Origin of the sequence: Planctobacterium marinum (assembly GCF_020687805.1) — a bacterium.
Taxonomy (GTDB): Bacteria; Pseudomonadota; Gammaproteobacteria; order Enterobacterales; family Alteromonadaceae; genus Planctobacterium; species Planctobacterium marinum.
Genome location: NZ_JAJEWQ010000002.1, coordinates 127300 through 588672 on the forward strand (window position 1 = coordinate 127300; position 461373 = coordinate 588672).

Annotated in this window: 399 protein-coding genes, 1 tRNA gene and 5 pseudogenes; 230 read left to right on the forward strand and 175 right to left on the reverse strand. The window is 47.0% G+C overall.

The window, feature by feature from the left end; translation table 11 throughout:
• Positions 1–219: hypothetical protein (locus tag LJ740_RS05915; protein ID WP_229528153.1), on the forward strand; the 219-nt coding region annotated here is incomplete at its 5' end.
• 299 nt (positions 220–518) lie between these two features.
• On the opposite strand, the gene LJ740_RS05920 is transcribed toward LJ740_RS05915, so the two are convergent.
• A complete protein-coding gene (locus LJ740_RS05920) occupies positions 519–1136 on the reverse strand; it encodes a hypothetical protein (RefSeq protein ID WP_229528154.1) in 618 nt (205 codons plus the stop codon).
• Between the two features lie 259 nt (positions 1137–1395).
• Here LJ740_RS05920 and LJ740_RS05925 point away from each other — a divergent pair, with 259 nt between their 5' ends.
• Positions 1396–1887: an SLATT domain-containing protein gene (locus tag LJ740_RS05925; RefSeq protein WP_229528155.1), complete on the forward strand. Its 492-nt coding sequence runs from the start codon at positions 1396–1398 to the stop codon at positions 1885–1887.
• 73 nt (positions 1888–1960) lie between these two features.
• Positions 1961–2128, forward strand: coding sequence for a hypothetical protein (locus tag LJ740_RS05930; RefSeq protein WP_229528156.1), 168 nt, complete (start codon positions 1961–1963; stop codon positions 2126–2128).
• A gap of 36 nt (positions 2129–2164) precedes the next feature.
• On the opposite strand, the gene LJ740_RS05935 is transcribed toward LJ740_RS05930, so the two are convergent.
• The 11 genes from LJ740_RS05935 to LJ740_RS05985 all read right to left on the reverse strand — a co-directional run bounded on the left by LJ740_RS05935 (position 2165) and on the right by LJ740_RS05985 (position 15685).
• On the reverse strand, positions 2165–3340 hold the full coding sequence (locus LJ740_RS05935; RefSeq protein WP_229528157.1) for a flagellar assembly protein T N-terminal domain-containing protein: 1176 nt from the start codon (positions 3338–3340) through the stop codon (positions 2165–2167).
• A gap of 7 nt (positions 3341–3347) precedes the next feature.
• Positions 3348–4148, reverse strand: a complete 801-nt coding sequence (locus LJ740_RS05940; protein WP_229528158.1) for a flagellar basal body L-ring protein FlgH — start codon at positions 4146–4148, stop codon at positions 3348–3350.
• 30 nt (positions 4149–4178) lie between these two features.
• Entirely contained in the window at positions 4179–4904 is a 726-nt protein-coding gene (locus tag LJ740_RS05945; RefSeq protein WP_229528159.1) for a hypothetical protein, read from the reverse strand.
• Between the two features lie 558 nt (positions 4905–5462).
• Positions 5463–7553 (reverse strand): hybrid sensor histidine kinase/response regulator, encoded by a 2091-nt coding sequence (locus tag LJ740_RS05950; protein WP_229528160.1) that lies wholly within the window; start codon positions 7551–7553, stop codon positions 5463–5465.
• 68 nt (positions 7554–7621) lie between these two features.
• The gene (locus tag LJ740_RS05955) at positions 7622–8191 is read right to left on the reverse strand and encodes a paraquat-inducible protein A (protein ID WP_229528161.1); all 570 of its coding nucleotides are present in this window, start codon (positions 8189–8191) and stop codon (positions 7622–7624) included.
• A 55-nt stretch (positions 8192–8246) separates the two neighbouring features.
• Entirely contained in the window at positions 8247–9422 is a 1176-nt protein-coding gene (locus tag LJ740_RS05960; protein WP_229528162.1) for an ABC transporter permease, read from the reverse strand.
• Positions 9415–10362 (reverse strand): ABC transporter ATP-binding protein, encoded by a 948-nt coding sequence (locus LJ740_RS05965; RefSeq protein WP_229528163.1) that lies wholly within the window; start codon positions 10360–10362, stop codon positions 9415–9417. Before LJ740_RS05965 ends, LJ740_RS05960 begins: the two co-directional genes overlap by 8 nt.
• A gap of 40 nt (positions 10363–10402) precedes the next feature.
• On the reverse strand, positions 10403–11419 hold the full coding sequence (locus tag LJ740_RS05970) for a GGDEF domain-containing protein (RefSeq protein WP_229528164.1): 1017 nt from the start codon (positions 11417–11419) through the stop codon (positions 10403–10405).
• Positions 11420–11485: 66 nt separating this feature from the next.
• Entirely contained in the window at positions 11486–12898 is a 1413-nt protein-coding gene (gene cysG / locus LJ740_RS05975) for a siroheme synthase CysG (RefSeq protein WP_229528165.1), read from the reverse strand.
• A 99-nt stretch (positions 12899–12997) separates the two neighbouring features.
• Entirely contained in the window at positions 12998–14734 is a 1737-nt protein-coding gene (locus tag LJ740_RS05980) for a DEAD/DEAH box helicase (RefSeq protein ID WP_229528166.1), read from the reverse strand.
• 123 nt (positions 14735–14857) lie between these two features.
• Positions 14858–15685, reverse strand: a complete 828-nt coding sequence (locus LJ740_RS05985; RefSeq protein WP_229528167.1) for an ion transporter — start codon at positions 15683–15685, stop codon at positions 14858–14860.
• 161 nt (positions 15686–15846) lie between these two features.
• Between LJ740_RS05985 and LJ740_RS05990 the strand changes: the two genes are divergently transcribed.
• The 4 genes from LJ740_RS05990 (at position 15847) to LJ740_RS06005 (ending at position 17397) form a co-directional block, all read left to right on the forward strand.
• Positions 15847–16473 (forward strand): MarC family protein, encoded by a 627-nt coding sequence (locus LJ740_RS05990; protein ID WP_229528168.1) that lies wholly within the window; start codon positions 15847–15849, stop codon positions 16471–16473.
• Between the two features lie 112 nt (positions 16474–16585).
• Positions 16586–16759, forward strand: coding sequence for a hypothetical protein (locus LJ740_RS05995; protein ID WP_229528169.1), 174 nt, complete (start codon positions 16586–16588; stop codon positions 16757–16759).
• Between the two features lie 94 nt (positions 16760–16853).
• Complete coding sequence (locus tag LJ740_RS06000; RefSeq protein WP_229528170.1) at positions 16854–17012, forward strand: hypothetical protein; 159 nt, start codon at positions 16854–16856, stop codon at positions 17010–17012.
• Positions 17013–17226: 214 nt separating this feature from the next.
• On the forward strand, positions 17227–17397 hold the full coding sequence (locus tag LJ740_RS06005; RefSeq protein ID WP_229528171.1) for a hypothetical protein: 171 nt from the start codon (positions 17227–17229) through the stop codon (positions 17395–17397).
• 85 nt (positions 17398–17482) lie between these two features.
• Here LJ740_RS06005 and tolC read toward each other — a convergent pair whose 3' ends face one another.
• Positions 17483–18787 carry an outer membrane channel protein TolC gene (tolC, locus tag LJ740_RS06010; RefSeq protein WP_229528172.1) on the reverse strand — a complete coding sequence of 435 codons (1305 nt, stop codon included), beginning with the start codon at positions 18785–18787 and terminating at the stop codon, positions 17483–17485.
• A 265-nt stretch (positions 18788–19052) separates the two neighbouring features.
• Between tolC and LJ740_RS06015 the strand changes: the two genes are divergently transcribed.
• The 4 genes from LJ740_RS06015 (at position 19053) to parE (ending at position 22787) form a co-directional block, all read left to right on the forward strand.
• A complete protein-coding gene (locus LJ740_RS06015) occupies positions 19053–19682 on the forward strand; it encodes an NUDIX domain-containing protein (RefSeq protein ID WP_229528173.1) in 630 nt (209 codons plus the stop codon).
• 47 nt (positions 19683–19729) lie between these two features.
• A complete protein-coding gene (locus LJ740_RS06020; protein ID WP_229528174.1) occupies positions 19730–20170 on the forward strand; it encodes a DUF1249 domain-containing protein in 441 nt (146 codons plus the stop codon).
• Between the two features lie 40 nt (positions 20171–20210).
• Positions 20211–20789: a YqiA/YcfP family alpha/beta fold hydrolase gene (locus tag LJ740_RS06025; protein WP_229528885.1), complete on the forward strand. Its 579-nt coding sequence runs from the start codon at positions 20211–20213 to the stop codon at positions 20787–20789.
• A 108-nt stretch (positions 20790–20897) separates the two neighbouring features.
• A complete protein-coding gene (gene parE / locus LJ740_RS06030) occupies positions 20898–22787 on the forward strand; it encodes a DNA topoisomerase IV subunit B (protein WP_229528175.1) in 1890 nt (629 codons plus the stop codon).
• A gap of 227 nt (positions 22788–23014) precedes the next feature.
• Here the strand turns inward: parE and LJ740_RS06035 are convergent, their stop codons facing one another.
• The 6 genes from LJ740_RS06035 to nhaA form a co-directional block, all read right to left on the reverse strand.
• On the reverse strand, positions 23015–23191 hold the full coding sequence (locus LJ740_RS06035) for a hypothetical protein (RefSeq protein ID WP_229528176.1): 177 nt from the start codon (positions 23189–23191) through the stop codon (positions 23015–23017).
• Positions 23192–23264: 73 nt separating this feature from the next.
• The gene (gene hflC / locus LJ740_RS06040) at positions 23265–24254 is read right to left on the reverse strand and encodes a protease modulator HflC (protein ID WP_229528177.1); all 990 of its coding nucleotides are present in this window, start codon (positions 24252–24254) and stop codon (positions 23265–23267) included.
• Positions 24244–25335 carry an FtsH protease activity modulator HflK gene (gene hflK / locus LJ740_RS06045; RefSeq protein ID WP_229528178.1) on the reverse strand — a complete coding sequence of 364 codons (1092 nt, stop codon included), beginning with the start codon at positions 25333–25335 and terminating at the stop codon, positions 24244–24246. Before hflK ends, hflC begins: the two co-directional genes overlap by 11 nt.
• 115 nt (positions 25336–25450) lie before the next feature.
• Entirely contained in the window at positions 25451–26149 is a 699-nt protein-coding gene (locus tag LJ740_RS06050) for a Crp/Fnr family transcriptional regulator (RefSeq protein ID WP_229528179.1), read from the reverse strand.
• 263 nt (positions 26150–26412) lie between these two features.
• The gene (locus LJ740_RS23420; RefSeq protein ID WP_407676415.1) at positions 26413–26694 is read right to left on the reverse strand and encodes a helix-turn-helix domain-containing protein; all 282 of its coding nucleotides are present in this window, start codon (positions 26692–26694) and stop codon (positions 26413–26415) included.
• Positions 26695–27394: 700 nt separating this feature from the next.
• A complete protein-coding gene (gene nhaA / locus LJ740_RS06055) occupies positions 27395–28783 on the reverse strand; it encodes a Na+/H+ antiporter NhaA (protein WP_229528180.1) in 1389 nt (462 codons plus the stop codon).
• Between the two features lie 919 nt (positions 28784–29702).
• Between nhaA and LJ740_RS06060 the strand changes: the two genes are divergently transcribed.
• Complete coding sequence (locus LJ740_RS06060; protein WP_229528181.1) at positions 29703–30107, forward strand: PRC-barrel domain-containing protein; 405 nt, start codon at positions 29703–29705, stop codon at positions 30105–30107.
• Positions 30108–30305: 198 nt separating this feature from the next.
• Here the strand turns inward: LJ740_RS06060 and acnA are convergent, their stop codons facing one another.
• Both acnA and LJ740_RS06070 read right to left on the reverse strand, forming a co-directional pair.
• Positions 30306–33026 (reverse strand): aconitate hydratase AcnA, encoded by a 2721-nt coding sequence (gene acnA / locus LJ740_RS06065; protein WP_229528182.1) that lies wholly within the window; start codon positions 33024–33026, stop codon positions 30306–30308.
• 665 nt (positions 33027–33691) lie between these two features.
• Complete coding sequence (locus LJ740_RS06070; RefSeq protein WP_229528183.1) at positions 33692–34411, reverse strand: Crp/Fnr family transcriptional regulator; 720 nt, start codon at positions 34409–34411, stop codon at positions 33692–33694.
• A 680-nt stretch (positions 34412–35091) separates the two neighbouring features.
• Between LJ740_RS06070 and LJ740_RS06075 the strand changes: the two genes are divergently transcribed.
• The 23 genes from LJ740_RS06075 to LJ740_RS06185 all read left to right on the forward strand — a co-directional run bounded on the left by LJ740_RS06075 (position 35092) and on the right by LJ740_RS06185 (position 59401).
• Positions 35092–35508 carry a PRC-barrel domain-containing protein gene (locus LJ740_RS06075; RefSeq protein WP_229528184.1) on the forward strand — a complete coding sequence of 139 codons (417 nt, stop codon included), beginning with the start codon at positions 35092–35094 and terminating at the stop codon, positions 35506–35508.
• A 34-nt stretch (positions 35509–35542) separates the two neighbouring features.
• Complete coding sequence (locus LJ740_RS06080) at positions 35543–36430, forward strand: GGDEF domain-containing protein (RefSeq protein WP_229528185.1); 888 nt, start codon at positions 35543–35545, stop codon at positions 36428–36430.
• A gap of 705 nt (positions 36431–37135) precedes the next feature.
• Positions 37136–37630 carry a hypothetical protein gene (locus LJ740_RS06085; protein WP_229528186.1) on the forward strand — a complete coding sequence of 165 codons (495 nt, stop codon included), beginning with the start codon at positions 37136–37138 and terminating at the stop codon, positions 37628–37630.
• A 105-nt stretch (positions 37631–37735) separates the two neighbouring features.
• Positions 37736–39160, forward strand: a complete 1425-nt coding sequence (locus LJ740_RS06090; protein ID WP_229528187.1) for a TolC family protein — start codon at positions 37736–37738, stop codon at positions 39158–39160.
• A 2-nt stretch (positions 39161–39162) separates the two neighbouring features.
• Positions 39163–40878, forward strand: a complete 1716-nt coding sequence (locus LJ740_RS06095) for an efflux RND transporter periplasmic adaptor subunit (protein ID WP_229528188.1) — start codon at positions 39163–39165, stop codon at positions 40876–40878.
• 14 nt (positions 40879–40892) lie between these two features.
• On the forward strand, positions 40893–44063 hold the full coding sequence (locus LJ740_RS06100; protein ID WP_229528189.1) for an efflux RND transporter permease subunit: 3171 nt from the start codon (positions 40893–40895) through the stop codon (positions 44061–44063).
• A gap of 303 nt (positions 44064–44366) precedes the next feature.
• The gene (locus LJ740_RS06105; protein WP_229528190.1) at positions 44367–45224 is read left to right on the forward strand and encodes a universal stress protein; all 858 of its coding nucleotides are present in this window, start codon (positions 44367–44369) and stop codon (positions 45222–45224) included.
• Between the two features lie 77 nt (positions 45225–45301).
• On the forward strand, positions 45302–45772 hold the full coding sequence (locus LJ740_RS06110; RefSeq protein ID WP_229528191.1) for a Na+/H+ antiporter subunit E: 471 nt from the start codon (positions 45302–45304) through the stop codon (positions 45770–45772).
• Positions 45772–46044, forward strand: coding sequence for a monovalent cation/H+ antiporter complex subunit F (locus tag LJ740_RS06115; RefSeq protein ID WP_229528192.1), 273 nt, complete (start codon positions 45772–45774; stop codon positions 46042–46044). The genes LJ740_RS06110 and LJ740_RS06115 overlap by 1 nt, the downstream gene beginning before the upstream one ends.
• A complete protein-coding gene (gene mnhG / locus LJ740_RS06120; protein ID WP_229528193.1) occupies positions 46034–46414 on the forward strand; it encodes a monovalent cation/H(+) antiporter subunit G in 381 nt (126 codons plus the stop codon). The genes LJ740_RS06115 and mnhG overlap by 11 nt, the downstream gene beginning before the upstream one ends.
• Before the next feature lie 29 nt (positions 46415–46443).
• A complete protein-coding gene (locus LJ740_RS06125) occupies positions 46444–47433 on the forward strand; it encodes a DUF4040 domain-containing protein (RefSeq protein WP_324255605.1) in 990 nt (329 codons plus the stop codon).
• Entirely contained in the window at positions 47430–47846 is a 417-nt protein-coding gene (locus LJ740_RS06130; RefSeq protein ID WP_267498175.1) for a cation:proton antiporter subunit C, read from the forward strand. The genes LJ740_RS06125 and LJ740_RS06130 overlap by 4 nt, the downstream gene beginning before the upstream one ends.
• Positions 47839–49332: a monovalent cation/H+ antiporter subunit D family protein gene (locus tag LJ740_RS06135; protein ID WP_229528194.1), complete on the forward strand. Its 1494-nt coding sequence runs from the start codon at positions 47839–47841 to the stop codon at positions 49330–49332. The genes LJ740_RS06130 and LJ740_RS06135 overlap by 8 nt, the downstream gene beginning before the upstream one ends.
• Positions 49329–50795 carry a proton-conducting transporter transmembrane domain-containing protein gene (locus tag LJ740_RS06140; protein WP_229528195.1) on the forward strand — a complete coding sequence of 489 codons (1467 nt, stop codon included), beginning with the start codon at positions 49329–49331 and terminating at the stop codon, positions 50793–50795. Before LJ740_RS06135 ends, LJ740_RS06140 begins: the two co-directional genes overlap by 4 nt.
• On the forward strand, positions 50796–51086 hold the full coding sequence (locus LJ740_RS06145) for a hypothetical protein (protein WP_229528196.1): 291 nt from the start codon (positions 50796–50798) through the stop codon (positions 51084–51086).
• Entirely contained in the window at positions 51073–52767 is a 1695-nt protein-coding gene (locus LJ740_RS06150) for a Na(+)/H(+) antiporter subunit D (RefSeq protein ID WP_229528197.1), read from the forward strand. Before LJ740_RS06145 ends, LJ740_RS06150 begins: the two co-directional genes overlap by 14 nt.
• A 117-nt stretch (positions 52768–52884) precedes the next feature.
• Positions 52885–53343 carry a hypothetical protein gene (locus tag LJ740_RS06155; RefSeq protein ID WP_229528198.1) on the forward strand — a complete coding sequence of 153 codons (459 nt, stop codon included), beginning with the start codon at positions 52885–52887 and terminating at the stop codon, positions 53341–53343.
• Positions 53344–54096 carry a substrate-binding periplasmic protein gene (locus tag LJ740_RS06160; RefSeq protein WP_229528199.1) on the forward strand — a complete coding sequence of 251 codons (753 nt, stop codon included), beginning with the start codon at positions 53344–53346 and terminating at the stop codon, positions 54094–54096. It abuts the gene before it with no gap.
• Between the two features lie 67 nt (positions 54097–54163).
• Positions 54164–54361, forward strand: coding sequence for an MbcA/ParS/Xre antitoxin family protein (locus LJ740_RS06165; RefSeq protein WP_229528200.1), 198 nt, complete (start codon positions 54164–54166; stop codon positions 54359–54361).
• 205 nt (positions 54362–54566) lie between these two features.
• On the forward strand, positions 54567–56393 hold the full coding sequence (locus tag LJ740_RS06170) for a flavin monoamine oxidase family protein (protein WP_229528201.1): 1827 nt from the start codon (positions 54567–54569) through the stop codon (positions 56391–56393).
• On the forward strand, positions 56380–58122 hold the full coding sequence (locus LJ740_RS06175) for an alpha-keto acid decarboxylase family protein (protein ID WP_229528202.1): 1743 nt from the start codon (positions 56380–56382) through the stop codon (positions 58120–58122). The genes LJ740_RS06170 and LJ740_RS06175 overlap by 14 nt, the downstream gene beginning before the upstream one ends.
• 145 nt (positions 58123–58267) lie before the next feature.
• Positions 58268–58813, forward strand: a complete 546-nt coding sequence (locus LJ740_RS06180; protein WP_229528203.1) for a cytochrome b — start codon at positions 58268–58270, stop codon at positions 58811–58813.
• A 24-nt stretch (positions 58814–58837) separates the two neighbouring features.
• Positions 58838–59401, forward strand: a complete 564-nt coding sequence (locus tag LJ740_RS06185; protein WP_229528204.1) for a YceI family protein — start codon at positions 58838–58840, stop codon at positions 59399–59401.
• Positions 59402–59457: 56 nt separating this feature from the next.
• On the opposite strand, the pseudogene LJ740_RS06190 reads toward LJ740_RS06185, so the two are convergent.
• Positions 59458–61208, reverse strand: a pseudogene (locus LJ740_RS06190) (acyl-CoA dehydrogenase family protein).
• 261 nt (positions 61209–61469) lie between these two features.
• Between LJ740_RS06190 and LJ740_RS06195 the strand changes: the two are divergent.
• Positions 61470–63386: a methyl-accepting chemotaxis protein gene (locus LJ740_RS06195; RefSeq protein WP_229528205.1), complete on the forward strand. Its 1917-nt coding sequence runs from the start codon at positions 61470–61472 to the stop codon at positions 63384–63386.
• A gap of 118 nt (positions 63387–63504) precedes the next feature.
• The gene (locus LJ740_RS06200) at positions 63505–64725 is read left to right on the forward strand and encodes an EAL and HDOD domain-containing protein (RefSeq protein ID WP_229528206.1); all 1221 of its coding nucleotides are present in this window, start codon (positions 63505–63507) and stop codon (positions 64723–64725) included.
• Positions 64726–64753: 28 nt separating this feature from the next.
• Here LJ740_RS06200 and LJ740_RS06205 read toward each other — a convergent pair whose 3' ends face one another.
• The 5 genes from LJ740_RS06205 to rpsU all read right to left on the reverse strand — a co-directional run bounded on the left by LJ740_RS06205 (position 64754) and on the right by rpsU (position 70006).
• Positions 64754–65287 (reverse strand): NUDIX domain-containing protein, encoded by a 534-nt coding sequence (locus tag LJ740_RS06205; protein ID WP_229528207.1) that lies wholly within the window; start codon positions 65285–65287, stop codon positions 64754–64756.
• Positions 65288–65320: 33 nt separating this feature from the next.
• A complete protein-coding gene (gene rpoD / locus LJ740_RS06210; protein ID WP_229528208.1) occupies positions 65321–67162 on the reverse strand; it encodes an RNA polymerase sigma factor RpoD in 1842 nt (613 codons plus the stop codon).
• Positions 67163–67423: 261 nt separating this feature from the next.
• Positions 67424–69211 (reverse strand): DNA primase, encoded by a 1788-nt coding sequence (dnaG, locus tag LJ740_RS06215; RefSeq protein WP_229528209.1) that lies wholly within the window; start codon positions 69209–69211, stop codon positions 67424–67426.
• Positions 69212–69315: 104 nt separating this feature from the next.
• Complete coding sequence (locus LJ740_RS06220) at positions 69316–69762, reverse strand: GatB/YqeY domain-containing protein (protein WP_229528210.1); 447 nt, start codon at positions 69760–69762, stop codon at positions 69316–69318.
• Between the two features lie 28 nt (positions 69763–69790).
• Entirely contained in the window at positions 69791–70006 is a 216-nt protein-coding gene (gene rpsU, locus LJ740_RS06225) for a 30S ribosomal protein S21 (protein WP_229528211.1), read from the reverse strand.
• A 226-nt stretch (positions 70007–70232) separates the two neighbouring features.
• Between rpsU and tsaD the strand changes: the two genes are divergently transcribed.
• On the forward strand, positions 70233–71270 hold the full coding sequence (gene tsaD, locus LJ740_RS06230; RefSeq protein WP_229528212.1) for a tRNA (adenosine(37)-N6)-threonylcarbamoyltransferase complex transferase subunit TsaD: 1038 nt from the start codon (positions 70233–70235) through the stop codon (positions 71268–71270).
• Between the two features lie 7 nt (positions 71271–71277).
• On the opposite strand, the gene plsY is transcribed toward tsaD, so the two are convergent.
• Positions 71278–71850 (reverse strand): glycerol-3-phosphate 1-O-acyltransferase PlsY, encoded by a 573-nt coding sequence (gene plsY / locus LJ740_RS06235; protein WP_229528213.1) that lies wholly within the window; start codon positions 71848–71850, stop codon positions 71278–71280.
• Positions 71851–71939: 89 nt separating this feature from the next.
• On the opposite strand from plsY, the gene folB reads away from it, so the two are divergent.
• The 3 genes from folB to LJ740_RS06250 are packed head-to-tail and all read left to right on the forward strand — an operon-like array spanning position 71940 to position 73489.
• Complete coding sequence (gene folB / locus LJ740_RS06240) at positions 71940–72320, forward strand: dihydroneopterin aldolase (protein ID WP_229528214.1); 381 nt, start codon at positions 71940–71942, stop codon at positions 72318–72320.
• Positions 72317–73114 carry an undecaprenyl-diphosphate phosphatase gene (locus tag LJ740_RS06245; protein ID WP_229528215.1) on the forward strand — a complete coding sequence of 266 codons (798 nt, stop codon included), beginning with the start codon at positions 72317–72319 and terminating at the stop codon, positions 73112–73114. Before folB ends, LJ740_RS06245 begins: the two co-directional genes overlap by 4 nt.
• Before the next feature lie 12 nt (positions 73115–73126).
• Positions 73127–73489 (forward strand): histidine triad nucleotide-binding protein, encoded by a 363-nt coding sequence (locus LJ740_RS06250; RefSeq protein ID WP_229528216.1) that lies wholly within the window; start codon positions 73127–73129, stop codon positions 73487–73489.
• Here LJ740_RS06250 and LJ740_RS06255 read toward each other — a convergent pair.
• Both LJ740_RS06255 and LJ740_RS06260 read right to left on the reverse strand, forming a co-directional pair.
• On the reverse strand, positions 73486–74244 hold the full coding sequence (locus LJ740_RS06255; protein ID WP_229528217.1) for an MBL fold metallo-hydrolase: 759 nt from the start codon (positions 74242–74244) through the stop codon (positions 73486–73488). The two genes, LJ740_RS06250 and LJ740_RS06255, sit on opposite strands and share 4 nt — an antisense overlap.
• 111 nt (positions 74245–74355) lie before the next feature.
• A complete protein-coding gene (locus LJ740_RS06260; protein WP_229528218.1) occupies positions 74356–76032 on the reverse strand; it encodes a dipeptidyl-peptidase 3 family protein in 1677 nt (558 codons plus the stop codon).
• Between the two features lie 379 nt (positions 76033–76411).
• Between LJ740_RS06260 and LJ740_RS06265 the strand changes: the two genes are divergently transcribed.
• Entirely contained in the window at positions 76412–77248 is an 837-nt protein-coding gene (locus LJ740_RS06265; RefSeq protein ID WP_229528219.1) for an HDOD domain-containing protein, read from the forward strand.
• 120 nt (positions 77249–77368) lie between these two features.
• Here LJ740_RS06265 and LJ740_RS06270 read toward each other — a convergent pair whose 3' ends face one another.
• On the reverse strand, positions 77369–78694 hold the full coding sequence (locus LJ740_RS06270) for an alginate export family protein (protein ID WP_229528220.1): 1326 nt from the start codon (positions 78692–78694) through the stop codon (positions 77369–77371).
• 289 nt (positions 78695–78983) lie between these two features.
• On the opposite strand from LJ740_RS06270, the gene LJ740_RS06275 reads away from it, so the two are divergent.
• Complete coding sequence (locus LJ740_RS06275) at positions 78984–80606, forward strand: methyl-accepting chemotaxis protein (protein ID WP_229528221.1); 1623 nt, start codon at positions 78984–78986, stop codon at positions 80604–80606.
• 72 nt (positions 80607–80678) lie between these two features.
• Here LJ740_RS06275 and rdgC read toward each other — a convergent pair whose 3' ends face one another.
• Positions 80679–81581, reverse strand: a complete 903-nt coding sequence (gene rdgC, locus LJ740_RS06280) for a recombination-associated protein RdgC (RefSeq protein WP_229528222.1) — start codon at positions 81579–81581, stop codon at positions 80679–80681.
• Between the two features lie 105 nt (positions 81582–81686).
• Positions 81687–83423: a sensor histidine kinase gene (locus LJ740_RS06285; RefSeq protein WP_229528223.1), complete on the reverse strand. Its 1737-nt coding sequence runs from the start codon at positions 83421–83423 to the stop codon at positions 81687–81689.
• Positions 83424–83696: 273 nt separating this feature from the next.
• Here LJ740_RS06285 and phoB point away from each other — a divergent pair, with 273 nt between their 5' ends.
• The 5 genes from phoB to LJ740_RS06310 all read left to right on the forward strand — a co-directional run bounded on the left by phoB (position 83697) and on the right by LJ740_RS06310 (position 91219).
• Positions 83697–84386 carry a phosphate regulon transcriptional regulator PhoB gene (gene phoB / locus LJ740_RS06290; RefSeq protein WP_229528224.1) on the forward strand — a complete coding sequence of 230 codons (690 nt, stop codon included), beginning with the start codon at positions 83697–83699 and terminating at the stop codon, positions 84384–84386.
• A 51-nt stretch (positions 84387–84437) separates the two neighbouring features.
• Positions 84438–85739, forward strand: coding sequence for a phosphate regulon sensor histidine kinase PhoR (phoR, locus tag LJ740_RS06295; protein WP_229528225.1), 1302 nt, complete (start codon positions 84438–84440; stop codon positions 85737–85739).
• A complete protein-coding gene (locus LJ740_RS06300) occupies positions 85732–86694 on the forward strand; it encodes a PstS family phosphate ABC transporter substrate-binding protein (protein ID WP_229528226.1) in 963 nt (320 codons plus the stop codon). Before phoR ends, LJ740_RS06300 begins: the two co-directional genes overlap by 8 nt.
• 172 nt (positions 86695–86866) lie before the next feature.
• Positions 86867–88465: a hypothetical protein gene (locus tag LJ740_RS06305; RefSeq protein ID WP_229528227.1), complete on the forward strand. Its 1599-nt coding sequence runs from the start codon at positions 86867–86869 to the stop codon at positions 88463–88465.
• A 72-nt stretch (positions 88466–88537) separates the two neighbouring features.
• Positions 88538–91219: a TonB-dependent receptor plug domain-containing protein gene (locus LJ740_RS06310; protein WP_229528228.1), complete on the forward strand. Its 2682-nt coding sequence runs from the start codon at positions 88538–88540 to the stop codon at positions 91217–91219.
• A 79-nt stretch (positions 91220–91298) separates the two neighbouring features.
• On the opposite strand, the gene LJ740_RS06315 is transcribed toward LJ740_RS06310, so the two are convergent.
• Complete coding sequence (locus LJ740_RS06315) at positions 91299–91532, reverse strand: hypothetical protein (protein WP_229528229.1); 234 nt, start codon at positions 91530–91532, stop codon at positions 91299–91301.
• Between the two features lie 117 nt (positions 91533–91649).
• Here LJ740_RS06315 and LJ740_RS06320 point away from each other — a divergent pair, with 117 nt between their 5' ends.
• The 6 genes from LJ740_RS06320 to LJ740_RS06345 are packed head-to-tail and all read left to right on the forward strand — an operon-like array spanning position 91650 to position 96723.
• A complete protein-coding gene (locus LJ740_RS06320) occupies positions 91650–92423 on the forward strand; it encodes a DUF3450 domain-containing protein (protein WP_229528230.1) in 774 nt (257 codons plus the stop codon).
• 12 nt (positions 92424–92435) lie between these two features.
• Positions 92436–93797, forward strand: coding sequence for a MotA/TolQ/ExbB proton channel family protein (locus tag LJ740_RS06325; protein ID WP_229528231.1), 1362 nt, complete (start codon positions 92436–92438; stop codon positions 93795–93797).
• Positions 93798–93802: 5 nt separating this feature from the next.
• Positions 93803–94330: a MotA/TolQ/ExbB proton channel family protein gene (locus LJ740_RS06330; protein WP_229528232.1), complete on the forward strand. Its 528-nt coding sequence runs from the start codon at positions 93803–93805 to the stop codon at positions 94328–94330.
• 39 nt (positions 94331–94369) lie between these two features.
• Complete coding sequence (locus tag LJ740_RS06335) at positions 94370–94777, forward strand: ExbD/TolR family protein (RefSeq protein ID WP_229528233.1); 408 nt, start codon at positions 94370–94372, stop codon at positions 94775–94777.
• 2 nt (positions 94778–94779) lie between these two features.
• Complete coding sequence (locus LJ740_RS06340; protein ID WP_229528234.1) at positions 94780–95388, forward strand: energy transducer TonB; 609 nt, start codon at positions 94780–94782, stop codon at positions 95386–95388.
• 9 nt (positions 95389–95397) lie between these two features.
• Positions 95398–96723, forward strand: coding sequence for a tetratricopeptide repeat protein (locus LJ740_RS06345; RefSeq protein WP_229528235.1), 1326 nt, complete (start codon positions 95398–95400; stop codon positions 96721–96723).
• Between the two features lie 239 nt (positions 96724–96962).
• Here the strand turns inward: LJ740_RS06345 and LJ740_RS06350 are convergent, their stop codons facing one another.
• Complete coding sequence (locus LJ740_RS06350) at positions 96963–97394, reverse strand: hypothetical protein (RefSeq protein WP_229528236.1); 432 nt, start codon at positions 97392–97394, stop codon at positions 96963–96965.
• A 104-nt stretch (positions 97395–97498) separates the two neighbouring features.
• On the opposite strand from LJ740_RS06350, the gene LJ740_RS06355 reads away from it, so the two are divergent.
• Together LJ740_RS06355 and LJ740_RS06360 are read left to right on the forward strand one after the other, a co-directional pair.
• Positions 97499–98575 carry a PQQ-dependent sugar dehydrogenase gene (locus LJ740_RS06355; protein WP_229528237.1) on the forward strand — a complete coding sequence of 359 codons (1077 nt, stop codon included), beginning with the start codon at positions 97499–97501 and terminating at the stop codon, positions 98573–98575.
• Between the two features lie 318 nt (positions 98576–98893).
• Positions 98894–99709, forward strand: coding sequence for a hypothetical protein (locus LJ740_RS06360; protein WP_229528238.1), 816 nt, complete (start codon positions 98894–98896; stop codon positions 99707–99709).
• A 78-nt stretch (positions 99710–99787) separates the two neighbouring features.
• Here the strand turns inward: LJ740_RS06360 and LJ740_RS06365 are convergent, their stop codons facing one another.
• From LJ740_RS06365 to LJ740_RS06395, 7 genes are all read right to left on the reverse strand, one after another.
• Entirely contained in the window at positions 99788–101989 is a 2202-nt protein-coding gene (locus tag LJ740_RS06365) for a multicopper oxidase family protein (protein ID WP_229528239.1), read from the reverse strand.
• A gap of 41 nt (positions 101990–102030) precedes the next feature.
• A complete protein-coding gene (locus LJ740_RS06370) occupies positions 102031–104484 on the reverse strand; it encodes a TonB-dependent receptor (protein ID WP_229528240.1) in 2454 nt (817 codons plus the stop codon).
• A gap of 83 nt (positions 104485–104567) precedes the next feature.
• The gene (locus LJ740_RS06375) at positions 104568–108212 is read right to left on the reverse strand and encodes a two-component regulator propeller domain-containing protein (RefSeq protein ID WP_229528241.1); all 3645 of its coding nucleotides are present in this window, start codon (positions 108210–108212) and stop codon (positions 104568–104570) included.
• Between the two features lie 110 nt (positions 108213–108322).
• On the reverse strand, positions 108323–109030 hold the full coding sequence (locus tag LJ740_RS06380; RefSeq protein ID WP_229528242.1) for a response regulator transcription factor: 708 nt from the start codon (positions 109028–109030) through the stop codon (positions 108323–108325).
• A gap of 191 nt (positions 109031–109221) precedes the next feature.
• Complete coding sequence (gene ppx, locus LJ740_RS06385) at positions 109222–110751, reverse strand: exopolyphosphatase (protein WP_229528243.1); 1530 nt, start codon at positions 110749–110751, stop codon at positions 109222–109224.
• Positions 110752–110806: 55 nt separating this feature from the next.
• Positions 110807–112927 carry a polyphosphate kinase 1 gene (gene ppk1 / locus LJ740_RS06390; RefSeq protein ID WP_229528244.1) on the reverse strand — a complete coding sequence of 707 codons (2121 nt, stop codon included), beginning with the start codon at positions 112925–112927 and terminating at the stop codon, positions 110807–110809.
• A gap of 123 nt (positions 112928–113050) precedes the next feature.
• The gene (locus LJ740_RS06395) at positions 113051–113551 is read right to left on the reverse strand and encodes a glycine cleavage system protein R (protein ID WP_229528245.1); all 501 of its coding nucleotides are present in this window, start codon (positions 113549–113551) and stop codon (positions 113051–113053) included.
• A gap of 163 nt (positions 113552–113714) precedes the next feature.
• Between LJ740_RS06395 and LJ740_RS06400 the strand changes: the two genes are divergently transcribed.
• From LJ740_RS06400 to LJ740_RS06430, 7 genes are all read left to right on the forward strand, one after another.
• Positions 113715–115937: an ABC transporter permease subunit gene (locus LJ740_RS06400; RefSeq protein ID WP_229528246.1), complete on the forward strand. Its 2223-nt coding sequence runs from the start codon at positions 113715–113717 to the stop codon at positions 115935–115937.
• Positions 115938–115978: 41 nt separating this feature from the next.
• Entirely contained in the window at positions 115979–117496 is a 1518-nt protein-coding gene (gene pstA, locus LJ740_RS06405; RefSeq protein WP_229528247.1) for a phosphate ABC transporter permease PstA, read from the forward strand.
• 20 nt (positions 117497–117516) lie between these two features.
• Positions 117517–118308, forward strand: a complete 792-nt coding sequence (pstB, locus tag LJ740_RS06410; RefSeq protein ID WP_229528248.1) for a phosphate ABC transporter ATP-binding protein PstB — start codon at positions 117517–117519, stop codon at positions 118306–118308.
• A 2-nt stretch (positions 118309–118310) separates the two neighbouring features.
• Positions 118311–118997 carry a phosphate signaling complex protein PhoU gene (gene phoU, locus LJ740_RS06415; RefSeq protein WP_229528249.1) on the forward strand — a complete coding sequence of 229 codons (687 nt, stop codon included), beginning with the start codon at positions 118311–118313 and terminating at the stop codon, positions 118995–118997.
• A 133-nt stretch (positions 118998–119130) separates the two neighbouring features.
• Positions 119131–119808: a TIGR00153 family protein gene (locus tag LJ740_RS06420; RefSeq protein ID WP_229528250.1), complete on the forward strand. Its 678-nt coding sequence runs from the start codon at positions 119131–119133 to the stop codon at positions 119806–119808.
• An 11-nt stretch (positions 119809–119819) separates the two neighbouring features.
• Positions 119820–121088, forward strand: coding sequence for an inorganic phosphate transporter (locus tag LJ740_RS06425; protein WP_229528251.1), 1269 nt, complete (start codon positions 119820–119822; stop codon positions 121086–121088).
• A 204-nt stretch (positions 121089–121292) separates the two neighbouring features.
• On the forward strand, positions 121293–122216 hold the full coding sequence (locus LJ740_RS06430) for a porin (RefSeq protein WP_229528252.1): 924 nt from the start codon (positions 121293–121295) through the stop codon (positions 122214–122216).
• Between the two features lie 111 nt (positions 122217–122327).
• On the opposite strand, the gene purU is transcribed toward LJ740_RS06430, so the two are convergent.
• Positions 122328–123185 carry a formyltetrahydrofolate deformylase gene (purU, locus tag LJ740_RS06435; protein WP_229528253.1) on the reverse strand — a complete coding sequence of 286 codons (858 nt, stop codon included), beginning with the start codon at positions 123183–123185 and terminating at the stop codon, positions 122328–122330.
• A gap of 85 nt (positions 123186–123270) precedes the next feature.
• Positions 123271–123774 carry an RNA 2',3'-cyclic phosphodiesterase gene (gene thpR, locus LJ740_RS06440; protein ID WP_229528254.1) on the reverse strand — a complete coding sequence of 168 codons (504 nt, stop codon included), beginning with the start codon at positions 123772–123774 and terminating at the stop codon, positions 123271–123273.
• 90 nt (positions 123775–123864) lie between these two features.
• Here thpR and mrcB point away from each other — a divergent pair, with 90 nt between their 5' ends.
• The 4 genes from mrcB (at position 123865) to LJ740_RS06460 (ending at position 128817) form a co-directional block, all read left to right on the forward strand.
• Positions 123865–126156, forward strand: a complete 2292-nt coding sequence (gene mrcB, locus LJ740_RS06445; RefSeq protein WP_229528255.1) for a penicillin-binding protein 1B — start codon at positions 123865–123867, stop codon at positions 126154–126156.
• Complete coding sequence (locus tag LJ740_RS06450; RefSeq protein WP_229528256.1) at positions 126132–127274, forward strand: threonine aldolase family protein; 1143 nt, start codon at positions 126132–126134, stop codon at positions 127272–127274. The genes mrcB and LJ740_RS06450 overlap by 25 nt, the downstream gene beginning before the upstream one ends.
• Before the next feature lie 174 nt (positions 127275–127448).
• Positions 127449–127895, forward strand: coding sequence for a hypothetical protein (locus LJ740_RS06455; protein WP_229528257.1), 447 nt, complete (start codon positions 127449–127451; stop codon positions 127893–127895).
• On the forward strand, positions 127849–128817 hold the full coding sequence (locus tag LJ740_RS06460) for a hypothetical protein (protein ID WP_229528258.1): 969 nt from the start codon (positions 127849–127851) through the stop codon (positions 128815–128817). Before LJ740_RS06455 ends, LJ740_RS06460 begins: the two co-directional genes overlap by 47 nt.
• A gap of 532 nt (positions 128818–129349) precedes the next feature.
• Here the strand turns inward: LJ740_RS06460 and LJ740_RS06465 are convergent.
• The 5 genes from LJ740_RS06465 to LJ740_RS06485 all read right to left on the reverse strand — a co-directional run bounded on the left by LJ740_RS06465 (position 129350) and on the right by LJ740_RS06485 (position 135674).
• Entirely contained in the window at positions 129350–130243 is an 894-nt protein-coding gene (locus LJ740_RS06465) for a cell envelope integrity protein TolA (RefSeq protein WP_229528259.1), read from the reverse strand.
• A gap of 127 nt (positions 130244–130370) precedes the next feature.
• Complete coding sequence (gene hemL, locus LJ740_RS06470) at positions 130371–131651, reverse strand: glutamate-1-semialdehyde 2,1-aminomutase (protein ID WP_229528260.1); 1281 nt, start codon at positions 131649–131651, stop codon at positions 130371–130373.
• A gap of 53 nt (positions 131652–131704) precedes the next feature.
• On the reverse strand, positions 131705–132715 hold the full coding sequence (locus LJ740_RS06475) for an aspartate carbamoyltransferase (RefSeq protein WP_229528261.1): 1011 nt from the start codon (positions 132713–132715) through the stop codon (positions 131705–131707).
• A 211-nt stretch (positions 132716–132926) separates the two neighbouring features.
• Positions 132927–134420 carry a methyl-accepting chemotaxis protein gene (locus tag LJ740_RS06480; protein ID WP_229528262.1) on the reverse strand — a complete coding sequence of 498 codons (1494 nt, stop codon included), beginning with the start codon at positions 134418–134420 and terminating at the stop codon, positions 132927–132929.
• Between the two features lie 411 nt (positions 134421–134831).
• On the reverse strand, positions 134832–135674 hold the full coding sequence (locus LJ740_RS06485; protein WP_229528263.1) for a hypothetical protein: 843 nt from the start codon (positions 135672–135674) through the stop codon (positions 134832–134834).
• A 115-nt stretch (positions 135675–135789) separates the two neighbouring features.
• Here LJ740_RS06485 and LJ740_RS06490 point away from each other — a divergent pair, with 115 nt between their 5' ends.
• Complete coding sequence (locus LJ740_RS06490) at positions 135790–136716, forward strand: MBL fold metallo-hydrolase (protein WP_229528264.1); 927 nt, start codon at positions 135790–135792, stop codon at positions 136714–136716.
• On the opposite strand, the gene LJ740_RS06495 is transcribed toward LJ740_RS06490, so the two are convergent.
• On the reverse strand, positions 136691–137326 hold the full coding sequence (locus LJ740_RS06495; protein WP_229528265.1) for a TetR/AcrR family transcriptional regulator: 636 nt from the start codon (positions 137324–137326) through the stop codon (positions 136691–136693). The two genes, LJ740_RS06490 and LJ740_RS06495, sit on opposite strands and share 26 nt — an antisense overlap.
• A 124-nt stretch (positions 137327–137450) precedes the next feature.
• On the opposite strand from LJ740_RS06495, the gene LJ740_RS06500 reads away from it, so the two are divergent.
• Positions 137451–138638 carry an efflux RND transporter periplasmic adaptor subunit gene (locus LJ740_RS06500; RefSeq protein ID WP_229528266.1) on the forward strand — a complete coding sequence of 396 codons (1188 nt, stop codon included), beginning with the start codon at positions 137451–137453 and terminating at the stop codon, positions 138636–138638.
• 15 nt (positions 138639–138653) lie between these two features.
• Positions 138654–141851, forward strand: coding sequence for an efflux RND transporter permease subunit (locus LJ740_RS06505; RefSeq protein WP_229528267.1), 3198 nt, complete (start codon positions 138654–138656; stop codon positions 141849–141851).
• 143 nt (positions 141852–141994) lie between these two features.
• Here the strand turns inward: LJ740_RS06505 and LJ740_RS06510 are convergent, their stop codons facing one another.
• Together LJ740_RS06510 and LJ740_RS06515 are read right to left on the reverse strand one after the other, a co-directional pair.
• Positions 141995–142423 carry a CopD family protein gene (locus tag LJ740_RS06510; RefSeq protein ID WP_229528268.1) on the reverse strand — a complete coding sequence of 143 codons (429 nt, stop codon included), beginning with the start codon at positions 142421–142423 and terminating at the stop codon, positions 141995–141997.
• Positions 142424–142440: 17 nt separating this feature from the next.
• Positions 142441–144132 (reverse strand): chloride channel protein, encoded by a 1692-nt coding sequence (locus LJ740_RS06515; RefSeq protein ID WP_229528888.1) that lies wholly within the window; start codon positions 144130–144132, stop codon positions 142441–142443.
• Between the two features lie 234 nt (positions 144133–144366).
• On the opposite strand from LJ740_RS06515, the gene LJ740_RS06520 reads away from it, so the two are divergent.
• The 10 genes from LJ740_RS06520 to LJ740_RS06565 all read left to right on the forward strand — a co-directional run bounded on the left by LJ740_RS06520 (position 144367) and on the right by LJ740_RS06565 (position 156291).
• The gene (locus tag LJ740_RS06520) at positions 144367–145080 is read left to right on the forward strand and encodes a DUF6776 family protein (RefSeq protein WP_229528269.1); all 714 of its coding nucleotides are present in this window, start codon (positions 144367–144369) and stop codon (positions 145078–145080) included.
• On the forward strand, positions 145058–145981 hold the full coding sequence (locus LJ740_RS06525; protein WP_229528270.1) for a hypothetical protein: 924 nt from the start codon (positions 145058–145060) through the stop codon (positions 145979–145981). Before LJ740_RS06520 ends, LJ740_RS06525 begins: the two co-directional genes overlap by 23 nt.
• 28 nt (positions 145982–146009) lie before the next feature.
• Positions 146010–146423, forward strand: a complete 414-nt coding sequence (locus LJ740_RS06530; RefSeq protein ID WP_229528271.1) for a DUF4112 domain-containing protein — start codon at positions 146010–146012, stop codon at positions 146421–146423.
• Between the two features lie 88 nt (positions 146424–146511).
• Positions 146512–146856 carry an iron-sulfur cluster insertion protein ErpA gene (gene erpA, locus LJ740_RS06535; RefSeq protein ID WP_229528272.1) on the forward strand — a complete coding sequence of 115 codons (345 nt, stop codon included), beginning with the start codon at positions 146512–146514 and terminating at the stop codon, positions 146854–146856.
• A gap of 206 nt (positions 146857–147062) precedes the next feature.
• Positions 147063–148157 carry an efflux RND transporter periplasmic adaptor subunit gene (locus LJ740_RS06540; RefSeq protein WP_229528273.1) on the forward strand — a complete coding sequence of 365 codons (1095 nt, stop codon included), beginning with the start codon at positions 147063–147065 and terminating at the stop codon, positions 148155–148157.
• A gap of 1 nt (position 148158) precedes the next feature.
• Positions 148159–151299: an efflux RND transporter permease subunit gene (locus LJ740_RS06545; RefSeq protein ID WP_229528274.1), complete on the forward strand. Its 3141-nt coding sequence runs from the start codon at positions 148159–148161 to the stop codon at positions 151297–151299.
• 23 nt (positions 151300–151322) lie between these two features.
• The gene (locus LJ740_RS06550) at positions 151323–151898 is read left to right on the forward strand and encodes a glutathione S-transferase family protein (RefSeq protein ID WP_229528275.1); all 576 of its coding nucleotides are present in this window, start codon (positions 151323–151325) and stop codon (positions 151896–151898) included.
• 4 nt (positions 151899–151902) lie between these two features.
• Entirely contained in the window at positions 151903–152295 is a 393-nt protein-coding gene (gloA2, locus tag LJ740_RS06555) for an SMU1112c/YaeR family gloxylase I-like metalloprotein (protein ID WP_229528276.1), read from the forward strand.
• Positions 152296–152406: 111 nt separating this feature from the next.
• Positions 152407–152784, forward strand: coding sequence for a hypothetical protein (locus tag LJ740_RS06560; protein WP_229528277.1), 378 nt, complete (start codon positions 152407–152409; stop codon positions 152782–152784).
• A gap of 291 nt (positions 152785–153075) precedes the next feature.
• Positions 153076–156291 (forward strand): two-component regulator propeller domain-containing protein, encoded by a 3216-nt coding sequence (locus LJ740_RS06565; RefSeq protein WP_229528278.1) that lies wholly within the window; start codon positions 153076–153078, stop codon positions 156289–156291.
• A 14-nt stretch (positions 156292–156305) separates the two neighbouring features.
• Here LJ740_RS06565 and LJ740_RS06570 read toward each other — a convergent pair whose 3' ends face one another.
• Genes LJ740_RS06570 through LJ740_RS06580 form a run of 3 tightly spaced genes read right to left on the reverse strand, consistent with a single transcriptional unit; the run spans position 156306 to position 161190 of the window.
• Positions 156306–157871, reverse strand: coding sequence for an adenylate/guanylate cyclase domain-containing protein (locus LJ740_RS06570; RefSeq protein ID WP_229528279.1), 1566 nt, complete (start codon positions 157869–157871; stop codon positions 156306–156308).
• Between the two features lie 21 nt (positions 157872–157892).
• The gene (locus LJ740_RS06575; RefSeq protein WP_229528280.1) at positions 157893–158486 is read right to left on the reverse strand and encodes an HD domain-containing protein; all 594 of its coding nucleotides are present in this window, start codon (positions 158484–158486) and stop codon (positions 157893–157895) included.
• 10 nt (positions 158487–158496) lie between these two features.
• Positions 158497–161190 carry a DUF2339 domain-containing protein gene (locus tag LJ740_RS06580; protein ID WP_229528281.1) on the reverse strand — a complete coding sequence of 898 codons (2694 nt, stop codon included), beginning with the start codon at positions 161188–161190 and terminating at the stop codon, positions 158497–158499.
• Between the two features lie 133 nt (positions 161191–161323).
• Here LJ740_RS06580 and LJ740_RS06585 point away from each other — a divergent pair, with 133 nt between their 5' ends.
• The 5 genes from LJ740_RS06585 to LJ740_RS06605 all read left to right on the forward strand — a co-directional run bounded on the left by LJ740_RS06585 (position 161324) and on the right by LJ740_RS06605 (position 167853).
• Positions 161324–161734: a GFA family protein gene (locus tag LJ740_RS06585; RefSeq protein ID WP_229528282.1), complete on the forward strand. Its 411-nt coding sequence runs from the start codon at positions 161324–161326 to the stop codon at positions 161732–161734.
• A gap of 84 nt (positions 161735–161818) precedes the next feature.
• Complete coding sequence (locus LJ740_RS06590) at positions 161819–164470, forward strand: alpha-amylase family glycosyl hydrolase (protein WP_229528283.1); 2652 nt, start codon at positions 161819–161821, stop codon at positions 164468–164470.
• 20 nt (positions 164471–164490) lie between these two features.
• A complete protein-coding gene (locus LJ740_RS06595) occupies positions 164491–165417 on the forward strand; it encodes an alpha/beta hydrolase (RefSeq protein WP_229528284.1) in 927 nt (308 codons plus the stop codon).
• A 182-nt stretch (positions 165418–165599) separates the two neighbouring features.
• Entirely contained in the window at positions 165600–167423 is a 1824-nt protein-coding gene (locus tag LJ740_RS06600) for a trans-sulfuration enzyme family protein (RefSeq protein ID WP_229528285.1), read from the forward strand.
• A 169-nt stretch (positions 167424–167592) separates the two neighbouring features.
• The gene (locus LJ740_RS06605) at positions 167593–167853 is read left to right on the forward strand and encodes a type II toxin-antitoxin system Phd/YefM family antitoxin (protein ID WP_229528286.1); all 261 of its coding nucleotides are present in this window, start codon (positions 167593–167595) and stop codon (positions 167851–167853) included.
• 78 nt (positions 167854–167931) lie between these two features.
• Here LJ740_RS06605 and LJ740_RS06610 read toward each other — a convergent pair whose 3' ends face one another.
• Both LJ740_RS06610 and LJ740_RS06615 read right to left on the reverse strand, forming a co-directional pair.
• Complete coding sequence (locus tag LJ740_RS06610) at positions 167932–169047, reverse strand: anhydro-N-acetylmuramic acid kinase (protein ID WP_229528287.1); 1116 nt, start codon at positions 169045–169047, stop codon at positions 167932–167934.
• Positions 169048–169122: 75 nt separating this feature from the next.
• Positions 169123–170739: a peptidoglycan DD-metalloendopeptidase family protein gene (locus tag LJ740_RS06615; protein ID WP_229528288.1), complete on the reverse strand. Its 1617-nt coding sequence runs from the start codon at positions 170737–170739 to the stop codon at positions 169123–169125.
• Positions 170740–171009: 270 nt separating this feature from the next.
• Between LJ740_RS06615 and tyrS the strand changes: the two genes are divergently transcribed.
• Positions 171010–172209 carry a tyrosine--tRNA ligase gene (gene tyrS / locus LJ740_RS06620; protein ID WP_229528289.1) on the forward strand — a complete coding sequence of 400 codons (1200 nt, stop codon included), beginning with the start codon at positions 171010–171012 and terminating at the stop codon, positions 172207–172209.
• 48 nt (positions 172210–172257) lie between these two features.
• Here the strand turns inward: tyrS and LJ740_RS06625 are convergent, their stop codons facing one another.
• From LJ740_RS06625 to LJ740_RS06690, 14 genes are all read right to left on the reverse strand, one after another.
• A complete protein-coding gene (locus tag LJ740_RS06625) occupies positions 172258–173601 on the reverse strand; it encodes an NAD(P)/FAD-dependent oxidoreductase (protein WP_229528290.1) in 1344 nt (447 codons plus the stop codon).
• A 13-nt stretch (positions 173602–173614) separates the two neighbouring features.
• Entirely contained in the window at positions 173615–174181 is a 567-nt protein-coding gene (locus LJ740_RS06630) for a GNAT family N-acetyltransferase (RefSeq protein ID WP_229528291.1), read from the reverse strand.
• Positions 174178–174561 carry a DUF2721 domain-containing protein gene (locus LJ740_RS06635; RefSeq protein ID WP_229528292.1) on the reverse strand — a complete coding sequence of 128 codons (384 nt, stop codon included), beginning with the start codon at positions 174559–174561 and terminating at the stop codon, positions 174178–174180. Before LJ740_RS06635 ends, LJ740_RS06630 begins: the two co-directional genes overlap by 4 nt.
• 117 nt (positions 174562–174678) lie before the next feature.
• Positions 174679–176070 (reverse strand): adenosylhomocysteinase, encoded by a 1392-nt coding sequence (gene ahcY / locus LJ740_RS06640; protein WP_229528293.1) that lies wholly within the window; start codon positions 176068–176070, stop codon positions 174679–174681.
• 54 nt (positions 176071–176124) lie between these two features.
• Positions 176125–177102 carry a cobalamin biosynthesis protein CobD/CbiB gene (locus LJ740_RS06645; RefSeq protein ID WP_229528294.1) on the reverse strand — a complete coding sequence of 326 codons (978 nt, stop codon included), beginning with the start codon at positions 177100–177102 and terminating at the stop codon, positions 176125–176127.
• Between the two features lie 8 nt (positions 177103–177110).
• The gene (locus LJ740_RS06650) at positions 177111–177818 is read right to left on the reverse strand and encodes a 5'-methylthioadenosine/adenosylhomocysteine nucleosidase (RefSeq protein WP_229528295.1); all 708 of its coding nucleotides are present in this window, start codon (positions 177816–177818) and stop codon (positions 177111–177113) included.
• A gap of 193 nt (positions 177819–178011) precedes the next feature.
• Complete coding sequence (locus LJ740_RS06655) at positions 178012–178587, reverse strand: DUF2726 domain-containing protein (RefSeq protein ID WP_229528296.1); 576 nt, start codon at positions 178585–178587, stop codon at positions 178012–178014.
• A 108-nt stretch (positions 178588–178695) separates the two neighbouring features.
• On the reverse strand, positions 178696–179040 hold the full coding sequence (locus tag LJ740_RS06660) for a hypothetical protein (RefSeq protein WP_229528297.1): 345 nt from the start codon (positions 179038–179040) through the stop codon (positions 178696–178698).
• 132 nt (positions 179041–179172) lie between these two features.
• A complete protein-coding gene (locus LJ740_RS06665) occupies positions 179173–180792 on the reverse strand; it encodes an alkaline phosphatase family protein (RefSeq protein WP_229528298.1) in 1620 nt (539 codons plus the stop codon).
• Between the two features lie 135 nt (positions 180793–180927).
• Complete coding sequence (locus tag LJ740_RS06670) at positions 180928–181767, reverse strand: 2OG-Fe(II) oxygenase family protein (protein ID WP_229528299.1); 840 nt, start codon at positions 181765–181767, stop codon at positions 180928–180930.
• An 18-nt stretch (positions 181768–181785) separates the two neighbouring features.
• Positions 181786–182997, reverse strand: coding sequence for a NupC/NupG family nucleoside CNT transporter (locus LJ740_RS06675; protein WP_229528300.1), 1212 nt, complete (start codon positions 182995–182997; stop codon positions 181786–181788).
• Between the two features lie 9 nt (positions 182998–183006).
• Positions 183007–183633, reverse strand: coding sequence for a uridine kinase (gene udk, locus LJ740_RS06680; protein ID WP_229528301.1), 627 nt, complete (start codon positions 183631–183633; stop codon positions 183007–183009).
• 121 nt (positions 183634–183754) lie between these two features.
• Entirely contained in the window at positions 183755–184702 is a 948-nt protein-coding gene (locus tag LJ740_RS06685) for a hypothetical protein (RefSeq protein WP_229528302.1), read from the reverse strand.
• Position 184703: 1 nt separating this feature from the next.
• Positions 184704–185567, reverse strand: a complete 864-nt coding sequence (locus LJ740_RS06690) for a hypothetical protein (RefSeq protein ID WP_229528303.1) — start codon at positions 185565–185567, stop codon at positions 184704–184706.
• 354 nt (positions 185568–185921) lie between these two features.
• On the opposite strand from LJ740_RS06690, the gene LJ740_RS06695 reads away from it, so the two are divergent.
• From LJ740_RS06695 to LJ740_RS06720, 6 genes are all read left to right on the forward strand, one after another.
• Positions 185922–189062 (forward strand): TonB-dependent receptor, encoded by a 3141-nt coding sequence (locus LJ740_RS06695; protein ID WP_229528304.1) that lies wholly within the window; start codon positions 185922–185924, stop codon positions 189060–189062.
• Between the two features lie 319 nt (positions 189063–189381).
• Positions 189382–192393, forward strand: coding sequence for a TonB-dependent receptor (locus LJ740_RS06700; protein WP_229528305.1), 3012 nt, complete (start codon positions 189382–189384; stop codon positions 192391–192393).
• Positions 192394–192532: 139 nt separating this feature from the next.
• Complete coding sequence (gene amt, locus LJ740_RS06705; protein WP_229528306.1) at positions 192533–195583, forward strand: ammonium transporter; 3051 nt, start codon at positions 192533–192535, stop codon at positions 195581–195583.
• 200 nt (positions 195584–195783) lie between these two features.
• A complete protein-coding gene (locus tag LJ740_RS06710) occupies positions 195784–197037 on the forward strand; it encodes an HlyD family secretion protein (protein ID WP_229528307.1) in 1254 nt (417 codons plus the stop codon).
• Entirely contained in the window at positions 197037–199211 is a 2175-nt protein-coding gene (locus tag LJ740_RS06715) for a peptidase domain-containing ABC transporter (RefSeq protein ID WP_229528308.1), read from the forward strand. Before LJ740_RS06710 ends, LJ740_RS06715 begins: the two co-directional genes overlap by 1 nt.
• Before the next feature lie 39 nt (positions 199212–199250).
• The gene (locus tag LJ740_RS06720) at positions 199251–199484 is read left to right on the forward strand and encodes a response regulator transcription factor (protein ID WP_229528309.1); all 234 of its coding nucleotides are present in this window, start codon (positions 199251–199253) and stop codon (positions 199482–199484) included.
• Positions 199485–199581: 97 nt separating this feature from the next.
• Here LJ740_RS06720 and LJ740_RS06725 read toward each other — a convergent pair whose 3' ends face one another.
• The 3 genes from LJ740_RS06725 to LJ740_RS06735 form a co-directional block, all read right to left on the reverse strand.
• Positions 199582–200385 carry a substrate-binding periplasmic protein gene (locus LJ740_RS06725; protein ID WP_229528310.1) on the reverse strand — a complete coding sequence of 268 codons (804 nt, stop codon included), beginning with the start codon at positions 200383–200385 and terminating at the stop codon, positions 199582–199584.
• A 380-nt stretch (positions 200386–200765) separates the two neighbouring features.
• Positions 200766–201707, reverse strand: coding sequence for a nucleoside hydrolase (locus LJ740_RS06730; protein WP_229528311.1), 942 nt, complete (start codon positions 201705–201707; stop codon positions 200766–200768).
• An 82-nt stretch (positions 201708–201789) separates the two neighbouring features.
• Positions 201790–203754: a methyl-accepting chemotaxis protein gene (locus tag LJ740_RS06735; RefSeq protein ID WP_229528312.1), complete on the reverse strand. Its 1965-nt coding sequence runs from the start codon at positions 203752–203754 to the stop codon at positions 201790–201792.
• Positions 203755–204031: 277 nt separating this feature from the next.
• Between LJ740_RS06735 and LJ740_RS06740 the strand changes: the two genes are divergently transcribed.
• Entirely contained in the window at positions 204032–205153 is a 1122-nt protein-coding gene (locus LJ740_RS06740) for a beta-ketoacyl-ACP synthase III (protein ID WP_229528313.1), read from the forward strand.
• 67 nt (positions 205154–205220) lie between these two features.
• On the opposite strand, the gene argR is transcribed toward LJ740_RS06740, so the two are convergent.
• On the reverse strand, positions 205221–205682 hold the full coding sequence (gene argR / locus LJ740_RS06745; protein ID WP_229528314.1) for a transcriptional regulator ArgR: 462 nt from the start codon (positions 205680–205682) through the stop codon (positions 205221–205223).
• 611 nt (positions 205683–206293) lie between these two features.
• On the opposite strand from argR, the gene mdh reads away from it, so the two are divergent.
• Positions 206294–207229, forward strand: coding sequence for a malate dehydrogenase (gene mdh / locus LJ740_RS06750; protein WP_229528315.1), 936 nt, complete (start codon positions 206294–206296; stop codon positions 207227–207229).
• A gap of 113 nt (positions 207230–207342) precedes the next feature.
• Entirely contained in the window at positions 207343–208254 is a 912-nt protein-coding gene (locus LJ740_RS06755; RefSeq protein WP_229528316.1) for a DUF2059 domain-containing protein, read from the forward strand.
• Here LJ740_RS06755 and LJ740_RS06760 read toward each other — a convergent pair.
• Entirely contained in the window at positions 208251–208868 is a 618-nt protein-coding gene (locus LJ740_RS06760; protein WP_229528317.1) for a YigZ family protein, read from the reverse strand. The genes LJ740_RS06755 and LJ740_RS06760 overlap by 4 nt on opposite strands.
• Before the next feature lie 152 nt (positions 208869–209020).
• On the opposite strand from LJ740_RS06760, the gene LJ740_RS06765 reads away from it, so the two are divergent.
• The 8 genes from LJ740_RS06765 (at position 209021) to LJ740_RS06800 (ending at position 219181) form a co-directional block, all read left to right on the forward strand.
• Positions 209021–209107 (forward strand) — tRNA-Leu (locus LJ740_RS06765).
• A gap of 528 nt (positions 209108–209635) precedes the next feature.
• Positions 209636–210418, forward strand: a complete 783-nt coding sequence (locus LJ740_RS06770; RefSeq protein ID WP_229528318.1) for a hypothetical protein — start codon at positions 209636–209638, stop codon at positions 210416–210418.
• A gap of 209 nt (positions 210419–210627) precedes the next feature.
• Complete coding sequence (locus LJ740_RS06775; RefSeq protein WP_229528319.1) at positions 210628–212337, forward strand: ATP-binding protein; 1710 nt, start codon at positions 210628–210630, stop codon at positions 212335–212337.
• Positions 212338–212364: 27 nt separating this feature from the next.
• Entirely contained in the window at positions 212365–213171 is an 807-nt protein-coding gene (locus tag LJ740_RS06780; protein ID WP_229528320.1) for a response regulator transcription factor, read from the forward strand.
• A 264-nt stretch (positions 213172–213435) separates the two neighbouring features.
• The gene (locus LJ740_RS06785) at positions 213436–214200 is read left to right on the forward strand and encodes an SDR family oxidoreductase (RefSeq protein WP_229528321.1); all 765 of its coding nucleotides are present in this window, start codon (positions 213436–213438) and stop codon (positions 214198–214200) included.
• Between the two features lie 20 nt (positions 214201–214220).
• Positions 214221–215069 carry a bifunctional helix-turn-helix domain-containing protein/methylated-DNA--[protein]-cysteine S-methyltransferase gene (locus LJ740_RS06790; RefSeq protein ID WP_229528322.1) on the forward strand — a complete coding sequence of 283 codons (849 nt, stop codon included), beginning with the start codon at positions 214221–214223 and terminating at the stop codon, positions 215067–215069.
• Positions 215062–215775: a 2OG-Fe(II) oxygenase gene (locus LJ740_RS06795; protein WP_229528323.1), complete on the forward strand. Its 714-nt coding sequence runs from the start codon at positions 215062–215064 to the stop codon at positions 215773–215775. Before LJ740_RS06790 ends, LJ740_RS06795 begins: the two co-directional genes overlap by 8 nt.
• Before the next feature lie 580 nt (positions 215776–216355).
• Positions 216356–219181 (forward strand): bifunctional aconitate hydratase 2/2-methylisocitrate dehydratase, encoded by a 2826-nt coding sequence (locus LJ740_RS06800; RefSeq protein WP_229528324.1) that lies wholly within the window; start codon positions 216356–216358, stop codon positions 219179–219181.
• A 144-nt stretch (positions 219182–219325) separates the two neighbouring features.
• Here the strand turns inward: LJ740_RS06800 and LJ740_RS06805 are convergent, their stop codons facing one another.
• Genes LJ740_RS06805 through LJ740_RS06815 form a run of 3 tightly spaced genes read right to left on the reverse strand, consistent with a single transcriptional unit; the run spans position 219326 to position 221545 of the window.
• Positions 219326–220213 carry an aldo/keto reductase gene (locus tag LJ740_RS06805; protein WP_229528325.1) on the reverse strand — a complete coding sequence of 296 codons (888 nt, stop codon included), beginning with the start codon at positions 220211–220213 and terminating at the stop codon, positions 219326–219328.
• A 10-nt stretch (positions 220214–220223) separates the two neighbouring features.
• Positions 220224–220508 (reverse strand): putative quinol monooxygenase, encoded by a 285-nt coding sequence (locus LJ740_RS06810; RefSeq protein ID WP_229528326.1) that lies wholly within the window; start codon positions 220506–220508, stop codon positions 220224–220226.
• A 17-nt stretch (positions 220509–220525) separates the two neighbouring features.
• Positions 220526–221545 carry a Gfo/Idh/MocA family protein gene (locus LJ740_RS06815; RefSeq protein WP_229528327.1) on the reverse strand — a complete coding sequence of 340 codons (1020 nt, stop codon included), beginning with the start codon at positions 221543–221545 and terminating at the stop codon, positions 220526–220528.
• An 80-nt stretch (positions 221546–221625) separates the two neighbouring features.
• Here LJ740_RS06815 and LJ740_RS06820 point away from each other — a divergent pair, with 80 nt between their 5' ends.
• On the forward strand, positions 221626–222552 hold the full coding sequence (locus tag LJ740_RS06820) for a LysR family transcriptional regulator (RefSeq protein ID WP_229528328.1): 927 nt from the start codon (positions 221626–221628) through the stop codon (positions 222550–222552).
• 8 nt (positions 222553–222560) lie between these two features.
• Here the strand turns inward: LJ740_RS06820 and LJ740_RS06825 are convergent, their stop codons facing one another.
• The 10 genes from LJ740_RS06825 to LJ740_RS06870 all read right to left on the reverse strand — a co-directional run bounded on the left by LJ740_RS06825 (position 222561) and on the right by LJ740_RS06870 (position 236978).
• On the reverse strand, positions 222561–223493 hold the full coding sequence (locus LJ740_RS06825; RefSeq protein WP_229528329.1) for a glycosyltransferase family 2 protein: 933 nt from the start codon (positions 223491–223493) through the stop codon (positions 222561–222563).
• Entirely contained in the window at positions 223469–224287 is an 819-nt protein-coding gene (locus LJ740_RS06830; protein ID WP_229528330.1) for a hypothetical protein, read from the reverse strand. Before LJ740_RS06830 ends, LJ740_RS06825 begins: the two co-directional genes overlap by 25 nt.
• 13 nt (positions 224288–224300) lie before the next feature.
• On the reverse strand, positions 224301–227105 hold the full coding sequence (locus LJ740_RS06835; RefSeq protein WP_229528331.1) for a ligand-binding sensor domain-containing protein: 2805 nt from the start codon (positions 227103–227105) through the stop codon (positions 224301–224303).
• 7 nt (positions 227106–227112) lie between these two features.
• Complete coding sequence (locus LJ740_RS06840) at positions 227113–228786, reverse strand: hypothetical protein (RefSeq protein ID WP_229528332.1); 1674 nt, start codon at positions 228784–228786, stop codon at positions 227113–227115.
• A 31-nt stretch (positions 228787–228817) separates the two neighbouring features.
• On the reverse strand, positions 228818–230470 hold the full coding sequence (locus LJ740_RS06845; protein WP_229528333.1) for a hypothetical protein: 1653 nt from the start codon (positions 230468–230470) through the stop codon (positions 228818–228820).
• A 20-nt stretch (positions 230471–230490) separates the two neighbouring features.
• Positions 230491–231282 (reverse strand): sulfotransferase, encoded by a 792-nt coding sequence (locus tag LJ740_RS06850; protein ID WP_229528334.1) that lies wholly within the window; start codon positions 231280–231282, stop codon positions 230491–230493.
• Positions 231224–233056 carry a WD40 repeat domain-containing protein gene (locus LJ740_RS06855; RefSeq protein WP_229528335.1) on the reverse strand — a complete coding sequence of 611 codons (1833 nt, stop codon included), beginning with the start codon at positions 233054–233056 and terminating at the stop codon, positions 231224–231226. Before LJ740_RS06855 ends, LJ740_RS06850 begins: the two co-directional genes overlap by 59 nt.
• A 14-nt stretch (positions 233057–233070) precedes the next feature.
• Positions 233071–234450 (reverse strand): hypothetical protein, encoded by a 1380-nt coding sequence (locus LJ740_RS06860; RefSeq protein ID WP_229528336.1) that lies wholly within the window; start codon positions 234448–234450, stop codon positions 233071–233073.
• Positions 234447–235718: a GTP cyclohydrolase II RibA gene (gene ribA / locus LJ740_RS06865; protein ID WP_229528337.1), complete on the reverse strand. Its 1272-nt coding sequence runs from the start codon at positions 235716–235718 to the stop codon at positions 234447–234449. The genes LJ740_RS06860 and ribA overlap by 4 nt, the downstream gene beginning before the upstream one ends.
• 306 nt (positions 235719–236024) lie before the next feature.
• Complete coding sequence (locus tag LJ740_RS06870; RefSeq protein WP_229528338.1) at positions 236025–236978, reverse strand: hypothetical protein; 954 nt, start codon at positions 236976–236978, stop codon at positions 236025–236027.
• A 212-nt stretch (positions 236979–237190) separates the two neighbouring features.
• Between LJ740_RS06870 and LJ740_RS06875 the strand changes: the two genes are divergently transcribed.
• The 5 genes from LJ740_RS06875 (at position 237191) to LJ740_RS06895 (ending at position 239973) form a co-directional block, all read left to right on the forward strand.
• Complete coding sequence (locus LJ740_RS06875) at positions 237191–237655, forward strand: hypothetical protein (RefSeq protein ID WP_229528339.1); 465 nt, start codon at positions 237191–237193, stop codon at positions 237653–237655.
• A gap of 393 nt (positions 237656–238048) precedes the next feature.
• Positions 238049–238483, forward strand: coding sequence for a helix-turn-helix domain-containing protein (locus tag LJ740_RS23270; protein WP_229528340.1), 435 nt, complete (start codon positions 238049–238051; stop codon positions 238481–238483).
• Between the two features lie 203 nt (positions 238484–238686).
• On the forward strand, positions 238687–239151 hold the full coding sequence (locus tag LJ740_RS06885; RefSeq protein WP_229528341.1) for a hypothetical protein: 465 nt from the start codon (positions 238687–238689) through the stop codon (positions 239149–239151).
• A 29-nt stretch (positions 239152–239180) separates the two neighbouring features.
• Positions 239181–239732: a hypothetical protein gene (locus LJ740_RS06890; RefSeq protein ID WP_229528342.1), complete on the forward strand. Its 552-nt coding sequence runs from the start codon at positions 239181–239183 to the stop codon at positions 239730–239732.
• Positions 239733–239748: 16 nt separating this feature from the next.
• Positions 239749–239973, forward strand: coding sequence for a hypothetical protein (locus tag LJ740_RS06895; RefSeq protein WP_229528343.1), 225 nt, complete (start codon positions 239749–239751; stop codon positions 239971–239973).
• Between the two features lie 36 nt (positions 239974–240009).
• Here the strand turns inward: LJ740_RS06895 and LJ740_RS06900 are convergent, their stop codons facing one another.
• The 15 genes from LJ740_RS06900 to LJ740_RS06970 form a co-directional block, all read right to left on the reverse strand.
• The gene (locus LJ740_RS06900) at positions 240010–240369 is read right to left on the reverse strand and encodes a hypothetical protein (RefSeq protein ID WP_229528344.1); all 360 of its coding nucleotides are present in this window, start codon (positions 240367–240369) and stop codon (positions 240010–240012) included.
• Positions 240370–240423: 54 nt separating this feature from the next.
• Positions 240424–240690, reverse strand: coding sequence for a hypothetical protein (locus LJ740_RS06905; protein WP_229528345.1), 267 nt, complete (start codon positions 240688–240690; stop codon positions 240424–240426).
• 46 nt (positions 240691–240736) lie between these two features.
• Positions 240737–240952 carry a hypothetical protein gene (locus tag LJ740_RS06910; protein ID WP_229528346.1) on the reverse strand — a complete coding sequence of 72 codons (216 nt, stop codon included), beginning with the start codon at positions 240950–240952 and terminating at the stop codon, positions 240737–240739.
• Positions 240953–241054: 102 nt separating this feature from the next.
• Positions 241055–241291: a RebB family R body protein gene (locus LJ740_RS06915; RefSeq protein ID WP_229528347.1), complete on the reverse strand. Its 237-nt coding sequence runs from the start codon at positions 241289–241291 to the stop codon at positions 241055–241057.
• Between the two features lie 35 nt (positions 241292–241326).
• Entirely contained in the window at positions 241327–241572 is a 246-nt protein-coding gene (locus LJ740_RS06920; protein WP_229528348.1) for a RebB family R body protein, read from the reverse strand.
• A gap of 72 nt (positions 241573–241644) precedes the next feature.
• Positions 241645–241878, reverse strand: a complete 234-nt coding sequence (locus LJ740_RS06925) for a RebB family R body protein (RefSeq protein ID WP_229528349.1) — start codon at positions 241876–241878, stop codon at positions 241645–241647.
• 36 nt (positions 241879–241914) lie between these two features.
• Complete coding sequence (locus tag LJ740_RS06930) at positions 241915–242139, reverse strand: RebB family R body protein (RefSeq protein ID WP_229528350.1); 225 nt, start codon at positions 242137–242139, stop codon at positions 241915–241917.
• A 256-nt stretch (positions 242140–242395) separates the two neighbouring features.
• Positions 242396–242986 (reverse strand): hypothetical protein, encoded by a 591-nt coding sequence (locus LJ740_RS06935; protein WP_229528351.1) that lies wholly within the window; start codon positions 242984–242986, stop codon positions 242396–242398.
• A 42-nt stretch (positions 242987–243028) separates the two neighbouring features.
• On the reverse strand, positions 243029–243436 hold the full coding sequence (locus tag LJ740_RS06940) for a hypothetical protein (RefSeq protein WP_229528352.1): 408 nt from the start codon (positions 243434–243436) through the stop codon (positions 243029–243031).
• Between the two features lie 131 nt (positions 243437–243567).
• Complete coding sequence (locus LJ740_RS06945) at positions 243568–243783, reverse strand: RebB family R body protein (RefSeq protein WP_229528353.1); 216 nt, start codon at positions 243781–243783, stop codon at positions 243568–243570.
• Between the two features lie 216 nt (positions 243784–243999).
• A complete protein-coding gene (locus tag LJ740_RS06950) occupies positions 244000–244296 on the reverse strand; it encodes a hypothetical protein (protein ID WP_229528354.1) in 297 nt (98 codons plus the stop codon).
• Positions 244289–244657: a hypothetical protein gene (locus LJ740_RS06955; RefSeq protein WP_229528355.1), complete on the reverse strand. Its 369-nt coding sequence runs from the start codon at positions 244655–244657 to the stop codon at positions 244289–244291. Before LJ740_RS06955 ends, LJ740_RS06950 begins: the two co-directional genes overlap by 8 nt.
• Before the next feature lie 7 nt (positions 244658–244664).
• Positions 244665–245048 (reverse strand): hypothetical protein, encoded by a 384-nt coding sequence (locus LJ740_RS06960; protein WP_229528356.1) that lies wholly within the window; start codon positions 245046–245048, stop codon positions 244665–244667.
• Positions 245023–245481 carry a hypothetical protein gene (locus LJ740_RS06965; protein ID WP_229528357.1) on the reverse strand — a complete coding sequence of 153 codons (459 nt, stop codon included), beginning with the start codon at positions 245479–245481 and terminating at the stop codon, positions 245023–245025. Before LJ740_RS06965 ends, LJ740_RS06960 begins: the two co-directional genes overlap by 26 nt.
• Positions 245482–245485: 4 nt before the next feature.
• The gene (locus LJ740_RS06970) at positions 245486–246463 is read right to left on the reverse strand and encodes a sigma 54-interacting transcriptional regulator (RefSeq protein WP_229528358.1); all 978 of its coding nucleotides are present in this window, start codon (positions 246461–246463) and stop codon (positions 245486–245488) included.
• 361 nt (positions 246464–246824) lie between these two features.
• Here LJ740_RS06970 and LJ740_RS06975 point away from each other — a divergent pair, with 361 nt between their 5' ends.
• Genes LJ740_RS06975 through LJ740_RS06985 form a run of 3 tightly spaced genes read left to right on the forward strand, consistent with a single transcriptional unit; the run spans position 246825 to position 250044 of the window.
• Positions 246825–247313 (forward strand): hypothetical protein, encoded by a 489-nt coding sequence (locus tag LJ740_RS06975; protein ID WP_229528359.1) that lies wholly within the window; start codon positions 246825–246827, stop codon positions 247311–247313.
• A gap of 29 nt (positions 247314–247342) precedes the next feature.
• Positions 247343–249262, forward strand: a complete 1920-nt coding sequence (locus LJ740_RS06980) for a hypothetical protein (protein WP_229528360.1) — start codon at positions 247343–247345, stop codon at positions 249260–249262.
• A gap of 2 nt (positions 249263–249264) precedes the next feature.
• Positions 249265–250044, forward strand: coding sequence for a glycine-rich domain-containing protein (locus LJ740_RS06985; RefSeq protein ID WP_229528361.1), 780 nt, complete (start codon positions 249265–249267; stop codon positions 250042–250044).
• A gap of 50 nt (positions 250045–250094) precedes the next feature.
• Here LJ740_RS06985 and LJ740_RS06990 read toward each other — a convergent pair whose 3' ends face one another.
• Positions 250095–251105: a GNAT family N-acetyltransferase gene (locus LJ740_RS06990; protein ID WP_229528362.1), complete on the reverse strand. Its 1011-nt coding sequence runs from the start codon at positions 251103–251105 to the stop codon at positions 250095–250097.
• Between the two features lie 224 nt (positions 251106–251329).
• Complete coding sequence (gene ispB, locus LJ740_RS06995) at positions 251330–252301, reverse strand: octaprenyl diphosphate synthase (RefSeq protein WP_229528363.1); 972 nt, start codon at positions 252299–252301, stop codon at positions 251330–251332.
• Between the two features lie 247 nt (positions 252302–252548).
• Between ispB and rplU the strand changes: the two genes are divergently transcribed.
• The 3 genes from rplU to cgtA all read left to right on the forward strand — a co-directional run bounded on the left by rplU (position 252549) and on the right by cgtA (position 254424).
• Positions 252549–252860, forward strand: a complete 312-nt coding sequence (rplU, locus tag LJ740_RS07000) for a 50S ribosomal protein L21 (RefSeq protein ID WP_229528364.1) — start codon at positions 252549–252551, stop codon at positions 252858–252860.
• A gap of 15 nt (positions 252861–252875) precedes the next feature.
• Complete coding sequence (rpmA, locus tag LJ740_RS07005; RefSeq protein ID WP_229528365.1) at positions 252876–253133, forward strand: 50S ribosomal protein L27; 258 nt, start codon at positions 252876–252878, stop codon at positions 253131–253133.
• A gap of 133 nt (positions 253134–253266) precedes the next feature.
• A complete protein-coding gene (gene cgtA, locus LJ740_RS07010) occupies positions 253267–254424 on the forward strand; it encodes an Obg family GTPase CgtA (protein WP_229528366.1) in 1158 nt (385 codons plus the stop codon).
• Between the two features lie 120 nt (positions 254425–254544).
• Here the strand turns inward: cgtA and LJ740_RS07015 are convergent, their stop codons facing one another.
• Positions 254545–255087, reverse strand: coding sequence for a helix-turn-helix domain-containing protein (locus LJ740_RS07015; RefSeq protein WP_229528367.1), 543 nt, complete (start codon positions 255085–255087; stop codon positions 254545–254547).
• Between LJ740_RS07015 and LJ740_RS07020 the strand changes: the two genes are divergently transcribed.
• Together LJ740_RS07020 and folA are read left to right on the forward strand one after the other, a co-directional pair.
• Positions 255058–255291 (forward strand): cupin domain-containing protein, encoded by a 234-nt coding sequence (locus LJ740_RS07020; protein ID WP_267498176.1) that lies wholly within the window; start codon positions 255058–255060, stop codon positions 255289–255291. The genes LJ740_RS07015 and LJ740_RS07020 overlap by 30 nt on opposite strands.
• 195 nt (positions 255292–255486) lie before the next feature.
• On the forward strand, positions 255487–255978 hold the full coding sequence (gene folA / locus LJ740_RS07025; RefSeq protein WP_229528889.1) for a type 3 dihydrofolate reductase: 492 nt from the start codon (positions 255487–255489) through the stop codon (positions 255976–255978).
• Position 255979: 1 nt separating this feature from the next.
• Here the strand turns inward: folA and LJ740_RS07030 are convergent, their stop codons facing one another.
• Genes LJ740_RS07030 through LJ740_RS07055 form a run of 6 tightly spaced genes read right to left on the reverse strand, consistent with a single transcriptional unit; the run spans position 255980 to position 262496 of the window.
• A complete protein-coding gene (locus LJ740_RS07030) occupies positions 255980–256789 on the reverse strand; it encodes a symmetrical bis(5'-nucleosyl)-tetraphosphatase (protein ID WP_229528369.1) in 810 nt (269 codons plus the stop codon).
• Between the two features lie 15 nt (positions 256790–256804).
• Positions 256805–257194: a Co2+/Mg2+ efflux protein ApaG gene (gene apaG, locus LJ740_RS07035; RefSeq protein ID WP_229528370.1), complete on the reverse strand. Its 390-nt coding sequence runs from the start codon at positions 257192–257194 to the stop codon at positions 256805–256807.
• Between the two features lie 2 nt (positions 257195–257196).
• Positions 257197–257994, reverse strand: a complete 798-nt coding sequence (gene rsmA / locus LJ740_RS07040) for a 16S rRNA (adenine(1518)-N(6)/adenine(1519)-N(6))-dimethyltransferase RsmA (protein WP_229528371.1) — start codon at positions 257992–257994, stop codon at positions 257197–257199.
• Positions 257987–258970 carry a 4-hydroxythreonine-4-phosphate dehydrogenase PdxA gene (gene pdxA, locus LJ740_RS07045; protein ID WP_229528372.1) on the reverse strand — a complete coding sequence of 328 codons (984 nt, stop codon included), beginning with the start codon at positions 258968–258970 and terminating at the stop codon, positions 257987–257989. Before pdxA ends, rsmA begins: the two co-directional genes overlap by 8 nt.
• A gap of 17 nt (positions 258971–258987) precedes the next feature.
• The gene (gene surA, locus LJ740_RS07050; protein ID WP_229528373.1) at positions 258988–260274 is read right to left on the reverse strand and encodes a peptidylprolyl isomerase SurA; all 1287 of its coding nucleotides are present in this window, start codon (positions 260272–260274) and stop codon (positions 258988–258990) included.
• An 8-nt stretch (positions 260275–260282) separates the two neighbouring features.
• Complete coding sequence (locus tag LJ740_RS07055) at positions 260283–262496, reverse strand: LPS-assembly protein LptD (protein WP_229528374.1); 2214 nt, start codon at positions 262494–262496, stop codon at positions 260283–260285.
• A 245-nt stretch (positions 262497–262741) separates the two neighbouring features.
• Here LJ740_RS07055 and LJ740_RS07060 point away from each other — a divergent pair, with 245 nt between their 5' ends.
• The 3 genes from LJ740_RS07060 to djlA are packed head-to-tail and all read left to right on the forward strand — an operon-like array spanning position 262742 to position 265458.
• Positions 262742–263755, forward strand: coding sequence for an aminoglycoside phosphotransferase family protein (locus LJ740_RS07060; protein WP_229528375.1), 1014 nt, complete (start codon positions 262742–262744; stop codon positions 263753–263755).
• A gap of 3 nt (positions 263756–263758) precedes the next feature.
• Positions 263759–264436 carry an N-acetylmuramate alpha-1-phosphate uridylyltransferase MurU gene (gene murU / locus LJ740_RS07065; protein WP_377307148.1) on the forward strand — a complete coding sequence of 226 codons (678 nt, stop codon included), beginning with the start codon at positions 263759–263761 and terminating at the stop codon, positions 264434–264436.
• 2 nt (positions 264437–264438) lie between these two features.
• Entirely contained in the window at positions 264439–265458 is a 1020-nt protein-coding gene (djlA, locus tag LJ740_RS07070; RefSeq protein ID WP_229528891.1) for a co-chaperone DjlA, read from the forward strand.
• 65 nt (positions 265459–265523) lie between these two features.
• Here djlA and LJ740_RS07075 read toward each other — a convergent pair whose 3' ends face one another.
• Both LJ740_RS07075 and LJ740_RS07080 read right to left on the reverse strand, forming a co-directional pair.
• Positions 265524–266138, reverse strand: coding sequence for a peptidylprolyl isomerase (locus LJ740_RS07075; protein WP_377307146.1), 615 nt, complete (start codon positions 266136–266138; stop codon positions 265524–265526).
• Between the two features lie 11 nt (positions 266139–266149).
• Positions 266150–267274, reverse strand: a complete 1125-nt coding sequence (locus LJ740_RS07080) for a methyltransferase (RefSeq protein WP_229528376.1) — start codon at positions 267272–267274, stop codon at positions 266150–266152.
• 44 nt (positions 267275–267318) lie between these two features.
• Between LJ740_RS07080 and LJ740_RS07085 the strand changes: the two genes are divergently transcribed.
• The 15 genes from LJ740_RS07085 (at position 267319) to LJ740_RS07155 (ending at position 283143) form a co-directional block, all read left to right on the forward strand.
• The gene (locus LJ740_RS07085) at positions 267319–268059 is read left to right on the forward strand and encodes an alpha-ketoglutarate-dependent dioxygenase AlkB family protein (protein ID WP_229528377.1); all 741 of its coding nucleotides are present in this window, start codon (positions 267319–267321) and stop codon (positions 268057–268059) included.
• Between the two features lie 250 nt (positions 268060–268309).
• A complete protein-coding gene (locus LJ740_RS07090) occupies positions 268310–268633 on the forward strand; it encodes a BolA/IbaG family iron-sulfur metabolism protein (RefSeq protein WP_229528378.1) in 324 nt (107 codons plus the stop codon).
• Positions 268634–268862: 229 nt separating this feature from the next.
• Complete coding sequence (locus tag LJ740_RS07095) at positions 268863–269369, forward strand: TRAP transporter small permease subunit (protein ID WP_229528379.1); 507 nt, start codon at positions 268863–268865, stop codon at positions 269367–269369.
• Complete coding sequence (locus LJ740_RS07100; RefSeq protein WP_229528380.1) at positions 269370–270728, forward strand: TRAP transporter large permease; 1359 nt, start codon at positions 269370–269372, stop codon at positions 270726–270728.
• 7 nt (positions 270729–270735) lie between these two features.
• The gene (locus LJ740_RS07105) at positions 270736–271833 is read left to right on the forward strand and encodes a TRAP transporter substrate-binding protein (RefSeq protein ID WP_377307145.1); all 1098 of its coding nucleotides are present in this window, start codon (positions 270736–270738) and stop codon (positions 271831–271833) included.
• A 194-nt stretch (positions 271834–272027) separates the two neighbouring features.
• Complete coding sequence (fabV, locus tag LJ740_RS07110; RefSeq protein ID WP_229528381.1) at positions 272028–273203, forward strand: enoyl-ACP reductase FabV; 1176 nt, start codon at positions 272028–272030, stop codon at positions 273201–273203.
• Between the two features lie 426 nt (positions 273204–273629).
• Positions 273630–274970 (forward strand): Na(+)-translocating NADH-quinone reductase subunit A, encoded by a 1341-nt coding sequence (locus LJ740_RS07115; protein WP_229528382.1) that lies wholly within the window; start codon positions 273630–273632, stop codon positions 274968–274970.
• Between the two features lie 2 nt (positions 274971–274972).
• Positions 274973–276190, forward strand: coding sequence for an NADH:ubiquinone reductase (Na(+)-transporting) subunit B (locus LJ740_RS07120; RefSeq protein ID WP_229528383.1), 1218 nt, complete (start codon positions 274973–274975; stop codon positions 276188–276190).
• On the forward strand, positions 276177–276935 hold the full coding sequence (locus LJ740_RS07125) for a Na(+)-translocating NADH-quinone reductase subunit C (RefSeq protein ID WP_229528384.1): 759 nt from the start codon (positions 276177–276179) through the stop codon (positions 276933–276935). Before LJ740_RS07120 ends, LJ740_RS07125 begins: the two co-directional genes overlap by 14 nt.
• 11 nt (positions 276936–276946) lie before the next feature.
• On the forward strand, positions 276947–277582 hold the full coding sequence (locus LJ740_RS07130; RefSeq protein WP_229528385.1) for an NADH:ubiquinone reductase (Na(+)-transporting) subunit D: 636 nt from the start codon (positions 276947–276949) through the stop codon (positions 277580–277582).
• A gap of 5 nt (positions 277583–277587) precedes the next feature.
• Entirely contained in the window at positions 277588–278196 is a 609-nt protein-coding gene (gene nqrE, locus LJ740_RS07135; RefSeq protein WP_229528386.1) for an NADH:ubiquinone reductase (Na(+)-transporting) subunit E, read from the forward strand.
• A gap of 27 nt (positions 278197–278223) precedes the next feature.
• Positions 278224–279456 (forward strand): NADH:ubiquinone reductase (Na(+)-transporting) subunit F, encoded by a 1233-nt coding sequence (gene nqrF, locus LJ740_RS07140; RefSeq protein ID WP_229528387.1) that lies wholly within the window; start codon positions 278224–278226, stop codon positions 279454–279456.
• Positions 279457–279534: 78 nt separating this feature from the next.
• Positions 279535–280563: an FAD:protein FMN transferase gene (locus LJ740_RS07145; RefSeq protein ID WP_229528388.1), complete on the forward strand. Its 1029-nt coding sequence runs from the start codon at positions 279535–279537 to the stop codon at positions 280561–280563.
• Between the two features lie 7 nt (positions 280564–280570).
• Positions 280571–280804: a (Na+)-NQR maturation NqrM gene (nqrM, locus tag LJ740_RS07150; protein WP_229528389.1), complete on the forward strand. Its 234-nt coding sequence runs from the start codon at positions 280571–280573 to the stop codon at positions 280802–280804.
• 440 nt (positions 280805–281244) lie between these two features.
• The gene (locus LJ740_RS07155; RefSeq protein WP_229528390.1) at positions 281245–283143 is read left to right on the forward strand and encodes a methyl-accepting chemotaxis protein; all 1899 of its coding nucleotides are present in this window, start codon (positions 281245–281247) and stop codon (positions 283141–283143) included.
• Here the strand turns inward: LJ740_RS07155 and LJ740_RS07160 are convergent.
• Positions 283140–283346, reverse strand: a complete 207-nt coding sequence (locus LJ740_RS07160; protein ID WP_229528391.1) for a hypothetical protein — start codon at positions 283344–283346, stop codon at positions 283140–283142. The genes LJ740_RS07155 and LJ740_RS07160 overlap by 4 nt on opposite strands.
• A 150-nt stretch (positions 283347–283496) precedes the next feature.
• Here LJ740_RS07160 and dinB point away from each other — a divergent pair, with 150 nt between their 5' ends.
• The 3 genes and pseudogenes from dinB (at position 283497) to LJ740_RS07175 (ending at position 287486) form a co-directional block, all read left to right on the forward strand.
• Positions 283497–284579, forward strand: a complete 1083-nt coding sequence (dinB, locus tag LJ740_RS07165; protein ID WP_229528392.1) for a DNA polymerase IV — start codon at positions 283497–283499, stop codon at positions 284577–284579.
• A gap of 158 nt (positions 284580–284737) precedes the next feature.
• Positions 284738–286271, forward strand: a pseudogene (locus LJ740_RS07170) (M17 family metallopeptidase).
• Between the two features lie 36 nt (positions 286272–286307).
• On the forward strand, positions 286308–287486 hold the full coding sequence (locus LJ740_RS07175; protein WP_229528393.1) for an MFS transporter: 1179 nt from the start codon (positions 286308–286310) through the stop codon (positions 287484–287486).
• Positions 287487–287618: 132 nt separating this feature from the next.
• Here LJ740_RS07175 and LJ740_RS07180 read toward each other — a convergent pair whose 3' ends face one another.
• Positions 287619–288998 carry an FG-GAP repeat domain-containing protein gene (locus LJ740_RS07180; RefSeq protein ID WP_229528394.1) on the reverse strand — a complete coding sequence of 460 codons (1380 nt, stop codon included), beginning with the start codon at positions 288996–288998 and terminating at the stop codon, positions 287619–287621.
• Positions 288999–289333: 335 nt separating this feature from the next.
• Complete coding sequence (locus tag LJ740_RS07185) at positions 289334–289882, reverse strand: recombinase family protein (protein ID WP_229528395.1); 549 nt, start codon at positions 289880–289882, stop codon at positions 289334–289336.
• Positions 289883–290110: 228 nt separating this feature from the next.
• Between LJ740_RS07185 and LJ740_RS07190 the strand changes: the two genes are divergently transcribed.
• On the forward strand, positions 290111–290617 hold the full coding sequence (locus tag LJ740_RS07190) for a hypothetical protein (protein ID WP_229528396.1): 507 nt from the start codon (positions 290111–290113) through the stop codon (positions 290615–290617).
• A 283-nt stretch (positions 290618–290900) separates the two neighbouring features.
• Here the strand turns inward: LJ740_RS07190 and LJ740_RS07195 are convergent, their stop codons facing one another.
• Positions 290901–292028, reverse strand: coding sequence for a hypothetical protein (locus tag LJ740_RS07195; protein WP_229528397.1), 1128 nt, complete (start codon positions 292026–292028; stop codon positions 290901–290903).
• Between the two features lie 414 nt (positions 292029–292442).
• Positions 292443–294221 carry a recombinase family protein gene (locus LJ740_RS07200; protein ID WP_229528398.1) on the reverse strand — a complete coding sequence of 593 codons (1779 nt, stop codon included), beginning with the start codon at positions 294219–294221 and terminating at the stop codon, positions 292443–292445.
• Positions 294222–294455: 234 nt separating this feature from the next.
• Between LJ740_RS07200 and LJ740_RS07205 the strand changes: the two genes are divergently transcribed.
• The 5 genes from LJ740_RS07205 (at position 294456) to LJ740_RS23275 (ending at position 300157) form a co-directional block, all read left to right on the forward strand.
• Positions 294456–294704, forward strand: coding sequence for a DUF1653 domain-containing protein (locus tag LJ740_RS07205; protein ID WP_229528399.1), 249 nt, complete (start codon positions 294456–294458; stop codon positions 294702–294704).
• Positions 294704–295168 carry a hypothetical protein gene (locus LJ740_RS07210; RefSeq protein ID WP_229528400.1) on the forward strand — a complete coding sequence of 155 codons (465 nt, stop codon included), beginning with the start codon at positions 294704–294706 and terminating at the stop codon, positions 295166–295168. The genes LJ740_RS07205 and LJ740_RS07210 overlap by 1 nt, the downstream gene beginning before the upstream one ends.
• A 134-nt stretch (positions 295169–295302) precedes the next feature.
• Positions 295303–296724 (forward strand): carboxypeptidase regulatory-like domain-containing protein, encoded by a 1422-nt coding sequence (locus LJ740_RS07215; protein WP_229528401.1) that lies wholly within the window; start codon positions 295303–295305, stop codon positions 296722–296724.
• Complete coding sequence (locus LJ740_RS07220) at positions 296721–297668, forward strand: WD40/YVTN/BNR-like repeat-containing protein (protein ID WP_229528402.1); 948 nt, start codon at positions 296721–296723, stop codon at positions 297666–297668. Before LJ740_RS07215 ends, LJ740_RS07220 begins: the two co-directional genes overlap by 4 nt.
• Entirely contained in the window at positions 297629–300157 is a 2529-nt protein-coding gene (locus tag LJ740_RS23275) for an FG-GAP-like repeat-containing protein (protein WP_229528403.1), read from the forward strand. The genes LJ740_RS07220 and LJ740_RS23275 overlap by 40 nt, the downstream gene beginning before the upstream one ends.
• Before the next feature lies 1 nt (position 300158).
• Here the strand turns inward: LJ740_RS23275 and LJ740_RS07230 are convergent, their stop codons facing one another.
• Positions 300159–300695 carry a DUF6436 domain-containing protein gene (locus LJ740_RS07230; RefSeq protein ID WP_229528404.1) on the reverse strand — a complete coding sequence of 179 codons (537 nt, stop codon included), beginning with the start codon at positions 300693–300695 and terminating at the stop codon, positions 300159–300161.
• 126 nt (positions 300696–300821) lie between these two features.
• On the opposite strand from LJ740_RS07230, the gene LJ740_RS07235 reads away from it, so the two are divergent.
• A complete protein-coding gene (locus tag LJ740_RS07235) occupies positions 300822–302303 on the forward strand; it encodes a methyl-accepting chemotaxis protein (protein ID WP_229528405.1) in 1482 nt (493 codons plus the stop codon).
• A gap of 21 nt (positions 302304–302324) precedes the next feature.
• On the opposite strand, the gene LJ740_RS07240 is transcribed toward LJ740_RS07235, so the two are convergent.
• Entirely contained in the window at positions 302325–302543 is a 219-nt protein-coding gene (locus tag LJ740_RS07240; protein WP_229528406.1) for a hypothetical protein, read from the reverse strand.
• A gap of 630 nt (positions 302544–303173) precedes the next feature.
• On the opposite strand from LJ740_RS07240, the gene LJ740_RS07245 reads away from it, so the two are divergent.
• The 12 genes and pseudogenes from LJ740_RS07245 (at position 303174) to LJ740_RS07300 (ending at position 320468) form a co-directional block, all read left to right on the forward strand.
• A complete protein-coding gene (locus LJ740_RS07245) occupies positions 303174–304052 on the forward strand; it encodes an NAD(P)-dependent oxidoreductase (RefSeq protein WP_229528407.1) in 879 nt (292 codons plus the stop codon).
• Positions 304053–304082: 30 nt separating this feature from the next.
• Complete coding sequence (locus LJ740_RS07250) at positions 304083–306338, forward strand: polysaccharide lyase 6 family protein (RefSeq protein WP_229528408.1); 2256 nt, start codon at positions 304083–304085, stop codon at positions 306336–306338.
• 12 nt (positions 306339–306350) lie between these two features.
• Positions 306351–308585 (forward strand): alginate lyase family protein, encoded by a 2235-nt coding sequence (locus tag LJ740_RS07255; RefSeq protein WP_377307144.1) that lies wholly within the window; start codon positions 306351–306353, stop codon positions 308583–308585.
• A 5-nt stretch (positions 308586–308590) separates the two neighbouring features.
• Entirely contained in the window at positions 308591–308935 is a 345-nt protein-coding gene (locus LJ740_RS07260; protein WP_229528409.1) for a cupin domain-containing protein, read from the forward strand.
• 4 nt (positions 308936–308939) lie between these two features.
• Complete coding sequence (locus LJ740_RS07265) at positions 308940–310241, forward strand: MFS transporter (RefSeq protein WP_229528410.1); 1302 nt, start codon at positions 308940–308942, stop codon at positions 310239–310241.
• Between the two features lie 4 nt (positions 310242–310245).
• Positions 310246–311175: a sugar kinase gene (locus LJ740_RS07270; protein ID WP_229528411.1), complete on the forward strand. Its 930-nt coding sequence runs from the start codon at positions 310246–310248 to the stop codon at positions 311173–311175.
• Between the two features lie 83 nt (positions 311176–311258).
• The gene (gene eda / locus LJ740_RS07275) at positions 311259–311876 is read left to right on the forward strand and encodes a bifunctional 4-hydroxy-2-oxoglutarate aldolase/2-dehydro-3-deoxy-phosphogluconate aldolase (RefSeq protein WP_229528412.1); all 618 of its coding nucleotides are present in this window, start codon (positions 311259–311261) and stop codon (positions 311874–311876) included.
• A gap of 13 nt (positions 311877–311889) precedes the next feature.
• Entirely contained in the window at positions 311890–312981 is a 1092-nt protein-coding gene (gene fbaA / locus LJ740_RS07280; RefSeq protein ID WP_229528413.1) for a class II fructose-bisphosphate aldolase, read from the forward strand.
• Positions 312981–313091: pseudogene (locus LJ740_RS07285) on the forward strand (class 1 fructose-bisphosphatase); the annotation flags it as partial. The gene fbaA and the pseudogene LJ740_RS07285, both read left to right, overlap by 1 nt.
• Before the next feature lie 215 nt (positions 313092–313306).
• Positions 313307–314287, forward strand: coding sequence for a polysaccharide lyase family 7 protein (locus LJ740_RS07290; protein ID WP_229528414.1), 981 nt, complete (start codon positions 313307–313309; stop codon positions 314285–314287).
• Between the two features lie 361 nt (positions 314288–314648).
• Positions 314649–317360: a poly(beta-D-mannuronate) lyase gene (locus LJ740_RS07295; protein ID WP_229528895.1), complete on the forward strand. Its 2712-nt coding sequence runs from the start codon at positions 314649–314651 to the stop codon at positions 317358–317360.
• 87 nt (positions 317361–317447) lie between these two features.
• Positions 317448–320468 carry a TonB-dependent receptor gene (locus LJ740_RS07300; protein WP_229528415.1) on the forward strand — a complete coding sequence of 1007 codons (3021 nt, stop codon included), beginning with the start codon at positions 317448–317450 and terminating at the stop codon, positions 320466–320468.
• 647 nt (positions 320469–321115) lie between these two features.
• Here LJ740_RS07300 and LJ740_RS07305 read toward each other — a convergent pair.
• Positions 321116–322171: a polysaccharide lyase family 7 protein gene (locus tag LJ740_RS07305; RefSeq protein WP_229528416.1), complete on the reverse strand. Its 1056-nt coding sequence runs from the start codon at positions 322169–322171 to the stop codon at positions 321116–321118.
• Positions 322172–322448: 277 nt separating this feature from the next.
• Between LJ740_RS07305 and LJ740_RS07310 the strand changes: the two genes are divergently transcribed.
• Complete coding sequence (locus tag LJ740_RS07310; protein WP_229528417.1) at positions 322449–323300, forward strand: diguanylate cyclase; 852 nt, start codon at positions 322449–322451, stop codon at positions 323298–323300.
• Between the two features lie 441 nt (positions 323301–323741).
• Positions 323742–326687 carry a TonB-dependent receptor gene (locus tag LJ740_RS07315; protein WP_229528418.1) on the forward strand — a complete coding sequence of 982 codons (2946 nt, stop codon included), beginning with the start codon at positions 323742–323744 and terminating at the stop codon, positions 326685–326687.
• 113 nt (positions 326688–326800) lie between these two features.
• Here LJ740_RS07315 and LJ740_RS07320 read toward each other — a convergent pair whose 3' ends face one another.
• Positions 326801–327532 (reverse strand): FadR/GntR family transcriptional regulator, encoded by a 732-nt coding sequence (locus LJ740_RS07320; RefSeq protein ID WP_229528419.1) that lies wholly within the window; start codon positions 327530–327532, stop codon positions 326801–326803.
• Between the two features lie 243 nt (positions 327533–327775).
• Positions 327776–329527, reverse strand: a complete 1752-nt coding sequence (locus tag LJ740_RS07325; protein ID WP_229528420.1) for a Na+/H+ antiporter NhaC family protein — start codon at positions 329525–329527, stop codon at positions 327776–327778.
• Between the two features lie 155 nt (positions 329528–329682).
• Between LJ740_RS07325 and LJ740_RS07330 the strand changes: the two genes are divergently transcribed.
• Complete coding sequence (locus LJ740_RS07330) at positions 329683–330537, forward strand: MBL fold metallo-hydrolase (RefSeq protein WP_229528421.1); 855 nt, start codon at positions 329683–329685, stop codon at positions 330535–330537.
• 244 nt (positions 330538–330781) lie between these two features.
• Here the strand turns inward: LJ740_RS07330 and LJ740_RS07335 are convergent, their stop codons facing one another.
• Together LJ740_RS07335 and LJ740_RS07340 are read right to left on the reverse strand one after the other, a co-directional pair.
• Positions 330782–332725 (reverse strand): aminotransferase class V-fold PLP-dependent enzyme, encoded by a 1944-nt coding sequence (locus LJ740_RS07335; RefSeq protein ID WP_229528896.1) that lies wholly within the window; start codon positions 332723–332725, stop codon positions 330782–330784.
• A gap of 110 nt (positions 332726–332835) precedes the next feature.
• Positions 332836–333186, reverse strand: a complete 351-nt coding sequence (locus tag LJ740_RS07340; RefSeq protein WP_229528422.1) for a VOC family protein — start codon at positions 333184–333186, stop codon at positions 332836–332838.
• 51 nt (positions 333187–333237) lie between these two features.
• Here LJ740_RS07340 and LJ740_RS07345 point away from each other — a divergent pair, with 51 nt between their 5' ends.
• From LJ740_RS07345 to LJ740_RS07375, 7 genes are all read left to right on the forward strand, one after another.
• Entirely contained in the window at positions 333238–333732 is a 495-nt protein-coding gene (locus LJ740_RS07345; RefSeq protein ID WP_229528423.1) for a GNAT family N-acetyltransferase, read from the forward strand.
• Between the two features lie 200 nt (positions 333733–333932).
• On the forward strand, positions 333933–335207 hold the full coding sequence (locus LJ740_RS07350; RefSeq protein ID WP_229528424.1) for an efflux RND transporter periplasmic adaptor subunit: 1275 nt from the start codon (positions 333933–333935) through the stop codon (positions 335205–335207).
• 27 nt (positions 335208–335234) lie between these two features.
• Entirely contained in the window at positions 335235–335936 is a 702-nt protein-coding gene (locus LJ740_RS07355; protein ID WP_229528425.1) for an ABC transporter ATP-binding protein, read from the forward strand.
• A gap of 9 nt (positions 335937–335945) precedes the next feature.
• The gene (locus LJ740_RS07360; RefSeq protein ID WP_229528426.1) at positions 335946–337304 is read left to right on the forward strand and encodes an ABC transporter permease; all 1359 of its coding nucleotides are present in this window, start codon (positions 335946–335948) and stop codon (positions 337302–337304) included.
• 11 nt (positions 337305–337315) lie between these two features.
• Positions 337316–338521 (forward strand): ABC transporter permease, encoded by a 1206-nt coding sequence (locus LJ740_RS07365; protein WP_229528427.1) that lies wholly within the window; start codon positions 337316–337318, stop codon positions 338519–338521.
• 72 nt (positions 338522–338593) lie between these two features.
• On the forward strand, positions 338594–339940 hold the full coding sequence (locus LJ740_RS07370; RefSeq protein ID WP_229528428.1) for a sigma-54-dependent transcriptional regulator: 1347 nt from the start codon (positions 338594–338596) through the stop codon (positions 339938–339940).
• A gap of 6 nt (positions 339941–339946) precedes the next feature.
• On the forward strand, positions 339947–341260 hold the full coding sequence (locus tag LJ740_RS07375; protein WP_229528429.1) for a sensor histidine kinase: 1314 nt from the start codon (positions 339947–339949) through the stop codon (positions 341258–341260).
• Positions 341261–341271: 11 nt separating this feature from the next.
• Here the strand turns inward: LJ740_RS07375 and LJ740_RS07380 are convergent, their stop codons facing one another.
• Positions 341272–342282, reverse strand: a complete 1011-nt coding sequence (locus LJ740_RS07380) for a serine/threonine dehydratase (protein ID WP_229528430.1) — start codon at positions 342280–342282, stop codon at positions 341272–341274.
• A 245-nt stretch (positions 342283–342527) separates the two neighbouring features.
• Between LJ740_RS07380 and LJ740_RS07385 the strand changes: the two genes are divergently transcribed.
• Positions 342528–343325: a hypothetical protein gene (locus LJ740_RS07385; RefSeq protein WP_229528431.1), complete on the forward strand. Its 798-nt coding sequence runs from the start codon at positions 342528–342530 to the stop codon at positions 343323–343325.
• A gap of 57 nt (positions 343326–343382) precedes the next feature.
• Here the strand turns inward: LJ740_RS07385 and LJ740_RS07390 are convergent, their stop codons facing one another.
• Entirely contained in the window at positions 343383–343877 is a 495-nt protein-coding gene (locus LJ740_RS07390) for a PH domain-containing protein (protein ID WP_229528432.1), read from the reverse strand.
• Between the two features lie 145 nt (positions 343878–344022).
• On the opposite strand from LJ740_RS07390, the gene LJ740_RS07395 reads away from it, so the two are divergent.
• A complete protein-coding gene (locus LJ740_RS07395) occupies positions 344023–344256 on the forward strand; it encodes a DUF1289 domain-containing protein (RefSeq protein ID WP_229528433.1) in 234 nt (77 codons plus the stop codon).
• Positions 344257–344727: 471 nt separating this feature from the next.
• On the opposite strand, the gene LJ740_RS07400 is transcribed toward LJ740_RS07395, so the two are convergent.
• Entirely contained in the window at positions 344728–346938 is a 2211-nt protein-coding gene (locus tag LJ740_RS07400) for a S9 family peptidase (RefSeq protein ID WP_229528434.1), read from the reverse strand.
• Positions 346939–347072: 134 nt separating this feature from the next.
• Between LJ740_RS07400 and LJ740_RS07405 the strand changes: the two genes are divergently transcribed.
• The 3 genes from LJ740_RS07405 to LJ740_RS07415 all read left to right on the forward strand — a co-directional run bounded on the left by LJ740_RS07405 (position 347073) and on the right by LJ740_RS07415 (position 349100).
• Positions 347073–347711 carry an NAD(P)H-binding protein gene (locus tag LJ740_RS07405; protein ID WP_229528435.1) on the forward strand — a complete coding sequence of 213 codons (639 nt, stop codon included), beginning with the start codon at positions 347073–347075 and terminating at the stop codon, positions 347709–347711.
• 4 nt (positions 347712–347715) lie between these two features.
• A complete protein-coding gene (locus LJ740_RS07410; protein ID WP_229528436.1) occupies positions 347716–348471 on the forward strand; it encodes a tRNA1(Val) (adenine(37)-N6)-methyltransferase in 756 nt (251 codons plus the stop codon).
• Positions 348472–348722: 251 nt separating this feature from the next.
• Positions 348723–349100: a hypothetical protein gene (locus LJ740_RS07415; RefSeq protein ID WP_229528437.1), complete on the forward strand. Its 378-nt coding sequence runs from the start codon at positions 348723–348725 to the stop codon at positions 349098–349100.
• A gap of 26 nt (positions 349101–349126) precedes the next feature.
• Here LJ740_RS07415 and LJ740_RS07420 read toward each other — a convergent pair whose 3' ends face one another.
• Together LJ740_RS07420 and LJ740_RS07425 are read right to left on the reverse strand one after the other, a co-directional pair.
• Positions 349127–349570, reverse strand: a complete 444-nt coding sequence (locus LJ740_RS07420) for a GNAT family N-acetyltransferase (RefSeq protein WP_229528438.1) — start codon at positions 349568–349570, stop codon at positions 349127–349129.
• A 48-nt stretch (positions 349571–349618) separates the two neighbouring features.
• On the reverse strand, positions 349619–350422 hold the full coding sequence (locus LJ740_RS07425; protein ID WP_229528439.1) for a CLCA_X family protein: 804 nt from the start codon (positions 350420–350422) through the stop codon (positions 349619–349621).
• 192 nt (positions 350423–350614) lie between these two features.
• Here LJ740_RS07425 and LJ740_RS07430 point away from each other — a divergent pair, with 192 nt between their 5' ends.
• A complete protein-coding gene (locus LJ740_RS07430; protein ID WP_229528440.1) occupies positions 350615–353074 on the forward strand; it encodes a S8 family serine peptidase in 2460 nt (819 codons plus the stop codon).
• Positions 353075–353086: 12 nt separating this feature from the next.
• Here LJ740_RS07430 and LJ740_RS07435 read toward each other — a convergent pair whose 3' ends face one another.
• The 9 genes from LJ740_RS07435 to LJ740_RS07475 form a co-directional block, all read right to left on the reverse strand.
• On the reverse strand, positions 353087–353713 hold the full coding sequence (locus tag LJ740_RS07435) for a response regulator (protein WP_229528441.1): 627 nt from the start codon (positions 353711–353713) through the stop codon (positions 353087–353089).
• Complete coding sequence (locus LJ740_RS07440; RefSeq protein WP_229528442.1) at positions 353710–354402, reverse strand: sensor histidine kinase; 693 nt, start codon at positions 354400–354402, stop codon at positions 353710–353712. The genes LJ740_RS07435 and LJ740_RS07440 overlap by 4 nt, the downstream gene beginning before the upstream one ends.
• On the reverse strand, positions 354395–357517 hold the full coding sequence (locus tag LJ740_RS07445; protein WP_229528443.1) for a serine/threonine-protein kinase: 3123 nt from the start codon (positions 357515–357517) through the stop codon (positions 354395–354397). Before LJ740_RS07445 ends, LJ740_RS07440 begins: the two co-directional genes overlap by 8 nt.
• Positions 357518–357543: 26 nt before the next feature.
• Positions 357544–358377, reverse strand: a complete 834-nt coding sequence (locus LJ740_RS07450) for a GAF domain-containing protein (RefSeq protein ID WP_229528444.1) — start codon at positions 358375–358377, stop codon at positions 357544–357546.
• A gap of 7 nt (positions 358378–358384) precedes the next feature.
• A complete protein-coding gene (locus LJ740_RS07455; protein ID WP_229528445.1) occupies positions 358385–359233 on the reverse strand; it encodes a DUF6689 family protein in 849 nt (282 codons plus the stop codon).
• Positions 359234–359318: 85 nt separating this feature from the next.
• Complete coding sequence (locus LJ740_RS07460) at positions 359319–361796, reverse strand: S8 family peptidase (protein ID WP_229528446.1); 2478 nt, start codon at positions 361794–361796, stop codon at positions 359319–359321.
• Positions 361797–362097: 301 nt separating this feature from the next.
• The gene (locus LJ740_RS07465; RefSeq protein WP_229528447.1) at positions 362098–363471 is read right to left on the reverse strand and encodes an NAD(P)(+) transhydrogenase (Re/Si-specific) subunit beta; all 1374 of its coding nucleotides are present in this window, start codon (positions 363469–363471) and stop codon (positions 362098–362100) included.
• On the reverse strand, positions 363468–363767 hold the full coding sequence (locus tag LJ740_RS07470) for an NAD(P) transhydrogenase subunit alpha (protein WP_229528448.1): 300 nt from the start codon (positions 363765–363767) through the stop codon (positions 363468–363470). Before LJ740_RS07470 ends, LJ740_RS07465 begins: the two co-directional genes overlap by 4 nt.
• The gene (locus LJ740_RS07475; RefSeq protein WP_229528449.1) at positions 363767–364945 is read right to left on the reverse strand and encodes an NAD(P) transhydrogenase subunit alpha; all 1179 of its coding nucleotides are present in this window, start codon (positions 364943–364945) and stop codon (positions 363767–363769) included. The genes LJ740_RS07470 and LJ740_RS07475 overlap by 1 nt, the downstream gene beginning before the upstream one ends.
• Before the next feature lie 271 nt (positions 364946–365216).
• On the opposite strand from LJ740_RS07475, the gene LJ740_RS07480 reads away from it, so the two are divergent.
• Positions 365217–365780 (forward strand): HNH endonuclease, encoded by a 564-nt coding sequence (locus LJ740_RS07480; protein WP_229528450.1) that lies wholly within the window; start codon positions 365217–365219, stop codon positions 365778–365780.
• Between the two features lie 70 nt (positions 365781–365850).
• Positions 365851–366099, forward strand: a complete 249-nt coding sequence (locus LJ740_RS07485) for a DUF6482 family protein (RefSeq protein WP_229528451.1) — start codon at positions 365851–365853, stop codon at positions 366097–366099.
• A 7-nt stretch (positions 366100–366106) separates the two neighbouring features.
• Here LJ740_RS07485 and LJ740_RS07490 read toward each other — a convergent pair whose 3' ends face one another.
• Entirely contained in the window at positions 366107–367066 is a 960-nt protein-coding gene (locus LJ740_RS07490) for an MBL fold metallo-hydrolase (protein ID WP_229528452.1), read from the reverse strand.
• Between the two features lie 6 nt (positions 367067–367072).
• Positions 367073–367696, reverse strand: a complete 624-nt coding sequence (locus LJ740_RS07495) for a hypothetical protein (protein ID WP_229528453.1) — start codon at positions 367694–367696, stop codon at positions 367073–367075.
• 187 nt (positions 367697–367883) lie between these two features.
• Here LJ740_RS07495 and LJ740_RS07500 point away from each other — a divergent pair, with 187 nt between their 5' ends.
• From LJ740_RS07500 to LJ740_RS07510, 3 genes are all read left to right on the forward strand, one after another.
• Positions 367884–368768, forward strand: a complete 885-nt coding sequence (locus tag LJ740_RS07500; protein ID WP_229528454.1) for a LysR family transcriptional regulator — start codon at positions 367884–367886, stop codon at positions 368766–368768.
• Between the two features lie 99 nt (positions 368769–368867).
• On the forward strand, positions 368868–369275 hold the full coding sequence (zntR, locus tag LJ740_RS07505; RefSeq protein WP_229528455.1) for a Zn(2+)-responsive transcriptional regulator: 408 nt from the start codon (positions 368868–368870) through the stop codon (positions 369273–369275).
• Positions 369272–370336, forward strand: coding sequence for an SO_0444 family Cu/Zn efflux transporter (locus LJ740_RS07510; RefSeq protein WP_229528456.1), 1065 nt, complete (start codon positions 369272–369274; stop codon positions 370334–370336). The genes zntR and LJ740_RS07510 overlap by 4 nt, the downstream gene beginning before the upstream one ends.
• A 61-nt stretch (positions 370337–370397) precedes the next feature.
• Here the strand turns inward: LJ740_RS07510 and LJ740_RS07515 are convergent, their stop codons facing one another.
• From LJ740_RS07515 to LJ740_RS07525, 3 genes are read right to left on the reverse strand one after another with little or no spacing between them, the layout of a single operon-like run.
• Positions 370398–372872 carry an ABC transporter permease gene (locus LJ740_RS07515; RefSeq protein ID WP_229528457.1) on the reverse strand — a complete coding sequence of 825 codons (2475 nt, stop codon included), beginning with the start codon at positions 372870–372872 and terminating at the stop codon, positions 370398–370400.
• A 13-nt stretch (positions 372873–372885) separates the two neighbouring features.
• Positions 372886–373566 carry an ABC transporter ATP-binding protein gene (locus tag LJ740_RS07520; RefSeq protein ID WP_229528458.1) on the reverse strand — a complete coding sequence of 227 codons (681 nt, stop codon included), beginning with the start codon at positions 373564–373566 and terminating at the stop codon, positions 372886–372888.
• 11 nt (positions 373567–373577) lie between these two features.
• Complete coding sequence (locus tag LJ740_RS07525) at positions 373578–374915, reverse strand: efflux RND transporter periplasmic adaptor subunit (RefSeq protein WP_229528459.1); 1338 nt, start codon at positions 374913–374915, stop codon at positions 373578–373580.
• Positions 374916–375106: 191 nt separating this feature from the next.
• Here LJ740_RS07525 and LJ740_RS07530 point away from each other — a divergent pair, with 191 nt between their 5' ends.
• Together LJ740_RS07530 and LJ740_RS07535 are read left to right on the forward strand one after the other, a co-directional pair.
• Positions 375107–376489 carry a sigma-54-dependent transcriptional regulator gene (locus LJ740_RS07530; protein ID WP_229528460.1) on the forward strand — a complete coding sequence of 461 codons (1383 nt, stop codon included), beginning with the start codon at positions 375107–375109 and terminating at the stop codon, positions 376487–376489.
• Positions 376479–377822 carry a sensor histidine kinase gene (locus LJ740_RS07535; RefSeq protein ID WP_229528461.1) on the forward strand — a complete coding sequence of 448 codons (1344 nt, stop codon included), beginning with the start codon at positions 376479–376481 and terminating at the stop codon, positions 377820–377822. Before LJ740_RS07530 ends, LJ740_RS07535 begins: the two co-directional genes overlap by 11 nt.
• Positions 377823–377868: 46 nt before the next feature.
• On the opposite strand, the gene LJ740_RS07540 is transcribed toward LJ740_RS07535, so the two are convergent.
• Positions 377869–378804, reverse strand: a complete 936-nt coding sequence (locus LJ740_RS07540) for a LysR family transcriptional regulator (RefSeq protein ID WP_229528462.1) — start codon at positions 378802–378804, stop codon at positions 377869–377871.
• A gap of 115 nt (positions 378805–378919) precedes the next feature.
• On the opposite strand from LJ740_RS07540, the gene LJ740_RS07545 reads away from it, so the two are divergent.
• From LJ740_RS07545 to LJ740_RS07610, 14 genes are all read left to right on the forward strand, one after another.
• Entirely contained in the window at positions 378920–379729 is an 810-nt protein-coding gene (locus LJ740_RS07545; RefSeq protein ID WP_229528463.1) for a VOC family protein, read from the forward strand.
• A 204-nt stretch (positions 379730–379933) separates the two neighbouring features.
• The gene (locus LJ740_RS07550) at positions 379934–381784 is read left to right on the forward strand and encodes a S9 family peptidase (RefSeq protein ID WP_229528464.1); all 1851 of its coding nucleotides are present in this window, start codon (positions 379934–379936) and stop codon (positions 381782–381784) included.
• A 313-nt stretch (positions 381785–382097) separates the two neighbouring features.
• A complete protein-coding gene (locus tag LJ740_RS07555) occupies positions 382098–383714 on the forward strand; it encodes an ABC transporter substrate-binding protein (RefSeq protein WP_229528465.1) in 1617 nt (538 codons plus the stop codon).
• The gene (locus LJ740_RS07560; RefSeq protein WP_229528466.1) at positions 383714–384682 is read left to right on the forward strand and encodes an ABC transporter permease; all 969 of its coding nucleotides are present in this window, start codon (positions 383714–383716) and stop codon (positions 384680–384682) included. Before LJ740_RS07555 ends, LJ740_RS07560 begins: the two co-directional genes overlap by 1 nt.
• Complete coding sequence (locus LJ740_RS07565; RefSeq protein ID WP_229528467.1) at positions 384669–385565, forward strand: ABC transporter permease; 897 nt, start codon at positions 384669–384671, stop codon at positions 385563–385565. The genes LJ740_RS07560 and LJ740_RS07565 overlap by 14 nt, the downstream gene beginning before the upstream one ends.
• Complete coding sequence (locus tag LJ740_RS07570) at positions 385562–386422, forward strand: ABC transporter ATP-binding protein (protein WP_229528468.1); 861 nt, start codon at positions 385562–385564, stop codon at positions 386420–386422. The genes LJ740_RS07565 and LJ740_RS07570 overlap by 4 nt, the downstream gene beginning before the upstream one ends.
• The gene (locus tag LJ740_RS07575; protein ID WP_229528469.1) at positions 386419–387222 is read left to right on the forward strand and encodes an ABC transporter ATP-binding protein; all 804 of its coding nucleotides are present in this window, start codon (positions 386419–386421) and stop codon (positions 387220–387222) included. The genes LJ740_RS07570 and LJ740_RS07575 overlap by 4 nt, the downstream gene beginning before the upstream one ends.
• Before the next feature lie 88 nt (positions 387223–387310).
• The gene (locus LJ740_RS07580; RefSeq protein WP_229528470.1) at positions 387311–389314 is read left to right on the forward strand and encodes a TonB-dependent receptor; all 2004 of its coding nucleotides are present in this window, start codon (positions 387311–387313) and stop codon (positions 389312–389314) included.
• A 189-nt stretch (positions 389315–389503) separates the two neighbouring features.
• Positions 389504–389956, forward strand: a complete 453-nt coding sequence (locus LJ740_RS07585) for a BlaI/MecI/CopY family transcriptional regulator (RefSeq protein ID WP_229528471.1) — start codon at positions 389504–389506, stop codon at positions 389954–389956.
• Positions 389937–390902 (forward strand): M56 family metallopeptidase, encoded by a 966-nt coding sequence (locus LJ740_RS07590; protein ID WP_229528472.1) that lies wholly within the window; start codon positions 389937–389939, stop codon positions 390900–390902. Before LJ740_RS07585 ends, LJ740_RS07590 begins: the two co-directional genes overlap by 20 nt.
• A 79-nt stretch (positions 390903–390981) precedes the next feature.
• Entirely contained in the window at positions 390982–393345 is a 2364-nt protein-coding gene (locus LJ740_RS07595; RefSeq protein ID WP_229528473.1) for a hypothetical protein, read from the forward strand.
• A gap of 6 nt (positions 393346–393351) precedes the next feature.
• Positions 393352–394116 (forward strand): glycoside hydrolase family 25 protein, encoded by a 765-nt coding sequence (locus LJ740_RS07600; protein WP_229528474.1) that lies wholly within the window; start codon positions 393352–393354, stop codon positions 394114–394116.
• The gene (locus tag LJ740_RS07605) at positions 394113–395105 is read left to right on the forward strand and encodes a hypothetical protein (protein ID WP_229528475.1); all 993 of its coding nucleotides are present in this window, start codon (positions 394113–394115) and stop codon (positions 395103–395105) included. The genes LJ740_RS07600 and LJ740_RS07605 overlap by 4 nt, the downstream gene beginning before the upstream one ends.
• An 84-nt stretch (positions 395106–395189) precedes the next feature.
• Entirely contained in the window at positions 395190–397262 is a 2073-nt protein-coding gene (locus LJ740_RS07610; protein ID WP_229528476.1) for a S8 family peptidase, read from the forward strand.
• Positions 397263–398212: 950 nt separating this feature from the next.
• On the opposite strand, the gene LJ740_RS07615 is transcribed toward LJ740_RS07610, so the two are convergent.
• From LJ740_RS07615 to folM, 3 genes are read right to left on the reverse strand one after another with little or no spacing between them, the layout of a single operon-like run.
• Entirely contained in the window at positions 398213–399553 is a 1341-nt protein-coding gene (locus tag LJ740_RS07615; protein WP_229528477.1) for a M24 family metallopeptidase, read from the reverse strand.
• 42 nt (positions 399554–399595) lie between these two features.
• The gene (locus tag LJ740_RS07620) at positions 399596–400096 is read right to left on the reverse strand and encodes a cyclic nucleotide-binding domain-containing protein (RefSeq protein WP_229528478.1); all 501 of its coding nucleotides are present in this window, start codon (positions 400094–400096) and stop codon (positions 399596–399598) included.
• Between the two features lie 60 nt (positions 400097–400156).
• Positions 400157–400876 carry a dihydromonapterin reductase gene (folM, locus tag LJ740_RS07625; protein ID WP_229528479.1) on the reverse strand — a complete coding sequence of 240 codons (720 nt, stop codon included), beginning with the start codon at positions 400874–400876 and terminating at the stop codon, positions 400157–400159.
• A gap of 292 nt (positions 400877–401168) precedes the next feature.
• Here folM and LJ740_RS07630 point away from each other — a divergent pair, with 292 nt between their 5' ends.
• Positions 401169–404972, forward strand: coding sequence for an FG-GAP repeat domain-containing protein (locus LJ740_RS07630; protein WP_229528480.1), 3804 nt, complete (start codon positions 401169–401171; stop codon positions 404970–404972).
• An 11-nt stretch (positions 404973–404983) separates the two neighbouring features.
• Positions 404984–406270, forward strand: coding sequence for a DUF1501 domain-containing protein (locus tag LJ740_RS07635; protein WP_229528481.1), 1287 nt, complete (start codon positions 404984–404986; stop codon positions 406268–406270).
• 11 nt (positions 406271–406281) lie between these two features.
• On the opposite strand, the gene fldB is transcribed toward LJ740_RS07635, so the two are convergent.
• Positions 406282–406818 (reverse strand): flavodoxin FldB, encoded by a 537-nt coding sequence (gene fldB, locus LJ740_RS07640; protein WP_267498180.1) that lies wholly within the window; start codon positions 406816–406818, stop codon positions 406282–406284.
• A gap of 82 nt (positions 406819–406900) precedes the next feature.
• Entirely contained in the window at positions 406901–407236 is a 336-nt protein-coding gene (locus LJ740_RS07645; RefSeq protein WP_229528482.1) for a VOC family protein, read from the reverse strand.
• Between the two features lie 161 nt (positions 407237–407397).
• On the opposite strand from LJ740_RS07645, the gene xerD reads away from it, so the two are divergent.
• The 14 genes from xerD to LJ740_RS07715 all read left to right on the forward strand — a co-directional run bounded on the left by xerD (position 407398) and on the right by LJ740_RS07715 (position 420356).
• On the forward strand, positions 407398–408327 hold the full coding sequence (xerD, locus tag LJ740_RS07650; protein WP_229528483.1) for a site-specific tyrosine recombinase XerD: 930 nt from the start codon (positions 407398–407400) through the stop codon (positions 408325–408327).
• Between the two features lie 141 nt (positions 408328–408468).
• Positions 408469–409182 (forward strand): thioredoxin fold domain-containing protein, encoded by a 714-nt coding sequence (locus LJ740_RS07655; RefSeq protein ID WP_229528484.1) that lies wholly within the window; start codon positions 408469–408471, stop codon positions 409180–409182.
• Between the two features lie 73 nt (positions 409183–409255).
• Complete coding sequence (gene recJ / locus LJ740_RS07660) at positions 409256–410977, forward strand: single-stranded-DNA-specific exonuclease RecJ (protein ID WP_229528485.1); 1722 nt, start codon at positions 409256–409258, stop codon at positions 410975–410977.
• Between the two features lie 19 nt (positions 410978–410996).
• Complete coding sequence (locus LJ740_RS07665; RefSeq protein WP_229528486.1) at positions 410997–411449, forward strand: DUF302 domain-containing protein; 453 nt, start codon at positions 410997–410999, stop codon at positions 411447–411449.
• 8 nt (positions 411450–411457) lie between these two features.
• On the forward strand, positions 411458–411733 hold the full coding sequence (locus LJ740_RS07670; protein WP_229528487.1) for a hypothetical protein: 276 nt from the start codon (positions 411458–411460) through the stop codon (positions 411731–411733).
• Between the two features lie 23 nt (positions 411734–411756).
• Positions 411757–412452, forward strand: a complete 696-nt coding sequence (gene recO, locus LJ740_RS07675; protein WP_229528488.1) for a DNA repair protein RecO — start codon at positions 411757–411759, stop codon at positions 412450–412452.
• Between the two features lie 32 nt (positions 412453–412484).
• Positions 412485–413222 carry a pyridoxine 5'-phosphate synthase gene (gene pdxJ / locus LJ740_RS07680; RefSeq protein WP_229528489.1) on the forward strand — a complete coding sequence of 246 codons (738 nt, stop codon included), beginning with the start codon at positions 412485–412487 and terminating at the stop codon, positions 413220–413222.
• Between the two features lie 11 nt (positions 413223–413233).
• Complete coding sequence (gene rlmD, locus LJ740_RS07685; RefSeq protein WP_229528490.1) at positions 413234–414625, forward strand: 23S rRNA (uracil(1939)-C(5))-methyltransferase RlmD; 1392 nt, start codon at positions 413234–413236, stop codon at positions 414623–414625.
• Between the two features lie 22 nt (positions 414626–414647).
• Positions 414648–416801, forward strand: coding sequence for a GTP diphosphokinase (relA, locus tag LJ740_RS07690; protein WP_229528491.1), 2154 nt, complete (start codon positions 414648–414650; stop codon positions 416799–416801).
• Positions 416802–416881: 80 nt separating this feature from the next.
• A complete protein-coding gene (locus LJ740_RS07695) occupies positions 416882–417850 on the forward strand; it encodes a hypothetical protein (protein WP_229528492.1) in 969 nt (322 codons plus the stop codon).
• Positions 417851–417937: 87 nt separating this feature from the next.
• Positions 417938–418753 (forward strand): nucleoside triphosphate pyrophosphohydrolase, encoded by an 816-nt coding sequence (gene mazG, locus LJ740_RS07700; protein ID WP_229528493.1) that lies wholly within the window; start codon positions 417938–417940, stop codon positions 418751–418753.
• Between the two features lies 1 nt (position 418754).
• Positions 418755–419174, forward strand: a complete 420-nt coding sequence (locus LJ740_RS07705; RefSeq protein ID WP_229528494.1) for a GFA family protein — start codon at positions 418755–418757, stop codon at positions 419172–419174.
• A gap of 20 nt (positions 419175–419194) precedes the next feature.
• Positions 419195–419887: an aspartate/glutamate racemase family protein gene (locus LJ740_RS07710; protein ID WP_229528495.1), complete on the forward strand. Its 693-nt coding sequence runs from the start codon at positions 419195–419197 to the stop codon at positions 419885–419887.
• A complete protein-coding gene (locus LJ740_RS07715) occupies positions 419880–420356 on the forward strand; it encodes a GNAT family N-acetyltransferase (protein ID WP_229528496.1) in 477 nt (158 codons plus the stop codon). Before LJ740_RS07710 ends, LJ740_RS07715 begins: the two co-directional genes overlap by 8 nt.
• 133 nt (positions 420357–420489) lie before the next feature.
• Here LJ740_RS07715 and LJ740_RS23280 read toward each other — a convergent pair whose 3' ends face one another.
• Positions 420490–421029, reverse strand: coding sequence for a YdeI/OmpD-associated family protein (locus tag LJ740_RS23280; protein WP_229528497.1), 540 nt, complete (start codon positions 421027–421029; stop codon positions 420490–420492).
• 468 nt (positions 421030–421497) lie between these two features.
• Here LJ740_RS23280 and LJ740_RS07725 point away from each other — a divergent pair, with 468 nt between their 5' ends.
• Positions 421498–422064, forward strand: a complete 567-nt coding sequence (locus LJ740_RS07725; RefSeq protein WP_229528498.1) for a porin family protein — start codon at positions 421498–421500, stop codon at positions 422062–422064.
• A 67-nt stretch (positions 422065–422131) separates the two neighbouring features.
• The gene (locus LJ740_RS07730) at positions 422132–422692 is read left to right on the forward strand and encodes a hypothetical protein (protein WP_229528499.1); all 561 of its coding nucleotides are present in this window, start codon (positions 422132–422134) and stop codon (positions 422690–422692) included.
• Here LJ740_RS07730 and LJ740_RS07735 read toward each other — a convergent pair.
• A complete protein-coding gene (locus LJ740_RS07735; RefSeq protein WP_229528500.1) occupies positions 422676–423083 on the reverse strand; it encodes a hypothetical protein in 408 nt (135 codons plus the stop codon). The genes LJ740_RS07730 and LJ740_RS07735 overlap by 17 nt on opposite strands.
• 139 nt (positions 423084–423222) lie before the next feature.
• Between LJ740_RS07735 and LJ740_RS07740 the strand changes: the two genes are divergently transcribed.
• The gene (locus LJ740_RS07740; RefSeq protein ID WP_229528501.1) at positions 423223–423684 is read left to right on the forward strand and encodes a DUF3291 domain-containing protein; all 462 of its coding nucleotides are present in this window, start codon (positions 423223–423225) and stop codon (positions 423682–423684) included.
• A 4-nt stretch (positions 423685–423688) separates the two neighbouring features.
• Complete coding sequence (gene trhA / locus LJ740_RS07745) at positions 423689–424324, forward strand: PAQR family membrane homeostasis protein TrhA (RefSeq protein ID WP_229528502.1); 636 nt, start codon at positions 423689–423691, stop codon at positions 424322–424324.
• A gap of 139 nt (positions 424325–424463) precedes the next feature.
• Here trhA and rpoS read toward each other — a convergent pair whose 3' ends face one another.
• The 10 genes from rpoS to LJ740_RS07795 all read right to left on the reverse strand — a co-directional run bounded on the left by rpoS (position 424464) and on the right by LJ740_RS07795 (position 431662).
• Complete coding sequence (gene rpoS / locus LJ740_RS07750) at positions 424464–425441, reverse strand: RNA polymerase sigma factor RpoS (protein WP_229528503.1); 978 nt, start codon at positions 425439–425441, stop codon at positions 424464–424466.
• A 73-nt stretch (positions 425442–425514) separates the two neighbouring features.
• On the reverse strand, positions 425515–426321 hold the full coding sequence (locus LJ740_RS07755; RefSeq protein WP_229528504.1) for a peptidoglycan DD-metalloendopeptidase family protein: 807 nt from the start codon (positions 426319–426321) through the stop codon (positions 425515–425517).
• A gap of 12 nt (positions 426322–426333) precedes the next feature.
• On the reverse strand, positions 426334–426912 hold the full coding sequence (locus tag LJ740_RS07760) for a YqaA family protein (RefSeq protein WP_229528505.1): 579 nt from the start codon (positions 426910–426912) through the stop codon (positions 426334–426336).
• A complete protein-coding gene (locus tag LJ740_RS07765; protein WP_229528506.1) occupies positions 426909–427559 on the reverse strand; it encodes a protein-L-isoaspartate(D-aspartate) O-methyltransferase in 651 nt (216 codons plus the stop codon). The genes LJ740_RS07760 and LJ740_RS07765 overlap by 4 nt, the downstream gene beginning before the upstream one ends.
• A 2-nt stretch (positions 427560–427561) precedes the next feature.
• Entirely contained in the window at positions 427562–428308 is a 747-nt protein-coding gene (gene surE / locus LJ740_RS07770) for a 5'/3'-nucleotidase SurE (protein WP_229528507.1), read from the reverse strand.
• Between the two features lie 24 nt (positions 428309–428332).
• Complete coding sequence (gene truD / locus LJ740_RS07775; protein ID WP_229528508.1) at positions 428333–429370, reverse strand: tRNA pseudouridine(13) synthase TruD; 1038 nt, start codon at positions 429368–429370, stop codon at positions 428333–428335.
• A complete protein-coding gene (gene ispF, locus LJ740_RS07780) occupies positions 429367–429864 on the reverse strand; it encodes a 2-C-methyl-D-erythritol 2,4-cyclodiphosphate synthase (protein ID WP_229528509.1) in 498 nt (165 codons plus the stop codon). The genes truD and ispF overlap by 4 nt, the downstream gene beginning before the upstream one ends.
• Positions 429852–430595: a 2-C-methyl-D-erythritol 4-phosphate cytidylyltransferase gene (ispD, locus tag LJ740_RS07785; protein ID WP_229528510.1), complete on the reverse strand. Its 744-nt coding sequence runs from the start codon at positions 430593–430595 to the stop codon at positions 429852–429854. The genes ispF and ispD overlap by 13 nt, the downstream gene beginning before the upstream one ends.
• An 89-nt stretch (positions 430596–430684) precedes the next feature.
• Positions 430685–430963 (reverse strand): cell division protein FtsB, encoded by a 279-nt coding sequence (gene ftsB, locus LJ740_RS07790; protein ID WP_229528511.1) that lies wholly within the window; start codon positions 430961–430963, stop codon positions 430685–430687.
• Between the two features lie 63 nt (positions 430964–431026).
• A complete protein-coding gene (locus LJ740_RS07795) occupies positions 431027–431662 on the reverse strand; it encodes a LysE family translocator (protein ID WP_229528512.1) in 636 nt (211 codons plus the stop codon).
• A gap of 164 nt (positions 431663–431826) precedes the next feature.
• On the opposite strand from LJ740_RS07795, the gene LJ740_RS07800 reads away from it, so the two are divergent.
• The gene (locus LJ740_RS07800) at positions 431827–432918 is read left to right on the forward strand and encodes a M28 family metallopeptidase (protein WP_229528513.1); all 1092 of its coding nucleotides are present in this window, start codon (positions 431827–431829) and stop codon (positions 432916–432918) included.
• A 65-nt stretch (positions 432919–432983) separates the two neighbouring features.
• Here the strand turns inward: LJ740_RS07800 and LJ740_RS07805 are convergent, their stop codons facing one another.
• Positions 432984–433391 carry an ACT domain-containing protein gene (locus LJ740_RS07805; RefSeq protein ID WP_229528514.1) on the reverse strand — a complete coding sequence of 136 codons (408 nt, stop codon included), beginning with the start codon at positions 433389–433391 and terminating at the stop codon, positions 432984–432986.
• Between the two features lie 62 nt (positions 433392–433453).
• The gene (locus tag LJ740_RS07810; RefSeq protein WP_229528515.1) at positions 433454–434080 is read right to left on the reverse strand and encodes a TIGR04211 family SH3 domain-containing protein; all 627 of its coding nucleotides are present in this window, start codon (positions 434078–434080) and stop codon (positions 433454–433456) included.
• A 250-nt stretch (positions 434081–434330) separates the two neighbouring features.
• On the opposite strand from LJ740_RS07810, the gene LJ740_RS07815 reads away from it, so the two are divergent.
• From LJ740_RS07815 to LJ740_RS07825, 3 genes are all read left to right on the forward strand, one after another.
• Positions 434331–436988, forward strand: a complete 2658-nt coding sequence (locus tag LJ740_RS07815) for a M14 family zinc carboxypeptidase (RefSeq protein ID WP_229528516.1) — start codon at positions 434331–434333, stop codon at positions 436986–436988.
• Positions 436989–437136: 148 nt separating this feature from the next.
• Complete coding sequence (locus LJ740_RS07820) at positions 437137–438633, forward strand: CYTH domain-containing protein (protein WP_229528517.1); 1497 nt, start codon at positions 437137–437139, stop codon at positions 438631–438633.
• Positions 438634–438823: 190 nt separating this feature from the next.
• A complete protein-coding gene (locus LJ740_RS07825) occupies positions 438824–439867 on the forward strand; it encodes a helix-turn-helix domain-containing protein (protein WP_229528518.1) in 1044 nt (347 codons plus the stop codon).
• 79 nt (positions 439868–439946) lie between these two features.
• On the opposite strand, the gene mutH is transcribed toward LJ740_RS07825, so the two are convergent.
• The gene (mutH, locus tag LJ740_RS07830) at positions 439947–440636 is read right to left on the reverse strand and encodes a DNA mismatch repair endonuclease MutH (protein WP_229528519.1); all 690 of its coding nucleotides are present in this window, start codon (positions 440634–440636) and stop codon (positions 439947–439949) included.
• Between the two features lie 119 nt (positions 440637–440755).
• Between mutH and rppH the strand changes: the two genes are divergently transcribed.
• The 4 genes from rppH to LJ740_RS07850 all read left to right on the forward strand — a co-directional run bounded on the left by rppH (position 440756) and on the right by LJ740_RS07850 (position 444914).
• Entirely contained in the window at positions 440756–441277 is a 522-nt protein-coding gene (rppH, locus tag LJ740_RS07835) for an RNA pyrophosphohydrolase (RefSeq protein WP_229528520.1), read from the forward strand.
• Positions 441278–441292: 15 nt separating this feature from the next.
• A complete protein-coding gene (gene ptsP / locus LJ740_RS07840; RefSeq protein WP_229528521.1) occupies positions 441293–443572 on the forward strand; it encodes a phosphoenolpyruvate--protein phosphotransferase in 2280 nt (759 codons plus the stop codon).
• Positions 443573–443662: 90 nt separating this feature from the next.
• Positions 443663–444442, forward strand: coding sequence for a prolipoprotein diacylglyceryl transferase (gene lgt, locus LJ740_RS07845; RefSeq protein WP_229528522.1), 780 nt, complete (start codon positions 443663–443665; stop codon positions 444440–444442).
• Between the two features lie 10 nt (positions 444443–444452).
• Positions 444453–444914 carry a GNAT family N-acetyltransferase gene (locus LJ740_RS07850; RefSeq protein ID WP_229528523.1) on the forward strand — a complete coding sequence of 154 codons (462 nt, stop codon included), beginning with the start codon at positions 444453–444455 and terminating at the stop codon, positions 444912–444914.
• A 101-nt stretch (positions 444915–445015) separates the two neighbouring features.
• Here the strand turns inward: LJ740_RS07850 and LJ740_RS07855 are convergent, their stop codons facing one another.
• Complete coding sequence (locus tag LJ740_RS07855; RefSeq protein WP_229528524.1) at positions 445016–445867, reverse strand: thymidylate synthase; 852 nt, start codon at positions 445865–445867, stop codon at positions 445016–445018.
• A gap of 349 nt (positions 445868–446216) precedes the next feature.
• Here LJ740_RS07855 and LJ740_RS07860 point away from each other — a divergent pair, with 349 nt between their 5' ends.
• Both LJ740_RS07860 and LJ740_RS07865 read left to right on the forward strand, forming a co-directional pair.
• Positions 446217–447227, forward strand: coding sequence for a response regulator (locus LJ740_RS07860; RefSeq protein ID WP_229528525.1), 1011 nt, complete (start codon positions 446217–446219; stop codon positions 447225–447227).
• A gap of 3 nt (positions 447228–447230) precedes the next feature.
• Positions 447231–448187, forward strand: coding sequence for a sensor domain-containing diguanylate cyclase (locus LJ740_RS07865; RefSeq protein ID WP_229528526.1), 957 nt, complete (start codon positions 447231–447233; stop codon positions 448185–448187).
• On the opposite strand, the gene LJ740_RS07870 is transcribed toward LJ740_RS07865, so the two are convergent.
• From LJ740_RS07870 to rapA, 6 genes and pseudogenes are all read right to left on the reverse strand, one after another.
• A complete protein-coding gene (locus LJ740_RS07870; RefSeq protein WP_229528527.1) occupies positions 448181–448903 on the reverse strand; it encodes a substrate-binding periplasmic protein in 723 nt (240 codons plus the stop codon). The genes LJ740_RS07865 and LJ740_RS07870 overlap by 7 nt on opposite strands.
• A gap of 105 nt (positions 448904–449008) precedes the next feature.
• Positions 449009–450370, reverse strand: coding sequence for an AmpG family muropeptide MFS transporter (locus tag LJ740_RS07875; RefSeq protein ID WP_229528528.1), 1362 nt, complete (start codon positions 450368–450370; stop codon positions 449009–449011).
• Positions 450371–450486: 116 nt separating this feature from the next.
• Positions 450487–450816, reverse strand: coding sequence for a hypothetical protein (locus LJ740_RS07880; protein ID WP_229528529.1), 330 nt, complete (start codon positions 450814–450816; stop codon positions 450487–450489).
• Positions 450817–450952: 136 nt separating this feature from the next.
• Positions 450953–451858, reverse strand: a complete 906-nt coding sequence (locus tag LJ740_RS07885; RefSeq protein ID WP_229528530.1) for a DUF3530 family protein — start codon at positions 451856–451858, stop codon at positions 450953–450955.
• Positions 451859–451946: 88 nt separating this feature from the next.
• Positions 451947–452627: pseudogene (rluA, locus tag LJ740_RS07890) on the reverse strand (bifunctional tRNA pseudouridine(32) synthase/23S rRNA pseudouridine(746) synthase RluA); the annotation flags it as partial.
• Between the two features lie 11 nt (positions 452628–452638).
• Entirely contained in the window at positions 452639–455467 is a 2829-nt protein-coding gene (gene rapA, locus LJ740_RS07895) for an RNA polymerase-associated protein RapA (RefSeq protein WP_229528532.1), read from the reverse strand.
• Positions 455468–455989: 522 nt separating this feature from the next.
• Here rapA and LJ740_RS07900 point away from each other — a divergent pair.
• The 6 genes and pseudogenes from LJ740_RS07900 to LJ740_RS07925 form a co-directional block, all read left to right on the forward strand.
• Positions 455990–456853, forward strand: a pseudogene (locus LJ740_RS07900) (PIN domain-containing protein); the annotation flags it as partial.
• A gap of 258 nt (positions 456854–457111) precedes the next feature.
• Entirely contained in the window at positions 457112–458494 is a 1383-nt protein-coding gene (locus LJ740_RS07905) for a PhoH family protein (protein WP_229528533.1), read from the forward strand.
• A gap of 194 nt (positions 458495–458688) precedes the next feature.
• Positions 458689–459051 (forward strand): hypothetical protein, encoded by a 363-nt coding sequence (locus tag LJ740_RS07910; RefSeq protein ID WP_229528534.1) that lies wholly within the window; start codon positions 458689–458691, stop codon positions 459049–459051.
• 207 nt (positions 459052–459258) lie between these two features.
• Positions 459259–460296 (forward strand): hypothetical protein, encoded by a 1038-nt coding sequence (locus LJ740_RS07915; protein WP_229528535.1) that lies wholly within the window; start codon positions 459259–459261, stop codon positions 460294–460296.
• A complete protein-coding gene (locus tag LJ740_RS07920) occupies positions 460293–460610 on the forward strand; it encodes a hypothetical protein (protein ID WP_229528536.1) in 318 nt (105 codons plus the stop codon). The genes LJ740_RS07915 and LJ740_RS07920 overlap by 4 nt, the downstream gene beginning before the upstream one ends.
• Positions 460611–460622: 12 nt before the next feature.
• On the forward strand, positions 460623–460970 hold the full coding sequence (locus LJ740_RS07925) for a hypothetical protein (RefSeq protein ID WP_229528537.1): 348 nt from the start codon (positions 460623–460625) through the stop codon (positions 460968–460970).
• Between the two features lie 18 nt (positions 460971–460988).
• Here LJ740_RS07925 and LJ740_RS07930 read toward each other — a convergent pair whose 3' ends face one another.
• On the reverse strand, positions 460989–461312 hold the full coding sequence (locus tag LJ740_RS07930; RefSeq protein WP_229528538.1) for a hypothetical protein: 324 nt from the start codon (positions 461310–461312) through the stop codon (positions 460989–460991).
• Between the last annotated feature and the right edge of the window lie 61 nt (positions 461313–461373).

Consider the following 461373-nt stretch of genomic DNA (forward strand, 5'->3'; position numbering starts at 1 on the left):
GGATTATCCATGACAAGAGCGGCGGCTTATCGGTTAGCTCCCCAATACCATGTAGCCTCGAAGAAATCTTCGAGGCTTTTTATTTTGGACAATCAGATGAATGATTGTCCACGACGGATTATCCATGACAAGAGCGGCGGCTTATCGGTTAGCTCCCCAATACCATGTAGCCTCGAAGAAATCTTCGAGGCTTTTTATTTTGGACAATCAGATGAATGATTGTCCACGACGGATTATTCATAACAAGAGCGGCGGCTTATCGGTTAGCTCCCCAACTTCAGAAAGCCCTGATTTCTTTTCAGGGCTTTTTATTTCGGACAATCAGATGAAAGGTTGTCCACGACGGATTATCCATGACAGGAGCGGCGGCTTATCGGTTAGCTCCCCAATACCATGTAGCCTCGAAGAAATCTTAGAGGCTTTTTATTTTGGACAATCAGGTGAATGATAGTCCGCGACGTATTGTCCATGACAAGAGCGGCGGCTTATCATTTCAGGCAAACTGACGCTGTTTTTCTCTATTCGTCTGAAAAAGAGAACAATGCCCAACTATTCACATCTGTTTCCTGGGCTTGTTCCGGGAAAAACAGTGAGACGTTTTTATCTCCCTGTATAATCGCGCTGACGCCGATCATCATGGTCCAAAGATTACCTGCGAATTTTTTACGCGCTATCTGAATTTGTCTATGTGTACCTTTGGCAAATTTGGGATCTTTTCGGTTTTCAGGGTCCTGTAATCCGAAATAAGGAACCCAAAAACCGGCGTAATCCTGTAAATCCCAGGTGGCCGAAGGACGCCAGTCGTTGCCTACAAATATCGCTTCTCCCATTTGTGCAGACAGGTGAAATTTGTGCAATTGCTTTGTTTGAGGATGCTTTATAAATACATCTAAAACGGTATAGTCTTCTGGCTTACCACGGGCGCACAGGTAAAAATAATCTTTGTCTTGCATCATAAGCAGTGAGGCTCCAGCCGGTAAATCCAGTTTTGTTGCAGCATCCCATTCGTCACTACCACATTTCCCATCCAGTAATGCCGCAGCAGCGGTTGCATTAATACGGATACTATTGTCAGCGCTAACGGTGCTGGCCATAATCAATAACGTGCAGCTAATTATCAGAAATTTGTTTTTCATTGAATCCTCTTTGGATTTTATCTGTGCTTCGGTTTTTATACGCCAATAAACATGGTACTGAGCAACTGAAGGTACAGCCGTTGAACTTGTATTTCCTGACGATTTTCTGATTTATTGCTGATTTGTCACTGACTTTAATTGTTACTGGATACATTCAGCTAACAATGCTGTAATTCAGGCAGTGTTACGAGTATTTAATTTCGCGGTGGGTGCTTCGTTTCGCGGCGTTAACTAACAGTAAAATCTATCAGGGTGATAAATGAATACGGATGAGTCAGAGTTAAGTAAGCTGAAGACGAAGTGGCAGGATCGAGCAATGACCAGCCAATCTGCCCATTATGATGCAGGCAACAGCTATGAAAAATTATTCTTGTATTTAGGGGCTACGGTTGTTGCGATGTCGGCCGCTGTGGGTAGCGCAGAAGTCTTAGTTCCGTCATCGGTCGTAGAAGAATGGGGCGCAGAAACGGTAAAAAGCATATCGGGTGTTATTAGCTTGTTTATTGCAATATTGGCGGGTCTGCAAACCTTTTTGAAATTTAGCCAAAAATCCGAAAAACATAAACTTGCTGGTGCTAAGTATGGGGATGTCAGAAGATCTCTAGAAGAAATATCGTTGCTCATCGGATCGCAAGAAGATAAGGCCAAATCTGCATTGCACGAAGTGAAGAAACAACTAGACTCCCTGGCGTTAGAGTCGCCTGAATTACCAGACAAAATTCTGAAAAAACACGGGGGGTGCGACAGTTAACCGGTCGCTGCTATCGGTAACATGTAAATCATCGGATTATTTAATACCTGACGCATCCGGCTCAGATACCTCAATGGCACTATCTAAATTCTTGAGGGCAATGGGTTTGGTGAGTGTTTCATCAATCATGTCCTGGTTTTTGAGTTATTTGGCTGCGCCTGCAATGTTGCTGTTAACCATAATGGCCCTGATGGGCTTTCCTGAGGTGGCCTATCGCTATTCTCCGTTCAGAGCACAATAAGCCAGGCCTATTGTGGTCCGTTATCCGTATATCAAATTAGTGTTTTTGTTCTGCAGAGCTCATAAAATCGAATACCCTTGCACTGAGTGATGCGCCAATTTTCACCGGGTAGATAACGGACGTTTCTGAATTTAAACTGATTACTTTGAATTCACTGTCTTTCTGGTGAGAAATATAGGGTTTACTTAATATTCGACCAGAGTATTCTGAAACTCTTTTATTTAGATTTAATATATCGCCGACCTGAACTCCGTGCGATGCACCTAAATTTATGATGAATCCACTATCAGTAGGCGCAATAATTTGGGCATAACTTTTGGAGCATTTAATTGCATCGTCAATATCAATGGCAGCATTGCCCAAAGTATTGGCGATCGCCATGCCAAAGTCAGACTGCCAAAACAGGCTACTTTGTAAATCTACTGGATCATTGAGGGAAAATGACCAGTCAGCTTCAGCATGATAGGATTGCTCAAGGATGATATTCTGACTAAAGGTATCCAGGAGGTAAATTCTTATCGTGAAGCTTCGACGAGTTTTGGTTTGTTTTGAAAAAATCTTGTCTTTGGTTTGGGTAAACAAACTTAGATCACGAATTACGCCAAAAAGTGCATACTGATGCCCATATTCTCTTTCCAGGTATTCAGAATTGCGGACTAATTCTGGCCATTGGAACCCGGAGTTAGCGTCATTTAGATCGAAAGATTGATTTATTAAATGAGCATTGAGCTGTTCAATGTGAGAGTTTAATTGAAGCTGCATCCTTTTCGTTACATGTGTCCCAATATCAAAAAGCTGCCCTAATGCAGCTTGTTTAGGATCCATCAACACGAACTGACTTACGAGCAGTCTTTTTCCGTATTTGGTTTTTCTGCAACCCTCATCCACGAGAATGTCAGCTCTGACATTTACCGTCAAAACACCGTTGCTAATATCTTCACTCAAAACCTCTGCGCGTCTCAGGTAGCCTTGCGTTTGTAATATAACTTTACTACCAACCAACACCCCATCTAAGACGATTTCTTCTGAAGAAATCGTTGCTCCGGCTCTGTAGGACGCATCCGATATTGCATTTTTAATGGTCAATTCACGGACGGCATCCAAATCAGCGCCATCAATTGACATTCTTGCCTGGCCGTAAAACCAGTTTTCCGAATAGGCCAGGTTGCACCAACCCATTAAAATAACTATCAAAATGGTTTTTATATCCATGATCTACTCAATTGAAAACGGAAAGAATTTTGTCAATTACAGAACCCCTTTGGTTCTCTTGTAGTTCACCCACACCGCTGAACTCAATTTTTGGGTTTCCCAGTTTTGTCGAGCTTACGGTGTTCTGTGCGGTTATATCCTTTGTGCGTATTTCACCAATGACTCTGACAAATTCCTCTCCTTCATTGAGTTTTAACCACTTTTCTCCTGCAACGATTAAATTCCCATTGTTGAGGATCTCTTTAACGAAAACATTGATAACACCTTCTACTGAATTAAATTGTTCGCTACTGGCTGAACTTTCGAAAGAACTGCCTTGTTGATGATCCACATTAACTTGTCCTCTCTCCAGGTTTATCCCCCCGGCTCTAACCTGCAGCGGACCAACAGACATTTCACTGGCTTTATCCTTCTTCAGTTGTTGGTTTTTGGTCGCTTTAGTTTCTTCTTCAATGACTACCTGAACCATGTCGCCAATCTTGTAATTGGTTTTATGTAGAAACAGTCCATAGTATTCATTCTCATTAAACAGCGAACCTGTTGGCGCAACCAGTTGAGGAGGATTTTTGTTTCGTATTGGGACATAGTCGATGTTGCCCCTTGCTATTTTTTCAGGCTCGGGATGCGGAAGGGGAGTATTACTTACTCGGGGATCTGTTGGTAAATTCTTAACCACTTCTTGTTCTGATGAATTGAGAGTTTGACAACCTGTTAGCAGAATAAAAGCAGCGAAAAGTGCAAGCCTCTTGGTTTTCGCACATAAAAAAGGTTGGCGAGGAAAGGACGAAAGCAGATGAAACTTCATCATGTCGGTTCTCACAATGTAATGGTGTAACTTTTAAGCACTAATGTTGGAAACTAACTCAGCCCCTAAATTGAAGGCATTTTCAGTAATAGAGTCTCCTGTCACTGACTCAGTTGCTGTGTCAATCGCTGCATAGGCTGCACCCATTGGACCTCCGGCAATGAAACCACCAGCAATTGCTGAAGCTGCACTAATGTCTGTGGGAGTTGTTCCTTTGTAAATATCAGAAACAATTGGAATATGGTTTAGTGGGTTAACTGCTTCGAAGACATCTTCAATACCCGCTCCGTCTGCCCCAAAAGAAAAACTGACGAAACTATCAAAGGCTTTTTCTGCATCATTCATCATTCCTTCGATGATTGAGGTGGGTTCAGCTTCAGACGTCTGGTTTTGTGGAACATCCTGGTCAGTGCTCGCAACTTCACTGTTAGATTGTTGGCTTGCTGCACTTGATGTAAGCAATGAGGTTTTTAACGCTCCGGCAAACTGGCGTTGCAGGTCTGAAATGTCATTGTCAGAGAAAAGTCCTTCTCCGGAAGCAGGAGTTGATGTAGACGCAGAGGAGTCCAGAAGTTTATCCAGTGTGTCCGCACTTTTTTTGACGATAGTCGCCGTATCGTTATTGACGTTGCTGACATTGTCAACCACTGCACCCACCGAGCCTAAAGTGGTTTTAAATAAACCACCGTTGATTTGTTCTTTTTCACCCCGGCTGGTGATATCAATAATGGTGTTATCACGCGTAATCTGTTCTAACATTGTTACACTCCAACGTGTTTTAAATATACAAATATTGAAAGAGCTATAAATAAAGAAGGTAAATTTTTATCTGAAGTACTCAGATGATTTTCATTAGGCAGAAAGTGTGCCAAAAGTTTTACTTTTTTGAGTTGTGTGAAAACTCTGGGAGACGGGAATAAATTATATACCGAAGATTATATAACCTGACATAATTTGCCACCTGTCGCGGCAATAAAGTCCATTTTATCAATGTGTTGTGGCACATTATTGCCCAGATGTAATTAAATGTAACGACAACACTTAAATGACATTGGTTTCGTAGTTGAAGTATTTTTTAGCATTGTCACTTAGTTCATTTAATGAGCTAAGAAACGTTCATAAATATTACATATAGTTTCTTTTTTAAGCGTTGCTGTTTCTTTTATCGGTAATAAAATTGAAATGTTTATCTTTTATGCCGGCTTTTTTCAGGTGTGTAATATTTAACTCATTTGTGGGCTGATTTTGTTGATGCCTTGATGACCTGCCGCGATGTGAAATGTCCGTCGGGCTGTAACAAACACTGACCATTCAAAATTATTGTAGATTGGAGTCTGAATTCACCGAACTCGAAGGCGATTCTATAGCACTATCTAAATTATTGAGGGCAATGGGTTTGGTGAGTATTTCATCAATCATGCCCTGGTTCTTGAGTTCTTTGGCTGCGTCTTCAATGTCGCCGGTAACCATAATGGTTCTGATGGGCTTTTTACTGAGGTGGCGTATCGCTAATATCAGTTCAGAGCCTAATAAGCCCGGCATATTGTGGTCTGTTACCAGTACGTCAAATTGATGTTTTGCTTGCTGGAACAATGCCAGTACTTCCTGGCCGTTGGAGGCTTCGGTCACCTTGTAACCCTTCATGGTCAGGTAGGTGCTATAGATATTGCGCAAACTGGCTTCATCTTCCACCAGTAATATCTGCTCAGTGCCACTCAGCTTCTGCGGACTGGGTTCTGGAATATTTTCCTCTGCCTGAAGCGGTGTGGCAGGCAACCGGATCACAAATGTTGTGCCTTTTTGCGGCTCACTGTGGACACTGATGGAGCCATCTAGTTTTTGGATTACACCGTGTACCACCGATAAACCCAGTCCGGTACCTTCGGTTTTCTTCTTGGTGCTAAAAAAGGGTTCGAACAGTTTGTGTTTTGCTTCCTCCGCGATGCCACTGCCATTGTCGGTGATGGCTAAGAGAAAGTCATCTCCTTCCCGGGTCAGTGTTAAATCGACGCTGGTGGCACCTGCCTGGGAGGCGTTTTTCACCAGGTTGATCAGTATCTGGCTGACGGAGGACTCATCAGCCAGGATATTACCTTGTGCGTGGCAGGCGAAATTGACCGTGCATTTCTTTTTTAGCCCGGGGGCCAGCAACTCTAACGTTTGACTAATGTGTTGTGCGATGTCGATCACTTTCAGGTATTCGGTGTCTGCCCGGGAAAACTGTAAAATCTGGCGTACCAAACTCGCGCCTCTTTCGCCAGCTTCAATAATATGATTGACACATTTTTGGGCACTGTCGTTTAAAGCTACGCTGAGTTTTAACAACTCAGAGCTGCCGCGAATTATCGCCAGAATGTTGTTGAAATCGTGTGCGATACCACTGGCCAGGGTGCCCATAGACTCCATTTTTTGCGCGTTTTGCGAGCGTTGTTCAACTTCTATGACAGACCGCAAATCGGTGATATTGAGCCAAATCAGCTCGGCACCATCGTCAATCCGATGTGAGCTGAACTGATCAAAAAATACCGGAATTGCAGTGCCATTCAGGGCCAGGACTTTGCCTGACATTTCGTTTTGATTTGTGGCATTGTGACCAACACAAACCGATTCCACCGGTTCACCCAGCAATTGCGATTTGTGCTGATATTGCAGCATTTCAACAAAGCTCTGGTTGACAAAGTTGATCTTCCCGGTGGCTTTTTCATAGTTGAGCACGCCGTTTTGTGAGTGATCAGTAAAGGTATCAAAGGTATGTCTGATGCGGGCAATCTGAGTGCGTTGGCGTTCTATAGCTGCTTTGTCATTTTTAACCCGCCGCAGTACCGGCAATACTACAAATAACAATGCCACTGTGATAAGCGTAACAGACAAAATAAGTGTTTGTTGTAGCCGGGTGAGTTGTTGTTCCTGGTGGCTTTGTTGTTCCTGGTAAAGGTTATCAGCCAGTTGGCGCAATGCCGTCAACATGTCGCGATTGGCATCGCTACTGATAAAATGTTGGGCAGGTGTCGTATCGTCATTTAACGCGTCCCGGGTAACCGTGATGAGTTGTTCTAACTGCTGGTACAGTGGCTCCGTGAGTCGTTCATTGTCGGACGTGTCATGATTAAATGCCTGATGGCGAAAATAATTGCGGTTTTCCGTGATCCGGGAAAGCTGCTCAACCGCGTGGTGTTTCAAATTGCGGCGATGGGATAACTGGCTGGTGGAAATAAGAGCCTGTAAAGTAAGCTCCAGCGTTTTGGCGCGCTCACTCAATTCTTTTGCCAGACTGGCTTGCAGGACCTTAAGCTTTTGCAGCTCGATGTAATGCTGCTGTATGGCATAGGACATCAGCAATACTGCCAGAGCGGTCAGTAGCGAAATGGTAGAACGGGTTTTAAATCCCGTGAGTGACAGCGCTTCCATGGTTTAGGCTGGCGATGTTTCCGCAGGTTTGTTTTGTTAAAGATAGCACAACTGGCAAAACTGCCAATTTAACGGGACTGGGATCTTACACCGTGTTGGAAAATCAGGGTGCCTGCCAGGGCCACAATACAGTAGCCGGTAAAATACCAAAATCCTGGCCCAACGTTTGACAGGGTTTGCGAGCTCAGTTCAAAACTGACTTTAAACAACCCCATGTTGATTTCCTGCTGGCTGCTGGTGCTGCTGTGATCCGTTGAAAGTACTGCCAGAAAAATTGCCACCACAAAAACATCGGCCATGGACCACTTGCCGATATTACTTACCAGAGCCGACAATTTCTGTTGTGTACCGGGAGTACGACAAAAACGCGCTATCGCTACCAGAAAAGTTTTCAGGACAGGAATGATGACTGAAAAAAACAAAATCAAAAAGCCCACCAGAAAACGCTGATCCTGCCAAAGTTCGTCAACCGTACCCAGAATCGAGAGTTGTTTATCAACCAGCGACGCGGTTAACGCTGAATTTCCCAGGTTTGCTAACAGCTCCATATCCAGTGAGAACATGGGTAGTAAAATACCGGGTACAAATAACCCAAGTGCAATCAGATTGAGGGCAAAGCCGAGATTTTGTCGTAACACAATTAACAGTCTCTGGTTGTTAAATTTTAGAACGGCAAAGATGCACCGTGGCGCGTTATAAGGATTTATCTCGCATGTTTTTCCACATCTGGTACCAGGTAGGCTCTTTGCCAAACAGGGTGATATTGGCGCGAAAAATCCGGCTGGCATACAAACGTACTGCCCAAATACCCGCGATCATCAATCCCAGTGATAGCATCACTTGCCACGCGGGCACCGCCATCGAAGCCAGACGCATAGGCATAAAAGACAGGGCTGTCAGGGGCACCATGGATAAGATGGTGGCTACTTCACCGGCGGGATCATCCAGCACCATAAATACCAACATTACCGGCACCATGGGTAAAAACATCAGACCGGTTTTACCGGAGTGATTGGGATCGTCAATGGTGGCTGAGAATCCTACAAACACGTAATTCCAAAAAATGATACCGGCAATACAGAACAACACCATCAGTGTAACTGGCGAATCTGCCAGACTCAGATCGAGTTCCTGTTGTGGCGAAAATATCATAATGGCGCTGTATACTAAACCCATAATCAGCAAGGTCGACAGCAAACTCTTGATGCTGGACAGACACAAACCCAGTGCTTTGCCGTCTATCCATTGCTGAAAATTAACACAGGTCAGAAGTTGTTCCGTAACCCGGTGCTGTTTCTCCTGCGTAACCGAAGTCATGCTCAGAGCAAAACTGTTAAAAACCGCAAGTGCAGTTAGAATGGCCACCACAGTACTAAGCAAACGGGCGTCTTGTCCTACATCCTGTTCTGCATTGTTGATTATGGCAATATTCAGTGGTTGCTGTAATTGTTGCAGTTCTTCATCCGATATATTCATCGCCTGAAGCAACTGCTGACGCTCGTAATCTTCCAGCTCTGTTTCCAGTTTAGTGCGCCAACTGACCTCATTGGGGATCAGCAACTGATACTGTCCTGATGCTGTATCAAACAATAAAATACCGTCGTATCCCTGTTCCTGCATGATAGCCTGATAAGTCTCGTTATCCGGTTGATTTGCTATTTGGTGAGACTGAAAATGGTCACTGAGCTGCACCTGTACTGCGCTACTAACAGCCAGTATGACTTTTTCCTGCTGTGTCTGTTGTTGCCAGTATTGCACTGCGAACAGAGCGCCATAGATGGCCAGCATGATAAAATAACCAATGAGTTCTTGTTTTAGTTTGAGATTCTTCAGAAATTCCCATTGAGCCACAATCCAAACCTTATGCATGATTTTGACTCCCTGTGGTGTTTTCACTGAGGGCATGTAGATAAATTTCGTGTAGCCCCGGTTGTTGCAGTTGTAAATTAATAATCGGCAACATGGTCATTAGTTGCTGCAGGAGATTGGGGATCTGGCAGCCGGATACCAATTGTAAGTGCAGATTATTTGCTTTGTTTAGGGTTACCGAGCAGACATCATCAAAGCCTTGTCGAATGGCATCCAGTTGCGCTGTTTCGGGCACCGATGCCAGCTCCAGTTGCAGTTCACTGCCCAGTGTCGATTCCGTGCGAATGCTGTCCATATTGCCGTACAACACCGATTTGCCGTTTGCCATCAGCAGCAACCTGTCGGCCAGCTTTTCCACCAGAGACATCTGATGCGCGCTGAGCAATACCGTAGTGCCTTGTTGTTGCAGGGTTTTTAAAAACTGAATCACTTTTTCCTGATTGACCGGGTCCAGTCCGGAAAAGGGCTCGTCCAGTATCACCAGTTCAGGTCGGTGGATGATACTGCTTAATAACTGTATCTTTTGCTGATTGCCCTTGGAGAGAGATTTCAACGGTTCTTTTTGCCGGTCAGCTAATTCAAACTCCGTCAACCAGTGCTGAATTTGTTGCTCCGCATCGGCTTTGCGCATACCTTTTAACGCGGCCACGTAATGCAAAATTTTGTGTATTGAAACGTCCTGATACAGACCGCGTTCTTCCGGCAGATAACCAAACTGGTCGCTGTCTAACTGGGTGAAAGACTGCTCATGGTGTTGAAAAACAATGTCGCCGCTGTCTTTGCTTGTCAGACCGACTAACATGCGAATGGTGGAAGATTTTCCGGCGCCATTGGGGCCCAGAATCGCGAAAATTTCACCACTGTTGACCCTGAAACTGAGCGCATCTACTGCGGTCAGGTTTTTATAGCGCTTACTCAGGCTGTTGACATCAATGTGCATTGACAAGTTCCCTTTGTGACTTTCATTCTAAATCGGAATATTAACTGATGGGCATAACCCGGTTGCGGCCCAGGCGTTTAGCTTCGTAGAGCAATTTATCCGCTTTTTCAATCAGATTACCAGCAGATTCGCTTCCTGCAAACACGGCAACCCCAAAAGAGGCGGTGATATCGCCCACTACTTTACCGGTAGATTTCTGTTTAACCTGGATTTTCTCGATAGTGCGGCGCATTGTTTCGGCCAGGTGGCAAGCGCGTCCCTGATTGCTGACAGGCAGAATAATAGCAAACTCTTCGCCCCCGAAACGATAAGCCTCAGCGCCATCCCGGCAACTGGATTTCAACTTTTTGGCCACTGCTTTGAGCACAAGATCACCCATTTGATGACCGTGGCTGTCATTAAACTTTTTAAAATGGTCCACATCCAGCAAAATGAGTGAGGCTTCGCCATTTGCTACAGCAGTTGCAAACTCAGAATCAAAATAGCGCCGATTGTTGAGCCCGGTCAGGGCATCAACCAGCGCTTCCTTTTTACTGACTTCCAGCTTTTCTTTTAAATCGCTGATCTCTTTTTCGGCATTTGCCATGGCGGCACTGAAGGTCAGCGTACTGTTGCGGATCTTCTGTCCTTCTTTGACCAGGTTGCGCACCATTGACATGGTTTCTTCTACGGAAAAGCCTTCGCTTTCCACCTTTTTTAAGCCATCCAGACTTTTGTCCATGACATCGCGAAATCCATTGGTCTCGTGGCGGGTATCTTTAACGGTCTGACTAAGCTCAGTGATCATCGCATCAATGCTTCGTCGCAGTTGCCAGGCACTGACTTCCTGTTTGTCCGCAACGTGTGTGCGGTACATATCTAAAGCCCGGGCTTCGGAAATAGCGTTGTAACTATCAATGGCAGAATCCACCGCCTGATTGAGATCTGGCGACTGGTTGCTGGCATAGGTGTACCAGATCGCATAGTTGGTTGGCTCAGCGGATATCTTGTGCTTGATCAGCAGCGGCACGGTTTGCTTGAGAATTTTAAACGAATTTTCCAGGTCGTCTGCAGACATACTTGTTATTAAACCGGATCAGTGGAATGACTAGATTATTTCTTTCAATCCGGCTTAACGCAAGGTTCAAAGGCTTTTTTCTGCAATTGTTGCGGGATTAAACCAGTCAAATTGCTGTTGTAGTGATACAACAGTGCCTACGATTATCAGAGTTGGCGGCTTTAATGTGGCTACATCTGGATTGTCTAAAATATTGGCAAGGGTGCCGGTAACCACTTTTTGGCTTTCCAGGGTAGCTTGCTGCACTAAAGCAATAGGCGTATCGCCTGATAAGCCGTGTTCCTGGAGTTTTTCGGTAATGACACTCAGGCCGGTAAGTCCCATATAAAACACGATGGTTTGATTGGGCTGTGCCAGGCCGGACCAATTCAGGTTAATGGTATTGTCTTTTAAATGACCGGTAGCGAACACCACCGATTGCGCGTGATCGCGATGCGTCAGGGGAATTCCCGCGTAACTGGCCGCGCCGTTGGCTGCAGTGATACCTGGTACCACCTGAAAATCCACACCGGCATCCACCAGGGTTTCCAGTTCTTCACCGCCACGGCCGAAAATAAAGGGATCGCCGCCTTTTAAACGCACCACACGGTGACCTTCTTTGGCTTTTTCCACCAACATGGCACTGATCTGCTCTTGAGGAATAGTGTGATTGCTTTTCTCTTTACCCACATAGATTTTTTCGGCGTCGCGGCGCACCAGATCCATGATCTGAGGGGATACCAGGCGATCAAAAATTACTACGTCGGCTTTTTGCATCAGGCGCAATGCTCTGAAAGTCAGTAGTTCCGGGTCACCCGGACCGGCACCAATGAGATAAACCTGTCCCTGGCTAAAACTCTCGTCCTGTCCAGCGGATTCCAGCTTTTCTAAAAAGGGCATTTCTGCTTCACTCAGATTGCCTTGCAACACGCCTTCGGCCACATCACTGTCGAAAAACCATTCCCAAAAATAGCGACGCTGGGTCACTGTGGGCAGTTTGGATTTTACGGTTTCACGAAACTTTTCTGCAAAGTCACCCAGATAGCGGATATTTTGCGGAATGATGGCCTCCAGCTTTTGGCGTAAATAACGCAACAGCACCGGCGCCACACCACCACTGCTCATGGCAATAGTGATATTGCCTCGGTCTACGATCGACGGTGTAATAAAATCGCATAATGGCGGGTTATCCACCACATTCACTATGATATTTCTGGCCTTGGCTTGTTGCTGAATACCGGCGTTAAGCGTTTCGTCATTGGTGGCAATAAATACCAACTGGGCGCCATCTAAATATTGTACCTCAAAGCGGTTTTGATGCAGCGTGATTTTGCCCTGTTGGGCCAGCAGCGCCACGGTAGGTGAGACATCCGGTGCCACTACTGAAATAGTGGCCTCGGTTTTAAGCAACAGCTCTATTTTTCTTGCGGCGACTTCACCGGCACCCACCACCAGTACCTGGATATTTTGGGTATCGAAAAACAAAGGAAAATAACGCATGACGGAGACCCAGATATTAAACTGAAGTCAGTTTGCCAGATTTATCTATAACCAATAAATCATTAATTGGTTATAGATATAATCAAAGGTTATTAATATTTAGTCTCTGTTATTGCGTGGACGAGACTTCTTCTCGGGACGATCTTGCCATTCGGTTAAATCCAGTTTTTGACCGGCCACACGGGTTTTCTTGAGAATGCCGCGAACTTCATTGGGCATCCCTTTGGGCAGATCAACAGTACTGAAATTATCATAAATGTTTATTGCACCGATAAACTCACTGTCCAGGCCTGCTTCGTTAGCAATGGCACCAACAATGCTACCAGGGCGCACGTCGTGTTTACGACCCACCATGATTTTGTAACGTTGCATATTCTCGTCAGGCTTGTTATCGCGCTTATTGCGGCTGCGTTCGCGACCACCACGTTCACCACGCTCGCGACTGCCGCCATCGCGACCGCGTTCACGACGATTGTCTCTGGCGCCGCGATCCGGCAGATTGATTTCCGGCACGTCATCTTCAGATAAGAAGATTTGTTCACCACCTTGAGCCAGGCTGGCGAAAGCGGCAAGCAGGGCTTTCGGACCGGCTTCGGTTTCTTGCTGAATTTGCGCGATGACTTCTGACCAGGTTTCCAGATCTTCAGCGTCTAACGCTTCAAATACCCGGGTTTTAAAACGGCTCAGGCGAGATTCGTTTAACTCACTGACATTGGGAATTGGCAGTGGCGCAATCGCCTGTTTGGTGGCTTTTTCAATGGCCTTTAACATGCGCATTTCACGAGGTGAAATAAACAGAATAGCCTCACCTTCACGACCGGCACGGCCAGTACGACCAATCCGGTGTACATAACTTTCTGTGTCGTAAGGAATGTCAAAGTTAATCACGTGACTGACGCGATCAACATCCAGACCACGGGCAACTACGTCGGTAGCTACCAGGATGTCAATTTGACCTTGTTTTAAACGCTCAACAGTGCGCTCACGTGATTTTTGCTGAATGTCACCATTGAGCGGTTCAACATCATAACCGCGGGCCGCCAGTTTGTCGGCCAGCTCAGTGGTGGCTGTCTTGGTGCGCACGAAAATAATGACACCGTCGAATTCTTCCACTTCCAGTACCCGCGTCAGTGCCTCTAACTTGTTGTTAGGTGATACCTTGCAGAAGCGCTGGCGTATTTTTTCAGCGGTGCTGGTTTTGGCGGCGATTTTTACGGTTTTTGGATCATCCAGAAACTTATCAGCAATCTTGCGAATTTGCGGTGGCATGGTGGCCGAGAACAAGGCGGTCTGACGATCGGCTGGTACCTGTTCCAGTACCCATTCCACGTCATCGATAAAGCCCATGCGCAGCATTTCGTCAGCTTCGTCCAGTACTAACATGCTGACGTTATCTAATCTTAATGTTTTGCGTTTGATATGGTCGATAACACGACCTGGTGTACCCACGACAATTTGTACGCCACGTTTTAACTGGCGGATCTGATGGTCATACGAAGAACCACCGTAAATGGGTAGTATGCGAATGCGGTCGCTAAATGCCGCATAGGCCTGAAATGCTTCGGCTACCTGAATCGCCAGCTCTCGGGTTGGGGCCAGAACAACCAGCTGTGGCTGATTAATTTCAGGGTTTACTTTTGCCAACATGGGCAGAGCAAAGGCAGCGGTTTTACCTGTTCCGGTTTGTGCCTGACCAATCAGGTCATGACCTTCGCTCAATAATGGAATGGCTTCCGCCTGAATAGGTGAGGGGGTTTCGTAGCCGATTTTGTCCAGTGCATCCAGCACTTGCTGGGGTAAATTAAGATCACTGAACTTGATGGTATTGGATGTCATGTAAAGAATTTCCGGTAGAATGCGCGCCGGGAGGCGCAAAAATATGCGTGTTTTTCAGGGTTAAGAGAGCAATTGTAATTCAAATGCTCTCATGGGGCCAATTTATTCTGTTTTATTTTTAAACTATTGCGGATCAGAACGCTTTTGATTGTTCAGCAGAGTTTGCATTTGCGCCTGTAACGCCGTTAACTTTTCATCCAGATCTTTAATGCTGGGTTCGTGATTAGCTTCCTGTTCTTCCTGCCGGGCTTTGGCATGTTCCTGTTCCATGACGTTCACCACGATACCGATCACCATATTTAAGAACGCAAAGGCGGTGAAGAAAATAAAACTGATGTAAAAGATCCAGCTAAGGGGATAGTGCGCCATGGTTTCGTACATGACATCAGTCCAGTCTTCAAAGGTCATCACTCTGAACAAGGTCAATAAGGAAATCGCAATATCGCCCCACAACTCCGGATTGATGTCATAAAACAGGGTACTGCCGACAGCGGCATAAATATAAAAGATGATGAACATCAATAACATAACATAGCCCAGCTGCGGCAAAGCTTTAATGAGCGATGTGAGCAAGATACGTAGTTCGGGGATAAAGGACACCATACGCAATACCCGAAAAACGCGCACCAGGCGGGCAATAACCGCGGCTTCGGAGTTTTCGATGGGGATCAGGCTGATCAACACAATTGTGGTGTCGAACAGATTCCAGAAGTCTTTGAAAAAATACCGCTTTTTGGTTTCTGCCAGAAAACGAATGCTAATCTCAACCAGGAAAAAACCGGTAATAAACCAATCTAAAAACAGCGTGATTTGATTGAAGGGGTCCGGTAATTTATAGGTTTTCGCTCCCACCAACAGGGCCGAGAACACGATCACTGAGATAACAAACAGTTCGAAAATTTTATTGGAACGAATGCGCAAAAAGACGTTTTGAACTTCGGTAATTTGCATAGCTGGGGCATAACAGGTAAAAATTGCGCATAGGATAGGTAAATGTTGGGTACTGTCAAATGAAATTCGTTAATATAGCGGGCAGTAGCGATAGCACCATCTGCGCCTGAATATCATTTAGATGATGAGTTTTTACTGACCCGGATACTGGAACCCTGCCTGTGGAACACATACTTTTTGTTTTTACCTCCTTACTTGCCATGATCAACCCGATAGCCGCTATCCCGGTGTATATCAGTTTGACCCAATCCCTCAGTATCAAAACCCGTCGCAAAGTCATTTTGTTGTCAACCGCCGCCGCGTTTTCCGCCATGGTGATCTTTGCGCTGGCAGGGCAGGCCATTTTTAATTTTTTCAGTATTCACGTCAGCTCATTGCGGGTGGTAGGCGGCGCTTTGTTTTTTATCATGGGGTATGAAATGTTGCGTGGGCGCACTGTGCCAAAAAAGCTGCCTGAAGAATCCGATGATAACTACGGCAAAGATATTGCGGTAACGCCTTTGGGAATACCCATGATCTGTGGCCCGGGTGCTATTACTATGGTGACCCTGTTTATGCAGGAGGCCAATACGGCAATGCAGCAGGTTAATGTGGTACTTGGGATTTTTGCCGCCTGTGTGGCAACGGCGGTGGTTTTTACCATTGGTGAGAGTGTTTTGCGGGTGCTGGGTAAAACCGGCGCTAACGTTATGATGCGACTGATGGGCTTGATCATGATGCTGATTGCGGTGGAGTTCTTTTTCGCCGGGGTGCTGTATTATGTGAAGGTCATTGCTGCGGCGATGTAGCAGTGGCCGGTGTGATGATGGGAAAATTTTTATTAATCTGGTAAAAAATTCTCGCATCCACAAAAAAATGCACTAAACTTTCAAAAATTCAACAATGTGATTTTTAATCGAGATGAGTAGTACGGTTTCAAATATTCAAACATTACGTCAGGATGTGGGTAGATTGGTAGAGTCATTGGCGCAGTCGCCGGTTGGCTTAAAGGATGTCAGACGGATCAGCCGTCAGTTGCGACAGGTGGTAAGCCATTTTGAAGCGCTGAACCAGCAAATTAACCGCAAACGTTAAATTGTTCACAATTTAACGGTTATTTTTCCCGCAAGCTTTTCCCATTGATGCCGATACAGAGAGTAGTTCCGGTAGTTTAATGCAGGGGAATGGCATGATGTCGCATCAGGAATATTTTCAAATTCAGGCTATGCAATTATTTGGTGAGTTAGGCGGTAAACACGGCACTCACAAAGATGGCGCAGCCTTGTTATTGGCGTTTCAACAAATGGTGGAGAATTTTAAATCTGCCAGCCAGCAAGCCAATTCATAAGGTCAGACTCAGGCTTATCAGAATAAGTTTGTGAATGACTTCACAGAGCCGGTGAATAGTGCTCCTGTTTGTCAGAGACACTTTCTATAATCTGATTTGTGGCTGATGTCTTACAAATGATTAAGTTTTTTACCAAATCTTTTTCTGTATTGGCAACGTAGTATAGCCAGTGCCAGGTGAATCTAAAATAATTATGACTGACAGGAAACTCAACATGACTCCGCAAATGCTGATTGAAGAATTGCAACAAAAGCTGGGAACCATTGCCTCGAACCTTTCAGAAATGCCCCGGGGTGAAGATCAGGTAGCGCATATTAGTCACTCTCTGGAAGACGTGATTATCGACTTAGAGTGTGTACGTGATTATCTGAAAGTGCGTAATTGAAAACACTGCAACACGGGTTTAGATTTGCATACAAAAAAGGATGGCAGTGCCATCCTTTTTGCGTTTTAGGGGTTGCTTTCCTGGGCTATTTCAAACCGTTGTTGATGTCTGCCACATCTTGCTCAGTCAGTGTACCGGCAGCCTGTTTCAGGCTCAGTATACTGGTAATGTACCCATAGCGGGCGCCAGCAAGATTACGTTTTGCATCGTACAGGTTACGTGTACTTTGCAGCACGTCAACAATAGTACGGGTACCTACCTCAAAGCCCGCCTCGGTGGCTTTCAAAGCGCTTTCGGCAGAAACCACTGCCTGATTCAACGCTTTAATGCGAGAAATAGCGGCGGTGACGTCGAAATAGTTTGAGCGCACATTGCGCACCACGGAACGATATACCCGTTCGCGATCTTCGCTGGTGGCAATAAATTCATGGCGTGCGGTGTCAACCGCTGCAGAGGTACCGCCACCTGAGTAAATAGGGACGTTGACGGTCAGTTCTACATAGCTGGTATTAAACCGGCCATCAGAAGTACCTGTGTTACTGGCATCTGCAGATTGGCCGTCAGTGTCATTGGAGTTGTACTGGCCCCGTAAACCCACCGTTGGGTAATGACCATTTTTGGCAATATCGATATCTTCTTTGGCAATATCAACACCGATTTTCGACGCCAACAACTGTAGATTGCGATCTTCGGCCTGACTAACCCAGGCGTTAATGTCGGCCGGGGCCGGCATACTGGCGCTGAAAGTATCCGTGTTCAGCGGATCGATGGACGCGTGGTAATTGTTTGTGATTTCTCTAAGCGCTTCTAAGGTAATTTCGACGTTGTTTTGGGCGCTGATCTCACTGGCAACCGCAGTATCAAACTGTGCCTGCGCTTCGTGAACATCGGTAATGGCCGTTAATCCCACTTCAAAACGTTGTTTGGTTTGTTCTAACTGGCGTTCGATGGCGCGTTTTTCTGCTTTGGCGAACTCTAAGTCATCCTGTGCCTGCAACACATTGAAATAGGCCGTTACTGTGCGAACAATGAGATCTTGCTTGGCAAAGCCATAGTTGGCATCGGCCCGTGAGGCTACCAGTTCTGCGCGATCCAGGTTTTTCCAGTTTGAGTAATCCCAAATCGATTGGGTAAAGTTCACTGCAACATCGTTGGTTTCACGATGGTTGTCGCCATTGGTTCTGGAAGCGCTTAATTCCAGACTGATCTGAGGCAGCAAACTGGCTCTGTTTTGATTAATGCCAGAATAAGCGGCGTCCTTATTTGCAAGCGATTGCAGGGTGGCCGGGTCGTTCTGTAAAGCTTGTTGGTAGACTTGTAACAAATCTTCGGCGCTGGCAGTGCCGACAAGTCCTATTCCCATCATGATGGACAAGAGTGTTTTTTTCATGTGCGTTCCTATTTATTGCGCAGCAAGTATTGGCTGCAGACGTAGTCCAATTCCCGTTTACCGGAGCTATCTGTCACCCAAAATTCAACAGAACAGGCAAAGCAACCCCTATTATTTTTCTGGCTGGCAGTTTACTTAACCTTCAGCCAAACCCCAACTGCTTTGCAGTAACAGTGTTTTAGCAAGTGTAACAGAATATTTTCGTCTGTAACCTTTGTCCCGTGTTAGTCTTTGCCACTTCCAGGCTAAAAACGAGGAGGTTTTTTTGACTAACTGGCACCGGTTTTCAGACGCTGATGTCGAAATTGAGCATCAGGAACCTAAATTTGAAGGTTTTTTTACTGTTTTCAACTATAAATTACGACATAAATTATTCGCAGGTGGATGGAGCAACTGGATTCAGCGCGAAGTGTTGGGCAGAGGCCATGCTGTGGCCATGTTGCCGTATGATCCAATAAGACGCGAATTTGTGATGATTGAGCAGTTCCGAGTGGGGGCGTTGCCCACCTCGAAAAAGCCCTGGCTGCTGGAGATTGTTGCGGGCATGATTGATGCCGGAGAAACGCCTGAAGACGTGTGTTTACGCGAAGCGGAAGAAGAAGCCGGGTTGAAAGTAGACGCTTTGCTCCCATTAACAGATTATCTGCCCAGCCCCGGTGGCACCACAGAGCGGCTCTACCTGTACCTTGGCATTGTTAATGCTGAGTCAGCGCAGGGCATTCATGGTCTGGACGATGAAGATGAAGATATTTTGGTGCATCGCATCGCTGAAACGCAGGTAAAACAGTTACTCAATGCCGGAGAATTTGACAACTCCGCTACCATTATTGCCCTGCAGTGGTTCTTTCTAAATAAACAAGAACTATTGGAAAAGCTACCTGCACATAAGGTATAACAAGGGGCCAGTCGTCAAGTTTTCCCAGAGGTACAAAGGTCAGAACTATGGATTTCGCAGCAGCTACAAAAAGAAAATACGTCCCAAACCTGAAAGGGTTGCACGCAATATGCGAGGGTAATTATGCGCGTATTTTAAAACTGCTACCCGACTGTGATACCGAAAGTCTGACCTATGAATTTGGTGATGGTGCAGATTTGCGCTACAAGCTTTCTATTCTGGAAGCCAGCCGCTACACCACCACAATCGAGATTCGGCAATTGGGCGATTCATTACCAAAATGGATGAAGCCAGTGATGAAGGTGCGTATCTATCATGATGCCCGCATGGCCGAAGTGTTGAGTAGTCAGAATGTGGCGGCGATTCAGCCCAGTTATCACTATCCCAACAAAAAAATGCACCAGAAAAATGAAAAAGAAATGGTCAATTTGTTTTTGGCCGAATGGTTGCTGTTTTGCCTTAAGCAGCAAGCTGATTCCACGGTGTAATTGCGCCTGAACCCTATCAGTCAGTCACTCATAAGGAGCCATTTTGAAGCAGGTTCTCATCTATTTACACGGATTTTTAAGCTCACCCGCCTCAGTTAAAGCGCAGGCCACCCAGGCATACTGGCAAGCGCATCATCCTGATATTACCTTTGTGTGCCCACAATTGCCTTATTATCCTGAGGAAGCTAAACGCTTCCTTGATGAGTTACTGCAAACCTATGCCGATGCCCGGTTAGGTTTTGTCGGCAGCTCCCTGGGCGGATTTCTCAGTACTTATTTAATGGAGCAATGCCAGGCAAAAGCGGTACTGATCAATCCGGCTGCAAAACCTCATGAAGTACTGTCTGATTACCTCGGTGAACATCAGCATCCCTATACCAATGAAAAATTTACCTTAACGGCTGAGCATATGCAGCAATTGCTCAGCATGTACAGCAAGGTGCCCACGACCCCGGAAAACTATTGGGTGTTGTTGCAAACTGACGATGAGACGCTGGACTACCGTGAGGCTGAAACCAAGTACCGGGGAGCAAAGTTCACCATTGAGCAGGGCGGTGATCATGCCTTTCAGGGCTATGAGCGTTTTTTACCTGATATTTTCCGTTTTTTGTTTGATTAAACATTGGTAGTATCGGAAGCAAGGCTTGGTAACAAGCAGATGGCCTGTGATTTCAGTGAGTTTACAGGTCAAGTATTAGCCACATAATTATAAGAAAGATCAATTCGCATGTCAGAACAATATAACGCTGAAGCCATTGAAGTCCTCAACGGACTGGAACCAGTACAACGTCGCCCCGGCATGTACACCGACACCACTCGCCCAAACCATTTGGGCCAGGAAGTAATCGATAACAGTGTTGATGAAGCGCTGGCCGGACACGCCGACAGCATCAAGGTGATTTTGCACGAAGATCAGTCGCTGGAAGTTATCGACGATGGTCGGGGAATGCCGGTAGATATCCACCCGGAAGAAGGCATTTCAGGTGTCGAATTGATCATGACTAAACTGCATGCCGGTGGCAAATTCTCCAACAAGAACTACCAGTTCTCCGGTGGTTTGCACGGTGTGGGTATCTCCGTGGTTAACGCCTTGTCCAGCCGGGTCGAAGTAAATGTACGACGCGACGGTAACGTCTACGCCATCGCCTTTGAGCATGGCAACAAGGTGGAAGAACTGGAAATTATTGACACCTGCGGTAAGCGCAATACCGGCACCCGGGTGCGTTTTTGGCCCGATGCCTCTTATTTTGATTCTGCGAAATTTTCGGTCAGTAAGATGTGCCATATCTTGCGCGCCAAAGCTGTGCTTTGCCCTGGTCTGAAGATCCGCTTCGACAACAAAATCACTAAAGAAACAATCGAGTGGCAATTTGCCGATGGACTGCGCGATTACCTGATGCAGTCTGCCAAAGAATATATTTGCCTGCCTGAAGACGAACCTTTTGTGGGCCAGTTTTCCGGCAATAATGAAGCGGCAGACTGGGCCGTAGTCTGGCTACCCGAAGGCGGCGAAGTGGTCAACGAAAGCTATGTTAACCTGATCCCCACCGCGCAGGGGGGTACTCACGTCAATGGTTTACGCCAGGGCTTACTGGAAGCTATGCGGGAGTTTTGCGAGTTTCGCAATATTCTGCCGCGCGGCGTAAAACTGACCCCGGAAGATATCTGGGACAAGTGTAGTTATATCCTGTCGACAAAAATGCAGGATCCGCAGTTTGCCGGACAAACCAAAGAACGCCTGTCATCGCGTCAGGCATCGGCCTTTGTGTCCGGAGTCGTAAAAGATGCGTTTTCACTGTGGCTAAACTCACACACTGACATCGCCGAGTCTCTGGCGGAATTCTTTATCGCCAATGCCCAGCGACGCTTGCGCCAAAGCAAAAAAGTGGCCCGTAAAAAAATCACTTCAGGTCCGGCACTGCCTGGTAAGCTTACCGACTGTACCACCCAGGATACCAGCCGCTCAGAACTGTTTCTGGTGGAAGGGGATTCTGCTGGTGGTTCAGCGAAACAGGCCAGAGATAAAGAATTTCAGGCAGTAATGCCACTGCGCGGTAAAATTCTCAACAGTTGGGAGGTGGATTCCTCTCAGGTGCTCGCTTCCCAGGAAATTCACGATATCTCCGTGGCGCTGGGTATTGACCCCGACAGCGAAGATTTAAGCGGATTGCGCTACGACAAGGTCTGTATTCTGGCTGATGCCGACTCCGATGGATTGCACATTGCCACATTGTTGTGTGCTTTATTCGTGAAACACTTCCGCGCCCTGGTAAATGCCGGACATGTCTATGTGGCTATGCCGCCTCTGTACCGCATAGATGTAGGTAAAGAAGTGTTTTACGCCCTGGATGAAGGCGAAAAAGAAGGGGTGTTAGATCGCATTCAGGCCGAAAAGAAAAAGGGCAAAGTTAACGTCCAGCGCTTCAAAGGTCTTGGTGAGATGAATCCTATTCAGCTTCGGGAAACCACCATGGACCCCAACACCCGTCGCCTGGTGCAACTCACCGTCGATGACGCCCAGCAGATGCTGGAGCTAATGGATATGCTGCTGGCCAAAAAGCGTTCCTCAGAACGCAAAGACTGGCTGGAAGATAAAGGCAACCTGGCGATAGTTTAGATGTCTGTCGATTTCAGCATAAGTATGTAAATATACTGGCGTAGTTCAAATCTGAGCTACGCTTCAGTTAAAAACTCGCCGGATCTACTTTGACTGGACAAATTAGCGAAGTATAACCGCCAAGGTCCCTTTGGAATTAAACTACTAGCTCTATCAGTCGCACTCTTTGATAGAAGAACAGCTTACGTAATTTAAGAGGCTGAAAGGTAACTCAAATAAATCGTATTTTATAGCTGTTCAGAGTCACAATTATTGACTTTGCGAAATTGACTTTCGATAATTTTTGCATAGGCAATAGCATCGTCTAATTTTTGATATTTGTGCCCTTGAAAATGATAAACCGTTTCAATTGACCGTGATATACCATAATGTGACATTATGCTCTGCTCTTCTTCATCATTCATACATTTTCCTTAGAATAGTCTTTGGTTAATTTGAAAAGTTGATAATGGCTTTCTCAAATGAATTAAGGTCTTATTAATTAACATGGCTAAGCTCACCGAGTTCAATGCCCTTTAAATGTTTGTACATTTCACTGTCTGAAGACATGAGTAACAAAGTATCCTGGTCAATTATCTCGCTATAAGCAGTCATGGCACGCGTAAACTTAAAAAATGATTTAGCCTCTGGACTTTTGTTGTACGATGCGGAATAAATTTTTGCAGCTGTGGCATCAGCTTCGCCACGAATTTCTTCAACTTTTTGGTAGGCTTCAGACTGAATTCGGCTAAGCTCTCGTACTCTATCCCCCAGTATTCTGGCAGCTTCACCTTTACCTTCTGCCAAAAATCGTTCAGCTATTTGACGCCTCTCGCTAATCATTCGATCATATATTTTGGGTTTTACGCTTGCATTGTAATTGATTCGCTTAAAACGAATATCTAGCAATTCAATGCCAAATACTTCTACTTTATTCGCTGCAGCCTTCAATATTTCTGATTCAATTACTTTTCTACCTTTTTGAATTGGAACCAGCTTTCCAATTGTAGGTGAATTTTCGACACCAATGGTTATTTGTTCACGTTCAGGAATGCGATCTTTAGTTGTTCTGATAATTTCAATGAGCTTATGTTTCGCAACGGCGTTTCTTGTCTCACTTCCCAAAATATCATCAAGCCTAGATTGGGCGCTCATCTCGTCCCGCAACCGCAGGAAATATTGCAATGGGTCAACAATTCGCCAACGGGCAAAAAGATCGACTGAAATGTATAATTTATCTTTGGTTGGCATATCTGACGGGTTGCCATCCCATTCAAGAACCCTTTTTTCAATAGCGTTGACTTCCTGAATAAAGGGAAGTTTAACTTTTAAACCGGCTTTATCGATAGGCTCGCCAATGGGTTTACCAAACTGCGTAATAATGACTTGCTCTATTTCTGATACGGTATAGAAAGTACTTTTCACTATGATAACGACAGAAACTATAAAAAAACTTATAACGAGGGTGACTTTACGTTTATTTTCCATCAGGCATATTCACTTTTTTGTTAAGGTCCAAAAACGGTAAAACGCCGTTCACTTCGCTGTCCCAAATAATTTTTTGTTTTACATGAGGCAGGGCTTTTTGCATTGTTTCAATGTATATTCTCCTCTTGGTTACCTCTGGGGCATTCAAGTATTCACTCAACATCACATTGAATCTTGCGGTATCACCTAAAGCTTCATTAACGCGTCTAAGTCGATAACCGTCAGCCTCTCTAATCCGCTGATCTTTCTCTCCTTCAGCTAGAGGGATTACTTTGTTGTAGTCCCTTCGAGCCTCATTGATTAACTTTTCTTTCTCTTGTTGGGCTTGATTAACCTCATTAAACGATTCCTGCACCTGATTTGGAGGATTAATGTTTTTCAATTGCACCTGATCAATACTCAAACCCATGGCATATTTCGTCGATGTCTCCTGCATTTTAAGTAATGCAATGAATTCTATTTCCTGGCGACCAATGGTGATTACCTCATCGACAGTCCTATCCCCTACAACTTCACGCATTATCGATTCTGAAACGTAACGCAAAGTTTCACCCGGCTGTCGAACCTCAAAGAGGTATTTCACAGGATCTGATATACGATATTGGACGACCCATTCAACCAAGGCCGCATTTAAGTCCCCAGTGACCATTTGAGTTTCGTTCTGAGAGTTAAACTTGCGAATGGTTTCTTCCATGTCACTATTGCGGGACGATACGACCCTATCAGCAGTGTTACGCGTTAAAAAGCCAAATTCTTGTTTTAACTGACGTTTAACCGGAACCACACGTACAACGTCAATGAAAAATGGAAACTTAAAATGAAGTCCCGGAGTAGTTTGACCAACATATTTACCAAAGCGTAAAACAACAGCAACAGAGTCGCTAGGGACCGTATAAACAGAATGCCAGCCAGTAACGACTATCAGAATTACCAACAAGACAAACTTAATCCCCCCCCATTGTCCACCGGGTAAGACCGATTTCAAACGATTAATCATAGATTTTATTAGTTGATCCAGATCGGGTGGTGAGTTTTGTGGCTTACGCCACGGATCACCTGAGGGATTATTGTCATTTGTCATTGCAATCACTCCTTTTGTGTTACGAATAATCGTTAGGAGAGGTGCGATAGCAAGAAGTTACTAAGTGGACACCATACGGCTAACATGTAGCTAATGAATTTTCGAAATGTTCTATTTAATACGCTTCTAACCTGTCTGTTTCGTGTTTAACCACTTCATAACACTCGCAACAAAGCGTCAGAAGCTTTACTCTATCTAATACTTCAATGTGCCCGCGTTTATAATGAATGATTCCAAGTTTTTGAAGTTTACCTGCCGCTTCAGTTACCCCCTCACGACGCACACCCAGCATATTAGCAATCAGTTCTTGGGTCATTGTTAGTTTATTTCCTGTTAATCTATCCAGTGACAATAACAACCAACGACACAATTGCTGATCGATGCTGTGGTGACGGTTACATATTGCTGTTTGTGCCATTTGAGCAATTAGTGCCTGGGTATAGCGTAACAACATCATTCTTGTATGTTGGCAACCGTTAAATTCCTCTCTCAATATTTGAGCGGGTAATTGCCACGCCCATCCTGCGCTCTGCACAACAGCTCTGTTAGGGGTACTTTCACCTCCCATAAATACAGCAATACCAACTACCCCCTCATTACCCACCACAGAAATCTCTGCGCTCGCACCATCAACGGTGTAATTTAACAATGATACAATGCAATTTGCAGGGAATGTGACACATGATACTGCCTGTCCAGACTCAAACAACACTTTCCCAAGCGGTAAGTTGGCTCGTTTTAAATATTTAAATATCCTCTTTTTGCTGTCTTCTGATAGCCCATTTAAAAGTCTATTGACTGTTGGTTCATTCATTTTCCTCGCATATCCTTAATGTTCTATTTTCTTTGTTGATACCTCATGCGTCAGGGACAAAGCTCTGGATAGTTGCAATTCGATCAAAATTCACAAAAAATCCAATTCGCCTATTCAATGTGCTACCAAAGAGTACAAACTTATACTAAAACGCACTTTGAGTATGTGCGCTGGCGCACATATGGGAAGTTATTTGACGCACATATGGGAAGTTATTTGACGCACATATGGGAAGTTATTTAAAAAGTACCCAAATAATACAATCAATACTTCGGAATTTGGAAACATTTACAGCACCTCAAGTTCCATATCGCCAATTGGCCATGATTTTTGGAAAAGTCCTCATGATGGCTTTTTTCATCCTCATAACACTCACAAGAGGCCCTTATTTGAGCTGACTGGGAAGAAAGAATGATATGGCCCCTGTTATATCTGATAACCCCCTCTGTTTGCAGCGCATTAGCAAAACCTGTCACTGTATTCCGTCGGATTCCGAGTAAATCGCCCAAATCATTGTGAGTCAAATTCAATTCTTTTGAATGCAATCTTTAACTTTAGGTTTAAAGTGCCGCTAAAAAAGCAATCACTTCTTGCTTCTTGCCTGTTTAGTGTGTTTTTTCTTAATTCACTCGCGTTTAAGTAACTGAAAAAGCGCTTGGTAACTGCGTTGTCGTGAATATTGCTTCCGCAATTCATGTTTTCTTCAAGTCCAAATTGACACCAAGAACGTCTGCCTTTCATGGCTGTAGACTGACTTCTTTGACCTGAGTTATCTCGAACTACTCCTTGTGGTGTGGATGATTATAAGCTGGCTGATTTTTGCCCTTCTGAACACTCAATACGGTAAATACGAATGATACCGCAACGCTCTTCAATACCCAGAAAGCCGAATGGATTATACGATAGTCATACACGCCGTAAGACTTCAGCCTGAATGGTTTAATTGATTCTGTAAATCATTGATTGGCTTGGTTGCGCTTTGAGCGAGGCTTATTGTTACGTGCAAAAAAAACTATTCGGATGAACATCTAATATACAGAAAGAACAGACCAGCAGTCCCTGTTGTAGATAATGAAGGCGTACCTCAAGCTAACTACTTTTCTAAGTACGCACGGGCCTTTTTTAATATCTCTTTTTTTAATCCCTGTTTCTTTATTTTCTTTACAAAGCCTATACAACTCAGCTATTTCATCAGCATTATAAATTTTTCCAGGTTGCTTCTGGATTTTCATCGATTTTTTAATGTTAATTTGGCTTTGCCTGCTCATTAAAATCATCGCGTGTAGGATTTTCACAACGAGTCGCAACCCACAATACAGTCAAACCAATTAGTGCGGAAACCACGGATGCAGATAATATGCCTAATTTCGCGGCATTTATGTGTTCAGCACTAAAAGCCAGGTTGGCAATAAACATAGCCATGGTAAAACCAATGCCTGCCAGCATGCCCCCACCTGCAATCATCAACCAGGGCAAATCTGGTGGCAGCACGGCTACCTTTAAGCGCACAGCAAGCCAACTAAACAAGCATACTCCTATCGGTTTGCCTAGCACAAAACCGATAAAAACAGCTGTACTGATAGATGCTGGGAGGTCAGCCATCGTTAAGGGGATACCTGCATTGGAGAACGCAAACAATGGCATAACAACAAAACCAACCCAAGGATGCAGAACAAACTCTAGTCGCTCAACTGGCGAGAGAGCTTCGCGAACCGCAGCTTCCGCGGTTTTCAATACTTTACGATTAACATTGTTGTCAGTCCAAAGGTCACCAGGCGGATAGGCAACTACAGAATCCATAATAATCTGCAATCGGTCATCACTTACCCACTTGATCGTTGGGGTCATTAATCCTAATACCACACCTGTAACCGTGGGGTGTATACCTGAAGCATCAACCATTAGCCATACTAAGCTGCCGCCAATAAAAAACAAAGCAGTACTGCGAATTCCGATCATCGACATAACTTTGATCATTACGAAGCCTATCAGCGCAATAACAATATAAACAAGGTCAAGTTGCTTACCATAACCTAAAGCAACGACAATAATCGCTCCCAGATCATCCACAATGGCTAAAGACAACATAAAAACACGTAAACTTTTTGGAATTCGCCTGCCAAGTAACGCCAGACAACCAATAACAAAAGCCGTATCCGTTGCCATAACCGTTCCCCAGCCTTGCTGTCCTATTTCACCTGATTGGAGAAAAAGGTAGAACCCTGCAGGAACAATCATTCCGCCTAATGCTGCTGAAACAGATAACATGGCTAGGCGGGGTTTTCGCAATTCCCCCAACACTAACTCGCGTTTTAGCTCCAGAGCTATCAAGAAAAAAAATAGGGTCATCACAGCATCATTTATCCAGTCGTGCAAAGACCTCTTAAATTCAACATCACCCAAATTGATACCAATTGAAGTACTCCACAGTTCCATAAAATCTGGACCCAATGGAGAATTAGCCAGATAAAGCGCTAATAAAGTAAAAAACAACAACACCAGTCCGGCGGCTGCTTCTATCTTAAAAAAGCGGCCAAGAGGATGACTCAACCAATCTATGGGGGATTGAGGTAATTGAGCTGAATGCCCTCTGGTATCCGCAACTAACCATTTAGTCAGCTTTTTAATCCTCATAGTGTTCAGGCTCTTTAGTTATCTTTGACATTATTTGGGCTTATATTCTGTTGTTATTGATGGCAATCTATAGATTGCTATATTGATAAGGCATGGCGTGATCAAGAATATCGTTTGCACTGATGACTAGGACAGCTTTCTGTATTTGATTGTTTTCTGCATTAATTTTGTGGCTGCTCTGTTCGCTTTATGTTCATCCGTTACTGTGTGTCATGAGTGGAATCTTGTTGTCCTTGTAGTTCTTTTGCCTAATCTCGAATAATGGGGGCTTATGTATTTCACCTGGGACTAATCGAATAATATTTTAGTCACTCCGCGCATAGTTAAACGAATCTATTTATTCAGATCGAGTCAGACGGACTTCGTAACAAATTCCCTGAACTAGTTTGGAGGAAAGTTGTTTTTGTATGTCTTTAAGGTAAAAAAACTCATACGGCCATTTGTCAGTAATGCAGAACGGTGTTTCCCTATATTGGTAATGTTGTTTGGACCATAAGGGGAGTCAATAGCGCTGTATCCCTGATTTTACGTCTCCATACATCATTCAATATTGCCTGCAGTAGATTGTTTCCATCATGCATTTTCAGCCAACATGAATAACTTTCGTTCTTTATTAGAATGACCAGCGTAATATAGATTTTGGTTTGTGTAGGTTCGATAGCGAACATTGGAGGTAAGAATGTCCCTCCCTCTGTCTAATTCAAGCAATTCGCTGATATTAAGAGTGGCTTAGATTGTAGTCTTTGTCTGGGGATGAATAAAATGTGACGCTATGAGGTATAACGAACAGAAATCCAGCTCATTTCATTTAGAATATGCCAATCCACTTGATTGATTCGCAAGCTACGATAATGAAGCTGTAATCTAATCGGGTTGGAGAATGATATTTAACTCGCAATTATATGCACTGGAGAAATTTATGGCGCTACCTGTCATAGACAAAAAAGCAGAGACAACCGCAAGCGATGCAGTTATTAATATTCAACCTTTAAGCGTTCTTACCAGTAGTGAAGTACGCAATAAAGATGACCAGAAACTGGGAAAGCTAAAGGAATTAATGATAGACACAAAAAGTGGCAAAACCATTTATGCGGTGATGTCCTTCGGAGGTTTTTGGGGAATGGGCGAAAAGCTTTCGGCTATTCCATGGAGCGCAATCGGCTTTAACAATATCGATAAACGATTTGTATTAGATATTGAAGTTGGGCGTCTCAAAGCCGCGCCATCATTTTACAAAGACAAGTGGCCGAATATGAATGACATAAATTGGGTCAAAAAAGTTAATACTTTTTATATCAATGCAAAACATAAAATAGCAAAGTAGCTTGTCGCATTGTCTGCTTGTTATATAACAGCGTTAGTTGAAAAGCTAACGTAAAAATATCTACTCACGGTCAAGCTACAGCCATTGCCTATATATACAAGCAATGGATACTTCTGCAAAATCATATAGGCTGTCAATCATCGGCTGTTGAGTTAGGGGTTTCATTGAGCATTGTGAGGATTTGAGTTACCACACGTTTTAATCCTCACAAAACTTTTTGTCGTGATTCGGCCTGGCAACGTACTGAGACGCGACATAACTCAACACCCCTCCGGATAGAAAATATTTAAGTTCACGTTCACTATCTATTCGCACGATAACTGATATTGTATTCTGTTCATTAGATAAATCACAAATTATCAGCTTCAATGTTTGCCTTGGAGATAAGCTACCATCCCAATCAAGGTGAATAATTTCATTACCTCTCAGTTGAAGAGCACCGACGGTCACATTTTCGCTAAGTTGGATTGGCAGAATACCCATCATTGCCAAGTTATTACGATGAATTCGTTCAAATGATTCAGCAATCACAGCTTTTACATTCAGCAGCAGACATCCCTTGGCGGCCCAGTCCCGACTTGAGCCTGTTCCATATTCCTTACCAGCAAAGACCACGAGAGGGGTTCCCTCATTGAGGTATTGCTGACTTGCGTTATATATGGGAATGCTAGCTATACTTTCTTTGATATTACTTGAGTAATATGTAAATCCACCGTTAGTATGGTTGACCATACTATTTTTAAGATGGGCGTTGGCAAAAGTTCCCCGTACCATTACTTCGTGATTGCCGCGCCTTGATCCGTAACTATTAAAGTACTCAGGTACAACACCATTCGCTTGTAAATATTTGCCAGCAGGGCTGGATTCGCTGATTTTACCTGCGGGAGAAATATGATCGGTCGTCACAGAGTCACCTAGAATAGCAAGAATCCGAGCTGACTTGATTGCCTTAGGGGTAAATGCCTTAGCTAAAAAGGGTGGGTGACGGATATAAGTTGACGATTCCTTCCATGGATAGCATACCGATTTTTCAACAGTTAATTTATTCCAGTTGTCATCGCCTTCAAACAAGCCTTTGTAGGCCTGTTCGAACAGCGCTTGAGTAACATGTCCCGACATCTCGGTGATCAGCTTATCAGAAGGCCAGAGTTCAGATAGAAACACATTTTGGCCAGCTTTATCTGTACCTATGGGGTCTTCAATCAAATTGACACGAGTATGGCCAACAAGGGCAAAAGCAATAACCAGTGGGGGCGACATTAGCCAGTTTAGTGTCACTGAAGGATGAATACGTCCCTCAAAGTTTCGATTACCGGATAATACAGCACTTACCTGTAAATGGTGTTTTTCGATTTCAGCTTCAAGCTCCCCTTTCAAAGGGCCAGAATTACCAATACAGGTTGTGCAGCCAAAACCAATCCGCTGGAACCCCAAACAATCCAGATAAGGCTGAAGCCCCGAGCTATCCAGATACTGAGCAACAACTTGGGAGCCAGGAGCGAGTGAGGTTTTCACTCTTGGGTTCACTGACAGACCACGCTCTACCGCGGCTTTTGCCAGTAACCCAGCCAACAACATTACATGCGGGTTTGAGGTGTTTGTGCACGATGTGATGGCTGCAATAACAATATCTCCATCGCATAATTTTTGATGTTTTAATTGAGACTGAAGGCCCTTAGGGGAACCCTCATCAGGAACCGGGTGTCCGGCAATAAGTATCTCATTCAGGGATTTATCTTTAATTTCGGATAACGCTAGTCGATCCTGCGGGCGTTTAGGGCCTGCTAATGATGTCTCCGTTTTGGACACATCTATGGCTATATTTTCCTGATACACGGGGTCTTCAGTATCGTGTGTGTAGAACAATCCCTGAATAGACATATAAGCTTTGACTTGTTCTATTAGTGATGCGGGACGATTGGTTAAGCCCAGGTACTCAATCACTTTGCAATCAACTGGAAATAACGCACAAGTCGCGCCATATTCCGGTGCCATATTCGCTATTGTCGCACGATCCGCGACACTCATATGCAGCACACCAGGACCATAAAATTCAACATATTTTCCAACCACGCCATGATGTCGTAATTTTTCAGTAATACTAAGCGCCAGATCAGTCGCAGTCGATCCCAATGATAATTTTCCTACAAGTTTAACACCGACCACCTTTGGTAAGTTTAGTGTCAATGGTTGCCCTAGCATTACTGCTTCGGCTTCTATACCGCCAACCCCCCAGCCAAGTATACCCAAACCATTAATCATAGTGGTATGGCTGTCGGTTCCTATCAGCGTATCGGGAAACAATTCACCATCTTCACAACTCACTACCTGAGCGAAATACTCAAGATTAATTTGATGACATATACCCCGGCCAGGAGGCACAACTCTAAGATTATGAAATGATTTTTCGGCCCATTTTAAAAATTGATATCGTTCTTGGTTACGCTCTATTTCACATTTACGGTTATGATCCAGCGCGTCAGAGCTACCTGCTTGATCAACAATAACTGAATGATCAATAACCAAATCTACAGGACACACCGGATTTACCTTTTTCGCATCACCGCCCGACTTTGATACAAATTCGCGCATAGCCGCTAAATCGGCGATAGCAGGAACACCTGTATAATCCTGCATAAGAACACGTTGAGGACGAAAAGGAAACTCTACGTCTGTTCCTTGTCTGACCGTCAATGCAGAGATGTAAACAGAGGTAAGATTACCCTTTGCATCACCATTCTCGTTATAGTGACGCATAATATTTTCCAGAAATATTCGCACAATAAAAGGCTGTTCACTTAGCGTAAAGTTAAAATCCTCTGCTAATTTGGATAATGACCAATACTGATTTAATCCGCTCGTGGTATGAATTAAATCTAAGTACCTTTCTCGCCATGTAATTTTATTTGTGGAAAACATAATTTAGCTTAGTGTTGTCAGGGATCTTTTTAGAGCAGAAAGAACCTGTAAAAAAATATTTTGAAATGGATCAAGCATTGTGTACGTCCTTGGTTAAAATAAATGCCAAACAAGTGCATTATGGAATCTATCAGAAATATGAGTTAATTCGACCAATGCACTCAATGAAACAAGTTCAATAACTTATAGACCTACTTCTGGTTATCTCGTTTTTGTTCTTGCTTAGGAGGTTGTTTTTTTGGATCATTTTCCGGTGCAAGCTTTTTTTCTTGGTCAGGTTTTGCGTCTTTAGTGGGGTTCTGCATAAGTACCTCTGGTTTTCACTACCGACCTAATTGCCGATGGTGGAGATGATAATATACCTCTTGATTCTTCAGTGTTCCGTGCGCTTACACACACTGAACTCCAATTAAGTGCGAAATTTCGCACCTAAAAATAATTCAGCAACAGAATTCGTAGAGACTCTCATTTCCGACTACAAACTATATTGGCTATGTGGAGATAAGACAGAAATAGTGGCAAAACAAAAGGGTGTCATTGCGATGTGGAAATATTATGTAGCTAAGCTTGATACTTGCAAAATTTTGAAAATTTTAGGTTCAGAGTCATGACCACTTTGTGGATAGGATGTGATAATTATTTCAGATACTCGGGGCAGACTATTATTATCGCTCCTCTGTTCCATATCGCCAATGGCCATGATTTTTGAAAAAGGCCTCATGATGGCTTTTTTCATCCTCATAACACTCACAAGAAGTCCTTATTAGCGCTGACCGGGATGAAAGAATGATATGGCCCCTGCTATATCTGATAACCCCCTCTGTTTGCAGCGCATTAGCAAAACCTGTCACTGTATTCCGTCGGATTCCGAGTAAATCGCCCAAATCATTGTGAGTCAAATTCAATTCTTTTGAATGTAATCTTTGGCTTATAGTTAACAAGCAACGCGAAAGACGCTGTTTTGCATCATGTAAGTAACAACAAGCTGCATTCCGAACATTCTGAAGCATTGTCGCGTAAAGAAAATGATTGATTAAACTACTCAACTCGTTGCAGGTTGCTAAGTGGTTCCGGAATAATTGGGTATTTATCGATAGTGCAGCTCCAGACTCAATCACCTTGAACTTTAAACATCTATTGCTTTTATCTAGTCCCGAACTTGCCCCTAGCATCCCTTCATTACCAATTAATCCAACACATAAACACCGGCCTTTCTCCAGTTCTGCAAACGAAGCTATCACTGAGGTCATTGGAAAATAGATACGATCAATCGCAGCGCCAGCACGATAAATTATTCCACCAGAGGTTAAAGTGACAACTTTACCATTGTCCATAGCCCAGTTTTTTGTTTCATCGCTAAGGCAATTTAATATATAGTTTTGCATATGTGTGATAACACTAGTAAGAGTCCTCATTGGTCATGGTATTCGCTTAAAACCAACATTACTTAGCTGATTAAAATCTTGCTCACAGATTTTTTGAGAAGGCTTTTCGGCGTAACCAAGTCGTTATTTGATTAAGGGTATTCGGTCCGAGTGTTGTGTAACTAGACATGAATATGGTCAGGCATAGCGATAGTAATTACTGATTCTGTCTCTGCTTTTGATTTTCCTAACTCGGCATTTCCTGATTTTATTCATTCTCTGTGCCGGTCTACTTGTTCTTTTCTTTTTGCTATTTGTAACCGAATTATCCTTTAAATTATTGATAGACACCTCCAAATTTGTTAATCGATACACTCAGATTAAAACAACTCAGTTTGTCCTTTCAGTTCGCAAACGCACATAACCTGAACAGCTATTTTCCCAGGCCTTTGTTGTCTGCCGCACATTCGTCGTCATCCCACAATGTTATCGTATGCTTCTAAGACAACTCATATGAGCCCATGTTGTCTTCCATCTAAATTGGAGGTTTCCAATGCTACATAGTTCAGAGGTATCAAAGCATCTATCCCGTAGGTCAAATAGAGAATGTGAGGATAAGCTTTCACTTACCGTAAAAGGTAAGACGGGGCGATACAAAAAAACGACGTTAAATTCAAAATCAGAATATAAGGAGACTAACAATGAACACTGAAGAAATTGCCGAAAGTACCCTCAAAGAAAAGCGTCCATCAAAGATAATACGTCAATACAGAGTAAAAAAACTCGGTAGCAACAATGTCGTAGATTGTGAGGGTGCTCGGGTGGGTAAGTTGATAGACATGATCGTCTCATACCCATCGGGAAGAGTTACCTTTGCCGTGATGTCATGCGGTGGGTTTCTTGGATTCGGGGAAGTCATGTTTATGGTTCCTTGGCAAAATATTGAACTGGATATTAAGAAACAAGAATTTGTTTTATCAATAAACATTGAATGTTTAAAAAAAGCACCGTCATTCAGCGGCAGTAGTTGGCCTAATTTGCACAATAATGCCTGGATGCATCATGTACTGAAATTTTACGAAAGTGTTTCTGTTGAAAAGCCACAAAAAGCGCCTTAGCGCAATCACTTATCGAGGCAATGAAATACACATTATGATGAAGAATGAACCCGCTGGATTATTAAACTCTCTTGGGATAGCCATAATAGGATGTAATCAATATGGTTTGATTACGTTCCTAAATCAAAATGCGGAAGTTGTCACTGGCTTGAACCATACAGCTGCGTTTGGTACACCAATCTCAAATTTGGTTGGTTTTAAATTTGAAAATGAAATTAGAAAAGCGTTAATCCAATTGGATTCTTTAAACTCTGCCCAGAAGCAGTGCCCTCCACTTTTAACGCGAGATATATCTTTTCCTTCACAGCACCTTACAATGCAAGGAACCATGATCCCCGTGTACGATAATGCGGGAACATGCAATGGTTTTGTAATAGCGTTACACCAAAAATCAATAGACGATTCTCATTCGGAGGAAACATACTATCGCGCAAACTACGATCTGCTCACTGGCCTACCAAATAGATTTTTATTGATAGACCGCATTCAATTTGCCATGAATTTAGCAAAGCGGCAAAGCACTCAAATAGGATTGTTATTCCTTGATTTAGATAGTTTTAAACTGGTTAATGATTCGCTTGGACATTTAATCGGAGACAAATTACTACAATCAGTGGCCAAAAGAATAATAAACTGTATCAGGTCGAGTGACAGTGTCGGAAGGTATGGTGGGGATGAATTTTTGGTGTTATTGAACGAGGTTGCCAGTCTGAGGGATTGTGAACAAGTTGCCGAAAAAATACTTTCCAGCTTTTGTCAACCTCACAGACTCAACAGCAAATCAGTTATCGTTACGGTGAGTATAGGAATTAGCACCTTTCCTGGTGATGCTGATAGCGAGGAAAGTTTGATCGACCATGCAGACAAAGCCATGTACATAGCTAAAAGAAAAGGACAAAACAGGTTTGAGTTTTACAAATAGGTTTTAATTTTCATTCAATTTTTTAGAAAGTTATTTTCCACAATGAACTATTGTGTGCTGAAAGGCTTAAGCACCTAACATCATCATAGAAAACAGTTAGAAAAAATTTAATCGAGTGTCTATGAAATATCGCTTCGCAAAAGCATTTAGCGCAAAGTTGTTGACCACTCTGGCGTCAATAACCTGCTGTTCTTTCAGAATTTTTCTGGTTTGTTGATGATTTGCTGCTATACAATTTGCCGATATTATATACACAAAGCAAAGCAATAGTAGTTTAGAAAATGGTCGATTAAATAGCATAGATTTACCTCGTAATTTTGATTCAGAGGTAATTTAGCAAGCCTGTATTAAGCCTTCCTGTACTGGATATTAAATAAAATTAATGTTCTATTTTTTTCGGATTTATAAATCTAATCTAAGGTAATGGATGTGATGTGAGTCCACCCCTTTTGAACAATGATTTACCTGATTAATACTTAATATGTACCTATAATCATTTAGCGGATACATGATGAAATGACAGTTGAAGATTTTGATGTTTTCTGTATTCAATATTGACTTAATGAGTATATGTGTGACGCTCAAAAAATAAACAAAATTTGGGGTTTAAAGTAAGTGGTAAAGTCACATTCTTTAACATTTGGTGATGCGTAATACTGGAGTGTTTATTGTCTATCCGCCAAAATTTTGTTAATTTGTTCGGCTATGAAATATCGCTTTGTAAACAAATTCAGCGCAAAGTTGCTGACCATTATTGCTCTGGTGCTGTCACTGGTTGGGCAATCTATGGCCTATGCCACAATGTCTTGCGCGATGTCGATGAGCGGTAATATGAATCATGATTCCTACATACAGACTGATGTGAAAATGCATCACAGCGACATGGAGCATAGTGATATGACCCATAGCGGTGTAGATCACAGCGGTAATGATAAGAGCATGCACCATGCTGGCATGGGCCATGCTCCTATGAAACACGACCTTATGCAACACGCCCAGATGGATCATAACAGCAGCGATGAATCCCACTGTGGTAGCGAATGCCAGTGCCCTGAAAGTAGTTGTCACAGCTTTTCTTGTCTGTCTGACAGTGCAGTGCTCAGCACTTCCAGTTTTCCTACAAATAACTTTTTTGCTCTAGACCAACACAACCTCGATATCTCTCTCAATTCCCTATATCGTCCCCCCATTTTTGCCTGACCAGGATCAGTGCGCCTGAAATTTACGCAATGCGCACAATGAAAAGTTTGAATCAGTGAAATTGCGCTTTGCAGCGCCTTTTGTTCCAGTGTTCTGGAGGTAAAAATGAGTGAAGTATTTACTAGCCGTTGGCGAATATCGAAAGCCCGTCGTTTCTCGATTTCCCGCCTTGTTTTCGTTGTCAGCTTAATGCTTTGTGTGGGGTTAAGCAGCTATGCCTCGGCACAACAGAGCCTGACCTTGCCTGAGGCTATTGAGTTGGCTAACAAGCACGACAATTGGCACAAACAGAGCCAGCTCACCCAGACCGCTATTGAACAGCGCAGTGTCGCGGCAGGTCAATTACCAGACCCGAATGTCTCCGTCAGCATGATGAATCTTCCGGTGGATTCCTGGCGTTTTAATCAGGAAGCCATGACTCAGTTAAAGGTGGGCGTGTCTCAGATATTTCCACGTGGAGATACCCTGGCGCTCACTCAATCCCGTCTAAAGATAGAGGCACAGAAGCACCCGTTGTTAAGAGCGAACCGAGCGGCACAGGTGGCTGCTGAAGTATCGCTTTTATGGCTCGATGCCTATCAGGCCAGCAAAATCATTGAACTCATTGAGGGGGATCGGGTGCTGTTTGAGCAAATGGCAGAAGCTGCAAGAAGCAGTTATACCACAGCACTGCAAAGAACCCGGCAACAGGATGTCATCAGAGCCAGTCTGGAATTGGTGCAGTTGGATGAGCGCTTAAATGAACAGGCGCAGTTTCGCGATGTGGCCTTGGCCGGATTAAATGAATGGCTGATTGACTATTCTGCATTAACCGACTCTGTGCATGCCTCCTTATTGAATGAGTACAGTGTGGACGAATACAGTGTGGAAGAAACGCTACCTGTAATCCCGGCACTGGCACCTGAACTATTGAGCACGCAAGCTCTGGATATAGAAAAACTGGCGCAACACCTAATGCGTCACCCGGCGGTAATGGCGATTGATGTCAGCTATCAGGCGTCACAAAAACAGGTGCAAATCGCGCATCAGGGCTACAAATCCGCCTGGGGATTAAATGCCAGTTATAGTTACCGCGATGATACTCCGCAAGGGAGTAGTCGCGCGGATTTCTTTTCTGTAGGGGTTAGTATGGACTTACCGCTGTTCACTGAAAACAAACAAGATAAACAGGTTGCCGCGTCAATTGCTGAGTCCGAAGCGGTAAAAACCGAAAAACGGGTGCTGTTAAAGCAAATGATCAGCAAGGTGCAGGGCTATGTTAAAGAAATCTCCCGGCTCAGACTGCGCGCCGACTTGTATCAAACGCAATTATTACAGCAAAGCAAAGACCAGGCAGAAGCGGCGTTGAATGCCTACACCACTGATGACGGCGATTTTGCTGAGGTGGTCAGAGCCAAAATCGCAGAACTCAACATGCGCATCGCTAAGTTAAAAATTGATATTGCTATGCTCAAATCAACAGCACGACTTAATTATTTTCTGACTCAGTCGGATGTTGTATTGAACGACGCAAAGTGGAGCGGAAAATAATCATGAAACAAAAGATTCAATTGCTTGTCACCCTGTTAATCGGACTCGTTTTGGGTAGTGTACTGATGATGTTTCAGGGAGAAAATGCCTTAGAGGGAGAAAAAGCCGAACAACAAAAGCAACCCCTGTATTGGGTAGCTCCAATGGATTCCAATTATCGGCGCGACAAACCTAGTAAATCGCCAATGGGCATGGACCTCATCCCGGTTTATGAAGAAGACCTGGGTAACGAAGCCGATGGGCCTGGGGTAGTCAAAATTGCCCCGCATGTGGTCAATAATCTTGGGGTGCGCACGACGGAAGTAAAAACCATGGATTTGCACCAGCAAATTAAGACTGTGGGCTATGTTCAGTATGATGAGGATAACCTGGTGCATATCCATCCGCGTATTGATGGCTGGATTGAACGACTGTACGTCAAAGCCGAGGGGGATCCGGTGCAAATGGGGCAGCCTTTATATTCTCTGTATTCACCGCAACTGGTGAATGCTCAGGAAGAGTATTTACTGGCATTAAAACGCAATAATCGGGATTTAATTAACGCCGCAAGGGCGCGTTTATTGGCACTTCAGGTGTCTGAGCATTTTGTTCAGGAGCTGAAAGCATCCGGTAGCGCTTCACAAACCGTGTTTTTTTATGCCCCTCAGTCCGGGGTGATAGATGCCCTGAAAACTCGTGAAGGCTTTTATGTTCAGCCGGGTAACACGCTGATGAGCATAGGCAAACTGGAGCAGGTTTGGGTGGAAGCGGAAGTGTTTGAGCGAGACGCGGCCCTGATAAAGTCCGGCCAGTCAGTGACCATGACCCTGGATTATTTACCTGGGCGCAGTTGGCCTGGCAAAGTCGATTATGTCTATCCTTCACTTGATGCCAGGACCCGAACCTTACGAGTACGTTTGAAATTTGATAATCGCGAAAGGTTACTCAAACCTAATATGTTCGCCAAGGTCACCATTCATGCCGATGCGCAAGAAAATGCTTTATTGGTGCCCCGTGAAGCTGTGATTCGCACCGGCGATCAGGACCGCGTAGTGCTGGTGATGGGCGAAGGACAATACAAGTCTGTGGCGGTTAAAATCGGCCGTATATCCGATGATGTTATTGAAATTCTGGAAGGCCTGAATGGCGACGACCGGGTGGTCACATCGGCACAATTCCTCATTGATTCTGAGTCCAGCAAAAGTTCGGACTTTCAGCGCATGAGTCCCAACAAAGACCCCGATGCTGTCTGGATGGAAGGCGAGATAAATTCTGTGCAAGCTGAACAGCGCAGCGTCAATATCACTCATGATGCGGTACCGGCCTGGGGATGGCCAGAAATGACCATGGACTTTGATGTAGCAGAATCTGTTGATATGCAGGCATTACAAGCTGGCTATGGGTTGCATTTTGAAGTGACAAAGTTGGCAGATGGCGGCTATTCCGTGACTGGGATTCACGTTATGGGGCCGGTAGAGAAAGACTACCCTGAAGCGACCGTAAGTGGTGTGATTAATGCGATAGACAGAGAAAGACGCACTCTGAATATCAGTCGCGAAGCCATTGCTAAATGGAACCGTGGTCCTGCCACGATGGACTTTGTGCTGGCGCAGAGTTTACCTCTGGATAGTTGGCAAGCGGGTGATGCGATCCGCTTTACCTTTGAAGTCAGGGATGATTTGGTGATCACCGAAATTGCAGCTGATGCCAAACAACATCAGGACCATTCTGGTCATTAATTGAGGAAAGGTTAATGATTGAAGCAATCATCAGATGGTCTGTTGGCAACCGCTTTTTCGTGTTGCTCTGTACCTTTATTTTAGTGTTTGCTGGTTTGTATAGTCTGAAAAATACACCGGTTGATGCTATCCCTGATTTATCCGATGTTCAGGTGATTATCAAAACCAGTTATCCGGGACAGTCACCTCAGGTAGTCCAGGATCAAGTCACCTTTCCACTCACCACGGCCTTGTTGTCGGTGCCAGGTGCACAAACCGTCAGAGGTTTTTCTTTTTTCGGGGATTCTTATGTCTACGTCATTTTTGATGATGACACGGATATCTATTGGGCCCGCAGCCGTGTTTTAGAATACTTAAGTCAGGTTGCCCCAAATTTACCCGAGCAGGCAAGGCCACAACTGGGGCCGGACGCCACAGGGGTGGGCTGGATATACATCTATGCGTTAACTGATAAAACCGGTAAACACGATATCAGTCAGTTGCGCAGTATTCAGGACTGGTTTTTAAAGTACGAACTGCAAACCGTTGACGGTGTATCAGAAGTGGCTTCTGTCGGCGGCATGGTGCGTCAGTATCAGGTGCAGGTGGATCCGGACAAGTTGCGGGCCTACGGGGTACCACTGTCACTGGTGCAGATAGCGTTGACCCGCGGTAATCAGGAGATCGGAGCTTCGGTACTGGAAATGGCTGAAGCCGAATACATGGTCACCGCCACCGGCTATATCCAGTCGGTTAAAGATATCGAACAAATACCGCTGGGTGTGAATACAAAAGGCACGCCGTTGACTATTGGCGATGTGGCCCAGGTTAGTATGGGGCCGCAAATGCGCCGGGGTATTGCTGAGCTGAATGGCGAAGGCGAAGTGGTAGGCGGTGTCATCGTTATGCGTTTTGGCGAAAATGCACAGCAAACCATTAACGGTGTGAAAGCCAGACTGGATGAACTTAAGCATTCGTTACCCGAAGGGGTAGAAGTGGTGCCGGTTTATGACAGGTCACAACTGATAGAGAGCGCTGTTGACAATCTCTGGGGTAAGTTGCTCGAAGAGCTGGCTGTAGTGGCGCTGGTGTGTGTGGCCTTTTTATTTCACCTTCGCTCTTCTATTGTTGCGGTGATCACCCTGCCGTTGGGCATTTTGGTGTCCTTTATTATCATGCATCTGCAAGGGATCAACGCCAACATCATGTCCTTAGGGGGGATTGCTATCGCTATCGGCGCCATGACGGATGGCGCTATAGTGATGATCGAAAACATGCATAAACACATGGAGAAAACGCCGCTGAGCGATGAAAACCGTTGGCAGATAGTGGCTAAGTCCGCCAGCGAAGTGGGGCCTGCCTTGTTTTTTAGTTTGTTGATTATCACGGTTTCATTCTTACCCGTGTTTATCTTAGAGGCACAGGAAGGCCGTATGTTTGCGCCGCTGGCTTACACCAAAACCTACGCAATGGCGGCTGCCGCCGGACTGGCTATTACCCTGGTGCCAGTGTTAATGGGCTACTTTATTCGCGGTAAGGTGATTTCTGAAAAGAAAAACCCGTTAAACCGTTTGCTGATAGCCAGTTATATGCCGGTATTGAGCAAAGTATTACAGTTTCCCAAAATAACGATTGTGGTGGCATTGATGGTGACACTGGTAGGCTTTTATCCGGTTGACAAGATTGGCAGTGAATTTATTCCGCCATTGGATGAAGGGGATTTAATGTATATGCCCACCACCTATCCCGGTATTTCCATTGGTAAAGCCAGAGAGTTGTTACAACAAACCGACAAGCTGATTCGCACGGTTCCCGAGGTGCAGAACGTCTTTGGCAAAGTGGGAAGGGCTGAAACAGCAACAGACCCGGCGCCACTGACTATGATCGAAACCTTTATTCAGTTGAAACCCAAATCCCAATGGCGAGAGGGTCTCACCACTGAAAGTCTGAAAGCGGAACTGGACGCCTTGGTGAAGTTTCCGGGCGTCAGCAATGCCTGGGTTATGCCCATTAAAACCCGCATTGATATGTTGGCCACCGGGATTAAAACGCCGGTGGGCATTAAAGTGGCCGGTCCGGAGCTGAGTGTTATCCAGGACATTGGACAGCAACTGGAGCGGATCCTGGGCGAACTGCCTGGAACCGCTTCGGTCTACTCTGAGCGTGTGGCTGGTGGGCGCTATATCAAAGTGGATATTTTGCGCGATAAAGCCAGCCGCTTCGGCCTGAATATTGCGGATGTACAGCAGGTGGTTGCCACGGCAATTGGCGGTATTAATGTTACCCAAACGGTGGAAGGGCAGGAGCGCTATCCAGTGAATGTGCGCTATCCGCAGGACTATCGGGATTCACCGGAAAAGCTGGCGCGCTTGCCGGTGATTGCACCTTCAGGCCAGCGCATAGCGTTGGGTGATGTGGCGGATATCTATATCGAAAATGGCCCACCTGGCATTAAAAGTGAGAACGCCAGAATCAATGGCTGGACCTTTATAGATATCGAAGATATTGATGTGGGCAGTTATGTTAATGCCGCCAAAGTTGCATTGAGTGACAAGCTGGAATTACCCGCAGGTTATTCTATCAACTGGGCGGGGCAGTATGAGTACATGGAACGGGCCAAAGAAAAGCTCAGCTATGTACTGCCTTTGACATTAGCCATCATTGTTATCTTACTGTATCTCAATTTCCGTCGCTTAAGTGAAGTGGTGTTAATCATCGCTACCTTGCCCATGGCTATGATCGGGGGATTGTGGCTGATGTACTTTGAAGGCTTCAACTTTTCAGTGGCCGTTGGGGTTGGCTTTATTGCCCTGGCCGGTGTGGCGGTGGAAATCGGGGTTATCATGCTGGTATATCTCAATCAGGCAGTTAAGGAGTTAAAAGAACAAGCCAATCTCAACAATCGGATCATTTCTGATAGCGCCTATCGGCAAGCCCTGTTGCAGGGAGCAGGGTTAAGAGTGCGCCCGGTTATGATGACGGTGGCGACGATTATTATCGGACTGCTTCCTATTATGTATGGTAGCGGCACAGGCTCAGAAGTTATGAGCCGTATTGCGGCACCGATGGTGGGCGGTATGACCAGCGCGGTGGTGCTGACATTACTGGTATTGCCCTGTGTGTATAGCCTGGTGAAAGCGGCAGATATTAAGCGCTTTAATCAGACTCTTAATACCAGCGCATCTGCCGCTGACGTGCAAAAATAGTGTGGCCGGGAAATGGACTTAAGGACGCTTTTCTGAGCAATGTTCTGACTGGCGTTTCACAGGGTTTCAGAGGTGCAATTGAACACGGATGTTGATTCTTTAAGCCCGGTGCTGATTCAGGTTGAAGGCGCTGTTGTCAACCTGAATTGAGGCCAGGTAGTAGATACTTTAAGCGTCTGCAGCTCTGTTTATATCGTTGATTTTATAATCTATTTTCAAGATTTGTTCGGTTTTCCTTCAATTTTTAAGATCTCATCTATACTTAGGCTTATTCGTTCAAAAAATGCGCTATAAAGAGGCCGTATGGCTAAAACGATTCTGGTTATTACTGATAAGCACGAGCGTGAAAATTGCTCATTAATTAAAGCTCACGACATTGCGGCTCCGATGGGAGAAGACATCGAAGTGATCCGCTTTATCAAGGAAGAAGATAAACATGATGCGGCCACACTTGCCAATTCAGCGCAAGAACTAACCGCAACACTGAGTGACATCTTTGAAGATTACCCCCATAAAGATGCGATTAAAAGTCAGGTCGTGGTTACTAAAGACGTGGCCAGGTGGGTGACAGAATATTGCGAAACCAGGCGTTTTGATTTGATCATTAAAACGGGTCATCGCTCAGAGTCGCTGTTTCACACCCCTTGTGACTGGGAACTGATCCGCAATGTGTCGGTTCCGGTACTAATAGCACATCATCATCGCTGGAATTGCAAACATGCGCTGATGACGGCGATAGATCCGACTACGGATGATGCGGCCCACACTGAGCTCAATAACACCATTTTGGACTGGACGCGGAAATGGGCGTCCACCTTTGATTGCCAGGTGCACGTTGTTTACTGCATTCCGGTATCCGGTATTCAGATGGATTTGGATATGATCGACGTCAGGCAGCACGAACGCAAGCATCGCGCTGAGGCAGAGGAAAAGTTGGCCGCGGTCGTGTCGCCGTTTGATATTCCCAATGTGCAATTGCATGTGACGGTGGGCGAACCTGAAAAAATGATCCCCCATTGTGCAAATGACCTCAAAGCCGAAATGGTGGTGATGGGCAGCATGGGGCGCAGCGGATTATCCGGCATGATTTTCGGCAATGTCGCTGAAAAAGTCATGCACTATCTGCGCACAGACTCTTTAATTATAGAGGCAAAAAAGTAAGCAAAAATACGGTTTAACAAGATTCACACACCAGAGGCCAACAGGCCCTGATAGACAATAGCTGGCATGGAGGGGATATGCGACATACGTTAAGTTTTAGTATGACCTTAGCTGTATTTTGGTTGCTAATGTCAGGGCACACCTCACTGTTAATTCTGAGTTTGGGATTGGCGTCGGTGCTGGCGGTACTCTATATCGTGTACCGGCTCAACATTTTAGACGGTGAAACTCACCCGGTGGGATTTGAGCTGAAATTACCCCGATTCCTGAGCTGGTTGTTACTGGATTTATTCCTTTCCAATTTGCTGGTGGTCAAACATATCTGGCAATTTAAGCCTGCCATTTCACCTAAGTTAATCACCTATACACTGAGCCAGATGAGTGACATGGAAAAAGCCATTTATGCCAATGCAATTTCGGTCACGCCGGGCACTATTTCAATAGATCTTCAACAAGACAGCATAACGGTTCACGCCCTGACAGACAGTGCATTCAGCAACATTCTCAGCGGTGAAAAAGGTCAGAAAGTTCGGCAGTTGGTGTCCTGATGTTAACCGCAGCTGTAATTGCCATAGTGGTCACTATGTTTTTAGCCTTGCTCAGAGCAATGGCTGGCCCTTCTTTGTATGACCGTATTCTGGCGGTCAACATGTTTGGCACTAAAACCGTATTGTTTATCGCCGTGGTGGGGTTTTTGATGGGCAGGCCGATGTTTCTGGATATCGCACTGGTGTATGCACTGATGAACTTTATCAGTGTGATTGCAATTTTACGCTTTTTTGAATACGACAAGCGGGGGGAAATTAATCATGACAGATAATGTTCTGTGGATTGATATTCTCAGTGGCATCTTAGTGCTCAGCGGCAGCTTTTTCTGTTTTTCCGGTGCGGTTGGTTTACATCGGTTCCCCGACTTTTTTACCCGTATGCATGCTGCCAGCGTAACCGATACCTTAGGGGCTGGATTGGTACTTAGTGGCTTAATGTTGCAGGCAGGGTTTAGCCTGGTAACGTTAAAACTGCTGTTCATATTGTTGTTTTTACTGATAACCGGGCCGGCGTCCAGTCACGCGATGGCAAAAGCGGCACTGCACAGTGGCCGCAAACCTCTGGGGGAACATATCCGTATCGATATCCCGGCAATGAGCAGGGAGGATGATTCGTCAGGAGGTGTAAAATCGAAGCCCTGATTCATGTTTTTCTGCTGCTTTTTTTACTGCTGACGGCACTCACCATTATTGCCCTGAAAGATCTATTTGCCATCGCTATGTTAAGTGGCATTTACGGTTTGTTGTCGGCCAGTCTGTTCGTGGTTTTGGATGCCGTAGACGTCGCCTTTACTGAGGCTGCTGTGGGCGCGGGTATCTCCACTATTTTGATGCTGACTACTCTGGCAATAACCGGGCGTTATGAGCTATCCAGACCCAGTATTCGCACCCGGATAGGCTTGCTTTTGGTGCTGGTGATTGGGGTCCTGTTGATTTATGGCACGCTGGGAATGCCCTATTTTGGCATGCCTGAAAATCCGGCGAATGGTCATGTAGCGGCCTATTATCTGGAAAATACCGAGCAACAAATTGGCATTCCCAATTACGTTACTGCCGTGCTGGCCAGTTATCGGGGATTTGATACCTTCGGTGAATTGGTCGTGGTGTTTACCGCTGGTGTGGCTGTGCTGGCGTTGTTGCCCCATTCCCGTGATGGCTTTGTGGTGGATGACATGCAGCCCATGAAACATCACCTGATATTGCGGATTACTTCCAAGCTATTACTTCCGTTTATTTTACTGTTTGCTCTGTATGTGCAGTTTCACGGTGATTTTGGGCCAGGTGGTGGGTTTCAGGCCGGCGTGATCTTTGCGGCAGCCATCATTCTCTACAGCATGCTCTATGGTTTGGAAAATGCAATGCAGGTTATCAGCTTTCCGGTCATTCGATTTTGTGCTGCGTTGGGGGTTTTGTTGTATGGCTCTGTGGGCATTGTTTCCATGTTAAAGGGCGGCAACTTTTTAGATTATTCGGTGTTGTTGGAGACACCTGTTGCCGGGCAACACCTGGGCATATTACTGATTGAATTTGGCGTAGGGCTGACCGTGGCGGCGGTGATGGTTTGTGTGTTTTTCACCTTTACCGGAAGTGTGGTTTCGCCAGCAAAATCAGCCAGGGTAGTAGCTGCCCGGGATGGTGAAAAAACCCAGGGGGCGCCATGAACTTTGAGACTCAGTGGCTACAGACATTTTTCGGTCTTTATAACTACTGGATTGTGGTCGCCCTGATGATGTGTGGATTATTTATTGTTATCACCGATGGCAATCTGATCAAAAAAGTGGTGGGGCTAACCATCTTTCAGACCTCGGTGTTTATCCTCTATATCAGTATGGCGAAAGTGACGGGAGCCACTGCGCCCATTCAGATAGAGCAAGGCACGGCGGTGTATTCCAATCCATTGCCGCATGTGCTGATCCTGACCGCGATTGTGGTGAGTATTTCCACCACGGCGGTGGCATTGGCGCTGATAGTCAGAATTAAACGGGCTTATCACACTGTTGAAGAAGATGTTATTCAACGATGGGATGTGAAAAAGCGTCGCAGTGAAAAAAGGAGTAAGCCGTTTCATGAGTAGTGCACAGTTACCTATTTTACAGGTTATTGTGCCGCTGCTGGCGGCACCATTATGCCTGTTGATCAACCACAAACTGCTCAACTGGTTGTTCACCTTATTGGTGTCGGGTTTTTCATTCGTTGTTGCTGCGTTGATGTTGTGGCAGGTGTCGGATACCGGTCCGCTGTCCTACCATCTCGGTGGCTGGATGCCGCCCTATGGCATAGAAATTCGCGTTGATCAGCTAAACGCGTTTGTGGCGCTGCTCATCACCGCAATCAGCACGCTGGTGATTACGTCTGCCCATACCAGCCTGGAAAATAAAAAGGATATCGCACCTGGAAAACACACCTATTTTTATGTGGCCTATCTGTTATGTTTTGCCGGATTACTGGGCATTTTGGTGACAGGTGACGCATTTAACCTGTTTGTTTTTCTGGAAATTTCTTCCCTCTCTTCTTATGTATTGATCGCCCTGGGCCGTGACCGTCGGGCATTGTGGGCGTCTTTTCAGTATCTGGTGATGGGCACGATAGGTGCCACCTTTATATTAATTGGTATCGGGCTTCTGTATATGAAAACCGGCACCCTGAATATCGCTGATTTAGCTGAGCGATTACCGGAAATGGCCGATACCCGCACCATTTTCGTGGCATTTTGCTTTTTTATTGTGGGTGTTTGTCTGAAGTTGGCGCTGTTTCCACTACATATGTGGTTACCCAATGCTTATGCTTATGCGCCCACCGTGGTAACGGCATTTTTAGCAGCCTCTTCCACCAAGGTGGCACTGTATGTGGTGGTGCGCTTTGTGTTCGTGGTGTTTGGCGTGGATTTTTCCTTTACTACAATCCCGCTGCAGGCGGTGTTTGTTACCCTGGGCACTCTGGGGGTGTTGGTGGCTTCGCTGGTGGCTATCAATCAGCAGAATATCAAGCGCATGTTAGCCTACTCCAGCATCGCGCAAATTGGTTATATGGTGTTGGGGTTGAGCTTTGGTTCAATCACTGGGCTTATGGCCAGCCTGTTGCATTTGTTCAATCACGCCCTGATGAAAGGGGCGCTGTTTTTAACGCTTGGCGCGGTGTTTTATCGGATTGGTGGGGTTAGTCTGAAACACTTTCAGGGCATAGGTCGCCACATGCCCTTTACCCTGGCGGCTTTTGTGATTGGCGGCGTGAGTATTATTGGTATGCCACTTACCGTCGGCTTTGTCAGTAAATGGTATCTGTTGCAGGCGGCTATTGCGCAGGGCTGGTATCTGGTTTCTGTCATTATTTTGGTGGGTTCCCTGCTTTCTGTCATTTATATCTGGAAGGTGGTGGATGCCGCTTATTTCAAGCCTGCTCTAGTCAATCAGGCGCAACTTAAAGAGGCGCCGTTGTCGCTCTTAATCCCGGTATGGGTGCTGGTGCTGGCCAATCTGTATTTTGGTATGGATACCCGCCTGACAGTGACGCTCACTGACCAGGTCGCGACCCAGTTAATGCACATTGAGGTGCTGCCATGAATGCCAGTACCTTGTTAATTACGACACTTTCATTGCCGCTTTTTTTAGTGCTGTTGATTGTTCTGTTTCGCAAGCAACCCAACATTCGGGAAACCCTGAGTATAACGTTTGGCATACTCGTCTTTATTGTTAACCTGTTGCTGCTGGAAAGTTTATGGGCCGGTACTGCCATTGAGTGCCACCTGTTCGCTTTGTTTCCGGGATTAACTATCGCCTTCAAGATTGAACCTCTGGGTATGGTTTTTGCGCTGGTGGCCAGTGCACTGTGGCCAGTAACTACCTTATATGCGACAGGCTACATGCGGGCCCATCATGAGCCCAGACAAACGCAGTTCTATTGCTTCTTTGCTATCGCCATTTTTTCGGTATTGGGTATTGCTTTTGCGGGCAATCTGCTGACTTTGTTTATCTTTTATGAATTACTGACCCTGTCCACCTTTCCGCTGGTGGCACATGCGGGAACCGCGAAAGCTAAACGCGGTGCCAGAGTGTATCTGGGGATATTGTTGCTCAGCTCCATCCTGTTTTTGTTATTGGCCATTATCAGTACCTGGCATTTTACCGGCTCGCTGGATTTTAAAAATGGCGGTTTGTTTGCACAGGTCAGTGATGAAGTGGTGTCTGTGATCCTGGTGCTGTTTGTGTTTGGCATTGGTAAGGCCGCACTCATGCCACTGCATAGCTGGTTGCCCGCTGCCATGGTAGCACCAACCCCGGTTAGTGCCTTGTTGCATGCGGTTGCCGTGGTTAAAGCCGGTGTTTTTACCATACTCAAGGTTATGGTGTATGTCATTGGCATTGAACGCCTGGCCAATTTGCCTGGCACTACCTTTTTACTTTATCTGGCAGGGTTTTCTATTCTGGTCGCTTCATTGGTGGCTATCAGAAAGCGCAACCTTAAGGCGCGCCTCGCCTGGTCAACAGTGAGTCAACTGGGGTACATCACCATGGGGGCTTTGCTGGCCACACCTTTGGGGATAATAGGCAGCACCATGCACATTGCCATGCATGCCTTCAGTAAAATTACCTTGTTTTTTTGTGCCGGAGCCATTTTAGTGGCCACCCATAAAACTGAAATTCAGGATATGCAGGGCCTGGGTAAACAAATGCCCATCACCATGCTGGCCTTTGGAATCGCCAGTTTGGGTATTATTGGTTTGCCGCCCGCTGGTGGCACATGGAGTAAATGGTTGTTGCTGATGGCAACGGTAGAGACGGAGCATTGGCTGTTAATGCTACTTCTGATGTTAAGTTCACTGTTGAGTATTGGTTATTTGTTACCCGTGTCCTTACGGGCGTTCTTTCCTGCAACGGCGGCAGTGCCATTGTCGCCTGCTGCTACCGGAAGCATAGATCTTGCACCTAAAGCCTCTCTACTGGCTATTGTGCTCACAACGCTGGCATGTGTTGGCTTATTCTTTTTTGCCGATGCCATTTACCAACTTGCAAGTAAGGTGGTGTAAATGAAACCAACAGATAAACACATTTTTGATGATCCCAATAAGGTGAAGCGCCTGCTTAAGGTGTTTTATGTGGGCTGTGCGATGTTGTTGCTTCTGGATTTCGTACTGCATCGCCACACTGAGCACCCCTGGGAATGGCTTCCCGGCTTTTATCCATTATACGGATTTGTGGGATGTGTGGTGTTGGTGCTTGTCGCCAAATGGATGCGCCTTGCTGTAATGCGTGATGAGGATTATTACGAAACATCAGACAAGCAGAACGAAGGAAAAGAGCACCATGTGGGGGATTGAACTGGCACCCTTTATTCCCTTTTACCTGGGAGCGATTGTTGCGTTGCTAAGCAATGACCGCTGGCGGCCGCTGGTTGCTGTGGCGGTACCGTTGTTGGGATTGCCACTATGCCTTAGTCTCTCCGACGGCCTGCATTGGCAGTTGCAACTGTTTGATTTACAACTGGCCCCTTTAAAAGTGGATAAGCTGAGTATGCTGTTTGGCATTATCTTCCATATTGCCGCGTTCATTGCTGCCGTTTACGCCTGGCACGTAAAGGATAAAATGCAGCAAATTGCCGGGTTACTTTATGCCGGTAGCGCGCTGGGGGCGGTGTTTTCCGGTGATCTGATTAGCGTTATCGTCTTCTGGGAAATGTTAGCCTTAACTTCAGTCTTTCTGGTTTGGGCAAGACGCACCGAACGCGCACTGCATTCTGGCCTGAGGTATCTGTACTTTCAAATCATTTCCGGCTTACTGTTGATTGCAGGCAGTATTTTGTACATCCAGCAAACCGGCGAAGCTGCATTGGGCTTTATCGGACTGCAAAGTACCGCTGGCTGGATTATTTTTATTGCCTTTGGCATTAAATGCGCCTTTCCTGTTTTACACAACTGGTTGACGGATGCTTATGCTGAATCCACCGCGACAGGCACGGTGTTTTTAAGCGCCTTTACCACTAAAACCGCCGTATACATGTTAGCCCGCACATTTCCGGGGGCAGAGGTATTGGTGTATGTCGGCGCTGCTATGACCTGTTTTCCGATATTTTATGCGGTGATCGAAAACGATTTACGCCGTGTGCTGGCTTACAGCATGATCAATCAAATTGGTTTTATGGTGGTGGGTATTGGTATCGGCACTGCACTGGCCATCAACGGCGCCGTTGCACACGCCTTCAACGATATTATCTTTAAGGGGCTTCTGTTTATGTCTGTCGGGGCTGTGCTGCATATGACCGGGCGCAGTAACGCATCAGAACTTGGCGGCTTGTATAAAAGTATGCCCAAAACCACTATTTTCTGCCTGATTGGCGCGGCATCGATATCTGCCTTTCCGTTATTCAGCGGTTTTGTCAGCAAATCTATGGTGATGAGTGCAGCGCTAAAAGAAGGCTATGACTGGATCTGGTTGATGCTGTTGTTTGCGTCCGCCGGGGTATTTCATCACGCGGGTATTAAGATCCCGTATTTCGCCTTTTTCGCTCACGACAGCGGCATCAGAACCAAAGAAGCGCCTCTGAATATGCTGTTGGCCATGGCGCTGGCGGCGACACTGTGTATCACCATCGGTGTTTTCCCGGAATTGCTATACAGCCTGTTGCCGTTTGCTATCACTTATAGCCCTTATGACACCAGCCACGTACTGGCGCAGACGCAGTTATTGTTCTTCTCGGCCCTGGCGTTTGTGTGGTTAAACCTCAAAGGCTATTATCCGCCTGAATTACGCTCAGTAAATATTGATGCCGAGTGGGGGTATCGCAAATTGCTTCCCGAGGCACTGCGTCTGGGGCTGGTGATGTTTCGCAGTGTAGAGCGGGCCTGTGGTCAATGGGTGAGCACATGGTTGGACAATCTGAATCATGTCTTCCTGCACCGCAAAGGACCTTTTGGCAAGCTCTCCAAAACAAACCCCACCAGTACCATGGTGATGTGGGTCACAGTGTTGCTGGCATCTTATCTGCTGTTTAGTTTCCTGTAATAGTGATTCCATTCTGGATTTTCGCCAGCTAAACTAGGGCCAGTTGACTGCTGCAATAGTGTACCGCAATGGTCATAGGCTCCGGGAACTTTTAGCCCAAATGAGGCTCGTAGAAGATTGTTATCAACTTATGCTGAAATCGACGATTTGACTGATCTGCTTAAATTCAAAAATAAATTTGGTGGTGTGACCCTGCAGCGACGAGGCCGGATTGTGGTGGCCAGTTTTTTTGGGGCCATTAACGCCAGTGTTTTACAGTTTTTTTGTGACAACCTGGTTAAGGTGGTGGGCGATCTTAAAGGCAGTCCCTGGGGCTATCTGAGCAGTTCATCGGAAGCCATGGTGGGCACCGAAGAAGCAGAAGCTATGCTGATAGCAGGGGGTAAAATTGGCTTGCAGTTAGGATGTGTAAGAGCAGCCTACGTACTGAAATCACCGGTGGCGATTGCGCAAACTCGCCGTATAAGAGAAAGACTGGGTGTTGAACCCGCACTGGATGAGATCCTGTTTGCCAGTGAATCCGAGGCAATTGATTATCTGGAAGCTTACCTTGAGCAATACCAGGGGCAAAGTTAGATGAAGGTGTATCAGTGCTGTCGATGGCTAATTGTCATGTTGGCACTGAGCGCCGGGAATGTGCTGGCGAATCCATTGTTGTTTGTTGCTGAAGAGTTGCCCCCCATTCACTTCAACGATGAAAACAATACCGCAACGGGCTTTCTGGTAGCCATCGCCGCAGAGGTGGCAAGCAGAGCCGAATACCCTGCAAAAACCATTCTTATGCCCCAGGCGCGGGCGTTTGAGCTAACCAGCAATGAAGCGAACGTGTTTATGTTGTCCTTGTTAAAGTCAGGGCCCCGGGAAGCACAATTTCAGTGGGTTGGTGCCGTCTATGAAACGCAGGCGTTTCTGATCGGTTTAAAAAGTAATCAACACATTCAACTGACATCCTTACAAGACGCCAAAAAGTACGTAGTGGGCACAGTAAGGGGCTATTTCTCAGAGAGCTATCTTCGTCAGCAGGGCTTTAGTGACAAACACAATTTAGGCCTGGCATCGCGTTATGATCATCTTTGGGGGATGTTGTTCAAGGCGCATATTGACTTTGTGCTGACCAATACCTTGTCGCAGAATATTGAAATAAACAAGGCGGGTTATTCCCCTGATCAGGTGATGCGTTTTCTGGCCTTACCGGAACTGGCAAGAGAGCTACACATAGCGACAGGGTTAACAACGGATAAGGTGATAGTGGAGCGATTAAAAAAGGCCCTGGAATCGATGAAAAGGGATGGCAGCTATGACAGTATCAAAGCTCAGTGGCAACTTTGAGCGCCGTTTCTTTACATTTTTGTGAATTCCTTCTATGTTTCTGGTGCAGTAATTAAGAGCCAATAAAATGGAAAGCGAACTCTACAAGAAAGCCATGGTCTTCTTTAATGATGCGCGACTCACCGAAAAGTGGCTCAACCATCCGTGTCCTTTGTTTAACAATGCCACACCTTTGGAAATGTACGCTTCTGAAGATGGTCGCAAAAAAATTCTGCATTATCTGGATGTCTGCAACGGCGATTCTTCCGCCAGCACTGCAAAATAACCCGCTTAACTGATTCATCCCTAACAGGCTTCATCTCACCAGATTTTCTGTCAGTGAAAATTAATTCTCAAAATCGCCATATCTATACAGCACATTCTTAAAAATTGGCTATATTTTTACTCTTTATCAAAAGAAATTAAATACACTTTCGTTCTGTACAGGTTGTTGTGTGCAGGATTATCAAACTGTTAAAGGGAAAAGGAAAATGAATGAAATAGAATTAGACGTGGCGATTGTCGGGGGAGGAGTATCTGGCGTGTATAGCGCCTGGCGTTTGCAACAGGCCTATGGCGACAAACAAAAAATTGCCCTGTTTGAATACAGTAACCGCATTGGTGGCAGGCTTTACAGCCGACGTATTCCCGGATTACCCAACGTGGTGGCAGAATTGGGAGGCATGCGTTACATCCCTGAGGACCACATTATGGTGAAAACCCTGGTGAATGAGTTGGGGCTGCAAACCAAGAATTTTCCGATGGGTTCGTCGCTGCCCATTGACCCAAATGATCCTGCCAGTCCGGTTGCGCATGCTGATAACAACTTGTTTTACTTACGCGGTGAGTATTTCCGGTATCGGGATTTTGCCGAATGCCCGGATCGCATTCCCTATAAAATGAATTGGTCTGAAAAAGGCTATGGCCCCGAAAACCTGCAGGTTAAGGTGATGAATCTGATTTGCCCCGGATTTGCTGATATGAGCCTGTGCGAACAGATGCAACTTAAGGTTTTTGGCAAAGAAATCTGGAAATACGGTTTCTGGAATTTACTGGAGCGCGTGCTCAGCAATGAAGCCTACCAATTTATGAAAGACGCCGGCGGGTACGATGCCAATGTGGCTAACGCCAGTGCAGTAACGCAATTACCTGCTACCGAATATTCCGATGACACGGTGTTTTTAACCTTAAAAGACGGGTTTCAGGCCTTGCCTTTAACCCTGGCAGCGAATTTTAATGCGATGGCTGGCGGGATTATTCCTGACGGTAAGCGCATTTATATGAACCATCGCCTTGATGCGTTGCGGCTACGCAAAGACCAAAACTGCACTTACGAACTATTGTTTTATCCCGCAATCACTGATGAGGCCGGTAAAACCCGGCAGTGTAACGGTGTTGAACCCACCGTGGTTCGGGCTAAAAAAGTGATTTTGGCGATGCCAAGACGTTCATTGGAGTTGGTTAAGTCCTCCTTCTTTGATGATCCCTGGTTAAAAGAAAATATCCCGTCCGTATTGATACAAAAGGCCTTCAAAATGTTCATGGCTTACGAGCGTCCCTGGTGGCGCAGTTTAGGCCTGGTGGCTGGCCGCTCGGTCACCGATTTGCCCATTCGCCAAACCTACTACATGGGCACGGAATGTGAACAGGAAGGCGGCGAAAACACCATGAATTCACTGTTGATGGCGTCTTACAACGATATTGAAACCATCCCGTTTTGGAAGGGGTTAGAAAAAGGCGAGCAATATCAGGGTTTTTTACCCAATCAAAGTCGCTGCGCAATAGAGGGTGAAGACGTGATGCTCAGACACGAGTTTCAAATCACCCAGGATATGGTGGAGTCGGCACAGCGCCAGATAGAAGCACTGCACAATCAAAAAGAACTGCCCATGCCCTATTCGGCGGTATATCAGGAGTGGGGCGAAGACCCCTATGGCGGTGGTTGGCATGAGTGGAAAGCCAATTACCGACTGGATGAAGTTATGTGTCGGATGCGTCATCCGGTGGAAGACCAGGATATCTATATTGTTGGCGAAGCCTATTCCTATGAACAAGGTTGGGTAGAAGGTGCCTTAAACACAGCAGAATCTACCCTGGAGTCATTTTTTGCATTGGCTAAACCCGACTGGTTAGTCAATGATCCGGATTACTCATCCTGGCTGGAGGCTAATCATGGCTTTAGCTTTTTACCTGTGCCTTGTCCGGACGGTTGTCAGTGTGACGTTGATAAACCGCCATTTACCTGTTCAGGTTGCGGCAAAACCCTGGATGAGGTGACAGAATTTGCTTATGAGGGTATTAATCATGTCCAAAAATAACGCATTAGTGCAGCCCGCCACAAAAACGAAATTCACGGTGGCTGATTATCTGCTGACCCGGTTGCAACAGTTGGGTTTAGACAAAGTGTTTCAGGTACCAGGCGATTATGTTGCTGAATTTATGGATGCCCTGGAAGCCTTTGACGGTATTGACGCTGTGGGTGATGTCAATGAGTTAGGCGCAGGTTATGCCGCAGATGGCTATGCCAGGTACAAAGGGATAGGGGCGGTATCGGTGCAATTTGGTGTCGGTACCTTTAGTGCTTTAAATGCTATCGCAGGCGCCTGGGTGGAGCGCAATCCGGTGGTGGTGATCACAGCCAGCCCGACAACTGCTAACCGGGTCACGATTGAACAAACCGGGGTCTTGTTTCATCACTCCACAGGCCGCCTGGGCGCAGACCGGAATGTGTATAGCAACGTCACCGTTGCCGCCGAAATTTTGAGTCATGTTGACCAAGCGCCGCAGCAAATTGATCACGCGTTAACTCAGGCCATTACTCACCGTCGTCCCATATACCTGGAAGCCTGGCAGGACGTCTGGGGCATGGAGTGTGAGCCGCCACAGGGGACTTTGACGCCGCTGTCACAGGGCAGCCAAAAGGAATCCCTGGAAGCCATGATTAACATGGCTATTGAGAAAATCAAAAGCGCTAAAAAACCCGTGGTGTTGGTGGGCGTTGAAATTGCTCGTTTCGGCCTGCAAGAAAAAGTGTTAAACCTTCTGGAAGCGTCAGGTTTACCCTATGCTACCACCACACTGGGAAAAACCACCCTGGATGAGAACGCGGGTACTTTCATTGGTACATACGCCGGCGCAGCTTCTAACCCTGGCACCAACGATTATTTCAGTGAGTCTGATGCGATACTGGCATTAGGCGTTATTTTCACTGACGATTATCTGGATATACTGGAAAACCAGTTCGCCGATATCATTGCGATGGATGCTGAACAGGCAAGGGTGGGGTATCAACATTATCACAATGTACAACTACCGGATTTTATCCGGACCTTGACGGAATATTGCGAACAAAGCTGTGCTTTCCCCCGCAATGACATTCCGCTACCTGTTTTGCCTGCCATGCCGGAGTTAACCCCCGAGTTGTTGGCACAGCCATTGGGCTACAAATCCTTCTTTGATGTGCTCTGGGGCTGGTTGGTCAGGGAGCGGTTGTTGCCTGTCACCAATCTGATACTGGGAGAAAGTTCGTCGCTTTACCAGGCGGCCCGATTGGTGGGTTTACCGCAGGATAGTTTTGTAGGCGATGCCGCCTGGGGATCACTGGGGCACGAAACTGGCTGCGTTACCGGCACGTCTATGGCCTCAGACAAGCGCAGTTTGGTGGTGGCTGGCGATGGTGGATTTATGATGATGTGTCAGTCTTTGTCTACCATTACGCGCAACCAACTGGACGCGGTCGTGTTTGTGATGAGTAATGGCGTATATGCCATAGAGCAATCTTTTGTGGATGTATGCGCCTTTACGCCTCACGGCGAGTTTGCGCCGTTTGATATATTGCCGAAGTGGGATTATCTGAGTCTGGCTACGGCGTACAACATGCCGGGTTATCAGGTAAAAAATTGTGAAGAGTTGTACCGCACTTTGCAAATAGTGCAGTCACAACCGGAGCAATCGGCACTGGTGGAAGTGTTGATCCCGGAACACGACCTGGCCCCGGCGCTGGAAGATTTGCTTACAAAGTGTTGGCTGCAATGGCTATTACAATAGCTGGCCGGAGCCTTTACCATGCCATAAAATCCAGCGTCTGAGACGATTGGTTCTATTTATTCGACAGTTAAGCCCGTATTTTTAACATTTTTATGTTCATTTTTGTCTGATATCGTGTGGTGATTCAGGTCATTTAGAGGTTGGTATGCTAAGAAACAGCGAAAATAGTTTTGGTTGGGTGGCCATAGTGATGCACTGGATTTCGGCCATTGCTGTTATCGGGCTGTTTGCGTTGGGCTGGTGGATGGTGGAGCTGAATTACTACAGTGAATGGTATCGAACTGCACCTCATTGGCATAAGAGTGTTGGCTTGTTGTTAGCGGCGTTTATCTTGCTCAGGTTGGGATGGAAGTTCGTTAATATTGCTCCCAAAGCTATTGGCAATCCCTGGGAAAAGCGCCTCGCTGGCCTGGCGCACGCCGCGCTTTATGGTTTGTTACTGTCCATATTTTGCAGTGGCTATTTGATCTCAACCGCCGATGGACGCGGTATAGAAATATTTGACTGGTGGACAGTACCCGGGTTCGGGGAGTTACTGGAAAATCAGGAGGATGTTGCAGGACTGGTGCATGAGTACCTGGCCTATGGACTGATAGTACTGGTGGTGTTGCATGCGCTGGCAGCGCTGAAACATCACTTTATTGATAAAGATAATACGCTGCGCCGTATGCTGCGTGTACTAAAAAACTGATACATTAAATTTGAGGACATTATTATGAAAAAAACACTAGCCGCTGTATTGCTTACTGCGTTGTTATCACCCCTGGCACAGGCTGCGGATTATGTTATCGACAGCAAAGGTGCTCACGCTTCGATAAACTTTAAAACACAGCATCTGGGTTACTCCTGGTTGACCGGGCGCTTTAACGAATTTGAAGGCACGTTTAGCTATGATGCTGAAAAGCCACAAGCGGCAAAAATCGCGGTAAATATCAAAACGGCCAGCATTGATTCCAATCACGCTGAACGCGATAAACACTTGCGCAGCGATGACTTTTTAAATGTAAAAGACTTTCCGGAAGCAAAGTTTGTCAGTACTAAAATCACCGATAAAGGCGATGGGAAACTGGAAGTGGCGGGTAAGTTCACGCTGCACGGTACCACTAAAAATATTGTTATTGATGCTGAGAAAATTGGTGAAGGTGATGATCCATGGGGCGGCTATCGAGCGGGTTTTGCCGGCAATACCGAGATCCGCATGGCGGACTATGGCATGAAAGAAATTTTAGGGCCAACAACGGTGTTATTGGAACTGCATGTTGAAGGTGTTCGCCAGTAATCAGAACGGTTATTGAAAGGGAGTCGTTTGACTCCCTTTTTGCGTTTCCTGAACGGCTAAAAATCGTCCAGAGTAAACGCGGCGAGGTCCTCACCGTTGTCTGTCAGAGCGGCTTTGTGCATCAGGGCTCTCGGATACAGGCGCTTTAAGTAAAACTCACAAACTTTCGCCTTGCTATTGGCAAGTTGTTGATTGTCATTGCCTGATGCAGTGTCTTTCAGGCTTAGCCAGCATATGGCCAGTAATGAATAGGCACAAAACTGCATGTAATCATAGGCTCGGCTGGCAGTATCAAACGCATCTCCCGCCATCAACGATTGCGAGCCGGCTAACCACAAATCGTAGACTTCCTGTGCCTTATCGCGGTCCTGTTGATTGGCGATGTTGGTAATCAAACCGGCAAATAGTTCAGCCGTTGCCTGAAGCATTTTACCGCCGTCTCGCACCAGTTTACGGGATATCAAATCCAGTGCCTGAATTCCATTGGTGCCTTCGTACAATTGCGTGATACGACTATCGCGAATCAATTGCTCCATGCCCCATTCCTGAATGTAGCCGTGACCACCAAAAATCTGAACCCCCAACTGGGAGACTTCCTGTCCCACATCGGTAAAGAAGGATTTGGTGATGGGGGTCAGGTAGGCGACTATGGCTTCTGCGTTTGCTTGCTCTTCTGGAGAACCAAAACGCACCAGGTCTACCTGTTTGGCGTACAACAAACCCAAAGCCCGGCAACCTTCTGTCAGGGCTTTTTGAGTCAGTAACATGCGGCGCACATCTGGCAAATGAATGATGGCATCGGCTTTTTCATCGGGCTGTTGCACACCTTGTGGCGCTCTCGATTGTAAACGTTCTTTGGCGTAAGTAAGTGCTCCCTGATAAGATGCCTCAGCGATGCCGGTACCTTGTAAACCCACCTGAAAGCGCGCGTCGTTCATCATGGTAAACATACACGCCAGGCCACTGTGTGGTGCGCCAATGAGCCAGCCTGTCGCACCGTCAAAATTCATGACACAGGTGGGACAGCCATGCAGGCCCATTTTATGTTCGATACTACCCACCGAGACCGCATTAGGCACATCGAATGCGTCGTTTTCACCGGGGAGCATTTTAGGTACCAGAAACAAACTTATGCCTTTCACACCCGGGGGGCATCAGGCAGTCTGGCCAATACCAGGTGAATAATATTATCGGTCCATTCGTGGTCACCACCGGAAATAAAGATTTTAGTGCCGGAAATCTTATAGGAGCCATCGTCATTAGGTTCAGCTTTGGTGGTGAGTAAGCTTAAATCGGAGCCTGCCTGAGGCTCAGTCAAATTCATGGTGCCGGTCCATTCACCGCTGATTAAATTGGGCAAATAACTTTCTTTTAGCGCATCGCTGCCGTGTTTTTCCAGCGCGAGTACTGCGCTTTCAGTCAGGCCACAAACCAGGCGCCAGCTAACATTGGCGGATACCAGCATTTCGTGTACCGGGATAGCCACCGAATAAGGCAGTTCCTGGCCGCCATATTCTTCACACCCCAGCATGGCGTTCCAGCCGTTTTCAATATAGTTCTGATAGGCTTCTGGGAAACCCTGTGCAGTAGTGACTTTACCATCACTGAGTTTACATCCCTGCTGATCACCCGCCTGATTGATCGGGGCGATTTCTGATTCAGCAAAGCGCGCGCCCTGGGCAATAATTTCATTTACCAGCTCGGCATCAATATCGTCTTTACCGATATGGCGATAATGGTCACTGACGTTTAACCAGTCGTGAAGAAGAAATTGGAAGTCGTCTAAGGGAGCACGATATTCTGGCATGGTAAAATCCTCAAAAATGTTTCAAGTGGTCTGATGAGTTTGCCAGTGGAGCAACAAAAAGTAAACGGAATTACCTGGTTTGTCTTTAAAAGGCAATCTAAGCCAATAAAAATAGAAAATAGTTTCAGGATGTTGACTATTTGGTCGAAAACGAGATGATAAGAGCAGAAATATATCGGACATAATCTACAAAGTTTTTGTATTTTTGCAGTTGTCACTCCTACAATAATAATGAGCCATTGCGCACATAACGAGCAATAAATGAATTTAGCATCTTTATCTATTAAACAATTATTTGTTTTTTCACTGCTGATAGCAGTGCTGGTGTCCACCATAATCGTTGGTGCAATTGGGCAGTTTAGCGCACGAAATCTGGTGTCGGAACGCCTTGAAGAAGTGGAGCTTCCCAATACTTTGCAACGCATTCGCAATGAGCTGGACAAAGAAATCTCAATTATGCGTAGCGCTACCAGACAATTAGCGAACGACGAGTTTGTTAATCAGTGGATGCGCAATGGGTCACCTGGCGCACAGGAAGACACCGTGATACGCAATCTGAACAATATCAAAAACCAGTATGGTTTAACCAATGTGTCTGTGGCTAATCGCGGTACAGCACAATACTGGAACCAGGATGGCTTTTTAAGAGTACTGAATAACGATAATTTGGACGGTTGGTTTTTTGCCTTTCGCGATTCCGGCGAAGCCTCTTCCATGAGTCTCTACACAGAAGAAGGGGCGGGCACCAAGATGTTCGTTAACTATCAACAACTGAACGGACAGGTTTTGGCAGGGATAGGGTTATCTGTTGATCAGATGGTGGACAAGCTGAAAAGTAACAGACTGGCAGAAACCGGCTTTGTATTTTTAACCGATGGTAAGGGACTGGTGCAAATTCATCGCAACCAGTCCTTTCTGAACAAAAAAGATTTGGGTTCACTGTACAGTGGCGTTGTTGAGCGCAAACTGCTGACCCGTTCTGAATTCGCTATGAGCCGCACTGAGGTGGATGGTGAAGAGGTGTTTTTAGCCAGTAGTTATATCGAGTCGGGTGGCTGGTATGTCGTGGCGCAGGTGCCGGTGGATGAGATCTTCGCTGAACTCAATGCTGCCAGAAATCAAATGATTGTCTGGGTCGCATTAGTGGCTGCCGGATTTGCGGTATTAGCGGTATTTGTTGCCAACATCATTGCGGCCCCTATTTGTAAATTATCCGCCGTGTTTGCCGAATTGGGGCAGGCAGAGGCGAACCTTGATGTGCGACTTGAGCGACAGTCTTCCAAAGAGTTGCAATCGCTTGGCGAAGGCTTTAACGCCTTTGTGGAAAAGATTCAAAAAACTGTCGAGATGGTCGCCAATACCAGCGAAGATTTGCGCACAGAAGCTGATTCAGTGGCGGACTTTGCCAGACAATCTTTAGCGCTGGGCAAACGACAGTCTACCCATACCGGAGAAGTGGTAACTGCAATTAGTCAAATGGGCGACACCGTGGATGAAGTGGCGCGCAATGCGAACAAAGCGGCAGAAACCTCAAATGATTTAGAAGATGCCAGTCACAAGGGTAAGGCAGTTTCTATGCAGGCTAAACAATCTATTGAGCAGCTTTCAACACAAGTGGAATCGGTAGCTGTTGTAATTGATGAACTGGCCAGCCACACCGACGCCATTGGCAGCGTACTGGAAGTCATTCGCGGGGTATCAGAACAAACTAATCTGTTGGCATTAAATGCAGCGATTGAAGCTGCCCGGGCTGGTGAGCAGGGACGTGGCTTTGCAGTGGTCGCAGACGAAGTGCGTTCGCTGGCACAGCGCACCGGAGAATCGACAGAGGAAATTCAGAAAACTATCGACCGTTTACAGCAGGAAGCCGCAAGAGCTGTATCCCTGATGAAAGATAGCCGGGAACAGGCCCGTACCGGGGTAAGTTCCGTTATTGAGGCTGAGCAGTCGCTGAGCAGTATCACTGAAGGTATCACGGCGCTGCGGGACATAAACGATCAGGTTGCTACGGCTACTGAAGAGCAGGCCCAGGTGGCCCATGTTATCAGTGAGAACCTGAAGCAAATTCAGGGTGAAACGGAAGACAATCTGCAGGTGTCTGACAAAGTGGCCAGAACCAGTGAAGCCTTACAGCAACTTTCGGGGATGCTGGACAAGTTGGTGGAAGCCTACCGTTAATGTGGCTCAAAGCAGCCTTGTATTAGCCTAAAGTTGTATATAGTTGATGAAGACAATAATGCCATAATCATCGGTCGTACAATAATTAAATCTAAATTTAAGGATGCAATAGAATCACATGTACACCAGCCTTGACGTGCTTTGTGCTCGTCAACCCATCTTTGATGACAGGAACAGGATATTTGGTTACGAGCTGTTGTATCGTTCGCAATCTAATGTAGATAAAGCCGACTTTGTTGATGATGACATTGCTACTATAGAATTAATACTGAATACTTGTGGTAGTATCAATGATGATGAAGCTTTGGTTCAATTCCCTCTATTTTTTAACCTTACTCGAAATTTATTGTTTTCTGACTCGTTTTTTCCGGTGGATGCCAACAAAGCCATTATTGAAATCCTTGAAGACACTGTCGTAGATGAAGCTCTCATAAAGCAAATCTATCGACTAAAACGCCTGGGGTATCATTTTGCTCTGGACGACTTTACGTTTGAGTCGCATTTCGAGGACTTACTCCCCATGGTCAAGTACATAAAAATTGATGTGCTTGCTTGTAATATATACAAACATGAGATGGATATTCAACGTATTAAGGCTATGGGAAAGGTGTTAATTGCTGAAAAAATTGAGTCTTATGATGTATTTGAGCAGTGTGTTAGCTTAGGCTTTGATTTATTTCAGGGGTATTATTTAGAAAGGCCTCAGTTAGTTGAAGGGCGAAAAATCAATGCGAACGTTAATTTGGCCCTGACGATCATTAACGAGCTGCAACAACCGGATGTCAGTTTTGATAAATTATCGTATCTGGTATCCAAAGATCCTAAATTGAGCTATCAACTGTTACGTATCCTTAATAGTCCTGCTCAGGGGTTAAAACGCGAAGTCAGTAGCCTGAAGCAAGCCGTGGTGTTTTTGGGGATAGTGTCATTGAAAAAGTGGGTTATATTGATTTCATTGATGCAAAACAGCGATGTGCCTGATGCGTTTTTTACCATATTACTGACACGTGCCAGAACCTGTGAACTGTTGGCTAAAGCCATAGAGTTAAATGATACTGACAGTTATTTTACCGTAGGTTTATTTTCAGGACTGGACAGAGTATTTAACATGGAGCTGCCAGAGGTCATCAAGCACTTGTTCATTCCTTTGGATGTGCAGAATGCTCTGCTAAACCTTACCGGGTTTAAAGGTGAGACCCTGAGTAAAGTTATGTTACTGGAGCGGGCTGACTGGGACGATCTTACCAAGGCATGCGGTTGGTCCCAAGCCTGTTTGTTAGCACAATTAATGGAGCAGGCACGGGACTGGACAGATTCGCTGTTAGGTGATCTGGAGTAAGCCAGTCCGACTGTACGCTGCACATCGATTAATTATCTTTGACGTTTTCTGCTTCGTCGTTTTCCGGCCTGGTTTTGTTAAACATATCCAGGGTTTCAATATGCCGTTTTGGATAGCGCCACTCACTGGCTAAGGTATCAAACGGGTCGGTCAGTTTGATAAACGCAACTTCGTGCTTTGTCCAGTCGGGTACCGGAAAACGGTCAATATCTTCGCCTACTTCGTCTGCTAACTGGCACTGGTAAATCCGAAAGCCATTCTCTGCAATACCTAATAACTTACCTACTTCAACGTTAAAGCCGGTTTCTTCAAACGTTTCCCGGTGAGCGGTACATTGTGCCAGCTCACCTTCATCTGCTGTACCGCCTGGTACATCCAGGCGGCCGGTTTGAATATTACCTAGTGTCAGTAGTTTTTCGTTTACCCGGATAAAACAACCGGCGTTACCGGTGGCATCGTCCAGATGTTGATCGCTGATACGACATACGGGATTAGCGGGCTTGACCGTGTCACAGGCTGACAGCACACCACAAAAAATGAATAACAGTATTTTTCTTCGCATATAAAAAGGGCGCTTTGCGCGCCCATTCCTTAATTATTGTTCATCCAGGAAGCTTCGCAATTGCTCCGAGCGGCTCGGGTGACGCAATTTACGCAATGCTTTGGCTTCTATCTGACGAATACGCTCACGGGTTACGTCGAACTGCTTACCCACTTCTTCCAACGTGTGGTCGGTGTTCATGTCGATACCAAAACGCATTCTCAACACCTTTGCTTCTCTGGCGGTAAGGCCCGCTAACACGTCCTGAGTTGCCAGTTTAAGGTTGTTGTTGGTGGCTGAATCCAGAGGCTGCACTATGGTGCTGTCCTCAATAAAGTCACCCAGATGCGAATCTTCGTCGTCACCAATGGGGGTTTCCATGGAGATTGGCTCTTTGGCGATCTTCAGCACCTTACGAATCTTATCTTCCGGCATTAACATGCGCTCAGATAGTTCTTCCGGAGTGGGTTCACGACCAATTTCCTGCAACATCTGACGGGAGATACGATTAAGCTTGTTGATCGTCTCAATCATATGTACCGGAATACGGATAGTTCTCGCCTGGTCTGCAATAGAGCGGGTAATTGCCTGACGTATCCACCATGTGGCGTAAGTTGAGAACTTATAACCACGGCGATATTCGAACTTGTCTACCGCCTTCATCAGGCCGATATTTCCTTCCTGAATCAGATCCAGGAATTGCAAACCGCGGTTGGTGTATTTTTTGGCAATTGAGATAACCAGACGCAGGTTGGCTTCTACCATTTCTTTTTTGGCGCGGCGAGCTTTCGCTTCACCGATAGACATGCGGCGGTTGATATCCTTGATATCGTCAATCACTAGGCCAGTTTCTTCTTCTACCTGGTTAATTTTACTGACACAACGCTCAATGTCTTCCTGCAGAAGTTTAAGTTGTTCAACGTAAGGGTGATCACTTTCTAATACTTCGTAAAACCAGTCAAGAGAGGTCTCATTGCCGGCGAACTTACGGATAAAGTCGCGTTTAGGCATTTTGGCCTGAGCAACACAGTGCTTCATCACCAGGCGTTCCTGAACGCGCACTCTGTCCATCATAGAGCGCATATTGCGCACCATGCGGTCGAATTGCTTCGGTACCAGACGGAACTCTTTAAATACGTCACTCAGTTTAGCGATTTCTTCTTTCGCTTTAGCATGAGCGCGGCCATTTTTAGCGATGACTTCACGGGTGGCTTCGTACTGAACACGCAATTCTGCAAACTTTTCGCGCGCCATTTCCGGATCGATGCTGTTATCTTCATCATCAGAAGAATCGTCATCATCGTCGTCGTCATCATCGTCGTCTTCGTCGTCCAGATCTTCCTGAGACAACTCAGAGCCGATGTGCGTTGCTGTGGGAGCGACGTCTTCTTCGTTAGGATCAACAAAGCCCAGAATAATGTCACTTAAACGAATTTCTTCGGCTTCGTACAGATCCCATTGATCTAAAAGGTAAGTAATGGCTTCAGGGTATTCGGCTACAGAGCACTGAACCTGGTTGATACCATCTTCGATACGCTTGGCAATTTCGATTTCGCCTTCACGGGTCAACAGTTCAACTGTGCCCATCTCGCGCATGTACATGCGTACCGGGTCCGTTGTACGGCCTATTTCACTTTCTACCGTGGCTAGCGCTTGTGCGGCTGCTTCTGCCACTTCTTCATCGGTAGTGGTTTCCTGCATTAATAACTCATCGGCGTCTGGGGCATTTTCAAATACCTGGATACCCATGTCGTTAATCATGCGAATAATATCTTCAATTTGATCGGAATCTACGATATCTTGCGGGAGGTGGTCATTTACTTCAGAAAAGGTCAAAAAGCCTTGTTCTTTACCTTTAGCAATGAGGAGTTTGATCTGTGACTGCTTGCTTGCCATATGCTTCCACAATATAAATTTACTAGTTCAAGTGCGCCGCACGAATGATGTTATCGGAGCACTCCTGAAGACGTTGCGCCAACGCGCGCGGAATTAGCGATTATAGCAGATAAAAAAGTGTACAATCTATGCCTTGTACAAAATTTGTTTTTCTGGCCTGTTTACAAATCATTACTAACTGAAGTTACTAATCGTCGCGCTCACCCTAATATTTGGTGTTAAATCCCGATTTTACAAGGCTCGGGCTGTAATTTTATATTACTACTGAGTGGCGACACCGGTGCGCAGGGCTTTAGTTAGCGCTACGATTTCTTGTTTTTCCTCGGCACTCAATGACTGCACGCGGGAAAGCGTTGTGAGTTCATCCAGCCTGGCTTCTAATTGCAACTGGATCAGACGGTTCATGTTGCCTCTGAATTCAGCCACCAAATCTTTACCCGGCGGCATTTCTTTGCTCATCATTTGCAATAGAATGTTGTAATGGGGGTGCTCACGAAAACGCTCCAGCACCTGAATGCCCATAACGCTTGTTTCAGACACGCAAATGCTGTGAATATCACGCAACAGGTTCATGCCAGGCAGATTGATGGCCAACAGACTCTGCGGTGTCACTTCCGGGACCTGTCGTGCTACTTCGGGGGCGTGCAACAACAGATGCAACAATCTTCTTACCGGAGAATCGGATATCTTTTGGTGTTTTTCGTAATCGGCTTTTTGCGCCTTGATAGAGACGTTCGCTTCAGCGATTTTTTTGCTGGCTACTACCTGATTATACTCGCCGGTAATGGTGGCCAGTTTTTCCGTTAACATCTGTTTCTGGTATTCACCCGGTACCTGCTCCAGCATCGGCATCGTCTGTGCTTTCAGGCTGGCTTTGCCTTCCAGTGTGGACGGGTCGTGTTGTTGGCGCAATTGCTCAAACAAAAATTCCGACAAGGGCTGGGCCTGTTTAAGGCGTGCCTCAAAGGCCTCTTTGCCTTCCTGACGCACCATGGTATCCGGGTCTTCACCATCCGGTAAAAACAGGAACTTTAATTTGCAGCCATCTTTTAACATGGGCAGGGCATTTTCCAGCGCCCGCCAGGCGGCATCGCGTCCCGCCCGGTCTCCGTCGTAACAACAGATCACTTCCTGGGTGTTGCGGAACAATAACTGAATATGTTCCGGTGTAGTGGCCGTGCCCAGTGCGGCCACAGCGTAATCAATACCAAATTGCGCTAAGGCCACCACGTCCATATAGCCCTCGACGATGATGACTTTTTCCAGTTTACGGTGTGCTTGCTTGGCCTGGTAGAAGCCGTAAAGCTCTGAACCTTTATGGAAAATTCGGGTTTCCGGTGAGTTCAGGTACTTGGGGCCATCGCCTTGCATGATGCGGCCACCGAAGCCGATTACCCGACCACGACGGTCCCGAATAGGGAAGGTGATGCGGTCGCGGAAAAAGTCATAACGACGTTGCTGGTCGTTCTGATTCACCAGTTTTAAATCCATCAGTTGCTGGACTGACTGATTGTCTGTTCCAAACTGACGTAATACCGAATCCCAGTCTGGCGGTGCAAAACCTATTTCAAAGGTTTTGACAATTTCACCGCTTAAGCCCCGGCCTTTCAGGTAATCGATGGCGTTCTGTCCCTGGTTGTGCTGACGTAATTGTTGTGCGTAAAAACGCGCTACTTTATTCATCAACTCATAGTCGTCCTGCAACTGCTGTTTTTGCTGCGGACTTTGCTGTCTGAAATTACCGCCGTCTTCACGGGGCACTTCCAGGTGATACATACGGGCCAGCTCTTCCACCGCTTCGGGGAATTCCAACCGTTCGTATTCCATCAAAAACGAAATAGCGTTGCCGTGGGCGCCGCAGCCGAAACAATGATAGAACTGTTTATCCGGGGCGACGGTAAAAGAGGGGCTTTTTTCATTGTGGAAAGGACAACAGGCCTGATAGTTTCTGCCGGCCTTTTTTAAAGGCACAAAACTATCGATCAGCTCAACGATATCAGCGCGAGCTAATAGGTCATCAATAAAACTACGGGGAATTCTGCCAGCCATAAATTGTTATTTTTAAGGTCCACAAATAAACAAGCCGCACCTTGTTATAAGGTGCGGCTTGTGTCAAGTCGATAAATTCGTTAGTGCAGATTATCTGCCGTGAATTATGCGGTAAGTTTTGCCTTGATGGCTTTGCTCAGTTCGCCCATATCGGTGCGACCCTGAACTTTGGGTTTTAACCATCCCATCACTTTGCCCATATCCTGCATGCCACTGGCACCGGTGTTGGTCATAGCTTCGGCGATTAAGGCGTCGAGTTCTTCACTGGTTAATGCCTTAGGAAGAAATGAGTGTATCACCTCCGTTTCATTTCTTTCCTGTTCTGCCAGATCTTCGCGTCCGGCAGCTTCAAACTGTTGCATGGCATCTTTGCGTTGCTTGACCATTTTGGTCAAAATCGCCAATACATCAGCGTCTTCTAACTCGACTTTGCCGTCTATTTCTTTTTGCTTAATTTCTGCCAAAGCCATTCGAATGGTACCCAGACGTAATTTGTCTTTGGCACGCATGGCGTCTTTTTGGGCTTCTTTAAGTGATTCTTTTAAAGACATAACTTAGCAATAATTCGCGGTTAACGACTTAGTATAACTTGATACGACGAGCGTTTTCGCGAGCCACTTTTTTCAAGTGACGCTTTTTAGCAGCTGCTTTTTTACGCTTGCGTTCCCAGGTAGGCTTTTCGAAGAATTCTCTGCGACGAACTTCGGACAAGATACCCGCTTTTTCACAAGAACGCTTAAAACGACGCAGTGCTACGTCAAACGGTTCGTTTTCTCTTACTTTAACGATTGGCATTAAATAATCACCTCAAATCAAAATCTTATAAATAATGTGCTTAAAAAATAGACGGCACGGCTAAAAATGGTGCGCAATTCTAATCATATCGCCAGGTAAAGTAAAGGGAATGGAGGCTATTTGTGCAGATTAGTTGTCCGGTTTTCTCACTGCTGCGCTATTAGATTGGTTCTGCTAAACGCTTTTGGGTAAACTAGCGCCAGTTTTGACCGTAAGAATGATAGTTATGTTGGTATTAGGAATAGAAACTTCCTGTGATGAAACCGGTATTGCCCTGTATGACACTGACAAAGGCCTGCAATCTCATGCGCTGTACAGTCAGGTGAAACTTCACGCCGATTATGGCGGTGTAGTGCCGGAGCTGGCCTCCAGAGATCACATTCGCAAAGTGATCCCGCTGATTGAAGAAACGATAAAAGAAGCCGGTGTTACTCAGGCTGATATAGACGGGATTGCGTATACCCGGGGGCCTGGCCTGATCGGTGCTTTGCTGGTGGGCAGCTCGGTGGCCCGAAGTCTGGGATTCGCCTGGAATATTCCTGCCGTGGGTGTGCATCACATGGAAGGGCATCTGTTGGCGCCATTGTTGGATGATATTGATTTGTCTTTTCCCTTTGTGGCACTGCTGGTGTCAGGTGGGCACTCTATGTTGGTTAAGGTCGACGCCATCGGACGTTACGAACTACTGGGAGAATCGGTGGACGACGCCGCCGGTGAAGCGTTTGATAAAACCGCGAAACTTCTGGGACTGGATTACCCGGGCGGGCCACGGTTGGCTAAATTAGCGGATCAGGGCAATACCGGGCGTTTTACTTTTCCCCGTCCCATGACTGACAGGCCGGGCCTGCAATTCAGCTTCAGTGGTCTGAAAACCTTTGCTGCCAATACTATTCGCGATTTGAAAGCTGCCTCGGAATCCGGTGAATTATCTGAGCAGGACAAAGCCGATGTGGCTGCTGCATTTCAGGAAGCGGTCATCGATACCTTGTTGATAAAATGTAAGCGGGCGTTAAAGCAATGCCATGTAAAGCAACTGGTCATTGCAGGTGGAGTGAGTGCCAATGTGCAACTCAGGGACAGAGTAACGCAGTTAATGGATAAGTTGGGCGGAAAAGCCTTTTATCCGGCGCCGGCGTTTTGTACTGATAATGGCGCTATGATTGCCTATGCGGGTGCGCAACGTTTATTAGCGGGACAACAGGATGATATGGCTGACCAGGTATTGCCACGCTGGCCACTGGATGAATTACAACCGTTAAAATAGAAGCACTTCAGGCTTTGAGTTCACTGCCTTCCCACAGTCGGCGAATGTTGGGGAGGTGGCGCAAAACAATGGTGCAACTCATTAAAGTCATGCTCATGAACCAGGGAGACTGAATCAGCCAGGCCAATATCGGGGCCAGGCTGACGGTAATAATGGCGGCGATGGAAGAAATTCGTATTTTTTTCATGATACCCAGCCACACCAGGATCAAAAACGCGCCTATAAGCCACTCCAGTGCCAGGACCACGCCAAAACCGGTAGCGACGGCTTTGCCCCCTTTAAAACTAAAGAACAGCGGAAAAATGTGCCCCAGACAGGCGCACACGCCACACAGCGCTACAACAATTTCCGGCTGCTCCATTGACACTGCTAACAGCACCGGCAACAACCCTTTTAGCATATCAAAACTGAAGGTGGCCAGAGCTGGCCATTTGCCGCCAATGCGATACACGTTGGTGGTACCGGGATTTTCAGAACCTTCTGACCGGGGGTCGGGCAAATGCCACAACCGGCACACCACAATGGCACTGCATATAGAGCCGAGATAATAAGCCAGCACCGGCAATAAAACCGCTAGCATGATGTCCTCATTTTGAGGTTAGACAATCCAGGATAAATCAGTATGATCCCCAGCAATGACAATTCGAAGCATCATTATAAGCTGTCTTTATGGACAAAATCATTATAAACGGGTTAGAAATCGACACCATCATCGGAGTCTATAACTGGGAAAGGCAAAACAGCCAGAAAGTTATCCTCAATTTAACTCTGCTGACAGAACTCAATTCAGCGATGAAATCTGATCAGGTAAAAGACACCATCGATTATGCTGCGGTTGTCGAGCGCATCGAAAAGCTGTCTGATTCGCATCACCCGGAACTGGTGGAAAAATTTGCCGATCTGATTTTCGCAGATCTGTTTAGCGCTTTTCCGCTGGCAGAAATTCAGTTGGAAATTCTCAAACCAGATATTTTAAAACAGGTGCAATCGGTGGGCATAGCTGTCACCCGTAAAAAAGATGATTACATCGTAAAAGGAACATTAAGTTGAGCTTACCAGAAATTATTATCCTGGCGCTTATACAGGGATTGTCAGAGTTTCTGCCTATTTCCAGTTCGGCGCATTTGATTTTACCTTCGCAACTCTTTGGTTGGCACGATCAGGGATTGGCCTTTGACGTTGCGGTGCATGTGGGCAGTTTACTGGCGGTGGTCAGCTATTTCCGCAAGGAAGTACTGCAATTAACCGTCGGCTGGGGGCAATCTCTCACCGGCAACGTGACCGAAGACGGTAAACTGGCCTGGATGATTATCTTAGCAACCTTGCCGGTGATCATTGTGGGCTTTCTGGTGAAGGACTATGTGGAAGGCTGGCTGCGTTCCGGTTATGTAATTGCCACCACCACTATTGTTTTCGGTCTGTTGTTGTACTGGGCCGACAAAGTGGCAACCCGGCAACAGGGAGACGTTGAGCTTACCTGGAAAAAAGCCCTGATTGTCGGTCTGGCGCAGGTAGCGGCCATTATTCCCGGCACTTCTCGCTCCGGTGTGACTATGACCGCGGCATTGTTTTTAGGCATCAGCCGCGAAAAAGCCGCCCGGTTTTCGTTTTTATTGTCTATCCCCACCATTTTGGGCGCCGGCACTATCCTGACTTACAAACTATTGTCCAGTGACGTGGCCGTTAACTGGGAAGAACTGTTTTACGGTGTTGTATTATCCTTTATCAGTGCTTATATCTGCATTACGCTGTTTTTAAAGTGGATCTCCACACTGGGAATGACGCCCTTTGTTATTTACCGGATCGTACTGGGGATTGTTATTTTTGCTGTTTTAGCGATTTAAGGGAATTGCATTATGTCTGAAACGATTTTTACCAAGATCATTAACAAAGAAATTCCGGCCGATATCCTGTACGAAGACGACGAAGCGTTGGCCTTTAAAGATATTAATCCGCAGGCGCCGGTGCATTTTTTGGTGATCCCGAAAAAGCCCATCGCCACCATTAATGATATGACCAAAGAAGACAACGCTTTGGTGGGCCACCTGCATTGGGTAGCCAGCCATATCGCCAAAGAGCAAGGTTTTGCCCAGGATGGTTTCAGAACCGTGATGAACTGCAATGAGCACGGTGGTCAGACGGTTTATCACATTCATCTGCATGTGTTGGCGGGTAAGCCGTTGGGTTGGCCGCCTTACCAGGAAAAATTAAAAGTTTAGTGGCTTGTCTTTAGCCCCAAAACCTGCGCTAACTTGCTTTTTACGGAGCGCCAGTGGGTTGCCGGAATGGCCGGCGCTTTTTGTTGCAGATAATCAAAGTCTGCTTCGGTTAATTGTACTTCTGCGCCATGTGCCAGCAGGATGCTGTCAGGCGCCAGTTGTCTGATTCGGTTTAATGATGCCTTATAGCGATTGGGATAAAACACCGGATAGGGCGGAATAAACCGCGCTTTTACCTTCACCATCAGATCGGCCACATACACTTTGTGACTGGGCTGATGCCAGAGACTGATATCCCTGTCTGTATGACCCTGGGTGAAAAGTACCCGCCAGTCTTCAAATTCCGGGATCTGGTCTTCATCATTGAGATACCTGTCAGCTTTCATCCAGGGAGAGTACCAAATCAGGCGGCGCGATTTTTTCATTCTCCCGGCCACCCAATGGGCCAACAAGATATCGGTTAAATGCATCAACCAGCCATCAAGGCCGCTATACCATTGGCCGGGCACATTGCCAGTGATGATTTGCGCTTTGGTGATTTGCTTTAAGGCTCTGGCACCCCCGGCATGGTCCGGGTGCATATGGGTAACCATTATCACCTTGAGGTGGTGCAATGGGCGCTTAAGCTGTTCGCTGATAAACCGGCAAATGTTCTGCACATCAGCCCGGGATGCGCCGTCCAGTAGCATAAGGCCATGGGGTTCTTCTACCAGCCAGATATCCTGGATATAGCCTTCAAGGCGATGTAACTTCATGAATATTGTTGTTTAAGGCGTTAAATTGCTGATAGTTATCAGTGTAGCAATGAAACATCCGAATTCAAACGGTTGTTTGAATTCGGGTTTCATACAAAAGGGCTGGTAATCTTACAGGCCCAATACCTGCTTACCCTGGGTAAAGGTAATGTCTACCGGGATATTGGCTTGAGATAAGCGGTCCAGGTCTGCCTGTAACGCCTCATCAATCAGTCCTTTTTCTGCTACCAGCTTAGCAACACCGTCGTAATCTCCGTTGCCCTGTAAGGTCAGAATTAATTCCGACAAGCTGCTAACGGCCTGTTGCATCTTATCCATATCAACGGAGTATTGACCCTGTTCATTGCGACTAAAAGCGCCTTGCTCTTTAAAATAATTAAAGCGCACCATGTTAGCTTTACCGTGCGCACTGGAAGCGCCAAAGCGCACAGAACGGAAGATGCCAGCCATAAACGTGGTGTAGTAGTCCTGTAAAACCCCTTCAGCGATTTCCCCTTTTTCCAGTAATTGCTGAATCATATACAGACCCAGAATATCGGCTTTACCTTCTTCCAATGCTGAGGCGTGTTCTTTCAGCGCCTGACGCACGGTACCCTTGTCGTTAATGGTATTTTTAATACCTAAACCATGCGCCACTTCGTGAAACATGGTGTTGGCAAAAAAGGCATCAAAGGTAATGTTTTGGCGCTGTTCGGGGACAATCAACTCCTGAGCAATGGGCACCAGGATATGATCGAATTTGGCGCGCATGGCATTTTTAAGCTGCAGGCGTCGGGTGCCTTTGGAAAGTTGCACTTCTTCGTCATTGGGCAGATTGATAGCAATGGTTTTGCTACCGGCATTGGAATGACCGGCATAATAAATCACGTCGTAGGCATTCAGGTCGGCATTGGCACCTGGGGTTTCCTGTTTATAGGCTTCGGCAACCGGCAGACCTTGTTGCAATTCCGGCAGGAACTGCGCGTATTTAGCGAGCTTTTCGCTCCATTTTAAATCTTTGATTAAAACATAAGATTCAAACGCGGCACGATAACCAAATAGCTGATCTTCATAAGTCTCAATAGGGCCATAAACCAATTCAATGGGATTGGTTTTCATGTCCATCCAGGCGAAATCAGACGCCTGATAATCGTCGCTGAGCAAGGCTTCTGCACGCATGTTCAGGTAATTGGTGAATTCCTGATTTTCAGCAAGCACTGCAGCCTGTTTAAGTAGTCCGGCGGCGCGTTCCAGTGGCACCTTATATTTTTGCGAATAAGGGATGACTTTGAGTTCGCCGGCCTGTCGTTCAATTACTGAATACAGTCCGTCTTTTGCAGGCAACTGCGCTGCTTCAAATTCGGCCTTATCCATATCTTGCGGGTAAAACTGAGCACCGTGAGATTTGGCTTCTACACCTGTTAAAAAGGCTTTGTCACCGTCCAGTCGGTCCCAGGGGCCGTAGTTAATTTCTGCGAATTTTCGTACTTTGGGATCGGTTATTTGCGCCAGCAACTCATCTTTATTTGGGCCGTATGCCTGTTGCCAAAACAGCTCGTCCATGATCACCGACGCATCAATTAACACCGCTAACATCGTTTTTTGATTGTCTGACAGGTGGGAGAGATCGGCATTCAGTTGTACCTGCTTATAGATATCTAGACGATTTTCAAATTCAGGTAACAGGGAATAGGGGGCAACTTCCGGATTGGCCGTGGCTGAGCCCGCTACGGGATCTTTCGGCTGACAGGCGCTTAGCGCCAACAGGGAAGTGGCGAGCAGAATACCGCTCAGTGGGTTTTTTCTCATCGTTAAACACTCATTATTGTCGTTATTGAAATTAAAACTGCGGATAACATTATTCAATTCCTGGTAAAAATCAAATCTGCAACAAAAATTGCATTTTTTACACAGCCTCATTTCAAAAAAAATTTGTGCCAGATCAGATAAATGGCTGGTGAATCGAAGAAAATAAATTAAACTCAAGGGGTAGGGATGTTACTGGCGGTTAGCATATTAATTGAGCAGTATTTGCTATTTTTGATGATCATTATTTTATGAGTTTTGGTATTGGATGGATTTTTATACCCGAACGGCTCTGGTTATCACAAGAGGTTAGTACAGCCCACTTCGTTCAAACTAGTAGTCCTGATCCATCGCAATCAGGTTCATATGAAAAGGTTGGAAAATGTCCACTGAAAATGCATTGCTCACCATTCTGGTAGAAAAAATTAACAACGATACCCTGGTGTTGCCAACACTGCCAGCGATCGCACTTAAGGTTCGAAAGGCGGCTGATGATCCGGAAATTAACCTCAACGCCATGGCTGATGTAATTGGTCAGGATCCCTCATTGTCGGCGCGTATCATTAAGATCGCCAACAGTGCCTATATGGGGCGCAGCGTTAAAGTAGAATCTCTAAATCAGGCGGTAACCCGTATCGGTTTAACACAAATTAAAAACATCGCCACGGCTTTGGCGATGGAACAACTGTTTGTCAGTAAGAATGAGATTATTAAAGGCTATATTAATAAAATTTGGGATCGCACCGTCGATGTGGTTGCGAATGCGCTTGCCCTGTTTCGAATCTATCAGGATGAAACCAAAGATCGTCGGCTGAATGTGGATACGCTGACCTTATGCTCTTTGGTACACAATATCGGTATTTTGCCAATTCTGACAGAAGCCGAGCGCCATGAAGAAGTGTTTGCTAACCCTGCTTTTCTCAATGTCGCCGTGCAGAAATTGTCCGGACGAATTGGTGGTACTATCACCGCAGAATGGGGCTTTGGTAAAGACTTTGTACAGGTAGCCGAACATTGGCGCAATCTGAAAGTACAAACCGAATCTGTATCTTATCTGGATTTTGTCCGCATGGGGGCAGCGGTAGCCGGACATGTTAACAATCAGAAAGATGCCATCCTGAATCTGTGTATGCAGAAGAATATGATCAGCGATTTAGCGAAAGTTGAAAGCGACGAATACAAAGACATGAAAGAGGCCGGTAAGGCGATATTCAATTAAGCTAATCTTCTGGTCACAAGGTGATCACCGGTTACCAAAGAAAACCCCACGACAATGTGGGGTTTTTGTTGAAAGTACCCGGGTTAAAAAAGAGTACCTGATTTACATAGAGTACCTGATTTAAAAAGAGTAGGTGGTCTGAACGTAGAAATAGGTGGTGTTGCCCTCGGGATTGGCATTCTGCACATCATCAAAGAACTTGCCTTTGATAAGGTATGCCGCGCCCGTCTCAAAGCGAATGTTGTCCTGAATCTGGTGTCGGATCCGGGTTTCAAACTGATGGCCGACAAATGATTCACGCGTTGTATTTCTGGCGCCGATGGCAGGCAATGCGTCATCTTTGTCAGCCAGCCAAACCGGCCGATACCCCAAAAATGCCCCTACGTCTTTCGCGGGTGAGAACTTCCAACGCAATCCGGGGGCCAGGATATTACTGCGCGCAAAGGTGCCATACAGGTTAGTGGCACCAAAATCGAATCGTCTCACTCCATACAGGGTGTCGAAGCGATTGTATTCATCGTCAGCGGGATTATCGTCACCGGTAGCGTAATCGAATTCAAACAACAGGGTGGACTTCCAGTTGTCCGTAAATTTATAGCCGAACGAGAGATGAAAAAAGTAAGCTGAGACATCAAGGTCAGTAATATCCGCGGCACTGGAACTGGCTCTGGCATCGCCAAATTGGTAAGCGGCTGCCAGCTGATACCCCCAGTCATTGGGTAAGTAGGCCTGATCCCATTTTATCCCAAAGGTGTGAATATCCCGGTTACGGGTGCCTAAGTCAGCCTGATCTTCCTCTTTCAGGCCAAAATAAAACCATTCGCCGGTCGCCTTGGTGGCGTATTTACGATTAAAGTGAACGCCATAAAACACATTGTCGGCATAGGGTTTATCGAGTTTTACACTGTTGCTGTCCAGTTCATCACGGGAGCGGGGCAGCCGGTTATCGGGCGCTGCATAGATAAACTGCCAGGTATCAAAATTTCGTTGAAAGTTCGCCAGTACACCAGTAAATGAATTGTGCGTATTGCGGTATCGGGTTCGCGCCACAAAACGCCTGCTGCCCATATCAACGGTAAAACGGCCCAGTTTGACATCGGCTTTGCCGTCTAACGCGGGAAACAGAAATCCCAAATGTGCCTGGATTGGCTCTAATGCATTCACGTCATCCGTGCCCAGTGGGGTATCTTCGTCATCCAGCCACATTCTGGCGTCCATTAATTCTGCAACGGCGTAAAAATTATCACTACTGTATTTTGCTTTTAAAGTCAGCCGATGCGACAGGGCCTGATCGCTGCTGCCAGCGGCCTGTCGGACCGGATTGTCCACTAATTCTACTCTGACACGATAACTACCGCTGATATCAATTTCGGCGGCAAGATCAGTACTAACCAGAGTTACCACAGGGGCTAAGGATAAAAAAATATACTTTTTAACGGATTTCATTAAGTGATTCCCGATTCAGTGAGCGTGCAATTTCAGTCTAGTACAAATTTCCGAATTACCTAAAATTAGCGCAGTCCGCTCTTAATTTAGTCATGAACAACTGGTGAATGAAACCTCGATAAATCGATATGTCAGGCGTTTCAGTGTGCACTTTCACACTGTGGGTATATTATCTTTAGGAATAAAAACTTCTGATCTTTTTCACAATTAAATTGGTGTTTTTACTGGGAAATTTAGCAAAGCAAACTATATTGGAGTGGAGATATAAAACATTATATTGGACCCGGTTATGAATTTTAAAAGTATTGGAGTGAAGTACTCCATTCCCATCGTTGCCATGGGGCTGGCAACGATTATCGTCTTTTTATCCTATTCCCAGTTAACTAATCACATCGAGCGGGAAGCCAGTACTTTTCCGTCTGAGTTTATGCCGGCGGTGAGCCTGGTGTTAAATGGTGATCGCGATCTTTATCAGGCACGGGTGGCAGAGCAGCAACTGGTGTTTGGCACAGGCAATCAATCGGCAGTGACGGAATTGCAGGAAAACGCGCAACAGGCGTATGACCGGTTCATGCAATATAAACGTTTAATGAGTTCCTATCCCGATATCATCCGGCAACTGTCTGAATTTGAAACCTTATACAATGCCTGGTTGTCGAGTATTGAACAGGTGAAACAACTCTCCGCCAGTGGTGATTTGGAGCGCGCCAGACAATTGTCAAACGGGGCCTCCGAGGAGCGTTTTCAGGCGCTGAGAACAGTGTTTGACGTAGCGGGCGAGTTGGCTTTTTCCAGAGCAAATCAGCTAAAGGACGAGATAGAAGCACAAAACAGTTTTTTTAAGGCGATTGCGGCCATCTGTATCATATTGGTGATCATCGCCTGTTCTGTCGTGGCGTTTCTGAGTCAACGTTCGTTATTGTTGCGCATCAACGAAATTACCCAACGCATTGAAGAAATTGCTTCGGGCGGTGGTGATCTGACTCAAACCATTGTCAAAAAGCACAATGATGAACTCGGGGCACTCGGCGATGCCTTTAATAGCTTTATCCAGAGTCTGGCGAGTCTGATAAACGATATTCGCCATCAGGTGCACGATTTAAGTGATGCCAGCGACAGTCTGAAAAAATCCGCCGACAGCACTACGGAAATTGTCAAAGCTCAATGTTCAGATTCTGACATGATCGTCAGTGCCGTTCATGAAATGAGTATGGCTACGATTGAGATGTCATCGATTGCGCAAAAAACCGCAGAGAACATGGAGTTGGCAAAACTTTCTGCCGAAAAAGGGGTATCGGTTATTGCCGACTCAGTTAAACAGATAAACTCTGTGCATCAGAGTATCGAGTCGGCTTCTACCAGTGCTCACAAGTTATCTGAAAACTCAGAAAAAATATCGGATGTGTTAAATGTCATCAGAGGCATTGCTGAGCAAACCAATTTGCTGGCGTTGAACGCAGCGATTGAAGCGGCGCGCGCCGGTGAGCAGGGACGAGGCTTTGCCGTGGTTGCTGATGAAGTACGGTCATTAGCCAGTAAAACTCAGGACTCCACTGAAAATATCCAGTCAATGATTCAGGAAGTGCAGTCAGGAGTGGATAACGTGGTTGCTGTGGTTCAGAAGGTGTTTGATGAAGTGGGGGTAACGGTTACTTTGTCTAAAGAAACCGAAGAACACATCAATAATGCGTTAAACACCGTCGACAATGTATTTGAAATGTCTATTCAGACGGCAACGGCAACCGAAGAGCAAACCGCAGTGGCCGAAGACATTAATCGCAATCTCACCTCTTTGAACGAGAAAACTAATCTGACTTCAGAAGAAGCTAACCGAACCCGTAATGCCGCAACACTGATTTCGGATAAATCACAATCGATATCCGTCAGTATCGGTAAGTTCAAAACACACTAATAAAAAATGCCCCGGAACGGGGCATCTAATGCGAACTACGTATTGCGCACTACAACAATGCGTTGTGCTCTGTTAAGCGTCTTCTTGCAGATCAAAAATGTCCTGTAAGTAACCGATAAAACGCACCAGTTCACCCGACATCAGCGCAAAATCTGCATCCAGTTTTGCCGCTTTTTGGTCTTTGGGAATATCATCATTTTGTTCCCGCAGTACGTCGGTAAATTTAATGCGTTTAATCGCCAGATCTTCCTGCAAAATGGCCGTCAATGTATCTTCCCATTTTACCGAAATTTTGTGCACGGATTTACCCGAAGCAATGTGGTTTAACATTTCTTCTGAGGTCAGGTCCTGATTTTTGCAGCGGATCACACTGGCTTCTTCCGCTTCGTCTTTAAATTCGGCTTCGTCTTGTAGTTCCAGCCCTGCCGGTACCTTATTCTCCTGCAACCAACTGGTTAACGATGCCGCAATACTGGTTCGGCCCAGTGGTACTACCGGCAAAGAACCCATCGCTTTACGCAACAGGGCCAGGAAGGTTTCAGCCTTACCATCGGCAGAGGCATCAACAAACACCAGATTTTCTTTGGGGCTGATCATGCCGTGTAAAAAACTGTTTTTGGTAAAAGCTTGCGGCAGCAGACGGTGTACAATCTCTTGTTTGAGATCCTGCTTGGCTTTTTTGCCGACCGGCGCACCGGTTTCTGATTCAATTTGCGCGACCTTTTCTTCTAATTCTGCATTAATTACCGAAGATGGCAGTAAACGCTCCTGTTTTTTCAGGGTCAGTAAAAACCGCCCATTGGCCAGGTGAAATAATTCCTGACCACCTTCCAGCGGTGCTACCCAGCCCATAGTTGCTAATTCTTGCTTGCCACAATGGCGAAATGCCACCTGGGTTAACTGCTGCTGGAAATCTTCAGGGGAAATATCGAGAGACTCGGTAATCGAATAAACTTTTAAATTTTTAAACCACATAATCTTCTTAGCGTCTGTATGAACAATCGGTTTCGGTGCTGTTGAACCCGATTTGGATCTGAGAAAAGGGCAGGAGATTAGCAGGTCTGCACCTGCTAATCCAGTTTAACCGGCGCGTTTGTTTTTCGGAAAATTAATGATGTATCTAAGCCCTTGACCAGGCTCACTTTCTGCTTCAATTTTACCGCCCAGGGTTTGCGTTACCAGGTTGTACATGATGTGAGTGCCTAGGCCGGAACCCCCTTTGCCGCGCCGGGTGGTGAAAAAGGCATCAAAATGTTTTTCTAACATTTCTTTGTTGAGACCTTTGCCGTTGTCCTGATAGTCAATGTGCACCAGGTTGTCGTCACTCCAAATTTTCATCCTGATGTGGCCTTCTCTGACGTTTTCAAAACCGTGTATCAGGGAGTTCATGATCATATTAGTCACGATTTGTGCAACTGCACCGGGCGCGCATCTTACGGTTAAATCATCCGGGCAGTCGACATCAATCGTGTGATTGGTTTTCTTAAATTTAGGAGCCAGCGACTGCGTGACTTCGCGGATATATTCTTTCATATCCACTTCTCTTTCGGCTTCACTGGTTTGGTCTACCGCCACCTGCTTAAAGCTGGCGACCAGATCTGACGCCCGGTTCAGGTTTGATAGCAGCAAAGTGGTGGTTTGTCCTGCTTCATCAATAAAGGCCGTCATGGTTTTGCTGGTCAGTTTTTTGTCGTCAAATGCGGTTTGCAGTGATTTTAGCCGGTCCTGTAAAAAACTGGCCGCGGTGACACTGACACCAATTGGTGTATTCACATCGTGGGCAATACCGGCCACCAGGCCGCCCAGAGAGGCCATTCTTTCTGATTCTACTAATTGATCTTGCGCTACCTTTAATGACTCCATCGAATCCGCCAATTCATTGTTTTTGCGGATCAGGGTATCTTCTGCAAAACGGCGACTGTCGTTCTCCCGTTTAAGCTCTTCCTGTTTGACCATCAACTCATCTTTTTGCTGTTCCAGATCCAGCATGATTTTAGACAAACTGGCGGTTTTCTTGGCTACTTCCTGTTCCAGCATCAGGTTTTGTTCGTCCAGTTTGCGGTTGGCTTCTTTCAGTTCAGCCTGTGCGCCCCCCAGACGATTCTGAAAATCGATTAAATCGTCCACCAGTTTATTGTAGGCATCGCGTAAAACGGCCAGCTCATTATCATCTTCAATTTTGACGTGCAGTTTTGAGGATTCCAGGCGGTCGATATCGAATTCGTTTATCTGGTGAGTTAAATCAGACAACGGCTCGGTTAACATGCGCCGAAAGGCATTGAGAAACAAGAATACCAGAAAGCCGGTTTTTAAAATGGCATTGCCAATCAGGAAGAAAACACCCACCTGGATACGGCCAAATATGATCTCAAAACTGGAATAGAGTGTGACATCGCCAACGTTAGACGTTCGCCCGGAAAACTCGAATATAAGCGGGAATGTATAACCAAAGGTACCGCCTCCGTGGTCCTGCATAACACCTGTGTTTACCGGGTCCATTTGTAGAACCACTGTGCGCCCTAAATCGGCAATATAGTTGCCATTCTCGTCGCGGATCTGCACACCCTCAACAATGGGCAGCTCCATCAATCCTTCAGCGATAGATTGCGCCTGCGGTGTGTTAAGTTCCCAAATGGCACGAGTCAGACTGGTACTGAAAGTATTTTTGAGAGTTTGTAATTCACTTTGTATGTGATTTTTAGCGTTGAGATATTCAGTTAATATCTGACCGACGGTGACGATTAACGTCAAGATAAAATAAACAGACAGCACTCTGGTCAAAAGTTTTCTTGATAATCCAATTTTAACTTTTGACATTTAACGTAGCCCTTCGTAATTTGCTAAATCCTGTTGAAACAGACCCTGAGCCAGACTCATTGTAATGGTACCCGAAGAATAAGAATTATTTTTTTGTGTTCCTCGGCTAAGAATATGCAGAAAATGTTAATTAGACAAGGCGCAGCCAGGCTTAATTTTCTTTGTTTAACCTGAGGTTATGTTATGGTTTTTGCTGTTTGAAGATGGAAATTTCATAATTTTGTCATCAAATCGACAAATAATTGCCGCGGCTATTTTGATTGAGGTGGTAAAGTGACTAAAAAAATTCTCGTAGTTGAAGATGAAGCGCCCATCAGGGACATGATTAAATTTGTATTAGAGCAATCCGACTTTGATGTCACAGAAGCGGGAGATTACGACGTTGCTCTTGATTCTGTCACCGAACCCTATCCAGAGATTATTTTGCTGGATTGGATGTTACCGGGCGGCAGTGGCATACAACTGGCCAAAAAGCTCAAACAGCACGAACACACTAAAGATATTCCCATTATCATGCTGACCGCCAGAGGTGAGGAAGAAGATAAGGTAAGAGGACTGGATGCGGGTGCTGATGATTACATTACCAAGCCTTTTTCTCCCAAGGAATTAATCGCCAGAATTAAAGCGGTGTTGAGAAGAACCTCACCGACCTCTAATGAAGAGCCGATCAGTTTCAGTGGATTGGTGTTAGATCCGGTTTCGCACCGTGTGACATCTCATGGCAACGCCTTAAAACTTGGGCCAACTGAATTTAAACTGCTACACTTTTTCATGACCCATTCAGAGCGTGTTTATAGCCGCGAGCAGCTTTTGGACAATGTTTGGGGAACCAATGTTTATGTTGAAGACCGCACAGTCGATGTTCACATCCGACGCCTGCGCAAGGCCATTTCTGGCCACGGTCATGAGAACATGATACAAACGGTTCGCGGCTCCGGGTATCGCTTTTCTGTAAAGCAGTAAATAGGCTGTTCACCAGACCGGATGGTGTAATCTAACTAAAAAAGGTAGCACTTGTATAATCCCTTCTCCTGGGTGAAAAGTATAACCCGCATTGCCTCCTGGTATGGTTTGGCACTGTTGGCGGGTTGGTATTTTGATGCCTGGTTATGGTCATTTGCACTGGCCTCGACCTCGCTGGTTATCATTAATTACTTTCACCTGATCAAGCTCAACAACTGGTTGTGGCACAGTAAAAAGTTCACGCCACCTGATGCTGCGGGTATCTGGGGCTATATATACGACGGCATATATTACATGCAGCGTCGAAATCGCCTTAAACGCAAAAAACTGGGTAATTTGATTCGTCGTTTTCGCGAAGGTTCGGAATCATTGCCGGATGCCGCGGTAGTACTGGATGCCGACTGGCATATCGAATGGTGTAATCGTCTGGCTCGTATCGAGCTGGGTCTAAACTGGCCGGAAGATGCCGAGCGGCGCATCGACAATTTAATTCGGCATCCGGACTTTGTGAAATTTCTGCGCAACGGCAATTACGATAATCCCATTGAAATTGAATCACCCACGAATATCAATCGGGTGTTAGAGTTTCGGATGATGCCCTATGGTGAAAAGCACTATCTGCTTATCGCCCGCGATATCACTCAAATCAGCCATGTTGAACAGATACGCAAAGATTTTGTGGCTAATGTCTCCCATGAACTGCGAACACCACTGACCGTATTAAGCGGGTATCTGGAAATGCTCAAAGAAAGCCCTGACATGCCAGAGTCCTTTATTGAAAAAGCCTTTGAAGAGATGGGAACACAATCGGTGCGAATGCAAAGCCTGGTGGAACAGTTGCTGGCCTTGTCGCGCATTGAGGCCAGTACCGAACGCGTCTATGAAAAAATCGTCAATGTGCCTCAGGTGCTGCGCACCATCGAAATTGAAGCCCAGTCCCTCAATAAAGATAAGCATCACGATATTCAGTTTGAGATTAAAGACGACCTGGTGATCTACGGTGTCGAAACCGAGTTGCGCAGTGCCTTTTCGAATTTGATCTTCAATGCCATCAATTACACGCCCAACGGCGGCGTTATCCGGATCTGCTGGTGCCGGGATGGTGACAAGGCCAGATTTAAAGTGGTGGACAATGGTGATGGTATTGCCGAAGAACACCTCAGTCGTTTAACTGAGCGCTTTTATCGCGTCGACAAAGCCCGTTCCCGCAAAACCGGCGGAACCGGATTGGGATTATCTATTGTTAAACATGTTTTGTCCCATCATAATTCCCGTCTCGAGATCAAAAGTGAGGTGGGCGAGGGCAGTGAGTTTTCTTTTTCCTTTTCAAAGCAAATTATTGCCAGTGTCTAAGCTTGTCCCGGTTTTATTGCTGTGCAGTTTGGCTATCAGGCCAGTATTGAGTGTCGCTGCGGATAGCACTCAGGCCTACAACGTAACCCATGGCATTGCCGGCACGATTATTTCAGTCGGTTCAGATACTATGTCTAATTTAACGTCGGTCTGGGCTGAAGAATTCAGCGAACACTATCCGCAGGTTAAATTTCAGTTGCAGGCAGCTGGCTCTTCAACCGCACCGCCTGCTATGACCCACGGAACCGCCAACATTGGCCCGATGAGCCGCACCCTGAAAGCATCCGAGCGCGATGCGTTCATCAGTGAATTTGGTTACGAACCCACCCTTGTGCCGGTGGCCTTAGATGCCATCACATTGTTCGTAGACCTGGATAATCCGGTAACGGCCTTATCACAGCAACAGATTGATGCGATTTTTTCAGTTACCCGGTTTTGCGGTGGCCCTGGCGCCATTGAGCATTGGTCGTCAATTACCGGCAGTGATTTGTTCCCGCACCGCATTCGCATGTTTGGACGCAGTGCAGTTTCCGGTACCTATGGCTTATTCAAAGATAAAATACTGTGCAATGGTGACTTTAAGGCGCAGGTGGCTGAGCAACCCAGTTCGACATCCGTTGTGCAGTCTGTGGCCTTTTTCAAGGGCGCGATTGGTTATGCGGGCTGGGGCTTTCAAAATGCAGGCGTTAAACTGTTATCTGTAAAGCTATCGGAAGACCGGGCTGCGATTGCCCCATCGGAAACCAATATCCGCACCGGCGAATATCCCTATTCCCGATTTTTGTATCTGTTAATCAATAAACACCCCGGAGAACCGCTGGCTAACCCCTACCTGGAGTTTGTGCGATTCATTTATTCTGCCCAGGGCGATGCCATCACCCGCAGAGAAGGTTATGTGCCTTTGGGGGCGGCCCGTTCATCGCAGGTATTGTCACTTTTAGAGGCCGGACAATAAGTCCAGGCAAGCTGTTTCTCTCCTTTTTCTGCGTTACAAATATGAAAGTTTTGTGACGCTTACTACCCCTGTAACAAAATTGTCATTCACTTTAAGTACTCTGCGTGCGATTAAAATCTAGTACTCATTAATATTTATATTCTTGAACACATATCAACTTCCGGAGAACCCGATGGAACTTAAGAATTTATTTAAAGTTAGTGCAATTGCAGTAGGTTTAACTCTTGCTGGTTGTGGTGGAGATATCAACGTAACTCCAACAGTGAATGATAGCAGTGTTAACAACTCTAATAATACAACCAATAACAACAATAACCCTGATACGAGTGAGCCACCTGCAGATGAAAATCCTTGTGCTTCTTACGGTGAGCTGCAGGGAAATTATGACGGAACAGATTGTACTTACAATGCTTCTTTTGCAAGTTCGACGGTTGAAATTACAGAAGACTTATCTCTGGATGCGTTAGAAAATGGCGGCGTACATTATTTTCTTGGTTCTTTAATTATGGGTGAAGGTTGTAACACCGTTGCTGAAGCATGTACTGTCGAAGTAAACGGTCCTACACTGACAGTTGAAGCGGGTGCCACTGTTGTATTTGACAACGCTTCTTCACGTGTACAAATCAACCGCGGAGCTAACATTGTTGCTGAAGGTACTTATGCCGCTCCGGTTACCTTTACTTCTGCTAAAGCATATTCTCGCCTTGATACCGTAGGTAACGGCGCTTCTCCTCAGGATTGGGGTGGCATCATGATCGACGGCTTTGGTATTACTGACCAATGTACAGACGCAGAGCGCAGTGCCGGTACCTGTAACGCTGAGTCTGAAGGTGCAGTGACTTACTATGGTGGTTCTGACAATACTGACAACAGTGGTAGTCTGAGATTTGTTAAAATCCATTATGCTGGTGGTTTACCGGCAGGTGCTGAAGAAGGTAATGACTTAAACTCTTTAAGTTTATTTGCTGTTGGTTCAGGTACCACCATTGAATACATCGATATTTATGCTGGCTACGATGACGGTATTGAATTGTTTGGTGGTGCTGTTGACCTGAAGTACATCGTTGTTACTGATACCCAGGATGACAGCATTGATATTGATGCAGGTTGGCAGGGCAACGCACAGTTTATTTTGGCAAAGCATGGAACTGTTGTTAATGCGAACGGTGAAGTGATTGCAATGGGTAACAATGGTTTTGAATCAGACGGTGAAAAAGGCGACAGTTCTGCTGAAGCTCCTGCTTCTGCACCTCATATTGCTAATGTTACGGTAATCACTACTGATAACTTGTCAGTACGTGACACAGACCCATCAACGGCTGTTAAGCTTGATGATAATATCTCCGCGACCTGGTACAACGGCCTGCTGGTTAAAGCGGTTGACACTCAAAGTTTCTGTTTTGATATTTCTGGCGATGCTGTAGATAACGTTGTTGCCAATGTAACATCATTCCAAAACTCAGTTGCTGCTTGTGCAACATTGTCAGACGATACTGACCTGACTGCTGAAAATGGAAACACAACAACAGTTACCGCTTGGTTTGAAGGTGGTAACAGTGAAGTTACTGGTGGTAACGCTGATGTATTGGCTGGCAACGGGTTTGCAACTGCAACTGGAAGTGCAGACATCACTGTTTCACCTTTTGATGTAACGACTTTAGGTGACTTCTTCACCGCAGTAGACTTCATTGGTGCTGTATCAGACACAGACACTTCTTCAGATTGGTACAACTGGGCAAAAGACGCTTTCGATAATTCAAACGACGAATAATCAATTTGTATCAATAGATAAATAGGCGCCGTTGTTGCGCCTTTTTATCAATTCTGAAAGTGGGATTGAATTATGAAGACTCGATATAGAGCAAGTAAGATCTCAGTTGCAGTCGCTCTTTCAATGTTAGCAAGCCCAGTGCTTGTCTACGCTCAGGAAGACGACGCGGCAATTGAAGAAGTTGTTGCCAGAGGTTCTCGTTTACAGGGAACCGCGGCAGCAGTAATCGAAGAGCGTAAGAACCAGGCTTTTGTTGCAGACATTTTAGGTGCTGAGCAAATATCTCGTACTGGTGATGGTGATGCCGCTGCGGCTCTTCGAAGAGTGACTGGTTTGACGTTAGTAGATGGCAAATTTATCTACGTGCGCGGACTAGGTGAGAGATACTCCAGTGCCCGGTTGAATGGCGCAGCAATTCCGAGCCCAGACTTAACTCGTAACGTTATACCACTGGATATATTTCCCACCAGCGTGATAGAGAGCCTGTCTGTACAGAAAGCATATTCCCCTAACATGCCTGCGGCATTTGGTGGCGGTAACGTTGATATCAGAACTAAATCCGTTCCTGGCGAGTTTGTAGGTGGGATTCAGGTTGGCGTTGAAGCTGACTCCAATAGTTCTGATGGCTTTACCTATAACCGCAATGAAAATGGACAACCTGAAGCGTTAAAAAATGCCGTTTTACACTACAAAGGTGATTTTTCATTAGCCAGCATTATTAACCGTGATGTGTTAACTAATAACGAAAGTGCCACGGCAGCTCAGCAGGCGACGACAGTCAACCATGATTTGATGAAGTCACTCCCGCGAGATATGTCGATTACTGACGGTTCACTGGACCCAAATTATTCCATTCAGGCGTTTATTGGCGATAGCTACGACGAAGATTGGTTGGGCGGAACTATCGGGTTTTTGGCATCGGTTGCTTACGATAATAAATGGAAGTATACAGAGCGACGTAATGCCGTTATTAACCCCAATCAGGTTGAAAGCGACTGTTCGACAACACTGGACACTGAAGAAGCCGTTGCCAATTCATGTTTTGATCAGTTTGTTGATTCGGAAGTTACCAATGAAAACGAGCGTCTAAATGGGCTGTTAAACATTGGCTACCGACTGGGTACTCATAGCATTAGCTACAATAAAATATATATTGAAGATAATGAAGATGAAGCTGAAATTTCGATACTGCAAAACCCGACACTAAACAACACCATTGTGAGTGGTAATAGGGCCGGCCGGGAACATAGTTTCACCTTCGAAGAGCGTACTTTAGACGTGGATCAATTTCGCGGTCAACACACGCTACTTGATTACTGGGGAATTGGCGCCGACTGGCAATATACCCAATCAGAAGCTGAAACAGATATTCCACTGCAGGCAACCTACGCGTTTACCGATCAATATGATGATAACCAGCAATATGTTGACAGCATCATAAGTGGTGGCAATGGCCAGGTAAACTATGAGTTTGTAGAAATGGATGACTACATGAAATCCTGGGGCGGCAATGTAAACTTACCAATCTCATTAGGCAAATATGAGTTGGAGTTCAGAGCTGGATGGGATGTTCTTGATCGTTCCAGGTACTACACTACCTCGAGCTTTTTCGTAAACAACACAGGTACCGCTGTTAGTGTCAATGACGATTTGAGTGATATAAACGGTATAACTTCATACCTGGATAATCAGTTTATTGACAGTACTAACCTTCAGTTAGCGTTTAACGAACCTGAGTTGTCTGAGCCAGATGATTATTTGGCGGCACAAAAAGTAGAAGCAGGATATGGCTCATTCGATGTAATTTATGATAACACGTGGCGTATTAGTGGGGGTCTTCGTTTTGAAGACTTTAAACAGGTCGCCATTGGAACATCATCTTCAATATTTACCCGTGAAGATTTTGAAGCGGTATATAGTGAAGAAAACATCATGAATGGCTCAGTGCAGCAAAGTGATTGGTACCCTTCGCTTAGCCTGACTTACATTAATGGTGACGACTACCAATTGAGATTTGGTTACGGTGAAACTGTCGTTAGGCCGGATTTAAGAGAAGTTGTTCCGGTAGGTTATTTTGATCCTTTAACGGATATAAGAACCTCAGGTAATACTCAGCTAACGGCAAGTACACTTAAGAACTATGATGTTCGATATGAGTTGTATTATCCCAATGGTGATAATTTGGCATTGTCATTATTTTACAAGGATATTGCTGCTCCCATCGAAACTATCCTGAGAATTGGTGATTCTTCCTATACTGCTGGTTTTACCAATGGTGACACTGCTGAGCTTTATGGAATCGAGGCTGAGTGGTTATATGACTTATCCTGGTTGGCAAGTGGCTTCTTTACGTCAGGAAACATCACATTAAGTGACTCTGAAGTAACCATAGATGCGGCTGATGCCGGAAGCTTAACCAATACAACCAAGCGGATGAATGGTCATTCAGAGTACGTAGTGAACCTTCAACTAAGCTACGATTCAGCTGATGGTGAACACAGTGCTTCTTTGGTTTACAACGTGTTTGGGGAGCGAATTCTTGCATCAGGTATCAATGGCCGTGAAGATGCTTTTGAACAACCGTTCCATTCTTTAGATGTAGTTTATTCTTACTATCCTTCGTTTAATAGTACAATAAAGTTCAGGCTAAAGAACCTTCTTGGCGAGGACCAGGAAGTAACACAAAACGATATCGCTGTTCGCACCCGAACTGTTGGTACAACGTTTAACGTAAGTTACAAATACGATTTTTAATCGACTTAATGAATTGGGCTTCCGATTGGAAGCCCAATAATTACCTTCCTGTTTTGATTACAACAACACTTCTAAACCGTCAACTTTCTTGAACATCTGGTTTGTAATCTCGGCCAGGGGCAAAAACAGAAATTCTCGTAATGTAAAACGGCAAATCAATTGACACACAGCTTGCCTTTTTCAGCTTTGTCATATTTCTTCCATTAACCATCAATAAGATAACTTCCGGCTGCGAAAGCATTACTACGGGAAAGTTGGCCGACACTATGCCTGCAAACTCGGCCTGCTTAATTGGGGCGGCTGCGAAGCGCATTTGAGCGCAGCAAAATGTGATGTAATAAAACGATCATATTTCCCCCCTACAATCTCGCACCATCTTCGGGCGGTACGCCCAATTGTATAGTTAACACACATCTTAGGGTCTTTTTATATGAAGTTTTCCAAAACTTTTACCCTTTCAGTTGTAGCTGCAGCTTTGTCTGTCACTGCTATGACAGGAAGTGCTCAGGAAGATGGTTATATCAAACCAGCCATTGATACTGCTAAGCAAATTAACGAATCTGCCGCGACGTCTCAGGAAAAAGTTAATGCTTACTCTGAGCAGGTGGGCAACAAATTGCAAACTTTCAAAACCATCAATAAAGAAACCGATGGTTTGCGTGTTTATAACACCCAGTTGGAAAAGCAAATTGCTAACCAGGTTGCGGAAATGGCGGCACTGAATAAGTCCATTGACGAAGTCAGTGTGATTGAACGCCAAATCACCCCATTGATGATACGCATGATTGACGGACTGGAGCAGTTCGTGGAGCTGGATGTGCCGTTCTTACCAAAAGAGCGCTCTGACCGCATTGAATCATTACGCGACATGATGGACCGTGCAGATGTGTCTTCTTCTGAGAAGTTTCGACGTGTTATGGAAGCTTACCAGGTAGAAATGGATTACGGCCGCACTATGGAAGCTTACTCAGGCATTTTAAGTCTGGGTGGTCAGGAACGCGATGTCGACTTTTTGAGAGTTGGCCGTACCGTATTGGCCTATCAAACCCGTGATGGCTCTGAACAAGGTGTCTGGAATCAGGACACCAAGACCTGGGACATGCTGGATTCCAGCTACCGCACACAGTTGACCAGTGGCTTGCGTATGGCGAAAAAGCAAAAAGCCCCTGACCTGTTAATGCTACCGGTTAAGAAGACCAACTAAGGATATTGCGCAATGAAAAAGTTCGTTAAAGTTATCTCTACATTGTTCGTTGCCTCCGTCTTATCTGGTGGTGCAATGGCACAAAACAAAAACCTCGACCTGGATGCTTTGTTAAAGCAACTGGAAGAAGGTAAGTTTGCTCAGAACCAACAAAACCAGCAGCGTGAACAACAGTTCCGTGCTCAGGTTGCAGAGCAAGATCGCATGATCCGTGAAGCACAGCAAACCCGTGCCAATGAAGAAGCCAAAAGTGAGCGTCTGGAAACCTCGTTTGAAGAAAACGAATTTAAAATCGCTGACTTACAGGGTGCATTGGACAAGCGCTTAGGTTCACTTAAAGAGTTGTTTGGTGTGCTGCAGCAAGTGTCGGGCGACACCAAAAACAAATTCCAAAACTCGGTGATTTCTGCGGAAATTCCTGGTCGTGGTGAATTCCTTGATAACCTGGCGCAGTCAATGGGTAAGTCCTCTAAGCTGGCATCCATTGAAGAAATTGAGCGTGTCTGGTTTGAAATTCAGCGTGAAATGACCCAGGCCGGTAAAGTGACAAACTTCAGTACTGAAGTGGTTGAAGCCGACGGTAGCAAAGTCACCAAAGATGTAACCCGCGTAGGTCCTTTTGCACTGGTAGCGGATGGCAAATACCTGGATTTCAATCCGGCCACTGGCACCGTCGCTGAATTAATTCGTCAGCCTGCGGACCGTTACAAAACCTCAATCAACGAACTGGAAGCGTCCAGTGGTGAATTTGTTAAATTTGGTTTAGATCCTACCGGTGGCTCCATTCTGGGTTTGCTGGTTCAGGCGCCAAACCTAAAAGAACGTGTTGAGCAAGGTGGTTTAGTGGGTTACATCATTTTGGGTGTGGGTGCAGTAGGCTTCTTACTGGCTATCATTCAGTTGATTAACTTGTCACTGATTCAAATGAAAGTGAATGCTCAGCAAAAATCGACAACACCGAAAGCGGATAACCCGCTGGGTCGTGTGTTACTGGTTAAAGACAAGTACCCGGAGGCGGATGTAGAAGCATTAGAACTGCATTTAACAGAAGCTATCCTGGGTGAATTACCTAAGTTATCTCGCTTTTTGACTATCGTTAAAATCATTTCAGTTGTGGCACCGTTAATGGGACTGTTGGGTACCGTAACCGGTATGATCAATACCTTCCAGGCGATTACCTTATTTGGTACCGGTGACCCTAAACTGATGGCTGGTGGTATTTCTCAAGCCCTGGTAACTACCGTGCTGGGTCTGGTCGTTGCAATCCCAACTACCTTGTTATACGCATTCTTAAACACGCGCAGTAAAGGCATTGTTGCAGTTCTGCAAGAACAGTCTTCAGGGGTGATTGCAGAGCGCGCTGAAAGAGGTTAATAGCTATGTTCATCGAGTTTTTTGAGGCTATTCGCGATTTTACGGAAACCGGTGGAGCCGTTGTGTTCTACATCGGTATCCTGATCTTCGTGATGTGGCTACTCATATTGGAACGGGCGCTGTACTTCTTCATCTGGCATCAGAAGGCTAAAAATGAAGCCATTGCAAACTGGGGAGCGCGTCAAGATCGCAGCTCCTGGAACGCAGAGCAAATTCGACAAATGATGATTTCGCGTTTGCACCTGGGTATGAACAGTAACGTGTCTATTATCCAGGCGCTGGTGGCATTGTGTCCTTTGTTGGGCCTGATGGGAACCGTAACCGGCATGATTGAAGTGTTCGATGTCATGGCGATTTCCGGTTCAGGCAATGCCCGTTCAATGGCATCCGGTGTCTCTAAAGCCACTATCCCAACTATGGCCGGTATGGTCGGTGCGTTGTCAGGGGTATTTGCTGTAGCCTGGTTAACCAGAACAGTTAAAGCCGAGCGCACACATGTTGAAGAAGCATTAGAACTGGACAGACATATCTAAAGTGCCGGGTGATGAACCCGGCCTTAAAGCGAGAAATTTATGAAACAGCATTTTCAAAATCTGGTAGAAGAGGAAGAAGCCACAATCGATATGACGCCCATGTTGGACGTCGTATTTATCATGCTTATCTTCTTCATTGTAACGGCATCCTTTGTTAAAGAAGCGGGTATTGACGTCAATCGTCCGGAAGCCTCTACGGCGGCTGCAAAGCCCAGAGCGACTATTCTGGTGGCGATTTCCGACAAAGGTGAAATCTGGATTAACAAGCGCAAGGTCGACGTGCGCGCAGTACAAGCCAACATTGAGCGTTTGAAAGCAGAAAACCCACAGGGTTCTGTCGTTATTCAGGCTGACAAAGAAGCGAATGTTGATAAGTTAATCAAAGTAATGGATGCAGCACGTGCCGCCGGTGCATATGACGTATCTATTGCGGCAGCAGAGCAGTAATTATGATTCGGGTATTGATTGCGTTAATTCTCAGTGCAGGTATCACAATGGCCCTGTTTTATGTAATGCAGTCGTTGATCGAAAGTGGTGGTAGCGCGTTAACGGACGCGCCCAAAGGCCGGGTACTGGACTTTGTCCGGGTGCCTAAAGAAGAAGCGGTAGAGCAAAAAGAGCGCAAGCCTCGTAAGCCACCGCCGCCAAAAGAGCCACCACCACAAATGGATCAACCTCAGCTTGACTCATCAACACCTAACGCTGAAGGCAGTGGCATGGACTTCTCTCAAGACGTTTCCACAGATGTGGCATTGGACGGTGGTTTGGCTTTGGAGTCCGGCGACGGTGAGTATCTGCCCATAGTCAAAGTGGCGCCGGTATATCCACGGAGAGCTTTACAACGTGGAATCGAAGGTTACGTTATTGTTGAGTTTACGGTGACTAAACAGGGTTCAGTACGCGATCCTGTGGTAGTGGAAGCACAGCCACAAGGGATATTTGAGCAGGCGGCTATTGATGCTGCGATGAAATTCAAATACAAGCCGCGCGTAGTGAATGGTGAACCTGCAGAAGTATCGGGTATACAAAACCGTATTTCTTTTGAAATTGATGGTTAGAGGTAAGCAATGTTAAAACACTCTTTATCAAGAATTGCTTGCGCTCTATTCGGAGTTGCTGTTTATGTTGCACCTGCAACGCATTCGGTAATTTCGGGTGGCATTGTGCTGGCACAGGAAGAACAAGCTACTGAACGCAAATTGAAACGGGTTCCTGCATTAAGGGGCAAGGTTTATGAGCAGCTAGCCAGAGCCCAAAAGGCCGGAGACGAAGGCAGTATTGAAGAAGCAATAGAAATATTGGATAAGGTGAAGGATAAATCTGGATCCATGAATAGCTATGAAATAGCTATGATGTACAATTTCTATGGGTTTATTTACTACAATGCCGAAGACTTTAGCCAGGCATTCGAAGCGTTCAAGTCAGTGGTTGCTCAAGATCCAATACCAGAAAGCTTTGAACAGGCCACATTGTTTAGTTTGGCGCAGTTAAGTCTGATGCAGGAAAAGTACAATGATGTGATCACTTATCTGGAGCGTTGGGAAGCGCTGAATCAGGGAAAGATCCCGGCTAAAAACTATGTGCTGAAAGCACAGGCCATGTACCAAAGCAAAGATTATCAGCAGGCAGCTGATTATATCGAACTGGCTATTGCGACGCAGGAAGACAATCCCGATGACGGCATTGCCGATGAAAACTGGTACATTCTGCAACGGGCCATTTATTACGAGCTAAAGCAGCCTAAAAAGGTCACTGAAGTACTGGTTAAGTTGGTGCGCTACTATGATAAACCCAAATACTGGATACAGTTGGGTGGTATGTATGGCGATATCGGTCAGGAGAAAAAACAACTGGCGGTGATGGAAGCGGCCTATCAGATGGGATATGTGGAGTCTGGCAACGATATGTTTAACCTGGCTCAGCTGTATTATTACCATCAGGTGCCTTATAAAGGCGCGCGGATCATGGAAGAGGCCATGGACAATGGCAAACTGGAGCGCAACCTGAAGAACCTGCGGTTTTTGTCGCAATGTTATGCAGCTTCCCGGGATAACGACAAGGCTATTCCTGTGATGCAGGCGGCCGCGGAATTGTCTGAAGATGGCGAGTTAAATGCACAATTAGCACAATTGTTCCTGAACTCAGACAACTGGGATCAGGCTATCGATAATGCGCGCATCGCTTTGGATAAAGGCGATATTCGCAGCCCGGGTACAGCCCACCTGGTGATTGGTATGGCCTTGTTTAACAAGCAGCGATTTGCTGAAGCGCTTAACGCCCTGGCAGAAGCTGAGAAATTCAAAGGCACTTCCAGAATGGCGAAGCAGTGGATGCAATACGTCTCTTCTGAGAAGAACAGCTTTGAGCGCATTCAGGCGGAACTGTCTTCTTAACAACTGCCTTGTTATCAACATTGCTGATATAAAAAAAGCGCTTCGGCGCTTTTTTTGTGCCTGGCAAATTTAGCCCAATCCAACTATAAACTGAGATTTAAATTAACGGCTTAACTCATCTTAGCGCGGCCTTTCAGACGTGGATGTGAAAATGACTAGCATCGGGTTTTTTAACGGATGATGTCAAAATGGGGAAATAGGCCTGCTTCTAATGCGATATCAGAGTAGAACAGCAACAACTATACGGTTTTCCGGCACTGCATAAACACCCAGCCACCGACAGCACCGGCTAAAATCTGGCTTAAAAAGCCCAATTCCGTTCTGGCACCCGCGATCAGCGAGACGTTAAAAATCGGGTGCATTGCCAGTAATGCACAGCACATGGCCAGTAATCCCGCAACAGGGTATCGAATGGCGGGCAGGGGACGAACCCAACGTGACAGACCTTCTACAATCAGAAAGCCAACCAGCAGTGACAGCAGAATGATGGCACCATAACCCGGCAATAAACCGATGAGATCAGACAATGTCATGCTTAACCTGTCGGCGAGGGGAATAGTAACGCCAACATCGGTCAGCGCCGCCAGCACAAATTGACTGTGCGCTATGCTGGCAATGCAGAAGGTGGTCAGCACCGCGACTGAGAAATGCAATAATAGTTTTATGGACATGGTATCTAATCACTTATGCCTGTCTACTGCTCACTATTAAAACACTGGTAATCGCTCCTGTCTTCCCTAAAATGAAGCTAAGTCAAAGCAAAATACGGTCTTTTATGCGTTATCTGTTGATGGGGATTTTCGGTTGGGTGTGCAGCGTTCATGTGATGGCGACTGAATACAGTGCCACTGTTTTGGTGGAAGGGTTGAACGCTCCCTGGGCTATGGCCAGTTTGCCGTCAGGGGGCTGGTTAGTGACTGAAAGAAGTGGGCAGCTGCTTTACATCAAGGATAACACTATACAGGGACGGGTCGCAGGTACACCTGAAGTGTATTTTGCCGGGCAGGGCGGGTTGCTGGATGTCAGTCTGCACCCGGCGTTTGAGAATAATGGTCTGATTTATTTATCTTACAGCCAGGGAAATGCTGACAGTAACGCATTGGCTGTATTCAAGGCCCGCCTGAATCTGTCGGGTTTAACACTGGAAGACGGACAAACCATTTTTTCTGTGTCCCCCGGCAAAGATACTCCCGTGCATTACGGCGGACGCATTGCATTTATGGCTGATGGTTCCCTGTTGCTGAGTTCCGGTGATGGTTTTGATTATCGGGAGTCAGCGCAACGCAAAGACGCGCAACTGGGCAAAATACTGCGTATGGACGACAGCGGCAGGGCACTTCCGGATAATCCCTGGTTTGCCGAAGCCAAATACCTTTGGACGCTTGGGCATCGCAACCCGCAGGCATTGTTATTTGATGCTGTCTCAAATTCAGTGTTCAGTCATGAGCATGGCCCGGCAGGAGGTGATGAAATTAATATCATCAAAGCCGGTGTCAATTACGGTTGGCCGGTGGTCACCAACGGAAAGGATTACTCCGGAGCCAGTATCAGTCCGTTTACTACTTATCCCGGCATGCAATCCCCCTGGCTGGACTGGACACCGTCAATCGCTCCCTCAGATATGATTTTGTATCGGGGGCAGCAATTCACCGAGTTTCAGGGGCAGCTGCTAGTGACCACACTTAAATCCAGAGAGCTGCGGCTGGTGGAAATGTCTGATGGTCAGTTCACCGCTCAGAAGCGTTTTTTAAGTCACCTCAATGAACGGTTGCGCGGTATCGAGCAGGATGCAGCAGGCAATATTTTTCTGCTGACGGATTCCGGGAAACTGTTGCAGTTAACAATTGATTAAAAACTATGATGAAAAATGAATGGATTGCAAAAACATTCTAATAATCAGTTGTTTAGTGTTTTTTGAGGCATTTTTTGATTAGATAAAACGCACAAACTGGCTGATTGTGTAAATGCCTGCTTCACAATGTGGCTATTCTCTGTTGAGTCACAAATTATCCTTTCATTTTTGATCACGCCACTCAGAAGATGATTCATCTTGCTTTCTTTAATATGGCTTCATCACAGAAACCTTCGGGCACGAATACCGGGCGTATTCGAAGTCAGACCCGGTACTGAAACAAGGGCAGCCTGGTTCAGTTTTGGAAAGGAAAGCAACATGAGAAAGACCATTACTTCTGCCGCTTTATCATTGGAAGAGAACAAAGCCACCGGAAAAAGAACCCCTTTGAGTACTTTATCAAAGATGTTGGGTCATGATCTGATCAACGAACTGGCGTGGCGTTGCCCTGAAGCTGATCTGGTAAAACTGTTTAAGCGCAATGTCTCAAAGAACCACCTGGAAGTGGGGGTAGAAGGCGGTTATTCCCTGGTTAAGCGATTAAAGGCAAATGCTGAACTGATGGTGTCATTTCTGGATTCTGACAAGGACTCATTAAAAGCCGCACACAAACAGGCAAAGCACCTTTCACCGCATTTGTACTACGCCAATTTATTGCAAAACTGGAATTTTAAAAGCCGCAAATTTGATTCCATCAATCTGAATATGGTGATCCAGAGCCTGCAGGGCAGTTTTGAAGATCGCTTGTCTACGCTTTTTCACAATGCTCGGATGTGCATGGCACCCAAAGGCAAAATTTTTGGTAGTACATTATTGGGTCAGGCTGAAAACGGCAAAATCTCCAGTATGTTGATGGCCATGTACAATAAAAAAGGTGTGCTCAACAACCGCAAGGATAACGTGCGACAGCTGACCAATGTACTGGAATACTATTTTACCGATGTCAAAGTGTTCACCGTTGGCAGTATGGCATTGTTTGAGGCAACAATGACAGCAGGGAAACGCGATGGATATGCGCAATTGGTGCCCTATGTAGCCCGCCGTGAGCGCGCTGACATTCGTGAATTACCCGTCTATAAAATTGATAACTCTCGCCGCAAAGAGGTGAAGATGGATCGCCGGTTTGCGTTTTAGCCGCACTTGCCAAGGCTATTGATAAAACAACAGCGCCAATTGGCGCTGTTGCTGTTTACAGAGTTGCCTAATTAATGCTTACTCTATCCGGCCATGTTCCATAATGGCTTTGTGTAGCTGCGGAATTTCTTTCTTAATATCTTCCAGGGCGGGTTCAATCGATACCACCTGCATCATGCCCTGATCTTCGTGGTTCAGTACGTGACAATGTTGCACAAAAGCGCCAGTAAACACTGTGTAACGGGTTTTTATGGTGGCGATGTGTCCCTGACCTATACCTTTAACACCTGAAGTCGGGGTTTTTGGATCGAAGGTTTTACCGCTGATATATTCATCCAGCTGAGCCTGACTTGCAATATTGGTCAGGGTTTCGGTATTGCGGAATACCGGCGCTTTCAGGGTGTCCTTCCAGACCCAGTCGTTTTCGTTCATGCCTTCCGGAAACGGATAATTAACGCCGTAGGCAAACTTACGCTGTACCTGAAAAGGATTTACGTGAATATGAAAGATGTGATTGGCACTGTTGGACTCACCACTGATTTGCCAGATATTAGCGGAGTTAAGCCCCAGAATGCGGGCAAAATCAACGGAAGGATTAAAGTTAAAACAGGACCAGTTGCCATACGCATCCCGGCCATCACAAATCATGTAAAAGTTCTTCGCCTCAGCACCGCAGGACACCAGATTGTTGGCGTCATCTGTACAGGGTGTGCAGCTTCCGCCATGTTCCGGACATTGGTATTGCGAAGACACCTTGTAATGCACCTGCTGGATCTTGCCGTTGTCCAGCTCTGCTGCCGTCAGAGGTTTAAGTGGGGCTTCGCCAGTGTAGGGGTCACCCTGAGTGTAGTCAGTGTAGGCTTGTGCAATCTGGTCCGGAGTCGGAAGGGCTTGCGGCGTCGCCAGGGCTTCGTGGGTTTCAATTTGTAGCAGAATGCGTCTAAAGTTGATGGCACCCGTTGCAACACCGGGATCTGTATCGGTTTTGTCGCGTAACTGTACATTCACCTTGTCTTTCTGACCCTGGTCAATCAGGAACAACCGGGAGTCTTCATCGCTGTGAGAAGCGCTAACCTGCACCAATACATCGGTGCGATAACCGGGTGCTAATACCGCATATGGGATACTGGGCATAGTGCCTGTGGGCAAGCCATCTAACGCTATCTCATACATATTGATCACCTCAGCGTTGCTGAAGTCGATATCACCGGTTTCGCTGATGTCTGAGGCAGGTACCTTAACGAGTTGCGGATTGATGCCATCGGTAATACCGGCGTGAATAAAGCGCCAGCGTTGGATTTCACCAGGTTTAATCGCAACCTTTGGATAAGCCTGACCATTGACGAACACCGGCCGGTTCAGGTTTTTATAACCGACGGCTTTGCCGGTGCCACTGATATCGCCTTGTTGCAGATTGTCGTAATTTTCTATCTGACCGTCTCTGCCGTAAGCCAGCTGCTGAAATAGCATGATTCTGTCTGGTGCATTGCGGATCACTTCAATGGTTTCCAGGCCTTGGTTGTGATCGTTAACAATAAGTGCTCCGGCCATACCACTGGCTACCTGCAAGGTTGTTGAGCCGTGCAGGTGAGCGTGATACCAGAATGTTCCTGATGGGTGACCTTTTGGCAGATGAACGATTTGATCGTAGGGCGCTTCCCGAGGCTCCATTTCCCGGAAAATATTGTCGCTTTTTCCGGTGGGATCAACATGCCAGCCGTGGGTGTGCAGGTTGGTAACATTAAAGTTGTGAGGCACGTTAAAATTCATTTCTACCGGTTTGGGCGGGACATAGCCAAGCGTCGTAGACTCACCCCCATGTCCGGCACCATCCAGATGATGAAGATGCCCCATGCGCGTCATCTCTTGTCGTGTGGCTTCGTTTTCAGCGGGTAATTTGTTGTAAATGTCGGCCCGGTAGGTGCGATCCGGGCGGATCACCATGGTAGGACCCACCGGACGGTCATCATATTTAGGGCCAGCCCACTGTCTCAGCCGGGTCTGACAGCCCGCCAACACCGGGGTTTTATATTCCACCACCAATTTGGCCTTGGTATCCTTATCTTTATCAGAAAAATCATAAACCGGTGGGTTTTTAAGTTTTGGGGCGTTGTCCAGCAGGGTCTTACGTTGACCGGCAGTGGTCATTACAGCACAGTCATTTGATGTTTCTACCACCTGAGAACGCGCTTCTGCTGGATTATGGTATCCCTGAGCCAGCAACAGACAACAAAGTGCAGACAGAGCCAGCTTGCTGTTGGTTTTGAAGGGGTATTTCATATTATTTTCCTTAGCCTGGTTGGATAAAAAATTATTATAGTTTAAATTTTGTACTCTGCCCGAATGAGCCAGTGTCTGGGACTGTCTAACAATCCGGACACGGCCGCATTTCCGTCCTGGCCCAGTTGTCCGGTGGTTAGCTTGTTGGTCAGGTTATTGATGTGAAAGCCTATTTGCCATGGGGCATTGTCGCGGGTCAATACCAGGCTGAGATTGAGTTTATGAAACGCCTTTTGCTGACGTAGAGGATCGGCGTGGGGAGAGGTGAAGTAGTCATCAGAGTAAAACCAGTTTAATGAGCTATTTATCTGGTAATTTTTATCTATTTTATAACGATTACTCAAGGTGGTGGACAGGCTGAATTCGGGGGCAAATGGCATTTTGGCCCCACTCAGATCCTGAAAACAGCCTTGCTGACGTTGGGCACCAAATAGCGCTGCAACATCGGTGTTAGCAACAACACTTTGCAGGCGGGTGCAGTCAGCCCCCGGATATCGGGAGAATTCGGCATCCAGCCAGGTGGCATTGCTATGCAGTTGCCAGGAAGAGGATATTTTCCATGCGACATCCAGCTCCACACCCTGAGAACGGGCGGCAGTAATATTGCGGATCAGTGCCCCCGAGATAAAGCCATCGTCACCCATATTGGAGTTTTGTTGCAGGTTTCGGTAGTCGGTGTGAAACAGCACAACTGACACCGCGAGCTTTTGTGCCCACAGTTGTTGGCGTATACCAAGCTCATGACTCCAGGCATATTCTTCGTCATAGCGTAATTCTGATTCAGACAGATTATTCAGACGAAAATTAAATCCACCACCTTTGGCGCCTTTTTGCCATTTGTACCAGTAATAGTAATTGGCTTGTGGCGCCCAGCCGAATGTGAAAGATGGCAATAGTGAATGAAAGTCGTATCGTTGCCCCTGAAATTCGCTGACTGTGCGGGCCTCAAACTGGCGGTAGTGGGCGGGATCGGCTGTCACATCCTGGATAAGTGTTTCGGTGAACAAACTGCGGTTCGCCTCGCTTTGAAATTGTTCACGATATAAATGACTGAGGCCACTGAAGTGTTTACGGGTGTTTTGCCAGCGCAGTCCCGGCGACAGAGACAATGTTTCAGTGGCTTGCCACTCCAACGCCCCATAGACGGCCCTGCGCTGTTCGTCTTGCCAGGCCTGTGCGTAGTTCAGCTGTAGATTGTCCTGACGCCGTGCGTCGAGATCGGAGGTGCTGTAATACAACTGGTTGTCGTGCCAGTAGAGCCCGGCTTCCCAGCGCAGTTGCGTGGACAATTCTCCATTCAGGCGTAACTCCTGAGAATGTTGCCTTACCTGGTCTTCAGACCAATACAAACGTTTGAAGTTAGCGCCGTGACTGAGGTCATTACCTGAAAATCCAAATTCCGTGTCGTAGATTGCAGAGATCAGTCGGGCATTGACCTGCTCACCTTGCCAGTGGCTGGTTAACACCGCAACCTGATGTTGTAATTCCGCCTCGTTATGTGGGGCACTGGGGGAGCGGTCGTCGAATTGGTTATCAACAAAGGTTTCCCGGCAAGTAGCAGGTACGCGTAATGGATTGTCCTGTTCTGAACCGGTAGATTCCCAGAAAGACTGCAACTGATTTTGGGTCGACAATCCAAGTCCATAAAGATTGTTGCAACCACCAGGTTGCCAGGCGTAAGGGTTGTCCTGTTGCTGATGCTGGCCTTCCAGTTTCAGGTTAAAAACCAGATTCTGATGCGCCTGCCACACCAGCGATAATCGCCCTGCCTGCTGTTTCGTGCCACTGTCTGCCTGTCCTTCTCCCTGGCTGTCAATCATGTCCCAATAGCCATCACTGTCCTGCAGTTTTAATGCGGTGCGTGCTGCGAATTGCTCATTGACCTGAATGTTTCTGGCCAAATCTATCCCCAGAGTCTGATGTTCACCTGCGATCAGTGCCAGATAACCTTCACTTTGCTCCAACGATGCCGCTCTGCTGGTAAGCGCGATTACGCCACCGGTGGTGTTTAGCCCAAAGTGCAGACTTTGCGGACCTTTAAAGACTTCCAGATTTTCTGTGTCGAACAAACTGGTCTTAATGACTCTGGAGCGACCGTGGTAAACGTCATCCAGATATACCGCCACAGTTTGATCCATGCCGGCATTGCCTTGAGAACCAATGCCGCGAATGAACAGTTTTGATGCGCCGGAGTTAGGGGCCGCGAATACCGCGGGTAAGCGCTCGCTGGCCTGTTCAATACTGGGATGGACCAGTGTCGCTAACTGCTCTGCTTTTAGCAGTGTGACCGAAACCGGTAGTTGCTGGATGGGTTGTTTTTGTCTGTGGGCCGAGACTTCGATAACTTCCAGTGCATCACCGGCGTAGCTTACCTGGCTAAGCAGGTTGGCAAAAACACAACTGGCAAATAATCGGGTCCCTGTACGACGGAACAATAACGTCGGCATGATGTGATATCCATTTCTGGTAGTTAAAGCCAGTTTAGCCAATGGCAAAAAATATTCCAGCGAGTCAGGGAGGTTTTTAACGCGCAATGAAAGGAGACTAAAGAGGCGAGAACCGCGAAACCGATTAAGTGTTATTCAATCGGGATGCGCAGTTCAAATTTAGCACCCTGCAGAAAACCTTTCACCAGCGGGCCAGCGGTGATTTGACCATGGTGAAATTCTGCGATGAGCCGGGCTACATAGAGGCCCATTCCAAAGTTTCCTTTGCGGGCATCCGTTTTGGAAGAGGTAAACAGGTTAAACATATCATCCACGTCTTCCGGCAATGGGTCACCAATATTGGCGACAGAAATAACACAGTTGCTGTCGAGCAACTCAACTCTGACCTCGATATCGGTATCCGCCTGACAATGCTCTATCGCGTTATTAACCAGCTTATCCAGACATTGAGTGATCAATGCGTCATTGCCGCGAATAAATACAAACGGGGTAATATGCCCTACCACAGATGCCTGCGGATAAATGGCTTCGTAGTCTTCCAGTCGCTCTGAGACCACCTGACTAACTTCAAACTCTATGGATGTGGTTTGCATAATAGAGGCTTCCAGCGATGTGGTTTCACTGACGGCTTTCATAATACTACGCATTTCTTTATGGCTTTTCTCGGCGCGATCAACATACTTGTGCAATTCGACATCTTTGATTTTGCGGTTGAGCATGTTCAGTGAGGTTTGTGCTCCCAACATGGAGTTTTTCATTTCGTGATTGAGGTAATGAGTGATGTTTTCCAGCCACGTGATGCGCTTTTCGTGTGTTTGTTTCTGCTCCTGATAAAACCGGGCATTTTTTAATGCCACTGCCGTATATGCGGCAATGGTACGTAAAAACTGACGCTCATATTCGCCATAGGCGTTTTCGTGACGGCTGCGCACAAAAATAACGCCGGTGGCGATACCATTAATTTGCAGTGGTAAACAGGCACAAGATTGATAGTCCAACATCGGGGATAAATTCAGGCCGTTTTCCAGTGCTTTTACCCGGTCTTTTGCGCTGTTGATCACCAGCTCTTTGTTATCTTTAAAGCACTGCACACAGATATTGGGATGCTCAGACAAACTGATGGCATGACGGCTCAGGGATTCAAAATTACTGATCACTAAATCAAATTTCAGGGCATTTTTTTCTTCATTTAACAGCCCCAACATAAAGTCATGCTCGGTCAGGATAGACTTCAGGTGTTTTTGCAGGTTATAAAAAATTTCCTGAAAGTTAAGAGAACGGGTGATTTCCATACCAATATCCCCCAGCAACGCCATGTTGCGGGTACGCGCTTCTACCAACTTATTGAGCTTTTGTTCGTTGCGGCGAATTTGATTGATGCGGGTGCGATAGCCTATGGTTAACAGGGTTAATAAACCTAATACACTGGCCACCTGGACCCACAACCTGGACCAGAACGGCGGGATGATTTCCACGATTATTTTGGCACTGCTGTGCTTTTGGTAGTGGGTTGGCGAGTCTGTTACCTCGAATACATAGCTACCGGGCAACAGGTTGGTGTAATTGGCGATGCGCGAAACATCGCTGGCATACCACTTATCGTCGAAGCCCTCCAGACGGAAATATAATTCGTGCGTGGCAGCAGGGCGATGATCAATTTTCCCAAACTGAAATTTAATATTGCGTTCATCGCTCTGCAGGATCAGATTCAGGTAGTTGTCGCCGGTGGCCGGATAATCTTGCTTTTCCTGATTGATCCAAAGGTTTGAAATGACAATGTTTTCATTGTGGTCACCTTGCCACTGCAGGTTTTCTTCAATGTAATTGATGCCGTTTGAACTGCCGAAACACATCATACTTTCGGTACAGTTAAGTATCGAACGCAGATTCATGGAAGGGCTACTCAGGCCGTCAATTCTGCCAAAACTGCGCATTTCTGTACCGTCGGCGCTGATGCGGGTTATGCCTGTGCCGGTGGATACCCATAGGTTGCCTGGCCAGTCAGAGGTGATGGCGCGTATTTCATCGTTTGCCAGGCCATCACTGATAGTCAGGCGCTGGGTAACCCCTGAGTTGCGATTGATTTTGAGTAAGCCGGAATAGGTGCCGACATAGATAAAATTATCACGGTGGCTGTGCAAACTGGTGGCGATGTAATTCGCGTTTTCGTCACCGGCAGAGAACCTCAGTGGCAAACGCGTGAAAAAGTCATCTTGTGGACGTTTATACAATAACTCACTGTTGCCGGTTATTAACCACAACGCGCCGTCGGTGGCTTCTGCAAGTTGCGCAATATTGTTATCCGGTAATTTGTAGGGCAGTGGCGCCCCCGTGTGAAAATGAGTCGCAGTTCCGTCGGGGGCAACCATCAGCACCCCCTGATGTGCCGAATTCACCCACAGATTATCTTTGCTATCCACAAACAAGCGAATATGGTTCAGTTGATTGATACCCAGTCGCTCATTAAAGGAAATCAATTCACCGGAGATGAGGTCGTAGCGAAAAAGTCGGTTTACCGTGCCTATCCATAGCCATTGCTTATTTTGGCTAATTGCCACTGACAGGGTTAAGCCATTAATGGTGTTTTCCAGCACCGGAGGTAATGACAGTGTACTTTTGCTGTTCAGATCAAAGCGTATTATGCCGTCGTTGGTTCCAGCCCAGACTTTGCCTTCGTCATCCCGGGCCATTTCCCATATTTGTAGTTTGTTCTGATCCAGGTAATGCTGATTTTGGATTTGTTGTACCGGTTTAGGGCGCAGGTTGAGTTTGTATATGCCGGAGTAGCGGGTGGCTAACAGTAATACATCCCTGGGTGTTACCCAGATATCGCGAATATCTTTTTGCGCTAAATAACTGTATTGCCCGTCTTCAAAGCTGAAAAACGCTTCGGCTTGCAGTGAATAGTAAAAAATGCCGGAAAAGGTACCAATCCAAAGCCCTGAGTCATTGTGAGCGACGATGCGGTTAACAGAAATAATATCTCGGCCGGGCGGCATCATTTTTTCAATTTTTTTAGTGTTCAAATCCATTTTGAACAACCCCAGGTTGGTGCCGAACCACAGACTGTTGTCTTTAATTAACAGGGTGCGGATGAGTTTGTCCGCCACCGACATATCACTGGCATTGAAGTAGCTTTCAAAGCTCTGATCCTGAGGGTTTAGCTTAATCAGACCATTGGAGGTGGCAATCCAGATATTGCCTTCATTGTCCTGTGACAGGCTCCAGATGCGATTGTGATTTAATCCCGGCTGTCCGGCCTGGTGTTGCCAGGCCTGTAATGTCTGGGTTTCAGGAATGATCCTGAATAGTCCACTGTCGAACGTTCCTACCCAGATACTGTCATCACTGGCCTGAAATATGGACTGAATACGTTCGCTGGCCAGTGCGTCGCCTATCCAGCTAAAATCCTTCAGCAGCGTACGGTTATGATTGATAACCTTAATACCTTTACCCCAGGTACCCACCCACAATTCATCCTGCTTATCCAGATAGATATTGCCCGGACTCATCATGGATAGCTCAGGAAGCGCAGGGTGACTAAAGGTCTGGGCCGAATAGCCATCTAACAAACCCAGACCTGACGGCGTTCCTACCCAGATAAATCCCAGTTCATCTTGTTGCAGTGAAAATACGGTATTGGAGGGCAGGCCCTGAGCAATCGTGATCTGCTCAGATTCAGAAAACACTATAGGCTCAGACAGCGCATTGCTGTAGCTCAACTGAGGCCAGCTGAGTATTAGCCAAATAGTGACAGAAAGAATGGTTAACTTCATCGTGTTATGCACCCATCCAGGATAAAAGATAAGGTTTTTGCCTGATGGCGTTCACCTGAACCTTTGAATTCCTGAACCTATAAATTCATGGGTGTTTTTTGGTATATCATTCAGTGGCTTTTTTCGAGCCATTGATATCCCACACCTCTTACCGTACGAATGTTGTCAAAATCAGCATCCACTTTTTTAAAACTGCTGCGAATAGATTTGACGTGAGCCACAATCGTATTGGGCTCTACCACAATATTGGCGGCTTTCATCAGCGCATTATGAGAACATAGTTGACCGGCGCCTTTTTGCAACTCATCTAATATCCAGAACTGCGTCAGGCTCAGCTCCAGCAAGGTGCCTTGCCACCATGCCTGATAGGTATTGTGATCCAGTACCAGTTCTTTGGCTGGCTCGCCTGCTGTGGGCGGCGCTTCAACAGCGGAGGCATTTTGTAATGCCTGAATACGGCGCATTAAGGTTTCGATACGAACAATGACGTAATCGACATCGGCATCTTTGGTGATGTAATCATCGGCACCCAGGCGCAATCCGGAAATCTTTTCATAATCCTTATCGTGGGAAGTTAAAAAGATAATCGGTACTCTGTCATTGAATTTGCGTATCTCCAAACAGAGCTGTAATCCGGCATCCCGCTGATGACCCAGTCCAATATCCAGCAGCAGCAGGTCGGGCATGGCTGCTTTAAATGCAGCCAGGGCGCTCTCCGCATCGGCGAAGGCGGTTACCTGAAAGCCGGCTTCGGTAAAGCACTCTGCGTAATTTTCTCGGATGGCATCATTGTCTTCTACGTAACCTATCGTTTTCAAACACATCTCTCCGGTGAAGTTCGGTTAACAGTGGTAAGGGTGTGCACATTCTTCTGGCACAAGGATGTTTGTATGAATGCTGTTAAACCAACGGCCATAGCCTTTTGCAAGTTTCGTGCTTTATCATCATTATTTCAAACGTGGCATGAGTAAGAATTATGATGAATTATGAAGCTGCCAGCTCAATATTTTTAGCTGAAGCTAAGTTTAATACCCAAAGCGTCCTGTCTGTTGGCTTCTACTGCAAGGTCGGCTTCAATAAGGGGTTTATTGGCTAACCAGTCGTCGGAAAATTGCAGGTGCAGGCCTTCTTTACTGACACTGGCCGTAATGTCTGGCAGCAGATTGTCCTGGCGCTTGATATTGAGCAATGCGCCAATGCGCAACAGGCTGATCAGGTGGTATACCTGCTGTTGTTCAAACTGCTCTAACTTCGGAATATTGTCGACACTGAACTTTTTGCGATGACAGGCCACCAGGGTCGACAGCAATATTTGCTGCTCCTGGTTAAAACCGGGTAAATCCGCGTGCGTTAATATATAGGCAGAATGTTGTTGCACCCGTCTGGAATTAATTTGCAGACCCACTTCATGTAACAGCGCAGACCATCCGAGAATATTTTGTAATTCTGAATCCCCCAGGGACCAGTCTTCTTTAACTTGCTGATACAAATGGGACGTGGTTTGCAATACCCGCCGGGCCTGCTGGGTATCAACATCATAGCGGGTGGCGATGCTTTCTGCGGTGCGCTGACGGATATCGTGATGCAGTAAGCGATCTTCCATTTCATAAAGCACGCCTTCCCGCAGTGCGGCACTGGAATATTCCATTTCGTTAATATCCAGGCTCTCAAATACGGCTTTAAGTACGGCCAGACCGGCAGCAAATACCGGTAACCTGTCTTCGGTGATGGCGCTTAAACCCAGTTTGCTCACTTTGCCGGCATTACAGCAATGCTTGATCAGATCTTTTAAGTTGTCATGAGTGATTTTTCCGGCTTCGGATTTTCCTTCCAGCTCGGCACACACATTTGCCAGTGTTTTAATGGTACCTGAGGTGCCAATGCAAACATCCCAACCCATGGCGCGATATTTGTCACTGATCAGTTCCAGTTCCTGGTGGGCGGCGGTAATGGCTTTTTGAAAGGCCTTCTCTTTTAACTCACCGTCGCAAAAGTAACGCTGAGTAAAATTGACACAACCCATGCTCAAGCTGCGCAGTAATAACGGATCAAAGCCTTCGCCCACGATAAACTCTGTCGAACCACCACCAATGTCTACCACCAGCCGATTGCCTGCCGATGAACTGGTATGGGCGACCCCCTGATAAATTAATCGGGCTTCTTCTACCCCGGAAATGACCTCAATCGGGTAGGGTAAAACCTTGCGCGCGGCGCTGATGAATTCACCGCTGTTAATCGCTTTGCGCAGGGTGTAGGTGGCCACAATACGCACCTTTTCAGGTTTAAACCCCAGCATACTCTCTTTGCATTCTTCTAATGCCGCGATGCCTCTGGCAATGGCTTCTTTGCTGAGCATGCAGTCATCGTCCAGACCGTCTGCCATGCGCACTTTTTGTTTCACTCTGTGCAGGATCTGGACACTGCCAGCCATAATACGGGCAACCACCAGATGAAAACTGTTGGAACCTATATCTAATGCAGCCACCGGCGTGACTTCGCGGCTGTCTACGGCATCAAGGGCATCTTCAAGATCTGTCATAGTGTATTCCAAAGGTTATTTCTGTGGAGATCGCTACCCGGAACGCCACATCGCCTTAGCTAATGTCCTGGGGTTTTTCCGGTATTTCGTCATCTGAGGTGTCGACAATATCTTCAAGACTGGTGAGGTATTTATAGGTTTCCACCTGTGAGCGAATTTTCTTTCTGTTTCCGCGGGCAACATAGGTGTTTTTCTGCTCTGCGTCAATCACCCTGGCTTTGGTGGTGTCTTTAAACTGAATATCCATGATATCAATAATGCGCTTTTTAAGACGGACATCATAGATAGGGCAACCCACTTCAATGCGGTTGTCCATATTGCGGGCCATCCAGTCAGCTGAGGAAATATATACTTTGGGCTCGCCGCCGTTTTCAAATATCACCACGCGCGGGTGCTCTAAAAATCGGTCAACGATAGAGATAATGGAAATGTTCTCACTGATGCCTTTAATCCCCGGAATTAACGAGCACATGCCGCGCACAATGCCGCGTATTTTCACCCCTGCCTGACTGGCACGATAGAGATCATCAATCAACTCGGCATCCACCAGGTTATTGACTTTCAGGTCGATACGGGCCTTTTTGCCTTGAGTGGCATTGGCAATTTCAGAGCGGATCAACTTTTGCAAATTAGTGCGGTTGTTAATGGGGGACACCTGCAGGTGATTGAACTTGAATGAGCGATAAGGATACTGAATCAAATCAAATACGCTGACCGCTTCTGTAGCGATTTCCTGATTGCGGGTGAACAAGCTGAAGTCGGTATAAATTTTGGCGGTTTTTTCGTTGAAGTTTCCCGTGCCTATATGGGCATAATGTACCAGTTCGCCTTTTTCTTCCCGGGTGACTACACACAGTTTGGAGTGTATTTTCAAGGTGGGTATTCCCAACAGTACCCGAATACCGGCATCGGTCATGCGCTTGGACCATTCAATGTTGGCCTCTTCATCAAATCGCGCTTTTAGCTCCATGACCACAGTGACATTCTTGCCATTATCTACGGCATCAATCAGGGAGCTGATGATCCGGGATTTGCTGGCCAGCCGGTACAGGTTCATGCGAATGTGTTTTACATTCGGGTCAAAGGCGGCCTGGCGGACAAATTCGGTCAGATGCAAAAACCGATGATAGGGATAGTACAACAGGGTATCGTTCGCGGAAATGGCCTCAAACACCGTATCATATTTGGAAAAATCCTGGGTGTGAATTGCCGGAAGCTCAGGGTTTTCAAGGTATTCGCGACCGACATTAGGAAAGCCGATAAAGTCTCTGAAATTGCGGTAAGAGCCGCTGGCAATCACGCTGTCCAGCGATGACATACCGAGTTTTTTCTTGATAAATTCCAGCATGTCTTCCGGCATGTTTTCGTCATAGGTAAAGCGCACCGGTTCAGCAATCAGGCGTTGTTTCATGCCTTCTGACATTTTTTCCATGTAACTCTCGTCAATTTCATCATTGATCTCGTACTCTGAGTCACGGGTCATTTTAAAAGAGAACGCCTGCAGCGAGTCAAACTCCACAAAGCCTTTAAAAATGCGTTCCAGGTTCAGTCTGATAATGTCATCCAGCAGAATGATGTGTTTTTTCTTTTTGGATTTTTCCGGTGGGATAAGCACAAATCGGGACAGATCTTGGGCGGGAACTTCAATGATGGCGTAGCGGTTGGCCTTGTCGTGACGCTGAATTTGCACCACCAGATAATTGCCGGAGTCATTGAGTCGTTCTACAAGGTTAACTTTGCGATGTACCAGAATCGGGGCGATATGGCGCAAAACCTTGTTCTTGAAATAACCTTCCAGCCAGCCTTTTTGAAATTCAGTCACTTCTGTGGCATCAATCACCAGGATGTTATAGCGCATCAGGGTTTTTTCTACATCTTTAAAGACTTTGTCAAAGTCTTTGGTCAGCCCCAGAATTTTTTTGTGGATTTTTTCCAGTAACTCTTTGGTTTCTTTCTCTTTTTGTTCGTCTTTATTATTGCTGAAAATCGTTAATTGGCGCCTGACTTCGGCCACCCGAACCCGGAAAAATTCGTCCATGTTATTGGAGTAGATACCCAGAAAGCGAATGCGCTCTACCACCGGATTGGTTTTATCGGCGGCTTCTTGCAATACGCGTTCGTTAAAGGATAACCAACTTAGTTCTTTCGGATAATACAGGCTTAGTTCTTGGGACATGTGCTTTTCAGTTACAACCGGAATAAAATGAGTGACTTATGATCTTGCAGTATGGTGACGATTTTATTACAAATCGTCACACTTCGTTGCCTTTGGACGTTAAATCACCGAAGCTGCCGACGGTTACAGTTTAATTTCTACCATCAGATCATCCGATAAGCCTTCCAGCGCGGTTCTCAGATCTTCCGTCTGAACTTCGACGGGCAATGTTACCTCTGCGGTGGCTTTAAACATCAGGCTTCCCCAGTTTGGCGCACTGACACATTCTGATTCAAACTGGACTATGTTCAGGTTAAACCGGTTTAGTACGTTGGTGAGTTCCTGAACAATGCCCTGACGGTCATTGGCCTCGATTTCTATGGTGGCATTTTTAAGATCGGTTTTTTGAGCACTGATACCCTGACTCAGGGTGATTTTCAGATCAGGATGATTTTGCAGCTTTTCCAACAGTGCCGCTTCGTTCTCTTCCGGGATTTGGATTTCGGCAAATCCGGCGAAATGACCGGCCATATGGGCAAAACTACTGGCTTGCCAGTTGCCTTTTGCCGCTGCGATGGCTTTGGCAATGGAATCAATTAATCCAGGTTTGTCGTTACCTACCAGCGTGATAACAATAGACTTCATATTTTTCTCACTGTTTCCTTTCGTCTTACTGTAACTATACGACACAAGTGACGTTCAGCAAGCCCATTTATTGAGGTAATTTGATCTCGAATAAATTGTCATTATTTTTTTTATAAAGTGTGTTACCTTCTCAAGGTTTAACAGGCACATCCTAAATAGGAAAATGCGTCTGACTGGTCCCCGGGGCAGAATGCCCGGACCTGCCATTTTCACCACAAAGCGATTAAGTACCAGAACCTTGGCCAAAGATCACTTAACACGACTGCAAAAACAACAAGTCAAAATAGACCGGCGTGTAACTGCGACCATAACGCTGGGCGGTTGGTTGGTGTTGGTGACGTTGTTGCTCCTTATCTGGCATTTATTCTCTGTGACACGCCCGTTGCTCAGCAGTCCACAACTGACTCTTCAATACCAAATGCCTTTGCAGCAGGAAGCGCGCCTGATAAGCGCGAGAACGGCATTTGATGCCGATTATTTTTATCTCAGCAGCGCCAATAATTGCCATTACAAATTGCTGAAGCGCCATTTTGACAATACGCTGGAAAGTTGGCCACTTCGCGGTGGACGAAGCTGGGCCACAGGACAATCAGAGACATCCTGTTATCGCAGTCAGTGGCATGCGTTTCACGGCAGTAACTTTTTATTCGAGATCAATCACAATAATTTGTTGCGGGCCTGGCAGGTGGACACCGCAGCCATAAGTGAAAAAGAGTTAGTGTTTAGCGTGCGTCTTCCCGCGAGTATTCAACCTGAAACCAAACAGCCATGGCAGGCCCACCTGACTGAAAATGAGGCGTCATTGCTGCTTAAAGATGTACTGGGATATTGGCACTTTCTGCGCTTCGACCGGATAACAAGAGAGCCGCTGGCGCACATCCGCAATATGCTATTACCGGGTACAGCACCGTTCAGAATCGATAATCACAATTTAAACCTGTTGTACGCAGGGCAACATTTAATACTGTTGCAACCGTCTGACAGCGAGTCACAAATTCAGTATTTCAGAAGCGCAGAGTTGGAAGACGTCATTGCTGCGGTAAGTTTGTCAACGGATCGTTCGGTGTTATTGCTGGATGAGCAACTGCGCGCTGAAAAATGGTCGGTTCTAAACGATAACGGCGTCATGCGATTGGAAATGTTGTACAGCATTCAGTTGCCGGGTAAGCAGTTTAAAAAGCTGGCTCATGTCTCCGGCGATCTGGTGTTGGCCATCGTGGATGACCGGCAGTTTTTTATTAATGCCACAACGGGTGAAATAACCGCCGAGACATCCGAATTACCCGAATTTGACTCACTGTTCGTGCAGGGGACAGATTTGTGGGGCCAGTCAGGCGAGGTATTGCAGCATTGGCGGGTGAAGAATCCTGACTCGGTGATTTCCCTGAGTAGCCTTTGGGCTGAAATATGGTACGACGGTTATCCGGAACCTGATTATGTTTGGCAAACAACATCGGCCAGTGACCAGTCGCAAGCCAAATACAGTTTGGTGCCATTGCTAATGGGGAGCATTAAGGCGGCATTTTTGGCCATTATTGTTGCCATTCCGCTGGCCATCGGCAGTGCTATTTATACGGCTTATTATGCCGGACCCAAACTGCGCCGGTTTCTCAAGCCTTACATCGAAGTGCTGGAGGCCGTGCCCTCAGTCGTAATTGGTTTTTTAGCGGCTATCTGGCTGTTGCCATTGTCCGAAAGTTATTTGATCGCGGTTTTGTTGTTTTTAGTTTTAAGCCCCCTGTTTCTGTTGTTGTTTGTATGGCTGAACGAAGCCAACCGGCACCGCAATATTCGCGCCTGGGAACTGGGCTTTTTTAGCGTTTTGATACTGGTGTTTTTGGCCCTGTTTAACGCATTTTTAATGGATGTTCCCCAATGGATGCAGTCGCTTTGGAAAAACGAAACCGGTGGCTTATTGAGCACTGATTTAAAAGGTACCTTTGTTCTGGCAATCGCAATGGGGATTGCGATTGTTCCAACGGTATTTACCATCGCTGAGGATGCTATTTACCAGGTACCCCCCAGTCTCTCTAAGGCGTCCTTTGCTATGGGGGCTTCACGCTCACAAACGCTGGTCAGAATTGTACTTAAGGTGGCACTGCCGGGTATCTTGTCGGCAATCATGTTGGGGTTTGCCCGGGCCATCGGGGAAACCATGATAGTGCTGATGGTGAGTGGTAATACACCGGTTGCTGACTGGAATTTGCTGGAAAGTATGCGCACCATGACTGCCAATCTGGCTATCGAGCTGCCTGAAGCACAACCCGGCACTGTACACTATCAGGTATTGTTTTTAGTTGCCTCGCTGTTGTTTTTGTTCACCTTTGTATTCAATACCTGCGCCGAATTTTTACGCATTAAGCTGAGGCATCGTTACCAATTATGAATACTCCTCAGGCTTTTCTCCTGGCGATAAAAGAACAATGGTTGAAATTCGTTTCAAGCCTGGCGTTGGCCGTTGTGTTTTTTGCACTGTTTGGGGTGCTGGCTATAGTGATTGGTAATGGTCTGAACTTTTTTTGGCCAAAAACGATACAGAGCGTGGAATACAGCAGCGCCGGATCTTCACCTAAAACGCTTTTCGGTTATGTGTCGGGTGAGCGGCATCGCGGCACCAAAGGCGAGCGGGTATGGTTGCATCTGGATTCCTACGAGCGCGCTCGTAATCAAACCCAATTAGTGCTGTCTCCGGAGCAAATTATCGCGCAACACACTTTATCCGGTGTTGCCAGAATCGATTTGAATGACGGGCGCTTTTTACTCAGTCAGCCTCAATATTTACGGGCGGCTGGGGACGTGGTGGAGCTATCCCAACTTGCGGTGTTGCAGGACGCAACAGCGGTGATCGTTAAGCAAAAGTCGCTATTGGTTGAAGGGGAGCTATTGAGTATCAACCAGGACATTGCCCGGTTGCGGATGCAAGGTGGTGCGGAAAATTCTCCGGCCATGCTTGCGCTGTTAGCGCGTTATACGTCGCTGCGAGAGGACATCAGGGAACTGGATAGGGCGCTGGACAATTATGAAATAGTATTGCTTTCTGCGGATGGTCAAAAACAGCAACTGCAACTGCAACACGTCCGGCAGGTGTTCTATCCCAATGATATGACTCTGTGGCAAAAGCTGATGGTATTTAAAAATAACCTGCTGCTGTTCTTATCTGAAGATACCCGAGACGCAAACCAATCGGGCGGGGTTTTTCCTGCCATTTTTGGTACGGTGCTGATGGTATTGCTCATGTCAGTCTTTGTCTCACCACTGGGTATTATGGCCGCTATCTATTTAACTGAATACGCACCTAACAATACGGTGGTGAGCATTATTCGCCTTGCGGTAAGCAATCTGGCAGCTGTGCCTTCAGTGGTTTACGGGGTGTTTGGATTGGGCTTTTTTGTGTATAAGGTCGGCGGCAATATAGACGCCCTGTTTTATGCCGATAGTTTACCTAATCCCACGTTTGGCACACCGGGACTACTGTGGGCTTCTCTAACTATGGCGCTGCTTACCCTGCCGGTGGTTATCGTTGCCACAGAAGAAGGATTACGACGGGTTCCCGAATCACTGCGCCACTCCAGCTATGCGCTGGGAGCGACCCGTTATGAAACCATTCGACGTATTGTTTTACCTGTTGCCAGTTCCAGCCTGATGACCGGGATTATTTTGGCAATTGCACGTGCAGCCGGTGAGGTTGCGCCAATGCTGATGGTGGGGGCTGTGCGCTATGCACCGGAACTGCCCGTTGATGCACAATGGCCGTTTCTGCATTTAGACCGGCAGTTTATGCATCTTGGGGTGTTTATTTATGAAGGCGCATTTCAGGGACAGTCGACACCACAAGGCGCAGGTATGATGTTTGCCGCCTGTTTATTGTTATTAACAGTGGTATTGATTCTGAATTTTATCGCGATTATGGTGCGAAGCCGATTGCAAAAGAAATATGGTCATTAAACGTAGGAGTTGCCGGGCAAGTGTTTACTGATAAAGGTCTCAACGGAGTGGCAACAGATAATATTGCCATCAAAGTCGAAGACTTGTCTTTGCGCTTTGGTGATAAATTCGCATTGCGGGATATTTCGCTTGCGATACCAGCTAACAGTATTACTGCGGTAATTGGCCCCAGTGGTTGTGGCAAGTCAACGCTGATCGGGTGTTTTAATCGCCTAAATGATCTCAACCCGGAAGCTAAGGTATCCGGTAAGGTCTATATCAATGACCGCAATATTTATGGCTTGCGGCAGAACATACCCGCCCTGAGAACACAGGTGGGCATGGTGTTCCAACAGCCGAATCCCTTTCCCATTAGCGTATATGAAAATGTGGTCTACGGGTTGCGTATAAAAGGTATAACTGATCGTCGGATTCTGGATGACATTGTGGAGTCTTCACTGATGCAGGCGGCTTTGTGGGATGAGGTCAAAGATATCCTGTTTCAGTCAGCGTTGAAGCTATCGGGCGGACAGCAGCAACGATTAGTTATTGCCAGGGCACTAGCCCTGCAGCCGGAGATTTTGATGCTTGATGAACCCACGTCGGCTCTGGACCCCATCTCCACCTTAATGATTGAAGAGTTGATTTATAAACTCAAAGAGAAATGTACCATTATTGTTGTAACGCATAACCTGCAACAAGCGGCCAGGGTTTCCGAACAGACTGTATTTTTAAATAAAGGTGATCTGATTGAGTATTCACTCACCGACAGGATGTTTACTATGCCGCTTCACAAGCAAACCGAAGCATTTATAACCGGGAGGTTTGGTTAGGCATGAACGTTAATCTCTCTGCGCACATATCAGGCAAGTTTAATGAGGAACTGGAAAACCTGAGGAATGCCTTGTTATCTATGGGCGGTCAGGTTGAACTGCAATTAAGTAAGACGTTAATTGCCCTCAGAACTGATGACCAACGACTCGCTGAAACTATCGTTCATGATGACAACAAAGTCAATGAACTGGAGATGCGTATTGACGAAGAGTGCATGCGAATTATTGCCAAGCGACACCCGATTGCCAGTGACCTGCGATTGGTACTGACCATCGTCAAGATCAACGCAGACATGGAGCGAATAGGGGATGAAGTTGAACGTATCGCCAAAATGATCACCATGTACAGTTTACCCGCCTCAGAAAAAATCAAATCCGGTATGGTGGAGACAGGACACCTGATATTAGAGATATTACAAAAGTCACTAAATGCTTTTGCCCGTATGGATGTAACGGCTGCACGGCAAATTCACGGTGAAGACAAGAAGGTCGATGCGAACTACAAGGAACTGCTCCTACAGGTGATGCAGGAAATGCAACAACGGGCAGAACTGGACTCCCGATGGTTGGATGTCCTTTGGGCGTTGCGAGCCATGGAGCGTATAGGTGACCGATGTCAGAATATCTGCGAGTACATTATTTATTTTGTGGAGGGCGTAAATGTCCGGCATGCAAGGGATAATAATTAAGGATTTGTGACCGATTTATGTACTACACTGAGATTCTGTCTTCAATTTGTCGTTTGATTGTAACTTAACTTAATATATCATGCCGCCGGTTCAGACCTTGGTAGGTAAATAGGCACTAAAAGAGTTGATTGATATGCCAAATAATTCATTTCTTGCGGTTTTTGCAAAATCACCGCTCAAACCGATAGAACAACATATATTGACTGTGACCAGATGCAGCAATTTGTTGATCCCTTTCTTCGAAGCAACATTTTCCGATGACTGGTCAGTTGCTGAAAAAATTCAAAAAGAAATTTCTTCCGTAGAAGAAGAAGCCGACAAAATAAAACGCGAATTACGCATGAGTCTTCCGGGCGGTATCTTTATGCCCATGGAAAGACAGGACTTACTGGACCTGTTAAAACACCAGGATCAGATCGCAAACAAAGCGAAAGATGTCTCCGGATTGGTATTTGGTCGTCATATGTTGGTGCCACAAGCGATTCAGGAAGAGTTTATGGTGTACCTGAAACGATGCATTGATGCCACAGTGCAGGCCAGCAAAGCCATTAACGAACTGGATGAATTGTTGGAAACCGGATTCAGAGGTCGGGAAGTTAACCTGGTAGAAAATATGGTTAATGAACTGGATATGATCGAAGACGACACTGATAAGTTGCAGGTTAAATTACGCAGTAAATTACACGCGCTGGAAGCACAACTTCCACCGGTAGATGTAATGTTTTTATACAAAATTATTGAAGGCATTGGTGGACTAGCCGATGTCGCGGAGCGTGTAGGTTCCAGATTAGAATTAATGCTGGCTAAATAGGGTTTTCAACGATGGATATTATCAATACATATGGCGACATACTCATTATCGTTGCCGCTGTCGTTGGCTTCTTGATGGCCTGGGGTATCGGGGCAAATGATGTGGCGAATGCCATGGGGACCTCCGTGGGCTCCAAAGCGCTGACTATTAAGCAGGCTATTTTCATTGCAATGGTGTTTGAATTCGCCGGCGCCTATCTGGCGGGAGGGGAGGTAACCTCTACGATCCGAAAAGGTATCATCGACAGCGCCTTTTTTGTGGACTCACCTGAATTACTCGTTTTTGGCATGATAGCCTCTTTGCTGGCGGCAGGCCTGTGGCTGGCATTAGCCTCCTATCTTGGTTGGCCTGTTTCTACTACACATTCCATTATTGGTGCCATAGTTGGTTTTGCCGCAGTTGGCGTCAGTGCTGATGCTGTAGAGTGGAGCAAAGTGGCCGGTATTGTGGGCAGCTGGGTAATTACGCCAGCCATATCAGGCTTTATCGCTTTTCTTATCTTTAACAGTGCGCAAAAGTTAATTTTCAATACTGACAGCCCTTTTGACAATGCCAAAAGGTATGTGCCTTTTTATATGATGTTAGCGGGCTTTGTACTTGCATTGGTAACCATCAAAAAGGGGCTTAAGCACGTTGGTTTAGATCTGTCATCTGAAATGGGGTTTACCCTGGCTATCCTGATTGCCGTGAGCGTAGGACTGCTTGGTAGAGTGGCAATTAATCGCATCAAATTTGATCCTGAAAGCGACAAGGAAATGCACTACAACAACGTAGAAAAAGTCTTTGCCGTGTTAATGGTTGTAACCGCCTGTTGTATGGCCTTTGCGCATGGTTCTAACGACGTCGCCAATGCTATCGGACCTTTGGCGGCGGTTGTCAGTGTGGTTAACTCGGGTGGTGAAATTGCCAAAAAAGCCGCCTTAGCCTGGTGGATATTGCCGCTTGGTGGATTGGGTATTGTAGCCGGTTTGGCCTTGTTTGGTCACCGGGTGATAAAAACCATCGGTAATGGCATCACCCATTTGACGCCTAGTCGTGGCTTTGCCGCGGAGCTTGCTGCCGCGTCTACGGTTGTCATCGCCTCGGGAACGGGCCTGCCCATTTCCACGACACAAACGCTGGTAGGAGCCGTTCTGGGTGTTGGTATGGCGAGAGGCATAGCCGCCTTGAATCTGAGTGTGGTTCGCAATATCGTGGTCTCCTGGGTCATTACACTGCCTGTCGGTGCTGGCTTGTCGATTATGTTCTTCTTTATGCTGAAGGGCATATTCGCCGGATAGTCAAAAAGCACTGGTGCAAAGTGTTAAAAAAGCCAGTTAGTGTTACGCTAGCTGGCTTTTTTGATCGACTGGTGGCACTGGGAATTAGGTAAAAATTCACAAAAGATTAATTTAATTGTCATAATTGTAATAAAACTGAAATAAAAGTGTAATAATGCGTGCTCCGATATTTCACTGCACGAAATTATTCTTCAAGACACTTTTATGCCTGACATCAAACCGCTTCCACAGACCCTTTTTGGGTCGTTTATGTTGTTAACCTGTTCTTGTTTTGCAGAGGAAGCAGAACTGTTAGATTTTTATGGAAAGGTCAATATGACGCTGCAATACGCCGATGAAGGCGAGGGCAGCTTCACCGAGTTGAAAAGCAATTCATCACGCGTTGGTGTTAAAGGGGAAAAGGAACTCGAAGACGGCCTTACTGTGTTCTATTTGCTTGAGTGGCAAGTGGACCTGGCGGATCTGGATGATTCAGACAACATCAAATCTAGAAACCAATATCTGGGATTAAAGGGCAGTTTTGGTGAAGTGGTGGTAGGGCGCAACGACACAGTAACCAAGCAATTGTCCAAGCCCATGGATACTTTCAGTGATTATGAAGCTGATTTAAAAGGTCTGTGGAAAGGCGAAAACCGGGTCAACGATTCACTGACCTATTTTAGTCCATCACTTAATGGCTTTGTGGTTGCGGCCACATATGTTGTAGAGGATGCATCAGACAAAGATGATGGGACTTCTATTGGTGTCTATTACGGCGATCCTAAACTGAAAAAATCGCAAATTTACGCTGCGCTAACGCACGACAGTAAAATTAAAGGATATGACGTTCAGCGGTTGGTTGTCGCTGGAAAATTTGATGACTGGACATTGGGCGCCGGATTACATCAACAGGAGCCATCGGCTGGTGGTGAATCTCAGTCCGGAGCAACGGTCAATGCCGAGTACCGTTTGCACAAATGGAAATTGAAGTCTCAGTATCAAACATTAGAAGATGACAACAGCATCACACTGGGAGCCGATTATAAACTTGGTGACAGTACCAAGGTGTTTGCCTGGTTAACCAACCGCAAGTTAGACAGTGCCGAGGACAAGCGTTGGTTGTCTGTTGGTATTGAACACAAGTTTTAGGGCAACAACAATTTTTAATCTGAATTAAACTGATTGCAATCGGTGCCTGGCTCAGGCAATTGGCTGAGCCAGGGGAACCCGAATCGGGCTGAACCTAAACATCCCCGGCAATTATTTTGCAAATACCACGGTTTTATTGCCGTGAATAATTACTCGTTCTTCCAGGTGATTACGCAGGCCATGCGCCAGCGCTGACTTCTCACACTCTTTACCTTTGCGCACCATATCTTCAGCGGTATCGCTGTGGCTGATGCGGATCACTTCCTGTTCGATGATGGGACCGGCATCCAGATCCTGGGTGACATAATGGCAGGTGGCACCAATGAGTTTTACACCGCGATCATAAGCCTGCTGATATGGTTTCGCACCAATAAAGGAGGGTAAAAAGCTGTGATGAATATTAATTGCTTTACCCTGCCACTTTGCGCAAGTTTCCGGCGGCAGAATTTGCATGAATCTGGCCAGTACCATGAGATCTATCTCGTAGTGGTCTAGCAGGGTTTCAATTTCCTGAAAGGCATGAGCCTTGCTGGTGGCACTAAAATCAATCCAGTGAAAGGGGACATCATACCAGTCAGCAAATTGCTGCATTTGTGGATGGTTGGCAATTATGCAGGGAATATCACAGTGCAATTCACCGGTGTGCCAGCGATGTAACAGGTCATTCAGACAATGAGATTCTTTACTGGCTAACAATGCGACTTTTTGTTTTTCATGAGAGTCGGTGAGTTGCCAATGCATGTTAAATTTTTCAGCGACAGGAACGAACAGCGCACTAAATTCCGGGAGATTCATCGCGAGATTATCGGCACTGATCTCATGGCGCATAAAAAATCGGCCAGTTTGTAAATCGGTGTGGTGGCTCGCTTCTACGATAGTGGCATTGTGCTCTGCTAAAAAGTGACTGACTGCCGCCACCAGACCTACCTGGTCCGGGCAATCAATGATAAGGCGAAACGTTTGTCGCATGGTGTTCCTGAAAATGGTTTTTTGACTAAGTGGTTCAGTATAACGAATTTTTTCACGAAAACAGCGCCAGTTTACACTGAATCCGCTATATCCTATTCCAGCTGTGGATAATGCGGTAGCTGACCCGATTTTTGTGGCGCAGTGACTCGTACAGATGGTAGCCGTTGAGTTGCAATTCAAAGCGCGGTGCTAGTAATGGCGAAGGTAAAGGCGTTAAGGTTTGTCTGGAAAGGCTGATATGAGGGATAAACTTCTGAGAACGCTTAAATCTGCCGATATGTTGTAATTGTTGGCTGAGTTTTTGTTGCAGCAACAGCAGTTTTTCATCCTGTTTAATGGTCAGAAAACCAATGCCGGGTTTAGCAAAATAACCCACTTCCTCGGCGTACAAGTGCAGCGGCTGTGCCAGGCTTTTCAGAGCAAACAGAATTTCCTGTTGTGCTGGTGTTATATCACCTAAAAACGCCAATGTAATATGGAAGTTTTCCATCGGGATAGCGCCCTGCAAGGAGGGAAAAGCGAGTTCCCGCCAGTTGGCGATCGCCAGTTTAGTGTCGGCATCGGGTTCAAGGCCGATAAATGTGCGCATTGTGTCAGTGCTTTTTTAATCAAAGTTTGTCACGTATTATACGGCATAACGTCGTAAACGCCTTTCCTGAAATTGCATTAGGAACCTGATTTGAAATTGATTTCTGCCCCATTTCGCTGGTTTAAAAAATACTTTTGGAAACTGACCGCTGTGTTTTTAGTGGCCTTATTTGCTTACGGATTTTATCTGGATGCGCAAATTAAAACCCGTTTTGACGGCAATAAGTGGGTGGTGCCGGCTCAGCTTTTTGCCCGTCCTTTAACGTTACAACAAGGGCAGGAAATTAATCGCGACGAGATTCTTCAGGAACTGAGTTTACTTGGTTACAGGCAGGTCAGCCAGATCCGGCAGCCCGGAGAATACACGCTGCAAGGTGGTGAACTTCGGGTTTTTCGTCGGGCATTTGCGTTTGCCGATGGCTTTGAGTCCGCACGACAATTGCGCCTGAAACTGCAAAATGACCGGCTGGTGAGTATTTATGACAACGCTGTTACCAGCCAGGTCAATGAGGCAAGGCTGGAGCCCATGATGGTGACCCGGATCATTACTCAGAGCAGAGAAGACAGGATCTTGTTAACGCTGGAAGATATCCCTACCTCGTTAATTGAAACGCTGATCATGACTGAAGATCGCGATTTTTATCATCATCACGGGGTGGCACCACTTGCAATTTTACGGGCACTGGTAGCGAATATTAAGGCCGGACGCACGGTACAGGGTGGCTCAACGTTAACTCAGCAGTTGGCAAAAAACCTGTTTCTTACCCGTGAACGCAGCCTGATACGCAAAATTAACGAAGCCATCATGGCTGTGATCATTGATTTGCGTTACAGCAAAGATGAAATTATCGAAACCTATCTGAACGAAGTATTCCTCGGGCAAAGAGGGGATCTGGCTATTCACGGTTTTGGCCTGGCCAGTTATTACTACTTTAATCGTCCTCTGGAAGAACTGAATCTGGCCGAGCAGGCGACGTTGGTGGGTATGGTCAAAGGCCCGTCTGCCTACAATCCTTTTCGCCATCCGCAAAATACCCGCAAGCGTCGCGATGTGGTTCTACGCACGTTATTTGAGCAGGACATTATCGACAAAGAAATGTATACCGACGCGGTGGAAAGTCCGTTAAATGCGGTGGACAAGGGGATTTTGAGTCAACACAAATACCCGGCTTTTATGCAACAAGTTAATCGCGAGTTGCGTCAGGTGTTACCGGCCAAGGATTTACGGGAGTCTGGCATTAAGATTTTCAGTACCCTTGACCCACATATTCAACGGGCGGCGGAGCAGGCCACTGAAAAAACTTTAACAGCCCTTCAGAGCAGCCGGGATACGGTGGCGCTCAATGCGGCCATCATCGCATCTGACTTTCGCACCGGTGGTATTCGTGCGTTAGTAGGGGGCAAAGAATTTGATTATCAGGGGTTTAACCGGGTGCTGGATGCCAGAAGACCTGTGGGGTCACTGATCAAGCCGGCGGTGTATCTGACTGCCCTGGAGCAGCCCGCTGTCTATACCCTGGCAACGCCGATAGAAGATAAGCCCATCAGGCTTAAAAGTAGTTATGGCAAGTATTGGGAGCCGCAAAATGTGGATAAACAATTTCGCGGCAGTGTCCCCCTGTTAACGGCATTATCGCATTCACTGAATGTGCCTACAGTAAAACTGGGCATGACGCTGGGGTTGGAAAACGTTGCTGACACCATAGAACGCCTGGGTGTTAAAGAAAAGTTTGATACTTATCCCGCCATGACACTGGGAGCACTGAACCTGTCACCCAGGCAGGTTAATCAGATGTACCAAACCATTGCTAACGTGGGAATTCGCCAGGAGCTGCATTCCATATCCGCGATTTCCACTCATGATGATATTCCGATTTGGTATCGCATGAATGTCCCGGAACAGCGGGTAGACAAAGCGGCGGCCTACCTGGTGAATTACGCGCTGCATAAAGTTACCCGGGAAGGCACGGGTAAACGTCTGAAGCAGGTATTTCCCCGGGTAAATTTTGCCGGCAAAACCGGCACTACTGACGATTATCGGGACAGCTGGTTTAGTGGTATGGACAATCAACTGGCCACGACGATATGGGTGGGCAACGACGACAACCTGGAAACCGGATTAACCGGTTCGGCCGGTGCCATGTCAATTTTCATCAACATGCAGCGGGATATTTATCCGAAATCCTTTAACCAGGCGTTTCCGGAAGGCATTGGTATTGCCCATTTTGCGCCTGAAGATGGCAGCCGCAAAGTCCCTGGTTGTGCCAACGGTTTAAGTGTCCCGGCCTATCTACCGGCATTGCCAGGTGCCACTACCTGTGATGGAAAACCACCACAGGAAACAAAAGAAAAGTCGCTGTGGGAACGCCTTTTTGGCAGTTAACCCGCAGCACGCAATGCGATGAAGGGATGTTATTGATGTACAAAGGTATTTTACTCGGGCACCCGCTAATGGCGCAGTGCCACAAGTTTATCACCCGACACAAACCGTTAAATCACAAACAATGGTTACAGCGCATTGCGCAGGTACCGGAAATAGATCAGCAAATCGATTTTTATAACAGCGGGCCGACGATAACCTTGCTGGAAAATAAAATCGCTGAGCTGTTGGGAAAAGAGCGAGCCTTGTTTGTGCACAAAGGCATGGTGGGGCAAAATGCGGCGCTGTTGCAGTGGTCAGCAAACCTAAACCGCCATCGGATAGCAATACATCCCCAATCACACATCGCCGTGGACGAAAGCGACGCCTATGACAAGTTGCTGAATCTTGAGGTGTGGATGTTCGGCGAGCCGCATTGTGCCATTACCGACAATGACATTGCGCGGTTGCCCGAAGATCTGGCGGCTATCGTGCTGGAACTTCCTACCCGGCGCGCCGGGTTTCGCCTGCCGCAGTGGCAAACACTGGAATATTTACAACAATTTGCGAAAACCCGCGGGATACCGATACACATTGACGGAGCCAGATTATTGGAAGCCGCCTGTTACTGGCAAAAACCCTACGCGGATGTGGCGGGTATTGGTAATTCTGTCTATGTCTCCTTGTACAAAACATTAGGGGCAGCAGCAGGCGGAGTCGTTGCTGGTGAAACTGAATTTATTGAACAGCTTATTCCCTGGCGCAGTCGCATGGGGGGCGATCTGTTTACTGCATTTCCTTATGTTTTGAGCGCACTGTGGGGGCTGCGGCACTATCTGCCGAGAATTCCGGAATTCCATCAACGGGCCTATGCATTGGCACAAGCGATTCAGCATCGATTTGGCGATGAGGCCTTGCCTTTTCCAGTGCAATGCAACGGCTTTTTGGTGCAGTTGCCGGTCAGTGCTCAGGTGCTGGAACGACGGGCGCTGAAACTCGCTGAAGAAAAAGGTATCTGGCTATTCGACCGAATATTGCCCCAGGGGGAACAGAGCTGCCGTTTTGAAATTCAGGCAGGCGATGCGCTGGATGATTGGCAAGATGCTGACCTGGTGGATTTACTGGAACAACTCAGCCGCTGATCGCTGTAATTATTGAGGCAGGTGTCTGTGAAGCAGTCAATGAGCTGAGGAGAGCTAGTTAACGAGGGCCTGAAATTGCTGAAAATGCCATTATTTAATTAGCTGGCTGATTTGGGTAATATTTTTTGAAATAGCTGCTATTCTCAATGAGGACTCATTATCGGGATAGAAAAAATGACATCAGGAAAGACACCAGCACCCACGCCAACCCAAAAAGCCACTTACACCTTTGCGCTTTCTCCGGGGTTGGAATTAACCATCACCTTTGTTGAAACTAAAAACGTTACGATGACGGTAATGAATGGGCCGACCATTACTAACGCCGGGTTTAAAGTCCCTGAACCCACCACCGATAGTAACGGTTATCCGCAAATCAGTTTTGGATCATCGACCTCCAAAACCAGTACCTTTCCGGCATTGGAGTTAGAAATTGCCTGTGTTTCCGGTAAACCCTCGCACTGGCTGCAAACGGAACTCAAGGTCAAAAATGGCTTTACCACTGGCTCGGAACCTGAGTACGGGCAGGTGACTATTGGCATTATACCTGGGCAAAAAAGCTGGGCTTATCTGGAAAATGAAAAAAAAACGCAACTGGATCACCACGCAATCCGGTACGCCTGATTTTTTTGCTATCAGCCCACCGCAAAAATCAGCGGGTGTCCTGCATCAGTACCAGGAGCTCAACCCAGATATCGTCAGCCTGCTGGATGTTGTAACACCAAAACCCACCAGTAAGATAACCAGTCCGGCGAAAAACTTTCTGTTCCGCGGTAATGAACCATTGACTGCACCCACGACACCTGATGGACCGCAAACCGTGGATTTTGAAGGGTTACACACTATTATGAGTAAGCGCTATAAGGACGCAACAGGCGACACATTTCCGGTCAGCAGATCAGATTATCTGTTTCATGATGTCTGTCTGAGAGATCCTAGTCGCGATAACCACCAGGAAACCCACGCTTTTGATCCTAACAAAGCCACCCCAACAGAACCCACACTCACAACGCTCACTAATGGCACCTATGAACCCGATATGTGGTTAACCTCCGCCAGCGCACCCAATGGCGCGAAAATGTGTTGGTGGCCAATTGAGCCGTCGGGAAGCCCTTATAACAGCAGCAATTTCCTCTTCTATCTGGACCAGTGGGCCGGAGAAACATTACACACCTTATTGAACACGGCTCACACTACCCCGCATGTGTATTACATTCACTGCGCCAACGGCCATGACCGCACCGGCCTGGTGGCTTATTCGTATTTTATTGCCCGTGGCGAGCCGCAACCCAATGCCTATATATTAGGCTCTACAGTGTGTGTGTCAGATGAAAACCCAGCCAACTGCATCGCGCTAACGTCAGACCTGACACCGGAATCCGGCAGTCCTAAATCAAAAACCAAAACCCGGATCTTACCAGGTGGTGGTGCCGGCTCATACTTTGACACCATCGCCAATCTTGGCTCAGGTGGAAATCTGTCCTGGGGCACTAATGATTACGTGGACAAATCACCCTATGGCGTTTTTAAAGATTCTGATTTTTAAAAATATGCAGAGCCTCTGAGGAGGCGCTTCTTACCGGGTAATTGTGCATCTAAATCAAGATTGCACCGCGTTGCTGTGATTGCTATACGTTGCATTTAGTGTTTGAAGTGGAATGCGGCGGCTTTGGTGTTGCGTTGCTCACACCTGAACAGAGCGTTACTCTCAATGACTATTTCCATGGAAGTCCGGACACCCTGGATACATTTGTCAAACAACTCACCGCTGTATATTCGAAGTTCTTTGGTATCTGGCCCTTTCGCGAGATAAGCCGAAAGGGCAGGTAAAAGCAGAAGATTGGCAACAGGGATTGTTGCCCAAGTCGATGGAAGTGCATGGACGCACTATCATCGACGGTCTTCTGGTTCTGCGCTTGAGACTTATGTTGTCTCGCGTCAGGGCCAACGGGGGGTGAAGGGGATCTCCCCTTCGAAGGCGCTACATCAGTACACTGAACCTAATTTCAGAAACGTTATTAAAATCACCCGAGTTACGACCGCAATAGCAGGACCGTTTCTAAAACCACCACTGCAATCTAGTCTTGTTTTTCTTTATTCAGCCTGGAATCAATATACCTTTGGAAATCCGGTTTTTCGGTGCAGCGCAATGTACCGCCTAACAATCCCGACAATATGCCGACGGTTTTCCCTGTTGTGCCGCTGCAATCTATGTTTTTAGTAGGTCGTTTGTTTGGATCTTCTTCCACCAGGTTATATCCCTGGGTTTGTTGCTGGTAAAAAGTCTGGTCGCGGTTTCGCACGGCATCATTGCTCATCGCCTGCATTTCCTGTTCAGCTATTTGACCCAGGTGTGAACTCAGTGCCTGATTTAGACGCTGCAGACTGTTGGGCTCTGAATGGTTGAGCGCGTTTTTAGGAGGCAGGTTTTCCGGGGTAGCCGGTGAGGGCTGAGTATCGACTTCTGGTTCGTTTTGAGCAATCGCCTGCTCAGGTACATCGGTAATTTCAGTGCGCGCTATGGGTTCTTGTCTCAATTCTTGTGTGGATTCGACTGGTGTTTCGACGGCTGTTTCGGTTTCTTCTATTTCTGGCTCTGCCGGTAGGGCAGCCGGTAGAGGTGGATAATACAAGGTGGCCTGAATGGGAATGACTGGTGGCGCGGGTTGCAAAATTACCGGGGCTTGCATTGCGGAGAAATACAGGATGATAGCGCAAAAAATGCTGTGAAGTACCAACGAGCTAAACAGTGTTCGTTTCTGCTGGCTCAGTGTGAGACGAGGTGGCGGACTGTTTTGTTCGTCAATGGTCTGATGCACATCAATGGGGAGGTTTGCATCGGCAAATTCCACTTGCCCGATATCGAATACCGGATGCTGTTGATTGTCCCCGTACGCAATGTCACCGTCTAACCCTGTGAAGTCCGGTTCATTGGCGTCGGATGGAATATGATGGATGCTGATTGAATGCAAGTGACATCAGTTGCTAATTAAACTATGCAATAGAGGTCATTTTTTGGGGGAAGTTCAATCCATTAATAAAATTGCTGTCAGTGCGACAAAAAAATGGGCGGAGAATCCGCCCGTTTTTGTTTCCTGTTTACAGGCTTTCCAGTGCCGTGCGGGCCACCTGAATGGTCTGGTCGATAATGGCTTCTGAATGCATACTGGACACAAATCCCGCCTCGTAGGAGGCCGGTGCCAAATACACGCCAAGTTCCAGCATTTTGTGGTAAAAGCGATTAAACTGCTCATTGTTGCAACTAATCGCTTGTTGGTAGTTCACCACCTTGTCGACATCAGTGAAAAACAAACCAAACATAGAGCCGGCATAATTAACTGTCATAGGCACGCCTAACTCTTTGGCCTGAGCCTGAATACCCAGTGCCAGCTTTTCGGTATTGGCAGCCAGGGTGTCGTACATGCCGGGTGCCTGAATAGCGTTCAGGGCCGCTAAACCTGCGCTCATGGCAATGGGGTTACCTGATAGTGTCCCTGCCTGATAAACCGGGCCACTGGGCGCCAGATGTTCCATGATATCTCGTTTGCCACCAAAGGCACCCACCGGCATACCTCCGCCGATAACTTTACCTAAACAGGTCAGATCTGGTTTGATCTGATAATGTGCCTGAGCACCGCCAAGGGCAACGCGAAAGCCGGTCATGACTTCATCAAAAATCAACAGGGCGCCATGCTTGTCGCAAATGCTGCGCAGGCCTTCAAGAAATCCTGGCACTGGTGGGATACAATTCATGTTTCCGGCAACCGGCTCAACAATGATACAGGCGATATCGTCACCGCACTGAGTGAAAGCCGCCTCAACACTGGCGAGGTTATTAAACTCTACTGTCAGGGTGTGTTGCGCCACACTGTCCGGTACACCGGGTGAGCTGGGCACTCCAAAGGTCAAAGCGCCTGAGCCAGCTTTAACCAGCAGGCTGTCTGAATGGCCGTGATAACAACCTTCAAATTTCAGAATTTTGTTTTTGCCGGTATAACCGCGTGCCAGACGGATGGCACTCATGGTGGCTTCCGTCCCGGAGTTTACCATGCGGGACATCTCCATACTGGGCACCAGACGGCTGATGAGTTCGGCCATTTGCACTTCCAGTTCGGTGGGAGCACCGAAGCTCAGACCGTTCTCGATCGCTTTTGCCACCGCGTTTCTGATGGCTTCATTGTTGTGGCCCAGAACCATTGGCCCCCAGGACAAGACATAGTCGATGTATTGTTTACCGTCTGCATCGTACAGGTAAGGACCGTCGGCTTTTGCAATGAAGGGCGGAGTACCTCCAACGGCTTTAAAGGCGCGAACCGGGCTGTTTACGCCACCCGGGATATGTTGTTTTGCCTGGGAAAAAAGTTGTTCAGATTTTTGCATTACTGCTTTGCTCTCTTGTCTTTTTTTCGATTAGTTAAACAGGTTCGGGGCGGTTATTTGCTGTGATAGTGCCAGGGAACGGCCCGTTCATAGTCTCTCACTTTGTTTTCAACACCCAATGCCAGGGCGAACAGGGCCATTCTGACCAAAACCCCATTGTCGGTCTGACGGAATATGGCTAAATTCGGATTTTGGTTCAGATCATTATCCAGTTCATTGGCGTCAGCACGAGAATCGCGCGGTAATGGGTGCATTATCACGGTTTTAGACTGGAAGTGTTGGGTGTAAATCGCCTGATTCAGGCGAAACTTACCCCGATATTTGTTGGCCTCTTCTTTGGATGGGAAGCGCTCCTCCTGCACCCGGGTTTGATAGCAGATATCGGCATCAAATTGGCCATCCAGGGTGTTTTGCACCTTAAACCGATGACCGGCGTTGCTGATGGTGTCCAGAATATAATCAGGCATACTCAGCTCTTCAGGTGAAATAAAGGTAAAGCGCACATCGTTAAACAAACACAAGAGTTTGGCCAGAGAGTGCACTGTGCGACCAAATTTAAGATCTCCCACCATGGCAATGTGCAGGCCATCAATACCACGCTGATGAAAGGCCAGCTCTTTTTTAATGGTATACAAATCTAACAGGGCCTGGGTAGGGTGCTCGTTGGGACCATCACCACCGTTGATACAGGGGACCCGACTACCTTTGGAAAACTCTTCCACTGATCCTGCGTCAGGATGACGCATGGCAATGACATCGGAATAGCCACTGAGTACTCTGGCGGTGTCATACAAGGATTCGCCCTTCGCCAGGGCCGAGTTACCCACCCCCACGGTTTCACGCACTTTACCGCCTAACAAATTAAAGGCTGTACCAAAGCTGACCCGTGTTCGGGTACTGGGCTCAAAAAACAGGTTTCCTAAAATGGCACCATCTAATACCGTAGTGCGCTTTTCCCTGCGGGTATAGACTTCCATGGAGTCCGCAACCTGAAAAATTTGACGAATGGCATCGATATCAAATTGATTTACAGACAAGATATGTTGTCCTAAAAAACGACTCATGGTGATTTGACCCTGCTGATGAATTAAACCTGTGTATTGTCCTTCGGTTGCCAGCAAAAAGAAAGTCGAAGTATGGGTTTATCCTGATTTATCGCAGATAACACGGGTTTTATGTTGTGTCACTTTGGTGGTGGGGGAGGGATACAGAGTTGTCTGGTATTGAAAAGAAAGGGCAACTGTTACAGTTGCCCCTGGGTTTTTAGGGTATTGCTTAATCTAACTTAAAGCGCCCTAACATGCTTTGCATATCATGGCATTTGTCTTCCAGTTCGCCGGAAATTTCGTCCACCTCACTCATAGTGGTGGCCAGTGCATCGGCAGAATGACTGATAGATTCGATACGTTTACTCAGGTCATTGCTGACCGCACTTTGCTCTTCTGAGGCGACGGCGATCTGGTGGTTCATATCGCTGACATTCACCACAGTTTCCTGAATACCATCCAGGATCTCGCTGATACTGTCGGCTTCGGTGGCTGCCTGACCCACGGCACTGGTACTGGAGGACATTGACTGATGAGCGTCTTCGGCTGAGCTTTGCAGACCGGTGACAATATTCTCAATCTCTTCCGTAGATGCTTGTGTACGCTGCGCCAGAGTACGTACTTCATCAGCTACAACCGCGAATCCTCGCCCTTGCTCGCCAGCCCGGGCGGCTTCAATGGCCGCATTCAGTGCCAACAGGTTAGTTTGTTCAGCGATAGATTTGATAACGGTTACAACAGAGCCAATTTTTTCACTGTTGTCACGCAGTCGATAAACCTGGTCGGCAGTGCCCATGATTTGGCTTTCTAATCCTTTGATGATGCCCACACTGCTCTCAACGCGATCCCGACCTTGTTCCACTCTTTCTTTGGCAATGTCTGTTTGCTCAACAGTGTGCTTCGAATGCTCGGCGACTTTGGACGCCGTGATAGACATTTCCTGCAAGGCTGTGGCAATCATCTGCACATCGGACAACTGGGTATCCGTGGATTTATTGGCATTCACCATCATGGATTTTATGGTTTCAGAACGGTTTTCAATGACGTTACCGGTTTGCAGTACGTTTTTAATCAGTTCCGTTAGTTTTTCCAGCAGCAGGTGGAAGTTGCGTGCCAGGTTGGCAAACTCTGTACTTCGGGCACCTTTCAGTTTACGGGTTAAATCGCCGTCACCTAAAGCAATTTCCTTGATAGATAAAGTAACATCCAGCAACTGCGACAAAACTAATTTTCTGGTGGTTATCACGGCCGCAACCAACATTACCACCACCAGGATCAGGATGTTAAACATCGCAGAGAAAGCATTACTGGCCAACTTGCTTTGCATTGGCGCTTTGGTGAACACCACGCTGATCTTGCCGATTTCTTTGTTGTCCCGGCTAATGACGCCGGTTTCAAATGCTTCGAAGGAATCATCGGTTACCCGGGTTTTCCCTGACTTGCCGAGTTCTTTGTCGCGATGGTCAGTTATAGTGACCCCGGATACAATATCGATGTCTGTCATGGCTTTGGCAATTTGCTCTACCTGACCATAATCATAAGTGAATACCGGCTCTATCAGAGCCACTCTGGCATAACTGAGCTGGGCCTGCATTTGTTGTTCAAATTCGTTTTCTGCCTGACCGGAAGAAATCATATAGGCGATTGAACCGGATAGGCTGGCAGCTATAAAACCACTGACGAACAACCAAAATACCAGTTGGTTACTTATCGATTTAAACATGGGCGTCTAATGCCTCTTTTTTTGTACGCTTTTCGGTAAAATCCAGACTGAAAATTGTCGCACCAATCCCCGGTGCGGCTGGGTCATTAACAAGCCTGAAACGTTCCTGTAACACTATAGTTACAATTTGTGGGCACAGCAAATCTTTACCTGACGCCTTCCGATGGCGTTTTTGTTAAGAGCGTGTTGATCTTTACGGTACAATTTTGCACACAGGCGCTGCCCGAAGGGTTCGTCATATAAGCGCTTTACTCTTTGTCACAGTCCTTTGACTTAAAACCACCAAGCCTGTAGGACTGTTCCTCGATTAAAACGCTTATATCTAGAACAAATTTTGTACAGTGAAGTTCAACACGCTCTACTTGTTTTTATTATTTTTGTTAACAAAGAATATAAAATCGTCATCCTAAATCAAAGATTAAAATAATATTTTTTTTCTGTATCGTCAGGTTCCTGAAAAAATCCATTCTTTAATGACAATATTTTTCGCTCTGAAAAGCGAACCTGTTGCAACGTTTCCCGATAAGTTGACTGGAACAAAGCTTCGTACTCACCTGAATCTATCAGGGCTTTAAAGCCACTTTCAATATCCTTTGCCAGTGCTTCGTCTTGTTGATTGACAAAGAAAAAATTAGCGTAGGGATAGTGAACGATCACGTTGGGTTCGATGGCAATATCGAATTGTTGATAGTTGTCATATTCTTCCCAGATCTCTAACACTGAGCGCGGAAACAATTGGAAACGACGTTTTTGCAGCATGTGAAACAGGGCGTCATAAGATGTGGTTGTATGGACTACGAAGCCATTGTCGCTGAATAACCCGACATCGGGCCAACCGCCTCCCAGGCCAATACTGAACAGACGCAGTTGTTGCGGAGTGTCTACCGATTTAAGCAGTTCGATATTGTCTTTGTTGATTAAAAATAGGCGCCAACCCAGTAATCCTTTTTGGATGGGGGTTCGGATGGCCCGGTAATTTGTTTCCCGGTGCTTTGAGGTGCCGGTCCAGACCACATCCAGCAAACGTTCATTTAACAACAACAAGGCACGGTCTTGTTGCGCCGGGTAGTCTGATTCAAGCAGCTGGTAACTGTCCTGATAGCGCGACAGGATTTTTTCCAGAATAAGCAGGGCAAAGTCCTGGCGCTTATCAACCCCATCTTCAGGACGGGGGTAGCGGATATCTCGGGTGGCACTGGCGCTAAAAGCTGTGTAAAAAAACAGGATCAGCACAAATACTTTTAGCTGATTCATAGAAGAATAGCGTTTCGGTAAGAATGTAAGTAGTGTTAGGTATAAACCAGAAAATAGCAACTTACTGCGCAATATCAGTGGCAATCATCAGGTCTGAAAAAAAAAGGAGATGAAATTGAGAGTTGTTGTTTTGCTGTTGCTGCTGCATGTCGCACTGCCCGTACATGCGCTTGCCGATCAGTGTCGCGAAGACATTTATTTACAGATCTTAGGTGCCGGCGGACCGGAACTGGACGATGGACGAACGTCATCGGGTTATCAGCTTTGGCTGAATGGGCAGGCTAAATTACTGTTGGACACCGGTAGTGGCACCAGCATCAGTTTTGGTGACAGCGGCGCCGATTTTGCCACTGTAGATGCGGTTTTGTTTTCGCATCTGCATACCGATCACAGCGCGGATTTGCCTGCATTTGTCAAAGGTGCCTATTTTACCGGACGAAATCGGGATTTGTATGTCATTGGTCCTGATGGTAACCACCTGATGCCAGCCACCGGTGAATTTGTGCAACGTCTTTTTGGTAAAAACGGGGCATTTTCCTATTTGTCGGATTATCTGTACAAAGGACGGGAGCGCTTTCAACTGCATGCCGTGGATGCGACTGAACCGGGAGAAAACGCGGTATTTGTCAAAGACTTCTCATGGGGACTGGTCGCCGCTTTAACGGTGCATCACGGTCCCGTGCCGGCACTGGCGTGGCGAGTCGATGTGGGTCATTGCCGTCTGGTTTACAGTGGTGATATGTCCGATAATACCCAGAAACTGGCTGGATTTGCCACAGGCGCTGATTTGTTGATGTTGCATATGGCAATCCCTGACAATGCGCATCCGGTAGCACAAAACCTGCATATGTCTCCGACTCAAATCGCCCAAATTGCAAAGCGGGTGCAGCCTAAAAAACTTTTGCTGTCGCATTTTATGAAGCGCAGTGAGCGACATTTCAACGAGTCATTGCGCCTAATCAGACAACAATTCCACGGAGAAGTTATTATAGCGGAGCGGTTGTTAACGATTCCTCTCAGTCATTCTGATGGCGCAGAATAGTCATAAAGTCTTCGACAACGCGGTTAACAAATGCCAGTTGCTCAGTCTCGTTGAGCTCGCAGGGGAGGCCCATCAGGCTTTTCATGTGATGCTCTCCCTTGAGCATATTAAAAAATATCATCACCAGGTGTTTTAAACGGGACTCGGGGATCTGCAATTCCCGCTGTCGAATCAGGTAATCTTTCAGCATCAGCATGGCTCTTTTGGGGCCTGCTTCGTAAAACAGTTCAGCTACATGTATGTTGGCACTTACTTCACCCATAACCACTCTGTACATGGCAATAACCTCTTCGTCATGGAGTAACCGAACAAACTGTTCGCCGACCAGGTGTAACACTTCCAGCAACGAACGCGGACATTGCATTATATGTTCTTCGTCCATCTGATATTGCTGACATTTGTGGGCGATAACCGCGCTGAACAGGGCGTCTTTGTTTTTAAAATGAGAATATACTGTTTGTTTAGAGACATTCGCTTCTTTGGCTACATTGTCCATAGAAGTAGCACTAAATCCCTGCTGTAAAAACAGGCAACTGGCAGACATCAAAATCTGACGTTGCTTTTCTGTGCTTTTAGGCCGACCGGCTTGTGATCTTTTCGGATTATTCATGTGATATACAACTTTTTTACAATTATCAAACTAAACAGTCTAGTATTTTAATTGAATTATCATACTGAGCAGTCTAGTATTATTTCCGTCTTATCGCAATGCTCGCTATTTACTGGAGTTTATTATGTCAGGTCCATTTTCCTCTCTGGTTGCAAACCGTCGCCCGGGATTGGTGATTTTTTTGTTCGTCATTGTGCCGGTTTTGTTTTTGTATTTTTTATTAAAAGCGGCAGGTGCCGGGCAGGTGCCAGATGCGCCAGACCGGCCCTTTGCACAGCATGTTGACGTTATCAAAGTGGCACGCGAAACAGCCTATACCCGCATGGTGAAAGTTGTGGGGCGCGTGGAAGCTTCAAAACAAGCCGGGTTGGGTTTCGAGCGGGGCGGTACCTTATTGCTGACCAATGTCGACGAAGGTGATCGGGTTGTGCAGGGGCAACTGTTGGCGGAACTGGATACCCAAAGACTGACTGCACAAATGCAGGAAATCGAAGCCGGGATCGCCCGCGCTAAAGCTGATGCCAGACTGGCACAGTTATCGGAAAACCGCATTGCAACCCTGGTGAGCGAAAAGCTGGAATCGTCGCAGCGCCTGGATGAAACCCGCGAAGCCACCGAAGCAGCCCGGGCGCTGGTAAGAGAAATGGAAGCGCGCAAAGACAGTTTGTTGGTGGAATTTACCAAGTCGAAAATCTATTCACCGTTTGATGGCACGATTTTATCCCGTCAGATCGATCCTGGTTCCGTGGTCGGACAGGGCATGACGGTGTTTACCTTGCAACAAGACAACAGCACAGAGGTGCGGATGGCTATGTCGGCAGATAAGGTATTCCGCTTAAAGCAGGGCCAAAACTATGCCCTGTTTAAAGGCACTCAGCAAATCAATGCCCGATTAAAATCCGTAGCTAACGCCCGTACTATCAGTACCCGCACGGTAGACGCAATTTTTGAAATTACCCAGGCCAACACTGCGCAACCCATGTTATTACCGGGCGATTTGCTTACTCTGAAGTTGCCGGTGGAAACCCAGCTGGCGGGATATTGGGTACCTAAAACAGCATTAACCAATGGGATCAGGGGCATGTGGAATTTGTTCACGGTATCTGATGTCCAGGGTGAACAACAACTGATTACTAAGGCTGTCAGTATCATTTATGCCGATGAAGTCAATGCCTATGTCAGCGGCGCACTGAACGCTCAGGATTATGTGATTCTGACCGGTGGACAAAAGTTAGTGCCAGAACAACAGGTGTATGCCAAACAGGTGCCATTTCCGGAAGTGGCGAAATCCCTGACCACCGTCAGTTTATAATCAGGAGGTAGGCTTGTGTCTGAATTTTCTGTCAAAACTGAAAAATCGCCCTGGTACAGTATTTTTTACCGCAATGGTCATCTGCTGTTGCTCGGTATCGTCATTATTCTGGTGGCCGGCGTTTCTGCGTTAGTCAATCTTCCACGCCTGGAAGATCCGCGCATTGATTTGCGCAATGTGATCGCATTGACCCCGTTTCCTGGTGCGTCTGCTGAGCGTGTTGAGGCGCTGGTGAGCGATGTTATTGAAGATGAACTGCGGCAACTGGATGAAATCAAGGAGTTAAAATCCACCTCAAGAGCGGGTATTTCGGTGGTAAACATTGAATTGCAGGCCTGGGTTGATAATACGACTAACGAACAGATATTTTCAGAGATCCGCGACCGCCTCGCAGATGCGGCGCAGAAGTTTCCGCAAGGTGCCGGTGAGCCGGAACTGGATACCAAGCGAGGTGCGACGGCGTTTACCTTAAAAGTGGCACTGGCGCCAAAGCATCCTGAAGTGACGGATGATGGGCTACAAGATATGACTATTGTGGCGCGCCTTTCCGAAGAGTTATCTGACCGTCTGAGAAATGTACCAGGTACTGAAATTGTACGAATTTACGGTGAGCCGGAAGAGGAGATTCTGGTGAGCATCGATGCACTGCAATTAGCCAATGCCGGATTAACCTTATCCCAGGCATCCAGTATCGTAGCTGCCAATGATCCAAAATCACCGGCCGGGGTGGTGCGCAACAGCGAAACGAATCTCAGAGTGCAGGTGGCTAAAGAACTGGATACCCTGGAATCAGTGCGGGATATTCCATTGCAAAATCACACCTTCGGCGGGTATTTACGGGTGGGGGATATTGCTCAGGTGGAGCGAAGTTGGCGGCAGCCACTGCAAGATATCGCCCTGCTCAATGGTGAACAGGTCGTTTTTGTAGCGGCCCGTATGCAGACTACCGTGAGAGTGGATAAATGGATGGCCAATGCCAAATCCGTGGTGGCTGATTTTGAGCGGGAATATGCCGGTACGCTGGATACCAAGATTGTTTTTGATCAAAATATTTATACAGAACAGCGACTCGCCGACCTGACCCAAAACCTGTTGTTAGGGAGTCTGGTGGTGATGGTTGTGGTGCTGCTGTTTATGGGGCAAAGAGCCGCCTGGATAGTCGGCTTGTCATTGCCTTTATCTGCCGCCTTTGCGATTTTTTCGCTGTCATTTTACGGCCAGCAAATTCATCAGATGTCGATATTTGGCATCATAGTCGCCATTGGCTTATTAATTGACAATGCTATCGTTATGACGGACGAGATCAGAGCCAATTTGCAGGACAAAGCGATGTCCCGAATGGATGCGCTGGTGCAAAGCTTGCGTCATCTTTTTGTACCCTTGTTAGCCTCAACCCTGACCACGATTTTAGGCTTTATGCCGATATTCCTGTTGCCGGGTAATATTGGTGATTTTGTGGGGCCTATTGCCATCAGTGTGGTGATGGCCTTGATTGGGTCGTTGTTTATTTCCCTGACCCTGATTGCAGCATTGGCGGCCCGTTATTTACCCCGTAAAAGTCAATCCGAACAGGCGCGCTGGTATAAATCTGGTGTGCAGTTGCCACTGGTAACTCCGTTGTTTAAACGAAAACTACAATGGGCAGTGAATAATCCTGTGCGCATTTTGTGGTTGCCACTGGGGCTACCTGTGTTGGGGTTTGTACTGGCGGGACAATTAGGAAACGTGTTTTTCCCCAGCGCAGACCGGGATCAATTTGAAATGTATCTGTGGATGCCGGCTGGCACCAGTATCGAGCGTACCTTCTTTGTTACCCGAAACATCGATGACAAAGTGCGGGAAAAAGACAATGTCACCCAGGTGGCCTGGTTGGTGGCCGGATCTGTGCCTTCGGTTTACTACAATCAGGTAATGACGCGGGACAACACGCCGTTTTTTGCGCAGGCTGTCGTCTCTGCTGCCAGTGTTGACGCCGCGGCTTCGCTGGTTTCAGAGTTGCAATCAGAACTGAACGTCAGTTTCCCGGAAGCACAAATAGTGGTGCGTCCGTTCGGTCAGGGCCCCCCTATTTCAGCGCCTATTGGTGTTGATATATTTGGCCCGGATTTACAGGTGTTGCAGCAACTGGGCGAACAGGTTCGTCTGGCGATGTCTGAAATTCCGGGCATTACCCAAAGCATTGCCTCTATTGAAACGGGTGAGCCGGAATTGATCTTAAACGCCAATTATGACGAAACGCAGTTGGCCGGATTGAGTTACGCGGATGTGTCCGCACAGTTGCGGGCGGCACTGGATGGCGCAACCGGTGGCTCGATTCTGGAAGGAACCGAAGAGATCCCCATCCGCATCCGGCTGGGTCAACAGGAGCGGGCCAGTGTAGAGCAATTGGCCAGTTTGCCGGTAGTCAACACCCGCTTAGCTGAAGCACAGCAATGGGTGCCGCTGGCGGCATTAGGGGATTTTGATATGGTGCCCACTTTATCTGGCATCACCCGCAATGACGGGGTGAGAGTGAATCACGTTGAGGCGTTTTTATTGCCAAATGCCACGGCCATTGATGTTTCTAATCATCTGTACCGTCTGCTAAATGACGGGCGTATACAACTGCCGCAAGGCTACAGCCTGAAAATGAAAGGCGATGCCGACAAGCAGCAGGAGGCGTTAGGACAACTGGCAACATATGCGCCGGTACTGTTGGTGTTGATGCTGGCGACCCTGATTTTGTCGTTCAATAGTTTTAAACTGGCCGGTGTCATTGGCGCAGTAGCCGGACTTTCTGTTGGGTTGGGAATGCTGAGTTTATGGATATCCGGATTACCCGTGGGCTTTAATCCAATTTTGGGCAGTGCCGGTTTGATCGGTGTGGCAATCAATGGATCTATTGTGGTGATCGCTGCCATCAATGCCGATGAGCGGGCGAGGCTGGGAGATACTGAAGCGATTGTAACTGCCACTATGAGTTGTAGCCGACATATTTTGTCGACTACTGTGACCACGGTGGGGGGATTTATTCCTTTGTTGTTATTTAGTGAAGGCACATTCTGGCCACCGCTTGCTGTGGTGCTGGCCGGAGGCGTGGGGTTTTCCGTGGTTTTATCCCTGATCTTTACACCTGTGGTTGTTGCCGCGATCAACCGGCGCAAAGCAGCAAAATTACAAGGTTATCAGGCGAAACCGTCAACCGGCTCCGCGTCACCTGCGGTAGTGAGTTAGATACTGGTCGACAGGTAAAAAGCCGCCTTGCGGGAAAGTGGGCTACTCAAATTAGGTTGCTCATTTCCGGTTGCCTGTAACCGGGATGAGCCCATTTTCCGGCGGAATTGTTTAGTTTCTCAATTTGTTCCGGTCAGTATTCGTCAAAAGGGCTTTACTACCGCCAAAACAATGATGGCCAGAAAAATCAAAACCGGTGCCTCATTGATAAATCGATAAAACCTGGGACTATGGCGATTTTCATTTCTGGCAAAACGTTGCATCAGTACATAGAGATAACCGTAGTAGCCATAAACAAACAGAACCAGTGTCAGTTTGGCGTGCAGCCAGCCTGACGCCGCCAGCCAGCTACTGCCGTAGTTGTAGATCAGAGCTACACCAAACACCAGGGTCAATATGGCGAATGGCAGCACAAACCACCACAGGCGTCGTGCCATAACGTTGAATTGATTGCTGATTTCTTTGGAATCGGTTTGTGAGTGGTAGACAAACAAGCGCGGTAGGTAAAAGATACCCGCCATCCAGGCTACCATAAAAAATATATGCAAGGCTTTGAGCCAGAGTATGGTCATATTGATGTCCTGTTGCGTTAATACTCTTTGCGGTATAGATAACTGCGCACCGCATCCCAGGTTATTACGCCGACAATAGAAGCCGGTGTTGCCCCCTGAACGTATACTGCACCTTCACGTCGGTTTTGCAATATCTCATAGACTTCTGCCAGGGTCGCTTGCGAAGACACCCCCTGCATGGGAAAGAAGCGCAACGGGTTTTCTTCTCTGTTGAGGCTGTAATCATATTGTACCAGATGATATTGCACATCAATTTCGTAGGTTGATTTTTGCACTACCGGGTGAGTCGGTGCCGTATCGAGGAAATCCAGTATGTGTTTGTCGGTAGCATCAACGAACAGTTTGTATTCTCTGTCTACCAGTGCCAGAACTCCCACTTTTTGCAAGGTGGAGCGAATGGAAGACGTTGAATAAGGCAGGTTTTGATAGTCCAACTGACTGATAAAAATGGAGCGATTTTTGAAAAACTGATTGGCGGTAACATAGGAGGGCACAATCACCAGCATCGCAGGCAATACTACATCCACGGAGTTTGACAGCTCCATTACCGCCGAAAGCGCGGCCAGCGGGGCGTGAACCACCGAGGTTAAAAAAGCGGCAATGCCCAATATGGCAAAACTACTGGTAAGGTGACTCGGATCATCATAGGCCAACCCCAACGGATACATCAGAATCGCACCCAGCAAAGCGCCGAGTCCCAGTACCGGACCTATCAGCCCGCCCGGGATACCCAGACCGATAGCAAAGATAGTCAGAATAAATTTGGCCACAACAATGTACATTAACAGTTGTATATCCTGAGGTGCAGTTACAATCCAGTGTATGGCACTAAATCCGCTGCCCATGGCTTTGGGTACGAACCAGCCTACTAACCCGGTAATGATTCCGGCCAGTAACAAGCGATAGAACATACTCACGGGTCTGAACCAGCGAATAACATTCATAATTTGCATATTAAACAGGGTTGAGATACCGCCCAGCAAAGCGCCAAAGGCGATGAAATAAAGATACATCCAGGTGTCAAAGTCAGCGATGGTTAAAAACGCCAGTTCGTGATCATCGCCAAATACCAGTCGACTCATCACAGAGCCACAGGCAGCAGACAACATGATGGGAATAAAAATGTGGATTTTATATTCTCTTAGCACCACTTCCATAACAAACAACACCGCAGCAAAGGGGGTGTTAAACGACGCTGATATTCCCGCCGCAATACCACAGCCGGTCAGGATCCTGATGCTGTTGTAAGGCAGTTTTAGCCAGTTGCCGATAAAACTGCTGCCGCCTGCGCCAAGGTGTACCGCAGGTCCTTCACGACCCACCGAAAAACCACTGGCCAGCGCCGCCATGCCACCAAAAAACTGATTTAAGGTATTTTTAAATGGCATCAGGCCGTTGTGGTTTTTGACCCGATAAATGACGTACGGAATGCCGGTGCGATAGTGTTTAAAGCGCGTTAACCTGGCGAATAAATAGATAAACAACGCGCCAACTATCGGGATTAGCAAGCGCATTTCTGGCTCAATAGAAGAAAAGTTATCGACTTCGTCCAGCCACAACAATTGCAGGCTTTCATAACTAAGGCGAAACAGAATAATTAAGGTGGCAGAGCTGACCCCCGCCAACACGCCCAATAAACTTAACTGCAGAGACGTGCGCGGATAAGACAGTGCCACACGCCATGACGCCAAAGAAAGGCGCTTTTTCATGGCTCGGAGCAGGACTTTTACCGGCATGGGCTGGACTTTTGCAAAAGGGTTTCCACTGACTTCGTTGAGCAATATTGGTATCACATATCATAGCAATAGGCGATACCAGATAGAACGCAAGTATATGAATAAATTCTATTTTTGTGGTCTGATGTGAATTGAATAAGCCCTTTATCGCTGTTTCTGGTGTGTTTATAATAGCCGCATGTGCATTTTTATCGGGACTTTTTGCCGGTGCAGCTAAACCACCTCAAAGCGCGACTGGGCGCTTTTCGCTTCTATTTGGCGCTGATTGCCGTGATGTTTTTTTCAGGTTGGTTGGGCTATACCTGGTCAGGGCTGAAACACGAGCAGCAACAGGAAGAGATTCAAACCCTAAACCAGTCCATCAATAACCTGGTTACTGAAAACGATCGCTTAACACGAGATATCAATATATTGGGGGTCGATTTAGAAGTAGCCCGCCTGGCGGCAGAAGAAAATCGCAAGCGCTTTCAGCAGCAAATGAGCACCGAAAATGAATTGCGCCGCGAGTTGAGTTTCTATCAAAAAGTGATGGCTCCTGAGCTGGAACAGGATGGCTTTGTTATTGATTCATTTAATGTCGAGCCTACGGCCAGCGATGGCTTTTTTCGATACGCCATGATCCTGATGCAACAAGATCGGCATCGCACAACGGTTAAAGGCAGGGTAAAGATAAGCCTGGTGGGCAGTCACGCCGGCAAGCCCAGTGAGATTCAGTTAACTGACAGCATGACCGAGAATTCCGATGATATGGAATTTAGTTTTCGTTATTTTGAAGTACTCAAAGGCGAGTTTTCTATTCCTGATGACTTTGCACCCGAGCTTATTGTGGTGGAGTCTTATCTGAAGGACAAGAAGTGGGGCAGCGATTATTTGAAGCGCACCTTCGAATGGCAACTCAATGAGTCAGCAATCAGTGAATAACTTCAACAGCAACAGGCAAAACATCCTGCTGCCGATGTTTTTGTTGCTCTTCCTGGGGACGAGTACTTTTGCTGCATGGGCCAAACCAACCATGATTTGGTTGCGCCCCAAGTCCTATGGCGTGGTGGTGGTCGGCACCAGAATCGTTGCCGGGCCGGAGTTGCAATTTATGCGTTGGCTGGCAGACCGGTTGCCCGAATATGAACATCAATTTGAATCCTATCCACTAAAACGCAACTGGCATCTCATAAAACACAATCGGGACCCGCAACAAGCCTATTGTTTCTATGGCGCCACGCACAATGTTGATCGGGAGACATGGGGAGTATTCACCGAACCGACAACGGTATTATTACCTTACCCTATCGTGGCAAAGCAGGGGAGCCTGGACGCCTGGCTGGAAAACGACATGATATCCGTGGCGACACTGATGCAGGCCGGAAAAAGCACCGCCTTGTTTAATGGTGTGACAAATATGTGGACATCCGTTGTAGAGCAGTATTCCGATAGTCAGCAACAGGTATTTACTCTGGATGCCGGGGAGCGGGATGTGGGTATGTTAAGTGCAGAACTGCTCAAGAAGGGACGCATTGATTTTGCCTTTGTGGGGTCCGGTCAGCAGGAGATCAGCAAGATTGAATCTAAACTGGCCATGAAGTTGAGTGTCTATCAAACACGAGAACTGGCGGATAACGTGGTGGCAGGTAATCGCCTGCTATGCGAAAAGTCCGTGTTGGGCCAGAATATTGCCGAAAATCTTAACAAGGTCTTGTTCGGTATTCAGCAAAGTGCCGACGTTAATCGCGAATTTCGCGACCTCAACTTTGAGGTGATTGGCTATCATCCGTCATTGCGTCCGGCGTTTAACTATCACTGGCAACAATATTTTGCGACTAACTAAAGTCATTGAGTTACAGGTGGGTCACCCGATGAAACAAGAGATCAAAGCTCCTCAGGAACTACTCGCAGCACAGCGTCTGGCAAATGTTGCTGACACAGCAATTCGCATTCCGGGAATCGGCATCAATGTGGGGTTGGATTTTCTGATAGGCCTTATCCCGGGGATAGGTGATGCTGTCATGACTTTAGTGGCGCTGAGAATTGTCTATCTGGGGCGCAAACTGGGTATGCCTAAAGCGTTGCAACGCAAGATGGTACGCAACAGTTTGTTGGATTTCGCCTTTGGCTTTATTCCTGTGGTGGGTGATATCGTGGATTTATTTTACAAAGCCAATAAACGCAATGTACGTATTATGGAACGCTGGTGGCTGGCTCAGCATCAGGTTGATTTAAAGCAGCAGACGCAGGCAAAACTGGATGCCTGGCAAGAAACGCAGCAATAGTTGACTGATTTACTCAGGTATTAGATAATTCGCCACGCTTTGCATTTGTCATTAAATGCGTTTTGTTGTTGTTTTTTCCGAGGTATTAATGTCAGCCACTTCTGAGTTTCCGATTAATTTTTCTGATGCAGCCGCTTTAAAAGTCAAAAGCCTGATCGAAGAAGAAGAAAATCCTGAGCTTAAGTTGCGTGTTTACGTGACCGGTGGCGGCTGTTCTGGCTTCCAGTACGGCTTTACTTTTGATGAAAAGGTCAACGACGGCGACATGGTGATTGAGAAAGAAACGGTTTCTTTGGTGGTCGACCCGATGAGCCTGCAATATCTGATGGGGGGAACGGTAGATTACACGGAAGGTTTGCAAGGCGCCCGTTTTCTGGTGGATAACCCCAATGCTGAGACCACCTGTGGTTGTGGTTCTTCCTTTAGTATCTGATCTGCCATTCCATATCATCTGTCCATTTCTGACAAATTGTTACCAGCACGGCCTGTAGTAGCGATTTGACACATTTTAGTCAGCTAATTGACCAATTTTAGATAGTTTTTCTGGTCATTTGTCTTAATATATTACCTGCTCTGGAACATCGCCTGCCATCGCTCGGGGTGATGTGTGTCACCTGTTTTTATTCGCAAGGAATGTACATGTCTCGCTTAATTACACGTTTTCGTCAACAACCTGTCTGGATTGCACTAATCATAAGCCTGTTTCTGGTGCTGTGGATCGCCTCCGGCATGGTTTCAGGTCAAACCGAAGGGCCCGTTAAAGAGAAACAGGATGCGTTGCTACAAAAGGTAGAAGTAACCACCTTTGTAGCAGACAACGTGAATAAAGAAGTGTCCATTTATGGCCGCACCGAGCCAGACCGCATGGCCACGTTAAGGGCCGAGGTTGCGGCTCAGGTAACGGAGATTTTGGCGTCGGAAGGGGCCAGTGTCAGCGCCGGACAACTGTTATTCCGGTTGGATGAAAAAGACCTTAAACAGCAGGTTCGTTCCGCACAGGCGACGGTGAAGCAACGGGAGTTAGAACTGCAGGGTGCAGAGTCTCTGAAACAAAAAGGTCTGCAGTCGGAAGTGACGATTGCCCAGTCGCTTGCCAATCTGGAGTCGGCCAAATCGCAACTGATTGCACTGCAAATCATGTTGCAAAATACTGAAGTTAAGGCCCCTTATGCCGGTGTATTGAATACCCACGCTGTTGAGGTAGGTGATTACGTCAAAGTGGGTGATCCGCTGGCCACTTTGGTGGACTTAGATCCGTTAGTAATACGTGCCGATGTCACCGAAAATGACATTGCGGCGTTACGCAAAGGGCAATCAGCTCAGGCGCGTCTGGTTTCCGGTCGTCAGGTGTCGGGGCAGGTGCGTTACATTGCCAGTGTGTCCAATGAGGGCACCAATACCTTTAAGATTGAAGTTGCTGTGCCAAATCCGGAAGGACAATATCTGGCCGGTATGAGCACACAACTGGTTATCCCGCTGGAAGAAACACTTGCCGTCAGAGTTACACCGGCCGTGATGTCATTAGATGAGCGTGGCGAGCTGGGGGTTAAAACCGTAGATGCTGACGACACAGTGCATTTTGTGCCTATCAATATGGTGAAAAGTGATAACGAAGGCGTCTGGTTGAGCGGTTTAGGTCATCAGGCAGATATCATCACGCTTGGTCAGGGCTTTGTGCGCGATGGCGACAAAGTAGAAGTGGTGCGAGCTTCCGATATCGTACAGGTGAAATAACATGCGCAGTATTATTTCTTCATTACTGACGCGCACCCGTACGGTGCTGATGATCTTTTTGTTGTTGCTGATTTCTGGCACGGTGACTTACATCAATATTCCTAAAGAATCGAATCCCGATGTACCGATCCCCTTTATTTACGTCTCTATTGTACACGACGGTATTTCTCCTGAAGATGCGGAGCGGATGTTGGTCAAACCGATGGAAAAGGAGCTGCGTTCCATTGAAGGGGTGAAGGAAATGACGGCCAACGCCGGAGAAGGACACGCCAGTATTACCCTGGAGTTCTTGGCCGGTACTGACTCTAAAGTGGCACTGGCGGATGTCCGCGACAAGGTGACGGTGGCCAGAGGGAAACTGCCTTCAGATTCTGAAGAACCCACTATTCACGAAGTCACGATGGCCGGCGAACAGCCGGTGGTGACCGTGGTGTTATCGGGTGAGGTCAGTGAACGGGCCCTGATCAGCCTGGCTCGCGAGTTGAAGAATCGCCTGGAAGGCATCAAAGAAGTATTAGAAGTAGAAGTGGGTGGCCAGCGGGAAGACCAGGTGGAGATCATCGTCGATCCGCTACTTCTGGAAAGCTATGGCCTGGATCAAAACGACATACTCAATCTGTTATCCCGCAACAATCGACTGGTACCTGCCGGTACTCTGGACACCGGTGCCGGTAGTTTTGCCGTTAAAGTTCCCTCGGTATTTGAATCGGTAAAAGACATTTTTGAGCAGCCTGTAAAAGTGGAAGGCGACCGGGTTATTACCTTCCAGGATGTCGCCACCATTCGCCGCGCGTATAAAGATGCCAACAGTTTTGCCCGGGTCAATGGTAAATCATCGGTGTCGCTGGAAGTCAAAAAGCGTCCCGGCGAGAACATTATTGATACCGTGGCAAAGGTTAAAACCCTGATCTCGGCTGCCCAACAAACGCCCTTGTGGCCAAACAGTGTGCAGGTGGCCTACACCGGAGATCAGACGAAAGATGTCTTGTTGATGCTCAGCGATCTGCAAAACAATGTCAGCACAGCCGTATTACTGGTGGCGATTGTCATTGTTGCTATTTTAGGTTTGCGCACGGCGGCACTGGTGGGCATCGCCATCCCCGGCTCATTTTTAACCGGCATTTTGTTAATTTCCGTGTTTGGCTACACCCTGAATATGGTGGTGCTGTTCTCATTAATTATGGCGGTAGGCATGCTGGTGGACGGTGCCATCGTGGTGACAGAATACGCTGACCGGTTAATGAGTGAAGGGGTTGATCGCAAACAGGCCTATGCAGGAGCGGCACAGCGAATGGCCTGGCCGATTATTGCCTCAACGGCGACCACCCTGGCGGCGTTTGCGCCACTGATGTTCTGGCCCGGCATGATGGGCGAGTTTATGAAGTATTTGCCCTTTACGCTGATTGCCACACTTTCAGCCTCGTTGCTGATGGCACTGATTTTTGTGCCGACGTTGGGCACTATCATCGGCAAGCCGCGTTATATTACGCCGCAGGCCAAGGCGCAAATGATTCAGGCTGAAGAAGGGGACATTCGCACCCTGACCGGCTTTACCGGAAAATATGTGCGGGTATTGGATAAACTGATCTATCACCCGTGGAAAGTGCTGCTGTCGGCTATCGTTATTGCAGTATTGTCTTATACCGCTTACGGGGTTTCCGGACTTGGGGTTGAGTTTTTCCCTCATGTCGACAGCCCTGGTATTAACATTAATGTGCGCTCTCATGGTGACTTATCTATCTATGAAAAAGATGCGGTGGTGCGCAAAGTGGAAAATCGCTTACTGGATTTAGACGAAGTGGAAACCCTTTACGCCCGTACCGGCGGCGATCAGGTGGGCTACCTGCGTCTGAATCTGGTGGACTGGCAATATCGTCGTCATTCCGATGAGATTCTGAAAGAGGTACAACAGCGTCTTCGGGATTTACCTGGGCTGGATCTGGAAATATCACCAGATCAGAATGGTCCACAAAGCGGTAAAGATTTGCAAATTCAGTTAGCTTCCCGGTATCCGGAGTTGCTGGATGAAGCGGCACTGAAAATTCGCCGGGCCCTGGATGCCAACGAGAGTTTTACCGCGGTCAGTGATACAGCCACAAAACCCGGACTGGAATGGATGCTCAAAGTGGACCGCAGCGATGCCGCCCGGTTTGGAGCGGATGCCACCCTGGTGGGTAACACAGTACAGTTTGTGACGGCCGGATTAAAAATTGGCGAATATCGCCCTGATGATGTCGATGATGAAATAGACATTCGCGTGCGCTTCCCGGAAGAAGACCGCTTTATCGGCAAACTGGATGAGTTACGGGTAAAAACCGCTTCGGGATTGGTGCCGATTTCAAATTTTGTAGAGCGTAAAGCACAACCCAAAACCGATCTTATCCGACATATTGATAGCCGAAGAGTTATTCGGGTTGAAGCCAATATGGTACCGGGCATTTTGCTGGATCACGAATTACCCAGGTTGCAGGAGCAACTGCCGGATTTGGATATTCATCCTGATGTTGAAATTACCATAAAGGGCCAAAATGAGCAGCAACAGGAATCACAGGACTTTTTGGGCAATGCCTTTTTAGTGGCACTGTTTGTAATGGCCATCATTCTGGTTACCCAGTTCAACAGTTTCTATCAGGCCTTTTTGATTTTAAGTGCGGTGCTGTTTTCCACGGTGGGAGTGTTCTTAGGGTTGGCCATTGTGCAAAAACCGTTTGGTATTGTGATGTCAGGCATTGGGGTTATTTCATTGGCGGGGATTGTAGTAAACAATAATATTGTACTCATCGACACCTACAATATTCTGCGGCGTGAAGGAATACCGGCGATGGAGGCCATTTTGCGCACCGGCGCGCAGCGTCTCAGGCCGGTATTGATGACCACGGTGACCACGATTTTAGGCCTGTTACCTATGGTGTTGGAGGTGAATATCGATGTCATTGGCCGCAACATTGAGTTGGGCGGGCCTTCTACGCAATGGTGGTCGCAATTGGCTACGGCAGTAGCAGGAGGTCTGGCATTTGCTACACTATTAACATTAGTATTGACGCCTTGCTTGTTAGCCTTAAAAGTTAAACGAGACTTGCGCAAGCAAAGTGTATCCTATGCTGAAAATACGTCTGAGCCAGTGCCTCAGGTCGCAAAATAACACGTAACACAGAAGGAATTTTCATGTTAAAGCTTTATGGCTCCACCACGTCACCTTATGTGCGTCGGATTCGTATGTTGTTGGCCAATGTTGAGCATGACTTTGTCAACATGCAGATTTTCTCCGGCAAAGACCGCGATTACCTGATGTCAAAAAACCCGACGTTAAAAATTCCTATGCTGGAAGATGGCGACGATGTCATTTACGACTCCCGGGTGATTTTTCGGTATCTGGTGGAAAAATACAGTTTACCGGCATTAACCTGGAATCAGGAAAATTTGCTGACGGTTATCGACTCTATCAATGACTCGCTGGTGCAACTGTTATTGTTACAGCGTTCCGATATCGAGTCCGACGATGACAAATTATATTTCAGGTTGCAGGATGAACGCGTCAGTCACGCCTTTTCACATCTCAATAATGCCGTAGAACAGGGGGCTTTTGAACATTGGGAATACCCTGAAATCTGCCTGTTTTGCCTGTTGGACTGGACGGCTTTCAGACAACTGCACGAACTGGCCAGTTATCCCGCCTTACTGGGGTTTATGAGCCAGCACAAAGCGCGAATCGAAGCTTCGTCTACCGATCCCCGGGAGTGAAGCTGTGCTTTCCGGCATGCATCACGTGGCCATAATCTGTTCAGATTATGGCCGTTCTAAACACTTCTATACTGAAGTTTTGGGATTGCGTGTCATTGCTGAGAATTACCGGGCAGAACGCGATAGCTACAAACTGGATCTGTTATTGCCTGATGGTACCCAAATCGAACTGTTTTCCTTTCCTGAACCACCCGAGCGACCGTCTCAGCCGGAAGCCTGTGGTTTGCGACACATAAGTTTCAGAACAGAAAGCCTGCAGGACAGTATCCGTCACCTTAAGCAGCAGGATATTGAGGTAGAGCCGGTCAGGATTGACCCCTATACCGGCGCCAGTTTTACCTTTTTTCAGGACCCTGATGGTTTGCCGCTTGAACTATATGAACTCAAAAGACCCTAGGATAATTGAAACTTAAGACCCGTGTTTCGGTAAAAAATAGTTGCTAAAAGAATGTGGTTTAAATCACTCTGCAATATACTGAATAGTATGCTCAACGCGGAGATGAATTCAGTGGATGCCAATACTGACAGGGTCGTACCAGATAAATACAAAAAATTGCAGAAAGAATGGAAAGTGTACGAAAGGATATGGAGTTCAGCTCACTACTTTCTTGGGCTGGCTGCTACGATCCTTGCATTCCTGGCTACCACAAAAGGAACGGCTGGCACTACAGAAGATTCCAATCTGATCACCACTTACACCTTATTGTCAGGCGTACTTGCTGTCACTCTCACTTTTTTAAGTCCTGCTTCACGCAGAAAAGCCTACACAGAATCCTGTGATTTGATGCGTATCGCCAGATTGAGGTATGAAACAGAAGAGACCATGACGGTGAAAGATCTCAATGATGTTGTTCAAAAAGCGCAGGAGATAATTGCTAAACGTTGAGCCTGAGGCCCGGATGAGTTTATTTACACTTTGATGTAATACCAAAACAATGTGTATCAACAAATCTGCTTTGGTACGTTATCCGACCTGGAGTTTGCATTATTACACCCCGATATACCTCGTTTGCTATAGGTTCCTACACCACAATTGTTTTTGACGCGTTCTGTCAGGCTATCTATGATTAGATTTAGACAGGTGATTGTGGAATTCTAAATGCACATGCGTAGTGCGCTCAGGTTGGCGTGTGATATATATAGCGGAATAATGCGGTCCGTTGTCTGGTGTTCGGTTGTGCTGTTTTGTTCTGTACAAAGTCAGGCACAAATGTTCTTCGAAAGTATCGGCAATGCTGAGCTCATCCCGGACAACGTGGTAACCGATATTGCGCAGGATAAACAAGGGTTTCTGTGGATCGCTACCGCTGCCGGAGTAGTGCGTTACGATGGCTACCGCTACAAGTTATATTCGCACAATGCCTATGATAACACCTCCATTGGAGGCAATTTCGTGCGCAACATCAATGTCTTTGATGATGGTACGGTATGGTTATCTACCGAGCCCGGCGGCGTGTCCATTTATAATCCCGAATCAGAGGGCTTTACCCGATTATTTAGTGAGCAGTTTCTTTTGGAAAACCCGGACCTTTCCAGTGTCGCTCAAATTTTACGGGATCAACAAGATCAGATTTGGTTAGCCACCAATACCGGGCTTTTCCTGGCGACGCTTCAGGGAGAACTGCTGGCTCATTATACGGTTGAACATGGCATTCCTCACAATGGAATTCGTGCATTATTACGAGACAAAAACGGTGAAATTTGGGTGGGGACCCGCGCTGGACTGGCGCGTTATTCCAGAGCGAATGATGTTTTTGAGCGGGTAACCGCCAACAATGCGGATGTTAAGAATCTCTATATCAGAACACTGTTTGAAGATGATATGGGGCAAATCTGGATTGGCAGTAATGCTTCTGGATTATGGCGCTTCGATCCCGAAAGTGGACTTTTATTACAGGCGCTGGCAGAACAGCCAGAAGAGTATCAAAAGAGCACTATTTACGATATTTTTCAAAAGGATGATAAGGAAATCTGGGCCGCGCGATTTGGTGGAATAGACCGAATCGCTATCAAAGATGGGCGCTGGTTGTCTCGCAGTATTCACGATCCGTCCGACAGTTTCAGTCTGGCTAACAATGATATCCGCACCATGCTCAAAGACCGCTCCGGCTTAGTGTGGATTGGCGGTTATGGGGGTGGTGTACAGCGGGTGTTAGGTGACCAGGACTGGGTTAAAACCCTGAGATTTAGCTTACTGACTGAAAATGCCCTCACTGAACCTAATGTCAGTAGTGTTCTGGCATTGTCCTCTGGCGATATTTGGGTGGGTACTCGCGGTGGTGGAATCAATGTTGTTAAGTCCGGGCAAGGGGTAGTTGGCAGCCATAAACCGGAAATCAATGTTGCCGGTAAATTGCAATCTGGCTGGATAACGGCAATGGCAGAAACGTCCAATGGTGAAATTTGGGTGGGGGTTAATCCAGGACAACTGTATCGATATAACCCGTTCAGTGACGAGTTTTTCTTATATACCCAAAAACAAGGATTGCCCAGAGTCAACATTCGGGCGATACGACCTTCTGTTAACGGCGGAGTATGGGTGGGCACCAATTCAGGATTAATTTATTGGCAGCCAGATACTGATAAGTTTATTCGTTACCCTATGCAGGATGGCAATGTCATGCGGGATGGCATTAACGCCCTTCACGAACAGGAAAACGGACAATTACTGGTAGCCACAGGGGCAACGGGATTGTATGTGGTGAAACCGGGGACAGAATACCTGGTAGCGGTTGATGGGCAAGATGCAAACGGCCGATTACTCAATACCATAAGTATTGTCGGCTTGTTATACGACAGCCAGAAACGCCTGTGGCTGGATACGCCAGCAGGTCTTCATCTTGCTATATTTGATGACGCCGGGATCGCCCGGCTGGAAAACCACAGTGAAAAAGCCGGCTTTGGTGGCCGCCCTATGGGCGCAAATTTGCTGGAAGACAAGTTGGGTAGGATCTGGAGCCCTACTCATGTCTATGAACCAGAATTAGCGAGAATGACGCCATTGCAAAGAGCGGATGGTGTCGATATTGGTACCAACTGGTTTCGGTCGTACACCAGGACGTCGCATGGAGAGTTTTTATTTGGTGGTAGTCGGGGCCTGATGATGGTGAAGCCGGAGCGCTTTTCATTATGGGGTTATCAGCCTGCTGTTGTGGCTTCTGAATTGTGGATTGACGGTGAATTAGTCAATAGCGGGCGACTGGCACAGGATGGGTTGACCTTAGAGCCGGGCCAACGGCGCTTCAGTATCGAGTTTGCGGCACTGGATTTGTCAGCACCGGACAAAAACCGGTATCGGTACCAGCTAGTGGGTTATGATCGCAACTGGACGCAGGTAGATGCCGCGCGCCGCATTGCCAGCTACAGTAATCTCTGGCCCGGAGAATATCTTTTTCAGGTGGAAGGTACCAATCGCACCGGTCAAAAAAGCAATCAGAATCTGACCTTTAGCGTCTACATCAAGGCTCAATACTGGCAAACTGGTTGGTTTATCGGCCTGTGTATATTTCTGGCAATCTCACTGTTTTACGGTGGCTTTCGGATCCGCACACAATGGATCAAAGCCAGGGCGAGAGCGCTGGAAAGTCTGGTGGAGGAGCGCACTCAGGAGCTGAAAAAAGCCCAGGCTGATTTTATTGAACAAGAAAAAATGGCTTCTCTGGGGGGCCTGGTGGCAGGGGTTTCTCACGAAATTAACACCCCAATGGGCATTGCCTTAACGGCTGCTACCGCATTGTATGATGATTGTCGCTGGCTGGAGAATAAAGTCAGTGAAAACAGGCTGAAGCGCAGCGATTTGGAAAAGCACCTTAATAAGCTGCGGGAATCCAACAAGATCATTTTAAGTAGTCTGGAGCGGGCCTGTGCATTAACTGCCAGTTTTAAACAAGTGGCAGTGGATCAAACCAGCGAACAGCGCAGAGAATTTGAACTTAAAACGCTGCTTCAGGATATTCAGCGTTCGCTGAATTCCTTGTATTCAAAAAAAGGCCACAAGCTCATCATTGATTGCCCGGATGGAATTAAGCTGGATAGTTATCCTGGGGCACTGTTTCAGATATTTACTAATCTGGTCAATAATTCGGTGTTACATGGTTTTGCTAATAACAAACGGGGCAGTATTACTATCAGTGCCAAAAAGCAAGCAAATATGCTGTTTATCGAGTATCGAGATGACGGTGTTGGCATGACCGCCGAAGTGAAGAAAAAAGCCTTTGAACCCTTTTTTACTACGCGCCTGGGGGTAGGCGGTTCAGGCCTGGGGATGCACCTGGTTTACAACTATGTTTCGCAGGTACTGGGCGGTAAAATATCCATAAAAAGCGCTCCAGGAGAGGGATTTACCTGCTATATCGAATTACCATTTTTTGCTCCCACGAAAAAAGGCCAATGAGCTTATTGTTACTTTCAGGCTGTGATTACTTGTGCAGGGGCCAGAAAATACATTTGTTGTGGATCGTGGTTTTTCACCGATAAGACCCCGCGTGACTGAACGGCAACCTGATCGCCCAACTGATTTAAGGTGTTCTGAGATATATTTATTCTGCCAGGCTCGCTGGCGCTTTCCATACGGGCTGCCAGGTTAACAGTATTGCCCCAGATGTCGTAACTGAACTTGCGCTTGCCAACTACGCCCGCCATTACCGGACCGCTGTGAATACCGATGCGAATATCGAATACACATAGTCCTTTAGCGGGGTTACTGGCTTTCAGTTGTTCGCCAATCTCCAGCATTTTTAACGCTAACTGCACGCATTTTTGTGCGTGATCGTCGCTGCGAACGGGCAACCCGCCCGCCACCATGTAGGCATCGCCTATGGTTTTAATCTTTTCTAAGCCCAGTTCCCCGACAGCCTGATCATAGCGCTCGAAATAGGCATTGAGAGAGTCCACCAAAACCTGAGGCGAAACCCCTGAGGCAATGCGGGTAAAGCCGACAAAATCAGAAAATAACAAAGTGGCGCACTGGTAATGTCTGGCCTGAGTATGGCCCTTTTCTTTCAGCTCAATTGCGGTGTGTTCCGGCAATATGTTGAGAATGATCTTCTCTGACTTTTCTTTCTCTGCACTGAGCTCCTGAGTGCGTTGCTGAATGAGTTTTTCCAGCCAGGCATTTTTGCCCAGGCCCTGTATGCGCGACAGCACGTGGTCAGGGTCCGGACGCAAGCGAAAATTATCACTGCGCTGTAACATCAGTATTTTATCCGCGTGGTCAATCAGCACCAGGGTAGGCAACAAGGTGTCCTGGCCAAAACGGCTCAGCCCGGCCAGCGAGCCGCCTTCATGCACCAGTTTATATTTTGACGAAAAGCTGAAATCCCGGTCCACCAGATAATCGCAGGCCACATCGTATTTGGCGGCCAGCTTTTGCATTTCCTCGTGGGGCTCTGCACTGACAAAGGCCAGATGAATACCTTCATCCTGGATTTGTTTGTAGTGGGCCATCAGCACGGCTATTTGTGCTGTACAAAACGGGCACCAGCTACCACGAAAAAAATAAAACAGTATTGGCCCCTGGCTCAGTGTTTTTCGGGTGATCGGGTTGCCCTGAGGATCGTCAAACACAAAACCCGGAAAGTGATTACCTTCCTCCAGACCTGTTAGCTGTAAGCGCAATTTAGGTAATCCCCGGGTTAACAACCAAACCAGGCAAAGATGCAAACAAGACACGGCTATGGGCAACAGATAGTGTAACCAATGATTTGATACGGAGAGGGTCAGCAACACAAAACTGCTCAGCATAACCAGCAGTAACGTGTTTTGGCGGGAGCGGGTTTCTACCTGTTGTTGCTGATTATTGATAAGGGTGTAAATGGGAAACACACTGTTTATCAGAACAAACCCTAATCCGGGCCAGGAAAAATTAAAATACAGCCATAACAGTAGTAGAGGGCTGCTGGCAAAAGTCAGCAGCATAACCGGTACAATCAGGGCATTCTTCATTCGCTGTTGTAATTTAAATGCCCGTGTCATGGTTACTATCCCGTCCAGTTGTTATTGGTCTTTGAGCCAGCCCTTGTTAACGGCGATTTCTATTTGTGCGCAAACATACTGCCAGATGGCCGGTGCAATCACTTCCAGGTATTGATTGCGTTTTAACACCTGAGACTTTTTAACACCGTGTTTAGCCCAACTCCCGCCTTCGTTTTGCATGTTTTGCAGCAGCGGTAAAATACGATCCATGGCTTTGGCGAATCTGGCGTCGGCTGTTGTTGCCTCTTCAAACTCTAACCATAAAGAACGGTATTCCTGGAATTGGCTTTCAGGCAGTAATCCAAAAATGCGATTGGCGGCGGCTAATTCCTTGCCATGCTGCGCATCCAGATCACCTTGCTCTGAAAAGGCGAAAGTATCACCGGCATCGATTTCCACGATATCGTGTATTAGCAGCATTTTAATAACCCGCAGTAAGTCCACCTCTTCTGCGACGTGTTCCTGAAGAACAGGGGCCAACATGGCTATGTGCCAGCTGTGTTCCGCGCTGTTTTCCTGGCGATTATTATCGGCTTTCACCAGCGCCTGACGGTAAACGGCTTTGAGTTTATCCAGTTCCAGAATGAAGTTGAGTTGTTGTGCTAGTGCATCCATGAAATTTCCTTTAATTAACCGGGGCAGTGGGGGGCAATGGCGATTTTTGAATCTTTTGAAATAGCCAGCCAATTCCCACCAGAGACAAACCTAAGCCTATAAATGACAAGGCTCTGTACAAGCCTTCGAGGTTAGCCATATCCACCAAAAAGGCTTTCAGAACCACCATTGCCAGCAGTCCAAAACCCACTTTCTTAATAGTGTTATTGCCTTTCAGGTGTGCCATAAAAATACTTGTGGTTGCCAGTAACAACCAGACGAACGAGTAAGTATACAGCTCTGAGTCAGAAGTTTCAGCCAGCAGGTTTATGGTACCGCCCTGAAACTGGTTGCGGATCATGCCATTGACAAATAAAAACAGGTACACACCGGCGATGGTTTGCGCCGGTTGTTGTAGCAGGGTTGGCAACAGGCGAAAGCGAATTAATCCGATGAGTAGTAAGGCCGGTAAAGCCCACAAGGGGAGCAGCCAGTTAATGATACCTGTGCCAACAGCAATATCGGAAAAATACGGGGAGCCATACACTGTAATACCTAACTGCAGTAATAAGCTTAAGGTCAGCAGTCCAAGTCCGGCCAACTGGTAGAGGGGTTTTCCTGTGCTGGACGCCTGCATTCGCCATAGATAGACGCAACCCAATAGCATCCAGTTGAATGCCAACAACACACTTTCATTAAAGGTTAGATCACCGGGGGTCGGGTAATGGCCCACGAGCAACCAGGACGTCTCTGTGGTCACGAACAATGCGATCAGATGCAAGATGGCACCGGTTATCCAACTGCACAATGTTGCAGAGTCACTGTAGCGATAGGCCAGAGCAAGGGCACAGACAGCAAGCGGGTAAACAATGAGTGTCCAATGCAGGGTAAACAAGGTTTCGTCGGCATAGTTATCCAGCCAGGGGCTTAAGGTTAACCGCAGGGTGGCGATACCAATAGCCACTTTAAATAACCAGTCAGGCAGAGCCACCAGATATTTCCGGGTCAGGTAACACATGCTGGTTACCTGCACCAACAAGGCTAATGTCAACAGGCTCTTACTCAGAACAAGGGTCAGACACAGGGTGACACAGGCATTACACAGAATCAGCCAACTCACTTTATGCAAATGATTGGCCGCTCTGGTAGCCACATAACAACTGATAGCTGCCAGGAGCAGTAATTCGGTGATCCAAACCGGGTTGAGTATGCTGTTGGCAGCAATCGGAGACCAAAAATAACTCAGACTGTAGCTGCTAATCGGGGCTAAAACCAGCAGCAACAGATAGGCGATTCTGTCGGGATAAACTTTGCTCATTAGCGCTGCGTAGATGACAAACACAAGCGCCAGTATTTGTGCGAACAAATAGCCACTGCGGAAGGGAAACAGGTTGTCATTTAAGTCGATTGGGACAGCGAATAAATATAATGAAAACAGCGCAAATATTAGCGCCAAAAAGGGCCAGCTATCAAGTGCGCTGTATCGAACTGCACTGACTAATAACACCGAGCCCAACACCAGATTAACCAGTGTCAGATTAATATCGCTACTGAATTGCCAAAGCATAAAGCTCAGCAGTATGACGCAAAACAATATCGGAAGGTGCTCTTTGCGGGGCATTAACAAGGTGTGTACCGGAAGTGCCTGAGTCAGTGTTTTTTGTAATCGCCAACCCATTAAATCGGACAAAATAAACAGATAAATCGACAGTAGTGCGGTGATTAAGATGATCAGAATATCCGTTTCTTGTGCGAAGGCTGTTGCCGCTGAAAACCACACAAAATGGCCAATCAGGGCCTGCCACCAAAGCCAGGATTTTGATACCCGCTGACTCACCCAAATGGCAGCTGCAGAGATAAAACAAACATACAGCAACAACAAGGTAATATTGGCAGAGTCTGATGAGACCAACACTGGCACCAGATAAGCGCCAATGATACCCACCACCGCCATGATTGGCCCGTAGCGCAACGCTAAAGAGATGGCCGATAACGATATGATGGCCAGTAAGCCAAACGCCACCGGATTAGCAATAAACTGATAAACATCCCAGGCCACCATGGTCATGGCAAAGCAGGTAATACTGCCGCCACTGGCAATAGCCGCCACCACATGACTGGAATGAATGGCAAAACGTTCCGCGTGGCGATTCAGATATTCTGCCAGCGCTACCAGTGCAATACCAAACAGGGTGCCGCCTGTGACTCTCAGAGCGGGTGAAATTAAATTAGCCTCTATTGCATAGCGGGCCAGAAATAGTCCGCCCAACGCCAGTACCAGGCCGCCCAACCAGAGAAATAGATTTTTTCTCAACCAGATTTCCAGGTCGAAACCTTGCTTGCTGGTGGAAGGTGACACCTTGGTCTTAGCTACTTTTGAGGACTCGGTGACAGATGCCGGTGCTGGGTTTATCTTTGTTGCAGCATGCTCAGCATCAACAGGTGGCGTTACCTTATTTGAGGGAGTTGAATCTGTGGTTGCACTGGCGCTGATTTCGCTGGTGTCATTTTTCACAGCCATAGCGCTGATATTATCGGGGGGATTTTCCAGTCTGGCCATCTGAGACTGCAGTTTGTTGAGCTGGATATTGAGCAGCTCAAGTCGACTGGTGAGGGTTTTATTAACCTGCAACAACCGCTTGATTTGAGATTTGTTTTGGAACGAAATAATCGCCGCCACAAAAACAAATAATCCCACTAATAAAATTAAAACCATGACGTCCATTTTGTTTAACTCATAACGCTTTCCTGTTATTGATTCTACGCCTGAACAGAGAGAAATGGGAAAATATTTACTGGCGACATAACAAAATAAGGGGCTACACTGTTAACGCCAACCACGTTTTAAGGAGAACTCTATGAGCCACACTCAGTCAGGTCGTTGTCAGTGCGGTAGTGTAAAGCTTGAACTCAATTTGCCGCATCCGCTCAAGTGCTATGCCCCAAGGGCCTGTAATTGTGATTTTTGCACCTGCAGAAATATCAGCTGGTTGTCGGATCCTAAAGGAAAACTGGCGATTCGCGCTGATTCTCACATAGACAGATTAAAACAAGGCTCTGAGCAAGCTGAGTTTATCACCTGTCACCATTGCCATGACGTGGTGGCAGTGTGTTTAGCGATAGACGGGGGATACGTGGGAGCGGTTAACAGTCAGGCGCTGGATGAAAGTACTTCCTGTAAAGCTGCGCAGGTGGTGTCACCACAAAAATTGGCGGCAGAGGAAAAAGTGAAACGCTGGTCCCTCATCTGGATGCCAGTTACCTTCTGAGCAACTGCAAACGTATTCATCGGGTAAATGCAACAGAAAACACTAGTATTAGACTAAGCCTGACTGAACATAGTGCGTTTATTTGTGAATCATAAATACCTTGTTGCTCTCCTGTTTTCTCCCTTTCTGATAAGTGTGGTTACTGCCTGTTCCGCTCAAAAGCCGCAGCAGGCCAGTGAAGACGTGCAAAATAAGGTTATATCAGAAAATCAGACACTTAATAGAGAACTCCGGCATGTACCGTCTCCGCAGTGGCAGGATCAGATCATTTACTTTTTAATGACCGACCGTTTTAACGATGGTGACCCCACTAATAACGACATGGGGCGAGGTGAGTACGATCCGAGTAAGGAAAGCCATTATAACGGTGGTGATATCCCGGGTATTACGCAAAAGCTGGACTACATACAGGACTTAGGCGCAACGGCTGTGTGGCTAACACCGCCGGTCGCTAATCAGTGGTGGAGTAGTGACTCTGAATATTCCGGGTACCATGGTTACTGGGCTCGGGATTTTAAAAAAGTGGATGAGCATTATGGCACCCTGGAGGATTACAAGGCGCTTTCAGCGGCGCTGCATCAAAAGGGCATGTACCTGATTCAGGATATTGTCGTCAATCACAGCGGCATCTTTTTTGGTTATCAGGGGGAATACGATCCTGAAGATACCGCAAAAAACTTTGTGCTGTTGGAGCAGAGCTTTCAGGCCGCACCTGAGATGGCACCATTTAATAGGGTGAATCGTCTAAATCCGGAACATGCCGAAGCCGGTATTTACAACTGGACTCCCGGAACATCGAATTATCAGAGCCTGGAGCAGCAATTTACCTATCAATTGGGCAATCTGTCAGATATTAATACCAAAAATCCGGCAGTGATTGCGGCATTTAAAGATGCTTATCGCTGGTGGATGACTGAAGTTGGCGTAGATGCCTTTCGCATCGATACCGTTAAATATGTGGAGCACAGTTTCTGGCAGCAATTTTTGCACGATCAGGATGGCATTTATGCCCAGGCAGAGGCTCTGGGTAAAAATCATTTTTTAACCTTTGGGGAAGTGTTCGAAGCATCAAAACCATTCGACACGGAAGGCGAGAGCAAGGTTGTTAGTTTTTTAGGTAGTGAGGATAAACCTGAACTCAACTCAGTGATTGGCTTTCCTTTGTACTTTGAAATTGGCAGTGTTTTAGGGGAAGGCAAGCCAACAGCGCAACTGGCTTTTCGGTTGCAGGCATTTATGGAGATGTATCCCGATCCCTATGTAATCCCTAACTTTATTGATAATCACGATACCAAGCGCTTTTTAGCGGGTGCCAGTGAAGCAGCATTAAAACAAGCACTGGCGTTGTTGTTAACTATTCCCGGAATACCTGTGATTTATCAGGGCACCGAGCAGGGCCACCAGGAATCAAGACAAGCCATGTTTGCCGGAGGCTTCCTCAGCGAGCAAGACCAGTTCAATCGAGACTCTGAGCTATTCCGCTATATCAAAGCGTTAGCGGCAATACGCAAGGCCCATCCGATATTCAGCCGTGGTGACTTGACCTTGTTGGCGTCCAATCAATCCGGCCCCGGCGTTCTGGTATACAAGCGTCAATATCAGGGGCAGACGGCTATCATAGTACTTAACAGCGCCGACCATGCTGTGTTGTTATATGGCGTAGAAACCGGGCTGCAAGCCGGTACGCAATTGCATAGCTTGTACCAAAACGTTGCGCTGACAACGCCTGAAATTGCCGCAGAAGGGAACCTGTCGATGGAGTTGCCCGCCAGAGCTGTGGCGGTGTATTTGTCCTCTGATAAACCGCCACAAGCTTCGGAAAACAAGGCGCCTCAGGTTTCTATACATTTAGATAGCTCGATTGATGGCAAAGTGTTTGAACAAGATATCCTGGTGTCAGGCACTTTTAGCGAGGCTGACGCGACCATTAAACCGATATTAAACGGCAACCTCGATACTGCGCAGCGGATTAAAACGGATCGCCAGGGGCGGTGGCAGGCAGTGATCCCGGTGCGAAACCTGGGTAAAACGCAATACGAATTACAGCTGTATGCTCCTGACCACAACTTTGTGTCGGACACCCAGCGATTTGCTGCAAGCGTGTCTGAACCGCAAGTTCAGGTCATTGTGGCTGATGCCAAAGGCGATGACCGGGGTGAATCCGGACACTATTTACGACCTCAACAAAAGGCCAGCGAGCAGCAGATGGACATATTGCAAGTGGATGCGCAAACGGCTGGCGCTAATTTAAAACTCACCCTGAAAATGAACCAGATAAGTGATTACTGGCTCCCGTCCAATGGCTTTGACAATACCAGTTTTACCCTGTTCTTTGATTTTCCTGAGCAAGAGGGCGCCCACACTCTGCCGCTGCTTAACGCCACTATGCCGGAAAATCGCAGCTGGGATTTGGCGCATGTGGCCTATGGTTGGGGTAATTACATGTATCGTTCAACTCATGCATCGGCGAATGAAATGGGCCAGAAGGTAGGCATTGCACCCCAGGTTAGTGTGGATAAAGATAGAGGTGAAATTAGCTTTTTCTATCGCGGCGAACAGTTTGGGGTCAGCGATTGGCAAGATGTGTTCATCTACCTGACCACCTGGGATATCTCAGGTGAAGGTGCCTACAGGGAATTGACCCCTGAGGGAGGCGAGTGGCAATTTGGCGGTGGCGAGCACCATGACGCCAAAATCATGGATTCGGTAAAACTACAGTTATCAGCGCTACAGTGACGCTTATCGGAGGCAAATTAATGAGCAGCAGAATTCTTTTAACACTTTGGTTTTTGATGGTGAGCACCCTGTGTCAGGCTGTTGAAGTGAGCAGCGGTACCTTAAAAAGGCTGGAGCCGTTTGGCTCTGAATTGTTTCCACAAAAAAACGTCTTTATCTGGTTGCCGGAAGGCTACAGTACAACTAAAAAATACGCAGTGTTGTACATGCACGATGCACAAAACCTGTTTGATGCCGATAGTACCTGGAATAAACAGGCCTGGGATGTTGATGATGTCGGTACTGAACTGATGGCACAGGGGCGGGTGAAAGATTTTATTGTGGTGGCGGCCTTTAATGGCAATCACAATGGTAAGTTTGCGCGTCGCAACGAGTATTTTCCGCAAAAGGTCTTCGAGAGCCTGACACCTCAGTGGCAGCAGCGCCTGGTCAGCGCCACAAGCTACAACCAGCCATTGTTTCAGGGGGAAATTCGCTCTGATGATTATCTCAAATTCCTGACTCAGGAATTAAAGCCTTATGTAGATAAGCACTATTCGGTTCACACCGACAAAGATAATACCTTTGTGATGGGTTCCAGTATGGGAGGCCTTATTTCCCTGTATGCCATCAGTGAATATCCCGATATTTTTGGTGGGGCTGCTTGTCTTTCGACACATTGGCCTGGCGGTAATCCTGAGGCTGACAGCCCCATTCCTGAGGCGTTTGCAGCTTACATGCGGGAAAATCTGCCAGATCCCGACAGCCATAAAATCTATTTTGATTTGGGCACGGAAACACTGGATCAATACTATCCACCATATCAGGCACTGGCGGATAAAGTGATGCGGGAAAAGGGCTATGATTATCAAAATTGGATCACCAATACCTTTGTAGGTGATGGTCACGAAGAGCGATTTTGGCAAGCGCGTTTACACATTCCTTTGTTGTTTTTACTGGGACAGTAAATATTTAACATTTTTGTTATACCTTATATCAATTAAATCAAGGGATTAACTGACAGCTGTAAATAAAAAGTAAACATATCTTGCCTGTTCGGGCGGATTTATTTGTGGTGCTTTTCTGGAAAAAAGTGAGCGCGGGCGTTAAAACGTCGTCCAAAATAACAATCACAAAAAATCTGAGAAGTATGAACATGTCCGAACAGGTCGAAACAGCAAAGATCCTCTCCCCTAAACGAAATACCAGCGTCGCTACAACAGTCAACCAGTTAGCTGAAGAGCAGTTAGCGCACTTTGGTATCGACCCTAAAACTGAATATGGCAAGTGTCTGTTTGAAGCGGCCGCGCACTTGTATCAGGCGCAGATTGATATTTCCAATCTGTGGCAGGTAACTTCTAAAACATTGGCCACTTTAGATCGCAAAGACAAAATTGCTTACTTCAATGCTAAGAAGTTTTTGAGCTTCCAAATTGCCAAGGTTCTGGATACCTTACAAAACCCATTCCGGGCCACCTTCCAGAGTTTGCAGCAACAAACCGGCTCGCAAGTGGCAAAAACTCACTATCCCTTGTTTGATAACACTACCGCCTTATTTTCTGCGACACCGGTAGTAGTGCGCACGGCCACTTATGTATACGCCTGTACTGAATGGGTTGACGACGCCTTCCAGGGTAAAGAGGCCACTCACCAGATTTATTCGCGTTTGTTAAACCCCACTAATATTTCTCTGGCGAACGCCATCGTAGAAATGGAAGCTGGCCCCTATGCAGGTGATTATCTGGCGTGGAACTTCAACTCCGGTATGGCGGCGATTGATGCCATGTTGTCTAACGTACTGGGTCACGGTGATGTGCTAATTGTATCGCGCAATGTGTACGGCGGTGTTTACCAGTTGCTGCACGACTATTTTGCCAGAAAGAACCGCATGGACATCCAGATCGAATGGTTTGATGGCTATGACGCAGATACTTTTGAAAGCTTCATGAAGGACGTGAAAGCCAAGCATCAGGCGCGTCTGGAAACTCACGATCTGCACGTTTACATTGAATCTCCCTGTAACCCCCATGGTTATGTATTGGATGTTGCCGGTATCTGTAAAATTGCTCATCAGGACAACCATGTGGTGATGCTGGATTCCACCCTGGCAACGCCGGTTTTACATCAGCCTCTGCAACGTTCCGACAAACGCGAGCGTCCGGATTATGTGGTGCACAGTTACACCAAAGACATCTGCGGTAGCGGTGCTACAACAGCGGGTGTGGTGATTGCTGAAACCTGGCGCATGTTCCAGGCCAAAGGACAGTGTGTTAATGACTACGACTGGTCGCGTACTATGTTCTGGGACGTGTACTACATTAAAGGTGCCTTCCTGGATTCAGAGAAAGCTTTTGATGTCTTAACCGGTATGAAAACCCTGGAGCAGCGAATTCTGGCGAAGAGCATTAATGCTCAGGTGTTGAGCCAGTTCTTCCATTCTCACCCGGAAATCAGAGTGCATTGCCACAGTATTGAAGGCAACCACAATGCCGCCATCAAAAACAAACAAATGCGTCATGGCTGGCCTTGTGCCTTGTTCACTCTGGACATGGAAAAATCCGGTCTTGAGCGTGATACCTTTGTGCGTTTCTTTGATGCATTGGAGCCTGCATTCAGTCACCAGGTCAGCATCGGCCAGAACAATACCATCATTTTGTGCCCAGCCTTAACGTCTCACTCGGAAATGGGCGAAGCAGAACAAAAAGACGCGGGCATCTACCTGACGACTATGCGTATTGCTACAGGAACTGAGAACATCAAGGAGCTGATTGCCCACTTTATAAACGTGGTACGCCTGCACATCGACCCGGTATCGCCTGGATTCAGTGATAAGTTTATGACTCCAGAAGCGGTAGATGAGCTATACATGCAGGTAGCCAGCAAGTTCTGTCAGCAGCACTATTCAAGCACTGCACCACTGACACAACTGCTGAGCGGACGCTTTGAAGACGCTGCGAATAGCGTAGTTGCATAATCCCAATGGATACTTAACCGTATCCTGATTGAAGTGGAATTAATTTCATAAAAAAGCCGCAATTGCGGCTTTTTGTTGTTTGGCAGTGAATTGATACTGACTGTTTTTAGCTGAAATCACAAAGCTAAGCGATGTTATAGTGACACTTTGCTGAATTGGGAATCTGACTATGAAGGTCGAACCGGTAACCTCGCTAAAAAGACAAGCATCCAAGTTATTGGCTGATCTCCATGCTTCGAAAGAGCCAGTTTTGATTACTGAGCATGGCCAACCTTCTGCCTATCTTGTTGATGTTGAAGATTATGAAATGATGCAAAAGCGCATGTCTATTCTTGAGGGAATCGCTCGTGGAGAACAAGCGATTAAAAACCAGCGAGTATTATCTCATTCTCAAGCTAAAGAAAAAATGAATAAGTGGCTGAGATTATAATATTGATAGGCAGTGTATTCAGCAAAGTGGAAAGATTAACAGGGAAGCTGATTGCTTTCCCTGTATTTAGTCGGGCCATTACTGGTGCTTAAACAATGTGCCTAACACTGCACCACGGCTCGCTCCGGTGACTTTGGGGACATTGCCTTGTACATTGTTTTCAAATGCCCAGGCCAGCCAGGCAAAGGCCAGTGCTTCCACCGCGTCCGGGTGAATACCTAGTTCATGAGTGGTGGTCACCTTGATACCATCCAATTGTGCCGCTATACGGGCCATCAGATGAGCATTCTGGGCACCGCCGCCACAGACATAGACACTATCAACCGCTTGAAGGGCTTTGATGTCATTGGCGATACTGAGTGCGGTTAACTCCAATAAAGTGGCTTGAACATCTTCGGCTGGAATTTCCTCTGGCTGAACTGTCAGACTTTGCTCCAACCATTCCAGATTAAATAATTCGCGTCCGGTACTTTTAGGGGCCGGTTGCTTGAAGTAATCCTGATTTTTCAGCGCATGTAATAGTGGCAAATGGCACTGACCTGAAGCCGCCCAGGCGCCATTTTCATCATATTCCTTGCCGGTGTGCTCATGACACCAGGCATCCATCAATCGATTGCCCGGACCGGTGTCAAACCCCAGTACCTGTTCCGGGTCACAACCTTTGGGCAGATAACTGATGTTAGCAATGCCACCGATGTTGAGTACCACGCGATGTTCCTCCGGGCTGCTAAATACCGCCTGGTGAAAAGCCGGTACCAAAGGCGCTCCCTGACCACCCAATGCAATATCTTTGCGTCTGAAATCAGCCACAACATCGATACCGGTTTTCACCGCAATGGAGTTGCCATCACCAATTTGCACACTGTAACCAAATTCGCCATCGGGGTGATGTCGTATTGTCTGGCCATGACTGCCAATCAGCTTGATATCACTGGCGGTGAGGTTGTTGCGCGTCAGCAAATCCTGGCAGGCACTGGCAAAACAGGCGGCCACCTGGCGATCTGCCATTGCCAGGCGATTTACCTCGTTATCACCGGGCTGACACAGGGTCTTTAATTCATCTAATAAATCTTCCGGGTAGGGATAGGTGGCAAAGTCCAGTGTTTTACACTGGTTATTGGCGTAGTCCACGATGACGGCATCAATACCATCCATACTGGTGCCAGAAATCAGCCCAATATATTTATGAGTCATGAGATTCTCCAATAGGAAAAGGGATACGCTCTTAAAAGCGTACCACAATCTGAAAAAAATGAAGCCGTGAACGGATTAATTCATGGCAAGCATGATGCGGCGGTTGTTATCCAGTTTCGCTTTGTAGTCTTTGGCTAGTTCCAGAAATGCCGCCTGTTCGCTCTTTTTGATTGGTAAGGCCTTGGGTAGCTTCACGGTACGGGGGTTTTTGTGCACCCCGTTTACCAGGAATTCATAGTGCAAATGTGGTCCGGCCGCTAAACCCGTAGCACCAACATAGCCGATTACCTGGCCTTGTTTAACCCACTGGCCTTTTTTCACAGCGCGTTTGCTGAAGTGAATATACTTGGTGGTGTAGGTATCGCCGTGCTGAATAAAGACATAATGACCATTAAAACGGTTATAGGAGGACTCGATCACTTTTCCATCGCCTGCCGCTACGACCGGAGTGCCGGTTTTCGCCGCGTAATCGATGCCGTTATGCGCTTTATAACGTTTTTGCACCGGGTGAAAGCGACGCGGATTAAAGTTAGAGCTGATATATTTGAAATTCACCGGCGCCCTCAAAAAGCTCTTACGCATACTGCGCCCTTCCGGGGTGTAGTAATTGCCATCTTTGTAGCGAATTGCGGCAAATTCTTCGCCCTGATTAGAGAACTCGGCGGCGACGATATCACCATAACCAACAAATTCACCTTCGATATAATTTTCTTCAAAGATTACATTGAAGCTGTCGCCTTCGCGGATGTCCAAAGCAAAGTCGATATCCCAACCAAAAACTGTGGCCAGACTCATGATTAAATTGTCTGACAGCCCTGCTTCAACCCCGGCATTCCAGAAGTTTGAATTAATCTCACCACTGGCGTAATTCAGGCGGGTATAAAGCTCTTTTTCCTGCACTTCAGATCCGTAATTGTTGTGCTCTTTAAACACCCGCACGGCTTTGGTGGGAGAGTAGCTGTATTGCAACTCTTTAAAGTGGCCGTCCTGAGTTTTCAGTATTTCCAGATTTTCTCCGGGCATGATTTTTAACAATCGTTTGGCTGCACTGCCGGCCCGACTGACATGGTGTACCTCTTTGGCACTTAATCCGGCACGGGAGAATATTTTTGCCAGATTATCACCGCTTCTTACGGTGAAGGTCTGCCATTCCTGTTCCTCTTCAGCGAACGCACTATTTATGGCCAGAAAATCATCATCGATCGGCAAGGCATAGCGCAGGCCCGGCATCAGCTCCGTGGCTTTATCGCGGGTAAATCCGGCTAATCCTTCTGGCAGCTCGGCGTTGAGTGTCGCTAATTGAGATTCCGGCTCCATGTCCGGTTCCACGGGCATGGATTCAGTGTTTTCCTGCAGGGGCAGTGATAAGGCTTTTTGACCCGATGTCGGCTCTTTTACCACCTCTGTTGTTTGTATCGGTTTGCCTGGGTTTGCCGCAGAGGGCTTTTGAAGCATGTCTTCGGTGACGATAAAAGAGGTGGTATCGTTGCTGTTGTCTAAGCTCGCAGGTAACGCCACACTGACCCTTTCACCGGGAGAAAATTGCAGCTCGTTGCTGTCATTTTTGCTGTCAGCTTCACCGGGCAGCATCATCATGCATAACGTAAACAGCACAAGTGCTGACAGCAACAGTTTGTGTTTTTTAGGCAGCCTGTCGAAATGCTGCCGGGCAACATGGATTTGTTTCATCATTCTTATTGTTTTTTTACCCTTGCGGGTTTTGCGCACAAATATCACGACTTTGAGTCGTGAAGGACCTGTTTTATTTTTTATTATTATTTTGTCGTCTTTGGATTGATTTAGTTCCGCTAATTCAGCGGTTTATGCTTGCCAAAAACGTTAATATCCGCAGAATACCCCGATTGTGCCTATTTTTCTAGCGGTATTGCCCTTTTAATCCGGTGTTGCGCCCGGTAAAATCCGGCAAATTTGTAAATAATCTATTCGAATTGGAGTCTGTAGATGTCGGACTGGCAAAGCGCTTTTGCTGAAATAAAACGCGGTTCAGAAGAAATCCTCGTTGAAGAAGAGTTAATTGAGAAATTAAAAACCGGAAAACCCCTTAAGATAAAAGCGGGGTTCGATCCGACTGCTCCTGATCTGCACTTAGGTCACACTGTGTTGATCAATAAACTGCGGGCGTTTCAGCAGTTAGGACATGAAGTGATTTTCCTGATTGGTGATTTTACCGGCATGATTGGTGATCCCACAGGTAAAAACGCAACCCGAAAGCCGCTGACCAAAGAAGATGTGCTGGCCAATGCGGAAACCTACAAAGCGCAGGTGTTTAAAATCCTGGATCCGGAAAAAACTACGATCCGTTTCAATTCCGAGTGGATGGAAGCATTGGGTGCGGCAGGTATGATCAAACTGGCTGCCCGTCAGACGGTTGCCAGAATGCTGGAGCGCGATGACTTTAAAAAACGTTTTGCCAATAATCAGTCAATTGCTATTCACGAGTTTTTGTACCCATTGGCACAGGGCTGGGATTCAGTCGCCCTGGAATCTGATGTGGAGCTGGGCGGCACTGATCAGCGTTTTAATCTGTTGATGGGCCGTGAGTTACAAAAAGAAGAAGGTCAGTCGCCGCAGTGTGTCCTGATGATGCCGTTACTGGAAGGTCTGGACGGCGTGCAGAAAATGTCTAAATCGCTGAACAATTACATTGGCATCACGGATACACCGAATGAAATGTTTGGCAAAGTCATGTCGGTATCTGATGATTTGATGTGGCGCTATTACGATTTATTGAGTTTCCGCCCGCTGGAAGAAATTGCTGAACTCAAAGCCAGTGTTGAAACCGGGAAAAACCCGCGAGATCTTAAAATTTTGCTGGCCAAAGAACTGATCGCGCGCTTCCATGACGATGCCGCCGCTGAAGCAGCGCATCAGGATTTTATTACCCGATTCCAGAAAAATGCGATTCCTGACGATATCGCTGAAGTTGAACTGACTTTGCCGGCTGAAGGCTATGCGATTGCCAATTTGTTAAAGGACGCAGGTTTAGTGGCTTCTACTTCAGAGGCGATGCGCATGATCAAACAAGGTGCGGTTAAAATCGACGGTGATAAGGTGGAAGACAATAAATTAACTATTACAGCTGCCGGTAGCGCGGTTTATCAGGTAGGCAAACGCAAATTTGCTCGCGTTACAATAGCTTAAGATTTTAGTTAGTAAAAAATTAACAAGGCGCTGTAAATAGCGCCTTTTTTATTTCATGGTGATTTGTTCGACCAGGCGATGCCAGGCGTAAAACAACTGCAATCCTGTGCGACGAAAGGCGCTAAAAGGAAAAGCCGGTAGTGGCTTTTGATACACCGGACTTTGCGGCACTTTTTCCGGGGTCAGGATATAGTCAGCCAGCCGTTTACCCGCCTGACAGGAATAGGCCAGACCTGAACCACAATAGCCGGTTGCATAATAAATCCCGGGATATTGCTCGCTCTGTAAAACGTGCGGAATATCATCTGCTGAAACACTCACCCAACCACTCCAGAACCAGTCGGTGGACAATTGCTTCAGGGCCGGAAAATAACGGTCAAACGCTGCTTTTAGTTTTAGCTGACTTTGTTTTGTGTTGGCTTCTGCCCCGGTGATTGCGCCTCGTCCGCCAAATAACAGCCGGTTATCAGGAAGCAGTCGGAAATAGTATTTCAGGGAGCGGGTATCCATGGCCATTAAATTGGCTTGCCACTTGTCTGCAATTGATTGCGGCAGCACAGAAGTCACCAGGACACTGGACAGCACCGGGAATTGCTTTTCTGACAGACCGGGCAACAGGTTTTTCAGGCTGTAGGCGTTACTGGCCAGTACTACTTTTTCGCAGGTCAGTGTGCCCTGAGGCGTGTTTACCTGGTAGCCTTGAGCGGTTTTTACAATATTCAAAACTGGTGAATTACCATAGATTGGCACTGAATCCGATGCCAGTTTATTCGCCAGTGCCAGAGATAATTTCAACGGATTCAGTGACTGACCCGCTTTGCGATAGACCCCGCCGAAACTGGCGTAACCAGGAATAAAATCGGTTTTTACCTGTTCGGCGCTGATAATCTCATATTGCTCAGCAAACTGCTCAGGTAAGCGTTCTGTGCCACGGCACAGATTTTCGAAGGCCTGTTGCGAATGGCCTATCTTTAAATAACCACCGGTACTGATGTCGCATTTAGCGTCAGCGTATTGCACCAGATCTTCCAGCGTTTCCAGTGCCTGGTAATACTCGTTGATGGTGGTTCGGGCCGGCTGTTCGCCATATTGCTTACATAAGCTGCCAAAATCCAGACGTCCGCTACCAGGTAATACGAATCCGGCATTGCGGCCGCTGCAACCCCAGCCAGGCTGATTGGCTTCTAATACCACAGCATTCACGCCTTGTTGCTGTTGCAGATAGTGAGCGCAGGACATGCCGGTAAAACCTGAACCAATAATGGCAATGTCACAGTTGCGCTGTTCAGTTAATTGCGAAAACTGGGTGGTTTCTGTAATAGTCGAAGCCCAGTAGGATTCAGGCAATGGCTGCGATGATGCCGTAGCATCATCAATGAATGGGTCATACATAAAGGAACGGGTCTTAAAAACGAATCATCATTTCAGCGGCGGTACAATCACAATCCGGGCCACAAACCGGACAAATGTAGCCATGGCTTTCATACCATCCGGCCCAGCGGTTTGGATGCTCTTTAATTAACTCACCACCGCATTTTTTAAAATACTTAAAGGCGCTGTTGCCCGGGCTGGCTAACCAGATATGCGCCAGGCCTGCTTTCGCACCTTGTAATTTGGCCTGTTCGATAGACAGCATGAGCAAAGAGGAGCCAATGCCATGTCCGCGATAGTTGGCGTTCACTGTGTTGCTTTTAAAGTAGCAAACCTGATCCTCGGAAAGTTGCCAAAGTTGCGGGGAGCACCATTCATTGATGTCCCACTTGTTCGCTGCCTGGGTTAATCGAAAACCCACTAATTCGTCGCCATCATAGGCTACAAAGGAGGCATTGATGCCATTTTTGAAGCTGGTGTTGTAATACTTCTGGCATTTTTCATCATCCAGGTAATTGTCACCGTGCACAATGTTGCCAAGTTTAATAACGCCAGCAAAGTCTTCAGGTTCATATTGTTTGTAGTGTATTTGGGTGTTCATCTGCTTTTAAAATTCTTTAAGAAGACATCTAACGCTTCCACCGAGATGTGAATTTCCTTCACTGACATCCACAATGAATACAACAAGAACACCAGACTCAGGGCGAAAATCCAGCCTCCGGCGGTGTTGTATTGCAGATAAATAGCCAGCATTGAAAGAACACAAAGGAAAAAACTAAATACCCCGGTTTCCTGCATTTTTTTTATGTATTGGATGCGTTTACGTAGGTTGTCTATTTGTTGAAAGGTACTTTCATCGTCACTGTTTTCATCGAAATTACGGATTAAAGTGGCAAGCGTTACAAACCTGTTAGTGTAGGCCAACAGAAGTAAAGATATAGCCGGGAACAGCATAGCTGGTGTAGTGAGGGTAATTTCCAAAACGATTTCAGAGTTGCGATGTTAAGCCATGAAGTCTACGTAGCATCCGGGAAACTGTAAAGCAGAACAAGGGGTCAGAATGGTTGAAAGTTTCTAACCATTCCGACCCTTGATGTGTTAGTAGCGGTAGGTTTCGGGTTTGAAGGGACCCTCAACCGTCACGCCGATGTATTTGGCCTGAGTTTCGGTAAGCTGAGTGATGACGCCGCCAAAGCCTTCTACCATATAGCGGGCTACTTCTTCATCCAGTTGTTTAGGCAATACTTCTACCGACATGGCCGCTTGTTTCGCGTCTGCATCCATATTGGCAAAGCCCAGTTGGAACAGGTGGATTTGCGCCAGTACCTGATTGGCAAACGAGCCATCCATGATACGTGAAGGGTGACCTGTGGCATTGCCCAGGTTTACCAGCCGACCTTCGGATAACAGCAACAAATGATCGTTGTCATCATCGCTGCGATAAACCTTGTGTACCTGGGGTTTAATCTCTTCCCAGCGCCAGTTGTCGCGCATGTACGCAGTATCAATTTCGTTGTCAAAATGACCGATGTTACAGACTACCGCACCGGATTTGATGGCGCTTAAGGTGTTGGCGTCACAGACATTAACGTTACCTGTGGTGGTTACCAGTAAGTCTGTGTTTTGTAATAACTGGCTGTTGATATCTTCAGCTTTTCCGGTGTTTTTACCGGCATTATAGGTAGATACCACCTCAAAACCGTCCATGCAGGCCTGCATGGCACAGATGGGGTCGATCTCTGCTACTTTTACAATCATGCCTTCCTGACGTAAAGACAGCGCGGAACCTTTACCTACGTCGCCATAACCAATGACCAGTGCTTTTTTACCTGATAACAGATGGTCAGTGGCGCGCTTAATGGCGTCATTCAGGCTGTGACGGCAGCCGTATTTGTTGTCGTTTTTAGACTTGGTTACTGAGTCGTTAACATTGATGGCCGGGACTTTCAGAGTGCCTGCTTCTAACATTTCTAACAAACGGTGAACACCGGTGGTGGTTTCTTCAGTGATACCGTGAACCTTGTCCAGCACCTGAGGATATTTTTCGTGCAACATGGCAGTCAAATCACCGCCGTCGTCCAGCACCATATTGGTATCCCAGGGGGTACCATCTTGCAAAATGGTTTGCTCAAGACACCATTCGTATTCGGCTTCGGTTTCCCCTTTCCAGGCGTATACCGGTACACCGGCGGCAACAATTGCGGCAGCCGCATGGTCCTGGGTGGAGAATATATTGCAAGATGACCAACGCACCTCGGCGCCTAATGCCACTAAAGTTTCAATCAGCACACCGGTCTGAATTGTCATGTGGATACAGCCAAGGATTTTGGCGCCAGCCAGGGGCTGCTCAGCACGATATTTTTCACGGATGCGCATCAGCGCTGGCATTTCGCTTTCGGCGATAGTGAGTTCTTTTCGGCCCCAGTCAGCCAAAGACATGTCAGCGACTTTAAAATCGCCCGTTTCAAGAACGGTATTGTTTTGATTCATAGTTATGCTCAATTGAATATTAGTTGTAATAAGTAGTTATGTTTTTATGTCGGCTTAACCCGTGAAGCTTTTAGCCGCATTGTTGAAAATAAACCAGGCACTGGTGTAGGCCAGAAATACTAACATACACAACAATATGCCATGTTGGATCATTAATATGCCTAAGCGGCGGGCATCTTCGATGCCGGGTAAGGTATCAGTCCCACATTTTGGCAGACGAATTTTTTTGATGCCATAAAAGGCCGGTCCGCCCAGTTCACACTTTAACGCACCGGCAAATACCGCCAAAATCAAGCTATGGCTGGATACCTGTGAGCCCAGGCGTTTGACTGCGGCAAAGGAGCCGGACAATCCTAACGTAATACTAAAGAATAGGGTAGAAATTCGAACCGGAAGCCATTGCATAACAAACATTAACCAGGCGGCAGGTTTGCCAAAGTAGCTGAACTGTTTGATTTTCAGGTTCCATTCCTGACTCATTTCATACAAGCAGCGATAGAGCAAGGCTGTAACGCCTCCACCTATCAGGTACCAGAAGATCACAGTCAAATACTGGTAATGAAAACGCAGCAGGCGGGTTTCCATGCTGGCTTTAATGATGCCTACTTTGGAGAGGCTGCTGGTTTCTCTTAACACTATCCCGGATAAGGTGTTGCGGGCCAGCGCTCTTTTGTCCTGCCGCAATTGCTGAATAATTTGTCGGGTTTTTAAATTAACGGCACTAAACCGCAATGCAATAAACAGATAGAAAGCTTCAAAGAACCAGTCGTATTCGGCAAACCACTTGATAGTGAATATCAAAATTGCCAGTGGTGCGAGCAAAACTACCATGGCCATGATACCGGCAATCCGCTGTTGTCCCACTGAACGCTGGCTGTTTGCGGCCTTTTTGCCTAAAGCGCGGGCAAAGAATTTCAAAAAGGTTAAGGGGTGACTCTTGTCACTCCATCGAATATTGGCTTCGGCTAATAAAGCCACAACCAGTATGCCCGCACTGAGCAGCGCGGGGTTTAACTCAGAGAATAGTGCCATTTAGCCCATTAATCCTGATATTTCGCCAGCTCCTGAATCATGGCCATCACCAGTTCGGCGGAGTTTTTACCTGCTTGTTCGAGATATTCCGAAAAGGATACAGAAGACTCCTTACCGGCGATATCTGATAGTGAACGGATCACCAAAAATGGGGTATCCAGCATGAAGCAGGTTTGCCCGATTGCAGCACCTTCCATTTCGACGGCAGACATATCCGGGAACAGACCTCTAAGTCGGGTTACCGCTTCGTCGCAGCCAATGAAAGAATCCCCGGTACATACCAGTCCTCTCTTAATGGTGGTGTGGGTAATGTTATTTGCAGCATTTACAGCCGCGTCCACCATTCTGACATCACAGGGGTAAATGTCTGGCATGCCATAGACCTGACCGCGTTTGTAGCCGAAATGGGTAACATCGACATCGTGGTGTTGTACACCGGTGGCGATCACTACATCGCCAATATTCAGCTGTGTATCAAAACCACCGGCAGATCCCGTATTGACCACAAAATCCGGTGCAAATCTGTCTATCATTACTGTGGTAGAGACAGATGCTGCGACTTTTCCTATACCGCATTTTACTAATACCACTTCGACATCATTTATCGTACCGACGTAATATTCAAGGTGTGCAAAATGGAAGGTTTCTTTTAATTGCATTCGTTGTTTTAACAGTGCAATTTCCTGATCCATTGCGCCTAAAATACCGATCTTCATAGCTGTTTATAAATCCTGTTGGTAAGCCGGAATGTGTTCCGTGGCCGCCGTTATACTCTGGCAGCGTTTTGTGACTGAATTCGAACCTACAGTTTAACGACAGGCTCACGTAAAAAACAGTCGTAAATAAAAAAATGCCAGACGCAGTCTGGCAATTAAGGGGTGACCGGAGGTCGATGAAGTCGTTGCGCTATCAGGCGGCGATGGGGCGGGTGAAAGTCGCCTTGCGATCCGGGTTATTAGTGCCAGCAACCAGTGGCTTTTTAGGCTCTTTGTACTTAATGGGAGCCAGTTTGGCATTGATGCAGGCGCGAATGTCTGCCGGTTTGTAGCCACCTTTTACCTTGATACGCAGGTGCGGAATCCGGGCAGCATCCAGAGCGCCGCTTAAAAACCAATCCCGTTGGGTTTTGTAACCATCCTTTTTGCTTTTTTGATGCACCAGATCAACTGCGATAACCGGCGATAAATCCGTCTTATCGCACAGGACGAAATCCAGATGATGACCTGCGGCCCTTTGCATGGCCGTACGTAGTGTTTTCTTTTCGGTTTTGGGGCGCACAGCCAGAATATCCATCAGGCGCACACGACAAATTATGCGGTATTTGTCACCTACTGAGGCTTCCAGCAGATCCAGAAACTGGCGTTCCACCGGGGTAAACAAATTTGTTTTTCGGGCAAATGGAAAGGCGAGGCCACCGTCATTTAATTTGATAGCTCCCACCGTAACAACGATAAGTAACATAAATAAAACGATTGCGAGTTCCATATTTTCTCCTGCTAACTGAAATACGCTTTTCTGTTAACACTCAAAGCAAAGTCAGTGCCAGAGTTAGTAGTTGATTAAAGAAGCTCGCTAAAAACCCGGGAAATCGCCTTAATTAACTATCAGGTTAACCTGAGTTCCCGGCCCGTCTGCATAGATGTAAGCCCGATACTGCTTGTCCCGGCTGTGCAGTGTCAGGTATTTTCCCTGTTTCGCAACAGTCGCAGTATTTAATTGTGCTGCCAGGCTTTCCGACACGATTTCAGGCGTGGATTTGATAAAAAAACTCAAGGTTGATGGTTTTTTGACGCCAAAAACCCGACAGGTTTTACTGCCTTCCGGTAAGCGAATATCGAACCACTTTTCAGGGCAGAGATTCAGGCCATCAGCACTATTCTGCTGTGCCATGACAGTGATGGAAATAAAAGCAAATGCAAATCCAACTAGTTTTAACAAAATAACGGCCCGGTCAGATAGTGGTGCCTGAAAGTATAGTGTTGAGTGTTTGTCTGGCGCAAGTTGCAGGAATATACGTGGGAATGAAAAAGCCAGGCGAAGCGCCTGGCCTTTGGTATCCGTAAACCCGGATTATTTTAAATCCGCAATTTCGGGTAACACATTGCCTGTAGATTTATCCGGATAGCCGATATCCAGAGTTGCGGATAAGGTTACCGCCAGGTCCTCAGGAGAGGTCAGGCGTGTAATGCGCTGCGCCGGCACTTTCCAGCCAGTAAAATACACAGGTACGTGAGTATCGTACTTGTATGGCGAGCCATGGGTCGCGGCAGAGTAGCTGGCGGTCATGGTGGACGTTTGCTGCACCACCACCAAATCACCGGAGCGCTGAGCAACAAAATTATTGCTGACTTTTTGCGATATTGGATCAGACTTACTGGTACCCGCAGCTAACTCTTTACTGCTATAAACTGAGGCAATTTCGGGGTAACTGGCCAATTCTGTGGTGAAATCCGACAGGAGCTGGTCCAGCTCCAGATTATTGCGCGCCACGGTATCGTGGTTGATATAAATGTTGGGCAGGCGAATGGAGAACAGCAAATCTCCCTCTACTTTGTTTTTCGTTGCGTAGTCACTGACAAAGCGTTTAAATTTATTGGAAACATCCCCTCTCAGACCTGCAAAGCCTAAAGATTTTTTGTATTCAGGGATGGCATCCACACCGTGATCGGCAGAAAAGGCCAGTAGGACCTGGTCCAGGCCAATTTCTTTATCTAGGAAAGTGAACAAATCAGCCAACACACTATCGAGACGGTACAGGCCGTCTTCGGCTTCACGGCTGTAGGGGCCATAATTGTGACCAATGTAGTCATTCAATGAAAAACTGATGGCCAGAAAGTCGGTAACCTCGTCTTTGCCTAGCCCCTGCTGAGTGGTGATGTGTTTGGAAAATTCCGCGGTGAGGGAGTCAGCATAGGGAGTCAGGTTCAACGCTTTGTAATATTCCTTGCCCGCTTCCTGAGGTAACTGGTGGGGAAAGCCGCGTGAGAATCCACGTGGCGGAATCTGAAATATCTGATTTCCGGTACTGTTCACATAGGCAGCCTCGGGTCTGGACAAGTCCCACTGTGTGGCTACAAAACTGTCTTTTACGCCGGACTCATTAAAACCCGTGGCCCACTGAGGAAAGTCAGAGTAGTAATAAGAACTGGTGACAAAATTCCCGGTATTTTTGTCCATCCAAAACGCCTTGCCAAAATGCCCACCGGTAAGCACGGCACCGCGATCTTTTACTGACACGGAATAGATTTTAGCTTTGCCATTGCTGGCAAAGTGCAATTCATCAGAAAAGGTAGAGGCCATCAGGTTTTTAGGTGACGCGCTGTAACCATCACCCAACAGGATATTAGTGGTTTTGTCGGCAACACAATACATATCCGATTGCGTGGCGACGTCATACCAATTGTTGCCAATCAAACCGTGTTGCGACGGAATGGCTCCGGTGGCCAGCGTCGCGTGACCCACTGCGGTAAGCGTAGCGGCATGGCGATAATGGGCATTGGTATAAATGGTGCCATCTTCGAGGAAGCGATTGAATCCCTTTTGGTTTTCAGTGTTGAGAAAATTGTGCTGGTAGCGGAATAATAAATCTCCCCGCAACTGATCTACGGTAATTTGTACCACCAGTTTAGGTTTTTCGGCCATAACATTGGCCGATGCGATTAACGCAAGTAAGGCAAAAAATTTTTTCATATCAAGTTCCTGTTGGGTATCCCTAAAACATATCAAACAGAAACAAAATTGGCGAATAAACAAAGGTCTATTCGCCAATTCAAACTTTCTTATTAATGCGTAACGTTACTTTTGTAGCATTACTGCAACACGGGTCTAAATCACGCCAAGCTCTCTCAGACGCTCTTTCAGATAGCTGTCAGCGGTATAGCGGTCAGACAGCACGACTTCTGGTTTGGGGTGCAGAAACAGTGGTAATGAAATTCTGGAGCGCGAAGTGTCCTGTCCTTCCGGATTGACGACCCGGTGACTGGTGGACGGATAATAGTGACCCGAAGCCTCCTGGAGCATGTCACCTATATTGACTATCAGGGTGCCAAAATCACAAGGGACATCCATCCAGCTGCCGTCTTTGGCCTGCACCTGCAGGCCAGGTTCGTTAGCCGAGGGTAAAATGGTTAACAGATTAATATCTTCATGGGCGGCGGCGCGAATAGCGTCTGGTTCTTCATCTCCCTGCAATGGCGGATAATGCAATACCCGCAGCAAGGTTTGCTCACTGCCATCAATCATGCTGGACAGCGATTGTCGGTAACCGGCCGCAACATCTTCCGGTGAGTATTGCTCAACCCAGCTCAATAATTCTTTGGCCAGTTCATTGGCCATTTTGTAGTAATTGGCCAGCTCCGCTCTTAGGTGGTCAGGGCATTGTCCCCAGGGGTAAAAATGAAAATACTCCTTGATGTCTTTTGCCTTAAAGCCTTTGGCTACTTCCGAGACACTGGCGGGGAAAAAGCCATCCTGGGTATCTTTGTTGTAAACAAAATCGTTTTTTTGTTCACTATCAAAGAAGGTTTGCCAGTTTTTGTAGATGGATTCAACCGCAGACTGTTGAATGGGGTGGTTTTTTAATACACCAAAACCTGTTTCACGCAGTGAACGGGTAAACAACTCGGCAGCGTTTTCTGCCTGGTAGTCGATTGCTACTAATTGCATAGTTGCCTCCGCAAAATGTTAAGAGATGGAGATGAAGAAGCCAGCCAGTGCGGCACTCATCAGGTTGGCAAAACTGGCGGCGATAACAGCCCGCAAGCCCAGTGACGCTAAATCTTTGCGTCTGTTGGGAGCCATGGCGCCAATTCCACCCATTAAAATGGCGATTGAAGAAAAGTTAGCAAATCCACACAAGGCAAAGGTCACGATAGCCTGTGTTGAGGCACTGAGGTTTTCACGATGAGTGATAAAGTCCAGGTAAGCCACAAACTCGTTCACCACTAATTTTTGACCGATGAAGCTGCCTGCTAAATTGGCTTCGTTCCAGGGAACACCCAGCAACCAGGCCAGGGGCTGAAACACATACCCCAGAATCATCTGGAAACTCAGATCGGGCATACCAAACCAGCCGCCGATACCGCCAATTAAACCATTTAGCAGGGCTATCAGGGCGATAAAGGCCAGCAGCATCGCGCCGACATTGGCCGCAATTTTAAGGCCCGAGGCCGCACCCTGTGCAGCGGCATCAAAGATGTTGGTATTCTCTTCCATTTTTGGATTGAGTTGTTCCAGCTCGTCTTTGGGGGCGCCAGATTCAGGTAAGACCATTTTCGCCATTAGCAGGCCACCGGGCGCTGCCATAAAAGATGCCGCAACCAGATATTTAATTTCAACGCCCATACCGGCATAGCCCGCCATAACCGAGCCTGCAATAGATGCCATACCGCCTACCATGAGCGCAAACAGCTCAGAGCGGGTCATATTGGGAATAAAGGGTTTTACAACCAGTGGTGCTTCGGTTTGACCAACAAAAATGTTGGCGGCGGCGTTCATGGATTCGGGTTTACTGGTGTGCAAAACTTTTTGTAAAAAGCCGCCAATGGCCCGAATGATAATAGTCATAACCCCCAGGTGATAAAGCACACTGATAAGGGCAGAGAAAAATACGATAACCGGCAACACGTTAAAGGCAAATACAAAACCGAGGGATTTGTCGCCTATGGGACCGAACAAAAAATCGATACCTGCCTGGCTGTATTCCAGTACCCGGGAAACACCACCGGCAATCCAGAGTAAGAACTGTTTGCCCGGCGGAAAATACAATACCAATAAACCGACGCTGGCCTGAATCGCAAACGCACCACCCACCGTACGCCAGTTGATGGCTTTTCTGTCGTAGGAGAGCAGCCAGGCGGCTCCCAGCAAAGCAATGATTCCCAAGATACTAATCATGATGTTCCTTTATTGTAATATTTGTTTTATGTGGGACTTTATCACATCCAGCGCTATCTGATTTTTTCCGCCTTGTGTCACAACTACGTCAGCAATAAATCGGCTGGGCGCAATAAACTGGTGATACATAGGTTTTACGGTTTTCTGATATTGTTTGCTGATGGACTCCAGACTTCTGTCTCGTTCTAATAAATCCCGTTTGATACGACGCAACAGGCAAATATCCAGCGGTGTATCGATAAACACTTTTACGTCAAACAGAGGGATAAGCTCCGGACTGGCTAACAACATGATGCCTTCAACAACGATAACCTGCGCAGGATGAACCGTGCGGGTTTCTTTCAGGCGTGTATGGGTTTTGTAACAGTATTCCGGACATTCAATCGCGTTACCCGCTTTTAATTGTCCCAGATGGGTCACCAACAGTTCATGTTCGAACGCTTTCGGATGGTCGTAATTGGTTTTGATGCGCTCTTCCATCTCCAGATGATCCTGACAACGATAATAGTTGTCTTCTCTGATCACCTGAATATCAGCGCCATTTTCTTTGAAGTAGTGTTTAATTTTGTCGGTGAACAGGGATTTTCCTGAGCCGGAGCCGCCGGATATCGCGATCACCTTAGTTTCAAGACTCATAATTGGTAAACAGGACAGTTTTAGTCAAGACTACCAGCGAAGTGAAAAAATGCCAGCAGTCATGATTGATTTAACGCAAATAAATGCAAAATATCAACTAAAACTTGACCATTTGGTCGAATTAATCGCCAATCAATTGAAATTGCTCCGCTGACAAGGTAACCAGTGCAAAGTTGTGTAACTTTGAACGGGAGCCTTCTCCTTGTGCTTTTTGCGGGTAAAAGTGGCACTTCACATCGGGATAGTTGGTGAGTATTTCATCCAGTGCGGTGCGAATCTCACTGAGCATTTTATCGATATTACTGTCAAAGTCCGGGCGTTTTCTTCGGGAGTGGCCCAGTTCTAACAGCCGATAAAAATATTTGTTGGCCAGTTCAATAAAGGATTCCGGCAGATTTTTATTGTGGTACAACTGTGGTGCTTCCTGTTCGCTGCAATATTTCAACATGGCGACATAAAAACACAGTGGTTTATTGGCCAGTGTAGTTTTAATGTCGGGAGACTGGTCCATATACAAGCTGCGATCCCTGAGATCGATGACCATGATTGCAGGGTGGGTTTGTTCTTCGCTGACCGGGAGCGTTGTAACACTGCGTTTTTTACTGTTGGCCTGACTCAAAAGGTAAAACAACAGAGTAAAAAAGGGCGGAAACAACATAGTCCATGCCTGAAAATGCCTGACTACGATGCTGGCCTCAACATCGATGCTGGTGCGGGAGGTTTTCAGTTCGAAGTGCCTTACTTCAGTAACAGTCAAATCAAACGGCCCTTCGTAGTTAAAGTTGGCAATGCGTTTGAGTTTCAGCGGGAACTTAACCGAATCCAGATATTCATTAAGACTGTGCATATAGCGGCGCACGGTAATATTGTCTTTTACTTTGGCACTTAATTCATTGGCAATGTTCAGATCCAGTACATCGAGGGAGACCCGATTTTTTAATAACAGCAAGGCATCGTCAATCTGCTGTTGTCGGCTAAGCGAATTACCCTGAATGGTCACCAGGGTAAGCAGCACAAACAGTAGTGCGCTTTGCACCAGCGGATTACTTTTTATCAGTTGCAGGTTCATCTTAGTTTGTACCTTGTTGCGCGCAGGGGCGGGTAACCGTAAGTTGCCGATAATATCCCTGGTCCTGTAGCGCTAAATTACTCAGCTCTTGCTGAATAGCGCACTTCAATGCGGTGTTTTTATCCGCTTCTTTCAAATACCATTTACTGCCTTCTATTTCTGAAACCAACGCTGTGCGGTATTCACTATTAAACCGTTCTGCATCAGCGTCTGACCAATAGGTGGAAATAATATCCACTGAGCCATTTTCCAGAAACCAGCGTAACTGCTGATGGGATTTGCCATACACCAGTTGTACCTGGTTTTCATCCAGGTCCAGCTCCTTAAACAAGGTCATTGGCGCGATATGGCCGGAGCGGCTGCTGGCATAATCCAAAATTCCAATGCGTTTTCCCAGCAGGTACTCTTTATTCAAAATGGGTTTTTCACGTAAGCCGATAAAAAACGCCGCATATTTATTGTAACTGGCGACTTCTTCGTAGCCATACACTTCGTCAGAGTTAAAGGCATGTATAAAATTGTCTTTAATCAACACCAGGTCCACCAGTCCTTTGCCTACAAAATCCAGCATTTCACGCTCATTTGGCATCCAGTGGGCGCGAACTTCGCCGAATTGTTTAGAGACGGTGGGATTTTTACATAACGACGTCATCAGTTCTTTGGCCATGTTTTCAATTTGAACTGCCAGGACCAGCGCGTCATTGTTTTTACCTGATATGGTTTTGCAATTGTCCCGAAAAGATAGCACGGTCGGTATAACGTCTATTTTTAGTGGGAAGGCGTTACGACTTATTTCAAACGTCAATCCGGCGAGTACCAACGCAATGAGTATTAAACTCGTCAGGGATAGGGGATAGTTTCTCATTTCTTAATGTGAATGCACAAAAATCAGCCGCTATTTCACCAGCTAAACTTACTTATTTCAACCAGTAAATTTACTTAATATATGTAACTTGTTGATATTTAACATATATTAACGAAAGATTATGAATGGCATTAAAGTCTTCCTGTTTTTTGTCTGATTGAGAAAATAAGTGCATCACAGGGTGCTGTGTTGGCTGCTTTTTTTGCGTTCGAATTTGTTAATTGAATGTAACATCACTGAAAGGATTCAGATTGGTGTCATAAACGCAGCACCGCACTATTTACGACATACCAGTAACAAAATGTAAATAGTCACAACTTATAATCACAATTTTTATAAAACCAGGAAAACACAATGTTGCAACGTTCTAAACTAAGCCGTATCGCGTTAGCGGTAGCCGTGTCTGTAGGTTTGTCTACAGCTGCTGTTGCTAATACCGGTCAGTCTTCATCCATTCGTGGTGTTATTGAAGGGCCAACAGGCTCGCCAGCAGTAGGTACCACGATTACAATGATTCACCAGCCTTCTGGCACAGTGAAAGAAGTTGAAGTCAATGCTGAGGGTGCATTTACTGCGCGTGGTCTGCGTGTAGGTGGTCCTTACACTGTGATGATCGTGTCCAAAGAGTTCGAAAGTCAGGTAATCGAAAACGTTTACCTTGAGCTGAACCAGCCGCTTAACCTGGATACACAACTGAACGCCATGCAGGATCTGGAAACCATTACGGTTACCGGTACCCGCAACTTCTTCTCTAACAACGGTGGCAGTAGCGTATTTGGCGAAGACCAAATTATGAAGGGCAATACCTTCAACCGTGATATCAAAGACATCGTTCGTTTAAACCCTCTGGCGGTTGTATCACCTGATGGTACTGAGTTAAGCATCGCTGGTACTAACCCGAAGTTTAACTCACTGACAGTAGATGGTGTGGGTGTCAGCGATACTTTTGGTCTTAATTCCAATGGTTATCCAGCACAGCGTCCGCCTATTTCACTGGATGCGGTAGAGCAGATCTCTGTTGATTTCGCGCCGTTCAATGCCCGTGCTGCGAACTTCTCCGGTGGTAACGTGAATGTAGTTACCAAATCGGGTACCAATGAATTCCACGGTAGTTTCTTCTATGAAGATACTGTTGAGTCTGGTGATGCGGAAGACACTGAGCGTAATCCTGGTGTCGATATTCCGGTAGACACGGATGAAACTACTTTTGGTGTTACCGTTGGTGGTCCGATTATTCAGGACAAACTGTTTTTCTTTGCTTCTTATGAAGAATGGGAAGAAGGCGTATTATTCGAATATGACCTGAACGATCTGGCTGGCAGTGGACACAGTGTAACCAATGCAGAAGTTGACCGTTTTATTGGCATCATGTCTAACGTATACGGCCTGACAGATTCATTGGGTGGCACTCCACCTAACGATAGCGACAAGAAAACTCTGGTTAAATTAGATTGGAACATTACGCAAGATCACCGTGCTGACCTGACCTATAGCTACCAGGACAACACTGCGGCGCGTAACTATACAGACTCAGATTTTACACTAGACATGGGCTCAGGTCTTTGGTTCCAGGCTTCTGAAACCACATTATTAACAGGTCACGTTTACTCTGACTGGAATGATGCATTCTCGACTGAAGCCAGCTTCTCCTATAAAGAGTATGAGCAGGCTTCTAACACTTCAGTGGGCTGGGGTGAGATCAATGTTCAGACTGAAAATGGTTCAATCGCTGCAGGTCAGGATGAGAGCCGTCATGCCAACCGCCTGGCAAACGAAGAGTTGAAGTTCGGTTTACACGCTGTTTATCTGGCGGGTGACGTAGAATATCGCTTTGGTGTTGAGTACGAAGATTTATCTAACTTCAATATCTTCGGTCGTGACTCTGCAGGTACCTGGTCTTTTGATTCTTTAGACGATTTCGAAAATAAAGCGCCTTCAAGATTAGAGTATGCCAGCGCCTATACCGGCAATATTAACGATATCGCTTATGACGTCGACAGCAACAAATATGCTGCTTACGGTGAAGCGAACTTAGAATTGTTCGACGGTTTCATGCTGACGGCTGGTTTGCGTTATGAGCGTATTGGTGTTGATGGTGCACCGCGCCTTAACGAAAACTTCCAGGCCCAGTATGGCTATGCAAACACAGAAAACCAGGACGGTTTAGATATTCTGTTACCTCGTATCGGTTTTACTTACGATGTCAACGACGAAATGACTATCCGTGGTGGTGTAGGCCGTTATACAGGTGGAACACCTCTGGTATGGATTGCCAACGCCTATACGCGTGACGGTGTGACAAACGTAAATGCACCTTCAAGTGCCACCAATGAGGCGATTGCCAACCCTGACAATGTGGATTTCACCACCATCCCTGGTTCGGTACAGGATTCACTGGTTGCAGGCGCAGGTAGCACCAACACTATTGATCCTGACTTTGAACTGCCTAACGACTGGCGTTACCAGTTAGCGGTAGACCTGACCTTTGATATTCCTGGTGTTGGCGATGATTTTGCCTGGAGTACAGAGTTTAGTTATGTTGACAAGAAAGACTCTGCGTTTTGGGTAGACTTGTCTCGCGAGCAGGTAGGTACGGCAACAGATGGCCGCATTATCTGGGGTTCTGTTTATGACGATCCGGATCTGCAAGGTAACTGGGACTTACAGTTAACTAATGCCAGCGATGGTGGCCGCAGCATTATCTGGAGTACTTCATTATACAAAGAGTGGGACAATGGTCTGACTTTGAGTACCTCATATACTAACCAGAATATTACTGAAGTTAACCCGGGCACCAGCTCTACTGCTGAATCTAACTTCCAGTTTGAAGTTACTCAGAATCGTAATATCCCTACTGAAGGTACAGCGTACTACGAAATTGAGCACAGATGGGTTGTGAACCTTTCCTATGAGAAAGAGTTCTTTGAAGGTTATGCAACCACCTTCAACCTGTTCTTTGAGCGTCGTTCTGGCGAACCTTTTGCCTGGACCTTAGGTTCATTCCGCGATGCGCACTTTGGTGATCAAGGTGAGTTCGACGACAGTGATATTTATATCCCCTATCTGCCAGGCAGTGCATCTGATGCCAACTTTGATTTTGATGCTGGCCTGAGCTATGACGAGATTATGGCGATTGCAAGCCAGGCGGGAGTCGCTGGTAACGCAGGGGGTTATGTACCTAAATATTCCGGTAGACAACCCTGGGTTACCACTATGGACCTGTCTATTAATCAGGAAGTCCCTGGCTTTATGGAAGGTCACAAAGCGACGGTTTATCTGAATATTGATAACTTCGCCAACCTGTTAAACGACGACTGGGGTAAGCACTACGACATGCAGTACCCACAACAAATCTTGTTTGACTGGGATCTGAATGACCAGGGCCAATACGTTTATCAGGAACGCTTTGGCGGTACTAACACCAGTAACTTCAGCCGTTTTAATGTTGAAGATTCTACATGGCGTATTAAAGTCGGTGTTCGTTACACTTTCTAAGTGGCAGTAACACTGATAAAGAGTCGAAACCGGGTTTTGTAACCCGGTTTTTTTTTGGTTTTTTTTCTCTGTTTTGTAGTACTTAGCAATATTAATGTCATCAATTTCAACTATCCTTTCGTCGATTTCTTGACCACCCAGACAGTTTTAAGCCAATATAGAAATGTCTGATGGGAGAGGTAGCGGGGTGCTGCCGTCTTTCTGTTGGTGAAAAAATATTCAATTGTTACAAAGTTCGTACTATTATTAATCGTGCAATATGAATAAGAATTGGCTTAAGCCATCAATTTCTCTACACACTTAAAACCAGGAAAACACAATGTTTAAAAATACTAAGTTGAGTAAAGTCGCTTTGGCGGTTGCACTTGCTGGTGGGCTTTCGTCTGTGGCTGTTGCCCAGGAAACCTCATCCAGTATTCGTGGTAACGTAGTTGGTCCCGCTGGAAATGCAGCAGAAGGAGCAACGGTAACCATTACCCACATTCCATCGGGAACAGTGCGTACTGCGACCGTAAATGGTGCGGGTCAGTTCAGTGCGCGTGGTTTACGTGTAGGCGGGCCTTATACAATTGAGGTAGATAGTTCGACCTTAGAAGATACCACCATCAATGATGTCTATCTGAATCTGGGTGAACCTTCGGTATTTGATATTGCATTGGAAGCGGAACAAGCCGTGGAAAGTATCGTGGTTACCGGATCTCAAATTTCTACACTGGCGGGTGGTGAGTTTGGACCTTCTGCAAACTTTGGTTTAGAAGAGCTGCAAAACGCACCGTCAATTAACCGAAATATTTCTGATATCGTACGTATTGACCCAAGAATCTTCGTGGACGAATCAAGGGGCAGCATCAACTCTATTCAGTGTGGTGGTAAGAATCCTCGCTTCAATAGTTTGACGGTTGATGGGGTACAAATGAATGACTCCTTTGGTCTTAACTCCAATGGTTATCCCACAGAACGTATGCCTTTCCCTTACGATGCGATTGAACAGGTTGCAGTAGAGTTGGCGCCGTTTGATGTGCAATACGGTGGCTTTACAGCCTGTAATATCAACGCCGTAACTAAGTCCGGCTCCAATGAAATTCACGGCGGTATTTTCTTTGAATATACCAATGATTCACTGCGTGGTGATTCACTGGAATCAGATGATGTCACTTTAAGTGACTACAGCCGGAAAGAATTTGGTTTTGATGTGGGTTTCCCAATCATCAAAGATAAATTGTTTGCTTACGTTGCCTATGAAGAAGCAAATGGTGCAAACCTGTTTGACCGCGGCGCTATTGGTTCAGGTGCTGTGAACGAAATAAACATTACCCAGGCCGAGCTGGATGAGATTGCAGATATTGCACGAAACGTCTACAACTACGATCCAGGTGCAATTCCTTCCAGTTTAGACAACTATGACGAAAAATTACTGGTTAAACTGGACTGGAACATTAATTCTGATCATCGCGCATCCTTCACTTATCTGTATAACGATGGTAACAATTACACAGAATCAGATGGTGATTTAAACGAGTTTGAATTTGAAAATCACCTGTACGAGCGTGGCGCTGAGCTGAATTCCTACGTTATGTCTATCTATTCAGACTGGTCAGATAAATTCACTACCGAATTGCGATTGGGTTATCTGGAACTGGACAATCGTCAGATCAGTGTTGGTGGTACAGACTTTGGTGAAATTCGGATTGAAACTGACGATGTTGATGTGTACATCGGTGGTGATGATAGCCGCCAGGCCAACAAGTTGTATTACGATCAGTCAGACATTATCTTCAAAGGTAACTACTACTTTGACAATGGTCACACCTTATCCTTCGGTGTCGAGTCTAAGTCTCTGGATGTATTTAACATGTTTGTGCAACACTCTGAGACTGAAATTCGCTTTGATGGCATCGAAAACTTCCGCAATGGTTTTGCTGATGCCATTTACTACAACAACGCACCTTCCAATATTCCTGAAGACGCCGCAGCTGAATGGGGTTACACGCAAAATGCTGTTTATATTCAGGACGAATTCGAGCCTATTTACGACCTGATCCTGAAAGTGGGCTTGCGTTACGACTGGTATACGACCAGCGACGCCCCGCTTGAAAACCCTGACTTTGTCGCTGACTACGGCTTCTCAAACTCAACGAACCTGGATGGTGAAGGCTTATTACAACCTCGTGTTGGCTTTACTTACACCTTAAGTGATGACACCACACTTCGCGGTGGTGTGGGTCTCTACACCGGTGGTAATCCGGTTGTTTGGATGTCTAACAACTTCTCTGCAAACAATGTATTACAGTTTGGTCAGCGTGGTCGCTCATTTGGTTACACCGATGGTTCACGTTCCTTGTTTGACGATGATGTCGTTTACGCAGGATTAGAGCAAGGGGTACCAAATGGCCCGGGTTACGGCATTCCGCAGGAGTTGTATGATGCAGTAGCGGGTGGCGTAGGTGATAATTTTGAAATCAACTACCTTGATCCGGATTACGAACTATCTTCAGAGTGGAAATTCGCATTAGGCGCAACGCATATTTTGCCGGGTGACTACGTGACCACGGTTGATTTATTGGTGTCGCGTACTCAAGACGCCACGATAGTTTTACGCGGTGATATCGAACAAGTTGGTACGAACGACGATGGTTATCCAATCTACGACAGTGTCAGAGAGCCGTCTTTTGTACTGACAAACTCTGACGAAGACAGCACATCTGTTTCGTTATCTGGCTCGATTGCTAAACAGCATGACAACGGTGTGGATTGGAGATTGGGTTACGCCTATAGCAATGCGAAAGACGTACAGCCAATGACCAGCTCAGTGGCGTTCTCCAACTACACGAGCCGTGCCTTCTTTGATCCTCAGGAGCAAGTGTCCTCTCTGTCTAATTACAATATCAGACACCGTTTTACAGCGACGTTAAATTATGCAACTGAGCTGTTTGATGGTCTAGAGACACGATTCTCTCTGTATGGTTCGTCTAATTCTGGTCAACCTTACAGCAATACCTTTGACGGTACGATTGACCCGTATAACTTTACGCCATATCTGGATTTCTTACCGATTGTGTTGAGACCTGGTGATACGCGTAACAGTGAACAGGGATCATGGTGGACTAAAGTTGATTTACGGATCACACAAGAAGTTCCGGGGTTTAGCGATGGTCACACTGGGCAGTTTTACCTGGTTATTGATAACCTGACCAACTTCCTGAATGACGACTGGGGTATTCTGGAGCAAGTCAACTTCCCGAATACCGTTGAAGAAGGAACTCCGGCTGAAGTTCGTATCGGTGATGCTTCACTGTACGAAATTAAAGCAGGCTTTTCTTATAAGTTTTAATCGGGGCAAAATCCTGAGGTAATGAGTGGAGCCGGGCAATTGCCCGGCTTTTTTATTAAAGCTTAAAAATCAACCATGTTCGTTTCGGCGCACTTCTTGCTGTTGTTTACATTCTCAAAAAGCAACACAGGAATCACCCATGGATTTTTTTTGGCTGATTGCCAGTGCAATGCTGGTGTTTTTGATGCAGGCAGGGTTTTTATGCCTGGAAACCGGAAAAATACGTAGCAAAAACAGCATCAACGTCGCTGCCAAGAACCTCTCTGACCTCATTGTTGCCTCAGTGGTATTTTGGTTATTTGGTTTTGGTTTGATGTTCGGTGACTCATTATGGGGCATTGTGGGTACCACAGAGCTTCTTTTTGGTGCGCATAGCTCTGCCTGGCAAATGAGCTTCTTCTTATTTCAGCTAATGTTTTGTGGCACGGCGGCAACACTTTTATCGGGTGCCGTGGCTGAACGCATGTCTTATCGTGGCTATATTTTGGTCACGCTCATTTTGTGTTGTTTTATTTATCCTGTCGTGGGGCATTGGGCATGGGCATCGGCGTTTAACGCCGAAAATCTGGGCTGGTTGCAGAAACTGGGGTTTGTTGATTTTGCCGGTTCCACAATTGTGCATTCAGTGGGGGGCTGGATAGCGCTGGCAGCGGTGATTGTGATTGGCCCCAGAATTGGTCGATTTGATACCGGGAAAAAAATCCCGGTGGGTAGCAACCTGCCTTTATCGGTGTTGGGCACCATTCTTATCTGGTTGGGTTGGTTTGGATTTAATGGTGGTTCCACACTGATCTTTAATGAAAGCGTACCCGGGGTGCTACTTAACACCTGCCTTGCGGCCGCCTGGGGCGGGGTGGCATCTGCCTCTATTTTCATGTGGCGTCACAAATTTGTAGATGTGACTTACATTCTCAACGGGGTCATTGCGGGATTAGTTTCTATTACCGCTTCAGCCCATGCTGTATCAGTGGCACAGGCTGCGCTGATTGGCGCTTTGGGCGGTGTTTTATTGTATTTTGGTACGCTGCTGATGGACCGATTAAAGCTGGATGATGCCTTAAGTGTGGTTCCGGCGCACCTTATTGCCGGTATCTGGGGTACCCTGTCTGTGGCTTTTTTTGGGGAACCCACGCTGCTGGCTACCGGGTTGAGCTTTTGGCAACAATTGTGGGTCCAGAGTTTGGGTATTGTCGTCATTGGACTGTTTTGTTTTTTTACCAGTCTGTTGTTTCTACATTTGATCAATCGCATTGTGCCGCTTCGGGTATCTGCCGAACAAGAATACCTGGGCATGAATATCAGTGAGCACAAAGCGTCTACGGAACTGATTGACTTGTTAAGCGAAATGCAAACTCAGGAAAAACAAGGCCAGTTTGAACAGTCAGTGGAAGAGGAGCCGTTTACCGAAGTGGGCCAAATCGCCCGACAATACAATCGGGTTATCAATCGCGTTCAAACGGAAATGGCCAAGCGTGATAATGCCATTGAGAACTTTCGCTCCAGCGAGAAACGCAAAAGTGCCATTTTAGATGCTTCGATGGACTGTATCATCACTATTGACCTGAAAGGCCATGTTATTGAATTTAACCCCGCGGCTGAAAGAACCTTCGGACAAATTAAAAGTCAGGTTGTGGGCAAAAGTTTTGTGCAATTATTCGTCTTAGACGATACGCAGGCCCGGGTTGAAGACAGCCTGGCCCACAAATTTTCGGAACCTGAAGGGTTATTGCTAAATCGCCGTAATCGCATTGCTTTGCGCCGTGTTACCGGTGAGATGTTTCCTGCGGAAATTACCATCACCAGCGCTTCACTTGGACTATTAAACGAAAGTGAATACACACTTCATGTGCGTGATATCACCCGCCAAACTCGTATGCAGGACAGGTTACAGCAATTGGTGTTTACCGACCCTCTTACTGGCCTGTACAACCGAACCTATTTGATGGACGCCCTGCAACAACACCTGGAAGATGACAATGCTGCTGGCCCGGATTTGGCGTTATTCTTTTTAGACTTAGACCGTTTCAAGCAGATCAATGATACCCTGGGCCACAAAGCCGGTGATCACCTGCTAAAAGAAGTCGCGAAACGCCTTAAAGAGGTCACTCGTGACACCGACATCGTGGCAAGGTGGGGCGGCGATGAGTTCGTGGTGATGATGACGGGGATCGCCAGTCAGTCAACGGTTGAGAATATCGCCGCTAAAATACTCACCATTATGCGCAAACCGGTTAAGTTGCAGGATAAAGAACTTAAAATCCTTACCAGCATTGGCGTTGCCATGCAAAAGACGGCACCGGTATCAGCCGAAGCGTTAATCCAACAGGCTGATATTGCCATGTATTACGCCAAAGAGGCGGGCAGAGATAATTGCAAAGTGTTTATGCCAGAAATGGCGGAAAGTGCGTCTGAGCAGTTTTTCTTCGGGCAGGCATTGCGCAGTGCCTTAAATCATCCTGAGCAATTCCATATTTTGTATCAGCCTAAAGTCAATATGCAACAGCGGGTAATTGGTACCGAAGCGCTATTGCGTTGGCAGGTACCCGACAAAGGCCCGGTCAGCCCGGCTACATTTATTCCTATCGCCGAACAACAAGACATCATCATTCAACTGGAAGAAATGGTTTTCCAAATGGTGTTTCAGCAACTCAGCGAATGGCGAAAACAGGGCAAAAATCTGCTACCGGTAGCTATAAACTTATCCGGTAAACACCTGGTTTCCGGTAAGCTGGTACCGCTGATTACGCGATTGATAAAGGAATATGAGATCAGTGGTGAATTGCTGGAAATAGAAGTCACCGAAGGCGTGTTCTTAACAGATACGCAAGGTTGCTCTGAGGTGCTCCGGTCGTTGAAACAGTTAGATATCAAAGTGGCGATTGACGATTTTGGCACCGGCTATTCCTCATTGAGTTATCTGAAAAACCTGCCTTTAGATATTCTTAAGATTGATCGTTCCTTTGTTGAAGAAAGCGCCAACTCCTCCGAGGGACAGAAAATATGTTCCACCATTATTAATTTAGCAGAAAGCCTGGAGCTGGAAACAATCGCAGAAGGGGTTGAAACCGAGCAGCAGTTTCGCTTTTTACAGAGCAAAGGCTGTCGATGTTTTCAGGGCTATTACTTTTACAAACCCTTACCCGCCAGCGAGTTGGTGGGCTTGTTAGACGATACCCGACAGCGAGCCTGACGCGCAAGTCAATACCTGGATCGGCGGTACACTTCAAGTTTAGTGAACGCTGTTCACTTATTGTTCGCAGATAATTTTCTCATTTTTACTATAGTCCTGCCCGTATTTGATAGTTTGATTTTCGATTCTCTTCCATGATTTAGCTCAACGTTTGCACAACGATGTTGTGCTTAACCGCAACCGCAATTTGGATTGAGAACATGAAAGGAAGTTTGTTCCGCAAGGAAGCACTGGAAGGGCAGAAGCACCGATTACATGGAAACGTATTGGTTTTGCCTTCCATTAAATTATCCGTGATTGCCCTTGCGATAACTCTGTGGGTCGTAGCGATTATGGTTTGGTTATTTCACAGTGAATATGCCCGTAAGGAAACCGTACAGGGTTGGCTGGAACCCGAAAAAGGGGTGATCAGGGTCTTCGCAGAATCTGCCAGCGGTAAAATCAAACGCATTCTGGTGAAAGACGGCGATTATGTCGAGCAGGGACAGGCGCTGATACTGGTGAATGGCGACCGGGTGTTGCAGGATGGCAGCAGTCTGGAAGAACAGTTATTGGCCGAATACCAAAAGCAAAAAACTGCGCTGACACAACAGATGACACGCAATTCGCAAATCTATTTTCATCGCATTCAGGATGCAAAAGCCAAAATCGAGTCTGTTAATCAGGAGATGTTGCAGTTGGAGCATCAGTTAGCGTTGATGCAGCAACGTCATAGCCTGGTCAAAGAGCGTCTTGAAAGTAGCCATGAAGTGCGGCGCAAGGGACACATTTCAAAATTTGATTACAGCAGTGTGCAAGCAGAAGAATTGGCTTTGCAAAGTGACATCGCCGGAATTAAACGGCAGTTGTTAAATCAAAAGAACAGCCGTCGTTCCCTTGAATCTGAGCTGCGTATTTTCCCCGAAGAAGAGCAAAATAGTCTGGCGCAGATCCAGAGCCAACTCAGTGAGGTGGCAAAAAATATCGCTCAGTTGCACGGGCAGCGGGCACACATTATCAAAGCGACTCAAAGTGGCTTTGTATCCAATATCCAGGTAAATCAGGGCCAATACACCAAAACCAATATGCCGTTGCTGACGATTGTGCCGGCAGATTCCACTATTCAGGCAAGATTACTGGTGCCGGTAAGAGCGGCGGGGTTTTTACAACCAGGACAAGTGATTGAAATGCGCTATGACGCGTTTCCCTATCAAAAGTTTGGTTTGCATAGTGGCACGGTACTGGATATTTCCAAGGCGGCCATTTTACCCAACGAGATTAACGATATGGCCGTGGATGTTCAGGAGCCGGTGTTTATTGTACTGGCCGCACTGGACAAAAACTGGGTGCAGGCGTTTGGTCAAAAATTGGCTTTAAAACCCGGCATGACGTTGTCGGCAGATATCCAGTTAGCTGAGCGTACTCTGATTGAATGGTTGTTAGAGCCACTGTATAGCATCAAAGGGAGATTATGATGAGTACACAAGCCTTGAATTTTAACGTCAGACCCGAGTCCTTACTGAATTTTGGTGGTGCCCGACGTTTGCCAATGATCCTGCAAACGGAAGCCGCAGAGTGTGGACTGGCATGTCTGGCGATGGTGGCTAGATTTCATGGTCTGGAAACGGATCTGACTACCTTGCGTCGCAAGTTTTCAATTTCGGCGCAGGGCGCCACATTAAAACAAATTATGGCGATTGCCGGGTATATGAATCTGACCACGCGCGCCCTGAAACTGGAAATTGAGCACCTGACACAATTGCAAACACCCTGCATTTTGCATTGGGAAATGAAGCACTTTGTCGTGTTAAAACAGGTACAGGGAAACAAGGTGGTTATCCATGATCCGGGTGTCGGAGAGCGATGTTTATTCTTAGATGAAGTGAGCCAGTGCTTTACCGGTGTGGCACTTGAACTGCTGCCTTCTTCACAGTTTGAACCCGGGGTAGAAAAGAACAAACTTCGCTTCGGTCAATTCTGGTCCAATATCAGCGGTTTAAAGCGAAGTCTGGGATTGATGGTTTTGCTCAGTCTGTTGCTCCAGGTTTTTGCGATAGTGAGCCCTTACTACATGCAGACCGTTGTGGATGATGTGTTGATGCGCTCGGATACTAATTTGCTGAGTGTGTTAGCGGTGGGGTTTGGTCTGCTGTTATTGATTGAAGCCGGAACCTCCCTGTTGCGCCAGGTCGTGGTACTCAATTTGTCCAACCGCCTGAACATGCAAATGAGCGCCAATGTTTTTCATCACCTGATCCGATTGCCCATGGATTATTTTATTAAACGTCACATGGGGGACGTTATTTCGCGCTTTGGCTCATTGAATAACATTCGGGAGTTGATGACCAACGGTATTGTCTCGGTATTTATTGACGGTGTGATGGCCCTGATCACCCTGGTGGTGATGTTTATTTACGACCTGCAACTGACCTTTATCGTTTTAGCTATAGTCAGCCTTTATGCGTTGCTCAGAGTATTGCTGTATCGTCCGGTGCGGCGCTTATCAGAAGAGCACATTGTGGCTACGGCTAAGGAAAACTCGCATTTTATGGAGTCTGTACGCGCAATTCAGACCATAAAGCTGTTTGACAAAGAGTCCGATCGCCAAAATCAATGGCAGAATTATTTAGCAGAATCGATTAACAAAGGCATTCATATCAGCAAATGGCAGATTGGATTCGATACTGCCAACAAGATCCTGTTCGGCCTGGAAAACATTGTCATTATCTATTTTGCTGCCACGGCGGTGATGGGCAATCTGATGTCCGTGGGCATGCTATACGCTTTTATGAGTTATAAGAATCGCTTTATCGGTGCTCTGGATACCCTGATCACCAAGGCCATTGAATTTAAGATGTTGGATCTGCATTTGGAACGACTTGCCGACGTGGTATACAGCGATAAAGATCCGGCCTGCACTCAGCCTGACGTTGACCTGGCATCCGGGCCGGGGGCCGGGCCGGGGGCCGGGGCGTCTCAGTTACAGGGGCGAATCCAGGTAACAGATCTGCGCTATAGCTACAGTGAGCTGGAACCACCTATATTGCATGCTATCAATATGCAGGTGGAAGCCGGTGAAACGGTGGCAATTGTTGGTGCCAGTGGCAGCGGCAAAAGCACTTTATTGCGCTGCCTGATGGGACTGAGCCAACCTACCGCTGGCAGTATTGAAGTGGACGGCAAAGCCATTTCGCAATGGCCGGATTACCGGCAGCAAATATCCGGGGTGCTGCAGGACGATCAACTATTGAGCGGTTCTATCGCTGATAACATTGCCTGCTTTGAAACCCAAATCGACTATGAAAAAGTAGTGTTGTGTGCGCAGTTGGCCTGCATACACGACGAAATTATGCAAACGGCGATGCAATACAACACTCTGGTGGGCGACATGGGGGCCAGTCTGAGTGGAGGGCAGAAACAGCGAATATTGCTGGCCAGAGCCTTTTATCGCCATCCTAAGATCCTGTTCATGGATGAAGCCACCAGTCACCTGGATGTGGAAAACGAATCCAGAATCAATGCGCATATCAAGCAACTGAATATGACCAGAATCATTATCGCGCATCGACCAGAAACCATTAAATCCGCCGATCGGGTCTATGCCTTGAGTGAAGGGCGGGTTCATGAACTACCAGCAGAACGACACTAACCGAACCTCTGGCAAAAACCGAAGTGAAGGAGAAAAACCATGCAAAGCGAACCGATAATTACTGATTTATCCAAACGCGAACACCAGGTAATGGAATATGTGGTGATGGGCCTGTCGAATAAACTGATTGCCCGTAAACTATTTTTAACCGAGCGCACCATCAAGTTTCATTGCAGCAATATCTATCGAAAACTACGCATTAAAAACCGGGCATCGCTAGTGGTTTTCGTGCAGCAATGTGGTTATGCCGACGTCGGGAGGCAGGCAGCCTGACAACGCGAGGGTTTATCTGGTACGCAGGATTATAAAATGTGGTAACGCCGGAGCAGGTAAAAGACGGGATTAATACCGCTTAATCGGGCGGAACATTTTAATAATGCAGTACGCCGTCCACAACCCAGGCATCAGCGATACCCAACATGTTCAGTTTTGCTTGCCATGTAGCTGTATGTTTTTTATGCCAGTCAGAGGTTTTTATTTCAGCAAAGTGCTTTTTAAGTTTGTTGGCTAATTTTTCCGAACCAGCGAACTTTGACATGACAATGTAAACATCCGACTCATTGGCAATGAATTGAAGCTTCACTCTGTTGCTGTTGTAGCCCAATTTCTGCAAGGTGGAGAAAATCCCAAAAGACTCGTAAAACAAGAGATCGATGCGTTCACCCAGGAGCATTTCAATCGCCCTGTCGTATTCTGAGAGTTCCACCAGGTAACGTGCATTTTTTTCTTTGAGCCAGGATTGCCGGATGTCGCCCCGGATAACCCCAACGGTGTTGCTGTCCAGCAAATCTTCCAAAGAGGTAATGGTTAATTTTGAATCATGGCGAGAATAGAATGCCCAGCGTTTACTGATCACATGTGCCAGCCAGTGATATTTGTGTTCCCGTTCTGCGGTTCTGGAAATGCTAAACATCACCACGCCGTAGTCTTGCTCCAACGTGTGCATAGCCCGGGATTCTGGCATTACTTCAATATCAGTAACAAACCCTAATTGCGCTTGCAGGTGGTTGACGATGTCAACTGTGTAGCCACTAACCACACCGTTTTGCGACAGGTAATTGACCGGTGGTTCGTCGACAGTGATAAAACGCAAATCCGTGAAATCACTGGCAAGTGTTGCAAACACGCTGCCGATGAAAGTTAAAACAAAACTGGCATATTGTTTAATCTTCATCTTTTTGTCCTCTGCGACTTATCGAACTCGCTGCGCAGTTATTTTGGCTTTTGTCCTCTTTTTCCCTGCCATGTTTATGGGCTCCTTGAAGGTGGTACATAATATTGCGTTGGTCTTATTTTCAGAGGTGAAAAGTCGCCTTAGGTTGAGTTAACGCTAAGTATAGACGCTTTCTTCAGGGTTGCTTACCGTGAATGGGTAAAAAATTGCCAGAATTATATTGTGGTGAGCGTGTATATTGTGGTTGAGGGTAGCGAGTTAGATTGAGCGAATCGAACAGTCGGGAATGGGGACGACTTTTGGATTTGATATTCGCAATCGTGTGCCCGACATCAGCAGGACATTGCGCAGTCACAGGCTGTGTCGGGCAATACTGTTAATTAAATATTGTGCTGCAACTGTCGCACCAGATAATCCACGACTGCCTGACGGTTGGCCTGCATGGCGACTTTAACCAGGCTGCCGTTTTCGTCGCGGTAGGTGTTTCCTTCCGAGGGTTCTGAGGTGCGGACAGACAAACGAATATCCTGCCAGTCTATGACATCATCCCCTAAACCCAGACAACAGGTAGCCATCACATCCCAGAGGTAATAGGTAAACTCATAGGTGGGTATAGAGGCAACCGTACAAGCCCAAAATTGCCCGGCCAGTTCCACCAGGGGATAAGAGCGATAGGCGGATAAATCCTTTAAGAATGCCATACTGATGGGCAGACAATTGGTGGCATCCAGTGGCATTAACCACAATGGGGCTCCTGATTTTAGCAGGCTGTCCGCGGCGGGCGCATCCCAGTATACATTCCATTCAGCACTGCCATCGTGATTATAGTTAGCTACGTTACCTTTAGCATCAATAGCGCCGCCCATCCAAATGACTTTTTGCAGTTTATTGATGCAATCCGGTGCATTTTCCAGGGCCCTTGCCAGGTTGCTGCAGGGGCCGGTCATCAATACCGTGACGGGTTCATTGCTTTCCTGTAATGCTTTTTGCATGTATTCATGTGCGGGCATGTCTGTAACGAGGGACCAGTCGTCTTCACAGCTCAACATGGTGGGCAGGGCATTCACCATTTTTGGTTGTGCCCGCCAGTCACAATGGAATGGATTGATACCGTGCAAATTCCCCTGTGCTACTACAACATCTTTGCGCCCAAAGAGATCCAGTATTTTTAAGGTGCTTTTGGTGGCGTCTGTCAAAAAGCAATCAGCGGGTGTTACACACACTGCTTTGAGATCTACATGCTCCATAGTCAATAACAACATCAGCGACAGCAGATCATCAACACCGCCATCATGGTCAAAAATAACTGGGATTTTGTTCATTGGTTTTCCATTTTTTACAGCTTTGTTTTTAATTATGGACTAAAAAAGGGGCCTAAGCCCCTTGAGTTTGAAAGGCTCTGGTTTATTTGACCTTAAATTTGCCAACCAAACCGTTGAGTTCGCTGGATAAGTGCATCAATTCTTTAGCGTTGCTGGCCAGGGTGTCACTGGAATTTGCAATGCCGGTGACCGAATTGCCAATTTCTGCGAAATTATTATCGATTTGCTGAGAACTTTGGTTCTGGATCTCGGCGGAATTGGCAATTTCGTCCAGGCGGGTACGAATTTGTGCCACCGCTTTACTGATGTCTTCAAATGATTGATTTGCATGCGTAGACTGCGATGTTGCCTGTTCAGATTGCTCCAGGCTGGAACTCATTTTGCCCGAAACGAAACGCGTTTTGTCCACCAGATTATTTAACATGGTATCGATTTCTTCCGTGGCATCATGAGAGCGCTTTGCCAGCGTTCTGACTTCATCGGCAACCACGGCAAATCCTCGGCCCTGTTCACCGGCACGTGCAGCTTCGATGGCGGCGTTTAATGCCAGCAAATTGGTTTGCTCGGCAATGCCCCGGATAACGCTGAGTATTTGCGTGATGTTACTGCTTTCATTTTCCAGCTCTTTCATGGCTGAAGCAGACTCACTGATGGTACTGCTCAGGCGGGTAACATCTTTTACCATGGCACCGATAATTTGTGTGCCTTCTTTGGCTGAGGTTTCGGCATTAGAAACCATTTCCAGCGTAGTAGCACAATTGGTGGCAACTTCCTGTGACGTTTGTGCCATTGCTGAGGTGCCATGGGAGGAATCCTCAATGGCCTTTTCCTGCTCGTGGCTGGCGTCTTTAATACTTTCTACAATGTGGCCTATCTGTTGAGATTTATCAGCCAGTAATTGCGAGTCATCTTTGATGTCTTGTACCAGGCTGCGAATTGAGTCCAGAAATTGATTAAACCAGCGCGCCAGGTCACCGGTTTCGTCTTTAGAGGCAACAGAAAGTCGCTGGGTTAAATCGCCCTGACCACTGGCAATGTCTTTTAAACCTTTGGATACCACCAGGATAGGTGAGACCAGTCGTTTCGCCTGATAGATGCCCAGAAAGATAAAGCCTGCCACCATGGCACCGGCCAATACGATGATTAAAAAGCTCATGGCATAGGTAGGAGCAAGAATCTCGCTGCTATCTATGATCCCAATGAAATGCCATTTCAGGGTAGGAGAGTAGTAAGTGGTTACCTGCACATCCGAATCCAGATGTTCAGTGGTGAAGTTTGACGCTGCGCTGCTTCTCAGTCGTTTTGCCAGCTCTTCGTAAAACGGAGAGGCGATGTCACCGACTTTTTTGAAATTATTGCGGGGTGTTTTGGAGTCGGCTAACACCACACCGTTATCATCCACCAAAACCAGGTAACCGGATTCACCCAATTTGATGGATTTCACGATGTCGGTCAACGTGGTCAGGGATACATCCATTGACTGTACCCCGATGGCCCGTCCGGCATCGTCGCTGATGGAATACATCACCGATACCATTGGCCCACCAGTGACCCCCTGATAGGCATCAGTGATGCCAGCCTGATTGGGGTTGCTCATACCCTGTTGATACCAGGGGCGTTTTCTGGGGTCGTAATTACCTATTTTTTCTGCCGGATACTGAATAAAACCACCGTGAGGCGTACCCAAATACACGTATAACAATTCTTCGTGAGTGGTGCCAAACTGGCGATACAAATCAAAAATCTCGGCTTCTCTGGGATGGGCGTTTAGCGGGTCCATCATGCGCTCTTCATTGAAATAGGTGCTGGTCTCTACAGGCACTGATTTTACCAGTGGGTGCGCGGCCAGAAATTTAGCATTGGATTTAACCTGCTCAAAAAACAACTTAAAGCTGTTATCTATTTGCCTGATTTCGTTCTGAGTTGCGGTAATAAAGTTTTGTTTGGACTGACTGGTGGTTTTGGAAATACTAACAATAGCGATAATCAACGTCGGCAAAATCACCGATACGGCTATAGCCACTATTAGCTTTTGTTGCATCTTCATAGGCGTTCATTCTGTCTTTTTGTTATAAATATTATGAAACATTCATGGAACACGCTGAGCTTGTAGGGTGGTGCTCAATGTCACGAACCTTTCATATAAATGTACCTTATCATCGGCAGAATAGGTAGATTGATGATAAATAAAACACAAAATTATTGTAAATCCCCACATACTTATTCAACAGTGTAGTTTAGGGGGCAACAGAAAGCAGGGTAGTGAATGACTTTTTGAGCGTGAGTGGTTAAGCTAATGGCTGTTTTACTACAGGCAAAAGACAATGACCCAGGTTGTAATCAGTGGTTCAGGATTATGGACCCCGGAATTTAGTATCAGCAATGAAGAGCTGGTAGACAGCTACAATCAGTATGCTGATAAATTTAACGAAGAGAACAGTGCTCAAATCGCCACGGGAGAGTTGGCTGCAAAACCGCATTCCAGTGCCGAATTCATCTACAAAGCTTCCGGTATTAAGAGCCGATATGTGTATACCAAAGACGGAATTCTGGATGTCGAACGGATGCGGCCCGACATTCCTGAGCGCGGGGAAAACGAGCTGTCTAATCAGGCAGAAATTGGCGTTTTAGCCGCTAAACAAGCGCTGGAAGCGGCTGGTCGTAAGGCTGAAGAGGTGGATGCTGTAATTGTGTCCTGTGCTTACACACAACGGGCATACCCGGCTATTGCCATCGAAATCCAGGACGCTCTGGGCATAGAGGGCTTCGGCTTCGATATGTTAGTGGCCTGTTCAGCAGGTACATTTGCATTACACCGAGCGTGGGAAATGGTCAAAGCGGGCACGGCGCGTTCTGTTTTGGTGATCAACCCCGAACTTGTCTCACCACAGCTAAACTATTGTGATAGAGACAGTCACTTTATCTTTGGTGATGTGGCTACTACCATGCTGGTGGAAGCACAAGATTATAGTGTGTCTGATAACCAGTATGAGATCTTAAGTACCTCTGCTAAAACCAAATACTCGTCTAATATACGCTCAAATTTTGGCTATATGAGCCGTGCCAATGATGTGGATGCATTTGGCACTGACAAACTATTTCATCAGGAAGGCCGCAAGGTATTCAAAGAAGTTTGCCCGATGGCAGCTGAGCACATTTTAAATCACATGGGTCAGCACAATTTAACGGCGACTGATGTGAAACGTTGGTGGTTGCACCAGGCCAATATCAATATGAATATGCTGATTGCTAAAAAGATTCTGGGGCGGGATGCCAATGCAACGGAAGCGCCCGTGGTACTGGATCGCTATGCCAATACCGCCTCGGCCGGTTCTTTGATCGCGTTTAACCTATATCAGGACGATATGCAGTCAGGGGATTATGGTGTGCTGTGTTCCTTTGGCGCAGGGTATTCCATTGGCAGCCTGGTGGTGCAAAAGCGTTAGTGCTGAAAATACCTGGTTAGCATCAGATGAAAGCCCGCGAATTAGTTAGCGGGCTTTTTGTTAGTTGCTAAACCGTTTCAAACAAATCTTCTACTTTTTGGCGAATCTCTTCAATTTGATCCACCGAGGAGGGGGCAATAAAGATTGTATCGTCACCGGCGATGGTGCCCAGTACGCCGTCAGAGCGACCCAGTGAATCCAGCAAACGGGCTATAAGTTGTGCGGCTCCAGGGGTAGTGCGAATAATGATCATCACACCGTTGTGTTCTACATCCAGCACCAATTGTTTTAGTGGGCTTTTCGCGGTAGGCATCCCCAGCTCCGGGGGCAAACAATACACCATGTCACCTTTGGCATTACGTGCCCGAACCGCCCCAAACTTGCTCAACATACGAGACACTTTCGATTGGCTGATATTGGCAAATCCCATACCTTTCAGGACTTCTACTATTTCGCCTTGCGAACCGTAGGATTCTGCCTTTAATACTTCTTTAAATGCCTTAATTTCTTCTTCTTGCTTGCTGGCCATTCATCACTCTGGTTACGCTGACATAATAATTCACTATTTTGCCGACTTGTTCTAAGAAAGTAAACGTTACATGACATACCAGCTCCATTATATATTTACCCAGCTCAGTGGGTGATGAAAAGCATTTAGACAAGGCGGATGTTTGCAGGTTTAGTGGGCCTAAATCAAAAACATCCAACACAGTATAAATGCTTTTCAGCCCCACCGTAGACGCGCCTCAGGAACATTATTTATGATATTCATCCCTGAATATCACCTGCTTCGCAGGCCAGCTAAAGCTGTTCAAAAGTTTTCCCGAAACTTTTGTCTTTGTTGTGCGAAGTTCACAAGACCACCAGTATTCTTTCTTTCGCACGCCTTGAACTAATGTCCCTGAGGCTGCGCTGAGAGGGCAAATATATAGTGGAACTGGTATTAATGCTAAACGCTTGGCGTCTGTGTATTGATTTTGCGAAAAATACCCATACACTGTGACACAATTACACATCCGTCTCTTTGTTATCCAGTTAGCGATTTCAGGAAGACAGCTCCCAGCCTGGTGACGTTGAATAGTCCAGCTATTCTTGACTCAGGTTAATCGCGCGACAATTTGCACTTCATAGGAGAATAAAATGAAAGTAGCAGTTTTAGGTGCTGCCGGTGGTATTGGACAGGCATTATCCCTGCTTTTGAAAACTCAGTTACCCGCAGGTTCAGAATTATCTTTATACGATGTAGCGCCAGTAGTTCCCGGTGTAGCCGTAGATTTAAGCCATATCCCAACTGATGTTAAGGTTAAGGGTTTTGGCAAAGACGATTTATCTGCAGCGTTAAAAGGCTGTGACATCGTGTTGATTCCAGCGGGCGTACCAAGAAAGCCAGGTATGGACCGCTCCGATCTGTTTAACATCAATGCCGGTATCGTGCGCAACCTGGTTGATGCGATTGCGGATACTTGCCCGGAAGCCTGCATCGGTATTATCACTAATCCGGTAAACACTACAGTTGCTATCGCAGCTGAAGCGCTGAAGAAAAAAGGCGTTTACAACAAAAATAAACTGTTCGGTGTGACTACGCTTGACGTGATCCGCGCTGAAACTTTTGTTGCTGAGCTAAAAGGCCAAAGCCCGGAAGCGATTCACGTTCCTGTCATTGGTGGTCACTCTGGTACTACTATTTTGCCTCTGTTGTCGCAGGTAGACGGTGTAGACTTTACTGACGAAGAAGTGGCCTCGCTGACTACGCGTATTCAGAATGCCGGTACCGAAGTGGTTGAAGCAAAAGCGGGTGGCGGTTCTGCAACCTTGTCTATGGGTCAGGCTGCAGCGCGTTTCTGTTTGTCTCTGGTTGACGCAATGCAAGGTCAAAACGTGGTTGAGTACACTTATGTTGAAACCAACAGCGATGACGCTGAGTTCTTTGCGCATCCGGTCAGATTAGGTCCAGCAGGTGTTGAAGAAATTCTGCCTTATGGCGAATTAAGCGCGTTTGAGCAAAAAGCCAAAGACGATATGCTGGAAGGCCTGCGTGGCGACATTAAACTGGGTCAGGATTTCGTAAACGGTTAATCCTGAACTTCGGTTAAACAAGAGCCAGTGCCATGCACTGGCTTTTTTGTTTGAGTTGCCAGGTTGCTATTAAACCCGGTAAACTGGGAAAAATTATATACAAGGATGCATTTATGAGAATTCGCTTTAGTGCGGCTTTATTTTTCGCGTTTACCTGCGCACACACATCAATGCTGCAGGCTGAACTCAACGATAGTAAATCTCTGTTGCTGGACGAGTTTATGAGTATCAGGAGTGCTCCGCCTGAAGAATCAGCTCAAAACAGAATCATCGCGCAAATGCAGGAAGCGTATCTTAAACGCTTAAAGCTGGACCTGATTCCTGACAGCTATCAACATTTGGTAACGGACTACAAGTCTCAGTTAAAGGAATTGCTGAGCTATCCCCAGTCCAACAGGTTAACAAGTGAAGCCGTTAAACAATATTATCTGGATTATTACTCCGAAGCAGAACTTGTGGCGCTGATCCGCTTTTATCAGAGTGACGTGGGTCAAAAACACCTAAATTCGCAGCCACCTATTGTCGTCAGCGATGAACAACAGCGGGAAATGCAGGAACGGTCAGATGCTATCGAAAGATTAACTGAGCACTTTTTATTTCAGTTACGAGAAAACGGATTTGAATCCGACTTCGTTAATGCCAAGGGAATGAGGCCGATGAAAGCCATTGAGCTTTCAGAGATGTTTGGTCCATTTGGTTTTGATGGCGTGTTTCAATTTGAGATCAAGGCGGCTAATATCCACAATAATATCCTGTATATTAATTCCGAAAAAGATTATCGAGATCGTCGTTGTCTGACGGTCAGACTAAAATCTGAGCTGGTCAGCGAGTTTATTAACCAGTACGGTGAAAATGTCAGTGAAGCACTGGTGGGCAAATCCTTGCTGGTTAAGGGTACCGCCAAACGCCAGGTCATAAAGGCTATTGGGCCTGATAACGAGCCAATGTTTCCCTATTATCAAACGCATATTGCAGTGGATGACTTATCGAAGTTATTTATTGGTAACAAGGCAAGCACTGACTAGTTATCGGAAAGTAAGTTTATCTTGCCTTTACTCTGGTTTTTTAGCTGAGTTACCAGGGCATTTTTATTCATGACCGGGCACTGAATGCGGCACACGATATCTGTGTTGTACTGGCGTTCGGTAATGCTGGCATTAGCGTCTTTAACGGCATATTCCAATAGGCTAACCAGATCAAAAGGCAATTGCAGAGAAAACTGCGTTTCCGGCACTTTTAGTTGTGTCTGTAATTGCACAAGCGCCTGCTGAACTCCGCCGCCATAGGCTTTTACCAGGCCACCAGTGCCCAGTTTGGTACCGCCAAAATAGCGGGTTACCACCGCGCTTATCTCCCCGACATCGCTACCTGTCAATTGGTTTAGCATTGGCTTGCCCGCAGTACCACTGGGTTCGCCATCATCGCTAAATCCATATTGCATTGAGTCCTGAGGTGCACCTGCCACAAATGCCCAACAGTTGTGGCGGGCATCTTTGAATTCTTCCTTAATCTGCGCCACAAAGGCTTTGGCACTGTCGATGCTCGGAGTGTGAGCTAGCCGGGTAATAAAGCGACTTTTCTTAATTTCTTCCTCAAAAATAACCGACCTGACAGGGATCAGGTATTCCACATTGCTCATCAAATAATCTGTTTTTAATAAATTTGCACAATTCCGCGAATAATAGCATTTTTACGATTGACAAACTAACCCGGAACCTTTATCTTTCGCGTCCGTTTTCGGGGATAACAATTCCGAAAACGCGACTTTCAGATTCCATTTCTGAAAAGTTAGCCCAGGTGGTGAAATTGGTAGACACGCTAGCTTCAGGTGCTAGTGGCCGCAAGGCCGTGGCGGTTCAAGTCCGCCCCTGGGCACCATCCCTTTTTAATGCACTCTAACTCATTTGGATCTACCCACTTAACGGGATCTACCCACTTAACGGGGGATCAGCATTTATCTCGTTCTGTTAATTCGTAAATTACCTTGATGTAATCAATAGCAGTTGATTTCCACCAACGAGGTTTAAATCTTCCATGGTGGCGGCTTCCAGCTCGACGTCCACTTGTCTCGCGTTCGGACCTGAAACAGGTCCAGGTATTCCCTGTTTCCGGGCGGTCCTCACCCATCCACAATGGGTCATCACTCTTATTCTATAATTTTAAATTGCTTTAAGTGTTAAATAATTATCATTTTTAAAAGGAAGCTGATTCATCTGTTTGTGTATGAGTGCTTAATAAGAATACTTTATTGAGCACGTGAGTTTAGGTGAGGCTTGGTGATGGTTTATGGGTTGAACCTTAAGCAATCCTCTTTGAACATTAAGCTAGCTTTCTGGTGTAGCTAATTGCTGTTTTTAACCAAGGCAATATCCGAAAGCGCTTTGTAAAATCACAGAGGAACCAGTTATGAAAAAAGATAAATTGTTACATCATAGTAATAGTGCGTATTGCGCCACAAATGAATCGAGAATAGGAGGAAGATTTTCAATATATAATATAGTGAACGGCAGTTTAACCGCTTGGTATCGCAACCGCGTTTTTTGGTGTATAGAAATAACGTTTATGTTATTCGTCTTAGCAACATCCTCGGCGCAAGCTGGGCATGGTACGTACCTTAATTTTCAGGTAGTGAATCAAACTGAAAATGCGTTGAAGTTCAAAATGCGCAATCACCGAAGTTCGGGTGGTAGTTTTATTCATTCGCATGGTTCAGGAGATTATAGCTTTTGTATAGAAGGGAATAGCTCAAAATATCATCAACTCCATGTCTATGCTGACACCTTTGATAGCCCGGGAGATGTGCATTTTTATCCGGAAAATTCCGGTAATAGTGGCGGTGTTGAATTTGTTGTTACTTGCAGCAACTCTGGTACATACAATCCAGATATTACGGATAAAACTGGGAATACTGTAGAACCATGTGCTGGATGCACCAATCCAGTCTACCATGAAGCTTGCAATAGTGGCATAAGCGCAGCTCCTGGTGCTCAGTTTTGGTTTTTAGTTTATAACGGCGAGGATTTTAAGTCTGACAACAACAAGTTCTGGGCGAGTATCGACGGTAAAGTAATCAATGATGGTTCCCCGGCATTAAGGCTTCATAACAAAAAATCTGAAGCGGATAATGACCACTATCTGGTGTTAACATACAGTGGAAATTCAAACAACGAGTCGGCGAGTTGTGATTAATATTTAGCCTGAAAAAGCCTTAGAAGCTCAACGGGGCCTGAACCTGCTTACTTCTCTAGCCAGGGGGAAAATAACTACCTGGCTTTATAAACATGATTAATACTTTACATCTTAGATATAACTTCGATTAAATACGGTAAATTTATTACGATTAACCTTATTGTTTCGTTTCACCAATTGATGTTGTGAGTAAGTCATTCATGTGCCGCTTGAATCTTAATATTCCTTTTACATTAGGGCTGTTGGTTTTTAGTTTTACTCTATTCCCCTTCAAGAGTGCAGCCGAAGATTATACAACAAGTTTCAATGCATTGAGTGCGATTTGGGGGGCGTCAATTGGCAATCAAGCATCATCCAATTACTTGTTAGAAGCACATTCGGAAGATCTAGACTTGGGCCGCAATATCTACACCTTGTGTATTGATCCTCAATGGCCCCCATTTGACATTCTCAGCACAGACAATCAGCATAAAGGCATCTTTTCTGAGTATCTTTCATTGATTGCTCATGAGCTGGATATTGAATGGCAGTTAATTCCCACAAATAGTTGGTCTCAAACTTTACGCTTTTTTCGTCAGGGAAAATGCCAATTTATTTCGGGGTTAAATGCAACACCCGAACGAGAGCAGATTATGCTATTTAGCGATGTATTTTTATCAGCTCCGATGGTGATTATCTCACGGCAAGATCAACCTTATGTTGCAAATTTGCATAGTCTGGCAGGAAAAAGTCTGGCGTCAGTCAGCGGTTATCGTATTGCAAAAGCAATTCAACATAAGTATCCCATGATTGATATTGTATATGTGAACTCAACGCAGGACGCGTTAAGAGCTGTGAGCCGGAATACTGCCTATGCGACAGTAGGCTCGATCTTCGGTATGAGTTACAACGTAGATGCTTTACAACTGAATAACCTGAAAATTATAGGGCATACGGAGTTTACTGGCCAGTATCGTATTGCAATGCAAAAGCAATTATCTCCTCTTTTGCCAACTCTGAATATGGCTATTGCTACGATTTCTGAGCAACAAAAAAACATCATTATTAATCGCTGGATACGATTTATGGATTATGAAAATATCGATTATACGTGGGTTTGGTGGACAATTGCTATTACTGGAATATTGAGCCTGGTATTGGTAGTTCGCTATTACAGTATACTTAGCTATAGTCGCAGGTTGGTTATCGCTAACGAACAATTGCGGATTGCCAATGATGAACAGGAAACACTGATGAAAATGGTGTCACATCAATATCGAACACCGCTGGCCATTATAGAAAGTGGGTTACGACTGCTGAGGGCGGAGTTAACCAAAACTTCGCATACGGCCAATGACCGAATTGCTGCGATGGGCCGTGCTACAAAAAGAATGAAAGAGACTCTGAGTATTTCACTGGGGGAATTACATCTGCCAAATACATCTGTTTATGCGGATAACTCAGAGCGCACAATATTAGCAGAGGTTTTGGCTCAAGTTGTTCAACAATTTCGTGATCAGGATACTGGTGTAAATGTCACAATAAAAGGATATACGGATGTCCATATCGCTATGCCTTCGGCTGAACTAAGGTGTTGTCTGGATAATATATTGAGTAACGCATTCAAATACAGTGCCACTAGTCGGAATTCAGATGCAGGCCAATCTGTTAGCATATGTTGCAAGTCAATCGATCCAGAGTGGTTGCTGATAAAAGTTAAAGACAATGGTGTCGGTATCCCGAGGACTGAACACGATAAGATTTTTTCAAAATTTTACAGAGCCCAAAACTCTGCTGAATTCCCAGGAGTGGGTATAGGGCTCGCAATAGTTCGCCAGATTGTATCTAAATATGGTGGCATGGTTTATCTAAACTCACAAATAACTAATGGATGTGAGTTTTTATTACAGCTCCCGATAAACACAACTTCTTCAGATTAGTGAATAAAAGAAAAGTGACAATTTCGAATGTATAAATGTGAAACAGATACAGATAAATTCATGATATCTGTTCTCTTAGTGGAGGATGATAAGGATTTAAGCGAACTTTTGCAGGCAGAGTTGGAATTGAAGGGTTTTTCCGTTTCTGTGGCGGAAAATGCGATGCAAACTTATAAGTTATTGTCCGGTAAAAAGCCCGATGTGATTGTTCTGGACATTGGTCTTCCAGACGAATCCGGCCTAAAAGTGGCAAAATTCGTAAGAAAAAATACGACTGTTGGATTGATAATGTTGACTGCGCTTGGATCAGATAAATCTAGAATTGAAGGTTACGCTTCTGGTGCAGATGTTTATCTAGTAAAACCGACTTGTGCAGATGAACTACAGTGGGCAATTCGCAATCTTGCTAATCGTTTATCAGTTGCGCAGCAGATTAGCTCAAAGCTTAGTTCTTGCCCGTTGGGTTTCACACAGCATTACCAAAGTATACAGATATCATCTAAAAATACTGCTTTGATGTCCCCATGGCGCTTTGATACGGTTAACTGGACGTTGATTTCACCTGAAGGGCTCTATTGCACGCTAAGTGGTAAAGAAAAGTTGTTTCTTGAATTATTGTCAGGTACTTCCAAAAAACCTGTTTCACGAACTAGCCTTTTACAAAAGCTGAGCTACGCAGATGATGAGCATGGGATGCACGCATTGGAAACGTTGGTTATGAGGCTCAGGAAGAAAATTGCGTCACTATCTGGTGGGTCTGTACCTATTAAAACAGTTAGAGGCAAAGGTTACCAATTTACAGCTTCATTGATTTTTGAACCTAATAATTGGTAGTAATGTACCTTAAGCTGTATTGCTCAAAGATGGTGCCTGAACTGTCCCTTTAATTTCTTTTCATTGTTATGGAAGCAGATTGTACCTGATTGTTTAAATTTCTGGAAAGCTAGCCAAGTTTTTTGTGAGTTTCTTTTTTTCATTTTTGAATAGCATATGTCTTTATGTAGAACACATTTTTCTGATTCATAGCAAGTTTCGGGTCGGCTGCTAATCAGCTGTCTCTGTACACTTATGATGAATAACATACAGTGTGGAGCGCACATGATTAAGTTGACTGATAAAGTGGTTATTATTACGGGGGCAAGTTCTGGTATTGGCCTCGCGTCTGCCAAACTATTTGCCAATGCGGGTGCTAAAATTGTCATTGCCGCACGCAGAGAATCTATTCTGCAAGACGTTGCAAAAGACATAGCGCAACAGGGTGGGGAGGTCAGAGTGATGGCCGGTGATGTCTGTTCCGAGCAGTATCATCGCAATCTGGTGGAATTCACGTTAGCGGAATTTGGCCGACTGGATGTTGCATTTAACAATGCCGGCGCGCTGGGGAGGCCTGGTCCGGTAACTGAAATGTCGTTAGATGATTGGCATACATTGATGCAAACAAATTTAACAAGTGGTTTTCTCGCGGCAAAGTATCAAATCCCGGCGATGCTTCGCAATCAATCCGGATCGTTAATTTTTACTTCATCATTTGTCGGGTTTACCACAGGCTTTCCACTGCAATCTGCTTACGCGGCGAGTAAAGCGGGATTAATAGGGCTGACAAAGGCGTTAGCGACTGAATTTGGTAGCCAGGGAATTCGGGTAAACGCCCTTTTACCTGGTGGTACTAATACTGATATGGCCAGAGAGTTTGGTGATAGTGAAGAAGTGCAAACATTTGTCAAAAACATACATGCCCTGAAAAGAATCGCTGCACCGGAAGAAATCGCACAGTCTGCGCTGTATTTGGCCTCTGATATGTCTGGTTTTACAACCGGTTCCGCTATGCTGGTCGATGGCGGTGTATCGGTTTGTAAAACATAGCAAAGTGGAGTGGTGTCCTGATGCTGGAACAAAAACAAATTGACTATGAAAGGATAGAAAACGCTATTCATTTTATTCGTGAGAATTTCAAGGAGCAGCCCTCGTTGGCGTTAATTGCAAACGCTGTAAACCTCAGTCCGTTCCACTTTCAACGGATGTTCAGTGAATGGGTTGGCGTTAGTCCCAAGAAATTTATGCAATATATTAGTTTGGATTACGCCAAAACGTTGCTCAATAATCGTATTACACTGCTTGATGCCGCATATGAAACCGGGTTGTCTGGTTCAAGTCGCTTGCACGATCTTTTTGTCAATATAGAGGCAATGACGCCGGGTGAATTTAAAAATGGCGGTGCAAATTTAATCTTAAATTATTGTTTTGCTATTAGTCCTTTCGGCAAAGTGCTGGTTGCATCAACGCCTAAAGGTGTATGTCACATGTCCTTTGAGGAAAACGAAGAGATAGCATTAAGTGAACTGAATGTCCGTTTCCCTAATGCCGAGCTGCATCAAATTAATGACAAATTTCAACAGGACGCACTGCTTATTTTCCAAAAAGACTGGCGCCAAATGGCACAAATAAAGTTACATCTGGCTGGTACCCCTTTTCAGTTAAAAGTGTGGGAGAGTTTGCTGAAAATCCCGATGGGAAAGCTCTGCTCTTATAGCGATATAGCCAGAAACCTGAGTAAACCAAAAGCTTCTCGTGCTGTCGGCTCTGCCATAGGAAATAATCCAGTGGCGTTTTTAATTCCATGTCACCGGGTCATCCAAAGTGGCGGTCAAATTGGTGGGTATAAATGGGGGAGCAACAAGAAAACGGCGATCATCGGCTGGGAGGCTGCACGAACAGCCCAATCAAATGACTGACTTAGCCAATCGCATCGCTAAAATCAACTGGCAGAACGTCAGGGATGAAATGCATCGGGTTGGTTACGCAATTGTGCCGGGATTTTTCAGCCAGCAACAATGTGTAAGCCTGATCAATTTGTTTGAGAATGACGACCTCTATCGCAAAACTGTCCATATGGAACGCCATCGTTTTGGTATGGGAACCTACCGGTACTGGGATTATCCATTACCCGATATAGTCAGCATCATGCGGGAGAAACTGTATCCTGAACTGGTTCCAGTTGCCAATTTGTGGATGGCGCAGTTGCAGCTTGAGACACGATTTCCCGATACCTATCAGGAGTTACAGGCGCAATGTCAATTCGCCGGCCAACAGAAACCGACGCCATTGATTTTAAAATATGGTCAGGGGGGATTTAATACGTTGCACCAGGATTTATACGGTGAGGTCTATTTCCCAATTCAGGTTGCATGTTTTCTGAACGAGCCAGAAAAGGACTACACAGGTGGTGAATTTGTTTTGACAGAACAAATTCCCAGAGCTCAATCCAGGGCAATTGTACTCAAGCCAAAATGCGGTGATGCGCTATTTTTTACTACAAAATTTCGGCCCGTCCAGGGTACAAAAGGGTATTGCCGGGCCCATATGCGCCATGGTGTCAGTCAGGTGCTGAGTGGCCACCGCTACACCATGGGCGTCATCTTTCACGATGCAGTAAATTGACTTGTGGCTTACCTCGAACATAGGCAAGTAACCTTTAGACTTAGAACACTACTCGTGGGGGTAAATGTCATTGATTCGACTCAATGACAGAATGTATACCACCCGTTAAAGAAAGCACTTCAAACTACCCCGGGTAGGCTGATTTGGACACATGCGGCAAGGCGATTTGTGGTTCAATAAATCTTTGATTAATAATACACAAATGGTAAAGCATGCTACCAATTTATGTATTGGAATCTGTTTTTTATCGAGACGGTGTCAGCAAAGATGAAATCGATGTGAACGGGAAAAGTCAGAATGGCGATAACAGAGTAGTGGACAGCAGTGCTTAACCGCCCCCCGACGTGGTGTTAATTTAAGCAGTTTTGAACTGTACTTATGATAATGAAAACTATTATCAATTGAGAGGTGTTTTTTTTGCCTTTGTTAAAATGAAAAATCCTTTAAAAACAATGTAATAGCTTGATTCTCTGGATCATAAATTCGCTGAATGATGCGCATTAGTCTAATGCTTACTCACGGGCTAAAAATCAGGTATCCTATGCGCCATCTTTTTAACTTATCTCCATGAGTTTTTTTAATGAGCTTGTATTCCGAATATTCCAAAGAAATCGAAACCCGTAAACAGGAACTTGGCCTGCATCCTAAGCCGATTGACAGTGCTGAATTACTGGCGGAAATTATTGACCAAATCAAAGATGCTGCGCATCCGGATCGCGACGATTCACTACATTTTTTGATTTACAATACACTGCCAGGTACAACAAGTGCTGCGGGTGTAAAAGCGAAATTTCTGAAAGAAATCATTCTTGGAGAGGTTGATGTTCAGGAAATAACTCCCGAATTCGCCTTTGAATTATTGTCACACATGAAAGGCGGCCCTTCTATCGAAGTGCTTTTGGACCTTGCGTTAAGTGACGATCTGAGCGTTGCCAAACCTGCGGCAGAAGTATTAAAAACCCAGGTGTTTTTGTACGAAGCCGATACTGAACGATTAGAAAACGCTTATAAAGCGGGCAATGAAATCGTCAAGGATATACTGGAAAGTTACGTTAAAGCAGAATTTTTTACTAAGTTGCCAGACATTGATGAGAAGATTGATGTCGTGACTTACATTGCCGCGGAAGGTGATATCTCAACAGATCTTCTGTCACCCGGTAATCAAGCCCACTCTCGTTCAGACCGTGAATTACACGGCAAATGTATGATTTCTCCGGAAGCACAAGCCGAAATTCAGGAACTGCAAAAACAACACCCTGATAAAAAAGTGATGTTGATCGCTGAAAAAGGCACCATGGGCGTTGGTTCTTCCAGAATGTCAGGGGTAAATAACGTGGCTCTTTGGGCCGGTAAACAGGCCAGCCCCTATGTGCCCTTTGTGAATATTGCCCCTGTCGTGGCAGGCACAAATGGTATTTCCCCTATCTTTTTAACCACTGTTGGTGTAACCGGCGGTATCGGTATTGATCTGAAAAACTGGGTCAAAAAACTGGATGACAATGGCAAGCCGGTATTGGACGCCAATGGCGATCCGATCCTGGAAGAAGTCTATTCGGTAGCCACCGGTACAACGCTGACAATCAACACTAAAGAGAAAAAACTCTACAGCGGCGACAAAGAGTTGGTGGATATTTCTTCTTCGTTTACGCCTCAAAAAGTCGAGTTTATGAAGGCAGGTGGCTCTTATGCCATTGTCTTTGGTAAAAAGCTACAAACCTTTGCGGCAGAAACTCTGGGCGTAGAGCCGCCGATGGTGTTTGCACCCTCTAAAGAAATTTCCAATCCGGGACAAGGGCTTACCGCCGTTGAGAAAATTTTCAACAAAAATGCGGTGGGTGTGCTGTCTGAGGAAGCCCTGCACGCTGGTTCAGATGTACGGGTCAGAGTCAACATTGTTGGCTCCCAGGATACCACCGGACTGATGACTTCTCAGGAACTGGAGGCCATGGCGGCTACTGTTATATCTCCGAGCGTTGACGGAGCCTATCAGTCAGGCTGTCACACTGCGTCTGTTTGGGATAAAAAGGCGCAGGCAAATATTCCTAAATTAATGAAGTTCATGAACAAGTTCGGTCTGATCACTGCGCGTGATCCTAAGGGTGTTTACCACGCCATGACCGATGTAATCCACAAGGTACTGAATGATATCACTGTGGATGACTGGGCTATTATCATCGGTGGTGACTCCCATACCCGAATGTCAAAAGGTGTAGCGTTTGGTGCCGACTCGGGTACGGTAGCGCTGGCGTTGGCCACTGGTGAAGCTACCATGCCAATCCCGGAATCTGTCAAGGTAACCTTTAAAGGTGAAATGAAAGATCACATGGATTTCCGTGATGTTGTACATGCTACTCAGGCACAGATGTTAAAGCAGTATGGTGAGAACGTGTTCCAGGGACGCGTTATTGAAGTACATATCGGAACCTTACTTGCTGACCAGGCGTTTACCTTTACCGACTGGACTGCAGAAATGAAGGCCAAAGCGTCAATCTGTATTTCAGAAGATGACACCCTTATTGCCTCTCTGGAGCTGGCCAAGAGCCGTATCCAAATCATGATCAACAAGGGCATGGAAAACGAAGCCGGAACGCTTAATCACCTAATTTCACTGGCTGACAAACGCATCGCAGAAATTAAGTCAGGTGAAAACCCGGCGCTGGCACCTGATGAAAGCGCCAAATACTTCGCTGAAGTAGTGGTAGATTTGGATCAGATTGATGAGCCAATGATTGCTGATCCGGATGTTAACAACGAGGATGTATCCAAGCGTTATACCCACGATACCATCAGACCAATCTCCTACTATGGCGGTGTTAAGCAGGTAGATTTGGGCTTTGTTGGTTCTTGTATGGTTCACAAAGGGGATATGAAGATCATTTCCCAAATGCTGAAAAACCTGGAAGACCAAAATGGTAGCGTAGAATTCAAAGCACCATTGGTGATTGCGCCACCTACCTATAATATCGTGGACGAGTTAAAAGCCGAGGGCGACTGGGAACTGCTTAAGAAATACTCTGGCTTTGAGTTTGATGATGCAAAACCAAAAGAAGCGGCGCGAACTCAATATGAGAATATCATGTACCTTGAGCGTCCCGGATGTAACCTTTGTATGGGTAACCAGGAAAAAGCGGAAAAAGGCGACACTGTGCTGGCGACATCAACCCGTTTGTTCCAGGGCAGGGTAGTGGAAGACACCGAAGAGAAGAAAGGCGAGTCGCTGCTTGCTTCAACACCTGTGGTGGTCTTGTCGACTATTCTGGGGCGTACTCCCAGTATTGAGGAATACAAAAATGCAGTCAGAGGGATTAAATTGACTGATTTTGCGCCGCCGGTTGAAGAACTCAGTGCTAAGCCTAAGTTTCAGCCTGATGTACCGGTAAAGGTTATTGACCAAAACGCGGTGTAATTACACCGCAGTTATCGGTTTATCATAATGATTAATTCGGTAGCCACTGCGGATTTGCTGCATGGGTTACCGGATTATGTTCTGCCCCCGAGTTAGCGGTCATGATGACCACTAACTACTGTGCTCCTCATTCAATGCCTGACGTCAATCCGGAACCTTAATATTCAGGTTGTCTTTGAAGGCGGTATCGGGATCTGCACCATATCGACGACCTTTATCTAAGGCGTTTATAGCCGCTAATTCGTTGTCGTTCAGCTCAAAGCCCCCAGGCCTTAAATTACTTTCAATGTTTTTCAACGTTTCCGATTTTGGAATAATGATCCGCCCTTGTTGCAGGTCCCATTTCAGGATGACTTGCGCGCTGGACACGCCATGGTTTTTAGCAATTTTCTGAATAACGCTATCTGACACCGGTTTTTCTTCAACCGCGACACCACTCCAACTGCCTGATCCCAAAGGTGACCAGCAAGACACCACTATTCCTTGTGATTCACAGAAGCGGGTCAGATCGCGTTGTTGCAGGTAGGGGTGAACTTCAAGTTGGTTATACACCGGTTTTACCTCAGCAAAGGTCAGAATCTGTTCGATATCCGATTGTCTGAAATTTGATAACCCTAAGGAACGAAGGTAGCCATCAGCCTGTAACTGCTCCATTGCTTGCCAGGTAGGTTGTGTCATAGTCGGGTTGGGCCAATGCACCAGATAGAGGTCAACGTAGTCCAGTTGCAATCGCTCCAGTGAACGATGCAAAGCCGCGCTGGTTTGTTGGCGACCTTGCTCGCTATCCCAAACTTTAGTGGTGACAAAGAATGCTTCGCGCGGTATGCCGGATTCTTGTATCGCTTGTCCGACACTGCGTTCATTGCCATATACCGAAGCGGTATCGATATGGCGATAGCCAGCTTCAATGGCACTTAATACAACATCTTTAACATAAGCATCATCCTGTTGCCACTGACCGATCGCGGCAGTGCCAAAACCAATTTGAGGAATGGTCAATCCATTATTAAATTGTATCGATGGGGTTGTCATAAATTCTCCGTTAGGCAATTTTTGTCATTTCCTGCAATTCAAAATTGATGATTGCACCTGAGATTTTCTTGTTAAAAGCAGTTATTGCTTCATTTTGCATATGTGTTTGCCATGCTTCGCGATTGCTCCAAAGTTCAATGAAGGTGAATCGGTTGCTGTGTTCATTGTCCTGGTGCAATTCATATAAAAGGCAACCTGCTTCTTTTCTGGAAGCAGTTACCAGCTCCAACATGGCCTCTTTTACGTCTGCCAGTTTTGCCGGATCAACGGTTGGCCGTGCTATCACTGTTAACATGTTTGTGTTCTCCTGAATTATTTAACCGCTTGCCAATAACCTTCCAATAAGGCCTGAGTTTGAATGGCCAATGCCATACTATGCTGCGCTGCCTTGCCAATGGGATCACGGGCAATACTGGCAAAGTTCTCGATCAGATAAACTGCCTGCGGCTTTTCCGATGAGGTGGATTTGTACTGCCATTCTGCCGGCGTTTGCATTGCCGTGCGCTTAACATACCCAACCTTGTGAGTTGCATCGTTAAACGCAAATCCGGAATGCCAGTCCAATACAAAATCATCCATGTGAATCATGCCAGTCTGTCCCAGTACATCCAGATCCATGACACATACGCCTGCGTTGTATCCAAAGTCGAAAGTACTGGTTTTTCCGTCTTCAAACGCAATATGACCACTACCACGTATAATTGCGCCGGTTTCCGGATCTCGGACCAGGCTGCCACTGACTTTATTGACTGCCGTTTCAGGCTTAAGGTATTCAGTGATCGCTCGCATTGAATACCAGGCCATATCACCGACAGCCCCTGTAGGCTCTTTTGACGGGTCAAAGCGAATGTTGGTTTTATCCATGAACGGAAAAAAGAAACTGCTGCGCAGTGCCTGCGGAGACCCAATCTCCGACTCCAATCCCGTTCCGCTGAGGAACTTGCTGCGCGGATGATGAGTAAAGTGTGTCGCATCCATAAAGGCCACTTTGTTTTGCTTAGCTGCAGCTACAATACGTTCTAATGAGGCCAGGCTGACAAAGGGTTTATCAACCAGTAGGTGCTTTTGTACATTAGCTGCTGCAATTGCAATTTCCTCTTTTACAGATGTAGGTGTCGCCACATATACGGCATCAACTTCACCCGAGGCTAACATTTGCGCGGTACTGGTAAACACCCTGGCAATGTTGTGTTGTGTGGCAAAGGCTTGTGCTGATTCATAGCGGCGACTGGTAACGCCGGCTATGGTGGCATTGCTGGATTGTCGAATGGCGTCAACGATGACACCGGCAATCATGCCGGAACCGATAATTCCAATGTTTAGGTTATTCATACTCTATGTGCTCAAAGTGAAACTGTGGTGCCATTGTGGGATAGTCTTTGATATTCTTGAAATGAATTGTTTTTATATGAGTGATTAAAAAATTGAATGTCTTTGCCCGGGACCTCAATGCGTTGTTGGTGTTCAGCGTGCTTTACGAAGAACGTAATTTAACCCGTGCCGCTGAGCGGTTGGCGTTAAGTCAACCTGCCCTCAGTCACAGGCTGAATAAACTGCGTCAGGAATTCAATGATCCGCTATTTGTGCGGGCTGCTCGTGGCCTGACTGTCACCCCGACTGCCGAAACCTATGCACCATCTGTGCAACGCCTGGTGCGGGAACTGGAAGGTCTGTATCAGGAACTCGGGCAGAGTGACTTCCTGCAAAGAACAGATAAAGTAACCCTGTATTCCACCGATCTGGTGGAACATATCCTGATATCTGAATTGTTGGGGCGAACCCGCCAGGAAGCCCCAAACCTGCAAGTTGCATTGCGTGACACGCACGGAAAGTTGCCAAAAGAAGCGTTGCAAAATGGCCAATGTGATATTGCGATCGCAGGATTTTTCAATGATATTCCCGGTGGGTTTTATCAACAATTTTTGTGTTCTCATGCGTTTGTTGTACTCGCTCACAAAGAAAACCCCAGGATAAAAGCCGGGCTCAATCTGGAAGAGTATATTGCCTGTCAGCACGTTATTGTCACCTTAAGTGGCGCGTTGGAGGGTAAAGTGGATGAGATCCTGAAAGGCCTGGGCAAAACGCGTAAGGTGCTTGCCGGATATTCAAGTTTCCTGGCGCCACTGGATTTACTTGCGCAACAAAAAGACTTGTTGTTTACCTGTGTTAAACCGGTTGCCGATATCGCTGTTAAGCGCAACAACAACTTTGTTTATTATGATTGTCCGATTGCGCTGGCGAAAGTGGATTACGTGCAGATTTGGCATGAGCGTACTCACCAGGACCCACTGCGCAAATGGTTGAGATCCGTGATCAAACACATAATGACACCGCCATAATCCGGTTTTTATACAGCAGACTTTTCCTGGACTATGGTGGAGGATAAAAACAGGTCGATAAATTCTGAAGCCTTAATTGCGACCGCCCGGTTATTGGTTTTCCGGGATTGCTGCACAATCTCTGTGGCCCGGGTCAATATGGCATTTTGCCAATCGCAATTGCTTTTGAGTGAAAACATGGTGGCATCGGTAATATTGCTGAGTGCTTTTAATGCGCCATCCAGACCGGAACCGTTGCCCCACTTGTCACCAATGCGTCCCTGGCTGTGTTGTCTGGCGGCAGACAAACTGTGGTTGAGTTGTGCTACTTTGGGACGCCAGGCCAGTAGCCTGATGTGGTAATCCCAATCCTGAAACATACTGATAGCAGACCACAGCCCGGTTTTGATACAGGCTGAACGTCTGAACAATCCCGAATCTGTTCGCCACTGGCTTTTGTTGATAAAGGCAATCACCAGCTCATCATGGCAGGCATAACTTTTTCGCCCTCCCACGTACACCGGACTTTGCCAGTCCGGCTGCTCAGAAAACTGAATGGTTGGAGACCAGACAAAATCCAGGGCTTCTGCGTTTAACTGTGCCACCTGCTTATTCAGTTTCTCAGGATGAATGACATCATCAGAATCCAGAAACTGGATAAATTCTCCCCGGCAGAGGCGCAATCCTGCGTTGCGGCACAAACTGGCATTGCAGTATTGATGATACTGATAATGGATACGCAATTCTGGGGAACCCCATCGCTTACTGAATTGCTCCACAACTTCCCGGGTATCATCCTGTGAAGCGTCGTCCATGATGAGTATTTCGATGGGGCGATACGACTGTTGCACCACCGAATCTAAAGTGGCCTGTAGCAACTGTGCCCGGTTGTGAGTGGGGATGATCACGGACACTAAACCGTTGACGAAGTGTATATTTATCCCGCTTTTTGAGTGGTGCATTGTTCATATTCCTTTATTCGTTGCATTAAATTCTTTTCGAACACCCGGGCAAGTATCGCAATAACTTTTTTGCGATCTCCTGGACTCCAGCAGGCCCGGTTTTCCAGTCCATAGCCTGCGGCCGTTTTATTGGCATCGATGATGTAAAGCTCACCACTCTGCTTACAGCGCATAACGTCCAGCTCACCGAGATCCATGCCGATAGTTTTGCTAAACAGCAACATATTTTGGATTTCCTGTGGACTTAACACGTCCGTGGCAGGCATGGGGGTTAATTTATGTCGCTTGCATTGGCGGATATCGTCGGTGGGGTAATCCCGCTGCGATACATAAACCAGTGGGATCTCGCCCAGAATAACCGGAATGCGATATTCAATTTGAAAACCATTTTCTCTGGTTTCAATGATGCGCTGGTATACCCAATCTTTCTGTATCTCATCCACCGGGCAGTCCACCACAAACCCATGTCTGACAGCATTGCCATCTGGTTTGAATATACACTTGCCTTCATATTTCATTGGGTTTACAAAGGTGGTATGACCGAAAAGTCGGAAAATTGTGTTTTCCACATATTGTTTGCTGATATCGATGCAATCGATATTGATAACAGGTTTGGATTGCGCTATCTCCTTAAGGATGTCAGGGACCTTTAAAAAGGTTTCATCTTCCCATAATACGGCGGCATCAAACGGATTATCCGGTGTTAAGGTTACCGAGTAGTCCAGATGATGTAGTATCACAGCAAGACCATAGGGCTCTTTGTCGGGATAAGTCGGCGCACAAAATAATTGCATAGAATTCTCATTGTTATTGGGGGTTCAGTCGAAAAACGTTGCAACCAACACAGGCATACAAGGTATCCGAATTATTATCGAAAGCCATGTTGCTTATGGCGATAAGGGATGCCGGTAGCTGTTTTGCCGCCAGCGGAGATGACAGCGCGTTACCGGACCAGAAAACAGCCGGTTTGTTTGATCTATTGTCAAAGGCTAAAACTGCTATTTGGCTGCCAGGGCTTGCGCTAATTCGGGTCACACTGGTATCGGCGGGTACAGAATCGATACGTGTGATCAGATGATTATCCAAAGCAAGGTTAAACAAGCCAACATCGGTTCCCAACCAAAAGTTGCTCTCGTCGACGGAGTAAATAGTCAAAACATGCGCATTCTCAAAATCGGAAAGGTCTTCGCCGCTGAGTTGTAATTCCTCTACATGGCTGGTCGCCAGCCACAGACTGGTCTTTTCTCGTCTTGCAGCGGCAGTATGATCCTGAAATCGGGCTGGGTTTATATTATTAAATGCCACCAGGGTTTGCGCTTGTGGGTTGGTTGCAATGGCGCTGACCGGTCCTGATGGTATTGCCGGGTAAGAATAGGTTTTTTCGGCTTGTTGGGTTTGTTGATTGACCCTGGCCAGTCCACAGCGGGTGCCAACCCAGATACCCAGATTAACCGGGTTGGACAGAGCCGTAATATGTCTTGAGGGCAGGCCGTTTACGCGATTCTCTTTGTCAGGTGCAATCGCGGCATGGTGTGAGTTTAAGGCTTCTATATACAGGCCCTCTTCATCAGAGCCAACCCAAACAAACGGGTTTTCCTCCTGCTGTGCCACAGACAGGAAAGGGCGGTGAGCTACCTCAATGGTAACGGCAACGTTATTGCTGCTTTGTGCTGCGGCAACGGATTCCGGGCGACCGGTAACAATCCAGGGGGAATTTACGGCAAATTCTGTCGCAAAGTGCTGGGCGCCCGCCGTGAAATTCTGCAGGTAGCCGGCCCCTTTTCCATGCAGTGATAACCAGAATACCCCGCCTCCCTGCGATGCAATCCACAGGTCGCCTTGCTCGTCGAAGGCCAGTGAGGTTAAGGGATCGGCACCAAAATCGTTGATTGCAAGCTGTTCTGTGGATAAACCATTCAGGCGATACAGTGTGCCGTTACTGTCTGCAATCCAAACATTATTATCTGCAATTGCGATAGAACTAACTTCTGTGCTCAGTGTGGCGATTGTTGCAAACTGCTGACCATCCCGTCGTCGGTAGCAAAGTCCTTTGTCTGTGCCGACCCAGGCTGTTCCCTCTGAGTCCACCGCAATTGCTGTGACGTTTTGCGATGGCAGCCCATTGTCTTTGCTGTACTGAATCCAATGTTCGCCGGACTCTTGTTGAAACAGCCCATTGTTCGTTGCTATCCAAAGATTGTCAGTTTGATCAGAATAAATCGCGGATATTGATTTTTGGGCAAACTCGGAGCCATGAATTGCCGCTATACTTTGCGCTGACTCCGACCAGCAACAAAGGCCTTTGTCGGTGCCAATGTATAGTTTTTTGTCTGCTTTGTTCGCAAGCAAAGCCGTTACGTTGTTACTGGTTAATCCGTTATCTTTTGTGTAGAAACGCCATGTTTGGGTGTCGATGTTGTAATGTATAAGTCCACCATACGCACCAACCCAGACTTCATTTTCCCGCAATTGCGCGAGACACTGCACATTGTTGTTTGGCAGGTTGTCGGCACTACTGAGAGTCAACCATTCGCCATTTTCAAGATTGTAGCGACTGATTGCTCCCCAGGTACCAATCCAAACGTGTTTAGTGCCACTTTTAATCACTGACATGGTGTAGGTGTCAGCGAATTCAGACGGTGTTGTATAGGTTTGCCAGGTTTGCTGCCCCGGGTTGTAGCGACTGACACCGCCCCCCCAGGTCGCAATCCAGAGGGTGTTCCTGGAATCCTGAAAAAGCCCCCAAACCATGTTGTCAGTTAACCCATCTGCTTGCGTTAACGTCAGGAAAGCACTGGCACCTTTCGCATAGTTGCTGTCACCGAGGAACTTGCTAATGCCGTTTCGGGTTCCGGCCCACAGTCCACCCGTTTCAGACCATGAAAGCGTTTGTACCGTATCAGAACCTAAACCGGACTGGGTATTGAACGTTTGCCAGTGTTCATCATGACTGTAATAACAAATTAATCCCTGATTGGTGGCAAACCAAACCTTGTTATCCCGGTCGCTGGTAATGGCGTTGATGGAGGTGTTTTTCAGGTAGTGGACCCATTGTTGACTGGCAGATTCATAACAGGAAACCCCCTGGGTGGTACCGGCCCATATGTTGCCGAATTGGTCCTGATGCAATGCATTAATATTATTGCCGGTTAAACCATTTTGGGTGTTGTAGATGGTCCAGTCTTCGGATGACAGGCGGGACAAGTCGGCCCCGTTCGCCAGCACTGCGATACCACCGCCGTTGGTGCCAAACCAAATATTTTGGTGGGCATCCTCCAGCAGTGACCAGACGGCATTATCAGGCAACCCGTCCGACACAAACAGACTGGCCCAGGTCCTGGTTGCAGGGCAGTAGCAACTGGTGCCGTCTGCCGTGCCAAACCAAATCCTGTTGCGCCGGGTTTTTAACATGGCGCGAATATCGGGGTTCGCCAGCCCATCAACTTCAGTGAACGTTTGCCAGCGATGTAAGTCAGGTTGAAAATAGCTGACACCACTGCCGGATGTTGCTATGTAAAATCCGTGGTGTTCATCTTCCAGTACAGCGGTTGCTTTCGCATTAGCAATACCGGCAGCAAAAAACTGAATATCAATGGGCGTGGCGTTCATCATAGTAGGCCTACTTCATCGACTGTTGTAGCGATGTCGCTTTGCGATTCATCAGATCGTCGTAATAGGCTTCTCGCTCTTTTTGGGTCAAATCTGACGAAGCTACGGGGTCTACGAAAAAGCCGTTGCCGCCAATACCAAAACCCAAAAAGCTCATGTCTTGTCCTGCCACCTGTGCATTGCCATGACAACCCATGCAGCCGCCCATGGTCCATTTGGCCGCACCGATAGTGTTGTTTTGCGGTGCCGGAGACACATTAGGACCCGCAGCGCCTTTGTCGTTGCCGGGTAAAGCGCGGTTGTTGGTAAAGGTTTCCTGATTACTTTCGTTTGGATTCACCACAGTTCCTGTGAACAATTGCAGGCCCGGTTGGCTACTTTCTACTACGATATTGGCCAGATAGTAATCAAGCGGCACAGTGCCATTGTTGTCTGGATAACTGGTTGGAACGGCTTGTACGCCTTTAAGGCGATAGTTGCGCCAGACCGAATCTGCAGGCATCAGCGCTGCCACCTGATTGTTCACGTCATTCACTTCGGCGCTGATGGTTTTTAAACGCTTCACCGGAAATCTGGAATCGTCGGCTGCGCCTGCTGCAGGTAAAGTATAATCTGTGCGCACGTTAGCCGCACCAGATTGTCCAGAGGCGTTCACTGAGTAGGCACCATAGGCATTGGTTTGTGCAGGTGAGTCGTCACCGTAGGCTAGAGTTGTATACGACAAATCAATTTCCGGATCGATGATTTTACCTTCTGAAGTCACCACTGCATCCACATGTTCAAAGGTGGTAAAGATAAAGGTTTGGTAATTGTTGGTTTTCTGAATGATGTGCAATGCGATTAGCGCAAACTTATCGGTGACAGGTGCATAATCTTCAGCGTTACCCATGTAATAAGTGGCTTCCACCTGGTGGAACTTAGTGGGGTCGACATTTTTCATATCACTGACCCGGCGCCAGGCAGATTTCACCTCTATCGTGGAAACTGTACTGGCCTGATCACCGGTGACAACCGGGTGTGGAAATTCCAGGCTGGATGGCGCAAATCGTGGCGCGTTGATATCCCAGACGTAATTCAGTTCTACATCGTTGACTTTGGCCATAAACAACACCGGGAAATCCGGATCATTGCCGTGGCTGTAGTACAGCATGTTTTGGCTAACCTGATTATTTTCATCCAGGTTGACATAATTTGCGCCTGTGATGACCTTTTGTGTCGCAGTTCTGTTGTTATTGCTTTCACCCAAATAATAGTAATACGTGGGCGTTTGATTTGCGGGAGAATTCGGTTTGGTACCATCTGCCTTGTAATAAGGAAACGCTTCTGCTCTGTGATAAAAGCTCTGCCATACTGTGGGGTTGGCTTGCGGTTGATAGCCGTCAGTATCATTGAAGTTTCGTGTGGCGTCGGGTTTAGTCCTGCCTGCGCCGCTTTGCAGTGTTGCCGTGGTTGGCTGGTTTGCGGCGATAAATAACCGCCAGGCGTGATTAGCTAATTGGGTTTGACTGGCATTGGCCACCAGTTCATTGGGAAACTGATAGCCGTTGAGGGTTAATTCTGAGGCGGTAATGGCACTGCCATCGTCGACACCACCTTTTCCATTGTAACCTGCGTATGCAGAGCCAGCGGCTAACGCGGCACTTAAAATTGATACGCTCAATATCCTGATTGACGTCTGTTTCATTTCATTCACCTGTAGTGGGTTGCTAAAAGTTCTACTGTTTTGTGTTACGTGCTTCGAGTGGCTGTAATGCTTCGAATATGTGGCTTACGTTCGTTGCGATTTGGTCCTTACCTGAGTTATGACAAGAGAAACAATTGGCGTGAAATACCGCACCATCGATATTATTTTGATACTGGAAAAAGGTTTCCATTGTTGTATTTGCCAGAAATAGGGAACCGCGGAAGTAGGTATCTGTTGGATCATTATGGGCACTGGGTGGGAACATATCCGGATACCCGGTTGGGATTTGACCTTTTGCCGACCAGATACCGCCCACCTGCAGGTAATTACCCCGCAGATCGCCTTTGGCCAGTTTCGACAGAATGGATTTATTGATGGACACCAGATCGGTGTTGTTTTCCAGCGTAGCGTCTTTCAACTTGGGTTCGTTTTGTACATTACCCCAGGGGTTTACCCGGTATACATCTACCGGGCCAATGTCCGCCGAGCCACTGGAAACGATTTCTGTGGCACTGGTACTGCCTTCTGCATGATTAACTTTCGCATTGGCGGTAATTTCGTCGGGTTGGGTTCCGTTTTTAGGGAAGAACAGCCAGTCTTCGGAAGCGTCAAAGCTTTGGGTATTCGTGGTTTTCTTTTTTTCATTCGTGTAGTAGGAATAGCTGTTGTCTGGCAGGTTGCTGACGTGTTCAAAGGTACTCCAAATCATCTCAGGGTGACCTTCAAGCGTCCCACCGATATGAAAGCCCACCATGGCGAGGGTCTTATTCTCTGTCTCTCCGGTGTTTTTCCATTTTGTCGGATCCTCTGTTCGGTTAAACACAGGTACAGTAGCCTGAGTGAGAATGTAATCATCGCGCTTTGCGACTGTGTCTGCATCGACCCAGGAGATTTTTAGCTCCAGGATCATGGTTTTAGGGTTAACCAGTTTTCTGCCATAAAGTGATGAAAACGCGTCCAGCCCCAACATTTGCAATCCGCTGTAGGGGAATTTGTCGGGCATGGTTTCTGCCAGGAGTTTTATTTCTGCCTGTTTTGTTTTCGATAGATTCGCTATCAGACTGGTATCGCCATTTTTAACTGCCATCGCGGTGCGATACATGGCAAATGCATCGTTGGTATATATGCTGTAGTAAACCAGCGATTTTTTCTGTGACAGCAGTACATCGTCAGCACCAGCTTGCCCCAGCTCAATCGATTCATCGTCTTTACCGTCTCGAAGGCCAATGGCCAGAGTGCCATCTGAGGCGATAAACTGGCGTTGACTATTGCTTTCTACCGAGACGTCATAAAACTGCGGTGGTGTGTTAAACACGTGGTAGTTTTCGTTCGCGGTTGTCATCCACAAAAACATGCGGGCGCCCCAGCGATAAAAATCACAACGGGTATTGTTAGAAAAGTCGGCGAAAACACTGTCGGTACTATCTGCGGCGGTAACGGCACCATTGGCCGCCACTTTGGTGGCATAAAACCAATTTTTAAATTCATCATCGCTGACCGTACAGGTCATATCGACGTCTTTTGGTAGTCGTGCATTTGTAACAAATTCATTGTTGGTTTCTTTGGGTTTTGTGCCATTTGAGCCGACACAAGCAGCGACAAGCACAAGCGCAGACAAAGCGATAACCAGAGATTTGCCCTTAAAATGAGAGCCGTATTTTTGTGTACCAGATTGGGGTGACATTGTGTGTTCCTCTGCTGTAATTAAGTGTCCAGTTCGCTCACCAGTGAGCGGGTCGTTGGGTTTTGTAATAATTGCTGTTTCAGCGGATTAAAGTTTTTAACCAGCGCTGATAGTGGAAATGGGTTTTGTCGACGACTGCCGGCGCTCAGCGCACAAGTCTTAAGGCCCATTGCCGTCAACAGGCGGGCTTGTTCTTGTGTTGCAAACAGGTCTTCGTAATCTATATAAGTGACCTTTCCCGCTGCTGTGTTTTGCAGTTCCGCGTAATAATTTTGATTGAAACGAATCGCCTCAATTAGCGAGTCTGGGTCAACGTTAACGGACTGCACCTGGTTTACCGGCGCGGTGCTGTAGTCTTCCCAAACACCGGTTTGTTCGGCAATGAGACGCGAAACATACACCGCAATCTGGTTGCGGCGGGTGAGCACTATTTTGTGTATGTCCGGGTCGGCACAGACCTGCTTAAATACACCGGGATGTTGCCTGTGGGTCATCTTAAATCCCACGTGCGAACAGCCAAGGTGTTGCCCCCATAAGGCTGTTAAAAACTCAGCCGGATTATCGTCTCGTTGCTGTATGCTGCCCAGACTGAACTCGCTGTTGCGCAGTGGCACGGCCACATAAACCCCATCAGGGTTAAATACCTCATGGTGGCACAGCACATCGGAATGTGAGTGCAGCATTGTGCACAGCAGATTGCTGCCCGATCGGGGCGCTGCCAAAATCACAAAACGATGCCGGGCTGAGGTGTAATCAGGCATGACATACAGACTCAACACGCTGCACCATGGCGCTGTAGCGATTGAAGACATCCAGGTTTTCCGGATTGACTAAATACACAGAGCCATCGTAGGAGGTCGCGGCAATATTCCGGTTGATAACCGCAATACCGCTGATGCCATTGTTTGCGATCGTTTTACGCGTGACTTTTTCTTCATCTATTGATACGCGCAGTAACTCACCCCAATAATTGGTGACAATAACGGTGGCATCGTCAACGAAACACAATGCTTTGGGTGAGCGGTTGCCAAGCGGGATATTGGCATGCAATAGACCTGTTTCTAAATCGTGAATTTTCAGCACAAAATCACGGCCTGCGCTGGCAATTAGCCGTCCCGATGGCGAAATGTCAACGTCATCAATGATGGCCGTATGGGCCTTGAAATCACCGGTTATCTCGCCATCAAAGCGCCAGGCGCGAAGTGTACCCTCTGCACAGCAACTCACGCCAATGGGTTTGTCCGGATGCAAGGCAAGCGCTTTGACCGCATTCGGGTGAATTGCTAATCGTTGTTTTATGGCACCAGTGGCTGACAGATTTACAATTGTGCCACTGTAGCAGGCGGCAAAGATGTCCCCCTGAAAATGCGGGATGCTTGCTACTCTCAGGCAATTTAATGGGCCTTCATTGAGTCGCACTTCGGTTTCGCTGATGGCGCTGCGCTCAGGGAAAAAATACAGACACTGGTTGTGGGCACCGGCAATGGTATAACGCGTGGTAGGAGACCAGGCTATTGCATTCATAAGAATGCGTCCCTGAGCGGGGCGTTTTTCCTGGTTGCAGCTGGATTCCTGCGCAGTCAGCGTGATATCACGCACTATGCCATCATCACTGACGATAACCAGTTCATCGTTGTTTTTCGCTGCCAGATCGTTAAAGCAGGCATTACCCTCAAGACTTTTGTCGCCTATTTCATCTAACAGCAGCCCAGATTCGGCTGACCAGATAAGCACGGTGCCGTCAAAACTACCGGCAATAATCTGTCTGCCGTCTGCGCTCCAGTTAAACGAGCGTTCCCACAGCGCTTTGTGATGCGCCAGGGTACAAACTAAGGTGAAGTCCTTATTGTCCCAGATTTGTATTTTTTGGTCGTAGGCTGCAGACAGAATATCGCCGGTAACAGGGGAAACGGCGACTTTTTTGATGGCGCTCTGATGGCCCAAAAAGGCATGAATTAAGGTGCCATCTTGCAAATCAAAAATGCGAACATAACCGTCGTCACAACCCAAAATGATGCGATTGCGGGACGGATCTATAGCGCAGGTGTCGGTTTCGGTTTCAAAGGGACCAATCATATTGATCTGTCTGCCGGTCTCCACATCCCAGACCCGCAGTGTCATGTCGTCGCCTGAGGTATACAGTTTTCCGGCGGTGTAATTCACCGACAGGACATCTTTCTCATGACCCAGTATGATTTTTTCAATCGCACCGTTGCTCAAATTCCAGATAATGATGCGATTGTCTCTGGACACCGACGCGCCACGTGATGCGGATAAAAAGACAAAGTCTTCTACATCATCGTTGTGACCGCGCAATACGGTTTTAACCTGCTTACTGGTTAAATCCCAAATATATACGTTGTAGTCGGACGAGGCGGTTGCGGCCAGTTTTCCGCGTCCATCAACTGTAACCCGGTTGACCAAATGCTCATGATAACCCAGGAGCTCAACTTCCATCGAAGTATAATCAAACAGCGCCACGGCATTGTCGTAACCTGAGGTGATGATTTGATTACTGCACGGAATATGTGTGGCACAGGTTATTGGTCCGCGATGGCGTGTAAATTCATGGTTAATGTCTGACATGATAGAAGTCCTTATTAAAATGGCATACTGATTTTGTTGAGTTGTTGTGGCCGCAACTGGTCGCAGTGTTGGGCTTCAAAACGGGCAAGGTATTCACCCACCTTCAGGCCGTTTACCGCTGCATTGTTGTGATCCGCACCACTAATTTCACAGTGAGGCGCGGCGTGCAGCAGAGCGTTGAGCCAGTCAACATATTGCTGTTTGCGGGCACTGGCGTCGAAATGCCAGTGGCTGTAGATGGTAAAAAAGGCATTGCTCCACCAGAGGTAACTGTGTTTGAACTCCGCGAGTTTATTCAACAGCGGTTGGCGGTCGTTAAGCAGGTCGCAGTGTAAAAACTGGTGGGGTAAGCGGCGGCAAACTTGCCAGTGCGCTTTAAAGTTTTCTTTGCCTCCCCATTTTTCCAGTTCCTGCTGCCACATGTGGGCAATATCAGCCCAGTTAATATTTTCCGGGGTGGTACTGTCCCATAATTGATAAAAAACCTCAGGGTGCGGAAATTCGTCAAAAAGCCGTGCAACATAACCGGGGAAATCGTCACCATCCCAATGTTCAATCATGTGCTTTTTGATATCCAGCGCACTTTGACTGTAGTCAAAAAAGATAACCTGGGTATCTTCGGTAAAGCCTTTTTCCATCAAAATGCGATAGGGTTTGAAACCCGCAGCGACAGAGAATAACGCCTCCAAAGGTTGCTTCGCCTGTCGGGCATTGAGCTCACCATAGTTTTCAATGTTGAACAGGAATACACCGCTTTTAGCATTATTGATTTGCCGGTTAATTTTATCGATAAATCGCTGCTGCGGACTTTGTGCGTCAAATTCCACCATGTCTGGTTTCAGTGATCGGCCAAACAGGGTTGTCAATATTTGCGTGGATTGTTCGCACTCGTTGAGGTAGAAGCGGCAATGGTTTATGTCGTTGCCGAATACCGGCATGGCAAGTTGCTGGTAATTGCTTTGTGCTATCCAGTTGTCACCCGTTAAAGGGCTGTCGGGGCGGGAGAAATGCGGTTGATTCAGTGCGTTATAGGTTTCCAGGTTGACGAGCAGACAGTCGGTGTTAAGCGACCCGACCCCGTCCGAATGTGGTTCGGCCGCCACCAGGAAAGGCTGCTGTTGCGCTAACTGTTGCAGGGAATCGTAAAACCCATTTTTACCCCAGTGTGACAGGTACCAGCGTTCATCAATGATATGACCAACAGACTGAATTAAACAAAAGCCGGCGTCTGTCTGGCTGGCTTTTGCCATGATTTCATCAACGCTGTTCCCCTCGATAATTTCACCCTGATATCGGTAACGAGTCCAGGAAATGGTGAGTTCACGAAGCTTTTGATAGGCCATGTCATCGGCGGAATATTCGCGACTTAATAAACCAAATACAGAGTTTTTCATATGGCAACATCCAATTGTTCTGGGATTTGCTGAGATTCAGTTAAATCCACACTGAGTAGTGTTCCTTTGCCAAACTTCTCGGCGGTGATTTCGTCTTCAGGCAGTGTCTGAACCAGTTGCGTTAACGCCTGAATCGCTTCCGGAATGTTATGAGACGCCACGAAGACGGAGAGCTTATCTACCGCATTTTGCTGTAAAAAAGATTTAATGAGAGTTGGACCGCCCTCCACTAAAAGCGACGTAACCCCGGCGCGTTTTAATTCCTTTAGCGGTGATGACAAAGAATGGTTTGCACTGTAGATCCCATGGCAGCCTCGTATGCTTGCCACCTCCGCGCCAATAACAAAGGTTTCGCGAGGCAGAGCATCATCTTGTATGTCAAGATTGTGATGGCCACCAAAGATCACGCGATGGGGCTGACTTTTTGGTTTCCTGCCTAAGTACTCAGCACGGCTGGTAAGTCTTGGCGCGTCGTTTTGCCAGGTATTCGCGCCCACGGCGATAGCATCGTAACTTTCGCGCAGCTCGTGCACCCGCTCCCAGTCTTTATCGCAGGAAATTGCAAGGCACTGCCCCCGAGCATCTGCGAGTTTAGACTGGTTTGTAATAGCGAAGTTGACATGAACAAAGGGGCGTTGGGAAGTTGTTGCTGGTGAGTGATGATGGGTTTCTCGGGATTCGTATAAAGACCGGGTTTTTATCATATGTCCCATTAATTTTTGTTTTGTATCCAGGTAATCAATGGAGCTACAGGTTGGTGTGGCGGGGACGGGTATGCGGCCTGTCACGTTAATGTCCAGCCCGGTAAGTTGCGCTATCTTGTCCGGGTTATTGGTCATGAGCTTGATGGATTCCACCGAGAAATAATCCAGAACACCTTTCACGTCTTCGTAGGTTCGGGCGTCCACCGGTAATCCGAGTTTTGTATTGGCATCTATGGTGTCATAGCCTTGCTCCTGTAAAGCGTACGCTCGTATCTTGTTCACCAGGCCAATACCGCGACCTTCCTGCAATAAATACAAGACAATGCCGCTGTGTTCATAGATATAACTCAGTGCATAGTCGAGTTGTTGCTTACAGTCACATTTTTGAGATCCGAGTACTTCGGAAGTAAAGCAAGAAGAATGCACTCTGACCGGGAGGTTGTGCTGGTGATTTAGCTTTCCGTGATGAACCACCACCACGTCTAATCCTTGAGCGTTGGTAAAAACTGAAACGTCAAACGTTCCCATCTCCAGGGGTAACCGTGTTCTGGCCTCAAATCGCATTTTGACTCCTTTTCCATTCCGTAACAGAACTTGTTGCATTTGTTCAAAACTATGTAGTTACTCTAACCAATAGCCATGTTGGGTAACTTAAATGACCATAATTAAAATAGGTGATGGCGGGCTAATAAGCTATTACAGCCTCTTACAATTCAGTCTTTTGATGACTAACTAATTGAATCTTATGGTTAAATAAATTACCTAGAGGGATGTGTAAAACGACTTTAAACCCTCAGCGCTGGAAATCGCTGTTGGGCTTGCTGCTTGAGTTATTGGTTGTCGCAGCAGGGGATTACTTTTATGTTTAGACTATTTGCGTGGCGATTTTTTTATCGGACTGGAGCTGGGCTTTTGCCCCTCGGATTGACGATTGGTTGTGGCGTTGTTTTTTCCGGGTAATGCTGGGTTTTTTCCCGGTGGTGGTGGGTTTTGCGCCTGGTTGTGTTGTTGCTGTTTTTGCTGAGCTTCCACTCTTCGTTTATATCCGGCTGGATCTTTCAGTGCTCCGCGCAACTCTTTGAAAAACTCCTGGGCTGTGGGTTGTTTCTCTTTGCTGCTGGATTGCAACCTTTGTTGTTGCTCAGGCGGCGCATTGTGCTGTTGATTGGCACGGGCCTGTTCTTTTTGCAGCGCTTCCCGCTTAAATTTCGCAGGATCTTGCAAAGCGGTCTGAAGGCGTTTGAAAAACTCGCCGGCAGTGACATTGTCGTCATTGTTTTTGCTCTGCGGTTGCAGGCTCGTACGGCGGTTGTCGTTGTTTCCGCCCGGATTAAAACCAGTATTTCCAGGCGGTTTAAGGAAACCCGGGCGCTCATTGCTGTCTTTTGCCGTGGACTTATCTGCCGCATCAATGAGTTTGTCCATAAATCCGGCCATCAGGTTAAATCCGGTTTTTTGGCTGAAAGTCAGGTTATTGCGATCCGGGTTTTTGGCAAATGCCGCACGTCCCAGGTTTTTAACCTGCTCGCCTAACCCAAATCCGGTGTTATTTGGGGGCTGACTATTCTGTCGCCCCTGATTCTGGCGTTTTCCAAATCCTTCCGGTGCGCCAAAAACGGCGTTTGCTCTGTTGCGGGTAACCGGTTCTGACTGGGCATTGCTGCGAGTGCGCCCGGGAGGCTCAAACACGGCATTGGCGCGTTGCCTGGATTGCGGTGCTGAATCGTTGGCAAAAGCATTCCGGCCCTGGTTTTTAACAATACCAAAGCTGGAATTGGGTTTGTTTTTCGGGCCCTCGTTTGAGTTTCCGTTATTGCCGTTCATGATAAGACGTTCGTGTTTTAGCTCTGCTCTTTATTCAGCCACTCAATGCAATATCTGTCAGCGGGCCGCAACTGTCAATTTTGTTAACCAAATAAAATCAGTCAAACGTTGTAATTTTGCTGTCGAACGCACATATTAAGGGCATCAATTCTTGAAAATGGCTTATTGTGCGGGCTCAGGGTAAAAACTTTATAAACAGCATACGTTCTGCAGTGAGCAGTCGGCCTTTCTTCCAAAAAAAGCCCGCTCAGGAACACAATAAGCTGTTCGACAGAAAATTCTTCGATCACAAAGCATTGTCTTTCAAAATGCGCAAAGCGCTGGTGGTTTTGCAAAAAGGGCTGGCACAGGAGAGTGCAGAAACCCGACAAATGCTGGCCATCTATCACAAGTATACCCGCGGCGAAGCCACTGAGCAGGAAATGCAGGAAGCCAATCAGCAATTTAAGGACGTTATAAAAGGGCTTGGATTGAGTGTGGTAGTGATATTGCCTTTCTCACCTATTACCCTGCCAGCCATTGTCAAGCTGGGAAAAAAGGTGGGTATTGATGTGTTACCCAGTGCCTTTAGGGAGCATTACAAGGGCTTGAATGAGCCACCTGTGCCGTCAGATGACAGTGCCCTGAGCCAGCAATCTTCGCAAAACTCGGAACAGCATCCAAAGCGCCTGAAATAACCTGATAAAGCTAAAATTTGAGCAATTGTGCAGATATTCCCGTGCAACCGGTAAAGGTGTGGTTAAAATAACACCCTCATTTAGGTACGAGGGAATTGAAATGTTACGCAATACGCAAGTTTTGGTGTTCCTGACCAAAGGGTCACCGCAAATGTCTCAGGTTATCGAAACCTTTAAAATGCAATGCAACTGTGTGGTTTTTACTTCGCTGCGGCAGTTTGAAATAGCCACTTTTAAAAAAAGATTAGTGCTGTAATCGTCGACTTTGAAGAAGGCTTTGAGCTGGCAAAGCGCAAACTGGCGAGACAGCCCGTCGCCGCAATAGTCATTAATATTTGTACCACAACCTTTCAGATAGTGGGCGAACTTACCAGTCATTCTACGGATAATCTGGTGAATATCTGCCAACGGGTTTTAAGCTCCCTGACCATGTTCAACCCTGGGTTTGCGTCGGGGCCTTTCGCTCCACCACAGCACCCATTTAATCAATTTTCGCGACATCAACAGCTGGTGAAGAAAACCTGTGACTATTTGTTGTCAAATTTGGATAAGCATTTAACCCTGGCATCCATCAGTAAAGCCATGTTTACCAATCGCAATACCTTGTCGGGCGCATTTAAGAAAGAAGTCGGGCAGGGGGTGGCCGGTTGGTTACGCCAGCAACGCATGGAGCAGGCAATGCACTTGCTCATTACTACTGAGCTGAGTATTCAGGAAATTGCTATCGCAGTGGGATATCCGGATCAAGCGAATTTTTCCACCACCTTTAAACATACCTTTGATAAAAATCCTCTGCAGGTCAGACGGGCAATGAGGCCTTCGGGTTAACAGGGTGCCTGGTCACATTTGACCGTTAATGGTTTTAAACAGGTCTGAATGCGCCGGTGAATTTTGTGCATTGGCGTTTGGCTTGGCGCTGTCATCAATATTCGCCAGTGTCGGGCCGGGAATTATTCTCAAAAGCACTTTGCAGATCACTGGCACACATCTGGCAGGGTGCTGTGCAAGAATACATTGCGAGGATTTCAATCATGGTGTTAGACAGCATCGCTTTTATGGACAAATTGCGCCTGTTCCGGCAGCAAGAGGCGGATATTGCGGAGCTGCTGCGCTGGTTAAAACAGGCCCGCCTGGTGTTGCTACAAAGTCAGGGGCAGGCAATGTCAGAAACTCAGATTGCTAAGTCAGAAGCGGACTTTGCAAACGTCATGCGCGCTATTTCTAATCTGGTAGACAACAGCCAACCGGAAGATGAGCCGGATGTGAGCTGGATTTTACAACAGGTTACTGAGTTCTATTGTTGGCTGAATTTTCAAACTGGCCTCAATGACAGTGATATTTATGAAAACTGGTTGTTTTGGCAACCAGACAGCGCGAAAGATGACGGCATACAGGCCAATGCAGAACAGGCAACACAGCCATCAGGCATCAGCAATCAATCTGTTTCAGAGCGCCAGGGCGTGCGCAATCCGCATCATCTGGACTACTGGCGCTGAACAACAGCCTGCTATTTAGGAGAATCAACATGGGCGATTGCAATTATATGAGCCAACAATTTATCGAGATAAACCAGTTGCTCAGGGACGTACAGGTATTTTCTGAAACCAGCCAATATCTTCAGCCCAGTCCGCCGGAACAGGCATTGGCACAGTTTTTTAAGGATATGCAGTCATTGTTGGTGTTATGCCAGCAAATCAGGTTATTACCTGACGTCGCTTTAAAAGACACATTGCAGCAGATATCCGCACTTTATGTACCCACCACCAGAGGGCTAATGGCATTGTATATGTCAGCGCCTGATCCGGAGTCAGCCAGGGGATGGTTTGACTATCAACGAGAGTACACCGCCAGGCAATCGTATATCCGCAATTTAAAGGCCTTAATGCTCTGGCAGGAAGCGGTATTTGCCCGGATTGTCGGTCATTACCCGCTACTTCCTGTTCCCTACGACTGGCCACTGACGGAGGGGCCTCAGGAGCCGGATCTGCCAGCAGAAAACAGCACCGAAGAAAGTCTCGATTCTGCCAGAAATGAGTCGGTAAACGATGGCTTTTCTTTGCCTGAGCTGATCCTTTAACTGGCCGGAGATAATTGTGTCCGGAACACCGAGATATGACCGGTTTGGCTGGTACTGGCAACCTGCAAGGTGGCTTCAAAATATGACTGCGCAGGATGCTGTTGATGCCACCCAGCAGGCAACTAAAATCAACGCTAAGGGCAAAGCATTGCAATTACAGGCGAAACATCAGGAGCAGGAAGCCGCCCAACAGCGTGCTGAACAGGCTGCGTTACTGAATTCGTTCTGGGCTGAGGAATAGCAAAATGCCGGACGTGTCGCCGGCACAAAAAATGAATTAATTTGCCGGACGACGATTAAAGATACGACTAAAAATGGAGGTGGCCAGTCTTGGTGGTGGGTCCTGGATTTCCCGGCTACGCGCCGGAGAATACGGTCCCAGAATCGTTTCACTTTTTAATGCTGTGTTTTCGATGATTTTTTCAAATTCCTGCCCCATCGCCGGATTTTCCAGCCACTTTGCATAAGCTGAACCCATGGCAACCATGTTCACCGTATTTTGATTGCGCAAAGCATCAACTTCATTTTGCAGTGAAAATGCCACCGATTGTGCCAGGGATGTGGCGGTGACATCATCTATTGAAGTGATTGACGCCACGTCTGCTTCTTCCTGTTCCAGGGGGGATTCATCGCTCATAACATCTCTCCAGATTGCGTGAAAGTTGGATTAATAGCGGTTAGTGAATTGACGCTATTTGGATTTTTGCTTTTGCATCATCATTTTTACCTGATACAGAAAGGCGATCAGGTCATTAAGGCCCTGCTCATCAATGGTGGAAACTAAATTAGGGGGCGGGGCTAATGGATTTTCCGAACTGTTAATTTTGCTGGACATCGTCAGCGAGTTTTGCACGCCGTTGTAACACAATGACCAACTACCCGGTGAATTACCGTCTACGGGGTCAAAAGGTGCGCTTACACAGTTGGATACATCTTGTGATGAAGAGGTGCTGGCCATTTTAATTCTCCTTGATAATCAATATTAATGAGTTTGTTAACCTCGATCAGACACCGAGGATTTTATTACAGGTTTGGACCATTGCTGAATTTGCCAATGTTTGTGACGAATACTGATTCGCCGTATTGTTGAGCATTGACAAGGTTAAAGCATTGACTAAACCACCTTGTGACAAAACCTGCAAGGTTTCATTGCTTTGGCTTTGTACTTCGTTATTGATGTACTGCGAACATTCGATAAAACTATTTTCTGCGGTAGACATAAATTCACCCCGTGAGTGTTGCGGCTCTGAACAGACAGCGCCATTGTCGGTGCGGAAGAAACTCTGAAAAACGAGTTAGATCGTTTTCCAGAGGATCGTTAGTTACTTGTTCTGAGAGAACAATTTAGTAACACCCAGTGTGGTGGCTGCCTGATAACTGACATTCGCCTGCTGCTGAGCGTAAACGGCGTTAGCTGCCGCCATCGCTACCGAGTTGCCAATCGTCTGATACAGGCTACCCATTGCCATAGCAGGGGCTTCAGCGAGTACTTTGGTATTGGCAATCGTAACGGCATCGACGATAGCACCATTGACTGTTGCGGGTTGTGCACTACTCATAATTTCCTCCGGTTAAATATTGAGTGGTTTAATGTCTACTGGTTCTGTTCGAACAGTTTGGTTACACCAAGCGTGCTGGCAGACTGATAGCCTACGTTAGCTTGTTGTTGCGCATACACAGCATTGGCAGCTGCCATAGCAACAGAGTTGCCGATGGTTTGGTATAAGCTGCCCATTGCCATTGCAGGTGCTTCAGCAATGACCTTGGTGTTTGCGATGGTTACCGCGTCAACAACAGCGCCGTTGACTTCACTTGGTTGTGGGTTGGTTGTATTAGCCATAGGTTAATCTCCTAATTATTACACTTTGTTTGTTGAGAAATATTAATTTGCCAGGTTAAGGCAAATGTTTACTTAGCCTTTATTTTGGCTAAATATTTTTGTGACTCCCAAAGTCCCTGCAGACTGTGAAGTCATCCATCCTTGTTGCTGCGCATAAACCGCGTTTGCTGCGGCCATGGCAACAGAATTACCAATCGTTTGATACAGGTTGCCCATTGCCATTGCCGGAGCAACGGCGCCGACTGACGCATTTACCGTAGTGGTTGAATCCACCACGGCACCGTTAACAAATTCAGGTTGTGACATAGTTTTTTCCTCAGGTTGATTTCAAATCTTCAGTGATTAGCCATTCTGAGCAAACAGCTTTGTCACACCCAGTACCGTCGCGGCCTGAAACGCCATATTGGCTTGTTGTTGTGCATAGACAGCATTAGCTGCGCCCATGGCAACAGAGTTCCCCATGGTTTGATAAAGGCTGCCCATCGCCATCGCGGGTGCCTCGGCAAGCACCTTTGTGTTAGCGATAGTGACACTGTCGATCACCGCAGCGTTTACTGAATCTGACATCACTGATCTCCCTAGTGATTAATTGGTTGACTATTGGGGCCTTGTTTTATCAATGCACCCGACTGGGTATTACAGAGAATGTGCCAACTTTAAGTTGGCAATTTAATGCTTGTTATCTCATTGAATTATATGAATTAAATTTTATTTCATGATGCATGGAGGGAGAGGGGCTGGTGGCCTATAGCAACCATGTTGAGTAAAAAAATGGGCGTTTTATGTCCATATCAAAAAAATTGAAGGAGCTGTATCACATTGTTCAGCATTGGGATTGCAGCAGATCCAGGTAATAAAGTGCCGGCAATGGCAGGCCTACTATTTCTGTTCGGTGTTTGGCCCGTTTAAAACCGTATTGTTTGAACATGGCCGCCAGATTGGGGTTGTACAGTGTCGATACCATACCCCGTACGCCGAGCTGCAGGCATAATCCCTGAAGGTTTTGCAGTGTGCACTGTACCAATCCTGATACCCATCGCATCGTCTTTTCAGGTGCCAGGGGCGCGATTAGCCCAATGGTCCCGGGCAGGATATTCAGGTTCGCCAGATACACCGCGTCCTGCCAAACCATTACTATGACCTCGGAGCACAGGGTTTGATCACTGAGTAACAACGTTTGCCAGTAAAACGGGGCAGAATTTAAGGTAAAGGCCTGATTACCTGTTTGCTGAGACGCTATCGGAATTGGGCCAAAGTGAAAAGGGTTGAGTGTATAGGCCAGAATATCGTCATAGGTTTGTTGCCGCTCAGGAAGAAGTGCACTGAGGTTTGTCTCAAGCACACTTTTCAATGGTGTCTGAAACTCCCGTTCAAGTTCTTGTTGGGGCAAAATTGTCGGGTTCAGGGGGGTCACATCCGGGCACCTGAAAGCGATTCATCGAACTTTGCTGATAATTTAGTTGGAGTCAAACATAGCCCGGATAGCCTGCAGTTCATCGGTTTCGGTAGTCTCCGCCGGACTGTGATCGGTCACCGCGTTGGGGTCAGGGACGGGGTCAGTAACAGGAGCGCCCGGATTATCGGTATTTTCCTGAGGTGGATTGAACAGCTGAGCCTGTTGCGCAAAAAGTTGCTGAATATTCATACTGTAGTTACTACTTTGCGCTTGTTGATGCCCTGAAATGGCATTGGGAAATGCCAACTGGACAGGAGTAAATCCAGGAATATTGCAGCTGTTCAGAGCATTTTGCAGCAATTGCTCACTTTGGGAAAGTAACTGCTCCTGCGACTCATGCTGTTGCTCCTGCGACGCGGGTTGTGCCGCGTAGTGTGATTGACTGTCAGTGGTTTTCGGCTGTGTCACAATGTTTCTCCTACTTAAAGTTAAATGTCTCGTTTTGCCATTTTTTATTACTTCGCGCAGCATACCCGAAGTGATAAAAAGGCCCACCAGTGTTGCCGATTACACCTTCAGGCCTTGCTTAAAGAGAGGCTTCAACTACTACCCAGCAGCAATTTAACGCCCTGAGTTGTTGCTGCCTGCTGTGCCTCGTACGCTTGCTGGGCTGCCAGCACCATGTTCATTGATGCCATCCCCGAGTTAAACGCTAATGAATAGTAAAGCTGTCCCATGGCCATTGCTGGCGCAGAACCAACCGTTAAAACATCAATGAGCGAAACCGCATCAATGATTTTATTTTCTTCCGACATACCTGTTTCCTATTTCTCAATTCAACAAAGTGCACTGTGTGCCAATAACGCATTGCGAATAACTTGCCAATTGTTAAATAACTGGCGAGATCCGTCCTTCAGGCCTCAGCCTGACTGGTCTTAAGCGTCCACATTGAATTGCGGTAACAGGGTTTCATTGGTATCCGGATTGGTCAATTTCCTCCAGGTTGTGAATTTTTACTGGTCATTTCTGGCCTATGGTTGTAAGTCTTTTAATACCTGAGCGCCTGATTCACCGACCTTGGCCAGATTTTCTGCGGCAAAAGTAATGGTTTTGGTGGCATTCTCGATAATATCCTTGTACTCCGACATAGCCGGGTTAGCCAGCCAGCTGGCGGAAGCGACCCCGATCACTGTCGTTTCAATAGTATTGATGTTCTTCAATAAATCCGCAGCACTTTGCACGGCCAGAGCCACAGATTGGTTGATGTGTGGCTGAATAAGCTCTTGTGCTGTATTGCCAGCGTCGGCACTATTTTCAGCGTCACTCATCAGCATGCTCCCGTTGCTTCATGTAGTCATTAATGGCTTTCTGAAACGCCTGAATGTATTCCCTGGAATGTTTGCTGCTATTGAATCCCGGCTGCAGTTCAGTCACCTTGCCCAACGCAGCGATATAATCGCTGTCGGTGACTAACATCTCAATTGGTAACTCACCATTGGGTTGTACCGGACCCAGGAGCTCGCTCAGCATTTTGTGTAGTGTCTGCCAGTCCTGTTTGGCTTGCAGTTGTTCCGATTTAACGGCTGCTTTGAGCGTCTTGCTGGCATCAACAAACTTCCTGAAGTTTGCCAACTGGCTTTTTTTAAACGCCGCACTACGTTTCACAATGTTGCTGATTGAGATGCCCATTAGCTTACTATTCCCGATTGAAGCCGTGACTAAGTTGTGAATTCAGAATGGCGCGCATTTGTTCAAATTGCTGCAACATCTGCTGGTAATAGCCGTTGTATCCACCGTTTAGATTACTTTCAAAAGTGTGCTGAAACAGCGAGTTATTCGGTTTTACCCATGGGGGCGAAACACCGAACAGAAGCTGAGGGTCGATGTAGTAGGCTTGTCTGCCAGTGCTACTTCCATCGCCGTTGGCAGCATCGTCGTTGACAAACTTTTCCTGACGGTAGTCTGTCTCATGGTGTTGTTGGTTACTGGTTTTCGGCTCCTGAACTTCAGGAGCCGAATCGCAGACGAAATTGCCCGAAGCTTGCCGGGTGGCTTCAAAGATCAGATTTGACTGGCTCATCAGGCTCTCCATTGGAATCGGCGGTCGCGGCATCGGATTCACTGTGCCTGGACTGCAAGGTTTGTTGGATACGATTCATGATGATATCCAGGTGCCCCAAATTGTCGGCCTGTAATTTAGAGACTTGTGCGAGTGGTACCACGGGCTCTTCCTGTGTTGACAACGGTGTGTCATTGGAGGGCAAATTTTGTACCAGGTTCTGCTGGTTTTGGGGTTTGTCAGATCGGGTTGTATCCGGGGTGTGCCCTCTTAATTGCTGAACCATATCGTTTAACCGGGACTTTTGTTGCAACATTAACTGCAATAATTGCTGATCAGCTTGTTGCTTTAGTTGCAGAACCTCTTGCGTAACCTGTTGTTGTGCGCTTTTTTGGTCAGCGTTTGATGCAATGGGGGCCGCGAGGGTATTCACAGGATCTGATATGGGTTTCATTTGCTTACCTCAATGACATGATTTGTGCCAGGCGTCGTTCCACTACTTTTCGGTGCACACCAAGTATTCGGGCTGCTTCTGACTTATTGCCCTTTGTCGCCTCAACAGCTTGCTCGATAAGTGCATCGTTAATCGATTTGAGTTTGTTTGAAATGGGCAGATCGATGATTTCCATTGCTACCCGTGCAGCCCAGTCAATGCCGCTCTCACACATGGCGAGTTGTTGCAGTGTAATGGCTGAAATTTCTTCAGACTCTGCCAGCACCGACACTTTTTCAATGGTGTTCTTAAGTTGCCTGATGTTGCCCGGCCAATCTGAAAATTGCATGAGTTCAAGTGCACAAGGTAAAAGTTGTATGTGTTGCGAGTTTTTAGCGAAGTAACGGGCCAAAAGCGGAATGTCTTCCCGGCGTTGGTTTAATGCCGGGATGGTAAGTTCAAAAAGATTGAGCCGGTACCACAAGTCCTCTCTGAAGTGGCGCAGTGCCACCTGTTGCTCTACATCCACATGTGAGGCACTGATGATCCGCCCGGTAAACGGGATGGATTCGGCGCCACCTACACGAGTAAAACGGCGCTCTTCCAGGACACGTAGCAATTTGGATTGGTGATTCAGTGGCAATTCTGCAATTTCGTCTAAGAACAGCGTGCCCTGACTGGCCTGATGAAAAAATCCATTTTGCTTTTTATCCGCACCGGTAAAAGCGCCTTTTTCGTGACCAAAAAACAGTGATTCGAACAGGTTTTCCGGTATGGCACCGCAGTTGACGGAAACCAGATCTCCCTGACGACCACTTACCTGGTGAATGGCCTTTGCAAACATCTCTTTTCCGGTTCCTGTTTCACCATTTAAAAAAACAGACGCATTGCTTGTGGCTATTTTTCGAGCCTGCCGGGCAAGCTTTTGCATTTCACTGTTCTGGCTAATGATGCCAGGAAGTACTTGTGGAAATACCGGGATAAATGCTCTGAGTGCATCCATGTTAAATCCTCCTGCAAGGTTCAGAGAGAAATAGTATCGGATATTAAAATACCCTTTCTTTTGAATTTGACCCGATTTTCTTTTGAAAATGACACTAACTTGCCAGGTTTCCTTGAATTTAAAAAAATTATCTGAAACCCGTTGGACGAATATATCCAGTCTGCATTTTTTAATGGATATAAATGGCCTTAAATAAATTTATTAGATTGGTTGCATTTTACCAAAAATAAAAATGCGACGCCTTTATGTGACCAATTTGTGAAAAATTGAAGTTAATAAAGGTAGTTTTTAGTTTGTTTATTGATTTGGTATTTCAATTGCAATCAGGAGGCAACAGTAAAAGCAAATTGTTAAAGCGACCATGGATTTTGAATTTTTAACTTTTGTCAGAGTCGTCAACAGACTTTATTCAGAACCTGAGCGCGAATCACAAAAAGCGCAACTTATTGAGTGGGCAAAATCAGTCTACATCGCCGAAGTGTTCGGCCCGTGCAAAACATCTTCGGGCGGGGATTTTTCTGATGTGAGTCATCCGGATGTCTGTTATCAGGTGATGACTTTGGTAACTCAGCGACTGGCCAATATTGAAGAGCCGGAAGATGCCCGCCATCAATTCGATGCCGGAGTCGAGCGCAAGAAAAGATTACAGGTGTTGGCAGATCTCGAAACACTACAGCAATTAATCATGGGCTTTTATCGCAGTTTGGATAAACAGGAGCGACTTGAAAAACAGGCATTTTCTGAAAGCAAAAAGGCAGCCTCAGATTCAATGAGTTTGGAGCACTGTTCAGAGAAAAAAGAGTCCTTCTTAAAAACAGAACCTCAGGGTAACTATCTGAATGATTTTTAATATTAATATGAATGTTAGAGGAAAATAAAATGGCTGATTTTATCACTATCCCTTCTGTGTTTGATGAAAATGACAGATTGAATTTTGAAAATGAAAATTACCAGGAACTTTATTTGGCGCAGCAGCAGGCGATTGGCAGCATTTATAACGAAGCTGCTATTGCGAAAACAAGTATTACGCCGTCTATTTCAGACAAAGACACAATATTTGGCTTTGAAGCTGAGTTTGCGCAAAGTGTTTATGGTAGAGAAACCGGACAACATTCCAGCGCAGGATTAACTGAGGATGAAAAAAAGACAAAAGCCTCTTTGGAATACTTATTTCATGCTGAGATTGAGAATTCACCATATTTTGTGGATAAAGATGTAATTATTGATGATGCGGTGGGAAGCTGGGACCTGGGCACCGACTATTTTGATGTGTTGGAATTAGGTACCCCGGGATTATCTTACCCGGCTGTGTGGGACACAAATAAAGCTGAATTTCCGACACTAAAGTCGCAGGGTGAACCATGGAAATTAATGCGAGACATTGGCACTATCTGGACTAAAGCTCTGTATATCAGTACATCTGAACGATTTTACAATGCGATCTTTAATCAGCCTGATGTTGACCAGACCAGGCATCATAAAGAGCCCGGTGACAAAACCAAAGACGTCAATATGGTGTTGGCAATGTTACGTGGGCCAACGTCCACTGTGGGGCACGGGAAAAACGTAGATTATGGGTTAATAAGGTCCTGGGGGATTATTGAAAATGGTCGTCCTGACACTATCAAATTAGCGCGCAAAAACTTTACACTGCATCCGGAGGAAATGCCTAACTGTAACTGTCAGCAAACCCCCAATATTTTTAGAAATGATATTCTGAAGGGAGTAATTCAGCGCAATTTTATGAAAAATGGCGTGAACCTGGTGGCACCGCAATACAATGTGACGGTTCCGGCTACCTGTGCGATGCAATTAATAGAACTGGGCGCCGATTTAGATGCTTCGTTTGATTCCAAATATCTGGATGCATTGAATCGTCTGCATTTAGGGTTTCGTAAGTTTTTAACCTCAACGGTGAACCCACAAACACCGGTAGCGGGGTTTGCTGTCACCTTGCTGGCTTATTATCTGACCAATATTTGTGGCCTGCCTAGTCAGATCCGGGGGGACATCCGCACCCAAACTAAATTCGACGCCAGTACGAGTGATAACAGGAAAAAACGTTATTTAGCTAAAATTGCAGAATTTTTAAAAAGTAATAAAGGCTATGAAATGCAAGCCTGGGTATATACTCACAGTTGGATAAAAGATGTGGCTCATACCTGGGTCAAATCTAATGGCGTAACCGCACTGAATAAATTACTGGAATGTTTTGAGGCTACTCAAAAGAAGGAGTTTCTGGATGTGTTTGGCAAAGCGCTGGTGGCCATATCACCGGAAAGTGATAATGATCTCGCCGGACTGAAACAGACCCTGTCAAACGGTGACATTTCTGATCCTTTGCTAACAGTGGCGAAGTTTATGGACTATGAATTTCCGGATCGTAAATTTATCCACTTTGTGCTCAATTCCGAGTTGCTCAATGTGGATAATGCCGATCGCCATTCGTTTTTTGTTAACTACAAACCCGGCGCTTATGACCCGAAAAAGCCGAAACAACCTGCTGAACACTATCTTGCACCACAATATGCAGATTCCGGCTATCAGCAATGTCTATGGGCGATAAACAATGTGGTCAGATGCTTTAAATTTCACCTTTATAATTTGATAAATGATCTTGATAAAATTTCTGAATATAAGGCATATGAGAACATCACCTGGTGCCGTGCAGATACCTATCAGGTTTTTGAAGAGGGATTATACAAAAAAAGCAAAGGCATGTTGGTGACAGAAATCCGGGATCAGGAGTTTCTGGAGGCACTGAACGATGATCTTAATTTAAATTGTCGCGGAGGATAATGATGAAACAGGAGCAAACCCCCGCCATTATCATCAATCAACAATTGATTTTTGACAGCAACTATTTGTGGCAGCCCCCGCCTGAAATAAAATGGTGTCTGGTTACTATTACCGGAGCCGGAGGGGGCGGTGCCGGCGGCGAAAACGCGCTTACCGGTTATTCTGCATCCAGACCCGCACTTGGCGGAGGCAGCGGTGCTGATGGCACTTTTTGTATATTTCGTTTTTATCCCGGACTGCGCATGTCAGCAGAGCCCCTTGCCCTGAGGGCTGGCCTCGGTGGAAACGGGGGCAAACCGGGTGAATTTGGCGGTCAGGGAGCGCAATCCCGTTTTGATAATTTAGTCTTAGTCGAGGGGGGGTGCGGAGGCACATTTTCCGGAGCGTCTGCAACGGGTCGCATTTTATGGAAAAAGTCACAAGTACTTGAAATGATTTCTTACGGGGCGCTAAGTGACGTTACCAATGTCGGTCGTATCTCCATGTTCAATCGCTTTTCCAATGACAGTGGCGCTATGCCAATGGAATTGGATGAACCATTGCAGCACATGACAGAGGTCGTATCCGGTTTGCTGAAAAAACGTGGCAGGGAGGAATTCGAAGCGCAGGAAAACGCACCTGAACATGCTCCGCCGGAAAAAAAAGCGAGATTTGAACCACCTTCTGCCGCTGAGTATCATGCCGGACACTCACAAACGTCAGACTTCATCGGCAATGGACTTTCCGCTGGGGGCTCCGGCGGATGTGGTGCTAATGGCCAAATTATTATTAGTTGGGGTTAGTTCGGTGGGCTTTGGGGAGTCGATGCAACGGCATCGACTCCCTGAAATAACTACACAAGTGGAGCCAGTTGAATCTCTGATCCCAGGGACACCAGCAGCGCTGTAAGATGTGCGTATAATTCCGGTACAGCACAGTCTTTGCCCTGATAATAAAATACTTCGTTATCTTCCGGCAGCACGGCTTTAAATGGGAGTCGCGCAAAGCCTGCCTTTTGTGTGGCTTGCTGAGAAATCCGATTGTGTTTGAATACCTTGGTAAAGCAATCCTGCATGGCAAAATGATCCTTGCCCAATTGCAGTAGCTGCTGCACCGCGGCAGGTCCGTAACCTTGTCCGCGAAAGTCGCTTCCCAACCAATAATAGAAAAAGCCATGTCCATCATGCACGTGCAGGTTTGCGGAGCCGATAAATCCCCATTCCCGATGAATGATGGCAAACAGCTGTTGGTGGGGGTTTTGTTTGCAATAATATAGCCAGTTGATCCAGTGTTCAGCGGACCGGAACACCGGTAAATTGCAGAGACTGGCGATGTCCGGATCGGCATATTGCCAGCAAAAATCACTGACATGATGAAAGTCCATCGGTGTCAGATACAATTGGCTTTTCGACGCTTCAGCGTAGCTTATCCCAGGTATTTGCAATGCTGCCTCTACATAGCCAGCTTGCTGAGCGTGTGTTGAACTTAACGCGGTATCTGAATGTTGTTGTAGCAGGTGCTGTGCCTCTTTCCACCTGCCCAGCTGAATATAGGGGGTCACAAGTTCATGGTTTGCCGGAAAAAGCGACCCTTTTGATTGTATCTGAATGAGTAAAGACCAGTCTCCAAGAAAACGACAGACCGCAATAATCTTATCCATAACCATTTGACTGCAGGTGTTGTTTGTACGCAATAAATTGCGCATCGCCTGCATCCATTGCACGCGTGAACGGGCGCAGATAGTCTCCGGTTGAACACCAGAAAGATGCCGGATTGCCTCAGAATTGCCGGATGATGCGGCTTGCAGGGTGCCTGCCAGTTTGAAGGTGTCGGTGTCCTGGGGATTGAGTTTTAACTGTGCCATTTTGTGTTCCCATGTTGCGCAACAAGGTGTATCAGTTACACCAATTCAACAGGAACTGAGCAATTGTAGTGCCAGTGAGAAATCCAGCACAATGTCTATAAGCGGGGCCGGAGTAACCCGGTTCGTTGGACAGTTTTAACCAACCGGGTTATTACTCTGGTTATTTTTAACCGGATATTGAGTGGGGCTTGATATCTGTAATGTCGATATCAGTGCTGTCGATATCAGGCGTCTCGATTAACGGCAATATCCGCCAGCGCGATCAGGGCCTGTTTATATTCAGAGTCAGGAATGGGGGCCAGTGCTGCCACCGCCTGGTCTCTGGCCTCGATAGCCAGTTTTAGGGTGTAATCCAGGGACCCGGCTGCGCGCATTGCGGCTAAAATGGTGTCGAAATTTTCAGTGCCATCACTGTTTTCAATCGCTGAGCGAATCAGCTGGCTGTTGGCTTCATCGCTGTGCCACATGGCGTGTAACAACGGCAGCGTAGGTTTGCCTTCAGCCAGATCATCACCGGCATTTTTGCCCATGACTTCGCTGTCAGCGGCATAATCGAGAATATCATCCATCAGCTGAAATGCGGTGCCCAGATATTTGCCATAGTCCTGCATAGCGGATTCAATGTCTGTTGCCTGATCCGTAAGTATGGCTGCCAGTTGCGTTGCGGCCTCAAACAGGCGGGCGGTTTTACTGTAGATCACCTGCAGGTAGCGCTCTTCTGTGGTGTCCGGATCGTTACAGTTCATCAACTGCAATACTTCACCTTCGGCAATGACATTAGTGGCATTAGCCAAAATTTCCATCACCCGGAATCGCTCAAGGCTTACCATCATCTGAAATGAGCGGGTATACAAAAAGTCTCCCACTAATACACTGGCCTGGTTGCCGAATACTTCATTCGCTGTTTCGCGGCCGCGACGCATGGTTGATTCATCGACGACATCGTCATGTAGTAATGTCGCGGTGTGAATAAACTCGATAATGGCCGCCAGAGTGTGATGCTGATTGTTCTGAATACCCAGCGCGCGGGCTGCCAGTACACAAAGCATAGGACGCAGACGTTTACCGCCACTATTAACAATATAGAATCCAAGCTGGTTCACCAGAGAGACTTCTGACTGAACTTGTTCCTGAATCAAACGGTTGACGCTCAGCATGTCATTGTCGCTGAGTTGACGGATTTGCTCTATTTCCATTGCTGAAGGGTACAGATAAGCTTTTGAAATTAAAATCGTAAGTGCGCGAATTCTGACAAAAAACTGCCGAGGTATCCAGTTTTTCTGCCTTGTCGGAAGGAAATCCTAAGCTAATCCCGAATTGTACAAAATAAATTCAAATTTAACCTTGATAGTCCCAAATAATTCACATACAATTCGCGCCCTGTTTTTTGAATGAATGCACTGGTTGGTTTCGGGTAAACACAGTGCAAGTGCGGAGTAAGTTATGTACGCGGTTTTCCAAAGTGGTGGTAAACAACACCGTGTGGCTGAGGGCCAAACTGTTCGCCTGGAAAAAATTGAAATAGCTCCAGGTGAAACTGTTACTTTTGACGAAGTAATGATGGTGAGTAATGGAGACGATATTAAAATCGGTACTCCATATGTAGCGGGCGGCAAAGTGACTGCAGAAGTAGTGACTCATGGTCGTGGCGAAAAGGTAAAGATTGTTAAATTCCGTCGCCGTAAGCATTCACGTTCTCAGATGGGCCACCGTCAGTGGTTCACAGAAGTGAAAATTACTGGCATTAGCGCTTAATAGGAGAGACGACAAATGGCACACAAAAAGGCCGGTGGTAGTACTAAGAACGGTCGTGACTCAGAAAGCAAACGCTTAGGTGTTAAGCGTTTTGGTGGTGAGTCAGTTCTGGCTGGTAACATCATTGTTCGTCAACGTGGTACTAGATTCCACGCAGGTGACAACGTTGGTATTGGTAAAGACCACACATTATTCGCTTTATCAGACGGTAAAGTTCAGTTCGACGTTAAAGGTCCTAAGAACCGTAAATACGTGAACATCGTAGCTGCTTAATCGGCGCTTCGAATCGAATTGAAAAACCCCGCACAAGCGGGGTTTTTTTTTGTTACAGTAGGTTCGAATTTGACCGCAGCGTTAGAATAAATTCTGACCTACAATTAGCTTTTTATTAATAGTTAGATTCCTCATGAAATTCGTAGATGAAGTTGAGATCCGTGTAGAAGCGGGAGATGGTGGTAACGGTATCGTTAGTTTCCGTCGCGAAAAATACATTCCTCGTGGTGGTCCCGATGGTGGTGACGGCGGTGATGGCGGCGATGTTTATTTGTTGGCCGACGAAAACCTCAATACATTGATCGACTATCAGTTTGAACGATTTCACCGAGCAGAGCGTGGTCAAAATGGACAGCGCACTGACTGCACCGGTAAACGCGGTTCAGATCTGACTGTCAATGTTCCCATCGGAACCCGTGTCACCGATAAAGACACCGGTGAAGTGTTGGGTGATCTGACCCAGAACGGGCAAAAGCTGATGGTGGCCAAAGGGGGCTTTCACGGATTGGGGAATGCCCGTTTTAAAAGCAGCGTTAACCGGGCGCCACGTCAAAAGTCCAATGGTACGCCGGGCGAGATCCGCAATCTTAAATTAGAATTGTTGCTATTAGCAGATGTTGGCCTGTTGGGTTTACCCAATGCCGGAAAGAGTACTTTCATTCGCAGCGTGTCTGCGGCCAAGCCCAAGGTAGCTGATTATCCCTTTACCACTTTGATCCCCAATCTGGGAGTGGTGCGTCAGGACGCCAGACGTAGCTTTGTTATTGCCGATATTCCCGGACTCATAGAAGGCGCTTCGGACGGTGCGGGATTGGGGATTCGCTTTCTTAAACACCTCGAGCGTTGCCGGGTATTATTGCACCTGATAGATTTGTTGCCGATGGATCAGTCTGATCCGCTGGAAAATGCCAAAACCATTATCGCAGAACTGGAAAAATACAGCCCTAAACTGGCTGAAAAGCCGCGCTGGATTGTGTTTAACAAGATTGATTTGATGTTGCCGGAAGAAGTGGAAGAAGAATGTCAGCGCATTCTGGAAGGTCTTGGCTGGCAAGAAAAACATTTCCAAATCTCTGCATTCCAGAAAATTGGTACCGATACCTTGTGTCACGATGTCATGAACATGCTGGAAACCCTACCGGTGGAAGACTTTAAAGAGGAAGAAGGGCAAACCGACTTTAAATGGGATACCCATGATGAACAGATCATGTCGGAATACGAAGATGACGACGACGATGATGACGACTGGGACGATGACGATTACGACGTCGAAGTGATCTACGAACGCTAAAGCAGACCTTGTTCTGATCTCATTGATAATTTTTAGAACAGAGATTTGAGAACAGGGATTTGAGAACAGAGAGTGACAGGAATCAATTGTTCTGTTCACAAAACCTGGTAACTCTCTGACTTAGTGATTTCGATAGCGGTGCAGATCTTTGCTGGGCGAGGCGCCAAATAGTCGGCTGTATTCACGGCTGAACTGCGACAGGCTGCTGTAACCCACCAGATGGCAGGCACTGCTCACATCTAAATGTCGGGTAATCATATAGTTGCGGGCTTCCTGCAAACGAAAATTCTTCTGAAACTGCAGCGGGCTCATTGCGGTAATACTTTTAAAATGGCTGTGAAAAGAAGACAGGCTCATACCTGCCATTTTAGCCAGATCTTCCACTTTTAGGGGACAGGCAAAGTTGTCTTTTATCCATGCGATAGCACGGGAAATCTTGTGTGCGTTGGAATCTGTCAATCCGATTTGCGCAATTTCAGGTCCGGCCGGGCTGCGTAATAGCCTTATCAGAATTTCATCCACTACCAAAGGTACCAGCAAATCTGCATCTTCCTGATGGATAATTAACTCAAGTATTCTGATTGCCGACTTAACGATACTGGGATTGCTGTCACCCAAATAGATTACGCGTGTTTGTGCATTTTTAGCCAGACCATTAGGCAATACCTAATCGTTACCCAGGGCGAAGGTTGGGTGCAGGAATGGAATGGTGAAAAGCAGCTGATAAAAGCCGGTGATGTTGTATGGACTCCGCCACATGTCAAGCATTGGCACGGCGCCACCGAATCAAAAAGCATGAGCCACTATGCGATTCAAAATGCCATACAGGGCGAAACCGTTCACTGGCTGGAGAAAGTCAGCGAATAGCCATAAGGGCCTGAGTTTGCAGGAAAAAGCGCAGGCCTTAAAACTCGGAAAAGAAATCGCTATCACTTAGACTTTTGCCGTTGGTTCAGTACAATACCGTCACCTGAAGTTCGACAATGTCGGACTTTGTTTTTTCAGGCAAGCTATTACCGAATCGGGTAATTATTGCTGAAGTGACCTACGAGCATGAATTCTATGAAAATTTCCATGATTGCAGCAATGGCCCATAACCGGGTAATTGGTGCGGATAATCAGATGCCCTGGCATCTCCCTGCCGACCTGAAGCACTTTAAGGCTGTGACCTTAGGCAAACCCGTGATCATGGGACGTAAAACTTTTGAGTCCATCGGCAGACCTTTACCCGGACGGCTCAATATAGTGATCAGCCGTTCAGGCTTTGCGGCGGAGGGCGTTACTGTGGTGAGCACACCACAGCTGGCTCTGGAAGCTGCCGACGCCGCTGAGGAGGTGATGATTATCGGTGGTGGGGTTATCTATGATTTGTTCTTAGAGCAGGCTGACTGCTTATATTTGACCTTTATTGATCTTGACGTTGCAGGCGACACGCAATTCCCTGATTATCAGCAGGTGGCAACCTGGTGTGAAGTTGAGAAACAAAGCCATTCACCAGACAATAAAAACCCCTATAACTATCAATTCGTTACACTGCAAAGACACAGGGATTAAATTACAGTGTGCGGGATTTGACGGACAGAGTTTCCAGGGTGGACAGGTTCATCAGCGTGAGTTTTCCACCCCAGATATAACCCGTATCCAGAGCATGTACCCGTTTATTCGGACAATAACCGTCCAGCGCTGCCCAATGACCGAACAGCAAATGATCATCATGTTTCAGTCGCGGGTGTTCAAACCAGGGGAAAATACCCTCAGGCGCGTCCTGTGGCCCGGTTTTGAGGTTCAGGTTTAGCACGGCGTTTTGGTCCACAAACCGCATTCGCGTAAAAGCATCAATGACAAACTTGTGTCTGGCGAGGCCAGTTAAACTGTCGTTCCAACGCACTTCTTCATTGCCGTACATGTATTCCAGCAATTTCAGCCACTGCGGGCTGTTCAAATAGTGACAGGTTGCCTGTGCCAGTTTAAAGGCTTTGCGTTCAGACCATAAAGGATACAGACCAGCATGGCTGAGAAAAAATCCCGGTGCCGGCGACGCGGCCAATGGCTTATTGCGTAACCAGTTCACAATGCGGTTTTTATGGCTGCTTTGCAGGATGGCGCCAAATCCTTCTTTATCGCGATTTTCCCTGATACCCTGACTGACCGCCAGAAAGTGCAGGTCGTGATTACCCAATACGGTGTTGAAGCTGTCCCCTAGTGACATTAAAAACTCGATGGTTTCCAGTGCCTGGGGGCCTCGTCCAATCAGGTCTCCCACCGCCCATAAAGTATCTCTTTCGGGTTTAAATTTGGCTTTTAGTAACAGCTTTTTAAGACCGGAATAGCAAGCCTGAATGTCGCCTACCACGTATACAGCCATGCCTGTACCTCGAGATTAATTCAGTGTATTGGGAACGCTCAGTGTGAAAACATCGATAGGCGCTTTAAACAGCTGGCTGTCGCCACAGCTAAACTCATAGTGGCCCTGCATGAAGCCAATGGGAGTGTCCAGAATGGCGCCGGATTTATAGGCGAATTTCTCTCCCGGTTGTATCACCGGGGTTTGGCCTACCACACCTGGGCCAGCCACCTCCGATTGTTTGCCGTCGCCATCGGTTATCAACCAATAACGATTTAACAGTTGCACCGGCACAGTGGCACCATTGGTGATGGTGATGTGATAGGAGAAGGCGTATTTTTTTTGCTCTTTACTGATTTGTTCCGGTAACCAGGCGGTTTCCACCTCGATGTTTATCAAATCTGCAATGTCGCTGTCCTTATCCATAGCTATTCCTGCGTAGGTAATGTGTTTGCCAGGTTGGCAAAGTCCTGTAGAGACAAGGTTTCTGCTCTGGCAGCGGGGTTGATGCCTACCGCTTCTATTTCTGCCTCTGACAACAACTCTTTAAGGCCATTGCGTATGGTTTTGCGCCGCTGATTAAACGCGACGGCACACACCTGGTCCAGCGCTTTTTTACTCTTAACGGCTACCGGAGGCGCAGCATGTGGAATTAATCTGACCACCGCTGAATCTACTTTGGGTGGTGGCTGAAAAGCGTGTGGAGGGACTTCCAGTACCGGGATCACCTGGCAATAATATTGTGCCATGACTGATAACCGGCCATAGTTTTTGTGTCCCGGATAAGCCGCCAGACGATTCACAACCTCTTTTTGCAGCATAAAGTGCATATCGCTCACCATACCGGTGAATTCGAACAGGTGGAACATCAGGGGCGTAGAGATGTTGTAGGGCAGGTTGCCGAAAATGCGCAAGGGTTTGTCTTGCGCCAGTTGTGCAAAATCGTAGCTCAGTGCATCGGTTTCGATTATGGTGAGCTTATCGCGAATAAAGGGGTGTGAACGCAGGCGTTTGGCCAGATCCCGGTCCAGCTCCACCACCGTGAGTTTGTCTACCTGAGCGCAAACCGGTTCGGTGAGTGCGCCCAGACCTGGTCCAATTTCCACTAAATTGTCGCCTACGCGAGGTCCGATGGCGCTGACGATGTCAGCAATCACTTGCTCATCGTGTAAAAAGTTCTGACCAAAACGTTTTCGGGCTACATGGCCTAAATGGGCTTTACTCATTAATATTTGTCGCCAGTTTTATTGCTTTGTGGATAGCAACTTTAAAGCTGCCATTGTCGATGTTGCCGGTTCCGGCTAAATCCAGGGCGGTGCCGTGATCTACCGAGGTTCTGACAATTGGTAAGCCTAGCGTAACATTGACCGATGCACCAAATCCTTTGTATTTCAGCACAGGCAGGCCCTGGTCGTGGTACATGGACAAGACTACATCGGCTTCTTTCAGGTATTTTTCCTGAAAAATGGTATCGGCAGGCAGAGGGCCAATTAAATTGATGCCCCGCGCCCTTAAAATATCCAGAGTGGGGTTGATCACCAGTTGTTCTTCTTTGCCAATATGGCCATTTTCACCGGCGTGCGGATTGAGTCCGCAGACATAGATTTTGGGCTGCGGAATTTTAAATTTAGTGATCAGATCGTGGTGCAAAATACTGATCACTTTGTCCAGTCGCTCCGGCGTAATGGCTTTGCTGACATAGGCCAGCGGTATATGGGTGGTTACCAGTGCAACGCGTAAGCCCGGTGTGGAAAGTAACATCACCACGTCAGAGGTATTACTTTGCTGGGCAAAAAATTCAGTATGTCCGGAGAAGGATATCCCGGCCTTATTAATAATACTTTTATTCACCGGGCCGGTAACGACGGCGTCAAATTCACCGCGCAGATTGGCTTCACCAGCCTGACGGAGGGTTTCAACCACGTAGTGACCGTTTTCTTCATTGAGCTGGCCCACTTCTACAGTGGCCGCAGCTTTGATGGGGACAATAAACAACTGCCCGGGGGCCAGAATGCGATCATCCTGCTGCTGATATTCAACCAATGTCAGGGGCAGCCCAAGGCGGGCTGCCCGTTGCTGCATCATATCGGGGTCCGCAAAGGCCACCAGTTGCACATCCCATTCGAGCTGTGCCATCTGTATCACCAGATCTGGTCCTATTCCGGCGGGTTCACCGGGTGTGATAGCCAGTTTTAATGGCATGTTTGTCTCCGAAAGAATTATTCCAGTACTTCGATATAAGCCTGATCACGCATCTCTCTAACCCAGGCTTCTCTTTCTTCACCAAATTTGCGCTGGAATAACAATTGATAAGCTTTTTCCTGTTTCAATTTGTCGGTTACGTCACCGACGCGTTTACCGATCAATTGTACTAAATGCCAACCGTGTGATGATCTGAAAGGGTCTGAAAGTTCGTCAGGTTGATTCAGATTGGCAAGGGCATTCTTAAAGGCTGGCACATAAATGGACGGATCGTTCCAGCCCAGTTCACCACCGCGAGCAGCACTACCTGGATCTTTTGAATGTTCCCGGGCCAGTTCGGCAAAATCGGCGTCACCGGCAAGCACTTGTGCCTTAAAGTCTTTGAGCATTTGCTCGGCGCGTTCTTCACTTAAAATAACCGAAGGCTGAATCAAAATGTGGCGGGCGTTAACTTCTTCAATTTCGGCCACTTCTTTACCGCGAATATCAATAATTTTGAGAATGTGAAAACCTGCACCACTTCTGATTGGCCCAATTAATTCATCTTTGCTGGCGTCGCCAACCACTTCAGCAAACAACGTCGGCATGGTGTTAACATTCATCCAGCCTAAATCACCGCCTTCCAGGGCTCTTGGGCCGGACGAGGCGGTAGTGGCAATTTTGGCAAAATCGGCATCGTCTTTTTGTAAGAGCTCCATCACCTTTTCAGAACGAGATTTGGCGTCGTCGATATCATCCTGTGAAGCACCTGAGGGAAAGCCCACCAAAATGTGGCCCATGCGATATTCCACTTCGTTGGCACCCTGTTCGTCAATCAGGCGTACCATGTTGGTAATTTCCTGCGGCGTAATATAAACCCGGCGGCGCACATTGGCGCGGGTTACTTCACCGGTGATCAGTTCTTTGCGAATGCGCTCCCGGTATTGCTCCCAATTCATGCCTTCTGATTCAACTTTGTCGCGTAGCTGCTCTGCAGACATGCCCTCAGCAGAAGCAAAGTTTTTGATAGTGTCTTCCAGTTGTGGATCGCTGACCTGCATCCCCATTCGCTGTGCCATTTGCATTTGCAGCGCTTCGGTGATCAATCGCTCAATCGCCTGGGTGCGCAAAACTCTGTCGTTGGGCAGGTTTTGTCCGTTGCGCAGGGCATTGGATTTAACCGTGGCAATTAGCTCCTCAATTTCACTTTCCAGTACCACGGTTTGATCAACGATAACCGCGACACTGTCTAATTCTTGTTGCTGAGCGCTCACTAACTGCGCACACGATAGTAATAATATTGAAAAGATGATTTTAAGTTTCATAACTAGTTTTAATGACCTATTACATAAGGTTGCTGGTAACCATATAAACCATCGTTTAACAATGATCTCTGGCTACTGCCCTGACCCATTCCTTTGAAAGCGAATTTTAAACCTATACCTGAATCATATTCGTCCAGGCTCTGATTTCCAAGGGCATCGAAGCGATTCGTAAGATGCCTTTCCCATACAATTTGTAACGACCAGCAACAGGAGTCATACTGGAAACCGGTATAACTTTCTGTGCTTCTGTTCAGATCTAAATCCCGATAGTAGCGGCCCACCCATTGCCAATTTTCAGCAATCGACCAACTGGCTGTAACCCCCGCCTGGCTGATTTCAACGCCGGATAAATCCCTGACATAGCGATGCCCAACCTGAATCAAATTGTTGTTATCAAAACGATACTCCAGTGAGACACTGCTTCTTTCAACTCGTTCATTTTGTGAGGAAACTTGTGCATCCAGTGAGGCTGTCCAGCGTGACGTGATGTTCCAGTCAAGCTCGGTGGCCAGTGCGGAACGGTTGCTGTTTTGACGTTCAGATTCAAGTACCCGGTTGTCACTTAAATAAAAGATTTGGCCGAGACTAAATTTCAGGTGTTCTCTGCCTGCGTCATCAATTAGTCGGGTGGTTACACCCAGCGTTATCTGATTTTTATCACTGATGCGGTCCAGTCCGGTAAACTCCTGACCGCGGAACAAGCCATCAAAGTCATTCAACAAACGCGTAGTATCGTAAAGTCCGATGTTGTCCTGGTTTTTGTAACTGGTGTAAAGATATTGGGCTTTGGGCTCAAGGGTTTGGGTGAGGTTTTTGCCAAACCACTGGGTGTCTCGTTCGAATGCCATAGTGCCGTAGAGCCGCACCTGTCCCAGGGTACGACTGACATTTTTATCCAGGTTGGTATCTTCGGTATTTTTCTGACGATAGCTGGTGTGCAGTATGCTGGTTTCAGCTAAAAACTCCGCCCAGGGCGTATACCAGGGCAGTGATAATTTGGGGGCGATGTGTAACCTGGCGGCCTTGGGCAAGCCCCCTTCGCGGTTATCGAACAGGGCTAGCTCAGAGTGCACGTCTAAATTGAGGTACTCTCCCTGCCAGATGTCGTAATCCAGTTTGATCTCCGGTAGTGCGCGATAGGTACTGGGGTGATCACCAATAACTTCGAAATCTCTGAAGCTGGCATTAATATCCAGGTTATGGCTGTCATACGCCAATGACACAGTTTTGAACAGGTGTGTATCCGCCCGGTTATAAAAGTCAGAACCCAGGTCGACGATATAGTTATCGTCGCTTAACTGATTCCATTCGGCATTGATAAACCAGTTTTCGGTTATTTCTCCCTGGTGGGTAAGGCGATAGAAATAGCGGGAATCGTTATCCGGCGTATCGGTATCTTTGGCCATGAATTCCAGGTGAACCGCGCCGGTGTGTTGCTCGGTTAAGTAGCGGAATTCGTTTTTTAACTGGAATCCCCGATCGGTCATCACCCGGGGCGTAATGGTGGCGTCGTAATTCGGTGCGATATTCCAGTAAATTGGTTGTTGATACGACAAACCAAAGGTATCGGAGCTGTTAATTTTGGGTAACAGCAAACCGCTTTGGCGCTGCGTGGTTACCGGAAAAGAAAAGTAAGGTAAATAAAACACCGGTACATCTTTGATGTAAAAACGCGCATGTTTTACGGTTCCCCATAGCTCATTGGGTTTGAGTTCAATTTCACTGGCGACAATTTTCCAGTCTTCCATGTCTTCCGGACAGGTGCTGAAACTAACGTCTTGTAACGCAATTCCCTGAGTTTGATTGAGCTGGATTTTTTGCGCGGCACCACGGCCCTGAAATTGCAACATGCGATAACCGGTACTGTTCATTTCCATTTTGTTGGAATCGAGATCCAGTAACAGATCCTCGCTTTGTACCTGCATTTGCCTGTCCTGAAATTGAATATCACCGGAAGCAGTCAGTTTTCGGGTATTTTTGTCAATTCGGGCGTTTTGCGCTTTGATTTGGGCTTTTTGACTGGCAATTTCTACATTGCCACTGAAGTCAGCTAACTGGTCCTGAATCATGGATACAGAATTGGCTTTTACCACAATTTCACCCTTAGCCGCCAAAGCTTGCTTATCAATGGATGGCACCGGCACCAGACATTGTTCGTCTGCCAGTGACATACTGCTGAACACGACAGCAAACGGGAGAAAGTAATGTTGCTTGATTTGCATAAAAAAAGGTATTGTGATGCCTTAATTGACCAGAAACAGTGAGAATCACGGCTGAATTCTAAAGGTTTCGTTGTTTTTTACCAGCGTATCGTTAAAAAAATACTAAATAGCGTTCAGATTTGGCTCACACACTACGTTGAACCTGATAAACTGACAACCATAAAAACAAAAAAGTTAACGTTCAGCAAATTAACTTTTCCCAAGAGAATTTGCCCGACTTACTTGCGCTACAAAAAGAGTTCCTCATGGCCATTATTGAAAAAGATGCCCAACAAGCCAGAGCGGCAGCCCTGTTAGCCTGGATAAACTCGGAGACCCGTTTCCAAACCCAGGCTCTGGACATGGTTTCCGGGGATGCCAGTTTCCGTCGTTACTTCCGTTTTACCTGGCAACAACAGGCTTACATTGCTGTTGATGCCCCACCTGACAAAGAAAACAATCCGGCGTTTTATCACATTGCCCGACGCTATTTAGCGGCAGGTGTGCAGGTGCCAAATATTGAAGCGGTAGACCTGACTCAGGGTTTTTGGGTACTTCAGGATTTCGGCAATAAATTGCTGTCTGATTTTTTTACACAGGACAATATTGAATCCCTGTACCAGTCCGCACTGGCCGTGTTACCGGCGATACACAAGGTCACCGACACCGAAGTGGGGGCCTTACCGCCGTTCGATGATACTTTGCTGGACAATGAATTTTATCTGTTTAATCACTGGCTGTTACAGGTGCATCTGGACCTGCCGTTAACGGCCAGCCAGAAAAGCGTTATCCAACAGGCACAGGACGCTATCAGAACGGTGTTTAAATCCCAGCCACAGGTCGGGGTGCATCGCGATTACCACTCGCGCAATTTAATGATTTTAGATAATGACGCAGTGGGGATCATCGATTTTCAGGATGCGGTAGTCGGGCCGGTTACTTATGATGCTGTGTCCTTATTGCGGGACTGTTATGTAGTGTGGCCGGAGTCCATGGTAGACAGGCTGCTGGCGCAGTGGCAGGCAGAATATTATCCCCAGTTTGATGCTGAGACGTTTCGTCTGTGGTTTGATTTTGTTGGTATGCAACGACATATCAAAGCCAGCGGAATTTTTTGTCGTTTGTGTCACCGCGATGGCAAGCAAGGCTATCTAGCAGATGTACCCAGAACTCTGCAATACATCGTTACTTTTGGCGAACGCTATCCGCAGACTCAGGAGTTTGCGGCTTTGCTTCGCGAGGTGATCATTCCCGCCGTACAGGCGAAAAAAGCGGCCTGAACAGTGAATATTGAAAGTGTCATGATTCTGGCTGCAGGTCGAGGGGAGCGTATGCGTCCTTTGACTGATATCTTGCCTAAACCCTTACTGCCGCTCAATGGTAAGCCACTGATGCAATATCATCTGGAGAAGCTGCAAAACACCGGGATCAAGCGAGTGATTATCAATCACGCCTGGTTGGGTCATAAAATTGAAGCGGCATTTGGGGATGGCAGGCAATTTGGCTTTGATATTCACTACAGTGCTGAAACCGAAGCATTGGAAACCGCTGGTGGCATTGTTAAGGCATTGCCTCTGCTGGGGGATGCTCCGTTTTTGGTGGTCAATGGTGATGTCTATGCGGATGTCGACTTTGCACCCTTGCTGCATTCGCCGTTGCAGGCATTGGCCAAATTGCTGCTGGTGACGAATCCTGAACATCATCCTGAGGGCGATTTTTCCCTGGTAGACGGGAAGCTGCGGGAAAAACAACCCCAGTTAAACAGTTTCACTTTCTCCGGTATTGCGCTGTATCACCCCGACTTTTTTGCCGGACTGCGTCCCGAAAAAATGCGCCTGGCACCGCTAATTCGCAAACACATTGCTACCGGTCAGGTGCAGGGCGAATGGCACAGGGGTAAGTGGTGTGATGTAGGAACACCTGAAAGACTGGCGCAATTAGAAGAGGAACTGCAAGCGTGAATATCTGGGGAAAAGTATTAGGGACGCTGTTTGGCGCCATGTTCGCCAAAATCCCGGGGGCAATCCTCGGTTTTATCGTCGGCCATATGTTCGACCGGGGATACAGTCAGGACTTTAATCAGATGGGCGGTTTTGGTCGCTTTTTTGTGGATAAGGACTCGGTCAAAAATCAGGCTGTTTTCTTTCATGCCTTGTTTTCTGTTCTGGGCCATGTGGCAAAGGCTGATGGTCGGGTTACTGAAGCTGAAATCCAGGTTGCCACCCAATTGATGAATGATATGAATCTCACCGGTGACACCCGCAAAGAAGCACAGCAGGCGTTTCGCGAGGGCAAGGCGGCCGATTTTCCGGTTAAAGATATCCTGAAAGAATTTTACGAGTCATGTTATGGCCGCCGGGATATTTTGCAAATCTATCTGGAAATTTTGATTCAGGCCGCTTACGCCGATGGCCGCATGGATGCCAAAGAGCAAAAAATCCTGCTGGAAGTAGCACAAACCCTGAAGTTCCAGAAACAAGAATTGCTGTATTTGATTTCTGCGTTTGAAGCGGAACTGCGTTTTCGCCAGGCCAGTCAGCAACAGCAAGCCTGGCAACAGGAGCAGGCTGCCAAAGGACCCGGCTGGCGCCCGCGTAGTAAGGCTGAGCAGAAACGCTCCAGAGACGAGCGGGCAGATGAGAGCGACGGCAGTCTTGATGAAGAAGCCTATTACCGGCGTCAACGAGAGCAATATTCGCGCAAACATTATCAGCAGCGGGATGGGACCTATCAGGGTGGTCAACAATCCCGGCAAACCTACTCACAGGCCGATCGACTGAATGATGCTTATAGGATATTAGGGGTAAACGCCAATACCGATCCTAAAGCGATTAAAAAGTCCTACCGGAAACTCATGAACGAACATCACCCTGATAAGCTGGTGTCTAAAGGCTTGCCGCCTCAGGCGTTGGACATTGCCAAGCAAAAAGCCCAGGATATTCAGGCGGCTTATGAGCTGGTGAAAAAAGAAAAGGGGCTGTAATGGATGATGATTACCAAAAGGTGTAATCATGGTCTACCAGCCCTTATTTGAGTTTCGCAGTAAGCTTATTGCGGGTTAATAACGGGTTCCGGTAGCAGGGTGATTTTCTTTAGCATCACGTTTTCTACAGGTACATCTCGCCAACCCAGTTCAACATTGTAGGCAGTTTCCAGCTGTGACAATTGGTCCACCACTTCTGCACCTTCCAGAACCAAACCGAATACCGCATAACCCCAGTTGCGGCCCGGATTCAGGTAATCATTGTCTGCAACATTAAAAAAGAACTGCCGGCGGGCACTGTGAGGATCATCTTCACGCGCCATGGCGACGGTATAAATATCATTTTTTAGGCCATTACCAGACTCATTAAAAATCTTACCGAATGAAGGCAATTCATTGAATTCTTTATCGTAGCCTCCGCCTTGCACCACAAAACCCGGGACAATACGGTGGAATACGGTGTTGTCGTAACTGCCTTTTTCCACATAACGCAAAAAGTTGTTCACGGTAATCGGTGCGCGACGACGATCGAGTTCTACCACCATATCGCCATAGTCGGTTTCAACTTTGACACGGGGATACAGGTTGTTGGGTTGGATATGGGAACCGTCCTTGGCGGCCTGGGATGCACAAGGAATGAGCATAAAAGCCATGAAAAAAACGGTAATTAAAAAACGCATGAAGACTCCTGTTAACGTTTAGTGCTGCTTAAAATAACGAATTTGCGATTACTTGCAACCACTTTACAACCGCCGAAAAGGCGCTTTAATTTTTCGTGGTAACCCAGATGTCGGTTCCCCACAATGCGCAGTTCACCGCCTTTTCGCAGGGCATGTTGGGCATCGCTGAACATTTGCCAGGCAATGTGGTCCGTGATGGTATTTTGTTGATGGAAAGGCGGATTGCAAACAATCAGATCCAATGCCGGTACTGCGGCCTGCTCCAGGCAGTTAGAATGAAAAAACGTCACCGGGATATCTGGCGCATTGTGCCTGAGGGTCAGGGAAGCGGACGCTATTGCACTGGCTGATTCATCCACACAATAGAGGTGATTTGGCTTGTGCCTGGCAATGGCCGCAGACAAAACACCGTTTCCACAACCTAAATCCAGTACGTTTTTATCCCGACAATCTGGCAGGTGGTCCATCATAAAGCGGGCACCGATATCTAATGAGGCGCCAGAAAAGACATTGGCCTGGTTGTAAATTGTTAATTGGGGGGATTCTGTGTCCCAACAGACAGGATATTTGGACTGGCTTTGTCGTTGTTTATTTACCTGGCTAAAGATAAGCCGGGACTTTTTTACGGCCAGTGAGGTATGCGTGCTGCCCAGGTGTTTTTCATACAGGGCCAGGGTACTTTTTTGAATTTGATTCGCTTTTCCGGCAGTGATAACTGTGGCTCCGTCGGGAAGCACTTGCCGCAACCGGATCAGCTGCTCCACCAGAAAACCATTGTTTTTCGGGAGTTTGATAATGGCAATATTTGCAGTGTCGGGTAACTGGCCCAGGCTATTGGTGATATCAAACGGCAGTGCTATGTCAGTGTTGCGTTGCCAGTTTTGCTGCAAGGCCAGTTGCGCAACTTTGGAATCCGAGTACCAGCTGGTAACAGCATCGCCTAATACACAGGCCAGTGCGCCAAAATCGTCATTTAATACCAGTATTGAACGGCTGCTGAGTAATTGCTGTTCCTGCAGATAGTTTATCAGATATTCATCGGCAGAATCCCACGCCTGCAAGCTGGTGTGTTGTTTTTCCGGGGGATATCGGTAAAGCTGCCAGGTGTTATCCTGTATACTGAGTTCTGTTTTCATCAGGTTTTCTTAATTATTGCCGGTCGGGACGCTATGCTGTTGCTATGAAACAATTTGACTTACTCACCAACCTGCCCGGTAGGCAGGCATCGTCAGGGCAGTCTATCACAAATCCTGGCCACGCCACCCGCAAACCTCCAACAGGCTCCTCGAAACGTGCTTTGTTACCGGGCATTGATGGGTTTTTTGATGGGACGCTTCGCTATGTGCCCGATTTTGTGGCGGAGCGGGATAGCGCGAAGTTGTTTGCTGCTTTGCGGACTTCCCTGCAATGGCAGTCAGACACAATAAAAGTTTATGGCAAATGGCATGTGATACCGAGATTACAGGCCTTGTATGGTTTACCTGATGCCGGCTATCAATATTCCGGAAAGTACATGGCGCCGTTGCCGCTCACGGAAGAATTGGCGCACTTAAGCGCCTTGTGTAGTCGTTTTGCCGGAGTCGAGTTTAATAGTGTGCTGGCTAATCTCTACCGCGATGGACAGGATTGTATGGGCTTTCACAGTGATGATGAGCCTGAACTGGGGCACAATCCGGTGATAGCGTCACTGACTTTGGGCGCGACCCGTCGATTTGATCTGATCCACAAAAAGCAGGCTGTTAAGCTGCAACTGGACCTGCCATCAGGCAGTTTACTGGTTATGCAGGGAACCACTCAGCAGCATTGGCAACACGGTATTGCCCGAATAAAGCGACCCGTTGCAGAGCGAATTAACCTGACCTTCAGGCGCATCAAAGGCAAGAGAACATCGGTTATAGAATCTGATAAAATCCAAAAATAAAAATATAAGTTTGGCACTCAATCAGTTATCAAAAAGCAAGCGCTTTTTCTGCTTATTTCAGTATTTAAAATTAAAAACACAGGCTAAATTTAGTTAAGTGTTTTGTGTTTTTCAGTGTAAGTCGGCATCGGATTTACATCCTAAAAGTACAAAGCACGCATTTGAGGTAGGCAATGTTCTGGCTCCTCTACAAAGGCAAATAAGCTCTTATCTGTGTTAGCGTCAGATTTGATTATGGAGGCATTCACAAGTGAACATTCAAAATTCGATTGAAGATAAGTTAACGGCCCATTTTGAGCCCGCTTTTCTGGAGGTCATCAACGAGAGTTCTAATCACAATGTACCTATTGGGTCGGAAACACACTTTAAGGTGGTACTGGTAACACCGCGTTTCCAGGGGCAGCGTTTGTTGCATCGTCACAAAGATGTTAACCGCGTGCTCAAAGATGAAATAGAAAACCACATTCATGCCCTTGCACTGCATACATACACTGCTCAGGAATGGGAGCGCTTGTATGGAGACGCACCGGATTCTCCTGCCTGTCTCGGTGGCTCAGGTCGCAAAGCTTCCTGAACCCGGTACAGAGCGAAGTGTTAAAAAGACGTCATTGTGACGTCTTTTTTGCTATATAGCCGGACAAAAATCGCGCAGCCAGGGAATTTACAAGAGTTTAACATTCCCATTTTTGCGAAATTTTGATAAAAAGCTCTTCTATCAATCATTTAGAACCTGTTGGACGTTGCATTAAAAACACAGGTTCTGAGATTAAACACATCGTCTCAATCAAAATCTTTGGAATTTCATGTCGCAAAAACTTAGTCAACTTATTGATGTTGTTCATGAAAAGCTTTGCTTTATGGTTAGTTTGTTCACCCTGCTGATGACGGCATTGACCTTTCTTATTGTGGTGTTGCGCTATGGATTTGACATGGGGTGGGTCGCCATGCAGGAGTCAGTGATGTATTTGCATGCTGCAATATTTATGTTGGGTGCGGCACATACGCTAAAACTGGATGAGCATGTGCGGGTTGATGTGTTTTATCGCAATTTTTGTCCCAGGAAAAAAGCCCGGGTAAACTTCTGGGGAGGCCTGGTATTTTTACTGCCGCTCACCAGTTTTATCTTTTTCATGAGCTGGGATTATGTGGCCAAGTCATGGTCATTGATGGAGGCCTCGCAGGCCGCCGGTGGTTTACCGACCTTGTTCCTGTTGAAAACCTTTATCCTGTTATTTGCGGCCACCTTGTTTTTACAGGGAATTTCTGAAATTGCAAAGAATGCCCAACTGGCTTTTTCAGGAGATCAGTAAATGGAAATCATGGCGCTATTGTTGTTTGTTTGTGTCTGTGGTGCGTTATTACTGGGTTATCCGGTGGCATTTACCCTGGCGGGCACCTCGTTGCTTTTTGCCGGTTTGGGCATAGTTACCAGCACCTTCGAAACCTCCTATCTCAATGCGTTGCCCAGCCGGTTGTTTGGCATTATTAACAATCAAACCTTGTTAGCGGTGCCATTGTTTGTGCTGATGGGGATTGTGCTGGAAAAATCCAAAGTAGCAGAAGATCTGCTAAACGCTATGGCAAAGTTATTCGGTAATTTTCAGTCTGGTCTGGTGTTATCGGTAATTTTAGTGGGGATGCTGTTAGCTGCAAGTACCGGCATAGTTGGTGCAACTGTGGTAACCATGGGGCTGTTATCGCTACCGGCGATGCTCAATAAAGGTTATCCGCAATCACTGGCCTGCGGCAGCATTTGTGCTACCGGCACATTGGGGCAAATCATTCCTCCGTCTATTGCACTGGTGTTGTTAGGCGATGTGCTCTCCGGGGCTTATCAACAGGCTCAGTTAAATATGGGGAATTTTTCGCCTGACTCTGTGTCCGTCGGTGATTTGTTTGTGGGCGCTATTGTCCCTGGATTAATGTTGGTGGCCCTGTATGCGTTGTATGTTTTGATCGTGACGCCAATCGTCACGAAAAACAAAGACAGTGCCAGCGAGGACACCTTTCAGGGCAGTGTTTTTGGCGCCTTATTCCCACCTTTGATGTTAATTATTCTGGTGTTAGGATCGATTCTGGCTGGCTTTGCGACACCCACCGAGGCCGCAGGTGTTGGGGCTACCGGCGCAATTTTGTTAGCGTTTGCGCAACAGAAAATGGACTGGAGTCGTCTCAAAGCCGCGGCCATGGATACCACCAAAGTTACCGCCATGATCTTTATGATCCTCATTGGCGCTTCCATATTTTCACTGATATTTCGGGGCTTTGGTGGCGAAGAAATGATTCACGGTTTTTTCGAAAGACTGCCGGGCGGGGAGTTTGGCGCTGTCCTGATGGTAATGGTGATCATCTTTTTCCTCGGCTTTATTCTGGATTTTATTGAAATAACCTTTGTTGTCGTACCTTTAGTGGCGCCTGTTTTGTTTATGATGGGCGTTGATCCCGTGTGGTTGGGGATCATGATTGCCGTGAATTTACAAACGTCATTCTTAACGCCACCGTTTGGGTTTGCGTTATTTTATTTACGTGGCGTGGCACCACCACAGGTGCAAACGGTTGAAATCTATAAAGGTGTTGCCCCATTTGTGGTAATACAATTGGGCCTATTGATCATGATGGCCATCTGGCCTGAATTGATTACCTGGCTCCCAGAGAAAATATACGGATAGGAAACCTATGTTGGTATTCAAAAAATGGTTTTTAGTGGCGTCTGTGACGCTGTTGATGAGTTGTACGGATTCAGCGTCAGATTCACCGGCGCAGGTTGATGGTGCTGTTGCGCAGCAATCATTTGAATGGAAACTGGTCACCAGTTGGCCGAAGAATTTTCCGGGGCTGGGCAAAGGGCCGGAAACCTTTGCTGAAATGGTTAATCAGATGTCAGCCGGGCGTCTTAATGTCAGAGTTTATGGCGCCGGTGAGATAGTACCGGGGTTTGAAGTGTTTGACGCTGTAGCGCAGGGGACCGCTCAGATTGGTCATTCCGGCCCCTATTACTGGAAAGGCAAGGCACCTGCAGCACAAATATTCACCGGAGTCCCCTTTGGTATGAATGCCCAGGAAATGAACGGCTGGCTGCATTACGGTGGTGGTCTGGCGCTGTGGCAGGAATTGTATAAGCCATTTGGGCTAATTCCCTTTGCGGGCGGTAATACCGGTACTCAGATGGCGGGTTGGTTTAAAAAAGAAATCAACAGTGTTGAGGATATTAAAGGTCTGAAAATGCGCATACCAGGCCTTGGCGCTGAAGTGTTAAAACGCCTGGGTGGCGTGCCAGTGTCACTCACCGGTGGCGAGCTGTTTACTTCATTGCAAACCGGTGCGATTGATGCCACTGAATGGGTGGGGCCTTACAATGATTTGGCGTTTGGGTTACATAAAGCCGCCGATTACTATTATGCCTTTGGCTGGCATGAAACCGGCACCACGCTGGAATTTATCGTCAACGAACAGGCTTACAAAGCATTACCTGCGGATTTGCAAAAGATTGTGGAAGTCGCCGCCAGAGCGGTAAACCAGGACATGTTAGATGAATACACGGCGCGCAATAATGCCGCGTTGCAAACCCTGTTAAATACTCATGACGTAGCGTTAAAACAATTACCGGACGATGTGATACAGGCACTCAAGGCGGCCACCGACGAAGTGTTAGCAGAGCAATCGGCGGCAGATCCGCAATTTGCCAAAATTTATCAACACTATAAAAAGTTCCAGCAAGAAGTGGCTAACTTCCATGGTATTACTGAGGCCAGACTTTACCAGAGCCGGCAATAATCCGCCCTGATGGATTGAACTTCAGGGCGACTGAATCGAATCGACAGTACGATTTTGCATTGCCATAACAGAGATACACAGCTGTTCAGAGTTGTTGAATCCTGTGCGCTGGTTACAATAGGCAGCAATTAAACAGCTGAACCGTTACTGTGTTTGGCTGTCACCATTTAACACAATAAGGAATGTCCTCAGCTATGGTTATTCAACCAAAAATTCGCGGATTTATTTGTACTAATGCTCATCCGGTTGGATGTGCGCATAATGTCAGCAGTCAGATTGATTATGTAAAAGCGCAATCCCATTCAGAAGATGGCCCGAAAAATGTACTGGTTTTAGGCTGTTCGACTGGGTATGGCCTGGCGTCGCGTATTGTGTCGGCATTTGGTTACGGTGCTAAAACTCTGGGGGTGTGTTTCGAAAAGGCACCGTCAGAAAAGAAAACCGGCACCGCTGGCTGGTACAATACCGCCGCGTTTCATCAGCAGGCTGAGGAAGCCGGGCTGTACCACAAAACCCTGAATGGGGATGCGTTTTCTAAAGAGATCAAAGCACAGGTGATTGACGCGATTAAGCAGGATATGGGGCAGGTGGATTTAGTGATCTACAGTCTGGCATCGCCGCGTCGCACTGACCCTGAAACCGGTGAAGTCTATAAGTCGGTACTCAAGCCTGTTGGAAAAAGCTATACCACCAAAACGTATGACACAGATAAGGACCTGGTACACGAGGTATCACTGGAGCCAGCTTCTGACGATGATATTCAAAATACCGTTAAGGTGATGGGCGGCGAAGATTGGGAATTGTGGTTAGATGCGTTAGGCGAAGCCGGGGTATTAGCGCAAAACTGCAAAACGACTGCTTACACCTACATTGGCAAAGAATTAACCTGGCCTATTTACGGTCATGCTACGATTGGTAAAGCGAAAGAAGACCTGGATCGCGCTGTGCAGGCCATCGAGAGCAAGCAAGCGGCGTTAAACGTCAAAGCCTATGTGTCTTCATTAAAAGCACTGGTAACTCAGGCATCTTCTGCAATTCCGGTTATGCCATTGTATATTTCCCTGATATATAAGGTGATGAAAGAAGAGGGCACCCACGAAGGTTGTATTGAGCAAATCGATGGTTTATTCCGATTGTTACAACAGGAAGCGCCACAAGTGGATGAAGCCGGGCGTTTGCGCATGGATGGTAAAGAAACCAATGATGCCACTCAGGCCAAAATAAAAGCGTTGTGGGATCAGGTGACTCAGGAAAACTTCCATCAGTTGAGTGACTATCAGGGATATCACCGCGAGTTTTTACACTTGTTTGGTTTTGGATTCGACGCGGTAGATTATCAACAGGATGTCAGTCCTTTAGCCGACTGGTAACTATAAATTTACACCGATGTTTCAGACAAAACACCGCCAAGGCGGTGTTTTGTGTTTTTACTCAGAACAATTTGGGCGAAAAACCGTATCGGATAAAAAGCCAGCTTCGTTGACAAAACACAATCTATTGCTAGTGTAATGAATAAAATCTGTACAGCTTGTGGCTAAAAATAAAGCAAAAAAACCAGCCTGGGCACATAGGCGTAGCGCAAATTGGTCATGTAGTGCTAGAATTCGGCAGTTTGTTAAGCGACGTTTCATGTGGTTACAAATTTTATTTTGTAAGACAGTGGCGCGAAGCGGATTGATAAACGGTTCTTAAGACCTTTTCAGGTTTTTGTATGGAATTCAAAATACTTATCAGGATTGGGTTTGCTCGTGAGCACAACCCTGATAAGTATTAATCCTTAACTAGTGCATGTAAGTATGATTAAAATAAAGAAAGGCCTCAACCTCCCTATATCGGGAGCGCCAACTCAAGAAATCCACGACGGTGCGCCGATTACGCGCGTTGCTGTTTTGGGTGAAGAATACATCGGCATGCGTCCCACTATGCATTGTCAGGTGGGCGATGTCGTGAAAAAAGGGCAGATTCTTTTTGAAGACAAAAAGAATCCTGGCGTTAAATTCACTGCCCCTTCTGCTGGTGAAATCATTGAAATCAACCGTGGTGCAAAACGTGTTTTGCAATCGGTTGTGATCAAGATTGCCGGTGATGAGCAGGTAGAATTTAACAAATATGAAGCGTCGGAATTAGCCGGTTTAGACAGAGAGAGCATCGTATCTCAGCTTGTTGATTCCGGATTATGGACAGCGCTACGTACCCGCCCTTACAGTAAAATTCCTGCTATTGATTCCACGCCAACTGCAATTTTTGTCAATGCGATGGATACCAATCCATTGGCAGCAGACCCTGCAGTTATTATTGCGCAGAGTCAGGCAGATTTTGAAAACGGTTTGCAGGTTGTCAGCAAGTTAACTCAGGGGAAAACCTGGGTGACTAAGGCTTCTGGTGCCTCTGTCAGCACGGGTAATGCTGCAGTAACTACTGAAGAGTTCTCTGGTCCGCACCCTGCGGGTCTGGTGGGTACGCATATCCACTTCCTTGACTCAGCAGGTGCAAACAAGTTTGTCTGGCATGTGGGCTATCAGGACGTCATCGCCATTGGTAAACTGTTTACCACCGGGCAGATTGATTCCTCACGCATTGTTGCGTTAGCCGGTCCTGTCGTATCGAACCCCAGACTGGTACGTACTCTGGTGGGTGCCAACACGGTGGAATTGACCGCTGATGAGCTTAACTGTGACGAACCCAGGGTCATTTCTGGTTCAGTATTACATGGCTTACACGCTCACGGTGTCCACGCTTATTTAGGACGTTATGCGACACAGCTTTCCGTTGTTGCTGAAGACCGGGAGAAAAAGCTGTTCGGCTGGATTACTCCAGGCTCTGATAAGCACTCGATCACTAAAGCCTATCTGGGTCACCTGAACCCAGGCAAGTTATTCAATATGACTTCAACGACCAATGGTTCAGATCGTGCCATGGTGCCAATCGGCAACTATGAACGCGTAATGCCATTGGATGTATTACCCACACTGCTTTTACGCGATCTGCTGGCCGGTGACACTGACAGCGCTCAGACTATGGGCTGTCTGGAACTGGACGAAGAAGATCTGGCGTTGTGTACCTATGTATGCCCAGGCAAATACGATTACGGCTCCGTGCTGCGGGATTGTCTGGATAAGATTGAGAAAGAGGGCTAATCATGAGTTTAAAAGAGTATCTCGAAAAGATTGAACCCGATTTCGAACCGGGTGGCAAACACGAGAAGTGGTATGCGCTTTACGAAGCCGCAGCTACCATTTTCTATACACCTGGCAAGGTCACCAAAGGGTCTACTCACGTTAAAGACAGTATTGACCTGAAACGCATCATGATTTTGGTGTGGATGGCTACCTTCCCGGCGATGTTTTACGGCATGTTCAACATTGGTCAGCAAGCACACCTTGCCATTTTGAATGGCGCTGGTGCGGTGGCTTTACCAGATGTATGGCAAGCTGCCCTGTTTACCGCATTCGGTGGACAACTGGGCGTAGACGGCGTGTCCTGGTTGGGCATGATGGGCTATGGTGCCTGTTTCTTCCTGCCAATCTATGCCGTGACCTTCATTGTAGGTGGTTTCTGGGAAGTGCTGTTTGCCTCTATCCGCAAACACGAAGTTAACGAAGGCTTCTTCGTGACTTCGGTACTGTTCGCTCTGACCTTACCGGCAACAATTCCTTTGTGGCAAGTTGCACTGGGTATTACTTTCGGTGTGGTTATTGCCAAAGAAGTCTTTGGTGGTACTGGTCGTAACTTCCTTAACCCGGCGCTATCGGGTCGTGCTTTCCTGTATTTTGCTTATCCGGCGCAAATCTCCGGTGATGCTATCTGGACGGCGGCCGACGGCTACTCAGGTGCAACTATGTTAAGTCAGGCGGCTTCTGGTGCGCTGGATTACAGCAACGTTGCGCTGTGGTGGGATGCCTTCTACGGCAACATCCAGGGCTCAGCAGGTGAAGTGTCTACACTGATGCTAGCACTGGGCGGGTTATTTATTATTTATTTGCGGATTGCTTCGTGGCGCATCGTTTTAGGTGTGTTACTCGGTGCCGCTATCTTCGCGACATTGTTAAACCTGATTGGCAGTGATACCAACCCAATGATGGCAATGCCCTGGTATTGGCATCTGGTTACTGGTGGTTTTGCTTTTGGTATGTTCTTTATGGCAACTGATCCGGTTTCTGCATCTTTTACCAATCAAGGTAAGTGGGCGTATGGTTTATTGATTGGCGCAATGTGTGTGCTGGTCAGAGTCCTGAACCCGGCCTTCCCGGAAGGCATGATGTTGGCAATTCTGTTTGCTAACTTATGGGCGCCGCTGTTTGATTATTTCGTGGCTCAGAGCAATATTAAACGGAGGATGGCACGTGTCAGCGCGTAAAGAAACTCTTGGAAGAACAGTTGGCATCGTTGTCGCTGTATGTCTTGCCTGCTCTATTGTTGTTTCTACAGCAGCGGTAGGCCTTAGAAGTCTGCAAACGGCTAATGCCCAGTTGGACAAACAAACCAACGTATTAGAAGCGGCAGGTCTGTTAGATAAAGCCGCTGGCGACATTGCCGGTACTTATGACGAATTCGTTGAAGAGCGTTATGTGGATTTAGAATCTGGCCAGTACGTTGAAGTACCGGAAGATTTCGACATGTTCAAATACGCCAAAGACGACGAATATCAGGTTCGCCCTAAGCCAGATACGGCAAAGGTGTTCCGTCATTCGAAAGTGGTCAGCGTGTACCATATTAAAAACGAAGCCGGAGACGTAACCCGACTGGTTTTGGAAGTGTACGGCAGCGGTCTTTGGAACCTGATGTATGGATTGCTGGCGGTTGATGCTGATGGCAATACAGTGCGTAGCCTGATCTATTATGATCAGAAAGAAACTCCTGGATTGGGTGGTGAGGTTCAGAACCCGGCCTGGAAGGCGCTTTGGGATGGTAAAAAGCTGTTTAAAGATGGTGACGTTGCTATTCAACTGAAGAAAAATGCCAGCGCCGATAATCCGCACACAGTGGATGCACTTTCAGGTGCAACTTTGACCTCCAACGGTGTTCAGGCGTCACTAGACTATTGGTTAAGTGATCGCGCGTTGGGTAACTTTCTGGCTAATAAGCCATGGCTTAAGTCATAAGGAGAGGCACAATGTCTAGCAATGCAAAAGAAATGAAAAAGGTATTGTTCGGGCCCATCCTGGACAGTAACCCAATTGCACTGCAAATCCTGGGTATTTGCTCAGCATTGGCAGTAACTACAAAACTGGAAACCGCACTGGTCATGTCAGCGGCACTGACCTTTGTAACGGCGTTTTCTAATTTATTTATCTCGTTAATTCGCAATCAGATCCCTTCCAGCGTGCGTATCATCATTCAGATGACCATTATCGCCTCACTGGTAATTCTGGTTGACCAGGTATTAAAAGCCTATTCCTATGAAGTGTCAAAACAGCTCTCGGTATTCGTTGGACTGATTATCACCAACTGTATCGTTATGGGCCGTGCTGAGGCTTACGCTATGAAGAGTCCACCTACCATGAGCTTCCTCGATGGTATCGGTAACGGCCTGGGTTACTCATTTGTCTTGATTGTTATTGGTACGATCAAAGAATTGGGTGGTTTCGGTACGTTATTAGGATATGAAATTCTGCCACTGGTACAAAACGGTGGCTGGTATCAGGGTAATGGCCTGCTGATTCTGCCGTTTAGTTCGTTCTTCCTGATTGGTGGCTTGATTTGGTTCATCCGTACCATTCGTCCGGAACAAGTAGAGCCTAAGGAGTAAATAAAGTGGAACATTATATTAGCTTGTTAGTGCGCTCAATCTTCCTTGAGAACATGGCACTTTTCTACTTTTTCGGTATGTGTACCTTTTTGGCGGTATCGAAAAAGGTCAAAACGGCAATGGGTCTGGGTGTTGCGGTAATCGTAGTACTGGGTATTTCAGTGCCGGTAAACCAATTGGTGTATTCAAACGTTCTGGCTCCTGGTGCGCTTGAATGGGCCGGTTTCCCTGAGGCTGACCTGAGCTTTTTGAGCTTCCTGACCTTTATCGGTGTTATTGCTGCACTGGTTCAGATTCTGGAAATGACCTTAGATAAGTTTTTCCCGGCATTGTACAACGCACTGGGGATCTTCTTACCTTTGATCACGGTTAACTGCGCCATCTTTGGTGGTGTGGCCTTTGCTATCCAGAAAGAATACACCTTTACCGAAAGCATCTTTTTCGGTGTAGGTAGTGGTGCGGGCTGGGCGATTGCCATTGTCCTGTTAGCCGGTATTCGTGAAAAGCTGAAGTATGCAGACATGCCTGAAGGTGTTCGTGGCCTGGGGTCTGTATTTATTATTGCTGGTTTGATGGCGTTGGGCTTCCAGTCCTTCTCCGGTGTATCAATCTAAGCGGCGTCAGGAGAGGAATAAAAGATTATGAATCCAACTGATATTTACCTCGGCGTAGGTATGTTTATCGCTATCGTTTTGGCATTGGTGTTTATTATCATGTTCGCTAAATCGAAGCTGGTTCCCACCGGCGATGTTAAAATTCTGATTAATGGTGATCCTGATAAAGCGATCACCGCATCACCGGGTGGCAAGCTGCTGGGTGCCCTGGCGGAAAATGGTATTTTCGTAAGCTCTGCTTGCGGTGGTGGTGGCTCTTGCGGCCAGTGCCGTGTCGATATCAAAGCCGGTGGTGGTGAAATCCTGCCCACCGAGCTGGATCACATTACCAAGCGCGAGGCCCGTGAAGGTTGCCGTTTGTCCTGCCAGGTTGCTATTAAGCAAGATATGGACATTGAATTACCGGAAGAAATTTTCGGTATCAAGAAGTGGGATTGTGAAGTTATTTCTAACGACAACAAGGCCACTTTCATCAAGGAGCTTAAGCTGAAGATTCCAAACGGGGAGAGTGTACCTTTCCGTGCGGGTGGTTATATTCAGATCGAAGCCCCTGCTCACCACGTTAAATACAAGGACTTCGATATCCCGGCGGAATATCGTCCTGACTGGGAGCGTTTCGGTTTCTTTGATATCGAATCTAAAGTGGATGATGAAACCATCCGTGCTTATTCCATGGCTAACTATCCGGAAGAAGAAGGCATTATTATGTTGAACGTGCGTATCGCTACGCCGCCACCTAATAACCTGAGCCTGCCGGCCGGTAAGATGTCTTCTTACATCTGGAGTCTGAAAGAAGGTGACAAAGCCACTATTTCTGGTCCATTTGGTGAATTCTTTGCGAAAGAAACCCAGGCTGAAATGGTGTTTGTCGGCGGTGGTGCAGGTATGGCGCCGATGCGTTCGCACATCTTCGATCAGCTGCGTCGTCTTAAATCAGACCGCAAGATTTCTTTCTGGTACGGTGCCCGTTCACTGCGTGAAATGTTCTATGTAGAAGATTTCGATATGCTGCAGGATGAAAACGATAACTTCCAGTGGCATGTGGCCTTGTCTGATCCACAGCCAGAAGATAACTGGGAAGGCTATACCGGCTTTATCCACCAGGTATTGTTAGAAAACTACCTGAAGGATCACCCGGCGCCGGAAGATTGTGAATTCTATATGTGTGGACCACCTATGATGAACGCGGCGGTTATCAATATGCTCAAAGACCTGGGCGTAGAAGGCGATAACATTATGCTGGACGACTTTGGCGGTTAAGACAGTAAATATTTGAAAAAAGGGGCTAAGGCCCCTTTTTTAATAGGCCCTAATTAGCAACGATTTTAAGTTTTAAACATGAACATAGTATCACTTCGCGTCTGCCTATTTACCCTGATAGCCCTTTGCTTAATGTTGGTGGCAGGGTGCCAGCAACCTCCAGCGGAAGTCCATCTGTCTGGCCCGACGATGGGCACGACCTACAATATTAAATACTGGTCAGAAAATACAACTGACAGCACATTGCTGCAGCAACGCATTGATGATGAGTTGGTACATATCAACAAGCTGATGTCTACTTACGACCCTGCGTCTGAGTTGTCGATGCTGAACCAGACAAAAAGCACCGAACCCTACCCACTGTCCTCTGAAACATTGGTGGTGGTTGAAGAAGCTTTGCGTATTGGCAAACTGAGCAATCAGTATCTGGATATCACCGTCGGACCTTTGGTAAACCTCTGGGGATTTGGTCCTCAGGCCAGACCGGAAGTGATCCCCTCCGATGTGGATATCGATGCTGCCAGAGCCAGAGTGGGCATTGATAAACTATCCGTAAGCGGTAACAGTTTAAGCCGGGCTCATCCGGATATGTACGTAGATTTGTCCACCGTGGCAAAAGGCTATGGTGTTGACCAGGTGGCGGAGATAGTCGCGTCTTTTGGCATTGACAATTATCTGGTAGAGATAGGCGGAGAAATGCGTGTGGCAGGTGTTAAGCGCAATGGCCAGGCGTGGCGAATTGCTATTGAAAAACCGGTTTCTCTTGAGCGGGCAATACAGGAAATTATCACTGTTGGTAATAACGCTATCGCGACATCAGGCGACTACCGCAATTATTATGAAGAAGACGGTATGCGTTACTCCCATCTCATTGATCCAAAAACCGGAAAGCCAATTCAGCATAATCTGGTCTCTGTTACTGTGGTGCATCCTTCCTGTTTAACCGCTGACGGATATTCCACGGCAATTGCAGTAATGGGTAAAGATGCGGGGCTGGCTATGGCATTGGAAAATGATCTGGCGGTTTTGTTGATTACCCGAGAAAATGGCGAGTTTAAAGAGTATACTACGCCGGGTTTTGATTCATTTATGAGTAAAAAAGGGTAAGTACGCAGTGAGTACCTTTCTGTTAGCATTCGTGTTCTTTTTAATAGTCGTTGCCGCAATGGCAATTGGTTATATTTTACAAAATAAAACAATTTCAGGCTCCTGCGGTGGGCTCGGTGCATTGGGCATCGACAAGGCATGTGACTGCCCTGAACCCTGTGATCGTAAAAAGGCCCGTATTGAACGGGAAGAAGCCCGGCAAAAAAAGATTGAGGAATGGCAAAACAATAAAATTGTTTAATTGTCAGCGTCACGGTTATTTACGGGCATCTGGTCGTCAGATGCCTGACTCTACTCCATAAAGTAAACTTTGTTTCACGCTATGCGGTTTATTTTCCATCTGTCATTGATGCAATAAAGCGCTTACAATCCTTTACATGTCTGGCTTAAATTCAGACAATAAGCATCGTTTTAGATGACATCCATCACTGTATCCAGTCATCTCAGAGCTCATTCATCTTGTCAGTAGCCTTGTGTAGCACAGCTCTGCAGGCTCAGGTTGAATCCGACTCAACAAATTTTGAGCGCGGCCGTTAAGGTTAGGCGTAAGTACAATAAAAATTAAATCAATAAGGTTGCAATATGTGGTTTCAGAAGTCTATTAGTCAAAGACTGATCGCTGTTTGTGTTTCGGGAATCGCTTGTTTGTTTTTGCTATATGGAATTTGGCAGGTGCAACAAGTGAAATCCAGCACGATTGAACGCGTCAACGGCGATATTCAAAACATCGTATCCCAAAAAGCCACAGAAATTGCCGGTTTTTTCTATGCCAAGGGGCAGGTGATCCACAGTGTATTTGCTAATCCGCTGGTATTGGATTGGTTTGAAGATTACGACGACCGCCGCAGTGATATTTCCAATGATGAAGATTATCGCAAGGTTTGGGACTTTTTTAAGTTTTTCTCCGATAAAGACGCGGCGATAAAAAGTGTCTTCTTTGGCTCTGCCAATACATTTGAATATTTCGATTTAAATGGCCGTTACGACGGCGACCCTAATTATTACACCAATAAACGCCCCTGGTGGTTTGAAGCCCAGGATAAGGGGCGCTTATACCTGTCAGATCCGGCAGTGGATGCAAACGACGGTTCAATTTCAGCCACCATTAAAACCGTGGTGAACCGCAACGGCCGTTTTCTGGGTATCGGCGGTATGGACATTCTGATTTCCACCATTGGCGAAGAGCTGCTGAGTAAAATCAAATATCAGGGCATGGGTAATGCGTTTCTGGTAACCGACAAAGGGGTGTTGGTATATTTTCCCGGCTTCAATGAACGCTTCCCTCCGGGGTCGGATATGAGCAAGGTTGACAGTATTTTTAGTGATACTGAAGGTTTTGCCCAGTTAAAAAATATGGTTACCCGCCAGGACAGCGGGGTCACACAAGTGTACTGGAAAGATGAACACTACAAAGTCATCTTCGATAAAGTTGCCGGTGAATACCCTTACTTCAACTGGAAACTGGGCTTTATGGTGCCGGACGAAGCAATTAGTGCGCCGGTGACCAGTGCCGTATGGCAGGTCACTTTCCTGATGATTATTATGTTGGCCATTATTGCAGTGATGGTGTTCATGATTGTGCGTCCTATGCTTAATCCGCTGAACAGCATGGTACACGCCATGAAAGACATTTCCCGCGGCGATGGCGACCTGACTAAACGCATTGATTTAAAGCGCGAAGATGAAATTGGTCAGCTGGCCAGCGAATTCAATCGCTTTATGGACAAGATCCAGGCCCTGGTAAAACAGACCATGGATATTACTACCGAGGTTAACCGTACAACCAAAAGCGTTAGTGAGATCACGCAACACAACCTGGATCTGGTGAATAACGAAAAGAGCGAAATTGAATCGGTCGCCAGCGCCAGTTATGAAATGGCCGAAACCAGTAAAGACGTTTCCCGCAATACCAGTGGTGCTATGGAAGTGGCGGACAATGTAAAAGCTGAAATGGACAAAGGCAGCGCCGTAGTAAAATCGGCTGTTGGTGATATCAACTCTTTGTCGACGCAGATTGGCGAAGCCGCGACGGTTGTTGCCGCGCTGGAAGCGGAAACCGATAAAATTGGTGAAGTGCTGGACGTTATCTCTGCCATTACCGAACAAACCAATTTGTTAGCCCTCAACGCGGCTATTGAAGCGGCCCGCGCTGGTGAAATGGGACGTGGTTTTGCTGTGGTCGCGGATGAAGTCAGAACCCTGGCCAGTCGTACCCAGGAATCCACCCGCCATATCCAGGAAATCATTGGCGCCCTGCAAACTACGGCAAAACAAGCCAGTCAGGCCATGACCGCCAGTAATTCCCAGGCGGAGTCTGGTGTGCAACGGGTGGCTGATTTGCAAACCGTGTTAGATCAGGCGTTCTCTGGTGTAGAGCAAATCCAACAGCAAATGCAAAGTATCGTAGCTGCCAACACGCAGCAATCATATACAGCTGAAGAAATTGCCAGAAACGTCAGCCACATTACTGAACTGGCCGATGAAACTGTCATGGAAAGTAAAGACGTTGAGAAAAACATCTCAGAGCTTAAGCGTCTGGCCAGCAATCTGGACGAAGTGCTGAAACAGTTCAAGGTTTAGTCTGCCTGGCCGGAGCTTTCCAGCAAGACAGAGGTTAATTTAAACATTGCTTTAATGGCACTATTGTCGGCGCGTTGCCTGTGTTCTTTTACAGGTCCGCCGTGATTGTGTTCGAAGTTCATGAGAATCAGGCCCTTTGGTGCAACACGTCGAATGGCCAGAAAAAAACTCAAGATAGGCAACACGGATGTTGCCCAGGTCATTGCAAGTGCAGGGATACACTCTCAGTGACGGTCTGCAGGTTCCGCAAATCAACCTCACTGCTGCAACATAATCCCACCAGCTAAAAACCGTATTAATTCGCCTAAAAATCCACTAGAATACTGTTCAAATAAACAGTGTTTCAGTGTGTTTTGCGTAAATTCATTCACATCGATATGGACTGCTTCTATGCTGCCGTGGAGATGCGAGACAATCCAGCGTTGCGTGGAATTCCGATTGCCATCGGGGGGAGCTCTGATCGCAGAGGGGTGATATCCACCTGTAATTATCCGGCCAGAAAATTCGGGGTTCGCTCTGCCATGGCGACTGCGCACGCTATGAAGCTATGTCCGCACCTGACATTGGTGCCGGGGCGCATGGATGTGTATGTGGAAGAGTCACGCAAAATAAAAGCGATATTTAAACGCTACACTGACATCGTTGAACCCCTGTCTTTAGATGAAGCCTTTTTGGATGTTTCCGATTCCACCCTGTTTGCAGGTAGTGCAACACGGATAGCGCAAGACATCCGACAGGCAATATTCGATGAAACCGGTCTAACGGCGTCTGCCGGTGTGGCGCCCATAAAGTTCGTGGCAAAGGTTGCCAGTGATGAAAACAAGCCCGATGGACTGTGTGTCATCCCACCACAAAAACTGCTGGAATTTGTCACCAGATTACCACTCAAGAAAATTCCAGGCGTAGGTAAGGTTACTCAGGAAAAGCTGGCATTGTTGGGGCTGGAAACTTGCGCCGACGTGCAAAACTATCCCAGAGAGCGATTGCTAAAACAATTTGGCAAGTTTGGTAAGATACTTTGGGATCGCTGTCATGCGGTGGATGACAGAGCGCTCAGCACTCACCGTGAACGAAAATCCGTGGGTATCGAAACGACACTGGCCCAGGATATTCACACGCAGCAGCAATGTCTGGAGATTATTCATAAGCTCTACCCTAAACTGATCAAAAGGCTGAAAAAGGTAAGCCCAAATCTCACCGTTCACAATCAGGGAATAAAACTGAAATTTTCTGATTTTCAACAAACCACCATGGACCAACGCACTCAGGTGGTATCGTTAAGTACCTTTGAGACCTTAATACCACAAATTCTGGCTCGTCAGCAAAAACGCGGTATTCGCCTGGTAGGATTACATGTGGCCATGCCCCACGAAGCCGATAGTCGGCAACTGCCATTGCGGTTTGAAGCCGGGGGCGGCGGCGAAACGGAATCTTAACTGCACAATTTACCGGTATTTTTGAATAGATGGTTTTGTCAGTGGCTTGTGACGCTGCGCTGAACCCGGCAAAATGAGCACCTCATTTTCTTCATTTGCCTAATATCAATCGTCGCTTACAGAGGTTGGTATCAAACCCGATAACAAGGAGTTTTCCCATGGCTTATCCAAATATTATCGACATTAACAGTATCGCCGATGCATTGGCCCAATCCTCAGATTGGGATGCCCTGATCGTCGTGGCCCCCAAGGCGGAAGCCGTTACCGACACCAGCATTAAAACTGCGCTACTAAAACATCAGGAAATAGACGCCAGAGTGGATGCTGAAGTATTGCTGTTCAGTGGTGAAAACGTTCCCGGAAAGCGTATTGTTTTTGCCCCAACCGGGGAGCTTTCACGTTATTATGACGATGTCAGACGGTATTTCGATGTGGCCAATAAAGCCGCAAAAGTGGCAGTGTCGGCGGGTATACGCAAGCCGCTGATGTGGGTGGAAGCCGCAGAAGGTCAAAACTTTCAAAATGCCATTGGTGCCGCCTACCTCGGGTTTACCCAGGGATTGTGGCAACCCCTGGAAGCGCGTGAAGCGCTGCGTGAGGATGATATCGAACCCATTCAGGAAATTGGCCTTATTACCGGCGATTCTGTGACGTCTTCCTCCTGGTTGATGGCAGCTGAAGCGGGAAAACGCGTGGCGCGAGATTTGTGTGGCACTGAACCGGAGCGTATGGCCCCCCCCCGGTTTTGCAGACTATTGTGTCTCTGCCTTAGCGGGTAGCGCGGTAAAGGTGGAAGTGATCAGCAACCAACGCCAATTGGAAAAAGACTACCCTTTATTGTTTGCCGTGGCTCGTTCGTCTGAGTCGGTAGAACGCCATCAGGCACGTGTTATTACCATGACTTATGAAGGCGAGGGACCAATTGAGCACAGTTTGTACCTGGCCGGAAAGGGTATTACCTATGACACAGGTGGCGCAGACCTGAAAACCGGTGGTCACATGGCGGGGATGAGTCGTGACAAAGGCGGTGCGGCAACTGTGGTAGGTTTTATGAAAATGCTGGCCGCGATTCAGCCCAAAGGCATAAAAGTGGTGGCCGAAGTGGGTGCGGTGCGCAATAGCATCGGCTCCAACGCTTTTGTGGCAGATGAAATCATTACCAGTCGCGCCGGCGTCAGGGTCCGTATCGGAAATACCGATGCCGAAGGACGTCTGGTATTATGCGATGTATTGACTCACCTGAAAGAGCTGGCTGCAGAAGATGACAAAGCGGAATTCTTTTCAGTGGCCACGCTGACCGGCCATGCCGCTCGTGCCGTTGGACCTTATACAGCGTTGGTCGAAAACGGGGTTGCCAGGGCAAAAAACAGTGCTCAGCAATTATCTGTTGCGGGCGACTTGTGGGCGGACCCGGCTGAGATATCGCGTTCCCGTCGGGAAGATTTCGATTTTGTTAAACCGCGCACCAAAGCCGATGATATTTTATCCTCTAACAATGCAGCGTCTGCGGTGACGGCCAGAGGCCATCAGTTCCCTATGGCGTTTTTGCAACTGGCGTCAGGGCTGAATGATACACAGTACGCCTATACTCACGTCGACATTGCAGGTAGCGGTGTCGAAGGGGGGGATTGGCAGCATGGTAAACCGACGGCTGCGGGATTGATGATGTTAGCAGGTCGTTATTTAATTTAACCCGGAGCAGGTTGCTCCATCTAAAGAGAAAGACCAATGCGATTTCCTCCTGTTGTGTGGCTATTAGCCGCTATTGCCGCACTGAGTACCACTTCAGGCACCTTAATGGTGTTGGTGGCGGGTATCTTTGGTGCGCAGGTGGCTCCGGCTCAGCAATATGCCACACTGCCTCTGGCACTGATGATTTTGGGGACCGCATTTTCGGTATCTCCCATTGCTCTGTTAATGCGAAAGCTGGGACGTAAAAAGGTATTTATGATGGCGGCAGTGATGGGAATTGCTGCCAGTCTGGTGGCCGCAAATGCGGTAAAACAGGCTTCCTTTGTGCAATTTTGTCTGGCCTCTGCCATGCTGGGCTGTGCAATTGCCGGGTTTCAGCAAATCCGTTTTGCAGCGATAGAATGGGTCAGCTTAGATCGTGTGCCTAAGGTGGTGTCACTGGTTTTATTAGGTGGGCTGGTAGCTGCTATTTTGGGACCGGAATTGTCTGTACTGGGGCAGGGACTGACACCCGGTAGTTTTCAGGGGACTTTTTATTTACTGGCCTGTATCCAGGTCTGTTGCTTTATTTTGTTTTTGTTTTATCAACCCAAAAAGACAGAAGAACTACAACAGAGCCGGGCACACGCTTCGCAAACAGCCGGTAATAAACGCTTTTTGCGCAATCCGGGATTTGTGGTGGCGGTACTCTCGGCCAGTCTGGGTTACGGTTTAATGGCCTTTATCATGACGGCAACACCGGTGCATATGCACGTCTTTGAGCATCACAGCCTGGCGGATACTAAAGTTGTGATCCAGAGCCATATAGTAGCCATGTTTTTACCGTCTTTTTTCAGTGGCTGGTTGATTGGCAAAATAGGCGAGTTAAAGCTCATATTAACAGGCATTGTTATGTTTGGATTGTGTATCCTCGCCGGGTTTTTTGCCGTCGGCTACTGGCATTACTGGGTAACTTTGGTGCTCTTAGGCATCGCCTGGAACTTCCTGTTTACTGCCGGAACCAGTTTATTACCCAAAGCTTATTTACCGGAAGAACGGTTTCAGGCACAGGCGCTGAACGATGGCGTTATGTTTGCCATTCAGGCCGCAGCCTCATTGTCAGCCGGAGCGGTACTGTATTTTCTTGGGTGGCAGGCCATGATAATTGTTTGTCTGTTTACCCTACTATTACTTTTAGCAATTATACTAATAAACAAAGAGCATATTCCCAAATGAGTTTCTCGCAGTAAAAGCTTCGCTAGTTCTCTTAGCCAAAAAGTTTGGCACTTTAAAAGACTATTCTCGTGAGCATTAGAATATGGTTTCGCTAATCTCAATTGCGATCCAGTTAGTCACAGAGATAAGTAGTTAATTACCAGAACCATCGGATTCAAACCCAAGCTGCACTGTTTCGCCCTTATCCAAGCTTGCTTCAACCATTCCTGCTCCCGCAACATTTCCCGCTATCAAGGAGATAATACCTTTACCATTTTGGCCTGTTAAAACATTACCTGAAGCTGGCACGATAGTAGCTAAATCCGGCGAGCTAAGAGAAAACCGAACAAGAATATCGCCCAATGGCATATCATTTCCATCTGTAATTACTACCTCGACGATTAGTGGGTTATCAATTGAAAGTTGGTTGTCAGGCTCGCCAAACTGGTTAAATATACTCAGCGATAATTGCCTTTCTTCTGCAACTGGGTCAGGTCCGGTGGTGACTGTATCATCTTGCATCAAGTCCATTATTAACGGGATTGGCGTAGCTACAGGAAAATCATTTTCATTACCAGTAACTAGCAAAATCGTGCTTTCATCCGAACTTCGGAGAACACTTATTGTTTGGTTTGATGGTTTCCAGATTGCGAAGTCAGCCTTGCCATCAGAGTCAAAGTCTGCAGCGAAGGGTATATCTTCTTCCCCTGAACCAACATTGTATTTTGTAATTGTTTCACCAGTCAGTGAACTAAGAACCATCCAATCAAAAGAAATTGTGTTGTATAACGCTAGGTCTGAGATGCCGTCACCATCATAATCAGCTGGGATTGGAACTTCATCTGCACCTATACCAAAAATGATGCGTTGAATTCCATCTTCTCGGGAAGAATTATAATTAACTTTTTCCCCTGCAGAGTTCTTAATATACCAATATTGAGTCGAAGGCCTCCAAACAGCCATATCGGTAATTCCATCTCCATTGTAATCAGCGGGAACTGGGATGTCAGTTTCTTCTCTACCAAATACGATTCTCTGAATACCATCTCCAACATCGGAGTTAAAACCAGAGCCTGAAGAGTTCTTTACATACCATGTTAAATTTGAAGGTCTTCTAATTGCAAAGTCGTGTACACCATCACCATCATAATCCCCTACTACGGGTATATCACTTGCGTTCCTTCCGAATTGGACTCTTTGAATACCATCTTGGTTAATAGAATTCGTATTACCACCGCTTGAATTTAATACATACCAATACCCTGTCTCGGGTCTTCTGACTGCAAAATCATATTTCCCATCGCCATCAAAATCACCAGCAACAGGAATATCGCTTGATTGTTTGCCGAATATTTCTGATACACCAAATGGGCTTTCAAATGAATAAGTTGACGCGCGCCTCATGATTATATCTGCAACACCATCTCCAGTATAATCGTGTGGAGTTGTAGAAATTTCTGCAAAAGAAAAATTGGTAAACATACTAAAAAACAAAACAACAAACAGGCTAAAAATATTTGTTAGGGGTTTCATCAAACTTTCCATATTATATCAGTGAATACAACCAACGGAGTTTAGCAGCCAAAGATAAAATACCTTACATAAAAGGTGATTAATCTTCGTCCCGGCCTAAGACAGTCTTGTTGGTTTAGTAGACTATGGTCGTTAAAGCACATAAACAGGAGTTATGTTTTTGGGGAATTTCCCAAAATTTTGTAAAAATAGGGTGGTGTTGGTTCTAAAGCTGGTGCTGCTTAGCTGGGAAAATATCTACCAATTTGGGTGTCGGGGTGTTTAGCAACTGATATAGGGTGATCGGGATTCCGTTTATGATTTCAAAATACCTTAAGCGATTGATTTATTTTACTTTATTTTTCCAGCGTTCTTTGAACCGTACTCAAAGAACAACCTAGTTGTTTAGCAATCTTACGAAGTGAGACACCTTCAGCTCTTAGCTTCTTAATGTTCTTGTTTCTTGTGTAGTCGGGGCTTCTACCCTTGTACTTACCAGCAGCTTGAGCAATTGCTATTCCTTCAAGCTGTCTTTCACGAAGCATTGACCTTTCAAACTGATACACAGCACCTAACATGGAAAGCATTAGCTCTTGCATCGGATTAGCTTCTCCAGTGAAGTGTAAATTTTCCTTGTGGAACCTAACGCTTATCCCATTAGCATTTAAGTCTTTAACAAGGTTTAGCAAGTCTTCAAGGTTGCGAGCTAATCTACTGATATCGTGTACGTGAATACAATCACCATCACGAACATACTCAAGCATAGCTTTTAAGGCAGGTCTGTTTGTGTCTTTGCCTGAACACTCATCCTCGAATATTCTATCAAATGTAATACCACAATCAGCTAACTGGCGTTCATTATTTTGATCGGTGCTTGAGACTCTTATGTAAGCAATGTTACTCATATAACGTACCTATTTAAATCTAAGACTTCAAAATCTTAATGGATTTCGGGGCCGATGGCAACACAAGAATAGGGGCTACAGCCTGATTTTGTAGTCAGGTAGAAGTGTACGCATTGGGGTGTACTCTAATGAACTTTGGAACACCCTGAATGGACTTCTCTTAAATTAACTTGACCTAACAGTTATCAACGCTAACATGTAACATGATATTTAGATGAAGGTGATATTATGAGTCATGTTATTAGAGTTCCATCCACTGTTTACTCAAGGTTAGAAAACCTCGCTCAAGGCTTTGACACTCCTGTCAATGTCATTGAAAGACTATTAAACCATTATGAAGGCGTTGATCATGAAACCTATGTAAAAGAAAAAAGCGCTCCTAAATCAAGAGATAATACAAAGTACCTTTTTAATGGCAAAAAGTTAGCTAAAAATAGGCTGGTTCTCGCTGTCGTTAAACAATACGTTGCTGATAATCCCGGCATTGGCTTTAACAAATTGTCATTAACTTTCCCCAAAAAGCTTGAGGGAGGATCTCACGGTGTATTTAACAAACTTGATTATGTATCCAATAAGTACGAAGGAAAAAAAGATAAAAGGCACTTCATGAAAGAAGACGAAGTTATTAATTTGATCGATGGTTCCATAGTTGTATGCGATCAATGGACGTTAGATAATCTGACTAACTTTATAGAAAAAGCAAGGAAGCTTGGTTATGTGATTGAGGCTTCTTAGAAGGGGCCTAAGCAACTTTTTAACTTTAAAATATTATGCATTTATTCATAATTGCATTTTATATATCAATTGCCTCAAGGTCACACTATTCATGGGATACAGAAAGACTACCACCAGCAACTGTCAATTGTATTTGAGAATAATTCACATTAGTCTTTAGAGTTGTAAACCAAGTATCATAAAGGCTGTGTGCGTATTTAGTGGTGTTTATTCGGAGTCACCTACCAAGTGACAGGTAGGAGGGGGGAGTATTTAACGCACTAGCCTGAATCAGTAACCGAGATTATACTACTTCTCCATTTGTGGAATTAAATGCACGTAGCGGATAATCTCTTATCTCATTCAATATTCTGACTTCTTCTCGTTTCACTTCAAGTTCATTAAAAACAAATGGTGTTGTGTTTCTACTGCTATGCATAAACTTGAAAGTGTTCCCAGCGTTCACAGGCTTGTATTTACTCGCTACCTTCGCCATGTAGGACGCTGCATAAAAGAATTCAACAAAGAGGTTCCCTATAGCTTTTCCTGCATATTGCTTGCGCTCCTGAAGCTTGCGTGTGTCGATGTAGTAAGAGCCTGTGTTATTGTCCAAACATCTTTGTAATGCTTCTTGTTGTTGGTGGTAAGATTCAAAGTCCATCTTGTCTGATTCAAGCAGAAAGAACCCAGAACAAGAAGCAAAGGGGGTCTCCTTCCAGTCCCAACCAAAGTAGCTGTAAAGATGTGCGGAGTCTTGCTCTGGTTGTCTGTAAGTGCATTGGTTTACATAGCAGCCTGTGATCTTGTCCCATAGTCGTTTCTTAATTTTATTGTCAGCCATCGTCTTGATTGCTTGTGCCATCCCTGATGTAGAGTAATCCCTAGTCTTTGGCAAGTAGATCAGTAGGTGGTGGTGATAGGCGTTTACCATTACCTCTGAGTTCTTCTCTGTTACGCGGATGAACTCTACAGGGTTGTAGGGGGATGGTTTATTGGTTGTGACCCCATAGTACTTGCGGTAAATCGAGTCTTTGAGATCGTCCATAAAGTCGCTGATATCAAAGCATGTATTACCGGGGTAGAGGTTTAATCTCACTACTACCAGTTCTTTGTTAATAGCCATCTGTTTGATGGTGGATCGTAGTATGGTATCCAACATACGCTTCACAGACTGTCCCTTGTCGCCATGAGCCGATGGCGAAGAGTTGATCGGTAGAGTAACTCCATTGTAGGAGTGAATACCTTTTGTGAGGTAAGATGGTTTGTCTTTCTTCAAAGTGAAGAAGTTATTATTGTATTCTTTGATCAAGGATTTCCCTTGTTGATTCATTTTTAAAGTCTCCTTTCTTAAAGTGTTTTGGATTGTTGTATTGAGGACTGAGTTAACGCGGTAAGGGGTTAGAGTAACGAGTGTTTTTAGAACGCTTTCCATGCCTCTATCCAGATAACTGGTCCTTATGTTCTGTAAGGTCTAGGGAAATGTTGACACAGGGTTAGAATTGTGTTTTCATTACCGATATTATAGGATATTTTTAATCTTAAATTTTATTTGACCTTTATTTTCAGTATAACATGGTTGTCAACACTGTGTGGCGCACAGCACTTCAATGTAACAAAATCTCTTGCGTCTAATAGCATAAGATGAGATGTGCAAGTGCTTCTCAGAGGCTCTGAAAGCTATTCTAAGGTGATTTCTCTGTTTACCCTAGCCTGCCCCCTTACCTGCATAAAAATAACGTCTTAAATCGCGATTTAGAAAATATTTGCCGATAAAGTCAACGGTAGAATGCAGTTTTCAGAGGAGCAAAGGTGAACTGATTTTCAGACCCTAAGTGATGCTTAATCTCTAATCCTCGATTACTTTCAATACCTTTACCCTCGTTCCGTCTGGTAGGGTTACTGTGTCTGGTTTAGTAATATCAAATCTTTTCATAGGAGATTGAATGACTGCACCTTTTTTAAGTCGGTATTCCATGTAAGGTTGTAATGCAAAATCTTCAACCTCTACCTCTTCAATAAATGACATAGTTTCATTGTCGTAAAGAGGTTCTACTTTCAATTTCTGGTGGGTAAGCTCATAAGTGAAAGCTGACAACTTCCCTCGTTCTAAAATGAATAGTGTACCGCCTGCTTGAGGTTTGGCTTTGAGTGAAAAGGCTTTTGTTGGCTCTGCTTGCGGTGGCACATTGTTCACTTCTACAGACAACACATCGTTAGCACCCGCAGAACAAACAAGCTTGTAGGTGGCTCTCAGAAACTGGTTTACTCTTTGGCGGTCTTGACCACTACGTTTTAAGTCTGTCAGTAGCTGTGCTAGTTCTTGCTCTCCAATAACCGCCTCAGGTTTTAGCTGTTCTCTTGCGAGCTTAAGTTGTCTTTTACTAGTTTTGATTTGTGTTTGAACGTTATTGATTTGCTTTATTAATTGGGTGTCATCTTCGAGGAATCCCAAACTAGCTGTTAATTTGGTTTCTCGGTTCTTGAGTGAGTCAAGTTCTTGCTCAATAGCAATAATGTTTTCTTCAACGTCACGGATTGCTTGTTGGTTACTCGCAAGCACCGATTTAAAGCTGTATTGAGTAACATCGAGCATAGCTTTTTCTATTAGGTCATAACGATACAAACGATTATTAGAGCATCCAGAACCAGACTTAGCAGCTATGCAACGTAGGTACTTGTCATTACCCCCTTTGTTCTTACAAGTCAGATTCATTTTGCCATTGCACTCGCCACAAAAGACAAGCCCCTGTAACAAGTTGGCGAAGATATCCGTCGTTCTTCCTATTAGGTGCTTACCTCTTTTATCGAGTGTTCGTTGCAGGAGGTTGAACTCTTTCTTGGAAATAATTTCGGGGTAGTAGTTTGGTAGGATTTGTGACTCTGCCTCTCGTCCTTTTTTGCTCCTGTACAATTGCAGTTCGCCATGCACGGCAGGGTTTCTAGTAATGTTCTTGATGCCAGACGGATGCCACAAACCAGATTTATTAAATTCTGAGATAGGTTGTATGCCTTCCTCATTTAAGATCCTTGCTGTTGTGGGGTTACCGTGAATCTTGCTTAGCTCAAAAATACGCCTCACTGTTTGGGCTTTGCGAAAGTCAACAACCAGCTCTCTGTTATCTTTACTGTGGGTCTCTACGTACAGCCAAGCTGGTATCTTGGTTGTCATAACTTTGTTAAAGTCTGCGGCTTGCTGCTGCTTTTGTTTCCATTTCTCGCTGACCCTTTCTCCTTTAAGCCTCGAACTTTCAAAGGCTTCATGAGCATACATTGCAATTTTGGTAACGCTGAAAACGTCATCAGCGTGTTTCTGTTCAAGAATGTCTCCAGTCTTCAAAAACGCGAGATTAACACCTTGTTCTAGGATTTCGGTGATCAAGTCATAGGTCGCTTTGAAGCCTTGGCGAGAGAGCCTGTCGAAGTGTTCAAAACAAATTATACTGCCAGGTATTATTTTTCTTAGCCTTACAGCTTCTAGTAGTGACTTGAGAGCTTCCCTTTCATCTCCGTTGTAGGCTGATATGCCTAAGTCGCTGTAAACAGCATGTTCAGCTTTTTGATATTCAGGGTGATTATTGCAAAACTTATCGAATTCTTTTAACTGTCGTCTTTCAGAGTCTGACAAGACTTGAGTCTTTGAACTGTATCTGACATACGAATACGCATATGGCATTATTTAAGTAATTCTTTGGCATTCCATAAAATCCATGATAAAAAAAGTAGGGGGACAGTACAAGTAATCATGTTGTCCTGTATCCCCGTTTTGATTTTCTTATTGTGGGTGCTGCGCTGGTGGCATCAGGATGCAACTGTAGCGGTGAGCACTCAGGCAACCCTGCTTTCCGAAAAAGAGTAATTTATGAGTCAACATTCAGCAAACAATACCCTGTTACCCGGATTGTACCGGCATTACAAAGGCCATGATTATCAGGTGATCGATACGGCCACCCATTCTGAGGATGAAAGCTTGTATGTGATTTACCGGCCCCTGTATGGCGAGGGCAAATTGTGGATACGGCCCTTCAGCATGTTTACCGAAACTGTACTGGTTGACGGCAAGCAAATCCCTCGATTTGCCTATGTTGGCCCGATGGGGGAAAGTGCCTGATGAACAGTATTGATTTATTTGGCATTGCCACTTTGACATTACCGCAAGAATGGTTGCAACACGAATCCGATATGAAACCGGATAAGTCGTTGAATTTTGGAAGTCAGGTACCTGAAATCGTTTTACTCAATCAAAACCACGAAGCCGGAAACCTGACCATAAAATGTTATCAGTTTGATGTTAAGGATGAACAGCAACAACAGCATCTGATAAACAGTGTCTATCCCCAGGCTGATTACGAAACCATTACCGAAGGGGTGCTTTGTGATTTAGAAGAACTGCGCGGTGAAGAAGATGGTGAGGATATTGTTGTCACCCGCTGGCGGATTTCTTCTATCAAAAATGCCGATAAGTTTGTCTTGATGACGTTTAGTTTTAGCGCTGCCCTGGCCGACCTGAACAGCGATGCAGTGAATGCGGATATCAGTAATATTGAAAATGCCATAAAGCAGGCGAATTGGTGAATCTTTAAAACTTCATTTTCTAAGGAGCGTAATAAAATTAATATAAATCGGTTGTACTGATTTTTATACTATGTCAGTGTTGGTTACTGATAGAGTGATTTTTGTACAACCTTTTGCGGGTATATTAGTTCCCTATGCTTAGTGCGTTTATCTTTGTCGCCTCACTTAAAGTTTGTGGTTTTGTTGAAGACCATAATGGCGCTCCACTGAATAATGCGACAGTAAGGGAGCAGGCTACTGTGAACACTGTATCTACAGATGCTAAAGGGCAGTTTTGTATCAACCTGACGAATACTGAGTCAGTTTTAACTGTTTGGAAGAATGGCTATTTAATCAGTGCAAAAAAAGTTAGAGTAAAACATGACCTTGTTGAGGAGCAGGTCAAAAAAGTTGTTTTTACACTTAGCAGATTACCTGAAAATGATGAAAGATATGAATGGTTAGCATCATTACATTCAGAGATGGGTGAGAATACCCCCACCCATTTTCAGCCATGTGAAAATTGCCACCAAAGAATAACCAGGGAATGGGGACAGAGTTCACACGCTAACATCGACAACCAGTCACTTTTCAATAAACTAATAAATTCTGAAAATATTGCACTGCCGACTGCGCAATGTATGTTGTGTCATACACCCGTGAGTTCAAAGTCGGTTGCGTCTATAAGTTGCGATTTTTGCCACAAAATTATTGATGTTGACAGCAGTGATTCACTCTTGCTGGGAAAACAACGAATTTCATTTCTAAAACCGCAAGATTCTCAAGTTTTTTTTGGCTCTTTGGATGACGTTGCAAGAGAGCGGGATAGTTTCAATCCACTGTACAAAAAAAGCGAGTATTGTGCCGCTTGTCACCAGGGACGATTTTGGAAAACAAATATCTACTCTGATTATTCCGAATGGATTGAGAGCCAATATGCAGAGCAAGGAACAGAGTGTCAATCTTGCCATATGGTTACTGCTGCAAATTATGCGGCTGATCCACACAAGGGAGGTGTGTTTCGAGCATCAGATACATTGTCAAATCATCATTTTAAAACAGAATTATCTGATGTGGTTAAAGCAATAGAGAGTAAAGTTGAATTTGATAATCAAAGTGATGGGTTATCTATTAGAATAGAGTTAGTTAATCGCGGAGCTGGTCACAGAGTTCCCGGTGGAAATCCTATGAGACATCTCATTTTGATCATAGACGTGGTGGACAGCAATGGAAAACCTGTGCAGCAGATTAAAGGAAGTAGGATTCCAAACTGGGTGCGAGGAAACCTACCGGGAAAAGCTGGAAACGCCTATGGCAAAGTACTCGTTGCAAAGACTGGTTATGGCAGAGTCAGTAAGGTGAACCGTTTATATCCGTCCCCTTTTTGGGTGAATAGTTACATCGAGTCTGATAACAGATTGGCTCCAATGATTCCCGCTGTAGAGTCAATACTATTTGAACCGGTTCAAAATGGCCGTATTTCGGTCACGTTACTACTAAGAGAGTTTTATGATGATTGGTTAGGTTTAGGTGAGCCTAAAACCACAACCGTGTTTTTTCGGGAGTTCAGTTTATGAAACGCATGTTTATGAGCTTTCTAATGCTTATTTCAAGTCACGTTTTTGCCGAATGGCAACCTACAGGTGGGCCTATTGGCGGGCTTGGGTACTATGTACTGATCCATCCAACTGAGTCAAATCAGATGTTTTTGTCGGACAATTTTGCTGGCGTGTTGGTTTCAAACAATGCCGGGGCTTTATGGACTCCATCTAATAGTGGGATATTGGCCGAAGGGCAAGAAGGGGTAGATATCAATATATTTAGCCTTGCCGTAGATCCCAATAACCCTGAAATTCTTTGGGCAGGTACTAAAAGTGAAGGTGACTTTGGCATATTTAAATCTGTTGATGGTGGTGGCACCTGGACCAGAAAAGTTAATGGTATAGACAAGGGTTTGGCCGGTGAAGAGAACACAAATTTAGTATTTCGTGGGTTTACGGTTGCGCCTGAGAACTCAAACATTGTCTATGCTCAGGCTGAATTACAAACCGGTGAGGTGGGGAGAACATTTCTTAAAGTTAAGGGGCGTGTCTTTAAAAGTGTAGATGGCGGTGAGAACTGGAGCACCATTTGGACGGGCGACAATCTTGCCCGCTACCTAATAGTTGATCCTAATAATACGGATACACTTTACCTCTCTACCGGGATTTTTGATGTTGAGGCTGCAAATAGTAATTGCGATGGTAACAGTATTGAAGATCTTGGAGGTGAGGGAGTTTTAAAAAGTACCGATGGTGGCGATACCTGGCAAAGTATTAACAATGGTCTTGAAGACCCTTACCTGGGCACTTTACGCATGCATCCAACTAATAGCAGTATCCTGTATGCTGGTGGTGTAGCGAACGACGCCTGTCAAAATGAAAATATCCCAATGGTGGGGGGCTATTCCGTACATCCAATGGCGGAAACTCCTGGGAGAGGGTGGCAGTCAATGTTATCAACGGCCCTATATCGACTGTAAATTTTTCGCATTCCAATCCTGATACGTTATACGCAGGATTCGAGAACGCTATTTATGTAAGTAAAGACGCTGGTGATACCTGGATTGGGTATAGTAAGGAATCTGGGAAATATGGACCTGCCCGAATAAACGCAGGAATTCCAATTGACCTGGTCGTTGATCCTGAGGATGAGAACATTGTTTACGTAAATAATTACGGCGGAGGTGTATTTAAATCTTCCGACGGAGGTCAAACATGGCAAACCTGGAGTCGAGGCTTTTCAGGTGCATCTATTGATGGTTTAAAAGCAAATGCAGATGGTGATATTGTATACGCGGTTGGATTGAGTGGGCCGTTTCGTTCTGAACAGTATGGTAATGATTGGCAAGGTATAGTAACTGGCGAAGCCAGCAGTCTTTTTCAAACGTTTGGCGTTGGAATTAACCCCGTAAATCCCGACATTGTTCTCGTGTCGGACAAATTCAACGGGACGTTATATTACAGCGCTGATTCCGGTGACACGTTTTCTCTTGTATTGCAACATCATTTAGATGAAGTTGAAGGAGGATTCAATAATATCGAATTTGCTCCTTCAAATGAAAGTTACGTTTATGCAACTTTGGCATCCAATCGTAAAAATCAGAGTATTTCCGGGAGTGTAATTTACCGTTCAGACAATGGTGGTGTGAGTTTCAACGCTATCAACACAGAGGATTTGTTTTCGAATCTGTATATCAATGACTTGCATGTGGATATAAACAATCACTTAAATATTTATGTTGCTGCTTCAGATTTAAATCCAGGTGATGATGAGCACCTGGGGGGCTTGTATAAGTCAGTTGATGGCGGGGAGAGCTTTTTTAAAATACTGGATAATTCTAATATTGGTGCAATTACCATAACTGACGACCGCAGGGTCATAGCGGGTAGCCTGTACACTGGAGTTTTAGAAAGCAGTGATGCTTATTCGGCAGAATCATTCGCTGATGTTAGCTGGAGAGGACCATATTTTACTCAACCTGGAAATGAAGACTGTGTTACTGACCTCGTTTCGCAGGGAAATACAGTATATTTAGCTGAGGCATACAATGGTGTATTTGTTTCGAATGATTATGGCTCAACCTGGTCCGAATTCCCTTCCTCTGGTATGCCGGGATTAACCAAATATGCAGCAAACAAACTGGCGATAGCCAATTATGTGTTATATGTGGGAACTAATGGTGGTGGCGTATTTAGGCACGCTATAGGCGATTCAGATATTTCTCCTGATGCATTCGAATTTTCTCCCCAATACGATGTTGCTGTCTCAACCGATTTATTATCGAATTCAATTACCGTGACGGGTATTTCTGGCGTAGCTACCATTTCAATCGAAAATGGGGAATATAGAGTAAATGAAGGCGATTTTACAACTGAGCGTGGTTTCGTGGACAATGGGGACATCGTACAGATACAGTTGCGCTCAAGTGAAGAAATGAATAAAGAGGTACAAGCAACTCTGACTGTTGGAGACCGGAGCGAAACCTTTACTGCAACTACGATATCGCAGGAAGTAACAGAATTTGTTCCTCTTGACTATGATGGTGATGGTATTGCAGATGTTTCTATTCGCAGATCTTCAAATTATTTTCAGTATGCACTCAGTTCATCTTCAGGGCAGATAATGAGGAGTGAATTTGGGAAAGACTCCAGAGACATTCCTGTTTCAGGAGATTTTGATGGCGATGGAATTGCAGACATTGCCGTCAGGCGTCCGTCAAATTTCTATTGGTATATAATCAATAGCTCAGGATCAAACTTCAACTCAGAAATGGCTGACGGTATCCAACGTATCCAATTTGGAAAAAGTGCCGATGATATTCCTGTACCTTCGGATTACGACGGTGATGGTATCACTGACATTGCTGTCCGAAGACCTTCCAATAAAACTTGGTATATTTTGAATAGCTCTGATGGTGAAATTCAACGAGTGGCCTTTGGGAGCGAAGCTACTGATATTCCTATTCCGGCAGACTATGATGGTGATGGTAAAGCGGATGTTGCCGTCAGAAGACCCTCTACCTTTATGTGGTATATAAAAAATAGTTCCGGAACGAATTTCAATTCTGAAAGAGGGGATGGAATACAACGTGTTCAGTTCGGAAAAAATACCGATGATATCCCTGTTCCTGCAGATTATGATGGTGATGGTATCGCAGACATCGCAGTTAGAAGACCTTCAAATAAAATGTGGTATATTTTGAATAGTTCTGACAACGCAATACAACGAGTTGCATTTGGAAGCCAGGCATCAGATATTCCCGTCCCTGCAGATTATGATGGTGATGGGCGTGCCGATGTTGCAGTAAGGAGGTCTTCAACTTATTTCTGGTACATCAAAAATAGTTCAGATACAAATTTTAACTCTGATCTACAAGATGGTATTCAGCGAATACAGTTTGGCCATAATATTGGGGATGTGCCACATGCTGCCCCAATCATTACCAGAATGAGAATGGTTAATAGATAGTCTACTTAATACCGCAATAACACCCATTGGCATCCAGCGGGATGGTTGCTCCTCCGTAACCTGTCTCGCCATGTGATTGCTTAATAAAGGTTTCTACCAGGCCCTGACCTGCGCTGCAAAAAAATCCGGTGGCATAAGGGCCGAGATAAGTGAGCTGACCATGTTGGTCGTAAACCGCAACTGCGGGGGTTACCGGCAGTCGTTTTGTCATTTCAGGCAAGCCGGAGATGTCTAGTTGCAGATTGGTTTTGCCTTGTTGTTCGGCCAGTAATTTAACACTGTGAATGTGGGATTGTGCTATCCATTCGCAGGTGCAATTCCCCTGACTGAAATGCACGACTTTGTTTTTTAACTCGCCCACTTCAGCACTCAACCAACCGCTAAATGCCTGATCAAAATCCGTTGCCGCCGAATACTGGATGAAGGTGCCATCAGCATCGAAATCTCGGGATTTGGAAAAGGTGAAGGAAAACACCAGTGCTAAACACAGCACACACCAAAGCGCTACCAGCCAGTAAATCAGCCTTTCTCTTGTCATTGTGCCGCGCAGCAAGCTAGCACTTTGGTCTAATGGTGGTTTCAAGGTTTTGATCTACACTCTAAAACTATCAGTATACAACGAATTAAATTTCAAAGAATTTCGACAGACCCCTACAGGAACGCCATGAAAACTGATTATCTCGACCGGGCCCACAACATTTTTAAAATGGTATTATTCGGTCAGGCTTTACTATCCCTGGTTATCGCAATATTTACCAACACCTGGGGCGAAGCCGTATTGGGCAGTGTAATTATTCTGTCACTGCCACTGATGCTGATTTACGCCAATCCTCATGCACGGATCACCCGCATTGTTATCGGTATTGCGATCCAGTTGTTTGCGGCACTTCACATTCAGCAATCCTATGGTCTGCCAGAAATGCATTTTGAAATTTTTGCAGTCCTGGCATTCACCGTTTTGTACCGTGACTGGCAGGTGGTCGCGGCGTCAGTGGCAACGGTTGCGGTGCATCATATCATCTTTTTCGTTTTACAAAGTAGCGGGGCACCGGTGTATGTGTTTTTGCCGGAGTATGTCAAATTTTACATTTTGGTGATCCACGCCGGGTTTGCTGTGGCTGAGGGAGCCGTACTTATCTGGATATCCAACATCAGTAAACGCGAAGCCGAATTTAGCGACAGTATTATCGAGTCAGTGAGCGAAATGCTCAAGGACGAACGATTTGTTGATTTAACCGTGGAGCTGGACCAAAACAACAAAGACCTGACTCCTTTTATTAATATGGTAACGGCTTTCAGAGGCCTGTCTGGCGAAGCAAAACAAATTTCAAATCAGGTGGCTGAAATGAGTCAGCGCGTCTCGAAAAATACGCGTCATATTACCGCGTTGTCCAGCAGCAATATGGACCAGGTTCACCAGATTGCCTCCGCCACGGAACAGTTAGCGGTTACCAACGAAGAGGTTGCACGTCGCACCCAGGACGTCAATACCCTGTCTCACGCTGCACGCAACGAGACCGACAAGGCCGCGTCAGCTATTGATAAGGCGGTGTCTGAAGTGAATATACTCAACAATGAATTACGTCAAACCGGGGCAAAGGTCAATCAACTGGCAGAGCGCAGCGCAAAGATAGAAACTGTTATGGAGTCCATACGCGCTATCTCTGACCAAACTAATCTGCTGGCATTAAATGCCGCCATTGAGTCAGCCAGGGCGGGTGAGCATGGTCGGGGGTTTGCTGTGGTGGCTGACGAAGTCAGACAACTGGCCATAAAAACCCGGGAAAATACGGAATCGATATCGGGCATTACCAGTGGTTTGATTGAAGACGCCGACGCCTCAGTTGTCGCCATGACTGAAAGCATCACTATGGTGGAAAATGTGGTTAACATTGCGTCTGATTCCAAAGACATCATGGTTGAAGCGAATCGTGCCATTGAAGAACTGGCTGATAATATGGAGTCAGTGGCCGACGCTGTGCAGGAGCAAACCTCGGTATCAGCAGCAATCTCTAAATCCCTGCAGTTGTTAAGCGATAATACCGAAATGCAAAGTAAGGAAGTTCAGGAAAATACCAATGATATCGAAGGACTACTAGAAAGCGCCAATCGGTTAGAAAAGCGCCTGGATCGGTTTAAGTGCTAATCCTGCGTTTTACGCTGCGACTTACTTACGCCCGGTGAAAGGCAATTTCCCCATAATGACCACATAGTAGGCAAAGCCCCCCAGCAGTGAAAATATCACCGTGCTGATCCCTATTTCCCGCCATTGCGCTGTGTACAGATTGTAAAACAAAAAAGCGATCACCATCAGGGTAGGGCTGGCACACAGTGCAATCATTACCCTTACGTTGGGGGGCAGTTTTTTAGTGTTTTTCTCTGACATTAAATTCCCTGAAATCCGGTTGTACTCATCGATACTAGGGTACGTTGCAAGCGCTATTTTATCCACTCTTGTTTCGAACAGGGAGCAATTAGCAAATTTTAAACGGATCTGTTTACCGGCAGTGTTAAATTGTTATTACCAGTATTCAATATTCGTGTTCCTCGTGGCTCGGCCAGCTGTCTTGATACCACTATCTCCAACCTCTCCACTTAAAAATTAATGCGTCAACCATTAAAACTTCGTTTTCTGGTGCAAACCATCCAAGCCTATAACCAATTGAAATTATTAATTAAAATCTGATCTGTTTTGGTTTTAATAAACAGTTTCCAAACCAATGATTTACAATTGGTAAATAATTGGTTGACAAAATGGTAATACAAAAATAAAGTTTAATTAAGGGCGGAGTGGTAACTGTTAGCTGGTAACCATCTACCCTCTTACAAGTGGTCAACTTGTCCGGCATTTTTGACTGAATGTTGACAAGAACAGAGGACAAACCTGGAAAGAAGTTTTCCAGGAAACTTTTTAAACTCTCTGGCCTTGAATGAAATAATTGGGATGCGACTGCAGCTACGTCCGTGGCATCCGGGGTGATTACAATCACCTGCAACCAAAACTCAGGAGTGATTCATGTCTAAACCAACTATTGGTTTTATCGGTCTGGGCCTTATGGGCAGCAATATGGTAGAGAACCTGCAAAAAAAAGGGTATGACCTGATTGTGATGGACCTTAACAAAGATGCGGTTGCCCAGTGTGTTGCCAGAGGAGCCCGCACTGTTGAGACGGCTCAGGACCTGGCCGCAGGCGCAGATATTGTAATGTTATGTTTGACGACCTCTGACATTGTCGAAAACGTTATCTACGGTGAAGCGGGTATTTTAGCGGGAATAAAAAGCGGTTCGACACTGATTGACTTTGGCACCTCGATTCCGGCTTCTACCCGCAAGATTGGCGCCGATTTGGCTAAAAAAGGCGTAGGCATGATCGACGCACCACTGGGTCGCACACCAGCCCATGCAAAAGATGGTCTGCTCAATATTATGGCATCAGGCGAGCTTGAAACCTTTAACAAGGTTAAGCCTGTACTGGAAGACCAGGGTGAAAACGTTTTTTATCTCGGCGCATTAGGCTCAGGTCACACAACAAAATTGATTAACAATTTTATGGGCATGACCACGGTTTGTGCCATGTCTCAGGCCTTTGCTGTCGCTGAGCGTGCTGGTGTTGATAAGCAACAACTGTTTGACATCATGTCAACCGGCCCATCCAGTTCTCCGTTTATGCAGTTTTGCAAAAACTATGCGGTTGATAACGTCAGTGACCTGGGCTTTTCTATTTCTAACGCCAACAAAGATTTGCACTACTTTGTACAGATGTTATCTGACCTTGGCACCGAGTCAAAAATCGCGGAAGGCTCATCTGGTTATCTACAGGCCGCATTCGACGCGGGTATGGGCCGGGGCAATGTGCCGGAAATCTTTGATTACTTTTGCAAGTTAGAAAAGTAATTTGGTGTCCTTGGTTCAGAAGGGGTGATTATGAAAGTCTCCGGCGTCTTTTTTGCAAAATTGTGCTCAGTTGCGTTGCTGTTAATGGCTTCTCCATTATCGGCAAAAGAGTACTTTATTGACACTCAGCAGGCATTTAAGGAAATCAGTACCGGATTGCAACCCGGTGATGTCATTGTCCTTAAAAATGGTACCTGGCAGGATTTTGAAATATTGCTGCATGCCAATGGGACGAAAGACGCCCCGATTCACCTGACCGCCGAGACCAGGGGGCGGGTGATACTATCCGGACAATCCAACTTGCGACTGGCGGGTAGACACCTGCTGGTGTCGGGTTTGGTGTTTCGCGATGGCTATACGCCCAGTAGCGCTGTGATTGAATTTCGTCGCAACAAAGATGAATTTGCTTATCACTCCCGTGTTACTGAAGTCGTGATCGACAATTACAACAATCCTGACAAACAAGAGTCGGATTATTGGGTCGCGATGTATGGCCAACACAATCGCTTTGATCACAGTCATTTGGTAGGTAAACGCAATAAAGGTGTTACGGTTGCCGTTCGCCTGAATCACGAAAACAGCCAGCAAAACCATCATCAGATTGATCACAACTATTTCGGTTATCGCCCAACCTTTGGGTCCAATGGTGGCGAAACGCTACGCATTGGTACCAGTCACTTTTCTTTGACAGACTCGTATACCCTGGTTGAGAACAATTATTTTGAGCAAACCAATGGCGAAGTTGAAATCATTTCGGTGAAATCCGGTAAAAACACCTTACGTGGCAATGTCTTTTACGAAGCCCAGGGCACACTCACTATGCGTCATGGAAATGGCAACCTGATTGAGAAGAATGTATTTATTGGTAATGGTGTGCCACACACCGGTGGAATTCGGATCATTAATAAAGATCAAATAGTGCGCAACAATTACCTGGAAGGATTGACCGGTTATCGTTTCGGCAGTGGTTTTACGGTTATGAATGGGGTGCCTGACTCGCCAATCAACCGGTACCATCAGGTAGACAATGCCCGAATTGAAAACAACACCTTTGTGAACGTCAGGCATATTCAACTGGCCGCCGGTAGCGACGCAGAGCGCAGTGCGGTACCGGTGAACAGCTATTTTAAAAATAACCTGATTGTCAACGACGATGGTCAACAGCCTTTTACTTTGTTTGATGATGTGAGTGGCATTGAATTTTCTGGCAATGTGGCCAATACCCAGGCCCCCGATGCTATAAAAGCGGGTATTAATACCCAGGCAATGACTTTGCAACGCAATAAAAATGGCTTGTTGAGTTCATCAGCGCGAAAGATTGGTGCAGAGCCAAATTTGCAGGTCGTGTCTAAAGCCGAAACTGGGGTCACCTGGTATCCAAAAACACCGGCACTGCTCCCATTTGATTCTGGTCGTGTTATTCAGGTAGAGGCCGGTGCTGAGGCATTAGTAAAGGCGATTGAAAGTGCCCAATCCGGCGATATTCTGATGCTGTCTCCGGGCCAGTATGATATTCCCAGGCTCATCCCCGTCAGTAAAACCTTAACCATTAAAGGCGCGCAGGAAAAAGGCACTACTTTAACTTATGAACGCTCTGCACTGTTTGAAATCCGCGATGGTGGTAGTCTGAAATTAGACGAACTGAATATCTCCGGTGAAGCCAGTCCGGATGCGGCAGGCAATGCGGTAGTGCGCACGCAAAAATGGGGTATGGTGGAGAATTATCGCCTGCAGGTACTCAACAGCTACATTAAAGATCTGGATATTAACCACTCCTTTCATTTTTTTGTTACGGGCAAAGGCGCATTTGCCGATGAAATTACGCTGCAGAACAATGCTTTTATCAATGTGACCGGCGACATTTTACGCCTTGATACAGAGATAGAAGACCTGGGTATTTACAATGCGGAATATGTGAATTTGCAGGACAACCTGTTTGAAGATGTGCAGGGTGCTTTGCTTAAATTATATCGCGGCGGTACGGACGAAAGTACCTTCGGACCGCACCTGTTAGCCAGCGGTAACGAAATCATCAATGTCGGTGATGGTAAGCGCAATAAAACCCAGGCCAGCCTGTATTTACACGGTGTTCAGGTGGCCGATCTACTCAACAATCAGTGGTTCAGCTCCGCACCTGTAAAGATTGAGCACACTGTGGGTGAACCCAAAACCAGGATCACAGAAAATACCTTTATCGAAACACCGGCACCGGCTATCGCTGAATTGCGAGTCAAAGGCCCGCATACGGCGATTGTTTCTGACAATCAGTATGACGCACGTCCATAGCCGGAGAATACGATGAATTTACCAGGTAATTTGTACTTCAAAAGGGGCATCGCGCTGCTGATGTTTATGTTGGGGTCCATAACGGCAGTTGTGGCCAAAGACACACCGAATCTGGTGATTACCCAGAGTGACATAGAACAGATGCGTATCGCAATAACCCAACCTGGGCGTTTTTCTGACGCCTTTCAGGCGGTGCGCATACAGGTTGACGCGCAAATGCAAGCGCCTATCGTTGTGCCGGTACCCCGTGATGGCGGGGGAGGCTATACGCACGAGCAGCACAAGAAAAATTATCAGTTAATGTATAACGCAGGGGTGCTCTTTCAGCTAACTCAGGAGCAACAATACGCAGATTTTGTCGGTCGGATGCTGTTGGCTTACGCACAGTTGTATCCCACATTGGCGCTGCACCCAAAACGCAAAATCGGTTTTCAGAATCCTGGCAAGTTGTTTTGGCAGAGCCTTAACGAGGCCATGTGGTTGGTTTACACCATTCAGGCCTATGACCTGGTAAATTCCGGATTATCAAAACAGGATACCGCAACTATTGAGCGACAGTTGTTAGTGCCGGTCGCTTTGTTTTTGTCGGAAGGGCAACCCTCTACGTTTAACAAAGTCCATAACCATGGCACCTGGGCAACCGCCGGTGTTGGCATGGCTGGATATGTCCTGAATAAACCCGAATGGGTGGAAAAGGCGCTGCTGGATTTGGACAAATCAGGTAAAGGTGGCTTTTTACGGCAACTGGACGAACTTTTTTCGCCGGCCGGATATTATAACGAAGGTCCCTATTATCAGAGATTTGCTTTATTGCCCTTTATCACGTTTGCCAAGGCAATAGAAAACAATGAACCGCAGCGCAACATTTTTGACTATCGCAATGGCATATTGATAAAAGCTATCGATACCACCGTTCAACTCAGCTACAACGGGCTGTTCTTCCCTATTAACGATGCCATCAAGAGCAAAGGCATCGACACCATTGAACTGGTACATGGGGTTGCTGTGGCGTATAGCCAGACTCAGGACAGCGGATATCTGGATATTGCCGGGCAACAAAATCAGATACTGTTGACCGGTGATGGACTGAAGATAGCGCAGGCATTGGATGCACAAAAGCAATCGCCATACCCTTTCCGGTCGGTGGCATTCGGAGACGGGGCACAAGGTGAGGAAGGGGCATTGGTCGTAATGCGTGAACAACAAGGTGGGAACTCTGCTTTGGTGTTTAAGCCCGCAGCACAAGGTCTGGGACATGGCCATTTTGATAAGCTGACATGGCAGTTCTACCATCAGGGGCAGGAAATTGTGTCGGATTATGGCGCTGCCCGTTTTTTGAATGTCGAGGCCAAGTTTGGTGGCCGGTATCTACCGGAAAACAACAGCTGGGCAAAACAAACCGTGGCTCACAATACGCTGGTGGTCAATGAAATCAGCCATTTTGACTCAGACGTTGAACTTGGTAATCGCTCACACCCTACCTTGAATTTCTTTGAACATACTCCGCAAGGGTCTGTGGCCATGGCCGAAATTGGCAACGCCTATCCGGATGCGCATTTATCCAGGACCATGGCTCTGGTGAAGTTGCCTGACACAGATACCAGCCTGGTGATTGATGTGTTCAGGGTCAATGCCGGTGAAGCAAAACTACTGGATTTACCCCTGCATTATCAGGGACAGCTTATCGATACCAGTTTCAGCATTCATAGTCATCAGCAACAATTGCGCGCGCTGGGCAACCAGAATGGGTATCAGCATTTATGGTTGAAGGGGGAGGCGACACCTGAGCGTGGCCTGGCCAGCGTTTCCTGGTTAAATGATAACGGCAGCTTTTATACGCATACCAGCCTGACAAACGGAGATGAAGCCTTTCTGTTTACGCAACTGGGTGCCAATGATCCCAATTTTAATCTTCGCAACGAGTCAGGGTTTATTCGTCGGGTGCAGGGTAAAGCCAGTCACCAGTTTGTTTCGGTACTGGAACCGCACGGTGAATACAACCCGGCCAAAGAATATACCTTACAGGCTGAGAGTCTAATAACCGGTCTGTCATTCGAACAACAAGAAAACCTGGCGTTAGTACGGCTGGATAGAGCAGGCAAAAGCTACCTGATCGTTATTAATCAGATGCCGGAAAACAACCAGAACAAACTTAACCAGACACCCATTCAATTTAATTATCTCAACGACAGTTATTCACTTGATAAGCGCTTGGCCGTTTATGTGATTAAAGACCCCCAGGAGTAACCGCAATGCAAAAACAAAGCGCCCATTTTTTATTTGGCAACGAAACAGAAATAGAAGATCTCGGTGGCGGTCTGAAACGTCAGATGTTGGGCTACAATGAAGAGCTAATGGCCGTAAAGGTGTTCTTTGACAAAGGGGCGGAAGGCTACACCCACAAACATCGCCACTCGCAGGTGACCTATGTGGAAGAGGGGGAGTTTCACTTTAGTATTGGCGGTGAAATGAAAATCCTGAAACCTGGTGACAGTTGCCTTATCCCACCATTTGTAGAGCACGGTGCCGTGTGTCCTACGGGGGGCATTTTGATTGACACCTTCAGCCCGGCCCGCGAAGACTTCCTGGAGGAGTAAAGCCATGAAACTACAAGGATTACGCTGGTGGGTAATAGTGTTGATTGCACTGGCCACGATTATTAACTACATCGACCGCCAGGCTCTAAGCGTTTTATGGCCGGATATCGTGGAGGAACTCTTTCCCGACGAATCAGCACTGGAACGCAAACAGATATATGCCAACATTTCTATTGTTTTTGTATTTGCTTATGCGTTTGGTCAGGCAATTTTCGGCAAAATTTTTGACTGGATTGGCACCCGCATTGGCTTTGTTCTGTCTATCGGGGTGTGGTCATTAGCTACAGTCGCCCATGCCTTTGCACAGGGGGTACTGAGCTTCAGTATTTTTAGAGCCATCTTAGGTGTCGCAGAAGCGGGCAACTGGCCCGGGGCCACCAAGGGCTGCGCTGAATGGTTCCCGGTGAAAGAGCGGGCGTTAGCGCAGGGGATTTTCAACTCTGGCGCGGCGATTGGCGGCATCATTGCCATCCCTCTTATCGCATACATGACAGTCTATTTCAGTTGGCAAATGGTGTTTATTGCTGTTGGCCTTGTTGGTTTTTTGTGGCTGATACCCTGGTTGATTCTGGTGAAAGCCCCACCGGGTATGCATCCCTGGATCACCGATGAGGAGCGGGAATACATACTCACAGGTCAAAAACGCGTTTGTGATATTGATGCGCAATCCGATGAAGATGAATATAACCCCTCTACCCAGGAGTTATTGTCCCGCAAGCAAAGCTGGGGCGTGATTATTGCTTCGGCTGCGATTGATCCAATTTGGTGGTTGTTTGTTTTTTGGATTCCAATTTATCTCAATGAAGTATATGGCATGGATGTGCAGTCCATCGGTATTTACGGCTGGGTACCCTATGTGGGGGCGATGTTTGGTGCCTGGTTTGGTGGCTTGTTGGCACAAAACCGACTGAAGGCCGGCTGGAGTGCAGATAAAACCCGAAAGCTAATCATTACCCTCGGCTGTTTAATTATGTTGCCCGCTTTGTTGGCGATGGCGAACCCGGGAGAGCCGGTTATTGCCGTGTTGATAATGGCGGTAATCCTGTTTGGTTTTCAGACCGCAATAGGTAACGTACAAACGTTGCCCAGCGACCTGTTAGGTAAAAAATCCGTAGGCACATTAGCTGGTTTTTCTGGTATGGCGGCAAAGCTAGGGGCGGTAGGATTGACCTCGCTGGTACCTTTTTTGACCGCAGACGGAAATTATACCCCAGCCTTTGTGATCGGAGCCTCTTTGGCCATCATCGCTATGGCGGCCGTCTGGCTCTTAATCCCCAAAATTGAACCGCTAAAAAAGCCAGAGTAACGCGATGAAAACCATTTATTTACTAGGTGAGTGTATGGTGGAGTTGCGTGCCACTGATGACACAACCATGAAGCAGTCATTCGCCGGTGATATATACAATTGTGCCGTTTATTTAAAACGTACCTTTAATCAGATAAATACCGGCATTGTCACCGCAGTTGGGCAGGACAAACTCAGTGACCGTATGCTGCAGCAGTTTCAGCAAGAACAACTGGACTCATCCCTGGTGTTTAAGGCTAAAGACAAACACCCGGGAATATACCTTATTGAAACTGATAGCGCCGGTGAACGCAGTTTTAGTTACTGGCGCAAAGACTCTGCAGCCAGAAAAGTCTGTGATTTCCTGAATGATGCCGAACTGGCGCAAATCGCTCAGAGTGACATGCTGTTCTTTTCGGGCATCGCGCTGGGCGTTATAGAGGAACCATCCAGAGAGTTGTTCTGGCGCAAACTGGAGAAGCTTAAGGCGCAAGGTGTTACCCTGGTGTTTGATCCTAATTATCGGGCTTCTATGTGGCAGAACCCAGAGGAGGCAGCGCAAAGCTTTCACCGCGCATTTCAACTGGCTGATATAGCCATGCCGGGCGTTGAGGATTTAGAGGTGCTTTTCCAGGTCAATTCCGCTCAGCAGGTAATGGCGTTTTGCCAACAGTATGAATTAAAAGAAATTGTGGTGAAAAATGGTCCGCAATCGGTACTGACGTTTGACGGTGAATCCCTGTTAAATCACGTTATCACTCCGGTGAAAAACGTGGTAGATACTACCTCCGCGGGGGATGCCTTTGACGGCGTGTATCTGGGTAGCCGCCTCAGTGGAAAGAGTATATCTGAAGCCGTTAGTTTCGCGGCAAAAGCAGCGGGAATTGTTATTCAGTTTCCCGGTGCTATTGCTCCAGCCGAGGCATTTCAACAGGCTATGAGTCAGGCCAGCTAAACCAATATTCAATTTGTTAGATTTACATTTGCACGCTACTGGCGCAGTTATCCAAGCCGCCAGCGTTATTAGAGAGAGATACCATGACACGCTTTTCTGAACTGATGTCAGAACAAAAACTGCTACCTATTATTCAGGCCAACAGCTCTGAGCAAGGGGTACAAATTGCCAGGGCTATGGCAGCCGCCGGACTAAAATTAGTCGAAGTTGTATTGCGCACCGAAGAATCCCTCGCGGCATTGGCAGCCATTAAACAACAGGTGCCTGACCTTGTTGTTGGTGCTGGTACTATTACCAAAACCGCGATTTTGCAACAAGCGCTTGAAGTGGGTTCTGATTTCATTGTTACCCCAGCGGTTTCCGAGAATTTATTGCGTCAACTAGAGGAATGTCCTGTTCCTGTTTTACCTGGCGTATCAAATACCGGTGATATTTTGTTAGCCGCAGAACATGGATTTGAAGAACAAAAACTCTTTCCGGCGGCATTATCAGGTGGTCCTGAGTTTTTAGCTGCCGTGTCTTCAGTGTTCCGGTCTGTCTCTTTTTGTCCTACAGGTGGTGTTAACGCTGAAAACCGAATGCAATACCTGTCCCTGAAGAATGTGTTTGCGGTAGGCGGTACCTGGGTTTCGCCAAAAAACTGGGTGGAGCAGGGCAACTGGCAGGCGATCACTGATGCCTGTCGCCTGGCCATGCATTAGCGGGAAAATTAAGATGGCTGTCCACACAAGTTCAAAGCAAAAAAACATTGTTCCTGGTGTCATAACCGGCGAGCAAGTGTCCCGGCTGTACAGCCATGCCAGACAGCATGGTTATGCGCTACCCGCGGTCAATGTGGTGGGTACACAATCAGTTAATGCCACCCTGGAGGCTGCTGCAGAGGTAAAATCTCCGGTGATTATTCAGTTATCTAATGGCGGTGCACAATTTTTTATTGGCAAGTCAGTGCCGCTGGATAAGCACGAGGCTGCAATTGCCGGGGCTATAGCAGCCGCAAACTATGTTCACAGCGTTGCGCATCATTACCAGGTACCGGTTATGTTACATACTGACCATGCAGCAAAACCCTTACTACCCTGGATTGACGGCTTGCTGGAAGCGGGTGAAGCGCATTTTGCCACTACCGGAAAGCCACTGTTTAGTTCTCACATGTTGGACTTATCCGAAGAGTCTTTGCAGGGCAACATTGCTATTTGTGAGCGCTATCTCACCCGCATGGCGAAAATGGGAATGACCCTGGAAATTGAGTTGGGCTGCACTGGTGGAGAAGAAGATGGTGTGGATAACAGCCATCTGGACAATTCTGCACTTTATACACAGCCTGAAGATGTGGCCTGGGCCTACGAAAGGCTCAGTAAGATTAGTCCAAACTTCATTATCGCCGCCTCATTTGGCAATGTTCACGGCGTTTACAAACCCGGAAATGTAGTACTGACCCCGGAAATACTGAGGGATTCTCAAAAGTATGTATCTGCCAAATTTGATTTGCCAGACAACAGCCTTAATTTTGTTTTTCACGGTGGTAGCGGCTCTGATCCGGAAAAAATTGCCGAATCTCTGAGGTACGGCGTGGTAAAGATGAACATTGATACAGACACCCAGTGGGCCAGCTGGCAGGGTGTAAAGCACTACTATGAGGAAAAACACGCCTACCTGCAATCCCAGATAGGTAACCCAGATGGTGACGACAAACCCAATAAGAAACACTATGACCCCAGGGTCTGGTTGCGCCAGGCTGAGCAGCAGATGGCGAAGCGATTGACGCAGTGTTTTGCTGATCTCAACTGCCTAAACCGGTATTCCTGATGCGTCGTTTAATCCCTGTTTTGAAACAAGATGGCGTGGATACTGACTTAATTATGCTGATTCGCACCATATTGGCTGCCTGCAAAGAAATTGCCTTTCGGGTCAGTCAGGCTACATTCTCTATGTATCCCAAAAAGGACAGAGCAGGGTACCAGAATGGTAAAATTCATTTGTTTAACCAGGCCAATCCTCCAATTGCTTTCTTGCCTGAGCGGGCCAGTGCTAAAGCCATGGCAAATGGTCAACGCAAGCCTGTAATTGCCGGTTCAGCAGCTCCCGTCGATGTATTTAATCAGTGTGTTTATTCTGTGGGAAGTCAGGTTTTATGATCAGGTTCAGGTGGGTGATTATTGCGCTATTGTGGTGTGCGCCGATGAGCGTGGCAGTGTCGGGAGAGACGTCACATGGCGGTCCTCACCAACAATTGCCTGAAGGCAAGCTGTTGGGTGACTGGCGGCATTTGAAATCGGATGTTAGTCCTTCAGAAAACTTTGATTTGCTGGACTGGAGTCTGACGTTACCTACCGATCTGAACAAAGATGGCAAGGCCGACATGATATACGAGCAACCCTTGAGTGAGGGCTTTACCCTTAACCCTTTGTTTTATACCGCTGCTGATGGTGGAATGGTCTTCGCCTGCCCGAATGAAGGAGCCAGGACCTCAAAAAACACCCGCTATCCCAGAACGGAATTAAGAGAAATGTTGCGCCGTGGCAATACCCGGATTAAAACTCAGGGGATCAGTAAAAACAATTGGGTATTTAGCTCTGCTCATGGCTCTGTACGCCGTGACGCCGCAGCGGTAGACGGGAGCCTGGAAGCGACGTTGGCAGTCAACCGGGTCTCTGTGAGTGGTGATCCCAAAAAAGTTGGACGGGTCATCATAGGACAAATTCACGCCACTGATGATGAACCCATTCGTCTGTACTATCGCAAATTACCTCACAATGATTTGGGAGCCGTGTATTTCGCACATGAGCTTAACGGGGGGGAAGACTTATGGGTTGAGATACTCGGGTCCCGATCCAGCGACTGGCGCGATCCAGATGATGGCATCCGACTCAATGAAAAGTTTAGCTATAAAATCACTGTTCAGGACGAAGTGTTGTATGTGACCTTGATCCGGGAAGGAAAACAAAATATTCACAAATCTCAGGATATGAGGCAAAGCGGTTACGGCAGCAATAGTCAGTATATGTATTTTAAAGCCGGTGTTTACAATCAGAACAACAGCGGCGATGCCAGAGACTATGTACAGGCGACTTTTTATCATCTGAATAATATGCACGCGGGATACGGGTTCTGAGCTGCAGTCTCCGATCAAGACCGCAGTTATACATGCCAACCGTTGAGCACTATCTCTTTTTGCAAGGTCGTATCGGATTCTTGTCTTTCGCACCTTAAACTTTATCATCCCATATCTTTGTAATTACCAATATTTGCAAATTGGTAACTGTGTTTCTGTAATTTTGTAATATCTCATTTGCTTATGTTGTAAATTAATTGTTATTTTTATTTGTGCAATGATGGTAAATTTTGTGAAAGTGTGTTTATATTTACCTATAGGTTAACAAAAGCTCTGTTAATATTATTACCAATAATTGGGTTTTGTGTCTTTTATTGGTAATCAGGTCGGTAAAATCATGAAGTTGGAGATTCAAACCATCATGAAACGAAAAGTACTTACGCTCTGTACCATCGCAATGGCTCTCGCTGGTTGCGGTGGTGCATCAGATAATAATCCAAACACCCGAGGTTCGGTAACGTTGCAGGGAACTCCCACAACCGGGCAAACACTCACCGCTACTGTCAGTGACCCAGATGGCATTTCCGGTTCCGTGACTTATATTTGGTATGCCGATGGAGAACGCATTGAAGGTGCCAGCCAGAGTTCATTTTTGTTAACCGATGCGCAAATCGGTGCCGCTATTTCGGTCCAGGCTTTGTATACCGATGATGAAGGAATTAATGAATCACATATCAGCAGTGCTACATCGGGTGTGGCTGCAATACCCTTTGCGGGATTGGTCAGTGTCACAGGAGAGGCAGTCGTTGGTGGGCAGCTTAATGCCAGTTTGTCTGATGACAATGGAATAGAAAGCGCTACGGTAGCCTGGCAGTGGTATGCCGATGATGAAGCTATCGCCGATGCAGTTCAGTCTACCTTAGATTTACAGGAAGAGCAGTTTGGTACTCTCATCACGGTTTCAGCAAGTTATACCGATGATCGCGGTTTTGACGAAGCGGTAGTTTCAGATCCTGTAGGACCGGTTTCAAGAGTGAACTCGCAAGGCGCTGTGACGATTTCCGGTACGCCAACAGTGGGGAATACGCTGAGTGCTGAAATTGATGATGCTGATGGTGCTTCTGGTGAAATCAGCTATCAATGGTACGCCGATGATGTGGCTATTGAAGGTGCTACTGAGTCTACTTATGTGGTTGAAGAGTCGTTGATCGGCAGCGTGATCACCGTATTGGTGAGCTACGTGGATGATAATGGGTTTACCGAAGAGAACCTGTCTGACCCCACCATTGAAGTGGCTAGTGTTGCCGTCGATGAAGCGGGCAGTATTGTTATTCTAGGCACTAAACCTTATCTTGCCGATGCGGTATTAACGGCAGTTATTACGGATAACAATGGTGTCGATAGTGCCAATGTCAGCTATACCTGGATGGCCGACGGCGCAGTGATAGCAGGTGCTCAGGGGAATACACTGACTCCAATTAACCAGGCCGGCACTGTGATTTCGGTCAGTGCCAGCTACGTCGACAATGACGGTTTTAGTGATAGTGTCGAAGCGAATTTAGATTCGGTGATATACAGCAAGGTGGTAACCGATGCAGATGGTTTGTTGGCCGCTGTGAATGGCGGATTAGCAGATGGCAGTGTCGTTGGACTTAATACCAATGTTTACAGTGATTTGGATGAAATTTCACTGAGCAGTACTGTGCAATTACGGGCTGTCGAAGAACAAATGCCGGTGATCTCCGGTGAACTCTGTATCCATGTTGCCGCAACGGCTGCTGGTAGCAGAATTAATGGCATTACCTTTACGGATATTGATACCAAAGCCGGTTCATTTTGTGAAACCGAAGAGCAGGCGGTAATTTATTCAGAGGCGGATAACTTTATATTCAGCCAAAACACCTTATCCGGGGATCAGGCAGCGCTGAACGAAAGCACGCATCATTGGTTAATGCTGAAAGGTTCAGGTGCTGTTATTGAACGCAATACCTTTACCGGCAGAAACAACGCGGAAAAAGGCGCGGTGATAAAACTGGCATCGGCAGGATCTGATCACCTCATTCAGTACAATCTGTTCAGCAATAGCGACAACCCAAATTTTGATGATTCCAGTTTATTATTGCTAAATGTTGGCAGCACCACTGGCACTGATTCGGCTGAAAATAGCGGCTTTACTATTCGCTACAATCGCATTGATAACTTTGTTACTGGGCGTCGATTGATGCGGGTGCAAACGTCTGGCGCCACAATTCACGGCAATACAATTATTGATGCCAACGGCGGTATTTCGCTGGAAGATGGTGGATTCAACACCGTCACCGACAATATCATTATTCGTACCACCGATATCGCCGGCTCCGACGACCGCCCCAGTGGAGTGCTGATCACACCATTGGGTCACACAGTGGAAAACAATTACATCGCAGGGATTCGCTCCACCAATAAAGAAGCGGGTGGACTGGTGTTTACTCCAAATCCATTTTCCCAGGCTGACGGCGGTGTGCCAAATAGTGGCAACCAGGCTATTTTAGATGGCACCGGTGATTTAACTTTATCGGTGAAAAACAACACGGTTCTGAACTCGATTCAACCTATTGTTTTCAGTACTGAGATTGGCTCTAGAGCGCCGGTTGGCGACTGTGACGAACTGACAGCCGACAACAGCCCGGTGTTGTATTCATTGACCAAAAACTTTTTTGTCATCGATTTTGATGCCAATCTTATCGCCAATGGACTAAACAATGATCCTCTGGCACAAGGCTTGTTTTTGCCCTTCGATGCCAGCAGTAGTGACCACACTTTTGAATATGATTGCGATCTGATCAATCACGACCAGTCCTTTTTCTCCAACAACTTTGGTTTCAGTGATAGTTACGCCTCTGGCGATGTGGAAGATGAATACTGGGTGGACATTCGCAATATGAATGGCAATGGACAGTTTGACACCGACGGTGCGGTAGACCAGGACCCTGGTGCTAACGGCAAAGAAGCACCTGATTTGATAACCGCCTCCAATACCCTGACCGAAACCAACCCCGATGGCGCTCAGGCCATTGCAGGAGCGAAAGGCCTACACTATATCCAGGCGACAGAGGTTGGCGCAGGATCAACATGGGTGGCTCAGGATGATTAATCGTATGGCAGCAAACATCCTTATTAGACCTTTTAACAAACGACACGACGCCTTTGGCGCACTCGAATTGACCACGGAGAACCTGTAATGTCGTTGCAAACAGAATTTAAAACTTTTTCCACTAAACGTGCTTTTGCGTTGAATCCCGTTGCCAACTGGTTGCGCAAAGGTTTATTGGTTACGTTGGCGGGAGCCGCCACTTTTCCGGTATTGGCTCAGGAACAAACGAGCGAGCAGCAGGCAACGGATGTTGAAGTGATTGACGTGGTGGGGACCCGCAAGACCATTCAGGATCAGATTGCGATTAAACGCGAAGCCACCACAGTAGTCGATGGTTTGTCTGCCGAAGACATCGGTGACTTACCGGCATTGTCTATTGGTGAAGCACTGGAGTCCATTACCGGTGCGGCATCGCATCGTGAAAACGGCGGAGCCACCGAAATTACCATTCGCGGTCTGGGCCCTTTCTTAAGCGCAACCCACATCAATGGGCGGGAAGCGACCAATGGCAGTGGCGACCGTTCGGTAAATTTCTCGCAATTTCCTTCTGAGTTAGTGAAAAAAGTTGCGATATACAAAACCCAGGACGCTTCCATGATAGAAGGTGGTGTTGCTGGTGTGGTATCGCTTGAGACTTTGCGCCCTCTGGATTTTGGGAAGCAACGGGTCCAGGGTGAAGTAAAACTCAACTACAACCCTGACGAGAGCAACATTGAAAACTCCCTGCAAAGTGACCTGGGATACCGGGGCACGTTCAGTTACGTGGATCAGTTCGAATTAAACAATGGCCAGGCGATCGGTTTGTCGTTTGGTATTCAGCGTCAGGATATTAGTCAGCCTGAAGCGGAATATCGCAGTTCCAGTCCAACCGGGTCTTCGTTATGGGCCTGTCTCAACGACCCTTATAATACCAATGAGGGCTTCTATCGCAGTAGCGCTGGTGATTGTGAAGATCAGGTTAGTGGCAGTAGCAATCAGGGTTATGACACACAAATTGATCCGGAGACCGGCCGTGCTTTAAGCGATGGAACACCCTATGCCTGGACGGGAAGCAGCCGCAGTTATCGTCAGAATGAAACTTCTGATGAGCGCGACGCGTTATTTTTTGCGTTGCAATATCAGCCTTCCGATGCCTGGGAAATAAACCTTGATGCTCAATTTTCAGATCGTATTCAGGCTGAAGCGCGTCATGATTTGATCTGGTTACAAAAAAGAGCAACACCCGGGGTTACCGGTCCGACGCTGATCACCAATCAGGTGGGGGGTATTTTACACTGGGAAGGTGAGGAGCGATTCGAATCGGCGGGTGAACAGTTCTCTCGTGAAGAAAATTACCGCGGTGCTGGTATCAATATCGAGCATTTTGCAACCGACAGACTATCACTGATATTTGATTTATCTTATTCACAGACTAAGCGTGAAGAATTGCAAATATCTAACCGTGGCAGAACCGCTAATCGTCCATTCTTTACCTGGGACATGGGGGAATATATTCCGCACATCACGGTGACGGATTTTGATGTGACTGACATAGCAAACTTCACCGACAGCCTGCGTACCAGGATTGATAGGGAAAACGTTCGCGATAACGAAGTGATTGGCGCACGTCTGGACTTTAATTATGAGTTGGATGGCGGAGCCTTTACCAGTATTCAGGGTGGACTGCGATTATCTGAGCTGACATTTGTGCAATACGGTGGTAGTCAGGGCAATGGTTCGCGTAATGAATTTAACCTGGACACGGGGCAGATTTCGGCACTCGAGGTATTGCAGAGTTGTCAGATAGAATTTCCGGAAAGTGATTTTCTGTCCAGCGTTTCAGACGGCGATCTCATTACCCATATTGATGGCGATGGCAATCTGGTTTCCAGTGGCACCGGTTCTTCCTGGGCAACGTACAACAATCAGTGTTTCTCAGAAGCTGTGGTTGCTTCAAATGGCGGTCAATTCTTATATCCCGGTGTTGAATATCAAAATTCCGGTACCAAAGATGTCACAGAAAAAACCACCGCGGCCTACCTGATGGCGAACTATGACACAGAAATGTGGAACAAAGTGGTTCGAGGCAACTTTGGTGTCAGACTGGTGGATACTGAGGTTACTTCTATAGGTTTCAGAAACAGTTTTGATGTGGTTTCAGATGAGTTTGGTGTATTGAGTCTGGTAACGGGTGATTCACTGGAGCGCATAGAAGGTGGCGGGGATTATTTTGAAGTGCTGCCCAGTTTTAACTTTGTGATGGATTATAGTGACACAGTATTGCTGCGTGCGGGTATTTATCGCGGTATGTCCAGAGCGGACCCAGGTGATCTGGGATACAGTCGTACCTTCCAGACGGACGATGACGTAGCCCCCACTACGCTGTCAGATCTGTTTGTGGGCGCCAATGGCTCTGGTAATCCCAATACACAGCCGCTGATGTCATGGAACTACGATTTGGCTGTGGAATATTATCCAAACGAAGACTCGATCTTTGCATTGAGTGTCTACTACAAGCAATTCCAGGGCGGTTTCCAGCAGCGTACAGAACTGGAATCCTTTATTGTGGATGGCCAGGAAGTGATCCTGCCTGTCACTAATTCCGTCACCAATGAAGATGAAAGTGATTTGTTTGGTATCGAAGCCTCTATTGCCTATCGTTGGGACAATGGGGTCGGGGTTAAATTTGGCTACAACTACGCCGATACTGACTTTGAGTTTGAAGACAGCAATTATGGCAATACTTTTATCACCGATGTGAATGGTAATAGCACGCAATTAACCGCTGGTATTGTGCCAGCGGGGTCTGTGCCAGGCTTCTCTGAGCACGTCTTCAGTGGGCAATTGTATTATCAGATTGGCGATCTGGATACGGCATTAATTTACAAGTATCGAAGCGAGTATTTTCAGCCTTACACCAGCAACGGAACACGTTTGCGTTATGTGGATGAAGTGGGCGTTTGGGAGGCAAGAGCGTCCTATAAAATCAATAAGAACATTCGCGTAAAGGTCGAAGCTATCAACCTGTTCAGTGCACCAAAATCTCAGGATTTTTATGTGCAGGATAACCTGGGTGAAGTCAACGACTACGGTCCTCGCTTGTTCGCGGGTATCAGCTTCAAATATTAATCGTTAACCTAAATAGCGCTCACCAGTACAGTGAGCGCTCTTCACTCTATCTCTCCTCTGGCCAGAACCGCCATCTTAGCTCTAAATTTAATTTAACCAATACACCTATATTAATACTGATTTATTTTGACTATTGCTGCGTTTTATTTTGAGTGAGATGTCTGCGAATATCGGCCAATCTTTGAATCGAAAGGTGCATGCCGGAGTGGGCAACGAAGCTCAGTTGGTTGCAGGCTGGTCGTGTCGAACAGGGGCACAGTGATACCCCTGAATTTATCATTCTTTATTCGCACGATGAACATCGGGCGTGTTGTGTCACTCCGGGGGATGTATAGCTGAGTGCTTTGTACACCGCCAGGGGGTAGGCTTTTTCATTTTGTCCTGGAACGCTGAAACCATTGAGTTCAGCCGAGTTGTCTTCGAAATCAATGCAGTTGGTGTTCATAGCTATAAGAAAGCTGGATTTGTTCGAGCCCGCATTACTGAGTTTGCGGAGGAAATAATTAATTACTACGGAAAAACGTCAAAAAAACTCACCAGGCTAATCTGCTGACAAATTGCGAACAGCCTGCCACTGTGAGCAGCGCTAAAACTAAACGCCAGTTCAGGCAGAATCTGGCGTTCTTATTAGGTGGGGCAGGCCAACGTTAGTTGGCTGGTAGTAGTTTTAACTGCGAAAAGCTAACACTTACATAGTCACCATTTTGTTTATCAACTTCCCAGTCCCCGGTACCGGCACACCCTGCATACCAGAACCCTGGTTGATCCTTCACGCTGCATTGATTGTAAGCTCCGGCTTTGAAGTAGTGCCAGTCTCCTGCGTAACCCTGCGGGTGATCTCTGGTATCAGGTATGCCCAAGGCATCAATGTTGTTGGACAGATCTATCTGGTATTCCACGGGTTGATGGCCATCAGCGGTAAAATTCAAATGCATTACATTGCCGGAAACATGGACCTCATAGCTAAAACTCTCTCCCAACGCTATACCAGTGTCGCCGGGATCTTGTTGATTCTCCCAGGTAAAACCCCAAACAGGGTAGGCAACGTCGATACGATGGGGGTCCTGCTTGGGGAGGTTGCGCTCATAGGTCCAGAAAACTGAGCCGGTATTATGCTCAGGCCACTTTTTATAATAAATTTTTAGAGGCTCGTTACCCCAGCCAAAGCCCTGGTTTTGCTTGATTAAGTGGTTGTCTTTTCCGGCGTGGATCTGACCTATAACGACAGAGTACGCGGGGTATTTTTCGGGGTGTCTTGCATTGACCGCCACATGATTGACTTTCAGTGTGGCCTGCATAATACCGCCGGTAGCACCAAAAGATTCGTTGTTTGGGTGTGCCTTGAGAGCGAAGTTATTCCCCGGAGCTTTGGTTTTAATTTTTTTGTTTGTCCCTCGCAGCATTTGTCTCAGCTCACTTCGGGTATTGGTGGAGGTGGCGGTGGTGGCTGCTTTATTCGGAGCCTGAAAGGTTAAATTACCTTGTTGATCGACAAAGAAATAGTCGCTGTGGCTATAGGCCTGAATCTCTGCAACATCAACCTCATCAACTTTGCCATTATTGTCGCCGTCCATAGGTAAAGTGATCTTCCAGTGGCTCAGATCGAATTGGTCAGCGGGAAGGGAAGTCGCCAGCGCTTCAGGTAAACCTGTTGTCGCCCACAAACTCAGAGAAAGTATTGTAGCCTGTCGTTTTAAAGCCATCGTTTAACTCCTGTTATCTTTAATCTTAACGGATATTTTCAGCATAGACACAATCCCGGGACAAATATTGCGGGTCTTAAATCTAACTAAATGTTAAGCAATAGTTAACCAATAATCAATATTGGTAATAATTAAATGTTAACTTGATGTTGATTTTGGTTATCCTGTTGGTATATAAGTTTATTGGTATCTGTTAAATGGCAACCAGACAGGCACTCTCAAATTATATCCATTGCAGCGTTCTTGCTGTTACATGCTGACAGGTTAGGAGGAAGAAATGAAACCGGGAATATTGCTTTTTTTATTGTTGTTTTACAGTGTCACTGAAGCTGCAGCGCGGGCTGATACAATAAAAGTGAACAAGGTAGTAGGTGAAAAGGAAGAATTGATTCTATCTATTCTTGAGCTGGCACTGCGCAAGTCTGGTAATACGCGGAACTTAGCTCAGTTGGACACCGAGATTCCGGTGGGGCGGTTGGTGGAAGAAACCGATGCAGGCCGAATAGATCTGATGTGGGCAGGCTCTTCTAAAGTGCTCGATGACAAGCTTAACGCGGTACGTATCCCCTTGTTAAAGGGGCTTTTAGGCCACCGGATATTTATTATTCGTCAAGGTGACCAGGCTCGTTTCGACTCGGTGACCAGTTTATCCAGTCTTAGTCAGTTTACTGCGGGCATGGGGCACTTCTGGGGATCGACGCGGGTCTTGAAAGAAGCGGGGTTGAAGGTAGAAACCAGTGTTAAATATCAGAATCTATTCCACATGCTGGATGGCGGAAGATTTGATTATTTTCCTCGGGCGGCGCATGAACCCTGGTCTGAGGTTAAATCTCGCCCGGAACTGGGGTTGCAGGTGGAGAAAAATCTGTTGCTGATTTATCCCTACGCCATGTATTTTTATCTGCGCAAAGACAGTGTTCAATTGCATGCAAGCATATTGAACGGGCTGGAGCAGGCCATCACCGACGGTAGCTTCGACAGCTTGTTTTTTGCCAACCCTATGATTAAATCCGCCGTCGAAGAAAGTCATTTTAGCCATCGTGTTGTAATGCGAATCGCCAATCCTGATATGCATCCCGACACACCTGTTGGTCGCCCTGAATTGTGGTTGGATATAGCAAAATTATAAATAATGCTATCTGCTTCTAAAAAAATATTGGTTGTCCAGGACGGGGATTCCCCCCTGTTCTGACAACGGATAACTGCGTCGGGATTTACCCGCAACTCGCCATCTCTGAACACCATCGCCACTACTAACCCTGTTTCTTACTTCCCTTTTTAACGCCTTGAATTTTAATCAAAAAATCTCGGGTACACAGCCAGATTCCAGCCGTGGAGTCCGTTTTCTGAAAATCCTGAAATGGCGTTATTTTTTGTAAAAATACAATGAAAACATACCAATTTGTAAGTGCCTTTATGTTCTTGGTAAATGTTTGTGGTAAGTTAAATGGTGAGCCAAGGGGTTGACCAAAAGTGTTTTGTGTTGTAAAAAATATGTGAAGCTTTTGTAAAGGCCAATTGGTAATTTGCAAATGTTTCGTTAAACACACAACTAACTATGGAAACCAAGATGAGACCTAATCTATCCAAAATCACTCTGGCGGTGCTCTCTGCAACCGCGCTGAGTACGCTAAACCCGGTATTGGCTCAGGAAGAAAGCACCGACGAAGCCGACAATGTCGAAGTTATTCAGGTATCTGGCATTCGGGGATCTCTGACCAACGCCCTGGCTGAAAAACGTTCAGCCTATAATCTCGTTGAAGTGATACAGGCTGTCGATATTGGTAAATTGCCGGATCAAAACTTGGCGGAAGTTTTGGAGAATGTGACGGGGATTCAAATTACCCGGGAAGCGGGGGTAGGAACCGGAGTACAAATTCGGGGCACCAATGCTAACAGAACTGAGATTAATGGGGTTTCCACAGTAGGTTCCGGTTCTGGCCGTAGTGGTATTAATTTCGAAGATGTGTCAGCGGCAATCATTTCCGCTGTTGAAGTCACAAAGGCCCCTGAAGCTAAAACCATCGAAGGGTCTGTGGGTGGTACTATAAATCTGCGAACCATTCGCCCGTTACAATTGGATGACACCCTGGCGTCAGTGCGTGTGCAGGCCGAAGACAGCAGTCTCTCTACCGATGGCATGACCCCGCGTATCTCAGGATCTTACGGTGACAACTGGGACCTGGACAATGGACGTTTTGGTATCGTATTGAGTGGCAGTTATACAGAACAGGACGTATCCGCTTTTCGTCCCAGAGTGGATCGTGACAATGTTGTGCTTGCTGACAGTGGCGTAGCGAGTGCTCAGGCCTTTGATTTTCTGCCTATTCAGTTTTTAAATCAGGACTATGACAACTACGAGTACGAGACTAAGAATTTTTCCGGTACGTTAGAATGGGAATTAGACAATAATCTCAAGTTTTATTTTGATGCGGTGATCAATGATCAAGAGCGCCGTGAAGAGAGCTCCAGAGTGCAGGCTTCGGGCGTAAGTGATTTGAGAAACGTCTCAGTGCCCAGTGCTTTTGAAACCGTGAACTTTGGCAGTCTGGATGGTGTTGAACTGGGGAGTATTCAGGCGGCATTGCAAGGGGTTATTCCTGTTGAGGAAGGCGGTGCGGATCCCAATCTGCGCTTTTCCAGTGATACCAATTCCCGTATCACCAAAAGTAAAATCTTCCGTTTAGGCGGTGACTGGAATGGCGATAACATTAGCGTCAGTGTGGAGGCATCAACGTCCAATTCAGATTCAACAACCCCCAGCATTAATACCACTTTAAATTTTATTAACCCCAATGCCGAAATAAACTCTTCCAATGAAAACGGAACGCCCTTTGCCTACGACCTCGATGGTGCACTGGCATTTGGTATCGCCTTTGATGAGGCAAATTCACCTACGGCCGCGCAACTACTTGACCCGGCAAACGTCGTTTTACGCGATGTCAGTGTGGGCCGTGATGTGGCCGAGAACGGTGAAGATGCGTTCAGAGTGGATGTTAATTACGCACTGGATTTCGAATATATCAGCTCTGTTGATTTTGGCTACCGTTTCAACAAATCTACCAGTTTGCGTGATCAGGTGCGCTCCAATCTGGGTTTGAGAAGTATGGCCGACAGTCCTTCTGGTGATTTGTTTGCAGAACTTCTCACTCCGGGCCCCACCAACTTTGGCGATGCCGATGGTCGGGATTTGTTTGTACGGGATTATTTGCTCATTAACCCGGAACTTGTTGCGTCTGACCCCGATGGCGTGCTGGCCACCCTCAATGCCGCGATTACCGCTCATGGTGGAAGCCGTCCTATTGATTCACCTACATCAGCTGTCAGTGGCTTTTTTGATATAGAAGAAGAAACTAATGCGCTGTTTGCTCAGGCAAACTTTGAAGCCGGTATTTTCAGAGGTAATGTGGGTTTGCGTTATGTTGAGACGGAGGTGAAATCCGTGGGTAACTCCATTACCCAGGATGCCAATGGCAATCAAATTGTGGAGCAGGTGACGTCTAAAGGTGACTACAGTTTTGTGTTACCCAGACTGAATATCGTGGCGAATGTTACGGATGATGTTTTGGTGCGCACTGGCTGGTCAAAAGATATTCGTCGTCCTGATTTTGACGATCTGTCTACTTCTGTAACCTTCAGTACCAGCCCTAACCCTCCGGTATCAATTGGAAATCCCGGGCTGGAGCCTGAAGAAGTTACTTCGTTTGATATTTCTGCTGAATGGTATTTTGCACCAGCCAGCGTGGTGAGCATTGGTTACTTCCACAAAACCCGTAGTGCATTGCACGTTATGCAGCAAACTGACCCTTACGAAGATCCCACCACAGGGTATCGCGATACCACAGGACCTGACTGTGAGCAGGGCGGTATCTTTAATCCAATCGCTGACATCAATGTGTTTGGCCCTAACGTAGGAGTTGGTGTTTGTGTTCCGACATCCACCACTATCAATGACTCAGGCGAAACCACACAAAAAGGTATCGAGGTGGCCGTTCAGTACGACTTGTCAGAATTTGAAAGTGAGTTGGGGTGGGCGTCAGGCTTTGGTGTTATTGCGAACTATACCAAGCAAGAATTCTCTGGTGGTGAGTCGTTTGATACAGGAACGAGTCGGGCAAATGCGGTATTCGCCGCCACTACCGGGGTTGAGGATATAGAAGTAACGGCATTGCAGTCACTTATCGATCTGTCTGAAAACGCCTATAACCTGACTGTTTACTATGAGAAATACGGGTTGTCAGCGCGGGCCAGATATACCTGGCGTGAGGCGTACCGCTCAATTGACTTCGGCAGTACCAGCAGTTTTCCATGGGGCTTTCCGGTGGTTCAGGATGATCGCGGCCAGTTAAATGCCAGTATCAGCTATGACGTTAATGAGAACCTTAACATCGGAGTGGAAGCGGTTAACCTGACCAAGTCTGACGTTGAACAATACTGCATAAATGAAGGGGCGCTGTTGTGTTATCAAGGCTTAACTGACCGACGCATTACCTTCGGTGCCAGCTATCGCTTTTAATCAACCGCTGTCAGCACTGTTAAAATAGCAAGCCCTGGGCTTGCTATTTTTTTGCCTGAAATGGGGGAACTGAAGAAACGGCGCCCATTACTCAGAGCGCTGCACCGGCGAGGCTATTGAGATAAATGAGATATTGAATACAGGCCGCGGGTTTCGCTGGTTTTTCTGCGAATTTCTTCCAGCGCTTTTTTCTCGCTGGCATCAAATAACGCGTTAATAAGACGATTAAAATGATCGTGCATGGCCTTTCTGGCTGCGGATGAGTCGCGTTTAGCAATCGCTTCATAGATGGCGGTATGTTCTTTAAGTCGTTGTTCAATACCTTGCGAACAAACATCCTGATAAGCGGCAATAATTTGTGGCCGGGTGCGTCTCAACTCCCATAAATTTCTAACCGACAGTAACAACGCGCTATTGCGGGTGGCTTTGGAAATTATTTCGTGAAAACGCATATCGGCTTCTTCTGCCGTCTCCATGACTTTCATGTCTTCCAGTGCCTGCGCAAGGCGATTTAACTCTTCTTCTGATATTGTGGCTGCCGCCAGTGCAGCCGCTTCTGCCTCAACCAGGGCTCTGGCCTGGGTTAGTTCAAAAGCGCTGATCTCTTTTAATAGTTTGTCAGACTCATCCGCATCGGTAACAAACACGCCGGAGCCGGTTTTAACTTCTACCTTACCGCGCACTTCAAGAGCTATAATCGCCTCCCTAATGGTGGGGCGGCTGACGTCAAATGCTTCTGCTAACTCCCGTTCAGCGGGTAAGCGACTGCCAGCGGCGTATTCACCTTGCTCTATTAACGATTCGAGTTTATCAACCACTGTCCAGAAGCGACGACGACTTTTCATTTGAGAGATCTCTTTTCTTTATTGGTAATAATTAACCATTTAGCGACAACATTCACTTTGGCCACATAAAACCTGACATAGGGTAATTTTGTGGCAACAAAGAGCAGTTTAAATAATAGTCTAAAACTATAAATTGGTAATGCCTTTTTTACTAATTGGTAACATAGCTAGTTGTAACTGGCTTGTCAATTGCCATCGCGCATCAGTAACGTACCTGATTGTGACTTTTACCTCGTGCTGACGCTATGCAAACACCAGCGTACACAGTGTCCATAAAACAGCAGCGCCACCGGCAGCCATAGTCGCCGGAATGATTTGAGTTTTGACGTGGTCCATCAAATCACAACCGGTTGTCATCGCACTTAGAATCGTGGTATCGGAAATCGGTGAACATTGATCGCCATACACACTGCCATTTAACACAGTGGCAAAACATATCATCATAAAGATTTCCGGATGAGCCAGTCCCTGCGATTGCGCAATTGCCCAGGCCAGTGGCATCGCCAGCGGAAATGCGATCGCATACGTCCCCCAACTGGTACCGGTGGAAAAAGCGATCAGCATGGTCATACATTGCAATATTACCGGCAACGCCCAAAAGGGCAGTTGTTGACCTAACAAATCCACCAAAAACAGGCCGCCGCCAATTTCCTTGCTGATGCCGCCGATGGTAATGGCCAGCATTAGCACCACTGAGGCCACTACAACACCTTTCAGACCATTGCCAAAGCCATCCATGATTTGCCCCAGGGTCATGCCTTTGACCAGCGCCATTGCCAGGCACAATGCCAGCGCCGCGCCAAACGCCCAGTGAATTTTAGGGGTACCTAAAAATACAAAGGTAAGAATCGCCACAGCCAGCAGCATCACTAAGGGTAAGATGAATTCCAGTGGTGAAGACCGGTAGCCTTGTGGCAACTGCGGTTGATGTAACTCTTTGGCGCTGATGGGCTTTGCTGATGGCGCATCTAACTCGCCGGTGGCCTGTGTGCGTTGCCATGCCTTTCTGAGCGGTTTTCCGGCCAACTGAAAATGATTTAGGCTAACCAACAGGGTGCCGGTAATGGCCAACATGGCGTAAAAACTAAAGGGAATGCTGCTAAAGAAAAAGCTGATGCGGTCGGCTTCGGTGGCCAGAAAGGTAACTCCGGGCACAAAAATCAGTGCCTGTACATAGGCAGGCCAGGCGTTAAAGGCAATGAGTGAGGCTATCGGTGATGCCGTGGAGTCTACGATGTAACTCATTTCTTCGTGACTGACGTTGGCCTTATCAGCCATGGGCTTTACCGTAGTACCTACCAGTACGGTACTCATGGTGCCGCCCTGAAAAAACAAAACGCCCAGGCTCCAGGCGATGACTTTCGTAGAGCGAGGGCCTTTAACAAAATGTCGGGTCATGTATTCGGCAAAGGCTTGAGCTGCCCCGGTTTTAGACCAAATGCCTAACAAGCCACCTAATAACCACAAATACAAAATTAAGATACTGGCGGCATTGTCTGTTCCGACACTGGGGATCAGCACCTCTCCGGTTATATCAAATTTACCCAGGATAATGGCGCCCACCAGTATGCCACTGAGCAAGGCCGCCACCGGTTCTCGAGTCAACAGACACATGAGTATCGCTACCAGTGCAGGCAGTAACGACCAGAGACCCAGATGATAATCGGCTTTCAGTAGCAGTATTTTTTCCGGATCTTCATCCTCATACACCCACTGAGATTGTAAGTCAGGGGCACCCTGCAATTGGTTCAGTGCGGTTTGGTTTAACGGTGACAGTGAGCGGGCTATCGGTGCTTCAATCTGCACTTCTTTACCGCGTTCGACATATACTGTTTGCCCTTTGCTATTTTCATACAAATCGTAGCGGAGTTGTTGTTCTTTCCAGGTGGGCGGAACGGCGATAAAACAGTATATGGCAGCGACGAGTGATAACAGCAGCAACGCACCGGCGCTTTTATTGTTGAAGTTCCCCAGAGATATTCCCAATGTAGTCAAACCTTATTGTTATTTTTTAGTTGATCACTTCAGCCAGTTTGCCACTATACATAAATTCGCGGAAAAATCGCAAAATTCATACCCAACTTCAGAGCGTGTTACCCCAGGTGGTAAATTACAGGGCAACAGGTTCTGGCAAACAACCAGGAAGCATTATGAAAAAAACAGTGTTAGCCGTGTTGGCAGGCTTAGTAATTGGTCAGGCTTCGGCCCATGACCGATTTGAAAATGTTGAAATTAAAGCGGCGAAGTTATCTGAATCCGTCCACATGCTATCCGGCGCTGGCGGCAACATCGGGGTTTCTGCCGGAGACGATGGCGTACTGGTGATTGACGATCAGTTTGAAGAACTGGGACCGAAAATCCGCGATGCCATCAAATCTATTTCCGACAGCAAAATTCGGTATCTGATCAACACCCATTATCACGGCGATCACACCGGCAGCAATGCCTGGTTTAAGGATAACGAAGACGTTACCATTTTTGCCCACGACAATGTCAGAATGCGTCTGATTAGCGACGAAAAGGTGTCCGGAAGCGCATTACCGGTAGTGACCTATGAGCAAGGCGTTAAGTTTCACTTTAATGGCGATACCATTCACGTCAAACACGTTCCCGCCAGTCACACCGATGGCGACAGTTTTGTCTGGTTCGAAAAACAAAACATTATTCATGCCGGTGACATGTTGTTTAAAAACTGGTTTCCCTACATCGACCTTGATGGGGGCGGCACAGTGCAGGGATATATGAATACCTTACAGGCCATGATTGATGCCGCAGATGAAAATACGCAGATTATTCCCGGACACGGCGCACTGGCAAATCGTCAGGATCTGCAAAACTCTTTGCAAATGCTGCAGGTGACAGCAAAAGAAATCAAAGCCCGTAAAGACGCCGGAATGACTATGGATGAAGCCGTGGCGAAAGGGCTGGATAGCAAATGGGACAGCTGGTCCTGGAATTTTATCCCTACCGAGCGCTGGATTAAGACGCTGTATAAAGGGCAGTAACGGTGCGCTAAGGGAGCGCAAGCTCACTTTTGTGCTTTTTTCTAAAGCGCGCTACTTCTCAACGCTGGTCGGCTATGACTTTGACCCACTGTAAACCTCAGACATATCCTGGTTGCCAATCTTCAGGTTTTGTCTGCGCTATCAGCTTGTTTCGCGAAAGGGCCAGATGTGTATGGACTTTGAACACTGCTGCGACGGTTATTTAAGCAACACAAAGTGGGCCAATGTCATTCTGTTGATTTAACTAACGAGTGTCTTTTCCATTGTCTTTTTGCACATAAAGTTCGCCATCGTATAAGCCCTGAATGGTGAGCTTTTGTGAGGACAAGGCTTTGATGTAATCAATGTGATCCTGTTCGATTAATTGTCCTGGCACCAGTAACGGAATGCCGGGCGGATAGGGGGTTACTAACCCGGCAGCGATGCGACCGACACTGTCCTGCCAGGCGATAGATTCCCGCTGACTAAAAAAGGCGTCTGAAGGCAGGGTCACCAAATTAATGGGTGGGATTGCAGCCGGTAACACGCTTTTGCGTTTGCTCTTGTTTAGTGACACCGAGCCGGAGTCCAGCTTCTTCAGGGCGTTGTACAGGCGTACAATTTTAGAGCGCATGCCACCCAGGGTCAGCAATACCAAAATGGTGCTGTGGGTGAACTTCTCGATTTCCAGGCCCACTTCATTCATCAGGAAGCGATGAATCTCCTGATTAGAATAATCCAGTGCTGAAATATCCAGCAGGATTTTCAGTGGATCATGCCCAAGGTTATCTGTTTCAAAATGGGTGAACATCTTTTTAAAGTCGGCCGGATTCAGAATACGGATCCGTTTAAACTGACTGACCTGCTGCTTCAGTTGATTTACGTTGTCCAGCAGTTCGTTGAGGATCTTAAAGCCTTCCATTTCCAGCTGTTTGCGGCACACATCCAGCGAAGCAATGATCTGGTATTTCGGCGAGGTGCTGGTATGGATGCTATACACTTCTTTAAAGAAGTCTTTGTCAAAATCCGGGTCGTTGACGTGGATATAAGAGGCCTGTGAAAAGGCAGAAACCACTTTATGGGCAGAGTGAGTAACATAGTCAGCGCCGGCGGCAATCGCTGAATAGTGACGAAAATCCGGGTGGAACAGCGAATAGGCAAACCAGGCTTCGTCGATGAATACCTTCACTCCGCGCGCGTGGGCCATGTCTACCACTTGTTTAATGTCGGTTAAAATACCATCGTACGTACAACCAGTCAGTACGATTAATTTGGCGTTGCTGTGTTGTTCCAGCATAGATTTAATCTGTGCCAGAGAGGGCGGGGCGAAGATACCGTATTCGGCATTTAACTTGCTGTCCAGGTACAAGGGCATGGCCCGGGCCTGGACGATGCCGTAGTGCACAGATTTGTGGCAATTGCGGTCCACGATCACCTCATCGCCTTCCCGCAACAGGGTTTGCAATATGATCTTGTTCGAGGTGGATGAGCCGTTAGTGACAAAATAGGAATGTCTGACGTGAAAGGTATTGGCCACGTTTTCCTGTGACTTGCCAATAGCGTGTGTGCTGTCAGATAAAGAGCCTAAGGAATCAACGCTGACCGATAAATCACTGACAAATACATTGCGACCAAAAAAGCGATAAAAATCGCTGATAAAGGGCGAATGTCGAAAACTGGCGCCGCCGCTGTGGCCGGGTGTGTGCCAGGAGTCATTGGCTTCCACCGCGTAATCCTTGTAGGCGGTCCAGAAGGGGGTTTCACTGCGGTCATCAAAGTCATTGATGATGTAACCCAATATCGACTCCGGATCGGTGATGATGTCGTTGCGATAGAAAAAGGCTTCGACACCGGAGGTCTGATCGATGATTTCAAGTCCTTTTATGGCATCGCCTAAAACATAGACAGGTAACTCTATACGAATAGCCTTGATTGCATCGATTACTGCAGAATTGTTGGCAATTTTGCCTTGCTGATCGGGGGTTATCTCTTCCCAGTTTACGGTGGTATCCCAACTAAAAATAACGGCCTGTATGTCACCATCGGTATTCACCAGCTGTAGTGCCTCGCTGACATTGCTGGCCTGCAACACGGTTAAGTCTATATCAGAACGATCAAAATGGTCGATAGAATCAGTGATACTGGTGTGAATTTGCTCCAGCAAATCCGGCGCGTCTTCGATAATCAGAATAGATAACTTTGGCAGCATAACGAGGTTGAGTTTTACCCTTAACGTATTTGCCGCCAGCATAAGTGTAATAGCCGAAACATGCAAAGTAAGAATCGGCTAATAATTGGGTATTATTGTGCTAATTCAGCTTATTCTGACCAAACCGCATATTCATTGCCTGCCGGATCGGTAAAATGAAAACGGCGTCCTCCGGGAAAAGCAAAAATTGCTTGAATAATCTGACCTTTGGCTTGTTCTACAGCGCTTTGTGTGGCCTCCAGATTGTTGCTGTACAACACCAGCAAAGGGCTACCAGTGGCAGTGGAAACGGTCTGTTCTGCACTGAAAAAACCACCATCGATGCCTTGTGCGGTAAAACTGCTATAAGCTTCGCCATAATCAGTAAAGGCCCAGTCAAACACCTCAGTAAAAAAGGTTTTACTGGCCTGAATGTTGCGGGTGGGAATTTCGATATAATTAAGGTTATGATGGCGCGTCATGACACACTCCGTGTTTAGTCGATTGATGCCCTCAGTTTAGGTGAAAAAAAGATGCAAAGCTACAGATTGATTCCGGCCACACAACGTCACATCGCTTGTGTTCGCAACTGGTTTGAAACTGAGCGGGCATTGCTGACCTGGGGAGGTCCCGGTTTAACGCTGACCACGGATGATGAGGCATTTGCACTGCAGATTAAACTCAATAGTTTGGCCAGTTATGTTCTGCTTGATGGTGATGAAGTCGTGGCATTTGGTCAATATTATGTGCGCCTGGGGCGTCATCATTTCGGACGGTTGGCGGTGTCACCTTTCAGACGTGGCCATGGCATCGCCTATCACCTGCTTATGGCACTCGCCGACCGTGCCGGTAAAACCCAACAGGCCAGCGGTTATTCGCTTTTTGTTTTTCCTTATAACAGAGTGGCCCTGCACACTTATCAGCGGTGTGGTTTTAAATGCCAGACTTACCCGGAGGAAATCCCCGGCGGGTTATCTGATTGCCATTATATGGTGGCCGAATGCGTGAGTTTTCCGCAACAGTCATAACCCTCTCTGCCCCCCTTCTTATTTTGCCTGTTCGCCCGAACACCTGAACGCACACATAGGGTGTTCGCCCACCTGTAAAATGGAAATAATTCAATAAAATCATTGTCTTATGTTTTGGCCCTGTTTTTGCTTTGAAAGCGATGTATTGAATTTTTGCGGGCTGCTGGTGCGGCCTGAACCGTAAAACAGGACCATTAGTAATGTTAAGAGATACGTCCGGTCAGGACCGGGTAATAGCAAAGCGCTCCTCGCCAATTCGCAAATACGGGGCACCGGTGGGAATTGCTCTGGCGCTGGTGGCTGCAACGCTGACCGGCCTGAATAAATTCAACCAACTGTTTGCCTCAGATATGTCTGTCGATACCGAGCGGTTGCGTTTTGCACAGGTGGTGCGTGGCGATCTGATGCGCGATATTGCTGTTCAGGGGCGCGTTGTCGCGGCCAATAGCCCAACCCTGTATGCCAATTCCGGGGGCATTGTGACCTTATCGGTTAAAGCCGGTGATCAGGTTACCGCCGGGCAAACATTGGCCTTGGTGGACAGCCCGGAGTTAAAAAATCGCCTGGCGCAGGAGCTGGCAACATTGGAGCAGTTAAAACTGGAAGTGGGGCGACAAAATATTCAGATCAAAAGTGCTCAGCTAAATAACCAACAGGCGATAGAAGTGGCGGAAGTCAATTTGGATTCGGCTAACGTAGAAAAGCAACGGGCTGAGATCAGTGTGACTGATTCACTGATCAGTCAACGAGAGTATGAGGAAAAAGTCGCTGCGTTTAAAAAGGCGTCTTTGGTCCATAAGCACGCACAGCAAAACTACAACATTCAGGAAGAAAATCTCGCGCTGGAATTACAGGGGATGCAATCGCAACTGGCCAGGCAGCAGCATGTTGTGGATGAACTCAATCGTCAGATTGCGCAACTAACCCTTACCTCTCCAACCAATGGCGTGATTGGCAGTGTTTATGTGCGACAAAAAGACAATGTTGCGGTTAACACTGCGCTAATCACCGTCGTGGATTTAAGTGTGTTGGAGATCGAAGCCGCTATTCCGGAAAATTTTGCTGACGATTTAGGGGTAGGTTTGCAGGCTGAGATCAACGTCAATGGTAGTGTCCTGGCTGGCGAGCTGGTGGCCATTTCACCCGAAGTGAGTGAAGGCCAGGTAGAAGGCCGTATCCGTTTCAGTCAGCTATCAGAGCAACAGCTAAGACAAAATCAAAAAGTCAGCGCGCGTATCTTAATCGAAGCTAAAAGCAATGTGCTGAAGATCAAACGCGGCGAATTTCTTGAATCCGGGGGAGCGCGGTTTGCTTACCGGGTCAATGGTGATAATGCCTATCGACAACCTGTGGTGTTTGGTTCCCGCAGTATCACCGAGGTAGAGATACTGTCGGGGTTAGCAGAAGGTGACACCGTCATCATTTCCAATACCGCTCAGTTTCGCGAGCAAAGCCAACTGTATTTGAATAACTAAGCGTCATTAAGTTAAGAGGAAAGCATCATGTTAAAAATGGAAAACGTCAGCAAAATTTATCGCACCGAGCTGATTGAAACACACGCCTTGCGTAAAGTGGACTTACATATCAAAGCCGGCGAATTTGTGGCGATTACAGGGCCTTCGGGCTCAGGTAAAACAACGTTTCTCAATCTTGCCGGGTTACTGGAAACCTTTGAAGAAGGCGATTATTACCTGGATGGCGAAAACGTCCGTGGTATGAATGATAATCAGCTTTCTGACCTTAGAAATGAAAAGATCGGGTTTATCTTTCAGAGCTTTAATCTGTTGGCCGATTTGCCTTTGTATCAAAACATCGAGGTGCCTTTGCGTTATCGCGGTTTGTCTCAGGCTGACCGCAAGCAAAGAGTGGAGCAGGCACTGGAAACCGTGGGGCTGGCTTCCCGGGCTAAGCACCTGCCAACACAGTTATCCGGCGGTCAGCAGCAAAGAGTGGCCATTGCGCGAGCGATTGCAGGTGAGCCGAAGTTTTTGTTGGCGGATGAACCAACCGGAAACCTGGATTCACTGATGGCGCAACAGGTGATGGAGTTGCTGGAGAAAATTAATCAAAGCGGCACCACTATTATCATGGTTACTCACGATGACAAACTGGCCCGCAGGGCTCATCGCAATATTCAAATCTTTGATGGTCAGGTCAGTGATCTGGAATATAGCGTTGCAGATGACATTGTAAAACGAGCCTAGGAGAGCATGATGTTCAGATATAACCTGTCTCTGGCGCTGGCAAGTTTGCAGCAGCGACCTGGGCTAACCTTTTTAGTGATCCTAACTCTGGCAATCGGATTGGGTTTATATACCACAGTACAAACGATGGCGTTTTACAACAGCAGTGTGCCGGTTGCCCACAAAAGTGAGAACCTGTTTCTGATTCAGGTGGATAGCCGCGAGGCCTCAGCCGAGCCCATCACCGAGCAAGTTAGTATGGTGGATACCACCTACAAAGATGCCATGAACCTGCAGCAATGGCAGATTCCGGGAGTCACAACCTCGCTCAACTGGAATACCAATGGCGTTATCAATGTGCTGGACAACAATGTACCGGCAATTCGTTCCGAAATATTGGCCACCAATAGCCATTTCTTCAGCATGTTTGAAACCCCATTTATTTATGGTAGCGGTTGGGGAAGCGAGGAGGATAGCAGTGGAGCCGGTGTTATCGTGATTAGCCGCGCCATGAATGATCGTTTATTTGGTGGTGAAAACAGTGTGGGTCAGCTGCTCAGGATAGATACCCTGAATCTGAAAGTTATTGGCGTCATGGCGGACTGGACCATTACCCGACGCTTTTATGATCGCAGTTTTGCGCCGGGCTATTTACACGAGTTTTTTGTGCCATATCGCTTTGCTCTGAACAATGATTTACCGCGCAACGCCAGATTCAACTGCTGGTCTGTCGAAACCCAGGATAATCCTCAGTTTCGCACAGAAAACCTACAGCGATTGTTAAATTCTGAGTGTTCATGGATAAGCTTTTGGGCCGAAATCCCGGATCAACAGTTAGCCACCTACCAAACGCAATTAGGCAATTACATAGAGTCGCAAAAAGCCCTGGGCCGCTTTCCCAGAGAGCCGCAAATGTATGTCACTCATTTGCAGGACCAGGTGAATTACTATGGTAATCGCAACGGTTACATCAATACTTTCAAAATGATTTCCCGTTTGTTTTTTGCTGTGTGCCTGCTGAATGCAGTGAGCATCTTACTGGCAAAGTTTATTCGTCAAAGCCGGGAAGTAAGTTTGCGCCGGGCGTTAGGGGCACGTAAAACCACCATTATTTATCAATATGTTCTGGAAGTGGTTCTGATCGGATTTATGGGCGGCTTGCTGGGAATACTGGTGTCCAAAATTGGCCTTTGGGGCATGCTTAATATTCGTCTTTATGCGGTGGACTATACCATCACGGCACAAAGTATTGCCCATCAATACCAGCTTAACTGGCTACTGATCGGCGAGGCGTTTCTCACCAGTATTTTGTGTGCTCTGTTGGTAAGTTTGTACCCTATCTGGCGCGTCTGCAATATCTCGCCTGCCACTCAATTAAAAGCAGAATAAGGAGTTACCACGTGGAAATTAAATCAATTCTCCTGAGTCTGAAGCAAAACAAGTTTATGGCTTCGATCATGGTGTTACAAATCGCGTTCACCATGGCGGTATTGAGCCTGTCGGTGTTGTTAGCCGCAGCCACGCTGAAAGAATGGAATTTACCTTCCGGTATTCCGCATGATGACATCATTCGGGTAACACCGCGATTTTACGATCCCAACATGAATGTTGCCGCAGCGGTACAGCATGATCTGCAAAGGTTGCAGGCAATAGATGGCGTGCAGGCGGTGTCGCCAACGGATCAGGTACCCTTTGCGGCCGAGGTTGTGCGCGATGTGTACCTGTCAGTGGAAGAAGAGGCACAGTCCTATAAAACCAACATCTTCAGTGCCGATGAGAAACTGCTGAAAGTGCTGGATCTGACTCTGATAGCCGGGCGGGCTTTTACCTTTTCTGATGTGATTGCTGACCCGGATGCAAAAAACAGTGAAGTGATGATCAGCCAATCAATGGCAAAAGCCCTGTTTGACAATGGCAATGCGCTGGACAAAACAGTGTGGCTCAACAAGGGCAGTGACCCGGTTAAAATTGTGGGCATATACAGCGATTTTATGAACGGTGAAACACTCAATTATTTTGGGAAATCCTATCAGACCATGATCTTGCCGCGTTCATCCTGGCAATTTGCGGCTGAGCCTCACTATTTATTGCGCATGACACCCGGTCTGGCAGTGCAAAAACTGGAAGATATCGCCACCGTTTTCTATCAGGAACAGGGGCGCTATCTGGCGGTTTACGAGCGTCTATCGCGCATCCAAAAACGCATGTACGACGGCCGTGGCAGCCGGGCGTTAACCTTTTTAGTGATTAGCCTGGTGCTGGTGCTGATAACCTCATTTGGCATTGCCGGCTTTACTTCATTTCAGGTTAATCAACGGCGTAAACAAATTGGTATTCGGCGTGCGCTGGGTGGCAGAAAAAGCGACATTATGGCCTACTTCCTGACAGAAAATAGTATCATTACCTTCGCCGGGTTGTTGCTGGGTACGGTGGTTACCTTGTTTTTTAGCTTTGAGTTGTCCACCATGGAACAGCAAAATATCTTAGATTTAGTATTGCTGATGGTTATTGCCCTGCTGCTGTGGTTCATCAACGTGGTGGCGGTTTGGCTCCCCGGGCGTCGGGCAGTCAAAGTGCCACCGGCTATTGTTACCCGGGGCAGTTAACACAAGCTGTCAAAGGCCGTCAGATGCGAACGGCCTTTTATTATAATGATAAACACCATATAGGGAGTCTGAATGAAAGCCAGGGTTTTAGTCATAGACGACAACGCGGATGTTGCTAAGGCTATCGGGGTGCTGCTGCACCTGAATGACATAGATACCCATCATGCTGCTACAGCAAAAGCGGGCTTAGAAGCGCTGAACTCATCACCGTTTGACCTGGTGATCCAGGATATGAATTTCAGTAAAAATCACACCTCCGGCGAAGAGGGCATTCAGTTATTTCAGCAGATTCGCGACAATTTTTCGGACATTCCTATTATTCTTATCACCGCATGGACCAGTCTGGAAACGGCGGTGCAATTGGTTAAATCCGGGGCCAGTGACTATCTGAGCAAACCCTGGGATGACGACAAATTGTTAGTCACCATCAATAATTTACTGGAATTGGCGCAACTGCAACAGGCCCACAGACAGCACACCCTTGAACGTATCCGTCAACGAGATAGCCTGTCTGAGCAATTTGACTTGTGTGGCATTCGCTATCAAAGCGACGCGATGGCGCAACTATTGCGCATGACCACACAGGTGGCAAATTCCGATGTGGCGGTACTGATCACCGGACCAAATGGCGCCGGAAAAGAAAAAATTGCAGAAGTGTTGCAGGCTAATTCGCCCTGCAAAGACGGGCCTTTTATCAAGGTTAATGTTGGCGCATTAACACCGGAATTAATGGCGGCGGAGTTATTTGGTGCTGAAGCCGGTGCATATACCGGGATCACGCAGCGGCGTCAGGGGCGGTTTGAATCAGCGCACGGTGGCACCCTATTTTTGGATGAGATTGGCAATTTGTCGATGGATGGACAAATCAAATTATTGCGGGTGTTAGAAACCGGTGAGTTTCAGCGCATTGGTGGCAATGAGGACATAAAGGTTAAGGTGCGTATTATCAGCGCCACCAACAGTGATCTGTCGGCCGCCATTGCCGCCGGTACATTTCGCGAAGATCTTTATTATCGACTGAATGTTATTGAGCTAAATCTGCCGCCGCTACACAAACGCAAGGCCGACATACTGCCGTTGGCAGAACTGTTTCTGGCGAACAAAGCCACCTTGTCTGAAGAGGCCGTCATGGCGTTAAAGCAATATCACTGGCCCGGCAATGTCAGGGAAGTGAAAAACGTGATGCAAAGAGCGGCCTTGTTGTGTCAGAACCAGTTGATCAAGGTGTCAGATCTTGGTCTGGAGTTGCAGCAACCCTTGAAAATAGATGCCAGCAAAGATGACGAAATCAATGCCAATGACATTCGGCGCGCTATTGACGAAGCCGGTGGGGTGATTTCAGATGCCGCCCGATTATTAGGACTTGGCCGATCGGCCTTGTACCGGCGAATGAAAAAATTTGGCATTGATGAAAACTAAGCGCTGATGAAAAAATCCCTCTACAGACACTTATTGCTGCCGCTTGCTTTGCTGTTAACGCTGTTTTTCGCCGGCACTGTCTACATTTCAGAGTACCTTGCGGAGCCGGTGTTGTGGACCCTTGCACTGACCCTTGTTGTGATACTTACAATGGCGATTTTATTGCAACAATTATTGCGTCCGCTGACCGATGTATTACAGGCCATTAATGATGGTGTCAGTGCTTTTCAGGAGGATGACTTTAGCCTGAGCATTCACAAAAATGGCTATCGGGAAGTGGAAGATATTGTCAGTCTCTATAATCAGGTGGCCGGTATTTTGCGGGCCGAACGAATGAACATATTTCAGCGGGAACTACTGCTGGACACCTTGATTCAATCAACACCGGTAGCGATGTTACTGACGGATAATCGGCAGCGAGTGGTGTACAGCAATCACGCTGCAAAACAGCTGTTGAATGCCAATAAATCCCCGGAAGGCTTTGCCATTAGCCAGTTGATCGCATTATTGCCGGAAGCGCTACAGCAAGCCACTCATAGCCTTCAGGATGGCCTGGTGACCTACAAAGTAGACGATCAAACCATGGTGTTTAACGTTAACTTTCAACAGTTTATGCTCAACGGTCAAAATCACAGTTTGTACCTGTACAAAAATTTAAGTCAGGAAATGGGCCGCAAAGAAACTGAATTGTGGAAAACCGTGATCCGCATGATTAGTCATGAACTCAATAATTCTTTGGCCCCCATTGCTTCTTTGACCAGTTCTGCGCGGCGTATTCTGGCGCAACCTGAACATCTGCATATGCTGAATGACGTGTTGGAAACCATTGAGCGGCGCAGCCAACATCTCAGTGCGTTTATCAAGCAATATGCTCAGTTCGCAAAAATGCCTCCGCCCCACAAAGAACGGGTGCAGTTAAAGCCGTTTTTTGAACATCTAAAGACACTGCTGTCCGTGCACTGTGAGCTGGACATTACTGTCGAAGCTGCACACTTTGATGTGTCGCAAATTGAGCAGGTGCTAATTAACCTGGTGAAAAATGCCAGAGAATCAGGCTCTGAAGAGCAGGACATTGGGTTTCGGTTGACGCAACAGGCAAATAAGCTGACGTTTCTGGTGTTTGACCGGGGGGCGGGATTATCACCAGATGAACTACAACAGGCACTGCTGCCTTTTTACACGACGAAGGAACAAGGCTCAGGCATAGGTCTGGCGTTGTGTAACGAAATTGTAGCCGCCCACGGCGGAAAACTGCGTTTGTACAACCGTGAGCATGGCGGATTGTGTGTGAGTTTTGAGTTCGTTTTCAGCTCAACCTGAAGGGATTGAGCTTAGCGGGATTGTTGTTCGGCACTTCCCGGTAACCGGGCAAGGTAGTCCTCTTGCCAAACTTGCGCCATTTTAGCCTGGTCTATATTACCGCCGGATAATATAACCAGACAGGTTTGGGGATTGCTGAACCGGCCTTTGCGTAGCCAGTTCATCACGGCTTGCATGGTCATTGCGCTGGTGGGTTCTACATGCAGTTTGAGTAAGTGCTGTAACCATTGTGTCCAGTACGCGATTTGCGACTCGGCAATTTCGTAGAAGTCATCACAATGCTGCAAAATCGGGAAGGTATGGCTACCCACAGCAGGTGTCGCAGCGCCATCAGAAAGGGTATCGGGTGGCCCCGGTAAGGTCTCGATTTTACCACTGCGTAAAGAACATGCGGCATCGTTGGCGTTCAATGGTTCGGCACCAATCACCTGAATCCTGTCGTCAATGCCTTTGGCGGCCAGCAAGGTGCCTGACAACAATCCGCCACCACCACAGGGGGCAAAAACCGCATCAACCTGAGCATTGATCTGCTGCAAAGCTTCATAGCAGGCCGTGCCCTGGCCGGCAATCACATCCGGATGATTAAAGGGCGGGATCCACAGGGTGCCGTGTTGTTGGGCAGCCTCCTGTACCGCCTGATCCGCATCTGTACGACTGGCAAATTTGTGTAACCTGGCACCATAGGCCTCAGTGGCTGCGGCCTTTACTTTAGAGACGGAGGCAATGGTGAAAATGCTGGCGGGTATGTTAAACGTAGCCGCGGCATAGGCGATAGCCTGAGCGTGGTTGCCAGAGCTATTGGCCACTATCTGCTGCGGTAATTCGTTGTTTTCACTGAGTTTCGCCAGTACATTGGTGGCCCCTCGAAACTTAAAAGCCCCGGTCTTTTGCAGACATTCTGCTTTGAATAAGAGCCGATGACCCAGCCATTGATTCAGTAATGTCGACTCAACAACCGGTGTCTGGTGTACTTTGTGTTTAATGCGCTGATAGGCAGTGATGATCGCCTGATGATCCAACACAGAATGTTTCCCTTAATTTGCTGAATATAATTGCGAAAACTTATCATATAACCCAGGCAACGCTGAACATAATTTACGGTGTATTCACATTGTGAAACAGCTTGCCTTAATGTTGCCACAATTGATCATCATATGATGTTGGTAACTGCAGGTAATAAACGTTAATATGCGGTTTAACTATATAGAGTATAATGCTCATCTAATTTAGTAGTCAAAGCCGCTATACAGGCTTGTCGAGAGAAGGTATGTCGACAGATAAATTTGATAATGTGCCCAGAATTGTTCTGGAGAAAGAAGACAGAGATTCTTTTCAGCGAACCCGTGCTGCGCAGAAGACGAAACCAGAACCAGAAACTCCTCAGGATAATCCACCACCGGCTAAATCATCAGGTGGACTGGTAGTGTTTGTTTTATTATTAGCGTTGGGCGGTTATGGTGGCAGTTACTGGCTTTACACCTTGCAGCAAAAAACGGCGAACCAGCTGGACAACGCCAGTGAACGTATCTTCGAATTGGAACGTAAAATCTCTGCTACCGGCGAAGAGCTGGATCAGTCTGCCGTTGCCTTACGGGTTCAGGTGAACGATTTAAAAGATAAAACCGACGTGTTGTGGCAGGAAATGGATAAGTTGTGGGCCTCGGCGTGGCGACGAAACCAGACGGAAATCAAAGAGCTACAAACTCAGACCAATAACGAGTTTAAGAACCAAAAAGCCAGTTTAACGGCGTTGCGTTCGGATGTTTCTGATTCCAATACCACCATGGCGGTAATTCAGGAACAGGTAAATCAGCAATTGAATCGCGCCAAAGAAATCAACAGTTCGTTGGAGTCCGTAGTGAAACAGCGTGCTGCGTCAGAGCAACAGATCCGCGATATGGGTGATCAGGTTGCCACGGTTGCCTTGCGCATTGAAGCCTTAATTGAACGCATTGATGCGCTTGAGTCTCTGAAACAGGAAGTGTCTGACATCAAAAGCCAGAACGTGGCAAAACCGGCTATCGTGCAACAACCCTCTGCGGGTAACACGCAGGCAGGGCAGTAATCGGCAATTATACCGGATGAGCCTGGCCTCATCCGGATTGTACTCGTCTCAATTCGCTTATCTTACTGAAACCAAATTATGCATTTCACTGTGCTGCTCGTGATCAAGGTGATGGAAATTGCGGCAGCGTTGTTTTAGCTCCTGAATAAATGCGCGGCGGTTGCGCGGTGAAATAAATGTATAAGAGCCACTGTGAAAGATCTTAATACGCGAAAATGACAACGTGGGGGCCACAAACCAGTTGTAGCTTTTTTTGGCCAATTGCACGTCGGAATAATAGATGGTTTTGTACAGTAATTTGCCACATTTAATTTCCAGCCTGTCCTGGTGTAACGTGTATTCACACGGCCAGGCAGAAAAGCGAATAATCACAAACATAAGCACACTAATTGCTGATGCGGTAAAGATATCAGCAGGTTGCAGGCTAAAACCCTGATTTTGCAGCATCGGCCAGGCAAGCAACGCGCCAGGCACGGATAAAGTCACTGCAGTGAAGAACCACCAATCCACTTTGGAACGCCACTTTGACACTGAATAGTTTACTGTTTTCATAATGCCCTCTACCAATAAAACGTATACACTGCCCAATAAATATACCCTGATTACCCGGTGTTTGCTGTTGGTCAGAGGTGATCACTGACAGCTGTTATGTGTTAAAATCCCGTTGGTATCGATTCTTTAATTGCGAAAGTTGGCTATGAAAACTCCCATTAACCGCCCCATTGATCCATGTCAGGCAGTGTGCCGATTTGACGATGATGACATTTGTCTGGGGTGCTTTCGCAAAAGAGAGGAGGTCAATAATTGGCGTTTTTTAAGCAATGAAGAAAAAGCCAAAATTGTGGAAATAGTCAAACCCAAAATTGCACAAAGGCTGGAGGATGAAAGGCGTTCAGGGCGCTTGCCGGCATCGCAACGATTCCGCTTTTAGTGCTATTTTGGGTGTTTTAAACCACGCCAATCAATGCCCTCTGTTATTCAGTGAATCCGATTCACTCTGATAAATCCACCTGGCTGATAGCCAATGGCTTCGCGCCAGTCCTGGTTGTGTTTAAGCCCGTTGCAATAACGTCCAGATCAGCATTTTATGGCCAATGTCCTACAGGCCAACAGGTTATCTGCACACCCTATCTTCAATCAGGGATGACAAAGTTTGGGGATTAATTTTAACCGTTTTAACTTGCTTTTAGGTGAAAGACAGGAAAACAGGACTCCCCCTTAACGAATTTCAAAAATGCCCGCCAGAGTATTCGAATTGAAGGGATTTTTTGAGCAGCTATAGCAACTACCCATCGTTTGTTGTGGGTGTCCATGTAACCCGCTATTGCATTTAACCTTGAGGTGAGCGGTATAAAAAAGGGCTGCGCGTGGCAACCCTTTGTGTGCTTTGAAAAAGTAAAATCTATTTGAGGTTACGATCAAAGAAATTAGTAATGGTGTTGTACAGGTGTATACCGGTTTGCTTACCGCGAATGCTGTGTTTCTTGCCGGGATAATCCATCACTTCAAAGGGAACGGCTAAATCCTGCAGGTGCTTGTACAGCATGGTGGAATGGGTAAACAGTACGTTATCGTCAGCCATGCCGTGATAGATCAGCAAATCGCCTTTCAGGTTTTCAGCATAGGGAAATACTGATGATTTGGTGTAAGCATCCGGGTTGCTGGTGGGGTTACCCATATAACGCTCAGTGTAATGCGTATCGTATAAACGCCAGTCGGTTACCGGGGCACCGGATACACCAGCCGCAAAATAGTCGGCTGCTTTAAACATGCTCATCAGGGTCATGTAGCCACCATAGCTATGGCCATATACGCCGATTTTCTCTTTATCTACATAGGGCAGGGTATGCAGGAATTTCACACCAGCTACCTGGTCCTGAACTTCAATTTCGCCCATGCGTTCGTGTATGGGATCTTCAAAGGCTTTACCACGGTAATTTGAGCCGCGATTATCCACGCTGAATACCACGTAACCTTTATCCACCCAATGCTGCATCAGCAGACCACGGTTGCCACCCCACCGATTTTGTACCACCTGGGCGATTGGTCCACCGTAGAGATAAACGATGGCCGGGTGCTTGCCGGTAATCTGTTTGGGTGTCCACATTCTGTAGTGCAGCGTGACACCATCCTGGGTTTTCAGGGTACCAAATTCAGGTTTAACCCATTGTTCCTGATAGGCGGCTAACGGGTGGTTTTCATCCACAGCATTTTCCTTCAACCAGGTGAGCTGTTCGCCACTGGCTTTGTGTAAACTAACCTGTGGCGGCGTGTTGATGCTGGAAAAGTCATCCACATAAATGCTGGCGTCTTTGGAAAAAGCAATGGAGTGGAAACCAGTACGCTGGCTGACTTTACTGATATCCCCACCTTTTAATGAGACGCTGTAAAGGTGACGTTCTACCGGTGTGTCTTTGCGTCCTGTAAAATAGATTACCCCCGCTTTTTCATCGATGGCGGCTACTTCGTCCACCACCCAGTCACCCTGTGTAAGTTGTGCCAACTGTTTGCCGGTATTGTCCATCAGGTACAGGTGTTTAAAACCATCCTTTTCTGAGGCCCAGACAAAGGCGTCCTGCTTTTTCAGAAAGTAAAGGTCGTCGTGCAGGTTGATCCAGGTCGGGCTGGACTCTGTCAGTAGTACCGAAACCTTATTGCTGCTGGTGTCCACCACTTTAAGCTGCAATTGTTTTTGGTCGCGGGTTTGCTGCTGAAAACTGAATTGCTGGCTGTTGTTCAGCCATTTTCCGCGAGCCAGATAAATATCCTGATTGTCGCCCAGATTTACCCAGTCAGTTTTTCCGGACGCGATGTCATAAATTGCCAGTTTTACCGTAACATTGGGTGTTCCGGCTCTGGGATAACGTTGCTCTACCACTTTCACGTTATCGGCGTAAATCTCCGTACGGGTGATAATGTCTACCGGTGATTCGTCCACCCGAATAAACGCGATTTTGGATTCGTCAGGGGAAACCCAGTACCCTGTCATGCGATTCATTTCTTCCTGAGCAACAAATTCCGCCATACCATTTTTAATGGCATCACCGCCGTCACGGGTCACCTGGGTCTCTTCACCGGTTGTGATGTTTTTCAGGAACAGGTTTTGTTCCCGAATAAACGAAATGAACGTGTTTTTAGGGGAGATTTTAATGTCGGTTTCGAAACTATCGGTTTCCAGTATTTGCTGAGCTTTGTCGCTGCCCATCGGATAATACCAGGCGTCTCCCGCCAGCGGGAACAACAGTGCCTTACCATCACTGGACCACTCGTATTCCATGATGCCGGTACCATATTCACGTCGACGCTCACGGCGGGCTTTTTCTTCATCGGATAGTTCTTCTTTGCCACTGTGTAAGTTGTCGGCGTCAAACAACAACTGAGTTTTTCCGGATTCAACGTTGTATTCCCACAGATCATAACGTTCGTAGTCAGTGACTTTACCCTGAATGAAAGTAACACGTTGACCATCCGGAGAGACTTTCAGTTTACTGGGGGCGGTGCCTTCCAGTGCGGGGGAGGCAAAAATGCGTTCAATGCTAAGTTTTTCTGGTTCCTGAGCCTGTACCAATGTACCGGAAAGGAGAATGCTGGAAAGCAGAGTGAGTTTTTTCATGCTTCAGAGTATCCTGTAGGCAAATTCATTCATGGCTTGGCAGGCGTTGTCTTTTAGTTGTTGTTTTGACAATCAAAATGGCAAAAATACTGCGCTGAGCCGGTAATACATTAATTTGAAGCGTAGTTTATAACATGCCAGCACAAAACCACAAAACCGCTTTGTTACTGGGTGCAACAGGATTGGTAGGTCAGCACTTACTGACGTTGTTACTGGAGGATGTCAGATACCATAAAGTGATATGCCTGTTGCGCTCGCCACTGCCAGCAGATGAGCTGGTTTCAACCTACCCGGAAAAGCTGCAGTTGCAGACAGTTGAATATGAACATCTGGAACAACAGGCGCACTTATTTAGCGCGGATCATGTATATGTGTGCCTGGGTTCTACCATTAAAAAAGCTGGCAGTCAGCATGCCTTTAAGCGGGTGGACTACGACTATGTACTGCACGCCGCCAAACTGGCTATGCAAAAGCAAGCGCAGAGTTTTGTCTGGATTTCTTCGGTTGGTGCCGATGCCAACAGCGGTAATTTTTATTTAAAAGTCAAAGGCGAGTTAGAGCAGGCTATAGCGGCACTTCCCCGGTTGCGTGCGGCACCCGTGCAGCCTTCATTGTTACTGGGGGAGCGTGCTGAATTTCGCCCCGGTGAGCGCCTCGGTATTATAGTTGGCAGGCTGATTGCCCCGCTGATGGCAGGGCCATTGCGCAGGTATCGTCCGGTTCATGCAATTCAGGTGGCGAAGCAAATGATAACGCAACAGTATTGGGCGTAAACCGGTGTTTAGATGTAAGCAGTTTGTGGTGCAACAGGCACACTGCGCCATGAAAGTCGGCACCGACAGTATGTTGCTGGGCAGTTGGTGTGAACCTGAAAGCGCGACACAGATACTGGATATTGGTTGCGGCACCGGGCTGTTAAGTTTGATGATGGCGCAAAAAAGTGATGACAATTGTCAGATAACGGCACTGGAACTGGATGAACCGGCAGCGCAGCAGGCGCTGGAAAATGTGGCGGCGTCGCCGTGGCCGGATAAAATTCAGGTTATCCATGCGGACTTTACAAGCTGGCAGCGCACCACAAAACAACGCTTCTCTTTGATTATCAGCAATCCACCCTGGTTCGAATTTACCCCGTCAGCCGCTCACAACGCTGATAACCAGCAACGAGATAAGGCCCGAACTGCCGCCCGCCAACAACAAAGTTTGCCATTGGCGTCACTTTTTACCGGTGTCGCGAACTTACTTACGGACAGTGGCCGGTTTTATTTTGTGTTGCCGTCGGGTGCCGAAAAAACAGTAATGGGCCTAATCAAAGAGCAGTGTATGCAGCTGGTGGCGATCGTTAACGTTAAAGCCACACCTGAAAAAGCGCCTTACTGTCAGCTATGGTGCCTGAAGAAGAACAGTGATGCAGGCAGCGGCACAGACTATCTCATGGATAAGCCAGTTGCAGAGCTTATCGTACGAGACAATGAGGGCGTTTACAGCGACGCATTTAAAACGCTTTGTCAGCCTTTTTATCTGAACTTTTAATTCTAAAAGCGCAGTTTTTAATAGTTAAAAAATGTAATGAAACTGGCGTAATGGCAGATAAAGTAAATAGCACTAATAATAATTTAATTATTATTTAGTGGCGTAACTCAATCAGTTACAAATAAATTATTTCCTTTTTGTCTGGTGTTGCTATATTTAATTTGTCCACCAATTAAATGGCGGATGAAACAACATCAAAAACAAAGCAGGACTTTTTCCACGGATTGGGAAACCTTTGTAGGGGAGCTGTTATGAGCGAAAGTCAATTACCCTCCAGTATCAGCCAACTGACCGATTCGTTGCAGGTGGTGCAGTTTTATTGTCGAAACATTCCTATTCAAATCCCTAAATTTGCGGTGTACGCCATTTTGGATAATCCGGTGTTCGATAAAATAGTTTACCGGGATAATCGCAAAGTTGGATTAATTAAATTAGGCCGTTATCTGGTACCGGTAATTGATCCATTACACGGAAAATTAAACGAGCAGCCAAAACACATCGTTGTCATAAGTCAAAGCAAAGGAAATAAGTTCGGACTTTTTGGCTATCCGGCTGATGCGGTAAAAGACAACCTGCAGTTGCCTTTTTATCATCGTTCGGTGCGTAAAATCGTTAAAGATTTTGTCTGACCATTAGAATGAGCATTGCGCAACGCTCAGAGCGTTAAGGTGTAATAGTCGAAACTATCGATCAGCTTGTAACCAAGTTGATCGTAAAGTGCCTTTGCCTGATGATTATCTTTGGCTGTCGCCAGCTTGATCGCATGAGCCTTATTTTTTTCGGCGAAGGCCTGCGCGGTTCTCATCAGCGCTTTTGCTACACCTTGCTTTCTTGAATCCTGAGTGACAAAAAGATCATTCAGAATATACACCTGCTTCATGGCAACAGATGAAAACGACGGGAATAACTGCGTGAATCCCATGCCCGTGTTGTGTTCATCAATCGCCATATAAATGATGGAATCCTGATTGTCCAGCCTTGCACTGATAAACGCTGTGGCAGCAGCAATATCAGCCGGTTGCTGGTAAAACTGGCGATACTGATCAAACAAATTGGCACATTGCTCAAGGGTGTCCTGGGTGACCTGCACAATTTTCATTGGCTTGTTTCTCTCTGTCTGGTTAGGGTGGGTTTAAACGTCGTCACTTTATGATACGTTTTGCTGATCAAGGGCTTTGCCAAGGGTAATAAAATACTGGATAAAATAGCCTGCGATTTGCTGTCGCTGATGCTGCTCCGGATAAATGCCCAGTTTCGCTTCGGCTGACTGCCTGGTGCCCTGCACCAGAAATGCGTTTTTCAGAGATTGATCCTGTACAAAGGCTTCAAATGCCCGGGCGCAAACTTCCTGTGGTTGCGCATAATAGTAGGTATTCAACGATTTGTCAGCGGTAACACTTTTGATAAACAAATCGCTGAGCTGATCGCTATTTTCTCGCAAAAATATGTTTTGATAGCAGCTTTCCAGTAAGTGGTTTAATGGATGCTCTATTACCTGTTGGTGCTTAAGCCACAACACAGAGGCAAAGTCGCGATGGCTGGCGCGTTTAAACAGCTTTTGGCTGATGTAGTGATCGAAGGCGTGAAACCATTCATGGGCCAGTGCGCCGCCACCGGCATTTTTAGCTAACGCCAGTGTGCGGGTGCCGGAATTGTAGTGGGCCGAGCTGTATTTTTGCCCGCCTTTACCAAAAGCGAGGGACAAGGTGCCATTGAGGGAAATCACCTGTTCCGGTACCTGCAGTATGGTCATCAGATCGCAAAGTGCGTCAAAAAACAAATTTGCCGCTATCTGTTGTTCCTGTTTTGTGACCCAGTTGCCCACCGTCGCGGTTTTAAAGCCGAAGATTTTAACGATGTCGTTAAATGACACATCCGCTCCGTCGCGATGGCTGGGACCATTGCGGTAGTAGCTTTGATGTAAACGGGATGACGGTTGCTGTTGGGGCAAGGGAATGTTGTCTCAATCAAATATAGGTTGATGATAGCAGGCGCGGGCGTCTGGCTCAAAGTTGAGAAACCTGATCGAGATCCCAGCTCGATCAGGGCAATTATGCAAGGGTGAATCTGGGGGTTTTCCCCCATAGCATCAGTACCCACATTCTTGAATACTTTCCTGGTAAAATTGATTGAGGAAGTATTCATGTCCGTCTTTAACCGTAAAAACCTTATTTCATTGGCGGTGGCTTTTGCACTGCCGGCTGCTGGTCTGCAGGCAAAAACCTTTGATGCCGATCTCGCTGAAGTGTTCGCCGAGAATCCGTTGGATCTGCAACAGGTGATCGTCACTTTTGAAGGTCACGCTGCCCCCACCAGTGAGCAGTTGAATGCCCTTGAGGTACTGGGCATCAACGCTGGAGTCAGTATGCAGCAACTGCCGATAGTGGGTGTATTAGCCACCAAAGAGCAGGTTGAAGCTCTGTATCAACGGGATGATGTGGTGTCTGTCTGGCACAATGATCCGCTGGTGCTGGAAAACCACGATTCCACCCGCATCACCGGTGTTCAGGCTATGCGTGCAGACCGCTCTTTGCGCAATAACGGTGTGCCTTTTTCGGGCCGGGGTATTGGCGTGGTGGTCAATGATTCCGGGGTTGATGGTAGTCATGGCGATCTGATGTTCCCCAATCATGTTGTGCAAAATGTGCTGGCCCAAACTAATCTGCACAGCTTTAGCAGCATTTTGCCCATCACCTATCAGGAAGATATCACTAACACCGATATCGGTGGCGGGCATGGTACTCACGTGGCTGGCACAGTTGGCGGCAATGGTGCTAAAAGCTCCGGTTTACACGCCGGTGTCGCTCCCGGAGCTGACATCATTGGATACGGTTCAGGTGCAGGGTTATTTATTTTAGATACGCTGGGCGGATTCGATTACGCTCTGACCCATCAGTACGACTACAATATTCGGGTAATTTCTAATTCATTCGGCAATACCGGCGATGTGGGCACCGAGTTTAACCCGGATGATCCCACCAATATCGCGACTAAGGCACTGGCCGACAATGGCATTATCACCGTGTTTTCAGCCGGTAATTCTGGCTCTGGCGAATCCACCATTACCGGGAACTTCAAAAAGGCGCCCTGGGTAGTCACCGTAGCCGCAGGGGACAAGCAGGGTCAACTGGCCGACTTCAGCTCTCGTGGTGTCTCCGGTAAGGGAGATACTGTGGTGGTGGATGGCGAAGTTTACCAATGGGAAGACCGGCCGACAGTTACCGCGCCTGGTGTAGATGTGATTTCTGCCAGAGCGTCAACTTCCAGTTTAGGAGGGCTAAGTGCTCAGGACGATGTGGATATGGTCGCGCCTGAACACTTGCCTTTCTACACTGTGTCCAGCGGTACCTCTATGGCTGCGCCGCATGTTTCAGGGATAGTGGCGTTGATGTTGGAAGCGAATCCCAACCTGCAATGGTCCGATGTGAAGCGCATCCTGCAGGAAACAGCCACGCCAATGGCGGGCAGAGAGTCCTGGGAAGTGGGTGCCGGTTATGTAAATGCTCACGCTGCTGTGAAGGCTGTAGTGGAGGGGGAATCGGCCTGGGGTGACACCAGCAAATTAAACCGGGAGTTCAATGCTCAGGCATTAGTTACCGAGGGCGATTCGTTTACTTTGTCTACCACCTATATTCCGGTAGGAGAATCACCTACAGAAACTTTTGACGTGCCACCTGGGGTTTCACTGGTAATCGCCAGTGCCAGCATCGAAACTGCTACTGCCTTTGTACTGGAAGATCCGGCAGGTAACCGCTACGGTTCAGGCATTGGTCTGCCGGTTCTCGGTTCTTCAGTGGGGGTTTCTGCGCCCGGTATGGCAGGGCCCTGGAAGCTGTATTCTCGTGGTATTGGCAGTATAAGTGGCGTATCGGTTGACCCTGTGGGGGTTACCAATGGCATTGGTGTACCTGCTACCAACACAGTCAATATCCGGTTACTGGAAACCGCCGGATTTGCCGGTATCGATGATACTCAGAATCATCCCGCCAGACCTTTTGTGGAGTATGTGGTTGCAGAACAACTGATGGATGCTAAAAAGCAAGGCTTTAAACCCGATGCGCCGCTTAAGCGCATAGAACTGGCAGACAGCATGACGCTGGCAGGTAACCTCAGACAATCAATAAATGGCAACCAGGCGGTATTTGCTGATGTCAGTGCTGATGCTCACGGAATTGCCAACAGTGCAGCACAAACCGGCGGTGTATTGTCTGACCTGGAATTCGCAGATGCAGCAACCGTCGCACCAGAAAGCCCGGAACACTTCGGCGCAAATATGACTGTGACCAAAGAGCAAATGGCTTATACATTGGTACAGGCGTTAGGTTTGCAAGACAGTGCTAATGCGTTTGACAGCAACAGCCCGTTAATTGCCATTGTCTTTGACCAGGCGGTGGAAGTTGCGGATTCTGCTGACATTGCGCCACAACTGCGCGGTCATGTGCAACAGGCACTGGCACTGGGATTACTTTCGGTGCAGGTGGATGTAGAGCAAGGGCCTTTTGACCTGGAGCCCACTCTGGTGGCCAGATTTGAACCTGCTAACAGTGTCAGCCGGGGTGAAGCGGCGATGACCATCACCAGATTCAGACAACTGGCCGACTAGGTTAGCTTACTTTTATTCCAGGAGGCCGGCTTTGCCGGCCAATCGGATCAACTCTGCAGAACTCCCCACTTCTAACTTTTTGTAAATGTTACTGCGATGATTCTCGGCTGTTTTGAGGCTCATATTCAATAGCTCGGCAATTTTTCTGCTGGTGTTACCGGCGGCCACCAAAAAAAACACTTCTCGTTCTCTTCGGGTCAGCGCGGTCAGTGGGTTAACCCGCGATTTGCTACCGGGGTGAATATCTGTAGTGGTTTGGTCTGGAAACACCTGTTTGCCGGCAGCCACTAGTTTGATGGCGTTAATCAATTCATCTGCTGAAGATTCTTTCAGCATATAACCACGGGCACCGGCCTGCTGCATGGTTTCGATATACTCCAGCTCATTGTGCATCGACAGTACCAGAATACGGGCATCGGGACGCTGCGCCAGTAACTTATCTATGGCCACCAGACCGCTCATTTTCGGCATGGAGATGTCCATGACTATAACGTCCGGTGAGAGTTTCAGTGCCTGATTGATTAACTCCTGACCGTCACCACATTCTCCGATTACTGCCAGTTCCGGATCGGCATTGAGTACCTGACTCAGGCCCTGACGCATGAGTTGGTGATCATCGGCGAGGATCAGTGAAATCATAATGCAACCGTCATAGTAATGTGGGTTCCCTGTGCGGGCCGGGAACGAATGTTGAATGTCGCGCCAAAGGCGGTGGCTCTGTCCTGCATACTGGTAAGTCCGATACCAGGCTCTATGGAGAGCTTATCATAACCCTGACCATTGTCTGCCACATCTAGGCGTAAGGTCTGGTTATGTTGTTGCAGTGACAGGGACACTTCTGTGGCTTCGCTGTGTTTAATGGCATTAACCAGGGCTTCCTGAGTGATGCGAAACAGCAATATCGCCACATCATCGGGTACCTGACCCTGGATATTGATATCGCACCGGCAGTGCATATCTTCATGTTCAAATAAACTGCGACATAACCATTTTAGGGCAGGCTGTAATCCCAGGTCCTCCAGTATGGTGGGACTCATCAGCCGGGACAACTGCCTGACATCCGCCAACGCCATTTCTGCCAGCTCTGCCAGCTCGCGCAATTCCGGATAATCACCAGAGACACCGTGCAGGCGGCGGGTGAGCCCGGTTAACAGTTGTCCCACGCCATCGTGCAATTCTCTGGATAATTTGGCTTTCTCCGATTCCTGTTGCGCCCAAAGGCGTTTGGCCAGATGCGTCAGGGTTTCCTGCTCGGCATCCAGCCGCGCTCGCAGCTCAGCTTGTTGTTGTTGAATTTCAGCCAGTAATTGCTGTTGAGATTTAGTCAAAATACCACCCCTGATACCGATGGGATTGGGTTTCTGTTAATTGCGCCAGCCACTGTTGTTGAAGCTCGGTTTGTTTTAGCTGTGCCGCATCGCCACTCAATACTGAATAGTAGAGGTGGCTGCGCCAGTAGGGTGAAGATAACAATAACTGTTGGGCCAGTTCAGTTTGTTGCTCACCATCGCGGGCACTTAAGTACAGCCAATGCAACCAGGCAGAATGGTATACAGGTTTAATTTTACTCCGGGCTTTCTGCATTGGCTCGCTGTTTGACGCCAGTTTAAAACGCTCCTGCAGGTCCAGCAGGATTTTAAGCTCTGTCAGCAGTGGCACAGGTCCGTATTGCAGGGCTGATGCCAGGAGTTGCTGCTCATCGATTGCCAGAGAGGGTTCATGCTTGAGTCGGGCGGAAGACAACCAACGATATACTGCCTGTTGTTCCAGACTGTCGTTGAGGAAGTCTGTATTGACCTCATCAAGCTGCTGAATCAGGCAGGGGAGATCGGCAATGTAAAGACAAACCTCGGCATGCCACAACTGTATTTCAGTCAGTGCCCGGCTGTCGCCAATGCCACTGGCCATGGATTTGGCGCTGTTGAGGTTTTCCATCGCAGGAGCCAGTTTGCCCTGACGAAAATGCAGGTAACTGAACAATAGCTTGTTGATCATGTCAGCTTCTGAATGTTGTGCATCCAGTTTTTCCGTCGCCCGGTGCAGGTATTCCCCGGCCTTGCGCATATCGCCTTTGGCCAGACTGAGTTGCGCCAGATTTTGCCAGGTGCGCAACAAAAAGGCTTCATCTTTGGCACGGGCGAACAGGGTTTCTGCCTGTTGCCAGAATATTTGTGCCAGTGAAAAATTGCCGGTTAAAAAGTGGATATAAGCAACGTTGCTCATGCTTTCCGCCTTTTTACTGTCGTTGCCTGCCTGTACTCTGATATCCAGACCCTCCTTGTAATATTGCAACGCTTCTTCATAGCGGCCCTGTTCTTCCAGCATAAAGCCCAGGGTGTCCAGGACATGAGCCTGCTGTTCAAGGTCGCCCTGATCTCTGAGTAGGTTCGAGGCCTCAGCCAGTGCTTGTTCCGCGATATCAAAATGGCGGTTTATGGCCGCGACATTGGCCAGGTTTGCCAGGGTTGTGGCGCGCTCTGTGGGTTGCGTTTGCGCATCACGTAATGTCAGGGCATCCTGAAAATACCGTTCCGCTACCTGGTATTCTGCCAGGCGCAAATGAGCAACACCAAAGGCATTTAACACCAGGCCTTCGCCCACGTTGTCGCCTAAAGAGCGAAATGCCGATAACGCCTGAGTTAATTCCTGTGCGATGGCCTGTTTTATTTCGCCCTGCATGATCCTGAGTTTACCCACCTCAAACCAGATCTGGCCATCGTAAGGCGTATAGTTTAGCGCCGTGCGATAATCGGCGATGGCGGCCGGCATATCGCTAAGCCAAAGGTGGACATCGGCGCGTTTTAGTAGCAGATCGGCACGGCCAGGATGCAGGGTAATTAACCGGTTTACAGTCTGCATGGCCAGGGTGGGGTTATCATCTATCTGGGCCTGAAAATATTGGCCCAGCAATAACCAGTATTCCTCCTGAGTTTGGGTTTTGGCCAGTTGATTTAACTGCAGTTGTAACGCGGCAACATCACCCTGTTGCCACGCCTGTTCCGCGCCCGCTATCCAGACGCCCGGAAAATCCGGTGATTGTTGCTGCAGCAAACGTAATTTTTCTGCTGCATCAAGGGTGTGATCCTGCCATTGAGTAAAGGGCAGCTTTTGCAAAAAATCACTGTTACTGGTTTCAACCACCTGGTCTCTGATTTGCTTCAGTTTGTGATGGATGTCCAGGGTAAAATTGCTGAGTTGTTGGCCTAACTGTGCAATCTCAATACTCTCGGTAACCGAAAACAAACGGGTATTGGCGGGCATCATCATGGCATCCGCCTGTAGGAGCACGGTTTGGGCATTCACTTCACTGGCCTGCAACAACACTACAATATCGGCTTCAAGGGTACTGGCAATCGCGATTCTGTCATTCTGATTAGCGATGGGGTTGAGTGCCAGATTGCTTCGCAGTTTGTGAATATGTTCCTGACTTATCAAGGCTATGCCTGCATCACTTTGCAGTGGGTAACGGAGTAATTCACTGATGCTTTTCAATACCGGTACTTTATCATCCTCTACAAGTGCTAATTGCCAGACGGCTTTATCGGAGGGCGCGAGTTGTGCTGGCTCACGATGGCTGTTCATCAGCAGTACCAGCAGTGATACTGTTATCAGCAGACTCAACAGCAGCACGGCTGGGCCTGCAATGCTTTTCGTATTTTGTTGGTTATAGCGTAAATTTTGCCTGTCAGGGCGCCGTTCTGCCACCGGGTGAGTGAGTTGTGCAATAAACTTGTGCTGTTGCCGGTGCCACAGTTTATCCGTAACTGAAAGAGGGGATAGTTGCACGTTTTGCAATAACAGTTGCAGTACTTTCCCGGCACTGTAGGTGTCTGACTGTGGGCTGATCTTACCTGACTGTAACACTTCCGGTGCAGCGTAATCACGATGACCGCTGAGCTGTTCCTGTTCTGCTACCGAACTGCCGATCCCAAAATCAATCAGCAGGAGATCATGGTCCTCAGTGATAATAATATTGTCGGGTTTGATGTCACCATGCACTAACTGTTGCTGCTGACAGGCCGCAATGGCCCCGGTGAGTTGCTCACACCATTGCCCGAATTGCTTTTTGGACAGCGGTTCATGCAGGCACTCCTGCAATGGCCAGCCACTGATCAGCGCCATGGTGAAAAATACACGTTCATCATCACAGAATACATCATGCACCTGAATAACATTCGGATGCTGAATTTTTCTGGCCACCATGACTTCATTGCGCAGTTGCTGAATTTTCAGAGGCAGGGCCGTGTCGCCATGCACCAGTTTTATTGCAATGTCTGTTTCCAGCAGCTGATCAAAAGCCTGATATACACTGGCCTGAGCGCCTTCGCCCAACTTGGCAGTAATGCGAAAGCGTTGCATCAGGACATCGCCCGCCTTCAGAGAAGGGGCAGCGTGCAACGCCTGAGTTGCCAGATCAGGATCGGAGTCGGATGCGTCGTACAAGTCGTTGCTCCATTAAATCAAAAAAACTAAAGCGACTGAATTAACTCAAGTTTATGTTCGATAGAATGGAATAACAAACGAGAAGTGATTTGACTGGCTAATGCGCTGGTCAGAGCAAGTTCACTTTCTGTAAAGTATTGGCGACTGGAAGCGTTATCACCATAGAGGACACCGATGGCGTTTTCCTCTACCATGATGGGCACGCAGATGGCTGCCCGCAGGCCAAAACGAATGATACTTTCCCGGTCTGCATAGTCATCATCGTTGCGCAGATCACCTATAGCGATCGGTGCTTTTTGCGCCATAGCCTGGCGAATAATACTGCGGCTACCGCTAAACTGTGGAGTCTGCATCCAGGGTTCATCACCTAAAGCGCTCTCCAGGTGGCTATCCTGGTTGTACAACAGCAAACTGGCGCGTTCACAACCCAGACCCTGAATGAGCGACTCCCGGGCCGTTGCGATTAACGCGGTACTGTTGTGACAGCGGCTTAGTTGTTGCTGGTAGCGTCGCAGCTGTTGCTTACGCCACATTAACTGACTGTCTTTGATGGTAATTTGTCGGGTGTCGCAGGTTTTTACCAGGCAAGGCACCGGCCCGAAATGCAATACCTGGGATGCACCCAGGGCGGAGCGACCAACCGCCTGACCATTGTGGCTACTGCCGGTACTGCTGGCATCTTCAAAATACCAGTGATTACTGGCATCCGTGCCAATCAGGGCATGGCGTCTGGACACCTGCGGATGCGGAATAACAATATCTGACTGTGCAGCACGACCAATCTGGTACTGATAGCCTTCGAACAGGACGTGTTCGGCAATCACCCCGTCATGGCGTGCGACAGATAATTGTAGTGGCATGATTAACTCAGTAAATGCGCAAGCTGTAACGCAGCGTATTCAGCCAGGTAAGCATTTCACCTTTGACGTTGACCAAATCGTTAGATGAACGCCAGACATCAGGAATATCGTTGCCACTGGCATTATCAATTAAAGATATCAGCGCATCCGTGACAATCAGTGCCTGACTGTAATCCAGCCCGGTCAGGGCGCTATCCAGCGCGGTCATCTGAGTGTCTATCTGGCTCAGAAGAGTCGCTTCAATGTCGCTTCGGTTATCGGTTAACAGTTGTTCTACCAGTTGAAATTTATGATCAATAACGGCGTCCGGCAGGCGGGTATCCAGCAAGATCATAAAATCTGAAAAGCCACCCAGATTCCCTCTGGCGCGAATACTGCCTGCAGAAGTCAGCATGGTGATATCTTCGAATGTGCCGTTGTCATGGGAGCGGAAGATACGCAGCGGTATATTGCTATTGTAATGCATCGCCTTGGTGTACAACTCGACGGCAGCCATGCCCTCAAAACCAAATCCGGCATCCGCTTTGGGTTTTACCGATACCACCACCGGAAAGGCGGCCTGCATCTGTACCAAAGAAGAGGGCAAGCGATTGAGTACATCGAGATCAGTCAGCGATACCAGCTCAGCAGTGATCTCAAAATTACTGGGATGCAGCCCGATACTGTTGTCAAACGCCAGGCTTAGATCCACTTCTATGACACTGCTCAGCGTAAATTCCGCTTCAATACTGTTGTCGTCAAATTCCAGCGTCACCGGTGCTACGGGGGTGGCAAAAGTGCTCTGGGCAGATAGAAGAAAAACGGCTAGTGCCGCTACTGTTTTTGTTATTATTTTTTTAGTCGTTAGGTGCAGCAAAACTACTTACTCCTGTTAAAATTTGGTTAAATTTACAACATGGCCACACCGGCATCAAGCGATGCCAGTGTGAACCAGTGCTCAATTAAAAGTAGTTGTTCATAAACCTTGACGTAAGGAGTGCATAGTGAGCGCGAGTGATTTTTTGCTCAGCATTGAACTCTGCTGTCATAACAGGTGTCAGGCTAAAGGGGTCTTGTTCAATACCGAATTCAACATTTAGTAAAGACAAGTTGATTGCCAGTTGCACATAGCCTTTCATGTCAGCCGGTAAACTATCCTGATCGGCTAACACGATTTGTTCTCCGCGATAATCCACTATGATGTCATCACTGCTGTTAAATGCCGTGGCCACATGTTCCAGTCCCAGCATTTGCACCATGGCATACGCCATGTCCAGTTTATTCATCGCGGCGTTGGCGTTAACACTGCCATTATCGGTTGGCAAAATCGCGGCCTGACTGCGCAGATTGTCTTTCAACGCACCACCGGCAACACTGACCGACTCAAAATAGGGTTTATAGGAAGCGGGAACATTCTCCAGCACCGGCGTTGCCTCGTTCAACAAATCGCGATACTGACGCACTGCGCCACCCATAACAGCGTATTGCGCGAAATCTTTGCGTTTCAGATTGGCATCAGGCTTAAAGCGGTTGTTGCCCAGCGCATCCATCAGTCGTTCACTAACCGCGTACTCAATAGCATTTTGCAATGGATGACCATGGATATCATCCATGCCTTCAAAACCACCACCGGTTTCAAAAGCCACAGACACATCAAAAAACTCAGGTACCCCCGGGCCATTGGTGACACCCAGTGGGTCTGCCTGAACACCGGATAAGGAGGTTAAGCCGTAAACGTAAATTCCCCATTCACCTTCCATGCCGGGGGCGGAAACACGCATTCCCTCTTCCAGAACCGGAGTAGACAGGTTGCCGAAATACTCTGTGCCATCGGGGGCCACCAGCACCAGTTTGGTCAGGTTGGTGGAGGTGGAGGACGATGCTTTGACCACGACCGTGTTGGCATCAACATAGAAATTTTGAACTTCTGGCTCGCCCACAGGTGCGTAAAACACTTCAAACTCTTCGGTGCGGTCACTGGTGCTGACCAGTGAGTTGGCATTGAATTGCTTGTCCGCCAGATTGTTGACTGTAACACGGTGATTCATGTCGTAGTTCAGAGCCGCAGCAACGGCAGAGCGCGCGTTAACATAACCTGCACCTACTTCCCAACGCTCATAGCCGGGCATGTTAGTGGCGGTTTCCTGAAGTAGCTGTTTGATGGTCAGGTTGTCCAGATCCGGGTTGGCCTCCAGCATCAGGGCAATAATGCCGGAAACATGAGGGGTTGCCATGGAAGTCCCGGAAATCATGGTGTAAAAAGGAACATATTGAGTTTCGATGGCGTCGATATCGGCATCGCCACCATTCGCTGCCAGATTGGTGGCGGCGCGGGTAGAAATAATGTCTACACCGGGCGCAACGATTGATACGTCGTTGTTGTATTCCCAGGAAGTACCATCAGGCATAGTGAAAGCGCCTGATTCGCTTTTAAGTCCTCTGGAAGAAAAATCCGCCAGTTTACCGAATTTATCACCGGCACCGACAGACATACCCCAGGGAATTTGCGCATAGGGATTGTGGGAGTCTTCACCCGGACCACTGTTACCGGCGGCAAATACCGACATAATACCCAGTTTGTGTGCTTTGTAAGTGGCCATAGATACCGGACCCAAGGGCTCGTATTTACCACTGGAACCCCAGGAGTTGCTGATCACTTTAATGGGGGAGTTGTAGCTGTACATATTACTGATTGCAAAATCAAAGCCGCCAATAGTGTCCAGCAGGAACAGACCGCCACCTGAGCCGTAGCCAATGATATCGGCATCCGGCGCTGCGCCTACGTATTTACCATCAGACATCACACCACTACCGGCGATAGTACCTGCACAGTGAGTACCGTGGCCGGAATTAGTATCGGTGTTAACCTGACCTTTCAGGGTAAATCCGTCGGTCATGCCGGTGATACTGATGGCAGAAGCGTGGGTCAGGGCCTGAACGTTTTCTACGACTGTGTCACCGAAAAACAAATCCTGATGGGAAGCATCAACACCGGAGTCATTCACCATAATGGTGACGCCTTTACCGCTATACTGCACACCATTGCGCTGTTCGAAATCACTGCCTTGCAGGTCGGCAACACCGGTAATTTCTCTGGCATCGGCATTGAAGTATTCCATTTGGCGGTTAGCAAACACCGAGCGAACATTATCAAACCCGGCAATTTGCTGAATTTGCGCCTTAGTCGCTAATACGCCAATGATAGGTAAACTCTGAAATTGTACACCCTGGCTAATCCCCAGATTCAGCAACTGTTGGATTTGTGTTTCAGACAGTGGATCCATTTGATCGTAGGTTACTACGGCCATTACAGACTTATCTTCAGCCAGTACATTTAACTGCTCTGAAAGTTGTTCTCCGATAAGCGCATCAGCCAATGCAGCAGGGGTATTGAGGGCAAACATCGCCGTCGATACGGCAGACAACATAAATTTTTTCATGACGGTACTCCGGTAAAAAATGCGGTGTCATGTCATTCCCATGAATGACGATGGCGCAATATTGACCGTTTACTTTTTCATCCGCTATAGGGGGATCTACCTATATTTAATTGCTGGGGAGGTAGTTAAATTTACCTGTTTACGGTGGTGTGATAGGTTCGGGTCTGAGTCCTGCAAATACACGAGAATAAGGCAAGGATATTTGACTGAGGTCAGATCAAATAAAAAATGCCAGTCAGTAAAACTGACTGGCACCGAGAACTACCTACCAGAATGGGTTAGCAGATTAATTATTTGGCGATTAATCACCAAACTCGCGGATAACGGTGTTCAGAGTATCTTTGGCATCACCAAATACCATACGGGTGTTGTCCTTGAAGAACAGTGGATTATCCACACCTGCAAACCCGGCTGCGGCAGAGCGCTTCAGTACAAACACATTGCGGGCTCTGTGGGCTTCAATGATGGGCATGCCATAGATTGGGCTGCCTTTCATTTCTTTAGCCGCTGGGTTAACCACGTCGTTGGCACCGATGATGATAGCCACATCAAAGCTGTCCATACGGGGATTAATAGCATCCATTTCGTACAGCTGTTCATAAGGCACATCCGCTTCCGCCAACAGTACGTTCATGTGACCGGGCATACGGCCGGCTACCGGGTGAATGGCGTAGGCCACTTCGGCACCGTTTTTCTCCAGCAACTCCTGCAATTCTTTGACTGCGTGTTGTGCCTGCGCTACTGCCATACCATAGCCTGGGATCACAACCACACTTTGCGCGGCTTCCAGCACGTAAAAGGCATCTTCAGCAGACAGTGCTTTGATTTCACCTTCAATCTTTTCACCGGGTTCGATGGGCTTGGCAAAACCAGATAGCAGGATATTCATCAGCGAGCGGTTCATGGCTTTACACATGATCTGGGTCAGGATAATACCACTGGCACCAACCAACAAACCGGCCACAATCAGGATGTTATTTTGAATCGCCAGACCGGCTGCCGTTGCGGCCAATCCGGAATAACTGTTCAGCAGCGAGATCACCACCGGCATGTCTGCCCCGCCAATGGGGATAGTCGCCAAAATACCAAATACCAGCGCCAGACCTATCGCGATGTAGAACCAGTTCAGGGTAAAGGGTTGCGTGGCAATCACAAAAGGCAGAGCCACAGCAGTGATGATGACCAGCGCATTTAACCAGCGCTGACCGGGAAAGATGATGGCTTTGCTGGCCATTCTGCCACCCAGTTTTGCCCAGGCAATCAGACTTCCACTGAAAGTCACCCCACCGATTAAAATTGAGATATAGGCAATCACCATAGTAGTAATGGTCAGGGTGTCAGTTTGTTTAATGGTGAGGGTTGATAAACCCAGCAGCAAACTCGCCAGACCACCAAAACCGTTAAACAGTGATACCAGTTCCGGCATCGCGGTCATTTCTACCCGCTTTGCCATCCAGGCACCTAACACACCACCAATCAGAATACCGGCAAAGATAAGTTCATAGCTGATGATGTCACGGTGCAGTAAGGTCATCACGATGGCGATGAACATCCCCAGCGCAGAGGTTAAATTACCTTTCTTCGCTGTCGCCGGGTGGCTGAGCAGTTTCAGACCCAGAATAAACAGGATGGCGGCAATGACATAACTCACATTAACTAACAGTGTCATACTCATTGTTGAGCCTCCTTATTCTTTTGCTTCGACTTGAACATGGATAACATGCGATTAGTTACCATGTAGCCTCCCACGACGTTCACTGAGGCAAATATCACCGCGGCCACACCCAGTATGGTGGTGAGATGATTATTGTCTGAACCCGCCGATACCATGGCACCGATCAGGGTGACACCTGAAATGGCATTGGCACCTGACATGAGTGGCGTGTGTAAAGTGGCTGGCACTTTATGGATCAGTTCAAATCCCAGAAAACCTGCCAGTACTAAAATGAACAATAAATAGATTAATTCCATCAGGACTCTCCTGCGATTGATTCAAAGTGTTTACTGAGCATGGCATTGCGCAATGCTTGCTGATGCACAATAACGCAGCCGTCCAGAATGTCGTCTTCCAGATCCAGCACGAAGCGTTTCGCCTCTTTGTCCCAATATTCATCTAATAAATTAAAAAGGTTGTTGGCATACAGATCGCTGGCGTCTTTGGGTACCTGATTTGGCCAGTTACCCGTGCCCACGATCTTGACGCCATTGTTAACCACCGTTTGGCCTTTTTGTGAGCCGGCCACGTTGCCGCCATTTTCCGCAGCCATGTCAACTATGACGCTACCGGGCTTCATGCCGGCAATATCTTCTTCCGTGATGATTAAGGGGGGCTTTCGGCCAAACAGCTGGGCTGTGGTGATCACCAGATCGGAATCGGCGATGGCCTGACGCTGTCCTTCTTTTTGCTTTTGCATCTGCTCTTCGCTGAGTGCATTGGCGTAACCCTGGCTGGTTTGCCCGGTTTCTCCCAGATCAATTTCCAGGAATTTAGCACCCAGCGACTGTACCTGTTCGGCCACAACCGGGCGGGTATCAAAGGCAGTTACACTGGCACCCAATCGCTTGGCGGTGGCGATGGCCTGTAAACCAGCCACACCCGCACCGATAATGAATACCTTGGCGGGTTTCACAGTACCTGCCGGGGTCATCATCATGGGTAGTATGGTATCCAGCTCAGTGGCTCCCTTGAGCACCATGACATAACCTGCCAGATTGGTTTGCGAGCTTAAGGCATCCATTTTTTGCGAGCGCGTGGTGCGCGGGATCATTTCCACACTGATGGCGGTTACCTGTTTGGCCTGCAGTTTTTCAATCAGAGGCTTCTGAAAGAATGGATCCAGGTGACCAATTACCAGGGTTTCGGCTTTCAGATGCTCTATGTCAGCCTCTGTAGGTCGGCTGACATACAGCACGATGTCTGCCTTTGCGAGACCGGCATTGCGATCCTGACTGATAGTTGCGCCCGCTTCGATGTAATTTTCATCGCTGTAACCGGCCAATAAACCTGCGCCAGTTTCTATCGTAATCGAAGCCCCGGCCAAGGCCAGTTTCTTTACAGTGGCAGGTGTAGCACTACACCTGCGCTCTAATGAAACATCATCCGAGTGTTCGTTGACTCCCGGTGTTTCATTCACAACAAATATTTCCATGGTGACTCCAATAACAATTGCTTATGTAACAGAGTATGAAAATTCGTCCGAAAAGCTAAATTACTTATTTCGATGGTCAATATTGATTTTAGTGATAAAGGTCGGACCAGATCACATTCTGATGAATGTTAGGGCAGGGAATGAGCCTTAATTTCTCGTTATACGCTAACTGCTTGTAAATATAGTTGAAAATTTAACCTGTTTTTTAAAAATCTGTCATACTCAAGGTAGAAACTGTCGTCAGGCCAGATAATTAAAATAGAAGATGCCTATGTATGTATTACGACTGAATCAAAGCACCATGCCGTTAGGATGGATTACGATAGAGGAAGCCTGTAAACAATATTCTTTGGGCAATGTGCTGTTTGAATTGGGATCGATGAAGCGAACTTTGTTAGGCGGACATAATCATGCCGGTGAACAGAGTAGCATCGAAATTGCCTCAATTATTGGCTGCAAGGGTAAAGTCGTGCACCAGAGTGGTAAAATTCCCTTGTGTAACCGTTGGTTATTTGCCCGAGATAACTACACCTGTCTGTATTGCGCCAGTCAATTCCGCCCCAGCCAACTGACCTTGGATCACATTATCCCTCGTTCCCGAGGGGGTAAGAAAACCTGGATGAATTCGGCCACTGCCTGCAAGCGCTGCAATGTTATGAAAGGCGCCCGAACCCCGGAAGAAGCCGCGATGCACCTGATTGCAGTGCCTTTTAAACCCAATATGTACGAGCAACTTTATTTGCGCAATAACCGTATTCTGGAGGACCAGAAGGAGTACCTGAGCAGTCAGTTTTCCAGTAAACGGGATTGGTTAGGTGGCAAGCTGGTGGCCTGAGTGAAGAGTATATTTTGAACTATAATGACTGTTACGGCGTTTAAATTCAAACGACAACAGGAAGTAAACTATGAACTTGCATATCGAATCCTTCGAAGGTGGTTTTTACCTGGCGGCAATCGAAGACAATAATCGTACCTGGTATCTCTACGATGAACAAAACCACCCTAAAAAGTTTAACTGTATCAATGAGATAAAATCCTTTTTAGACAATGAACGGTTTGAAAAAGTCTGGTTAAAACAAAACACGCCGTACGATGAAATGTGCGGCATGACTTCAACCACCGAAGACATGAAACTGGAACTGGAGTGGCACTAGCGCCTGTTTAGTCGAGCGGTTGCACAATAAACTGTTCGCTGACAAGTCTCCTGGGGTCAGGTGCCGTCTGCAACAACTGATGCAGTGTATCAAGTACCTGATAATTCATTGGCAAAGGCGCTTCTTCGGGCTGATAAGTTGACCCCATTGGATAGTCCACACCGGCAGTTTTGCTCATTTCAATGTGGGTGCCCAAAATAGCCGTCACCGGCAGTGACCGCGTTTGTTTAAGCAAGCGCGCAATACTGTGTTTGTAGGCTTGCCAGTCGCGTACATACAGCCTGCCCGGATACAGGCTGTCCCCGGTTAGCAACCACCCAGTTCGCTCATCAAATAATGCTATGGCATCGTCGCTATGCCCTGGCAAGGGGTATAGGGTTATTGCCCTGTCCCCCAGATCCAGTTGCGCGCTGTCTTCCGGCCAATGCAAACCATCAATCCCATAGCCAAAATGTTGTTGAATTGCTTTCATATTGCCAGCCACAACCTGGGTATGGGCCTTATCCTGAAATTGTTGGTCAGCAGCAATGTGATCGCTATGACCATGAGAATGCAACACCAGCAGTGGCTTAGCAGTATTTGCTGCCGAAGCTTCTTCGAGTATGCGGGTAACGGTAGCAAACAATGGAAAACGGCTGGCACTGGCTGTTGCGCCGGTGTCTAACAACAACGCCTTTTCCGTGCCCAATAACAGATAAATAAAGGGGGCTTCATAGTGCAGGCACTTGTTTTGGCGCAAAATATAGGTGTTTGCGTCGTAGCGAAAGATTTCAATAGGGTCAGCTTTATCCTCCTGGCAATCTGCTGCTCCATGTCGCCACTGGTATTGCTGTAATTTTTGCAGCTCTGGTGCTGGCATTGGCAAAGGTTGTTGGCCGTTTGCGAAGGTCCCACAGAGCAGGGTGCTCAAGGTCAATAGTCGTACCCGGTGACAGAGGTTTTTGATGGCTTTGCTGAAAATGCTCATTGGCGCTTAACCTTTAAAATCCTGAAATTCAACATACAGTGCTTTTTGCGAATGGCACTGGCGGAAGTTGGCTACTAACTCTGCATTTTCAAATGAGTACTCGATTGAGGTTTTGGCTGATTCTTTGAGCTGACATTGCTCTGCCAGATAAATAGCATCAAAAGAAGGGGCTGGGCCAATCAGATGCACAAACAGCAGGCGCTGCTCTGACAGCAGGATGCTATGCCATTGGTTAGGTTCAGCGTTTGCTGACACATTGCCGGTTAATTGTCGACGATATAACGGCTTTTTAAAAAATACTTCTTGCTCGCTTAGCCAAGGCTTTCCGCCGCGTTCAAAGTGCCCCTTAAACACAGTGGCATTGAGTGTTATTGATTCCCCCTCAATGAGTTTATTGAGATCAAAGTGCTCAGGCAACAAGGTCAGCATATGTTCCTCAGTTTGCTCTCCCGATATCAGCTGAGCTATTAGTTTTTCCTGGCTTTGCAGCTCGACTTCATAAATCAACTGGTAATCGTGTGGTGCCTGATACAAGGGAAGGTGGCTGGCAAAAAGACGGTCACCATCGCTAAACAACACCATGCCATGGGAACCCATGCGCTGATGATGCTTATGTTCATCAGCTTTCATTGGAACAGCTTGCGATAAACAAAAGAACAACAGTAAAACGGTTAACTTTGACATGGGCAGCAGCCTGTAAACAAATGGATTAATCCTATTTTGCTTTAACAATAGGCGTAAAAACAGCGACTAAAAGTTTATCATTGTTTCCTTTTAGGATATGGTTTTAGTTGATTTGTTTACCGGTTTTTAGGTTATGGATGTTAATGATTTGCGCTATTTTCTGGTGATTCCCCGTAGCAATAATTTGCAAACGGCCGCTAAAGCATTAAACAAAACACCCGGGGCTTTATCCAAAGCTATTCGCAGAGTGGAAGCCTTAACTCATACCCAGTTATTTGAGCGACAGGGGCGCAATATTCAGTTGAATGCGGAGGGCCGACGATTTTGCGAATATGCGCGGGTGATTGTGCATGAGTCAGAGCAGGCCATTAGTGCATTTGGCCAGGGGAAGCAAAAAATCAAACTGAACATAGCTGGCCCGCAGGTATTGCTGCAACAGGCGTTACCCAGAGTATTAGATAGTTTGCCAGCTGCCCATTATGACACTCACATAACCGCCGAGTGGGAAGGGGATGCGTTAAAACATTTACGGGATGGTAGCGCCCATCTGGCTATTGCCACCGCAGAGGCAGTAGAACAAAATCAAGGTGACCTGAGTATTATTGAACTTGGCGAAACCTGCTTCCAACTGGCCTGTGCCGCTGCACATCCGCTGCTGGCCGATAATCCGGCAACGACAATTAGCAATGAACAGATTCAAAAATATGCCTTTGCCTGCCCGGTGGTATCGCCTTTTTGCGGTATACAGCGAGGTATCGGCTCTGATGGCTGGCGAGATGATATTCTGCCGCGCAATATTGCCTACCGATGTAGCGATTTCAGTACCTTGCTGGCACTGGTACAACAGGGTAGGGCATTGGCTTATATCCCGGATTTCTGTATCAGCCAGGCAAATCTTAGTGCCCTTAAAATTACTATTCCCTGGCAATACCGGGAAAGGCTAATTCTGGCATACCAACCCAGTCAGGCGGCTGGCTGGTTGCATCGCTTCGCCAGTGATTTGCAGTCCAGCAATTAAGCTTTCCTTGGCATTCAGAAAAATTACAGTTAAACCCTTGACCCTATATCTAACTATAGGGTTTATACTTTGTTCAGTATCAGTTATTTGGGCAATGTTATGTACAAAATTGGGCAGCTGGCAAAACTGGAAGCGATCAGTGTCGAAGCTTTGCGTTTTTACGATCAACAGGGGGTGTTATCACCCGGTCATCGGGCAGAAAACGGTTATCGACTCTACAGTGAAGAAGATCGTAAAACCCTGAAGTTTATTCAGTCGGCTAAGAACCTGGGGTTTACGCTGGCGGAAATACATGAACTTCTGGATATTAAAGTAGACAGTCGTTCTCATACCTGTGAAGAAGTAAAAACCATCGCAGAGCACAAGTTGCAGGATATTCAGGAACGCATCAGGCAGCTACAGCGTTTTGAAACTACCCTTAAAAAAGTGGTGAAAACCTGTTGTGGCGGTCCGGAAAGTGCCGAACATTGCTCTATTCTGGAAGCTATTGAGGAGCGCGTGGCATGATCTTTTTGCAAAATTTTTGGGATCTATTGGTATTGTCTGCTCCCTGGTTGTTACTGGGCTATTTGATTGCAGGTGTGATCAATGTTTATTTACCCAAACAGTGGATGCAAAGTCAGTTAGGCAAGGCCAGTTTCGGTCATTCGGTTAAAGCCGCGTTTATTGGTGCGCCTTTGCCGCTGTGTTCCTGCGGTGTTATTCCCACTGCCCTGGGGCTGCGTAAACGCGGCGCCTCTAAAAATGCCACGGCCTCTTTTATGGTGGCCACTCCCGAAACGGGCGTGGATTCAGTGTCTGTGACCTACGCCCTGATGGGGCCGGTTATGGCCATTGCCAGACCCATTGCTGCGATAGTCAGTGCTATTGTGGCCGGTGAGTTGGTGAGGTTAACTGATAAACCGGAAGCGCCAAAGACCCAAACTCAGGTTCATTCCTGTTGTGGCAGTAAAAAGGCCGAAGAAGAGCCGGAGCAAAAGGGGGTTGTAGAGGTTCTGCAGTTTTCTTTTGGCAAATTACTGGGGGATACCGCCAGTTGGTTATTGCTGGGTTTGTTTTTTGCCGCCCTGGTACAAACCTGGGTACCAGAGTCCTTTTTTGTGCAATGGGGTGACAGCATTTTAACTATGGTGGTGATGGTGCTGGTCAGTATTCCTATGTATATCTGCGCCACAGCATCAACCCCGATTGGTGCCGGTTTTATTCTGGCGGGCGTATCGCCGGGCAGTGTCCTGGTGTTCATGCTGACAGGACCCGCAACCAATCTGGCCACCTTAGGCGTATTAGGCAAAGAACTGGGAAAACGTGCCATTGTGGCTTATCTGGTGGCGGTTATCGGCACCGCAGTGGGCATGGGACTATTGCTCGACTGGCTGTTGCAGTACACAGGTTGGCAAATTGATGTGGCTGAGCAATTGCATCAGCATCAGGACAGCCTGATCTACACGGTCAGTGGATTGGTTTTGAGTCTGTTAATGGTGCGTTATTACCTTATGCAGGCCATCAACAAAATAAACCGAAGACATTCAGCATCTGAACAATCGGCAAATGCGTCTGAATCACTGTAAGTAAAAACTCCCGTGCTTCGTCCTTGAAGACACGGGAGAACGGGAACGGTTGCTTTGAGTATTATTCGTAGCGCAGTGCCTTGATGGGTGTTGCCTGGGCTACCTTAGTCGCTTTGCCACCTACCGTGAGCCAGGCGATGAGCAGTGCCAGCAGACTGGCTGTCAGACAACTGCCCAGTACCCAAAGTTCACTGATGCGATAAGGAAATATCTGTAACCAGCTAAGCATCAACATTGCAGCGCCAGCACAACCAATGAAGCTGGCGAGCAACACCGGTTTGGAAAATTGCCAGGTGAGCAGTTTGACGATATCCAGAACGCTGGCCCCCATGACTTTGCGGATGCCAATTTCTTTAAAGCGACGTTCGGCAGTGAAGCTGGCCAAACCAAACAAGCCCAGGCAGGAGACAATGACGGCCAGACTGGAAGCTATCGCTAGTAACAGTGCCTGCTTTTGTTCAGACTGAAAATCTCTTTCGATTACTTCACTGACATAGGTGCGTACAAAGGGTAATTCAGGCACCTGTTCCTGCCAGTAGCGCAGCAGCGTCTGCTCTGCTCTTTGCGGCGCATCTTCAAAACGTACCGCCAGAAAACCGATGCCGCCGTAGTCCACGAAAATGTAAACCTCCGGACGAATACTTTCTCTGACTGTGCGATAATTGATATCGCTGATCACTCCAATAACTGTGGCAAATATGGTCATGTCGCCCCATCGATACTCCAGTACCTGACCCAGAATATCTTCGTTACTGGCAAAGCCAAAGTGAGCCACCGCCTGTTCATTCACCATGGTATTAATTTGGCGGGTCTCCGGGTTTTGGTGCAATAGTTGAAAATCCGGACGCACATCGGAACTGATATTTAAATCGAAATAACGGCCTGTTATTACTTTGGCATTAAAGGTGTCCAGAAAGCCCTCATCCACATTACGAAACGAAATGGTTTCGCTAAATTGGGAGCCATCTTCCCGGTTGAATGACAACCCCAATTGCCAATTAGTGGCCATGGCCGGAAACATGTTGATGTATGTGGCGGCTTTCATGCCGGGTAAGTCCAGAACCTGTTCTCTGAGCAATTTTTGGCGAGACTGCTGGGCAACGGGTTCACGACCTACACCATGTAATATCACAATATGGTCTTTGTCGTAGCCAACTTCCAAATTCATGGCGTGCTGCCGTTGCGCAAACATCACCATGGCACAGACGATCAGGGCTATAGAGATGGAAAATTGAGCAATAACTAGCAGGTTTCGCAACATCAGACTGCCGGAGGTTTCTGCAGATTTATTGGCTTTCAGTACTCTGGCGGGGCGAAATGCAGACAGTACCAGCGCCGGATAAACGCCACCCAATATGCCTACGGTCAGCACCAGACCTATCATGGCCAAAGTGTTTACACCCAGATAGTCAAAAACCAAATCTCGCTCTAAAAACTCACTGTAAAAGGGCAGAGCCAGTTCTACCAGCATTAGTGCCAGCACCAAAGCGATAACGGTAATAAAAATGGTTTCACCCAAAAACTGCAGGATCAATTGTTGTCTGGAGGCGCCCATTACCTTGCGCAAGGCGACTTCTTTCGCACGGCGTGTGGAACGGGCCACAGACAGGTTGGTAAAGTTGATGCTGGCAATAAGCAGGATCACCAGCGCAATACCTGAAAATATTGCGATGTTGGTTTTACGCCCCGGTTGATTGATGTACATCTCATCCAGCGGAATTGCCTCAAACGCGATCCAGTCTTCCGGTTGGGCATAAGTTTCCTGGACAAATTCCGGAACAATTACTTTGTCTTTAACCAGCTGTTCCATGCGCTCATTAATGTCCCCAATGTTGGCGCCGGGCTTCAGTGTTATCAAAGTCATGTTGTTGCCACCGCCCCAGTTGGTGAACAGCCAGGGCTGAGTTTCCAGGTAGTCCTCTTCAACTATTTTTATCAAGGCTGTGAGACCTTCAATATTAGTGTTGTGGGCAACGTTGGCATACACAGCACCTACTCTGAAGTCTTTAACTATACCCCAGCTTTCAATGGTGATGATTTCACCAATGGCGTCTGTGTTGCCAAAATATTTGATGGCCAATTGTTCAGACAAGGCAATGGCGGCATTGTCGTTAATGGTGCTTTGCAGATCACCTGCTAAGGTATCAAATTGCAAGATATCTATGGTGTTGGGATCGGCAAAATAGAGAGGTTCTTCGTAGATATCATTGCGGGTTTTGACTATGGGCCACTGTCGATTCATGCGGGTTGCTGATTCAAGCTGATCCGGAAAATAGTCTAACAGCACCTGCTTTAAAGGGCCGGGTGCGACATCAAAAGTTTGGGCCTCAGCACCTGTAGTAAAATAGGTGGTCTGTACCAGGTAGGTGCGTTCTGCAGCGGGCCAGTGCTCGTCAAAACTGGTTTCATCCTCGATAAAGATAAACAACAACAAACAGCTGGCCAGACCCACTGCCAGGCCCAGTATATTGATGCTGCTGTATAGCCGGTCGGCGATCAGGTTGCGCCAGGCAATTTGCAGATAATTCTTGAACATCTTGATTGCTCCCTCAGGCTGCCTTCACGCTTTCTGTGACAACCTTGCCATCAAACAGGTTAACGGTTCTGCTGGCATAGTCAGCGTGGGCCGGGCTGTGGGTCACCATCACTATGGTGGTGCCTTCTTTGTTCAACTGTTGCAACATTTCCATGACTTCCTGACCGTGGGCACTGTCCAGATTCCCGGTGGGTTCATCGGCTAAAATCATCGCCTGATCGCCGACTACCGCACGGGCTACCGCCACGCGCTGCTGTTGACCTCCGGATAACTGGCCTGGCATGTGATTCGCTCTGTGACCAATGCCCACTTTGTCCATCACCTGCAATACCCGCTGACGCCTTTCCTGAGCCGGAATATCGTGATAAAGCAGGGCCAGCTCAATGTTTTCCTGAACAGAGAGTTCATCAACCAGATTAAAACTCTGAAAGATAAATCCGATATTGTGCTTGCGAATGGCGCTGAGCTGTCGCTCGCTGAACCCGGAAATTTCCTGATCCAGAAAATGGTATTCACCGCTGCTGGGTGAGTCGAGCATACCCAAAATATTGAGTAAGGTGGATTTCCCGCAACCAGACGGGCCCATTATCGCCACGAATTCACCCTGTTCGATGTTCAGAGAAACCTGATCAAGCGCAGTGGTTTCGATGTCGTTAGATTGATAGACACGAGAGAGGTTATTCAGCCTAATCATACAGTTATCCTTTAGTTTTTCAGGGTTAAACGTTCAATGTCCTGGTATTCGCCATAAGAGGACACAATTACGGTTTCACCGGCACTAAGGCCAGAGAGAATTTCAATGTATTGGTTGTTGCGGCGGCCGCTGCGTATTGCGCGTTTACTGGCTTCACTGCCATCTTGTGAAACAACAAATACCCAGTTGCCTCCGGTGTTTTGAAAAAATGCGGCGTTGGGTAACATCAGTGCCGGTTCAGCGTCACCTAGTTGCAGTTTCACCTGTAAGGTTTGCCCACGGCGAATATCGGCAGGTCGGGCATGATCAAATTTCAGGTCCACTTCAAACTGGCCATTTCGCACCTGAGGGTATATTTTGCTGATTGTCAGTGGGTAGCTTTCATTGTTGCGTATCAGGCTGGCACTCTGTTCCAGGTCCACCCGGCCCAGATAAAACTCATCAATAAAGGCGCTGAGTTTGAAATCATCCGGCGTGTCGATTTGTCCCAGTCGGCCACCCCGGGTGATGCTTTGACCAATCTCCACGTCAAACCCGGATAACTTGCCATCTACCGGGGCTTTTACATTCATATTGTCCAGGTTTTGCCGGGAAATCTCTAAGGCTCTTTCCAGTTGTTCACCGGTAGATTTCAGAAACTGCAGTTGCTGTTGCTGCATCATCTCATCGGTGTGTTGGCTTTCCAGTGATACTGCCAGTGTTTGCTTGTACCAGTTCAGGGTATCCCGGGTGTCATCTACCTGATTCTTGGCGATCAGATTATTTGCCAGTAATTCCTGCTCGTGACTAAGTTGACGGGAAAATATGCGGATCTGGTGATTGATATCCAACAAATTGCGTTTGTGCTGCAGCCGGTTTTGTTCTAACTGCAACTCAATAGAGCGCATGTTGTTGAGCTGCTCTGCCACCATGGCTTCATTACTGGTGACACTGAGCTGCAGCGAGGTGTTCGACAGTCTGGCAATCATATCCCCGGCTTTGAGGAGCGTGCCATCTTCCACAAATAAAGCTTCCACACGCCCACCTTCGATGGCATCCAGAAACACCGTTTTAGCCGGTGTTACCCTGGCGCGGAGAGGCAAAAAGTCTTCAAAAATACCCTGTTCCACCCTGGCCAAACTAATTCGCTCAGATTGTACTGACAATGCTCTTTGGCCGGTTTTGGAAAATACCAGTACCCCAACAACGCCCATGACAATGGCAATTATCCAGGGCAGCGTTTTGCGCCACATTGGTGTTTTAGTGTTGAGTTTTTTGTCCATCGCTGCGCCTGAACGGCCCTGAGTGGTGTGCCCAGGTGACGGCATCTTAATGGGTTTTTTCTGTTGGCTTTGCAGTTCCACGGACATTGCTGGCTCTATTGCTCTGCTGTTTCAGTATTGATTTGCAGTGACTAAATCAAGACTTGTGCCAATTACTAAGTTATTGAAAAATAATGGTTAAATATTTTATTGCAATTAAAATCAGGGTATAGGTGTACGAATCCGAACACTTGCTGTACGGTATTGAACAGTTTCAGTTAACCGTAAGCCTGTGAAGTATGTCAGTAGATAGCCGTATACTCATCGTCGACGATGATGAGGATATTTTGGTGGCCAGCAAGTTGTTGCTTAAGCGGCATTTTTCCGATGTTGTGATTTGCAATCGGCCGGAGCAAATACCGGAGTTGATGGATAAGCAGCATTTTGATGTTATTTTGCTGGATATGAATTTTGGCCCGGGGGAGAGTAGTTGCCAGCAAGGTTTTAGCTGGCTGACACAAATTCTTAAGATCGATCCGCAGGCGGTGGTGATTCTGATCACGGCACACGGAGCCATTAATTTGGCCGTAGACGCGATGAAACTCGGCGCCACCGATTTTGTTGCCAAACCCTGGCAAAACGAAAAACTGGTAGCAACGATTTCTTCTGCCTGTCAGTTGCGCCACTCCCGCACCGAAGCCAGCCGATTGCAAAAAACCAACAAAGCGTTGTCCGACGCCATCATACAATCCGAAACTCAACCTATGATTGGTAAATCAGCGGCTCTGTCCAGAGTCAAACAAATCATCAACAAAGCGGCGGCAACAGAGGCCAATATGCTGTTGCTGGGGGAAAACGGCACCGGCAAAGAAATGTTGGCCCGCACCATTCACGCCAGCAGCCATCGGGCGGATAAGGTGTTTATGAGCATAGACCTGGGCGCTGTACCCGAAAGCCTGTTTGAAAGTGAACTGTTTGGTCATAAGAAAGGCGCCTTTACCGGAGCCAAAGAAGACCGGATCGGAAAATTAGAAGCTGCCAATGGAGGGACTTTGTTTTTAGATGAAGTGGGTAATTTACCGCTGCACCTGCAAACCCGACTACTGACAGTACTGGAGCAACGCCAGGTAGTGCCACTGGGCAGCAATCAGGCGCAGGACATTGATATTCGTTTGCTATCTGCGACTAACCTTGCCCCTGAAAAACTACATGATGAAAATTGCTTCCGGCAGGATTTACTGTTTCGACTCAACACCGTTGAAGTGGTATTACCGCCACTGCGTGAGCGCAATGAAGACATTGAAGCTATCGCCTTATACTACCTGGATATGTATGCCCGTAAATACCACAAACTGGCATTACAACTGCAAAGCGATGCATTACAGGCGTTGCGGGATTATCATTGGCCCGGCAATATCCGTGAGTTGAAGCACGCGTTGGAAAGGGCTGTGATTTTAGCCGAAGGCAGTGGCATTGGTGCCCACGATCTACAATTGCAAAAGGCCATTCCTGGCAATCAGGCTGTGGAAATTCAGGCACAAGATCTCAATCTGGACAGAATCGAAAAGCAGACTATTCAACAAGCCCTCAGAAAGCACAAATACAACATTTCTCATACGGCAAAAGCATTGGGATTAACACGGGCAGCCCTGTACCGGAGGATGGAAAAACATGATCTTTAAGCGTTACTCCGGCCAGCTATTTTTGCGGGTACTGCTGCTGGCTGTCAGCCTGTTTGTATTTGCAAATTTATTCCCGCAAGAAGGCTTCCTGATGACTCAATCTGTGTTGGGATTGTTGATTTTGTATCAGTTCTGGGGCGTGCAGCAGCAGGTTCAAAAGACCAATCAGCAAATTGCCCGTTTTTTACAGGCGTTGCGCTATCGGGACTATTCAGCCCGCTTTGATTTTACCGGCTACGGCGATGGTTTTGATGAATTAGGTCGCGAAATCTCTCATATCGTGCAACAGGAGCAGCGCCGCCGGGAAGCGCAGGAAGGTACAAAACAATGGTTAAAATCCGTCATTGAACATGTGCCAGTGCCTTTGCTGAGTATTCACGCTGATGGTCGAATTACCCTTTGGAATAATGCCGTGAGGCGGCTGTTTAACAGCAGTACAATCACCCGTGTGGATGAACTTAAGAGCTATGGTCATGAGTTTTACAGCGCGATGCAAGGGGCTGAAGGCTCTGAAAGGCGTTTAGTGCGATTCGTGGCCGATGGCATGGAGCATCAGCTCAGCATTTCAGTGCGTCAGGTGGTACACAGCGGTCAGCATGACCGGGTGATTTCATTGCAGGACATAGCCTCTGAACTGGATAAAGCGCAATTAGACGCTTGGCAGGATTTAGTGAAGGTGCTGACCCATGAAATCATCAACAGTATTACCCCGATAACCAGTCTGGCCAGTACCGCCGATGCTATTTTGGCGACCTCTGCAACCCGCCTTTCCGAAGAGGATTTAGGTGACGCCAGAGAAGCGGTCAGCACCGTGGCAAAGCGCTGTGAGAACCTGCTGGGATTCGTCAACAGTTACCGCAGTATCACCCATTTAGCCGTGCCGGATAAAAAGCCGGTAAAAATCGTGCCGTTACTGAATCGCATCCATAACCTGTTTCAACAACAGTGGCGTACAGCTGGCATCGTATTTCAGCTCAGCGCAGAACATGAGGCCTTGGAGGTACGCGCCGACCCGCAAATGTTGGAGCAGTTGTTTATCAATTTATTTCGCAACGCCGAGCAGGCCAAATCAGCACAACAGGTGGAACTTGCACTTGAAGTGAGGGTTTTTCTGAATAAACGCAACAAGCTGGTGGCAGTGGTGAAAGACGATGGTATCGGTATTGCACCTGAGATCCGGGAAAAGATATTCGTGCCCTTTTTCACCACTAAAAAAGAGGGGACAGGCGTTGGACTGGCGTTGGCTCGCCAGATCATGTTGGTCCATGGGGGCAGTATACGGCTGGATGATATCGACGCACCAGGTACTCAGTTCACCCTGGTATTTCCGTAAAGTGTGTTCAGCAAAGACAAACATAAAGCACGGCAAATTGCCTTAATTAAGTTAATTCAGGCATCTTGTCGGCTGTCCAGTTGTCCCAGTATGGTATATCACGTCCCAGGTTTTCTACCAGAAACTCAATAAAAACCCGGACTTTTTTGGGCATGTATTGCCTTTCTGGAAATACGGCATACAGTGTTTTGTGAGGCACTTTATAGTCAGTTAAAACAGGGATGAGGTTTCCCTTGCTAATTTCCTGTCCCACGACGAAAGTAGGTAACCGGCCAATTCCGATCCCGTGAAGTAACGATTCGAGTAACGCTTCACTGTTGTTCACTTCATAGGTTCCGGAAATTCTCACTGTTTCTTCTTTGTTATCCTTCAAAAATGTCCATTCATTGACCCTGGCCTGGTAGGTGTACAGGATACAGTTGTGCGAAGTTAACTGTTGCGGTGTCTCTGGTATCCCATGCTGCATCAAATATTCTTTTGATGCACAAACAACGCTATGCAGCGGGGTTAGTTTTCTGGCAATCAGAGATGAGTCAAATAATTCACCACCTCTTAGCGCAATATCAAAACCCTCCTCAATAATGTCGCTTTGTCGGTCACTCATATCCAGATGAATACTTATCTGCGGATATTTCTTCAGGAACAGGGGGATCAAAGGGGCAACATGCAACCGGCCAAATGACATTGGTGAACTCATTTTTAATGTCCCTCTTGGGTTTCGTTGTAACTCTGTTGCTGCGTGTTCTGCGTCTTGCGCGGAACGCAAAGCTAATATTGCATGCTCAAAATAACGCTCTCCCGCCTCTGTTAAACTTAGCTGTCTCGTAGATCTGTGCAATAGCTTGACGCCTAATTGAGCTTCGAGTCCTGAAATACGTTTACTCACCGCTGACTTGGTGATGTTGAGTTTTTCAGCGGCACTTGAAAAGCTGCCATATTCAACGACGCTGACAAAGACAGGTATAGACGAAATATCTTGCATACAGGTTTAATTGTTGAGTTGTGTTCAACAATTATGTTCCAAACGACAGGATTATCAAACAAAAAGAAACCAAATAGACTTAAGGCCAACTTTATTCAACTTAGGAATAGGAAAAATGGTCCGTCTTGAACACGTAAACCTGGTGGTTAAAAACATCGACAAATCCCTGGAATTTATATTAACGGCGTTCCCCGACTGGCAGGTGCGTGGCACGGGTGAAACACAGAGGTATGGTAAAAAGCAGAAATGGCTGCATTTGGGGACCGGGGAATACTACCTATCCCTGAATGAAGGGGAAGGTAGTCCCAACCCAAAAGAGCACTCCGACGGTTTGGCACATATTGGATTTGAAGTGGATGACATGGAGTCGATAGCAAAGCGCTTAAAAGACAAAGGTTATGAGGTAACGACTATTGGTGCGGATCATCCCTTTAGAAAAACGAGCTATTTTGCCGATCCAGCAGGAATTGAATATGAATTCATCGAATACCTAAGTCATAAACCTGCCGAAAAAAACATGTATGGAGGTGAAACAACCAGTATCACTCGTCTGAAAACAAACCCGGCATACAACATGGCTGGCCGGGACTTAGTGCAGGATCTATACAAACGGGCTGTTGATGGTAAAAACGTTGCACACCTCAGTACATTACTGTCTGAAAATGTCAGGTTTCGATTGGGTAATTTTCCTCCGGTAATTGGGAAACACGAAGTTTTGGAATCAAATCGTTCATTTTTTTCCAGTATCAAAAGTATGGCCCATACAATAGACAATGTATGGACAGATGACGACCAGGTCATATGCAATGGCATTGTCGATTATGTCAGGTTGAACGGAACTGACCATTCGGCCTTTTTTTCTACTGTTCTGACTATCGAAGACGGAAAGATCACAGACTACCTCGTCTACGCTGATTTATCCTAATTATAGCTACACAAGTAGCTCAGTCTGAATCGGGGGTAATTGCGCTGTGAAAAGTGCAGTTTTTTTGAGTTAGCACAAACCTGGCATAAGTGAAGTGGCTTCTATATGATGCTGTTGGTAATCAACCCCCTTCAGGTTAACGACAAGAGGTACAGTCAAATGCAGCAGTTTCGGTTTTTCTCAAGGCGCCTATGCGTTGGGTTTATGAGCATCGCACTCAACGTTATTTTTCAGGCTAACGCCAGTGATTTTCATCCAACCTTTTCATGGGATGAAGCCTGTGCAGCCAATGTGTGCAGAGGGACCGGACACGATGGTGTGTTTTCCGCGATTTTCTCCCCCGATGGCACGCAGCTGTTAACGCAGGTTGTAAATCCGACACAAAGTGGTTTGTACATTGTCGGTCTCGATGGCAGTGAACGCTTTTTGACAAAGGGAGCATCGGCGGCGTGGATGCCGGATGGTAAAAGTGTTATTTATCTGTCGAACAGTGATCTCTGGTCAATCGATATTGAATCAAATAAGACCACTCAGTTAACACAGAACTGGACGGATATTCGCTCACCCAAGCCATCGCCGGATGGAAAATGGATAGTGTTTGCTAGTAATCGCTCGGGGTTTCAGGATCTCTGGCTTGTCCCGACTGATGGCAGTGGGACGGCTGTGCAGTTGACATCAGAATCAATGCCCACTGATGAGCTGCGGTTTGGTTTTAGCTGGTCGCCGGACAGTAAATACGTAGCCTACTTTTCTAATCAGGCTGAGTATTGGTCAGATGATTTGTGGCTGGTGGAAGTGGCTGGCAAAAAACAGTCGAGGTTAACTCAGGACGTTACCGGGCGAGGTGAGCCAGCCTGGTCACCCGATGGCTCTCAAATTGCCATCTACGGCACCTTAAAATCCGATTACTGGTACACCGAACTGGCGGATATTTTTATCGTTGATCTTACAGCCAAAAACACCCGATTGCTGTCTAAGCAGGTGACGGCCCGGGAGCCGGGTTCCCCGAAATGGAGCAAGTCAGGTAAGCACTTGTTTTTCCCCAATCACAATCGTGGTGAAGTGGAGTTATGGACTGTGCCCAGCGTCGGAGGTGTGGCAACGCGAATTACCCATGGGGGGGGATTGCTACATGACTGGGACATGAGCGCGAATGGTGAGCAATTTGCTCTGGTGCGCTCAACGCCTACGCGAGGCAAGGAGCTGGATTTACAGGCATCAATCGGGGGTAACAGCCGCCGCGTAACGCATTTTTCAACCGCCTGGCAGGGGCTGGTTGAACCGCAGGAGATCAGTTACAAAAGCAATGATGGCACTTATATTCAGGGCTTTGTGTTCCACCCACCAGGTTTTACTCAAGACAAGCAATACCCGAGCATAGTGCAGGTTCACGGGGGAGGCACGCATTCTTATTACAACGGACTCAATCTGGTGGAACAACGACTGGCGCAGTTGGGATATGTTGTGATCGCGGTAAATTATCGCGGTGGTTCGGGATTTGGCCGCACCTATCAAGATTTGTCCACCAATGACTGGGCCAACACCCAGGCGTTAGACGCCGCCGCGGCAGCTGATTTTATTCGGGCTCAATCCTGGTCAAATGGCAAGGTGGGGATTTACGGTTACAGCTATGGTGGCATTACCAGTTTAGCCGCTGTTGCCAGGGCGCCGGAGGCCTTTGATGCGGCGGTACCAATGGCAGGTATTTATGATTTTGCCGCCGCCTACAATAATAAAAACCGCATGATTCGCCTGTTTATCGAACATGGCCACAGTGGTGTGCCCGATGCACAGCCTGAACATTATGCCATCAGCAACACCATAAACAGACTCCATGCTGTGAAAACCCCGATTTTGCTGATGCATGGCGAAAGCGACACAATTGCTCCTTTTGAGCAGTTTTTAAGTGCCACTAAAGCGCTGGAACAACACAACAAAGTCTTTGAAGCTCACAGCTATCCCGGTGAACCGCACCGTTTTCGCAACCCGGAAAACCGGGTGGATATGTATCGCCGGTTAGAAGCGTGGATGGCGCGCTGGTTGCAGAATCCGTAGAGCGTGTTGCGCTGTTAACCAACTCACTTTTTTCCAGAAACCTTAAACTGAACAGTCATTAACACCGTGCTCAGGCACAGTGTTAATGGCGAGACTAATCCGAACCGGAGCAGCAGCAACGCAACCACAGGATGCGCTCGATTCCACCTGCCAGCCATTTGCTAAAAGCCGAGCTGTTCTCGGTATTCACCAGCTGTTGAATAATAGCAATCAGCAATAATACCCACATCAATTTGCACATCGTTTGAAGGTGCGAAGGCTTGAGGTAATTTTAAACAGGCTGCCATTGGTGCAGAAGCGAGAGTGACGCAAGGTGAGTATTTTTTCTGGTCTTTCTAAACTGAATTTGTTGAGTTTAATGGTGTTGCTTTGCACCCTTCTGGCAGCGTGCGGTAAGTCTGTCCCTCAGCAGACGTCAGCTGTTGCAACAAAAACCACGCTTATTGTGGCACGTGCCAGTGAACCGGAATGGTTGAATCCGGTGGCGGGTCATCAACATGCCGACTCTGATAAATCCATGTTCCGTGGATTATTCAGGCTGGACCTGGATAATAAGTTGGTACCGGATATGGCTGAATCCTGGTCGGTATCGGATGACGGTAAAGTCTATCTCATCAGCTTGCGCCAGGGGATTAAATGGCACGATGGTGTGGCCTTTACGGCTGAGGATGTGAAGTTCACCATTGAAAGTATTCAAAATCCCAACAATCATAGTGGCTTGCGCAAAGAAGTAGAGGAAATAAACCGGGTTGAAGTCATTGATGCGCTCACGGTAAAAATCCATCTCAGCCAGCCATTAGCCCCGCTGCCGGGCAGACTCAAAATAGGCATGATCCCCAAACACAAGCTGCAAGGCAAAGATTTTAATACTGATCCTTTTAACTTCGATCAACCTGTGGGTACCGGCCCATACAAGTTCAGCTCTCGCAAACCTGGTGAATATCTTGAGCTGGTAGCCAACGATGACTTCTACGATGGCGCGCCAGCCTTTGAACGAGTTATTTACAAGTTTTTGCCTGATCCTAATGTTCGCCTGATACAACTAAAAAAAGGCGAGATAGACATTGCCCCGCTGACGCCCAAACAAGTGGCGGCGGTGCGGGAGGATGATGTGTTTCGCATCGAAACCACGCCTTCAGCTGATTATCGGGTGATGATGTTTAATCATCGTGATCCGTTGTTTGAAGATGTCCGGGTGCGTCAGGCAATTCAGTTTGCTACTGACCGGGAGGCATTAGTCAAAGGGGCATTGTTGGGCTACGGTGAGGCTGCATACGGACCATTGCAATTTAATCGTATGTCGGTCAGTAAAGCGCAACTGTTAAAACACGACAACAATATCGGGCAAGCTGAAAAACTGTTAAATGCCGCCGGCTGGCAGCGCGGTGAAGATAATCTGATGCATAAAGATGGCCAGGTGTTTTCGTTTATTTTGACGGCGCCGGTCAGTGATCCGGTGCGTGTGGATCTGGCGACCTTGTTGGCCAGTCAACTTCGCCGCGTGGGTATTCATGTCATGGTGGATGTAAAGGACTGGTCGGTGATCAGTATCCCCATGACCCAGGCCTTAATTTTAGGGGGCGGCTTGCCTGGCGATCCGGATGACGATTTATACCGCTTTTTCTCTTCTCATATGCTGAATGAAGGCAGCAATTATAGCGGTTATCAAAATCCACAAGTTGATGCTTTGTTGGCGCAGGGGCGCAGTGCTCTTGCAGAACAACAACGGGTGGAGATTTACCAGCAGTTGCAGCGCGAGCTAATCGAAAACCCTGCTTATAACTATCTGGTTTATTTAGAACAGGTGTACGGTATTCGCAAAGGCCTGCAAGGATTTCAAAAGAAGGTATTTGGGCACGGCACTTCGCCGCTCTGGAATATAGAAAAGTGGCAATATCGCCAAGAAGCTGCGCAGGCGGATGACAGCTGATGCTGCGTTACCTGGCGTTGCGCTTTGGATCTGCGATCCCGCAATTACTGCTCATCAGCCTGTTGGCCTTTATCGTGATGAAGGCGGCACCCGGTTCGCCGGTAGCCAGTCTGGTGGGCGGCCGTGAGTTTATGAGCGCCACCGATTTTGAACGGGTTGCCGGAAACCTGGGATTAAACGAGCCCTTGTATACCCAATATCTGACCTGGCTGAGCAATGTGCTGACCGGAAACTGGGGCTATTCCATCAAAGATGGTCGCGCAGTCAGTGAGGTCATCTGGGTTGCGACGCTGAATACCGGCCTGTTAATCGGTATTGCCGGTACAGGCATTGTATTGATATCACTGCTGATGGGCTATGTGGCTGGCCGCTGGGCGCAATCGCCGGTGGACTACGCGGTGAGTGGCCTGGCGCATATCAGTTTTGCGACACCAGCTTTCTGGCTTGCGTTGTTATTCATTTTACTTTTTTCTGTGGAGCTGGACTGGTTGCCTTCTTCGGGGATGGTGACACTGGGTCAACCTGACACCTGGCACACGCGCTTGCTTCATTTAGTGTTACCGGTGTTAACCATCATTCTGGCGCATGCGGGCCCCTATATTCGACTGGTGCGGGGTAGTGTGCGTGACGTATTGTCTTCCGATTACTATCGCGCAGCCGTTGCGCGTGGCTTACCTCGTCGAATCTTGTTGTGGCGCTATGAGTTACCCAATGCGCTGACTCCTTTTATCACCTGGTGTGGTGTTTCGTTGCCGTTACTGGTGGGCGGCACGTTTGTCGTGGAATGGGTTTTTTCCTGGCCGGGCATCGGGCAGTTATTCCTCAAATCGGCGATTGGCAAAAATTACACAGTGCTGATGGCGGCAGTGTTAGTTACCGGTGTTATGGTGATTCTTGGCAATCTCATTGCCGATCTGCTGGTGGCCTGGTTAAACCCGAAAATAAGGCGGCAATATGGACGCGCTTAGCACTGACAAGGGGCAGGTTCCCGAATATTTCCGCTATCACCAAAAAACGGCATTGTTGCGAACGTTTCTGCGTCACCCTATGACCAGAGTGGGACTGCCTGGTTTATTGATCATTGCAATCGCCGCTGTGTTGGGGCCATTGCTGGTACCTTATGGTGCTGATGAGCCTGATTTGGCTGCGATTTTTGCTGTGCCTTCCTGGTCTCACTGGTTGGGCACCGATCAACTCGGGCGTGACTTATTAGCACGATTATTGGAAGGCGCACAGGTGTCCCTTAGTGTGGCGATTATCGCCACCCTGTTTGCTACAGTACTCGGCTGCCTTTATGGTTTTGTGGCCGGTATGGGACCGGTGTGGCTGGATCGCATCATGATGCAGTTTCTGGATACCCTGTTATCGATACCTGTGTTATTGCTGGTGATAGTGGCCCAGGCTTTCGGAGAATCCAGTGTGCTTAAGGTGATTGCTGTGATTGGCCTTGCCAGCTGGATGGGAACTGCGCGTCTGATGCGCACCGAGTGTCGCCGGTTGATGGCCGCCGATTATATTTCAGCTGCGTTGGTGGGTGGGGCCTCACAGTTTCGTCTGGCCATAACGCATTTGTTGCCCAATGCCGCTGCACCGTTGCTGGTGGTGGTCACTGTGGGTGTCGGGCAGGCGGTACTGATTGAGTCTACTCTGAGTTTTTTAAACCTTGGTGTGCCTTCTACCTTACCCAGTTGGGGAAACTTGTTGGGTAACGGCATGAGCAGCCTGCTGGGTGGTGCCTGGTGGATGGTATTGTTCCCCGGTTTAATGATTGTCTTTACCGTCGCCAGCATTAATCTGGTGGGGGATGGTTTGCGGGATATTGTGGATCCAAAGCGGCGGGCCGGCCTATGACGGTAAAAACACCGCTACTGTCTATCAATGAATTGTCAGTGACTTACGGCTCAGGAACCGATGCCGTGAAGGCTGTGCGCAATCTTTCCTGTGATATCGGCTGCGCTGAGGTGGTGGGATTGGTCGGGGAAAGTGGCAGCGGGAAAAGCACGGTAGCCCAGGCCATCTTAGGCTTGTTGGATAGCGACAACAGTGCCATTAGTGGCCGTATTGAATTTTCTGCTGACAATGTGTTGGCTTATGACTCCGCTCAGTGGCGTGCCGTCAGAGGCAGTCGTATCGGTATGCTTTTCCAGTCTCCGGAATCCAGCTTTAATCCGGTGACAACCATTGGTGAGCAAATGTTGGAGTCGCTGTGTTGGCACAAAGCGCTGAGTAAAGCGCAGGCAAAGACAGCCGCGATAAAGGCGTTGTCGGATGTGGGTATGCCACGTCCTGATGAAGTATTTCATCACTACGCGTTTGAGCTAAGCGGTGGCATGTGTCAACGAGCGGCGCTGGCACTGGCGATGTCGCTGCAACCCTCCTTGTTATTAGCAGATGAACCGACAGCCTCATTAGATGTCGTGGCTCAGGCTGAGCTGGTGCGTTGGATGGGCAGGGTGCAAAAACAGCGGCAATTGGCCATGTTGGTGATTAGTCATGATCTGAATTTAATCGCCCGTCTGGCGGATCGTATATTGGTGATGTATCAGGGTGAAATACTGGAGCAAGGGCCGACCCGGTCTGTACTGGAAAATCCACAACATGATTACACCCGGGCATTGATAAATGCAGTACCCAGGTTGACAAAATACCCATCCATATCCGCCGGCGAATCTTTGTATCAGGCTAACACCGAAGAGGTGCAGTCATGAGCACACCATTGCTTAACGTTGAAGCTGTCAGCCGGGTTTACCATAGCCTGGGGGGGATGTTTTCAGGCAAGCGTCACAATGTCCGGGCTGTTAATCAGGTTTCTCTTAGCCTTGCTGAGGGCGATGTTGTGGGGCTGGTGGGAGAAAGCGGCTCGGGAAAAAGCACTCTGGCGCGCATGATCATCGGACTGGAGCAGCCGGATAGTGGCCAGGTGTTGCTCAAGGGGGCAAATATCCATGCCTGTCGGGCACAGCAATTACGGCGCATGCGACAAACCATGCAGATGGTATTTCAGAACCCCTATACAGCACTTAATCCTTTACAACGAATTGATGCCGCCATCGTCGAACCACTGGTTAATTTTAAGTCACTGTCGCAAAAAGAGCGAACCACTGTGGCGGTTCGGGCCCTGGAGGATGTGGGACTGCCAGCGCGTTTATTACATGCGTATCCGCATCAGTTAAGTGGTGGCGAGCGACAGCGAGTCTGTATTGCCCGGGCGTTGAGCGTTCAGCCCAAACTGTTGCTTTGCGACGAAGCGGTATCGGCTCTGGATAAAACCGTTCAGGCTCAGGTGCTGACCCTGCTAAGGCAGTTGCAGCAGCGCTACAAGCTGGCGATTTTGTTTATTTCTCATGATCTCGCAGCGGTCAATCAACTGTGCGACAAGCTGCTGGTTATGCGTCAGGGGGAGATTGTTGAACGGGGAAATTGTCAGACGCTGCTGTCAAATGCCACGCACCCGTACACGCAAAAACTGCTTGCAGCAAACCATTATCTGGAAGGTGTGGGACAGTAAATGGCAGTGCTTCCGGGTCAGCTTAGTCATTCATCTAAGCAACTTAATCACATTCAATTTTATTCTACGATTTTAAGGTTTCAATCCTATGCGAACTAACAAGCGTTTAGTGTCCGTCAGTTGCATTGCTGCACTGTTTTCTCTTAGCCAGGCATCTGCATGGGCCGATGAACAACCCAAAGACAAAGCACTGGAAAAAATCACCGTCACCGGTGAGGCTATGGAAGAGTCTAATCAGTCGTTTACCGTCAATACTGTTTATCGCGAGCAATTAGAGCAGCGCAATATCAGTGATGTACTCAGGGCGATCGAAGAAACGGCGGGTATGACCATGAGCACCGGTGCGTTTGCCCAGGGAGGCGTAGCCAGTGCTTTTCAGATACGCGGGTTTGCTGAGGGCGGCCATGGCAGTGACGCTGCGGTATACATAGATGGTATTTCCCTCAATGAGGGGGGCTCTCATGGCGACGGCTTTGCTGATACCAATGTAATTATGCCGATTGAGTTGGAAACAATCAGTGTCTTCAAAGGTCCGGTATCGCCACTGTATGGTAACTTTGCGCGTGCCGGCACCCTGGCTTTTGAGACGCGTAAAGGGGGGGAGTATCAGGAAGCTGATTTGTTTGTTGGTGCGTATGATACGGTAAATACCCAGTTTGCTTTAGGTCAGGAGGTTGAGCGGATATCCACCAACTTTGCGCTGCAGGCCTATGACAGTAGTGGTTATCGTGAACATCAGGATTACACCAAAATCAATGCAACCGGCCGGATAGCCTATGAAATTGCCAACCATTCAGATATCGCCTTGTCGGTTCGCCATCATCACGGTCATTTCAACTCTCCCGGTTACGTCACTGAAGAACAGTTCTACAGTGGGGAAGCAGGGCGCAAAGGGCGCGCACCTACGGCAGAAAATGATGGTGGCGACAGAGATTTTATTTCCTATCGCGTTGATTACAACACCATGTTAACGGACGATATCCGGTTACTGGCCTATGGCTACGGCGTTCACCAGGACTCGGTGCGCTTCGCCAAATTTAGTTACACTGAACAGGGGCAGACTGAGCGAAATTACAGCCGGGATGGCATGGCATTGGGAGTGAGTCTGAATGGCGATTCGCCGGTATTGGGCAAGGCGGCTTCCTGGGTGATCGGCCTGGAATATCTGGATGAAACCACTGATGCGGCTCGCTATAACAGCAAGGATCGGGTGCGCGGTGAGGTGACCCAAAATCGGGAGCTGACCACCGAAACTACGTCGTTGTTTGGGCAACTGGATCTGGCGGTGACCGAGCGGTTCACCACCACCATTGGCGGCCGGTTCGATCATTTTGATGGCGAAGCACTGGACAGGATTACCGGGTTGAGCTCGACGATGCAGGACTATGCTCACTTCAGCCCGAAACTGGGAATGCGCTATGCGCTATCAACGGACTGGCAAGTTAGGGGAAGTGTCGCCAATGGCTTTGCGTTACCCGCCGGTGAAGCAAAATATGACGCCAGTATTCAGGTGGACCCGATTGACTATCTGCAATACGAAATAGGTATCTATGGCACCCCCTTAAAACAACTGAGCCTGGACCTGGCGGCTTTCCGACTGGATTCAGATGGTGAGTATCAGCAGATAGGTGGCGAAACCGTTAACTTTGGCGAAACTCAGCGCAGTGGTCTGGAAGCAGAAGTGCGTTACAGTTTAACTGAGGAACTGGAGTTTCTTGGTCTGTTGGGGGTGTTTGATAGCGAAATTAAAAAAGGCGCCAATCCCGGCAAAGAAATCACCAGCGTACCGCAATATACCGCAACCCTGAAAGCCAGTTACTCGCCATCGGTTGGTCTGGGTGGCAGCATTGCATGGCGTTCCACCGGTGAGTATTTTTTAACAGGTGACAACAGCCAAAGTTACGCCGGTTTCGATGTTGTGGACATGACCATGTTTTATCACTTTGATCATGATGGCGCGGTAAAATTGTATGCTCAGGTCAATAACCTGTTGGATGAAACTTATGCGGAAGCCGTCTGGTATGGCGACAGTGGTAACTTTGCACCTGCGGCAGGGCGTAATCTTGGCGTTGGTGTGACAATCAAAATGTAACGCCGCCGGAAAATGCAGGTCGGGCGTTCCTTTTTTCGGGAGACGCCTGCATTTCCTCTGGTTTTTGTCCATCAGAGAGGGCATTCCCATTGTAGTTATTCCTGACCGTGGTACTGTTGCTGTCGGTAAACGGGGTCTGTGTCTGGCAGGCAGAACATCGTGAGTATGGATAGTAACAGGTAAATCTTTGTGAATGGTTTAACGTACAAACTGGGACGATTATTAGGTCAGTTATCACCCAGTCCTAAAGCCCCCGCACTGGGTGAGCGGGAGCTGGAGGTAATGAAGATAGTTTGGCAAGGTGAGCAGCTTTCCGCTAAAGAGGTGTTGTGTCGCAGCACCGATAGCGAGTTGAGTTTAAGTACCATGCAAAGCACCTTAGAACGTCTGTACCGAAAGAACTTGTTGTACCGGGAGAAAACCGGACGATTTTTTGTTTACCGGGCGGCGGTTAGCCGCAGCCAGATCATCAGTCAGCTACTGGGAGATATCACTGAGCAGATATGCGATGGTGATGTAACGCCTTTACTGTCTGGCTTTTCTGATTTTTGCAGCGAAAAATCCCAGGGCACAGCAACAACGGAACACGACCAGGTCACACCTGCCTCGCCAGAATCCCCCGATGACAGTGTCTCTGCTTAATATTCTGTACCACCTGAGTAGCCTGGTGGTTTTTTTTGTTCTGCTTTCATGGATAACGGCATATGCATATCCTGTTTTGGTGCGCCTGCTTGCAAAGATAACTCCGGAGCAGAGTGCTTTTAGTGTCTTTGTTTATGGGCTTCTGGCGCCGGTTTCTGCGCTGGTTGCGATTTTGCTGTTGTCGCTACCGCAATTTTCTTCTTTCCTGGTGGCTGAACATTGTCACGGTCTTGATTGCCATCCCCACCGATTGCAGATGACCGGAATGACGCTCCAGGTGATCACTAAAATTTCGGTGTTTGTGGGGGTATTCATTATCGCCTGCACTTATATTGCGCGTCAGTTGTATGCCAACCGAAGCCGGTTTAACTTATTGAATCGACTGGCAGAGCCAACGCCGGCGGCATACAAGGTGCTGGACAGCAACAACCCCTTTGCATGGTGTACCGGCTTGCTGCAACCAAAAATTTTTATCTCCCGCGGGCTTTTTGACCGGCTCAGCAAAGACGAACTGCAGCTTGTTATTGCTCACGAACAGGCTCACGCCAGGCGCAAGGATAACTTGCGAAAATGGCTCATCCATTGGGCAACTATTGTCTGGCCGAAAGGCCTTCGCAGCCGAATTCGTCAGGATTTGGCGGATATCACGGAACAGGTTTGTGATCAGGTGGCCATGGCAATTCAGCCGCAGAACGATGGTGGGCAAACCCTGAAGCAGGCGTTGCAAAAATGTCGTGATGTTACTGACAAGCGTCAATTCTCACACAATGTTGAGCACTACAACTGTCGAATCAAGATGATCGACAAAGCCAGCCAGACGCCAGGAAACACTGATAATTCAGGGGTAATCTGGGCTTCACGTCTGTTTATCAGTGCGGTTTGGTTGAGCTGTGTGGTGGCTACCGTGCATCTCGGCCACCCGCTACTGGAATGGATAGCCACTTAGCCGGCACGAAAATTTCGCGCTTTGCTTTACTAAAAAATTTACCTAAACTTGAATTCTGATGGACCACCGGGCTGAATTCATGTCGACGCCAACCGTACACCTCAATGCCAGAGAACACATTTTTCGTGTGTCAGGCGCTTTATCGATTCAACTGTTTTTATCCATTGCTATGGGTATTGCACTGTTTAAAGTGCCGCAACTACAAGACATGATTAACCAGACAGATCAACAACCCGGGGCCTTGCTCAGCTTTGCCGTTGCGATTGCGTATTTTTCTCTGGTGATGTGGTGGAGTAGTCGCTGGATATTGCGACGCGTGGATTCGCCATTTCACACCCCTTCAGAGCGCGGTACTTTGGGGACCCGGGCCGGGGAGTGGATCCCCAGACTTATTCCGCTGTGCTTTTTGTTTTTGCTGGCGGCACTGGCTGTGCAGCACAGAGCGTATGGCGTGGCTCTGCTGTCTGCGCTGCAGAGTGTGTTGTTTATGCTGTTTGTGTGGTTGCGTATTCCCTGGGTGAAACGCTACCGGCAACACGCCATATTAAAGCTGTTTGGTCAGCCGCATTTCTGTCATGGTGTTATTGCCCTGTGCTTTCTTGTTCCATCTGCATTAGCGGTGTTCGCAATCGATGTATACGTACGTTATTTTGAAGGTTTAGCCATTATATTTTGGGGCCTGAGCAACATGCTGTTGGGTTGTGTCCTGGTGACTTACTATGTACTGGCTCCGGGGCTGAATGTGCTGTTAAAAGGCCTGTCCTATGGCATATATTGGGCCTTTAAATCAACCTCACTGGCTTCACCAGAGCACAAAACCTTTCTGGTGATGAAACCGCCCTATCCGGTGGTGACCTTGATCATTGCTACGGCGTTTTTGGTATCCCTGAGTGGCAAAACTGATAATCATGCATTTCGCACCTTGCCCGGAGATTGCCGTTATTCTGCCCAGGATGATATCAGCCGTTGTGAGGACCAAAGGCGCTTCAAACCCTATGCGTCATTTGCTGATGCTTTCAGTGATTTTAAAACGGCACAGCCACGTATCCGCAAGACAGTGCAGGGCATAACCTATGTACCGGTGTACATAGTGGTTAATCAAGGCGGAGGCTTACGAGCGGCGTATTGGTCAGCTGTCACCCTGAGCCTGATTGAACAGCGATATCCTGGTTTCCATTCTAATGTTTTTGCCATGACAGGGGCGTCCGGAGGCACCGTGGGGAATACCGCCTATCTGGCTGGTCTGGATTACCACGCCGGGTTTGACGCGCAAGCCCATGATTTATCTCAGTGTCAGCAGTGGCCGAATTTGCCAGCCTGCATGCAAAAATCGTTTCTGTCTCAGGACTTCCTGTCACCGGTAGTAACGTCGTTTTTGCACAATGATTTTTTGTATCGCTTTGTGCCCTATGGGGTGTTTCAGGACGACCGTGCTTTCCATCTGGAACGCAGCTTCGAACTGGCTCATCAAAACACGTTTGGCGCAAATGCCTCAGGCTGTCCGCTTGCGGAAAATAGCGCAGCGTCTGAGTCATTCTTAGCACTGGGCTATTACAGCTATTACCACTGCATCAAGGGTTCGTCCGGGATTTGGCGGCCGTTGGTATTGGCTTCCAGTTATTTACAGGAGCTGGGAGCGATGTCTCTGACTGTGCCATTTAATTTCGATGATTTGGCATTCCCGGGGGCGCTGGATTTACAAAAACTGCAGGCGCAAATGTATATCGAGACAGACGTTAAGGGGCCCCGTTCTGCTCCAATCCGCGATATACCTCTGATTACAGCGGCAGTTAACTCTGCCAGATTTCCGTACGTTACACCGGCGGGAAGTCTCAGAGCCGACATGCCGTGGCAATATAAAATTCACACGGCTGATGCCGGTTATTTCGATAATTTTGGCGCGAAAACAGCGCGTCAGGTGTTGACGCAATTGAGTAAAAGCATCAGTAGCAGCAATCCGGATGTTGTCTATGTACCGCAAATTTTGGTGTTTAAAAATGACCCGTTTTATCCAAATGAGTTGGGGCTGGTGAACCCGCAAAGCCCTTATGCCGAAACCGTTGAGGATGGTGTCCGGGCACCTCTGGAAATTGCCAAATATCGCAGTGCTGCCATGAACGAAATCAGTGCACCGTTACAGAGCTTATTGCAGGCCAGAGGTGGACATTCTTATGTCGCGTTGGCTGAACTGGATACGGCTTATCGAAACCAATTCCAACAGGTGCCGACCTTACGTCATTTCAGTCAGTCGATTAACAGCGATGCTGCAGAGTTATTGTTGTTTGAATTTAGCAAATCGCCCTCTTCCTGTCAGAGCAGTGAAGATCCGCCAGTAGGCTGGTGGCTTTCGCAGGATTCCAGGTGTTTATTGGATGAACAAATCAACCACAATGTTAAATTGTTAGCAGATAACTATTTTTTCAAAACAGAAAAAGAAAACTGAGGTGATATGAACAAGCTTAATGTTACCAAGCTCACCACCATTTTATTTACCCTACTGGTTTGTCTGGTTGTTGCCTACCTGTTGCTGGCGCGACCGTTGTTGTTTTCCGCATCACCACCGACAGGTGGGCAGGGGCTGTTTTCATCCTTTTCTCAGGAGCAGGTGCAGGGAATTGATGTGTCTCACGATCAAGGCAGTGTTGACTGGACTCAGGTAGCTACAACTCAGGTGGCCTTTGTCTATCACAAAGCATCTGATGGTATTACCTGGCAGGACCCGATGTTCAGCACGAATATTGCGGCACTCAACAGCCTGCATTTGCCTGCCGGTCCTTATCACTTTTTTGAAGCAGAAGATGATGCCCTGAAACAGGCCGATAACTTTTTAACCAGTATTCGAGGTCATTCACTATCGTTACGGCCCATGGTCGATGTAGAAATCACCCGAAACCAAAGCAGTGACATAATACAGGCCGGGCTTCGGCAGTTTTTGACAAAAATAAAACAAGCTACCGGGTGCGACGCCATCATTTATTCCTACAAGGATTTTTGGGAAGCCAATATCGGTCCGAACTTCAACGATTACGATTTTTGGTTGGCGGATTACAGCGCCACGATGACACCACCGGCAGAGGTCAAAAATCTGAAACTGTGGCAGTACAGTGACAAGGGGAAAATCCCCGGCATTAAAGGCGATGTGGATCTCGATAAGCTGCTGGATGATGGTGGCCTGGCAACGTTAATGTGTGACTATAAGGCGGCGCAGGAATGAGTGATTTCAAGGCAGATGTTCTGAACAAAATGACAACACAGGTTGCAACCTGGCTGACTGCTCAACGTTATTTGTTGCTGATTGTTGGTGTGCTGTTTGTGTGGTTACTGGGGCTGAACCTGGGTTGGTTTTCAGGGGTGTCGGAGGCGTTTAACCAGCATGATCTGGTGGCAGCCAATGCGAGCTATTTGGCCTATCTGGAAACAAAACTGTTGGCGGATTACAGTGCAATGCTGGGGCTTAGCGCCCTGGTGGATGTGGCTGCCAGTAGTCAGTTTGGCGTTGACTTTATCGTGGATGTCAACGTGCAGGTTGGGGAGTTGTTAAACAACCTTAGTCAGGTACTGGAGCAAGGGAAAAGCTACCTGTTGTGGGCAATGGCGGCAGTCGGCGCACTGGAAATCATTGCGCTGTTATCGGAGTATATTGCCCCTGTTTTGTTTCATGCACTGTTATGGGCATTATTTATTTGGTTGTTTGCCGGGCTGTTTCGACATCAGGTATTGCATTCAGTACTGGCCAGACAGGGGATCAGAACGCTGTTGGTCCTGTTCCTGGTGAGTCATATCGCTTTACCTTACAGTATTCATTTGAGTGCCTCAGCCACACGAGTTATGGATAGTGCCTTGGGTTTTCAGTCAAACCACCAGTATTTCAAGCAATTTGCTGATGAGCTTAGCGGCCAATCCAGTCAGGCAGCGCAAAGTGACTTAAAACAACAGGGTAAATCTGGCGTCCATTTTTTACACAAAGCGTTGGTTAGCAAATTACCACATAAGGTACAGACCAGTTCTCATACCGTTATGAAATCGGCGGCGCACCTGTTGTTTACATTAATTATTATTCCGGGGCTACTGTTGGTCTTCAATCTGTTTTTACTGCGTAAACTAACGGACAGCCTGGAAAGGCAATATCACGCGGTAACACTTGGCATACAGGGAGCTATGACACAGTTTCAACAGGAGCATTTACACCGAGAAAGTTCTTAGTTCTGGGTGGATACCCCTATTTTGTTTTGTTGCAGATATTGTCACTCTGGATAGGTAAAACAACTTCCCTACCGGAGAATAATAATGAAACCTACAATTCTGTCACTTGCTGTTCTTGCCTCGGGCCTTATTCCAACGGCAAATGCCAACGCTGATGCACTGCTGGGGCCTAAGTTAACGCAGGATCTGCAATCCCTGACGGGACCCTTCGACGTTATTGTGTCTTTCGAGCAACAACAAAATATCGATAGCACCTTACAGCAGCTTGGAGTGCCTTATCTGGCATTGCAAACCCTGCCCATGGCGAATGCCAGGGTTAGCAAACTGCAATTGCAGGATTTGCTGAATAATCCTCAGGTAAGCAGTATTTATAGCAATGCTGCTTTGCAATACAGCAATTATACCTCTGGTGAAATTACCGGCGGGCATTACGTTCACGATTATTATGGTGTTGACGGCAGCGGTGTGACAATTGCTGTGCTGGATTCCGGTGTCGATGCTACGCACCCTGATTTAGAGTTCCAAAGCAAAACCGTAGAGAACGTTAAGATTATCGGTGATCTTGATTTGCTGGGTGGACGCAATGCGTTTTTGGAGGGTATGCCCAATAGTGATACTACATCGGGTCACGGCACCCATGTTGCAGGTACCGTTGCTGGAACCGGTGTGGTATCGGTAAACGATGAACGCCGCGCCAATTACCATGATGGTATTGCGCCAGGGGCGAGTATCGTGGGCCTGGGCGCCGGTGAAGGGATCTCAATTTTATATGCATTATTGGGTTTCGATTATGCGATAGCCAATCAGGAACGCCTTGATATAGACATTATTACCAATAGTTGGGGAGGTGGTGACGGTGCCGAATTTGACCCCAATAACCCGATTAACCAGGCATCATTTGAAGCCTATAAAAATGGCATGGTGGTAAGTTTTGCCGCTTCTAATTCCGGCCCGGATGATGACACCCTGAACCAGTATGCGCTGGCGCCCTGGGTTATTAATGTGGCCGCAGGAACCAGTGACAAACAACTGGCAGATTTTTCCAGTCGTGGTGTTGCTGGTCATCAGTATAAATTGCCTGACATTACCGCGCCGGGCCAAAACATCACCTCTACGCGGGCCCCTAATACAGTTATCGGCGCCCAGGGACCTGTTATCGATTTGTCCCATCCGGAGTATCTGGCTTACTATCACACTATCAGTGGTACCTCGATGGCGACTCCTTTCATCGCCGGCGTTGCGGCGCTGATGTTAGAAGTTAACCCTGATTTGTCACCGGATCAGATAGAACAAATTATGAAAGATACCGCTGAACCCATGAACTATGCTCCGCATGAAGTGGGGGCAGGGTATATCGATGTTAAAGCGGCAATCGATCTGGCTAAAGTTACCACTGGACAGCGAGTGGCATTTTTACAGGGCGATACTGACTGGTCCAGTCAGGGAACCTGGACTCAGGCAGACAATGCCGATGCAAACTTTGCCTACGTGGGTAAGTGGCGTACTAAAAGTCACGCTTCAGCATTTCAGGACACAGTAAATCTGGCGCGCAATGATCATTCGTCAATTTTCGCCAAAGTGCGAGGCGACAGAGTGCGTTTGCATTTTTTAGCAACGTCAGACAAACCAGCGTCAATTGAATTACTGTCAGATGGGCGCTCAATGGGTACGGCAACTTTGTATCACCCAGATGCTTCTGGCACGTCACCACAGGATCTGGCTGTGGCATTTGATGATTTGGGTGACGGTATCCATGATTTGGAAGTGCGTATTCTGAACAAGCGGGTTATGTTTGACCGCATGGATGTTGATGGCGCGTTACTGGCATCGGATGTCACCTTTACTGAAAGACAACAAAGCGATACCGGTACTATGGGGGTGTCGGCTGAAAACCTTGAAGTACAGGAGTTTCCACTTGAGGTCGCGGCAAATGATGTGAGTGTGACGTCCGCCCTGAGCTGGACCGGAGTTGCTGACCTGGACTTCTTCCTGGTTAACCCTGAAGGCGTAGAAGTCGCTTCCAGTGCTTCTCTGGAAAATCCGGAAACCATGCAGTTCTGGACTGATACGGCTGGTACCTACACCTTGCGTGTTACGGGGTATATTAGTGTAGCTACGCCGTTTACTATTACCACTGATATCACTTCAGAGTTGTGAGTTAAAGTTTAAAACTTACATTATTTTCCTTTGTTTGAAGGTATTCTGAAGAACGAGGCGGTGCTGAGTTTTGAGGAATATTTTTGATTCGAAGATGTATCTGTCGGGGCGCCGACTGCGCCTTAAGGAATGTTGTCTGCGACACTCCTTAAGAATCCTCCGCAGCCCTTGACGCGCAAAGGCATAACCTTCGCAATCAGAACAACCCTGACCATCAATGACAGCACATCCATGTGCTGGCATTGATTGCTGCAACTTCCCTGTTGCAGCTCTTAGTTGTTTTTCTGATTGCTCAGGTTATTGCGCGTAAAAGGGACCCAGAACTGTGCTTTTGTTTAACACCCGACGAATAACAAATAAATTTAAGGTGAAATACTTTTTTCTTTAAAGTATTTAATTCAAATTCAATCATAAATTTAATCATGACGCCCATTAATACTTTATTGAATAACCAGTCATTGTCGTGTTCGAAGTCCGGTCAATTCAGGCCCATTCGCGAGATAAGCCGAAAGAGCAGGTAAACCTGAAGATTGGCAACAAGGATGCTGCCCAAGTCGATGCAAGTACACGGATGTACTTTCATTGACGGTCTTCTGGTTCTGCACTTGAGGCTTATGTTTTCTCGCGCCATGGGCAAATGGGGGTTTTAGGGGAGCGCCCCTAAGAAAAACCTTTATCAGAGCACCGCACTGTCAATTTGATAAAGCTGTGAAACTCCAGCACCGTCGTTTGGCTGGCCGATTCTTGCTCCTGTAAAATTGGCATTTGCTAAATCCCTGATTCCTATCACTTTTTTTAACTGTTTGCACAGGTTATTGTGCGTAAAAGGAACCCATAACTCTGCTTTTTTATTTAACACCCGATGAATATCAAATAAATTTAAGGTGAAATACTTTCCTCTTTAAAGTATCTAATTCGAATTCAATCAGGCAAATAATCATCTAATCCAACTAACGGATAAGGTGCCATTGGGTTTGTCTGCCGGCCAGGTACCAGACAGTTTGGCCATCAAACAGGGCACTTTGTTCCAGCTTGATCTGTACCCATTGATCGTCCCATTCCGGTACCTGGGTTTTGATATTGCCCTCTATGGCATAACCCGTGTTCGGATACAAAGGCCAGTCACCGCGAACCGGGGTGTCGCCCTGATTATCCCACATGCCAATGGTGGGGCCAGCAGCATGGCCCACAAAGCCCAGAGGGTGGGTATAGGTACTGCTGAGAATGCCTTGCTCTTTGCTGATTTTGTGGGTGTCCGCCAGAATCTGATTACCGGTTTTACCTGTTTTAAAGGCATCGGTGAGAATATCTTGCCACTGAATACCCACTTGCAGGGCGCGTTTTAATCCCGCCGGGGCATCAAATTCTCCCAGCTTTAGTACATAAGCCATCTCCTGGGTATCCGTACACAACTGTAAGTAACAAATCCCCACATCAGTATGCAGTATGTCACCGGGTAAAATGGTGGCAGGGGATTTTCCCATGTAGGTATCTTCCTGACGGGTGGCATCGCCGCGGCGCTGGATATTCACATAGGGCTGAAACCAGGGGCGAACCTGCAAGGCTTCAAAGCGTTCCCTGATATACCAGGCAACGTCATCAGTTGTGGTAACGCCTGGCGTGATGACTTTGTTGGAAAACGCCTCCGCGATAACGCCGCGGGCAATACTGACAACCTGCGGGTAGACCTGAATTTCTTTTTCGCTGCGGGTTTCCATCCAGCGTACAACCAGTTTTTCGGCGCTTACCAGGCGTTGACGATATTTCTCGGGCAAACTTTGTTGCAACTGTTGATGCAGTCCTACACTGAGACCATCTGATAAGGCCCAGTGCTCACTGATATTAATGCCGATACGCTGCGGATCTTTTTCAGCGATAACCTCAGCGAGTCGCTGCCATTGTTGTGCTTTACTGCCTCCTTGCCATACGGTGGGGTACAGGTCTCCGATAGGGTAGCGGCTGACACTAAATCGCTCTACCGAACCATCAGGCTGGCGGTGGAATACCAGAATTGTCGTGCGTCGGGCGGCAAACGTAGGCTGGGGTACCAGGGTATAGAACAGGCGGTCTTCCCCGTATTCGCGATTGATCACCAACCACATATCCAGATCCGCATCATTCATTAATTTGGGTAACAGGTTTTCCAGTCGGTCTGCGACCATGGCATTGACAGGGGCGACACGTTCTTTAAAAGACAATACGTCAGGCATCTCGGTAATTTCACGACCCTGATCCCCGGCAAAAACCGCGCTTTGCAGTAATAAAAGTGCGATTGTTATATATCTCAGCATGAGCATTCCTTGTTGTTATTGTTGTAACCGAAGCGGAAAAACCTACCAGGTTTCTCCGCGAGCATATTTTTCATCCAGGACTTTATCAAAACTGGTGCTGGGCGAGGTGCTGTCTTTACGGGCAGCGTCTATGGTTTGATTGAGCCTTAGTACCAGCCCTTCGATGATCTTATCTTTAATGCATTCGCGGATATGGCTGTTCAAACAATTAAAGTGATAGGAGGTTATTTTCATGGCAACGACGTTGTCATCCGCAGCCGTGACAGTGGCAACTCTGGGCGCGCCCACAATAAAGCCTACTTCGCCGAGAAAATTGGGAGGGGCTACCGTGGCAATAATTTCTTTATTGCGCCAGATAGAGACTCTGCCGTGCATTAAGATGTAGAAGGCATCATCTCGTTCGCCTTCTTCCATAATAATTTCCCCCTGATGGAAGCTGACATAGCTTTTGGGCATCTCCAAAATCAGGTCAATTTCAGTATCACTGAGTTTTTTAAACAGGGGAATTTTTCTCAGGATCCGGGCGAGCTTAGCTTTTTCCATTGTCAACTACAGCAAAGTTCAACTGACTTTATTTATAACGATTCCCCACTAAAAAGCAAGTCAGGGCAGTTTCAGGTGTCTGCCACCATCCAGCGGTAACACGCGTCCGGTGATGTAATTATTGTGCAGCAAATACAAGACAGTTTCAGTAAAGCAGGCTTCACCCGGTTCGATGCCCAACAAGGATTTTTGTAAGGCTTTTTCCCGATATTGAGCATCGTCCCAATCATTAAATCTTATTAACGCCGGAGCGATGGCATTCACTTTTACACGCGGTGCCAAATCACGGGCCATGGAAAAGGTCAGATTCTCCAGCGCGGCTTTAGAGGCAGCATAAGCCATGTGTTTGTAACTGCCGATGGTGGCTACCTGATCAGTGATGTGCAGGATATCGCCGTGGTCTTCAATCAGGTGGGCTAACGCTTTGTTGATTAACAGCGGGGCTTTTACATGCACCTGCATCATGGCATCAAAAACATCAGAACCCGCGTCCTGCTCGAAGGGGTTAGGATCTTTAGCCCAGGTCGATGCATTGTGAATGATGGCCCGCACCTGGCTGTAGCGCTGCTGCATCGTTTCGATGAAATTCTGAATACCTTGATTGTCGGAAAAGTCCGCCTGCAGGCAGTCAATGCCCTGCTGTTTTAATTCGGCCAGCAAGGGGCGTTCCTGGCGATAGGTGATAACCACGTTAAAACCTTGTTGATTTAGGGCGATGGCACTTGCAAGACCGAGGCGCTGTGCACCACCGGTGATAATGACAGGATTATTGTTATTCATGAAATATCAGACGTGTGTTTTTAGTGGGGTAGCATAGCTTAAAACGCAGCAAATAGCTGTTTCAAGGTTTACGCCTGACAATGATTGTCGGGCACCAGTTGCTAAAAATCCTTCAAAACTCAGGAAGAAAATTGCTAAGCGGTCTATAAAGAGGATAAATGGTCGTTGCGTTAAGGATTGTTGTTAACCCCTTCACAATTGCATTCAGGCCGGCTGCTCCTGGGACGATAAAGTTGCTATAAGGTTATCTGAATACAAAAGGCGTCAGATTTTGCTACGCAGGAGAGTTGCCGTGAATCCACATGTTTGGCTGAGATTTATTCTGTTGTCGTTAACGGCAACCTTCACGCTGTATACTCAGGGGGCCGATGTTGACGGTGACGGGAGCGCGGATTTTGCCCTGTGGCGACCCGGCAATCTGACGTTTTACAGCAAATCCCCCGCGAACAATAGCATTTTGACCCGCACCAGTTTAGGAGACGCTATCGACGGTGTTCCGTTGATAGGGGATATCAATGGCAATGGCCTAGCAGATTTCGCTGTCTGGTATGAAGTGAGCGGAACCTGGTATATTCGCTATGACGACGATAGCCGGGAGACCATGCAGTTTGGGCAGGCAGGGGATATTCCATTTCTGGCGGATCGCACCGGCGATGGTCGGGATGATTTGATTGTACGCCGTCCATCCGAAGGGCGCTGGTATTTTCTGAATGCTGAATCTGGTGAAGTGGGGCAGTTTGACTATGGCAGACTGGCTACCGACGTACCACTGGTTGGTTACTTTGATAACGATGCCCACGCCGATTTTGCGGTCTGGCGGGATGGCACCTGGTATGTTCGCCACAGTACCAGTAATGAAACTGTGCGCACCACTTTGGGCCGACAGCAAACGGACGTTAAAGTCCCGGCAGATTATGATGGCGATGGCCTGACCGACCATGCCATCTGGCGACCTGCAACCGGGACCTGGTACATCTATTATAGTTCAGGTGTTTACCCGGAAGGGGGATGGCGCTACGAGCGTGTCTTCGGCAAGCAAAGCTCTGATATTCCGGTGCCTGCGGATTACGATGGTGACGGTAAAGCCGATTTGGCAATTCGTCGCCCCGCTACCGGCGAGTTTATCTATCTGAGCAGTGAAAACGGGACGGTTATCAAGTTTAGTTTTGGCCAACAGGTCACAGACATTCCGGCGCTGGCTCCCTGGTCATTAAAAGTTGCAATGCGCCAGGATGTGCCCAGTGGCAACGACGAAGCGCCTTCCGAAGTTGATGCATCCGATTATTATCAACTGAATATATCCGCCAATATAGTGCAAAGCCGATGTATCGCCTGCCACGTGTCCGGTGGCGCTGCGGATGGATTGGCTCGCTTAATTTTTGAACGCAATACAACGTCAGATTACCAGACCATCAACCAACAACGTGTCGCTGATTTTCTGGCACTGGAAGCTGTAGACAGCGATTATTTTCTGGCTAAGGCCAGTGGTGGACTTGGACACATCGGCGGTACACAATTACCGGCCGGTAGTGCTGAATATCTGGCGTTTGCTACCTATCTGGGATTGCTCACACAAGGGGACCCGGGTCAGGGAGGGGAGGCACCGACTGACGGAGAAGGATTTTGGCAGGGAACGGCCATGTTATCTGCCGACCTGACCTTTCGCAGGGCGTCACTGATTCTGACCGGTCGTGTGCCAGATCTTGATGAAATGCAGGCTCTGTCACAGGCCAGCGATGCTGAGTTGCGCGATGCACTGCTGGCACAATTCAACGGCGAAGGATTTCATCAATTTTTGGTCACAGCCGCCAATGATCGATTGCTAACGGATAAGTTTTTTCAGCGCGGAATGGAAGTTCTCAGTGACAGCTACTTTCCGGAAATCGCTAATCGCAGTTACCAGGCCGGACTCGCTCAGACCGAAGAGGCTAACAATGCTTTCTGGTACTGGCGCAGAGGCGTGGAAATTGGTATCACCAGAGCTCCGGTGGAATTGATCGCTTATATCGTGGAAAACGACCGCCCCTACACGGAAATAGTGACCGCGGACTATATGATGTTCAATGGTTACACTAATTCGGCGCTACGCGGTGACGCAGATATCAGCGAAAGTGACGGAGCCTGGTCCTTTGCACCAGGACATATGTCTGGTGCGATGGTGCATGATGAGCTCTTTGACGCTGAATGGACGCAATTCGGTCTGAACATTATCAATGAAGGCAGTACTATTAACTGGCCTCATGCAGGGGTGCTCAACGATCTGGCCTGGTTAAATCGCTATCCTTCGACAGCCACCAACCGCAACAGAGCCCGGTCGCGATGGACCTATTACTACTTTCTGGATTTTGATATTGAAAAGTCAGCGCAACGTACTCAGGACCCTGATGCGCTGGCGGACACCAATAATCCTACCCTGAACAACAGCAATTGCACTGTGTGTCACCAGACACTGGACCCGATTGCCGGGGCCTATCAGGATTACGGTGACTGGGGGAATTATAAAGATCAGTGGGGCGGTGAGGACTCGTTGCCCTGGACCTACAAATGGCCACAGGACGGCGACAGTGCATGGCAACAGGGCGATACCTGGTACCGTGACATGCTGGCACCTGGTCTGGAAAGTACGCTGGCACCACAGGGGCAGGACACGATCCAGTGGCTGGGTCAGCAAATAGCGAATGATTCACGGTTTGCCATTGCCATGGTGAAGTTCTTCTGGCCGGCCATTTTTGGGGTTGAACCCTTATCTGCGCCACAGTCATTAGAAGATGCAAATTATACGGCGCTGAATGATGCCTATAACGCCCAAAGTGCCTTTATTGTGGCCACCGCCGAACAGCTCAGGGAACACGGTAATTTACGACAAATGTTAGCGGACTTGGTCATCAGCCCCTGGTTCAGAGTTATGCAGCAAACTGAGCAGGCCGATGACGCTTTGCTGTTTGCTTTGTCTGGCAGCGAAAGGTTACTGACGCCTGAGGAATTAGAGCGAAAGACGCATTCTCTTACCGGGTTTTTATGGAATCCCTGGCAGGATAGCTGGAATCACAATGTGCTGAATACCGAATGGCGCAGGAACTACAACATTATGTACGGTGGCATTGATTCATTTGGTGTTACTAAGCGCGCCAAAGACATGACCTCGGTGATGGCCAAAGTGGCCACCGCGCATGCCGCTGAAGCGTCCTGTCCGGCAGTGCTGGAGGATATTAATACCGGGCAAGGACAACGCCGCTTGCTCAATGGTATTGAGCGCAGCACGGTGCCGGGCATCCTCACCTCCAGTGATGCCGAAGTAGATGGCATGGGCGCCGGGAACAGTCAACCCTATGAAATGAGCTTTCACGTTGAGGCCGGAAATAGCCTGATCAGTCTTGCCTATACCAACGACATGTGGCTGGAAGAAAGCGGCGCTCATCAGGATTTGATCATTGATCACCTGTCTATTTACGACAGTCAAAATAATGCTGTGTTGTCGGTCACCGGCGCCGATCTGGATATTGTCTCGGGCACACCGATGGACGGTATTTGTTCCAATGTTACCTGGAACAGCGCAGAGGATAGTTACCGTCCCACCGACCGGTTATTTTGGGGTAATTGTTCCGTCACACTGGCTATTGAGTTTGCAGACGCCGGAAATTACACCCTGGTGATGGAAGCCTATTACCAGGAATACAATCAGGACGGGGCTTTGGACGAAAACGATGAGACTGTCATCGGCTTTGCCAATGTGGCAATGAGTGTCGGAGTTACCGATCCCATAGCGCAAACCAGTCCTACCGGCGATCAGTTAAGAGTCAAACTCGCCGAACTGGCGCAGCGCTTCTGGGGACAAATATACGCGCCACAGGACCCGGAAATCACCCGAATGCTCACCCTGTTTACGGAAACCATGACAGATAAGCAAAATCGCACTGGAAGCGGTCTGATTTGGGAATGGGACACCGGCACTACCTGTAATTTCGATACCAGCGAATGGGATACAGAAAACCAATGGGGTGGCGCCATCGCAGGGGCCGATCCTTTTGGTACGCTGGCGGGCTGGCGGGCGGTCATGGTTTATCTGATGACTGATTATCAATATTTACACGATTAATGAGGGTAACCATGAACAGACGTCATTTTTTCAAAACCCTGGGGTTAACCTCGGTGGCGGCTTCGTTACCGGCCAGTTTTAATCTGTTTGCTGCCCCCCCGGATTACAGCGGCAAGTTCCTGGTGACTATTCAGACTGATGGCGGCTGGGATGTGACTTCATTTTGCGATCCTAAAGTTAACGTACCCGGCGATATCTTTATCAACAATTGGGCCACCACAGGTGAACCGGGGGAAGCGGGCAATCTGCGATACGCCGCTTTTGCTAATAATCAGTGGTTTTTTGACCGTTATTACCAGGATATGTTGGTGATCAACGGCGTGGATGCCCAGACCAATAGTCATACTGCCGGAGTCGTGCACAACTGGAGTGGTCGATTGTCGGATGGTTTTCCGTCGTTGTCGGCATTATTTGCTGCCCAGTATGGCGCCGGTTTGCCGGTGTCCTACATCAGCAATGGTGGGTACTCAGCAACAGGTGGCCTGACCCGATATACACAACTGGACAACATCCAGGCACTCAATAATGTGATTTACCCCAATCGGGCCAGGTGGGGTGATGAGAGTTATCTGCACAACAACGACTGGCAACGTATCGAGGCCCTTAAAGCACAGCGTTTGGCAGAACTGGGGCAAGGGCAAAACCTCACCAGTTTGCAGCAGCGCAACCGCAATAACTTTGACGCTGCAGTGCAAAATTCCAGTATTTTGTCGCAATTTTCCGATGCCCTTGCCAATGTGGGAGACCTTCAGGAAACCGTTACTGACGGTAATTTTTTGTGGTCATCACTGAGTCGGCAGGCGCAAATTGCGGTACTGGCCATGAGTTCCGGTGTGTGTGTGACCGCTGATCTGGTGATGGGAGGTTATGATACCCACGAAAATCATGATACTCAGCACAGTTGGTTATTCACTGAACTGGCGCGCAGTATTGATTTTCTCTGGACCTACGCTGAGGCACAGGGCATTGCTGACAGAATGGTGCTGGTTATCGGTTCTGATTTTGGTCGTACACCCCATTACAATGACGGTGAAGGCAAAGATCACTGGCCTGTAAGCAGTTTTATCGTGATGGAAAAAGGGGCAGGCTATACCAATCGCACAGTGGGGTTAACCGACGAAGGCCACAATGTTGTGCCCATTAATCCGTCAACCTGGCAGGCAGATGAACAAGGCGGCAGCATTATTCATCCGGTGCATGTGATGAGCGAACTCAGACAATACCTCGGCTTGCAGACACTGGCTGCCAATAACAACTTTAGTTTGAGTGCTGATGCCACGTTTGGCTTTTTTACTTAAGCGGATAGTTCTTAAGCGGATAGTTCTGCCAGTTCGGCGTAGACTTGTTGTACCCAACTGGCGATGCGCTGGTCGGTTTCATCGTATTGGTTTTCATCGTCCAGTGACAGGCCTACAAAAAACTCATCGCCTTCGGTCAGGGCCTTAGATGCGCTAAATTCATAACCTTCGTTGGGCCAGTAACCGATAACCACACAATCCTGAACAATGACTTCATCATGCAACATGCCAAGGGCATCCTGAAACCAGTCGGCGTAGCCCATCTGATCTCCCAGGCCATATAGCGCGATGATTTTACCCGCCAAATTAACCTGTGCTATGTCCTGCCATTGCGACTCCCAATCCTCCTGAAGCTCACCAAAGTCCCAGGTGGAAATACCCAATATTAATACGTCGTACTCTTCCATTCGGGACAGGTTAGTCTCTTTGATATTGAACATAGGGATGTCCTGACCAAAGGGTTCAGCAGCGAATTCAGCCACAATTTTCTCAGCGGCCATTTCGGTATAGCAGGTTGTGGAGCCATAAAACAGGGCAATCTTTTTCAAAACGGCGTATCTCGGATCAAACACAGGGCGCCGCAGTTTAAAGAAAAATGCCTTATCTTTCCAGTTATCAGCGGGAGTCCGGTTAGATTTGATCCAACATGATCACGTTGCCATCCGGATCGCGAAACATGATATGCGAAGGGCCATCAGCACTGGCCGCCTCTTTGTCCAGGTGAATACCTTTGGCTTTTAGCTCGTCCTGAATTTTATGCACGTCTTTGGGGTTAAAGGTAAAGATGTTGCCGTGAAACATGTCCTGGAACAGACCAATCATGTTTGTACCGTTTTGCATAATCAACCATTTGGCTTCTACAGAACCACAACCCGGCACGGGAGAGAAGCCGAGTTTTTCATAAAAGTGCTTTGAATTGTCGATATCAGTGACTGACAGGCTCAGGCAAAACTTACCAAGTTTCATCCGAAGATCTCGCGAGTTGGGTTGAAAAACACCCCTAGCTTAGCATTTTTGCTGCTTTTGTAAGCAGCTTTTTCCGTGGAGACACGATTTTTTACGAATTATTTGCATTGCCGGGCGGTGCCCGCATAATCGGTAACTACCTTGTTTTTGGTTCGGTGTTTATGTCTAAAACCTTAAAGACTGTGTGTGTGGATGACAGCAACCTACAAATCATAGAAGAATTTCTGGATAGCATTTGGGTAGAAAAGGGACTCAGTGCCAATACCCTGTCTTCCTACCGAACCGATTTGGTGAAAATGAGTGAATTTCTGAGCCAGAAAAACAGCGCTTTCTCATTAACCGACTTTGACCAATATCAGGTGCATGAATATCTCGGCCATCGCTACGATCGCAATTTGTCCGAGCGCAGTACGGCGCGCTTCCTGAGTAGTTTGCGCGCTTTTTTGCACTGGTGTCAGGACAATGGCTTACGGGAAGACGACCCTATCTCGCTGATCCAAAATCCTAAACTACCCAAATCCCTGCCTAAAGCCCTGACTGAAAAGCAGGTGGATGCCTTATTAAATGCCCCCGATACTGAAGCCGATGCCGTGCAATTGAGGGATAAAGCGATGCTGGAACTGCTGTACGCCTCCGGCCTGAGGGTATCAGAACTAACCAGTTTGCAACTGAATCAGGTGAGTTTGCAGCAAGGCGTTATTCGGGTGACAGGTAAAGGCAACAAGGAACGACTGGTCCCTATGGGCGAAGATGCCATAGAGTGGATAGAACGTTTTATGCGTCAGGGCCGGGGATTGTTGTTAAAGCACAATGTGGATGTGTTGTTTCCCAGTAGTCGCGGTGTACAGATGACCCGGCAAACCTTCTGGCATCGCATTAAATATTATGCCAAAAAAGCCGGGATCAAGGCGGAGTTATCGCCCCACACGTTGCGTCATGCCTTTGCCACCCATTTATTGAATCACGGGGCAGATTTGCGGGTTGTACAGATGCTATTGGGGCACAGTGATTTGTCTACCACTCAGATATATACACATGTGGCAACAGAAAGATTGCAAAAGTTAGTGGCTCAGCATCATCCAAGGGGCTGAATTCTGTTTTAAATTGCTCTAGACTAGTGCGTCACATCAGCAGTGATGATGTCTTCATTATTTTTTGCAATTTATTTGCGTAACTGGGGTCTATATAAACAAAGATAAAGTTCCTCAGATAAAAGGTGGATTAAGTAGTATATGAGAAATTGGACTAAGGCTTTAGGGCTTGCACTATTATTCTCCGTAGCGTCGGTGTCGGCACAGGAAGAAGCAAAGGTTGCAGTAAAATCAAAGTTTGAAGATTTGCTGCAAATGTCGGTCAGCAGTATTGCCAATTCACCGGTGGATGGTGTGTTACAGGTAATGACTGACAAGGGACTGTTTTACGTCAGCGAAGATGCCAAATATTTGCTACATGGGCGTATTTACAACCTCGATCAGGAAATGCGCAACGAAACAGAAGAAGCGCTGTCTGGTATGCGTAAATCCGGCTTACCGCAGTTTGCAGATGATGTTATCGAGTTCAAAGCAAAAGATGAAAAGTACGCTATTACCATCTTTACGGATATCACTTGTGGCTACTGCCGTAAGCTGCATAAAGAAATTGAAGACTATAATGCCAAAGGGATCACGGTTCGTTACCTGGCTTATCCAAGAGGTGGCTTAGGCAGCAAATCCTATGATGATTTGGTGTCTATCTGGTGCGCAGAAGATCCACAAGCCGCCATGACCAATGGTAAATCCGGCGGCAACGTAGCCCCCAAAACCTGCGCCAATAGTGTGGCTGAGCAGTTCCAGTTTGCACAAAGTGTGGGTATTTCCAGTACACCTGCGGTAATCTTTGACAACGGTTTACTGCAACCCGGATATCGCCCGGCAGCGGATATGGCCAAAGTGTTAGCGGAAATGTAATCGCGCTGAGTTTTTATCAAGGCCAGTTCGCTGGCCTTTTTTGATCAACCGGTCCTAATAAATTGAAATTTTCATGTTAAATATCACCCGACGCCCGATTCCCGATACGTTGCCCTTACTGCAAGATTGGCCCGAAGCCATGATTCGTTTATTTGCTGCCAGAGGGGTTAAACAGGACAAAGATCTGCAATACCAGGCCTCCGGTTTACATCATTTTAAGCAATTATCAGGTGTTGATATTGCCACAGAACTGCTGCACCAGGCGTTAATTACGCAGCAGAAGATCATTATTATCGGCGACTTTGATGCTGACGGCGCCACCAGTAGTGCCGTGTTACTACTGGGTTTGCCCTGGTTTGGTTTTCAGCAGGTAGACTTTTTAGTGCCTAACCGTTTTGATTTCGGTTATGGACTGAGTCCGGAAATTGTCGATGTAGCCGCGGCACAGGGTGCGCAGCTGTTACTGACGGTGGACAATGGTATCTCCAGTATTCAGGGGGTAAAGCGCGCTAATGAGCTGGGTATTCCGGTGATCATTACCGACCATCACCTACCCGGAGAGCAGCTTCCGGAGGCGGCCGCCATTGTTAATCCCAATCTGAAGTCTTGTGCTTTCCCTTCTAAAAATCTTGCCGGTGTCGGTGTGGCCTTTTATCTGCTGGTGGCCTTACGCGGCTATTTTGAGCAGCAAAATCTGTTCGCTGAGTTGGGATTAAACAAGCCTAATCTCGGCACTCTGCTGGACCTGGTGGCACTGGGCACAGTTGCTGATGTGGTGCCACTGGACAGTAATAATCGCATTCTGGTGCACCAGGGAATTCAGCGTATCCGGGCCGGTCAATGTCGTCCGGGTATTACCGCTTTACTGGAATTGGCGAATCGCAACCAGGCCGGCATCGTGGCCAGCGATTTGGCGTTTGCCGTGGCCCCAAGGCTAAACGCTGCGGGTCGTCTGGATGATATGACAGTGGGCATTCAATGTCTGTTAGCTGACAATACCGCTTCTGCACGACGCATGGCATTGCAACTGGATCAGTTAAACCAGGAGCGCCGCAGTATTGAAGCAGAAATGCAGCAAGAAGCGCAGTTGATTCTGGAACAAATGCAGTTAACCGACGAACAGCTCCCCGAGGGTATAGCGCTTTATGAACCTCATTGGCATCAGGGCATAGTGGGTATTTTAGCCGGGCGTATCAAGGATAAGTATTTTCGACCGGTAATCGCGTTTGCTCAGCAAGATGAGCAAACCTTAAAAGGCTCTGGTCGTTCTATTCCTGGATTGCACTTTCGGGATTTGCTGGAAGAACTCAACAATCGCTATCCGGGATTAATTCTTAAATTTGGCGGCCATGCGGCGGCGGCCGGCTTGTCTATTCAAACTGAAGACTTTGCGCAGTTTAACCAGGTCTTCAACAGTTTATGTCAGGAGTGGCTGTCACCTGAGGCTCTGACCGGCGAAATACTGACTGACGGTGAGCTGAGCAGACAGGAGCTGAGCCTGGAATTCGCCCACCTGTTGCGCTCGGCTGGACCCTGGGGACAGGCGTTTCCTGAACCACAGTTTGACGGTGTATTCAGTTTACTGGAACAACGTATCGTGGGCGAAAAGCATCTGAAAATGCAGGTGAAAAGTGCTGATGGTTGTTTACTGGATGCCATCGCGTTTAATGTGGAAACCAGTAAATGGCCCAACGGTGCCTGCAAACAGGTGCAACTGGTGTACAAGTTAGATGTTAATGAATTCAGAGGCCGACAGTCAGTGCAATTGCTGGTGGACTCATTGTCGGCAGTATAGAACATAAGAGAGGTGAGCTATGTGGCGTTTTTGGTTATTGTGTGGTGCCGTTTTAAGCCTGAATGTATCAGCCGGCGAGGGCATGATTTGGCGTGAGAGTCAGCATTCTGTGACTCAAACGCTGGATAAGTTGAGCACCGTGCTGGAGTCGAAAGGCATGACGATATTTGCCCGTATTAACCACAGCGAAGGGGCAAAAAGTGTGGGCAAACAGCTGGCAGACACCCAGTTATTGATATTTGGCAACCCCAATATCGGCACACCTTTGATGCAGTGTCAGCAAACCATTGCTATCGATTTACCGCAAAAAGTCCTGGTCTGGCAAGACGTGCAGGGCAAGGTCTGGTTGAGCTATAACGATCCCTTGTATCTGGCGAAAAGACATGACATCGACATGGATAGTCCCTGCTACCCAATCCTGGAGAAAATCAGCGGTGTTCTGGCAAATTTCGCCAAAGTGGCCAGTGAATAGGCTCCGCAATGGAAAAACAAACCAAAAAACTGCTGACGCAACACGAGGCGCTGATCCATTCAGAAGACCGCAAAGTGATTTCTCACGTACAACGAGAAGATGGTGACTGGATTTTACACACCCTGATGCTGGAATCTGTGGATGTCCCTTTTAAATATCGCCGTAAAAAGCGTTATAAGAATCTGCAAGGAGCAAGGGTAAACCTGACTTATTATCCTGACACTGAGGAAGTTGCGGGTATTGAGTTTGAGTATATGCGCGTGGTCCGCCTTCGAACTTCATAAGCTGAGCAGCAAAGAGAACACCTATGGCAGAGTTTATGGTTGAGCATTATGTTCTGCACGCCACCCCTTACAAAGAAACCAGCGCCCTGGTTACCGGGTTTAGTCTGGAGTTGGGTAAAATTCGCTATGTCGCCAAAGGTGTTTATGGTAAGAGTAATAAATTCAAAGGCTTAACTCAGGCATTTACCCTTTTTTCGACCCGTTTAAGCGGCAATGGGGAACTAAAATCTGGTTATGCCAGCGAAGCACTGCACAAGCCCGTGGCTTTGCAGGGTACGGCACTTTATTGTGCCTTGTATTGTAACGAAGTGCTGGTACGATTATTACCCCACGAAGAGCCTTTTGAAACCGGCTTTCATTTTTATCAACACACCTTGCAAAGACTGGCCAAAGAACCTCAGGCAGAACCTGTTTTGAGAGAGTTCGAATTGTTTTTACTGCAGGAGTTGGGCAGTGCCTATGACTTTTTCTATGACGCGCTGAGCAACGACCCCATTGCGCCTGAGAAATCCTATGACTTTGTACTGGAACAAGGTTTTTGTCTCGCCTCTGCCACCAGTAAACAAGCGTTTTTGGGGGAACACATTTTAGCGATTGGGCAGCAGAACTGGTCGCCGCAAGCGTTGAAAGTCGCTAAATATTTTACCAGGCTGGCGCTTTCTCCCTATTTGGGGAATAAACCTTTAAAGAGTCGGGAGTTATTTCAAAAACCCCTGTAAACTGCGCTACAAACCGGAAAAGAGAAGTAATCATGAATGAGTTATATTTGGGCGTTAACATTGATCACATAGCCACGATTCGCAACGCCCGTGGCACCCATTACCCGGACCCGGTACATGCCGCAGATATCGCTGAACGCGCAGGTGCCGATGGTATTACCGTTCATTTAAGAGAAGATCGCAGGCACATCAACGACCGGGATGTGCGCATCTTAAAAGAAACCGTTAACACCCGCCTGAACCTGGAAATGGCAGTTACCGATGAAATGGTGGCCATTGCCAAAGAAGTCTCTCCTACTTTTTGTTGCCTGGTACCGGAAAAACGGGAAGAGCTAACCACTGAAGGTGGACTGGATGTGGCTGGCGGTTTTGAGCGGGTAAAAAAGGCCACCCAGGCTCTGATGCAGCATGGCATTATTGTTTCCTTATTCATTGATGCCGATCAGGCACAGATTGACGCCGCCAAAGCTACCGGAGCCGAATATATTGAAATTCACACCGGGCAGTATGCTGAAGCAACCTCAGAGCGCGAACAATTGATGGAACTAGACAAACTAAAAACCGGTATTGAATACGCCGCTTCCATTGGCCTGAAAGTCAACGCCGGCCACGGTTTACATTACCATAATGTCAAACCCATAGCGGCAATCCCGCAATTGATAGAACTAAACATCGGTCATGCCATCATTGCCCGTGCAGCGTTTGACGGTTTGGCAAAGGCGGTTGCAGACATGCGCGCATTAATGCAAGAAGCACGACATCAGAGTTAATCGAAAGCACTATGGTTCAGGTATTTCGCGGCGGCAATCGCAAATCAGGTGGCGGCAGACGCCAGACTAAAAAGCGAACAGCTCACCATGGGCGGGTATCTCAGGTGGTGATCGACCATTTGGATCACGAAGCCAAAGGGGTAGTACCCGGTGCCCCGGTGACTTTTGTGACAGGGGCCTTGCCTGGCGAATTGTGTGAAATCCAGGAGACAGACCGGCAAAAGCACATAGCAAAGGCGCGGGTGCGGAAAGTACTTAATGCATCTGCACAGCGAAAAACGCCTTTTTGCCCGCATTTTGGTTTGTGTGGCGGCTGTCAAACACAGTTTGCCGCAGAAGATTATTTGTTGTCTCAAAAACAGGCAGCCATTGGTCAGCTGTTGCAGCGTTTTATTGGCATAGACGCAGAACACCTTCCCTGGCAACAGCCAATCACCGCACAGCACACTGCTTACCGGCGGAAAGTCCGTCTGGCTGTTGATGCGCGCAAACCATCGGAATGTCGAATCGGTTTTCGCGATACAGAAAACCAGGTGTTTAATTTATCTGATTGTCAGGTTGCCACAATGGCCATTCAGAAACTTATTGCACCCTTGCAAGAGGTCCTGAACAGATTGAACAGTATCAAGCACCTGGGGCATGTCAGCCTGTTTGAAGGATGTGATGCGGAGCATAACGAACGGGTTTACGTGACGTTGCGCTTTACCCGGTCTCCGGATGAGTCGGATCGCCAGACACTACAGCGCTTTGGCGAACAACAGGGCTGCGACATCTTTCTGGATATGGGTGAAAAACAAAGGGAAGTACTCAACGGCCAATCTTCACTGGTGCGATATTCATTGCCATTGCCCACCGGCGCCCCATTGATGTTTAAGGCGAACCCTGATGATTTTGTGCAGGTTAACCCGCAAATCAATCAGCAAATGGTGGCTCAGGCGTTAGCCTGGTTGCAATTGGCGCCACAAGATAAGGTGCTGGACCTGTTTTGTGGCGTTGGTAATTTTACTTTGCCGCTTGCCCGCAGCGTCAGTAGCGTAGTGGGTTTTGAAGGCATACCCGAAATGGTGCAAATGGCACAGAGCAATGCACTGGATAATGGCATTAGTAATGTTCGATTTATTTCAGGGGATTTGAATGATCCTGACATATTGCACAAAATGACTGAGCTAAACTGTAACAAGGTGCTGCTGGACCCCGCGCGCGCCGGAGCGTCGCAGGCTGTGGAGCAACTTGTTAAAATAGCGCCCGAGCGAATACTATATGTGTCTTGCAATCCGGCGACTTTCGGCAGAGATATTGCTAAATTGCTGGCAGCAAACTATCAATTAACTAAATTATCTTTAATTGATATGTTTCCACAAACTTCCCACACTGAGATGATGGGCTTGTTTAGCTTAGTTTGAACACACAGGAGACGGTTACATAATGGTGTCAGTCAGAACAGTCCACAGTGAGATCCGCCCAGGATTCGAAGAGTGGTTGGATAACCTGAAAGTCCCTGACAGTACCAAAGAAAAGCTGGCTACAATTCTTGAGCAACCGGAAATCTTGCTGATAGGGCAGGAAATGGTAGAAATGCTGCAAGAGTTGCAGATGGACGATGAAACCATGCTGGCCTCCTTCGTGTATACCTATTGCCAAATTCGCGAATTGTCTGAAGATGAAATCGCGGAGCAGTTTTCCCCGGAAATCCAGGCACTGGTGCAAGGGGTGCGGCGCATGAGTGCCATCAGAACCCTGCATTCCAGTCAATATATCAAGGCTGACGAAGGACAAATCGATAACATCCGCCGCATGTTGCTGTCTATGGTGCAAGATGTCCGCGCAGTAGTGATAAAGCTGGCAGAACGGATTATCAAGTTGCGCCAGGTCAAAAATGCCGACGAAGAAACCCGGGTTATGACCGCCCGCGAATGCGCCAGTATTTATGCGCCTCTGGCAAATCGCCTGGGTATTGGTCAGCTCAAATGGGAACTGGAAGATCTTTCTTTTCGCTACCTGCACCCGGAATCGTACAAACTCATTGCCAAGATGCTGCGGGAAAAACGCAAAGAGCGACAGGACTATATCGAGCACTTCGTTGAAGCAATGCAGCAGCAACTGGATGTGCAGGGCATAAAAGCCAAAGTCTACGGCAGACCTAAGCACATCTACAGCATCTGGAAAAAGATGCAAAACAAAGGCCTTACTTTTGAGCAGTTATTTGATATCCGGGCCGTGCGCATTATTGCCGATACACTGCAGGACTGCTATACCGTGCTGGGTGCGGTACATGCCAGTTGGCAACATATACCGCGGGAATTTGACGACTATATCGCCACGCCTAAGCCCAATGGTTATCAGTCTATTCATACGGTTATCATTGGGCCGGAAGGTAAAACCATTGAAGTCCAGGTGCGCACCCAGAAAATGCACGACGATGCCGAACTGGGGGTGGCAGCTCACTGGAAATACAAAGAGGGTAAAAGCGGCAACAGCGACAGTTTCGAAGATAAAATTAACTGGTTGCGCAAGATTTTGGCCTGGCAGGATGATATTTCTGAGTCCGGCGATATTGTAGAAGAACTGCGCAGCCAGGTCTTTGATGATCGGGTTTATGTATTTACTCCCAAAGGCGACATTATCGATTTGCCGAAAGGCAGTACCCCGTTGGATTTTGCCTATTACGTGCACACCAACGTTGGACACAGGTGCAATGGCGCAAAAATATCTGGCCGGATTGTACCCTTAACCTACCAACTGCGTACCGGGGATCAGGTGGAGATACTCACCGGAAAACGCGCCAATCCAAGTCGGGATTGGATGAATTCCAGTATGGGCTATGTGCTGTCCAGCCGGGCCCGGGCGAAAATCGCTACCTGGTTTAAAAAGCAGGACAAAGACAAGAATCTGCAGGCTGGTAAAGACATGTTGTTCAATGAGATTGTCAAAGCGCGCCTGGACAAAGACATGCTCAACGATGTGCATGACCGCTTTAATGTGAACTCGCTGGAAGACCTGTATGTTGCCGTTGGTGGCGGTGACGTTGGGGTTATGCAGGTTATTAATCACCTGCAGCAGAAGGTTAAGCCCAAACCCGACATCGACCCCAGAGTCAAAACCAAAGCCTCCAAAGCGGCCAGCAGTGGCGATCAAATTGTGGTAGAAGGCGTGGGTAATTTGATGTCTGTGCTGGCGGGGTGTTGCCAGCCCCTGCCGGGTGATCCGGTATATGGTTATATCACCATGGGGCGAGGGGTCAGTGTACACAAGCAAGATTGTGAACAGTTATCCTCAATGTTGACCCAAAACCCGGAACGGGGCATCGAAGTTAACTGGTCAAACGAAGTCAAAGGTGCGTTTAAAACCAAAGTGGATATATTCTGCTACGACAGAGACGGCATACTGCGTGAGATCACTACCATCTTAGGTAATGAAAAGGTGTCCTTGCTCGGTGTCCACAGCGAAAGCCACGAACAGGACCACACCGCCAATATTGCCCTGACACTGGAAGTAAAGGATCTGAATTCGCTGGCCAGACTGATGACTAAACTGGAAAAAATCCGCAATGTGTTGGAAGTGAAACGCATCGAGCACTAATCCAGTTTTTACCGTTTGTTTCATTGAAATGACACAGTTCAGTGGTGATATGGGTCTCTGGTTCGATTGGATTAGTGCGCATGTCATTACGACAGTTGTTTATTGCCCGGGCACTCTGGCTGATGTTTGCAATCAGCCTGGTGTGGTGCGGTATTGTCATTCTTTTGTTTCGGCCAATTCCCTTTGCTGAAATCGACGTACTGGATATCATTGGTGAGGCCAGTACTGTGATTATGGCAGGCTTTTTCTCTACTTTTATTGCCCGTTCAAATCATCATGAAAGCACTAAAATGCGTCTGGTGGCAGCAATGCTGTGCTTGTTTGTGGGAGGAAGTGCCGATTTTATTGATGAATTTTATATCGTCAGATATTGGCCAGCCTTGTTGGAAAACGGTTTTAAAACCGTTGCTGCCCTGTTTACCTTGTGGGGGTTACTCAGTCTGACCCGGGAAGCAAAAAGCTCCGAGCGGCGGGCTGAACATTTTCGCAAAGTCTCCAGCCATCTGGGCATGCTGACTCAAATTGGACAGAAAATCACCGGAACACAAAATCTCCATGACATTTTAGAGGTGGTGCACAGTAATATAAACCAGTTGGCCAATATCGACCTGTTCCGTGTGATTATTTTGCGCAACGGTGAATCAGTTCCGGTTGCGCTGCGACAGCCCCCGGAACAGGCACCATTCGAGGATACAGCCGTAAAAGCACTGCAAGTGCTGGAACAGTGGGTTTTGCAAAAGCAAACTTCCTTGTACCTGTTTGATCTGATGCGCTGTGCTGAACAGCATCTGGAACCAGAGCAACTACAGTCGCTGATACAACTACTCAATCAAAACCAACAGTTGCAGGGTGGCAGTGTTTTTATTGTACCGGTGCAATTGGAGACGCAGGTTGTTGGTGTTTTCACCTTGTTTATGTCTCGCTATCAAGGCCTGGACTCTGAGCAATGCCATAGTGTGGAGTCGATTGCTGCTTACTCCGCGGTAGCCATCAATAATGCATTGCGCAGCGAAGAACTGGAACGTCAGGAACAGCGCCGGCAGGGGTGATTCGCTGTAAACCGGGCTTGTCGCTGGATTTTTACAGGTTTGCTTGTCACTATAGTCGCAATTAAATTCCCCTACATGAGACTGGTAATGTCCCCACACTATTCTGAATTTCCCGGAGTTAATCGTATTTTATGGGTCATGGAACAACTCCGTGATCCGGTTTCAGGATGCCCCTGGGACAAAGAACAAACCTTTGAAACCATTGTTCCTTATACCATTGAAGAAGCCTATGAAGTGGCTGATGCTATTGCCTCCGGTGATTTAAGCGATATCAAAGACGAATTAGGGGATTTGCTGTTTCAGGTGGTGTTTTATGCCAAACTCGGACAGGAGCAACAGGCCTTTGACTTTGATGCCATTGCCGCTCAGGTGGCCGAGAAACTGATTCGCCGACACCCTCATGTTTTTGCCGAGGCTCAGATAGATAGCGAAGAAGCGTTAAACGCTAACTGGGAAGCTGTCAAACAGCAGGAAAGACAAGAGCAGGGCAAGGTGCAGGACAGCAGTCTGTTGGCTAATATTCCCAAAGGTATGGCGCCGCTAAAACGGGCGGTGAAGTTGCAAAAACGCTGTGCCAAAGTCGGTTTTGACTGGGACAATAAACAACAGGTGTCGGCCAAAATTCACGAAGAAATCGAAGAGGTCTTGCAGGCCAGTCAACAGCAGGATAGTGCAGCCATGTTAGAGGAAGTCGGTGATTTGCTGTTTGCGACGCTCAATTTGGCACGGCACTGTAACGTCGATCCGGAACAGGCGTTGTTGTTGGCAAACCGGAAATTCGAATCCCGGTTTCGCCAGGTAGAGAAGCTGGCAGATTCGCAACAAGGATTAGCGTCTATGTCACTGGATGCCATGGAAGAGCTATGGCAGCAGGTGAAACAAAACGAGAAGCAGGGGAGTTAACATGACGGAATTGTGTTTGTCCGGAGGGTGTTATTGTGGCGCTGTACGCTTTGAGGTGCAGGGTGAACCCAATGCCAGTTATTTTTGTCATTGCCAGCAGTGTCGCAAATTAACCGGTTCGGCCCACGCCAGTAATATGCAAATAGCACCTGATGCGGTGCACTTTACCAGTGGCAATGACAGCATCACCCTGTTCCAATGTGGCAGTGGCAGAGCGTTCAGCAGTGCCTTTTGTAAGCAATGTGGCTCAGGGGTACCGTTTTTGGGTAAATCCGGTGACTGGATGTATGTGCCAATTGGCAGTCTTGACGATACTCCGGAAGATCTGATTGATTACAATATCTTCTGGGATGACAGAGCTAACTGGTACGAAACTGGTTTATCTGCGCCCTGTTGCAGTGAGTTTCCGCCTTCTGAATAAGGAAAGATAAAGGAATTTTGATGAAAACAATCGGCTTGTTAGGCGGTATGAGTTGGCAGAGTACCCTCGGATATTATCAGCAGATTAATGAACTGGTAGCTCTTAAACTGGGAGGTTTACACTCCGCCAAAATCGCTATGCGCAGTGTGGATTTTGCACCGGTTGCAGCAATGCAAAAGCAGGACCGCTGGCAGGAAATGGGGCAGTTGTTAAGCGCTGAGGCCCGACTTATCGAGGCGGCTGGCGCGGACTGTTTACTTATTTGTACCAATACCATGCATCTTGTGGCTGAACAGGTGGCAGAGGCGATTAGTATTCCATTACTGCATATTGCTGATGCAACGGCACAACAGTTACACGCTCAGCAACAGCAAAAAGTGGCCTTATTGGGCACGGTCTTTACCATGCAAAAGTCCTTCTATAAAGATCGCATCAGAGAGCGTTTTGGTATTGAGGTCATTGTTCCCGATAACGCAGCGCAATTGCAGGTTAACGATGTCATTTACAATGAGCTGTGTGTCGGCCAGATTTCGGAAACATCCCGTCAGCAGTTCCTGAATATTATTGCTGAGCTGAAACAGCGCGGTGCCGAAGGGGTTATTCTGGGGTGCACTGAAATTGGCTTATTGGTTCAACAGCAGCATTGCAGCCTGCCTTTGTTTGATACTACCTCGATACATGCTAAAGCCGCCGTGGATTTTGCCCTTGCCTGATTCAGATGTTGTTACCCTGCAAGAGGTGACAGAGCCAGATTGTGAGTCATTAACCCGGCTTGCCCTGGCGTCGAAGCAATATTGGGGCTACAGCGATGACTTTATGCAGTCTTGTTATGCCGAGTTAGCGGTATCTCCGGAAAAGTTAGCGCGCCGGGAATATTGTTATAAAAAAGCCCTGTCGGGTGGGGATATTGTGGGCTTTTATTGTCTGCAAAAACTCAGCGCCGTAAAGTTTGAAGTCGAAGCTTTATTTGTTTCGCCGGAACAGATTGGTAAGGGAGTGGGTAAACTGCTTTGGCTGGATTTGTTGAGTACAGTAACTGAGCTGGGCGCTACGCAATTGCTGATTGCGTCAGACCCAAACGCAGAGGCGTTTTATCTTAGCATGGGAGCGGTGAAAGCCGGTGACATAGCCTCGGGCAGCATTCCTGGCAGAAGCCTGCCACTGTTGGTGGTTAACCTATAGCGCTAAGTGTTTGCAAGTTGCAGCACGGCAATACCCGTCAAAGGCGTCGTTTGGCCAAATATAACAGCGCTTGCTGAATGAGACTCGTGGTTGGATTTGGTTGCCGGTGTGCGCTACATAACAAAGCCTTCGACTACCCGGCAAAGACTTTTGGTGGTTTTAATGCCTTGCTGTAAAACCCTGAATTGTCAAAGCAACACACTCTTCGCTTTCCTTCAGACAACATACTACGGGCATCAGAAATTCTTTTAGCGCGTGTCTTTGCCTGCCTGGCAGACTCTACCCAATGAATCCAGTCGACTCTTGCAATGGTCGTGGTACTTTGCCACGTTTCAAGGGCTTCGGCAGAGCTTTGAATTGAGTCAGCTAAATCTTTGGGAACACTGGGTTCAGGCTCTTCTGTCGCCGGGCTCAATTCAAATACATATTCCTCTCCCATAAGAAGATTGCCCGATACCAGGTCTTTGGAGCTCAGCTTAAGCCAGTGACTCAAATTACCATCAGGCTCCAGCGTTACCTGAAATGCGTAACCAGCAACGGATACATCGGCGGTAGTTCTGCCTCGCCGGGGCAGACAGTCGCTAACTGCTTTAGGCACAACAACAAAAGCTTCAAAATCAGATTCTGCCTTTTGAGGCTGTAATACCCTGGCGCTAAATTGAGACACTGCCACTGGCTATAATCCTTATCTCTTGGTTGGTTTAATGAGCAAATACCTGTTGGCTATATTGCGATAAACATGAACGCCTGCCAATGAGTTTTTGCTCCTGTTTTCTCGGGACTGGTGCTGACAGCATAGCGGAAACCAGGCAAAAAACAGACAGGATATCCAGTTTAATTTACCTTGCCAGCCTCACTAAACCCCTGCTTCCGGTCGTGTTCCAAGTCCATTTGAATAAGGCCCTGTTGTGCGATTTGCTGCCAGGGGGGGGGCGTCTCGAACGCAGTCATCAAGCGTTAAGCGGCGCTTCAGATAACTTCGCTCATACTGCGCATCAAATATTTACCCTTGTTGTGGGGTAAATATTTCCGCAGACATAATTGCTTGCAGATTGCTCATATACAGCAATATACGAAACGTTATACTGCGCATCCGGTCAAGAGGACCGGTTTTCCAACACACACTTTTAAGGAATTTTTTATGAAGAAGTCTCTTTTAGGCCTTTCCGTTGCTTTACTTTTTTCCGGCGCTGCTTTTGCAAAATCTCCCAGCTGGGATTTGGTTGAATTGAGTTATGTTAAAGCAGAAATCGATGATACAGACCTGGAGCCAGATGGCTTTGGTTTGTCGGGTTCTGTACTGGTAACCGAGAATATCTTCCTGATGGCGGATTACAACGCATTAAGTGATGACATTTCGGGTATCGATCTGGATCTGGACACCATCAGCGCTGGCGTGGGTTATCGCTATGGCGTCTCGCCAACGACAGATCTGTTTGCCAGTATTTCTTATGAATACGCTGATGCCTCTGCATTAGGTATATCCGAGAGCGACAATGGCTATTCACTAGCCGTGGGCGCTCGCTCCATGTTAACCGATGCCTTTGAATTGGGCGGCTCAATTTCCTATGTTGACATTGAAGAAGATGACACTACCTTCACCATCGAAGGACGTTACTATTTCACTGACAATTTTGCCGCTGGTGTGAGTTATGGTGTAGCAGAAGATGCCGACCTGTACACTGTTAGTTTGCGCTACGCATTCTGATAAACGCTTATTTTAAGGTGGCCCGATGGCCACCTTTTTTATTTGGTTCAACAGGCTTCAATAAACTATGCGTTTAATGCTTGTTTCTGATATTTTTGGTGATACCCCGGCGTTGCGGCAACTGGCCGAAGCCATTGATGGTAACGCGAAAATTGTCCACCCTTATCGCGATATATCGCCTGCTTTTAACACTGAGCAAGATGCTTATCAATACTTTAGCGAGAGGGTAGGGCTGGCGCAGTATGCTCAGTTTCTGTTACAAGAGCTAAAGGATACACCAGCGCCCGTGTTTCTTTTAGGTTTCAGTGTTGGTGCCTCAGCGATATGGCAGTTGTCCGGTCAACTGGAGCCAGACAAAATAGCGCTGGCCAAAGGTTACTATGGCAGCCAGATTCGTAACCATTTATCGCTAACCCCTTGCTTTCCGATGGAACTGGTCTTTCCCGCCAGTGAACCTCACTTTTGCGTCGCAGAGTTAATGGCAGCCTTGCAGAGCAAACAAAATCTTATTATCCGACAGACAGAATTTAGACACGGCTTCATGAACAAGTTGTCAGTCAATTTCTGTAGAGAAGGTTATCAGCAGGAGCTTGAAGTACTAAACAACTGTTTTACTCAGCAGCACTAATTTTTTCATTTACCCAGGCAATGGCGTCATCGACGCTGGCAAAAAAATCGTGGGGTTCCGCCGCTTTACCATAAATTTCACTGAGGTGCTTTTGACTCATTAGCGGGGCATCGCTATGCGTTATCACCAGTCCGGTTGCCGTGCGTCCAACTTGTTTTTCACGCAATACAATTTCTACAAGCTTATCAGCGGCTTCGGGAACGTGAATGGCTTGTCCATAAAAGTCACCTACCATCCCCCAGGGACTACCATACAAAGGCCGGGTTAATGCGGTAAATTCATCCGCGGCAGCGTTCATGGATTCCAAATTCCAGGGGCCGGTACCTTTGAATACAATGATTCTGCCCACCAGATGAGCTTCAAACGATCCATGCTGTTTAAAATTTGCCATACTCTGGTTATTTGAAGAGGAAACAAATTAGATTGTAAGAGTGATTGTCGGTTCTGCAAGTCATTTTTTAAAGTGAAGGGATATCAACCTGATAGCAAAACAGGTATGGTAAAAAACAAAAGAATTCAAAATTTTGTATATGTCCCAATTCCATCTGGCACAACTCAATATTGCTACTGCCCTGGCAGAAATGGATTCTCCGGTGATGAAAGATTTTGTCGATAATCTGGAGCGTATCAATCTGTTAGGTGAGCAATCCCCCGGCTTTGTCTGGCGTATGAAAGATGACTCCGGCAATGCAACGGCGATTCCCGTTTACGACGATCCCAGCATCATTGCAAATCTAACGGTATGGCAGGATCCGGAGTCGTTGAAAAACTTTTTGTTTAAAACAGAACATGCGCAGTTTTTAAAGCGTAAAAAAGAATGGTTTATGCCGGTTAAGCAGGCTACCTACGTACTGTGGTGGATACCGGCGGGCCACTTGCCCACTTTACCCGAAGCCAAAGCTAAATTGGCGACGTTGCGTGAACATGGAGAGACTGCGCAAGCATTCTCTTTTAAAAAATTGTTTCCGGCCGAAACTGAGAAACAGGATTAATTTTATGGTTAAGGCTGAAAGCTATTCGCGTCGTGAAGAGTTAATCAACATCTGGTCGCACTTTTTCGGATTCTTATTGGCCATTATTGGCTTAGCTATGTTGCTGCACAAAAGTGTACCTCTGGGTGTGATGGAATTGGTTTCTGTGGCTATTTTTGGCAGTAGTATGATACTGCTTTTTCTGGCTTCGACTCTGTATCACCGAGCCAGTACACCGCGAGCGCGAGCAAAACTGAGGGTGTTTGATCACTGTGCCATTTTTGTGTTTATCGCAGGTACTTATACGCCTTTTGCCTTGTTGGGTTTGACGGGGGTAACTGGCTGGTGGATTTTCGGTATCAGTTGGGGATTAGCCGTTGTAGGAATTGTACTGAAATTGTTTTTTACCGGACGTTTTAAGTTACTGTCCACTGGTGTTTATTTATTTATGGGGTGGCTCATCCTGTTTGCTGGCAAAACGCTGTTCGATAATTTGTCTGCTCCCGCCCTGTTTTGGCTGACCGCCGGCGGTGTAGTTTATACCCTGGGGGCAGTGTTGTATTCTTTTAAAAGTCTACCTTATACCCATGCTATTTTTCATATTATGGTGATGTTGGGAGGTGCCTGCCACTTTTATTCCGTCTATGAATATGTGCTGTAGACTCGCTATCACTCAAACAATCTCGAGCTGATCTGACAGCGGCGCTGGAGTAGATTCCAACCTACCTGGATGTGTCGGGTTTTGTTGTCAAAAAGCGGCAATTCGTCAGCCGGGCTGAAAGCCCGGCTAAACAAATTTTTCAGGACAGTTTGTTAAATAGTGATTCCAGGCTCAGGCCTTGTTGCGACAGAATTTCACGTAAACGGCGTAGTGCTTCTACCTGAATTTGTCTGACCCGTTCACGGGTGAGTCCGATCTCAGCGCCGACATCTTCCAGGGTTGAAGGCTCGTAGCCCAGCAGACCAAATCGTCTGGCTAAGACTTCGCGTTGCTTCGGGTTAAGTTCACCCAACCATTCAACGATATTGCATCGGATATCATTATCCTGCACTTCGTCTTCAGGACCACTGCCGCGCTCGTCAGCAATAACATCCAGTAAGGCTTTGTCGTTTTCACTGCCGATAGGCGTGTCTACAGAAGTTATACGTTCATTCAAACGCAACATTTTTGCGACATCTTTTACCGGTTTTTGCAGCGCGTTTGCAATTTCTTCTGCTGTGGGTTCGTGATCAAGTTTTTGTGCCAGCTCTCTGGCTGCGCGCAGATAAACGTTAAGTTCTTTAACCACATGAATCGGCAAACGAATGGTTCGCGTTTGGTTCATGATGGCTCTTTCAATGGTCTGGCGAATCCACCAGGTGGCATAGGTTGAAAAACGGAAACCGCGTTCCGGGTCGAATTTTTCAACCGCGCGGATAAGTCCCAAGTTGCCTTCTTCAATGAGATCCAGAAGCGCCAGGCCTCTGTTGTTATAGCGGCGAGCGATTTTAACCACCAAACGCAAATTACTGACGATCATGCGTTTTCTGGAGGCTTCGTCACCTTTGAGTGCGCGTCGCGCAAAAAATACTTCTTCTTCAGCGGTGAGTAGTGGTGAATATCCTATTTCACCCAAATAAAGTTGTGTAGCGTCAAGGTTTTTTTGAATTTCTTCCTGACTGGCAAGAATGTCTTCGAGTGCGTCACTTTGATCTACTTCCTCGACTTCCATTTCTGAAACATCATCATCCAGATTTTCTGAGGCAAGTTCAATGACTGAGGTACTATTATTGGCCATGAGTGAAGTTCTCCTGTCATGGATTATCAGTTATACCCTTCCCACGTCATCTTTTATTATTATTGTTTTTACATCATCTCTTTGGCAAGTAACGTAGTGGGTCCACCGATTTGCCTTTGTACCTGATTTCAAAATGCAGTAATACCTGGCCGGTGTCGTTACTTCCCATTCGGGCAATCTGCTCTCCAGCGGACACCCATTGTTGTTCCCTAACTAACAATGCATCGTTGTGAGCGTAAGCGCTTAAGTAAGAATCGGTATGTTTGATAATGATCAAATTACCGTATCCTCGCAACGCCTTGCCGGTATACACCACTTTACCGTCAGCCGCAGCCCTAATAATGGCTCCGCGCTTATCGCTGATATCGATGCCTTTGTTTCCTACTTCGCTAAGAGAGAATTTGCCTACCAAACGACCGTTTGTTGGCCAGACCCATTTGTTTACCCTCTGTGGAAACGTTTCGGTCTGTAACTTCTCCTTAACATATTGTCCACCATACGCCTGCTTTTTTGGGGGGTCAACTGGTTGATTTACTTGCTTTTTTGAGGTCGGACCAGTTGTTGTGGAAGATTTTTTCGCTTGTCGTGATTTTGACGCAACCAGGGCTAATTGCTGTCCAGGGTAGATGCTATAAGGCGCGGAGATATTATTGATATGAGCCAGCTCGCGAAAATCTTTGCCCGCCTGGAAGGCAATTGAGTAAAGTGTGTCGCCTTTTTTGACTGTATAATTTTTTGCTTTAAGGCTTCCCTTGTTTATAGCGCTATAATCTTTGTGCGTGTTGAGTTTAACAACCGGTGCCGGATTGCTATTTGAAGCACAACCTGACAGCCACCCAAGGCAAAATGAGAGGCAGAGGATCCAGTATTGACGAGACACTCTGCAACTCCTTTATCGCAGTATAAAATAGGCTAGCAGGGCGAGCAAAATAGTTGCCCAGCCAAGCGTGTCGATATGCTGGCGTAACTTTTTCTCAAACGGCGCGCCGCCCCAGTACATGAGCCCGGCCACCAGAAAAAATCGCGCTCCCCGACCGATCGTAGACGCAATAATAAATGGGATAAATGCCATGTGCATAGCCCCGGCACTGATGGTAAATACCTTGTAGGGGATAGGCGTGAAACCGGCGAGAAACACCACCCAGATACCGTATTCAGAAAACCATTGCATGGCGTGTTCCAGCTTTGCCTGGTAGCCCCATTGTTCCACTAAAGGTTGAATGATGCCTTCAAAGGCAAACCAGCCCAGAATAAAACCTAATATCCCGCCTAATACTGAACCAACGGTAGTAACAAGAGCGTACCACCAGGCTTTATCAGGGCGGGACAATGACATCGGCGCCAGCATGACATCTGGTGGAATGGGAAAAAATACAGATTCTGCAAAACTCATGCTGCCCAGATACCACTGGGCATGGCGATGTCTGGCCCAGTGCATGGTCTTGTCATAACAAAATTCAAATATTCTCAAAGTAATTCACCTGGTACCAGGGGGACAAAACGCACGTTTTCAATCACCTGTTCGCTAATGCTTTCACCATCGCGGCGATACACTTTGAGTTGTTGCTGGTTCGTGCCTAAGGGGATAATAAGCTGGCCACCCGGTGCCAGTTGTTGCAACAGCGCTTGCGGCAGTGAGCTGGCGGCTGCCGTAACCATGATGGCGTCGTAAGGGCCTTTGCTGGCCCAGCCTTCCCAGCCATCACCGTGTTTCATTTTTATATTGTGTAAATCCAGTTTTTGCATGCGTCTCTTCGCCTGGAACTGCAAAGACTTAATGCGTTCTACTGAATACACTTCCTGAAACAATTGGGCCAGTATCGCGCACTGGTAACCAGATCCTGTGCCAATTTCCAGAATTTTTTGCGCAGGGGTTGGCCCGCTGAGTAAGATTTCTGTCATTTTGGCGACTATGTAGGGCTGAGAAATAGTTTGCCCCTGACCAATGGGCAGCGCCGTGTTTTGATAAGCTTTATGCTGCAACGCTTCCGGTAAAAACAGCTCCCTGGGCGTGTTGGCAATGGCTTTCAGCACCATTGAATTGCGTATGCCGTCCTGAAACAGCAGTTGTGCCAGAGTTTCCCCCCGGCGATTAAGTGTTCGAGTTGCCTGTACCATTCTTAGAGTTTTTCTATCCAGTTTTTCATGTTGTCGAGGCTCTGGTAAGCCGTCATGTCCACACTGAGTGGTGTTACAGAGCAATAATTATTTGCTACTGCGTAAAAATCTGTACCTTCACCGGCATCCTGCTCCTGACCTACCGCGCCATACCAATATATCTCCCGGCCAAAAGCATCTTTCGATTTAACCATGGATTCTGACCGATGTCGTCTACCCTGGCGCGTCACCTGCAATCCCTTGAGTTCGGCATAGGGAATATCGGGCACATTGATGTTTAAAATCTGGTCCGGCGGTAAAGGATGCTCTGCCAGATGGTTGATGATTTGTAATACCACCAGGGCGGCAGTTTCAAAATGTTCTCCGTCCTTTTGCGCCAGCGATACAGCAATTGCCGGAAGCCCCATGTAACGACCTTCCGTTGCGGCTGCCACCGTGCCGGAATAAATCACATCATCGCCGAGATTGGCGCCGTGGTTGATGCCCGATACCACCAGTTGCGGATCTTCCTCTAAAAATTGATTAACTGCAAGATGCACACAGTCAGAAGGGGTACCGTTGACCATGAAAAATCCGTTGTCCATTTCCTGAATGCGCAAGGGCTGCAACAGCGACAGGGCATTACTGGCACCACTGCAGTTTCTGTCGGGAGCCACAACCACACAGTCGTGTTGCTGGCTCAGGTGTTCGTGCAGAACCCGCAATCCTTTGGCAAAAACGCTGTCATCGTTACTCAGCAGTATCCTCATTATGGCTCCGGTTTCTTTGTGTAATTAATTAAGGCGCAGCAATTCTCTAATGACTGACGTCGCAAAACAACCCGAAGGCAAGGAAAATTTCAGGGTGATTTGCTGCTGTGATTGCTGGCACTGCAATTGTTCCGGAAAGAGCAGTAATTTGCGTCTTTCCTGTTTCAGACCTAGCCCGGACAGGGTATCGCAAATTTCCGGGTACTGAGAGGCCAACTGGTTTTCCAGATCTAAAATCTGATCGCCGGAAGGCAGAGTTCCCTGGCCCCAAAGCGGGGCTGATAACTGAATATCCCGGCTTTGTAACCGCTGTTGTAGGGATTCATCAATGGCTTCGGCGAGAAAGAAACTATTGCTGCCCGTCAAGCTAAACACCTCACCATTTTGGGCTTCTATGCCGTAAGTATGTAAGCGTTCACTGACTGCCTGATTAAATAACCATGAACGTAGCGCGGAAATTGCCAGGTTGCGCTTTTCTCGTTTGCGAATAGTTTGTCCCTTTAGTAAAAACTCAGCCAGTACCAGATTACCCGCCACACCATCGGCGTTGAGATTGCCAAATCGCTGTGGCCCAAAATAGTTGGGCACACCGAGCTTTGCGATATTGGCCAGACGTTCATTGAGGTCGTCGGCTTCCTGAACATCAGTCAGTAGAATCGTAAATTCGTTATGAGACAGGTTACCAGGTCTGAGTTTTTTATGGTGCCATTGACTGTCGAGTACTTCACAACCTTCAAAGACAAAAGGCGTGTTCGCGACAGCTTTATCTTGCGCTAACCAGACGCTAAACCACTGTGTTGTGACAGCGTGTTTATCTTTGCGACCGGCATAACCCACATCGCGTTCTTTGACCTTGTAATGACTGGCAAGTTGCTGGGCCACAAAACCGGTGTTCAATCCGGTTTTTCGGATTTGCAGAAACAGATGTTCACCCTCACCGGACGGGGCGAAGGGCAATACCTCATTCACCTGGAAATGTGCCGGTTCGGCTTTTAAAGTGGCACTGCCTGCTGGTGTGCCATGCAAATAATGCCAGTGGTGGATGTGGGGAAACTGATTCATGAAATTGGCGATAGTTGCGGGTTTTTGATTAACAATACGACTGCATGGCAGGCAATGCCTTCTTTGCGTCCGGTGTAACCTAACTTTTCAGTGGTAGTAGCTTTGACATTAATCTGACTGATATCACAGGCAAGGTCTGCGGCCAGGTTGTGACGGATGGCCTCAATATGCGGTGCCATTTTCGGGGCCTGAGCTATGATGGTGCAGTCCAGATTGTTGATCTGGTAATCCGATGTTTGCGCCTGCTGAAACACAGATTTTAGTAGCGCACGACTGTCAGCCCCTTTGTAGGCATCATCGGTATCCGGGAAGTGATGACCAATATCACCCAGTGCCAGCGCACCCAAAATTGCATCACTTATGGCGTGTAATAACACATCTCCGTCTGAATGTGCCAGCAAGCCTTGTTCATAAGGTATTTTTACGCCACCAATAATAATGGGACCTTCGCCGCCAAACTTATGGACATCAAAGCCATGGCCTATTCTGAGCATTGTTCACCTTTTGATTGTTGTTGCAGATAAAATTGTGCCAGTGCCAGGTCGCCCGGGTGAGTGATCTTGATATTGTCCTGAGCGCCTTCTACAAGGTGCACCTGAGCACCGGTGTTTTCCATTGCTGAAGCTTCATCGGTCACCGCAATATTATGTTGCTGGCACCATCTGAGCGCTTCGATTAATGGCTGACGGAGGAAGAACTGCGGTGTCAGGGCTTGCCAGATCAATGCTCTTGGCAAACTTTGTTTGACCCGGACTGAACCCTGATTATTGTTATCGGTAGCGAGTTTGATCGTATCCGTCGCTCTTTTGGCCAGAATTCCCCCTGACGAGCCATCCGCCAGTGCCAGCAAACGGCTGATATCCTCATGTCGCACACAAGGTCTTGCGGCATCGTGGACTAAAACCCAGTCATCCTGACAGGCGTCTAAGCCATTTGTTACCGAATCTGAGCGCTCAGTACCGCCGATGACTTTTTCAATCCAGGGCGCTTTGCTGATGGCCAGGGAGTCAAATTGTTGATCTTCTGGTCCCAGTACCAGCACGATGCGGTTGATATTGGGGTGCGAAATTAAGCGGTTCAGAGTCTGTTCCAACACTGTGCTGTTGCCCAGTGGCAGGTATTGTTTGGGAATTTCGGCGCCCATGCGGCTGCCCACACCAGCTGCGGGTACTACAGCGGTAAATTGCCGGGTTGCGCTGAGCGCGGATAAGGATGTAGCTGGCATCTTGCTCTTTCAGTTTTCAGGGTGCAATTCGTTTTAAAGGCGCAATTTTTTAAGAGCGCAATTTTTATTCAGAGCGCAGTGGCTGCGGATTAATCTGAAGGTAATATCCGGTAGAAGGTTTCACCGGGTTTAATCAAGCCCAGTTCATTTCTGGCTCGTTCTTCGATGGATTCAAGACCCATTTTAAGATCCTGAATATCCGCAATTAATAAACTGTTGCGCTGTCGCAAATTCTGATTATGCAACAATTGCTCTGCAAGCTCCTGTTCCATGTTTAAATAGTCGGGAATACTGTGCTTTCCAAACCACAAGCGGTATTGCAGAGCCAGTAGCAACACAAACAACAAGGTTGTAATGATTTTTCCCATTTTATCGGACTCGCAAAAAACCTCGCTAAATGATAGCTAACCTGGATCTTCAGCGCAAAGGGTTTATTTTATCACTTCCTGGACGCCAATCCAGCCACCCAAACCCAGAAGTAGCGAGCCTGAGAACCGGTCCTGGTAATGTATAAATCGGGGGTGTTGTTTCATAAAGTGACCCAACTTTCCGGATAAAGCTGCCACAAACAGGTCACAAAGCAGAGCTATAACAGCATAAGTACTGCCCAGTAAAATAAACTGCAAGGTGACATTACCATTTTCCGGTGATACAAACTGCGGTAAAAAAGCCAGAAAGAACAGCGCCGTTTTGGGGTTCGTAAGCTCTACAATAATGCTTTGATTAAATATGCTCGACAGCGAACGTTTGTCTATCTGGGTTACTTCATCTGGAGCAGCAGGTTTTGCCCTGAGGTAGCTGATCCCCAGATAAATCAGGTACAAAGCCCCGGCGATTTTCAATAAGGTATAGGCCAGTGGCGCATAGGTAAACACCGCCGCCAGTCCCAGAGCTGACAACAGCACATAAATAAATGAACCCATTGCCATGCCACTGGCGGCAACCGCACCTCCCATAAATCCCTGATGGATACTGCGGGCCATAATATAAAGATTGGACGGGCCAGGAGAAATGCTGAGTAAAAACGCGGCGAAACTAAAAGCGAGAAATGTTTCAACTGAAACCATGTGCAGCTCCGAAAGTATATGATTGCCGGATTTTAGCCCGAATAGCCATGTGATGAAAGGGCGGCAATAGTCGCGGCAATGTCGGTGGCGAGTGCACAGCACATTTACTTTTTAAATCTTAGGGTTAAGCTTAATGCAATGTATTAATCAAATGCGCACCCAACATGAATATATTTAAAAAAACGTTAATGACGACACTGGTTTCCCTGACGATAGGCAGCTCGCTGTCGGTTTCTGCCAATGGCCAAAGTGCTGTGATGCAATATCTGGAAGCCGTAACCTTGCCTGAAAATGGGATTGCTGCCAGAGAAGCCGGAACCGAGAACGAACAAAAGACCGCTGATTTTGTGGTAAAAACCTTTTCTGAGATGGGCTATAAGCCGGTGGTGCACAAATTTACTCACCCGGTACTCAATAAAAAGGGCGCTTTTTTGAAGTCCAGCAACATCATTGCAGATATCAAAGGGGCTTCAGACAACATGCTGGTACTGGGTGCTCACTTTGATTCTACCGGCTCCGACAAAGGCTCACAGGGAGCAATGGACAATGGCGTGGGGCTGGCGGTGATGTTGGCCGTAGCCAGTTACATTAGTCAACAGGAGCAACTGCCCTACAGCATTCGCTTTATCGCTTTTGGCGCAGAGGAAATCGGGAAAGTGGGCTCCAGAGCTTACCTGGAGAGTTTGCAGGAAACACCTGAAGTTATCGCAAATATCATCGGCATGGTAAACCTGGATACGGTAGCCGGTGGTGATTATCTTTACGTACACAGCGCTCATACCACACCGTATAAATGTGGTGGAGATAACAGTAACTACAATGCTGAAACGTCCATGCGGCAGGCCGTGTTACAGGCGTCGCAAGAGCAATTGGGTGATGCTGCCCATAAGATTCACCCTGAGTTTCCCGGCTATCCGGAAGGGGTCACCGGAGACTGGTCTGATCATGAGTCGTTTTCCTGCAACGGTATTGCGATTGCCTACATAGAAACTACCAATTTTCAGATCAACGGCAAGGATGGCTACGACGGTTACTCACAATCAACGAATCCGGGACTGTGGGATTGTTTTGACCCGGATAAGGTGACAGCCTGTGACAGAGAGAGTGAGACGCAATGGGGGCGGATTTGGCATTCAGGTAACGATCAGCTCAAACATCTGGAGTCGGTATTTCCGGGGCGTGTACAAAAGCAACTGGATGCCAATGTCAAAGTGCTGAATGCGTTTTTCAGCAATGCGGATAAGTATCTGAACTGAACAACGCTGCGTTATTTAAGAAGAGTAGTGTGGGAAGTAAAAGTAGGGAATTTTACGGGGGCTCTTTACTGATGCTCTTCGCTTAATTTAGTCAGAGCAAGCAATGCTTGCTCTGCTTTGTCTTTAGGCACAAAAATATGGTCGTGGTGAAATGCCGCCACCACATTGGCACTGATACCCTGTTCCGTGAGGCGGTTACTGACAGCAGCAGTCAGACCGACTGCTTCAAGGCTGGAATAGACCAAAAGTTCAATGCGACAATATTGCCCGGCATTGTTAAAACCCAGCTGTTCGGCATGCTCTGGCTGAGTGATGAGTGTTAAACCTTCCTGCTCTTTCACAATGGCAAAGCAGGATTCTGCTAACTCTGTTGTCAATTGTGATGGGGCGATACAACAAAACACCCAATTTTGTGGGTGTAACACTGGCTTCATACTTTTCAGCAACTCAGCAAGTTCTTTAATGGCGCTCATCGGTATGTTATCTCAGCGATCAGTCAGTAAATGGTGCATCTACCCAATGCTGTGCTCGTAATTTAGTAGCGATCGTAAAGCGAGTCTGAACGCTTTTTCCGGCGCAATACCAGGGTCAGGAATATACCTGCCAGTGCGCCACTGCCGGCCACCATTGCGCCGCGATAAAACATTTCTTTTTCAGCGTCAGTCGTTTGAGTTGATAGCTGTTGTTCTAACTGAGACGCCAACTGCATCTGTTCTTCCAGCTGTTGGCTCAGTTCTACTTTTTCCTGCTCTGCGGCCCGCAACTGACTCTCGAGGCGCAAAATCTCATCGGATTGGGTCTGTAGCTGAGGGCCGGTATCTTCCAACTGAACTTCCAGTTGCTGAATTTGCTGTCGAATAGATGTGTCGCTGACAAATTCAGACTTAATCCAGCCTGTTCTGTCGCGTTCATCACTGATCTCTGTGAAGCCGGCTTCGGTATCGGTGTTTAAGATCGAAATTGCGCTGCCTGCCGTCACCGAACCTAAAATACGGTAATTGGTGCCTGGACCGGAATGCATATAGATAAAAAGATCGTCGGACACAAACGCGTAGTTGGCGTCGCTTTCTGTGTTGTCCACACTACTCAAATCATCGTTTTCCTGAGCGATGAGTGCCTGGGAATTAATCAAAAATAGAAGAAAAAATAATCGTTTTATCATGTGCTTACACCGCTTCCTGTGTGATACAGAAATATTAGATTCTTGAAATAATATTGCAACCGTTATTCCACCCTTATTTGGCGTGAAACCCGGGTCAATTTAAAAAATGTTAACTGGTTATCACTAAAGCTCACTCTAATTCAAATTCGCGGCAGGTCAGCATGGCATAAGCTGGCAACAAGCAATGGTTTCCAGATTATCGTTTTAAAAAAAACACAAGAGTGCCATACTGCCGCTATCCAGTCTGAATATGCTTCTTAAAACAATGCGTTATATTTTCATTTTAGTCTCTTTTCTGTTTTGTCACTCTCTGGCCGTCGCGGGTTTATGGCCTGGGGCAAAATATGACGAGGAAACACCGACATTACAGTCTTTGTACGGTTACAAAGCAGGTGAAAAACTCAGCAATACGACACAAATAGAAGGTTATCTGACTGCACTGTCCAAAGCGCATCCGGATAAAATCCAGGTGCTGCCTTATGGTCAAAGTTGGCAGGGACGCACACTGAATTACGCTGTAATCAGTTCAGCAGCGAACCTAGCCAGACTGGACGAGATCCGGGCACAGTATCTGAAGTTTGCCGATCCCAGAAAAACCAATAAGCGGGCAATGCAGACGCAACTGGCGCAACTACCTTCGATAGTCTGGCTGGGTTATGGTGTGCACGGCAACGAAGTTTCCTCCCCGGATGCGGCACTGCAAGTGGCTTATCACTTACTGGCGTCTGATGATGCCATGGTCAAAGAGATTTTAGACAATGTCATTGTATTGCTGGACCCGGTTCAAAATCCTGATGGCAGAGAAAAATTTATTCATCATTTTGAGAATAATACCGGGCCTGAAGCCAATGGCCATGCTTTTGCGACCGAGCGTCGCGAAGGCTGGAATACCGGCAGAACCAATCATTATATATTCGATTTAAACCGCGACTGGGCGGCCATTACTCAACCTGAAACCTTGGGAAGAGTAAAGTTACTATCTCAGTGGTTGCCCCTGATCGCGGTAGATTTGCACGAATTTGGTTCCGATTATACCTATTACTTCACTCCGGAAGCCGACCCGTTCAACCCCTATATCACCGAGGTACAAAAACAGGGCCTGGAGATCATTGGTAAAAACAATGCAAAGTACTTTGACCAACAAGGCTGGCGGTATTTTACTCGTGAAATTTACGATGCGTTTTTCCCCGGTTATGGTGCGGGATGGCCGGTATTTTACGGCGCTTTAGGAATGACCTACGAGCAGGCATCTCCCAGGGGGCTAAAAGCCACCAACAAATTAGGAGAAACGTTCACCTACCGCGATGCTGTGGAACATCACTTCGTCGCCTCAGTGGCGACACTGGAAACAGCAGCAAAGCATCGGGCCTTGTTTCTGCAGCGCTTTTGGGAATATCGCGAAAGCGCGATCACAGAGGGAGATAAGGGCGACGTCAGACAAATTATCCTGGCCCGCAGTGATGACCCCTACAATACTGACCGGTTGGCAAAGCTGCTGAGCATTCAGGGTATTGAACTAAGCCAGGCGCAAAAAGCCTTTAAAGCCTGTGGCAACACGTTTGCCGCAGGGGACTATATTATTGATATGGCTCAGCCCAATTATCGCATGATCCGAAATTACCTGGATCAACATATTCCGATGGAAAAAGATTTTCTTGCCCTTCAGGAAGATTTGAGACGGCAGCATAAAAGTCACGTTTTGTACGATGTTACCGCCTGGTCAAAGCGGCTAACCCATAATGTCGCCGTGCACTATTGTAATGCATCGCCAGCGGCCACCAGTCAGCCTCTGGATACCCAGGCAAAGGCCGAAGTGAAGCAAAGCGGGGATGGTGAACTGGCCTGGTTAATTGACTGGCAGCATACCGGCAGCGCATTGTTTTTAGTGGAAGCCTTGCAAAGCGATATTGAAATCTGGAGTAGCGATAAGTCCTTTACGCAGCACAACCGCACGTTTCCCAAAGGCTCTTTAATTATTTATAAAAAGGCTGTGTCGGAGTCGGGCAAGCGCAAACTGCAGGAGCTGGCCGCTAAATATCAGGTGGAGCTGGTGAGCACGAATTCCGGGTGGGTGGATAAAGGTGTGAATTTTGGTAGCCAGCATGTGGTCAAAATGAAATCGCCGAATATTGCCTTGTTATGGGAGCGTCCGACTTCCTCCTATCTGGCGGGGGCAACACGTTATGTGTTTGAACAACAGCTGAATCATCCGGTTAATACCATAGCGGCCAGATATCTGAATAGTGTGGATCTGTTTGAGTTTGATGTGCTGATTTTACCCGGCGGTGGAAATTACGCTTCCTACATTAATAAGCGGGGTCTGGAAAAGCTGAATACCTGGTTGCGCCAGGGCGGGGTGATTGTTGCTCTGGATAGCAGTATCGCATTTTTAACAGATAACCAGTTGAGTCAATTACAGGTTGAAGAAAACCAAATTGATGCGCGTAAATCACAGCAAGAACCAGTCTCTGGCGTGATTGCTAACGCCAGCCAGTACGAAGCCTTGCAGGTGGATCCCAAACGGCCTATGGCATCGTCGCCAGGTAATATTTTAAAGGTGCAGCCCAATACTGATCACTGGATGATGGTGGGCATCAACCGCCCGGTTTACAGCTTTGCGTCGGGCAACGTTACCTATAAACCGCTGCATCGTGGAGAAGGTGTCAATGTCGCTCATTATGCCGATGCTGATTCGGTGTTAGCCAGTGGTTATCTCTGGCAGGATTACAACCAGCAACTGGCTTTTAAGCCGTTTATGACCCTGGAAGATTTTGGCGATGGTATGGTTATCAGTATGCCTGAAAGTCCCACATTCAGGGGGCAGCAGCCGGGCTTACACATGTTGTGGGTCAATGCGATTTGGCGAAGCGTTGCGCATACTAAGGCCAACATACGCAACGGCAAGTAAGGTCATTAATACCGGGGGCCAATGTCCCCTGAAATTTTATGAGTAATTTAACCGCAGTTCGGTTATATTAGGTGATACCACAACGAACCTTATTCTATGCAATAGGTTCGTTTTTTATTAGTAATAGAAACGGTGATTTTTCTCCTCCATGGACAGTGAAATAGAGCTGAAATTGCTGGTTTCTGCTGACGCAGAAAGCAAGATTCGCAAGCAATTTCTACCAGATTTAAATGCCGATATCGAACACCAATCGATTCAGCTGTTTAACTCGTATTATGATACGCCTGAGCAAATTTTGCGGCAGCATGGTATGGGATTGCGGGTTCGCGGGAACAATGGTGAATACGAACAAACCATTAAGTGCCGGGATGGCTCTGTTGGTGGGCTGCACAAGCGCGCCGAATACAATGTCTCTTTGCCGTCCAATCAATTGGATATCGCGCTCTTTCCCGGGGAAGTCTGGCCTGCCAATATTAATACCGAAGACCTGAAGTTTCGGCTTAGTTCGCTATTCAGCACGCATTTTAGACGGGAGCAGTATCTGATTATAAGCGATCAGGATACGCAGGTGGAGATGGTGTTTGACAGCGGCGAAATAGAGACGGATAAATATCATTCGCCGGTGTGCGAGGTGGAGCTGGAACTGAAAAAAGGCGCCCCTGAGGCGATTTTTCAGTTAGCCCGAAAGCTGCTCGAAGCCGTACCCTTTCGACTGGGCTATAAAAGTAAAGCGCAACGGGGCTATGAACTCTATGTCGGCGAGGATTTGGAAGTCCTTGCCAAAAAGCCTGAATTCCCGATTGCCAAACACACCAGTCTGCAGGATGCTTTTATCACACTGATGTCGGTATTAGTGGAGTTTTGGCAACGTCACGAGCAGCGCTTTGTGGAACATGGCAAGGTGCGGGATATCGTCGAGCTGGTGGCTATCATGCGCCTGATGAAACGCAATCTGAAGCTCTTCGAAAAGCAGTTGAGTTGCCCGGAATTCGCCTCTTTGTCAAAACAACTCAAAGTCCAGTTGCGGGAATGGCAGTGGGTGGATGAATTATCGGACATTAAAGAACTGTTGTCCAAAAAGGGTTTTTACCGCAAGAAATTGCAAAAGCACGATGCAGTATTGCAGCATTTACAGGCGCGTCAGGTGGCGTTGCTAAAGGCCCATGAGCCCTTAAAACTGTTGCAACAAAAAGGCTATATATCGTTGCAGTTAGATATCCTGGAAATGCTGACCCATAAGCCCTGGACCAGTGATCCCAGTTGGCAGGAAGAATCCATTAATCGCTTTGCGAAAATAGCGATACGGGATGAGCTGAAAAGTATTTTTGAATTGTTTCAGTTCAAATCCAAAGAGTCAGTGGATGCTTATTTAAAGCATATCCCTGCCTTGCAAAGGGTGGTGCATATTCAAAAATTACTGGGCAATGCCGTGGGCAGTCGTACCGGCCAAAGTTTGGAGACCTGGACAGACTTGTTAGACGGTGCGGAAGAACTTAAGGTATTGCACACCCTGGAAGGAAACTTGCGTCAGTTATCCACCGAAGGGGACGATAATCTGGTGCAGTGGTGTGTCGCTAAACAAGACGGTTTGTTTGAAGTGATGGAATTAAGCCGTGAGGCAGCCCTTGTGGCGCAAAGCGAATAAGTTTAAGTAATCTGACCATTTTCCGATAACCTGGTTGCAGGCCCCAACCATCAATTAATAATTCTTCGCGGTGATTTGTGGTGTAAATCACCCCGCAGTATAAAAAGAGTGATTTAACAGCACCATGCTAAGCTTAGGATTTATACTCTGGCTCATCCCCCTGGTTCTTATCTGGGTAAGATATGATGTGATGCCCCATGCATCTCAGGTGTTGATGGCGATTTTAATATTACCCCTGGTTATGCTGGACGAAATACTGCGCTTTTCCGGTTGGTTGTCCGACTTTCCCTTTCTGATTGGGGTTTTTCAGTTTACGCCGGTATTGCTGGCTTCTCAGGTGTATCTGGCCATGCACCATATGCTGATTGAGAAACCCGTACACAATAAATGGTTTCATCAGGGCATTGCCTTTTTGTTTTTCTGTGCGCAAATCCCTTTTTTACTGCTACCCGATACTGCAAAAGTGACCATTTTTAGCAATCCACCTATTGGGTCAATTGGCGATAACTGGCCGTTTTACGTGTTCTACATGCTATGCAATTTTGCCGTGCTCATCTATGCCTTAAAAATTGATGATATGGTTAAGGATTATGACTTTTATTTGTCGGATCAGGTGGTCGATATTACCCAATACGAATTGCCACAATCGATGAAGATGTTTACCGGCCTGGTGACGATTTCCTTTGGTGCAATACTGCTGGTGATTGTTACGGCACTGGAAGTTGTGCAATTTAGTTATTGGCAAGGCATTATCTCATTGCTTCACTTTGGCATTTTCTACGTCATTATTTTACTGATGTTACAACGTCGTCGTTATTCTCCCTGTCCGATTGATGCAGAGGATCTGGAAGATCGAAGTTACAGTGAAGAAGACATGCGAATGACCCTGGCAAAGGCTGAGCGGGCGATTATTCGCAACAAGCTATACAAGAGCATTGGTCTGCGCCTGAGAACGTTAGCGGATTTAGCAGAGATCGAGCCCAAACAACTGGCCGTCGCCACACGGGCTATGCTCAACCGTAATTTCCGGGCCTATATGTACCATTACCGGCTGGAATACGCGAAAAAGATCATCCTGCGCTCTGATATTAAAATATCGTCTATTGCCAAACGACTGGGCTTCACCTCTGAAAGAGTGTTAAGTGAAATGTTTGTTAAATATGTACAAAACATGGCATCGGATGACGGATTATCGCAGGAAGAGCACGAGCGCCTGTTGCAGCGCAAAGGATAGCGCAGAGGATAATGCGGAGAATAGTGCAGTATTAAGGTAAAGGCCGGTTAATAAAAGCAATCGGGTAGCACAACCGGTTTCAGCTGAAATGGGAATCCAGGATTGCCTGAGTGAACTGTTTGCGCAAATAAAAACCTCTGGGCCGGGTTTGAATGGCATTGCCCTCCTGACCCACCGCCTGGGTAACAACGCTGCCATTGGCCGCTTTGGGTCTCAGTTGTAATACTTCGCCATGCCGGGCACTGAGTGAATCAATGTTGCCCAGAGTGATATTGTCCATGTGCTCTTCCCAATCCTGACGCAGCAAGTTTTCTTCATGTGCCGTGGGCTGCCACAAAAAACCAGTGCCGACAAGCCGATCTGATGGCGCTACAGTGCGCTCTCCTACTATGGGTAGCCACAATACCTGTCGCAGTTTGTTGCAGACATTACTGTCTTGCCAGTTTAGTCCCTGATTGCCGGTCAGATGGGCATAACACACGTAGGTGGTTTCCAGTACTTTGCCCTGAGTACTAACCGGCAAGGTTTTTAACTCCGTGCCCAATGCCACAAAATCCTGTTCGGGTCTGGAGCCCGCGTCGGCACCCAGCCACAGTTCAATCAGTTGGCCGGTCCAGCCTTTTTCCTTTTTAAAGTTTTGTGGCACGGCAATATGGGCGGCCTGTGCTAATTCTCCCAATGTCATTCCGGCGAGCAGCGCTACCCTGTCCATCAACTCCGGGATTGACGCAGGTGGTGTGGCAGGTGGTTCAGGCTGGGAATAAGTCATGGTTATCGGTCAGTAGCGAATATTGTCTAATTGTTATTTAGTGGGATTTAGGCACTAGGCAATTATGACACTTTGTGGAAGAATGGGGAATATAACAATATTTGTGCCCGGGAGTCTAAGTGATTGACACAGAAGGATTCCGCGCAAATGTGGGCATAGTGATTTGTAATCGCAACGGTCAGGTATTTTGGGCCAGAAGATTTGGGCAGCATTCCTGGCAATTTCCACAAGGCGGAATCGATCAAGGCGAATCGGCTGAAGAAGCCATGTTCAGAGAATTACATGAGGAGGTAGGTTTAAATCCCCAGCAAGTTAAAATTTTACGTGTTACTAAAAACTGGATCCGTTACCGATTGCCAAAGCGATTGATTCGTCAAGATTCTAATCCGGTGTGTATCGGTCAAAAGCAAAAGTGGTTTTTGTTACAGTTAACTTGTGCTGATGAAGATGTGAACCTGTTACATTCCGGTCATCCGGAATTCGATGACTGGCGATGGGTCAGCTATTGGTACCCTATACGCAATGTGGTGTCTTTTAAACGCGATGTTTATCGGAAAGTCATGAAGGAGTTTGTACCTGTGGCAATGAACCTGAACAAGCCCGCTTTTGATGGCAAACGCAAAAAAAGACGTCGCCGCTAAGAGAAACTATCCTCTATGCTGAGTACGCTAAGACAAATCGTTGAAGAAATTGGCCACATTCCGGTACTGGAAGAAGCCCTGCAACGCGTCAGCGAATTGTTAAAAGAAGCGATGCGGGTAGATTGTTGTACCATTTATCTGGCAGATACTGAAAACCAGTGTTTTGTCTTGGTGGCAACCGAAGGGCTGGCGAAAGAAGCCATTGGTGTGACCCGCATTGGTTTTTCTGAAGGCATTATTGGCTGGATTGGGCAGCGGGAAGAACCCATCAATATCGCTGATGCCCAGTCGCATCCCCGTTTTAAACATTACCCCGATGTTAAAGAAGAATCCTATCACGCCTTTTTAGGCACCCCAATTATTCATCAACGCAAGGTGCTGGGGGTGATTTCTGTGCAACAAAAATCCCGTCGCCGATTTGCAGAAGAAGAAGAATCCTTGCTGATCACGCTTGCTGCGCAAATGGCATTGGAAGTGGCAAATGCCGAAGCCAGGGGGGCGGTGAAACTGTCGGGCAGTGATGGTATTCAGCTCTGGCAAAAAGCCTTATACGGTCGGCCAGGCTCGTCAGGGTTGGCGGTAGGGGTTGGCTTTCAGCCTAACAAAAAAGCCCGGCTTTCGGATTACATTGCAGCCAGAAGTCAAAAAGTTAATCAGGAAATTTCTCAGTATCGCCGCGCCGTAAAACGCACCAAGGCTGATATTCGTAAACTCACCAACCAGGTAGCGGAAAACGTCCCTAAAGATGTCGCCAATATATTTCAGACATACGACTTTCTGCTGGACGCTGCCAGTCTCGGGAAAGAAGTGGAAGAAAAAATCCGCGCGGGATGGAACGCTGCCACCTCGCTGAAACAAGTGGTTGGCAACTACGCCCGTCAGTTTTCGCAAATGCAGGATAGCTATATGCAGGAGCGGGCTGTAGATGTGGTGGACCTGGGGGATAGGGTATTTGGGCACCTGGTTAATGACAAACGTCGCGTGGCGGAAATCCCGGCCAAAGCGATTCTAGTGGCGGAAGAGATCACCGCGACCATGCTGGCTGAAATTCCCGCCAAAAAACTCAAAGGCATTATTGCCATGCGGGGCTCAGTAAATTCCCATGCCGCTATATTAGCGCGGGCCATGGGTATTCCCGCGGTACTGGGTGTTACAGAACTGCATGTCAGTCATCTGGCGGGCAAGGAATTGTTGCTGGATGGTTATTCCGGGGAGATAACCGTTGCCCCTGAGATGCAAAAGCGCATCAGTTTTGAAGCCCTGATTAAAGAAGAGAAAGAATTAAATAAACTGGTTTCCGCAGAACTGGAGCAGGAAGCCGTTACGCTGGATGGTCAGCACATTGGCTTATTTCTGAATGTAGGCCTGTCACAGGAGCTGGAAGAAAAGTTCAGTGCCGATGCCGATGGCGTGGGATTATACCGGACCGAAATCCCCTTTATGTCGCACGATCGCTTTCCGGGCGAAGAAGAGCAGCGGGTTTTGTATCGCTCCTTGTTGCAGAAATACCACGATCGCGCAGTTACTATGCGTACCCTGGATGTGGGCGGGGATAAACCCTTGCCTTATTTTCCGTTCCAGGAAGAAAATCCCTTTTTGGGCTGGCGGGGTATTCGCATGACGCTGGACCACCCGGAGATATTTCTGGTTCAGGTGCGGGCGATGATAAAGGCCAGTGCCGGGTTACACAATTTACAAATTATGTTGCCGATGATCACCTCTGTTGAAGAAGTCAAAGAGGCCAAGCGCCTGATACGACAGGCGTTTTATGAGGTACGTGAAGAGGCTAATCGCGAAGGCGAAGAAGTGCATAAACCCCGGGTAGGCGTCATGCTGGAAGTGCCATCGGTGTTGTGGCAACTGGAGGAGTTGGCGTCGTTAGTGGACTTTTTCTCAGTGGGAAGCAACGATTTAACCCAATACCTGCTGGCAGTGGACAGAAACAACCCGAGAGTGTCTGAATTGTATCAAAGTTATCACCCTGCGGTGCTCAGAGCGTTAAACCATATTGCTCAGGTATCAAAACGGCTGGATGTGCCTGTGACCGTCTGCGGTGAGCTTGCGGCAGAACCCGCCGGTGTTATGCTGCTGGTGGCGATGGGATATAACAAGTTGAGCATCAATGGTTACAGTATGGCCAGAGTCAAATGGGTTATTCGACGCCAGAGTCAGGAGAAGATGCAGGCTGTGCTACACAAGGCACTATTGATGTCTGAAGCCTCCGAGATTCGGGATTTCCTCAACATGGAATTAGAATATCTTGGTTTGGGAGGATTGGTACGTGCCGGTAAATAAAGTGGATTCTCGTCGCTGGCTATTACAAATACCTGACCTTCCTGCTACCATGCGGCCTTCCAATCAGAACTCTTTGTTAAGCTAGTCTTTATGTCAGATAATTTTATCACTTTTCCTGCAATTGACCCGGTTATTTTTAGCGTTGGACCTTTGAGCCTGAGATGGTACGGTCTGATGTATCTGATCGGTTTTGTGGCTGCCTTTATACTGGCCAATAAGCGTCTGCATCGCACCAACTGGAGCAAAGAAGAACTCAGCGACATGCTGTTTTACGGCTTTTTAGGGGTGATCCTTGGGGGGCGTATCGGCTATGTGTTCTTTTACCAGTTCGATCTGTTTTTATCTGACCCGCTGTACCTGTTTAAAATCTGGACCGGTGGAATGTCGTTCCACGGTGGATTATTGGGCGTTGTCGCAGCACTGTATTGGTTTGCCCGAAAAAAGCAAACTTCGTTGTTTTATGTCGGTGACTTTGTTGCGCCACTGGTGCCAATTGGATTAGGGGCGGGCAGAATCGGCAATTTTATCAATGCCGAACTGTGGGGACGCACGACAGATGTGCCCTGGGGCGTGGTGTTTCCCAATGCCGGTCCATTGCCCAGACATCCATCACAATTGTATGAGTTTTTCTTAGAAGGCTTGGTACTGTTCCTGATATTGTGGATTTACTCTAAAAAAGAGCGCCCCGTTGGCGCCGTTGGTGGCTTGTTCTTAATCGGCTATGGCGCATTTCGTTTTATCATCGAATATTTCCGCGAGCCGGATGCGCATCTGGGCCTGTATGGCGGTATTATTTCACAAGGTCAGGTGTTGTCTTTGCCGATGGTCATTATCGGTGTATTCCTGATGATACGCGCCTACAAAAAGTAGTAAACTGGAGATGCAGTTCCGAGCCGCGACATTGCAGGATATCCCGCGCCTGGAAGAGTTAGAGCAGGCGGTCGTGGCTGCGGAGCGACCCTTTAATACACAGATCAGAGCCAATAATCCCAAGTATTATAATTTACCTGAGCTGATTAACAGTCCGGACAGTTATTTGCTGGTGGTGGAAGTGCAGGATGAAATTGTCGCCACCGGTTACGCTAAAATCAGAAATTCAAAAGCCGCTTTAAGCCACGCTAAAGACGCCTATCTGGGTTTTATGTTCGTGTCACCGGCATTTCGTGGACAAGGGCTCAACCAGAACGTGATAGCGGAATTGATGGCCTGGGCCAAAAATCGGGGCGTACATGACTTTTATCTGGATGTGTATGCCGACAATCAAGCTGCAATTCGCGCTTATGAAAAGTTGGGATTTGCCCCTTCGCTAGTTGAGATGAAGCTGCATACCCCGCCGGCATAAAAAGTCAGGGCCTGCAAAAAGAGCACAGTAGGTGCTCTTAGCTCTGATCTTGTCGGATTCTCTGGTAACCGGCTCCTCGCCCATCGTTCACACCAAAAAACTCACACCGAAAACGGATACTGAATAGTGGGGTGATACTGATAATCCTGCAGTTCAAAATCTTCCAGCGTTACCCAGGTTTCTATGTCCTGTAAGCTTTTAATATCCGGATTAATATTAAGCGTGGGGGCCGGATAGGGTTCCCTTTTTAATTGTATATCCCGCATTGGGGCTAACTGATCCTCATAAATGTGACAATTCACTAATTTATGATACGCCTTGCCGGGTTTTAAGCCGGTAATTTGCGCAACCAAAGCCAGTAATACATACACCTGTACCATATTAAAATTTAACCCCAGCGGCACGTCACAGGAGCGCTGAGTACTGTTCAGGTAAAGGGTGTCGCCCAGGATAGAGAAGTGGTGGCTGTACATGCACGGTCGCAAACAACCCATATGAAAGGCGCCCGGGTGGTAAAACGTCAGGATTTCACCGCGATTGTCCTCTCCGTTGCTCAGGTCATCGATAATTTGTTTGAGTAAATCAATACTGCCACCATCGGGCCTGGGGAAATTGCGCGCGACTTTTCCATAGATAAAGCCGCAGTCGTCCTCACCCTTACGGTAGGGATTATTCAGCCACGCCTGATTTTCATTGGCGTTGGCATCCCAGGTTTTAGTGCCTATTTTTCTGAAGTCTGCAGCATTGTCATAACCGCGCAAATAGCCAATGATTTCCGCTATGGCCGCTTTCCAGAAACTTTTCCTGGTGGTCACCAGCGGGAATTTGCCTGCGCCGACATCATAAGTCAGATCATGATTAATTACGGTCAGGCACCTTTTTCCGGTGCGTTTGTTATCTACCCATACACCTTCGTCAAGAATGCGCTGACATAAATTAAGATATTGATCCACGATAACCCTTACTGAAGTGTTTTTTGCTATTTTAACAGGGCTGTCTCAAATCCCAATCCAAAATACACAGAAATTTATCGTATGAACATCGGCTGGCGGTAAAATCGAGACTGTTAATAATTTACAGTTGTTTGTATATTCACCAATTGTGGAAAAATTTATGTTTCACTTATACTTAAGTTTATATTGAGATATTCTTCAGCCTTCACTATGCTGGACACTATGGCTAGCCTCACTTTATGGTTGGGTAACTATTTATACCTGAGGCCACGAGATAAAAGAATAACAACCAATTCACGCACAGCGAATGCGCCGATTTTCAATTGGGCAGGTAGGGTATAAAGCAAGAATGACAACTCCCATTCTAATTTGTGACGATTCCGGATTTGCCAGGAAGCAAATGGCACGCTCCATCCCTGAACAATGGGATGTGAGTATTCAGTACGCCACAAACGGTCAGGAAGCGCTGGAGATCATCTGTTCCGGTGCGATTGAATTAATGTTTTTGGATTTGAACATGCCAGTGCTGGATGGCTATCAAACGATGTTGCAAATCCAACAACAACAATTACCGGTGAAAGTCATTGTGGTGTCGGGGGATGTGCAACCGGAAGCTCGCAAACGCATGATTGAAATGGGCGCACTGGAGTTTATTCGCAAGCCCATAGATAACCTTAAACTGTACGAGATCTTATCCGGTTGTGGGATCTATTCCGGTAATGCGTCTCCGTCAAAACCGGCTTCCATCACCACCCCTGAAAAATCCATTGATAAGTTGGATGCCTATCGCGAAATGGCAAACGTGGCAATGGGGCAGGCGGGTGAAAAGTTGGCGCAGCTTCTGGATGTATTTATTGAACTGCCCATCCCCAATGTCAACATTATCGAGTCCACTGAGTTGCACATGGCCATTGCTGAAATTCATCAGAGTGATTCCATCTCTGCAATTTCTCAGGGCTTTATCACCGCCGGTATCAATGGTGAGGCATTGCTGCTGTTTAATGATTCAAACTTTGCCAATATGGTACGCCTGTTAAAATACGACCAGGCAGCTGTTACCGAACAGATAGAACTGGAAGCCCTAATGGATATTTCTAATATCCTGATTGGCGCTTGTTTGCACGCATTGTCGGAGCAACTACACGTTAAGTTTGGTCAAAACCACCCGATGATCATGGGACGTCATTGTGATTTAGAAGGATTGTTATCCAATAGTGTTAGTCGCTGGAACAAGGTGGTGGCTATAGAGATAGCCTATTCGATAGAAAACCAGGACATCCACTTTGATCTGATGCTGTTGTTCCCGGATAAAGCGATGGAAATTATATTCAAAAAACTGGTTAATCTGGTGGAGTCCTGAGTCATGTCGAATGTATTAGCTGAATTAGAAGATTTACATTTAAAACATGATTTACTGGGTTCCATTGAAGTCGGGATAGCGGTGGTGAACCGCGATTTCGAAATCGAGATCTGGAACCAGTTCATGGAAAGCCACAGCGGGATGTCTCCGGCACGGGTACGAGGTAAATCCTTGTTCGAGATGTTTCCGGAGATTGATGCCGCCTGGTTCAGAAGAAAAACCGATCCGGTGTTTAAGTTAAAGAGTCCGGCGTTTATTATCTGGGAACAGCGACCCCATTTGTTTCAATTTGAAGCCTATCGCCCCATTACCTCAGCCACTGAATTGATGTATCAGAACATTACGATCTTCCCGTTGACCTCACTGTCAGGCGAAGTGAACCAGATATGCATCGTGGTCTATGACGTCACCGACGAAGCTATCAGTAAACTGCGGTTTGAAGCAGCCAATAAGCAACTGGAAAAAATAAGTCGAATTGATGGCTTAACCGGGTTGTATAACCGGCGCTATTGGGAAGAAATGTGTGATACCGAGTTTAAGCGTGCCATGCGTACCGGTGGTCCTGCCACTATGATGATTCTGGACATAGACCACTTTAAAAAGGTCAATGACAATTACGGTCACCCGGCGGGCGATAAAACCATTAAAATGTTGGCTAAAATTATTGCTAAAGCCATCAGAGAAACAGACATTGCCGGGCGATATGGCGGCGAAGAATTTACCATTATTTTACCGGATACCAATGTGAAAAGTGCTCAGATAGTTGCCGAGCGTATTCGCAAGTTAGCGGAACATTTACCGGTAGAATATGAAGAGCACACCATAGAGTTTACCGTCAGTATCGGTCTGGCTGAATTCCACACGTCTTTTGGTGAGTATATGGCCTGGGTGGAAAAAGCCGATCAGGGTCTGTATGAAGCCAAAGAGTCGGGTCGAAACCGGGTGGTGGTTAGTCAATAAATCAGGCTATCTGCTGTTGCGGCCATTTTCAGTCGCTGCAGCAGTTGCGGATCTGTTTGCTTATTCGCGGCGAGATACAAGGTTTTGCCCAACTGATGAAGACGGGTAACCGTGCTAAAATCACTGAGTGAACAATGCAATTCCTGACAAAACAGCTCCATCTGTTCCACACTGGCAGGGGTTACATCTGCGCGCCCCGCCAATAACATCTTTAAATTGTCTTTAGTATTGGTTTGCACGATATAGGTGGCATTCGGGGCCTCCTTGTAGAGTAAACGGGTGGTAATATCTTCGCGTTTTACCGCCACCACGTGGATTTTCTGTAATTGATTGAGTTCGCGAATTTCGATGGCAGGTCTGCTGGCCAATTGATACAGGTAGGTTTCAGTGGCGCCCAACGGCGCAATCCACTCCAACAGAGGCTCTCTTTCTGCGTTGCGCAACAGTGAAAAAATCAATGTGTCAGGACGTTTGAGCGCCGTTTCATAGGCTCTTGCCCAGGGCATCATAATGATGTCGGCATCCACTCCAGATGCGGCCAATAATTTATTAACCTGCTCGGTCATGGTGCCTACCACCTCACCTTTGTCATTGAGATACTGATAAGGCGGGAGTGGCTCGGTTAAAATTAGGAGTTCTTCCGCGGCGACTGACAGGCTGTTAAATGTCAGCAGGCACATCACCACGCAGAGTTTTCGCGACAGTTTATTGATCAACAGGGCTTTGCTTATTTTATTATTATTGGATAACTATAAGACTTATATTGTCTTTTACAATGTTTAAAGCCTGTCGGGTTGTTTTTTCTGCAACTGCGCTGGCGATTAAGGTTGCCCGACGCTGTCACGCCTGGCTTCAAGCTGATTAATCTTATCCCGAATACTCCACAGGAAAATCAGGCTGGGAACCACCATAACCGCTGTCAGCACAAAAAACGCCGCCCAGTTGCCATCCATCGAGTCCACAATAAAACCGCTGGAAGAGGCCAGGAAAGTTCTGCCTAATACGCCAAGTGATGCCATCAACGCGTATTGAGTGGCGGAAAAGGTTTTATTACACATCAATGAGATAAAGGCCACCATGGCCACTGATGACCAGGCAGAAGTAAAGCCGTCTACGAATATAGCAGCCACAAACAGAGTTTTATCTGGCCCCACTACGGCAATTAAGGAAAACATCAAGTTACTGGCGGCCATGGTGATCCCGCTGATCATTAAGCCGCGATAGATGCCATAACGAATGTTTACCAGGCCTCCCAGTACCGCAAAAAACAGGGTAACCCACCAGTTCAGTAGTTTGGAATAGGTGCCAATATCGGTATTGCTGAAACCGATTTCCTTATAAAACACCACCGACATTCGACCTAAAAAGGCTTCGCCCATTTTGAACAAAAAGATAAAGGCTAAAATCGACAAGGCAAAGCGAACCCCATTGCGGGCGAAAAACTCTCTGAAAGGTTCGACGATCGTCACCAATAACCAGATCCCCAGCTTTCTGAGGGCCTGTAATTGTTTACCCTGAATGCGTTGTTCGTAAAAACTAACGGCCAGTTGTTGCGAAGCCTGGCGGTTAATCTGAGGCTCTTGCGCCCAAAATACGGCAATGGATAACAGCCCCATAATGCCGGCCAGAACAAAGTAAATGTCACCCCAGGTCCAGCCGGACCAGTCAGAGATAAAAAACGGTATCGCTCCCAGACCACCATATCCGGTCCACCAACCGGCCGTTGCCATAGCAGAGGCGGCAGATAATTTGTCTTTTTCCTGTTGTTCTATGATATCTATACGGTAGGCATCTATGGCAATATCCTGGGTTGCTGACGCTATCGCAATAAGTAAGCCTGCCAATGCCATCAGATAGAGTTGTTCCTGCACCTGCAGTTGCCCCAGAAAACAACAGGCGGCTATGATGCCTAGCTGCATAGTGAAGATCCAGCCACGCCGCAAACCCAGCCAGGGCAGCCTCAGTCTGTCTAACAGTGGTGACCACAAAAAATTAATGGAATAGGCTACAAAAATCACACTGAACAAACCTATCGCAGTGCGGGATAAACCTTCCTCTTTGAGCCAGGCGGTCATTGCCGAGCTGATCATGACCCAGGGGTAACCACTGGCTATACCAAATAAAAATACCGTCAGAATACGACGGTCATAGTAGGCTTTAAATTGCGACAGAAAATGCGACAAGGGGCTGCTTCTTGTTGTTTTTGTATGGCTATTGGATCATGCAATGGGACGCAAATCAATGCGCAGTAGGTAAAAAGTCGTTAATGGTTACAATTCTTCGACCTGTTGGTCTGGAGTCAGGGACGGACACCCACGCAATCCAGCGGAAATTGACCTGCGCCTTCGAGATAGTCGACACAGATTTTTAATTCAGAATGCAGGTAAGGGTCGGTGAGCAACTTGTCTTCGCTCCAGAAGTGTAATTGATGTAATAAGTGCCAAAATACCCGTTCTTTTTGACTTGCCGGTTCGTGGCTGCAGGCATCAATCTGAGACCACTCTTCCATGGTGTCCCAGAAATAAAGATCCACTTCCGAATAAGGGATGCGACGCTCCCAGAATGCTCTTACATAGTAGGCCAGTTGTGGTGCTTTAGCTTCGATAAAGTTGTCTACGTTGGTGGTCACTGCTTAATTGACATCTCTTTTTAATTCCCCATGAGTATAGTCGAATCAAAAATTTTTGCCTGTAGCGCTTTTAACCATTTGGTTATGTATTTGAAAACTCGTTTTTTTTTATTGTTTCACGAGGCTATTTAAGTCTTTACCAGCCCATATAGGTTAGCCAGCCATGTATTTCCCGGGCCAGGTAGTCATATTGTTGCTGGGAGAAGCGGGGACCGATAATTTCCCGCTGGCGATAATGTAGCTTCAGAGATTTAATGGCCTCCACTTTTCGTTCTTTGGCGGTGGTCAGTGTCCAGTCACTGTCGAATTGATTGTAGAGGTCTAAAACCGGTATCGGCGCGCGGGCCAATATTCGCGGCACCAGAATGTTCAGCTCGTGTTGTGGCCAGTTTACGCCAATCGTGACTATCGCATCCGGTTCCGGCAATTCCTGATCGCCGTACAGTTTGGCTAACCAGGCCGCGGACGTCCCCTGGGCAACCACCAGTGCGAAACCGGGGTAATTTTGTCGCTCCTGCTCTACCGCGTTCATCAGTAACTGAAAGTCCTGCTCCTGCTGAGTAAACAGGGACTCGCTGATAATCGGGGTACTTGAATAAGAAGGGATGCGTTGGTTTGCCGGTGGTAAATTATTGGGGTCAGTATTGGCGGCGTCTGATGCAGGTGTTCCTTGTGCAGAAGTGACCGGATTGCTGTCCTGATCCGTATCAAAATCCAGGCTGGGCGCTGTCACTAAAATGGTGGTCCAGCCGAAATCGTTAAGCAATGGGGCTAACGCAGCCAGTCCAGATTCACTGGCGCCGTTTTTGCCCGTCTCACCCACTAATATTGCCGCACCTTTGGACAAAGCCTGATTGGATTCCTGAATAACAACCACGGTTTCTTCTTCCCCCAGTAATAAGGTTCTGAAGGTTTCCGGGCGCAAGCCGCGTTCGACATCAAATTTTAATTTTTGCAGATCGTCAATATGCTCCTGACTCCAAGAGTCGGGAGAGCAAAGCAGGCTGTTCAGCAGCAACAAGACAAGAGGAAATAATCGCACTTAATTAAAATCGTTATGGCTATTGTTAGGTTATCCGCATTTTACGATAAGACTTAACTTTTTTTAACAGCCAGTTCGCGGGCAGAACCTATCCGAATGGATGTGCAGAGGTGAAGCTAATCGGTTGTTCTGTCACAGGATGGCAAATGGTCAGCTCACCAGCGTGAAGCTGTAATCTGGGGGCCATAGCCAGAGCCTGCTCATGGGCGTATAAACGGTCTCCCAGAATGGGGTGGCCGAGGCTCAACATGTGTACCCGTAGTTGGTGTGAACGACCGGTTACCGGTTCTAGCTCCACCAACGACCAGTCAGGTGCCCGATGTATGACCTGCCAATGGGTCAGGGCATTTTTGCCATTTTCGGTATCTACTTTTTGTTTCGGACGGTTCGGCCAGTCGCAGATCAGGGGCAAATCAACGCTGCCTTGTTGCCTGGCTGGCGAGCCGTAAATACGTGCAAAATAACGTTTCTTTGTCTGTCGCCTTTCAAACTGCAAGCCAATATGTTTGTGCGCTGGTTTATTTAAGGCGAACAGCATAATACCGGAGGTGGCCATATCCAGTCGATGCACGACAGTGGCAGTAGGAAATACCCGCATAACCCGCAATTGCAGGCTGTCTTTGTGCTGGGGTTGTTTCCCCGGAACCGACAATAAGCCACTGGGCTTATCCAGTACCAGAATATCATCATCCCGGTACAGGATATTTAGCCAGGGGCTTTGCGGTGGATTGTAATGCAACAGTGCCAATGGTATCTCTTGTATCTGGTTATCTCTTGTGACTAGGGATTGTTGACAACAACCCGCACGGCCTCGAGACGCAACTGGGCATTTTCCGCAGCCTGCAACAGTCCGGCTCGCTGTTCTGCTAACCGGATGATTTCATCTTCCCGTACCGATGGATTAACCAACTGCAACGCTTTTAAGCGGGTAATTTCGTTATTCAAGCGGTTTTCGATGGCTGACAAGGTGTTGGCTTTAACCTTAGCCGCTTTCGTATTGCCGATTTTGTCCGCCATCAGCAGGGTTTTCTGAAACTGCCCGGACAGGGCTTTCAACAACTGGCTGCCAATTTTTCTGGGGACCTTATCCAGCAAGGGGAAGAACGTTTCTTCTTCCTGCGCTTTGGCACTCACTGAAAAGCTGATAGGGGTGTCAGGAAAATACTGGTTTAGTTGCAGTTTTCGGTCGCCTTTGGCTGATAATACGTATAAACATTCGAGCCAGTAATACCCGGCAGGAAACTTTTTATCAGCGGTAAAGGCCATCGAGGATTTGCCATGTACGTCGGCCAACAGCATGTCGATGGCATTGCGCACCAACGGGTGATCCCAACTGATAAAGTGAACATGCTCCAGGTGCGTGGCTGTGTCGCGTTCATAGGTGATGGTCATGCCTTCATCCTGTAAACCCGGTAAATGACTGACCATGGATTCTGTGGGCGTTAACAGGTAACAGTGATCGTCCTTTTCTTCCTGTAAAATGCCCAAAGTATCAAACAGTTGTGTCATAAAACGCTCAAGCGTCGGAGACTGATCTGAATCTTCCAGTTGTTCCACAAAGGCGTCAATTTTACCTATCCCTGAAGAGTTCAGTTCCAGCAGTTTATCGCGACCCTTTTCCAGTTTCGCCAGTAATTCGCTGCGAATTTGTTTGGTTTCGTTTAGCAGTTTTTCCTGCGATGCGGAGTCTTCCGGTTCAAATAGGCAGGTCTCTAACAGTTCGCATTGTTCATCATAGACGGTTGCACCAATCGGACAGGTGTGACTGAAGGCGTCCAGGCCTTCATCAAACCAGCGCAGTAAGACTTCTTGTGCGGAGCTGCTAAATACCGGTACATGTAGTTGGATATCGTGTTTCTGGCCAATGCGATCCAGACGACCAATGCGTTGTTCCAGTAAATCCGGATTAAGCGGCAAATCAAACAACACCAGATGATGAGCAAACTGGAAGTTTCGGCCTTCACTGCCTATTTCACTGGTGATCAGTACTTGTGCGCCATCTTCACTTTGCGCAAAATAATTGGCGGCTTTATCCCGCTCTACAATACTCATGCCCTCATGGAACACAGTGGCTCGCATGCCGGTTTTCACCCGCAGCGTTTCGGCCAGATCCAGTGCAGTAATCGCATTGGCACAAATGGTTAAAACTTTTTCACCTTTGAGGTTTTGTAGTGTGTCAAGAAACCAGTTTACCCGGGTATCAATGTCCGTCCACATATCTGTGCCGGCGTAATAGATTTCCGGAGTGATGTGGGCATTGAGTTTGGGAATGTCGCTGTTTTCTGCGTATTCAACCGGCTCATCCAGTTTGCTGGCGTTGAGATAACGGCCCGGAAATCCGGTGATGGTTTTACGGGAGTTTCTGAACAATACCCGGCCTGTGCCATGACGATCTAACAGATCCGTTACCAGTTGTTCACGCAGACTGTGATCGGCATTCAGCGTGTCAAGGTCGTGTGCTAAATCTGTCAGCTTACTTTGCAATTGGCTGTAGTGGCTGTCGTTTAACAGGGCAGAACTCAGCAAGGCACTCACGGTTTCGGCGAGTTGCGCATATTCCTGTTCTTCTTTGAGGAATACCCCGTAATCATGGAAGCGGTTTGGGTCTAACAGGCGCAATCGGGCAAAGTGACTCTCATGGCCCAATTGGTCTGGGGTGGCTGTGAGCAGTAGCACGCCTTTGGTTTTTTGCGCCAGTTCATCAATGACCTGATATTCCTGAGAAGGGTTACCTGGTGACCATTTCAGGTGGTGTGCTTCATCGACAATGAGCAAATCCCACTCTGATTCAGAAGCCTGCTGGAAATATCGGGTGTTGTGAGTGAGGAAGTTTAAACTACACAATACCAACTGTTCCGATTCAAACGGATTGCCGCCTTCTTCAGCCAGAGATTCGCAGCGCTCCTCATCGAATATCGCAAAACTCAGATTGAATTTGCGCAACATTTCTACCAACCACTGATTTACCAGACTGTCAGGAATAACGATGAGTACCCGATGGGCACGTTCCGTCAGCAGCTGTTGGTGAATGATCATCGCGGCTTCAATGGTTTTACCCAGGCCCACTTCATCGGCCAGCAGTACCCGCGGAGCTATACGTTGTCCCACTTCTTTGGCAATGTGCAACTGGTGAGGGATCAAAGAGACCCGGGCACCTAAGAAGCCCAACAGCGGTGATGTCAGGTGGTTATGGCGGTGGACAATGGATTGTTTGCGCATATCAAACCAGCGCGGACCATCGTAATGGCCGTTAAGCAGCCGGTCCTGGGGTTCGGTCAGTACAAAATCATGGGATAAAAACGTTTCTTTCACGCTGACAGATTCGTCGCTGTCTGTCCGCGTTGCATGGTATTCAAGAATGCCGTTGGCTTCGCTGATACTCTCTACTTTAAAATGCCAGCCTTCGTGGTGCGTGGCAGTATCACCAATGGCAAACCGGACCCGGGTGATGGGCGCATTCTTTTGCGCATAATTGCGGCTCTCTCCGGAAGCCGGGAATAATAGGGAAACCGTTCGTTCGTCCAGGGCGACTACGGTGCCCAGACCCAGTTCGACTTCGGCGTTACTTAGCCAGCGTTGACCCAGCGCGGGTGGTTCTTGAATTGCCATGTAAATCTCTGTATTTCTCTTTATCAGGGGCCTGTTGACCTTTGCAGCATATTTTTACTGCGGCCTTGTTATCATTTAGGCACGGCGGATGTTTGATGGTCTGGTGGACTAAATCGAAAACATCCATCAAAGCATAAATGATAAACAGGCATAGCCCAAGGAGTTCGTCATAAACGCGTTTATGTAGAACAAAATTTATGCATCAAAGGCCAACAGACCCTAATTACTTCGTCAAGCGGGCGCGGGATTCTACAGGAAGTTCTGTCTGCTCACCAGTTTGGCTTTGCTGTAACTGGTTATTCTTTGAACGGACCGATTTTTAATTGTCAAAAACAGGTGAATGTCCGTCAAAAGTGTTCTATTGTGAGGATGTGATGCGTTGCGAATTTTAACTTTGTTAACGCAATGCTTCCGTGAACAGTGCTGCTTCCTGTGGTGCGTTCTATTGACCAGGCTGACTGCATTTAAACAACACTAAAAGGCAGTGAGTCATAGCCCATGGTTACATAAACGGAGTGGCGAATGCCTGAAAAAACAACCTCTGCTTCCAAGTTATACGTTTTAGATACCAACATTCTTCTGCACGAGCCCTTGGCTTTTCTCTCATTTAAAGAGCATGACGTCGTTATCCCTATGACGGTGCTTGAAGAGCTGGATTACATTAAAGACAGTAAAAAAGACGTCGCTCGCGACGCCAGGGTAAGTATTCGCGCAATGGAAGATATATTGCACGAAGCCTCGCCGGAAGATATGACCCATGGTGTGTCACTGGTAGGATTGACCGCTGGTGATGCCGCGCCGACCGGAAAACTCTCTATATTTGCCGACCATCAACTGCCCTCAGGCGATGAGCGTTTTACCAGTAAAGAGAACGATAACCGCATTATCAATGCGGCGCTGTATTTACAAAAACATATCCCTGAACGCACTGTGGTGCTGGTTACTAAAGACATCAATATGCGCCTGAAAGCCAAAGGCGCAGGACTGGCCAAGGTTGAAGATTATCGCACCGACCAACTGGTCAGTGATATTAAATACCTGAGCCGCGGGTACCATCGCTTTGAAGGCGACTTTTGGGATAAGGTGGAGTCTGTGGAGAGCCGCACCGAAGGTCGCGATACGATTCATTCCATCAGTAAGTCAGTATTGCCAGAAGCCTATGTGAACGAATTTTTGCTGGATGACACCGAGCACTTTGCAGGTATTGTGGAATCAGTCGGCGAAGAGATGCTGGATGTACTGGACATGGGCTATGAACGCCTGATGGGTAAAAGCGCCTGGGGGATCTCGCCAAAAAACATCGGGCAGGCGATGGCATTACATTCCTTGCTGGACCCACACATTGACCTGGTGATCTTAACCGGCCCTGCCGGATCGGGTAAAACAGGTATTACTGCAAGCTTTTTTTTAATATTTGTGCAGACCTATCTACAGACCTTATTCTTACTGAAGAAATTGAGTATTTATAACAGGCTAAGATCTAACCTCTCTAACATGTTATTAAGTGTGACTTAAAGAATAGAACCATTAATCAATAAATATAAATAACGGATTTAACCTGCAAGAAGGCACAAACAAAAATAATAAAGCTAAGGTAAATCTAAAATGCTAATTAATGAAAATCGTTCTCAAAGGAGAACTAAAATGAATAATCCAAGTGAAAATAGAAATCCAAGAGTATTAGATACATCGGCATTAGTTCATGATCCAAAGTCATTGCTTGCTTACAGTGAAGATGTATACATTTGTCTAACAGTCCTAGAAGAATTAGATAATTTAAAAGAAAGAACTAATAAATCGGTAAGTGCTGATGCTCGTGTATGTATTCGTATGCTTGAAGACATTATTAATGGACATAGCGCCGAAGAAATGGAAGCGGGAATTCCTCTGCCTTCTACTGAAACAGCTAAAAGAGGCAAGTTGTTCATTGGCATTGATACTCAATTGGACATGGCAAAAGAGTTAAAGCACACGATTGGTAGCGATGCTGACAACAGAATAATTAACTATGCACTACATCTTCAGAAAGAGTTAGATAAAGACGTTACCATCGTTAGCCGCGACATTAATATGCGACTAAAAGCTCGAACTGTTGGTGTTATGGCCGAAGATGTATCCGTTGATAATCAAATCGCAGATATAGATTTGTTATATACAGGAGTACAGGCTTTTGAAGGTGATCTGTTTGATCGAATTGAATCAGATAAAGATTTCAAAGTCTCAGGAGAGATTTATACATTCCCAATAAGCTTGTTCAACGATGAAGTTCAGCCAAACATGTATTGGTACGATGAAGCCGGACACATTGGCCGGATTTCAGAGGTAACAGGCACTGAAGTTTTCACGAAGTTATTGCCGCGTAAGCAAGAAAAAGTATGGGGCATATTGCCTAAAAACCAGCGTCAGGCGGTAGCTTTAAGCCAATTGACAGACCCTTACTATGACTTAAATATCATCCTTGGTCCTGCTGGCTCCGGAAAAACTTTTTTGGCAGTTGCTTCGGCGCTGCATCAAGTATTGGATTTGAAAAAGTACAAAAAAATTGTTGTGGTGCGGTCAAGAGACTTTATGGATGACGATCCGGGATTCCTACCGGGGGATTTAACCGAAAAATCAATGCCCCTTCTTGCCGGAATAACAGACGCACTTATCTCGATGCACTCGGATGATAATCATGAAGGAAATATTCATGCAACAGTTGAGCATGTGATCGAAAAAGCCAATATAGAATTTACTAGCATGGCTTACTTTCGAGGCCGTTCAATAGATGATGCAGTGTTAATCATTGATGAAGCTCAAAACATGACTAGAGCGCAAATTAAAGGCATGTTAAGCCGTGGTGGGAAAAATTGTCGGACAATCGTATTGGGTAACCTAGCCCAGATTGACGATAAGTTTGTAACACCTGCTTCGTCTGGTGCAAGTGCGGCTGTCAATGTATATAGAAATTATGAGAAAGGATCGGTTCTGATTTTTGATGAGGTAGAACGTAGTAGCTTGGCTGAGTTTACTGAAAAGAATATGTAGACATCAAACTACAATTCACATTTCCTTATAATATTGCGACAATAGCCACTGATTTTTGCAGTGGCTTTTCAGAGAAGCCAGTTTCCACATATGCGGACGAAATGGATTTACTCTGGGTTTAAAAGATTAATCATGCATTGAAGATGTAATGACTTAGGTGCTGTGGACCTTAGTTGTTATGTTTTGGTGTGCGTATGTCTTTTGGAACAGAAGCGCTTATAAGCAATGTAAAGCGTCAGGCAAAGAGGTTGTCAAAAAAATTATCACTTCCCCTTGGGCAGGCCCAAGAAGGGGTAGCTATTTGTCTGTATGGTTGTGACAGTTACAGTGATTTACTAGTAAAAATAAAAGCTGAATCCTTTGATAACCCATTGATAGCACTGTCTGCTCTCTCACCAAACTCGGAAATATTTCTAGTAAAAATATTAGCTAGCCATCTAGATAGCATTATCGGAAATTTTGAAAAAAAATTTCCCGGTTCCAATTTAAATGAAGAAATGGTCGTATCCCTATTTGGGCTTAGCTTTTCAGAGTTCAAACTCAAAATATCTACCTAAAGTTGTACAAATACGTAAGTTGTCATTTTGTTTTTTGGCGATATTATTACATGAAGGCTGAACGGACAGCCTACGCCTACACATGTTTTTGCCTTGAAAAACGTGAACAGTGAAGCGGAGCATCCGTAAAAATTTGGTTATTTGAACAATAAATAAAGCAGTGTGTTGGTAGGCCATTGTTTATTGGAAAGTTGTTTGGAGAACTAAATGATCTCACTTTATCAATTAAAGAATAAGCTTAATATTCAAGCAAAAGAGTTTGCTGAATTATTAGAGTTTCCTGATCTTTACGCCCAAGGTCTGTGGGCTAGAGGTGTTTATAACAGCCCTCACTTTTCTGATACCCATAGTTGTCTCACTGAGGTATTTGAACAGAAAAAGCTAGACTCAATTCTAAAGCACGATTCCCTGAAATACTTAATGATCAACGAATACGATGATCAAGAAATTATTGAGTCGCTTCATAAAGAAATTGAGTCAATGGCAAACCGCATTGAAAGCCTGATGCTGGTAGATATCGAAACGTTAGAGTTAGTTTCAGTGATATACCAAGTCTTAGGGCTACCTGATGACGCTAAATTTGTCATAAATACAGGTCCTGATTTCCGTCTAGAATGGCGACCATATTTTGATGCGTTTGATGATCCATTGATAGTTCAATATGCAGATTTAAAAGTTCATGGTTGTTATTTCAGGCTCATCGCTTCAAAGTTTCCGTTTGAAAAGCTTTCCTTGGATAACATCAAAAAATACATGTACATCAATCATGTAAACCATGATGGTGAGTTCGAAGGCTGTATTTCTGAAGGTAATACATTTTCTAAGCATGAGCACTGGCTGGTGTTGACACTTGAATTATTCAGTAGCGGCAAAGTAAATAAGGCTCAGTTCAATCCAACAACCTTCAAAATTGAAGGTTTGCGCTATTTGGTATATGGCTTCCCACTGATTCCTTCCTTTGTATCTGATTGGCACAAACCTGATTTATGTCTGCGAGTAAAAAATCTAGATGGCGATCAGAAGTTCATTGTTCGTATCGATCAGCAGACACTTGTTTTTTATGCACGGCGCGTTGATACCAATTTTTTTAACACTATCGATTATAAAAAATACATTTCGTTGTATCAGGCTAGCGTTCTGTCACATTTTGATGCTGACAACAATTTACTAAAAGTTAATGGAGTTAAGTACCTTAGTTTTTTCCGCCCGTTTTGCTTAGAAGATAAGAAGGAAGCACAAGCATGAGACCAAGAGTAAAACTAACTAACGCAACACTCATCTCAATTAAATCTGACTTAGAAGATAAGGTTGAACAGGTGCTTTACGCTACCTTTGCTGAGGATAATGAAAGCGGTAAAAAAGGTGAGGCTTTGTTCACTACAAAAATTATGGAAGTCAATGGTCTCGAATATAGAACCTTTGGCGCTGATTTTTATACCTTAGATGCTGAACCAAAAGAGTTCGATGTAAGTGTATTTGAGTTCAATTTAATGCATGAGTGTATGTACTCTCCTGAGGAGTTATTAGAGTTTCGAGATATGCTCCCTGCTAGCTATTAGTAGGGGAGTACGTTGGATAGAACATATTTAAAGGATGCCTACATAGTATCTGTTTACGACTATAAAGAATTTGAAAAACTATTTCTCGGCGATTTTCTATCTGGCGTTGTTATTGACGACGAAACATTCAGATTTCGGCCATTTGAGCAAATCGTGACTTCAAAGATTGTTAGCAAATCTGCTGATGGGGATAAGTTAGAAATAAACACACATAGTGGGAGTTGCTATGTGATTGATGCTGACCATAAGTTAATTGATATTTCGTTTGTTGAACTGGTTGTTATGAGAGCAGGAGTTTACTCGGCTGATCGTATTTTAGAAATTAGAGAACAACTCAAGTCTCAAAATATAAGTCATTAAATAAACGAAATGGGTTAATTAGGTTTTACTATCGAGGTTGGCAAGGCTATCAATTAGATCGTCGTAGTCATTACCCTTGATACTTACATAGCCTATGTGTAGTTGGTTACAATGGTAGTTGTGTTTGATATCGGTGATTTTGATCAGGTCATTATTACGGTGAACTTCGAGATCTAGTCGTAATAAAAGCCATTTAGGGGCATCATACTGCCAGCCTTTATAAATGCTAACAGCTTTGAAACCGTTATTTGGCTTTTCGTTCATTAACTCATCGGCATATTCTTTCAGAAGCTTGTTAAAGCTATTCTCTATTTTGAAATTGTTAATATCGACAATACTCATGTTGTAGTTTTTGCCTTAATCTTTTCTATCTATTGAATTATTTTGCTCTTGTCAGCTTAAT

Excerpts from the sequence above, each read along its gene's own strand:
- LJ740_RS05920 (WP_229528154.1), bottom strand. The coding sequence starts at position 1,136 with ATGAAAAACAAATTTCTGATAATTAGCTGCACGTTATTGATTATGGCC.
- LJ740_RS05925 (WP_229528155.1), top strand. The coding sequence starts at position 1,396 with ATGAATACGGATGAGTCAGAGTTAAGTAAGCTGAAGACGAAGTGGCAG.
- LJ740_RS05930 (WP_229528156.1), top strand. The coding sequence starts at position 1,961 with ATGGCACTATCTAAATTCTTGAGGGCAATGGGTTTGGTGAGTGTTTCA.
- LJ740_RS05935 (WP_229528157.1), bottom strand. The coding sequence starts at position 3,340 with ATGGATATAAAAACCATTTTGATAGTTATTTTAATGGGTTGGTGCAAC.
- LJ740_RS05940 (WP_229528158.1), bottom strand. The coding sequence starts at position 4,148 with ATGATGAAGTTTCATCTGCTTTCGTCCTTTCCTCGCCAACCTTTTTTA.
- LJ740_RS05945 (WP_229528159.1), bottom strand. The coding sequence starts at position 4,904 with ATGTTAGAACAGATTACGCGTGATAACACCATTATTGATATCACCAGC.
- LJ740_RS05950 (WP_229528160.1), bottom strand. The coding sequence starts at position 7,553 with ATGGAAGCGCTGTCACTCACGGGATTTAAAACCCGTTCTACCATTTCG.
- LJ740_RS05960 (WP_229528162.1), bottom strand. The coding sequence starts at position 9,422 with ATGCATAAGGTTTGGATTGTGGCTCAATGGGAATTTCTGAAGAATCTC.
- LJ740_RS05965 (WP_229528163.1), bottom strand. The coding sequence starts at position 10,362 with ATGCACATTGATGTCAACAGCCTGAGTAAGCGCTATAAAAACCTGACC.
- LJ740_RS05970 (WP_229528164.1), bottom strand. The coding sequence starts at position 11,419 with ATGTCTGCAGACGACCTGGAAAATTCGTTTAAAATTCTCAAGCAAACC.
- cysG (WP_229528165.1), bottom strand. The coding sequence starts at position 12,898 with ATGCGTTATTTTCCTTTGTTTTTCGATACCCAAAATATCCAGGTACTG.
- LJ740_RS05980 (WP_229528166.1), bottom strand. The coding sequence starts at position 14,734 with ATGACATCCAATACCATCAAGTTCAGTGATCTTAATTTACCCCAGCAA.
- LJ740_RS05985 (WP_229528167.1), bottom strand. The coding sequence starts at position 15,685 with ATGCAAATTACCGAAGTTCAAAACGTCTTTTTGCGCATTCGTTCCAAT.
- LJ740_RS05995 (WP_229528169.1), top strand. The coding sequence starts at position 16,586 with ATGAGTAGTACGGTTTCAAATATTCAAACATTACGTCAGGATGTGGGT.
- LJ740_RS06000 (WP_229528170.1), top strand. The coding sequence starts at position 16,854 with ATGATGTCGCATCAGGAATATTTTCAAATTCAGGCTATGCAATTATTT.
- LJ740_RS06005 (WP_229528171.1), top strand. The coding sequence starts at position 17,227 with ATGACTCCGCAAATGCTGATTGAAGAATTGCAACAAAAGCTGGGAACC.
- tolC (WP_229528172.1), bottom strand. The coding sequence starts at position 18,787 with ATGAAAAAAACACTCTTGTCCATCATGATGGGAATAGGACTTGTCGGC.
- LJ740_RS06020 (WP_229528174.1), top strand. The coding sequence starts at position 19,730 with ATGGATTTCGCAGCAGCTACAAAAAGAAAATACGTCCCAAACCTGAAA.
- parE (WP_229528175.1), top strand. The coding sequence starts at position 20,898 with ATGTCAGAACAATATAACGCTGAAGCCATTGAAGTCCTCAACGGACTG.
- LJ740_RS06035 (WP_229528176.1), bottom strand. The coding sequence starts at position 23,191 with ATGAATGATGAAGAAGAGCAGAGCATAATGTCACATTATGGTATATCA.
- hflC (WP_229528177.1), bottom strand. The coding sequence starts at position 24,254 with ATGGAAAATAAACGTAAAGTCACCCTCGTTATAAGTTTTTTTATAGTT.
- hflK (WP_229528178.1), bottom strand. The coding sequence starts at position 25,335 with ATGACAAATGACAATAATCCCTCAGGTGATCCGTGGCGTAAGCCACAA.
- LJ740_RS06050 (WP_229528179.1), bottom strand. The coding sequence starts at position 26,149 with ATGAATGAACCAACAGTCAATAGACTTTTAAATGGGCTATCAGAAGAC.
- nhaA (WP_229528180.1), bottom strand. The coding sequence starts at position 28,783 with ATGAGGATTAAAAAGCTGACTAAATGGTTAGTTGCGGATACCAGAGGG.
- LJ740_RS06060 (WP_229528181.1), top strand. The coding sequence starts at position 29,703 with ATGGCGCTACCTGTCATAGACAAAAAAGCAGAGACAACCGCAAGCGAT.
- acnA (WP_229528182.1), bottom strand. The coding sequence starts at position 33,026 with ATGTTTTCCACAAATAAAATTACATGGCGAGAAAGGTACTTAGATTTA.
- LJ740_RS06070 (WP_229528183.1), bottom strand. The coding sequence starts at position 34,411 with ATGCAAAACTATATATTAAATTGCCTTAGCGATGAAACAAAAAACTGG.
- LJ740_RS06075 (WP_229528184.1), top strand. The coding sequence starts at position 35,092 with ATGAACACTGAAGAAATTGCCGAAAGTACCCTCAAAGAAAAGCGTCCA.
- LJ740_RS06080 (WP_229528185.1), top strand. The coding sequence starts at position 35,543 with ATGATGAAGAATGAACCCGCTGGATTATTAAACTCTCTTGGGATAGCC.
- LJ740_RS06085 (WP_229528186.1), top strand. The coding sequence starts at position 37,136 with ATGAAATATCGCTTTGTAAACAAATTCAGCGCAAAGTTGCTGACCATT.
- LJ740_RS06090 (WP_229528187.1), top strand. The coding sequence starts at position 37,736 with ATGAGTGAAGTATTTACTAGCCGTTGGCGAATATCGAAAGCCCGTCGT.
- LJ740_RS06095 (WP_229528188.1), top strand. The coding sequence starts at position 39,163 with ATGAAACAAAAGATTCAATTGCTTGTCACCCTGTTAATCGGACTCGTT.
- LJ740_RS06100 (WP_229528189.1), top strand. The coding sequence starts at position 40,893 with ATGATTGAAGCAATCATCAGATGGTCTGTTGGCAACCGCTTTTTCGTG.
- LJ740_RS06105 (WP_229528190.1), top strand. The coding sequence starts at position 44,367 with ATGGCTAAAACGATTCTGGTTATTACTGATAAGCACGAGCGTGAAAAT.
- LJ740_RS06110 (WP_229528191.1), top strand. The coding sequence starts at position 45,302 with ATGCGACATACGTTAAGTTTTAGTATGACCTTAGCTGTATTTTGGTTG.
- LJ740_RS06115 (WP_229528192.1), top strand. The coding sequence starts at position 45,772 with ATGTTAACCGCAGCTGTAATTGCCATAGTGGTCACTATGTTTTTAGCC.
- mnhG (WP_229528193.1), top strand. The coding sequence starts at position 46,034 with ATGACAGATAATGTTCTGTGGATTGATATTCTCAGTGGCATCTTAGTG.
- LJ740_RS06130 (WP_267498175.1), top strand. The coding sequence starts at position 47,430 with ATGAACTTTGAGACTCAGTGGCTACAGACATTTTTCGGTCTTTATAAC.
- LJ740_RS06135 (WP_229528194.1), top strand. The coding sequence starts at position 47,839 with ATGAGTAGTGCACAGTTACCTATTTTACAGGTTATTGTGCCGCTGCTG.
- LJ740_RS06140 (WP_229528195.1), top strand. The coding sequence starts at position 49,329 with ATGAATGCCAGTACCTTGTTAATTACGACACTTTCATTGCCGCTTTTT.
- LJ740_RS06145 (WP_229528196.1), top strand. The coding sequence starts at position 50,796 with ATGAAACCAACAGATAAACACATTTTTGATGATCCCAATAAGGTGAAG.
- LJ740_RS06150 (WP_229528197.1), top strand. The coding sequence starts at position 51,073 with ATGTGGGGGATTGAACTGGCACCCTTTATTCCCTTTTACCTGGGAGCG.
- LJ740_RS06160 (WP_229528199.1), top strand. The coding sequence starts at position 53,344 with ATGAAGGTGTATCAGTGCTGTCGATGGCTAATTGTCATGTTGGCACTG.
- LJ740_RS06165 (WP_229528200.1), top strand. The coding sequence starts at position 54,164 with ATGGAAAGCGAACTCTACAAGAAAGCCATGGTCTTCTTTAATGATGCG.
- LJ740_RS06170 (WP_229528201.1), top strand. The coding sequence starts at position 54,567 with ATGAATGAAATAGAATTAGACGTGGCGATTGTCGGGGGAGGAGTATCT.
- LJ740_RS06175 (WP_229528202.1), top strand. The coding sequence starts at position 56,380 with ATGTCCAAAAATAACGCATTAGTGCAGCCCGCCACAAAAACGAAATTC.
- LJ740_RS06180 (WP_229528203.1), top strand. The coding sequence starts at position 58,268 with ATGCTAAGAAACAGCGAAAATAGTTTTGGTTGGGTGGCCATAGTGATG.
- LJ740_RS06185 (WP_229528204.1), top strand. The coding sequence starts at position 58,838 with ATGAAAAAAACACTAGCCGCTGTATTGCTTACTGCGTTGTTATCACCC.
- LJ740_RS06195 (WP_229528205.1), top strand. The coding sequence starts at position 61,470 with ATGAATTTAGCATCTTTATCTATTAAACAATTATTTGTTTTTTCACTG.
- LJ740_RS06200 (WP_229528206.1), top strand. The coding sequence starts at position 63,505 with ATGTACACCAGCCTTGACGTGCTTTGTGCTCGTCAACCCATCTTTGAT.
- LJ740_RS06205 (WP_229528207.1), bottom strand. The coding sequence starts at position 65,287 with ATGCGAAGAAAAATACTGTTATTCATTTTTTGTGGTGTGCTGTCAGCC.
- rpoD (WP_229528208.1), bottom strand. The coding sequence starts at position 67,162 with ATGGCAAGCAAGCAGTCACAGATCAAACTCCTCATTGCTAAAGGTAAA.
- dnaG (WP_229528209.1), bottom strand. The coding sequence starts at position 69,211 with ATGGCTGGCAGAATTCCCCGTAGTTTTATTGATGACCTATTAGCTCGC.
- LJ740_RS06220 (WP_229528210.1), bottom strand. The coding sequence starts at position 69,762 with ATGTCTTTAAAAGAATCACTTAAAGAAGCCCAAAAAGACGCCATGCGT.
- rpsU (WP_229528211.1), bottom strand. The coding sequence starts at position 70,006 with ATGCCAATCGTTAAAGTAAGAGAAAACGAACCGTTTGACGTAGCACTG.
- tsaD (WP_229528212.1), top strand. The coding sequence starts at position 70,233 with ATGTTGGTATTAGGAATAGAAACTTCCTGTGATGAAACCGGTATTGCC.
- plsY (WP_229528213.1), bottom strand. The coding sequence starts at position 71,850 with ATGCTAGCGGTTTTATTGCCGGTGCTGGCTTATTATCTCGGCTCTATA.
- folB (WP_229528214.1), top strand. The coding sequence starts at position 71,940 with ATGGACAAAATCATTATAAACGGGTTAGAAATCGACACCATCATCGGA.
- LJ740_RS06250 (WP_229528216.1), top strand. The coding sequence starts at position 73,127 with ATGTCTGAAACGATTTTTACCAAGATCATTAACAAAGAAATTCCGGCC.
- LJ740_RS06255 (WP_229528217.1), bottom strand. The coding sequence starts at position 74,244 with ATGAAGTTACATCGCCTTGAAGGCTATATCCAGGATATCTGGCTGGTA.
- LJ740_RS06260 (WP_229528218.1), bottom strand. The coding sequence starts at position 76,032 with ATGAGAAAAAACCCACTGAGCGGTATTCTGCTCGCCACTTCCCTGTTG.
- LJ740_RS06265 (WP_229528219.1), top strand. The coding sequence starts at position 76,412 with ATGTCCACTGAAAATGCATTGCTCACCATTCTGGTAGAAAAAATTAAC.
- LJ740_RS06270 (WP_229528220.1), bottom strand. The coding sequence starts at position 78,694 with ATGAAATCCGTTAAAAAGTATATTTTTTTATCCTTAGCCCCTGTGGTA.
- LJ740_RS06275 (WP_229528221.1), top strand. The coding sequence starts at position 78,984 with ATGAATTTTAAAAGTATTGGAGTGAAGTACTCCATTCCCATCGTTGCC.
- rdgC (WP_229528222.1), bottom strand. The coding sequence starts at position 81,581 with ATGTGGTTTAAAAATTTAAAAGTTTATTCGATTACCGAGTCTCTCGAT.
- LJ740_RS06285 (WP_229528223.1), bottom strand. The coding sequence starts at position 83,423 with ATGTCAAAAGTTAAAATTGGATTATCAAGAAAACTTTTGACCAGAGTG.
- LJ740_RS06305 (WP_229528227.1), top strand. The coding sequence starts at position 86,867 with ATGGAACTTAAGAATTTATTTAAAGTTAGTGCAATTGCAGTAGGTTTA.
- LJ740_RS06310 (WP_229528228.1), top strand. The coding sequence starts at position 88,538 with ATGAAGACTCGATATAGAGCAAGTAAGATCTCAGTTGCAGTCGCTCTT.
- LJ740_RS06315 (WP_229528229.1), bottom strand. The coding sequence starts at position 91,532 with ATGCGCTTCGCAGCCGCCCCAATTAAGCAGGCCGAGTTTGCAGGCATA.
- LJ740_RS06320 (WP_229528230.1), top strand. The coding sequence starts at position 91,650 with ATGAAGTTTTCCAAAACTTTTACCCTTTCAGTTGTAGCTGCAGCTTTG.
- LJ740_RS06325 (WP_229528231.1), top strand. The coding sequence starts at position 92,436 with ATGAAAAAGTTCGTTAAAGTTATCTCTACATTGTTCGTTGCCTCCGTC.
- LJ740_RS06330 (WP_229528232.1), top strand. The coding sequence starts at position 93,803 with ATGTTCATCGAGTTTTTTGAGGCTATTCGCGATTTTACGGAAACCGGT.
- LJ740_RS06335 (WP_229528233.1), top strand. The coding sequence starts at position 94,370 with ATGAAACAGCATTTTCAAAATCTGGTAGAAGAGGAAGAAGCCACAATC.
- LJ740_RS06340 (WP_229528234.1), top strand. The coding sequence starts at position 94,780 with ATGATTCGGGTATTGATTGCGTTAATTCTCAGTGCAGGTATCACAATG.
- LJ740_RS06345 (WP_229528235.1), top strand. The coding sequence starts at position 95,398 with ATGTTAAAACACTCTTTATCAAGAATTGCTTGCGCTCTATTCGGAGTT.
- LJ740_RS06350 (WP_229528236.1), bottom strand. The coding sequence starts at position 97,394 with ATGTCCATAAAACTATTATTGCATTTCTCAGTCGCGGTGCTGACCACC.
- LJ740_RS06355 (WP_229528237.1), top strand. The coding sequence starts at position 97,499 with ATGCGTTATCTGTTGATGGGGATTTTCGGTTGGGTGTGCAGCGTTCAT.
- LJ740_RS06360 (WP_229528238.1), top strand. The coding sequence starts at position 98,894 with ATGAGAAAGACCATTACTTCTGCCGCTTTATCATTGGAAGAGAACAAA.
- LJ740_RS06365 (WP_229528239.1), bottom strand. The coding sequence starts at position 101,989 with ATGAAATACCCCTTCAAAACCAACAGCAAGCTGGCTCTGTCTGCACTT.
- LJ740_RS06375 (WP_229528241.1), bottom strand. The coding sequence starts at position 108,212 with ATGAAGTTAACCATTCTTTCTGTCACTATTTGGCTAATACTCAGCTGG.
- ppx (WP_229528243.1), bottom strand. The coding sequence starts at position 110,751 with ATGACAGATCTTGAAGATGCCCTTGATGCCGTAGACAGCCGCGAAGTC.
- ppk1 (WP_229528244.1), bottom strand. The coding sequence starts at position 112,927 with ATGTCCCAAGAACTAAGCCTGTATTATCCGAAAGAACTAAGTTGGTTA.
- LJ740_RS06395 (WP_229528245.1), bottom strand. The coding sequence starts at position 113,551 with ATGAAGTCTATTGTTATCACGCTGGTAGGTAACGACAAACCTGGATTA.
- LJ740_RS06400 (WP_229528246.1), top strand. The coding sequence starts at position 113,715 with ATGCGTCTGACTGGTCCCCGGGGCAGAATGCCCGGACCTGCCATTTTC.
- phoU (WP_229528249.1), top strand. The coding sequence starts at position 118,311 with ATGAACGTTAATCTCTCTGCGCACATATCAGGCAAGTTTAATGAGGAA.
- LJ740_RS06420 (WP_229528250.1), top strand. The coding sequence starts at position 119,131 with ATGCCAAATAATTCATTTCTTGCGGTTTTTGCAAAATCACCGCTCAAA.
- LJ740_RS06425 (WP_229528251.1), top strand. The coding sequence starts at position 119,820 with ATGGATATTATCAATACATATGGCGACATACTCATTATCGTTGCCGCT.
- LJ740_RS06430 (WP_229528252.1), top strand. The coding sequence starts at position 121,293 with ATGCCTGACATCAAACCGCTTCCACAGACCCTTTTTGGGTCGTTTATG.
- purU (WP_229528253.1), bottom strand. The coding sequence starts at position 123,185 with ATGCGACAAACGTTTCGCCTTATCATTGATTGCCCGGACCAGGTAGGT.
- thpR (WP_229528254.1), bottom strand. The coding sequence starts at position 123,774 with ATGCGCACATTTATCGGCCTTGAACCCGATGCCGACACTAAACTGGCG.
- LJ740_RS06455 (WP_229528257.1), top strand. The coding sequence starts at position 127,449 with ATGACATCAGGAAAGACACCAGCACCCACGCCAACCCAAAAAGCCACT.
- LJ740_RS06460 (WP_229528258.1), top strand. The coding sequence starts at position 127,849 with ATGAAAAAAAAACGCAACTGGATCACCACGCAATCCGGTACGCCTGAT.
- hemL (WP_229528260.1), bottom strand. The coding sequence starts at position 131,651 with ATGCAAAAATCTGAACAACTTTTTTCCCAGGCAAAACAACATATCCCG.
- LJ740_RS06475 (WP_229528261.1), bottom strand. The coding sequence starts at position 132,715 with ATGAGTCGTTTTTTAGGACAACATATCTTGTCTGTAAATCAATTTGAT.
- LJ740_RS06480 (WP_229528262.1), bottom strand. The coding sequence starts at position 134,420 with ATGTTTAAATCGATAAGTAACCAACTGGTATTTTGGTTGTTCGTCAGT.
- LJ740_RS06485 (WP_229528263.1), bottom strand. The coding sequence starts at position 135,674 with ATGAATCAGCTAAAAGTATTTGTGCTGATCCTGTTTTTTTACACAGCT.
- LJ740_RS06495 (WP_229528265.1), bottom strand. The coding sequence starts at position 137,326 with ATGAATAATCCGAAAAGATCACAAGCCGGTCGGCCTAAAAGCACAGAA.
- LJ740_RS06500 (WP_229528266.1), top strand. The coding sequence starts at position 137,451 with ATGTCAGGTCCATTTTCCTCTCTGGTTGCAAACCGTCGCCCGGGATTG.
- LJ740_RS06510 (WP_229528268.1), bottom strand. The coding sequence starts at position 142,423 with ATGACCATACTCTGGCTCAAAGCCTTGCATATATTTTTTATGGTAGCC.
- LJ740_RS06515 (WP_229528888.1), bottom strand. The coding sequence starts at position 144,132 with ATGAAAAAGCGCCTTTCTTTGGCGTCATGGCGTGTGGCACTGTCTTAT.
- LJ740_RS06525 (WP_229528270.1), top strand. The coding sequence starts at position 145,058 with ATGAGTCAGCAATCAGTGAATAACTTCAACAGCAACAGGCAAAACATC.
- LJ740_RS06530 (WP_229528271.1), top strand. The coding sequence starts at position 146,010 with ATGAAACAAGAGATCAAAGCTCCTCAGGAACTACTCGCAGCACAGCGT.
- erpA (WP_229528272.1), top strand. The coding sequence starts at position 146,512 with ATGTCAGCCACTTCTGAGTTTCCGATTAATTTTTCTGATGCAGCCGCT.
- LJ740_RS06540 (WP_229528273.1), top strand. The coding sequence starts at position 147,063 with ATGTCTCGCTTAATTACACGTTTTCGTCAACAACCTGTCTGGATTGCA.
- LJ740_RS06545 (WP_229528274.1), top strand. The coding sequence starts at position 148,159 with ATGCGCAGTATTATTTCTTCATTACTGACGCGCACCCGTACGGTGCTG.
- LJ740_RS06550 (WP_229528275.1), top strand. The coding sequence starts at position 151,323 with ATGTTAAAGCTTTATGGCTCCACCACGTCACCTTATGTGCGTCGGATT.
- LJ740_RS06570 (WP_229528279.1), bottom strand. The coding sequence starts at position 157,871 with ATGACACGGGCATTTAAATTACAACAGCGAATGAAGAATGCCCTGATT.
- LJ740_RS06575 (WP_229528280.1), bottom strand. The coding sequence starts at position 158,486 with ATGGATGCACTAGCACAACAACTCAACTTCATTCTGGAACTGGATAAA.
- LJ740_RS06580 (WP_229528281.1), bottom strand. The coding sequence starts at position 161,190 with ATGGACGTCATGGTTTTAATTTTATTAGTGGGATTATTTGTTTTTGTG.
- LJ740_RS06585 (WP_229528282.1), top strand. The coding sequence starts at position 161,324 with ATGAGCCACACTCAGTCAGGTCGTTGTCAGTGCGGTAGTGTAAAGCTT.
- LJ740_RS06595 (WP_229528284.1), top strand. The coding sequence starts at position 164,491 with ATGAGCAGCAGAATTCTTTTAACACTTTGGTTTTTGATGGTGAGCACC.
- LJ740_RS06600 (WP_229528285.1), top strand. The coding sequence starts at position 165,600 with ATGAACATGTCCGAACAGGTCGAAACAGCAAAGATCCTCTCCCCTAAA.
- LJ740_RS06605 (WP_229528286.1), top strand. The coding sequence starts at position 167,593 with ATGAAGGTCGAACCGGTAACCTCGCTAAAAAGACAAGCATCCAAGTTA.
- LJ740_RS06610 (WP_229528287.1), bottom strand. The coding sequence starts at position 169,047 with ATGACTCATAAATATATTGGGCTGATTTCTGGCACCAGTATGGATGGT.
- LJ740_RS06615 (WP_229528288.1), bottom strand. The coding sequence starts at position 170,739 with ATGATGAAACAAATCCATGTTGCCCGGCAGCATTTCGACAGGCTGCCT.
- tyrS (WP_229528289.1), top strand. The coding sequence starts at position 171,010 with ATGTCGGACTGGCAAAGCGCTTTTGCTGAAATAAAACGCGGTTCAGAA.
- LJ740_RS06625 (WP_229528290.1), bottom strand. The coding sequence starts at position 173,601 with ATGTATGACCCATTCATTGATGATGCTACGGCATCATCGCAGCCATTG.
- LJ740_RS06630 (WP_229528291.1), bottom strand. The coding sequence starts at position 174,181 with ATGAACACCCAAATACACTACAAACAATATGAACCTGAAGACTTTGCT.
- ahcY (WP_229528293.1), bottom strand. The coding sequence starts at position 176,070 with ATGAATCAAAACAATACCGTTCTTGAAACGGGCGATTTTAAAGTCGCT.
- LJ740_RS06645 (WP_229528294.1), bottom strand. The coding sequence starts at position 177,102 with ATGGCACTATTCTCTGAGTTAAACCCCGCGCTGCTCAGTGCGGGCATA.
- LJ740_RS06650 (WP_229528295.1), bottom strand. The coding sequence starts at position 177,818 with ATGAAGATCGGTATTTTAGGCGCAATGGATCAGGAAATTGCACTGTTA.
- LJ740_RS06655 (WP_229528296.1), bottom strand. The coding sequence starts at position 178,587 with ATGGAACTCGCAATCGTTTTATTTATGTTACTTATCGTTGTTACGGTG.
- LJ740_RS06665 (WP_229528298.1), bottom strand. The coding sequence starts at position 180,792 with ATGAAAAAATTTTTTGCCTTACTTGCGTTAATCGCATCGGCCAATGTT.
- LJ740_RS06670 (WP_229528299.1), bottom strand. The coding sequence starts at position 181,767 with ATGCAATTAGTAGCAATCGACTACCAGGCAGAAAACGCTGCCGAGTTG.
- LJ740_RS06675 (WP_229528300.1), bottom strand. The coding sequence starts at position 182,997 with ATGATTAGTATCTTGGGAATCATTGCTTTGCTGGGAGCCGCCTGGCTG.
- udk (WP_229528301.1), bottom strand. The coding sequence starts at position 183,633 with ATGAGTCTTGAAACTAAGGTGATCGCGATATCCGGCGGCTCCGGCTCA.
- LJ740_RS06685 (WP_229528302.1), bottom strand. The coding sequence starts at position 184,702 with ATGAACCTGCAACTGATAAAAAGTAATCCGCTGGTGCAAAGCGCACTA.
- LJ740_RS06690 (WP_229528303.1), bottom strand. The coding sequence starts at position 185,567 with ATGAGAAACTATCCCCTATCCCTGACGAGTTTAATACTCATTGCGTTG.
- LJ740_RS06695 (WP_229528304.1), top strand. The coding sequence starts at position 185,922 with ATGTTGCAACGTTCTAAACTAAGCCGTATCGCGTTAGCGGTAGCCGTG.
- LJ740_RS06700 (WP_229528305.1), top strand. The coding sequence starts at position 189,382 with ATGTTTAAAAATACTAAGTTGAGTAAAGTCGCTTTGGCGGTTGCACTT.
- amt (WP_229528306.1), top strand. The coding sequence starts at position 192,533 with ATGGATTTTTTTTGGCTGATTGCCAGTGCAATGCTGGTGTTTTTGATG.
- LJ740_RS06710 (WP_229528307.1), top strand. The coding sequence starts at position 195,784 with ATGAAAGGAAGTTTGTTCCGCAAGGAAGCACTGGAAGGGCAGAAGCAC.
- LJ740_RS06715 (WP_229528308.1), top strand. The coding sequence starts at position 197,037 with ATGAGTACACAAGCCTTGAATTTTAACGTCAGACCCGAGTCCTTACTG.
- LJ740_RS06720 (WP_229528309.1), top strand. The coding sequence starts at position 199,251 with ATGCAAAGCGAACCGATAATTACTGATTTATCCAAACGCGAACACCAG.
- LJ740_RS06725 (WP_229528310.1), bottom strand. The coding sequence starts at position 200,385 with ATGAAGATTAAACAATATGCCAGTTTTGTTTTAACTTTCATCGGCAGC.
- LJ740_RS06730 (WP_229528311.1), bottom strand. The coding sequence starts at position 201,707 with ATGAACAAAATCCCAGTTATTTTTGACCATGATGGCGGTGTTGATGAT.
- LJ740_RS06735 (WP_229528312.1), bottom strand. The coding sequence starts at position 203,754 with ATGAAGATGCAACAAAAGCTAATAGTGGCTATAGCCGTATCGGTGATT.
- LJ740_RS06740 (WP_229528313.1), top strand. The coding sequence starts at position 204,032 with ATGACCCAGGTTGTAATCAGTGGTTCAGGATTATGGACCCCGGAATTT.
- argR (WP_229528314.1), bottom strand. The coding sequence starts at position 205,682 with ATGGCCAGCAAGCAAGAAGAAGAAATTAAGGCATTTAAAGAAGTATTA.
- mdh (WP_229528315.1), top strand. The coding sequence starts at position 206,294 with ATGAAAGTAGCAGTTTTAGGTGCTGCCGGTGGTATTGGACAGGCATTA.
- LJ740_RS06755 (WP_229528316.1), top strand. The coding sequence starts at position 207,343 with ATGAGAATTCGCTTTAGTGCGGCTTTATTTTTCGCGTTTACCTGCGCA.
- LJ740_RS06760 (WP_229528317.1), bottom strand. The coding sequence starts at position 208,868 with ATGAGCAATGTGGAATACCTGATCCCTGTCAGGTCGGTTATTTTTGAG.
- LJ740_RS06770 (WP_229528318.1), top strand. The coding sequence starts at position 209,636 with ATGAAAAAAGATAAATTGTTACATCATAGTAATAGTGCGTATTGCGCC.
- LJ740_RS06780 (WP_229528320.1), top strand. The coding sequence starts at position 212,365 with ATGTATAAATGTGAAACAGATACAGATAAATTCATGATATCTGTTCTC.
- LJ740_RS06785 (WP_229528321.1), top strand. The coding sequence starts at position 213,436 with ATGATTAAGTTGACTGATAAAGTGGTTATTATTACGGGGGCAAGTTCT.
- LJ740_RS06790 (WP_229528322.1), top strand. The coding sequence starts at position 214,221 with ATGCTGGAACAAAAACAAATTGACTATGAAAGGATAGAAAACGCTATT.
- LJ740_RS06795 (WP_229528323.1), top strand. The coding sequence starts at position 215,062 with ATGACTGACTTAGCCAATCGCATCGCTAAAATCAACTGGCAGAACGTC.
- LJ740_RS06800 (WP_229528324.1), top strand. The coding sequence starts at position 216,356 with ATGAGCTTGTATTCCGAATATTCCAAAGAAATCGAAACCCGTAAACAG.
- LJ740_RS06805 (WP_229528325.1), bottom strand. The coding sequence starts at position 220,213 with ATGACAACCCCATCGATACAATTTAATAATGGATTGACCATTCCTCAA.
- LJ740_RS06810 (WP_229528326.1), bottom strand. The coding sequence starts at position 220,508 with ATGTTAACAGTGATAGCACGGCCAACCGTTGATCCGGCAAAACTGGCA.
- LJ740_RS06815 (WP_229528327.1), bottom strand. The coding sequence starts at position 221,545 with ATGAATAACCTAAACATTGGAATTATCGGTTCCGGCATGATTGCCGGT.
- LJ740_RS06825 (WP_229528329.1), bottom strand. The coding sequence starts at position 223,493 with ATGCACCACTCAAAAAGCGGGATAAATATACACTTCGTCAACGGTTTA.
- LJ740_RS06830 (WP_229528330.1), bottom strand. The coding sequence starts at position 224,287 with ATGCAATTATTTTGTGCGCCGACTTATCCCGACAAAGAGCCCTATGGT.
- LJ740_RS06835 (WP_229528331.1), bottom strand. The coding sequence starts at position 227,105 with ATGATGAACGCCACGCCCATTGATATTCAGTTTTTTGCTGCCGGTATT.
- LJ740_RS06840 (WP_229528332.1), bottom strand. The coding sequence starts at position 228,786 with ATGAAACAGACGTCAATCAGGATATTGAGCGTATCAATTTTAAGTGCC.
- LJ740_RS06845 (WP_229528333.1), bottom strand. The coding sequence starts at position 230,470 with ATGTCACCCCAATCTGGTACACAAAAATACGGCTCTCATTTTAAGGGC.
- LJ740_RS06850 (WP_229528334.1), bottom strand. The coding sequence starts at position 231,282 with ATGTCTTCAATCGCTACAGCGCCATGGTGCAGCGTGTTGAGTCTGTAT.
- LJ740_RS06855 (WP_229528335.1), bottom strand. The coding sequence starts at position 233,056 with ATGTCAGACATTAACCATGAATTTACACGCCATCGCGGACCAATAACC.
- LJ740_RS06860 (WP_229528336.1), bottom strand. The coding sequence starts at position 234,450 with ATGAAAAACTCTGTATTTGGTTTATTAAGTCGCGAATATTCCGCCGAT.
- ribA (WP_229528337.1), bottom strand. The coding sequence starts at position 235,718 with ATGCGATTTGAGGCCAGAACACGGTTACCCCTGGAGATGGGAACGTTT.
- LJ740_RS06870 (WP_229528338.1), bottom strand. The coding sequence starts at position 236,978 with ATGAACGGCAATAACGGAAACTCAAACGAGGGCCCGAAAAACAAACCC.
- LJ740_RS06885 (WP_229528341.1), top strand. The coding sequence starts at position 238,687 with ATGGTGTTAGACAGCATCGCTTTTATGGACAAATTGCGCCTGTTCCGG.
- LJ740_RS06890 (WP_229528342.1), top strand. The coding sequence starts at position 239,181 with ATGGGCGATTGCAATTATATGAGCCAACAATTTATCGAGATAAACCAG.
- LJ740_RS06900 (WP_229528344.1), bottom strand. The coding sequence starts at position 240,369 with ATGAGCGATGAATCCCCCCTGGAACAGGAAGAAGCAGACGTGGCGTCA.
- LJ740_RS06905 (WP_229528345.1), bottom strand. The coding sequence starts at position 240,690 with ATGGCCAGCACCTCTTCATCACAAGATGTATCCAACTGTGTAAGCGCA.
- LJ740_RS06910 (WP_229528346.1), bottom strand. The coding sequence starts at position 240,952 with ATGTCTACCGCAGAAAATAGTTTTATCGAATGTTCGCAGTACATCAAT.
- LJ740_RS06915 (WP_229528347.1), bottom strand. The coding sequence starts at position 241,291 with ATGAGTAGTGCACAACCCGCAACAGTCAATGGTGCTATCGTCGATGCC.
- LJ740_RS06920 (WP_229528348.1), bottom strand. The coding sequence starts at position 241,572 with ATGGCTAATACAACCAACCCACAACCAAGTGAAGTCAACGGCGCTGTT.
- LJ740_RS06925 (WP_229528349.1), bottom strand. The coding sequence starts at position 241,878 with ATGTCACAACCTGAATTTGTTAACGGTGCCGTGGTGGATTCAACCACT.
- LJ740_RS06930 (WP_229528350.1), bottom strand. The coding sequence starts at position 242,139 with ATGTCAGATTCAGTAAACGCTGCGGTGATCGACAGTGTCACTATCGCT.
- LJ740_RS06945 (WP_229528353.1), bottom strand. The coding sequence starts at position 243,783 with ATGTCGGAAGAAAATAAAATCATTGATGCGGTTTCGCTCATTGATGTT.
- LJ740_RS06950 (WP_229528354.1), bottom strand. The coding sequence starts at position 244,296 with ATGAGTGACGCTGAAAATAGTGCCGACGCTGGCAATACAGCACAAGAG.
- LJ740_RS06955 (WP_229528355.1), bottom strand. The coding sequence starts at position 244,657 with ATGGGCATCTCAATCAGCAACATTGTGAAACGTAGTGCGGCGTTTAAA.
- LJ740_RS06960 (WP_229528356.1), bottom strand. The coding sequence starts at position 245,048 with ATGAGCCAGTCAAATCTGATCTTTGAAGCCACCCGGCAAGCTTCGGGC.
- LJ740_RS06965 (WP_229528357.1), bottom strand. The coding sequence starts at position 245,481 with ATGAAACCCATATCAGATCCTGTGAATACCCTCGCGGCCCCCATTGCA.
- LJ740_RS06970 (WP_229528358.1), bottom strand. The coding sequence starts at position 246,463 with ATGGATGCACTCAGAGCATTTATCCCGGTATTTCCACAAGTACTTCCT.
- LJ740_RS06975 (WP_229528359.1), top strand. The coding sequence starts at position 246,825 with ATGGATTTTGAATTTTTAACTTTTGTCAGAGTCGTCAACAGACTTTAT.
- LJ740_RS06980 (WP_229528360.1), top strand. The coding sequence starts at position 247,343 with ATGGCTGATTTTATCACTATCCCTTCTGTGTTTGATGAAAATGACAGA.
- LJ740_RS06985 (WP_229528361.1), top strand. The coding sequence starts at position 249,265 with ATGAAACAGGAGCAAACCCCCGCCATTATCATCAATCAACAATTGATT.
- LJ740_RS06990 (WP_229528362.1), bottom strand. The coding sequence starts at position 251,105 with ATGGCACAGTTAAAACTCAATCCCCAGGACACCGACACCTTCAAACTG.
- ispB (WP_229528363.1), bottom strand. The coding sequence starts at position 252,301 with ATGGAAATAGAGCAAATCCGTCAACTCAGCGACAATGACATGCTGAGC.
- rplU (WP_229528364.1), top strand. The coding sequence starts at position 252,549 with ATGTACGCGGTTTTCCAAAGTGGTGGTAAACAACACCGTGTGGCTGAG.
- rpmA (WP_229528365.1), top strand. The coding sequence starts at position 252,876 with ATGGCACACAAAAAGGCCGGTGGTAGTACTAAGAACGGTCGTGACTCA.
- cgtA (WP_229528366.1), top strand. The coding sequence starts at position 253,267 with ATGAAATTCGTAGATGAAGTTGAGATCCGTGTAGAAGCGGGAGATGGT.
- folA (WP_229528889.1), top strand. The coding sequence starts at position 255,487 with ATGAAAATTTCCATGATTGCAGCAATGGCCCATAACCGGGTAATTGGT.
- LJ740_RS07030 (WP_229528369.1), bottom strand. The coding sequence starts at position 256,789 with ATGGCTGTATACGTGGTAGGCGACATTCAGGCTTGCTATTCCGGTCTT.
- apaG (WP_229528370.1), bottom strand. The coding sequence starts at position 257,194 with ATGGATAAGGACAGCGACATTGCAGATTTGATAAACATCGAGGTGGAA.
- rsmA (WP_229528371.1), bottom strand. The coding sequence starts at position 257,994 with ATGAGTAAAGCCCATTTAGGCCATGTAGCCCGAAAACGTTTTGGTCAG.
- pdxA (WP_229528372.1), bottom strand. The coding sequence starts at position 258,970 with ATGCCATTAAAACTGGCTATCACACCCGGTGAACCCGCCGGAATAGGA.
- surA (WP_229528373.1), bottom strand. The coding sequence starts at position 260,274 with ATGAAACTTAAAATCATCTTTTCAATATTATTACTATCGTGTGCGCAG.
- LJ740_RS07055 (WP_229528374.1), bottom strand. The coding sequence starts at position 262,496 with ATGCAAATCAAGCAACATTACTTTCTCCCGTTTGCTGTCGTGTTCAGC.
- LJ740_RS07060 (WP_229528375.1), top strand. The coding sequence starts at position 262,742 with ATGGCCATTATTGAAAAAGATGCCCAACAAGCCAGAGCGGCAGCCCTG.
- LJ740_RS07075 (WP_377307146.1), bottom strand. The coding sequence starts at position 266,138 with ATGCGTTTTTTAATTACCGTTTTTTTCATGGCTTTTATGCTCATTCCT.
- LJ740_RS07080 (WP_229528376.1), bottom strand. The coding sequence starts at position 267,274 with ATGAAAACAGAACTCAGTATACAGGATAACACCTGGCAGCTTTACCGA.
- LJ740_RS07085 (WP_229528377.1), top strand. The coding sequence starts at position 267,319 with ATGAAACAATTTGACTTACTCACCAACCTGCCCGGTAGGCAGGCATCG.
- LJ740_RS07095 (WP_229528379.1), top strand. The coding sequence starts at position 268,863 with ATGTCGCAAAAACTTAGTCAACTTATTGATGTTGTTCATGAAAAGCTT.
- LJ740_RS07100 (WP_229528380.1), top strand. The coding sequence starts at position 269,370 with ATGGAAATCATGGCGCTATTGTTGTTTGTTTGTGTCTGTGGTGCGTTA.
- LJ740_RS07105 (WP_377307145.1), top strand. The coding sequence starts at position 270,736 with ATGTTGGTATTCAAAAAATGGTTTTTAGTGGCGTCTGTGACGCTGTTG.
- fabV (WP_229528381.1), top strand. The coding sequence starts at position 272,028 with ATGGTTATTCAACCAAAAATTCGCGGATTTATTTGTACTAATGCTCAT.
- LJ740_RS07115 (WP_229528382.1), top strand. The coding sequence starts at position 273,630 with ATGATTAAAATAAAGAAAGGCCTCAACCTCCCTATATCGGGAGCGCCA.
- LJ740_RS07120 (WP_229528383.1), top strand. The coding sequence starts at position 274,973 with ATGAGTTTAAAAGAGTATCTCGAAAAGATTGAACCCGATTTCGAACCG.
- LJ740_RS07130 (WP_229528385.1), top strand. The coding sequence starts at position 276,947 with ATGTCTAGCAATGCAAAAGAAATGAAAAAGGTATTGTTCGGGCCCATC.
- nqrF (WP_229528387.1), top strand. The coding sequence starts at position 278,224 with ATGAATCCAACTGATATTTACCTCGGCGTAGGTATGTTTATCGCTATC.
- LJ740_RS07145 (WP_229528388.1), top strand. The coding sequence starts at position 279,535 with ATGAACATAGTATCACTTCGCGTCTGCCTATTTACCCTGATAGCCCTT.
- LJ740_RS07160 (WP_229528391.1), bottom strand. The coding sequence starts at position 283,346 with ATGACCTGGGCAACATCCGTGTTGCCTATCTTGAGTTTTTTTCTGGCC.
- LJ740_RS07175 (WP_229528393.1), top strand. The coding sequence starts at position 286,308 with ATGCGATTTCCTCCTGTTGTGTGGCTATTAGCCGCTATTGCCGCACTG.
- LJ740_RS07180 (WP_229528394.1), bottom strand. The coding sequence starts at position 288,998 with ATGAAACCCCTAACAAATATTTTTAGCCTGTTTGTTGTTTTGTTTTTT.
- LJ740_RS07185 (WP_229528395.1), bottom strand. The coding sequence starts at position 289,882 with ATGAGTAACATTGCTTACATAAGAGTCTCAAGCACCGATCAAAATAAT.
- LJ740_RS07190 (WP_229528396.1), top strand. The coding sequence starts at position 290,111 with ATGAGTCATGTTATTAGAGTTCCATCCACTGTTTACTCAAGGTTAGAA.
- LJ740_RS07195 (WP_229528397.1), bottom strand. The coding sequence starts at position 292,028 with ATGGAAAGCGTTCTAAAAACACTCGTTACTCTAACCCCTTACCGCGTT.
- LJ740_RS07205 (WP_229528399.1), top strand. The coding sequence starts at position 294,456 with ATGAGTCAACATTCAGCAAACAATACCCTGTTACCCGGATTGTACCGG.
- LJ740_RS07210 (WP_229528400.1), top strand. The coding sequence starts at position 294,704 with ATGAACAGTATTGATTTATTTGGCATTGCCACTTTGACATTACCGCAA.
- LJ740_RS07215 (WP_229528401.1), top strand. The coding sequence starts at position 295,303 with ATGCTTAGTGCGTTTATCTTTGTCGCCTCACTTAAAGTTTGTGGTTTT.
- LJ740_RS07220 (WP_229528402.1), top strand. The coding sequence starts at position 296,721 with ATGAAACGCATGTTTATGAGCTTTCTAATGCTTATTTCAAGTCACGTT.
- LJ740_RS07230 (WP_229528404.1), bottom strand. The coding sequence starts at position 300,695 with ATGACAAGAGAAAGGCTGATTTACTGGCTGGTAGCGCTTTGGTGTGTG.
- LJ740_RS07235 (WP_229528405.1), top strand. The coding sequence starts at position 300,822 with ATGAAAACTGATTATCTCGACCGGGCCCACAACATTTTTAAAATGGTA.
- LJ740_RS07240 (WP_229528406.1), bottom strand. The coding sequence starts at position 302,543 with ATGTCAGAGAAAAACACTAAAAAACTGCCCCCCAACGTAAGGGTAATG.
- LJ740_RS07245 (WP_229528407.1), top strand. The coding sequence starts at position 303,174 with ATGTCTAAACCAACTATTGGTTTTATCGGTCTGGGCCTTATGGGCAGC.
- LJ740_RS07250 (WP_229528408.1), top strand. The coding sequence starts at position 304,083 with ATGAAAGTCTCCGGCGTCTTTTTTGCAAAATTGTGCTCAGTTGCGTTG.
- LJ740_RS07255 (WP_377307144.1), top strand. The coding sequence starts at position 306,351 with ATGAATTTACCAGGTAATTTGTACTTCAAAAGGGGCATCGCGCTGCTG.
- LJ740_RS07260 (WP_229528409.1), top strand. The coding sequence starts at position 308,591 with ATGCAAAAACAAAGCGCCCATTTTTTATTTGGCAACGAAACAGAAATA.
- LJ740_RS07265 (WP_229528410.1), top strand. The coding sequence starts at position 308,940 with ATGAAACTACAAGGATTACGCTGGTGGGTAATAGTGTTGATTGCACTG.
- LJ740_RS07270 (WP_229528411.1), top strand. The coding sequence starts at position 310,246 with ATGAAAACCATTTATTTACTAGGTGAGTGTATGGTGGAGTTGCGTGCC.
- eda (WP_229528412.1), top strand. The coding sequence starts at position 311,259 with ATGACACGCTTTTCTGAACTGATGTCAGAACAAAAACTGCTACCTATT.
- fbaA (WP_229528413.1), top strand. The coding sequence starts at position 311,890 with ATGGCTGTCCACACAAGTTCAAAGCAAAAAAACATTGTTCCTGGTGTC.
- LJ740_RS07290 (WP_229528414.1), top strand. The coding sequence starts at position 313,307 with ATGATCAGGTTCAGGTGGGTGATTATTGCGCTATTGTGGTGTGCGCCG.
- LJ740_RS07295 (WP_229528895.1), top strand. The coding sequence starts at position 314,649 with ATGAAACGAAAAGTACTTACGCTCTGTACCATCGCAATGGCTCTCGCT.
- LJ740_RS07300 (WP_229528415.1), top strand. The coding sequence starts at position 317,448 with ATGTCGTTGCAAACAGAATTTAAAACTTTTTCCACTAAACGTGCTTTT.
- LJ740_RS07305 (WP_229528416.1), bottom strand. The coding sequence starts at position 322,171 with ATGGCTTTAAAACGACAGGCTACAATACTTTCTCTGAGTTTGTGGGCG.
- LJ740_RS07310 (WP_229528417.1), top strand. The coding sequence starts at position 322,449 with ATGAAACCGGGAATATTGCTTTTTTTATTGTTGTTTTACAGTGTCACT.
- LJ740_RS07315 (WP_229528418.1), top strand. The coding sequence starts at position 323,742 with ATGAGACCTAATCTATCCAAAATCACTCTGGCGGTGCTCTCTGCAACC.
- LJ740_RS07320 (WP_229528419.1), bottom strand. The coding sequence starts at position 327,532 with ATGAAAAGTCGTCGTCGCTTCTGGACAGTGGTTGATAAACTCGAATCG.
- LJ740_RS07330 (WP_229528421.1), top strand. The coding sequence starts at position 329,683 with ATGAAAAAAACAGTGTTAGCCGTGTTGGCAGGCTTAGTAATTGGTCAG.
- LJ740_RS07335 (WP_229528896.1), bottom strand. The coding sequence starts at position 332,725 with ATGCTGCCAAAGTTATCTATTCTGATTATCGAAGACGCGCCGGATTTG.
- LJ740_RS07340 (WP_229528422.1), bottom strand. The coding sequence starts at position 333,186 with ATGACGCGCCATCATAACCTTAATTATATCGAAATTCCCACCCGCAAC.
- LJ740_RS07345 (WP_229528423.1), top strand. The coding sequence starts at position 333,238 with ATGCAAAGCTACAGATTGATTCCGGCCACACAACGTCACATCGCTTGT.
- LJ740_RS07350 (WP_229528424.1), top strand. The coding sequence starts at position 333,933 with ATGTTAAGAGATACGTCCGGTCAGGACCGGGTAATAGCAAAGCGCTCC.
- LJ740_RS07355 (WP_229528425.1), top strand. The coding sequence starts at position 335,235 with ATGTTAAAAATGGAAAACGTCAGCAAAATTTATCGCACCGAGCTGATT.
- LJ740_RS07360 (WP_229528426.1), top strand. The coding sequence starts at position 335,946 with ATGTTCAGATATAACCTGTCTCTGGCGCTGGCAAGTTTGCAGCAGCGA.
- LJ740_RS07370 (WP_229528428.1), top strand. The coding sequence starts at position 338,594 with ATGAAAGCCAGGGTTTTAGTCATAGACGACAACGCGGATGTTGCTAAG.
- LJ740_RS07375 (WP_229528429.1), top strand. The coding sequence starts at position 339,947 with ATGAAAAAATCCCTCTACAGACACTTATTGCTGCCGCTTGCTTTGCTG.
- LJ740_RS07385 (WP_229528431.1), top strand. The coding sequence starts at position 342,528 with ATGTCGACAGATAAATTTGATAATGTGCCCAGAATTGTTCTGGAGAAA.
- LJ740_RS07390 (WP_229528432.1), bottom strand. The coding sequence starts at position 343,877 with ATGAAAACAGTAAACTATTCAGTGTCAAAGTGGCGTTCCAAAGTGGAT.
- LJ740_RS07395 (WP_229528433.1), top strand. The coding sequence starts at position 344,023 with ATGAAAACTCCCATTAACCGCCCCATTGATCCATGTCAGGCAGTGTGC.
- LJ740_RS07400 (WP_229528434.1), bottom strand. The coding sequence starts at position 346,938 with ATGAAAAAACTCACTCTGCTTTCCAGCATTCTCCTTTCCGGTACATTG.
- LJ740_RS07405 (WP_229528435.1), top strand. The coding sequence starts at position 347,073 with ATGCCAGCACAAAACCACAAAACCGCTTTGTTACTGGGTGCAACAGGA.
- LJ740_RS07415 (WP_229528437.1), top strand. The coding sequence starts at position 348,723 with ATGAGCGAAAGTCAATTACCCTCCAGTATCAGCCAACTGACCGATTCG.
- LJ740_RS07420 (WP_229528438.1), bottom strand. The coding sequence starts at position 349,570 with ATGAAAATTGTGCAGGTCACCCAGGACACCCTTGAGCAATGTGCCAAT.
- LJ740_RS07430 (WP_229528440.1), top strand. The coding sequence starts at position 350,615 with ATGTCCGTCTTTAACCGTAAAAACCTTATTTCATTGGCGGTGGCTTTT.
- LJ740_RS07435 (WP_229528441.1), bottom strand. The coding sequence starts at position 353,713 with ATGATTTCACTGATCCTCGCCGATGATCACCAACTCATGCGTCAGGGC.
- LJ740_RS07450 (WP_229528444.1), bottom strand. The coding sequence starts at position 358,377 with ATGCCACTACAATTATCTGTCGCACGCCATGACGGGGTGATTGCCGAA.
- LJ740_RS07460 (WP_229528446.1), bottom strand. The coding sequence starts at position 361,796 with ATGAAAAAATTTATGTTGTCTGCCGTATCGACGGCGATGTTTGCCCTC.
- LJ740_RS07465 (WP_229528447.1), bottom strand. The coding sequence starts at position 363,471 with ATGAGTATGACACTGTTAGTTAATGTGAGTTATGTCATTGCCGCCATC.
- LJ740_RS07470 (WP_229528448.1), bottom strand. The coding sequence starts at position 363,767 with ATGGAATTAATCTATTTATTGTTCATTTTAGTACTGGCAGGTTTTCTG.
- LJ740_RS07475 (WP_229528449.1), bottom strand. The coding sequence starts at position 364,945 with ATGGAAATATTTGTTGTGAATGAAACACCGGGAGTCAACGAACACTCG.
- LJ740_RS07480 (WP_229528450.1), top strand. The coding sequence starts at position 365,217 with ATGTATGTATTACGACTGAATCAAAGCACCATGCCGTTAGGATGGATT.
- LJ740_RS07485 (WP_229528451.1), top strand. The coding sequence starts at position 365,851 with ATGAACTTGCATATCGAATCCTTCGAAGGTGGTTTTTACCTGGCGGCA.
- LJ740_RS07490 (WP_229528452.1), bottom strand. The coding sequence starts at position 367,066 with ATGAGCATTTTCAGCAAAGCCATCAAAAACCTCTGTCACCGGGTACGA.
- LJ740_RS07495 (WP_229528453.1), bottom strand. The coding sequence starts at position 367,696 with ATGAAAGCTGATGAACATAAGCATCATCAGCGCATGGGTTCCCATGGC.
- LJ740_RS07500 (WP_229528454.1), top strand. The coding sequence starts at position 367,884 with ATGGATGTTAATGATTTGCGCTATTTTCTGGTGATTCCCCGTAGCAAT.
- zntR (WP_229528455.1), top strand. The coding sequence starts at position 368,868 with ATGTACAAAATTGGGCAGCTGGCAAAACTGGAAGCGATCAGTGTCGAA.
- LJ740_RS07510 (WP_229528456.1), top strand. The coding sequence starts at position 369,272 with ATGATCTTTTTGCAAAATTTTTGGGATCTATTGGTATTGTCTGCTCCC.
- LJ740_RS07515 (WP_229528457.1), bottom strand. The coding sequence starts at position 372,872 with ATGTTCAAGAATTATCTGCAAATTGCCTGGCGCAACCTGATCGCCGAC.
- LJ740_RS07520 (WP_229528458.1), bottom strand. The coding sequence starts at position 373,566 with ATGATTAGGCTGAATAACCTCTCTCGTGTCTATCAATCTAACGACATC.
- LJ740_RS07525 (WP_229528459.1), bottom strand. The coding sequence starts at position 374,915 with ATGTCCGTGGAACTGCAAAGCCAACAGAAAAAACCCATTAAGATGCCG.
- LJ740_RS07530 (WP_229528460.1), top strand. The coding sequence starts at position 375,107 with ATGTCAGTAGATAGCCGTATACTCATCGTCGACGATGATGAGGATATT.
- LJ740_RS07535 (WP_229528461.1), top strand. The coding sequence starts at position 376,479 with ATGATCTTTAAGCGTTACTCCGGCCAGCTATTTTTGCGGGTACTGCTG.
- LJ740_RS07540 (WP_229528462.1), bottom strand. The coding sequence starts at position 378,804 with ATGCAAGATATTTCGTCTATACCTGTCTTTGTCAGCGTCGTTGAATAT.
- LJ740_RS07545 (WP_229528463.1), top strand. The coding sequence starts at position 378,920 with ATGGTCCGTCTTGAACACGTAAACCTGGTGGTTAAAAACATCGACAAA.
- LJ740_RS07550 (WP_229528464.1), top strand. The coding sequence starts at position 379,934 with ATGAGCATCGCACTCAACGTTATTTTTCAGGCTAACGCCAGTGATTTT.
- LJ740_RS07560 (WP_229528466.1), top strand. The coding sequence starts at position 383,714 with ATGCTGCGTTACCTGGCGTTGCGCTTTGGATCTGCGATCCCGCAATTA.
- LJ740_RS07565 (WP_229528467.1), top strand. The coding sequence starts at position 384,669 with ATGGACGCGCTTAGCACTGACAAGGGGCAGGTTCCCGAATATTTCCGC.
- LJ740_RS07570 (WP_229528468.1), top strand. The coding sequence starts at position 385,562 with ATGACGGTAAAAACACCGCTACTGTCTATCAATGAATTGTCAGTGACT.
- LJ740_RS07575 (WP_229528469.1), top strand. The coding sequence starts at position 386,419 with ATGAGCACACCATTGCTTAACGTTGAAGCTGTCAGCCGGGTTTACCAT.
- LJ740_RS07580 (WP_229528470.1), top strand. The coding sequence starts at position 387,311 with ATGCGAACTAACAAGCGTTTAGTGTCCGTCAGTTGCATTGCTGCACTG.
- LJ740_RS07590 (WP_229528472.1), top strand. The coding sequence starts at position 389,937 with ATGACAGTGTCTCTGCTTAATATTCTGTACCACCTGAGTAGCCTGGTG.
- LJ740_RS07595 (WP_229528473.1), top strand. The coding sequence starts at position 390,982 with ATGTCGACGCCAACCGTACACCTCAATGCCAGAGAACACATTTTTCGT.
- LJ740_RS07600 (WP_229528474.1), top strand. The coding sequence starts at position 393,352 with ATGAACAAGCTTAATGTTACCAAGCTCACCACCATTTTATTTACCCTA.
- LJ740_RS07605 (WP_229528475.1), top strand. The coding sequence starts at position 394,113 with ATGAGTGATTTCAAGGCAGATGTTCTGAACAAAATGACAACACAGGTT.
- LJ740_RS07610 (WP_229528476.1), top strand. The coding sequence starts at position 395,190 with ATGAAACCTACAATTCTGTCACTTGCTGTTCTTGCCTCGGGCCTTATT.
- LJ740_RS07615 (WP_229528477.1), bottom strand. The coding sequence starts at position 399,553 with ATGCTGAGATATATAACAATCGCACTTTTATTACTGCAAAGCGCGGTT.
- LJ740_RS07620 (WP_229528478.1), bottom strand. The coding sequence starts at position 400,096 with ATGGAAAAAGCTAAGCTCGCCCGGATCCTGAGAAAAATTCCCCTGTTT.
- folM (WP_229528479.1), bottom strand. The coding sequence starts at position 400,876 with ATGAATAACAATAATCCTGTCATTATCACCGGTGGTGCACAGCGCCTC.
- LJ740_RS07635 (WP_229528481.1), top strand. The coding sequence starts at position 404,984 with ATGAACAGACGTCATTTTTTCAAAACCCTGGGGTTAACCTCGGTGGCG.
- LJ740_RS07645 (WP_229528482.1), bottom strand. The coding sequence starts at position 407,236 with ATGAAACTTGGTAAGTTTTGCCTGAGCCTGTCAGTCACTGATATCGAC.
- xerD (WP_229528483.1), top strand. The coding sequence starts at position 407,398 with ATGTCTAAAACCTTAAAGACTGTGTGTGTGGATGACAGCAACCTACAA.
- LJ740_RS07655 (WP_229528484.1), top strand. The coding sequence starts at position 408,469 with ATGAGAAATTGGACTAAGGCTTTAGGGCTTGCACTATTATTCTCCGTA.
- recJ (WP_229528485.1), top strand. The coding sequence starts at position 409,256 with ATGTTAAATATCACCCGACGCCCGATTCCCGATACGTTGCCCTTACTG.
- LJ740_RS07665 (WP_229528486.1), top strand. The coding sequence starts at position 410,997 with ATGTGGCGTTTTTGGTTATTGTGTGGTGCCGTTTTAAGCCTGAATGTA.
- LJ740_RS07670 (WP_229528487.1), top strand. The coding sequence starts at position 411,458 with ATGGAAAAACAAACCAAAAAACTGCTGACGCAACACGAGGCGCTGATC.
- recO (WP_229528488.1), top strand. The coding sequence starts at position 411,757 with ATGGCAGAGTTTATGGTTGAGCATTATGTTCTGCACGCCACCCCTTAC.
- pdxJ (WP_229528489.1), top strand. The coding sequence starts at position 412,485 with ATGAATGAGTTATATTTGGGCGTTAACATTGATCACATAGCCACGATT.
- rlmD (WP_229528490.1), top strand. The coding sequence starts at position 413,234 with ATGGTTCAGGTATTTCGCGGCGGCAATCGCAAATCAGGTGGCGGCAGA.
- relA (WP_229528491.1), top strand. The coding sequence starts at position 414,648 with ATGGTGTCAGTCAGAACAGTCCACAGTGAGATCCGCCCAGGATTCGAA.
- LJ740_RS07695 (WP_229528492.1), top strand. The coding sequence starts at position 416,882 with ATGTCATTACGACAGTTGTTTATTGCCCGGGCACTCTGGCTGATGTTT.
- mazG (WP_229528493.1), top strand. The coding sequence starts at position 417,938 with ATGTCCCCACACTATTCTGAATTTCCCGGAGTTAATCGTATTTTATGG.
- LJ740_RS07705 (WP_229528494.1), top strand. The coding sequence starts at position 418,755 with ATGACGGAATTGTGTTTGTCCGGAGGGTGTTATTGTGGCGCTGTACGC.
- LJ740_RS07710 (WP_229528495.1), top strand. The coding sequence starts at position 419,195 with ATGAAAACAATCGGCTTGTTAGGCGGTATGAGTTGGCAGAGTACCCTC.
- LJ740_RS07725 (WP_229528498.1), top strand. The coding sequence starts at position 421,498 with ATGAAGAAGTCTCTTTTAGGCCTTTCCGTTGCTTTACTTTTTTCCGGC.
- LJ740_RS07730 (WP_229528499.1), top strand. The coding sequence starts at position 422,132 with ATGCGTTTAATGCTTGTTTCTGATATTTTTGGTGATACCCCGGCGTTG.
- LJ740_RS07735 (WP_229528500.1), bottom strand. The coding sequence starts at position 423,083 with ATGGCAAATTTTAAACAGCATGGATCGTTTGAAGCTCATCTGGTGGGC.
- LJ740_RS07740 (WP_229528501.1), top strand. The coding sequence starts at position 423,223 with ATGTCCCAATTCCATCTGGCACAACTCAATATTGCTACTGCCCTGGCA.
- trhA (WP_229528502.1), top strand. The coding sequence starts at position 423,689 with ATGGTTAAGGCTGAAAGCTATTCGCGTCGTGAAGAGTTAATCAACATC.
- rpoS (WP_229528503.1), bottom strand. The coding sequence starts at position 425,441 with ATGGCCAATAATAGTACCTCAGTCATTGAACTTGCCTCAGAAAATCTG.
- LJ740_RS07765 (WP_229528506.1), bottom strand. The coding sequence starts at position 427,559 with ATGGTACAGGCAACTCGAACACTTAATCGCCGGGGGGAAACTCTGGCA.
- surE (WP_229528507.1), bottom strand. The coding sequence starts at position 428,308 with ATGAGGATACTGCTGAGTAACGATGACAGCGTTTTTGCCAAAGGATTG.
- truD (WP_229528508.1), bottom strand. The coding sequence starts at position 429,370 with ATGAATCAGTTTCCCCACATCCACCACTGGCATTATTTGCATGGCACA.
- ispF (WP_229528509.1), bottom strand. The coding sequence starts at position 429,864 with ATGCTCAGAATAGGCCATGGCTTTGATGTCCATAAGTTTGGCGGCGAA.
- ispD (WP_229528510.1), bottom strand. The coding sequence starts at position 430,595 with ATGCCAGCTACATCCTTATCCGCGCTCAGCGCAACCCGGCAATTTACC.
- ftsB (WP_229528511.1), bottom strand. The coding sequence starts at position 430,963 with ATGGGAAAAATCATTACAACCTTGTTGTTTGTGTTGCTACTGGCTCTG.
- LJ740_RS07795 (WP_229528512.1), bottom strand. The coding sequence starts at position 431,662 with ATGGTTTCAGTTGAAACATTTCTCGCTTTTAGTTTCGCCGCGTTTTTA.
- LJ740_RS07800 (WP_229528513.1), top strand. The coding sequence starts at position 431,827 with ATGAATATATTTAAAAAAACGTTAATGACGACACTGGTTTCCCTGACG.
- LJ740_RS07805 (WP_229528514.1), bottom strand. The coding sequence starts at position 433,391 with ATGAGCGCCATTAAAGAACTTGCTGAGTTGCTGAAAAGTATGAAGCCA.
- LJ740_RS07810 (WP_229528515.1), bottom strand. The coding sequence starts at position 434,080 with ATGATAAAACGATTATTTTTTCTTCTATTTTTGATTAATTCCCAGGCA.
- LJ740_RS07815 (WP_229528516.1), top strand. The coding sequence starts at position 434,331 with ATGCTTCTTAAAACAATGCGTTATATTTTCATTTTAGTCTCTTTTCTG.
- LJ740_RS07820 (WP_229528517.1), top strand. The coding sequence starts at position 437,137 with ATGGACAGTGAAATAGAGCTGAAATTGCTGGTTTCTGCTGACGCAGAA.
- LJ740_RS07825 (WP_229528518.1), top strand. The coding sequence starts at position 438,824 with ATGCCCCATGCATCTCAGGTGTTGATGGCGATTTTAATATTACCCCTG.
- mutH (WP_229528519.1), bottom strand. The coding sequence starts at position 440,636 with ATGACTTATTCCCAGCCTGAACCACCTGCCACACCACCTGCGTCAATC.
- ptsP (WP_229528521.1), top strand. The coding sequence starts at position 441,293 with ATGCTGAGTACGCTAAGACAAATCGTTGAAGAAATTGGCCACATTCCG.
- lgt (WP_229528522.1), top strand. The coding sequence starts at position 443,663 with ATGTCAGATAATTTTATCACTTTTCCTGCAATTGACCCGGTTATTTTT.
- LJ740_RS07850 (WP_229528523.1), top strand. The coding sequence starts at position 444,453 with ATGCAGTTCCGAGCCGCGACATTGCAGGATATCCCGCGCCTGGAAGAG.
- LJ740_RS07860 (WP_229528525.1), top strand. The coding sequence starts at position 446,217 with ATGACAACTCCCATTCTAATTTGTGACGATTCCGGATTTGCCAGGAAG.
- LJ740_RS07865 (WP_229528526.1), top strand. The coding sequence starts at position 447,231 with ATGTCGAATGTATTAGCTGAATTAGAAGATTTACATTTAAAACATGAT.
- rapA (WP_229528532.1), bottom strand. The coding sequence starts at position 455,467 with ATGGCAATTCAAGAACCACCCGCGCTGGGTCAACGCTGGCTAAGTAAC.
- LJ740_RS07905 (WP_229528533.1), top strand. The coding sequence starts at position 457,112 with ATGAATAATCCAAGTGAAAATAGAAATCCAAGAGTATTAGATACATCG.
- LJ740_RS07910 (WP_229528534.1), top strand. The coding sequence starts at position 458,689 with ATGTCTTTTGGAACAGAAGCGCTTATAAGCAATGTAAAGCGTCAGGCA.
- LJ740_RS07915 (WP_229528535.1), top strand. The coding sequence starts at position 459,259 with ATGATCTCACTTTATCAATTAAAGAATAAGCTTAATATTCAAGCAAAA.
- LJ740_RS07920 (WP_229528536.1), top strand. The coding sequence starts at position 460,293 with ATGAGACCAAGAGTAAAACTAACTAACGCAACACTCATCTCAATTAAA.
- LJ740_RS07930 (WP_229528538.1), bottom strand. The coding sequence starts at position 461,312 with ATGAGTATTGTCGATATTAACAATTTCAAAATAGAGAATAGCTTTAAC.